This is a genomic window from Filifactor alocis ATCC 35896, assembly GCF_000163895.2.
GTDB lineage: Bacteria > Bacillota > Clostridia > Peptostreptococcales > Filifactoraceae > Filifactor > Filifactor alocis.
Map to the genome: position 1 here is coordinate 1211104 of NC_016630.1, position 461373 is coordinate 1672476.

A 461373-nucleotide genomic window follows, 5' to 3' on the forward strand; every position below is an offset into this window, starting at 1 on the left:
CTGCCCAACGAAATTCATTCGGTTGTTTGCCCATAAACAAATTGTGTGCGACAATATCAGCTTCATAGTTTGCCTTATGTCTAAACTGTTGTCTTCCGTTGATATCACCGACTGCCCAAACGCCATCTACACTTGTTTCCAAAAATTCATTTGTTACAATCCAACCTCTTTTATCAACCTCAATGGAAGTATTTTCTATTTTCAACAAATCAGAATTCGATCTGATGCCCGGTGCTATAAAAATTTCTTCCGCAGATACAGTAGTAATCTCTCCGGTTGCCCTATCTTGAATCTCTAATACCTTTTTTGTTCCTTCTTGTCTGATCTCATTTGTTTCCTTGTTCAAATGAACTTCTACCCCGAATTTTCTAAGGTATTTTAAAACCAATTCGGAACTTTCCTTTTCTTCCTTCGGTAAAAGTCTAACATTGTGTTGAACTACGGTAACTTTTGTCCCCATTGCGGAAAAAATATGTGCAAACTCTACTCCGATTGGTCCACCCCCGACAATAATCAAACTTTCATAGGGTTTTGTAGGATACTTTTCTCCAAAAAATGTTTCGCTTGTCAAATATCCAACCTCTTCCAAGTTTTTTATAACCGGAACTTTCGTTCTTCCTCCCACATTGATAAAAATCTTATCTGCTGTCATCTGTTCTGAAGTTGTTCCATTCCTATATGATACTTCTATCACTTTATCAGAAACAAAATATCCTGTCCCTTCATACGCATCCAAATTTTTTTCGTGATGATAGAACTCATTCAATTCTTGACTCTCGTCAATCTTGTCCCAAACCCTATCAGACACAACTTCCCAATCCACAGTGGGTTTTGTCGTTTTAATTCCGATTCTATCACTTTCTTCAATTTTTCTTATTTGGTCTGCAACAGTTGCCAATACCTTTGTCGGAATACAACCTCGTGTCAAACAGGTTCCACCGAATTTTCCACGTTCAATTTGCGCACAATGCAATCCCTCCTTTAGCGCCTCTTCCAAAATAATATTGCCTGCGCCGGTTCCTATCACAATCACATCATACTTCTTCATTCTTTATTCCTCCTATTAACTCTAACTGTTTTTCCAATCGTTCCAAGCCATCCAATATCTTATGAATATGATAATTGTAAATCACCTTTGTCTCTTCCTCCAAGCACTCTTCACAAGTATTGTAATATTCGTGGCGTTGCACATCCGTTTTATTTATAGATTCTTTCTGTTTTTTTGTAGATTCTTGATGCAAAGATTCCTGATATAAATCTGACAGATCACTTTGTCCCATACGCTGCAATCTCTTGATGTTTTCTTCATCCGGTTTTCCGTACAATTGCAACTCCTGCATAATACAAATATGTCGATATACCTCATTCAAATCTCTGATAACCTCATCCCACAAAATACTGTTTGATTCCTCGTTGAATAAATGTTTTGTATACCATCGACTGTCAGCCAAATATATTTTATACAAACGTTTTATCTTGGACAGTCGCTGTTCCAATGACTCTATATCAATTGCCCTATCATTGCTCAATTTTTGCAAAAAAACTCGTTTTTCTTCCATAAATAATTGCTCCGCATCATCCACAAACTGTTTTTCATAGTTGGGAGGTGAAATCAGATAATTCACTGCAAATGCAATCCCAATTCCTATCACCGTGTCCAACACACGAACAATCGCATAATATGAAACGCTTTCATCCCTCGTCGTAAGACAGATAGATAAAAACACAATCAGTGAAATTTGAATCGATTGGTTCCATTTTAACTTCAGCTGAACATACATAATCAAAACAGCAAGAATTCCAATGATAACGGCATTCCATACAATATATTCGGAAATGCAGAAATTCAAATAAATGATTCCCGCTATTCCTCCTAAAATGGTGCCTGAAATCCTGCCCAACCCCTTTTTAAAACTGTCATCCAATGTATTTTGCATTGCAATAATTGCTGCAATCACAGTAAAAAAAGGATATTGCAAATGAAATGTGCTCGAAACCAAAACACCGATAGCCATTGCTATTGCAGTCTTGATTACCCTCATTCCTATAACCATATTGTCTCCCTCACTCATTTTTATATCTGTCTATTAACATACCCTAATTTTTAATATTTAAAATAATTTATTGCCTTATCTTTTAAAATAACAAAACAGTAAACCTTTTTTGATTTACTGTTTTTAACAATATTATTTCCTATAAGTAATAAATTTAAAGAAAAATCGTTACTAACATCACATTAAACTCTTATTAATGTCAATAATTTTAATTCTTTTAATTATCACTATCCTTTATATACATACATTACTTCTCGAAGAATCTTCCCTCCAATATTAACATCGATACAGTTGTCAGTTTCTATAAAATGATGCTTTTTATAAAATTTTTTTGCTAAATCATTTTCATCCAAAACCCACAAAAATAACTCATCATATCCTTTATTATTTAATTCTAGAATAACTGTTTCAAATAATTTTGTTTCATACCCTTTCCCTATATGCTCTGGACATAAATACATAGTAACAATTTCTCCATAATTGGGATACTCAGAAAATCGTGATTGACAAAAACTACTCGCACCAACATATTTCCCATCCTCAATGCACAGAAGTATGTACCAATCAGATAATTCTAACATTGGTATCCATCTATCTTTCTCAATAGAATCAAGAAATTGTTGTGGAATGATATTTTTATAAGCATACTTCCAGCTTCGCTCATATATTTCACTAACTCTAAGTTTATCATCTAGTTCACTAATATATCTAATTTCCAATTCAAATCCCTATATTCTAATTAACTTTTATCATTATAAGCATAGTTATTCACAAAAAAACTGCAAGCATTATACATTTAGTAATATATTATTCTAACAATCTGTATCATCGTATCTATTTCTCACCAAGTATTTATCTATATAATCTACAAAAGGTTTCCTATTAACTTTTTCTGTATTACTTTTGTACCATTCATAAGATTCTTTCAACCCTTCTTTCACATCCTTGCATTCTAACATCAAATCATTTTGTTTATCAACACAAAGACGATATTCATAATCATAGAAACTAAAATAATTTCTTTGTTCCACTTCCTGATTTACATAAACGAATTCCAATTTTTCCCCAACTATTTCATAGCACATAGAAACCCAATCTTTAGTGCTAATTAACTTACTGTTTCCTACATTAAAAATATGATTAGACGGTTTCTTCTGTAATAAAATATCAAAAAACTTACACATGTCCTCTACAAATAAAAACTGTAATTTCATACTTCCATTATTAGGTAAATAAAATTTTCTACCAGACACCGCACAATCAAAAACAAAGGACTCTCTATATACATTATTCATCGGTCCATAGAGATAGGGTGGTCTAACTATGTACGCAGACGGATTTCTATTTAATAATAATTTCTCCGCTTCTATTTTGTTAATTCCATATTGACCCCAAAATTTATTTTCACCTACCTTACATTCTTCTGTAAAAGGTTGAATTCCATCTTCCGGGTACACCGCACTTGAACTAATTAAAATATACTCTTTATGTTCCCCCAATGCATCCAATAATAAATCTACTTCTTCCGCTGTATAGGCATGGTCAATTACCACATCAAATGAATATGGTCTTAATTTTCTACCAATATGATGACGATCCGCTTGAATTAGTATTACTCCTTTAGGTTGTTCTTTAGTATTCCGATTCATTACATAGACTTCATATCCTTTTTTTACATAATATTCTGCAATCGTTCTTGTCACAAATACAGTCCCGCTGGTAACTAATATTTTTTTCATATCAAATATCCTTCTAAACTATTTTAAATTGAAATAAGAATAAATCATATTCTTGTTATCACTATGCCACCATTACTTTCCTTCCTATATTTTAATATACTTATATGTAACTTGTACAGTGATAAAACTTTTCATTTCTTAGTTTATTGTTTATTTTTCAATTTGTCTACTATTGATTGAATTTTAGAAATATATGCCCCATTCTTTCCGTTGAAATATTTGAAAAATCAAAAAAAATACCCCAATTATATTCGATTTTATATTGACTTTTGCAAAATATAATGATATAGTTAAACGGTATCATCCCTTATTGAAAAATAAGGATAATTCTTATTGTACATATTTGGATTTTTTGAAATTCTTCTGTGAGCTATAGGGATTGACAAATGTAATTTTATTTATTGGAGGATGTAACATGAAACAAGGAAAAGTAAAATGGTTTAATGCAGAAAAAGGATTTGGATTTATTTCAGTAGAAGGCGAAAATGATGTTTTCGTTCATTTTTCTGCAATCCAAACAGAAGGATTCAAAACTCTTGAAGAAGGACAAGATGTTGAGTTTGAAATCGTTGACGGAGCAAGAGGACCTCAAGCTTCTAATGTAACAAAACTATAATATCAAAAATAAATACGGATTTGTCCGTAGTATAAATTTTGAACTTTCTAAGTAGAATGTATTTTGTTTGTATAACAAGGTACATTCTTTTTTGTTCTATAACTCTGTTTATGCTAATCCCTAATTAAAAGTTATAATAAAACTCTGATTTTCTAATACTACTATAAGTTATTCTCTTTTTCATCATCATATACTATGTCTATAGTTTAAAATTAGTGTTTCGTATAAAAAACAGAGCATTGATTTATCGATATCCCAATGCTCCGTTACAAAATCTCTATTTATTGTCATCTCATTCACTACTCCTGTGAAGATTCTTCGACCTTCTCTTCCGGAGAGCTGACAGCTGACTCATCTTCTGTTTTTTTCTCTTGTTTCGCATATACTTTATCTACAATCTTCAAATCCTCAATTCCATAGTAAATATCAAACTTATTCGGTCTCAATGTTCCTTGTATCCTACGATTCACCGCCACACAAGAATCCAAGTGACCGAATCCCGCATAAAAAGCCTGCTGAATAAATTGTTTCTGAAATTTGTGATAGTTCTGTAAAAATAATGTTTTGGATTGTTGTGTTTGTATTACATTCAACGATTGCTGTAATGCACTTGTATCATAAAATGAAAGATTTTTTGTGCTCGCAAATTTCATCACATCAGGATAAAATCCTGTCCAATATCCAATCAATGCCATATCATAATTTCCGGAATGAAGTCTTTGTTTCAACTCATCTGATGACAAACCGACTATTTTGATATCGACTCCGACTTTTTTCCACTCCTGTTTTATGAGATTTGCAGCAGCATATCGAAGCGGACGATGGGAATCTACCAATAACTCATACTCTCGTTTCTCGGAAGACACAAAATCTCGTTTCGTTCTTTTGATATCATACGGAATCTGAATCCCTTCCAAATGACACAAGGAATTTTGAGGAATGAATATCTCATTGCATCTGTTATCAATGCGATAACCGTTTTTCAAAATCATATCTCGATTTAATGCAGAAATAAGAGCTTGTCTGTTTTTAACGGTATGGAAAGGCTCCTTTTTTGTGTTAAACAGAAGCATTTCATATTGCAGACTCGGAAATTGCGTTACTTCAAAAAGCTCATAATCATACTTACTGATGTCATCTCGCCCAAAATTGATCATATCTGAATCTGTTGACAAAAACAAATTGCTACGAATTTCTTCTGTTTCTACCATTTCAAATTTAATTTTTTTGATATTTCCTATCTTTCCGTAATAATCGGAGAACTCCTTAAAGAGAAGTGATCTGACATCTTCAGATTGATCAAACTGATATCGTCCTGTTCCATTCCATACAAAAGGTGTTTTGGAACCGGAACTGTATTTGATAATAGGAAACAACAAGCTGTACTCCTGTAGTATATTGCTCTGCTTCAAATGCAACGCAACAGTTTTATTATTCAAAACAGAAACGCTTGCAATATTGTTTATCATAGGATAATATACACTCTCAGGATGAGATTTCAGAAAATCTATTGTATATTTTATATCCCTTGCCGTTACCTGGGTGCCGTCATGCCATTTGGCATCCGAACGAATATTAACAGTCATGTCCTTGTTTTCATTTTGATAAGAAAAGCTATCCGCCAACCGATTTACAACATTGTACTGTTCATTCAAGCTAAACAGTCCGTCATATACCAACTTCAAGGCATAGTCTACCGATTCTTCCGTTACAAGCAACGGATTCCAAATTTTGCTCTCCACTATTGTAAGATGTAAGGTATCATCTCTTTTTTCAAACAATATTTTTTTAGAATCTGCCTCTTTCTGTTCTGAAGTTTGTGAAGTGCAGCCTGTAACAGCAATCAAACTCAAAGCTACAAAAGCACATATCCTTTTCCATCTCTTCATCATAGTAATCACCTATAATATTTATTGTATTCTGTGTAATATTTTTTCACTTTTTCAATATATTGCTGTGTTTCTCTGTACGGCAAGTTACTTGAATTGCTCTGTCCCGGAACTAAAATGCCTTCTTGCATCCATTCCTTTGTCTTTCCGGGACCTGCATTGTAAGCAATAATAATTAAATCAATATCGTCAAAAGTATTTTGAAGAGTGGAAAGATACCATGTCCCTGCTTGAATATTCTTTTCGATATCATAAGGATCTTGAATTCTTAAATCGATTTTTTCTGAAATCCAATCCAAGGTTCCTTCCGTTACTTGCATCAATCCCATCGCACCTTTTGAAGATGTTGCATACGGATAAAATCTGCTCTCTGCTTTCATAACAGCATAAATTAAATTTTCTTCCACTCCGTATGCTTCTGCATATTTTAATACATACTCGTGGTATCTTTTTGGGTATAAGACATATTTCTGTGGAGAATAAATTACCGTAACGATTCCCAACATTCCTATACACATCATTATAATTAGAAATTTGACAAATTTTTTCAATCTTCTTCCTCTCTATCCGAACCTTACTCATAACGACTCATTACATCTGAAATCATATCATCAATTTGTTGGTATAATGCTTCTTTCGTGCCGTTATTATTCAAAACATAATCTGCTCTTTCTTTTTTTTCTTCTTGAGGCATTTGATAGCCTATGATTTGTTCAATTTGTTCCAATGTACGATTGTCTCTTTCTCGAATCCTTGCAATTTGTTTTTGTTTATCCAAACAAACCAATGCTACAACATCTACCAATTCTTCCATATTTGCCTCATATAACAATGGTATATCATATACAACGATAGGATGAATGTTTGATAAAAGAGCTTTTCTTTTTTCAAACTCCGCTTTAATTCGAGGATGAATCATTCGGTTCAATTGTTGTAACCATTCTTTATTTTCAAAAACCAATCGCCCGAACAGAAGTGTATCAATATATCCCTGTTGATTCAATATGTTTTCTCCGAAAAGAACGGACAGCTCCCTGCAAAAATTTTTGTCTGTGTAGAGGTTTTTTACCGTCTGATCTGCATCTAAAACGGGAATCCCCCTTTTTTGTAAATAACGGGACGCTGTAGATTTTCCTGTTCCGATGGAACCTGTGAGCCCTAAAATAATCATATTGCTCTCCTTATTACTATTTTGTTTCATACCACGAATCTCCGATGGTCGCATCTACTTTTAACGGTACATCCATGCTCCAAGCACCTTCCATAAGCTCTATCACCTTGTCACGAACATATTTTGCATCGTCTTCCCTAACTTCCAACAACAATTCATCATGTACTTGTAAGACCAATTCAGCATCTATTTTTTCTGTTTTCAGCCACTCAAACACACGATTCATCGCTATTTTGATAATGTCGGCGGCCGACCCCTGAATCGGAGTGTTCATTGCCAATCGTTTCCCCATATTTTTTACAATAAAATTACTTGATTTGATTTCGGGGATATAGCGTCTTCTGCCACAAAGTGTGGTACTGTACCCCAACTCCTCCACTTCTTTTACAATCGTATCCATGTAAGTTTTGATTCCGGGATATCTGGCAAAATAAAGGTCAATATATTCTTTTGCTTGTTTCTTTGTAATGTTCAAATTGTTAGACAAACCGAAATCGCTGATTCCGTAAACAATTCCGAAGTTAACCGCTTTGGCTGCACTTCTCAATTCTTTTGTGACTTCCTCTACCGGAACAGAAAAAACCTCTGATGCCGTTTTGGTATGAATATCCATACTGCCATGGAATCCTTCTATCATCTTCTTTTCCTGTGCCATATGCGCCAATACTCTCAACTCAATTTGAGAGTAGTCGGCATCCACCAAAACATACCCCTCTTTTGCAACAAATACCTTTCTCAGTTCCCTACCCATTTCTGTACGGACGGGAATATTTTGCAAATTAGGTTCCAAAGAAGAAATCCTTCCTGTTGTTGTCAAAGTTTGGTTAAAAGTAGAATGTATTCTTTTGGAGGTAGGATTAATCAACGACAACAGTCCTATCACATAAGTAGATTGTAATTTGCTCACTTGTCGATAGGACAAGATTTTGGAGATAATAGGATGTTTATCATAAAGTTTTTCCAAAATTTCCGCTCCGGTGGAATAACCTGTCTTTGTCTTTTTGATGACCGGAAGTTGTAGTTTTTCAAATAAAACAACTCCCAACTGCTTCGGTGAATTGATGTTAAATTCTTCGCCCGCCAAATCATAAATTTCTTGTTCATACTGAACAATTAACTTTGCAAATTCTTGTTCCAATTCACAAAGCACATCTTCATTGACTGCAATTCCGAGATACTCCATCTCGCCTAATACTTTCATTAAAGGCAATTCTATCTTTTCAAACAAAAACTTGGTATCTTCTTCTTGAATCATATCCAGCATTTTGGTTTTGCAATGAGAAATGATCGCCAAAATTTTAGCAAAATATTCGTCCATCTGAACACGATTTGCCATAGAAAAAGACATTCTCTTTTTTCCTTTTCCAAGCAAGTCCTCTAAATTCGGACTCACAATCGGCATACCGTATTTTATACCAATCTTTTCCGGTTCCTGCTCTACTTCCGACGGATTGAGAATATACTGCGCCAGTTGGCTGTCAAAAGAAATTTTAGGCAGTGTAATTCCATAAGGTTTCAATGCTGTATACTCTCTTTTCAGATTATTTCCATAGATAAAAACATTCTCTCTTTCCAACAGCTCTTTCAGTTTTGGTATGTTCTCTTCTTCCACCGCATAAGTAATGGAATCTGCCAAAAGATAAAGTCGTACTATTCGTTTCGTCAAAATATTTCCATCTTCAATCGCAGCAATCAGTCCAATCTCTGTTGGATTTTGTTGCAAAAGTTCTTCTATTTCATAACTAATGTTGATATCTGTAGTAGAAGTTTCTTCTTCCTTGTATTCCAACTTGGACATCAATGAAGTGAACCCATACTTCATAAATAAACTTCTTAACTGCTCTCCGGATTTTTTTTCATAAAGCAATTCATCCAATGAAAATTCCACCGGTATTACACGAACTATCGTAGCCAACCTCTTACTCATAACAGCCGACTCATATCCGGCTTCCATTTTGGTCTTGACGGCACCTTTCAATTCATCAATATGCAAAATCAAATTTTCAATCGAATCGTATTCTTTCAAAAGTTTGATTCCTGTTTTTTCTCCAATTCCTGCAACTCCCGGAATATTATCCGAACTGTCTCCCATCAGTCCCTTCAAATCAATAAACTGTTTCGGAGTCAATTCATACCGTTCTTTCACCTTATCTTCATCATAAACTTCCAAGTCGCTGATTCCTTTTTTGGTAAAAAGAATTTTCGTTGTCTTAGAAGCCAATTGCAGTGCATCCCTATCTCCTGTCAAAATAAAAACTTCCAAATTTTCATCTTCTCCGATTTTGGATAGAGTTCCAATGATATCATCTGCTTCAAACCCTTCGATTTCCGCCCTATGCACCCCCATTGTATCAAGTAACTCTTTCAACGGTTGAATCTGCATTGCAAGTTCAGGAGGCATCCCTTTCCTTGTTCCTTTATAATCTTTGTACTCCTTGTGACGAAAAGTAGGTCCTTTCAAATCAAAAGCAACACTCACATAATCCGGAGCATATTCATCCATCGCTTTGTAGAACATCATCAAAAAACCATAAATGGCATTGGTATACAACCCATCCTTTGTCATAAGTGGCGGCAACGCATAATACGCTCGATTAATCAATGAATTTCCATCAATCAGAAATAACCTTTTCATAACAACTCCATTCTATACTCTGTGAGATACAAAATCTGCATCTCATATAAATATTGTAATCAATAATATCAAACTTCCTAACAATCTTTCTTTTCTGACACACAAACTGTAGCTTATCATGACAATTAACCCTGTTTTATTCATCCCTATATTATAACCCAAACCGTTCTTTTTTTGTACTGATTTGCCAAATTTACCGCAGAAAAATGATATCCTCATCAAGCCATTTTTTGTAAAAATTTGTATAGATTATAATTTACACTATTTCTACAAAATACAACTCAAAATGTTATAAAACAGAGCTATAATGGTATATATCATGACAACAAAGACAAACGTTCACAGTAAAACTTGAAATACAGACTTTACGTTTTCAGAAAACAGTTCTTTGATTCATACACTATTTACTACTAACAAGGGAGGTTGGAACAATGCAAAGAATATTGGGAGTTTTCTTTATTTTTTTAGGAATATTAGGTTTCATATTTCCTGTTTTACCGGGATTTATATTTTTTATCATTGGAATCTCGTTAGTTTCACCGACTCTTGCCGTTAAAATAAAAAATTTGAAACGACGATATCGATGTCATCGCAGTATCAAAAAATTGTTTTTAGAATCTTGGAGCTTGACGAAACAAACACTGTATCATCTAAAAGCAAATTTAAAAAACAAATTTCGATTCGCTGCAAAAGGTTATGAAAAATAAATAGTCTTACATTCGATTTCACCGATACGAAAAGTAGCGCAATAATACCTTGCTACGCCTGATTATTCAGTCAAACAGAAACAAGACAGTTTTCTTTACTGATTCCTTTTGCCCAATAGCAGTTGTATGAATGTTTTTTAAGTTCAATTACAGAAAAATTATATGCTGAACTTGTTATTTTTTGAAAACCAAATAAAATTGCCATAAATTCCGATTTAAAAAATATCTCGCAACCTCTTTTCTTTTTCAAATCAGGGAAATAAAGTATGTAATTACTTAGGGTAAGCAAGAATTTACACTATAAATTGCAATTTGAAATAGTAAGGATATTAGGTAATTCAAATTGATAATGGTATTATTCCAAATTTTTTTCTTTTTTCATAAAAAATCCCCTTGATTCGGTTCTTCTTTCCATCATCAAGGGGATTTTGCATATATCAATATTTTCTAGCATCTTTCATCAAAAAATGCATTGTGTTAAAAATTCAATTCTTAAGAAATTTGACACACTTCATAAGTCACAGCCACAAGCTGTAAATTAAAATGACTTCCATCAAAAAGCACCATCAAATTCTCTATCACTTCTTACAACTATTCTATCAGCAAACTGTGAATTTCTAATTTTCGCATTTATCTGCTTGTCGATATAAGCAATCCAAAACTATTTCCCGACAAATATCTGTGCATGATAATATCCATACATACCGTCACTATAGCACGAACCTACCGTCATATGAGTAAAATTTGGATTTAACATATTATCTCTATGTCCCCGAGAATTTTTCCACTGTTCGAATGTAGACCGTGCATCTTTATTCCCTGCCGCAATATTTTCTCCTGCTGTGCGATAATCTGATTTTGCCATAATCGAATCAAGTCCTTCTTCTCCGTTCGGTCTTACATGAGAAAAAAAATCTACAATCTCTTTTGAACGTATGTTGGCATAACCTTGCATATCTCTCATCTTTTTAAGCGGAGGAACGGAATTTTCCGCTCTAAAGTCATTCACAAGAGATAACATCTCATCTGAAATATCATAATTTCCTGTTTGAATCTCTTCTTTCGGTTGTATTTCTTCTTCCAACCATTCTGTTTTTTGTTTAGCATCATAGTTTGAGTTTGTATTTATATTAATCCGTTTCAATTTACTGTTCCATACTATCTCTGTACCAAGCATATCTGACAAATCTCTAAGCGACAGATATGTTGTTCCGTTAACTTTCAACTCCAGTTTTCTCGGTGCTTTTTGTACACCGTTTACAAATATCGGAAAGTTAACTGCTATAGCCTTTACATTTGATACAGATTGAAAAGAAGCAACATCATCGGGGATATTTTTGCTATGCTTATCAATATGAATACTATGTGTATTCTCATCCCAATCTATCTTAATATCAAGAATTTTTCCCAAATCTCTAAGAGAGAGATAAGTCGTTCCATCCATATCCAGCTTAAGATTATTTGTAGATACTTCTCCGACATCGGAATATATCGGATATTTTACTACCTTTGGATAGTATTCGATAAGATTACATTTTGTAGCATGAGATGTATTCATATTAATACTGCATAGTCCGGATAGCAAAGCACCGGTAACAATCAGTTTTTTGTTACGTTTCATCTTTAAATTTCCCCTTTCGATCCTTTTTCCGTTTCTCGTAAAACATGATACGCTTCTTAACCTGAATCGGGTTATTTCTTTTCACATTTTATACAAAAGAATGACTTCAATCACACAATCTATCATTTCACAACAACATGCTCTTGAAATAAAAGTATTGCTGCACTTGTCATCCTCATAATATCATAAAAAAGAAAGAAAAAGTAAATTAATCGAAAATAAATGCTAATTGTTCGTTTCTTCTATATATTTTTCTGCAGCTACTGTTGCTATTGCACCGTCTGAAACGGCAGTTACTACTTGTCTGAGTAATTTTTGACGACAGTCACCCGCAACAAACACACCCTCAACAGAAGTTTGCATCTTATCATCAGAGATAATATATCCTTGCTCATCCATATCCAACAGACCTTTGAACAATTCCGTTTGTGGTATTAATCCGATGAACGCAAAAATTCCCATTGTTCCGTCCTCTTGACTTGCATGAATCTCTTCTCTTGAACCGTCACGCACATCCTCTACAACAATAGACTCTACCAAGCCGTCTCCTTTGATTTCTACCACCTTACGATTCAACAACCATTTGATATTAGGATTTTCTCTTGCTTTGTCCAAAGATGCCTTATTTGCACGAAAACCTTCTCTTCTGTGAATCACTGTAACTTCCCTTGCAAACTTCGTCAAATAAATTGCCTCTTCAATCGCACTGTCTCCACCACCGATTACGTAAACAGGAAGTCCTGAGAAGAATGCCGCATCACAAGTCGCACAATAAGAAATTCCTCTACCTACAAACTCCTCTTCTCCGACACAACCGATATTTTTGGTATTGGTTCCTGTTGCAATGATAATTGTTTTTGTTTCATAAACCTCATTTTCACATTCTACTGTTTTGACAGCACCCTCCAATTGCACTTTCAACACCGTATCTTGCACAATCTCCAATCCGAATGTCTTACACTGTTCTACCATACGAGCTGTCAAAGATTCTCCGCTCTCCTCTGCAATGGAGCCCGGATAATTCTCAATACTGTTTGTCGACATAATCTGTCCGCCATGTTGCCCTTTTTCAATCATCAGTGCTTTCATCTTTGCACGACCTGCGTATAACCCTGCTGATAACCCCGCCGGTCCCGAACCGATAATAATCACATCATATATTTGTTTCATAACATCCTCCTCTTTCTCTCATCTGAACGCTACTTCCTATCAAATAATCTATTGATAATAAATTTCATATACTCAAATGATTCCCAATTTTTTTACTTTATAATCAATCCAAATGAAATTTCATCATAAAATAGTTAAACTTTTATTTTTCTATCATCACAAATTCTATTCTTGCAAAAAACTGCCTTCCCTAAAAAATTCGGTATCTTATCTGAAAACCCTCATCTAACATGTGCTATATCCTTTTTTACAAAAAAACGACACTATCATAAACTCTAAAAAAATACTACTTCAATTTCCATACTCATTTCCTTTTTATCTTTTCACAAAATTTAGTTTTGAAACAACCATTCCTCATTCTCAAATATCATATCTCAAAAAAATCTTGGATTGCAACAAAAAATTGATGATATTCCCCATTTATGATACAATCAAACACAAGAATTGACGTCTATTTTATGAGATTTGTTCCGAAAAAATAAAAACTATTTTCCGGAACAACGTAACGATATAGGAAGGAACTGTTATGGAACAAGAGATAACATCGGGGAACTGTTATGAAATTAAAATTATTGATATGGGACATAAAGGAGAGGCAATCGGAAAAATCGGTTCCCTTACCGTATTTGTAGAAGGCGCACTCAAAGGAGATATTGTTCTGGCAAAAATTATCCAAAGAAAAAAGAACTATGCTGTTGCAATTACTGAAAAGATATTGACTCCGAGCAATAATCGAATTTATTCTCCTTGTGAGGTATCTCATCTTTGTGGCGGATGTCAAATTATGGAGATGGACTATCAAGAGCAGTTGCTAATGAAACAACATATCGTTGAAGAGAATATGAAACGAATCGGAGGATTGGACTTAATCCATGTGCTTCCTGTAATAGGAATGAAACACCCCTACCGCTACAGAAACAAAGGACAATACCCTGTTGCAATCCAAAACAATACCGTTGTCAGCGGTTTTTACAAAGTAAGAAGTCACGATATCGTTCCTGTTAATGACTGTATCCTGCAACAAGAAATCAGCAATACAGCTGTAACAATCATCCGAAATTTTGCACAAAAAAAAGGAATTTCTGTGTACAATGAAACAAGTCATCAAGGAAACTTGAGGAGAATTGTTGTGAAAGTCGGATTTGAAACAAAACAAGTCATGATTGTACTTGTAACCAAAGAGCGAAAATTTCCTCACAGGAAAGAATTGCTCACTGAACTGCAACAACAAATTCCAAACCTTACAACTATTGTTCAAAACATACAACCAAAACCATCTAACACTGTTATGGGAAAAGAAAATATCATATGGTTTGGAGACGGTACCATCTACGACACCTTAAACGGATTAACTTTTGAAATCTCTCCGCTTTCCTTCTATCAAGTAAACCCCATTCAAACCGAAGTGCTCTACAATACCGCGTTGAAACTTGCAAACCTGAGCGGAAGAGAAACTGTTATCGACTTATATTGCGGAATCGGTACCATATCCCTATTTCTATCAAGAAATGCTAAAAAAGTTTATGGTGTAGAAATTGTGGAAGATGCCATTTTGGATGCGAAAAAAAATGCATCTCACAACCAAATTGACAATGTCGAATTTATCTGCGGAAAATCAGAGGATGTGTTGCCTCAGCTTTACAAAAAAGGAATTTGTGCAGATATCGTTATGCTTGATCCACCACGAAAAGGTTGTGATGAAACACTGCTTCATGTTATCAGCGAAATGAATGTTCCAAGAATTGTCTACATTTCATGCAACAGTGCAACCCTTGCACGAGATATGAAACTCTTGCACGAACTCGGTTATACTGCCGATACCGTTCAACCGGTAGATATGTTTTGTCACACCATGCATGTGGAGTGCGTGGTATTGTTGTCCAAACTCGATGTCGATAAGCATATAGATGTTGAAATTAAGCTTGATGAGCTTGATTTGACAAGTGCTGAAAGTAAAGCGTCTTATGCACAAATTAAGGAATATATATTAGAAAAATTTGATTTAAAGGTTTCGACACTCTATATTGCACAGATTAAAAAGAAGTGTGGAATTGTACTGAGGGAGAATTATAATAAATCGAAAAAAGAGAAACAGGTTATTCCACAATGCACACCGGAAAAAGAGGAAGCTATCATTGGATGCTTTAAGGTATTTTAAAATGATTTAATTACTAATGTAAGTTTTTGAAAAAAATATTAAAAAGTAAAGGAGACCTTTATAATGAAGATAAAAGATTACAAATTTGGATATGCCGATGCACAAAAAGAATTAGATAGAGAACCTGAAATTTTCGAACAAGCCTTTTATGATCCACATGATTATTTGAAAGAATTAATTGATGGTTATAAATATCTAATAGTAGGTAGAAAAGGCACTGGAAAGAGTGCTTATAGTTCAAAGTTACAAAAAATTTCAAAAGAGGAAACTGATTTAGTAGTAAAGCAAATAAAGCTAAATGATTTTCAATTCACAACTTTTAAAAAATGCAATATTGATTCAGATATAGTTGGAAATAATAAATACAATTTACCTTGGAAAATTATATTACTGACAAATATTTGTAAGATTTTTTATGATGATTTTGAAATTACAGAAGTTAAAGAATTTAATGAAGTTATTGATATATTAAAGAAAATGAATTTATTTTTGGATATATCATTTAATAATAAGATAAAAAACGTAAAAAAATTAAAAGGAGGAGTAAATTTAAGAATAATTGATGCTTCAATAGAAGCACAAGTTGGAGATAAACCGATAGATTATATTGATAGACTTTCCATAATGGTTGAATTATTAAGTGATACTTTATCTAACATAGAATTAAATAATAAAAGATTAATATTTATACTTGATGGGCTTGATGATTTATTAAGAATTAAAGAAGAACAAAGTGTTATTTTATCTAGTTTAATAAGGTCAATTGATGAAATTAATGAATTGTTTGTTCAGAGAAAACATTTAACTAAAATTATTTTATTGATTAGAGAAGATATGTTAAACAAACTAGTAGATACAGATTTGAATAAAATAATACGAGACTCTGCAATGCTAATAAATTGGACCACAACTCCAACTGATTTGAAAAAACTTGTAGATTTGAGATTTATATATTCGGGAAGCGAGAGAAAAGAAGAGTGTTGGTTAGACATTCTGCCAAATAATATAAAAAATAAAAGCTCATGGGATTATTTAATACAAAACACACTATTAAAACCCAGAGATCTTTTGCAATTTTTTTCTGTTTTACAAGATTTATTTCCAGAGAAAGAAAAAATAAATGATAGCGAATTTATAAAAGCAATAAAAACATACTCTACTAATTATTTTATTGAAGAAATGAAAAATGAACTTGCTGGTTTTATTGAAGATAAATACATAAAACTTTTGACGCCTGTATTTTCTAGAATAGGTAATGTAGAGTTTTCTGAAGGCCGATTTTTCAATGAATTTGAAAAAATAATAAATGAAGAAAAGTTTAATTTAACTGATGCGAGAAATATTTTATTTAATTTATTTGAAAACAGTTATATTGGGCAAATTGATTTTAGCAACGGAAAGAAGAATGTTTTTTTTAAGTATAGAAATCCTAATGCACATTTTGATAATAATTTAAAGTTTATTTTGCACTCTGGTATTTTAAGAGGATTAAATATAAGGCTGTAGTTATATAGATAAACAAAAAAATATTCAGTCGATACTAATTTTCTTTATATAATGATATATAAAGAATTGTTGATATGTTCTATTATTAAGCACTGTGGAGTGTGTGGTATTGATATCAAGAGTTGCACCCGCTAAGTAAATAAAGTGTAGAAATCAAGGGCTTATCCAAAGCTATCGTTAAAAGGTATCGGTAGTCTGGAGTAAGCCTTATTTTTTATGATAAAAATCAACTAAGCGGGAACATATCCATAGATAAGAGTTTACGCTAGGGAATGGATGATAAGAAAAAATGCACCCACTTGCATCCACCTTAGAAATTTGATAATTGTAAAATAGCCTAATTAACATTATAATATAACTAAGAAATAAGTATGCTAAAATATTGGTGGGGAATCTCTATGAATGAAAGAAAATATATAGATGAAAATGTAACGGTAATACAGAAGCAGAGAGTTATAAAAGATTATGCAGTGGGGATATATGCTCGTGTAAGTACAAGACATAAAGCACAGATGGATAGTTTATCGGCACAAGTATCGGGATTGACGAGACTAGCGGCAGCACATAGAACATGGTTTGTTGCGGATGTTTTTATTGATGTGGCATCTGCTAAGACAGGTACGACAAGATCAGAATTTAATAGAATGATAAATGAGTGCGAGCATGGGAATTTAGATATTATTCTTACTAAAAGTCTTAGCCGTTTTGGACGTGATGCTAAAGAAGGCTTAGAAGCTATTAGAAGAATACGAGCAACAGGGAAAAGAATTATCTTTGAGAAAGATAAGATAGATACAGAGACCGTTAAAGATGAACTATTGATTAGTATAATTGAAGCAGTGTGACCAAGCAAAAAATGACTGGAGAAGTGAGAACATACGCTTAGGCTTAAAATACAGAGCCGAGGATGGAACATCAGGACTATACAATAGAGTCTGTTATGGCTATAAAAAAGATAAGAATGGAATGCTTATAATTGATGAAGAAGAAGCAAGAGTTGTTAGAAGAATTTACGACTGGTATCTTAAAGGATATAGTATTGGTGGAATCATAGATAAACTGGAAGAAAAGAAAATAAAAACATCGAAAGGTAAAGAACGATGGAGTAAAAGAGCAATTGAATCCACACTCACACGAGAAAAATATACAGGTGATGTGGCAATTGCGGATTCAGGAGGATCGGAGAATCGATATTTATATAAGCAACATCACGAAGGGATAATTTCAAAAGAGCAATTTGAAGCAGTTCAACTAGAAATGGAACTGCGTAGTAATGTGGAAATTGGAGAAGATGGAAAGATTCGGAGAAAGAGTAGGAAATATAGTTCGAAAAAGGTAAACAGATGTAAAAAAATCGTACAAAAAAGGAGAAAGTAAATGCAATTAAAGAGACATGATAGGGAATTTATTGAAGAATTGTACAATGAAATTAATCCATACAAGATTTGTGATATATTTGACTTAAAATCAAAAACTTATAAAGAGGCTAAATTGATTTATTTTAATCTAGGGATAAATCCTTATCTTGAACCATTTAAAAATAAAATTCTAAATGGTTATAGCATTTTAGGTGTATCAGACTATGAAAAATCATATGTTTTTGATAACAAATATAATTCGAAAGAAAATAGAGCAATAGAAATAGGAAAAACGATAAACTTGGATTTAAATGTTTTGACATATCTAAAAAATATTGTGACAAATCGAAAGTTAGAAGATGAGCAGAACTTCATAGACTATTTAAAATATATTAAAGAATCAAATTATAATTTAAATATGTCTATTTCGCTGTTTGAGAGAATTAGTAAACCAATATATCTCAAAGTTTGGTCGGATTATGTTTTGTCTTTTGTAAAATATGAAACATTAGAGAATATTACAAAGGATTCTTTAAAAAATGATGAAATACTTCCAGAAGCTAAATATATATGGGCAAAAGAGATATTAGATTCATCTGAATATATGGATGAAAAATTTGATCAGTTTTATGTTGTTGCTTGTATTTTAAGTAAAGCTTTTATATTAAAAACTCAAAAGATGGATTCAAAGCGTAAATTTCTTGAATTACTAAATTATTCGCTAAATGAATTAAATATTTATTTGGAGTTTGAGTTATATTTAATGTATAAATATTTACAGAATAATGAAAGTGTAGAAAGAACATTTGCTAAAATACAAGGTATTAGTAATAGAATTCTAGAAAATATAAAAAATACTGCATGGGATATTTTACATATTAGGCTAGTTGAAGAACAGATAATTGATGACTTAAAAAAAGGTAAAGTTATTTTTCATTATATAGGAACAAAAGACATTGGATTGCAAAAAATAATTAATATTAATCCCTTGAAAATAATAGGTTTTTTAGATGATCAAAAAATTATAGTAAGAGAGTATAACTTCAAAGAGGAAATTCAGTGTAAAGAAATTGATGAGATGCTAGAAAAACATATTAATAAGAATAATATAGGAGATGTAAATTATAAAGAAAAGTTTGAAAAAATATCAAATGAAATAGCTAAGATGATATAATAGCCTAATCAAAAGTGGGATTATTGAAGCTGAAAAAATATTATAAATGCTATAAAATCAATGAATTTAAAAGTGTTATACTTATTTTTAAAATTAGCCTAAAAATCTCACGTGGAGTGCGTAGTATTGTTTGAGAGGAGATAATTGATGAAAGAAGTAATGACGACTAATATATATGGTATAGATGAAACGATTACCATAGCGGGTACTTGTCTTAAATCTATGCAACCAAACGGATACAAAAAGTTAGAAAAAATTTCTAAAAATATATATACTTTATGTCTTGAAAATACTCATGTCAATATGGCTATCACAAAAATAGGCGGAATGATTAGAACCGGAAAGGTACATAATATTATCTTTGCCACGGTTGATGAATCCCCTCATTGCATTCAGATGCATTATATTCAAGATGAGTTAAGAGAAATGATGAACTTAGAGAATATAAATATAAAGAATTATGTGGTTGTAAACGATGAATTGCTTGAAGTCAGTCCAAAACTTATTTTGTTATCAAAGAAATTATCAGAATTAAAGGAAAAAGTTGATATTTGATGATTTTTTTATTAAGATTTGGAGGTTAATGGATGTATATATTGGAATTATATCAAAATAATTATCAAAAGGATTTCGTAGTATTTGATTCTTTAGAAGAAGGAAAAGAATTTGTATCAAAAATACCCGGATATAGGATAGAAAAAGAGGATATTTTTGAATATGAATATTTTAATCCTAAAAATATTCCTGATTATATGGAAATTATCTATAATAAAAATATCGTTCCTTTATCCAGATTTATGTTTGACTCTGAAGAGAATGTTGAAATTATCTGGAAAGAAATTTCAAATCTATCAGTCCCAAAAAATAAAGTGATAGAAGGATCTACAAAAATAGATGCTTATGTAATTAACAACAAGGAAGTGAAATCTTATGTTGAAGAAAGAGAAACGAAATATAATATGATAAAAAATTTCTTGGAAAATAAAGGATATGAAGTAGAGAGGAGCTATTTCGGAAGTGAAGACGGTGAAGCAATTGTATACAAAAAAATAGGAACCGACGATTGGCACTTTCTATGCCACTTAGACCCATTATTTTTAGAGATAAAAGATTTGAAAGAATATGTTGAAGAAATGATAGAAGATTTATTGTAAAGAAGTAACGTAATGATAAAAATGGGAAACTACTTCCTTGAAACAGTTTATTTTTGAATATGTGGAGTTGATGTCTAGACAATATTATAATCTGCCATTATAATAGCATTTTTCATGAGGTAAACAATCTTAACAAGTATGAGACTCTATGATTGCTCCTTCTTTGCTGACATTAAATAAAGGAATCTGTGGAATGATTTGACAAGAATTATGAAGATTCTATGAAAACAGTTCGACGATATATTTGAATAGCCTTTGGTTGTATCATTCAAACAATGAAGTCAAGAATCATCCTATTATTCTAAATGAAAAAACAATAATCAAAGTAGTCAAATTATAAAATTCTAAAACATTATCTTATAGAAAGTAGCTTAAACTTTTACTGGCTGGTTTTGTCACATATGTCTTGACAATTAAGAAATAACTTTACAAATATTCTTAATATTTTATTGACAAGAAAAATTTAAAATGCTAATATTATGTGCATAAACCATTGAATAAGAATAGTAGGTATATAACAATAACTCACAGAGAGCTATGGAGGATGAGAACATAGCAGATATGTATATACCGAATGGACTTATGAGGGCGAACGAACAGGATTCAATCCTAAGTAGCAATCGACGGCAACCGCAGTCGTTATTAAGCGGAGCGTATGATAGTACGTGTGAAAGGTGGATGCTTTTAGGCATCAATTTGAGTGGTACCGCAGGATATTTCGTCTTGTCTCATGGAATGATTATTTTCTATGAGACAAGGCGTTTTTTTAATTATGAAAGGAGTTAACAATATGAAAACTTATCGCGATTTTGATAACTATCTAAAAAACTTTCCTGATGACAAGGGATATTTCGGTGAATATGGAGGAATGATTTTACCCCCTGAATTAGTTCCGGCTTTTGAAGAAATTACACAGGCGTATTTGGAAATCTGCCATAACGCACGTTTTATCAATGAATTAAGACGCATCCGTAAAGAGTTTCAAGGCAGACCTACCCCTGTTTATCATTGTGAGCGTTTATCTTCATTGCTTGGAAAATGCCAAATCTATTTGAAAAGAGAAGATTTGAATCATACCGGAGCACATAAACTAAACCATTGTATGGGAGAAGGTTTGCTTGCTAAATTCTTAGGTAAGAAAAAACTTATTGCAGAAACAGGTGCCGGACAACATGGTGTTGCACTTGCGACTGCTGCTGCCTATTTCGGCTTGGAATGTGATATCTACATGGGAGAAGTTGACATCAAAAAACAGTATCCTAATGTGGTAAGAATGAAGATGCTCGGCGCAAATGTTATTCCTGCAACGCATGGACTGAAAACATTAAAAGAAGCGGTAGACGCTGCATTTGAAGGATATTTAAAAGAATATGACGATGCAATCTACTGTATCGGCTCTGCTGTCGGACCTCATCCATTTCCTATGATGGTTCGTGATTTTCAATCAGTAATTGGAATTGAAGCAAAAGAACAATTCAAAGACATGACAGGTATATTACCTGATATTGTTTGTGCAGCAGTTGGAGGAGGCTCTAATTCAATCGGAATGTTTGAAGCATTTCTGTCTGAACCGGTTGATATTGTCGGTGTAGAACCGCTTGGAATCGGAAATGGAATTGGAGAACATGCAGCAAGTATGAAATTTGGTAAAAAAGGTATTCTTCACGGATTTGAAAGCATGCTCTTACAAGATGAAAACGGAGAACCGTTGCCTGTATACTCCATAGCAAGCGGACTTGACTATCCATCTGTCGGACCCGAACACGCATATTTGAGTGACTGTGGAAGAATAAAATATGAAACCGTGAGTGATGAAGAGGCAATACAAGCATTTTTCTTGCTTTCCCGTTATGAAGGAATCATTCCGGCGATAGAAAGTTCACATGCTTTGGCATACGCAATCAAACATGCTCAAAATCAAAATTCAGGTTCCATCCTTGTCAATCTTTCCGGTCGAGGCGATAAAGACATTGACTTTGTATATGAAAAATATGGTACAGGAGAGCAATTTTTAGAAGAATTTACCAATCAATAATGTATGTCTAATATCATATAATGATACGTTTATAAACTGTATTTAAATTTTGAGTAAATAGTAGGGGTAAACGCCCCCCTACTATTCTTGGTTATGTAGGAATATCCATTTTACCAATCTTTCATTATTTCTTCATCCAAACGAAATCCTTTTTATTTCATTTATGTAACTTTTTAATAAATGATCCAAATTGATATTATATTTTAAATACATTTATTTCATTGTGACATTACACAACACATTTATTTATTCTATAGTTAAGGTATACTTATCTCTTCTTTACCAATAGAAAAAGAACGCCAATCTCGATGTTCATTAGAAAACATAACAGTAGAAAAAACAATTAAAAAATAGTATACTATTATCAAGCTTTATAGAAAACAATCATAATTTGGATATCTGAACTCTTGTTTGATAAGGTAAATAAAATCAGTAAAGAAACATATAAAAATTCTAACGGATAACATTTCATGCCACAATTTTTCAAATTAGATTGCAAAATATGACAGAAAGGAGGTGAGTCTTATAGCAAATGATAATTATATTATGGGACGTCTTTATTTTCCACTCATTATGATTGTTGTTTTATGTATTCTGACTTATTTTCATAGACATCATCTACTGAAATATTTGTATCTTACCAATATCGTTTGTTACATTATTGCTATTCTTACCTATTTTATTATAATCAGTCAACCTATAGGAGAAAATCATTTAGGAAAATGGTATAATGTAGTCGCATTCACATGGCTCATATCATTTTTTGGAGGTTTTTTTCTTTCTCTTACAGCAATACCTTGTTTTTTTATCGAACAAGCAACACGACATACATGGGCACTAGTGATATGTGGCATAGGAGTAATAGTATCTTTTGTGAGTAGTGGGCTATTGATTATTTGGATAATATTGGGAATCTTATCATTGAATAGCGGATAAAAAGATTCCGCACTTCAAATTTAATAGTTTCTTAGATAACAAAATTTCTTGAATTCTTTTTGAGAAAGAGTATAAGTTTTACTATTAACTGATATATCTTACAAAAAATCTATTCATTCTCAAAAACCAAACATTCTAACTGAATCTTTGATTTTTGAGAATTTCTATTATGATAAAACAGAAGATATGATAAAGGAAGAATGATGATGAAAGCAAAATTAAAAGTAATAAAAAATTGGGAATTTGAGGAAGTAAAACCTGTAGATAAATCTTTCAAGTACAGTCCTTTTGCCGGAAAAGAAATGATTGCAAGAGGAGAACATGAAATTGTACTGTGGACCTCAGTTTTGGATAACGAAAACATCGGAATCCTATGGATTAAAGGAGATTCTTTGAAACAAATCTCCTCACCTGAATCTAAGGAAGAACGGGATATATGGAAAAATCCTGTTCTTTTGTCTTGTGACAAAGGAATTCTGCTTTTGTGCCCAGCAACGAAGAAATTATGGTATCTCCAAGACTTTGATGCAGAATGGACTGAATTTGCTATGGATAATTGGTGCCCTTATGGTACTCCAATGCCTATTACCACAACAGGATATCAAGGCACTTTTCCTATTGTCTGCAGACTTGGAAATAACCTGGATTCAACAAACAGTTTTACTATACTTACAGTAGATTTTGAAAACAAAAAAGCTCATTGGCCAAAAGACACTTCTTGTGTATACAGTAAACCGGGTATAAGAGAAAAACATATTGCCTCACTTGAACGATCTGGAAATGACTTTGTTAAAGCGGATTTTAACTACCAAGCTCCTACGATTGGCTCCATATTAGAAGAAAATGGACAGTTCTATGCCTTTTTAGAAGGAAATATCACAAATCCTGCAAGACTGAACTTAATGGGATACTATTGGTTCCTGGAAATTGAACCAAATGGACTTTTTAAGACTAAGATATGGGGAAAAGACAATCTGAGTAGACTGGAAGGGAAACATGGAATGAGAGGAAAATTCTCAGGAGACAGACAGTGGATGATTTTGTCACCTATCTTTAAGAACAATGAATGGAAAGGAAAGCAAAAAATACTCAGAATATCCGACAACGAACTGATTGATATAGTCTTGCCACGCGGATATGCCTCATTTCGCGTGATTGATATATGGGGTTCCCATGCCTTCCTAACAGATGAAAATCATAAATTGACTGTATGTGCAATAGAATTAGCATAAAAACAATATTCTGTACTTAATAGAAAAAAAGGAGGAAAAAATGGCAAGATATGAACTTGGAGCAATCTATAAGATACCTGCACAGATACCTTACTACGCTCGTCTCTTAGCACATGATGTATATGGTATCTTTGAACGAACAGATGGAGAAATTTCTCATGAAACATTCGAAAAAACACCGTATCGTCTCTATATTTCTACAGGTTCCTTTGCAGTAAAAAGAGGATTCTGGGAAAAAATGTTACCGTCACCTGATAAAACAGATTCACAGCGTTGGAGTAGGCCTCCCTACTTAATCTACTTCACTCCTTGGGACATCAAAGCTTCTCTTGACAGACGCAACGCTTCTGACCAAAACGGATATTCCACATTAATCAGTACTGAGGAATATATCCGGTGTCTGAAACAAGGATTTCTTTCAAATATCCTTCCAATGCACGAGAACATTCCCGCTTTTTTGGACAAAGTGTATGATAATTGGCCGGAAAGTTATATTTATTCGGATATTGAATGCGCCTGTGGAACTCCCGAACATCAAAGAAAGCAAATAGATGCATTGAGAAAATTGGGATATGATGTCACGAAATACGAATAACACTGTTGTTTAAGATGAAAGGTGAGTTATGAAAAAAGAAGAATTGCTTGCTCTATGGAAGGGAAAAAATTGGAAAAACAGTATCGGTGGCATCTATTTTGTAAGCCATAAGTTTGAATCGGAATTACATTTTAACTTCACCGGATATACCGAAGAAGATATCTCTTCCATTCCATATTGCTTTATGGAGAAACTTGCTAATGAAATAAATGTATTAGACCAAAAGGCACATCAACTTATCAAAGACAAATGCAGTCATGCAAGTACTGAAACATTAGATTTGACGGATGTTCAGTTAGATAATAACAATTGTAATACTGCTGTTGCATCAAGATATCAAGTAGGAAATGCACCGGACGGTCAATTCTCTTTTTATGCAAAAGACAATGATGTCTCAGAGTTAAAACTCACAAATGTGATATTTGACATCAGCGGTTGCTATAACGCCTTTGCCTTAGGTTATTATGTGGGCGAATCTCCTGCCGGAGAGTTATATTTTTTAGTAAAATTTGATGATGATTTCCAACCCGATTCAGAACTTATTTATGAAATATATTAAGGAGTGATAAATTGAATGCTTACACAATGAAAGAAAAAACTTTGGTTACTCTTAAAAATGAACTATCTTTGGAATACCCGTTTTCTGATGATATGCCTATGATTTATTTAGGCGAGATAGCCAATATGCCGGAACACGGAATTTTTATAGGTCAATCAGGAAAATGTTATTTCGGATACCATATCAGTAGTTTTAGAGAATTAAACGAAGATGAGGTATAAATTGCACTTTTCAACTAAAAAGAATAATTCCTTTCTATCTCATCCCACTTGAAATGAAAGAAAGTGCTACACTGATTGAAGTGAAATGAACATCATGGATAGCAATCCGGAATGACGATATAAGGTAATTCGAATAAATAACGGTCAATCGTATTAAAACATTATAATATATAGCAGTGTCATGATAACTCCAAAAAATCATAGACAAAAGAATAATAAGGGGATGTAGGAAAATGAAACTGATTGATAACATCAAGAAAATTGAAACATATATATGCGAAAATTTTGAAGAATTGGATTTGGATGATCCGATGGAAGAAGAATATTTTCAGGAGTATGAAACAATAGTCGGGGCTTCAGAGGATGATTTGTGCAAATTCGAGACAGAATTTGCAATTCGTTTGCCGGAAGATTTTAAGACGGTTTATCAATACAAAGACGGAAGTAGATTTATGTGTATTCTTCCATCCATAATAAGAACTTCTGATATGTGTTTTTGTTTGATGAGCTTAGAGGAAATCAAAAAATGTAAGACCTATTTTCAAAACAAAAATGCTTTGTTATCGGATTTTCCGGAGTGTTTTTCACCTCAAGATATCGATAACATGCGAGATAACAGAATAAAACCATACCTGTTCAACAAGAGATGGATTCCGTTTGCACAATACTGCGACAGTTGTTATCTGATGCTTGATTTTGATCCGAATACTGCCGGACAGGAAGGACAAATCATCTGCTACATCCATGATCCCGATGAAATCGTATATGTTTCAAAGAATATTACGGAGCTGATTGAAAAGATTGATAAAGAACTCTAATTGGTAAACACCATCCAAACACAGCATGTGATACAAATGCTTCATCGATAAATCAAAGTGCTTCAAGACTGCTATCATTACACTGCTTTCAATGTGATTCCAACAAGTTTGAAATGAAGTAAATTTGTAAAACGACATCATCTTCTTTCAACATATACACCATAAAAAACATCCTCTTATAAAGGCTATTATTCAAAAAAAGAACGTAACAAGTTTACATAACAAGAAATAAATAAATATCCACCGGCATAGCCGGTGGTTTTTCATTTTCGGGCATAGCCCTATCTTAACTGGCAGCACACACGTGTGCTTTTTATTGGCCTGCCAGCCATGCATTTTTTATTTGCTACCCGTAAACGGGTCTCTCGGATCAAATATACTTAATTGATCACTTTCTCTATCTACTTTCAATTGATTTGATATATATTCCTGTATTGCTTTTGTATTTTTACCTACGGTATCTACGTAATATCCTTTACACCAAAACTCTCTGTTTCTATATGCAAACTTCATGTTTCCATATTTTTGAAATATCATTAGACTGCTTTTTCCTTTCAGATATCCCATGAAACTCGATACACTTATTTTTGGTGGTATACTAAGTAATAGATGTATATGATCGGGACAAACTTCTCCTTCTATTATTTCAACTCCTTTCCACTGACATAATGTTCTTATTATATCTCTTATCGCTTCCTTTTTTCTCCATAAAAGACTTTTCTTCTATATTTTGGTGCAAATACTACATGGTACTTACAATTCCACCCTTGTGTCAAGTATTGGATACATATTTTTTTCAAATTTCCAATCCATTTTCCACTTCTATTTTAACTGCAACACCGGATTTTTCAAGAGATTATTGATGAGGTCGGTATAAATCATCTGATCGACCACTTCCGTTATGCTTGTGATTCTTTGCCCTGCATCTTTGGAAGACGCTCCACAATGATAGATTCGTTGATGTTCGGTATTCCAGTCGATAATGATGTATCTGTCATGAAACTCTCCACTGGATTTTTGGAATGTTATCTTTCTAAATGGGTATTCTTGGCAGAAATCCTGATATTCAAGGGTATGAAGTCCTTTGCCGATGTTATCGCTGAATATAATGACTTCTACCGATGAAGGAACATCTTTTAGCAAGACCAAAGTTTTCACTCCGATATAGTTATCGACGATATAGATACTCTTTTTCGCTATGCTATAAATGTCTTTATAAGCAAGATTTGCTTCGATCGGCTGTCCGTTCAAGAGTAAAAATCCATATTTGAGCTGTGGATTGCTAAGGTCAAGAATCAGCTCCGACAGCTCCGATTTATGCACCACATTATTTAAGGTATCCACCACTTCTGCTACCTGATCTTCCACATCTCTTAAATCTCGTCTTAAATCCTGCATTTCCACGACATTACTTGTAATCTGCATCGAAAGCTGCAAAAACTCTCTTTTCCCAATCAACCCTTGATTTTCTACGATGTAGTCTTTCATTTGCTTGAAAGTGCGAATCAAGGCTTTACTCTGCTTGACTGCAAGCTCTCCTTTGAGAACTGTCATCAGCATATAGATTCCCTGCTCGGTAAAAGCATGAGGATTGTACTTAATATTACTACCTCTTCCTGCACTCTTGTTCAAGGTCGCATTTTGCGACCTTGAAAGTTCAGATACTTCCTCATCCGTTAATTGAAACATAAAGTCTTCATCAAATTTCTCAATATTTCTTTTAACCTGCTCATTAAATCGCTTTGTTTCATATCCATAGATTTCGGCTAATTCAAAGTCAAGCATAACCTTTTGTCCCCTAATAATATAAATCTTTTTTACAAGGGATTCATGACTTACAAGCATAATTTCGTCTTTTTTATCCATCTTTTCCATTCCCTTTCTCAAATTTCCAAATAATCTCCACCTTGTCTTTACCATAAACATAAATCCTGTCTATGACTTCGTTGATCCAGTCTAAAACAAGCTCTCCTTTTGTAACCGCTTCTCTTAGCTTATCAACATTAAGGTTATGTCCTGAAGATGTATTTTCTTTTATCTTGTCCGTAATGATGGCTATTTCCTGTTCTGTATTTTTAAGTTTTTTGCTTAAATCTTCTTTCTTTGATAAATATGCTTCCTTATCTATTTCGTCCTGTTTATGCCTTTCATAAAGCTGCATTTTGGAAACCTGAATCTTTTGCTTTTCCGCTTCCAGTCTTTTCTTCCTGTAAAGCAGGCTTTCACAAATGCTTTCCATAACTTTATGCTCAATCTTTCTTGTCTGTTCTTTTTCAAGAAAGCTCTCTGTATAAAGTTTAATCTCTTCTGAAACAATATCTTCCAGTGTTTCTGCTTTTATCTTCCCTTTCATGCAGCCACAGTCTTTTGCTTTGTACCGATAGGGACAGCAATATCCATCTGTTTTTCCATAATTAACTGTATAAGTCATTTTATGATAGCACTTACCACAATAGACTTTGTCTTGAAGAATATGAAAATGCTTCCGCTCTCTACTGATTAGTTTTGCATTGCTGTTTAGCATATCCTGAACCTTACCAAAATCTTCTTTAGAGATAATAGCTTCGTGCATATCTTCTCTAATTATCCAGTCTTTGCTATCAACCCATTTTCTATTATCAGAACCAACTTCCTGTACCCTTGTCTTTCCACCAACAACAGCTCCTGTATAAACTCTTTGTGTTAAAACATATCTAATAATCTGTCCTGTCCATACTCCACTTCCTCTTTTAAGCCCTATATGTTTTGCCGGCGTCAGAACACCTCTATGATTAAAATCTTTAGAAATGGAAAGCATACTTTCTCCACTCAGGTATCTTTCAAAGACTTCTTCAATGATGTTTCTCACTCTATCATCGACAAGTAGCTGATGATGGTCTTTTTCATCTTTTACATACCCATACGGTGCTTTTGAACCGAAATAATACCCTCTATCCTGTCTTACTCTTACTGATGAACTGATTTTTTGTGAAATGTCCTTGGAATAGTAGTCGTAGACAAGATTCTTAAAAGGAATTTCTAAACTGCTGATTCCATTCTCATTGTTATTACTGTCATAATTGTCATTCACAGAGATGAAACGAACCTGCATAAAAGGGAATATCTGCTCAATATATGCTCCGGATTCAATATAATCTCTTGCAAATCGTGATAAATCCTTTACAAGAATAGTTCTTATCTCATTTTTCTTCATAAGACCTATCATCTTTTGAAATGCAGGACGATTAAAATTTGTTCCGGTATAGCCATCATCAATATGTTCTCTTATCTTCACTCCAGTAAATTCTTCTCTTGAACTGATATAGTTCTTTAAGATTTCTCTTTGGGAAGTAATGCTGTTACTTTCGTCTTTTAAATCGTCATCTTCTAAGGAAAGTCTTAAATAAAAATCTACTGTATTCATATCAGCTCCTCCTTGTCTTTCTACCGAGTTTTTCAGTAATCACAGGAGTTTCTTCAAAATTAAATTTGATTTCTATTGTGTTATCTTTCCCTATAAAGATCTTATCAATGATGCTATCTACAAAGTCTTTATCCCATTTCTTTGTTTTACCTTTAAAAAGTGCTGTAAGGTACTTATGCCTTTCTTCAAGTTCAAATACTTCTTTTTCAAAGATAGCAACTTGTCTTTCTTTTAGGATTTCGAGTTCTGCTTTCTTTTTACCCAGAAGTCCTTTTTCCCTTTCAAAATCTTCTTTACTCCACTTGCCCAAAACATATTTTTCATAATACTCACTTTGAAGTCTGCTAAAGCCTAAAATTTTTCTTTCAATTTCAGTTATTTCTTTTTCCTTTTTCTTATCCATCTCTATTTTAAGATTGTCATAAGCATTCAGATAAGCCTTATAACTTTTACTGTTACTTAAAAGAATAGCTTCAAAGGCTGCTTTAACAGTTTTTTCAAGAGTAGCCTCTGTAATAGATGTTCCGCATTTTTCTGTTGTAAATTCTCTGAACCGATTACAGCTAAAATAAAATACAGTTTTATTACCGCTTTTTTGCATGTGTACGCTCATTTTTCTCTTACAAATTCCACAATATAGTTTTCCTCTAAATACTGTATCATCCTTAGCATTCTTATTTTCTTTTCTGCTATTTTTAATGGAATTAGATTTTGAGGAAATTTTCTCCTGTACCTTTTCAAATGTATCAAGCGAGATAATTGCTTCATGGGCATCTTCTGTTATTGTCCAATGTTCTTCGTCAAGCCTTTCTCTCTTTTTCCCTTCAAATAAATGCTTTTGATTTCTGCCTTGAATGAGTGTTCCTGTATATACACGATTTTTAAGCACTTGTAATATTGTTGTCGGAATCCAAGCTCTTATAAGCTCATTTTCATCAGCTTTAGCTTTTCCAAACTTCCTATAATCAGTTGCTATATATACTTTCTTTTCAAACAGTAACTTTGAAATATCAAGTGTACTAAATCCCTTCAAATACGCATCAAAAATTTCTTTTACGATGGAAGCTGTATTTTCATCAACATATAACCGTCTTACTCCATCTTCATCTTTTCTTGCTGTATAGCCATAAGGAGCCGCACCACAGATGAATCCGCCTTGTTTGATCCTCATCTGATGAGAGCTTGATACTTTCTTTGAAATGTCTTTTGCATAAGTTTCATTTACAATATTCTTCAAGATTACCTCAAGAGATTTATTGGGATCTTCCATGTGAAAGGTATCCAGATTGTCATTAACCGCAATAAATCTTACTCCAAGAAACGGAAATATCTTTTCAATGAAGTTTCCAAGCTCCGTATAATTTCTTCCAAAGCGGGATAGGTCTTTTACAATAATGCAGTTGACTTTTCCCGTCCTTACTTCTCCCACAAGTTTTTCAAAGTCAGGTCTTTCAAATTCTGTCCCTGTCTTTGCGATGTCTTTATATATTCCAACCAAATTATGACCATCATTTTTCTTTATATAACTTTCACAAAGAGCAATTTGATTTTCAATGGAATCACTCGGCTTTTCTTTTTTATCTCTTGATATTCTTGTGTAAATCGCTGTTTGAAAACTGTTTCCGCTTTCTTTGCTTAACAGAGCTTCTTCCGCTTTTGCCCGCCTGTTCGCTGTCCTTGCCATCTACACCACCTCCTTCATCAGCTCGGAGGATTGCTTTGTGTAGTCGCTTAACTTATCCAGTATATCTGTAGTTTCATCATAGTTAAAATGGATTTCTATCCTTTTTTCTTCCAAAACATAGATTTTATCGACAAGTCTTACAAGAAGCCCTCTTTCTAAGGTGCTTATATTCCTGTACTTTTTAATATCTGACAGGAAGTTTTTGTTTCCCAAACTCTTTTGATAGAGTCTTGAAATTTCTTTATTCTGCTTTTCTAAAATCAGTTCGCTTTCTACGATACGGTTTGTATAAAACTCTCTCATACCGTAAAATTCTTCTTCAGAAATGATTCCTTCTTTTAAGTCCTGATACAGAGCCGATTTTAAAAGTTCAAACTTTGCCTTGCTTTTCTTGGTATACTCCTGTCTTTTATCTATTTTCTGAAAAAGCTCATAAGATACTTCCATTTCTCTTATCTCTTCTGAAATGCTTTCATACTTCCCAAGAGAGTTGATATAATGGCAAATCATCTCAAGTACGCTTAGCTTTAATTCTTCCTGTTTGATTGAATGCCTGCTGCACTCTTTTCCTTTGTTGTACTGGGAGCAGATATAGTAAATAGTGGGAGTTTTCCCTCTCTTATCGACTTTCTTTGTCATCTGAGCATTACAGTCCTTGCAAAATAAAAGACCTGAAAACAAATCCGCCTTCTCTCCGACATTTTTTGCCTTTATATCACATTTCAAAAGTTTTTGGGCAATTTCAAAGTCATAAATATCAATAATAGCTTCATGATTGTCCTCGATTTCAATCCAATCGCTTCTATCCTTGGAAACCACCTTATCCAGCTTATAGTTTATCTTTTCCCGTTTTCCCTGTTGCAGTGTTCCGATATAGATTTCATTGGTTAAAATACGATTAACTGCCGGCGTATCCCATTTGGCAACCGCCTTTGTGCTGAAGCCTGTCTTATACCTTATTCCCTTTGCCTTTTTATGCTCCATCGGTGATGGGATTCCATTATCGTTTAAGTGTTTGGCAATAGAGTAGGAGCTGTACCCCTCAAGCTTCATTGAAAAGATTTTACGCACCACATATTCCGCTTCTTTATCAATTACTATTTTGTGCTTATCTTCCTTATCTTTTTCATAGCCGTAAGGAGCATAGTTTGATATAAACTGTCCCTGTTTTCTCTTTACCTTGCAGACACTTCTGACCTTTGCGGAAGTATCCCTACAATAATTGTCATTGATGAAGCTTTTAAACGGAATGACCAAGTTCTTTTCCGTTTCACTGGCTGTATAGCTGTCATAATTATCATTTAGGGCAATAAATCTTATATCAAGAGAGGGAAATACTCTTTGCAGGTATCTTCCGCTATCAATATAATCTCTGCCAAATCTGGATAAGTCTTTTACAACAATGCAGTTAATTCTCCCTGTGATGACATCTTCCATCATTTTCTTAAATGCCGGTCTTTCAAAGTTTATACCTGAATATCCGTCATCGACATATTCTTCTATCAGCTCCATATCCTCATTTTTATCAATGAAGTCATTAATCTGAAGTCTTTGGTTGGAAATGCTGTTGCTTTCCACCTTAAAGCCTTTATCATATTTTTCATCATCTTGTGATAATCTGAGATACATGGCAACTTTGAGAACATCTGTATCTAAATTATTTTTAGACATAACAAAACCTCCAAACTTTCATATTCTTTTTTAAGGAGAAATATGATAACTTGGAGTCTTTCAGCTCTTATGAAGTTGTATCCCTATTTGGTTAGTATTATACCATAGATTTGTAAAAAAGTCTGCCCCTTTTATCATATTTTTAATCAAGCAGCATTGCTTTCTTTTTTAGATATGACAGAAAACAATCCTCCAAACTTCTTCCATTCTCTGCATAGCTACATTTAACAATGACATTTCCGACTTTCATAAAGTACATGGAAAGCGGCTCTGCATTTTTCTTATCTTTTATATCTTCGATATCAGGGACAATTTTCCTGTCTATCTCTTCCGCTGACATGTTTTTATATCTTGCTAATTCTTCTACATTCATTAGAAAACTCCTTTCCCTGTTGTTTTCTTTTTTAAGTTTTATGACATTGGTAGGTGTCTTGGCTGACAACATAGGAATCTCACCTCCGCCCCTTATTCAAGACGAGCCGGCATAAACTGTTGAAGTATCATTATCACCGCCTGTATCAACGAACAGACTGCCACATCTGTTTTTTATGTAATCTTATTTGTCGCTCACTTTCTTATTTCCTTGGTTTAACCAGTATTCATAAAACTGAAATCTCTCAGCAGAAAGGTCTTGGCGTAAGTCATAATTCTCCACAAGCAGATAAAGTCCTACCTTGGTCTATTCAGTTGTCAAAGAACAATATTTGAAAGGGATTGTTTTCTCTACATTTTCCTATTTGCCATAAGCAGGCGTATCTCTTACCGAAGAAAGTAAAGGAGGTCAAACTCCCCTTCACTTTACATAAGGAAAATTTGACCCCTTTGGTTACCGAAGTTTTAAAGTTCTTCGATGAATTTTTTCAGCTTTTCAAGAATTTTGTTTCTTCTTTTGATTAAGGCTGGATGTGTAATACTTTTAAGCTTTGCCACTGAACGAACCGTTTCATCATTGAAATACAAGCGTTCAATAATATCTCTTTCTTCTGCATTGAGTCTTGATATAGCATTTCTGACTGCTTCAATCATCATCTGTGTTTCAACAATCTTTTCTACATCAACACTTTCATCGACAATATTATCTACATAATGTCCATCATGATCCAACGATGAAAAAAAGAGCAAGTGGTTTTTCTTGTCCACCTGCTCTAAATACTTTTCGTGTTCTTTTTCTCGCCAGTAGACTTTATATATCTGCTCGCTGACTTTAACCCTTTGTCCGTTGACATAAAGGTAATATTCTTTTGGCATTTAATTTCCTCCATTTCTTTTTTTGTCTGCGTTTTTAGACAAAAAAAGGAGGACTTCTGCACATAGGCATAAAAAGTCCTCTAAAATGAAAAAAATCTATTATAAAATTTATTTTATGGAATATTATAAAAAATACTATTCATAACTTCTCGTTTTTCTTGCGTTTTTATCATATGTCCCTCTTGTAATTTACTAATATATGCATTTTCATAAATACGTGAAATCAATCACTTTATCACAAACTGACTCTAAAAACTCAACATCATGGGATATTATTAAAATCAACTTATCTTCTTCCTTTACTTTCTTTATGTTTTTAGCTACTATTTTCATATTTCTATAGTCCAATCCACTGGTTGGTTCATCGAAAAATAGAATTTTCTTGTCGGATAGTAAAGCGGATAAGATAATTACTCTCTGTTTTTGTCCTCCTGACAAGGTGTGAGGATTCCTATCACTGATATTTTTCAACTCCATATCTTTTAGCCAAGTATCTAAAACATAATCATCTTTAATATTTGATGTTAATACTATTTCATCTTTAACGCTGTCTGTGAATAACTGATAGTTCACTTCCTGCATAATAAGCAGGCTCTCATTTAGCCTACTTTTTATATTTAAACAAAACATAGATTTCTAATTATCCTTTTAAATCTCATTAAATGCTCGCAAATCCTTATTCTAAAGGGCTTCGAGCATTTTTACTGTTGGAAGATACTTCACGTTTCCTTATATATTTCCTCATGAATTGACTGTCAGAAGTGGTAAATTAGTAGTAAATTCATCTGTACTACTAAGCAACAAGACGTTCCTGCTGTTTCTTTTTTTCCAAGCGGTTCATCTCTGCCATAGCAGAATCGAATGTAGCATGTGCGTAATAGTTCAGCGTCATGTTTATATTCGCATGCCCCATAATGTACTGCAATGCTTTTGGGTTCATTCCTGCATTTGCATAGTTAGTGCAGAACGTATGACGCAAAATGTGTGGAGTGATATGGGGTAGCTTATCCTCATGATATTTATTGTATTTCTTGACAAGGTTTTTCAACATACCATTGTAATCACTTGCCACTTTAGGATAGTCTTTCCCATTGAGAAAAAGGAAATTACTATAACCATCAATCACAACACATTTACGGTTCTTCCGATTCGCCAGCACTCGCTGAAACGCTTGATAGGCTTCTTCAACCATAGGAACTTGTCGTTCGCCACTTTTAGTCTTGGGAGTTTCAATGTAGTATCCATTTTCAGTATCTCGTAGTAACTGATGGTCTACCTTGACAAGACGATTTTCAAAATCCAAATCTGGAAGTGTCAGACCGCCAAACTCTGAAATACGAAGACCCGTTTTTAAGAGTATCAGGATTTCATCATAATTCTTGCTGTAGGTCTTATCAGCTTTCGCAAAGGATAACAGCTTTTCTTCCTGCTCCGTTGTCAATGCGACTTTAGGAACAGTATCATCATCAATGACGGTATTTAGCTGGAAGTCAAAGGGATTCTTCCGAACACAATCGTCTTCAATCGCAATATAGAATGAAGCCCTTAAAGAACGCTTATAGTTATTGATGGTTTGATAAGCATATCCATCTTCACTCATTCTAATCGCCCATTCTTTAGCGTCAGACGGTTTAATGCTGTCTATGCTCCTTGCACCTAACTTGTCCTTTGTCAAAATATCCATCAGATATTTCCGTCCAGTTTGCGTGCCTTTCTTCACATTGGGTCTTTGAGCATTCTGCTTTGCGTAAAGCTGACAAAGTGTCATTTTCTTTCCTACAACATCAATGCCATCATGAATGTCTTTCAGTAGCTCCGCAACTTTTTCCCGAAGAGGAACACAATCACGCTTTCCTGCTGGTACTCTGTCTGTAGCCACCAGTTTCCATGAGTAGATAAATTGCGGTTCTCCAAATGAATCTACATATTTATATAAGTATCTTCCGTCTTTTCGTTGGCTCTCCCCAGTCTTTAAAATGCGACCTTTATTGTCACGTCTTTTCTCTGACATGGCTTTCGCTCCTTTCCAAAATGGAAAGAGCCTTGATACGACTTAATGCTATTTTATCATATCCAAGACCCTTTGGCGACGCTAGATTGCGTCCAATTTATCAATAATTTTTTCAAACTGTTTTCGCTTTATCTGAATACGATTGCCATTCATAATCAGCCAATCAGCATTTTTATTTTCATCTGCCAAACGACGGAGCTTATTTTCGCCAATACGGAAATACTTAGACGCTTCTTCAATGGTCAGGGTATAACGCTCCCAGATAGGAATATCTGTCTGCTTCATAAAATCCTCCTTTCCCAATCACACGTTAGATTTCATAAAAGTAGTTTTACAAGCAATCGAACAGCTTTAGCAAAGCTCACGGGAGTTCCACCCTTGCACGGTTCTCGTCCAACTGTACTCATTGCCTGCGACGCTTTTAACGCTCGGACTATGACGATACAGGAGTATCATTATTACGATAAGAATGTCTTCGCTGGCAATCCTGCTAAAGATTACTTCTCGGATCACTGACATGAATCGCTCGCTATCTTTACAGGGCAGGTCATGGCGGTCAGCTCCGTTGGCTCTTTTCTTATCGAAATGTATTCGACTGCTGTTATTCAGTTTTCAAAGAACAGATGGCTTGTCAGCCTATCAAAACATACTGAAAGACAATATGCTTTGATGGAATAACAAACCTCCCCAATCGGGAAGTATGGAAAGCTCGTCCGCACTTCCACGAAAAGAGAGATAAATCGGTGCTACTCAATCTCAAATGACAGGATTTTTGTAATCAACCTGGTTTCCATTCGTCCACGTAAGACCTCATCAACGACCATACTTTGATTGCCATATTCATCTTTCATCAACCGTAGAGAGCGTTTAGCAATGTACCCTCTGTAATAATGTAGAATCTGGTTAATCGCTTCTGTATCGCCATCACAAGCCTTTACAATCAATGGGAATGGAATTCTGGAATATTCTTTTCTCATTCTTCGTTTTCCTCCTCCATAAACTTCTTGATTAAGGCTAGTCCGCTCATTCTATGCCGATAGACAGTAGAGCGGTTCAATTTCAGTAAATCCGCTATTTCTGAATCGCTCATGTCCATAAAATAGAACAGCAGTAGGATTTCACGCTTCTTGTCTGGCAATTCTTTTAGTGCTTCACTCAATAAATCATTTTCGATACCAACCGAAACATCAGTGAGCGTAAAAATTTGAAAATCAGATGAATAGCTGTCTGTCGTCGCAAATTGGTTGACGAGATATTCGCCAATATCCGAAAAGGACACTTCACGCTTTGCCAGCCTTGAAAGATAAAGGAAATAATTCTTCCGCTCATCGTCCATAGCTCGCATACAGATAAAATCAAACTGATGTTCAATTCTCTCTTGAAAAGAAGATGGTTTCATGTTTCTCACCCCCTTTCTTTTGAAAGGAAGTGAGCTTTGCTCTTTTATCTCCTTTCACTCTTACTCCCAATGTGAAAGGGGGATTTGTTGCATTAAGAATTGAAAAAACTTTAAAAATTATCCATAGATACAAAAAAAGCACATAGACAGATTGATTTATCTGTTTATATGCTTTAATTGTTCTTGCTATATGATGTATAAAACCACATCGATAGACGTATTTATCTATTGCTGGTGGATAACTTTTTTTGATAAGAACCCAGTAACAGGAATAAGATTGTATGTAATATATCTCATGGCAACTTCGACCTCCAACGAACCGCCATTTGAAAGTGAGAATTACGTTTTTACAGCACAAATAGCACTACCAAACAACGGCTTTTTTTTATTGGAGTTGAGTAGTGCTTGTATTAATATATAAACCTTAGGAACTCACAAACTATATAACACGTTTTTCTATACCTGTTTCAAATTTAATAGGAACAGTAAAATGTATAGAGGTGGTCTATTATGCGTAAAAAAGAAGATAAATTTGATTTTAGAGCCTTTGGTTTAGCAATCAAAGAAGCTCGAATGAAACGAGGTTTGACTCGTGAACAAGTGGGAGCATTAATTGAAATTGACCCACGCTATTTAACTAATATTGAAAATAAGGGGCAACACCCTAGCATACAAGTTCTTTATGACCTTGTATCATTACTTGATGTGTCCGTTGATGAATTCTTCTTACCTCGTAATGATCTGGCGAAAAGCACCAGAAGATTACAGGTAGAAAAACTACTGGATAGCTTTACTGATAAGGAACTATCGTTAATTGAAGTCCTAGCCAATGGTATCAGCGAAGCGAGAAACCTCAAAGACTAATTTAAAACCTATACATAACAGAAAGAGTCGATAAGATGAGATTTTGATTTCTCAAATTATCGGCTCTGCGTCTTTGCGTCTGGCTCTGTAATCACAGTTACTTTGAACTGCTTTATTTCAATTAAATTTTCCTGTCTACATTTAGGACAATAGAGAGGAAAGTTCTTCAATTCAGTATCTTCCCTTATTTTCAAACGTGTTTTATTTCCACAGATGGGACACAGTACCCACTCACAGTTTATAATAATTATCTCCTCCTTTACATTTAATTTAAATCTGTATTAAAGAATATTTCATCTCGTTTAACAAGAAGCCACATTTATATAACAATATAAAATGTGTTAAGTTATTTTATTGAACATATATCGTACTTTATCTATCCGACTATTTGGACGACGGGGCTGACAAACAGATTCACCAGTAGTAACATAGTACCCTTTTAACTCTGTTAAACAAACGCTACGTCCATTTGTAAAGAAAGTTAAATCATTACGATATTCTTGAGTACACCGAGCAGGGATTTCTCCACTAAGAATGACCTCATTATTTTTCAGTTGAGTGTCTACGATGTTCGCACAATATTTAGGAGCATCGTTATATGCTCGTGAAAGATATTCTTGTGGTGCATAAATTTTAAAACTAAGATATGGTTCTAACAATTCTGTTCCAGCTTTTTTAAAAACTTGTTCCAATACAATAGGAGCAAGCATCCGAAAATCTGCTGGGGTACTAACAGGGCTATAGTATAAGCCATACTTAAAACAGATTTTACAGTCCGTCACATTCCAACCATACAATCCTTGTTCACAGCCATAGCGTATCCCTTCCATAACTGCATTTTGAAACGATTGATTTAAGTATCCAAGAGAAACCGAGCTCTCATACTGTACTCCGCTCCCTAATGGAAGCGGTTCTACAGAAAGACCAATGGAAGCCCAGAAAGGATTCGGTGGCACTTCGATGTGAATGGTATACTCTGCTTTTTTTAACGGCCTTTCCATATAAATGACTGTAGGCTCTTTTATTTTTATCTCCACATGATACTTTTCTTGCAATAGAGCACAAGTCACTTCCATTTGTACTTTCCCTAAGAAAGAAAGTATGATTTCATGTGTCGTAGAATCCACATAATATCGTAGAAGCGGGTCACTGTCGGAGATTTCTAAAAGTGCATCAAGTAACATTTCCCTTTGTTGAGGTTTGCTCGGTTCAACAGTTGTTTGCAGCAGAGGGAGCGGATTTTCAATTCTCTCTCTCTGTGGCAATAGCTTTGTATCTCCAAGAACACTATTTAACTTCAAAAACTCATTTTGCAAAATAACAATTTCCCCGGAATAAGCCTTATCAATTTTACATAATTCACCATTTATTGAAGTATACATTTCTGTAATTTTTATTTTTTCCTTTTCCGATATTCTAACCGAATCCCGCAAATGCAGGACACCGCCATAAAGGCGTACATATGCAAGACGTTGTCTTTCTTCCGAATATTCAATTTTGAAGACATTTCCGCAAAGTTCAGACTTCTTTCTGTATGTTGATGAATAAAATTTATTTGTTATCACTTCTATAAGCTGCTCAATCCCTATATTGCTTTTTGCACTTCCGTGATAAACAGGGTACAAGGAGCAATTCTGAAATCTTCTGATTTCCTCTTGTTCGAGTTCTAATATCTCCAATGATTTCCCAAGTATATATTTCTCCAAAAGGTAATCATTTCCTTCTATTACCGTATCCCATTGTTCAGATTCCGTACAGCTCATCACACACATATTAGGGTGCAGTTCTACTTTCTGTTTGATTATAATTTCCATAGAAAGTTTCTCTTTAATATCTTGATAAACCGTTGATAAATCAATCCCATTTTGGTCAATCTTATTGATAAAAAAGATTGTGGGAATACCCATTTTATTTAGTGCATGAAATAATATCCGAGTTTGTGCTTGTACTCCATCTCTCGCAGAAATTAGTAGGATTGCCCCATCTAAAACTGATAACGAGCGATATACTTCTGCTAAAAAATCCATATGTCCTGGAGTATCTATGATGTTTACCTTAATATCTTTCCACTGAAAAGAGGTTACTGCTGTCTGAATTGTAATTCCTCGCTGACGTTCTAAAAATGTAGTATCCGTTCTTGTTGTGCCTCTATCCACGCTTCCTGACTCCGCAATCGCTCCACTAGTATATAGTAAGCTTTCTGTCAAAGTAGTTTTTCCTGCGTCAACATGAGCTAAAACACCTATATTAATAATTTTCATGTGATTTTCCTCCATTCAAAAGCCAAAAAGGCATAAAAAATCCCAGTGACAGATACTCTTATCACTGGGAAATAAATGCACAATCATAAGCATACAGATATTTTCTGTATACTTCATAATCACATGATAAAAGTATTCTTAAACTGGGCACAAAAAACTAACCCCTCCTAAAAAGGGACATCTAATTATTTGTTCCCACTATCAAATTGACAGTTTATTTAAGAATACCTTGCCGCATATTTATTAACTCCTTTTATATACTTACATTAACATTAGCACATAAGAGTACATTTGTAAAGATATATCCGATTTTTTGTCAAAGGAGAACGTGGTTACAAAATAGCAGTTACAAATAGCTATAACCATGTACTAAAAGTTATTTTATAATCTTCCAGTTATTTCCTACCTTTTCTAGCACCAAATCAAATTGAGATACTTGCGTTGCTTTGGTCTGCTGGTCGAGATACTTTACTGCCAGTGATACCGTGACTTGATTATCCTTGCGATTATAAATAGGATTTACCAATTCTTGAAAGACATAATCTTTTCTGATCGGCTTCAAAATCCCATCATTCACGTAGTAAGAAAGTTCTTTTACGGTTGCGGTCGGGTAGAATTTAAAGAACGTTGTTAGAAACTCATTGATTTCATTGGTTGTGGTGGAATCAACCATGCCATCACTTTCTTTTATCTTTGGTGTATAATCTGATTTTTCTGGAACGCTGGTAATCGTCGGATTTTTAATAAGAACCATATTTCCATCACTGTCAACATAGACTGTCAATTCATAAGCAGAATGGACGGTCTTTATATTTTCCCCCTCTGTAATCAACTGGTCTACACTATAAGTCACATCAAACTGGTTTTCGCCATCCGCTTTTACCGTCCATATCTGAACCCCTCTTACAGAAGACGATACAGGAATATCTTTACGAACCGTATCGATATTGAGAGCTTGAAGTTCCTCTGTCAGATAGGCTTTGAGGTTTTCCATTCGATTATCAATAGATTTGTCGTTTAATTCCCATGAGTAGTAAACTTTCGCAAAGTTCTCTACAAAATTTTCTACATGATGAGTATCAACGTATTCCTTTTCTATGATAGTTGTTTCGTGAACGGTATGGGTATCAATAGCTGTAAAGTGCTTAAATATCGCAAAGCTAAAACTAAGCCCTAAAAGCACCCATAAGGCAATTACAACCTTTTTACGAGGATTGACTTTGTAGATACGAGGTTTCTTTTCCTTTGGTATCTGTTTTTCTTTATTCTGATTTTTTCTGAATTTCATCATTGAATCTTCCTTTCTCATTGTTTGATTCGTCCTGCTCTTACTAAATGCTGTTGCCAGTAGGAGCTTGTTAAGTAGGCATAGCCGATAGGGTCTCCTGCGTGAAACATTCGATTATCGCCAAGGTATATGCCAACATGAGTAATATAAGAACCAGCGTTATAGGTAGAATGAAAGAAAACTAAATCGCCGGCTTTTGCTTCGGATAGTGGGATATGTTGGGTCACATCATATTGTTGTTGTGCGGTTCGTGGTAATTTAATCCCAGCTTTGCCATACGTCCATTGTGTCAGTCCGCTACAATCAAATGAAGTAGTCGGGGAAGCTCCGCCATAGACATACTTCCAACCCTCATATTTCAGTGCTTCGTTCATGATGGCTTGTACCGTATTATCATTAAATTGAGTTGTGACAAGATACTGCGTAACAAGCTGAACATAAAACATATTGCCATAGTTATATCGCCAGCCCCCATTGATGGGTATGGCTATTGGATTGGGATAGGACACTTTTTCGCCATCTGAATATTCCTTAGAGAAACTTTGAGCCAGTTCAAAGGTATATTTGTTTCCACGATTAGCCACATACCCTAAGAAGCCACCGCCATAATTGTAGGACTGGATAACCGATTCCAAATCCACACCGAGCCTATCTCTACTGGCTAATAATTCACTGAAATACTTCACACCTTGCTTGATGGATTCTTCTGTACTCAATGAATTGGGTGGTAGACCAAGGGATTCCGAGGACTGCATAACATCTTCGGCAGTACCGCCCGATTCCACCTGTATAATAGCAAGCAGTACATTGACGTATTCTTCAATGCCATATTCTCTAGCGTATTTTTCTACCATAGGCTTATGAGCCAGCACTTCTGCGGAAACATTCACACCGCCATAGTGAATGTTTGAAAAACCGCCATCTTGTTCATCTGAAAATAAAATGGCAACAAACAGAAGTAGTGAGAAGACCATCAAGAATAGCCCAGAACCACCAATCACTAAAGCTTTCAGTTTCATGGTTTCTTACTGCCTTTCTTGATAGTGGCGGATTTTATTGGTGGTCTATTTCTAAGGTTTTGACTTTGAACTCTTTGAACAGTAGACGGACGCTCTTTTGTGACTGGACGTTGTGAAGCTCTGTCTGCTGGTGTAGTTGAAGTTGCTGGCTTTTGAACTGTTCTTTCTTGTGTAGTACGGTTTTGACGTTCCGCTTTTAAACTTGAAGAATCGGACTTAACTGCTGGACGCTCCTGTTTGGCTTGTTGAGATTCCATGCGTAAAGCCTGAACAGAAGATTGTTTTGCGGTCTGTCCATCATGAGATTGTTCTTGCTTAGTAGCTGGTCTTTCATGAACGGAAGAAGCTGGCTGTTTTTTCTGTTTGACCTGTTCCATTTCAGAGCGACGCTCTGCAATGGTTTTGCGTCTTTGTTCCTGCTGTTCCTTGCGTCCGCTGGCTCTGTCTGCTCTGGTTTGAGAAATACTGGAAGTTAGGTCACGAACATTTTCTTTTGCTTTGGATTTTCCTTGATACACTGCATATCTTGCATTGGTCGGAATATCCTTAACCTGTTCTTTGAGATTACCAGCAGAATCAACGATTTTATCTTTGGTATCAGCAACTGCTCCGATTGTTTGTCCGATACGTTTTCCAAGTGTTGATTTTTCCTGTCCGTCTGGACGGGTGTGATCTGCTTGTGTCCTACCAGAACTACCCGACTGTCCTTGTTTTCCTGTAGCACTGGCAATGGCAGAGCCAGCACCTAAAGCTGTCATGGAGCGTCCAAGTTTACGCTGTAGGCGGTGCATATGAGCGTGCATAAGCATACGAGGTTTTCTCATCACACGACTTCCCACACTTTGAGAATCGTTGCTTTGAAGCGAAAACATACTCATTAAATCGCCCAGTTTGAAGTAGATTCCTGCAAAGGTCACAATCTGTAGAAAGGCAATCAAAAAGAACGGATAACCAGCCGATAAGGTATAGAGCATGGTTGAAATACTAAAGGCTGTCGTAATAATCAGCGTGATTCCAGCTCGTGTCAAAATGGTATTAAAGAGTTTAGTAATGGCTCGTTTCGACATACCATCAAAAGATGGAATCATACTTAAAATAAAGCTCACAGGCAGAAACATAGCATAGATGATAAAAAGCACCTGCGAGAAAATCATGATTCCTGTTAGTAGGAATACGAATATAGAAATCCCGATATTGAATACAAAGAGAAAGAAGACTGTACCCAAGCGGTTAATAGTTTTTGTAATCGTCATGTTCACATTGTTTCTGTCTTCGATTTCTTCTGCTACAATTTTTTCTCTGTCTTCTCCATTATTACTGTCTGGACTGGTTGAAAGTAGACTTTCCACACGGTCAGCACCAATACTTTCAATGTCTGAACTGTTGTATTGAAGCAGTAGCCACGGTTGTTGAACCTGTATGGAAAATAGGCTGTCACGTATCAAGTCCACACTGTCCTTGCCTTGACTATCGGAATGGGGCATGACAATTTTTGTGCCAAGTGATAAGCTGGCTTGACTGATGTCTGATGAAAAATCATTGATTTTTTTAATGTAGTCGGGAGCGTAGGCAATAAAGGAAGCTGATAGGATAAATACCATGACAAAGTTCACAATGGCATGAATCGCTTTTGTAGTTTCTCTTTTTATCAGTCCTGTATAGGCAACATAAACCCCAAGAACCAAAATCAAGAGTAAGAGGAATCCAACATAGAATCCCTCTGTTGATAGTCCGCTAGGCGTAACTCCTGCAAGGGTCTGCATATTCTTGCCAATGGAATCTGCTGTAGCAGAAATGAAGTCAAGGGAATAGGCTTCTTGAACTAAGTAGCCAGTCGCATTGGAAACATAAAGACTGATTGTCCAAATAAAATTGGTAATGGCATATAAGCCATACATGACTTGTTTTCCAATTCCGTCCGACCAGTTCCACGGTAGCCAGCCCCAGCTATTATCAACATAAAAATCCAGTTGATAGTTTTCAAGTGGGTATCGGCTGTACTCATTTGCCACATTGATTGTATCATCTACCAAGCCCGCAGCTTGAACCACTGTTCCCATCATGGCTAAAAGAAAAATGGCAATCACAAGTGTGAAAGCCACTGTCATTGCCACTTTACCTAGACGCTTCAGCGTCCAGTTTGATTTTATTCTGTTTAATATTGATGGTTTCACATTTACACCTCTTTTCGCACAGGCGGTCTGGTATCAAAGGCATGGAGCAGTTCTTCAAATACAGGGTGGAACTGTATCACACCGACACGACCATATAAATCACTGATAAGGCACTGTCCATTTTCCAAATCACGCAATCGCTTCTGATTATTTTCGTCCTCTGGGTCAACGCCGAAAAAGGCAAGGGTCTTTTTAATCTCGTTAAGGTCAGTAGAGCGGAACGCAAATTTCAAACCAAGATTATTTTTCAGCTTTTCATCTAAAAGGTCATCTGTATTCTGGGTCACGAAATATACCCCAGCGTTCATAGCACGTCCAGCACGAACCAGTTTCATAGACAGTGTTTTACCTTGTGCCACCTGTAAGAAGCTCCACGCTTCGTCTAAGTCAACAATTTTAAAAATGCTTCTGTCTGTATGGATAAAGTCTAACGCAAAGGTACTAATGACAATCAGCATTGCCACCGATAGTAACTCCATTGTGGTATATTCCTCAAAGGAGGTTTCTTTATCGGGAAGTACCAAGTCGGCAACCTGTATGATGTTCAGTTGTTTTTCAAGACTGATAGACTGCTCCACATATCCATCACTAAAGAGCAGATGTGCAAAGTCATAGTCTGTAAAACTTTCGATATGGTCGGCTATGCTGGTGCTTATTTGAGTTCCCTCAACCCGTAATTCCTCAATCACTTTCAGAAGACCTCGCACTTCACTATTAGTTACAGCACGAATGGCTTTTCGTAGAACAGGGAAACGGTCAGAATCTCGTGATGAAATCCCCGTAAGGAACGTCAAAATGTCGATTGCCAGTGATTCAGAATCTTTGGGATTTTTCATAATCACGTAAGGGTCAAGTAAGCCTTTATTTTTCTCATCAGAAGTCAGATTGACAATATTAATTTCGTGAGCGATTTCTGGCAAGGTTTCTTTCCATCTGCCACGTTCCGCTTTCGGGTCAACAATCACTGCTTGTGCCCCATAAAGCACTGCATAATAGACGATAAGGTTATTCGCAAAGGATTTTCCACCGCCTAGCGAACCTACAAAGGCAGACGCTAATGCATTGGTTACTGAACCCTTAACCCCTTGACTGGCAAGAGCAGGTTTGAGGTAGACATTGCGTCCTGTATCTAAGCTATAGCCAACATAAATACCCTCATTTTCGCCAAGCATTTGAGTAGCACCGAAACCAAGTCCAGCTAAGAAATCAGAGGTTACATACTGAATATAGTCATTCATATAACGCTTGCTTGATGGTAAAAATTCTTCATGTAAGCCCAGCATATCTCCAAATGGTCGTACCAACTTGACACTTAAATCGTCATAAAAATCTTTCACTTCATTACAACGACGTTTCAATTCGTCCAAGTCATTTGCGGAAACACGCACCACATAAGAGAGCTTATACATGGATTCCTTGCTTTGGTCTAAATTATTTTCCAGCTCATTGACACTTTCCAGAGCTTCCGCCACATTAGAGCTGGTTTCGTTATCACTTTGCCATGCGTGGTTATCTAGGTCTTTTAGTTCTTTCTTTTTATTACGAACGGTGCTTAGTGCTTTACGGTTTGCCACGATTTCCACATTCATAGAAGTATCAATCGGGAATGTAAATTGCTGTTGCTGGTAGTAGAAGATTTCAGAGGACGGAAAGTCCAATTCGCCGACAATGCTGTTGATGGTAAAGTACGCCACATAGACGGTTTCGTCTTCCTGTTGAATTTTTAGGTATCGCTGTTTTTCTTCCACCAGACAACGGGTCGGTTTAATAAGGTCATAATATTTAATCAGCGTTTCATTATCCAGCTTCTTCTTTGATAGATGGTACTCATAATCTTCATAAGCTGTACCTGTCTGTCCATAAAGATGTTCAATCAGATAGCCGAAGTCGTCCTTATCCAGTCTACGGATTTTGAAACGACGAGAGATTTTATTTTCCAAGAGCTTTTCCATCTTCTGAAAACGCAGGATTTCATCATTACTCATGCTGACAAAATCGCCCATTAGCTTATGGTTCACATCATAGACAAAATCAGACAAAGCATTTTTGGCTTCAACGGTAAGACTTTTCATAGAAAACTCTTGATCGTTGAGAAGCAACTTAAAGCCGATAAAGAAGCGGTAGTCCACTTGATTTTCGCCAATCATGGATATTAAAGCGTCTGTCTGTTGGTCGATTTTGTCATAGGCAATTACTTTGAGTTTGCCAGTTACTTCCTCTTTGGAACGTTCTTGTGCAGAACGTATGCTGGATTCTGTACTGATTTGTAGAGCATGAATCTTGCCATCACGATTTTGTGCGATAAGCTGTCTGAAAGAATCATGCACTTGTATTTTCTGTTCTGGACTTAGGAATGAGTAATTGTAAGGAATAAGCTCATAATAGGCGTAACATTCGCCATCTTTATTCCAGACCAGATTATTTTCAATGTATTTAATTGGATATGCCATAAAATTCACTCCTAACTGTCGTAATGGCTTCTTGTGGCTGGTTTCTGCCAAGGGTTACTTTTTTCCCTGCATAGGTCAGCTTTGGTCGCAGTGCATAAGCAATGACAGACTTCAAAAATCCATAAGGCTTTTTACCATCAAAGGTTTTTGTAGACATAAACCATGTGAAAGCCACAGGAATTCCAAAATATTTGAGAAATGCTCCCTCAATCATGGAAAGAGGTGGCAAGTTGCCAAGTATCATAACCGCAAACAGTGACACGACAAACCACGTCATTTGCGTAAAGGTTATGGGAAACGGAAGTCTAAAATCGTTGATGGAGTACAGCACTTTCTCAACAGACCAAATACTGGTATAGCTTCGTATTTTCTTCATAGAATCAATCCTTTCAATAGACGATTTCAAAAATCCCATAATTGGTTGTGATAAAAGTTCCCGAAATTTCTAAATCACGACCATAGGATTCGTAATCAATATAGTTTTGAAGACTGGTTGGCACTTCGCCCAATACTCCAGTTTCTTCAATGTAGTAACGTGCGACATCTGCCATATCATCACAATCCGAGTGAATGATAATATCCTCTTGATGTTCGCTTAGTTCCTCAATACTTGAAAAATGAGTGAGCAGAGCAGATAGCTCGGATTGTAGTTCCTCTGGCAACTCCGATACCATTTCCCATAGGCGATTGAGTTCGCCAATAGAAGTGTATTCGTCAACCGTAAAGGGTAACTCATAATCGTGAATGGCGTATTCCTCGTATTCATCATTCAAGCCGATTTTCTCTTTGACTTCTTCAAAATCAATGGGAAAGGTAAACCAAGCACCGACTAATTCTCCTTCATTGTATTTACCTAAGTTGGCAATATAGACTTGCATATCGTCCATGTGTTCACGTCCTTTCTTTGTAGAGATTCAAAAATCCCTACCGCACTTCGTTTGGTGTACCATTCTTTTGCGGAACATAAGAAAACCACTTATATTCCACAAAATAACGGTTTAATTTAAGCACCGATAATGCGATTAAATAGCTCTAATAAAATGTCTTTTACTCCAGCAGCGTTGAACACCAAGCCCACCGCAATAATCGCAATGATGAGAAAGCCAATCAGTTTACTAAACTCACGCTTGAAGCCAAGATACAAGCCAATTACAACGATTGCTAAAAGTACCAGTGATTGAGCATTTGATAGAAACCAGTTATAAAGGTTTTGTCCAAAATTCATAAAAATGTTCTCCTTTCTGTATGCAGTGAATTTGTATTTAAGTTATTTTTTTGTCGTTATCACGTCCTGTTCTTTTACCGACTGTTGCTTTAAAATCTGCTTGTGTCGGTCTGTCAGTTTCGCATGGTCGAGAATGTCTTTCACAACCTGCGTCTGGTTAATTTCATCAAGTGTAATAGCAACCTTTAAGGTCGGGGCGACTTGATGAGATAGCCAGTTTAGTGTCCTTTGGAAAGAGTAAGGCTCTGGTTTTGTGGTTAGCTTTAATCGTTCACGATTGTTTCCAATAAACCATGCCCATTCTTCATTGAGTTTCCAATCGGAACGTGCTTTTGAATCGTCCTTATCCACAAAGCGGATATACCGATTGATAATCTTAAAAGCTGTATGCTCTGGATTATCATAGACAAGTAAATCACGTACTGCATAATAGGCACGCTCATTTTTTAGTCGGATTTCAAAACGGTTTTTAACCTCTGCGTCTTCAATGGGAATATCATTTTTCTTGTACTGCTCATAGTCCTTTTCATAGATACAGAAATAGACTTCGCTTTGTAATGAACCGATATAAAGCGTGTTTCCCATACATTCCTTTTCATCTTTGCGTACCAGTTCGCCACTGCGATAGCTCTTGAAACTGCGGAACACCGAAATACACTCTTCCTGTAGGCATTTTTCCGTCAGTGTGGGAATATTCAAAATCCCTGTTTTATCGTTGATGGCAAGGTCAAGGCGTTTCATCACGCCACCAGCCACCAAAGCGTCCATAAAGAACTCATACCAGCTTCTTTGTTGTGCTAGAAGATAGCTTTCAAATTGTCTGCACCCACGACCTTTTAATTCCACCAGAACACCTTTGTCTATCTCATGAGAGCAGAGAACGAATATATCGCCTAAGGCATAATGTTCTGAATAAGAATAAAAGCCATAGTCTTCATGAAGAAAATAGGAAAGTTTCAATTGCAATATTTCTTCAACCACATGCTGTACGTCCATTGTGGGAAAGCGAATCCTTACATAGTCAAAGAGCATTTCAAGTGGGGCATCGGGATTGAAGCGTTCCAGAGTTTCCCAAAGGGATTGTTGCAACTCGTCTGATGGCTTAACCTTGCCAGTTTCAATGTCGCTAAGATATTGCCTTGTAATGCCTGTAGCAATAGCCAGTCGGTTTTGAGATAGCCCATAAGCCAACCGTTTTTCCTTTAAATGCTGTATCAAAGTTTGTTCATTCAGTTAAATCCCTCCAATTAAAAAAGGTATGTCAACTATTGAAGCTCATTTGACATACCACGAAATTTTCTAAACTCCTTGTAACCAAAGAATTTTCTGCTATTTTTTTGACTGTTTCCTGTCGATTTGTACCCCCCTGTTAGATACGGGGGGTTAGGTGCTGGCGTGGCTATCGCCACACCAGCCAGCAAGATCAGTCCACACCTGCGACTTTCGCTTCGCACGTCGCCTGCGTGGACTGTCTGCTGTTGGTTAGTTTTTTTATTTCCTCCAAAAAGTCATGACCTTTTGGTACTAAGGGAGTGTAAAATTCTGATATGACACTTGTTCCCACATCAACATAGCCACGACCTTTGATTTGTTTTAAGAAGAAATCTTTTTGTACATCACTGCCAAACATCATGCCATAGCCCATTTCAGACATTCTTCCAAGTGCCACTCTGAAATTAAACTGGTCACGGATTCCGTCGCCTAAATATTTTGCGTCTGGACGTTGACAAGCCAGTATTAAAAAGAAGCCAGCTTGACGACCTAACATGACAATCTGTTTGAGCTTGTTTAAGACTGCGGTATTTTCTTTATTTCCCAGCATTTCCATGAAAGCCACGTATTCATCAAAGATAAGAAAGTTTGCAGGAAGTCCTAAGTAGGCATAGTTCTCGCCAGTCTTATAGTTTTCCATCTCTTTCATAGCTTCACTTCGTGCCATCATTTCATCATAGAAACGGTCAATGCAGGAGAGCATATCTTCTTTTCTGTAGTAGACATTCCCCATCACAGAGCCTAAGTCGGCAAGGTCGGCGTTCTTTGGGTCAAGAATATAGAGCTTAGAATCTGTATAAAGCAAGGCTTCAATCAGTGTCAGTATAAAGTAAGTTTTACCGCCACCTGTACCACCAGCTATGAGCATGTGAGGGAGCTTGTCATATTCCCACCATACGTTTTCCATCAAGCGTAGTTTGCCATCTTTGGCTTGGACTTCATCAATAGAAATACGACTGGCGATGGTGTCATAGAGCAGGGTATATTCCACATAAGAATCTTTTAACTCTTTATCCGTCAGCTCACAGTACAATCCGCTTTCTAATTTCTTTTCCAAGTGTAGGAGCTGGTCTTGATATTTTCCTAGCGTGATTTCCACTCGCATCTGTATTAAACCATCTTTAAGGCGATAAAATATTTTGGGAAAGTAGGTTATCTTTTCCTTAGTACGACTGGACGAATCTTTGAAGAAGCCATCTGTTTTGACCTGTTCCGATTCATACCACTTGTTTTCAAGTACCATCTTAGCCAGCTTTTGACGGTGGTACAGTTGTTTTACTGTATCATATCTATATCTTTTGAATAGAAATGCCACCAGCAAGCAGACAAGAATTGCGACACTAACACTAATAACTAAATAGGGAATGTGAATCTTGTCTACTTGTGATAGGTTAAAGTCCTGCCAGTTAATCTGCTGGATTGTCTTCACATGAAACAGTCCGATAACCAGCAGGAAAATTGGCAGTAAGGACGCTACTGTAAAATGAAAGACTAAATCCTTGTCACTTGGGCGAATCCTTTTACCACGAATGCCAAACTGTTTCATGCGGGATTTCCTCCTTTCTCTCTAGTGGAAGTAGCATGACTATTTATCCGTGGCTGGCTCTTTTTTAGGTTGTGGCTGATTTTTAAAGGTACTGGAATCTTTCGTCAATACAATATCGTCTGCCTTGATATACCAGTCAACATCTGCCCCTCGGAAGGTAGCGGTAGCGACGGTATCTGCAACTGGATTGATGATTTCCACTTTTGCGTTATAGTCAAACTCTTTCAAAGGAACACTGGCAGGAATACTCACTTGAATCATACGTCCTTGCCCTTTGGATTTTAAATCATAGGTACGTTCTTTGATTTCATCTGAAACCGTACCGTCGTCATTTTGGATTCGTACTTCACGACGGAGTGCTGAAAACTTTAATTCTCCAAATGTAGCGTCTTTATCTAATACAATGCCATTAGGTAATCTCATCATTTTTCCTCTCTTTCTTTATTCTTTTATCATGTCGTCCGCATGTAAAAGGTAATTTGTGAATCCACGAGTACCAATTTTATAGCCCTCTGCGGTAATACGTGGATTGACTAACATTACACGTTCCTCAAAGCCGAAATGTTTTTCTCCAGCTTCAGCAGGAAGCACCACCACAATATCATCTGCTCTTTGAACGTCAGAATAGAGGTTGTAGCTTCGAGATAAGACAGTTAATTGTCCGTTGATTCTTCGCTGTTCTACTTTATCCTCGCCAGCAAATTCTAAATTGCCAAATGTTTTTTCCATGTTGGGAATCACAAATTTAAGTTCCATATTTTTACCTATCCTTTCTTTTTATTGTTTGATAAATCTTGTTTGTTTGATGGTCTTAAAGGGAGGGGAGCGACCTTTTGATTCTTGATTTTCTGTTTTCATAAGTTCACTTCCTTTCAAATATTGGGTAAAAAAATAGACACCTCATTTTTTGAAGTGTCTACCTATTAAATATTCAATTTTATTGGAAGTATCTTTGTATCTTCACTTTTCAAGGATAAATCGTCGTATCAAAGCTCATTCATAAGTAGTAAATTAGTAGTAAATTGAGTGGTTTTGACCTTGATAAAGTGTGATAAGTCCAGTGTTTATGCGGATAATTAGATTTTTATACTGTTTTTAGTTGTAAATTCTCATCATCTTTTAAAATTTTACCTTTATTTTCTTTGTATAAGCCACATATGATTTTTGCTAATGTAGACTTCCCAATTCCATTTTCTCCAACAATCCCAATAATATTCCCATAGCAAAATTTAAGATCCTCAATGGACAAAATTATTTTGGTATTTCTTTTGAATATCAGATTTTTTAACTCTAATAAAGTCCCTTTATTTGAAGTTTCAAAATCATCAAATCTTTCAATAGCTTTATAATCAGAATGTCTAAGTCCTGTTCTCGTTCGTTCATCTTCACTTAGATTTTCAATTTCGTCCATACTATATTCTCTGATGATTTTTCCATCCTCTAAGTATATTGCTCTATCAGCAATGTCTTTTAAATACCACAACCTGTGTTCTGCAATAATAATAGTTTTTCCTAAAGATTTAAGCTTTTTTATTGTAAGCGATAGTTCTTTCATTGACTTTATGTCTAAGCTTGAAGATGGTTCATCAAGAATAAATATCTCAGGGTTTAATGCGTAAATGCTTGCTATAGCAATCTTCTGCTTTTCTCCTCCAGAAAGATTGAATATATTTTTATTCATCAAGTTTTCAAGATGAAGCTCTTTTTCAACTTCTTCAATCCTTTTGTTAATTACTTCTCTTTCTATGCCGTAATTTTCTAAACCAAAAGCAATTTCATCTGTTGTATTTGTTGTATAAAATTGTGTTTTGGGATTTTGAAAAACCGAGCCTACATTCTTAGATAATTTATAAATTGGGGTGGTAAATGTATTCATACCATTGACCATAACACTGCCAGAAATGTCTCCATCATAAAACTCAGGTATTATACCATTCATAAGCTTTAATAGAGTAGACTTTCCACAACCACTCCTACCACATAGAAGAATGCATTCTCCTTTTTTTACAATCAAATTAATGTCTTTTAATGAGTAATTAGCTCCTCCCTTGTATTTAAAGCTTAATTCTCTAATTTCAATCATAAGTCCCACCCCGAGATTTTCATAAATACAACGATTAATATAATTAAAATCATAGAAAGTAAAACACAAATATCCTTTCTCCTAAATTTAATAAGATATCTACTTGTTTTGTTAACAGGAGCATCAAGTCCCCTTATAATGGCTGATTGAGAGAGCTCATCCCCAATTTCTATCACACTTACGAATAAGGGCACAAAAAAATATTCCATTATTAATGTTGGTTTCCTTATTAAATTTATTAAGTTAAAATTAATTCCTCGAGTTTTCATCGCCATATTTATATGACTCCATTCGTCTTTAATAGTAGGCAAACATCTAAATATTACAGAAATCATTATGAGCGAGTCTTTTGAAAGTTTTAATTTTTGTAAAGTTGCCACTGCACTGGAAACAGATGTGGAATTTAAAATCCATTTGCCCACGATAATACATGGCAGAAATTTTCTTCCAATTGCTAAGATAAATAAAATTAAATTCGAAAGAAAATTCATATTAAAATAGGCTAAAGATTTTTCCAATACTACACTTATTACAAAAAATAAAATATACTTTATAGCGGATTTTTTATAACCATCGCTAATAATGATGACAAGAAAAAATAATGTAATAAGACTTTGATAGATCCAATCAAACCCTAAAAAAATTAAAATATTCGCACCTATAAGCAAGATAAGTTTTGTTCTGAGGTCATATTTTGACCCCAGAACAAACTTTGAATTTTCCATTATAAAACTCCTGCTGATTCCAGCTTTTTATTTAGTATTTTCTTTGTAAAATAAGAACCAATCAAAGAGAATATAAATGTTCCAATAATCATAACTGGTAGCATCCATATTGGTGTCCATGCTCTTACTGTATTACAAAAGTTTTGATCTAAGCCACCTTTTATAACACTTTCAAAAAATGCTTCTCTCATAAGCCAAATTGGTAAGAATCCTCCAAATAAGTTTAGAGAAAAAAACATATGACTAATTGTATTTTTCTTAAAGTCTGTATAATTTCCACCTCTTGCTATTAACATAGCAATTATTCCGGCAGGCACTGCCACTAATGGTGCAATTGGAATATGACCAGTTACAACTAATAAAATACTTGGTAAGATAGCTGCGATTACAATAGCGGTGGCTGACTTTGTTTTTGCAAGAAGCATATGATAGGTTGGTGCAGCAAGTAGTGCTACAAGCATAGGCATTAGTAAAAATAAAACAGGGACAGGCATAGATATTGCCCCAATTACTAAATATGTTACAAAGTAAAGTGCAATTAAAACACCAGCTGTAACTGCATTTTTTGATGATTTCTTTTGTGTTTTCATAAATTTCCTCCTTTAAAATTGATTGTTACTGTACAATCTTCCATTCTTTAGACTTTTCTTGATAATTCCATAAGTCTTTATATAGTCCTTCATTTTTAATAAGTTCTTCATGCTTCCCAACTTCTTCTACCTTCCCTTTGTTTAAAACAACAATTTTATCAGCTCCCATTACGTTTCTTAATTTATGGGCTACAACCACAACTGTTTTATTTTTTATTAAATTTGATATTGCTTCTTGTATAATAAGTTCATTTTCAGGATCAAGTGAAGATGTTGCTTCATCAAGTAGTATTATTGGTGCATTTTTTAATATTGCTCTCGCTATTGATATTCTTTGTTTCTCACCTCCAGACAGAGTCGCTCCTCCTTGTCCAATCATAGTGTCAAATCCATCATCTTTTTTGACTATAAAGTCATAAGCTCCTGCCATTTTTGCAGCATTCATGATTTCATCTTTACTTGCATCTTCATTTCCAAATTTTATGTTGTTATAAATTGTGTCTTTAAAAAGATACACATCTTGAAAAACGACAGAAAATTTATCCATTAATTTATCAGGGTCGGCTGTTAGCAAATCTACTCCACCAATTTTAATTGTCCCTTCATTAGGATCATAAAATCTGGAAATTAATTTAATTAGTGTAGATTTTCCAGAGCCAGAGTAACCAACAAAAGCAGTTAATTCGTTCTCATTAATGTCTAATGAAACATTATTGATAACCTTAGACTCCTTGTAAGAAAATGAAACATCAGATATTTCAATTTTGTTGCTTTCGTTTACAGCACAATTTCCTGACATAGGTTTAGCCTTAAGTAAGTTAATGATTCTCTCTCCTGAAACGGATGCCATTTGTAAACCTGTATAATTTACAAGTGCAAGCTCCAAGGGATCAAAAATCCTTGTGCCTACAAATAAGAACATTAAAAATGTATCAATTTCCAAAGATCCATTTATAAATAAATAGGAACCAGCTAAACTCATCAAAGGAAGTCCTATTCTTAAAATCATACTTGCTATAGTAGTTAATGAACCAACTCCTTTCTCACTCTTAATATTTGCATTTCTTGAGTTGTCTATATCTTCTTCAAGTTTTGTTAATGTGTCATCTAAGCTGTTATAAGCTTTTAGAGTCTTAATGGCATCCAAATATTCATTTATATCTTCTTCCTCTTTTATCCTCATTTTCTTTGTTTTTAAATAAATTTTTTTCTGAAAGTTTTGCATGAGTGTAAGAAGTAGAACAGAAATAGGTAGTCCAATAAGTGTTGCTATTCCCATTTTTACATTGATTATCAAAAATAATATCGAGCAAAGAACCGCTACACATATACCACTAAAAAATTGAGGTAATTGATGCGTTACTGCCGTTTCAACTTTGAAAAAATCATTCATTAATGTATCTAAGATCTCTGCTGAACTTTTCCCTGAAATATAACCTATCGGCAGTTTTCTTATGTGGTCTGCAAGCTCTATTCTTCCATCTGCACTTGTCTTGTATCCAAGTTCATAGGTATATTTTGTGGCTAAATTTTCCAATAAGAATGTTATTAAGAAAAATATTGCCATTATCCCAAAATACTTCCATAAAAGGCTCGTATCTATACTATCTGCACCTCTATTTAAAAATAGTGTTTCTACAATTTTCGCCAAAGCAATAAATGGTATAAGGTTGGAAATAGATGCCAAAACGTTTAAAATAATTGATTTTCTTATATTATTCATCTTTCCTAAAGTAATATTTCTTATCATTCATTCTCACTCCCTTCTATATCCATTTGCCAAATATTTGTCTTCTTATAAATATCAAAGAGTCTCTTATATATTCCATTTGCAAGGATTAAATCTTCATGCTTACCTCTTTCTGCAATTTTTCCATCAGATATTACTAAGATTTGATTTGCATATTCTATGGTATTTAACCTATGAGCAATCATAATAACAGTCTTATCCTTGACCAATTCAGATAAAGCTTCCTGCATAAGATATTCATTTTCAGAGTCTGCAAAACTTGTTGCCTCGTCTAACACTAATATTGGTGCATCCTTCAAAATTGCTCTTGCTACTGCAATACGTTGTTTCTCTCCCCCAGATAAGTAAGTTCCTTTACCCAAAACAGTATTGTATCCATTAGGAAGTTTTTCAATAAAATCATGACACCTTGCTTTTTTACATGCTTTTATGACATCTTCTTTTGTAGAACCTGTCTTTGCCATAGCAACATTATTGAAGACTGTATCTGTGATAAGATCACTGTCTTGAAAAACAAATGCTATCTTGTCCATTAAGGTGTTTATCGGAATACTTTTTATATTAACTCCACCAATTTTAATAGAACCTTCTGAAGGATCGTAAAATCTTGGTATTAGCGTTCCAATGGTAGATTTACCTGCTCCCGAATAACCAACTAATGCTGTAACTTCTCCTTGTTTAGCACAGAAGCTTATATTCTTTAAAACCTCTTCATTTCCATAAGAAAAGCTCACATTATTAAATTCAAGATCATGACCTTTTATCCCTTCCTCAGTATTTTCAATTGCCAATTCTTTTTGATCTATAATTTCATAGACTCTCAAAACAACTTCATTTAGTAAATTCATTCCTTCTGCAAAATCTCTAAGCTTTAATGCAGGTACGCTAATTGCAGGTGCAAGAATCAAATAGAAAATAAAAACTGTAGCAAAATCCAAGTTATTATTTCGTGACATTAAAAGTATTCCTACAGGAACTATGAATGTAGCAACAGATAAAATAAACATTCTAAATGAGACAAATCCTGGTCTTATCATTGATGTCATCGAACTTGTAAAATCTCTATATTCTCCTACTGACTTTGAAAAAGTTTTAAATGATTTTGCTCCTGTTCCAAATATTTTCACTTCCGGCATACCTTTAACGTATTCAGTAGTTGCTGAATTAATTTGATCCAAAATCGCAAAGTTCTTCTCAAGTCCACCCGACTTTATAATCTTTGCCATGATTGCAATCTGAATTCCTAAACCAACAAATATAATTAACAAAGTCGTAAGACCTAATATTAAATTTATCTTCAACATAACAATTATCATTGCTAAAATTAGTGCTAAAGTTGAAATTAAATTTGGTAATTGATGAGAAAAATATCCCTCAATTTGATTCATGTCCGATCCTAATACTTGCCTTATTTTTGACTTGTTGTCTCCGGTAAAAAAACCTAAAGGAAGATTCCCAATATGAAATAATATCTTCTTTTTTAAGTTAGCTATTAAAACATATGAAAACTTATGGCATAAAATACCGCCAATGTAAGTTAAGCAATATGACAATACCACTGCTGCAAGTCCATAGATGCAGAACTGTATTGTACTTTGTTCTAATTTTCCATATAAAAATAGAGATTTTATGACTTTGTATATCACCAAAATTGGACAAATACTTAATAGCATACCAAGACTAACAAATAATATCCCTCCTACAAGTTGTCCTTTTTTTATTTCACTGTAGGAAATAATATCTTTGATTGATTTCTTCTTTTTCATCTAAAACATACCTCCTTCCGAACGAGTTCGTTCATTTGTCTTAAAACTAATACAAGGAAAACACCATTGATGTTTCCCTTGTAAAATACTTATATTTTATTTTTCTCTAATGAGGTCTTTGAAATAGCTCACTTATTATTCCAAAGGCTTCACTTGAATTTGTTTTGTTTTCTCCCTTAATAATATAGTCGTTATATATTGTGCCAACAGCTCCGTATAAAATAAAAGCTGCGAAACTTCTCACATTTTCTCTGTTTATTCCCATATTATTTTCTATTTTTTTATTTTCAATTCCTTCAATTATAAATTCTGAATAGACATCTATAAATTTTCCAATGTAATGAATCAATTCCCATAACCTGTAAGAGTTATCTGTAATTGAATTCTCTTTTGAAAAATTATATCTTGTCGTAAACTGACCGATATCTTTTACTATAAGTTCTCTTAAAATCTTTATTCTTTCTTCGTAATCTATTTCCTTGTTTTGAAGGATACCTAACTTATTTTTTAATTTTTCATCAAAGTATGTTTCCATACACGCCAAGAAAATATCTTCTTTTGATTTGAAATAATAATAAAACATTCCCGGCGCTCCATTAACTTCTGCAAGAATATCTCGCACAGAAACTTTCTCATACCCATACTTTTCAAAAAGTCTGGATGCTATATTTATAAGCTCCTGTTTTCTTTCTTCTGGATCTTTTACATTTCTCTTTGTCAAAACATCACCACCTATTGACCGACACTCGTTCTGTATGCTTATATATTAGTCCCTTCTAACCATTTTGTCAAGAGTATAGTAGAAAATTATACTTAAGTATGATACAATTATTAATAATTTTAATATATGCTTAATGCTTGTATTCTTTTGTAGCAAGCACAGTAAGTGTACGGACACTTACGGAAAAATTGATGAAGCAGCCCTTCGGGATCTGCTTCTTTTTTTATCAATTTTTAGCTTGTTAGGGAGACCCTAAAACCCCGAAATACATCTAAAGGAGGAACTATCTATGGCAAATAGGATACGAAATGAACGACTTGAAATTAAGTTGACTAAGGAAGAAAAAACTCTTTTTGAGGAGAAAAGAAAACTTGCGAAGTGTAGAAATATGAGCCATTTTATCCGCAAATGCGTTTTAGAAAAGGAAATTTATCAAGTCGATTTAGAGCCTTTTAGGGATTTACAAGGCTTACTTTCCAACGCAACAAACAACATCAATCAGATTGCAAATCGTGTAAATTCGACCGGTGTTATCTACAAAGAGGACATAGGCGATATGAAACAAGAGATTGAACATTTTTCAAAAGAACTGTGGCAAATTCATTCCTTGCTTCTAAACAGGACTTCCGGAGGTGATTAAAATTTATGGCGATTACAAAAATACATCCTATAAAATCAACCCTTCATCTTGCTATTGACTATATTGTTAATGGAGATAAAACAGATGAACAGCTTTTAGTCAGTACGCATAAATGCCATCAGTCAACTGCTCATACTCAGTTTTTAAGGACAAGAGGGGAGGCAGGAACTAAGGGAACTGTCCTTGCAAGACATCTGATTCAATCATTTTTACCGGGAGAAACAAGCCCTGAAATGGCACATCAAATCGGTCTTGAGTTATGTAAAAAGATCCTCAAAGATGAATATGAGTTTGTGTTATCGACGCACATAGATAAAGGGCATATCCATAATCATATCATCTTCAATAATGTGAATATGGTTAGTGGCAAGTGCTATCAGTCAAACAAAAAATGCTACCATAAAATTCGTTATCAGAGTGATAAGCTATGCAAACAAAACAACCTTTCCGTCATTGATGAACACTACGAAAGCTACAAGAAAAAATACAAGACGAGCGGAAAGTCTTGGTATGAAAATGAGCAGGCAAAGAAAGGTACTTCTTGGAAAAGTAGACTTCAATTTGATATTGACAGAATGATAAAACAGTCTAAGGATTGGGATGAATTTCTAAGGAAAATGGCTGAGCTTGGATATGAAATTAAGTATGGCAAACATATTGCTTTTAAGCCAAAAGATAAGCCGAGATTTACCAGAGCCAAAACAATCGGAGAAGATTACACTGAAGAAAGATTAAAAGAACGACTTGCAGAAAGATCATCTATTAAAACCCCTGCTGTCAAAAAACGCATCGGCATTGTTATTGATATGAACACCAATATGAAAGTAAAAGAAAGCAAAGGCTATGAATTTTGGGCAACCAAACATAACCTTAATACAATGGCTGAGTCTGTTATCTTCCTTAGAGAACACGGCATAAAATCTGTTCAGCAGCTTGACGAATTTATCAAGAAAAGTGCTGATGAAAGACAAAATTTACAGGATAAAATCAAGGCGATTGATAAGAAAATGGAACAGTTATCCACTACGATGGAGCAAGTTCATATTGTCAAAAAATATCGTGCCTATTACAAGGAATATAAGGCGAATACGTCTGATAGGGCATTTTTCGAGGAATACAAAGCTCAGATTACCCTCTATGAAAACGCTCTTTCCGAGCTTAAAAAGTCTTATTCCAAGCTGCCAAATTCAAGGGATATTTTATCTGAGCTTGATAAATTGCAAGAAAAAAAGAATACCCTTATGCAGGAGTATTCTTCCTCAAAATTGACTATGGACGAGCTTTATCAGATACGAAAGAACTATGGAATTTATATGGGTAAGGAGATGGAGAGATAATCTTTATCTCCTTTTTTTGAGCAACAAAAAAGAGCCGGTGCAGCCCTAAAGACCACACCGACCATCATCTTATCTTTCCGTTTCTTTTGACGATTCCTGCTTTACTTTTGGCTTTTCCTTATCTTCTGCCTGATATTCTTTGATAGCACCAAGTATGGATTTTTTATCGTTTTCTTTCCCTTTTTCAGAGCCGGTTAAGGTATTTAACTTGGCTTTCATTTTTTCAATATCTGCTCTAATCTGTCCTGATTGCTCCCAAGAATCTGCATAAAATAAGTCTTTTTCTCTTTCTTCTATCTTACTTTTCAGTTTAGCAATCTCTTGACTCTTATCCTGTCCTTTCATCTGTTCTTTCGCCTTTAAGAGCTTTGAGGATAATATCCTTACATTGCTATGCTCCTTGCCGTTATCATCAATAGAGGTTCTAAGCTGTCCGAATAGCTTTACGAAATCTCCCTGTTTAAAGTCCTTTGGAAGTTCACTCTTTTCTCCATAAGCGGAGCAATTATGATATACCTTATTACCCTCATCATCTTTGGAAACTACGGAGAAATTTGCCACCTTAAAGCCTTCTCCGTTCTTATTTTCTATTTCGATTACATCTACATTGCCTACAACATTTCCGACGATATTTACAAGGTCATCTTTCTCCTGCTGAACATAGGGCAGGTCTTTTATCTGCCCCTGTTCTCTTAAATCTTCAATCATATAGTCGAAATCTTCATGAAGCAGATTGATGGTATCATTTGCCATATAAGCATCATATAGCTTATCCAAGGCACTCTCATCATTGATGCCTTTTTCCATGCTGATAACCGCTTTTACGAAGTCCTTATGGTTATCATTTACCATATCCTCAATTTTATCTCGTATTGTTTTGTAATCCATGTTTTTATCTCCTTTCATGGTAAAAGGGAGCTTATAAGCCCCCTTATCTTGCATATTCCTGTTCTTTTGTAGTTTGTTTATCTTCCGTTTTGCTTTCACTTTGATAAGCTCTGATCTGTCCTAAAATAGACGGTTTATCTTCCGTTCTTTGAGAAGTTTCCTCTTTTGTATAAAGATTATCTTCCACATCATAGGTTGATTCAAAGTAATCACTGTCCCTGAAATCATTGTCATATCTGTCGATGATACCGTCATTATCGAGGTCTTTTGCAAGCGGATCATAGAAGTTTCCTTCATCATCAATATCAAGTCCCGTTGCTGCTCTTAAATCTTCGGAATCCACATAGATCAAATCTTCAAAAGAGGATAGCTCAATCTCATTTTTCATATTCCTTAGAGCTTCGTTCTCTCCCTTGTTTTCATAGTCGAAGCTCTCTGTTTTTACCACCGTATCATCAATATACTGTGTCCATGTTTTAGCTTCTAAATTCAGTTCGTACTGAATCCCATGTCTTTCATCGGGCGTATTGGTATAGGCAATCCCGATATGCTTTAAATCAGGATATAGCGTGTCAAATTCATCATAGCTGTGGTTTTCTTCATACTCTCTGTTACAGAAGTCAATAATCGCTCGTTTTACATCTTCCACAAGGGGATTGTCATTTCTCTTTTCTTCTACCTCTCCCATATCGAGCAGCTTATTCAGTTCGGCAAGCCTTAATACTTTAGTTTTCAGTTCATCTGCCTTTTCAAACGGCTTTTTAAGTTCTTCTTTGGCATTTTCAAGCTGTTCTTTGGTACTAACGAGCTTTTCTTCAAGCCTCTTTAATTTCTCAGGCATTTTCTCAAGAGCATTATCCAGTCTTGTCATATTTCCGTCTGCACTTGTGCCAAGCTCTCCTGAATGCTTTGCAGCACCGTTTAAGCTGAAATTATGCTCATTGGTAAAGAAGTTATAGCTGACCTCTAAATCCATATTTCTATACTTTCCTATCATCTTACTTTCATTGATTTTTACTTTTGAAATGGCTTCAAGAAGTTTTTCTCCTGCTAATTTCTTATCGGTAATCTTCTCGCCTAAAATAGTAATGGAAGTAAACTTTTCCTCACTGTCTGACTTAGGTTCAACTTCTGATATATCTTTCTTAACAGCTTCAATTAACTTTTCCGTCCTTGCAATTTCTTCCGGATAATTTTTAGCAACCTTGTCCTCTAATCTATAACGATTGGACTTATAGTTTGCTTCAAGCATTTTAAGTTTTGTAACCTCATTGTCCAAATCCATTTTTTCTTTGATTTTCGGATCTCCTGTGGCAAGAGCTTTAATTTCTGCATAGTTAAGGGAGCTTTCGTCCACATCTTCCGCAACACGAACGGGAGTCTTACTTGTCATAATTTGAGAAATGAACTTCTGCTTATTTTCTATGGTCTGCCACAAATATGCATCAAAGGTATTCTCCGTAACATAGCGATAGATATTTACCTCTTTATTTTCATTTCCCTGTCTTACAATTCTACCTGCTCTCTGTTCAAGATCCGCAGGACGCCAAGGTACATCCAAATCATGCAGTGCAATCAGCTTATTTTGCACATTTGTCCCGGCTCCCATCTTCTGAGTAGAGCCGAGCAATATCCTCACATCTCCCTTACGCACCTTTGCAAATAGTTCGTCCTTTTGCTTATCTGAATTAGCTTCATGAATAAAGGCTATTTCTTGTTTCGGGATTCCCATTGCAACGAGCTTTTCTCTGATGTCATCATAGATGTTAAACTCTCCATCGCCTTTCGGTGTGGACATATCGGAAAATAGTAGCTGTGTGGATTTATTCTCCTTGGTCTTATCCCAAATACTAAAGACATTTTTCACGCAAACATTGACTTTGCTGTCGGGATTATCAGGAAGTAGGGGATTGATCAGCCTTTGGTCAAGAGCAAGTTTCTTACCGTCATTGGTGATTTTCAGCATATTATCTTCATCAGGCTCTACCGCTTTGTTTCTCACATCATCTGCCCGTTTTGATAAGCTCTTTAAGATTTCTTTTTGCTCCTCGCTTGGCAAAGTCTTAATGACTTCATAGTGTGCTTCAGGTGTTGGAAGATTAAGCATATCCGCTGTCTGAATGTCCGCAACTTCCTTAAACATAGACATTAGTTCAGGCAAGTTATAGAACTTGGAAAATCTTGTCTTTACTCTGTATCCTGTTCCCTCCGGAGATAATTCAAAAGCTGACTGCGTTTCCCCAAAGGTAGAAGCCCAAGAGTCAAAATGCTCCAAATTATTCTTTTTAAGGCTTTCATACTGAAGATAACGCTGCATGGTATAAAGCTCGGTCATGGAGTTTGATACAGGCGTTCCTGTGGCAAAGACAATTCCTTTTCCATTTGTCATTTCATCCATGTATCTACACTTCATGAACATATCGGATGACTTAAAGGCTTCGGACTGCCCGATACCTGCTACATTCCTCATTTTTGTGTAAAGATAGAGATTTTTGTAGCCATGTGCCTCGTCAATAAAGAGCTTATCTACGCCAAGTTCTTCAAATGTAATGACATCATCTTTCTTAAAATCATCGTTTAATTTCTCAAGCCTTGTTTCAAGTTTTTTCTTTGTTTTTTCAAGCTGCTTTACCGTAAAGTTCTGATTTCTGTCATGCTTGTATTCCTCTACATAGTTTATGATTTCATCAATCTGATCCTGAATATGCTTCTCTTGGTATTCTTTTGACATCGGGATTTTTTCAAATTGCGTATGCCCGATTACAACCGCATCATATTCGCCTGTTGCAATTTTGCCGATAAATCTTTTTCTGTTTTTCGGCTCAAAGTCTTTCTTATCTGCGACCATAATATTTGCCGACGGATAAAGCTGCATAAACTCTCTGCCAATCTGTCCTGTTAGATGATTCGGTACAACAAAGAGAGATTTACTGCACATTCCAAGCCTTTTACTTTCCATTGCGGAAGCGACCATCTCAAAAGTCTTTCCGCTTCCTACCACATGGGCAAGCAGGGTATTTCCTCCATAAAGGCTTCTTGCAATGGCATTTCTTTGGTGTGGTCTGAGTTTGATTTCCGTATTCATTCCTTCAAAAGAGAGATTACTTCCGTCATATTCACGATTTCGGATAGAGTTAAAACGCTCATTGTAGAGCTTCACAAGTCTGCTTCTTCTTTCCTGATCACTAAATATCCAGTTCTTAAATTCTTCTTTTAGAAGTTCCTGTTTCTGTCCTGCAAGGAGAGTTTCCTTTTTATTTAAGACAGAACTTTTTGAGCCATCCGGATTTTCAATCTGGTCAAAGACCTTTGTTTCTTTAAGGTTTAAGGCATCTTCAATCAGCTTATATCCGTTTATCCTTGATGTTCCGTAGGTCATTTCAGCAAGGTCATTTCCTCTGTCTTTGCTCTTTCCTTCAATATTCCATTCACTTGTAAGATTTGAGAATTTGACCTTAATATCCCATCTTGCCCAGCCCGGTGTTTTCAACGTTTCAAAGATGAATTTCTCTATATCCTTAATCGGTATCCAAGTTGCTCCAAGACGAACGCTGATTTCACTTGCTTCCAGTTCTTTCGGTAATACTTTGGTAAGTTCCGATTTTTGATATTCCAAACGGTTCATCTCATAGCTTATCAGCTCTTTTTCTTTGCCATCTTCCGCATAGCCAAGATGAGGTAGTTCCCGTTCCGTTTGTCTTAACTTTGCAAGGTAACTGTCTACGATGGTAATCTTTTCTCTGATATTCCCTGATAGGTATTCGTCCTTTGTAACATAGCCATACTTATATGAATTGCTGCCATTTGCACAGGCGAAAGGCAAATCTCCATCTTCGGGGTTAAAGGATAGCGGTCTGTAAAAGTTCTGTTCTTCCCTGATACTTAGATAAATCTCTCCCCTTAATTCTTCTATTAGAGTAGGTCTATCTTTTCCCGTCAGGTTTTCCATATAGTCAAAGTCCACATAGCCTTTTTCCGACATAGATAACACAAGAGATTCCAAAGAAGTATCCACATGGTCAATGGTCTTTGCCTTTGTGATTGTCCTCTTGGAGAATATATCCCCCTTTGCCTTAAAGTTTTCTTCTTCATCAAGGATTTCAATGGAGGAAACAAGCGGGAAGTTACTGTCCTCTTTAAAGGCTCTGGTATTGGAAAGGTTATTGACATATCCATGCTTTTTAGAAAAGCGGTCATAGACTTCATTGAGCTTTTCTTGAGCTTTCTTTACCTCATCATCGGAATAGTCCTCTTTCTGCTTGTAGATAACATCTTTAAGGGCAGTATTCAGTTCAAGATAGTCCTTAATCTTCTCCTTATTCTTATCCGTTATCTCTTTCTTTACAAAAAGGGAATTTTCTCTGTAATACACTTCGTCATCAATGATAGTATATGAAAAATTTTTGACATCATCTGTGGCAGGGATAGATGTGATTTCATCATCAAGTAGCTCTATTTCTTCATAGGCTGTTCCTTTGGATATTTCTTCACTTGCCCTTGCAAGCAGCTCCTTTAAATCGGCATTTTCTCTTGGCAGACAAGCAAGGGCGTTTCCAAATCTTCCTGACACTTCTTCCATAGAGCCAAGCACCATCTGAGGATTCTCTACAAAGTATTTGTTATATGTCAGCCCATTTTCATCTTCTGCAAGATGTATCCAGTCCTCGTCCCTTTCTCTTATACTGTCCCTTTTCTTTAGGAAGATAATATCCGAGGTTACTTCCGTTCCGGCAACACCCTTAAAGGTATCGTTTGGAAGTCTGATTGCTCCTAAAAACTCCGCTCTTGCTGCAAGGTATCGTCTGACACTTTCATCCTTTTTATCCATCGTGCCTGAAGATGTAATAAAAGCGATAACACCACCATTTCTAACTTTGTCAATGGATTTTGCAAAAAAGTAGTCATGAATTAAAAAGTTATTTTTGTTATACTCCCTGTCATTGACCTTGTACTCTCCAAAGGGTACATTCCCGATAACCGCATCAAAGAAATTATTGGAAAAGGAAGTTTCTTCCAGTCCTTTAATCTGTATATCACTTTCCGGATATAGAAGTTTTCCAATGCGACCGCTTAAGGAGTCAAGCTCTACACCATAAAATTTACTGCTACTCATTTCATCCGGTAAACTTCCGATAAAGTTTCCGATGCCCATTGACGGTTCTAAGATATTGCCATTCTTAAACCCCATTCCTGAGAGTGTAGAGTAGATACTGTCAATGACTGTCTTAGGCGTATAAAAAGCTGTTAAAGTTGATTCCTTAGCAGCTTCGTATTCTGATGACGATAGATTTTCTTTTAAGAATGCTCTTGCTTCTTTCCACTGACCTTCTCTGCTTTCGTCAAAGACTTCGGAAAGTCCGCCCCATCCTACATATTTTGCCAAGACTTCCTGAGCTGTATTGTCAAGCTCTCTTTGTCCACTCTCCACTCGTTTAAGCATGGAGATTGCTTCAAGGTTTTGGTTTAACCTTTCACTTGGCGTTAATTTTTCAGGGAGGATTTCTTCGGTAATCTTAAAATTATGAGCTTCTATTTTTAGTTTTTCTGCCTTTTCATCAATGTCTTGAATCGTATCTTTAGCTTTCTTGTATGTCAGATTTTCAAATATTCTCTCAAGGTCGCTCTCTAAACGATAGGGAATCACATCGGAGCCTGTTATCATACCACTGAGATATTCGGTATTATCCTTAACCGTTACGGTCTTTAGGTTATTTCCCATATTATCAAAGCGGGTAATGGTACAATCCTTATCCTTATATTTCACTTCATCGCCAATCAAAAATCTCGGTCTTTCAATGCTTATCTTTCTTAATAGCTCCTCATTATCCATAAACGGTACGATTGCAATTTGCCTATTTCCATCTCTTGCCGGATACAGCCATACCTCCGGCTTTCCGTTTACTTTATTTTTTTCAATATCCTTTGCAATATATGTTTCATGGTCAAAATAGACGGTATCACCTTGTTTCACTGCAAATTGTTCTGCAAGGCTTTCCTCTTTTTCATTCAGCTCTACTTCTTCTTTTTGCTGAATGTAGTCAAACAGGGTAGATTGAACAGGACTTTTTTCATCAAGTAAATTATCTTTGTTATCTGTATCCTCTGTACTAATCCCTGATAACCTGCTCCTGTCGTTGATAATACCCTCGGCTTCTTCTAATGAAATTCCCATTTCATCGCTAAGATAAAAGATGTCCTGTTCCTTTTGATTATCTTTTGCGGAAAGCTGTCCGTTAAATACTCGGTCTATTTCTTCCTCACTCATCTGTTTTACAAGCTCGGTATCTTTGATTTCTTGAAAAGTCTTTGGAAAATCTTCCAACACAAGTCTTTGAGCATTAAGTTCTTTCAATTCATTCAGATTGAAATATCCCCATTCAGGTTCAATTCCGACTACAAGCCCAAAGGCTTCTCCGCTTTCCCTGTCATACTCTGTCATATACCAAGTCCAATTACTTTTAAAAGGAATGATATATGCTGCATGAACTTCCTTATCCGCTAAATCAATTTCTTCCTGTGCGTAAAGCTCCGGCACCCGTTTCAGCATTTCATCAGTCATCAAGTTTTCAGGATTATCTTTCGAGTAATAGTGTGGCTCTTTTACTTCTTCCTTCTCCGCTATATTTTCTATGTGCTGTTCCTCAAGGTAAAGGTTTTTAGAAAGCAGCTCGTCAATATGCTTTGCCACACTTGTCCAAGTGAGAAACACATCTTTACAATTATCCTTTTCAAGTTTTATTCCTTTGGCATCGTGCCATTCTCCACTACCTGTCAAGCCTGATACCGCATGGCTTCTTCCTCCTGTTCCATATTCATCTTTTAAGAAGTCGGCTTTTTCCTGTAAAGTGTGATTTTCTTTGAAAAACTTTGTAATTCGCTCTTTTCCTCTATCGATTCCGCTTCCCCTTGAAATAGTAGCAAGGACTTCATCTTCTGTAATAAAGGCTTTTACTTTTGGAAGTTCAGTAAGATTGGTACTGTATTCTTTTCTTGGCAGTGCAAGCTCCTGTAATTTCTGATAAAGGCTGTCCACCTTATGATAGTGAAACCTTAGTACATCTCTATCTTCTCTATATGCTTCTAAAAATCGTCCATACTCTTTGATGACATCCCCAAGGTGTTCAGGATTTTTCAGTGCCTCGGATAATCTTTTTGTTTCATCCGGAAAGCCACCTCCTTTTTCGAGAAATTCAAAAAAGCCTTGTTCTTTTCCTTCCTCACTCAAATCGTGAATAAGATACCATAGGGACTCTGAAATCCGATCTCTTTCATAATCCAAAGCTTCTGAAATCTCCACATTGGTAGCAAACTCTCCGTTTTCCAAAAGTTCAGCAATTCTATTTGCCGCATCACTCCAACTTAAAACCTGCGTATGATCTTCTCTTGCCGATGTTCCGGAAGCAAAATGAATCCCCTTATCCGAATACCAGGAAGATACCTCTCTTTCATCAATATACAGTCCGTTTCCACCGTTAAAGGTATCTTTTAGGTATTCTCCCAATTCTTCATTGCTTTTTCCTTTGGAAAACTCGGCAATGACAGGAAGTCTGCCCCCATCGTGATTTCCCCCGTTAATCAGGAACACATCTTTTTCCTTTTGGCTAAGAGGAACGGTCAGGATCAGTTGTCCGTAAGCATTTTCAGGCAAAGAAAAAGAAGCCTTGTCCGCTTCTCTTATCTCTGATTCGGTATTTTCTTTTAGATTTCCACGACTTCCTTGATGGTCATTTCTTTGAGAGCTGAAATCATCGCTCCATACTGCGGATCGCTCTTGCTCTCTATCTTCCAAGCTTCCATCAGTTTCGGCTTCTCTGTTCTCATAAACGCTATCGCCTGTTTCTGAATGTCCATCAAATGATTGGTCAGTTTCTTCTCCTTGTATAAATCCACTAACATCTCGAATCGGCTCTGCTCCTCGCTCTGTGAAAGATAATCCAGCCTCATCACTGCGTAGGTCGGATTGGGATATTCCTTGATGAATTCCGTCTGTTCCTCCAAGCTGCTTAGTGTATTCTCCCTGATTTTCTCTATTATCTCGTCCGTACTCCCCATTTCGGAGAACTCGCTCGTTTTCATTTCTTTTCTGATCATCTCGTCGAAGTACATTTTCTTCTACCTCCTCAATTTCTTCTCTAATCTTATTATATCCTGCTTCTTTACCTCTTAAAACTTCTTTGTCAAGCTCTTTACTTTTCTGAATGGTCGCATCAATGATATTTCCGCTAATATCCGATACGGTTTCACCAAGACTCATAAGAGATATACTATCAAGTCTTTCAAAATTTTCTCTTAAAAGTTCACTATCCATAGGATAATCAAGCTGAAACCTTGAAGATACCGCATAGCTCACTGAATCTCTCACAAACTTTGTAAAAGATATTCTATTCTCATCGGCTATTCTAAGCTCGTTCATTAGACTGTCTATCTTTTCATCTCCGTAAAGCCTGCTTAAAGAAAAGATATTTTCTAAGATACTTTCACTCTCTTCATATCCCTCACTTTTTATCATTTCCTTTAACACATCTTGATGCGCTTCTTTATCGAATCTCCATAGATTTACTTCATTGACATCTCTGTTTCTTGAAACTGTCTGAGCTATATCAAAGATGTAGTCAACCTTTTTATATGTGCCGTAGTCCTCTAAAATCGGAATTCCTTTTTGTCCTCGCATAACAGTTCGGTGAAAGCGTTCACGCCAATAATCGAACTTGGCGCAGGCTGTCGCTTCCGGATTTTTATCATAGATACTTAACTGACTTCTAAAATCATATCGTTGATTGTTTCCGACAACCTTTAGGAGCTTTAAATATTCCGCTTCACTATGCAGAATATCCTGTTTTACAAGCTCCAAAATATTATGAAAATCATTGATTCGCATTTTTACCTCCTTTTTCTAATATTCATTTTTCCTATTCATTCTTCTGGTGTTCCTCTACCGTATGTTTTATCTGTTCCTCAATCTTTTCTAAAAATTCTTTTTTGGAAGATTTGCCCTGTGCTATTTCAGACAATTCCATTTCCCACTGTGCCGTCATTTCTGCTGATTTGAAGTTATCTACGACAATCTCAATCAGGCTTTTTCCTTTCGGTGTTGCAATCAGATTCTTCTTATCTCGTTCAATAAATTCTTTGTAAATCAGATTTTCAATAATGCCTGCTCTTGTTGCCGGTGTTCCAAGTCCTTCTCTTTCCACTTCAACACCTTTTTCCAATGCATCATTACCTGCAAGCTCCATAGCTTTTAAGAGTGTGTCCTCCGTAAAGTGTTTCGGAGGTTTAGTGTACTTTTCTTTAATCTCTTTATTTTCAATGATAATAACATCTCCAATGCTTACATCAGGAAGCTCCAAATCCTCATTCTTATTGAACTTGTATTCTTTAAGATATTTTGTAAAGCCCTCGTCCTTAATAACCTTACCAGTACTCGTAAATTGAAAGCCGTCAAATTCAGCTACAATCTTCGTTGTATTTTCCACTAAAGGATAGCCCACACTTGCATGGAGCTTATTAGAAATCAGTCGATATACCTTTGCTTCACTCTCAGGAATACCCGATAAATCTTCACTCAGTGAGCTTACTGTAGGAATAATCGCATGATGATCCGTAACCTTTTTTGAGTTAAACACCGTCTTGATACGACCTGTATCAAAGTCATTTTTGCCCAAAATATTATTGACGGTACTTGTAATCATATCTTCAGTAAGGCATCTGCTGTCTGTTCTTGGATAGGTAATCAGCTTCTTTTCATACAAACTTTGAGCATAGTCGAGAGTTTGCTTTGCAGAATATCCAAAATACTTATTGCACTCTCTTTGAAGTGTCGTAAGGTCAAATGGTAAATCAGGCTTTGTAATTTTCTCTTTTTGGATAACATCAGTGATTTCAATCTTATCGCCAACTAAATTGATTAGCTGTTCAGCAGCAACCTCATCATCAATTCGCTCAGTCGAAAGTATAAAGCCGTTCATAGATAGCTCCACTGTGTAGTATTTATCTTTCTTAAAATTAGTTATCTCGTCATCTCTTTTTACAATCATGGCAAGAGTCGGTGTCTGTACTCTCCCAACACTGTAATTTTGCTTATATAAGCAAGAGTATAGCCTGCTGATGTTCATTCCAACAAGCCAGTCGGCAACCGCTCTTGCTTGAGCCGATTCAAAGAGATTATCATAGTCTTTTCCGTCTTTTAGCTTATCAAAGCCGTCTTTAATTGCACTATCTTCCATGGAGGAAATCCAAAGCCTTTTCATCTTCTTTTTACAGCTTGCCTGAAGATATACAAGTCTAAAGATTGCTTCTCCCTCTCGTCCGGCATCGCAGGCATTGATAACAGTATCAATCGCCTTATCATTCATCAGTTTTTTTAGGACTGCAAACTGCTTCTTTGTTGCCTTTGCCACTTCATACTGATATTCACTTGGAATAATCGGCAAGTCATCAATCTTCCATTTGGCATACTTTTCATCGTAAGAATCGGGATTTGCCATTTGAATTAAATGCCCGACACACCAGCTTACTCTGTACCCGTTTCCCTCATAGTATCCGTCTTTTTTATTCTTTGCTCCTATTATCTTTGAGATTGATAATGCAACACTTGGCTTTTCAGCAATTACAAGTTTCATATATATTTTTCCTCCCGTTTTCAATATAAGAGGGCGAAAGATTTTCTCTCCTTCGCCCTGTGTTTTACAGCAAATAGTATCTTTTTTACTCCTAATCTTCTTCGCTGTCCTCTGTTTCATCTTCCAGTTCCTGATTTTCAACTTCTTCATTTTCCGTTTCTTCACTGCCTTCCGCTTCCGAGAAGAAATCATCATCTTCCTCGAAGGCTTCCAGTTCCTTATCTTCTTTCTTTTTTGCCACCTTAAAATAATAGCCTGCTCCCAATGCCCCCAAAGTTACAAGAGCAAGCAGGATATATGTTCCGGTGCTGCTTTTTTCTTCCTTTTTTTCAGGCTTTGCTTCTTCTTTCGGTTCGTCCTTTATGGGTTCTTCCTTAACTACTTCTTTCGGTTTTTCCTTGATTTCTACCATATTGAGCAGATCATCTTCCGAAACTTCGGTAAGAAGCATGACATTTTCTCCCTGTTCATCATGATTGATAATGAGATGAAAGGTCTTTCCGTTCTTGGTCTGAAAAGTAATAAACTGTCTGGCATCCGCAGAATATTTATCCGTTTCTTTGTTATCGCTACTATCTCCATGATGAATGGGATACTCCTGATTGGCATTATTTACATTCTCCGTAACACTTGCCCTTGATTTGGTAGGCTCGGTCGGAATCCCTTTATTGGTATTGGTTGTTTCTCCGTTTGAAACCATTTTTTGCTTTAAATTCTCCGGCTCTTTTGCAGTCAATTTATTGGGATAACGCACTTCTTTTTCTTCTTCCTTTTTAATAACTGTAATTTCAGGTTTTTTCGGTTCTTCCTTTACTGTTTCCTTTGCTGCTTCTTTTTCATCAACTTGTGCATAGGCTACCGATGGGTAAGCTGCCAAAATGACCGTAACAGCAAGAAGTAATGCTGTCATTAACCTTGTAAATACCTTATTTTTCATAACTGTTCTCATTTGTTTTCTCCTTTTTCATTTCCGTTTGTTCCTTTTTAACCTTTGCCATTAAATCTGTAATTGTGATATTGTTTTTTCTGCAAATGGCAATAATCTCCTCATTTTCAAGTTCTTCTTCACGAATCAATAAAGGCTCCAATTCTTCATCAATCAGAGCCTTTTTATCCTTTAACTTTTGAATTTTGTTTTTCACTGCTGTAAGTTCTTTTTTCACATTTTACCGTCCTTTCTTTACTTGACTCTGCCGAAGCCGTAGAAATGCTCCCTCCAGTAAGGTGTATTGATACTGACAAAGCGAATCGGATCGCCTGCATGAATCATCATACCGTTTCCTGCATAAATGCCGACATGAGAAATAGGGGAGCCGCTGTCATAGGTGTTCTTAAAGAAGATAATATCTCCCGCCTTTGCTTCACTTGGAGATACGGGATTGCAGTAAGTTTTGTATATTCCCCAAGCGGTTGTTCGTGGCATATTCTTGACACCCGAATGGGTAAAACTCCAGCACACAAAGGACGAACAGTCGAAGTTATTCGGCCCGTTCGCCCCAAATACATATCTCTTTCCGATATGCTTTTCCGCTTCGTTAAACAGTGCCTTCACCGTTACATCGTCAAAGGCAATTCCCGGATTTGAAAAGTCGGGATTGTCTACAATCTCCGATAAATTTCCGTTTCCGCTTCCAAAGACAGTTTCCATGTTTCCCTTAGAGGCAAGCAAGGCTTCATAGTGAAGAACATTATCGGGATACTCTGCGAAGATTTCTCTTACGATACTGTCCATTTCCCTTTTCTTCAGTGTTACTATGAGCTTCTTATACTCATAAGCTTCTTCATGACTTTCGGTATGCTCATTGCCATCTTCATCGGTATATGTTTCCGTAACCGTCCTGTATCTGATTTCAATTTCTTCTCGATAAGATAAATCATACATCTTTGTAAAAATGTCATGGATGATACTTTGAACTTCCTTTGAATCCTTAATTTCTCCACATCTTGAAGTGATGTAGGATAAAAGCTCATGGGTGTTGTGTCCGATTTCTCCCTCTTTTTCTATGAGATATTCATCATAGCCGGGATAATTTTCTTCTACGGAACTGATTTCATCTTGCAGACCTTCTTCCAATCCCGAAAACTGTTGATTGATTTCACTTAGTACATTTTGGTCGGAAAGATAGGTTGTAGTTAATACGCCGCTTGTAGAGTTTATCATTCCGGTCATGGAGGTGCCTGCAAATTGAATGATAAAAGTCCCCAAAATAATAAGACCTATGACAATCATCATAAGTCCCTTTGCTTTTCGTATCAGCATTTCTTTGGAGCTTTTCAGTGTTCCGATCAGACTTTCTTTGATACGATCTCTAAGCCTTGATTTATTTCGTTTCCCAATAGCGGATTTCATCTGCTTTTTCTTTTGAAACTTCTTAAAAGCATTTGCTTGCTTATATTCCTTTGTTTTCTTTAATTCCTCTTTGGCTTCCCGAAACTCCAATTTTGATTTACGCTTTCGTATCTTGTAATCTTTTTTGCTTAGGTTATAGCTTTTTTTAGCCTTTTTCTTATCGGCATAGTTTTTTATCCCATGAAGTAATTTTGAATTGCCGTCTGCAATCTTTTCTCCGGTTTCCACACCCTGATTTTCATCACTGCCATGGGATAGGTAATCCCTTACCGCTTCACTTCCTTTTGCTAAACCTGACAGAACAGATCCCTTTGCAGACTTTTTCTTTTCTCTGCCCTGAATCATCTCTTTGGAAGACTTTTTCCCTTCCGTCTTATCGTCTGCGTGATTGTCTTCCTTTTTCCTTGTATAGACCTTATCCGAATAGTTTTTTCGTTTATACAGCTTCTTTTGAGCATTGTGCTTTTTGTTAGAGTGTTCCGTTATACCTTCTTTGGTATGAAGATTATCTTCCACATCATAAGTCGATTCAAAATAGTCGCTGTCTCTAAAGTCATTGTCATACCTGTCGATGATACCATCATTATCAAGGTCTTTTCCCAAAGGATCGTAGATTTCTTCATTTTGACTGTACTTTCCTTCCGTTCTTAACTCTTTTCTGACTTTTTCAGCCATTTTTCTTTTCTTTAAAAGCTCGGCTTTTTGTTCTTCAAAGGAGATTTCCTTTTCTGTTTTTATGCTTTTCGGTGCAGAAACTATCTCATCGGCTATTGTTTCATCATTTGCAAGGGAAGTAAAAACACTGTTTTCATCGCCGGAGACAAGAGGGGATTTATTATCTTCTTTTGAGGTATCTGTTTCCTTGTCTTTTACAACATTTTTAAGCTGTTTCACCTTTCTTTTGGAACTTCCTTGCAAAAGCTCATTCTTGGAATTTCTTTTGCTTTCCTTTTCGTGGATCTTATCCTGAAATCGGTCTTTCTCGTGAATAATTTTCCCTCGGTAATCATCGCCATGCTTTAATTTACCGGCTTCATCCGCATCCATATATTCTTTCCCTAACAGTTTTGCTTCCTCTTTGATTTTCTGCCTTTCCTTAAAATCTCGCCTTAATTTCTTTTCCACAAGCTATCACCTCACTTCTTCCGGTTTCGTTGTCATCTTCTGGTAAAGAATGGTATCTTTCGGGAACTTATCAATAAAGGGAACGATGGTGTTTCCGAAGAATAACAGTCCTTCTCCCGCATTGGAATTGGTAACATATTTAAGCTGCGGTTTGGAAATTTTCAGTTTTCTTGCCAAGATTTCCCGATCTCCTGACGCTTGATTGAGCATTAAGACAAAGTCCGTATTATCAAAGATATTTTCTATCTCCTTACTCATCAGTAGGTCTTTGACATTCTGCGTGATGCCGGTCGGAATTCCTCCCCATTTTCTGAAACGCTTCCATATTTCTACGGAGTAGGAAGCGGTCTGTTCTTCTTTTAGAAGCAAGTGAAACTCATCGATGTAATACCTTGTTGCCTTATTTCCTCTATTTTGAGATACCTTATTCCAAACCTGATCCTGAATCACAAGCATTCCGATTTTTTTAAGCTGACTGCCCAGTTCCTTGATGTCAAAACAAAGGAGCTGCTTATTTAAGTCCACATTGGACTGATGGTTAAATACATTAAGAGAGCCTGTTACATAGATCTCCATCTCCGTTGCCAGTTTTTTTCCGACCTTTTCTTCTTGATTTTTTAACATATCGTATAGATCTTGTAAGATAGGCATGTTTTTCGGTTCAGGTTCGTTAAAATACTTCTCATAAATCTTAGGTAAGCACCTGTCTATAACCGACTTTTCCTCTGCTGTCAGTCCGCTTCCTCCAACGACAAGTTCAAGCATAGACATGATGAAGTTTGCCTTGTCTTTTAACGGTGTATCTCCATCGCCGTAGTTCATATTGATGTCAAGGGGATTGAGGTAATCCTTTGATTTACTGCTAACCTTAATGACTTCTCCGTTAAACTGACGCACAAGATTGCCATATTCGCCCTCCGGATCGCAGATGATGACATCATCATCCGTTACCAAAATCGCATTTGCCATTTCACGCTTTGCACTAAAGGACTTACCGCTTCCGGGTGTTCCTAAGATTAACCCATTGGGATTCTTTAATTTCTTTCGATCCGCCATAATCAGGTTATGGCTTAGTGCATTCAGTCCGTAGTATAAGCTGTTGCTTGAATTTATGAAAAGCTCCTCTGTGGTAAACGGTATAAAGACGGCTGTTGATGAGGAAGTTAAGCCTCTGTTAATCTCCAGCTTATTCACGCCAAGAGGAAGTACGCTTACAAGTCCCTGTTCCTGTGCATGATCAAGTCTTTTTAATTTGCAGTTGTGCTTATTGGCAATAGAGCTGATTTGTGCAATGGCGTTTTCCAGTTTCTGTACTGTCCTTGCAAAGTTCATAAAGATAATGGTTACGACAAACATACGCTCATCTCTTGTCTGCAAGTCTTTGAGTAGGCTTTTCACATCTTCACCATAGGTAATTAGGTCTGAGGGTAAAATGTCCATATCATAACCCGCTCTTACCGCCTTTTTGTTTTCCTCAATTCGCATTTTGTCGATGTCGGTATTTTTTCGTTTTACCATCTTAATGGCTTCCGACTGCTCGATCGCCTTGATATGAAAGGAAATATTGATGTTATCATCAATATCCAAAAACTCGGCAAGCATACGGTCTGAAAGTTCACTGGCAAGGATTTGAAAATGGCTTATCGCTCCGATAAACTTCCCGAACTTAAAGTATCTACTCGGTGTAAAGTTAAATTCATCAGGCGTAATGTAGCTTTTGGTGCTTTCTTTTTTCTTTAGGTCTTTGTAGGAAAACTCAAAGGTCTTGCCCGGATTTAATACATCGTGAAGGATTTTCAGCCTTTCTTCTCCATTTAGGCTTTCTGCACGCACGCCCATACTTTTTAGGGAAGATAAGATGTCAATCTCCAGTCTTTCCAGTTTTGAGATTGCCTGCTCCATATTGTCCGCTTCGACGGTAAAAGTAATATACTTTGATTTTCTAAGCCCGTTATTTCCCTTTACAATCTGATTTTTTAGCATCTCTCGAAACTCAAGGCGTATCTCGTCAAAGCCGTCTTTTTTATCCGGTATCTGAATTGCCGACTGCATTTCTTCGTTTCTGCCAAGCTGATTGATATACGAAAGCTCAATCTTGACACTCGGATCAAAGGAATTTAAGAAGTTGGCAAACTGATTAAAAATAAGGTCTCGATCTTCCTCTAAGGCAAGCTGATAGTTAATATCTTCAAAGGCTATGCTTTTACTGAAGTGTTTTTCATCACTCTGGCATATCCCGCTTTTCAACATTCTAAGATAGGGAAGGGTATCTTCTACAGTATGGCGTTTCGGCTCTTTCTTAAAGATAAGGCTCAAAAATCCGTCTTTCTTTTTTTTCATCTTTGTTTTATCTTGCTTTAATTCCTGTTTCTCCTTTCTTAACGCCTTTTCGTTTTGCATGAGCTTTAGCTGCTGAATTTTTCTTTTGCTGTTCAAGGTAAACCTCCTTTCTCACACGCTTTTGCGGTTGGTAAAACTTGTGTAAATAGATATACTTAAAATATTTTTCAAAGGTCAGTCCGTCTTTTTCAAACAGTGTAATGAAAAAAATGGGAAGTGTAGACACGATGAGAAATAGAATCGCTATATCATTTGCTACAAACTTTCTCATAAATAAATAGACCGGTATTCCTACCAGCCCTGCGAGAGTAAATCCGATCAGCTGTCTTTTGGTTAAGTTAAAAGCGACCTTCGTTTTTACTTTCTTTAAGTCTTTCGGGATTGGTACATACGCCATGATTTACCTCCCATCTTCTTTTTCCTTTGACAGCTCCTCCATGTGTTCATATACGGAGCCGATTTCTTCCTGAATAATTGCAAGCTGTTCCTCTGTGCTTTGATTGATTCTTCCCTGCATCAGACAAAAATCATTATGACAATGTCCAACCTTGGTGATTCTTTTGTTTAGCTCTTTCATTTTTTTATGAACTCTGATTCTATCCATCACAAAGGCAATGCCTGTTACAAGAAGTGCTGCTTTCCATATTGTTTTTCTTTTCTTCATACTATCTTTCCTTTCTTTTTTAGTGTGCGTTTAATACACTTTTTGCCAGTGTTCCGCTTTTTAACATCATCAGTCCCAGCAAAATTGCATACCCGAGTATCGTAAAGGTACCGGTATGAATGTCTGTAATCTGTATTGTCTTAACTAATACTGCGTAAATTCCAAGGCAAACCATTAAAAAGAGTCCTTGCAGTCCAAGGGCAAATAGTCCTTTAATGTAGTTTGTTCCGATCTGTCCCCATTCTTTGTTTCCCATTGTCGCAAACGGTATGGCTGAAACCGATGAGTAAACATAGATTTCAAACATTCTTCCGTAAACAACAAGCATGATAACAATGGAGATTCCCTGTATGGCAACTTTAATGAGTGAGGTCTCAAAGAGAATCATAATGAGTTCTCCAAGCCCCTTGTCTTTTAAAGCTTCTACCATCTGAACAATTTGATCTCCAGAAACAACAGCAGAGGTGTTAATCACCCCCGCCGCTTTGTTTACCATACTTTGTGCCACATCAAAGACCGCCATTGAAAATTCAAAGGCATGAGATACTAACCATACAGCAATCCACATCTTGATGATGTATTTGAAAAAGTCAAAGGTGTCCGTATCGTGCATATTGTTCTTTTGCATGACCATATTGATGAGCTCAATACAAAGGACTGCCGTTATGATTAGTCCTGCAATGGGAATAATGACGGAGTCGTTAATACTCTTGATAAAGTTAAATACTTCTCCGTTCCATCCCATAGGAGTTTTTCCTACATCTGCTGCCACTTTCCCAACCTGATTGTTGATGTCAAGAAACATGGACTCTAAGTTTGCTTGGATACCGCCCAGTAGAAGCTCCTTGAAAAATTCTTCTATCTTGTCGAATATCCCAAACATTTCATCGCTCCTTTTCTTCCTACTTTAGTACATTGGCAAGAAGCGGAATGAGTTTTAAGCCGATAAGGACGATACCGCCTCCCGCCATCAATTGCTTCACGCCTTGGCTCTTTGCGCCGGGGTTGTCGTTCCCGTAACCTTCCATCAGGTTGATCACGCCCCACGCACCGAGTCCTGCTCCTACCGCCATTACCAATACTTTCAGTACATCTACTGCCTGTGTAAAAAATTCCATTTTATTCTTCCTCCTTGTTTTCTTTCTTTTCAATTTTGTTGTATGACTTTACTAAAAAGTTTTTGTAAGTCTTACCGTCTTTTTCACGCTCTTTGAAATATCCAAAGATATGAATGAGATCGCCTTTTACAAAGTCTTTCGCTGTTTCCACCTTTTCACCGTAAGCGGCACAGTTGATATATTCCTTGCCTTTCCCGTACTTCTTTACAAGTGCAAAATTAACGACTTCTACCGTTTCTCCGTCTTTTTCAAAACTTGAGAAAATAGGCTCTGCAACCAAGTTGGCATTGATGTTCATCATTTCCTGCTTCATATTTTTAATTTCTCCTTTTCTTTTCAATAAAAAAAGCGACTGAAAGTTTTATTTTCCAATCGCTGATGCTTTTGCTATTTAGTTTTTCCTTAGTGGGACTTCTTATCCTTATCATATTTCCTCCTGATTTTGAGTAATAAAAAAGCAGCAAATCTATTTTTTAGACTTACTGCATTCTTGTAATAACCGTATCTCTATTCAGTTTTGCTTTTCCTTTTCGCTTCATGTAGCTTTCAATATCAAACAAATTCTTCTTGTCATAGTCCTCCAAGAGCTTATAGTTCTTGTGTTTTGTAATGTCGAATTTATCCGATAGAAAAGGGCGGACGCCTCTAAGCTGAAAGATACATTTACCGCCGTCCATAACGGTTATTTCATCTTGGCTCATCAGCTCTTTACCGGTCTTTTGATAATTCAGCCCAAAACTCTTTTGATTCGATCTTGTTTCCGATGTGTTATATAGGTCGATGGTTTCTTTTCCCAGTGTTTCCGAAAGTTCTTTTAATGTTGTTTTCTCTTTTCCACCAAGAAACAAGGTACTATCACAGTTACCTACAATCGTGTCGGCATTATCTTTGTAGATTGCCTTTAACTGAGATTGTGCCTGCAATATAATACTTGCTGAAATCTCTCGGCTTCGGATTGTGGCAATCAGCTTTTCAAACTTTGGAATTAAGCCGATATTTGCAAACTCATCAAGTAGGCATCTTACATGAACTGGCAATCTTCCACCATATACATCATCGGCTTTATCACATAAAAGATTAAATAGCTGTGAGTACATAATTGATACCACAAAGTTAAAGGTATCATCGGTATCGGAGATAATAACAAAGAGGGCAGTCTTTCTATCTCCGAGTGTATCAAGCTCCAGTTCATCTTCTTTCATCAAGTCCCTAAGTTCCTGAATATCAAAGGGAGCAAGCCTTGCACCACAGCTAATCAATATACTTTTCGCTGTTTTTCCGGCAGCAAGTTTATATTTTCGGTATTGCTTCACTGCAAAGTGTGTAGGCTCTTTCTTTTCCAATGCTTCAAAGAGTCTGTCTATCGGATTCATGTATGTTTCGTCATCTTCTCTGACCTCAGACGCATCGATCATATCAAGGAGAGTTGCAAAGTTCTTTTCTTCTCTTGGAGCTTCATAGAAAATGTATCCGATAAGTGCTGTATAGTAAAGTTTCTCGGCTTTCACCCAAAAATCTTCACCTGCTTTTTCTCCCTCGCCCTTGGTGTTTGCAATGATTGTCTGTACCAATTTGAGTATGTCTTTTTCACTTCTAAGATAAGCAAAGGGATTGTATTTCATACTCTTTTTGAAGTTAATGGTGTTTAAGATTTTTATCTCATAGCCATTATCTTCAAGCATCTTGCCACACTCAAGAACTATCGTTCCTTTCGGATCGGTTACACAATAGCTGCTGTGCATTTGCATAAGGTTTGGTTTTACAAAAAATCTAGTCTTGCCACTTCCTGATCCGCCTATGACAAGTACATTCTTATTTCTTGCATACTTTGGATTCGACGGTCTGCCGTTCATGGTTAATCGTTCTGTTTGTGTTAGCAAGATATTGTTTTGAAACTTTTCATCCATGTACGGCTCGATGTCTTTTTTATTTCCCCATCTTGCCGAGCCGTACTCTTTCCCTTGTCTAAACTTTTTCGCATTTTTACCTTTGGTATAGATAATGAATTTAATTATAGCAGCAACTCCTATTCCTGTCAGTATATCCACCAAATAAATACTTGGGAGAAAACTCATTGTATTAAGCTCTAATATCCCCTGAAATATCCTGTCAATCACATCTCCACCGGTATAACTTCTCACATGATAGGAGAAGATGTTGCCAATATAGAAAAATGCAAGATAGGGAATGTTTTGTTTTACAAACTTTGCCTTATCTTGCACCTTAAATATGCCTTTGATGTCCTTTAATATTTTATCTATCACGAGTCTTTTCACCTCCAATAAAAAGTAATAAGTAGCTCCTGCCTTTCGGTGTTACAAAGGTCTGTATTCCGACCGCTTCGCTCCCTTCTTTGCACCATTCCTTTACTTCAAAATATCCTTTGTTGTTCTTGGCATAGGGTAGAAGTCTATTTTTCTTATCCCAACAAATAAGGTTCTGATCTATCAAAAACTGAATAAATACCTTTTGTGGGATATGAAGCTCTTTTGCTGTATTTCTGAAATTAGTAAGCATATGGTTATTCACCAGTTCATCAAAATACTTGGCTTTCGGCTCTAAATCTTCTATGATTTTTTCTTTTTCAGCAATCAGGTGATTGGCAAGGAGTACCGCATTTGCCAATATTTCTTCATTACTCATTTTTTTTGATTTTTGATATATCCGCCATTCTTACGAATACTCGGCAATACCTCTGTGGTTACCCATCTTTTAAAGTCCTTTGCCTGTGGTAACTTGGAAGATAGGATAAGAGAGTAAAGACCGGACTCGTTGATTATCGTAAATGACTGTCTACCACCAAGGGTGTCGTGTTTCACGACTCCCTTATCTTCTTCCGCAATGTGTCTTACCAAAGCATCTCTCGTGTTTGAATAGCCCAGTTTTTCGGCTACTTCTTTTCCGATAAAGAAAAACTCACCGTCTTTTTCCATTACAGTGAGTTTCCCGAATTCCATATTTTCAAATGTTATCAAACTGCTCATAAGCTCTGCTCCTTTTGTTTATTCGTAACTTTATCCTTAGAAACAGTATTTTTTGCCATCTCCTTAAACTTCTCAATATTTTTGTGAATGGACTCTTTCCTCTCAGCCTTTCTTTCTGATGTTGCAAGAGCATTTTTAAAGGCTTTCTCCATCATTTTCATATCTTTGGCTTGGAAAAATACGGAGTATTTGCCTGTTTCCTTATCTTTCATCACTGAAAACTTAACACCATATTTGTTAAGCTCTTTTTTCAGTTCCTTAAGCTCCGCTTCTTCTACCGGTATTTCTTCAAGCTGTCCTTTTTTCGCCATATCTTTGAGCTTGACTTCATTTCCGTTTACTTTAACGAGTTTTTCAAGCCCTCCCAGTTTCTCTGCTTCTTTTATCAGTTTTTTCAACAGATTTAAAAGAAGTTTTCCGGTTACTTTGGCAGCCTTAATCTCAAGGCTTAGTGTCTTTCTTGCAATTTCTTCGTTAATCACATTCAATATCCTCCTCTCATATCATAGCTTACAAGGGCAGAGTAATGTGCATCTATCCCACTTGGTGCATTATATGCTGCTGTTAGGACAAATGCTCTGATATTCCTAATCTTGTATTCATTTTCCTTAATAACATCTGACAGATACTCCAAATGCTCTGATTTAAGTTTTCTAAATCTTTCTTTTACTATATGTGCCGGAAGCTTCGTTTGATTGATTGTAACAAGCTCTCTATCATCAAGTATCATAATATCTGCCAGTATCTTTAATATCTCATCAAAGTCTTTAACTATAAATTTATTGCCCAACTCAAGATGTTCATAATAGCCTGTCTGTGTTCTTAACTCATCTAAGCAGTTCTGATATATATTTTTGTTTTCTATTTCCGCCTCTCCGTCCATCCTTTTTCTTGGTTCTGAATACTCGGCATCTATGACGGAATGATGGGTGGAATTATATGATGAAATATCTGTAGTAATCTTTGATGAATTATTTGTAGTATTCTCTGGTAATGGTTGGGGCATATTGCCATTTTGCATTGGCAGATTTTGCTCTGTTGCATTGGTGCAATCTGCACTTGTGCATTGGTGGATTTTGCACTTTTCCATTGGTGCATTTTGCCCTAATGCATTAGGCACAGCTTTTTCTAAGGCTTGTAATTCTTCTTTTTTCTTTTTGTTCTCAATTTCAATATAAAGTTCCTCCAGCTTTTCGGTATTTATGCTGTACCATTTTGTTTTATCTCTTGGATCTTTATTGTAGTTTCCTACGAGTAGAAAACCTGCCTTTTCCAACTTCGCAAAGGTTCTTTTTACAGTATCGAAACTCATATAGTCAAAATCTTTTTCCTGCCATGCTCTTATTGAGTTATATGTCCAATATCTTCCGTCACAGAAGTTATTGCCGGATTTCTTATTTATTTCTATCCAATAGTTTATTTGCTGTAAGATAAGAGCTTCATTTAAACCTATCTCTCTTGCCAATGTCTTATTTGCAACGATAGGTTGTTCATCAAATAAATACATACTCATCTAAAAGCTCTCCTTTCCATGATATTTTTTCACTAAAAAAGACGATAGTTTTTATCTATCGCCCTTGGTAACCATTTTTATGAAATTTTTTATATTGATTTTATGGCTTCATTGATTCCTTGTATAAAAGCTATAATTACAGTTCCTATCATCGGTATTCCGTAAGGACTTAGTAGAAATCCTATAATGAGTGCTTCTATTGCTGCTCTTGTGTTGTGTAGCATAAAGAATGAGCCTATGGCAACAAATACACACATCAGCATAAGCAAATATAGGATTGCTGTTCCTACGCTAAGCAAGAATGTTAAAAATGCAGTAAGAATACTTAACAGCAAGCTGATTGGAAATAAAATTATTTTTATTATCCATCTCATTTATTCTCCACCGCCTTTGCTAATGGAATAACTGACATAATGGTTTGAAATATTCTTTTACATATCATAAAAGCCTCCTTTTCGATATTTTGTTTGATTTTAAAAATAGGGATACAGTGCTGAAAGCTCCTATTTATCAAGCTTTTTCCTCTGTATCCCTATTATATCTCAAGCCCATTTGGTATGTGCTAAACTGTTATTGACATTATTTTGTTGAGACATTTTAATGTTCCTCCTAATCTATTCTGTTTTTCATCAGCTGGCAGGCTTTTATACAGTTTAGCACATTAGGAGGTTTTTTTTCACCGCTTAAACTTTTTTGAACCACGCGACTATCGCGTGGTTTTCTTTATACAAGAAAGGGAGTATCTTTGAAAAAGCGTACTCCCCTTTTGTATGTTATAAAGTTTACTCCCATTGTGCATGTTGTGCTCTTGCACCGTAACGATATGCAGAACCGTCCTCATTAAAATCAACTTCTATTTTATACCTCTTCCAAAGAACATACTCTGCATTTTGCATTGTAAGAATAAAGAGAGTATCATTTTTTGTTTCTTCAGAATCTACAGGATTTAACGAAAAAATATCCTTGATATCCTTTGTTCTAAAATCGTGAATTGTAAGATGGGTTAAATCAGTATGATTAAAGGTAACCTCAGATAACTGTTCACTATCCGCCATAATTCGATAGTAAGTGATGACACAGTTCTTTAGACTGTCCGAATCTTTTCCTGTAGGCGTAACACTCACAAAACCATAAGACTTACCGTCACGAAAAATTTCTAAAAGCTTGCCATAATAAAAATGATCATTTCGTTCATTGACAATCTCGCTATCAGCAGTTTTTTCATAAAAGGTGAACCCTTCGGACAAAAGCTCAGATGCCTTTGTTTCTCCAATAATAACATTCGTGTTATCTAATTGAACTTCGATTGGTTCTGACGGAAACCCGGTCAAAGACAGGAATAACATGAAGGCAAAACATGCAAAAAACATACCGGCAACTACAGCATTTGTTGATGCATAAAAATACATCGGTTTATTCGAACGATGAAACAATACCGTAATCAGTTTAATAACATGACTTAGTATTAGTACTACAACAACAATAGCAAACTCAGCCTTCAAACACATATAAAGCGCTTTTGAAAAGTGATGTGTTCTGTAATATACTGCACCGAAAACAACAATATTTGCCAAAATAAAATTCAAAATGAATAAGGTAGCCTCTTTCAATGCTGTCGAATCAGTAACATAATCAAATTGAACGCTACTGAATCTTCCTCTAAGACTTGATCCAATCAGATAAATCCATCGGGGCAAATCCGTCCCTGTTCCCACAGCTATCGCAATTCTCAAATAGATATAGATTGTCAATAAAAAAAGCAATAATGCAAGAAATCCAAAACTCAAAGGTATCAATGCCATTCCTCTTCTCCTTTTCTAAATAAAATCCACACTCTTTCTCATCGAATATTATATCACTTTATCGTACTTTCATACAAAAATTTTTTCTTAACAAATAACGGATTGTGAAATCATATTACAGGTATGATTGAAACAACGATTGGATATAGGTATATGTATGGATTTCAAAATCATCAAGTAAATGTGTTTACCGTTCTTTATCAATTCAATATTCCTATCATGCAAAAGCGGACAGAGCTGTCATCATCGCTCTTGTCCGCCTGATAAATGAAAAATATCCGATTTCAGTTATTATAAAAACTGAAAATACTGTTGTCAATTGCTCAAAATAAACTGTTTTTACATCCGGAAATCTATTTTTTTAATTAACTAACGATACGGTTTTCTTAGAACTCTTTTGCAACCATGGAAAACAAAATAGAATCTGCCAATTTTTGAGACTCTTCTTTTCCTATCAATACTTCTATCAATTTCAATGCAAATACCACTGCTGTAGCCGGTCCCCTGGATGTCACGATATGTTCATCGACACAAACTACCTTTTCTTGATAATCGCTTCCCTTCAATACCTCTTGAAATCCCGGATAAGAAGTAATTTTTCGATTTTCAATAATATTTGCCTGTCCCAAAACAATCGGTGCTGCACAAATTGCTCCAATCACTTTTTTCTTTTGATTCATCAATTGCACATGCTCAATCACACGGGGATTGTCTCTCAAATTTGTTGCTCCAGGCATTCCACCCGGAAAAACAATCCCATCGTACTCTGTTACATCTTTGATTTCGGACAATACTTTATCTGCCGTTACAGTAATATTGTGAGAACCTTCCACCATTTTTTCTTCATGGATAGATACCATATCTACATGAATATCTACTCTTCTCAAATAATCAACCACTGTCAATGCTTCCACTTCTTCAAATCCGTTTGCCAAATACACGATTACTCTTTTCATGATACGTCCTCCTCAATCTACATAAAGTTCCTGTTCTTTCATATTTTGCTATCATACTATTTTGATAAAAATATTTCGCTATCATATATTGTTCCTATATTATCATAAATTGTTCCAAATTTCATTTTTTAATCATCTTAAAAATATTTCCAATTAGAAAATATCCAAAATAAGCTTCAATACTCTACAATTCATCACAACACATTCCACTTCATTCATCATTCAAACACAATATTTTTTATCTCTTTCTCATGAAATTTTTATAACAAAATGTGAAAATAAATCGGTATGAATAAAATGATAATAGTTCCAATGCTACAAACCACAATTACTTTTTGAAATGGATGCTGCTCTTCTTTTGACATATTTTCGACATATTATTGTACCGCTTCATCCTATCTCCTCTATAGACTATCTTGATTTCTGTTTTCTTCTTTTTAATATCAAAATGATACTCTTCACTATCAGGCTAATTGATACTACTACACCAAAGATAATAAAACTAGGCAAAGCATAATAATCATACCACGGTGCTGAACGCATCGCATAAATATCCGGCATTCGTCTATAATCTATATAATTGAAAATGGACTGTCCAACAAAACTACCAAATAATCCTGCCACAACGATATTAAGAAAACGATTCAAATTCTCCAAAGTCTTCATTGTTGTCTTCTCCTAACATTTTAACTACCTATTCAGAGAAACTATTTTTCCAAATAATCCTCCCTAATCCAAGAGAACACTTCATCTTCCAATTTCCATATTCCAGCATAAGGTTGTTCCACATAACTATTTCCTTTTTCTTGATATAAGTAGATGCATCCTTCTTTTTGTTCATTTTCTGCATTATGATGATAGAATGTCATTGTGATATAAGAATCAATATTAATAGGTTGGTCATTTACGCTTTCTTTATTGGTAGATTTTGAATATTCTTTGATTTCTGTAATAATCTTTGCTATTTCTTCCTGGCTCGTTATCTTATTAGACATGTTAGAACTATTTTCCGTCACCTCAACTTCTGTGATATTTTCTGCGTTTGGAAGCAAAAGTTCTACTTGTTTTTCTCCACCACAAGCAGTTAAGTACAACATACCTACCAGAACAACTATCATTCCTATGTATTTTTTCATAGTATTCCTCCTTCTCATTAACTAAAACTAATTTATTTTGGTAAGCTTTCTCTATTAGATGAACTTATGTTCCTATTATATCATTTTTTTGTCTGATTCCTATCATTTACACTGTTTTTCCAAAAAGATTCCTGTCATTTTCAATCATCAATCTGCTTAAGGATTACTTACTTATTCAACTACTATCATCTTTTTTCTCAAATCTTGTGTTATCAATATCGATTATAATCATAGTTCATACATGATTGATTACTTTATTTTTCTATTTTATTTGCCACAACATAATATTTTTAGTTTACTTTCACTCTACTACTTTCTATTTTTAAACCTTACCTCTATTACGAATCTATTTTAGGATGATATTAATTTTTTTCATTCACTACATGACATCTAAAAACACTCATTATTTTTTTACCAAATCTTTACCTTACTCACCATAGCTTATTCTGAGCCTTCAAAAAAATAGCATAACGAATTTCATAAACTGTCACACCTCACAACATATTTTCCGTTATTTTCTTGCAAATATTACACTGATTACAACATGAAAACAATTGACATTACTTGACCTTTTCTATATACTTTTTCATACAATATGGTAATTTACAAATTCATGTTATATAAAGGAGGAAACTATGGCAAAAATTTTATTTAGTCCAAGTAAATATGTACAAGGTGCAGGAGAGCTTGCTCATTTAGCAAGTCATATCGAATCGTTGGGCAAAACTGCTCTTATCATTATTACTGAATCAGGTTTCAAAAGAGTCGGTGAAAAGATAGAAAGTAGTTTCAAAGAAAGCAATTGCAGTATGGAAGTTTGCCATTTTAATGGAGAGTGTTCTGAAGTAGAGGTAAATCGTATTATCGATAAATATGTTACAAACGGTTCTTGCGATATTATTGTTGGAATCGGTGGAGGAAAGATTGCTGATACAGCAAAAGCTGTTGCATACTATACCAAAAAACCTGTTGTAGTATGTCCAACTATCGCATCTACAGATGCTCCATGTAGTGCTTTATCCGTATTATACACAGAAGAAGGAGTATTTGATAAATATCTTTTCTTACCTCAAAACCCTAATATGGTTATGATGGATACCGAAATCATTTCAAAATCTCCGGTAAGACTTACCGTAGCAGGAATAGGCGATGCATTGGCAACTTACTTTGAAGCTCGTGCTTGCAAAATAAGCGGTGCAACTTCTTGTGCAGGCGGCAAAACAACTCAAGCTGCTATGGCGCTTGCATCTCTTTGCTTAGACACACTGTTAAAAGAAGGTTTGAAAGCTAAAATAGCTTTGGAAGCCGGCGCTTGTACAGATGCTGTTGAAAATATCATTGAAGCTAACACTTTATTAAGTGGAATCGAATTTGAATCAGCAGGACTGGCTGGAGCTCATGCAATTCACAACGGATTGACCGTATTAGAAGAATGTCACCACATGTATCATGGTGAAAAAGTTGCTTTTGGAACAGTAACTCAGTTAGTTTTGGAAAATGCCGAAAAAGAAGAAATTGAAAAAATCTACAAATTCTGTATTGAAATCGGGCTTCCTGTTACATTGGCTCAATTAGGAGCAACTGATGTTACCAAAGAACAACTGTTAGAAGTAGCAAAAGCTGCTTGTGTTGAAGGAGAAACAATTCATAACATGCCATTTGAGGTAACTTCTGAAAAAGTTTATAATGCTTTGCTTACAGCTGATGCATTAGGAAAATACTATTTACAAAAATTTGCACAATAATTTTTGGATGATCTCATAAACAACATAAATTGTGCTTCTCAAAAGAACTACACTCTTTCTAATTTGAAAGTCTGTAGTTCTTTTTTCTTCTCATGATTTATAATTTATACTTGGATAACAGTCAATACCCTATAATCCTATAACCCTTAATAAAAGTAAGTGTCATACAAAAATATAGAATTTATGATATAATGATAACTTACTAAAGGTAATTCCATTAAACATATCTGAATTTAGTTCTGCAAATACATGATAACGGAGGTGATTTACTTGAAAAAAACAAAACCATTTTTTATGCTTGTCATATACTTTTTTTCTGTTGTGATTCCTATTTTTTCAGTTGTTGTAAGAGCTCTATTGCCACATGTACTTCACACAACATTTTCAGAACCTGCTTTGATTGGAATAGAATACACTTTATTATTTTGTATCACAATGTCACTTTACGGAAAAGATGTTTGGGATTCGTTTGCTTACTTAAAACAAAAACCGTTCAAAAAAATATTCTTTGTTCTGTTTCTCTATATATCCAGTCTATTGTTGCTTTTTGTGTTATTGTATGTTTTGGATATCCCGCCGGAACAAACGGAGAACAATCAAATTGTATTGGAATATATCAAATCAGTTCCGTTTTTATGGGCATTGATTTTAATTTCCGTATTTGGAGCAATCGTAGAAGAAGTTGTTTTTCGTCATATCATGATAGGACATTTTTCGAAAAAAATTCCGACCTTCTTGGCTGTAAGTCTATCCATGACCTGCTTTGTACTCCTACACTCATTCCATTATCCGGAATTAGTGCACTACATTCCTCTCACGCTAATGATTACTACCTCATATCTTGTCAGCGAAAAAAATATGTCTATCAGCTTCCTATTTCATTTCATCAACAATGCGATTTCTGTCATTGCACTATACCATCAACCATAATATAACTACAAAATCCCGGAAAACGAGAATCTTCTTTTTCACGGGATTTTTTTCATTAATTTTACATTATGCTTTTATCTAAGAATTTTTATTTTTTCAGTTTCGATTTTTACTTTATCGCAAGCCTCTTTAAATTTCTCAAAATCTTTTCCATTTTTTATAAAACTTTCTTTTATTTTCTCCATACTTGATGAATACTTATCAACAAAATCATCAATTTTATCTTTATTTATTTTATCTATTTTATCTGATATTCTCAAAATAGCTGCAGGAATAAGAATATTGTCTTTGGGATTAAATTTTCCTTTGTGACATGCTATTATTCTACAAACTTTTTCCAACTGTTTATCTTTTTCCAACTGTTTATCTTTTTTCAACTGTTTATCATTTTGAAACATGCTTTTCAACACATTTTCTGCTTCTTCATGGTGTCGTTTATTATCATCAAATTTAGCTATATCATGAAACATTGCACTAATATAAAGTAATTTTTTCATTTCCTCTTCAAGATCATCATCATAATAAGTAACAATTTTTTTACATATTTCTAATACTCTTTTTGAATGGGCAACCGTTTTTTCAATTTTAGACTTACTATTATTTTTTAAATGTTTTGTGAGCTCTTTTTCGCATTCATCTTCACTTAATTCCATAATACTTTTCAACTTTAACACACTCCTCCTATTTTAGATTTTTTAGTCCAAAATAAGTAATCATATTCTATATGAATCTACAAAAAACACAATTTTCTTTACTTTTCCTCCGTAGATAGGCATTTCCCTTAGTCTCTATATAATGCTTCTGCATACTGTAATCATATTGCATTGAATCATATTCATATTCCAATCAAACCTATCGAACAAAAAATCTTTATATCAAAAATATAGTCTCCCTTTAGAAATATTCCAATTATAATCCTACTACAATTTCAATTTTTTATTTCAGAAATGATAATTTTTGATATTTCTCAACTTTTGATCTAATCACCACCATCAACAATATTGAAGGGTACAGGTATAAACATTTGTCGTCTTCCTGATTGCCCGTTAGATAAAAAAACTGACAACATATCAAAACTATATCACTTCAATCTGACACATTTTCATGGTTTCCAACGCACTTTGATGTGTTTGCGGAGTAACTCCGGCACACCCCTTACTATCTACAATGATTGGTAGTTCCGGAAAATGTGCTTTTAACAAAATCGCATTTGACACAACACAAATATCGGTACAGATTCCTACAAACTCAACACTTTCAACTGTTTTACCAAGCACTGAAATGTAGTCCACCAAATCGGTAGAACCGAATCCTATTTTCTCAAAAATTTTACTGTTTTCACGATAGATACCTTCTCTGAGCTGCCAACCTTGAGAACCTTTCAGACAATGCTTCACCGGAAGTTTGTTCCCTTCTTGTGTCAACAAATAGTTTTCATCATGAGTATCCATCGTATATACTACTTCTCCAAGAAAATTTTCAACTTTTTCTCTTACATACGGAATGATTTCAACTGCTTCTTTGGTTCCCAATGCACCATCCACAAAATCATTCTGAACATCCACAACAACTAATAATTTCATCATATCCACCGATCCTTCCAACACACCCAGTCAACTTACTGCATGTTACATTATATCAAACCTACCACAAAAAGATACCAAAAAATTCTATTAATTACAAGTTTCATAAATATAACAACCTGACATTGTTGCTACTGTATTTTCTGAACTGATTGCAATATAACGTCAAATTATCCTTACTCTTGTATTACCTGTACAATTGTCTATTATGATTGCCCTCTGTCATCATATTCATTACCATTCGTTGCTTGATAACTGCACCACTCTGTGGGGTTATTTCAATAAATCAACTATCGCATAACATATGATTTCACATTCAAATTTATAACCATTCAATCTGTTTTCGTATTGTAAAAAACAGCGTATAATCTTCTTACACGCTGTTTTTTACTTAAAATACTACTTCATTTTTATTCTGATTTCCAAACCTTACTATTTTGATTTCACAACCGCTTGTGCAGCTGCAAGTTTTGCAATCGGTACACGGTATGGTGAACAAGATACATAATCCAATCCGATACTATGGCAGAATTCTACAGAAGACGGTTCTCCACCATGTTCTCCGCAAATTCCCAAATGGATGTCAGGTCTTGTTTCTTTTCCAAGTTTTACAGCAATTTTCATCAATTTTCCGATTCCGTCTTGGTCAATCGCTTCAAACGGACTTACTTCCAGGATTTCATTTGCTTCATATTCTCCTAAGAATTTTCCTGCATCGTCTCTTGAGAATCCAAATCCCATTTGTGTCAAGTCATTTGTTCCAAAGCTGAAGAATTCCGCTTCTCTTGCAATTTCATCTGCTGTAATTGCAGCTCTTGGAATTTCAATCATTGTTCCGATTAAATACTTGATTGTTTTCCCTTTTTCTGCAAATACTTTTTCTATTTCATCAACAATGTGAGATTTTACAAATTTCAATTCTTTTTCGCTACCAATCAAAGGAACCATGATTTCCGGTACTAAATCGTAGTCTTTTTTGGAACTTACTTCCAATGCCGCTTCGATAATTGCTCTTGCTTGCATACGATAGATTTCCGGATAAGTTACAGCCAAACGACAACCTCTGTGTCCAAGCATCGGGTTAACTTCATGTAAGGAATTTACAACATCTCTCAATTCATCAAAGGTAATTCCCATACTGTCTGCCAATTCTTGGATGTCTTCTTTTGTTGTAGGTAAGAATTCATGTAGAGGCGGATCAAGAAGACGAACTGTAACAGCTCTTTGTTCCATCACTTCATAGATTCCGATGAAGTCTTCTCTTTGTAAAGGAAGTAATTCATCCAACGCTTTTTGTCTCATTTCCGCTGTTTTTGCCAAAATCATTCTTCTTACTTTCGGAATACGGTCTTCATTGAAGAACATATGCTCTGTTCTACAAAGTCCGATTCCTTCTGCTCCAAAGTCAATTGCAGTTTTTGCATCTCTTGGAGTATCCGCATTGGTTCTTACTCCTAAACGCTTGATTTCATCAATATATCCCATTAATTTCTTGAAGTTTCCGGTCAATTCTGCATTTACTTTTTTCACATCTCCCAAGTAAACTTCTCCTGTACTTCCGTTTAAGGAAATAACATCTCCTTCATGGATTTCCTTATCAGCATATTTCAACACTTTGGATTCTTCGTCTACACGAATTTCTTGGCATCCCGCTACACAGCATTTTCCCATTCCACGAGCAACAACTGCCGCGTGAGAAGTCATACCGCCTCTTGCAGTTAAAATACCTTCTGCACTGTTCATTCCTTCGATGTCTTCAGGAGATGTTTCTTGGCGAACAAGAATACATTGTTCTCCTCTTTCTTTTGCAGCAACAACATCTTCCGCATAGAAATATACCTTTCCGGATGCAGCTCCAGGAGATGCAGGCAATCCTTTTGCAATTCTCACTGCTTTTTTCAATTCTTTTTCATCAAAATTCGGATGTAGGATATTATCCAATTGAGCAGGTTCAATTCTCATTACTGCCTCTTCTTTTGTAATCAGTCCTTCTTCCACCAAATCAACTGCAACATTGATTGCAGCTTTTGCTGTTCTCTTTCCGTTTCTTGTTTGTAAGAAGAACAGTTTTTCATTTTGAATTGTGAACTCGATATCTTGCATATCACGGTAATGTTGTTCCAATTTTTTTGCAGAACTGATGAATTCGTCATAGATTGCAGGCATTACAGTTTTTAATTCATCAATTGATTTTGGAGTACGAATCCCTGCAACAACATCTTCCCCTTGTGCGTTCATCAAAAATTCCCCAAAAATTTTGTTTGTTCCGTCAGCAGGGTTTCTGGAGAATGCAACTCCTGTACCGCTGTCATTTCCCATATTACCGAATACCATGGACTGTACGTTTACAGCAGTTCCCAAATCATGTGCAATTCCGTTTAAATTACGGTATGTGATTGCTCTTGCATTGTTCCAAGAAGAGAATACTGCTTTTACCGCAAGATACAATTGTTTCATCGGATCTTGAGGAAACTCTTCTTTCATTTCTTCTAAGTAAATCATTTTATATTTTTCGATAATGTCTTTCAAATCTTCTGCTGTCAATTCAGGATCTTCTTTGTATCCTTTTTCCTCTTTTTTTCCGTCCAACACATAGTCAAATCTTGATTTGGAAATTCCCATCGCAACATCTGAAAACATTTGAATAAATCTACGGTAACTGTCATAAGCAAATCTTTCATTATCTGTAGATTTTGCAAGTCCTACAACAGTTTCATCATTCAAACCGAGATTCAAGATAGTATCCATCATTCCCGGCATAGAAATCACCGCACCTGAACGAACGGAGAACAATAACGGTTGATCTTTGTCAGCAAATTTTTTGCCTAATTGTTGTTCTACCAATGTTACATTCTTTTTAATTTCTTCCATCAATTCATCGGAAATTTCTTTGTTTTGATTGTAGAATTCAATACACGCTTCTGTTGTAATCGTAAATCCCGGAGGTACGCTCAATCCCAAGTTAGTCATTTCTGCAAGATTCGCACCTTTTCCTCCAAGAAGGCTCTTCATATCTTTTGTTCCTTCTTGAAAACTGTAAACATACTTTTTCATCTGTTTTTTCCTCCTAAAAACTTATACTCAATTAAATATTATAAATATTGATTCCATTCTTTTTCATGATATTTAAGATAATATCTGCTGTCTCTTCAATCGCCTTATCTGCAACATTGATAATCGGGCAACCGATGCGTTTCATAATCTTCTCAGCATAGTCAATCTCTTCCAGAATACGATTCATATCAGAATACTTATTTCCTCGTGCTAATCCCAATGATTTTAATCTTTCCTCGCGAATTTGATTCAATTTTTCCGGAGAATTGGTCAATCCAATCACTCGAATTGACGGAACTTGAAATACTTCTTCCGGAACAATAGACTCGGGTACCAAAGGAATATTTGCCACTTTAATATTTTTATTTGCCAAATACATGGACAGAGGTGTCTTAGATGTTCTGGATATCCCAAGGAGTACCAAATCCGCTTTCAACACTCCTCTTGGATCTTTTCCGTCATCATATTTTACCGCAAACTCTATCGACTCTACCCTCTTATAATATGTGTCATTGATTTGTCGAATGACACCGGGCTCTCTCTTTGGAGTTTGCTTTGTCATATCGGAAATCATAGCCAATGTACTTCCAAGGATATCTACTGTTTTTAATTGATGTGTTTTTTGAAACTCTCCAATTACACAAAGCAACTCTGTCTCGACCAATGTATGGATAATCATTGCATCTGCTTCACATGCCAAGGTCAAAATTTCTCTTAATGCATCCTCTTTCAACACATAAGAAAATCTTCTAATCTCGTAGTCATTCATATCAAATTGAGAAATTGCCGCTTTCAAAACTTGTGCCGCAGTCTCACCAAGTGAATCTGATATAATAAAAAATGTTTTTTTCATGTCTTTTCCTCATACTCAAAACTTTTCAACCAAGATTTAGTTTTCCAATACTTCCATTAACAATCTGGTAATATTTGTTTTAGAAAATTTTCCGATTACTTTCAGTTTCTTCTCATCTCCGTCTACAATTTCCACCACCGGAATACTGTCTACTTCATGAATCAGTATCTTATGCACTGCCAATGCGATATTTTCACTCGCTTCAGAATACACAATGTTTGGCATTCTCGTCATCGCCATTCCGACCGGCAACTTCTCAATATCCATTCCGCCAACAGAACATTTCAGCAAGTCTTTTCTTGAAATAACTCCGCTTAACAGTCCGTTATTCACAATAAATAAACTCCCGACATCTTCCCAAAACATATGTACTATTGCCGAATGAATAGATTCTTCCTCATCAATAGTAACCGGAACGCTCATTGCATCTCGAACTGTTTTATCTTTGATTTCTTTTAAGGATAACCCGATTCCTGTGATATCCCCATAAAAATAACCCACCTTCGGTCTTGCATAAAGCACTTTACTCATTGTCAAAATAGAAAGATCCGGTCTTAAAGTAGCTCTTGTTAAATTTAAATGTTTTGCAATGTCTTCACTCGTGATGGGTTCATTGTTTTTTACAATGTCAATAATTTTTAATTGTCTTTCGGTTAGTTCTATTTGAATCACCTCCATTTTTGAATATAACGTATATAATTTATAGTATGTCATATTAAACAAAATGTCAATCTTTTTATGATAAAAAAAGGAAAAAACTCTTGAGATTTTGAATTTTAAATAGATACTTTTTGGATAAAATATTATGGCAAATTTCAAAAGTTGTTATTTAATAAATGCATTGTTTTTCGTTTATACATAAAACTCTTGATTTTTCTTTCGAATTTTATCTATTATCTTTGGTTTATTATACGAAATTCTGATATTCAAAAAATTTTTCAAAAATATTTTTGTATCTATCTTGCATACATTTGTATTCCTTGAAAAACCTTTTCTGTCGCTGTTTTATCGTTTTTTGCAGATGCTGTTTTCTAAATTTTTTCAAAATTAAAAAGATTTTTGCTATTGACAAAATTTTGTTTCGTGATAGAATAGATTTCAAATTATTTTTTGGCTATGACGAAAAGCAGTAAAAACAAAGTTCTTTTCAGAAAGCAGATGGTTGATGTGAATTTGCATGAATTTGTTTTGAATCCGTTTCCGAGCTGATTTGAAGAAAAATTTTTTGAGAGAATTTCTTTCACTGTGTAGGAGTTGTATCTGTCGAAGACGTTCTCACAATATCAATGTTGTATTGGATGTTGTGTATTTCATGAAAGTCAGGTCGATTTGATAAAAACTGCTCCCTCTCAAAAATAAAGTATTTAAGTCCGGATAATCTCGTTATCGATTTTGAGCGAACGGTTTTTGCCGTTAAGTCGGGTGGCACCGCGGAGTTGTATCTTCGTCCCTTTCTTTACCGTATAAGGTATGAGATTGATACGAAGATTTTTTATTTGTCGCAAAGAGGTGCTTGGTTTCGATTCATTAAGACGATTGTTTTTATCACGCTTATTTGTATTGACAGCACAAAAATTAAAATAAATTTATTCAAAAAGGAGAGATTGATTATGAAATTATTTATTCCGGGTCCTGTGACCGTACAGCCTGATGTTCTTGAAAAAATGACAACACAGATGATAGGACATCGCAGTAATGACGCTTCTGTATTACAGGAACGCATTTCCGATAATATGCGTCGATTATGGAACACTTCTGAAATGATTTTACTTTCAACCTCATCCGGAAGCGGTCTGATGGAAGCTGCTGTAAGAAGTTGTACGGCAAAAAAGGCAGCGATTTTTTCCGTCGGAGCGTTTGGCAAAAGATGGTATGATATGGCAGTCAGAAACAATGTTCCTGCAGATTTATACGCTTCTGAATGGGGCGAAATCACAACACCGGAAGAAGTAGATAAGGTTCTTAAAACGGGAAAATACGATTTGGTCACAATTACTCACAACGAAACTTCCACCGGTGTCACCAATCCTATTACAGAAATTGCAGAGGTCATCAAAAAATATCCCGATGTAATCTTTTGTGCCGATACGGTAAGCTCATCAGCGGGAGTAAAATTTGATGTGGATGTACTCGGAATCGATATTATTATCACTTCCAGTCAAAAATGCTTAGGTCTTCCACCGGGAATTGCCATTTGCAATTTTTCTCAAAAAGCTGTAGAACGTGCAAAAAAGGTGGAAAACAGAGGTTTTTATCTTGACTTGCTCAGCTTATACAACTATATCTTGAAAAAAAATTACCAGTATCCTTCTACTCCGGTTTTGCCTTTGATGTTTGGATTGGATTACAAACTGGAACAAATTTTAAACGTGGAAGGTGCAGAAAACAGATACGAACGTCATAAAAAAATGGCAGAGCGTGTCAGAGATTGGGCGCAAAACAACTTTGAATTATTTGCAAAAGAAGGATATGCTTCCGATACAGTAACCGCTATTACCAACACAAGAGGAATTGATGTAAAAGCATTGAATAAGGAACTTGGCAAACGCGGAATGCAAATTTCAAACGGATACGGTGATTTGAAGGACAAAACTTTCCGTATTGCTCATATGGCAGATACCCAAATGGAAGATATTGAGGAATTGCTCCGAAATATTGACGATATTTTGAATTTGTAAAAAGCAATAAGCCTATTGTAGCTATGTTAGGGAATCTGTTAATACAATACACCCTTTTACATGAGAAGAAACATATGATGATAGATGCTGTACAATCTGTTTACAAATGTGCAATCACACAGCTCTCATCAAGGATTGATTCTCCGACATTTTATTTGATTTTTATCATCATGAAATTGTTTACTCTGAAAAAATAACAGAAAAATTATCGACTTGTTTTTCGGCAAATGATGAGATATAACTTTTTATTACAAATATTAATGATACGAGGAGGACACTATGAAACTACTGAACGTTTTAGCAAATGACGGTATTGATAAGGAGGTCTTTGAGATACTGAAAAATCAGCAAATCAATATTGATACCACACATTACGAAAAAGAAGAATTACTTCATAAGATAAATGATTTTGATATATTGGTGGTGCGTTCCGCCACCAAAGTAGACAAAGAATTGATTGATGCCATGGCGAAAGGAAAAACAAAACTTATTATTCGTGCCGGTGTCGGTTTGGATAATATTGATACCGCTTATGCCGCAGAAAAGAACATTGCCGTAAAAAATACACCAAACTCCAGTGCAAATGCAGTAGCTGAACTTGTGCTCGGACAGATGTTTAACTTAGCGCGTTTTTTGAACCTTGCCAACATTACCATGAAACAGGGAGAATGGAACAAAAAAGCTTATACCGGCATGGAATTGGAAGGTAAAACACTCGGTATTGTCGGATTTGGACGTATCGGACAAACGCTTGCAAAAAAAGCATTGGCACTTGGGATGAATGTAATCTACTTTGATCTTTATCCGGCAAATTTGGAGAACTGCACTTCCCTTTCTTTGAAAGAAGTACTAAAAAATGCAGATTTTATCTCACTTCACACAACTGCAACGGAAAAACCGGTTATCAATCAAGAGACATTGAATTATCTGAAGCCTTCCGCTTTCCTTATCAATGCGTCCAGAGGAAATGTGATTGATGAAAAAGCGCTGTTGAAAGCACTCAATGAACAGAGAATTGCAGGTGCGGCACTGGATGTTTTTGTAAACGAACCGACACCAAATGAAGAATTATGTCTTCATCCTCTCTGCTCCGTAACACCTCATATCGGTGCAGCAACCGCAGAGGCACAAAATCGAATCGGAAAAGAAGTATTACAGCATATTTTGGATTACTTGAAAGGAAACAAATAACGCATTTCTCGGCAAATACAAATAACAAAAGGAGATTATTATGATTACAATAAACCCGTTTCGCGCAGTGCGTCCGAAAGAAACCTTGGTAAAAGAAGTAACCTGTCCGCCTTATGATGTGTTGGAAGGAGAAAAACTGAACAAACTTGCCGAACTTCCCGAAAATTTTGTTCATATTATACGAAGTGAAGTTGACTTTCCCACTACGCAAGATCCGTACTCTCATGTTGTATATGCAAAAGCAAAAGAAAATCTCGACAAATTTCAAAGTTTGGGGATTTTAACAGAAGACGACAAACCGTGTTTCTATCTGTATCGTCAAATCCGAAAAGGAAAGATACAAAACGGAATCGTTGCCTGTGCAAGCACAAAAGACTACACAGAAGGTCGAATTAAACGACACGAACTGACACGGACAGATAAAGAAAAAGATCGCATTGCTCATTTTTCGGCTTGCGAAGCTCATACAGAGCCGGTATTTTTGTTTTACAAACAACAAAATGTTTTAAAAGAGTTTATACAACAGTTTGTAGAAAAAAATAAACCTATCTATGACTTTTTCAGCTCTGACGGCGTGCAACAAATTCTATGGAAAATTGACAAAATGGAGGATATTTCGTTTTTAAGGAATGTGTTTGAAAAAACAAACTCTCTCTACATTGCAGACGGTCATCACAGAACCGCCTCATCCGTAAAGGTCGGTGAATTAAAATTAAAAGAATATGCAGAACAAGAAGGTGATTCTCGGAATATGCGAGAGTTTAATCGTTTTTTATCCGTAATATTTCCGGATGAAGAACTTCTTATTCTCCCTTACAATCGAGTGATAAAAGACTTGAACAATCTGACAGAAGAAGAATTTTTGCAAAGACTTAAAGAGCATTTTGATGTAGAAGAACTGGAACAGGTAAAAGAACCTGACAAAAAAGGCACCTATGTCATGCTTCTTCACGAAAAAACATATCGTCTGAAATGGAAAGAAAAACTTCCTCAAAATATTGTGGATGCCTTGGATGTTTCCATTTTACAAAATTATGTACTGAGTCCGTTGCTTGGTATTCAAGACCCACGAACCGACAAACGCATTGCCTTTTATGGAGGAGATAATATGCTAAACGATATCCGAGAACGCTTGCATACCGATATGGAAGTCGCATTTTTGTTATATCCTACTCAAATTCAAGAAATTATAGAAGTCAGTGATAACAACGCAATTATGCCGCCGAAATCTACATGGTTTGAGCCTAAGCTTATCAGCGGACTGTTTCTTCATAAGATGTAATTTTTTGTACCACACACATAAGCTTTCGGCGTAAATTTCCATGTATGGTATAACATCTTATTTGATACTGCGATTGATTGAACAAGACTTCATCGCTCTGTTCCTGTTACTTCGTGGGGAATAAACCTAATACGATACATTATTTCAAAATGTAGACATAATGTAAGAGAATAAATTATGATGATATCAAAAAAGCAAATTCTTATGATACTTTTAATCAGTAATTAGCCTAAAAGTAAAATTCAGATTTATGGAATTGTTATCAAATTTTAATATCATCAACTTTATTTATCATAAGAAAATAAATATCCACCGGCATAGCCGGTGGTTTTTCATTTTCGGGCATAGCCCTATCTTAACTGGCAGCACACACGTGTGCTTTTTATTGGCCTGCCAGCCATGCATTTTTTATTTGCTACCCGTAAACGGGTCTCTCGGATCAAATATACTTAATTGATCACTTTCTCTATCTACTTTCAATTGATTTGATATATATTCCTGTATTGCTTTTGTATTTTTACCTACGGTATCTACGTAATATCCTTTACACCAAAACTCTCTGTTTCTATATGCAAACTTCATGTTTCCATATTTTTGAAATATCATTAGACTGCTTTTTCCTTTCAGATATCCCATGAAACTCGATACACTTATTTTTGGTGGTATACTAAGTAATAGATGTATATGATCGGGACAAACTTCTCCTTCTATTATTTCAACTCCTTTCCACTGACATAATGTTCTTATTATATCTCTTATCGCTTCCTTTTTTTCTCCATAAAAGACTTTTCTTCTATATTTTGGTGCAAATACTACATGGTACTTACAATTCCATTTGGTATGTGCTAAACTGTTATTGACATTATTTTGTTGAGACATTTTAATGTTCCTCCTAATCTATTCTGTTTTTCATCAGCTGGCAGGCTTTTATACAGTTTAGCACATTAGGAGGTTTTTTTTCACCGCTTAAGCTTTTTTGAACCACGCGACTATCGCGTGGTTTTCTTTATACAAGAAGAACCGTCCAAAAATCTTTATGTTTTTCAGACGGTTCTTCCTTTTTTATCTTAATCTATGCTATTTCTTCTCCGTTTTTTCTTTGATTTCTTCTTTGATGTCCTCTGCAATATCTTCTAAATCTTCTTTCACTTACTCTTCAGTTTCTTTGATATCATCTACAACCTCTTCCGCATCCACTACAATATCATCTTCACGGAAAGGTGATTCGTTTTTCTTTTTAGAAACAGTACTTTTAAACTTGTTAAACTGCGCCTCCGTCATTTCATTCAAATTATATTCTTTGTCTTCTTTTGTTTGAATAATGATGTCGTACTTATTCAATGCAGCTAAAGAAGCTCCGATTAAAGAAATATACGGTGCAAAAAACACTCCAACAGCTCCAATATAAATCGGTAAGTCTAAAATAACTTTTTCTTCACTTCTAATAATCACACGTGTAATATTGCCCTTTTTGATTAAATCTTTCAAAACTCCCATGATTGTTTCTTTTTTATCATTGATATTGGAGCTCATATTATCAGCAAATCCTTTTTTTGTTGTTTCTAAATAAATAATCGCTTCTAATACATCTCCTTCTACTTCTTCCAAAGCAGCTCGTGCTTCTTCATAAGTAACTCCTGTACGCTCTACTACTTGATCAATTTTCTCTAATGTAACCATAACAGCCTCCTTATTTTTTAACACAATCTATATCAAGATAACAGCATCTTAATATTCTCACAAAACAGCATTATTGTTTATGCTATGGTGCAATATGACGAACAAAATCAACTGACTTTAGCTGCAATTCGCCCAAATGCACACTGTAGTACTGCCTTACAAATCGGTCCAACTCTTTTAATATCACGGAAGAAATTTCTGCCTGCATGACTTGTTGCAAACTCTCTCTCATCATAAAATCCAACAATTGGTATGTTGTATTGTCGTATTGAGTATAAAAGATGTTGTGACCTTCCGTTTCCGACTTGCAATGATAACAATAAACACCCCCATCCTCTACTTGAAAATAAAAGGGAATACTATTATCTCTAATGATACCACATTTTAGACATTTTGAAACCTGCGGTTGATATCCACAGAATCGAAGTGCTTTGCACTCAAAATACAATTTCACCAACTCATATTTTTCTATATCTTTCAACGCGTATAAAGACTCTAACAACGCCTGTAACAGTCGATGATTGGTTTGATTCTCGACAAGAAGTTTTTCAGACAACTCTACAAAATAGTATGCAAGAAACGTTTTGTCAATGTCTTCAGTCAAAAAATAAAAGTTTTCTTTGCACTCAAATGAACTTAATTGCAACATCTTTCCCTGTGTTCTCAATACAAAGTTTCCGTAAGCAAAGGATTGTGACACTGCCATAGAACTGTGATTCATCTTTCGTACATTTTTTGCATATACGGTAACCTTGCCCATCTTTTTGGAAAACAATGTGAGAATTGCGTCTGAATCTTTGTATTTAACTGATTTTAGTACAATTCCTTCCGTATTGATATACATTCTGTTCTTCCTTATATCCTAAATTTCCTTTTCATCAAAACCGAAGTTTCTAATGTAATTTTCATTATCTCTCCAATTTTCTTTCACCTTCAACCACAAAGAAAGATTGACTTGTTTTTCCAGCATTGCTTCCAATTCTTTTCTCGCTGCCATACCAATACCTTTTATTTTTCTTCCGTCTTTTCCAATCAGTATTTTTTTATGACTGCTTCTTTCACAGAAAATCAAGGCGTCGATATCTACAATTTCTTTGTCTTCTCTTTCCTTCAATCGCTCAATCTGTACCATTGTTCCATGAGGAATTTCTTCATCCGTATAGAGAAGTATCTTTTCTCTGATAATTTCCGATATCATCACTTTCAAGGTTTGATCTGTTGCTACATCATCCGGGTAGAATTTCGGTCCATAAGTCAAATACTTTTGAAGTGTCGGAACAATGGAATCCATATTATCCCCTTTTAATGCGGAAACAGGAATAATTTCATCAAAAATCCCCAAGGCATCATACATGGAAATAATTTTCAGCGCCTCTTCCTTTGGGATCTGATCCATTTTATTGATTACTAAAATTTTAGTATTGGAAGTATGTTTCAATTGTTCCATAATGTTTTTGTCCATTCTTCCGATGTACGAAGAGGTATCTACCACACACATGATCAAATCGGTATCTTTCATTGTAGAAGTCGAAGCCTTCAACATATATTTTCCCAATTTATTGCGTGGATTTTGCATTCCCGGAGTATCCAAAAATACAATTTGACAATCCTCATCATTGTAGATTCCACTAATTCTATTTCTTGTCGTCTGCGGCTTGTTGCTAACGATGGAAACTTTTTCTCCGATAATCCAATTCAATATGGTAGATTTCCCGACATTCGGTCTACCGATAATACTTACAAAACCTGATTTATGTTGATTGTTCATCTCTATCCTTTCTTATTATGTTCATGAAACAATGCCCTTGCAACCAAAGGTTGAATAAAAATATCTGCATTGTGTTTTTTTTCTACAATTTCTAATGATTCCACATTTATGATTCTTCTTCCTATTCCTCACGCAGAATATGAAAATGCGACAATACCTGTTCTTCCCTTGTTCTCATCATTTGTTTCTCTTCTTCTTCCATATGGTCATACCCCAATAGATGGAAGATAGAGTGTGTCACAAGATAACAAATTTCTCTTTTTAAACTATGTCCATACTCTTTCGCTTGTTCTACCGCTCTATCATAGCAGAGTACAATATCTCCGATATTGACCTCATAGTCTTCATATTCTTTCTTTTCTTCTATCTCATCAAGTTCCTCTCTCTCATACATCGGAAAAGAAAGAACATCCGTGATTCGGTCAATCTGACGAAAGTTCGCATTCAGCTCTCTGATTTGATCTGCGCTTACCACACTCAAGGATACCTCATAATCTCCTGTCAAATGTTCCGTTTCCATTGCATACTCAATGATATCCGACAATGTTTTTTGAAAGACAGGATTGATATCCGACTCATAGTCTTCTATTTCCCACAAGATTCGAATCATTTTTTGCTCGCTTTCTTCTGTTCTTTCTTATACAACTCTTTTTTCTCATGCTTTTCGTATGCCTTGATAATCCTCTGCACCAATTCATGACGCACCACATCTTTTTCGTCCAAAAAGTTCATTCCGATTCCTTTGACATTCTCCAAAATCTTCAAAGAGTGCATCAAACCGCTCTGTCTCCCTTGCGGTAAATCAATTTGTGTCACATCTCCCGTCACCACCGCTTTCGAACCGAACCCCAATCTTGTCAAAAACATCTTCATCTGCTCTTTTGTGGTATTTTGCGCCTCATCTAAGATAATGAACGAATTGTCCAATGTTCTTCCTCTCATAAATGCCAAAGGCGCTACTTCAATAATGCCTCTCTCCAAGAGTTTCAAAAACTTTTCCGAACCCATAATATCAAACAACGCATCATATAGCGGTCTTAGGTAAGGATCCACCTTGTCTTTCAAATCTCCCGGTAAAAATCCCAAACTTTCTCCCGCTTCTACCGCAGGGCGTGTTAATATAATTCGCGAAACTTCTTCTCTCTTAAATGCTCGTACAGCCATCGCCACTGCCAAATAAGTTTTTCCTGTTCCCGCGGGTCCCACACACATCGTGATATCTTGTTTATCAATATTATCGACATACTTCTTTTGTCCAACGGTTTTAGGTTTGATAATATTTCCTTTTGCCGATAATATAATTTGTTCCGTGCATACATCAGACAGGCGTTCCGGTGAATTTTCTTCAATGGTTCCAATTGTATAATTAATCTTTTGAGTATCGATATCTTCCCCGTTATCTACCAATTTACTTAATTCTTCCAGCAAGTTGTATGCCTTCTTTACCTTATCTTCTTCTCCGACAAGGACAATGTTGTCAGAACGCAACAAAATATCAATTCCATAAAATTCTTCTATTCGTTTTATATTTCGGTCAAAATTCCCAAATAATTCTTCTTGAAATCTCGTATTTTCTGTATCAAATTTTAATTCTATGTTCAAACTCAACAAGTCCCCCATTCCAACTTAATCTCTCTATCTTGCACTTACGATTTATTATCTAAAATACTTTTCATAGAAATGATTCATATTTTTTAAGGCTCTTGCACGATGGCTCACTCTATTCTTTTCGTCCTGAGTCATCTCTGCATAAGTCTTATCTGTTCCATCTACCAAAAAGAGCGGATCGTATCCGAATCCATGTTCTCCACGATATTCAAATCCTATCCTTCCCATTGTAATTCCCTTGAATGTCTTTTCCAATCCATTCGGAAATACGACAGCTATCACACATACAAACTTTGCCAATCTCAGAGATTCTTCATAGTCTTTCATCCTATCCAACAACTTTTCGTTATTTGCATGGTCATCAGTCGGCTCGCCTGCAAATCGAGCCGAATAAATTCCCGGCTGTCCCTTCAAAATATCTACAGATAATCCGGAATCATCTGCAATTGCAATCTTACCGGTGCGTTTTGCAATCTCCCTTGCCTTAATCAACGCATTTTCTTCAAAAGAATCCCCGTCTTCTACAATTTCGATTCCTTTCAACCCTACATCATCCAAAGATAAAATTTCTACAGACTTCAAACGAATTAACTTTTGTAGCTCCTCTACTTTATGTGGATTCGAAGTCGCAAGAACAAAATCGTACTTCTGAGAATCATTCTTTTCATAACTTGACAAAAAGTCTTTGATTTCTTTTTCTTCTATATTTTTTTCTATCGGTTCTTCCTCAAAAGGAATTCCCTCAATGAGAGAAACAATTTGTTTTCCAAGCGCAGTTTTTTGAAGTTCGATAATTTCTTTACATCCAATTTCCGCCAAGGTTAACAAAGAATCCAGCTGTTGTCTTCGGAACGCAACTCCTTCTGCCGTTCCCTGCAACTCAACATACTCCAAGTTTTCATTCATCACAACATTCAAATCAACATCTGCCTTGGAATCAAATTCATAGTTCAAGTCTAATATGTTTTTTCCATTTACAATCCCAACACTCACTGCACTGATATAATGAGAAATCGGAAATTCCTCTATCATTTTTTTGTCATACAACTGTTTACATGCTATTGCCATTGCAACAAAAGAGCCGGAAATAGAAGCTGTTCTCGTTCCTCCGTCTGCCTGAATGACATCACAGTCAATCCAAATCGTACGTTCTCCAAGCAAGTCAAAATCAATTGCATTTCGAAGACTTCTTCCAATCAACCTCTGAATCTCTTGTCCGCGACCATCTACTTTTCCTCGGGAAGAGTCTCTCTTTTTTCTTTGTTCGGTAGAGCGAGGTAGCATTGCATACTCCGCACTGACCCAACCTTTTCCGGTTCCTTTCAAAAAAGCCGGAACTTTTTCTTCCACACTCGCCGTACAAATTACTCTCGTATCTCCAAAACTGACCAATACGCTTCCTTCCGCATACTTGTTGATTCCTGTTTCTATGTTGATATCTCTAAGCTGAATGCTACTCTTCACTCTTTTTCCTCCAATATCTTAATTTAATGCCGAATAAAACTTTTTACCAAAGTTATTTTCCCATATTTTAATCCAATATTCTTTTGGTTAGATTCCAGATAAAATGTTATTTTCTCATTCCAATTATTATACCACAACTTCTAAATGTATTTTATCCACTTTTATTCATTAACACCATTATAACATCATTTGTTTCATAACTATATTGTTTTTGTATGATTCTTTTCTATTATTCAAAATTCTCATTCTGTCTGCTTTTATTTTGTTCTGTTACTATGTGTTTCACTTGCTCTATGGTGTAATTTCAAACTACTGTTCCTATTTTATATCATTCCGGCAGCTATTCAACATGTTTTAATACTGAAACTCAATAGAATGATTTCATTATTTCCCGGAAAATAAAGTGTTTCAGACACTTGAAAAAGTTATGGGCAATCTCCGCAAAAGTGTAAATAAACTGATTCATGAAACAATCAAAAGTATAACTATTGGTTCAATCGTTTCATCGGGTTTTAGTATAAATAGCGAACTGTTAGAGAGGGCATTGATTTCAAATTCAAGTTTATCACAATTCAATCGGATTTTATTATTATCACAAAAAATCGTAACTACGAAAAGACACCTCTTCATAGCTACGATTTTTCAAAAAGGAACATTCGCTCCCTATCTTCCAAAATATTCGTTGACCGCCTCTACAATCGCATCACTCATCAGTTTTTGATAAGAAGGATCGCTGATTTTGCTCACTTCATCCAAATTTGTCATAAAACCGAGTTCCAGCAAAACTCCCGGCATATTTGTCTTGCGAACCACAAGTAATCTTGTATTTTTAATTCCTCTATCCTTCGCACCTGTTGCTTGAATCAATTTGCGTTGTACAATTTCTGCGAAACGCTTACTGTCCTGAGAATTGTAGTAATGGGTTTCAATCCCTTTTGCGGATACATTAGATTCTCCTGAATTATGATGAATACTGATGAACAAATCACTATCCGTTTGATTTGCCAAGTTTGCGCGCTCATCCAAAGTAGGATATACATCTGTGTCTCTACTTGTAATTACCTCATACCCTGCAGAACGAAGTGCCGGCACTAAGAAAGAAGACACCTCTAAATTCAAATCTTTTTCTCGATATCCGTTCTTTACCGCTCCGCTATCCTTTCCGCCATGTCCGGGATCAATGCTGATAATCGGAGTAGTGTGACTATTCTTAATTAACTTCAAGGTAAATGTTCCGCTGCTTCCCGAATTTGTTACCTCATAAGACACCCTGTCTTTCAAATCTATTTGGAATTGATAAGAATTGCCTTTGTCCAATACTCTGATGCCGTTCAACAATCTGTCATCCGATTTTCCCACGGTATCCACCGGCACCCCATTCAAAGAAGACTTATCCACAGAAAATACAATCTGACTTCCCGACTTATTTACCGAAATATTTTTCCCTCTTGTCAAAGGTAAGCTGAACACAGCACTGCTTTTATCTTTTTCATAAGAGTATGTTGAAGAAGTCACAACTTTTTCTTTGTATTGAATCAAAATTTCACGATTCTTTTTGTTGACTGTGACTTGATTCATATCAACAGATGATTTCACTACAACTTCCATTCGATTGACATTTCCGACAGAATCATATTCTATCTTAATATCATCAATTAAATTGGTCTTTCTATACTGCATATTCAACGGTTTCAACGAAGCAAAAGAAACTGAAATTCGATTTTCCGTTACCGATACATCATAATTTACCGTATCTCCCATTTGAATTGCCAAAGATTCTGTATCGTTATCTTGATTTTGAACCAATGACACCGTTTTTTGTTTTTCCTGATTCGGCGTTGACGGTTTCATCGGCTCGGTTGGCGGAATCGGCTGTATCTCGATCGGTTTTACCCCGACTCCTCTTCCGTTTTCCATATCCATCTCCTCCTCAAAAAGGTTTGAACCTGTTCCTTCCGAAAAAGATGTCAAATATAATATTTTATTGCTGCCGTCATACTTATAATCCAAATCAAATTCTTTAATCGCAAAACTGAGCGGAATCAAAGAACGGTTATTTACAATTTGAACTTTTGTACCTTTATCGAAAGACACCTTCTTATTATTTTTATAATAAAAAGTATTTCCCTTTTTCATACGAATCGTTACATTATTTCTTGTGATTCGTATTTCTTCCGCTTTTTTGTTCCACTTTACATTTGCATTTACAAGTCCCTTCAAATCCTGCACTGCAACATAGACACGATTGTTGATATTCAGAGGAGAAATTTCTTCACTAAAATATTCCGTTCCATCCAAAAATATCCTGTTTTTCGGCAAGTTGGTGCTTTTTCCGTTCAATGTATAGTTATCCGCAAAAACAGTCCCACACAATGTAGTCATACAAAAAAATGATACCGTCAGCATCAAGATATAAGTTTTCTTAAGTTTCATCACTATATTCTTCTCCCTCGTTTGGATTTCACAATTCCATGTTCTATACAAGTTTTTAAATTTTTCTATCACTCGATTCAATTTCACTCTTAGAATATCAGTCTGATTCATATTATTCAACCAATCTTGTTATATTGTAATTTTTTTGTAATTGAGCTTACAAAATAACTACACTATTCATACAATAAAACTCATTTAAAAACATCTCTATATAATGTTTGCTGATAATATGTCCATGTATTTTTGCTAAAATCATCCGTTTCAAAATAAAATACACTTCGCACCGGATTCGTGTAATTGGATATCACTTCTTGCTTTGAATAATGTACTGTCATTTTTTATTTCCAAATTTTCAATTCTTTTATCTATTTACTTCGTATGGTAAGTTATACCTTCCTCTCATGATGAAAGAAGTATACCCTACAACCCGTCGGACATTTTTATATAGTGAATTATAATTACCCTTATTATATATTGGCGCAATAAAAAATGAGCATAGCTTTTTGATATGCTCATCTTCTTGATTCTGTTAAATTTGTTCAAATGCTTCATAAAAATCTATAATGATATCTTTGCTATCTTCCAAACCTACCGCAACTCGTACCATATCATCCGATAAGCCGAATTCTTCCAAACTTTCTTTGTCATAATCACGGTGTGTCATACTTGCCGGATGTTCCACCAAGGTCTCCGCATCTCCAAGGCTCACTGCCAATTTGCACATCTTAAACTTTGTCAACAGCTCTTTTGCTTTTTCTGCTCCGCCTTTTACTGTGAAGCTAATGATTGCTCCATAACCCATCATTTGTTCGTTTGCAATTTCATGTCCTTCATGATCACTCAATCCCGGATAACACACATGCTCCACCTTGTCATGTTCCTGCAAATAATTTGCCAACAACATTGCATTTTCAGCATGTTTTTCCATCCTAATGCCCAATGTTTTCATTCCCCTTAACAATAACCAGCTATTGAAAGGGGATAGCGGACTTCCAAGCTCACACATAAAACCGTAACGCAACTTATTAATATATTGCTGATCCTTTGATACAGCAACACCGGCAACCACATCTCCGTGTCCGCTCAGAAACTTTGTCGCCGAATGAACAACGACCTTTGCCCCCAACAACAACGGTTTTTGCCAGTAGGGCGTTGCAAAAGTATTATCTACTACAACAGGAATTTCCTTCTTATTGGCAATATCACAAACAGCTCGAATATTGGTGATGCACAAGCTCGGATTGGACGGTGTCTCCAAATAAATCAGCTTTGTCTTGTCAGTAATTGCATCCTCTATTTGCTTCAAATCTCTTGTATCGACAAAGGAAACTGTAATTCCGTAACGAGATAAAAAATGTTTCATAAATCCATAACAAGAACCGTACAAAAATTTTCCGGCAATCACATGATCGCCCTGTTTTACAAAAGAAAGCACAGTTGCGGAAATCGCTCCCATTCCGGAAGAAAAAGCAACCGAATCCACTCCGCCTTCCAATACCGCAACTTTTTTCTCAAATAGTTCGGTAGACGGATTTCTCCCTCTTGTATATACAAATCCCTCTCTTTCTCCTCTGAAGATTTCATCCGCTTCCTCTACGGAATGAAATGCAAAAGAAGATGTCATAAAGATAGGCGGATTCAAAGAATGATATGGATTTTCAGCAACATATCCGTCATGGATGGACTTTGTTTGAAAACCTTTTATCTTCTTAAAATCTTGAAAGTTACTCACACTTACTCCCCCTAAAATTTTCTTATCTTATCTCTCAAATTTACTCCTCCGCGCTGCAAATGAAACAGCTTTTTATTTCCGGATTTCTGTGTTTTTTCTTGTCCTGTTTTCGATGTAGGAATCAAAATATCTACACAAGCGCCGTGCGGAGAAATATTATAGCCGGAAACTGTTCCCTTTAACTGTTTTACAGTCGATTTTACAATCGCAAGACCTAAACCGGTATTTCCTTTTTCGCCTTTATAAAAACGGTCAAAAATCAAATCCATCTCTTTGGTATCAAAGCCTTGACCGTCATCAATCACTTTGATACGCATAAAATCTCCCTCTTGTTGCCCCTGCACCTCAACCTTGCTCTTCGCATAACGAAGTGCGTTCGATACCAAATTGTTGATAATACGAAACATATATTCCTCATCCAATCTATGTATCAGGTGTTCCTCTACCGAATTCAACAATTCAATATGCTTTTCTTCCGCAACAAACTTGAATTTATACAACACCTCATTCACAAAATCGTGAACTTCTATATTTTGTACTCTATTTTTATCAATATCCTCTCCCGGATTGTCCAATTTCGTCATATACACAATACTGTTTACCGTATTGGTCAACTTATTTGTTTCATCAATAATGATATTTAACGAATCATCTACATCTTCTTCCGAAATAACATGATCACGAATCGCCTCTGCATATCCCTGAATCGACATCAACGGTGTTTTTAATTCATGAGAAGTATTCTGAAAAAATTCCTTCTGTTTTTTATCATATTTGACCATTCTGTTTGCCATCTTTTGAAACGAAATATTTAAATCACTGATTTCATCCTTTGTATTGATTTCTTCCCATTCATTTTCTCCGTCAATAGAAAAAGACTGTATATTTTTTTTCAACAGATTGATTGGTCGAATAAAAGTCCTTTCAAAGAAAAATGCCAATAAAATTGCACTAAACAGCGAAATTGCAAGACCTGCCATAGATGCCCTGTTGATCAACGAATTGATAATTCCCAATTCTTCTTTTTCACCGATGACGAGGAGATATCCAATCACAGACTTGTCATCTTCAGCTAAAATCGTTCTCTCCAACACAAAATATTTTTTTTTCGGATCATTCGAATTGAAGAAAGCCTCCCCTTCCTCCAAATTCCACGACTCAAACACAACATCCTTCTGTTTGTTTTGTACAATAAAATTGGCATTCGGATACTGATGAGAATAAAACACCTTGTCCGGAAAAATATCTGTCAAATTAGCCATCTTGCCGTGTTGCTCTCGATAAAGCGACAAACTGTCCTGAATCTGACTCAAAATATGATCGGCGGCAATATTTAAATCCGATACAATCTTAGCATTCAAATTATTGGAAAAATTCATTTTTGTAATTCCCATAGAAATACCTACGGTAAACAATACAATGATAAGATAACTCAATACTATCTTTTTTCCAATTTTACTCATCTTCCTGCACCTTATATCCATAACCCCAAACAGTTTGAATTTTTACCTTAGACTCAATATCTTTCAATTTCTTTCTCAATCTTTTAATCGTATCATCCACATTTCTGTCATATCCGTCATATTCATATCCCCAAATATTTTGGATAATTTTGTCTCTTGACAACGGATATCCCTTGTTTTCCACCAAATATTTCAATACTTCATACTCTTTCGTAGTAAGTGCCACTTCTTCTTCGCCTACTTTGACAATTCGTTGTTCAATAAAAATTTTCAAATCTTCTACAGAAAGCACATTATCCTCTTTCTTCTGAACTACCGCATTGGTTCTTCTCAAAATATTTTTGATACGAACAACAAGCTCTCTTACACTAAACGGTTTTGCCAAATAATCATCAGCACCCAATTCCAATCCCAAGATCCTATCTAACTCTTCACTTCTTGCCGAAACAAAAATAATCGGCACCTCGCTTGTCATTCTTACCTTTTTGCACAAATCCAAACCGTTCATGCCACGCATCATAATATCCAGAACGAGCAAGTCCACTTCATTGTTTTGCAAAAATTCATACGCTTTATCAGCATTGTCAAAATCCGTTACTTCATATCCTTCTTTTTTTAAATACATTACAATCAAATCACGAATTCGTTTTTCATCATCTACAATCAAAATATGTTTCATTGACTCTTCACCTGTCCTTTTTTCAATCGTTTTCTATATAGTACCCCCAAAAAATACATTTATCTTATTTTTTGTTTGTAATTTCTGTGGAAATCTTTCCCATACATTTCAAATATCTCTAACTTTTCAAAAAACTCTTCCTATGAATCGGAGTCACGCCATAAGTCCTCAACGCATCGTAATGATGACTTGTTCCATATCCCTTGTTACTCAAAAAATCAAATTCCGGATAAATCCTATCATAATCTCTCATAATGCGATCACGATACACCTTTGCCAAAATGCTGGCACAAGCTATACTATAACAAATACTGTCACCGTGTATCACCGTTTCTTGCCGAATGGAGCAATTTGAAATTTCTTGGTTGCCGTCCACCAAAACAAGGTCCGGTACTTGTTTCATTTCCTGCATCGCTCTTTTCATCGCCAAAAAAGTAGCTTGCAAAATATTATATCGATCAATCTCTTCACTGCTTGCAATTCCGATTCCAAAAGAAATACTATCCTGAATCACCTTATCATAAAGTTCTTCTCTCACAGTTTCTTTAATTTTTTTGGAATCATTCATTCCAAGAATCAAGGAGTCGGACTTCATGATAACACAAGCCGCAACCACAGGTCCCGCCAAAGGCCCTCTGCCTGCCTCATCTACTCCGCCTACCAAAAGAATTCCTTTGCTATTCCAATCCTGTTCCTTAGCTTTCATTTGAAGAATCCTCTGTTTTTCTTCTTCCGCTTTCAGTCGATTCTTTCGTAAAGAAATCCCTATCTTTTGAACTCCGAGCCTATCATCCATCAGCAGAATTTGCTCCAACTCCAAATTCTTTTCTTCTTCATTCATTTGTAAAATCTTTTGTTTTATTGCTGATATGCTTTGTCCTTCAAACACAAACATCCCTCCAAATGAAACACTTACACTTGTTCCTGTGGTGTTTCCAATGTAATCCGTCCTAACTTTCCTTCTCTGAAATCATTCAAAATCGCCTGCGCTGTCCTCAAATAATCAATTTCCTGTCCACGGAGAACAAATCCTCTTTTTTGAGCAATTTTATCCATAATTTCAAGCGTTTCTAAGGTATCATCTATTGTAATGCCATATCTCTCTTCCAAACAGTTCCCATATCTTCCGCGAAGTTCATTAAGTAAAGCGAACGCAATCTCCTCCAAATCAAGCACCTCATCTCGAATCGCTCCGGTAAAGGCAAGCATCAGCGCAACTCTTTGGTCCTCAAACTTTGGCCACAGAATTCCCGGAGTATCCAACATTTCAAGATTTCCCTTCAATTTTACCCACTGTTTTCCTTTTGTGACACCGGCTCTATCCCCTGTCTGTGTTGACTTTCTCTTGGATAATCGATTGATTAATGTCGACTTGCCGGAATTTGGAACTCCCGCTATCATAATTCGAATCGCTCTGTCCTTCAATCCACGATTTTGCAATCTCTCCAGCTTTGGTGCAAAAGATTCTTTAATTTCCTGTAACAGTTCCTTTGTGCCATCTCCTGTCGTTCCGTTATAAGAAATTACTGAATGATTTTGTTTTTTATAATAATCAATCCACTTTTTCGTTTCTCTCTCATCAGACAAATCTTCTTTGTTCAATAGAATCACAATCGGTTTACTGCCGGCAATTTTTTCAATATCCGGATTTTTACTGCTTTTTGGAATACGGCTGTCCACTACCTCTACAACCACATCAACAATTGACATATTATTTTCAATCAATTCCCTTGTCTTTTTCATATGACCGGGATACCAATTGATATGCATTTCTTCCATCGTATTTTCCTCACTTATCCTATGTTTTTATTACATTATATCATAGATTCTAAATCTCTATCTTTATATTTTACAACAAAAAAGCCAGATGCTAAGCAATTATTCCTTCACTTAACATCCGACTTTAAATCCATCTCAAACTCTATTTTTGTTTTAACAAATCTCTGATTTCGGTCAATAATACTTCTTCTTTCGTTGGTTCAGGCAGCACAAGTTCAACCGCTTCTTCTTTCTTCTTCATAGAATTCATTCCCTTAATTACGATAAAGATACAGAATGAAATTATCAAGAAGTTAAATACTTGCTGAATAAAGTTTCCGTAAGTAACATCCACTCCCCTAACATTAAGTACCAAGGATGTAAAATCAACTCCACCGATAACAACTCCGATTAAAGGCATAATCATATCTTCTACCAAAGAAGTTACAATTTTTCCAAAAGCTCCCCCTATGATAACCCCGACAGCCATATCAACCACATTGCCTCTTACAGCAAACTCTTTAAATTCTTTTATTAGTCCCATCAAAAACATCCTTTCTCTTTCATAAATCCATTTCCTTTGTCTTACGATTGTACCACACAAATCAATAGAATAATCATGATTTGAACAGAAAAAAATTATTTTGCTATAAAATATTCTACATAAACACAAAAAAATCTACCGATAATATATCGATAGATTTTTTATGATAATATTCAAATATTTAATTGTATTGTTTTATCAATTCTAAGCCGCTGCTCTTTTTTTCGCCAAAGCTTTTTGGAATAGAATCAAGCCCACAATCAATATGCTTCCGATTGCATCTGTTTTGACGGAAGGGTTGATTAACATCAAACCACCCACGATAAACAGGATTCGGACAATAGGATTTGTTTTTGTTTGTACCCAACCGGATACTCCACCGGCGATTCCATACATTCCTATCAAGGAAGTTGCAATAATACGAACTACTTCTATTGCCGTAGTATCTACCAAAATCAACGCCGGATTCATCACAAAGATATACGGAATCAGGAATGCGGCAATTGCCAGTTTTGTGGCCTGCACTCCTGTATCGAACGGATTTCCCCTGGCAATGGCAGAACCTGCATAAGCTGCCAAAGCAACCGGAGGTGTGATATCCGCCAAGATTCCAAAGTAGAATGCAAACAAGTGAGCAGAAAGTATCGGTACTCCCAATTGCATAACAACAGGCGCTGCAATGGTAGATGTAATCAAATAGTTCGCTGTTGTAGGTACCCCCATTCCCAAGATTAAGGAAGTAACCATTGTAAAGAACAATGTCAAATACATATTTCCCCCTGCAGCAGTAAGAAGTCCCCCGCCAAGTTTTAGTCCCAAACCGGTCAAAGTAACGATTCCTACAATGATACCTGCAACTGCACAGGCACAAGCAACACCGATAATATTTCTTGCCCCGTTAACAAATGCCTCTCCCAATGCAGAGATTGGAACACGGGTACTTTTTCTCAAATACGGTACAATCATACAAGCTACAATCCCTCTGCTTGCAGCATAGATTGGAGAATAGTCCATTCCTAACAGTACGATAATGACAATCAAAGGAATAATTAAATGTCCTCGTTCTTTCAATATCGGTTTTATTTTCGGTAACTCTTCTTTCGGAATTCCGACCAATCCGATTTTTTTCGCTTCAAAGTCAATCATCATCCAGATTCCTGTGAAATAAAGAAGTGCAGGAATAATTGCCGCTTTTGCAATCACAATATACGGTTCTCCGACTGCATCTGCGATCAAAAATGCCGCTGCTCCCATAATCGGTGGCATAAGTTGACCACCTGTAGAAGCTGCCGCTTCTACTGCTGCTGCAAATTCAGGTCTGTATCCCAATGACTTCATCAAAGGAATGGTAAATGATCCCGTCGATACGGTATTTGAAACGGAAGATCCGGAAATGGTTCCTTGTAATGCCGATGTCAATACCGCTACTTTTGCCGGTCCACCTGCGGCATGCCCTGCAATCGCATTTGCCAAATCAATAAAAAATGCTCCGATTCCCGTTTTTTCCAAGAATGCTCCAAACAAAATAAATAGGAAGATGTAAGTTGCACAAGTTCCCAGCGGCAAACCGATAATTCCTTCCGTTGTATAGAACAAGTGACTTGCAACACGAGGTAATGCATACCCTCTATGATGCAAGAATCCCGGCATGGACTTTCCGAAAAACGCATAGATAATAAATATTGTTGCAATCACAACAATCGGAAGACCTACTACTCTACGACAAGCTTCCATTACCAATACCACTCCGATTGCCCCCACAATAATATCTGTTGTATTATATGCTCCGGAGCGATTGATCAAAGCGTTGTAATTTAATAAATAATACATTACAATTCCAAAAAATACTCCTGCAAAAACATAATCTAAAATGAAAATTTTATCCCGTCTTCCTTTTTTTGTAGCAGGATACAATAAATAGGCCAAACAAATTACAAATCCCAAATGTATCATACGCTGTAATTGAGCGGGAAATGTCCCTGTCACAGCAGTATAAATTTGAAAACTTGTAAAACAGATTAAAATTCCAACAATAAACTTATCCCAAAAACCGGTCAATCTACGATACGCAGATTCTTTATCCAACATCATCAACAATTCCTCTTGATTGATTTCATCGGAAATTGCTTGTTCTGTCAGATTTTTCTTTTCTTCTTGTTTATTTTTCAACAAACCTCACTTCCTTTCTTGTTTTTATTTTTGTTTTTTTCTGTATGCAAAAACAAAATTTTTTCTAATAAAAAGAAGTACATATCCTTTGAAACAAATTTGTTCTTTTCAAAGATATGATACTTGTCTTGTATGGGTTTTTTTGAAATAAAAAAACCTCATTGTTCCCAATACTCAATTTATGATTTGCAATTCCGGCTGCCGCATAAGACACTTGATGCAGCTCATTTTTCGGAAAATCCAATCTCAAAAAATCACCTTCTTCCGTCATTTGAACCCCTTCTGCAACAGAATCCATCATCCCTGCACCATAACTTTGAAACCATCCCGTTTTAAGATAAAATGTTTTATTTTCCAAATTTATTTCATACCGTTCAATGATCATTCCCTTATTGACAGAGTGACGAAAGCTTACCTCAAAATAAGAAGCACTTTCTACCGGAAGAATAGAAACATAGGTCCCGGTTTTATCCTGAACAACCAAACTCAGCTTGCTCGGAACGAATAAAATAAGGGCTATAGTGAACAGAAGGAGAAGAGTTCCTCTTCTCCTTACTGAACAACTTATCATACTTATTTTACTCCCTTTTCATCAAAGTATTTTTGTGCTCCCGGATGTAACGGAACAGTTACTCCCAACACTGCTTCTTCCAATTTGAATTCTTTTGCTTTTGCATAAGATTCTCCAAGAGGCTCTAAGTTTTCATAAATTGCTTTTGTGAAGTTATAAACTTCTTCTTCGCTCATATCATCTCTACATACAATCAAAGCTCTTACGCCCAATGTAGTAATATCATTTTCTGTTTTATAAACATCTTTCGGAATCACAACATCTGTATAGAAAGGATATTGTTCTTTTAATTTATCAGCTTCCGCTCCGGAAACATCTACTAATTTCAAAGCTCTTGTTACTGCAAGTTCTGTAACTGCTGTATTAGGAATACCTGCTGTTACAAAGAACGCGTCAATTTGACCGTCTTTGAAAGCACTCCCGCTTTCTTTGAAAGATAAACGGTTTACAGAGATATCATCTACTGTTAATCCATATGCGTCTAATACTTGAAGTGCATTTTGTTCTACTCCTGAACCTGCATCCCCGATAGAAACGCGTTTTCCTTTTAAGTCTGCAATCGTATTGATTCCGCTATCTGCAGCTACAACTACTTGGATTACTTCAGGATAAATAGATGCTACAGTCGCAAGTCCTTCTACTTTTCCGCTTTCTTGGAACAATCCTGTTCCGTTGTAAGCATAATCCAATACGTCATTTTGAATAATTGCAAAATCAGCTTCATCTTGAGAAATTAGCATTACATTTTCTTTAGATGCTCCTGTAGATTGTACTGTTGTGTTTACAGAAACCTTTTCATTTACCAAAGTTGCGATAGCTCCTGCTAAAGGATAATAAGTTCCTGATGTTCCACCTGATGCAAATACATAGTTTCCATCATTGGTAAGTCCTTCTGTTGCAGCTTTTGTATCGCCATCGGATGACTCAGGCGTTGTTTCTCCGCCACAAGCTGTCATTGTGAACAACATTGCTCCCACTGTTAAAAAACACAGACCTTTTCTTACAAAATGTTTCATGTCTTTTTCCTCCTTTTTATGTAACCATAATGTCAAATATATATAATATATATCTATCGCCATGATAACACAATGCATTGAAGTTTTCAATACATTCTAAAAATTTTAACAACAAAAAAACACGAAAACAGTTAAATAAGACGTTTTCCTAAAGAATTTTACCACTACCCTCGGCTGAAATAATATATCACTTTTGTATAATAGTACATACTATTTTAGAACAATTTCTTATATTTTTCTCAAAACAAAAAATTGTCTCAAATATCATTTCCGATACTCAAAACAATTTTTTATGTCATGAACAATGCTACTGCATAGTTTCGTGTACCCTTCATTTTTTACAAACAAGTTCTGTTGCTACACATCTTTACTTGTTCGGATTTGGGCGATATCCTTCCATCAACTTATCATTTTCCATAATAAACGGAATGGAAGTCGGTTGTCCTACTTCTACATCATATTTTTCCATCAAGTAATCACTTAACTCTACCCTGTTTTGAAACACATTCATACGATAAGGTTCTTGAAATGCAACTTTTTCGATGAAATAAAGTCCTCCATCTTCCTTTGGAACCAAAACTCCGACATGTCCTACAAACAGTCTGCTGTCATCTTCCGTTAATTGAGTATGGAACACAACGGAAATCATACTGATTTTATTCGGATTGGATAAAAATTTCACGCCTCTGTCCTTCCATGCTTGTTGTATCTCATTCACATGAGCTGGCACATCTTTTGTTTTTTCTGCATTGACAACTCCTGCAAATACAGCCTGAAATGTATTGTAATCTTTTTCTTCCAAAACACGTCCGTCTTGTCGTAACGAATTCAAATCAAATATAATCTCATCTGTATCTAAGTTTTTTATGGGATTTGCTTCAATAAAATCTCCCATCAAAGAGCATGCTGTAATTCTACAATTATATCCTTGGAAGTCTTTGTTTTTTCTATCCCACTGCTCTTGCATCTTGTAAGGATCATACTTTGTTTCTGTCGGTTTGCCTGTTTCAAATCCGTTGGTCAAAAATTTTCTGTCTACACTCTGTTGAAAGAAATTCACTTCATTCAAAAATCTTTGCCGTCTGCTCTCAGATACTCCGGCTTGAGCAAGTACTTTTTGAGCGATAATTTGCGTTTCCGGTTCTGCCAAATTGGTATAGGTTACCTCCTCCAACGATGGTACCTGACTTTGTTTCATACAATGTTGATATGATATTGCCATACCACAGACAATCAGTACACCTGCTATCAATAATCCTGTTTTCTTTTTCATAACTGCTTGAAGAAAGATAAATTACCTTCTTTCTTCAACCTCCTTTCAAATTCTGTCACTTATCCTATAGTTTGTATTACCTACCTTACATGGAATTATCTTTCGTTTTGAGATATAAAGGCAAAAAACCTCCTACATCAACTAATCTGCCTTCACTCATCGATAAGAGACTGACACCTTTTTGATCCGCGAAGTTTTTCATCTTCCAATAGTCGGGATGTTTGCGGATATCTCCGGTAAAATAAATTTCTCTTCCTCTTGTAAGGGAAGTTCCTCCTAACAAACCATATTCCATTCCCCACAAAAAGATATCTTTCCACACCGATACCAAACATACATCTAATTTTTCTTTACAAGCTCGATAAATACCGATATCCGATGTAATAATACTTTTTTCATCTACTACAACGATACTGCACTTGGCATATCCTTGTTTTACTACAATCGATTCTACTTTTTCCTTTGTCAATAGTTCTTTTATGACAGAATCTATATATTTGCTATGAATCGCTGTTTTTCCGAATATCGCAACATTATACCGCACATCATAGGGATAGTCTCTTGCCAGAGAACTCTGTCCTAAAGTAATATCGAATTCTCTTAAATCAAAACGATGGTGATCATAGACTTCTCGTTCGATAACTGTAGTCAAAAAAACAGGACACCCGACAATATCTGAATGTCCTGAAATTCCCTCATATAATCTTGAGTCTAATGATATCGGATGCAAACGAATTCCTTTTTTTGATAAAAATGCAACTGATTTTGAATCTGAAAAAAAACGTTCATCCACAAAATAATCTCTATGCATTGCTGTCGTTAGATAACTCAACTTTTTCTTCCTTTTGGTCTATTGTAATTTGCTTCAAAATTCCATTAATAAATTTGTAAGAATCTTCTCCGGAATATTTTTTCGAAAGAGACACTGCTTCATTAATTGCAACAGCTACAGGAATATCATCATAATACATCATCTCTGTAACCGCTAATTTCAGAATGGTCAAATCAAGCTTAATCATTCTGGAGACATCCCATCGTTTCGAAGATTTCTGAATTTTGTCCATAATATCATCTCTATGAGAAAAGTATAATGTCAAAACATCTTTCACATACCCTTCCATCAACCCTTCTCTCATCAAATATGGTTGCAAAAATTCTATCTCTTCTTCTTTTTTGATGCCCATCTCATATAGTAATTTGAATGCTTTTTCTCTTTCCGTTTTTCTGCCCATTCCGCATACCTTTCCATTTCTTTTATTGTTTTTCTTCTTCCGGCTGTGTTACTCCCTGTACATGAACATTTACAGTCATAACCTTAAACTCTGTCATTGATTCGATGGCTTTCTTCACGTTCTCTTGTACTTTTTCTGCAACTTCTTGAATAATGCTGCCATACACAATGCTTAAGAACACATCAATTTCCACAGTATCTTCTTCAAGCTGTACTTTCACGCCTTTTGAAAATTTCTTCTTTCCTAAAATTTCTGTTAAGTTTGCTGCCATAGAACCGGTCATTTTAGAAACGCCTTCTATTTCACTCGCTGCCAATGATGCAATTGTTGCAATTACATCATCTGAAATTTTTACTCCACCCATTCCTACTACTTCTTCTACGCTCATTATTTTTTCCTCCTGTCCTCTCATTTTATGGAACATTAGATAACATAATACATTATAACAAAAATTCACTTAAATGCCTATACGGAATTGAGATATCTTATACTCTGTCTTCATTTCTTACGATATAACCTCTTTAATGTGAGCAATCAAGCCTGAATGATGATACTCAGCCGCTCTTAAGATAGCATTGGAAAATGCTTTTGCATTGGAAGAACCGTGCGCTTTCACAACTACGCCATCTACTCCGAGTAACACCGCTCCTCCTACTTCTTCGTAATTCAAGCTGTCTTTCATTCCTTTCAAACTGTCTTTCATCAACAATGCACCCATTTTTGCTTTTGTGCTGGAATAAACAACTTCTTTCATCATTGCAAATATCGTCTCAGCCAACCCTTCCGTCAGTTTCAAAATGGTATTTCCGGTAAATCCGTCACATACCGCCACATCCACAATTCCTTTCGGGATATCTCTTGCTTCAACATTCCCGTAAAAGGAAATTTCCTGTGTTTCTTTGAGTAAAGGATACGCTTTTTTCACTAATTCGTTTCCCTTTGTTTCCTCTGTTCCGATATTAATCAAGCCGACTTTGATATCATCTTTTTTGAATGCAATTTTGGCAAAAATACTCCCCATCTTCGCAAACTCCACCAAATGTTCCGGTGAAACATCAGCATTTGCGCCAATATCCAAAATCACAGTAGGATTCAAAGACGGATAGATTCCCGTAATCGCAGGACGAGATACCCCTTCGATTCGACCCGCGATAAAAATTCCTCCCGCAAGCAATGCACCTGTATTCCCTGCCGAAACAACAGCATCCACTTTCCCTTCTTTCAAAAGGTTCATCATAACCACCAAAGAAGAATCTTTCTTTCGTCGAATTGCCTTCACAGGTTGGTCATCACCCTCAATTACTTCGGTAGCATGTACCACTTCAATATGACTCCTGTCCGCCTTTTGTTCATCTAATACACAATTTATCTTTTCCTCATCTCCGACCAAGGTAAGAGAAAGTTCTTTGTTTAATTTAGTAGCAAGAATTGCTCCTTTTACAATTTCTTTCGGGGCATTGTCTCCACCCATCGCATCAATTCCAATTCGTATCATGTCTTAACCCTCTTTCTTTCTGATTATCCACATTGGATAAAAAATATAGTTCTATGTTTACATCAACCATACTCTACGGATATCTAAAACTTCTTCTTTCTCAAAGCATTATGCAAACCGTTTCATGTAAACAAAATATCCGATGATTACCTGTATCAACAAAACAAGGGGAACTCCTACCATAAATTTCAAATGCTTTGTCTTGTGAGAAAATATTTTCATTCCCACAATAAAACCGACACTTCCGCCCAAAATACAGGAAAGCAACAGACTGTTCTCCGAAATGCGCCGCTTGTGCATTTTCGCCTTCCATTTATCAACTCCGCATAATACAAACGAAATCAAATTCATTCCGAAGAGATACCCAATCCCCCCGTTTATATTTTCCACTTCTTCTATCTCCTGTTCTAAATTTACAAATCAATGGTTTTTCCAAAAATCTACATTGATGACTTTAGACGGATCGGATTTTTTGTCCGTATCCTCTTTCATTGCATTTCCTTTGAGCATCCATTTTTCGGTGATTTCACTGATTTTGGAAAGGGAAGATATCAACTTATCATATTCTGATCCTTCTGGCATCTGATACATAGATTCCAAGTACATCAACACCGTATTCGGTTGAAATTCCAACTTTGAAAACACATACATCATATATTTCACCGAATCTGTTTCTGTTTCCTCTATTCGGTTGCAACTGCAAAGTGCCTCAAAGGCACGATTCAAATGGATGCTTTCTTCATAATATTGCAATTCTCCCTTTTTTTCAAGTTCCGTAAAATCCAATTCTTTATATGCAACCTGTTGTTCTTGCTGAATATGATAGAATTGCTCTGCAAATCCGACTGTTCCGTGATAAATGTATTGGGAAGAGACATTGATTCCGCTGTAATAGCTCTTTATCAAAAACATATTTCCGAAAGAGCGTTTCATCAATTGTTCAAAATGCATACAAAACTTTTCTTTTGTATTAAAATAAGCCTCATCCTTGAAATATCCAAACAAAGAATCCGTTGCCATTTTTACAGGATATACTCCATATACATTTGCGATGCCCATCACATAACGAACCAGTTTTGTATTGTATTCCGATAACTTTTCAATCTTTGTAAAATCAACGGAATACATTGCATCTTGCACTTCCTTCGGCATAACCAGTGTCTTGATTCCGTTGTCATTGATTCTGAAAAAAAATCCTTGTCTTTCAAAATAATCGACTTGATTTTCTTCTAATTCTGTTAAGGGCTGTGACAAATGATACGTCCCGTTACCATACATCAACTTTGATAGCCAATTCATTCTGGATGCATCATAATATATCAACTCTTCTTGCAGAAAGTTTGGAAAAACCGGAACCATCTCTTGTAATAAGTCAGACTTGCTTCGTGGTTTCTCACAAGAAATTTTCATCTTCTTTGCCAATTCCGACAGTTCTTCATAGGACATAAATTTATCAAGAGTATAAGGTTTATAGATGTTCTTCCATTGAAACAACTCACGATAATTATCATACTGTTTTTTCATCTCATCGGAATTTACCATACCGCCTCCCTTCAAAGAAGGTATGCCATCCTCTCCAATCTCCATTTCACCTATCATTTTCTGCAGTTCATCAGAATCCAGCACTTTTTCAATTTGATTCTTTTCTTCATCACCTAATCTCATTCCGTAAGAGCCTATCATCCCTTTGAGTTCATCTTTTATCGTAGTGTCCATATTGGCAAACAGCAGGTCAATCATCCTATCCATCACTTCGCTGCTGTTGTCCATCTCTTGCTCTATCGTTTCCTCTTCTTGTTTCTGCTTTCTTTTTTCATCTAATGAAACGATATTCTCTTTGTTAAAGTCATTATTTTTCATCTTCATCACCCTTTTGTATCTGTAACTCTGTAATCTTGTCCAACTCTCTCAACAATTTGCGACTTCTTACTCCAACCAGTTGATCCAACTCACTTCCTGCATCGTTTAACTTATGTTGCGCTTTCTCTAAAACGGCTCCGAATTTATAAAATTCCGTTTTAATAACAGAAAGAAGCTCCCAAATTTCCGATGATCTTCTCTCAATCGCGAGTGTACGAAATCCCATTTGCAAGCTGTTTAAGAGCGCAGCGGTATTGGATGGACCTGCAACTACAACTTTGTATTCCTTCTGTAAATCTTCCAAAAGATTAGGGCGTTTGGTAAGCTCTGCATACAAACCTTCAAACGGTACAAACATCAGAGCAAAATCTGTTGTAACCGGAGTATAAATGTACTTTGTGCAAATATCTTTTGCATTTTTTCGAAATACTCTCTCCAACTCTTTTCCTTGTTTTTCTATCAATTCCTTCTGTGAATTTTCATAGGCATCCATCAAACGAAAATATGTTTCCAAAGGAAATTTTGCATCTATCGGTAAATAAATTTCTTCTGACGCTGTTTTGCCCGGCATACAGATTGCAAATTCTACGATATCTTGTGTATTGGGATTTAATTTTATATTTTTTCGATACTGTGTCGGAGACAAAATCTGTTCCAAAATTTGTTCCAGTTGCATCTCTCCCATCACTCCGCGCAACTTTACATTCGTAAGCACTTTTTTTAAATCTCCGACTCCCTCTGCCAATAAATTGACTTCTCCCAATCCGCGATGCACCTGTTCCAATCGTTCACTCACTAACTGAAAAGATTTGCCGAGTCTCTGTTCTAAGGTTTCATGTAATTTTTCATCAACTGTCATTCGAATCTTCTCTAAATTTGCTTCATTCTTTACTTCAACATCATGTAACTTCTGATCTAAAGTGGTTCTCACCAACTCCAACTTCGTATCCACACGATCCATCATTTGATAGACCGTTTCTTGATTGCTATGCGAAATTTGAGAAAGATAATTTTGTTGCAACTGAGATGCCTCTGTCATGGATTGATACATTTTACTTTCTATGTTGCTTGCCACGATATTCTGATTTCGCTCTAACTGATACAATCCTTCCTTTAACAAGTCTTCCATGTCAGATTGGCTCTGTTTCACTTTGTTCTTGCCGACAAATTGAATGATTGCATAGAACAAAAAAAGAACAATCACAACTACATCAAGTACCATTCGAATATTCTCCACAATATTCTCCTCTCTATATCTCTTAAAGTACCCTACTTTTGATGAGTACCAAAAATTTTCTTATTTTTTCATTATCCTTATCTTATGCTATCTCAAAGCGTTTCGCAAACATTTTATTTGATTTTTTACAATTTTTATAAGAAGTATCCGTATAAAATCAAAGTATTATGTTTTGTCTTAAATTTCCTTGTTTTTTTCCTCTATTTCCATTCATCAATGAGTTGTTTCGCACATTTCGTGTGCTCAACTGAATGGAGTCATAAAAAAAGAAGCAGCTTCCTTCCCTGCTTCTTCTGCAATGATTTGTATCTTTCATTTTCTACTGCCTTTTAGAATATTCCTTCGCATTATTTCTCAACCCTTAAAAGTGATTGCTCATGCTAAAACTTCATTTCCATACCGGAAACTATCCTTAAAAATATTTCTCTTTTGTATCAAATTGTTTGACACAAACGGAATAGAATGTTTCATAAAATCTTGAATCATAGCTTGAAATGATAACAAACAACAAATGAAATCGTTAACGATATCAACCTATCAATTTTACAAAAAGGAATGACTCTTGTTATACTATCTTCTCTTTATTAAAATAACTGAATCGGATTCACCAAGTTTTTCAACAATCCTGCCACACTCCAAGCTGCAGTAACACTGGATTTCGGATTTTTGAAATCAGGTTTTGATGTAACCTCTACGACTGCCCTTGCGCTGTCATTTTCTATCGTGATGCGATGGGTGTTCCCTTGAGCTGTCGGATCACTCACCACACGTACGCTTACAGTATCCACACCCCCACCGGCGATACCTGTTGCTACAGCAACATTGGTATTCTTTGGAAATCCTGCAATTGCATCTCCCGCACTTCCTTCAAAGGCAATGACCCGCCTATCTGAAGGCAACTCTTTTCCTTCCAAATAAGGTGCTCCATTCAGACTCTTCGGCGCCTTTGTACTTTCAATGGCTGTAACGGCATTTCCCATCAAAGAAACTGTCGATAAAATATCAAATCCACCGACTGCACCGGAAGTCACATGTACCTTGCAACCTGTCCTTTTGGCTGTGTCTGTTATTTCGGCAAGCAATTCTGAATCCGCCAACGCACCTACTGAAGTGATTACCACATGTTTTCCTGATTGTAACAGCGGTATCACAAGTTCCCTAACTGCTCCCACACCGGCAATTTCAACAACAATATCCACCTTGGTATTCAAAAGTTCTTCAAAGCTTTCAAATACTCTGACACTCTTGTTGTTCACCTCAATGTTCGGTTGTTTCAACAGAATGTCATAAATCCCCACCAAAGTATAGTCTTCTGCTAAACGGCTAATAACAACTGAAGTCAAAATTTTCCCCAATGCACCGTAACCGATGATAGCAACTGATTTCATAGTTAATCTCCTTTATCTGCAAACGAGAAAGTATTCTCATTTCAACAAATTTTCTTTTGTATCTAATCGTTTTATCATATTATTTTTTCATCGTGTGATGATATCAAAACAATAATAATTCATAATATACCTTAACAACAAACTGACACAGATTTAGATATTCTCCAAAAACTCTGTATCCTCTCCTGAAAAGATACTTATCCTGAATGAATCATAGCATCCTACAAAACGACTTCCTAAATCTTTCTCAATCCTTTTAACGAAAAATCTAACACCGGTGCGGAATGTGTCAATGCTCCGCTTGAAATCACATCTGCACCCAAACCGCGATATTCATGAATATTGTTCATGCTGATATTACCGGAAAGCTCAACCATTGCTCGTCCGTTGATATAAGCAATCGCCTCTCTTATCTCCTCTATTGTCATATTGTCCAGCATAATAATATCTGCCCTTGCATCTACCGCCTCTTGAACCATCTCCATCGTTTCGACCTCTACCTCTATCTTTCGAACAAAAGGTGCATACCTACGAGCTTGCGTCACTGCTGCTGTCACAGAACCTGCCATGCCGATATGGTTGTCTTTCAGCAACACTCCGTCCGATAAATTATAACGATGGTTTTCACCTCCACCAATGCGCACCGCATATTTTTCAAAGGGACGCATCAACGGTGTTGTCTTTCTTGTATCTACAATCTTCGTCCTATCATCTCCCAAGGCATCCACCATTTTTCTCGTATAGGTAGCAATTCCGCTCATTCTTTGCAAATAATTCAACGCCACACGCTCACCTGTCAAAAGAGTTTCAACCGAACCGATGACACTGCCTAATATTTGTCCTTTTTTTACAGAAGCACCATCTTCTACAGAAAAATCAAAACTGACTTTCGAATCCAACAGTTCAAACACACGCATAAACACAGGAATCCCCGCCAAAACACCGTCTTCCTTACAAATCAAATCTACCTGACATGTTGTTCCTCTCTCAGAAACCGCCTGAGTGGACACATCCTCACCATTTACATCTTCTCGAATTGCTGCACGCAATAAATCATCTATCATCAAAAAATTCAGTAACGGTTTTTTCATATCATCACTCCTAATTTTCACATGCATTCAACATATTATCCAATGCTCGCTTTGCTCGTACACTCACATCTTCCGGTACAAAAATCTCTTCTTTCTGTCCTTTCAGGATAGATACGATATCTTTCAAATACACTTGTTTCATTCCGTCACAAACAATTTCATGAACATAAAATTTCTTTTCAGGGAAACGATTCTCCAACTCCCACAAAATTCCTTCCTCTGTGAGAATGATACATTCTTTGGCGTCTGTTTTTCCAACCGCCTCTATAATACCGCTTGTGCTGCCTTGTACATCAACACTTTCTATCACTTCGGGCTGACACTCCGGATGAGCAAAAACAGGTGCATTCGGATATTCTTCTCGAAGTCGTCTCACATCCTCCGAAGTCACTGCATGATGAACGGGACAATGTCCTGAATGACAAATAATATTTTTTTCAGGAAAAAGATGCTTGATATTGGCACCCAAATTACCATCAGGCACAAAGAAAATATTCTTTTCCTTGACTGCACCAAGAACTTTTTTTACATTAGCAGAAGTACAACAGTAATCTGAATGAGCCTTGATTTCCGCTGTAGAATTGACATAACAAACCACCGCAAGATCATCATATTTTTGACGCATCTCTTGAATTTCTTCTACTGTAATCATATGTGCCATCGGACAATCCGCTTTCATATCAGGCAGATAGACATGTTTATCCGGATTCAGAATCTTCATGGTCTCTCCCATAAAATAGACCCCTGCCATAATAATATTCTTTTCCTTCACTGTTGTTGCTTTTTTTGCCAAGAAAAAACTGTCCCCGACATAATCTGCAATCGCTTGCACTTCTTTGTCGACATAATAGTGAGCGAAAATCACTGCATCTTTCTCACGTTTTAACTCCATTAATTCCTCTGGATTCATGGTTTCTTTTTACCTCTCTTCTTTCTTAAGTGACAATATACACTGTATTATTTCTTATTGCCGATTTATCATAACATAAAAAACCAATATTATCAAGACAGCTGTCTTGTCAATGAAGTTATACGAAATAACCAAACTATTGTGATGTTCTATAAAAATATGTGTTGTAGCTGGTACTGTTATCAGAAAAACTCCTGTAATCTTACTTACTAACACCTTCATCTCTTATTTCAAAAAATAATATCTTTAACTCTTACAACATGGTTCATCTTGTAGCATTGACTTCTGTGTATGAGCTTTATCATCGTATGAATAAATTGCTATACAATCAACAAAGTGACTAACTCTATTTCCTTGATAAAATTTTCATTACATTCATAAAAATACTCACCAAGTTTTTTTCGACAAAAGAAACTATATCGAGCAGTCTTTACAATTTGTATAAATCAGACTGTTTTTTCAATAATTGTACTCAATAAAAAATGATAGATACTTACCTCTATCACTTTTTTATTTTATCAAATTATTCATTTATTCTCTTTTTCTTCGCTTTTTTAATCATTAACACTAAAGGCTCTGTGCAAATCTTATAAAAATTAGTATTACCAGTTATAAGTACTTATTCAATATTTCTAAGATATCACAACCATATTTTTTTGCTTTCCATTCTCCAAAGCCGTCCACTAACTGTAATTCTTGAATCGTTTTTGGCATTTTAACAATTAATTTCTTTAGTTGAGAATTATTATAAATAAAATACGGCTTGATATTTTCTTCTCTGCTCTTCCTTAAACGATAGTTTTTCAACTCTTTGAACAACTTAGTTTCTTCTAAAGGAAACACCGTATCTCTCTCAAGAATCCTATTCTCTTCATTCCTGATAGTATCTGTTCTAAGGGATGGTTCTGTCATTGTGTTCATTCTGTATTTTTTATACTTCCCAGTATAATCCTTTCGCACATCCTTATGAAAATCCAGATAGGAAGTTGCCCAGTTTAATAGCTGTTCATCAGAAAAAGCCGATTGTGACGACTGTTCATATACCTTTCTGATATAATTCACTAATTGATCTACTCGAATGACTTGTTCTTTTACTTCTTTTTTTGCAAACTTTGCATTCAAAACAGTTTTAGGATTCGCAAGCACTACTACAGATTGATACATACTGTCAAAAGTTTTTTGTGCTAAAAACTTAATCAGTCGATTGCTTTTGCTGTCAATTTTTATTTTTTTCATTAACTCTATATGTCTCTGATTTTGGGTAATAGGCGAATAAATACCTTCTTTTCTCTGTCTACCTTCAAATTCTAATGTTCGTATAAAATCTCCGTTATTATTTATTTCAATCTTTCCGATTAAATTCTTACACTCTATCACAAAACATATTTTTTTTGTAAATACAAGATAGTCAATCTGAGCACTTAACTCTCCATCCTCCAAATATACATCATGTAATATGTACATCGGTATATGACTGTTTTTTAATTCAAATGCTATCTGTTTCTCTCCAAACATCCCATACTCCAAACATTTGATATCTTGATTTATCAAAGTTTTCCCATCTGAATTGAGATATGGTTCCAATTTTTTAAGTCTCTCTAACCGTTCCTCTGTCGTGCTACTCTCTTTCAAAAAAACCGGCTCTTTCAATCTATCAAATAGTCCCATGTTACATCATCCTCTCCATCCTGTTCTTTCAAAATTATATCATATATACCCTACAAATTTCATCACACTGTTCCTACAGATATAAAAAACAAGGATTAGCAATATCAATCAAACAAATATCGCCAAACCTTGTTTCTTAATTTTAATGATTATTTCTCACGAATAAAAATTTTGCATCTCCAATATATAAATTTATCTTTTATCAACATCCCATTCTTTCTTCTAAACGATTAATAAGATTTGATTTCTGTCCATATCGTATCATATTTTTCTGTAAATTCTCCCAAATCTACAAACACTTCTCCTAACTCGCTCAATGGTTGTGTAGGATACATATTCGGATTTGTAACTTCTTCTTCCGGTAACAGTTCCAACGCATCTTTATTCGTTGTGGAATATTTGATATAAGCTGAGTTCTTTGCAGCAATTTCCGGTTTTAGCATAAAGTTAATAAATTGTTCCGCTTCTGTTTTGTGTTTTGATGTTACAGGGATAGCAATTGCATCGAACCATAAGTTTGTTCCTTCTTTTGGAAGTGCATATTCCAAATCTTCATTTTCTGCCATTAGATTCATTGCATCCCCTGCCCATGTTACAACCATAGCCAATTCTCCCGAAGCCATTGAATTTTTGTAGTTATCTACTTCATAGGAACGAACCAACGGTTTTTGTTTGATCAGCTCTTCTTTTGCTTTTTGTAACTCTTCCTCATTTTGAGTGTTGATAGAGTATCCTAATTTCAACAATGCTACTGCAATAGTGTCTCTGGAAGAATCCAACATCACAATATCGCCCTTGTATTTTTCATTCCATAAGATATTCCAACTGTCTACCGGCTCTGTCACCTTTGTCTTATTATACAGAATCCCCAAACTTCCCCATAGATAAGGAACGGAGTATTTACCGTTCGGATCATAACTTAGGTTTTTGAATCTGTCATCCAAATGAGATTGGTTTGGAATATTTTCATAATTCAGTTCTTGCAACAAATTATGTTCTCTCATATAAGCTACCATATATTCAGATGGAAAAATAACATCGTATGCGTCTGTTCCCGCTTGAATTTTTGCCAACATTTCTTCATTGGTTGCATATTCTTCGTAGTTTACTTTGATTCCTGTCTCTGCTGTAAATTCATCTAAAATTTCAGGATCGATGTAATCTCCCCAATTATACACATTCAATACTACACTTTCTTCTCCATCGGTAACTTGTCCTCCACCACAAGCTGTCAATGATACCAGCATCACACAAGATAATGCCATAGCAAAAAACTTCTTCATTTTTTTCATCATATTACCCCTTTCTAATTTTTATAAATTTAGTTCAAAACATAATCTTCTTCGAAATCTGCCCATACATCTTCACATAATCTTTTAAACAAACTATACTCTTATCTTACATCGTAATAGATGCCTTTTTCTCACTTCGCCAACTTTTCAACTGCGGAATCAGAACAATCAACATCGTTAACACAAACAAAATAGATGACAACGCATTGATTTTCGGACTGACCCCTCGTTTTGTCATGGAATAGATTTTAATAGATAAGGTCGATACTCCTGAACCTGTTGTAAAGAAACTTACAATAAAATCATCCAGTGACATGGTCAATGATAACATAAATCCTGTCATAATTCCCGGCACCAACTCAGGCAAAATTACTTTGAAAAATGCTTGTGACGGTGTTGCTCCCAAATCCAATGCAGCCTCTTCCAAGTTTTTATCCAACTGCTTAATCTTCGGCAAGACCGCAAAGATAACATACGGGATGTTAAAAGTAATATGTGCCAAAATCAAAGTAATATACCCCAGTTCCATCTTCAAAAACACAAATAGTGACAACAGGGAAATTCCTATTACAATATCAGGATTTACCATTGGAATATAACTGAAATTCAACAAAATTGCTCTATATCTCGGTTTCAAATTAGAAATTGCAACTGCTGTAACCGTACCGATCAATGTTGCCAAAACAGCCGCTGAAATTGCTACGATAAAAGTGGTCGTAACAGAATTCAAAATAGCTTTGTCACGAAACAGTTCTTGATACCAACGTAATGTAAAACCTTCAAAACTTCCTTTGTACTTCGAACTGTTGAACGAAAACACAATCATCACCACAATCGGAAGATAGAGGAATATATACATCAAGAGAGCATAGATTGTCTTAAACCAACTCTTTGCCTTTTTATTTACCACAATCCATTCCCCCTTTCATGGTCTCCGTCTTTCGCAAAATATCCCATTGTAACAATAATGAACAACAACATAATGACGGAAATTGCCGAACCGAACTGCCAATTTCGGGCATTTCTGAACTGATTTTCAATTAAGTTTCCAAGTAAGATGGTATGGGAACCTCCCAACAAATCCGACAGTACGAAAGTAGATACCGCAGGCATAAATACCATATAGATACCCGTTGCCACTCCCGGTAAACTGAGCGGAAAAATTACCTTTTGAAACACCTTCACATCATTTGCACCCAAATCATGTGCTGCCTCAAGCAAACTGTCATCCAACTTCACCAAAACGGAATAAATCGGCAATACCATAAACGGTAAAAAGTTATAAACCATACCCATCACCACTGCTCCGTTGTTATATAGCAACTGAAGAGGTCGTTCAATCAGTCCGATTGCTCTCAAAAATTCGTTAACTAAACCTTGTTCACGAAGTAATCCCATCCATGCATAGGTACGAAGTAAAAAATTGGTCCATAGAGGAAGCACGAATAAGGTCGCCATCAAATTTCTTTTCTTTCGTGGCGCTCTCGACATAATATATGCCATCGGATAACCTACAATCAAGCACATAACCGTGCTGACAACTGCAAGTATCACGGAGCGTTTCAAAACATTCAAGTATAACGGTTGAAAAAATTTACGATAGTTGTCCAAGGTAAAGACCATTGAGATACTACCCATTTCCGTCTTTTCGGTAAAAGAAAACAGTACGATAATCAACAAAGGAAGAATGGTAAATAATATAATCCAAAATACATACGGCCATGCTAAAACACTTTTTCTGTTTTTCAATTATTGCACTTCCTTTCTCATAATGTGAATTGCCTCAGGTACAAAAGCCAATCCGACCTTCGCTCCGACTTCCGCATTATGAATGGTCTGAATCATCCACTCTCTTTCCGTTTTTTCTTCCACTACAATAATCTCATAATGAACACCCTTAAACACAACATCTGTCACTTCTCCATTGATCAATCCTTTGGATGCCTGTGTAATTTCAATATCTTCCGGTCGAATGACTACATCCACCGGCAAGTTTTCTTCAAATCCTCCGTCTACACATTCAAACTCTTTGCCTTGTATAGAAACCAAGAAATCTTTTATCATAATTCCGTCTACAATATTACTCTCTCCGATAAAATCTGCTACAAACCTGTTAATCGGCTCATTATAAATGTCTTCCGGACTTCCTATCTGTTGAATCACACCGTCTTTCATAACGACTATACGATTTGACATCGTAAGTGCTTCTTCCTGATCATGCGTTACATAAATAAAAGTAATCCCCAGTTCTTGTTGCATGGTAATCAGTTCATATTGCATATCTTTTCTCAATTTCAAATCCAATGCACCCAAAGGTTCGTCCAACAACAATACCTTCGGTTCATTCACCAATGCTCTGGCAATTGCAATACGCTGTTGTTGACCGCCGGAGAGAGATTTGATATTTCTTTTTTCAAATCCTTCCAAATTTACCAACTTCAACATCTTTTTTACTTTTTGGTCAATAACATCCTTAGATATCTTTTTGATTTTTAATCCAAATGCAATATTGTCATACACATTCATATGAGGAAACAATGCATACTTTTGGAACACAGTATTGATTTGTCTCTTGTAGGCAGGAACATCTTTCATGTTTTTTCCGTCAATATATAATTCTCCGGAAGTCTGTTCATCAAACCCTCCGATAATACGAAGAGTTGTTGTCTTCCCACAGCCTGAAGGCCCCAAAAAGGTTACAAACTCCTTCTCTTTAATGGATAAATTGATATCATACAACACTTGTTTGCCGTCATCTTCAAATATTTTGTTAAGCCCGATCAATTCTACAATATTTTTTTCCATACCGTCCCCCATTCCGATGCATTTCATCCGTACTTTCACACAAAAAAGAAGGAATTTTATGTAGGTAAAAATAAGAAAATTCCTCTTCTGAATACAGCCAATCCTTTTCTATCTATCCTGTTTCATCATCAATAAAACTTTTATTTTTTTCAAAAAGAAACGAGCCTCGAAGGAAAAATTGTAAACTTAAAGTTTCCCATAGATAAACTCGATGTGTTCATTGTAAAGAATAAATACATAATTGTCAATAGAGATTAAGGTATTTTTGTGCAAAAAACACTCTGTTTTTTCTTTCTTTTATCAAAATGGACAACAATTGATATTTGCTCGCATTTACCTGGTTTTTAACATAAAAAATGTAAAAAAACAGACAATTTCTCTTCTGTCACACGATTATCTTTGCATTGTTATCATTATGACAAGTTGTATCTCAAAAAAACAGAAAGAAAAACCCTCACTTCACAAAACTTGACAAGCTTAAAAAAATAATCTTTGATAAACTTTCATATAAGGCAGAAAAAAATCATAACCTCCCTTCCAACAGGTGGCTATGATTTTTACATGTAACCTTATTTTTTATCCAAAAGGTGTATACTCTCCATAAATATAGTAATATCCGATTCTATCATCATACTGCATCGCTATATTTCCCGTTACTGATATGAAGTAAAGAGTAGGCTGCTCTTGTTCCGAAGAAAATATCGACATCGTATAACCCTCTCTTTTATCGATTTCTTCGGCATAAGCTACATATTTCACATCTGTTATGGTATAGTCTCCTTTCGGTTCTTTTTTTAGTTCCTTTAAAATTTTTATCAGTTCTTCTCCTGCATTTTTTTCAGTAATTTGCTTTTCGGGTCTATTAGAAAATGCATCATCACAATACAATTTTTCTCCTGTAGATTTCATGATGATATCTCTTCCACGGATGATAAAATCCTCAACATGTTCATTGCTTTTAGTAGGTTTTCCTCTGTAAAGCGACATAATAGGATCATCACCGGTGGTGTAAACCTTAACGAAAAGATATTCGTCCTTTTGTACTTTTCCCTTCTGTATCATAAAAGAACGTAATACCTCTGTACAATCGACCTCGTCTTCAAAAACTGTACCGTTATCTATCATTTGTACCCCGTTAAAAGCATCTGCAGTAGTAATTACCTTCAAATCCGGAAGTGAAAAAATATGTGTTCCACCATTTGAGTAGTATACTTTTTTCGTATTTTTCTCTATATAAAAAATTGAAAAAAAGCCGTCCATACTTCTGTCATCTTCAACTGAAAAAGACACATAATCTCCCGGTACTCTTTCGTTAAGTCTTGCTATTTGTCTTATCTCAAATCCACTATTTTGTGAAAATATCACAGTATTTTTTTCATAATCTTTGAACATATCATTTATTCTTGGAATATATCTCATATTATCCATAATAAGTTTTTTATCTTCTTCAGAAACATCTCCTCCATATGCTCCTGCAGACATCTCACTATATTTATCGACTATATATATCGCTTTATTATCTTCATCCAAAGCAAATTCTTTTCCAAAGAGAGGAAATATCGCATTCTCAGGAATCATAATTGTTCCGTTTTTAAAATACGGATCCGGCGATATTTCAAAACTGTCTATTTCAGTCTCTTCGTTATAAATTTTTACCATGTTATCTCCTTTTTTTAATATCATGATAAAATCTCCATCGTTGAGAGAATACGTCTCTGTTTTTTCATCCCATGTAACAGAAACACCGATATTTTCTGCCACAACACTAATAGGTACAAACACGATACCGTCTTTCATTTCTGCAGACACATTACTTGCGATTTTTTTATTGTTGATATAGATATCAATTGCATCACTCTTTCTTGAGAATAAAGCAAAAGAAGCTACCACACCCACCAATAATACAGCTAATAAAATTTTTGTTGTAGATTTTTTCAACAGTTACACCCTCCTTTATATGAAAACATGTTACACTCAAAACAGATTTTATTTGCCATCATAGAACTGTTTTGCCCCGTGTTTTCTTTGCTCCAAAATGTATCTTCCCTGAAAAAATGTATTTTTTCAACTTTATCTATTGTACTCTTCTGTTCTCATCAAATATCAACATTCCTATATTCGGAATGCAGAACTCCAAAAATAAATCCTATATTTTTCCGCTGATAAAAAGAGTAGACATCAAAAACATGAGCAACAGAAATACGAGTAACATAACAATCACTTTCTCCTTGAGCAATTCTGAAACTGTTTCCCAAATTCTAAAATCTCTTCTTGTAGGATATTCCTTTCTCGGTATTTCTTTTCCGGTATACGGATATTGATAAAGAATCGGTCTATCATACACCAAAACTCTACACATCTGTAGGTATAGTGCATAACTGACAGGTATGGAGATAACCATCCAAATAACGATACTTCCAAATGACATTTGCTCTACACGAAATCCCGCTATCAATCCTCCAATCAAAATTGGTGCAAAATTGAGTAACATGAAGCCAATCAACCATCTGATAATTCTCTTACTGTTATAAAACCGAAGTGACACAGGAGTTTCTCCACTTTTTAATTCTTCATAAAAGACCATTTGTACTTTATCTTTTTCTTTGTCGGACTTCGAGATATTCAAGGTTCTACCCTCTCTCTTTGCCTGTTGAGGAGGAGTTTTCAGTATCGGATCTTCATAAGAAGCTCCTCTATTTTGTCCAAAGGCAATAAAGGCAATAATTCCAAACATCGCTGTTATCCAGATTGGAAGCTGTGCAACCTCAGAATCGGAACCTCCCGATAAATATGACACCAAAATTTTTGAAAGTACAAATACAATTACTGTGATAATCGCAGGTTCAATCAGATATCTGTAGCTTTTTTTAACTTCTTTTTTTTTGACTGCGATTCTTCCGGTTTGCCCATTTACAACAAGCTCTACCTTCCCGGATTTTAGAATATAAAAAGGAAGGATGGCAGACATGACAAGAAGATCACCGGATTTCACATTTGTTTGCATCTGATCGGTTGAAAAATTTTTATTCAACGATTCGGATAAATCCGAGGATACCTCATCTGAAACTCTCTTTTTCAGTTGATTCTCATCTAAATCCTGCATCTTTATTTTAAAATTATTTAAATAACTGATATTAAATTCGACTAAATCATCCAAATCAAACGGTTCCGCGGCATCAAGAAGCAAATTGTTCATTTGTCGTGAAGTATTTACCGCTATCCCGTCAAGATAGCACTTTCCATGATAAACCCGAAAGCAGTTTGCTCTCACGGTATCAACGGAAGCGTCCCCTTTCACCAGTTCAAAGGGAAGATAATACCCTGTCAGTTTGCCCAGTTGCCCTTTGATACTCTTCGATTCAGGTCTTTTCGGATTCTCATCGCACCATTTCTTCACCTGCTCCATTGCCTCTTCGCGAGTGATATAAAAAGGCAAAACAGCTTCAGGCAAAGTATCAGATTCCACATAGGTTCTTCTTGCTAAGGTTCCACCGCAAAATTCGCATTTCCCAACTACCGTCTCATCTTTTATCATTACCTGTGCCGCACATCCCTTACAGGTGTAAAAAATCTTACCCGCAACCTCCATATCTCCGGAAATCTTCATCTTATGTGAGCTTTTCCACTTATCTCTCTCCTCCAGACCTTCTTTCATACTTGTCTCCGTTCTGCAAAAAAGGCAACAGTGGTTTTGTCTCAATATGTCAAATTCAGCAGGTGCTCCACAACTTTTACACTTTATTACAAAAGGATTATTTTGATTAAGTGTTTCACTTTTCATCAGTCTCCTCCTTTTATGTACCGGCAATCCATGAAATCTTTAGAAAAATACATCGTACTGTATCTTTTTCTACTTGACCTCATGGATATGTCATTAGTTATAGGTTATATATTCAATTTATCACAGTTCACAAAGCAAAGCAATCTGTTACTGCATCATATTTGTACCTATAAAATTGATACAGTAACAAATTTTGTTGTATTCTCCCCATAGAATATGACTCTGACCGTAGCCGAAAATTCGGTATCTTTGATGCTTTTAAGTCTACTATACGAGTGTTCATATCCATAATTGCACAATAATCATCGTTTTCATCCTCAACATTAAATTTTACCAACGTTTTTGGTTTGATATTTTTTGATTGACACAATACTTTTGATATGTTGAGATGTCATATTTATTTCACATAGGAAAGATTTTCACCGTTTCCTGTAATCAAAACCTCATCATTGTCACTGATACTTCCTTCAATCAATTTTCTTGCAAGCTCTGTTTCAAGATTTTTCTGAATAAAACGTCTTACGGGACGTGCTCCGAATTGAGGTGAGTATGACTGTTGTAATATGGTATCTTTCGCCTTTTCATCTAATTGCAATACAATATTTCTATCAGCAAGCTTTTCTTGAAGTTTTGCAACTTGAAGATCGATAATACGATATACTTCTTCCTTATTAAGCGGTGTAAATAAGATAATTTCATCGATACGATTCAAAAATTCGGGTCTGAATGTATGATGAAGTTTATCTTCCACTGATTCCCTTACAGATTCTTTCAGCATACCGTCATCATCGATTCCATCAAGAATAGCTTGAGAACCGAGGTTTGAAGTCATAATGATGATTGTATTCTTAAAATCAACTGTTCTTCCCTGATTGTCTGTCAATCTTCCGTCATCCAATACTTGAAGTAAAATATTGAAAATATCCGGATGTGCCTTTTCAATCTCATCAAACAACACCACGGAATACGGTTTTCTTCTAACTGCTTCTGTTAACTGTCCACCTTCTTCATATCCGATATATCCGGGTGCGGAACCAATCAATCTTGATACCGAATATTTTTCCATATATTCAGACATGTCAATTCTTACCATATTTCTCTCATCATCAAACATTGATTCGGTAAGTGTTTTTGCAAGTTCCGTTTTACCCACTCCTGTAGGGCCTAAGAAAATAAAGCTTCCAATTGGTCTGTTTTCATCCTTCAATCCTGAACGTGCACGAATAATTGCTTCTGAAACTGCGGTGATTGCATCTTTCTGACCGATCACTCTCTTTGAAAGAATGTCCGAAAGATGTAATATCTTTTCTCTTTCGGTTTCTACAAGCTTCGAAACAGGGATTCCTGTCCACTTAGAAACCACTTCGGCAATTTGCTCTTCGGTCACTTCTTCTCTTGCAGCATCTTCCTCTTCTGACATTTTTCTTTCATTTTCAGCCAGTTCATGTTCTAACTCCTGAAGTTTTCCATATCTTAGTTCTGATGCTTTTTCATAATCATAATTTCTCTGTGCATCCTCAATCTGATGTTTCACAAGCTCAATTGCACTCTTTATTTCTGTCTGCTTTTCCAAACTCTTCTTGCTGTTTTGCCAATTGATGAACTCTTCGTTATATCGTTCATTTAAATTAGCCAGTTCTTCTTCCAGTCCTTCCAATCGTTTTTTACTTCCTTCGTCAGTCTCTTTCTTCAAAGCCGCTTTTTCAATTTCAAGCTGTAGAATTCTTCTTCTGTCATCATCCAGTTCCTGAGGCATTGAATCAAGCTCTGTTCTGACCATTGCGGAAGCCTCATCCATTAAGTCGATTGCCTTGTCAGGTAAGAATCTGTCCGTGATATATCTGTCAGACAATGTGGCACACGCAATGATGGCATTATCGGAAATTCTCAACTTATGATGCAATTCATATTTTTCCTTGATTCCTCTTAAGATGGAAACAGTATCTTCAACACTTGGTTCTGAAACCATAACTTTTTGGAACCGTCTTTCAAGTGCACCGTCTTTTTCAACATATTCACGATATTCCTTCAGAGTGGTAGCACCAATCATTCTGATTTCACCACGAGATAGTGCGGGCTTCATTAAATTCGAAGCATCCATTGCTCCGTCAGTCTTTCCCGCGCCGACAATCAAGTGAAGTTCATCGATGAACATGATAATTTTTCCATCTGATTTCTGAACCTCTTTGAGTACTGCTTTTAATCTCTCTTCAAATTCCCCACGAAATTTTGCACCGGCAATCAATTGCCCCATATCAAGTGAAAAAATCATGACATCTTTCAATCCGTCAGGCACATCACCATTCACAATTCTTTGTGCAAGACCTTCTACAATCGCTGTTTTACCGACTCCGGGATCACCGATTAACACAGGATTGTTCTTACTTCTTCGGCTTAAAATTCTGATGACATTTCTAATTTCATCATCTCTTCCGATGATAGGGTCGCTCTTTCCTTCACGAGCTTCCTTGGTCAAATCCTTCCCGTATTTTTCAAGCACATCTTCTGTCTCTTCCGGATTATCGGATGTAACCCTTCTGCTCCCTCTGATTTCATTTAAAACACTTGAAAATTTCTTTCCGGTAATTCCATATTGATGAATAATGTGTTCAGAAGGAATCTTTCTTTCCGAAATTAAAGACAAATATAAATGTTCTACTGAAATATAACTGTCTCCGAGAGCTTTCGCCTCATCGTCAGCCTTCAAAAGAATTCTTTGAAATACTGCATTCGGATAAACTTGAGATGCTCCCTGTTGTCGCGGAAGATTATCAACCGCCCTGTCAACAGTCATTCTGTATTGATTAATATCAACATTCATCTCTTGTAACACTCTTGCAATAAGGCTGTCCGAATCCGTTACCAACGCCTTGTGTAAATGCAAATCTGTAATCTCAGGGTTTCCGTTTTTGATTGCTATGTTCTGAGCATCTTGAATCATCTGTAAACTTTTTTGTGTATATTTTTGTGCATCCATATTATCCACCTACTTTCTTTTTACTAACTATATAGCACACTTATAGTATACATCTTTTTAGCACTCTATGCAATAGAGTGCTAAAAGTATATTTTTTATTATTGTTTTTTTACAATTATGTCATATTTCAAACTCTTCCTTCTATCCATTTTAAATTATTTATTCGACATATTTCTAATATCTATCTGTATTCTAACGATTAAAAAACAAGATATTAGCATTTCCTCTCATTAAATAATATCTTCTTCTATTAACTCAAATCAGTATCTTCAAAAAAGATGTATTATCTTGATGATAGAACAAATAGAAAAAGATTGAGACATTACACGCCACTACAAAACAACAATTGATGCAATTTTATTTTTCAAAGCTTCAAATAGAAACTCCTTACCGAAATTTTTCATGTATCCTTTGTGGCAGAATTTGTTTTGTTCTATTCTATGAAGGTTTGTTTGGAAAATGAAAATAGGATAGTGAGTAAATATAACATAAATTTCAGAAATTGAGAGAATAGAAAAAATACTAAAAAAATGATATACTATTTCTAAATATCAAAGTTAACTACTTATCATGAAAGGAAGTTGTGACATTATGGCAAAAAAGAAAAGGATTACTTTAGTAAACAATTTCAATGAACTCATCGAAAACGGTGATATGAAACAACTCATGGCTGTTTATGAGAAATGTGAACTTCATGCTTATGACGGTCGCTACGGTATGAACACCGCTTTGCATCACTACGGTGTTCCGGCTTCTCTTATTCGTTGGCTGGTAGACCAAGGGTTAGATGTCAATACCCTGAATTATTATGGTCGTACACCGTTGTATGTACAATCTACCATAGGAAGTGATATCGTAGAACTGCTTTTTGAACTTGGCGGAGATATCCAAAAACCGGACCGATATGGTAACACTCCTTTGCATACGGCATCAGAATTTTTTCATACAAAAACGGTTCAGTTTTTGGTGGAACACGGTGCAGATGTTCATGCGGAAAATGATTGGAACCGAACACCGCTTGCTGCTTCTCTTGCGTGTTGTCGCAATAGTAATATTTCTCAAGTAGCTGAAATTTCAAGTATCCTATTGGATGCCGGCACAAAAATAACTTCTGATATGATAGAAAGAGTGAAACAGATCGGAGAAGATTTTGAATTTCATCGAGAAAACTTCAACAAACAATTTCTTTTGGAAACAGAAACAGGGCTCAACAAACTATATCAATTATTCGGTGTAACCCCCGTTGCAAAACGCCAAATTCACGATGGAGTTTCTCCTATTGTCGTGGAAGATGCTCCTTGGAAACAGCAATATGAAGCTCTTTGGAATTTTCTGATTCCTTCCAAAGGACCGGCAAAAACCATGCAAGGGGAAGTGATTCGCATAACAGGACGAGTACAAGATGAATTATACAGAAACGGCGGTGTCAACTGGGACAGAAACTACCGTAACATGCTCCATGCACTGTTAAAACACTTTGCTTCCGGTGTACCCCTTTCAGAAAAAGAATTGGAAGAGACAAAAATGTTAACATCAAGCATACGTGCCAAAGGTGCTGATGAAGATTCCTTAACCGAACGACTTTGTGAGCTTGCTGTCTTGTGGGTATTGTTAAATCCCAATCCGATTCCATTAGAAAAACCGAATTATGATAGGTGAGGTAAATAAACTATGATTGAATGGATAGAAAGAAAAAAACGCAAGCATAACTGTAAGATACATTTTGATGACAACAGTTTTCGAATCAACCATTGTGTGGTAGCTCCGGTTCACACGATTCCCGATGACATCCTTCCCAACCGGGAGTTTGATTTTTATCTTCAAACTTCTTATGATATCTATTTCCTTCGACTGATAAATAGTACAGAAAAATGTGGAACTGTTTATCCCGCAAAGAAAGATGGAATTGTCTATATCGTGTGCTTTTTGCCCATCTCTAAACATACGATAGCCACATCAATTCAAACCATTATGAACTGCTTAAAACAATACGGATTTCCCAATATGCACAATCCGAAAGCTAACATCAACTTCACAATAGAGGATTGATATGGTAAGGCAATATCTTTGAAATAATACATGTTGTGAGATTTGTTCGACAAATGATTCATCCGGAACGATAAAATATGGAAACATCTCTTTTAGAAATTTCTGTTGAGCTTTGTATTCTCCAATATTGCGCTGTCTTCGAATAACAGATTCTGTTACGAACAGTCGAGGATACAAAGTTCAAACTGCTTAAAAATAACCTAAATTCAGATATCTTCTAAAATTGGGACTCTATGATACATTTCAGAAAATCGAATACGATAAAAATATCTTTCTCGAATTTCTGTTCTCTTTTCTATGCTATGTCATTGTTCTATCAATATCATGCTACCAATTCAATTCATACTATCACTGATAAAAGTTATGATATGAATTTTCTTTTTTTGATAAGATGATAAGATAGTATTTCTTTTATCCTCTTTATCCTTGTCATCACAATAAAAATCAAAATTTTACAAAAAAAGAGTACCTTCCGTACATCCATACAAAAAGCACTCCAAACCTACCTTTATCAAAAATCTAATATCAAAAATCTAAAATTGTAATACATTTTCAGATATGTTACTATTCCAAAGGCTTACATATCATCTTTTACACCGACAGCAATCAACTTTGCCTTTGCACGCACGATGCCGTCAACTTCCATCTCCATACTGACAATAATTTTTCTTTCGCCGATTTCTTCCGCTTTGGATGTCACTGTAACCACTTCATTCATCGGTACCGGTTTTTTGAAATCAATTTCAATTCTTCCTGTAATAAAACGTCCAATCACAGTATCTTCTGTCAGTGTAAGTCCTTTGTTATTGTGAGCAAACCACGCAGCAGACGCAGTTCCGTGGCAATCAAATGCCATTGCAATCATTCCTCCGTAAAGATTGTTCGGAACTCCACCTGTATATTGTTTGTCAGGTACAAATTGACAAACACATGTATCGCCGTCTTCACTCGGATAAGAATGTAAATGCAAACCTGTAAGATTTTTCGGTCCACATCCCCAACAATATTGAAATCTTTCTCCATACGTATCTTGAATGGCTATTTTCTTATTTTCTGTACTCATTCCTCTTCTCCTCTCTCATACACATGGTGTTTCTTAACACCCATGCTCTGCAATCGTGCTTTTTGCAATCTTTATGTATCACCGGACATAGCCCTTACCTTCTCTCTTTTTAGATAGAAAATAAGAAGTTTATGTACTGACATTTGTAATTTTGAAAGCAATAATATCATTATTTTTTGTCTTACAACTATGTTTCCTCTTATCGTGTACCATAGAATATTCTGACACATAACTGATTCAAATTATTATTTTACAACATAATTGATGTAACAAAATTATTCTTTCCAAACTGCATTTCACTATCCAAATTTACCATATTTTCCCTAAAACATCAAGGTGTATCACATCATTTGTAAAAAATGAAATTGAGCTGCATTTGTCATATTTTACCGATATCTTCAAAGATAATTATTTTGATACAAAAAATATCAGGGTGGAAACAAAAGGTTACTTCCACCCTGACTTTCTCATACCACAACAAACTTTTATTTTAAGGGAAATTTAATGTCATTATCTACCATCTCATTTGCTTTCTATTTCATCACAGAAATAGTAATTTTTTTCTCTTTTGCATCCCAAACAATACTTCTTTCTGATGTTCCTTGTTTCAAACGAAATGCTTTTACAACAGATGAAACAGGCACCATCACTCTACCTTTCTTAACCTCAGGTTGTGTATCCAAATGCACTACTTCTCCATTTATTATCATTTCATTAGAACCTACTTTTAAGGTACAAACAGTATTGCCGTCTTGCAATGTAACAGTCTTTGTTTTGTTATCCCACTTCACTTGATAGCCTAATTCCTCTGCCAGGAATCGAACGGATAACATAAGTCTATTGTCTTTTAGATAAGGTGGTACATCCGCTTTTTTGACAACTTTTTTTCCATCTATTATTGTAATAATGGTATCTTTATTTAAATCACATACCACTGTAATATGTTTTTTGGTTTGTTTTTCTGCTGAATCGACAATATTGTCACTCTCTTCTTCCTGTTCTTTCTTTTTGTTCTGATCTTCTTTCTTGTCTTTTTTATCTTTTTTGTCTTTTCCGGAAGAAGAATTCCCTTCATTAGAAGTTTGTTCTTTCACATACACCAAATCTCCGTTTTCTACAAATGTCATTTCCGCAAGTTGCACCTTGATAACTGGTTTTATGATAACCGCATCTTCCGGAACATTCTTTAATTGAATAGTGTATATACCGTTATCCTCTGTAACAGTGTAACTTTCTGCAGGTACAGTCTTTTTGTCATATTTCGGTGTTGCCGAACCGATGACATCAAAATTTTTGCCATACTCTTCTTTTGTTACATAGTTCAGGTATAATCTTTTGTCTCCTTCTTTTTTCAACCCTGCAATTTTGCTTTCAATTTTGATTTCTCCGCTCTTTAAAACAGGATACATTTGTCCGTTATGTTTATTCTTCTTTGATCTTTCTCCCAACACTTTGAAATCTGCACGCATATCTTTCACAATTTTGGAGAAACTTCCCTTTATCTTTTTGCCATCTTTCTTGTAACTTGGCATCTTTTGCATTTCTTCCAATTCTGCTTTTGTAATGTTACTGTCTTCTTTTACAAGCAATGCTTTTGCTCGCTCAAGATGTGCATTGAACTTTTCAATTGCAGTTTTGTTGCCATCTGTTGCAATTCCTTCTAATTTCAACACATCCGGTTTTACAGAATCCACATATTTTTTAAGTTGTTGTTTTGCCGCCCTCACTTCATCTTGATTAGGTTCAAGCGAAGGCTCAGCATTCAACGCCTTGAAAGTAATACTAATATCAAAACATTTTTTGTCTGATAACGTAGGATCAAAATCGTCTACTTTAACTTTTATTTCTTTCACATTCTGAAGCATAGAATTCAATTTCACATTAGCATCTTCAGCAAACTGATAATCTTTATCTGCAAACAAAGAGATTGTAGCTGTATACTCTCTATCAGGCTCTACTTTCTTATCTTTCGATACAATCACATTACCAATCGACCAATTGATATTAGCTTCTTGTCTCTTAATCCCTTCTGCTTTTGCTATTGCTTGCATAGGGAAACTCTCTCCCAGCTTCAGTCCGGCAAAACTCAATTCCACATTTTGAATTTTCTTCATATCTGTTGCATCAAAAGTATGTGAAATAACAAAACCGTTTCGATTTCCTTTTTTATTGTTAATCATAAATTTACCGTTTGCACTAAGCAAGTATCCATCTTTTAATTCAACTTCTACCTTCACTTTATAAGATTTATGGAATCCTGCTTTTCCCGATACTTTCTTAAAACCGTCAAACCACTGCATATTCTTAATTACAACATGTTCGTTATCACAAGTCGCTTCTGTAGCCAAGTTTTCTTCTGCTTTCGGTTCTACAATCACAATATTAAAATCATCAATAAATTTTGAAGATTTTTCTTTTAATTCTTTTGTAATTTCTTTTACCTTTTCAACTGTATTTGCACTTTCAATTGCCTGTTCATAACCGAAAACCTCTTCCCAAGTAAGCTTATTCTTAATTTTTTCAAGTTCTGCTTTCGCTTCAGATTTTGGTTGAACAAGACTATCTTCCAACTTTGCTTTCGCAACATATTGTGCTATCTTCGGTTTGTCTTTTGCTACCTTAATGCTGCCAATATAATAATTTTTACGAGGTTGTGACAAATTTTTCAATTGTTGAACACTTTGAATTGCAACTGCCCTAATATCTTCCAAGCTCAATTCCTTTTCTTCCCACAGAGCAGTAACCACCGTAGGAGACTTTACAACAATTTTATCTCCGGGTAATTTGTCTTTACCGTTTACTTGCCAACATCTGAATTGCTCTCCTTCAGGTGCTGTAAAACCACACTCTGGAAGTTTGTAAGATGTTCCTTTTTCTACATAAACATCCTCCATTATTCCGCTTCCATCACCTTTAGCAAAAGATATCATCACTTTTTCTCCTGAAGAGATCTTCTTCAAGGCATTTTGTACTGCTTGATGAATCACATTACAACTTACAGTTGCGTGAGAAACTACATCTATACCCAAATCTTTTCCTAAGCTGTTACCCATTACTTCTTCTACTGTTTTACCGATATATTGATGCATAATCGGAACTGCTCGATTATAATATCCCTCATTAGGCTTTTCTTCATCATTCGGATCATCGCAAACTGTACCGTTATCACGAACATGAACAATTTTACCGTCTTTTACCCAAACTTTTACTTTGATAGTATAAGGTGTAATATAATGAGACTTCGGAACGTTTGCTTCTCCTTCATAAGCTGTTGCACCTTCTAACGGATCTGTTTCCAGTGATTTTAGTGCAACGGATAGGTTATGAATAAGTTGTTCCACCTTTGTATCGGTAATATTGATTACCATCAAATTTTTCTTAGCGGATTCATAAGCTTTTTCTACTACTTTCCATTTTTCTTTATCAAATGTCGATGATTTTGCATCAAGACTTTCTTTTTCAAACATCAACCTGTTCAATTCCGCGCGTTTATTTGCCCACAACAATGCTTTGGTAACACTTCGTACCTTCGATTTGGAAGCATCATTATCTGTATAAGCGGATTTTGCATCTTTCAAAGTATCTTCAAAAAACTTTTTGTACTCTTCGGTTAATTTTTTAGAGTCAATTTCTTCTGCTTTATCAATAGCAGATTTCAATTCTTGTTTGTCAGCCTCTGTCGCTTTCACTTTCGGATCAACAATAAAGGTTTTTCCGACATCATCTACAAGAGCATTCGGATTTTTTTCTCCCGGTGTATGAATCACTACTGCATCGTCATACTCCTTGACCCCAGGATTATTTACAAAAGCCTGGAATCCGATTTCTTTAAGTGTTCCCGGAACATTGAGCTCTGTAAATTTATTATTTCCGAACGCCTGACTTCCAATCACTTCCAACTTGTTCGGCAAAACAATTGTGCTTAATTTGTTGTCAGCAAACGCCAATGACTGAATCGTTTTTAATTTACTGTCTTTTGCAAATGTTACTTCTGTTAAACTACATTTTCTAAAAGCTGCATTCATAATTGTTTCCACGGATGACGGAACTTCTATCTTACCCAATTCACACATAAAGAAGCACGCTTGATCGATATATTCCAAGTTTTCATTCCATTTTACTTCATTTACATTTGACATCATAAATACACCCATTCCAAGTTTTTTCAAATCTCTCGGAAGTGTAATACTATGAATATCATTGAATTGCAATGCATAATCTTCTATTTCCACAATGGTATCCGGCAACTTAACACTTTCAATATCATATCCTTGATTCAAATTTCTAAAAGCATCCATACCAATGACTGTTACCGACTTTCCATCAGGTGTCTTGTCCGGAATCACTAAATTTTTGTTCTTCTTAATTTTTAAATTTCCTTGTTTGGAAAATCCGGTTACTGTTGTTCCTTCATATCTGAAATCATCCGTTTTCCATTCCTTGTAATTGATGGATGGATTTGTCCCCTGATTTTTAGGATCAACCAAATAGTTTTCTTTATCCTGTAATTTATTTGGATTTGTTCCGGATACAGTACGAATAATGACCTTTCCGTCGTATTTATCAGAACCGGTATTTGTTGTAAATGCTTGCTCTCCTATTGATTTTAGAGAATCGGGAACAGTAATTTCTTCGATTCTATTTTCTGAAAAAGCAAGTCTTCCGATTGTCTCTACATTTCCTTTAAATATAACGGAACTTAATTTATTTCCTCTCATCATACTTAGAGGAATATCGGTCATTTTTGCAGGAACTGTAAGACTTGTAAATTCGTTTCTAAAAAATGCCGCCATATCAACAAATTCTATGCTGTCAGGAAGAACTAACTCTCCTTTGCAACCGTTAAATGCAAATGCCATACTTCCGATTGCTCTGTACCCTTCAGGAATTTGCAGGCTGTTCAATCGTTTGTCACCAAGTTTAGCTGAAAACGCTCCTTTGGTCACAGCCTCTACTTTATTTCCTTTTGCATCCACTGTAGGAAGTTGTAAGTCTTTTACAGTTTTGAGTTTCTCAAGGCCTTTTTGTGAAAATCCTGAAACTGCATTCAGTTCCACTTCTTTTTGACTTCCGTCATCTTCTAACTCGATTACCTTAAAAGTTCCAAAAACAAAATCTTCTGTTTCCCATTTGCTGCTTGGTTGAGGCACAGACGGTTCTTCTTTATCAGCAATAATTTCCCAATAATCACTGGTATTTTTGATTCTTTCTGCCACTGTTTTGGTTGTATGAATTTTTACTACATTTTCAGATTGTAAAAAACTATATTCTCCGATTTCTTCTAAAGTAGAAGGTGCATCAATTTCTTCAATTGCAGAATATTGGAAGGCTCCATCTTCAATTACTCTGTATCCTTCAGGCATTACAATCGCCTTAATATCCATCGCATCTTCTTGGAATGCATAATCTGCTATTCCTACAACAGGTGCTCCCTTATCTGTTCTTGCAGGAAGTATTACCGGTTTGTCTTTCATTTTGTTGAATTTTTTACTTCCCTTTTTACTAAAACCTTTCACTTCATTTTCTTTGTTGTAAGTAAAATCAGAAGGTTGATATTCATTGTTCTCTGCAACAGGATCTACAACATAATTTCCTCTGCTGATTAAATTGTTCGGATTATCCTTGTTCGGAGTCCATAACAGAACTTTCTTTTCACTTGGATTCAATGGATTAGTTTTTCCGGGATTGCCGTCAAAAGCATCTTTTTTGATTCCATCTACACCATTTGTTTGATTTTTTAAACTCTTAGGAATATTCACCTCTGTCAGTTGATTGTTTGCAAAAGCTTTTTCATAGATATGAACGACCTTTGAACCCATCTCCACCTTAACAAGCTGATTGTTCATAAATGATTCCGGTCCGATTGATTGACAACTTTCCGGCAATTTGATTTCTGTCAGTTGATTTCCTTTGAATGCTGCTTTTGACGGATATCTGAAGGTAGAAGGGAATTTCACCTCTGTCAATTCATTGTTCTCAAAAGCGCTATCATTTGCATATAGCAATCCATCATGAAAAACAACTTTTTTCAAACCGCAGTCTTGGAACGCTCTAAATTGTACATGGGTATAATTTTTCGGAATTTCTACACTTTCGATTTTTTCACCTTTGAATGAGTCTTCCAAAACCCACACCGGTACAATTCCTTTCGTATCTGCTGACGGAAGTACCACATTTTTGTTTTTCTTTAATTTTTCCTTTCCTTTTTCAGAAAATCCTTTTACTGTGTAATTCACATCCGGAAACCCTGTTCCATCTTCATCTGTTCCCGGAATCGGATCATAATAGAACTCAAAATCTTCTGCTGTCCAATTTAAATTTGCTTCCGATTTCAGATAAACAGGTGTAACTTCAGTTGCTCCGTCTTCTCCATTATCGGCAAAAGCTTCAAAACCTACTTTAACCTTGCCTTTTTCATTATCAATTTTTGCATTTCCTTGCAAAATCTTATTGTTATAAAATGCGTGAATTTCTATTGCTTGTACCGATTCCGGAATCAATACTTCTTTTAATTGATTAAATGCAAATGCATTCACTTCGAGTTCCATCAATGTATCAGGAAATTCTATTGTAGTGAGCAAATTTCCTGCAAATGCCGAATCCCCAACCACTTTAAGGTACTGTGGCAATTTCACCGAAATGAACTGTGTTTTGCTATCCATTTTTCGATCCAAAAATGCATTCTTGGCAATAGCCAGTACTTTCTTTCCTTTTATCTCATCCGGTAAAACCAAATCATGATTGTTTTTTTGCTTTTCCTTTCCTAATACAGACAATCCGGTAATACAAACCGCATTTTCTTCCAAATGATGATCTTCAAAATAGGTAAAGTCTGTTTCCAACCATACATTCGTGCTTACATCATCTTTCAATAAATTCAAAGTAGAAAATTCAGATGCTTCAGGTTTTACTTCAATACCCTCTTCTGAAGGAACTTCTGCCTCATTCTCTTCAGATGAGTCTGCTGATAAATTTTTATCTTTCAAATCTTTTACAGACTCTGTGTTATCATTATCTTTCACTGAAACAATCTCTGAAGGAATTCCCTCATCCGTTTCGGCAAAAACATGCGTATTCACCGGATTGATTGATAACCCAATCATTACCGTTGAAAGAAAAATACTCAAATACTTGTTAACTCTTTTCATTCTTACCTCCTTATGTAACTTTTTATTATTAATAATAATTATTCTTATCATTTAATATAGTATATCACTCTTTTTATTCTATCACAACAAAAAATAAAATATTCATTCTTTTTTTATGTAATATGCAAGGATGAAAATACCGGTTAAAGGTGTTGTTCATAGAGATTGGATTACTAATAGGAGTTTTAACAAATAATAATATTAGTATGAAAAGAACATTTCTCCCGGATTCCAATTTACAGAAGTTCAATTAGCTTTAACATTAAAAAAGTCAAACTTTTAAAAGTTTGACTTTTTTAGTATCTGTTTGATTCAATTAATTCTCAATTCTTGTTTTGACAGGTTCAAAAACATATTAATGATATGTTTCAACTTCGTGTTTTTTCTCTCTTCCCATCAACTGTACAACGGCATCTTGCACAGAACCGTTTTCAAACAATACATGGTAGATTGCATGTGTAATCGGCATATCGATTCCCGTTTTTTGTGACATTTCTCCAATCACTTTTGTTGCCACGATTCCCTCTACCACCATATTAATTTCTGCTTGGACTTGTTCCAATGACATTCCTTTTCCAACCAAGATTCCTGCGCGTCTGTTTCGAGAGTGCATGGAAGTACAGGTTACAATCAAATCTCCGATTCCCGCCAATCCGGAGAAAGTTTCGACTTTTGCACCCATACTGACGCCAAAACGAGTGATTTCTGCGATTCCGCGCGTCATAATCGCTGCTTTGGTATTATCTCCATATCCCAATCCGTCTACAATTCCGATTCCGAAGGCGATGATGTTTTTCAATGCTCCGCCAAGCTCTGCTCCGATGACATCTTCATTGACATACACTCGCATCGTATCATTCGACACCAACTCTTGAATCTGTTTTGCTACTTCAAGATTTTTTGATGCGCACACCAATGCTGTCGGCATCTGAATCATAACTTCTTCTGCGTGAGACGGTCCGGTAAGTACGGCAAACGGATTGTCAGGAAGAAATTCTTCCATCATTTGAGAACAGCGCAATCCTTGTTTTCTATCCAATCCTTTTGAAATATTAACCACAATCACATCGGACGGTAACAATTCTTTCAGTTCTTTGATTGCATTCAAATTTCCTTGTGAGGAAACTGCTAAGATCACAATGGTAACTCCATCTAAAGCTGTTTTCAAATCATTGCTGAACTTCAATGATTTCGGCAATTCCAATTCAGGAAAATATCGCAAATTTTTTCCTGTTCTTTGCATATCTTCATATTGTTCTTTTCGTCTCATATAAAGAACTGTTTCATGTCCGTTTCTTGTTAGAGTGCAGGCAACTGCCGTTCCCCAACTTCCGGCTCCGATAACACAAATTTTATCCATTTGCTCCTCCTATCTCATACGGGTATTAAGGTTATTGAACTTTTCATACCACTTTTATTTGATGTGTAATTTCTACGGTTTTCTTAAATATTTTTGGCAACAGGCGATAATATACATGTACATCATCAATCGTACAACATCAATAATGACTTCAAAGCTGTTTGCCATAATCTGAATTCCTCTGCTTGACATATTGACCTACAATTTCTCTCCTAACTTCCGTTCTTCTCCGCACATCAATCTGCTGATATTGGTACGATGTGTGTATAGAATAAATAACCATAACAAAACAGAAATAACCATTGAAATTCCTGTCTCACCGTGAAACACCATCTGTGCGGGAAACATCATAATTCCTACAATGGCACCGAGGCTGACATATCGAAATTTTGCAATGAACAAAACTCCGACTGCTACCGATATCAATACCATAATCGGCTCCAAAACAATCATTGCTCCGATGGAGGTGGCAACTCCCTTTCCTCCCTTGAATTTCAAGAGTACAGGAAAAACATGACCTATGATAACAGAAATACCACAAAGATATCCCATATCCAAGCCGCCTAATCGGTAACCGATATAGGATGCGAGTATTCCTTTGAAAAAATCCACCAAGAAAACGAACAGTGCCGCTTTTTTACCCATAAAACGAAGTGCGTTTGTTGTTCCTGCATTTCCTGAACCCACATCACGAATATCTACATTTTTTTGCTTTTTCGCTAATAGATATGCCGGTGAGATATTCCCTAACAGATAAGCTCCTGCCATCAGCAATATAATATATTTTACATCATAGACTTCTACAGATATCATCTTCTAATTCCTCTTTTCTCGTTTCAAAAATATGACTGGAGACCCTTCAAAACCAAAATTTTCACGAATTTGATTTTCTAAATATCTTTGATAAGAAAAATGGAATAATTCTCTATCATTGATAAAAATGGTAAAGGTAGGCGGTTGTACGCTCACCTGTGTTGCATAGTAAATCTTTAATCGTCTTCCTTTATCGGATGGTGGTTGATTCATAACAACAGCCTCTCCGATCACATCATTCAGCAAGCCTGTCGGAACACGCTTCTGTGATTCCTGATACACCGCATTAATACTCTCAATAATCTTGCCGAATCGTTGTCCGGTTGTGGTGGAAACAAAAATAATCGGTGCATATGACATAAATGGAAGTTCTTGCCGAATCGATTCCGTATAGGTTTGGATACTCTTGTTATCCTTTTCAACCAAATCCCATTTATTTACCACGATAACGGTCGATTTTCCCGCATTATGCGCTAACCCTGCAATCTTGCTGTCTTGTTCCGAAATTCCTATATTTGCATCAATAACAATCAACACAACATCCGCTCTTTCCACTGCCGCATAAGAACGAATAACAGAATATTTCTCTATATTTTCATCAATTTTGCTTTTCTTACGAATTCCGGCGGTATCAATAAACAAATATTCCTGATCCTTCACATGAAAATAAGTGTCTATTGCATCCCTTGTTGTTCCGGCAATCGGACTGACAATTACTCGCTCTTCACCCAAAATCCGATTGATGATAGAAGATTTTCCGGCATTCGGTTTTCCGACGATTGCAACCTTGATAACATCTTTATTTTCTTCCATGTTCGAATCTTTAGGGAAATTTTCTGCTACGACATCCAATAAGTCTCCAATACCAAGCCCTACCGATGCGGAAATAGGCAAAGGCTCTCCTACACCCAATTCATAAAAATCATAGAAATAATCAGGCAAATTCTTATTATCTACCTTGTTTACCGCAAGCACAATCGGTTTTTTCGTTCTTCTCAGCTGTTCTGCAATCTCACGATCTTGCGGTGTCACGCCGTCACGACCGTTCACTACAAACAAAATAACATCTGCCGTATCCATAGCCAATTCCGCTTGTCTTCTCATTTGTGCCGGAATAATATCATCTGAATCGTTGTCTATTCCACCGGTATCAATCACAGTAAAATAATCGGTCAGCCATTCCGCCTCACCGTAAATTCTATCGCGAGTCACTCCCGGAGTATCTTCTACAATCGCCACTCGACTCCCTACCAATTTATTAAATAATGTGGATTTTCCAACATTTGGTCTTCCTACAATCGCAACGATAGGTCGCATCGTATCCTCTCCTATCTTTTTTCTGTATCGTTCAAATTTCACAATTTATCTCCACCATTATATCATACAATATAGCGGTCTGTATGAAATTCGAATATTTTTATTCCCATCTGTCAAATTTCATACAAAAACTACCGAAAACATCATCTTTTTTAATAAAAATTGTCATTCAAAAAAGTTGACTGTAAGAAACTCTCCTCCTACAATCAACTTTTTATCAATTCTTATCTCTTACTGTTCTTCAGAAACTCTCACTCCGTTTTGTTTTACCACTTTCGCCGGTATTCCGACCGCCGTTGCATTCGCCGGCAAATCGTGCAACACCACCGCATTTGCTCCTACTTTTGTATTATCGCCGATGACTACCGGTCCAAGCACCTTAACTCCTGCTGACAAAAATACATTGTTTCCTATTGTCGGGTGTCTTTTTCCTTTATCTTTTCCTGTTCCTCCCAGTGTTACTTCGTGAAACAGTGTGACATCATCTCCGATTTCAGCTGTTTCTCCGATGACGATACTCATTCCGTGATCAATAAACAGTCTTTTACCTATTTTTGCACCAGGATGAATCTCTATTCCTGTAAAAAAACGTGAAATTTGAGAAATCAATCTCGCTAAAAAATATAACTTTTGCTCATACAAAAAATGTGCAATACGATGTGCAAAAATAGCATGTAACCCCGGGGTATTGATTAAGATACTAAACGCACCTTTGGCTGCCGGATCTTTTTCTCGATATGTTCTTAACATATCATTCCATTGACTGGCAAGTGACATCCTATCTACCTCTACTCTCTCATTCACATTATCCATTTTTACCCAACCTATTCATACAATCCTGTTGATAAATATCGTTCTCCGTTATCCGGTGCAATAAACAATACTTTTTTACCTGTTCCAAGCTCTTTTGCTATCTTAAGAGCACCTGACAACGCTGCTCCTCCCGAAATTCCAAGTAAGATACCTTGTGTCTTTGCAATACCTACCGCATATCGATATGCTTCTTCATCTTCTATTTTCAAAATACGATTTACCAAACTCATATCCATAACAGAAGGAATAAAACCGGCACCGATTCCTTGCAATTTATGTGTGCCCGCCGGTTCTCCGGACAGTACCGCAGAAGAAGCAGGCTCTACTGCACAAATCAAAATATCCTTGTTATGCTCTTTTAATACCTTGGCATTTCCGGTCAGCGTTCCTCCGGTTCCGACTCCTGCCACAAAAGCATCCAAATCAGGCAAATCTTCCAAAATTTCAAGTGCCGTTCCTTCCGCATGTGCTTTTACATTGTCCGGGTTGTCAAACTGCTTCATCATTACATATCCTTCTTCTCTCTCCAAGCGCTCCGCCTCTTCAATCGAACCCTTCATTCCTTTTTCACCCGGTGTCAACACCAACTTTGCTCCAAAAGCCTTGAGCAACAGTTTGCGTTCATTACTCATCGTTTCCGGCATCACAAAAACCGCTTCATAGCCCCTTGCAGCAGCTACCATCGCTAATCCGATTCCGGTATTTCCGCTCGTCGGCTCTACAATTGTCGCTCCCGGTTTCAAAACTCCGCGTTTTTCCATCTCCAAAAGCATCACTTTTCCGACACGATCTTTTGCCGAACCGCCCGGATTAAAAAATTCCAACTTTGCATATACCTCTGCACGAGTCTCTTCTTCAAAACCATGGATTTTCACAATCGGTGTATTTCCTATCGTATCGACTATTGTTTGAACTATCATTTCTATCTTCTCCTTCTTCTCTCAATTTTTACTTCCCGTTTTTTGGCATAGAAAAAAGTTAGGCAAACACCTAACTTTTATGACAACTCCATTGATTGATATCAATTACTCACGAATCAACCTGCCGTATTCATTTCAAAAAAGAGTCTCTCCAAGTCATAGCTATGCCATTGTATTTACATATATTGTTATTTTACAATGAGAACTACAACACATAGCACGATCACCCTTTTCTTTTTTTATTTCAGTTATGAGGATACCCCAAAAACAAAGGCACAAAACATATTTTTTCAGAAATTGCTCCTCCTTCTTATCGGAGAATACTTCTATGATACTCTCAACTTCCTCTCTTGTCAAGGCAACACTTTATCTAATAGTACGCATACGGAGATTCATAAGGTGCTATCTTTTGAATTTTAGTAACCCTCAGCTTAAAATCCGGAATATCATACTCTTCAGGAAAGGTCTCGTTCAACGGTTCAATCACACCTGTTACACGAACCCATTGATTATTCTCAAAGTGAGGACAATCCTTCATTTCACAAAGAACACCTTCTGTTGTTGCATCTGCAATACAACAACTCACAACCATTCGCCCTACCAAAAACCTGTTTTTCCCATAAGCATCATGAGTCAAAACATATCCCTCCAGAGTATATTCCTTCCCTTTTGATGCAGGATAGGTATAAATCTCATCCAACAGAGGTAAAAAGTTATCTTTATCAAGTTTCTCTTCCGCAACAGACTTCTTTCCTATCCCCAACTCTTCAGCCGTCTGCTCAGAAGATTTTTTATTCAAATCTACATTTTGAAAAGTTTCAGAAGAAAGGGGAATCTGTCTCAGGTTCAAGCCTTTATTTACAATTGCCTCTGAATTCAAATAAGTCGGTCTCATCATCATAACGGTAATCGGTAACAAAAATACAAATTGTCCCATTTGAACCTTTGTGGTCGTCTGCGTATAGATTCTGCTTTTCTGAAAGACAATCATGGCAAACAAAATCACTTCTGTGACAACCAAAAATTTTATCATCTTCGGATGTAAAAAGAACAAAATTTCACCCGTCAGTAACAATCTTGCCAACCCAACAAACAGAGCTGACAAAATCAGCATCCAAATCAATTCATTTCGATTTATTTTCTTCAAAAAATCGCCTTCTTCCTAAAGAACATTCCATCCTGCCGTATCAATATCATCTCTAAAAAATAACATACTCTGCAAGTGCCGAAAGTACAAAACATACCGAAAAAATCATCAAAATCAAACGAAACAGTGCTTTCTTCCGGAATACAGTTGCCAGCATCAGTGTATTCTTGATATCAATCATAGGTCCGAAAATTAAAAAAGCCAACAGAGAACTTCCTCCGAACTGTCCTCTCAAGCTCGCAGCAATAAACGCATCTGCCTCCGAACACAAAGACAACAAAAACGCCAGTCCCATCAATACCAAAATAGAAACAATCGGATTACCGCTCAACTGCATCCAATATTGTTTCGGGAGAGCAACCTGCATCAATGCAGAAAGACCCGCACCGATAATCAAAAATTTTCCTACTTCATAAAATTCCGCAACGGTATGGCTCAAAATACTTTTTAAAATAACAGAACCTGAAAAAACTGATTCTATTAACTCTCCATGAGCATGTCCATGAGTACAAGAGTGCTCCTCTTCCATAATATGATGCTCATGTCCTGCCGGCAAAATACCATCATACTCTCCTACATGGCTATGGTTGTGTTCTTGACTCCAAACATCCTGCTGTTTGCCGTCATGATGATGTCCGCAACCGCAGGAACAAGTATGAGTATGTGTTTCTTGTACCAAATCCTCCTTTGTAAGAAAATTTGACACAAGAATTCCAATCATCACTGCCCCGGCATAGCCGAACAGTCCTCGATACCACATCATCTCAGGCTGATTCATAAACGCATATCTTGTAGAAAGCAATACAATCGGATTCAAGATGGGCACAGACAGCATAAAGGTAATCGCTACTCCAAGCGGAATCCCTTTTTTAACCAATCTACGCACAACAGGAACGATCGCACACTCACAAATCGGAAAGAATAGCCCCATTCCCCCGGCGACAAAATAAGCAATCCATTCTTTTTTAGGCAAATGATTCTGTACCCATTGTTCACTTACAAACAACTCAATCATAGCCGATGCAATTGTTCCAATCAAAACAAACGGTAATGCCTCAAATAATATGCTCAAAAAAATGATACCGAAATCATTCAAAATTTATTCCTTCTTCCAAAACTCTCTAATCACTCAGATTTCAAAAAATATACTATAACAAATTAGGATCGAATAGAACTCAAAATCTCTTTCACGCTTGAAGTCACTTCTTCATTATTTCTAACCGCGAATTTATACCATCCAATCAATACCAATAGTGAAAACGATATATACAAAAAAGGATACACCGGTGCTATTTTTGCAAAAAACTCATTATTATATGGAGGATAATTGACATATCCATAGTTTGCATCCAAAATTCTATTGACAATTTTAACAGTTATGACATAGTACAAAAACATTTTAAGTGCAACCAAAAAAGACTTATCATTCAATCTCTTGCCATGGCAAGCATACATATATGTCGGTACAATAATCAACAGACCATGACCGATAAAAAACTGGATAAACATCACATTCGGAAATCCAACTCCGCTCACATCAGGACCCAACAATGCCACCATAGCACATGGGATTCCCATCAAATAGCTGATACTAAAGAAATGATCTTTCTTTGTTACCAATAGCAACAACGCCACAATTTGCCAAATACGACATGGATACAGCGGCAATGAATCATGAATACTGAACTGCTGATTCAACATATACCAACTATACAACATGAATTGTTGCAACATTAAAGCAACAATAAAAGAATATCGCAAGATATTTTTGCTATCTGAAAATCCAACCTTTTTGGACAATAACAACAATATTACAATAAGTGCTATCAGTCCCAGCATCACACAATGTGAGGTTGAAAAAGTATGGAATTCTCCACCTGAAAAATATAAAACATCAACTATATGTTGCAACATAATAATACTCCTTTTTTCATCACAATCTCCCTATTATACTCACTAAGTATAAACAAGATTTGTGGAATTTTAGTATGAAAATATCAATTTATTCATTCGATATTGGTCTATCTATTACAAAGCTTTAGTAGTTTTACAATTAACCAAAGAAAAACATTTTTATATTACTGAAAAATAACATATACCTATACTATATTTACGGTAAATAAGGCATAGAACAATTAGAAAAACCAATAAAAAATGCAATTGCTATAAAAAATATCTGTTACAGATACTTCTTACAACAAATACTTCTTACAACAAATACTTCTTACAACAAATACTTCTTACAACAAATATAACCACTCTAAATGTTGATAGTCTATCGTTCTTTCTACCTCTTTATTTTTGTACCAACTCTTGCAAATTATCAAAATGATACGATTCAATCTTTGTTTTATCTCCGTCTTTTACTGTAATCAAACTTCCTTTTTGAACAGAAGTTTGAATCACTGTTCCGGAATCATCCAACACATCTACTTCCACTTCAAAAGTCTGATTCATCCCATCCTTTACCATGGTCGTTTCTTCTTTGTTTGTGATTTTGACAGACTTTACTTGTAGCGTTTGGTTCTTTTCATAAATTACCTTGTTAAGTTGCAACAGTAATCTATTTGCCAATAATTTTTCAAATCCTTTTTCCGTCATATCTTCCTGTACTCTACTATGAAATGCAAGTAATGCATCTATCATCAATTGAGCATCCTCTATATTTGTCACTTTTTCTTGTGTCTGTCGATATACTTCGTATGGATTATCTTCACTCACCGTATAGAATGTTGTCAAAAAATGCTCCACTGTCAAATCCACAGAATCTTGTTTTTTACATGCTGAAAACATCACTCCTATCACAAGAATGATTGCAATACAAAGTATTGTTTTATACTTTTTCATAACACAGACTCCTTTTCATTTCAGTTTCATTCTTCTATTAACCTAGCATACTGATTTTTTTACTATCAAAATCAACCTATCATATTACAAATGTTTCATAATCATCTGCTTTTTACAGATATGATAGATTACAGAAAACTATCTGCCATAATATTTGTTAATAATAAGATAAAATTCCAAAAACCTTCTCTTTGCTTTTATTCTACCATATCTTATTATTATTGGAAATAACTGTATCTCTATACCAAAACTTAATTAAAATTCCATACATATTTAATTTGAAAAAACACTTTCTTTCACATTGTTGTATCTGAAACAACCAAATCATATATCACTCACATATGAACCCATAAAAAGCAGCTTAACATTGTAACAAATAGGAAGGAACTGTGATGCTAAAATTCAATAGAATTCTTTCATGATTGCCTGAAAACATGGAATCATTCAAATACTTTGAAAAAATTATCGACAAACTCTGTGAAACTGTCAATAAACTGATGAATAAAACAATCAAAAGTATAAACTTATAAAGATTGGGTTGTTCAATCCTTACATTATGTTTTAGTATAAAAAACTCTCCATACAAATTTTTTATTCCTATCAATCTATTTCATCTATCAAATAAATATCCACCGGCATAGCCGGTGGTTTTTCATTTTCGGGCATAGCCCTATCTTAACTGGCAGCACACACGTGTGCTTTTTATTGGCCTGCCAGCCATGCATTTTTTATTTGCTACCCGTAAACGGGTCTCTCGGATCAAATATACTTAATTGATCACTTTCTCTATCTACTTTCAATTGATTTGATATATATTCCTGTATTGCTTTTGTATTTTTACCTACGGTATCTACGTAATATCCTTTACACCAAAACTCTCTGTTTCTATATGCAAACTTCATGTTTCCATATTTTTGAAATATCATTAGACTGCTTTTTCCTTTCAGATATCCCATGAAACTCGATACACTTATTTTTGGTGGTATACTAAGTAATAGATGTATATGATCGGGACAAACTTCTCCTTCTATTATTTCAACTCCTTTCCACTGACATAATGTTCTTATTATATCTCTTATCGCTTCCTTTTTTTCTCCATAAAAGACTTTTCTTCTATATTTTGGTGCAAATACTACATGGTACTTACAATTCCATTTGGTATGTGCTAAACTGTTATTGACATTATTTTGTTGAGACATTTTAATGTTCCTCCTAATCTATTCTGTTTTTCATCAGCTGGCAGGCTTTTATACAGTTTAGCACATTAGGAGGTTTTTTTTCACCGCTTAAGCTTTTTTGAACCACGCGACTATCGCGTGGTTTTCTTTATACAAAAAGGAAGTGTTTCCGTCTATCGACGGAACACTTCCTTTATCAGTACTCTATTCTAATACAATCCTTCTATAAGGAGTTCTTATTTATTAGCTTCTGCTAATTGAGCTTTTTTGATTTCTTCTGTTACTAAAGGTAACACTTTGTGTAGGTCTCCAACAACCCCGATATCAGCAACTTCAAAGATAGGTGCTTCAGGGTTTTTGTTTACAGCTACGATGAAATCAGATTCTTCCATACCAGCCAAGTGTTGGATAGCTCCGGAAATACCGCAAGCCATATAAAGTTGAGGACGAACTGTTTTTCCTGTTTGTCCTACTTGGCGTTCTTTTGGCAACCAACCGCTATCGATTGTAGCACGAGAACCGGAAACTGTTCCTTTTAATACTGCTGCCAAATCTTCTAATGGTTGGAATTTATCAGGTCCACCAACTCCACGACCTGCAGAAACAAGTACATCCGCTTCTTCAATGTTTACACGTTTTGTTGTTTCTCTTACTTCTTCAATAATTTCTACTGTTTTATCAGCTTCTGTCAATTTAGCGTCAAAGTTAATTACTTCACCTTTTCTGCTTGGGTCAGCATCTAATTTTTGCATAACTCCCGGACGTACTGTAGACATTTGTGGTCTGAAATCAGGGCAAGCGATTGTAGCCATAATGTTTCCACCAAATGCAGGACGAGTACTTAATAGGTTTCCTGTTCCTTCTTCGATTGCAAGACTTGTACAGTCAGCAACCAATCCTGTATGCCATCTTGCTGCTACTCTCGGAGCAAGGTCACGACCGATTGATGTAGCTCCGAATAGTACGATAGCAGGTTTCACTTCTTCAATGATAGCAACAATTGATTTTGTATATGGTTCTGTCATGTAAAGTTCAGCAACAGGGCTATCTACTACATATACTTTATCAGCACCATGGGAAATCAACCCGCCTGTTAATCCTGCAACATCTTTTCCGATTAATCCTGCGATTACTTCTTGTCCTAATTCATCTGCTAATCTTCTTGCTTCTCCAATAAGTTCCAAAGAAACTTTTTGTAATTCACCAGTTCTTTGTTCAGTGAACACTAAAACACCTTTAAATTCTGAAAGGTTCACAAAAATCCCTCCTATATTCTATATTTTTATCCGTTTTCTTTTCTACAACTTTTGCTTTAACTTACTTTCAAAAAATTATAAGATATATTTTTCTTGAAGTTTTTCAACGATAACTTTTGCAGCTTCAGCCGGGCTAAGGTTATCAAATAATTTTCCTGCTGTTTTTGCACCTTTTGTAAAGGATTTTTTAACTTTTGTAGGAGATCCTTTTAATCCAAGGTCACTTGCATCAACAGGGATATCATTTACTCCCCATACAGGAATTTCTTTTTCGTAAGCTTCAAAGATTCCGCTAACTGTCATATATCTTGGTTCGTTTAATTCTTTCAAAGCTGTAATTAAGCAAGGGAATTTTGCTCTAATTGTTTGATATCTGTCTTCGAATTTTCTCTTAACAACTACTGCGTCTTTTTCTACTTTGATATCTTCAGCATAAGTTACAGCAGGTAAGTGAAGATGTTCTCCGATTTGAGGTCCAACTTGTGCTGTATCTCCGTCAATCGCTTGACGTCCTGCAATAATCATATCATATTCTAAGTTTTTCAATGCAGCTGCAATTGTACGGGATGTTGCCCATGTATCCGCTCCACCGAATTCTCTTCCGGAAACTAAAACTGCTTTGTCCGCTCCCATAGCCATTGCTTCTCTCAAAACAACTTCTGCTTGAGGAGGTCCCATTGAAACAACAGTAACTTCTGCACCAATTTCATCTTTAATACGAAGTGCTGCTTCCAATCCTGCTTTATCGTCAGGGTTAATAATAGAAGGTACACCATCACGAATCAAAGTATTTGTTTTTGGGTCGATTTTAACTTCAGCTGTATCCGGTACTTGTTTTATACAAACTACAATCTTCATTTGTCCCATTCCCCTTTCCTATTTCAATAAGCTCTTAGCGATAACCATTCTTTGTACTTCTGAAGTTCCTTCATAGATTTCAGTTATCTTAGCATCTCTCATCATTCTTTCAACCGGATAATCTCTTGTGTATCCGTATCCACCAAATAATTGAACTGCTTTTGTTGTTACAAACATTGCTGTTTCAGCAGCGAATAGTTTTGCTGTTGCAGAGTCAACTCCATATGGCAATTTGTTTTGTTTTTTCCAAGCTGCTTTGTATACCAAGTATTTAGCAGCATCAACTCTTGCAAACATATCTGCTAATTGGAATTGTGTATTTTGGAATTTAGAAAGTGGACGACCGAATTGTCTTCTTTCTTTTACGTAAGCAACTGCTTCATCTAAAGCTCCTTCAGCGATTCCAAGTGCTTGAGCAGCGATACCGATACGTCCTCCGTCAAGAGTTTGCATTGCGATTTTGAATCCTTTACCTAATCCGCCAAGAAGGTTTCCTTTTGGAATACGGCAGTTTTCAAAGATAAGTTCAGCTGTAGCAGAACCTCTGATACCCATTTTCTTTTCTTTCAATCCAAAGCTGAATCCGGGAGTTCCTTTTTCTACGATGAACGCAGATGTTCCTCTTGTTCCTTGAGATTTGTCTGTTACTGCAATTACAACATATGTGTCAGCATAAATTGCATTTGTGATAAAGATTTTGGAACCGTTAAGTACCCATTCATCTCCATCTAACACTGCTGTTGTAGTTTGTCCTGCAGCATCTGTTCCGGCATTAGGTTCTGTCAAACCGAATGCTCCCAATTTTTCTCCGCTAATCAATGGAGCTAAGAATTTTTCTTTTTGTTCGTCTGTTCCGTTTTCATAAATTGGAGCACAACATAAAGATGTATGTGCAGAAACAATAACACCTGTTGTAGCACAAACTTTTGAAAGTTCTTCTACTGCCATAACATACGCTAAATAGTCTCCACCTTGTCCTTTGTATTCTTTTGGATAAGGGATTCCCAATAAACCGATTTTTTGCATTTTTGCTACTGTTTCTTCAGGAAATCTTTCTTCTTCATCAACATCTGCAGCAAGCGGCTTCACTTCGTTTACAGCGAATTCTTGCAACATTTGTTGCATTAAAATATGTTGTTTTGATAAACCAAAATCCATGTTTCTTCCTCCTTAAAATATGGTTAAAGTTTGTTCTGCTATGAGAGGTTAATTCCTTATGTAGAATGTATCTCATAATGTAGAATATATCTCATAGCACTTACCTACATAGTATATCTCTTATTTTGAAATTTTCCAATATCTTTTTGAAAAAATTTTAACAATTTTTCGTTGTTCTCCTGTATCCTTTGTAAAATCAACGATAAAAAAATAATTTTCTTTAATTTTTTCTTCAAAAAATTTTCTTCGTATGTGCAATATATTTCATTTTATATTGTCTTTTTTAATTAAAATTATTTTCAACAAAAAAAGCAACTCAAACATTGAAATTGTATCGACCTCCAATTGTTAGATTTTTATTCTAACTTTTTGGGGTCACATCAAATTATCTGAATTGCTTTTTGTTTTATCTATTTATTCTTGGATGTTATTTTTTTGTTGACTTCATTTGACAAATCAAGTTGTCAACTCGAAATGAGAATTATCGTTTTACGATAAGTGCTGTTCCCATTCCTCCGCCGATACAAAGTGTTGCCAAACCGTGTTTTGCATCACGGCGTTTCATTTCGTGAAGCAATGTAACTAAGATTCTTGCTCCGGATGCTCCGATAGGGTGTCCGATTGCAATTGCTCCTCCGTTTACATTCAATTTTTCTCTCGGAATGTTGAGTTCTCTTACTACTGCTACAGATTGTGCCGCAAATGCTTCGTTTGCTTCGAATAAATCGATGTCATCTACTGTCATTCCTGCTTTTTCCAATGCTTTTTTGCTTGCAGGAACCGGTCCGATTCCCATGATGGAAGGATCTACACCTGCACTTGCATAAGATACAATTGTTGCAAGAGGTGTCACTCCCAATTCTTCCGCTTTTTCTTTTGACATCAATACCAACATTGCAGCTCCATCGTTGATTCCGGAAGCATTACCTGCTGTTACGGAACCGTCTTTTTTAAATGCAGGTTTTAATTTTGACAATTTTTCCATTGTCATTCCCGGTTTGATGAACTCATCTTTATCTACAACAACTTCACCTTTTCTTGTTTTTACTACGAAAGGTGCAATCTCTTCATCAAAGCGACCTTCGTTTTGTGCAGCTTCAGCGTGTAACTGAGAAGCCAATGCCAATTCATCTTGCTCTTCTCTTGTGATATTCCATTGTTCATTGATGTTTTCTGCTGTAATTCCCATGTGGTAGTGGTTAAAAGCATCTGTCAAACCATCGTTTACCATGGTATCTACGATTGTTTTATCTCCCATTCTTGCTCCCCAACGAGAAGTAGGAATCGCGTAAGGCGCCATACTCATACTTTCTGTTCCGCCTGCTAAGATAATATCGGCATCTCCGACACCAATCAATTGTGCTGCCAAAGAAACTGCACGAAGTCCCGAACCGCAAACCATATTGATACTCATTGCAGGTTTTTCTTTTGGAATGCCTGCTCCCATTGATACTTGTCTTGCTACATTTTGTCCCAAAGCCGCAGACAATACATTACCGATATAAGATTCTTCAATTTGTTCCGGAGTGATACCTGCTCTTTTAATTGCTTCTTTTGCCGCACAAACTCCCAAATCTACTGCAGGAACATCCTTGAATGCCCCTCCGAAACTTCCTACCGCTGTTCTTGCCGCACTTGCTATTACAACTTCTCTCATGTAAAATCCTCCTAAATTTTTATAAATTTAACTACTTCTTTATTTGATACAAACGAATTTATTTGATACAAACGAAATTTTCTTACAATATCGGTCTTCGATTCTTCTTAGCGATAATCATAAAATCCTTGTTTTGTTTTTCTTCCTAATTTTCCTGCACGAACCATTTTGCGTAACAAGGTATGTGCTCTGTATTTCGGATCGCCGAATTCGGTATAAAGAACGTCCATAATGGCAAGCACTACATCAAGCCCTATCAAATCTCCCAATTCCAAAGGTCCCATCGGATGGTTCGCTCCCAGTTTCATTGCAGAGTCAATCTCTTCTTTTGATGCCACTCCCTCTGCAAAGATTCCGATTCCTTCGTTAATCATCGGAATCAAAATTCTGTTTACTACAAATCCAGGCGCTTCATTTACAGTTACAGGAGTTTTTCCGATTTCTTCCGATAGTTTGTATACCAAGTTATGCGCATCATCAGATGTCATTTCTCCACGAATAATTTCTACCAATTTCATCATCGGAACCGGATTAAAGAAATGCATTCCAATTACTCTTGCAGGATTTTGAGTTCCTGCAGCAATTTCTGTTACAGAAAGTGAAGAAGTATTTGTTGCAATAACGGCACTTTCTTTCGCCACAGCTTCAATATCGGCAATAATGGCGTGTTTTGTTGCCATATCTTCTGCAACTACTTCTATAAAGAGATCAGCTTCTTTACAGTCAGCAAACTCCATCGTATAAGTGATGTTTGCAAGAGCTTTGTCTTTTGCCTCCTCTGTCATTTTTCCTTTTGAAACTAATTTTTCTAAATTTTTAATAATACCTGCCTTAGATGTTTCGATAGAAGATTCTCTTCTTCCTCTTTCAATTACTTCAAATCCGTTTACTGCAAATGTTTGGGTAATTCCACTTGCCATTGTTCCTGTACCTACAACACAAATTTTCATCTGTAAATCCCTCCATATATCATTTTGTATAACTTAACTTACCAAACAAAAAAATTTATAAAAATTCATTGTTTACAACACAACATTTTTGCTATTTATTTTAACTCCGGAACTTATCCTATTTTGTCTTGAATTTAGGTGCTCTTTTTTCTAAGAATGCTTTCATTCCTTCTTTTTGGTCTTCTGATGAGAAACAAATTCCAAACAGAGACGCTTCAAATTGAATTGCCGTATCCATATCCGTATCCAAACCGCGATTGATACATTCCTTAGAATAACGAACCGCTATTTGTTCATTTTTAGCGATTACATTTGCCATTTCAAGTGCTTTATCTATCAATTTCTCGGGTTCCACCACATGATTGACCAAACCGATACGATAAGCTTCGTCTGCATCAATTACTTTTGCCGTATAAATCATTTCCTTTGCAATTCCAACTCCAACCAATCTGGATAATCTTTGTGTCCCTGAAAAACCAGGTGTAATTCCCAAGCTTACCTCAGGTTGTCCGAACTTTGCTTTGGCAGATGCAATTCTGATATCACAAGCCATCGCAAGCTCGCATCCTCCACCAAGAGCAAAACCGTTAATTGCTGCAATTACAGGTTTTTGGAACAATTCTATTTTTCTGAATACATTTGCTCCGGCAACTCCGAATTCTTTTCCCTCCATCGCATTCATCAGAATCATCTCTTTAATATCCGCTCCGGCAACAAAGGCCTTTCCGCTTCCGGACAACACGACAACATCTACATCGTCATCTTTTGCAATTAAATCGAATACAGCATCCAACTCTTCAATTACTTGAGAGTTCAATGCATTCAATGCTTTTGTATTGTTAATTCTGACAATACCTACCGAACCTTGTTTCTCGAATAATATTTTTTCAAAATCCATAGAAAACTCCTTTTCTTAAATACGCTTTTTATTTTCTATCGAATATCAATACACCTCTATCACTATATTTTATGAGCCCTTTCTTAAAAGTAAATCATAACCGTGTTACTCTTACTTATTCCCAAAAACAGCGTGCCCTAATCTCTCTTTTTGATAATTTTCGAAAGAAATTTTGTTATATATTTATCAATAGAAGCTTGATATTCCAAACTATTTTAGTAGTTAAAAAGTATACCATAAATCAAAAAACAAGTCCTCTGTTTTTTGTAGAAATTATCAATATTTTATATTTTTTATCAAAAATATTTTATAAAAAAGCAAATATCCTATCTTTTTTGATATTTTTCTCCGAAATCAATAAAATTATCCTGTTTTGTCATTTCATTTTCCCTTCTTCTACCTTTTCGGCACATCATACCAAAATAATATTTTAACAAAATAGCATGACAGAATTGTGGTCTGTTCAAAAAATTATCGTACCGCAACTTCATAAAAATCAGTACAGCTGAGTATTACTCAGAAGTATATCAAATACTCTAACATTTTGGTAAGAGTCAAAAAAGTATGTAATTTGAAATTCGGTATTGATGGTATTGTCTCCTACAGCGAATGTATACCTCTGAATTTTTTGGCATCTCCATTGATTCTGATACTAAAATTCTGTACAATCATCTTATAGAAAATAATATTTTTACCTGCTAATAACAGATAATATCAGAAACTAAGAAAATCTCGGAAAGGAAGAAGAATGACAATTTTCGCTCATTCCATACAAAGATCCACTATGAAAGAATTATGGCTTGTCAGCGCATGCTTGCTTGGAAAAAACTGCACATATAACGGCGAAAACAATTACAATCAAAAGGTAATTGAATTTTTGAAAGATAAATGCTATATTGCTGTCTGTCCGGAAGAAGCCGGCGGACTCGGTACTCCGAGAATCCCATGCGAAAGAAACGGAAATAAAGTAATCAACAGAGAAAATACTGATGTCACAAAAGAATTTCAACTGGGTGCAAAAAAATGTTTTTCACCAAATGCAACTCATGCACTGTTAAAATCGAAAAGTCCATCCTGTGGCAAGGGCAAAATTTATGACGGTACTTTTACCAAAACTTTAATAAATCGACATGGTATCTTTGCCGAACTATGCCTTTCAAATCATATTGTTGTAATGACGGAAGAGGATATTGTTTAACCATTCTTATCACTAAAACTGAGATGTTTCTCAATTTTCTTATACATTGAACTGCAACATATCAAATAATCTATCCGTCATTACAACAACATGTACGACTACACATATATTTTTTGTTTTCCATACAAAAAGTCCTTATCTCTCCAACACTTTGAAGAAATAAGGACTTGTTTTTTGATTTTCACAAAGTAGCGACTATTGTGCTGCTTTTGCTGTTTCAACCAATGCAGAAAATCCTTCAGGATCATGAATTGCCATTTCGGATAACATTTTTCTGTTGATTGTAATTCCGGCTTTTTTCAAACCGTACATAAATTTGGAATAGCTCATGCCGTTTGCTCTTGTTCCGGCATTGATTCTTTGAATCCAAAGTTTTCTAAAATCTCTTTTCTTTAATTTTCTACCTACATAAGCATGGCTCAATGCTTTCATTACAAATGCATTTGCCGGACGGAATAATTTAGATCTTCCACCTCTGAATCCTTTTGCAAGTTTTAATATTTTTTTATGTTTTTTCTTTGCATTAACTGCCTTTTTTACTCTAGCCATTTTTATCCTCCTTACTAATTCTTATAGATATGGTAATAATCTTGAGATACGATCTTGATCACCTTTAGTTACAATACCTGCTTGTCTCAAATTTCTTTTTCTTTTTGCAGATTTTTTAGTAAGAATATGACTTTTGTAAGCCTTACCTCTTTTTAATTTTCCGGAACCGGTCATTTTGAATCTTTTTTCAGCTCCTCTGTGAGTTTTCATTTTTGGCATGATGTTTTCCTCCTTCTAAACTTAACTGAATGTATTATTTCTTTGCAGTCGGCTCTACCATCAACACAAGACTGTTTCCTTCCATTTTTGGTTTTCCAACCGGTGTACCTTGTTCTTGAACCAACTCAACAAATTTATCCAGTACAATGAATCCAATATCCTTATGTCCTAACTCTCTTCCTCTAAACCGAACAGAAACTTTCAATTTATCTCCGTTCGCCAAAAACTTTGTTCCCATTTTTGCTTTGGTTTTCAAATCATTTTCTTCGATTGCAGGACGAAGTCTGAGTTCTTTCATTACTACTACTTTTTGTTTTTTCTTTGACTCTTTCTCTCTCTTTGCCGATTCATACTTGTACTTACCGTAATCCATGATTTTACACACCGGCGGTACAGCATTCGGAGAAATTTTCACAAGATCCAACTCTTGGGCCGTTGCTAATTCCAATGCTTGCTTTGCAGACATAATCCCCAATTGTTCTCCGCTCTCTCCAATCAAACGGATCTCTTTGTCACGGATTTCTTCATTGATTTGTTGTTCTTTGATAATGATACACCTCCAAAATTTATCAAATGATTCGCTCTGTTTTCGACATAAAAACAGGGCGAATAGCATTCTATCCGCCCTTAAATTACACAATAAAATGATTTTACCTTATGAACCGCAGTTATAAGGTGAGAGACGGATTCTCTGCTTTGCTAACCATTAAAGTATACTATTCTTTTTAATCATTGTCAATCATTTCTTTGTATCTTTCCCAAAAACGATACCCGTCTTCAAATCCCACTTTTTCAAACAAATGATTTGCTACAATATTTAGGTCCTCTACTTCTGCAATCACAAGCTCTGCATCATACCGATATGCATAACTCAACATACACATCAACAATCTTTTGGAATAAGACAATCCGCGGTAACGAGGCACAATCACAATATCACAAACAGTAAAAATTCCACGATCCAAACTTCCGTATGCCACTCCGACCGGAACGCCTTCCTCTAACAATGTAAAATAATAGAATTTTTCTTGTGTACGCGACATATTGTCATGAAAAACACGGACTCTTTCTTCAGACATATCTAAGAACTTAACATAGTTTGCCATCCAATGATCTTCGAGTTCTTCTTCAATAAAAACTCCGTTTTGAATATAGCTTGCAAAGGTAAACAATTCTTTTTGCAATTTGCTGATATCTAATACTTTTACTGTTCCTTCCATACATTTTTCATATCCGCATTTGAACAACTCCTCATCCAAATCACGATACTCTTTTGTGTATAAGATTCGATAACTCGGAGAATACTCTTTAGAAAAAAGTAAGCTCTCATTATGTTGAATTCTTTCTAACAGGGAATTCTTCTTGTCTTCCATCACATAAATCATACATGGGCTTGTATTGGTACGAAAACGAATCAAAAAATCATTTTGTCTCAAATCGGTTGTAGATGGATTTGAGTTCAATAATATCTCTTCACATAACTTAATCATACTATCCCTTCTTTCTATCCTTGTTATCTGTTGTTGCAGTCAATTCATCCGAACAGAGTCTCCATTTGTAACTGTTCACACCAATTCACTATAACACACTACGTTCATCAAAAACTTTCTTATATTATACACTTATTTGAAAAAGGAAAGCAAGCTGTTTGAAAATTTCTCACATTTCATCTGGTCAAGACAAGATATTGCCATCCGATTATGTTGTTTTTGAATATACCATTCTCTGTTTCGTTTACCCTCTGTCATCATTTCAAGCTATTGTTCATAGTTTAATGACACCGAAATTTGATTCCGGTTGTTTCAATGAGGACAATGTTAAAAAACCGGATTTTTATTATAATGTTAACCGGCGATTTGTATTATATACAAGTTATATCTCTCTTTCATTTTTGTTTATGTTGTTGATATAAAGAAAGATACCACACTCCATGGAATATGGTATCTTTTTATCTATTGCTTTGATTATTCTGTAACTGTTTCTTCTGTAGGTGCTTCTTCTGCAACTGTTTCTTCTACAACCGCATCTTCTGTAGCTGTTTCTCCTACAGGTGCTTCTTCTGTTGCCACTTCTTCTACAACCGCTTCCTCTTCAACAGTCTCTTCCGCATCCGGATTCAAATTCATTGTCAACTCTACTTTTTGAGTTTCTTCATTGATGCTGATGATTCTTGCAGTAATGACATCCCCTTGTGAAACTACTTCATTAGGATTCTTTACATAAGAGGAAGATAAATTTGAAATATGGATAAATCCATCCACTGTTTCATTTAATTTCACGAATACACCATACTCTTTGATGTTCTTTACGGTACATTCGATGATATCATCTACTTTTGCATTCTTTCTGAACGTTTCAAAAGGATCTTCGGACAATGCTTTGATACTCAAAGAAAGTCTTCCTTTTTCAGGATCAAAATCAACTACTTTTACTTGTACTTCATCATCCACTTTATAAAGTTCTTCAATTTTGTCTCTTCTGTTCCAAGATAATTCACTGATATGAACCAATCCTGTCATAGCGCCCAAATCAACGAACATTCCGTAATTTTTGATATCACGAACGACACCGGTATACACATTGCCTACTTCAAGTGTCTTAACAAATTCGTCACGCTTTGCTTCTTCTTCTCTTGCGATAATCACTTTTCTGGAAAGAATCAATCTTCTCTTTCTTGGTTCTACATCAATAATTTCCGCTTGAAATTCTTGTCCTGCAAACTCTTGAAGATCCTCGTCTTTTACAAAACGGTTTGCAACATGACTTAACGGAATAAATCCTTTGATGGAGTTTTTATACTTAACGATGAGCCCTTTATTTCCAATTTCAGCTACTTTTACATCAATGACTTTTCCTACTTCCAAATCATCCCATGCTTTGAAAGCATCAAGTCTTTTCTTAGAAAGAATGATTTCACCTGTATTTTTGTCAATCTTGATTACTTCAAGAGATACTTCATCTCCAACTTGAAGTTCTTCGTCTCCACTCATTTCAGAACGCGGTAAAACTCCGTCTGTTTTGTAGTTCAAAGTAATGTAATAAGAATCCGGTTTCACTCTTTCTACATAACCTTTTACAATCGATCCTCTATAGACCTCTTCATAATTTTGCTCTTCTTCTTGCAATAGCTTTTCCATTTCGCTACTCATCAAACCCAACTCCTTAACCTATTTTTTTATGTGAACAATAAAATCTACGACTTCGTTGATGATAAAGTCCGGAGTAGAAGCTCCTGCTGTTACTCCAATTATATCATAAGGCTTTATCGTGTCTTCGTCAATATCATTTACTGTTTCTATCAAAAAAGTTTTGCAAATATTCTCACACAAGTTGTACAATTTCTTGGTGTTAGAGCTGTGTTTCCCGCCTATAACAACCATTACATCCACTTCTTGCGATATTTTCATTGCATCTTCTTGGCGAACTTTCGTTGCATCACAAATTGTATCATAAAAAACAATATCTTTCAAATTGTCTTTCAAACATTTTTTGATTTCTTGATATTTTTCAACACTGAAAGTTGTTTGTGTTACTACAATAAAGGATTCTTTACTCCCTTTCAAAAATAAAAAATCGGAACAATCTTTTCCTATGATACAATCTCCACCTGCCCACAAATTGATTCCTTCTATTTCAGGATGATATTTGTCACCGATAATAATAATTTTTTTGCCCTTTTTTTTGTTTTCGCCGGCAATGTTTTGGATTTTTTTTACAAAAGGACAGGTCGCATCTTCGATGATACAATTCTTGTCTTGCAATTCTTCGTAATAATGTTTTCCCAATCCGTGAGAACGAATAATCACGATACTTCCGTTTGGAATGTCTTCAATTCGATTCAACTCCAAGAGTCCTTTTTCTTCCAATTTTTCCGTTGCCTGTTTGTTATGAATCAACGCACCAAACGAAACAACCTTTACATTTTGTTTCTCTTCCAACAATTTTTCCGCCCGATCCATTGCTCGTTTTACCCCAAAGCAATAACCTGCTTTTTTTGATACAATCAGTTTCATCCTAATGTTACACCCTCATTTACAATCTTCATTACTCGTTCCATCGATTCTTCATAAGTCCATGTATCTTGCAACACAACAGGCGGATGTATCACAACTTTATTTTTTCCGAACATCCGATAATCTGCTGAGATACTGATTGGAATAATAGGTGCACCTGCCTTTGACGCAAGCAACGCCACGCCCTCTTTCGGTTCACTCTCTTTTCCGTTTTTTACTCTTGTCCCCTCCGGAAAAATCCCCAAAAGTTCTCCTTTTTTCAATGACCTGATACAAGTTCGAATCGCTGCCATATCACCGGTGTTTCTTTTTATCGGAATCACATGACATTTCTTTAACAAAAAACCTATGATTTTGTTATGAAACAACTCTTCTTTTGCCAAAAAAGCAATTTCCCGATTTGTGATAAAAGCAACCCAAAGCGGATCCCAGTTGCTACGGTGATTCGGTGCGAGAATTGCCGAACTGTCTGTCGGAATATGTTCCTTCCCCTCTATTTTTACCTGATATAAAAACATGATAAACGGTTTCAATAGATTTCTAAAAAAACAATACACTCTTTTCACTCTCCTTTCTTCCTGTCCTCTCTCTATCTGCTATTTTATAACATTCCGTTCATAATACGAAATATCCTATTTAAACAAACTCTTCCAACACCGTTACGACTTCTTTTGCAAGGGAATTGCCGGCTCCCCAATCAATATTCAAAATCCCGTCTCCACCGGCAAATGCAAACACATCTGCATAGCACACTTCCTCTCTACAAACAAAAACGACTGTTAATCCGGAATAGGAAGTTGTCCTAAGATGTAACTTTTCAAAAAGCATCACCTCAATAAATCCGTCTTCACAAGGATATCTCTTCTTATGCACAAATTCGCAATAGCATTTTTCTGCCAAAATCTTCTCCATGTGAGGAAGTATTTTTTCGCGATTCAAGGTTACACAGTATGATTTCATTTTTTACGCTCCTTTACGCTCATCTACCAGTAAAAAAATCTTCTCACACACTTCATCAATCGACAATGCCGTGGTATCTATTTCAATCGCATCTTTTGCCTTGCACAGCGGAGATAGTTCTCTTGAGGAATCCAACTCATCTCGTTTGACAATTTCTTTTTCTACTTCTTCCACTGTTTTTTCAATTCCTTTTGCAAGATAATCGAGTTGTCTTCTCCTTGCTCTCTCTTTGCTGTCAGCAACAAAAAACAACTTCAAGTCTGCATTGGGAAATACGCTTGTTCCGATGTCTCTTCCGTCCATAATGACGGAATGTTTCTTCGCAAGCTCTCTCTGTAATTGTGTCATCGCTTCACGAATCTCCGGAAACGAACAAATATAAGACACTTTTTCGCTTACTTCGGAAGTGCGAATTTCGTCCTTAATAACAATGTCATTGAGCGTAATTTCATTTTTTTGATTGAATCCGACCTTCATTCGTTCCAAAAAAGCAATCCGTTCTTCTTTTTTCGAACAGTCTATCGGTGCTTGCAAGTAACCGTAAGTCAATGCACGATACATCGCACCCGTATCAATATATACAAATCCAAGCTGTTCTGCCGTTTTTTTGGCAATCGTACTCTTTCCGGAGCCTGCCGGTCCATCAATTGCTACAATCATCTTTGCTCCTCCCAATTTTTATATGAATGATATCTAATAAATATCGTACTTGCTCCAAATTTTTTCCAACTTTGAGAAATGAGCCTGTGTCTCTTCGCGCTTTTTCATACTGACTGCAATAATCAGCGCGTTTGCCATACTGAGCGGTGCAACCAGGGAGTCTACAAAAGATGCCAAATTGCTCTTGGCAATCAAAACTTCCTTAGAACACTCTGCAATCGGCGAAAAATTACTGTCTGTAATCGCAATGGTGTTGGCTCCTTGTTCTTGTGCATACTTCATCAATTCATAAGTTCGTTTGGAATATCTCGGAAAGCTGATTCCGATGACAACATCATCTTCTTTCACCTTCAAAATCTGCTCAAAAACATCATTGATTCCATATCGCACAATCTCTACATTGTCTATCAAAAAATTCAAATAATACCCCAGATAGTCCGATACGATACCCGAACTTCTCAAGCCGACAATATAGGTCTTTCGTGAATGAAAAATCATATCTACAACATGATTAAATCGTTCTTCATCCAATTCTTCAAGCGTACTTTTGATATTTTCGGCATCTGCATGTAGCACTTGTTTCAAAATGCTTCCCTTTTCAAACTTATTTGCCATTTCTGCGCGTTGCACAATCGTAATTCGCTTTTTCAACAATTCCTGCAAATCTTTTTGAAAATAAGTGTAACTTTCATATCCCAAGCGATTCGCAAAACGAACCACTGTCGCTTGACTGACTCCTGTCGCCTTTGCTAAACTTTCCGCAGTCATAAAAGCCGCCTTATCATAATTTGAAATGATATACTTTGCCAAAATCTTATGCCCCTTTGACAAATCGGAAAAAATTGTTTCGATATACTCTATCAAATTATTGCCGTTTCCAACCTTTTGCATATCCAACACAAGAAACCCTCCTGTCACTCTTTATTTTCTTTCAGTCCGGTTACTTTCTTGAGGTACTGCACTTCCTTGCTTGTCAAAGCTCTGTACTCTCCTTCTTTCAAGTTCCCGATATACAAATCCCCCATCGAAATTCGTTTCAAGGAAACCACTTTCAACCGAGCCGCTTCAAACATCTTTCTGATTTGTCTGTTTCTTCCCTCACGCAAAGTCACCTTATATTTGATGATTCCGTCTCGTTTGCCCAAAAACTCCAACTCCGCCGGTTTTGTCTTGTATCCGTCCAAAAACATTCCTTTTTGGAATCGTTCTTTCAAGTTCTCAGGAGCATCTCCTTTCACTTGCACAAAATAAGTTTTTTCTAAGTGATATCTTGGATGAATCAAACGATTTGCAAGCTCTCCATCATTGGTCAAAAGGAGCAAGCCGGTAGACAGATAATCCAATCTCCCCACAGGATAGATTCTTTCTTTCGTTCGAAACAATTCCAAAACTGTATTTCTTCCTCTGTCATCCGATACCGCGCTGATATATCGAAGCGGTTTGTTCAACATGTAGTAGACTTTATTGACTTCTGACGAAATAATTTTCCCGTCTACCTTAACCATATCATTCCCTTCTTCTACCTGCATTCCGGGACTTGTAACCTTCTTCCCGTTCACAAACACTCGACCTTCCTCTATCAGTTGATCCGCTTTTCTTCTCGACGAAATTCCGCAGTGTGCAATATATTGATTTATCCTCATCGTATTTGATTCTCCTTGATTTCTAAAATAATTCATGATACTATTGTATTGTTTGATACGATAATTAGTTCTATCATACTGTTTTATTATACTATAAATCGAAATGGTTTTGTGGATATTTTTTTAGAGAATATAAGGAGATTTGAAATGGATATCGGTGAAAAAATAAAACGATTACGCATTCTCAACCAGCTCACGCAAGAAGAATTGGCACTTCGTTGTGATTTAACCAAAGGGTTTATCTCAAAGGTAGAACGAAATTTAACTTCTCCTTCTATTTCTACACTGATGGATATCTTGGAAGTTTTGGGAACTGATTTGAAATCTTTTTTTGACGATGCGATTGATGATAAGGTTGTCTATGGGAAAGACGATATCTATACTTCTTATAACGAGCATCTCAAAACCACAATCCACTGGCTCATCCCAAACTCACAGAAAAATATTATGGAACCTATTTTGATGGAAATTCCACCGGGACAAAAAACAGAAGTGGACCGACCTCATACGGGCGAAGAGTTTGGATATGTCCTTCGCGGTACCATTTTGCTTACAATCGGCAAACGACAATTTAAATTAAAAAAGGAGAAAGTTTTTACTTTTCTCCCAACGAGGAACATTCTATCTCCAATATTTCCGGCATCAAAGCGGAAATTTTGTGGGTAGCAAGTCCTCCGTCTTTCTAAATACAACAAATACCGTTCTTATGAAATGCGATAGTTTTCGACTTTCATAAGAACTTTTTTATTTTAATTTTCTTCTACCAAATCAAACTCTTTCGCTACAATTTCGGCAGCTTCCACACAACGTTTCGCATCAATAATCACTGATACCTTAATGTCGGAAGTACTGATCATCTCCAAGTTGATACCCGCTTTGGACAGAACCATGAACATACGAGCTGCTGCTGTCGGATTGGTAATCATTCCGGCGCCGACAATGCTCAATCTTGCAAGTCCGTCTTTCATAATAACAGCATTTGCTCCGACTTTTTCTTTGAATCGTGTAATAATTTCAAGCGCTTCTTCTTTATCACTCTTCGGAACGGTGAACGCAATATCATTCACGCCTTTTTTCTCAGCACTTTGCACAATCATCTGTACATTAATATGTGCCTTTGCCAACTCATCAAAAATCAGGTATGCAACACCCGGTTCATCCGGAACACCGAAAATCGCCATCTTTACAACATCCATATCATGTGCAATTCCTGTCACAATAATTTCTTTTTCCATATCTCCTACCTCCTGAACCAGCGTTCCTGTTGTATCGGTAAAACTGGAACGCACATGTATTGTTACTCCATGAATCTTTGCAACTTCCACAGAACGAGGATGCAATACCGCCGCTCCAAGTGTTGCAAGTTCCAACATCTCATCATAAGAAATCACATCCAACTTCTTGACTCCTTTGATAATACGAGGATCTCCCGCATAGACACCGTCTACATCGGTATAGATTTCACATACCTTCGCTTTCACAGCCGCTGCAATCGCAACTGCTGTCGTATCAGAACCGCCTCTTCCCAGAGTGGTGATATCATCATTCGCATTGATTCCCTGAAATCCTGCTACAATCACAATACTTTTATCCTTGATTTCCTGCTCCAAACGTGTCGATACAATATTGACAATTCTTGCCTTACTGTACATATCATCCGTTCGAATTCCTGCTTGCTGACCTGTCAAAGAAATCACATCTTCTCCCATTGACTCAATCGCCATTGCCAACAGTGAAATAGACACCTGCTCGCCTGTTGAAAGAAGCATATCCATTTCTCTCTTAGGTGGTCTGTCAGAAATTTCTTTTGCAAGAGCAATCAAATCGTCCGTACTGTCTCCCATTGCAGACACAATCGCTACTACTTGATTCCCTTTCTTTTTTGTTTCGATAATTCTTCGTGCCACATTACGAATTCGCTCTGTTGTAGCAAGAGAAGAACCACCGTATTTTTGCACAATAACTCCCATACCATCCCTCTTTTCTATCCGATTATCAGCTTATTTCTCACTTTTCTATGAAACTCACTTCCTATTCTTCGAAACACGGAAGTCTATTCAACCTTATCTTTTTTCAAAAAAACACTCTACTCAAAATAACTATTTTGTTGTAACGGATGAAGAATCTTACAAACTCCGTCCAAAGAATTGGAACAAACTGCATCTTCCATTCTATCAAGAACCTCTTGTTCCCATTTTCGTTCACAAAATGCAATCAAAGTCGAACCGGCGCCACTCAAAGCAACACCTTTTGCACCGCCTTGCTTCGCTGCATCAAAAATCTTATCATATCCTTCAATTAAAGGTAATCGATATGGTTGATGAAGTCTGTCTTCCATCATTCTTCCCACCAAATCCAAGTCACCCCTCATCAGCGCGAGTGTCAACATCGATGCTCTTGATACATTGAATACGGCATCTTGTTTGGAATAACTTGTTGGCAACACTTCCCTTGCTCTCTTCGTCGCCAAAGGCTTGTTTGGAATATATACGACTGTACTCCAATCTTCGTTCGGCTCAATACACTGATAGAGCACTTCTCCTCTATCCATCGCACTGACAACAATTCCTCCAAGCAATGCCGGTGCAACATTGTCCGGATGCCCTTCCATTTCCGTTGCCAAAATAAGCAACTCATCTAATCCATAAGGTCTGTTGCACACTTCATTTGCCAACAGCAATCCTGCTACAATTGTTGAAGCGCTGCTTCCAAGACCTCTGGATAACGGGATTTCATTCTTCATTTTTAGATGAAAATTCTTATCTGCAACTCCCTGTTTTTCAAAAACTTTTTCCATTGCCTTCCAGATCAAATTTTCATCATTATGCGGAATTTCTCCTTTTCCAAAACCTTCTATCTCAATCTGCAATCCTGAATCACTTCGTTCCAAAGAAACTTCATTGTAGAGAGACAACGCCATTCCGAGCGTATCAAAGCCCGGCCCTAAATTTGCTGTTGTTGCTGCTACTTTTACCTGTATGCTCATCTTATGCTCTCCTTCTTTCAAAATTGCAATGATTCTATTCTAACAAATTTCATATTATCTCTTATTCCTATACTGTTTTTATCATAAAATTTCCCAATCGAAATTTCATACTGTCTTGTTCTTACTTTGTCTCTTACAATTTGTATTTTCAATTTATATTTTTTTAAGATGTTTTTTCGTAATACTTTGTAATACGCATCTTCGTAACACAAATGTACCCTTCGATTTTTATGAAAAAGTACTATTTCCTATTTCCCATAAATGACATCTAACACAGCTTGTTTTTCCGCACGTATTTTTTGTGGATTCACGATTTGAGACAACGCGGCATTCGGATCCTTCAGCCCGTTTCCTGTCAACACACAAACCACTCTTGCTCCTTTTTCAAGCAAACCTTGTTTATGTTGCTTGATAACTCCTGCCAAAGATGCTGCGGAAGCCGGTTCCGCAAAAATTCCTTCTTTCGATGCCAACCATTTTTGCGCTTGCAAAATTTCTTCATCTGTTACACTGTCAATTCTTCCCTTCGACTCTTCCAATGCGGCAGTCGCCTTAGTCCAACTTGCAGGATTTCCAATTTGGATTGCGGTTGCAACTGTCTTAGGCTCTTCAAATACACGATTATGAACAATCGGAGAAGCTCCCTCTGCTTGGAATCCTAATAATGTAGGAAGCTGTTTGTTTTTCTTTTGTTCATAATAATCTTTGAATCCCTTCCAATATGCAGTGATATTTCCTGCATTACCAACCGGAATCGCCAAATAATCCGGTGCATCTCCCAACACGTCAGATACTTCGTATGCTCCTGTCTTTTGTCCTTCGATTCGATAAGGATTCAATGAGTTTACCAAAGTAATCGGATATTCATTTGTAATTTCTTTTACAATATCCAACGCATTGTCAAAATTTCCGTCTATTGCAATTACCTTTGCTCCATAAATCAATGCTTGTGCTAATTTTCCCATTGCGATATTACCGTCCGGAATCAATACAACACAGTCCAATCCACATCGTGCAGCATAGGCAGCCGCAGATGCCGAAGTATTTCCGGTAGAAGCACACATAATCGTCTTTGAGCCTTCTTCCACTGCCTTCGCAACAGCCATTACCATTCCTCTGTCCTTAAAAGAGCCGGTCGGATTCAATCCGTCATACTTAAAATATAGTTCCAAGTCCAACTCTTTTGACAAATTCTCACTTCGAATCAGCGGTGTATTCCCCTCAAGCAAAGTACAACGAGGTGTCTTTTCCGTTACCGGTAAATAATTTCTATATGCATCAATCAATCCGTTCCAAGCCATTGTTATTCTCCTTCCATTCTTATCATACTATTACATCCTGCAATCAATTTTTGTTGTTTTAGCACTTCTAAAGCATGATTTCTATCTTTCTCTTTTGACTCTACTGCCAAAACCCACTCATCTTTTTCTTCCAACTGTTTCAAGACAGAAACACCGGATTCTTTACACACTGCTTCTAACTTACTCCAATCCTTACAATCATCCGATTTTTGTAATCGTAAGAATGCTTTGCTAACAATAGCATCCATCGCTACAATCTTCTCATCACGATACAACGATACAAGAGACTTCATTGGGGAATTTCTCACAATGCTGTCTGCTATCTCCATCACATCTCCAAGCACTGCACTTCCGGTTGGCAGTTCTCCTGCGCCTCTACCATATAGAAGGGAATCTCCAAATCCTGCTCCTTTCAAGCAAATCGCATTAAACGAATCATTCACTTGTGAAAGAAGATTCTTTTCCTTCAACATCATAGGATGAACTCTAACTTCAACCCCGTTATTATCCTTGGCAATGCCGACCAATTTGATACGATACCCCCATTGTTTCGCATATTCAATGTCTTTCGGACTGATGTTTCGAATTCCTTGTATATACACTTGATCAAACGTAACCTCTGTATGAAATCCCAAGCTTGCCAAAACAGCAATCTTTCGACCTGCGTCCAATCCATCCACATCGGATGTAGGATCTGCCTCTGCATATCCAAGTTCTTGTGCCTCTTTTAACACCTCATCAAATCCCAATCCTTCTTCTGTCATCTTTGTCAACATATAGTTCGTTGTACCGTTCATAATTCCCATAATCTCTGTAATCTTATCTCCCGACATGGTAGATGTCATCGAATGAATCACAGGAATTGCACCGCCGACACTCGCCTCAAACAACAATCCTACTTTGTTTTGCTCAGCAATCTCGGACAACTCCTTAAGATGAAGAGATAACATGTCCTTATTCGCCGTTACTACATGTTTATGATGTTTGAGTGCTTGTTTCACATACTCTTTGGTATGTTCGACTCCACCCATCACTTCTACTACGATATCAATCTCAGGATGAGATATCACTTCATTCACATCTGTTGTAAAAACTTCCTGTGCAAGAGAACAGTCTCTTTTTTTAGAAGCATCTCGAACCAAAACTTTCTCTATCACAAGCTCCGCCTGTAACCTCTGTTGTAATTCTTCATTCTGCTGTTCTATCAATTTTGAAACACCGGTTCCGACTGTTCCAAATCCCAGCAATCCAATTTTAATCTGTTTCATTCCTACTCCTCCTATTCTACTTATAATACCACTCTATCTACACATCATTTTACTTCAAGTCTACTTCATGAAAAATCGGTTCTTATCTCACAACTGCCTCTTTATGTCCTTATATTAGAGATATATGTTTTTATATAAAAGACATTATATCATCCGTTTTTTTGAATAGCAAGAAAAATTCAAAATTCTCTCTATTTTCTTCCAATTGCAAACAATTTATCAAAAAACAATAATAAATTAAAACAAGAAAGGTGTTTCATTAGATTCTACTCATAGTATCTACAACAAAATTCATCCAAAAATCGTCAACTTCCGCCATACAATCAAAAAAAGAGTAGAAGCTTATCCATCATCGGCTTCTACTCTCTGTTTCTTTACTTATTCAGTTTTACTCGGGCTTTGGAATTTATTCAAGAATTTTTCCTACTACTCCCGCTCCTACTGTTCTTCCACCTTCACGAATCGCAAATCTCAATCCTTCTTCGATTGCGATTTTTGTGATTAGTTCTACTGTCATTGTGATGTTGTCTCCTGGCATTACCATTTCTACTCCGTCAGGTAATGTGATGTCTCCTGTTACGTCTGTTGTTCTGAAATAGAATTGTGGTCTGTATCCTTTGAAGAATGGAGTATGTCTTCCTCCTTCTTCTTTTTTCAATACGTATACGTTTGCTGTGAATTTTGTATGCGGGTGGATTGTTCCGGGTTTTGCAAGTACTTGTCCTCTTTCGATTTCGTCTCTTGCTACTCCTCTTAACAATACTCCGATGTTGTCTCCTGCTTGTGCTTCATCTAACAGTTTACGGAACATTTCGATTCCTGTTACTACTACTTTTCTCGGTTCGTCTGCTAATCCTACGATTTCTACTTCTTCGGATACGTGTAGTACTCCTCTTTCTACTCTTCCTGTTGATACTGTTCCTCTTCCTGAGATACTGAAGATGTCTTCAATTGGCATTAGGAACGGTTTGTCTGTTTCTCTTTCAGGTTCCGGAATGTAGCTGTCGATTTGTTCGAATAGTTCTACGATTGCATCTCCCCATTTGCTGTTTGGATCTTCTAAGGCTTTTAATGCACTTCCTCTTACGATTGGTGTGTCGTCTCCGGGGAATTCATATTCGTTTAGTAGGTCTCTTACTTCCATTTCTACTAATTCTAATAATTCTTCGTCATCTACCATGTCGCATTTGTTTAGGAATACTACGATGTATGGTACTCCTACTTGTCTTGACAATAGGATGTGTTCTCTTGTTTGTGGCATTGGACCGTCTGCTGCACTTACTACTAAGATTGCTCCGTCCATTTGTGCTGCTCCTGTTATCATGTTTTTTACATAGTCGGCGTGGCCCGGGCAGTCTACGTGTGCGTAGTGTCTGTTTGGTGTTTCGTATTCTACGTGGGATGTTGAGATTGTGATTCCTCTTTCTCTTTCTTCCGGTGCTTTATCGATGTTATCGAATGCTACTGCTTCTCCCAATTGGTATTTTTCGTGCAATGTTCTTGTGATTGCTGCTGTCAATGTTGTTTTACCGTGGTCTACGTGGCCGATTGTTCCTATGTTTACGTGTGGTTTACTTCTTTCAAATTTTGCTTTTCCCATTTTTCTTCCTCCTAAAAATTTTAATGAAACTGTATGGTAGTTTTTTAAAATCTTTTTCGCTAATATCATTCCTATGTAGCCATACATTCTAATGGCAAAGGCTTGACATCGTTTAGTAGCAAGCTCTTTGATTTAGCACCTACCTATTGTTTCATTCTATAGGAATACAAGTATTTTGTCAATATAAAAGACTCAAAACACACTGTCAATTTCTTAGTTGTCAAAACATATGTTATCCCTTCAAAATGTTCTGATGAAACTTCATGCAACCTCTTAAAATCCGGACATCATCTTATACCTTTCATTACACCGTTTTTATGTCATAATTACATAATTGTTGTCGATATTACATTTCTTCTGATATACTGTTCAGAGGGATATTTCTTCTTCATACCGTTTTGTTAAGGTTGTACATTTTGTACGGATGTTCCAATCAATTTTGACATTCAAAAAGATGCACATAGAACAGTGGACATCTGTTTCACTTCCGGTTGGAAATTTCCCTATTGTGGTACGGAATTTATAGTTTATGTATTGTGATGCGCTGATTTTATGATGCGCAACAAATAGGAGATTGATTATATGCGTACGATATTTTTTGTATTGAACATTGTACTTTTATGTTTTTGTGCACTTACACTTAGTTGGCTGTTTAAAAACAGTTCTAAGTATCGAGATTACGACAAGCACGAAGTGATTATCCTGGAAGAGGATTCCTTCATCGTACTGGCAGGTATTCCTCAAACTTTTAAGATAGATGAAGTGGAAGCTGTCGAATTCCGTTCCTGTTACAGCATTCGTGCAGGCGGTTTTTACGGTACATTGCGTGTGCACCTAACAAACGGAAAGAGTAGCCGTCTATACCAATTTCACAGAACGATATACGAAGACAACAACAGAGTCCCGCTTGACAGAGGAGACGATATCAATCAAGCAATCAATGCTTTGATTGCAAAATTAGAGGCACATCATATTCATGCATACAAGGAGTCGGACACAGAGTAACAATGGGCGTATAATGATTGTCTATCAATATTATTTTTATTGATAATCACAATCCTTATAAGTCCTGCTTTGCTTATCTTACAAATTATCTGTCAACATAATAGTTCGTATGATGAAGTTTTTGTTACATTACCGGCTTTCATATTCAGATAAAACGCAATGAATTCATTTTTTCAATCTTGCTGCTTTCAATCATGATGTTATAGAGAGGTTTGCTTTTGATACTGCTTGTTTTAACTAACGATGCAATATCAAAACTACCTCTTTTTTATTGTTCTCTGTAACAATATTCTATACACACGACAAAAGGCTCCACTGTCCTCTTAAGTTCTACAGAACTTTTCCCTCAAAGAAGCACACTGATTCTCGTTCTTCTTCAAAAAATATTGACAAATTCATAAATTCCGATATAATGTAAAAAGTACGATATGGGATAAATATTGTATATTAAACAAGTTCTTATCACTATGCTACTATGGCTCAGGAGGTAGAGCGTCGCCTTGGTAAGGCGGAGGTCACCGGTTCGAATCCGGTTAGTAGCTCCAATAAAAAGAGGGCTGTTACAGAATGAATTTTTCACTCTGCAACAGCCCTTTGTCTATGTTTTTTACAGTTTTACAGTATTTTTCTTTTTATCCTGATTTGTTTTTCAGTTTATCTTTATCCAATTTCTTTTTGTTTATCGCATTTTATGCTTCTTATAGCATATCATCTCCCGGTTCCCAATCCATAGGACACATTCCTCCGGCTTGTAGCGCTTGAAGTACACGAAGTGTTTCATTTACGGAACGACCTACGTTCAAATCATGCACTACTTGATATTTCAACTCCCCTTCCGGATTAATGATGAACAATCCTCTCAACGCTGCTCCTGTTTCTTCGATAAATACACCATAGTCTTTGGATACTTCATGTGTAGTATCTGCTGCAAGAGGGAATTGTAGGTATCCGATTCCTCCTTTTTCTTCGTCTGCCGTAATCCAAGACTTGTGAGAGAATTCACTATCTGTACTTACTCCCAATATTTCTGCTCCGATTTTTTGGAATTCGTGACATTTTTCACTCATAGCACGAATCTCGGTCGGACATACAAATGTAAAATCTCTCGGATAGAAGAATAATACCAACCATTTACCTTTGTAATCTGCTAATGATACCTCTTTGATTTCTGATGCATCTCCTGATACCGCCAACATTTTAAAATCCGGTGCTTTGTTTCCTACCATTCTGTTTGCCATGTTAAAATCCTCCTTATATTTTTTATTTCCGGTAATAAAATCAACACATTGAGCAATTATACTGTCAAGGTAGATTTCTTACTTCCTTGTAAATAATTGATAATAAATATTATCTGTTATTTAATTACCCTTGATAATTTTATTCTAATCAAAAAATAAAAAATATTTTTAAATATTTTAACCATGTCTGTTTATCATCTCTTAAGATACTGTTTCTCCGTTATTTTGTTGTTTTTTATATCTTAGCAAATTCCGATATCACATTTTTTTGACTCAATACAAGTCTTCCAATCTGCAACCTTCCACAACTATTCAAAATATTGTCTTGAATTTTCTTCCGAATCTGCTCCCTGTTTTTTCTTTCTGTTTTTATATGAACCGCTGATTACAGCTTAAATGAAAATCTGCTTTTTTGATATTGCAATTTTGGATGAGTCTATTTTATTCTCTTCTTCATAGTCATGCACTATATCTGCATTTTAAAATAGTGTTTCGTATTAACAACTATTACAAAAAAATAAGATCACTCCCTTTCAGACACCATGCCATAAAATGGAATAATCTTATTTATTTGAATTACTGTTCTCTGTATCATCTCTTTATTTTCTTTCGTCTAATACAAGAGGGAAAAACTTTCCGGGACAATCTGTGCTGCTCAGCTGTTTGTGTAGTCTGATTTTTGCTTTTGGATATATCTTTTTCTTTTCGGCAATCCGAAGAAACAGTGCTTCCATCTGTGCATACGGGATTCGTTGTTCTCCGTTGTAGTTACCTTCCAGGCAAATTCCGTAACTCTCACGATTATGCCCTTTGACATGAACTCCTTCCTTACACTGCTCTGCCGTTTCGCTTCCTCTTAAAAGATATACTTCTCCTGTTTTGGTGATATATTCGTGGTATCCCGCACCTGCCCAACCTCGTTCTTGATGCCAACGATGAATATCTTGCCAAGTTGCTTTGCTTGCTTCAGCATGATGAATCACAATATATTTAACATTTTGTTTCGGCAAAGGTCTTAAACTGTTTCGAAATATAATATTCGGTTTGATCAGTTTCATTCTGTCCTCCTTCTTTTGTATTTATTCTTTTGTATTTATTCTTTTGTATTTATTCTTTTGTATTTATTCTTTTGTATTTATTCTTTTGTATTTATTCTTTTGTTACATTGCTTTTTGTACCAATCATTTCGTACTTTTTGTAATTATGATGTAGTACTACTTTATGATGATAAGAGGTATATACAATTCCTGACACCTGTTATCATTCTTTATATCGTTACAAAGTGTAATACAACAATGCTTTGCTTCTTTCTACAAACACTGTGTCTTTGTCGGTTTGTTCCCTTATTTATTCCTTTTTTGTTTCTTTCTTTCGTTACGATTTGATTCGTTATCTATTACTTACCATCCTATTAGCACAGTTTTTCTTGTTGAATCTCTTACCTTCTGTCAGTCTTTCTTCAATTCTATTGTCAATTCATGAATACTTTCTGTCAGATAGTCCAATTTTGTCTCCAGTCGAATCAATAGGTAGATACTCACTACAATAGGAAAACCATAATTAGATACACTTGTAATCCACTCTTCCATGTGATACTCCTTTCTGTTTCATATGATAGACTTTCTTTTCTATCATTATTTTATCCACTCCATTACCTGTATCATTTATTATATGTCCGGATTATGTTGTATTCTCAGAGCTGCTTTCTTTCCGAACCATCATTCTTCTGTTGCAACATCCGTCTTATCACATTGACTTTCTTATCTTTTTAGATAAGCTTTTCAGAAGTTTTTTGCAAAAAGGCGACTCTTATGAGTCGCCCTTGCTAAGATTACATGGATACTTCCACTTCTTCTTCGTTCTTTGTTACAAGAACCACCTTCTCCAAATTCACCAACTTAGAACCGTCTGCAAACACGAATACTCCCTCTGTCAAAATATGTTGTACCAATGTTTTGACATCTGCTTGTTCTACCGGTTTTTTAGCATACGGCAATGCCATTGTGAATTTCTTTCCATTATCTTTCTTAAATTCTAATGATAATGTTTCTGTCATTCATTTCACCTCCTTTCTGATGTTTTAGATGCTCTGATTATTCATTCGTCAATTCTTTGGCATCCTGTTTTTGAATTTTTCCGGAATAAGCTTGCAATTTCAATACTTTTTGTCCAAATGCAAGAATAACATCATCAGACAAAGTTATTTTGATATTTGCAAATGTTTTGCTTTTACGGACAGTTTTTCCGGGAGTCGCTCCCGGAAGTTCGTATACCATACGAACAGCGCTTGTTTGGTTCATTACTTTTGCCATTGTTCTTCGCCTCCTTTCACCCCTATATATGCAATCGGTCGATAAAAGGGATACTGTTTTTAAGAAATAACTTGTTCTAAATAAAACCGTAGTTCAAATCCGCCTATTTCAACACATTTTTCGAATCCCATGTTTCATCGTTGTTGAGATGTTTCTTTTGTGAAATTTGTATCGTTTTTGATGTTTCAAATGATGTTTCAAATGATGTTTCAAATTTCTTGCGAACAATGTGGCGATTTATCATGGTGGGATTTTTTTCTCCCAAGGTAGCTCTCAGTTATTTTTTGTTTTTTGTATCTCTTTCTTTTTTTAGATGCATATATTATAATGTAAGAACGGATGTTCTTTTTTGTAAGAATCATATCATTACATATTAAGATACAGTCAGACATTCAGCTTATTTGCTATGAATCAATCCGGTTGTATCCCACTTCTTTCTTGAAACCGGTGTGTCTTGGAGGGAGTTAATTACTTTCGCACTTCGCTGTAATGAATGACAGAAACGGAACATTTGATTCTATCGGATAACAGAATACTTTGATATAAGAGATTATATGGAAGGAGTAGGTAGAATGAACGATGCAACAGAGGTAACCAATTGGATTGTTCAGTATCAAGCGACAGAACTCTCCGACGATACAGAAGAAAAAAATCAAAAAAGAGAAGAGGAAAAAAAGGAGTTGTTAACAAAAATCTTGAATGCATTAAAACCGATGCTTTTAGCACGATGTTCTTATTATTTTGGATATACAACCGAGGATTTGATTCAAATGGGGTATGCTCGTATGATTGAACTGCTGGATGAATACGACCCTTCCCGCACAGAGGTTCCCGTGCTTGGATATCTCAATCGTATGATTGCCTGTTACTATTTTTCGCTGAATCGCAAGATGAGAAAAGACCGGGAACGATTGCTTTCATTCGAACAAGAAACATTGGAATCAGTGTTGGTTGCAGAGGATGCCCCGAAATATGAATATGACTGGAAAAAGATTCTTTCCGTTTTAAATGAGAAAGAATACAGAATCGTTACAGAGCATATTTTGAAAAAGAAAACATTGAAAACTTTGTCTCACAGAATGCATATCTCATATCCTTATGCCAAAAAACTGAAATCATCGGCACTCAAAAAACTGCGATGTCAATTACAATCCGTCGCTTGTGTGTGAAAACTGTTTCAACAATACTCAAAAAACAGGTACAAACTATAAAATTTTTAAGCGTAGCATGTTTCATAATTGCTACGCTTTTTTATGCATAAAACACGGTTATAGAGAATATCACTCCTGTTTCGCTTTGTTCTGTTTCTTTTTTGGACTCTTTTCAGATTCTTTGTTGTATCACTTCATAACTTAACCAATCGAACCAAATTCCAAAATGTAATTTACCGTACATCTGATACATAACATTTTAATGAAAACAAGCTGAAAAACACAGTTAGATTTTTAGGTCTTATAAGAAACATAGCCTTAAATTAATCCAAACCAAATACAAAATAACCCTGTAGAATTCACAAAAATTTTTCAACCGAAACAGACTGCAAAACAACATTAGAATCTCTGAATTTATGGTATAATAACTCTATTCAAAAATATTGGCAGGAGGTTATGATGAAAACATATTATGATTTTTTTAAGGAATTATCTTTGATTCCTCGTGAGTCGGGGAAAGAAGAAAAAATACAACAATTTTTGCTCAATTTTGCAAAAGAACATGGATTGCACGCTTTTCGGGAGGATGTGTCCGGAAATATTGTTATTCAAAAACCTGCAAGCAAGGGGTATGAACATCTTCCCGGTGTCATTTTACAAGGACATATGGATATGGTATGTGAAAAAACACCGGATTCTACACATAATTTTGATACCGACGGAATTGAGCTGATTGAAGAAGGTTCCATTTTGCGTGCAAATAACACCACGCTCGGTGCAGACAACGGAATCGGCGTTGCGTACGCAATGGCAGTGCTTTCCGATCACTCTCTTTCTCATCCTGAACTTGAGGCAATCTTTACAACACAGGAAGAGACAACGATGTACGGTGCGGAAAACTTGCAAGAAAACACTTTGAAAGGAAAGTATCTTTTGAATCTTGATTCCGAAGAAGAAGGTGTATTCTATGCTTCCTCTGCCGGCGGTTCTGATTTTCAGGGAAAATTAGAAGGTACTCGTGCTCTTTCACAAAAAAATTGTACCTTGGAACTCGTGATATCCAAACTTCACGGAGGACACTCCGGAATGAACATTGCATCAGGATTCGGAAATGCAAACAAAATCATCGGTCGTGTACTGTATCAACTGAATCAAATCGTTCCTTTTGATCTTATCTCCATTGAAGGAGGTTCTAAACCAAATGCAATTCCTCGCGATGCCAAAGCTGTTATCAATATCGAAGAAACGAATCTGTCTCGTTTGTCATCCGTTCTGCAAAACTTGGAACAATCTTTACTACAAGAACTTGCTCCTGTCGATTCACTCTCTCTTTCATTCCAAAAAATCGACTTTGTGGAATCGGTATTCACAGAGAGTAACAAACATTCCGTTATCTCTTTCTTGTCAATGGTTCCAAACGGAGTGCAAACCATGAGTCAAGAAATCAAACATCTGGTCGAAAGTTCTCAAAACTTGGGTATCGTTCGTACAACAGACAATATTGTTTCTTTTGTTATCTCCATCCGCAGCTCCGTAAAATCACTTGCAGATTGGATTGGAGAAAAAAATCTTCTTCTTGCCAAGTTGTGCCGAATTGACGGTATGGTTCACAACGGATATCCCGGATGGGAGTATCAACCGAATTCTCCGCTTCGTGAGTTGGCACTTGCAATCTATCAGGAAAAATATGGACAAAAAGCTGAAATTTCCGCCATTCATGCAGGATTGGAATGTGGTTTCTTCGCAAAAAAATATCCGAATACCGATATTATCTCGTTCGGTCCGAACCTTCACCATGTGCACTCCCCGAAAGAGTATATGGAACTGGATTCAGCAGATCGTGTCTATGACTACTTGATACTTCTGCTAAAAGAAATGATTCGACTATAATATTTGAAACAATTCATCAACAGTTCGAATAGAAACGGCTTTTTACAGTTACCATAACATCACACTCAAACTAATAGAATGATTTCCTAAAAAATGAAGTGTTTCAGACGCTTAAAAAAGTGATAGACAGACTTTTTGAAAGTGTAAATGCACCGATTCATGAAACAATCAAAAGTATAAAGTTGTAGAGATTGGAGGAGTTCAATCGTTTCATGGGATTTTAGTATCATATGTAGAAAACAGAAAATACAAAAGCTTTGATTGATACGGAACATCCTGCTATTCCGTTCCCGTCAGGATAGCACAACAGTCAATATGGTACAAACAGATGTATTCTTAATTTTTTAAGTAATCTTTTTTTAGAGAAAACAGAGAGGCTTTCAGATACCGTAAGAAATCTAAAAGCCTCTTTCTTCATTTTTTACTTTTTCATCTAACCATCAACTTGACATCTTCATAATACTTTTTCGTTTTATCTAAAATAATTCAGAAATATTGAAACCGAATACAACATCCAACTCTTTTAACAATTCATTCGTTTTATCATCAAATTTTGCCGTATTGACATCAATTTGTGCACAAAGATATGCCTTCCCTCCATCTCGAATATCCGAATACAAAAAGGTAGTGACAGGCTGTTTCTTCTCGTTCAAATATTCTACCGTTTTGATTGCAATCGTATTCCCATCTGCTGTATAAGTTTCGCCAAACAAAACATCGGTATAATTTTTTTCTGATGACTTTTGATTAAATTCTTCTATCAGTTTTTCATTTGCTGTTAATGCCGTATCAGTTTGTTTTATATGTACACGCACCGATACTCCATGAGCACTTCCATGCAAAAAATAAACATCCTCTTGTTTGTAATTTTCTTCATAAGGAACGTATCCGTCTCGAAGTAAATCTCCCTCAGAAAAACCATCCTCATAAGCACCGATTGCTATATGGTTAAAATCGGGAGCCTTGTGATAAAGCTGTTGTAACAGTTCTATTTTTTGTGTATCCGTTAACAATTTGTTGTATGTAGGTGCTTTATCCCCGGAACGAGTTTGTGCAACACCAAACAGAATCCCTCCTATCATCAATACAGATACCACCACTGCAATCATTGTTGTTTTCTTCATTACTGTATTTCCCCCTTAAAATTCGCAATCACAATCAATTAAAATGCTGTATTATTCCATCTCCCGCCGGAAACAATGTATCTCTGTTAACGATGCACAATATCATCTTAACAAAATAACATTTAATTTGCCGGCAACTGTCTTGTGCCAAATTTTTTTACTGTTAGACATAGCTTTTGAATCAATAGCATTCCTCAGCAATTTCATACTAATGGATATCTATCAAAAAGTCAAGAAATCAGATGGTGGAAAAAATGCATTGGAAAGAGTATAATACAAATAAGCAGAAAATAAAACCTTAATAAAGACGGAGGTGAAATACATGACTTTCGAGAAAATAATTACTTTTATCTTAGCGGGGATTTTTGCTTATATCAGTTTTTGTCAGTTCATAGAAAAGGGCTTTCTGTTTAATAATGCCTATATTTTTGCATCCGAAGAGGAACGAAAAAAATTAGACAGAAAAAAACATTACAGACAATCAGCAATTGTATTTTGCCTACTTAGCACAGTATTTCTGATAATGGGTCTATCCATTGTTTTTCAAAATAAAAAAATGCAACTGCTTGAAATTCCTTTGATAATCGGCGCTCTGATATATGCAATCATCTCTTCTATAAAAATAGAACGAGATACCAAGAAATAAACAGAAATTTTTTGCCACAAGCACCTGTAACATGGCAGTCACAAAACAGTAAATCAAAAAGGTTTACTGTTTTTTGTTGCTCAAAATTAGAAAGGAATACAGCAAATAAAAAATATAAATGAAAAAAAGCTTATCAGTCGGTAAAAACAGGAAGAACAAAAAAGATAGATAGTTCCTCGATGAAAAACGAAAGTCTCCTGACTGAAAGTAAGGACTTTACCAAAGACGAATTTTATCAACTCATCACTTTTTCCAATCTCAAAGGGAGAGTCATCTAAAAGCCATAGAGAAGCGAGAAAAATATAGATGATAAAACAAAACTTACCGACCAAGACAAGAATATTTGAAAGATAAAAACATCCACAAAGCTTATACCACGCTGAAGAAAAACAGATGATATAATTTCTACAATGAACATGATGCAGAGATTATTTTGTTTGAAAGTGCAAGGAAATATCTAAAAGAGAATTTAGGAGAAAGGCAGCCCTTAAATATATCCAAATGAAAATCGGAAGTTGATACTTTGAGGAAAGAAAAAGACAATCTATATTCTCAAATTTTAGAGATACAAAAAGAAGTTGAACAATCTGAAAGTGTTAGAAACTGTACATAGAAATTGCAACAAGAAAACAGAGAACTTACACAGGTAAAGAAGAGTAAGTTGGATTTATAGAACTAAGCTGAAATATGAATATATTATAAATGTTGAGTGAAACAAATTAGAAGTTAAGAAGCTAATTTTATTGAATCCTTTAGTTATATTCAAGAATGACAAGAATATTAGCAAAAGATATTAAATTGATTACAGATGGCTATTTGAGAGAACCTATCTTATTCACTTTAAGATGATAAAAAAATAAACACGACAGTACTTCCTTCGATACTGTCATGTTTTTACAAATCATGATTGAATTAAACTACCTGTTTCAATCTGCTATTTATTTCTCAAAATATTGATATCGTGCATTCCGGTACTGAGAAGCACGCTGCGATTTTCTACAGAATGAAACCCTCCGGATTTTGCTGCATCAGCAATTTGGCCTTTTATTACACCTATCGGCATCCCCTGTAAATTAAATGCCATATAGCCTAAAATCATATCCCACGGTCCGGAATAATCTGCTTCAATTCCTTCATTTAAACAAACAACTACTCCACCAATATTTAATGCTTTTTTCAATTTTGCAAAGAAATTTGCACCGCCTTTAATGGCGAACAACATAATGGATGAGCAGATGATTAAATCATATCCGCTACCAATATCATCATTTATGAAGTCTCCGGTTTTAATGAAAATACTATCTTGCATATCAGAAAGCTTTACACTCTCTTCGATAAGCGATTGCATATTCGGTCTATCAAAAAGAACGCCGGTACGATTGCTTACATCCTGTATAACTGCAATTCCGAGACAACCTGCACCACAGCCCAAATCCAATATTTTATGAATAGATTTATACTCAGGAAGGGAGCGGAGAATTTCTAACAGTTCATATTGACGTATCCCTGATTGAGCATCACGCATCGCATCGCCATAAGCTGCAAAATCCATAGACTGCTGTGTTTGTTCTTGCGGTTTAGGACCTTCCTTCACTTGCTGTGCCACGTTTCCAAGGCTCATTCCTTGATTATTACAGAAAAATGTCAGCACATTTCCCATATATGCAGGCTTCCCTTTAACAAGATATTTTGATGTTTCCGGCATATTACAAAATGTATCTCCATTTCGCTCAAGATAACCAAGACTATATAAACCTTTCAAAAGATTGAAGGTATTAGATTCATCCCAGTTCATTTTTTTGGATAGCTCTTTTGTGGTGATAGGATTTTCTAAATTAGAAAAGACATCCAATTCAATTGCACCCTGTATCAGTTGCTGATAAGCGGTGAGATACGGTAGTGTTGTAAGCTGTTCATAAATATTTGTTTTGTTAATCATAGTAATCTATCCTTTCTTTAATTTATAATTGTTTATGGCATAATTTTTTCATGTTATATTTAGTGAATATCAGTTTTATCGATAAATTGTAGATTGCGGATTTTCAAGCTCTGCAAAACCGTTCGAGAGTCTCTTTCTTGCAACTTCAATATATGGATGTACAACGGCTTTTGCAGGACATTGATGATAACACTCAGCACATAAAATACAATACTTAGGATCACGAACCATTTGTATTGTGTTATCAATATATGCAAACATATTGACAGGACAGGCTGCAACGCATCGTTTACAACCAGTGCATTTTTCTGTATTGATTGTAACTTTCTTATATTTTCCATGAATTTTTTCTTGGCTGAAAATGCGGAACATAATGCGTTTCATGAACGGTGCATATGCAAGTTTCTTTTCTATATTGATCATAGCTATCTTGTCGTTTACAACCTTTTCTGTTATTTTTGCTGCTTCCGCAAGGATTTGTTCCTCAACTTTTCCCGGCAGATTTGGATTGATCCGTTTTTTGAAAGTTGCGGTCAAAGTATGCTCCGCAGCAATCTTAATGCCCATAATCGGAATATATCCTTTGTCATTAAGCACTTTACCCATTTCTTCCAGTGCAACACTGCTGTGTACTCCTCCATAGGTCACAAGTGGAATCGCAGGAATCTGTTTTTCCTTTTCCTGAGGAAGTGCCCGTATTGTCCTGAGCATATTTTGCTCACAATGTCCGGCATATACCGGTGCACAGGGAATTAACAAATGATGTTCTCCGAGATCATTAATCAGTGTTTTTGTAATTGTGAAGTTCTGAAGATACTTATTGTTTTTTGTGATGTTAATAATATGACAGGAAATTCCGTTATCTTCAAGCAGATGCATGAATTTTTGTGCTGCAATAAGAGTATGTCCTGATGGACTGAATACAATAAAAACAGCTTTCATTATATATCACCGTCCTTCCATTTATCATCAAAATAGTAATGACTGCCATTTCCATAATCCCAACTTCCAACCCTTGCTCCCAATTCAAAATGTAATTTAGCAATCCCAAGATCAATCATCGCGGTTTCCGTCGGCACTGTAGTGGAAGCAGTTACTTGTCCATCCTTATATTCAAATACAAATGGTCGTAAATTTCTTGCTGTCGGTGCAAGATAAACAGCATCCATACCTTGCTTAAACCACTCCGGCACATGCTCTTCTGCTTCTATTAAAGCTTCCTTAGATTTATTTTGTCTGTGCGTACCATATTCCATCATTCGTTCTTTAAGTGAATGCTTTTCATCTGAATATCCGACAGCTATAACGCAATCCAGCTCTTCATTCCCTTCGCATAATTCCTTCGCTGCATTTTTATCATAACTTGTCCCAACCCAGCAGGTAGATAGTCCCATTGCGGTCGCTTCAAGAATTATTTTTTCACCAAAACGACCTACTTTTTCCATACGATTGGGAAGTGTTTTGCTTCCAATCATGGCAATGTAGTTCTGAACACCCACAAACAGACCATAGCTTTTTCGAAATCCACTAAAAAGTTCCGCTCCGCTTCCAATGACTAATTTTATATTAAGTCCGGATTCTTTATTGTACAAAGCAATGCTATCTTCAAGCTGTTGCACATACTTGGAATCAATTGGTCTATTTGTATACTTTCTGCGGGAGCATCTTTTTTTCATAGCGGAAAGATATTCTTCGATTTTCATTTTTACCTCCTTTCTCACAGAAATCTTGAAAACTTATTTTGCTTAATATATAATTAGATTAGATATATCTAACCTGTATTTTATTTTACTTATTCATATCTTTAGCGTCAATGAAAGATAGCAATGATTAGCTATTAGCACAAATTATTTGCCGAATGGAGAAAATATAATTTTATGAGCGAGCAATTAGAAAAAATGTATAAGGATATTTTTACAGACAGGGGTGTTATTCCATGTGAACCTGTACCGGGATTTAATCCGAATGGCAAATTTTACAAAATGAATCCTGAGCTTGGCAGGGGATATTGTTGGGTTTATCAATGTAATCCGTATGTGACTATCACCATTATGGATCAGATTCACTATGAAGATACCTATTGTGCTTTTGAACAACCGGAATATATGTGTGTTGGTTATTTCTACTCCGTTTCCGGCGAAATATTGACACCTTATCGTCGTTTGACATCCGGAGCAATTCAAGCGTATGTAGGGAAAAAGAGTGAATATCGTATGATACTTCACAAAAAAATTCCTATCAATAGTGTAAGCATTACCTTTATGCCTGAATATTACAAGAAATATTTAAGTGAACCATATCCTGACATTTATGAAAATCCTTCAAAGGCATTTATGCAGATAGACGGTTGTTCTGATTTTCCTGAACTGGTTACGATTTTCAATCAAATCAAACGCTATATGGGAGACGGTATATCTGCAAAACTGTTTTATGAAAGCAAAGTGAATGAAGCACTTTCCATAATTCTTGAAAAAGCAAAGAACCAGAATAGAGAACATATTAGACATAGGTTTTCAATACCTAATGATGACTTGGATGCCATAATATCCGTATCTAATTATATTAACGACCATTATGCTGAAGATATCAGAATTGATTTCCTGGCTCAAATTGCATGCATGAGTCAGGCTAAGCTGAAATATGTATTCAAAGATGTGTATCATATGAGTATTCAACAATATATTGTTACACGTCGCATTACACACGCTGAACACCTCCTTAGAGATACGGTGCTTCCGGTATCTCAAATTGCAGAAATGGTCGGTTATAAATATATTAGTAGTCTATCTGATATGTTCAAACAGCATACAGGAATGAAACCTACCGAATATAGAGAAAAAATGCAGATGATAGAAGTGATTGATTAGATTATTCCGTGATATTAGCAATCAAGGATTACAAAAATTGAAAAAGGATATTGTCCTCCCTTTATTCAAGGAACAGAAACTGTTAAAAATGCAGAGGTGATTTTTATTGGATTGTCCAACTGGTTTAAAATCTTTGTATCACCTGTTCTATTGTTTTTAAGAACGATTGAATTTCAGCGGAAAGACAATCCTTCCGTTTTGTATGCATAGAAGAATCGGTTTTGGTAGAATGATTGAAGATTATAAAAAAGAATGCAAAAATTCAATTATAAAAACGGAGTAGTGGTAAAATGAGATTACGGATTTGATGAACTTAAAACATGGTTGGATAGTAATTTGCAACTCTCCATCCAGCTAAAATCTAATAGTTTGGGAAACAGTAAATCAAAAGGTTTGCTGTTTTTTTCAATATGGAAATAAAAGCGTCAATAAATATAAAAAGGCACTTGACAAAACGCTCTCTGCAAAATAGGTCTTTCCTCTTTTTACTCATTGATTTTCACACAAAAACGCCCTACTTCCCATAAATTGGAAAAGGGCGTTTTATTTTTAAGTATTGTTGTTATCATTTAGCTAATTTATGTGAATTTGTCGATTTTAGTACCATCTGTCCATTCTGAGATAATCTATCAATTCTAAGATGACTATCAATAAGAAAATTTTTTATTTCTATCAAAAACTACCGTCTTTCAGATTCTTCATCGGCATCTTCATTTAAAAGATAGGATAATACAAACAAACTGTCACTCAAATGAACATTTTCAACTACAATATCATCCAATCCGTCCAAATCAATCGGAGAAAAGTTCCAAATTCCCTGAATGCTGGTCTTTGACAGAATATCCGCAATTTCCTGTGCTCTCTCTTTCGGTGTGCAAATAAATGCTACATTAATTTGATTTTCTTGAATGTAATCGGACAAAGTTTCGATATCATAGATATGCAATCCGTGAATGGTCAATCCTACTAATTTAGGATTGATATCAAACAATGCTTGAATTTCAAACCCCGAAGTCTGATTCCAAGGATAGTTCGCCAGAGCCTGCCCCATATTTCCCGCACCGATAATAACTGTCTTGTAAGTTTGTTTCAGTGCCAAAATTTCCTGAATTCCCAAGAACAGCTCCTGAACATTATATCCATATCCCTGCTGACCGAATCCACCGAAATTATTCAAATCTTGTCTGATTTGAGAAGCGGTAAAACCGATAATTTTGCTCAATTCCTTAGACGAAATTCTCATCACGCCTTTATCCAAGAGTTCCTGCAAATATCTGTGGTACTTTGGCAGTCTTCGAATCACCGCCATTGAAATCTTTTTTTTATCATTCATAAAGTATTTACCCTTCCTATCTGTATGAAATGTCTGTCGCTTTTTTTATTATAGCATACTTTATACATATATTTGAAAAAATTTCAATCTTTTTTCCTGACCGTTTTCCTTTTCTTGTTCCGTCTTTTAAAAACACGGATTTTGTTGTATACTGATAGATATGAAATAGTTTATTTTTGTTTGTGAAATGAGGGATTTCTATTGAGAACAGTCAAAAGTCAAACTTCCGAAACATTGCGAATCGGAATTTTTTTAACTCTTTCCGGAGGATTTCAGGATGCTTATTCCTATCTATGTCGCGGAAAAGTTTTTGCAAATGCACAAACAGGAAATATTGTGCTGCTGGGACAAAGCATCGCCGAAAAAAATATTACCATGATGTTTCGATATCTCTGCCCGTTGATAGCGTTTGTACTTGGTGCCTATATTTCGCAACGAATGAAATCATCCAATCAAAAATACTTTCGATTTCATTGGAGGCAACACGTTTTGTTACTTGAGATGTTGCTCATGGTTATCGTCGGTTTTTTGCCGGAACAACTCAATATCTTAGCAAATATTATTCTATCGTTTGTTTGCGCTATGCAGGTGGTGGCATTTTCCAAATTTCATGGCAATTCCTATGCAACCACCATGTGTATCGGTAACTTGCGTTCTGCAACAACACTTCTCTGCCAATATCACATTACGAAAGACAAAAACACACAACGAGACAGTTTCCACTACTTTTTTATTATCTTTGTCTTTTTAATCGGTGCAACACTTGGCACCATTCTTGGAAAACAGTTCCATCTACATTCTATCTGGTTTGCAATTCTGTTTTTATTCATTGCATTCATCATGATGTTCTATGAAACAGTAGAAAGCAAACATTTATCATAACAAAAAACAACTGCATTCTATGTAACGGAAAGAGGGAGAAATCAAATCATTCTCCCTCTTTTTGTATAAAGAAAACCACGCGATAGTCGCGTGGTTCAAAAAAGCTTAAGCGGTGAAAAAAAACCTCCTAATGTGCTAAACTGTATAAAAGCCTGCCAGCTGATGAAAAACAGAATAGATTAGGAGGAACATTAAAATGTCTCAACAAAATAATGTCAATAACAGTTTAGCACATACCAAATGGAATTGTAAGTACCATGTAGTATTTGCACCAAAATATAGAAGAAAAGTCTTTTATGGAGAAAAAAAGGAAGCGATAAGAGATATAATAAGAACATTATGTCAGTGGAAAGGAGTTGAAATAATAGAAGGAGAAGTTTGTCCCGATCATATACATCTATTACTTAGTATACCACCAAAAATAAGTGTATCGAGTTTCATGGGATATCTGAAAGGAAAAAGCAGTCTAATGATATTTCAAAAATATGGAAACATGAAGTTTGCATATAGAAACAGAGAGTTTTGGTGTAAAGGATATTACGTAGATACCGTAGGTAAAAATACAAAAGCAATACAGGAATATATATCAAATCAATTGAAAGTAGATAGAGAAAGTGATCAATTAAGTATATTTGATCCGAGAGACCCGTTTACGGGTAGCAAATAAAAAATGCATGGCTGGCAGGCCAATAAAAAGCACACGTGTGTGCTGCCAGTTAAGATAGGGCTATGCCCGAAAATGAAAAACCACCGGCTATGCCGGTGGATATTTATTTATGTTTATTTATCATAACTTGATTGTATGATATTATTTACTTGGTAACACTAACCAGCTTACTTTGAGGATTCCATGTCACCTTTGCTCCGGATACTTTTCCGATATTGCTGATAGAAAGGTATGTTCTTCCGTTTTCTATCACAGGCGCTACATCAGATACATATTCCTTGCCGTTTACAACAATTTTTTTACCGTTAGTAACAATTTCCACTTTTCGTTCTTCATCTTGCAATGTAACGATTTTGCTTTGCTTATTCCACATTACTTTCATTCCCAAACTTTCCGCTACATATCTTATCGGAATCATAGTTCTTCCATCTTGAATAAAAGGTTTTGCATCTATTTGTCTCTCACTTGCGTGTTGAGTTTCTCCGATTACAGTGTACTTTACCATATTGGAACCGACAGTAAAGACTGTAGTTTTGATTTCTTTTTGTTTTTGCATATAATCGTTTGGATTTTGTCCGTTGTTGTTTGACGGTCTTTCAATCTTTTTAAACGTTGCTTCAACTGTTACTTTTCGTCTCGGCATAGAGAAAGCATAGCTGTTTTCCTTTTTCTCAGTTACCTCGATATCTTTTCCACTGTCGTCGGTCACCTTGATTTTATCCACTTCATACCCTCTGTCAGGTTCTGCAATGATGGTAATTTCTTCTCCATATCTTCCTTCACTCTTGACTGTAACTGTTCCATGATTCATTTTTTCTTTTTCAATAATATATTTTTGTCTGTCTTTATCTTTATTCGAAGAATCTTTGCTGCCTCTATCTTCAAATACAGCTTTAACAGTGATGTTTCTTGTTACTTTGCCATCTGCCGGAATTCCTGTCCATTCTTTGAATCGATAGCCCGGTTTTGCAGTCGCAGTGATTTTTTCTGTTCCAACCAAAAGTTCATGTCCAACCGCAGAAATCATGGTATCTTTTACAATATGTTCTACTTTATCTTTGCTCACTGTTCCCATTGTTTCATCGTTAGATTGTACAGTTACAGTATATTTTTCTTGTGGTATCTCTTCAAATACAGCTTTAACAGTGATGTTTCTTGTTACTTTGCCATCTGCCGGAATTCCTGTCCATTCTTTGAATCGATAGCCCGATTTTGCAGTTGCCGTGATTTTTTCTGTTCCAACCAAAAGTTCATGTCCAACCGCAGAAATCATGGTATCTTTTACAATATGTTCTACTTTATCTTTGCTCACTGTTCCCATTGTTTCATCGTTAGATTGTACAGTTACAGTATATTTTTCTTGTGGTATCTCTTCAAATACAGCAACAATGGTGATAGTATCCGTTACTTTACCATCTTCCGGAATTCCTGTCCATTCTTTGAATCGATAGCCCGGTTTTTCGTTTGCTACTACAATAGTGCTACCAACCTTCAATTCATTTTCGTTTGCCTCGATATGAGTATCATCTTCAACATTAGGTACACTTCCCGATGTTACCGTTCCCTTTACAGTATCATTCGAACTGACATATACTGTATGGAATTTCTTTACACTAATTCCTTCAATCTCTTTCCTATCAGAGCTATAGTCGGTTTTTTTATCTCCATTATATTGTTCGTTAAATACAAACAGTTTATCTCCATCCTCAAACTTTCCGTTCAAGTCAATCTCTACCGTTCCATTTTCATTACCATTTTCCAACTTTTCAATTCGTCCGTAATATTTAATTTCCGTATTTGATTTATCAGTCACAACAGCAGACAGATATTCGTTTGTTCCTGTTTTTGCATTGTCATAGTTGATTGTTACTTCCATTCCGTGTTGTTTGGATTTACTTGCAGTAAAAGAACCTCTTGCACTATCTTTTAAAGTCAATTTCCATTCCGTTGTATTAGTTGATGCTACTTTTTCCAGCGCACCGACTTCATTTTTATTTTTTCCATCTTCTGCAGGCGAAATATACATCACCTTGCTTTTCTCCAAGTTAAAAGCAGGACGTGCCGCTTTTGAATAGAATGCACTTCCTTCATTAACTTCACCATTTTTATTGACAATGCTCGGATTGGATGATGAATAAGAACGCAACCACCATTCCTTCACCTCACCGTTATACTTTGCTTTTCGTTCATCCATACTTTCAAAATATATTTTGTCAGCTTCTTCTGCGGAAAGAAAAAATACTTTGTCTCCATTCAATATATGGTCTGCCTTTGGAAACACAACGGTGGTTCCTTTACTTTTATATTTTCCATCAGATTTGTCTGTAGAAAGAACAGCAGCCAATTCTTCTGGTTTTAAAGATGTTATTGCTCTCGGTTCTTCCCCACTAAATTCTTTACACCATTTCTTGGCAGTGCTGTCTTTCCATTCGATTTTTGAAAATGAAAAGCCTTTATGATATTCAACTCCACCATCATTTCCACTCCCAAGCAGTTCTTCACTTAGCAGAAACAGTCCGTCTGGGTTTCCGTTATTAGCATTTTTATCCAAAACTCTCCATTTAATTTCCTTTCCTACACCTTGCAGTCCGGAACCCTGAACTCCCATATAAATATATTCTTTTTCTTTAAGTTCACTCAATGATGTTATAGCATCTCTATCTTCCTCTGCATAAGCAATTCCCGTACTGAAAGGAATCATACCGAGAAACATCAGCATGCTCATCAAAAAGCTTATGCTTTTTCGAATGTTAATCTGTTTGTTTGTTTTCTTTTTTATTGACTGATTCAATATCATTTCTCTCCTTCTTATAACATTAAAAATTAGTCTTTCACTTTGTCTATAACACCTGTCGTTAACCTATCCTCCTTTTTGATTCTTCCTCTGTTATGCCTGATGAAATTTCTGTACATTTCTGTTCCAATATATATAGGTTACATACAGATTACTTTTCTGTTATATACATACAAATTACTTTCAAAAAAAGAAGTTTTGTTTTTGTATTTTTTCCGAATTTTTTCTTTTGTAACCGTAACTGTTTGATACCGATTTTCATCATCTACCTACAAAGATAGCATAAAAATATTGTCTTGTCTATCCTAAATATTAATCAATTTGCTATTGCAGTTTAGGATTGCAATTTAATGTTCAAAGGGTTACATTGACATCAATCAATCAAAGTGTTTCCTAATTCTTGAAACATACACTTCTTCATAGAAAAATAAGTATGTCACAAAAAATAATTCTGTATTTTTAGTTTGTATTTTTTACAAAATAAATACAAATTTATTTATATGATAACTTGTTTTCATTTCATAATAGTCTATCTCCCCAATTTATGCTACAATAAAGAAGGCGAGCAACTTACTGATATCATTTCGTTGCATTCATTCATAACATATTTTGATTGGAACAATCTCAAATAAAAATACGACAAAATTATCAATCCTTCCGATATTACTGTCGCTTTTTCGTATTGTGTCCGGATGTAAAAACATTCCTGTTGTTATGAAGTAAGTTTTATGAAGTAAGTTTTTATCTCAATTATTTGAAACAACGATCAACCCTGTTTGATACATATACTCTACTAAAGGAAGAATTTTTATGATTACATTAGCTTTAAACAATATATCAAAATCGTACGGTGTGGAACAAATTATTGAAAATATCACATTTTCCGTAAACGAATATGAAAAAATAGGACTGGTCGGAATGAACGGTGCCGGAAAATCCACTCTGTTTAAGTTGATTGCAAAGGAATTATATCCGGATTCCGGAGATATCTATATTTCCAAAGAAACTTCTATCGGATATCTTGAGCAAAATGTTCGTGTCGATTCCAATCACACGTTATATGAAGAAGTGTTGGATGTGTTCCACGATGTGATGGAGCTTGAAAGAGAGATTCAGTTCTTAGAACATGAAATCGCACGATTATCCGATCAGGAAGAGGAACTTGAAAAAGTAATGACTCTCTATGCAAAAAAAACAGAGCAATTCTCTCAAATGAACGGCTATGCCTATCATTCGGAAGCAAAGGGAATTTTAATCGGATTAGGTTTTTCGGAAGAAGAAATGAACAAGTCTGTCAAACTGTTGTCAGGTGGAGAGATGACTCGTCTTCTGTTGTCCAAACTTCTGTTGAAAAAACCGAATATCTTATTGCTTGACGAACCGACAAACCACTTGGATATGGATAGTATTCAATGGTTAGAAACTTATTTGAAACAATATAAGGGCAATGTCATTCTGATTTCTCACGACCGGTATTTTTTGGATCAACTGGTTACAAGAACACTGGAAATTCGCAATAAGCGATTGTTTGACTACAACGGAAACTATAGCGATTATCTGATTAAGAAGACTGTTGAAGAAGAGCTTGCGGAAAAAAATTACAAAGAAAATCAAGCTGAAATCAAACGACAAAAAGAAATCATTCGTCAACTCAGGGCATTTGGACGCGAAAAGCAAGTCAAAAGAGCAAGAAGTCGCGAAAAATTGTTGGATAAAATGGAGAAGACCGAAAAACCTCAAACTATGGAAAAACAGGCACAAATCCAATTTTCTCCATCTGTACAAAGCGGATATGAGGTGCTCCATGCCAAACATCTTGCAAAATCATTTGGGCAACGCCATCTGTTCCACGATGTTTCCTTTGATATTTTTCGTGGAGAAAAAGTTGCTCTTATCGGTCCGAACGGTTGCGGCAAAACGACACTCTTCCAAATTCTGTTGGATAAAACATCTTCCGATGACGGTTCCATCTCATTTGGAACCAATGTCAAACCTTGTTACTTCGACCAAACAAGGCAAGATTTGAATGATTCCAACACTATTTTGGAAGAGGTTTGGCAAGCATATCCCAATCTGAAAGAAACACAAATTCGCAATATGTTGGCAGCATTTTTATTTTATGGTGATGATGTTTTTAAGCTGATTTCTACTCTGAGCGGAGGCGAAAAATCTCGTATTTCACTTTTGAAACTGATGTTATCCAGCTCCAACTTTTTATTTTTGGATGAACCGACGAACCATCTGGACATCTCATCCAAAGAAGTGTTGGAGGATGCGTTGATAGCCTATGAAGGTACACTTTTTTTTATCTCGCATGACCGGTACTTTTTGAATAAGGTTGCAGACAGAATTCTTGTACTGAAACCAAACGGCGTAGAGGAATATCTCGGCAATTACGAATACTATTTGGAAAAGATTACCGAACGAAAAGAGATGCAAGAAATGTTGCAGGAACAGACAGTAAACAAGACGCAACAAAAACAACAAAAGAGAAAGTCCAAAGAAAAAGAAAAGGAACTTCGACAACTGAAAAAACAAATTCAAACCTTAGAAGAAACGATTATGCAACTGGAAGAAAAAATAGAACAACTTGACTTGGAACTGTGTAAAGAAGAAGTCTATTCCAATCCTTCCGAAGCAATGAGAGTACAAAAAGAAAAAGAAAATGCCTCTTCATCGTTGGAACAGACAATGTTGGAGTGGGAAGAACTTCATGAAACGTTAGAAGAGATGGATGAATAATATAGAATTTTAAAAAACAAAAAGTAGTATCTTACACCTTATCGTGTAACGTACTACTTTTTTAATCCATCATTTCTGATTGTCTTATCGGTTTTGTTATGCTACCGCTCTATTTTATTTTTCTGCTGCCGGGTTTTACATAAGGCAATCCTTCTTTACACATCGGACAGTCTTCTTTATCAAATGTATCAATGTGTAATTGAATGGCACTGATAATATCGACATCTACATTCCCTGCGGTACGGTCGATGATAGATGCTAAACCTATGACTTCTCCACCCATTTCTTCCAACAGGTCTTTTACTTCCAAGGATGATTTTGCTGTGGTAACGACATCTTCACAGATAACAATTCGAGAACCTTTAGGAATTTCAAACCCTCTTCTAAGTTCCATCTTTCCGTCCACACGCTCTGTAAAGATTGCCTCTATTCCAAGTTGTCTTCCCAATTCATAAGCTACAATAATTCCACCCATAGCAGGCCCTACCAATAAATCAGGTTTCAAATCTTTTAATTGTTCCGCAACCGGTTGCAAAACTTGTGCCGCTTTATCCGGATAACGAAGAATTTTGGCACATTGCACATATTCTTTGGAGTGTTTTCCGGATGTCAACAAGAAGTGTCCTTCCAATAATGCACCTGTTTCTTTTAAGATTTCTAACATAATACTCTCCCCCATCTTCTTTATTAAATAATTCCTCTGATTTCATCAAAACTATGAATATGATTTTCTTCCATATAGCGTTCTACACCTTCTACTAATTCCAATCCTGCCATCGGATTGATAAAAGATGCCGTTCCAAACTGTACCAAATGTGCTCCTGCCATAATAAACTTAATGACATCTTCCCAAGTTTCTACTCCTCCCATTCCGATAACCGGAATAGAAACCGCTTTGCTCACTTCTCTCACCATACGAAGGGCAATCGGACGAATTGCAGGTCCGGAAAGTCCGGCTGTGACATTGTCAAAAACAGCTTTTCTTCTATGAATATCAATTTCCAACGCATTGAATGTATTGACCAAACTTAAGCCGTCTGCTCCGGCAGATTCTACTGCTTGTGCAACTTCTACCAAATGATGTGCATTCGGAGAGAGTTTGACTACAAGTGGAATTGAAGTAATTTTTTTTGCCTCTTTCGTAATATATTCCGCATCACAGGCATTCATTCCAAACGCCATTCCTCCCGCCTTCACATTCGGACAGGAGATATTCAGTTCGATAATATCCATCACTCGATGCGTCTTATTGTGTTCTTCCAATAGTTCTAAGGCTTCCAAGTAACTTTCCAATGTAGAACCTCCTACATTTGCCAAAATAACGGTATCTTTTTCACGTAAAAAATGGCTCTCATGTAAGATATAATCTTTGACTCCCGGATTTTGTAATCCGATAGAGTTCATAATTCCCGAAGGAGTCTCAATGATACGAATTCCGGAATTCCCGTCTCTGGGCTCCAAAGTCAATCCTTTGGTTGAAATTCCACCAAGGTTGGAAATATCATAGAATTCGTTGTATTCACTTCCGAATCCGAATGTTCCGGATGCTGCAATAATTGGATTTTTGAATGTTTTGCCCCATATCGTCTGTTGCATCATTCCCACACAACCTCCTTTTGATGGAATACAGGTCCGTCTTTGCATACTTTTTTCATCCCGAGCATCGTTTTGCAAGAACAGGACAAACAAGCTCCGATTCCGCATCCCATGTGTCTTTCCAAAGAAACATAGGTGTTGTCATGCTGTTTCGAAACCGCTTCCATCATTTTGGAAGGTCCACAGGTCAAGACGGTTTCCCACTCTTCCCATAAAACATCATCCAAGATGGTTCCACCGATTTTGAAGTGAACATTCACACCCTCAAAAAGTGACTGTATAGTTTGGATTTCTTTCTCTGTATAGAGGGCTTCTCTTAAACCGATATATAACTTGGCATCGGGATTGTGTTTTGCACACAGATATAACGGAGCCATTCCGATTCCTCCGCCAATCAAACATGCTTTGGTATCTAAGATTGGAAAGCCGTTCCCATAAGGTCCATGAATCGAAAGTGTCTCACCGACTTTCGTCTGACTCAATACCTTTGTACCGCTTCCTTTGACAAGATACAAAAAGTGAATTCCTTCCTCATCTACATCAAAGATACTGATAGGACGAAATAATGTCATATTCGATTGCTCTTTTTTCAACATAAAAAACTGTCCTGCTTTGATATCGTAACATCCTTTCAGTTTCAGATGATACAAATCTCTTGTCACTTCTTTGTTTTCTAATATTTCTACTTGTTGATACACTGCAAAAGCTCCTTCGCAAATTGTTGTGCTCTTCTTCTTAATTCCTGTTCAAACTCTTTTTCTTCTACGATTCCTGCTGTCATTCCTCTGGATACATTCACTACTCCGTTTTGTCTGTCTGCAATCAAAGTTCGGATGTCTTCAATTTTTGCACCTTGTGCTCCGTATCCCGGTACAAGCAGAAACAGTTTGTCTGTATATGGTTTCATCGCATGGATGTCTGCAATATTGTTCACTCCGACAACCGCTCCCATACAAGGAAGTTCACTTCCTGTATCACATTCTTTTCCCCATTGATAAATGGTGTCCAACACATTTTGGGAAAGAGTTTGCTCTGTTTGGTTCACCTTCAAATCTTGAAAGTCTTTGGAACCGGGATTGGATGTTTTACCTAAAATAAAAGCTCCTTTGCCTTGTTTGAAGTATGGAAAATACGGAGAAACAGCATCTTTGCCCATATAGGCGTTCAATGTTACAATATCCGCCTCAAAATCTCCCGTAAAATGTCCCTGTGCATACATTTCTGCAGTAGAACCGATGTCTCCCCTTTTAATATCAGCTATCACAATCTCTCCTTGACTTCGAATGTAGTTGAGAATCCTTGCATAAGCTCGAAGTCCTGCCAAACCGTATGCCTCATAACAAGCAATCTGTACCTTATAGCAAGCTGCATACTCTTTGGTGTTATCTACAATTGCTTTTGCATAGGCAACAAAATGCTCTTCCACTTCAAATGTTCCGTTCGAAATAGCAAGAGGAATTTGATTTTCTCTCAAATCGATTCCAACGCAAAGAGGACTTTTTTCAATCGCTCTCTTTTTAAGCTCTTTCATTGTCATATGCAATTTCTCCCTTCACAATTGTTTTTTCGACAATTCCTCGCACTTCTTGTCCGTCATACGGTGTATTTTTGCTTCGTGTTGTCAATTCTTCTTTTAAAAGAGTCGTTTCTTTATCTGATACAAGAATCAAATCAGCGATATTTCCTTCCTGTACTCCTCTTTTTTTGTCAATCAATGTTGCCGGACGGACAGACATCAACTGTATCATTGTGTTCCAATCTATATTATGTTCAAAACATACTTTTCGAATCATAGAAAAAGCATTTTCGATATTGATGATTCCCGGTGCACCTTTTTTCTTATCATCATCCGAATGCGGAGCGTGATCTGTTCCTACATAGTCTACATAACCTCTTTTGATTGCCTCTACAAGGTACTCACTGTCCTCTTTTGTTGCAATCGGCGGATTGACACGGTAGCTCAATCCATGACTGAACAAATGGTGTGGAGTTACTTCAAATGTAACATGTAAACCCATCTCTTTTGCTTTCACAATCGCTTCTACGGATGCCTTGCGACTGATGTGACAAAAATGTAAGTTTCCGCCGACCTCTTTCACAAGCTCAATGTTTCGAATGACCATCTCAGTTTCCGGTTCACTGTGATCCATGATCAAAAAACCTAATTCCTGTGATTTTGCCAATGCTTTTTTCATCACTTCGGCGTTATCTACATTTTTTCCGTCATCTGAAAAAATCTTGGTCAATGCCATCATCTCTTTGAAGGCTACCAACTCTTCTCCAAGCAGTCCTTTTGTTACAGAACCTGCTTGATACACATCTAAGTGAAGCGGTTTGGCATTGTCCAATACTTCTTGTACAACTTCGGGACAGTCTGCAACAGGCTTGGTGTTTGCCATCGCAATCACATCGGTATATCCACCCTTCATACAGGCAACATCCGCTTCGCCATAAGTTTGCTTGTAAGCAAAACCCGGATTTCTAAGGTGAAAATGGCTATCTACAAAGGAAGGCAAAAGGTACAACCCCTCTGCCTCAATCATGTCAACTTTTTCTTTTGTACCTTTCACATAAGATAAAACAGACTCTCTTCCAATCTTAAAAATGTTATCATCCTTGACCAATACATCGTCTACTCTATTCAATTCCGGAATCATTGCATTTTGAATCCACAACATAATCGTTCCTCCATTCTTATGTTAAATTGTAATTACTCTATCACAGTACTCACAACTGTATGCATGATCTTCTGCTGTTTTTTCATGGAATTCCACTCTCTCTACATACTCATGATTCGAGATGCATTTTGGATTCGGGCAAGTAGTATATATCGTGGAATACTCCGGTTTGGTTGGGCGTGACGGATCTTTTTCAGCCTCTTCAATCAATTTCATAATCAATGCCATTCTGATATACATTCCGTTTTTTGCTTGGTCAAAGTATTTTGCACGCTTATCTTTATCCACACCTTCAGTAATCTCGTTTACCCTTGGAAGCGGATGCATAATAATCGTATCTTCTTTTGCCAACTTCATTTTCTCTTCATCTAAAATATATACATTTTTTAAACGTTCGTATGTTTCCAAATCATCGAATCTTTCTTTTTGGATTCTTGTCATATACACAATATCTACCTGCGGAAGAACTTCTTCCAAACTTCTGCTCTCGAAGAAACATCCGCCTTTGATACCGTTCTTTACATATTCCGGCATTTCCAACTCTTTCGGTGATACAAAAAAGAATGTATTGTTATCATATTTAGTGATTGCTTCAACAAGAGAATGTACTGTTCTTCCATACTTCAAATCTCCTACCAATGCGATGTTCAAATTATCCAAACGACCTTTTTCTTTATAGATGGTAAGCAAGTCTGTCAATGTTTGTGTCGGATGTTGATGCCCGCCGTCTCCCGCGTTAATCAAAGGAACATCAAGAATTTCGGTCGCAAGTTGCGGTGCTCCTTCCATCGGATGTCTCATTACGATTAAATCTGTATAACAAGCTACGGTTTGAACGGTGTCTTTCAAAGATTCTCCTTTTGCTACGGAAGAATTTTTTACTTCGGACAATCCGATAATTTGTCCTCCCAAACGAAGCATTGCTGTCTCAAAACTGAACTTTGTTCTGGTAGAAGGCTCAAAAAATAAGGTAGCCATGACTTTTCCTCTCATCTTATCCAAATAATTTTGGGGATGCAAAGAAATATCTTGTCCTACCTTAATCAATTCCGCCAATTCTTCAATTGTAAAATCGTTAATTCCGATTAAATGTTTCATTACTTATTCCTCCTTGATAGTCTCTCGTACTACATTAAAAGAGCAAACATAACTGTGTTCTTTTTTGTATGTTGTTTTAAATAAATATACTTGATTGCACATTCTTTGTCAATAACATTATCAAAAAATTGCATATTTTACACATAAGAATTCATTTTCAAATTTATTACCGAATTACAATCGTATTGCATCTTTGAACCATGGAGTATTGCAACCGATACGATTTCATATTAAAGTATACAAGGAATGAAATTATTTTTAATATTCAAAAAGAAAAATATGTCATCAAACATAACCTACTTTTCTTTTTTTTCAAACCCATGACAAGTATAAAATCCCGGAATCCGGACAAGTTTTGATGAAATTTCCACTTCAAGAAGTTTTATCATTTCCATATACCTTTTTTGCGTTCTTTCGCACTGATTCAAAGATACAACTTTCTTGTTATCTAACCAAATTTTCTATTCTTTCTTTATTTCTGTTACAAGTTGTTCCACTCTATCTCAATAAGTTAAAATATTCCGGAAGAGAATCCCCAATCTATTATAACAAATGCTATACTCACAGGTATTACTAACATGGCTAACACCATTATTAAAATACACTTCCAAATTTCAAGACAGGACGATTCTTCAATCAGCACAGCACCGACATAATAAGACCACAATCTAAATGGTGTCTGAAATACTGTTACCAAGTACTCTGTCCCGGACACTTTGCCTGCTATAGCACCTAAAAGTCCACCTATACTTTGCATTACAAGCATAATCAACATAATCCAAAATGCTTCCTTATAGCTCATCTCACCACTGAACATTTTGTTTATCACAAAAAGCAAAAATGCCAGTCCAAGCGCTATTAAAAATATAAATATACACGCTGAAATAACAACTATCAATGAGGTTTCTTCTTTAACAATAGTATGAACAGACACAACAAGAAATAAAGCAATCAACGGCCAAAGAATTTCCGGCTCCTTTTCCATAAGACTTCTCGGCGCAATAACAAAATTGACCGAACGCTCTAAAAAATTACCTTCTTCATACTCTTCATATTCATTGTAATCTGACATAACTTCCTCCTTAAAAATAACACATTGATTAAATCAAAAATAACATGTACAAAAACATTTACTATTGAACAACACTTTACAAATCTGACTATACTATATATAAAAAGATATATGCCCATGATGATACGATATCATAAAAAGCAACAATGCCTTCCATTGCTTTGAGCAGTATAGAAAAAAGCGGCAAGAAAGTCTCTGATGTGTACCCCGAAAACTGCCGATTTTATTGAAAGTAAGGTAATATTTTTATATAGAACGGCATTGACAAAAATCATAGAAAAACTAATAGAAAAAGCCGAAATTTATAGTAATCTCACACCCTACCCCTAATCTATAATGCTACCATTTTCGAAACAAATCAGTTTAGAATTTTTTCTGCGATAACTATATATGTAATCATCATGGAAAAAACGATAAAGTGATTTAAAACCGCTATCAAAAAAGATATGCCCGTTCCCAAATAAGATATCTCCTCGACTAACACAGCAATGATACATAACCACCAAATCACAGAACCGATACTGATCAAAATTAAAGCAATAGGAATCAAAATAGAACCAAAAAAAATCTCATTGAGAAAACTGAATAGTAACAAACCTATAAAAATTATCATTCTGGGAAAAAGTGTAACAGAAACGGCTTCTTTATACCTCATCTCCCCACGAAAGAGTTTATTCAACACAAAAAGTATAAAAGCTACTACCCCGATTTCCACACATATGTGTATGACTATGATAATTACATATAGAAATAACATGATTGGACTATACGACATCGTATCTGACATAAATGATGTAAATTTCAAAACATAAATAACAAAAGGGATGTATACGATTAGTGCTGTCCCAAAAATTTTAGGGTCTCTTTCGATTTGTTGTCCGAGAGTTCGTGGTGAAACAACTAAATTATAAAAATAAATCAAAAGACTGTCTTGTCTATCATTGTCATATTCGCTATCATATCTGTCATCGTTATAATTCGACATTACTACCCTCCTTACAAATAAAGTTATGTACAATAAAAACAATACCCTATCAAAAAATAGTTTTTTAACTGTCGTTATTATCTATAACCGGTAGTGTATCGAAAAAACATATTGCTGTCAATGGCTGCCATTTTCTTCTATCTTCAATTGAATCTAAGATTGTCAAACATACGCGACAAGATGAAATTTGTTTTTTCGACAATGCACAACACAACATCATAGAACTGTATTTTTTCTTCATATCATAAAATTTTGCCTAATAGAGTCTTATACTAATACCCTTTCAAGTGCAAATAAGCGGCAAGCAGTTTTAACAAAATACTTTCTAACAAGGATGGTATAATCACAACCATACCTATAAGAAAACAAATAGCACCGACAATCGTTATTAATACACAATGTTTTGTTTCAAGATAGGATGTTTCCTGAATAAGTATATACATAATACACCATGACCAAATACCTAACATTGTTCCAATCCACCATGAAAGGGTAGCAAAATCACCAATCAATACACAAAATATCATACCTACAAAACGAATAGCCATGATAAAAAGACAGACCGAAAGAGCTTCTTTATAAGTCATATCTCCTGCAAAATGTTTATTCAGTGCAAAAACTGAGGTTCCAATTATTAAAATCGACAAATATACAACTATTGACACAATAATCGAAAATGTAATTTCTTCTTTTTCCAATAGAAGTTCAATAAATATGAGAACAAATACAAGCAAAGATATCCGCAAAATCTCAGGTCGTTTTTTTATTTGTTCTCCAAGAGACCTTGGTGAAAACAACAAATTTCTCAAATAATCCAAAAAACCGTCTTCATCATAGTCTTCATACTCTTCATAGTCTTCATACTTTTTGCATTCATCGTAATCATCGTAATTATTGTAATTATTGTAATCTGACATAACTGCCTCCTAACAAAAGAACTTCTTATAGCAACACATCATACCTGCCCAAAAAAATTTTTTGACGATTATCATGTTTATCTAAATCACAGTATATCGAAAAAAATATATATCTGTCAATGATTCTCATATTCTTCTCTCTATCTTCATCAAGTCTTATTTTTTCGAACATACCTTGCTTTTTTGGAAGCATTCCGACTCAATTCTCAATGAAGATAGTATACTCTTACATGAAACACTATTTTGAAATGTATATAGTGTATGGTTATAAAGAAGAGAATACAGTATCATCGTATTAAAAAAACAGATTTTTATTATCACTTTCATCAACAATCAATATTATGGCTATCCCATCTGTTTCATCTACTCTCTATCACAATTTCAAGTTACAATCTATGATGGGATAACCACACCACTCCATTTCAAAACCCACTTCAATGATAACAAGATTACATGGAGTAATTTTTTAATTAAGATTTCCGACAATTCAATTAAGCTTTTGTATTGAAATCTTTGACACAGCTTTATTCACAGCTTCCTATTTTCTGTCTGTTGAATGTGACAAAGAATACATTATTTCTTTCATTTATTTTCTTGTGAAAATTTTATGTTTTTTCGTTTGATTTTTAATTTATTAGGGTATAATGAAGTCAGAAAGTGATTTAAAATTAACAGGAAACAGTTATTATAAGGGGGATATTATGAGTATTTTACAAGATTTTATCAAAACAGGAGATTGGAAAGGCGAAAAACATGTACCGGTAATTACATGTGCTGATACATTTAAGGCTGGAGAAGTTACAGATGTAACTTTATCTATCGGGGATGCGATTTCTCACCCAAATACTGCTGAACACTATATTGCATGGTTCAAACTTTTCTTTGTTGCAGAAGGCAGCAAAAACGTTGTAGAACTTGGTGATGTTCATTTTGATTCTCACGGAGAAGCAAATCTGTTTACAGAACCAAAAGCTGTGTTCTCTGTAAAACTTCCTTCTTCCGGAAAATTAGTTGCATTGAGTTACTGCAATCTTCACGGATTATGGGAAAATGTGAAAGAAGTGACAGCTGAATAATTTCATTTGTTTATTTAGGCATATAGGGCATTTGTACTATATGCCTTTTTCATTTTCGCACTTCAATTATGCTTTACCAAAAAGAGTTCCTATCCGATTAACCTATCAATGATATGTAGAATATCATCTCTCCTATTTTCTTAATCTTATTCCAACAACTAAAAACTAATAGGCTTTTGATATCTCAATAGCTACTTGTTTTTTACACATACTTTTGTCCTATAGTCTATGAATTTAGTTGTTTTATCGTATTTTAACTCCAATCATTTATATTTTTTATACTTTAAGAAAGATATATCATATTTAACACTTGCTATTCCAATTTATTAGCAATTTTTTATCAACACTTTTTGTCCACCCTCAATCTTCTTTTAAAAAACATTAAACCGCTACACACATTATTTTTACAATATATATATCGATTTTTATCAACATTTTTTCCTATAAGCCAGAATATGGTTGCCCCCTTTAGTATACAGAAAAAGCGGATGGGTGGAAAAGGAGTAGTAACGTTATGTTAACTACTCCTTTTTATACTGATTCGTTCTTTAGGAAAGATGAAGACTACCGGAAGTGATACTCCCGATAGTCTTCATCTTTATCATTTCTTGATTATTTTGTCATTTCTACACTCCGTTAATTAAGATGTTAATGTCCTACTAATTAATGGTTTTGTTTTTTAAGAATGTTAGGATTTCCTGCATCTTTTCCTACGTTAAATTGATCCCATAGCAATTTGATTTCAACGTTAATATCTTTATTTTGAGATAACGCATCATCTTTGTCTGTCATTTTAGCAGATGTTCCTGTTGTATATACTCCCTCTGCGTCAGGATCCATAGCTACTCCCAAGAATAAATCCATTCTGTTGTCTGTAGCAGGAGCACAAAGCATTGCTTCTTTATCTTTTAATACTTCAGCAAAATCTGCATCTCTCAATGCGGACAATCTTACGAATTGAACTCCGCCTACTGTAAATACTTTATCATCTTTAAAGTTTGCAGCAAGTTTGAAGATATTCCATCCGTTAGGATGTACTGTAGGATTATATTGTTCTCCTTCAACAAGAATCGCCAAACCAATCATATTTTCAAGATTACCTACATCAGTTCCACCTTTTACATCAAACTTGATGTTGCCCAATTTTGCAGCGATGTCACCTACGTTAACGATGTCTGTACGGAATGCTTGTGCATATCCGGGATACATTTTTTCGATTGTAACATTAATTGTATCGCTTCCTTTTGATCCTACATAAACTGCAGGTCCTTTTTTAAGAGTTTCAGCATTCGCAAGCTCTGCATCAAATTCTACTTTGTTGAATCCCGCAGCTTCCTTATGGTATTGCTCGATACTTCCGTCTTTTGCGATTTTATCGTAATCTGTAGTTCCTCTCATAAAGAAGTCATCTGCTACAAATCCGTCGTTAGCACCGTGTTTCACTCCGTCTACAATACTCCAACCACCCTTTAAGGTCTCATTGTTATATTGTGCATACAATCCAAGGTCAGCAAATTTTACTCCGAACTCTCCTGTTGTAGCCTTAGTATTAATGCTTAGAGTGTCTGTCCAATACGCATATCCTGTTCCCGCAAGAACTAAGGACAATGCCAATACACTTCCTACCAGTGATTTTCCATTCATTCTTTTCATGACCCTTCCTCCTTCGTAAATTAACAACTTTGTTTTTAAGTACTGTAACAGAACATGTACTCTGTTACACTTAGAGTATAACTTTTATTCCACGATTTCAAAACCCTCTTAAGTCTTATCTTTTGTTCTCTTTGGTCTCATATTTTTTTCTGTTTCGATGACTACGCTATTCCTCTAAAGCAAGTTTATGTTCGTACTAAAGTTTATTGCTCATGCTACTAAGTAGTATACTTTGGTTTATTTGAACTTTGGAATCATAATGACCTTATATACGATTATCTGTTGAAACGATTGCTACCCATACTTTTCGTGTTTGGAAGGAATCGGAAGTTTTTATGATTTGTAAACCGAATATTTCTGCCACTCCAATACTTCTACACCCCATACTATGATATGTTTCACTTGCCTTTGTAATAATTTCAAGCTACTGTTTCTATTTTAATGAGTTCAACACTCTACTCGAATTGTTTCAAATATGCCCAATATGAAAGATAGCATTTCTTTCAAATGAACATTTATGACATTTTATACAAAAACATAGTCAAATCCCCATGAGTAATCTATTTCCTATAAATAATACTAACACCTATATTTTTCATAATGACAACGATACCTCATCATACATAATCTATTAGATTTTATACGAACACGATTTTAAAGTGTAAGAATCATATATGACTAATAAATAAAGAGAATAAAAATATAATATTTCAAAATTGCAACATCAAAAAAGCAAATTCTTACTATCATTTTAAGTGATTTGTATTAGTATCAACCGAATAACAAGTATACTATACTAAAAAACATAGCAGCCTTTGACTGCTATGTTAAAAATTCGGTAATTCAAGAATACTATTATTATAATACCTTATCTATTGTAATTTTTTATTTTTGTAAATTATTTACTTTTGTATAGTCTGTCGTCATCTGTTGAAACAATTTACATCAATGACTTCTCTTTATAGAATATACAGTACAAAAGTATTTATGATTTGTAAACCAAATGCTTCTACATCCCAAACATCTCTTCTCTTAAACCGGATAATTGCATTATGGATGAATCAAGCGTTGGGTTATCCTTCCGAATTCAAAGTTATTCCCATTAAATAAGAATTCTTTTAGAAACTGCTGTCGTCCTGATTGAATTTCAGTATATAGACATGCTCTTTGGCTAATACATAAAAAATTCCATTTTTAGGAAGACCGTCTTCTCCCAAACAATAGAGCACAGGCTCTCTTACTTCTTCAGCAAGTTCTACCATGCTTCGCATATTTTTCAGAAATAAAACACTTCTATCCCTTGTTTCAGGCAATTCTTCTAAGCAAACCATTCGACTTCCGTATTTTTTCATAACCTTCAATAAGTTTACTTCCCAAATTTCATCTTCCCTCAAATCTCTGGTAAAAATTGCTCTTATTACTAAAATTGCAAGTCCTACCAAAGCAAGAATCAAAAACAGGATGTATTCCGATAAGGAAGGTACCACATCCACTGTAGACTTCTCGGTAATCTCTCCGTTTTCCGCCACAGGTTCCGATTTTTTAATCTCATAGAAATTTTCCCCTTCTATGGGAATCGGACATTTATAAGAAATCTTTTTTTCCTGCCCTGCTATCAGAAATGTCCCATCCATCAAAACACACAAATCTCTCGAGGTTCTTCCCCCAAGAATAGCCTCTGCTTCTTCTGCAAATTTCATATGAGCAGAAGGAGTAATTTGAACAGTTTCTTCAAGTGACATGTGATTTGTTGTGCTTTCTTCCACTTTTCCTTTTTTCAAAGGATAACGTCTTTCATAAATCGTTTTCTTCTCTTCCGAACGTGTCTGGTAACCCTCCAACAACACACTAATCTCATATTCTCCGGATACTTTCTGCTCTTTTGTAAGAACTCCTTCGACATTCAGGTTGATTTCCACAAAATCTGTTAATCGTTCCGGATATAAAAGTCCTTCTTCCATCCACTCATTTGAAAGCAAGGAGTTAGGTTTTAGGTGAACCCGATAAGTAGAATCTGCAGTTAGTTTGTAGGTTGCTATATTTACTTCCTGCTCCTCTGACTTGGGAAGTGCAAACAGAATCAGACCAATACCTCCGATAATAAGAAACAATACGCCTATCAGAAGCAACACCCGTCTTTTTTTCTTTTGGATTCTGAACTTCATTTTTCCTTTCCGTTCATAATCAAAATCGTCATCAGTTTCATTTTCATTATTTTCTTTCAAAATATCAATATCTTCAGCTTGTAAGTTCTCACTTCCCATTATTTCATTCTTCATAGTCAATAACCCCTTCCGGTGCTGTATTTCCACTTTTAACCCACAGGATAGGTATTCCTACCTTCGGTACTACTTGTACTATAATCCCTTTTACATCATTCGGTAATACAATCTGTTCATCTCTGCTCTTATTATTGTCTCCCTTAGTAACAAACGACAGATTCCCCGCCTCATCTTTCAAAATTTCTTCAATTCTGTGTGTGATTGTAATTTTTCCACGCTGAAAATTGATAATATCTCCTTCTTTTAGGGCTTCTATATCTTCTTCTTTCAACATTTTTTGAATCAAAACCACATCTCCGGGATAGATTACAGGCTCCATACTTCCTGTCAGCACGGTAGACGGATACACATGAAACACACCTACGCTGAACCACGAAAACAAGATCGCTAAGGTTAAAATAGTGACATATCCAAAGTCCCCCTTGGGATCTTCCGGTCTTTTTTCTGCCCTTTCCATCGCACACCGCTCAGCAATATAACTTCCAAAAAATATTGGGAACATAATTCCAACCGCTCCGGTAGCAATCCAAGGAATCTCCGGCAAAAACGGAAAACATTTTTCAAACAATTGCAATATACCAAAGTAAAACATGGATGCTCGACTTCCACCATAAAATACAAGTACTGACATTAAATAGTTTCTTGCAAACACCGCTAAAACATCACATAAAAGATATGTCACTATCCCCTCTGCACCATCAAGTTTGTCTATCTTGCCTAAGTTAATTTCCGTCAATGCCATCAACAAGGTAAATGTGACTATGGCGAACCTCCTGTATTTCACTGTGCGCCAAATTGTTCCGATACCATAAGCTCGTATTTTTTCTCTTGCAACTAAAGCGGGAATAATAATCATAAGATTCAGCAACAGACCCTTAGGTGATATATCATAAGGGGTAGCTTTCAACTGCTTTAAAATCACTCCGATAATAAAGTTGATGGTGATATAAACACTCGCCCCCATAATCGCATAACCGCGAACAGAACTTCTTATTGTCTCCCTTCCGGGTATATGAATACCCGGAACTAAGGTTGACATAATAAACAGTATAAATCCCCAATAAAACAAGGATATATAGTACACATTATTCAGTTTTGCTCTCCATACAGGAATCGCTGACACAGCCAATGCTACAAGAAAGAAAATGAAAAACTTTCTGTAATTCCTGTCATCAGTTATATGAACCACACCTTTTCTATGGTTCGGACACTTCAGGAATCGTATCATGATTTATCGCCTCCTGCTCCATGTCAACTTGTTGTTCCTCTACAACCGGATTCGTCTGAAGGTTCTGAACAGGAGCTGTATCCTTATCAGGGTTCAGCAAGCCATCTCCTTCTAATACGGGAGTTTGTTGATTAAATTGCTTCTGCTCGGATGAAGCACCTGCCCCGGTTACATCTCCGCTTTTTTCCACTACAATCTGAGTCGGATAGACAAACATAGCAGTAAAATCCACATTCAATTTATCGTTCCAATATGCATATACCTTTGTAACAGGCAGCGAAACTAACACTGTTACAACGAAAAAAGCTATACTTCGTTTCATCTTAAATACCTCCTTAATCTCTACTCCTCGGTAGGAGACCCCTCAACATTTTTCTGTTCCACATAAAATGGAAGCTTACACATGTATGAAGCTACAATCCCATCCTGTTGAAACTCAGCTCTTTCTTCTTCTGTCAAGGTGGTCAACTTTTGTAAGTCAGATTGTTTTAACGAAAGTGTCTGTGGTAAATTCTGTAAACTTTGAATACTCTCATCTCGAAGCTTCAACAAAATAGTTCCTGTCATTTCACCTTTTTCCGGTTCATTTTCAGAGTTAACCGTATAGTACAAGTCAAATTTCAAGTCTTGTTTAAAGTTCTCTTTCAACACATCGGTTGAATACAGTTCCAAACCGGAAAGCACCATTACCTTATCACACTTCATCTCAACAAGTTCTCCTTCTTTACGGAAGTCGACCTCTCTTTCCGCAAGCATATTTACCGTACTGTCAGGTGCAAAAGCCAAAGGAAATTCGATTTTTATCAGATGTCCTCGCATAAGATCAGCTAAAGGCAATCCTGTCTTAAAGGATATCTTCATCTTTTTTCCATCTTCCTCCATGACAAATTCAGCATTCACCTTTGCCTTTTCTCTATCCCTGACATCTACCAAAGATGCCTGATACTGTTCATTGACATGGTCTCTAAAGAGAATATCCATGTTTCCGGTCGTAATCTTAGCATCTATGTTCAGACCGGCATTCCAAACTGCATAGGTAGCACCCACTGTTACCATACCTGCCACCATTGCCAAAACAATTATCAGCTTCTTTGCCCTTGTTCTTCTCACTTTTCTCATAATTTTGACCTCCCGTTTCTTTATCATCAATAAGAAATTAATTTATTTGTATCAATCAAAATCATCCTGTTTAACTGGAGAACTCTCTGATTGTCTCTTCTCCGAATTGTATCATCAATTCCAACTTCTCACTGTTTCTGCTTGAAAAAAGTCCGGCTTCCATTCTGTTTTCAAGTCCAAGTTTTCCCAAAAGGTTTGAAATGTGTTTCTTTACGGTCCCCTCGGAAACAAAAAGCGCTTCTCCTATTTTTGCATTAGAGTATCCTTGGTTTAGGAAAAACAACACCTCCAACTCTCTCTTCGTAAGCGTTTCCAACAACTTTTCTTCTTCGCTCAACTGACCCATTTGATCAACTAAATCGGAAGAATAAAATTTTCCTCCCCGCTCTATCACTTTGAGACTGTAAACGATATCATCGATAAAAGCATCTTTCAAAAGATAGGCATCTACCCCCAATGCTCTCGCGTGTAAAAAATCACTTTCACTGGAAGACGATGTAATCATAAGCACCTTCACTTCACTTTTCTTCGAGTGCAACCACTCCAAAAAATCAAAGCCACTCTCCTTCCCTAAGTTGATATCCACAAACACCATATCGGGTTTCTTGGTCTCCATAATACTTATCGCCTCTTCCACTGTTCCTGCTTGAACAATATCTTCTTGAGGCTTATACATCTTAATAATTGCTTCCAACCCTTCTCTTGCAATAGGATGATCATCCAGAACGATTATCATAATATCCTCTCCTCTTATCTGGGTAAAACCAATTCGACTGTCATGCCCATTTCTCTTTGAGTATCGAGTACCAATCTTCCTTTCAAGAGTGCTGCTATATTTTTCATATTCTTTAAACCGTTACCTTCATATAAGCCTTCCTGAGTTTTGATAAATCCCTCTCCATTGTCCTCAACTTTGAGAACAATCTGTTTGGGAAATAATTTAAGTATAATCTTAACTACGGTAGCATTTCCATGACGAATTGCATTATTAACCGCTTCACACGAAATACGATATATAGCAATTTTCTGAGTCAAAGACATATAGTCTGAATTAGCATCGATATCCATTTCAATTTTCGTATTACATAACGTCTCCGCTTCTTTCATATATAACTTCATCGTTCCTATGAAAGTATGGCGACTATCTTTAAATCTTCTCCCATATATGCTCTCTCTAAGTTCTGTCATTACAAGTTCAATTGAACGTTTCAACATAACAATGTATTCTTTCAATTCATTGTCCCCTTTACTGCTTACCTTATTCTCCATCACCTTAAGGCTACACACAACCCCAAACAGCTTTTGAATTACCGTATCGTGGATTTCGTTTGCAATACGATTTTGTTCTTCCATTGCAATGAAACGTTCCAGTTGGGTATGGACATCAAGGTTTGTAAAAATAATATCAATCAGATTCCAATAAAATTCTTCCTTCTCCTGTTTTATATCTTCAGCATGCCTGATAAACAGACCTCTCAATGAAATATCGTCTCCTATAAATCTCGCTTTGTAGTGACTTCCCTCTACATAGAGATAAAATTCACAATCTACACAATTTTTAATAAAAGTCAGTTTTTCAGCCTTAATTTTTTTCAATAATTCTTCAACAACTTCTTCTTCAAGACCTATATGCTCTATCTCATGAGGGTAAAACAAATCATCAAGCTTTACCAACATGCAACCGCTTGGTGCAATTGCTCGTTTCAATAGCTGTAGCAGTTCCCTTATAATATTTTCAGGGTTTGTCATAGCAAAGAGATTAAACGTTTCATAAACTTCCGTGAGCTTCAAAAATGCAGACTCACTCTTTTCTTTTTCTCCTTTCAGCTTTTCATTCAAAGCAAGCAACTCTGCTTTTTGTTCGTTGATTTGCCTGATGTAGAAACGAAAAACATAAAAACCGCCTATTACAACAATGATACCGAGTGCAATATTGAGTTCCTGATAGGTGATTTTTCCTTCACCGGTTCCTGCAACCACGGTAAAAAAGCACCATGCCGAAGCCAAAATCGTCACTCCGATGTGTTCTTCCAACGTAATCATAAGCAGAACACAGTTCATCTGATACCATAGATACGGACTGGAGAAGCCTCCACTTACCATTGTAAAAATCCCGTAAGCAAACACTTCCAATGCAAACATAATCCGAAGCCAAGGTTCTCTGGTTCCTATCTTTTTATAAATCCAAGAACTCAGGATACATGATGCAAGCATTCCTATTACAACAAACTTATAACCGGTCTTATCTTCGTAAAAAACTGACATAGCGACATAAACCACTGTCGAAAAAAACAACGTCACTATTCTATAAATAATACATATATTTATATACTCGGGCCAATCCTTCTTCGCCATAGACAACACCTCTTTTTCTTGAATAAACTCTCCCAACATTTCCCTTTTTACCAAGTTTTTTCAAATTCCTAATAAAGTTCCTCAACCAAACCTTCCACAGAGACAAAAAAGCGATGTCATCCAAACGATATAAACTTATTTTGATATCTTACAACACAGTAAAAAGTAAGTTATCTCCAATATACAAGAATTCTCAAAATAGCCGAATTTTTCTGAATTAACTGTTCGCACAAAGTCACTGTGGTTCAAACAACTCCTATCTATAACCATTGTGCATCACTCCTTTCGTATGTAATGACAAAATCACAAGTATTGCACATTACAGTCTGAATATTCTAATTTTTATATTGGAAATACAAACCCAACCTCCCCCACTTTTATTTTAATAAAATAAGATTAGTTTGTATATTCCTCAAAAGTGGTACTCCTTCTACCTATTAGAGAGTATATGCCGCTAAAACTATCGGTATTAGAAGATTATACTTTATTATCCTATTACATAATCTTTTCAATATTTATGATTTTTATATAAAAAAACACACCCATACTCCAAAATCCATCAAAATGTCAATTACCACAATAACATAAGGGGGAATACAAGTGTTTTAATTAATTATATCATAAAATTCTGAAAACGAAAATATAAAAATAATAAATATATAAAATCTTCCGATATTTTTAAAAATATGTGAAAAAAACAGAAAATCATACTAATCACTGATTAAATTTATAGTAAAAATTTGCATTTTTAATTCTTTTATCTTTTATTCTCTATTTCATCTATCTCTACACTTTAAAATAGTGTTTGTACTATTCTCCGTTTAAAATGCTTGGTATGGAGAATATACAATTGCTGAAAAATAATTGGGAGAATCATATAGTTCAAAGCATTCAATCTGTCAGTTCTAATAGCTAATAGTATTGATAGTATCATATATACCATTAGCTCGCCCAACTGTTCAAAAAATACAAAAAAACCTTAGATTCAAAAGATAATCTTCTGTATCTAAGGCTTTTGCTTGACTTATTTTTTAACTTTCAACTTTTAGTTTGCTAATGATTTGTTTGGCAAATTATCTCAAAATGATTGTTCTTATTTTTCAAGATATGCTTCTCTATAGTTTACAGGTCCTGTAATAGATTTTGGTGCATTTTTAACTGTTGATCTCATCAAAATAGCATTTGTATAGTAGTAGATTGGCATTACAGGCAATTCTTCCATCAAAATAGCTTGAGCTTCTAACATTGCATCATCTCTTTCTTTTCCAAGAGTAGATTTTGCTTTTAAAATCAACTCATCATATTTAGGGTTAGAGAATTTAGCATCATTGTTTCCGGAAGCTGTAATCCACATATCCAAGAATGTCATTGGATCTACATAGTCTCCAATCCATCCGTGACGAGCTACTGTATAGTTTCCTTCATTTCTTGATGTTTGGAATACTTTCCACTCTTCGTTACGAAGTTCTACATTAATTCCAAGGTTTTGTTTCCACATAGCTTGAATTGCTTCTGCAATTGCTTTATGTCCTTCATTTGTGTTATAAAGAAGTTCGATTGTCGGGAAACCTTGTCCGTCAGGATATCCTGCTTCTGCCATCAATTGTTTTGCTTCTTCCACTTTAGAATCATCTATCGGCATATTGTAATCTCCGGCTGTTTCTTGGAAATCTGTTGTTCCGTCAGACATTGAAACTCCTTTCGGAACGAATCCTGTTGCAGGAACTTGACCTGCTTTTGTTACTTGTTCTACAATGTCTGTTCTGTTAATTGCAAGAGATAGTGCTTTTCTAACTTTTGGATTGTTAACAGGTTCTTGGTTCATATTGAATATATAGAAGTATGTTCCCAAGTAAGGAAGAATTTTGAAGTTTTCATCATTTGCTTCTTCTAACACTGCAATTTTTTCTGCAGGAACAGAATCCATATAGTCGATTTCTCCTGATTCAAATGCAGATACTGCTGTAGAAGCTTCTACGATAAATACATAGTCGATTCCGTCTAATTTTACTTTGTCTGCATCGTAGTAGTTTTCATTTTTTACAAGTTTCAATACATCGTCATGTTTCCATTCTTGTACTTTAAATGGTCCGTTTCCGATATAAGTATCCATATTCAATGCCCATCCTTCAGGATCAGCAGATACAACATCTTCTCTTACCGGCATATATGTTGGAAATGCTGTCAATTGTAAGAAGTATGGAGTAACACTTTCTAATGTAACTTCCAATGTTTTGTCATCAATTGCTTTTACACCTAATTCATCAACAGGTTTTTCGCCGTTGTTGATTGCTTCTCCGTTTTTAAGGTAATACATTTGATAAGCATATTCTGCAGCTGTTGCAGGATCTACCGCTCTCTTCCATGCATATACGAAATCGGAAGCTTTTACCGGTTGTCCGTCAGACCATTTAGCATCTCTTAAATGGAATGTATATGTCAAGTTGTCTTCGCTGATATCCCAAGATTCTGCAATTCCCGGAATTCCTTGATCTTTTTCGTCCAAACGACAAAGACCTTCAAATACACTGTTGATTACTTGGTGACCGTCTACAGCTGTGTTCAATGCAGGGTCAATTGATTTCGGTTCAGAGTTTAAGTTGTGTGTAACTACTCCGCCACCGGCTGCTCCTGTGTCTCCGCCGTCTGTGTTTCCACCACATCCGGCAAATAAGGAAATTCCCATTGCAGCTACTAATGTAAGTGCTAATAATCTCTTCTTCATTTCTTTCCCTCCTAAATTATCATTAAAATTTGAAAGTTAAAATAATATATATTGGTAATGAGTTACCTATATATGACTGTTTTATTTGTCATTGTATAAATGACATGCACAATAATGCCCTTCGGATAATTCTCTTGTGACAGGTTCTTCTGCTGCACAAATATCCATTGCATATTGACATCTTGTTCTGAAACGACATCCTGAAGGCGGATTGATCGGACTTGGCACATCCCCTTCCAATAAGATTCTTTGGTTCTTCTTGGCAACTTCAGGATCCGGAATCGGAATAGCGGATAACAGTGCCTGTGTATACGGATGCTTCGGATTACTGTACAATTCATCCGCATCTGTCAACTCTACAATTTTTCCAAGGTACATTACTCCAATCCTATCGGAGATATGTTTTACCATGGAAAGGTCGTGTGCAATAAACAAATAGGTCAATCCTCTTTCTCTCTGAAGATCTTCCAACATGTTGATAACTTGTGCTTGAATCGAAACATCCAGAGCGGAAATCGGTTCATCACAAATGATAAATTCAGGCTCTACCGCTAATGCACGTGCAATTCCGATACGCTGTCTTTGCCCTCCTGAAAATTCATGAGGATAACGAGCGGCATGATCCGGATTCAAACCTACTGCATCCAACAAATCTTCTACGATTTTTTTTCTGCTTTCCGGTGTACCGATATTATGGATGTCCAACGGCTCTCTGATAATATCTCCAACTGTCATTCTTGAGTTCAACGATGCATAAGGATCTTGGAAAATCATTTGAATCGCTTTGCGATACTTCTTCATTTCAGATGAATTTAACTTTGTAATATCTTCTCCCTTAAAGATAATACTTCCATCTGTCGGTTCGTAAAGGCGAATAATGGTTCTTCCTGTTGTGGATTTTCCACATCCGGATTCTCCAACCAATCCCAATGTTTCTCCTTTATGGATTTTGAAAGAAACGTCGTCTACTGCTTGTACATATTTTTTATCTTTTTTCAAAAATCCTTTTGATACATCAAAATATTTTTTTAAGTTTTTTATCTCTAACAAAACTTCCGCATTTTCATTATACATGTGCTACCCCCTTTTGAAATCCCGTAACTGTCGGTGCCTCTTTGTGAAGCAACCAACAAGCTGACTTATGTGTTTCTGATACCTGAACAAAAGGTGGTAATTTCTTCATACACACTTTCATTGCATATTCACAACGAGGTGCAAACGGACAACCTGCCGGCGGTTTCAACAAGTCCGGAGGTGTTCCGTCAATCGGAATCAAGCGTTGCTTATCTTCTTTATCTACTAATTTCGGGATAGAACGAAGTAGTCCTAAAGTATACGGATGTTGCGGAGAATAGAAGATTTCATTTGTGGTTCCTTCTTCCATGACCAATCCGCCGTACATAACAATGATTCTGGAACATACATCGGCAACTACCCCCAAATCATGAGTAATCAAAATAATAGATGTTTCTAAATGCGTTTTCAAGTCCTTCATCAACTCTAAGATTTGTGCTTGAATCGTAACATCCAGTGCTGTTGTCGGTTCGTCGGCAATCAATAGAGAAGGTTCACAAGAAAGTGCCATCGCTATCATTGCTCTCTGTCTCATTCCGCCGGAAAATTCATGCGGATATTGTTTCAATCTGCTTTCCGGAGACGGAATTCCTACCAGTCGAAGCATTTCTACCGCTTTTTTGTCCAACGCTTCCCCACTCAACTTTTGGTGAGTACGAATTGCTTCTTTTATTTGATTTCCGATTGTGAACACAGGATTCAGTGATGTCATCGGATCTTGAAATATCATAGAAATCTCATTCCCACGAATTTTTTGCATCTCTTTTTCTGTTTTATTCTCTAAATGCTCTCCTTTGAAAATCATTTCTCCGCCAACTACTTTTCCCGGATATACCAACAATTTCATAAGGGACAACGAAGTTACTGATTTTCCGGAACCTGATTCCCCTACAATTCCGACCGCTTCTCCCTTATCCAAATGAAAGCTGATTCCCCGAATAGCTTTTACCTCTCCGACATGTGTAAAAAAGGAGGTATATAAGTCTTTTACTTCTAACAATTTGTTTCCCATTTTTTATTTTTCCTCCCCCTACTTACGCATTTTTGGATCCAACGCATCTCTCAAACCATCCCCTAAAAAGTTAAAGGATAGAATAATTAAACAAAGTGCCAATGCCGGAAAAAACAGCAAATGCGGATGAATAGCAAATTTATCCAACACATCATTACACAAGCTTCCCAAAGATGCTCTCGGAGCAGAGATTCCCAAACCGATAAAAGAAAGGAACGCTTCGGTAAAAATAGCGCTTGGAATAGACATTGTAAGGTTTACGATAATCGGACCTAACGCATTTGGAATTAAATGTTTGAACAAAATTCTGCTTCCTGATGCTCCCAGTACTCTCTCAGCCATAACATACTCTTGTTCTTTCAAGGAAAAGATTTGACCTCTTACGATACGAGCCATTCCAATCCAATACACTGTTCCGATTGCAACTAAGATATTTTGCATTCCTCTGTTTTCAGGCATCCAAACCATCAACAAGATTACATACAGTGTCAACGGAATGGTGCTCAAAACATCGACGATTCTCATCATGATGTTATCTGCCCTTCCACCTAAATATCCCGCAACACCGCCATAGGCAACTCCTATGGTAAAGTTGATAATAGAAGCTACAATCCCAACTATCAGTGATACTTTTGTCCCGTAAATAACACGGATAAACAAATCCCGTCCGTGTGCATCTGTCCCGAAAATATGTTGCATTGACGGTGATTGATTCGTATTAGATAAATCCTGTACATCGTATGTGTATGGATATACATACGGCAACACAAAAACCATGATTGCTAAGAACATCAAAAAGAACATGGAAATAACAGCCAACTTATTTTCTTTTAATCTTCTCCATACATCCTGCCAATATGTCAAGGAAGGACGTACAATTTTTTCTGCGTCTTTTTCTTCTTGTGTTACCAAGACAAAATCTTCTGTCTGCAACACAATCTCATTCATTGATTCCATTAAACTTCCACCCCTGCCTATTTGTTAATTTTAATTCTCGGATCAATCAGTCCGTAGATTAAGTCTACAATGAAAATAAATAGTACCAGAATCAAAGAGTAAAAAATGGTAACTCCCATAATAACGGTATAATCACGGTTACTGATACTTTCTACGAACATACGACCCATTCCCGGTACGGCAAAAATCTTCTCAATAATGAAAGAACCTGTCAAAATTGCTGCTGTCAACGGTCCCAAATAGGTTACAACCGGAATCAGTGCGTTTTTTAACGCATGCTTAAACACAACAACCGTTTCTGACAACCCCTTCGCTCTTGCTGTACGAATATAGTCTTGGTTGATTACTTCCAACATGGAAGATCTTGTCAAACGTGCAACATAAGCGATGGAACTTACTCCCAACGCAATGGTCGGCATGATTCTACTCTTCCAACTCACCCAACGGGAAGTAGGTAACCATTTTAATTTGGTTCCAAAAACATAGATGAGTAATGTGGCTAATACGAAACTCGGTATCGTAACTCCTACAATGGCGAAAAAAATCATCGTTCTATCTACCCATGTTCCCTGTTTCAGTGCTGCAACTACTCCCAACGGAATTCCAAGTATTACAATAAGCAGTATCGCTAATCCCCCTAATTCTGCAGATACCGGAAATCCGTCACCAATCAAGTCGTTTACTGTACGACCGTTGTATTTCATCGATGGTCCAAAGTCCCCTTTTGCTACTCCGGACACATAATCAACATATTGCTGACTTAACGGCTTATCCAGATTATACTTTTCCATTAGTGCTTTTTCAATTGCAGGTGGTAGTTTTTTTTCACCTGTAAACGGATTGCCCGGTATGGAATGCATCATCACAAATGTTAATGTAATAACAAAAAACAACGTGATAATCATTGAGACAATCCTTCTTACAACATAGCCTCCCATAACATTTTCTCCCTCTTTCCTTTGAATGAATCAGAATTTCTATAATGAATCTTAAAGTTGAAATATTGTTCTTTTTACTCAATATTTATTTTTTTCGAAATTCAATATTTTTTTAGACAATTCCGATAATAACGAAAGATAGCAATCATTTTTACAGAATCTCAAGATTGCTATCTCAATTTTCTATATATTACCACAGGTTGCAAAAAAAATCTATCCTTTTCCCATTGAAAAACCAAATATTTCATATTTTTCAATAATTTTTTATTTAATTCGCAATATTTCGTTATTCTTAAAAATTATAAAATATCTCTGTTTTATACTGTTTTTTATAAATTCTGTTTCTTCTTCTGTTTTATACGATATGAATAAAAAAATATTTTATTGATTCAAATATGGTTAAATTATGACTTTTATACAAAAAAATAATATCGTATTTTTTATATGATTCTGTCAATTCGCTATAATATATTTTTTTGTTTTTCAGTGATGGATTTTCTTTCTTTTTACAAAGAGATTGTTAATTGCTAATTTCAGTTTTTTATTCTCAATCAAAAAGAAGATTTCCTAAGTCAATTTAAGAAATCTTCTTTATCAGACTTTTTTATTCTTCCGTTATTATGACATCTTTCATAATTTCATCAAGATCGGTAATCACGTCATGAATATTGTCTGCTGATTCTCCAATTAGAATATCCTCTCTGTCCGACAAAAATTCTTCTTTTATTTGTTCATCCAGTTCATATTCCTTTTCAGTTTGGAATTCATCAATATTTGCATTGTCTAATGTAGGCTCTCCCCCTACCAACGATTTGTATCTCTTCATACCTGTTCCCGCAGGAATCAATTTTCCGATGATTACATTTTCTTTCAATCCTATCAATCGGTCTTTCTTTCCTAAAATAGCGGCTTCTGTCAAGACTCTTGTTGTTTCTTGGAAGGATGCGGCAGATAAGAAAGAATCGGTTGCCAAAGATGCTTTGGTAATTCCCAGCAAGTTTCGTTTGAATGTTGCAGGAGTTTTTCCTTCTTCTTCCAATGCTTCTGTTTCTCTCATTACTTCTGCATAGTCTACCAATGCTCCCGGTAAGAATTTGGAATCTCCCGACTCTTCAATCTTTACTTTTGACAACATTTGACGGACGATAATTTCAATGTGTTTATCATTGATATCAACCCCTTGAAGACGGTACACTCTCTGCACTTCTTTTACGATATAGTTTTCTACTCCTGTTACACCGTTGACTTCCAAAATATCGTTCGGATTGACGGATCCTTGAATCAAAGCTTGTCCGGCTTCAATTTGTTGTCCTTCTTTTACACGAAGAATGGATCCATATGGAATGGTATAGCGTTTCTCTTCATGCTCTCCTTGAACAACAACCTCTTTTTTCTTGTTTGTTTCTTCAAAATGAACGGTTCCCGCAATTTCTGTAATCATTGCAAGTCCTTTTGGTTTTCTTGCTTCAAACAACTCTTCTACCCGCGGAAGACCTTGTGTGATATCTCCTCCGGCAACCCCTCCTGTATGGAAGGTACGCATGGTAAGCTGTGTTCCCGGTTCTCCGATGGATTGTGCTGCAATGATACCGACAGACTCTCCTACTCCAACCATTTTACCGTTGGCAAGGTTTCGACCGTAACATTTTGCACAAACTCCGTATTTTGATTTGCATTGCAATACAGAGCGAAGTTTTACTTTTTCAATGCCTGCATCTATAATTGCTGTTGCAATTTTTTCGGTAATCATATCTTCTTTAGAAACAAGTAAGTCGCCTGTTTTTGGAGAGTAGATATCATCACATGGATAACGACCTACGATACGATCATATAATTTTTCGATGACTTCATTTCCGTCTGTGAACGCTGATACTTCGATTCCATCTTCTGTTCCACAATCAATTTCACGGATAATAACATCTTGTGAAACATCTACGAGACGTCTTGTCAAATATCCTGAATCGGCTGTACGAAGTGCAGTGTCGGCAAGACCTTTCCGTGCACCGTGTGAAGAAGTAAAGTACTCCAATACGGTCAATCCTTCACGGAAGTTCGCTTTTACAGGAATTTCTACTGTTTTACCGGTTGCATTCGCCATCAAACCACGCATTCCGGCAACCTGACGAATTTGGTTCTTGGAACCGCGGGCTCCGGATTGTGCCATGATGTTGATGTTGTTAAGCGGACTCAAATGTCCCATCAACGCATCGGTCACTTGATCTGTTGTCTTTGACCATGTTTCGATAACGCGTTCATAACGCTCGTCATCACTCATCAAACCTCGTTTGTAATCGCGTTCATAGCGTTGTACTTTACTTTCCGCTTCTTGAAGCAATTCTTTTTTCTCAGGCGGAATTTCCATATCGGCAATGGATACGGTAATTGCACTCTTGGTGGAATATTTGAATCCGAGACTCTTAACATTGTCCAACATAATAGCGGTAATTGTATTACCGTGTTTTCTGAAGCAACGATCAATCACGTTTCCAAGTTGTTTTTTATCTACTAAAAAGTCTACTTCCAGTGAGTAAGGATCTTTTTCTCTATCTACATATCCCAAGTTTTGAGGAATATTTTCATTGAATATAAATCGACCTACTGTAGATTCTACTAATTGACCTTTATCTGATTCATCTTTCTTGATACGAACTTTGACACGTGCATGCAGGCTAACTGCTTTGTTTTCGTATGCAAGCATCATTTCTTCCATATCTTTGAAGATGGAGCCTTCTCCTTTTTGATTCTTTTCTTCTATGGTCAAGTAATAAGAACCAAGCACCATATCTTGTGTCGGTGTTGTAATCGGAGAACCGTCTTTCGGTGCCAAAATATTGTTGACAGAAAGCATCAGCATACGGCCTTCCGACTGTGCCTCTACAGATAACGGAACATGGACTGCCATTTGGTCTCCGTCAAAATCTGCATTGTATGCAGTACAAACCAACGGGTGCAATTTGATTGCCTTTCCTTCTACCAAAACAGGTTCAAATGCCTGAATCCCAAGTCTGTGCAATGTCGGTGCACGGTTCAACATAACAGGATGTCCTTTGATAACATCTTGCAGAATATCCCAAACTTCAGGTTTTACTTTTTCTACCAATCGTTTTGCATTTTTGATATTAAGTGCATATCCTCTTTCTACCAATTGGTTCATAACAAACGGTTTGAAGAGCTCCAATGCCATTTTTTTTGGAAGTCCGCATTGATAGAACTTCAATTCAGGACCTACTACGATTACAGAACGACCAGAATAGTCTACACGTTTTCCAAGTAGATTTTGACGGAAACGTCCTTGTTTCCCTTTCAACATATCGGATAGTGATTTTAACGGACGGTTTCCCGGACCTGTTACCGGTTTTCCTTTTCTACCATTGTCTATCAAAGCGTCGACTGATTCTTGTAACATTCTTTTTTCATTACGAACGATAATGTCAGGTGCTCCCAAGTCCAACAATCTTTTTAAACGATTGTTACGGTTGATGACACGGCGATATAAATCGTTCAAATCTGATGTTGCAAAACGTCCTCCATCCAGTTGAACCATCGGTCTTAATTCCGGTGGAATCACCGGTACAACATCTAACACCATCCATGTCGGATCATTTCCGGATTTCAAAAATGCTTCTACGATTTCCAAACGACGCACCATTTTTATCTTCTTTTGACCTGTTGCATCTTCTAACCGAAGTTTCAAATCTTCCGAGAGTTGCTCCAAATCTATTTTTTTCAAAAGCTCTTTAACGGCCTCGGCTCCCATCATCGCAACAAAAGCATTTTCGCCGTATTCTTCCAGAGCCTCGCGATATTCATTTTCCCCAAGTAAGGTTCCTTCAATTAAGTTTGTTTCTCCTGCATCTACTACAACATAGTTTGCAAAGTAAAGGATTTTTTCCAAGGCACGAGGAGACATATCCAACAAAATCCCCATTCTGGAAGGTATCCCTTTGAAATACCAGACGTGAGAAACCGGTGTTGCAAGTTCAATATGTCCCATACGCTCTCTACGAACATTGGAACGAGTTACTTCTACTCCGCAACGGTCACATATAATTCCTTTGTGTCTTGCACGATCTTTTTTATATTTTCCGCAATGACATTCCCAATCCTTTGTAGGACCGAAAATTCGTTCACAGAACAAACCGTCTTTTTCCGGTTTTAGTGTTCTGTAGTTAATGGTTTCAGGCTTTTTTACTTCCCCTTTTGACCATTCTCTGATTTTGTCCGGGGATGCCAAACCGATTTGTATTGACTCAAAATTATCTAATTCAAACAAGGAGCCATTCTCCTTTCCTTATATCATAGAATTTTACGGTTACCGGTTTATATCAATTTTCTTTTTTGTCTAAAAATCCAGACTGTCATCTAAATCAATATCTTCTACTAATATACTATCATCTTCTTCCGAAAATTCATCCTCTCCCTCAAAATCTAACTCAAACTGATTTGTCAGTTCGGAATCTTCTTCTGATAAATCTTCAATAAGCATATCGTCTCTTTCTTCATCTACATAGTGGAAATGATCTTCGATTGTCATCTCGTCTTGAGATTCTGCAACTTTAATTTCTTCATCAAACTCGGATAATAACTTAATATCCAAACATAAAGATTGTAGTTCTTTAATCAAAACTTTGAAGGATTCCGGAATTCCGGGCTCCGGTACGTTCTTTCCTTTGATGATTGCCTCATAGGTTTGCACACGACCAACCACATCATCCGACTTCACTGTCAAAATTTCTTGTAGGGTATGTGCCGCACCATAGGCTTCCAATGCCCAAACTTCCATTTCTCCAAAACGTTGTCCGCCGAATTGCGCTTTCCCTCCCAGCGGTTGTTGTGTAACAAGGGAGTACGGTCCTGTGGAACGTGCATGGATTTTGTCATCAACCAAGTGGTGAAGTTTCATCATATACATATATCCCACGGTAACTCTTCCATCAAAGAATTCCCCTGTTCTACCGTCTTGTAGTTGAATTTTTCCGTCTTGCGGATATCCGGCTTGTTTCAAAGCTTCAAATACATCCTGTTCGTTTGCGCCGTCAAATACCGGTGTCGCCACATTCCATCCCAATTTTTTTGCTGCTAATCCCATATGAACTTCCAAAACTTGTCCGATATTCATACGAGATGGTACCCCAAGCGGATTCAACACAATTTCAAGCGGTGTTCCGTCAGGTAAGAACGGCATATCTTCTTCCGGTAAAATTCTTGAAATAACACCTTTGTTCCCATGGCGTCCCGCCATTTTATCTCCAACGTTGATTTTACGTTTTTGTGCAATATAACAACGAACCAACTCGTTTACTCCTGCTGCCAGCTCATCTCCGTTTTCTCTACGGAAAATTTTGACATCCACGATAATTCCGGATTCTCCGTGAGGCACCTTCAAAGAGGTGTCTCTTACTTCTCTTGCTTTTTCTCCAAAGATTGCACGAAGTAGTCTTTCTTCCGGTGTGATTTCAGTTTCTCCTTTCGGTGTTACTTTTCCAACCAGAATATCTCCGGATTCTACTTCAGCTCCAATGCGGATGATTCCGTTTTCATCAAGGTCTTTGATTGCATCTTCACCCACATTTGGAATATCTCTTGTAATTTCTTCGGGTCCAAGTTTGGTATCTCTTGCCTCTGCTTCATATTCTTCAATATGAATACTGGACAGTCTGTCTTCTTTCACCAAACGTTCATTAATCAAAATCGCATCTTCGTAATTGTAACCTTCCCATGTCATAAACGCTACAAGACAGTTTCTTCCAAGTGCGATCTCTCCAAGGTCGGTAGACGGACCGTCTGCAATGGCATCTCCTTTTTTAACAACATCGCCTTTATTTACAATCACTGTTTGGTTAATGCAGGTTCCTTGGTTGGAACGTTTGAATTTCAGTAGTGAGTAATTATCTACTTCACCATCTTCACGACGAATCACAACCTGTCTTGCCGAAACTTTTTCTACTACCCCGTCATTTTTTGCTACGACTACGGCTCCGGAATCTACTGCTGCACGATACTCGATTGCAGTTCCTACAACCGGTGCTTCTCTTCGTAACAACGGTACTGCTTGACGCTGCATGTTGGATCCCATCAAGGCACGGTTGGCGTCATCGTTTTCTAAAAACGGAATCATAGCCGTTGCTACAGAAACAACTTGTTTTGGAGAAACGTCCATGAAATCTACATTTTTCGGTTCAACAAGCAACAAGTTCCCTTGTGTGGTACGACAAGCAACACGATCATTGACAAAACATTGATTTTCATCCAGCGGTTCGTTTGCTTGTGCACGAATATATAAGTCTTCTTCATCTGCTGTCAGATAACGAATTTCATCTGTTACTCTTTGGTTTTCTTTATCTACCACTCGATATGGTGATTCGATAAATCCATATTCATTGATTTTTGCAAATACAGACAGGGAGTTAATCAAACCGATGTTCGGTCCTTCCGGCGTTTCAATCGGACACATTCTTCCATAGTGAGAATAGTGAACGTCACGCACCTCAAATCCTGCTCTCTCTCTTGACAAACCACCCGGCCCCAATGCGGAAAGTCTTCTCTTATGTGTCAACTCTGCCAACGGATTGTTTTGATCCATGAATTGAGATAGCTGAGAAGAACCGAAGAATTCTTTAATTGCCGCTGTAACAGGTCTGATGTTGATAAGACTGTTCGGTGTCAATTCCATGGTATCTTGCACGGTCATTCTTTCACGAATCACACGCTCCATTCTGGATAAACCGATACGGAATTGATTTTGCAACAACTCACCTACAGAACGAACACGACGATTTCCCAAGTGGTCGATATCATCTACATTTCCTAATCCGTAGAACAGGTTGAATTGGTAACTGATGGATGCAACAATGTCTTCAATCACGATATGTTTCGGTACCAACTCACGCTTTCTGCGTTTGATTAAGTCTTTTAATTCTTCATCATTTGTCGCTTCGTCCAAAATTTCTTTCAATATGTTGTATCTTACTTTTTGTTTGATTTTTAAATCGGAAATATCAATATCAATAAAGTTATGGATATCTACAAATCGGTTACCGATTACTTTTACTGATTTGGTATCATCTATTTGAACATATACATACTCACAACCACAGTCGTCAATCAAATGTGCATTTTGATAGGTAACTTTTGTTCCCGTTTCCATCACCAATTCACCGGTATATGGATTTACCACATCTTCTGCCAATACTCTGCCGATTGCACGAGCTGAAATTGCTAATTTCTTATTAAATTTGTAACGTCCCACTTTTGCCAAATCGTATCTTTTGCTATCAAAAAACATCATGTGCAACAAAGATTCCGCACTCTCTAATGTAGGCGGTTCACCCGGACGCATCTTTTTATAGATTTCAATAATCCCTTCTTCTCTCGAGTTGGTATTATCTTTTGCCAAAGTCGCTTGGATTCTTTCATCATCACCGAGTAACTGTATAATCTGTTCATCTGTTCCATATCCAAACGCACGCAACAACATGGTAATCGGTTGTTTACGATCTCTGTCGATACGAACGGAAACTACATCATTAGAATCTGTCTCGTACTCCAACCATGCCCCGCGATTCGGAATGACTGTCGATGAAATTAACTGTTTTCCGGACTTGTCAATTTCTTGCGCATAGTACACTCCCGGAGAACGAACAAGTTGACTTACAATAACACGTTCCGCTCCGTTGATGATGAATGTTCCTTTTTCTGTCATTAATGGAAAATCTCCTAAGAATACAGGGTCTCCCGTTTCATTTTTGACAATACGCGAACCGTCTTCGTCCGGCACTGTCAACCTTACTTGCACTTTAAGAGGAGCTGCATAGTTTACATCTCTTTCTTTACTTTCTTCTACATCATATTTTGAGTCGTTTTCCAATTTATAATCGACAAATTCCAACTTGATATTTCCGGTATAATCTTCAATCGGAAATACTTCTTCAAAAACTTCTCTCAAACCCTCGTTTACGAACCAGTTGTAAGAGTCTAATTGAAGCTCTATCAGATTTGGAAGTTCTGCTACTTCGTCGATTTGAGAAAAACTCATTCTGGTCTTTCTCCCAATTTTCACAGGATGTGGATGTGGCATTCAGTCTTCACCTCTTCACTTATTTAGAATGTAGAAATGGGCAAAAATACCCATTCTTAATTCTATTGCATTATAGTATTCTATCACAATGTGTTTTTTTTTACAATGTTTATCAAACATATATTTGAAATTTTTTATTGTTTCAATGTTTCGTATATTTCAATGTTTTAGGACTTTTGTGTTGAATCAAATTCTTGCGTTATTCTTCCAACTTTTCACTTGCTGCATCATCTTCTCTCCACTGTTCAATCAAATCTTTTTCTTTTTGACTCAACTCTGCTTTTTCAAGCAAATCCGGTCTTACCTCACAGGTCTTTTTCAACGATTGTTCTCTTCTCCATTGCTCAATCTTCTGATGATTTCCGGACAATAAGACTTCCGGCACTTCCTCTCCCAAAAATTCTCTCGGTCTCGTATATTGAGGGTGTTCCAACAACGAATCATAAAAACTTTCTTTTTCATAGGAGTCTTTGCTGGACAACACTCCATCTATCATCCTCGAAACAGTATCAATCAACACCATTGCCGGCAGTTCTCCACCGGTCAGAATATAATCTCCTATCGAAATTTCTTCCGCTTTCAAAAAATCAATCGCGCGTTCGTCGATTCCTTCATAGTGTCCACATAGTAAAATCAAATGATCCCACTGTAACATCTTCTGTGCCTTCTTCTGATGAAATGTCTTTCCTCTTGGAGACAGATAGATTGTATGATAGGTTTCTCCGTCAGGAATATCGGATACAATCGCTTGATAACAATCATAGATAGGCTGAACGGACATCACCATTCCCTCTCCTCCGCCAAAAGGGTAATCATCCACTTTTTTGTGCTTATCCAAAGAATAGTCACGAATATTATAGCAAATGACTTCTATTGATTGCTTTTCCTGTGCTCTCTTTAAGATGCTTTCTCCCGTATAAGAAGTAATCATTTCGGGAAACAATGTCATTACATGAAATTTCATTCTTCTATCATTCCTTTGATTGGTCGAATTCTCATTTTTTGATGTTCCATATCTATTTTTGGAACAAACTGTTTCAAAAACGGTATCATTGCTTTTTGTCCGGATTCCAATGTTATTACAAAAACATCATTAGCGGTATATTGCAAGAAATCTGTTACGACACCGATTTTGGTATCATCTTCCAAATATACTTCTAATCCGATTAAGGTATCAATCATATATTCGTCTTCTTCAAGCTCTCTCATATTGTCACCATCAACATAAAGTTCTTTTCTCAGCAAATATTCTATTGATTCAATTGTATTCTTATCTTTGAATTTCAAAAAAATCATGCCTTTTTGTTCTCTTGTTGACTGTACTTCCAATTTTTCTTCCGTTCCGCCTACAATGAGGTAGGTTGCATCTTCAAATCTTGATAAATCATCTGTATGAGGATATACCTTGACTTCTCCCTTTAATCCATGTGGTTTGACAATGGTTCCGATACGGTATTGTTTCATATGTTATTCCTTTCAAACAATTTATTCCTATACTTTGCAAGTCCTTACATGCTTTTTATTCTATGTGAAAAACAGGTCTATTTTCGTCTATCATACTGTTCTATCTTTTTCACATGAGGATTCTCATACGAATCTATGAACCCCCTATGAGCATCCCATTTCCATACGCAATACTTATATCCTGTCTTTTGAAAAGAGCAGGATGTGATTTGTATCATCTATTTTTTGGTATCAATTTTTCTTTCACATCATTGGTTCTATGGTTCTCTTGTTATCTGTTCTTTCATGAAGTATCCGAACGCGACGTTATCGCTTTGAATAAATACAAAAAAATCAGAAGTTTTTCTTCTGACTTTTTTAGTTTCGTTAGTCGATAATTTCTACAATTACTTTTTTGTTTTCTTTGATTGCTACAGCTCTGACTACAGTGCGAATTGCTTTTGCAATTCTGCCTTGTTTTCCGATTACTTTTCCCATATCTTCCGGAGCAACTCGCAATTCAACAATGATGGATTGTTGTCCGTAAGTTTCGGAAACTTCCACTTGTTCCGGATGATCAACCAAAGATTTTGCAATAAATGCTACTAATTCTCCCATATTTGTCCCTCCAACGAGCGGGTAATGGTTCTTTTATCGAACAAATAACCATTTACTATTTTGCCTTGTTTTCTGCTTTTGCAGCTTCAAATTTTTCTAAAATACCGTTCTTTCTGAACAATGATTTTACTGTTTCGCTGGTTTGTGCTCCCACCAACATCCATTTCAAAGCTTTTTCTTCATTTACTTGAACAACTTTCGGTTCAGAGATTGGATTGTAGTATCCGATTTCTTCGATGAAACGTCCGTTTCTCGGTGCTCTTGAATCAGCAACAACTATTCTATAGAAAGGTTTTTTGTGTGCACCCATTCTTCTCAATCTGATTTTTACCATGTTATATTCACCTCCTGTATCCTGAAATATCTATGTGAATAATGATACCATTATTACACTCTTGCTAAAACGGAAGATTGAATCCTTTCGGGAAATTCATCATTCCTCTTTTGCCTTTCTTGTTTTTGGACATCGACCCCATTTTTTTCATCATCTTTTTCATTTCTCCGAATTGCTTAATCAGTTTGTTGACTTCGGCAATGCTGGTTCCCGAACCGGAAGCAATTCTTTTCCTACGGGATGCGTTGATGATATCGGGATTTCTTCTTTCTTTCAATGTCATGGAACGAATAATTGCTTCTATATGAACAAGTGCATTATCATCAATATCCATGTCCTTCATGTTTTTCGGCATGCCGGGTATCATCTCTATGATGTTCTTCAAAGGTCCTAATTTTTTAATCTGTTGCATCTGCATCAAAAAATCATCGAAATCCAATTCTTGTTTTTTTATTTTTTCTTCTAATTTTTTAGCTTCTTTTTCATCAAAAGAGGATTGTGCTTTTTCAATCAGACTAAGCATATCTCCCATTCCAAGAATTCGAGATGCCATTCTGTCCGGATAAAACGGTTCCAAATCTCCAAGTTTTTCTCCGATTGCAGAAAACTTAATCGGCTTCCCTGTTACAGCTTTGATGGAAAGTGCCGCACCGCCTCGGGTATCGCCATCCAACTTTGTCAGCACAATTCCGTCTACCCCAAGCGCCTCATCAAAACTCTGAGATACATTGACAGCATCTTGCCCTGTCATGGAATCCACTACCAACAAAATCTCGGTCGGACGAACCTGTTCTTTAATCTGTTTCAATTCATCCATCAGTTCTCCATCTATATGCAATCGTCCTGCCGTATCAATCAACACTAAATCGTGTCCCAATACTTTCGCACGCTCCACTCCGTTTTTTGCGATACTTACCGGATTTTTATTTCCTTCTTCTGTGTAGACTGTAATTCCTGCCTGTTCTCCTACCACCTGCAATTGTTTGATTGCCGCAGGTCGATAGACGTCACAAGCAATTGCCATCGGAACTTTACCTTGCTTTTTGAACAAATGTCCGATTTTGGCAACGGTTGTCGTTTTACCTGCACCCTGTAATCCTACCATCATCACAACAGTCGGCGGTTTGGATGTAAACGAAATTCTGCTTTGAACAGACCCCATCAAGTTTGTCATCTCATCATTTACAATTTTGACTACTTGTTGTCCGGGGGTCAAACTTTCCATTACTTCTGCACCGAGGGACCGTTCCTTCACTTTTTTAACAAAGTCTTTTACCACTTTGAAGTTGACATCCGCTTCCAACAGTGCCAGCTTGACTTCACGCATCGCTGTATCAATATCTTTTTCGCTCAGTTTTCCTTTTCCACGCAAATCTTTCAGCGTGCTTTGAAGTTTATCTGCTAATCCTTCAAATATCATTCCAACAGCTCCTTACACTGTGATTTTATCGTTTCAACCAATTTTTTTGTTCGAAGAGATACGGTGTCGTGCTTCAAAAACTCTTCCAATTGATTGATATTTCTCTCAAGTTCTTCTGTTTTACTGAGTTTATCAGATAACCGTAGTTTTGATTCATATTCGAACAGTTGTATTTCTGTCCGTTTGATATTATCATGAACAGCTTGACGAGAGATTCCGAGCAAATCACTAATCTCTGACAAGGAATAATCTTCCTGATAATAATATTCCATCACTTGTCGTTGTTTTTCTGTTAAAAGTTGTTGATACAGAGAGAAAAGCAACTCGATTTCTACAAATTTTTCCAAATCCAATTTCTGTTCCTCCTCTATCGGTGTGATGACCAGATCAAAACTCTTTTCTTATCATACACATAAAAAAACAAACTGTCAAGTAATTTTGCTTGATAGTTTGTTTTTTGTGTAGTTTTTGTTATGATTCTCTTGTAAAGGATGCGATTTCTTCTGCTGTTCTTGCATCAATATACTTGATACTTTCTAAATTTCCAATCAGCTCAAAGGTTACATTTGCATTTTCTTTTAACTTCTTTTTCGAATCATCATCTGCTCCCTCAACCGTTAAGTAGACTGTCAATCCATACGGTTCTTCCTTGGATTCGATAGCAATATGGTCATAACTGTATCCCGGTGGATAACTTTGTTTACTTGTAATTTGAATGACTTTGGTACTATCGCCCACATATTCCGTATGATATTGGGTGAGGGCATCATCTTCCTGCAATTCCGATATTTCCGTACGGTTACAACCTGCAAAATATATCAATGCCATAAGAATCATACTCACACAATAAATTCTTTGTCGTAAATATTTCATTTGTGTAATTCCATGTCCCCCTCCCTTAAAAAATACTATTTGTTTTTCATTGTACTATGTTTACATAGTGTTTTCAAAGGAATCTTTTCTTTTGTAATAGAAAAAAAATATTTTGCACAAAAAAACACCATGTATCATTTATACACGGTGTCCTTGTTTTTTTATTCATGAATAAAAACTCGTTTATTGATTATACCAATTCAATGATTGCCATCGGTGAATTGTCACCTTTTCTCGGCATTGTTTTTAACACTCTTGTATATCCGCCGTTTCTTTCGGCATAACGAGGTGCAATTTCATCAAATAATTTTTTTACTGTTGTTTCATCCAACATATAAGCTAACGCTTGTCTTCTTGCGTGAAGATCTCCTCTTTTTCCAAGTGTAATCATTTTATCAACCATACGTTTTGTTTCTTTTGCACGCATTTCTGTTGTTTGAATACGCTCATGTTTCAAAACTTCGGTTGTCAGATTACGAAGCATCAAATTTCTGTGAGATGTCTTTCGTCCAAGTTTTCTGTATTTCGCCATGATTATCCCTCCTTTTCAGTTATTCTTCTTCCGGTTTCAAGGTGAAGCCAAGGTCATGCAGCTTTCCGACTACTTCTTCCAATGATTTTTTACCAAGGTTTCTTACCTTCATCATATCATCTTCCGTTTTTTTGGTCAGCTCCTCTACGGTATTGATTGATGCTCGTTTCAGACAATTGTAAGATCGTACGGACAAATCTAATTCTTCAATGGTCATTTCCAAGGCTTTTTCTTTCTTGCCTTCTTCTTTTTCAACCATCAATTCAATTTCACTTAGTTTATCACTTAAATTCAAGAATAAATTAAGGTGTTCGATTAAAATTTTGGAACCCAAAGAAACCGCTTCTTGTACCTCAAAGCTTCCGTTTGTCCATATTTCAAATGTAAGTTTTTCTAAATTGGATCTTGCACCGACTCTTGTAGGTTCTATGGTATAGTTTACTTTTTTCACAGGAGTATAGATAGAATCCATCGGAATCACTCCAATCGGCATATCTTCTGTCTTATTGTCCTCAGAAGAAACATACCCTCTGCCTTTACTTACATTAATTTCCATATACAATTTTGTGTCTTTTGAACAAGTCATAATGTGAAGATCCGGATTCAAAACTTCAACATCAGGAGGGCAAATAATATCACCTGCTGTGATAATTCCTTCTCCTTCTTGCTCGATTATCAATGTTCTTTGTCTGCTTTCTTCACTATTCATAACCATTGCTAATTCTTTTAGAGTAAGCATAATTTCCGTAACATCTTCTTTTACTCCCGGGATGGTTGAAAATTCATGCAACACACCTTCGATTTTGATAGAATTTACAGCAACTCCGGGAAGTGATGACAATAACACTCTTCTCAATGAATTCCCTACAGTAATTCCGAATCCTCTTTCTAAAGGTTCAAGTGCAAATTTACCATAATCATTTCTATATTCTAAGACTGTTACGTTTGGTTTTTCTATTTCTATCATTATTTAGAAACCCTCCTTGATTTTCTACAATTTAATTTCTACCGAGGGTAGAGTAATACAACAGCATTACCCTTCTTAAATTTCAATTACACTCTTCTTCTTTTTGGTGGTCTACATCCATTGTGTGGAATTGGTGTTACATCCTTAATCATAGTAACTTCAAGTCCGGATGCTTGTAATGCACGAATTGCCGCTTCTCTTCCTGAACCCGGTCCTTTTACAAACACTTCAACAGAACGAAGTCCGTGTTCCATAGCTGCTTTTGCAGCAGTTTCTGCAGCCATTTGTGCAGCAAACGGTGTAGATTTTCTTGAGCCTTTAAATCCTAATTGTCCGGCACTTGCCCATGAAATTACATTTCCATGAACATCACTTAATGTTACGATAGAATTGTTGAAAGAAGATTGGATATGAGCATGTCCTTTTTCAATGTTCTTTCTTTCTCTTCTACGAACTCTCGCATTTTTCTTTTTAGCTACTTTCGCCATTGTTCATCCTCCTTCCTTCTTACTTTTTCTTTCTTCCTACAGTACGTTTTGACCCTTTACGAGTTCTTGCGTTTGTTTTTGTCTTTTGTCCTCTTACCGGCAATCCTTTCATGTGACGGATTCCTCTATAGCAACGAATATCTCTTAATCGTTTAATGTTTAGTGAAATTTCTCTTCTTAAATCCCCTTCAACAAGATAGTTATCAATTGCTTTACGAAGTGTGTTTACTTCTTCTTCTGTCAAGTCTTTGATTCTTGTATCAGGATTGATTCCGGTGTCTTTCAAGATTTTGTTGGATGTTGGTCTACCAATTCCAAAGATGTAGGTTAATCCAATTTCCACTCTTTTTTCTCTTGGTAAGTCGATACCTGCAATACGAGCCATTCAGCTTGCACCTCCTATAATTTATTCTCTATCTGTCTTCCATATTATTTAACCTTGTTTTTGCTTATGTTTCGGATTTTCACAAATCACCATTACTTTTCCGTTTCTTCTGATGATTTTGCATTTTTCACACATAGGCTTTACAGATGGTCTTACTTTCATTTTCTTCCCTCCTGCTCCTTACTTCTTTCTCCATGTGATACGACCTTTTGTAAGGTCATACGGAGAAAGCTCTACAGTCACTGTATCCCCAGGCAAAATACGAATAAAGTTCATACGAAGTTTACCGGAAATATGTGCCATAATTTCGTGATCATTCTCTAATTTGACTTTAAACATTGTATTAGGAAGAGCATCTATCACTGTTCCCTCTAATTCAATAACGTCTTTTTTTGACATACTGTGCATATCCTCCTTAGTTTCCTAACAGTTTCAATTCTTTTCTAACATAGGCGTTAATTTCTGAATGATTGTTCAAATGTTCTATTTTTTCGATATCAATGGACCGGTTTGTTTTTTGAAGATGTTTGATGTTCTTTTTTTTCAAATGTTCAATCGTTCTTGTCTTTCCATCCATCACCAAGACTTCTCTCTCATTCAATACTCGAACAACAACCATTCGTTCCAATTTATCGTGTCCTGCTTTACTAATTACTACTGTTCCTCTATCCATGGCGCACCCTTTTATAATACTGTCAAAAGTTCCGGCCCATGTTCTGTGATAACCAAAGTATGTTCATAGTGTGCAGAATTTTTGCCATCTAATGTTCTTGTTGTCCATCCATCATCATCAATCACTACTCGATATGTTCCTATATTAATCATAGGTTCTACTGCAATTACAAGTCCCTCTAACAATCGTGGTCCTTTGTGTGGAACTCCGTAGTTAGGTACCGGAGGATCTTCATGCAACTTCGTGCCAACTCCATGTCCTGTAAAATCTCTCACTACAGAAAACCCTTCCGCTTCTGCTGATTTTTGCACATGATGAGAGATATCTGAAAGACGATTTCCAATTACAGCGTGTTCGATTCCGTCATAAAAACTTTGTCTTGTCGCTGCAATCAAATGTTCATCTTCTTTGCTTATCTTCCCAACCGGATGAGTTTTCGCACTATCTCCATGGTATCCTTTGTAGAAAGCTCCGATATCAATACTGATAATGTCTCCTTCTTCCAAAATATCTTTTTTTGATGGGATTCCATGAACAATAATTTCATTTTTGGAAGCGCAGATGCTGCCCGGAAAACCGTTATAGTTTAAGAAAGATGGGATTGCACGATGTTTGATAATGGTTTGATACGCCAATTGATCCAATTCCCATGTGCTTACTCCCGGTTTTACCGCCTCTCTTAAAACAGCATGCGTCTCCGCTACTATTTTCCCGGCTTCTCGAAGTAATTCTATTTCTCTTTTTGATCTGAGAGTTATCATTTACTTGTCACTTCCTAATGCTGCTTTAATATCTTCAAATACTGTATCAATGTTTTGTTCACCATTGATATTTGCAATATTATTTTGCTTTGTGTAGTAATCAATCAACGGTTTTGTTTGATCGGTGTATACTGAGATTCTGTTCTTTACTGTTTCTTCTTTGTCATCATCTCTTTGATAAAGTGCTTGTCCGCATGTGTCGCAGATTCCTTCTTTTTTCGGAGGATTGAATTTAACATGGTATGTTGAACCGTCCCCTTTACAGATTCTTCTGCCCACAGCACGTTCGATTAGAATATCAGGGTTTACTTCAATATTTACTACTGTATCAATCTTTGTTCCCAATTTACTTAATACCTTATCTAATTCTTCTGCTTGAAAGATAGTTCTTGGAAAACCGTCCAACATAAAACCTTTTTTGACATCGTCTTGCATCAAACGATCTGCTACCAATTCCACTACCAATTCATCAGGAACTAACAAACCTTTATCTATATATTCTTTCACTTTTTTTCCAAGCTCTGTATTCTCTTTGATGTTTTTTCGAAAGATGTCTCCGGTAGAAATATGAACAGTTCCATAAGCTTCTACGATTTGTTCCGCCTGTGTTCCTTTTCCGGCTCCCGGAGGCCCTAATAATATAATATTCATATCTTCATCTCCCAATTTTACATTGTTCTCTATTTCAAGAATCCTTGATATTGTCTCATTACAGATTGTGCTTTGATTTGTCTCATCGTTTCAATTGCAACCCCAACTACGATCAACAGACTTGTTCCACCAAAACGAACAGGAATTTCTGTTGCGTGATAAATAACTGTCGGTAATGCTGCAATCAATGATAAAAAGACTGCTCCTACAAAAGTTAAGCGGTTCAATGATTTTGCAATATAATCCGCTGTCGGTTTTCCCGGTCTGATTCCCGGAATAAAACCGTTGCCGTTCTTTAAGTTGTCTGCCACTTCATCCGGTTGGAAGGTAATGGAAATATAAAAATAAGAGAATGCAAATACCAGTACAAATTGAATGATACTGAATATATAAATTCCCGGATTTCCATTGGAACTTAAATATTTTTGCACAAAATTTTGATATTCTTGATTTCGAACAAAGAATCTCATCATTTCAGGTAACATCATCACAGACGATGCGAAGATTACCGGAATTACTCCTGCTTGATTTACTTTCAACGGAATATGAGAAGATTGTCCACCGTAAGTATTTTTTCCAATCACTCTCTTTGCATATTGTACAGGTATTTTTCGAACCCCTTCCAACACCATGATTACTCCGATGATAATTGCAATAGAAACAACCAAAAATACAATAATTTGAATTGGGTTGATTGCTCCGGTTTTGGATAATTCTAATGTCTGTTTTACAGATATCGGATATCTTGAAATGATACCTGCATAGATAATCATAGAAACACCATTTCCGATTCCCTTTTCTGTTACAATTTCACCAAGCCACATCAAGAAAGTCGTTCCTGCTGTAAGTGTGATGACGATTGTAAAAACAGGTAAAAGGTCTTGTGATAACAATGCTCCTCTAAACATACCATATACTAATGAGAAAGATTGGAACAACGCCAATGCTACTGACAAGTATCTCGTATATTCAGAAATTTTCTTTCTTCCGTCTTCACCGGACTTTTGCAACTCTTCCAACGACGGAATCGCTACTGTTAAAAGTTGCATCACAATAGATGATGTGATGTATGGTGTCACCCCAAGAGCAAATAATGTAAATTGGCTCAATGCACCTCCGGACATCATATCATACAATGAAAGCACATTGCTTTTGCTAAGCTGATTTTTGATAAGGCTTGTATCCATCCCGGCTGTCGGAATAGATGCACCGATTCTAAATACTACTAACATCATTGCTGTAAAGAGTATTCTTTTTCTTAATGTCGGTATTTTCATTGCTCGCTTCAATGCTTCAAACAACTAAATCACCTCTGCCTTTCCTCCTGCAGCTTCTATTTTTTCGATTGCTGATTTTGTGAATTTGCTTGCTTTAATCGTAATTTTTTTGTTAAATTCCCCATTACCAAGTACTTTCAATCCATCTTTTTCAATCTTTTTAATTACTTTTCTATCTTTCAATAGCTGTGCATCAACTACTGTTCCGTCTTCAAAGTCATTCAAACGATCGATATTAATCACACTGTATTTTTTCTCAAATCTTGTGTTATCAAAACCAATCTTTGGAAGTCTTCTCATTAAAGGCATTTGACCCCCTTCAAATCCCGGTCTAACTCCACCGCCGGAACGAGCGCCTTGTCCTTTTTGTCCTCTTCCTGAAGTTTTCCCTTGACCTGTAGCGGTACCGCGACCTAATCTTTTTTTAGCTTTTGTGCCGCCGCCTACAGCCGGTCTCAATTCATGTAGTTTCATCTTTGCACCTCCTTTTTTTATTCTTCTACTTCTACCAGATGACTAACCGTTTTAATCATTCCTCTGATTTGAGGATTGTCAGGTTTTTCAACTGTTTGGTGTCTTTTTTTAAGTCCTAAAGCAACCAATGTTCCTCTTTGATTAGGTTTAGTTCCAATCGGACTTTTTTTCAATGTAATCTTTAACATATTTTCGTCCTCCTAACCTAAAAGATCCTCTACTTTTTTACCTCTGAGTTCTGCTACTTGTTCGATGGTACGTAGAGATTTTAATCCTTCCATTGTTGCGTTAACCATATTTCTTTCGTTGTTCGTTCCTATTGATTTTGCACGAACATCTTCGATTCCTGCTAATTCAAGCACAGCACGAACAGGTCCTCCTGCTAAGACTCCGGTTCCTTCAGGAGCCGGCATGATGATTACATATCCTGCACCGAATCTTCCTTTCACAACATGAGGGATTGTAGTTCCTACCATAGGTACTTCTATCATATTTTTCTTTGCATCTTCTTCAGCTTTGCGGATTGCTTCCGGAACTTCACTTGCTTTTCCTGTTCCAAGTGCAACGTGTCCGTTTCCGTCTCCAACTACAACAAGGGCTGCAAAACGGAAGTTACGACCTCCCTTTACTACCTTTGTTACTCTTCTAATGTTGACTACTTTTGTTTCTAAATCCAGTTGTCGAGCATCAATTCGTTTTCTTTGCATTATTTCCCCTCCTTCTTACTAAAATTGAAGTCCAGCTTCTCTTGCACCTTCTGCAACTTGTTGAACTCTTCCGTGATAAATATATCCGCCACGGTCAAACACGACCTCTTTAATCCCTTTTTCGATTGCTCTCTCAGCTGCAATTTTTCCTACAAGTCTTGCAGCTTCTTTATTTCCAGTGCTTTCTAATTGTTCTTTAATCGCTTTATCCAATGTAGAAGCAGAAACTAATGTTACTCTGTTCACATCGTCAATTACTTGCACATAAATATTGTTTGTACTTCTGTATACGTTGAATCTTGGTTTTTCAGGAGTTCCGGATAAGTTTTTACGAACTCTTTTATGTCTTGCCACACGTCCAATGTTTTTGTCAATTTTACGAAACACTCGATTCACTCCTTTCTCTATTTTATGCCGTCTTATTTCTTACCGGTTTTACCTTCTTTACGACGAACATGTTCTCCTGCATAACGAATTCCTTTTCCTTTATATGGTTCAGGCTCTCTCCATGCTCTGATTTTTGCAGCGTAGTTTCCTACAAGTTGTTTATTGATTCCTCTTACAACAATTTCCAATTGTGTAGGAACTTCTGTCTCAACGCCTTCCGGATCTTCCATCTCAACCGGATGAGAAAAACCTAAGTTTAATACTAATTTCTTTCCTTGTTTTGCCGCTCTATAACCAACACCCACGATTTCCATTTTCTTTTCGTAACCTTCTGTTACCCCGATAATCATGTTGTTGATTAAAGTTCTGCTAAGTCCATGCAAGGATTTATGTTTTTTATTTTCAGTTGGTCTTGTTACTGTTAGTATTCCGTCGTTGATTTCAATTTTCATACTTGGATCAATCGCTTGTGTCAATTGTCCTTTTGGTCCTTTTACAGTCACAATATTCTTTTCATCAACTTTGACTTCAACGCCTGCCGGTACTGTTACCGGTTTCAATCCGATTCTTGACATTTTGGCACCTCCTTACATTACATTATTACCAAACGTAGCAGACTACCTCTCCACCTACGCCTAATTCTCTTGCCTGTTTATCTGTCAAAATTCCTTTTGATGTAGAAATGATAGAAATTCCAAGTCCGTTCAATACCTTTGGAACTGTGTTCTTGTCAGCATAAACTCTAAGACCCGGTTTAGAGATTCTCTTTAATCCTAAGATTACTTTTTGTCCATCTTTTCCATATTTCAATGCAACGCGGATAAGCCCTTGTTTGCCATCTTCGATTACATCATATCCTTTAATATATCCTTCTTCTAAAAGAATTCTAGCAATTTCTCTTTTAATATTTGAAGCCGGAATATCAACTGTTTCGTGTTTTGCGATGATTCCGTTTCTGATACGTGTCAGCATATCTGCTATTGGATCTGTCATTACCATATTCGTTTGCCTCCTTTCATTCTTAAGGATTTACCAGCTCGCTTTTTTCACTCCTGGGATTTGTCCTTTGTACGCTAATTCTCTAAAGCATATACGGCAAATTCCAAATTTGCGCAATACGCTATGAGGTCTACCACAAAGACTGCATCTTGTGTATTCTCTGGTTGCATATTTTTGTGGTCTTTGTTGTTTTATTTTCATTGATTTCTTCGCCATATTTTCCTCCTATAACTACTTCATAAAAGGCATTCCGTATAATCTCAATAACTCTCTTGCTTCTTCATCTGTTTTAGCTGTAGTTACAAAGATAATATCCATACCTCTTACAGTATCTACTTTATCATAATCAATTTCAGGGAAAATAAGTTGTTCTTTGATACCGATGGCATAGTTTCCTCTTCCATCGAAAGAATCTTTTGAAACTCCTCTAAAGTCACGAACACGTGGCAATGTGATGTTTACCAATTTATCAACAAAATGCAACATTTTGTCTCCACGAAGAGTAACTTTTGCTCCAATTGGCATTCCTTCTCTGATTTTGAAGTTCGCAACTGATTTTTTCGCTCTTGTTGGAACTGCTTTTTGTCCGGTAATCAATTCAATTTCTGAAATTGCACTATCCAAAACTTTAGCATTGTCTCTTGCTTCCCCAACACCCATGTTGATAACGACTTTTTCTATTTTAGGGATTTCCATCGGATTTTTGTATCCGAATTTTTCCATCATTCCCTTTGTAATTTCATTTTTGTATAACTCTACTAGTCTTGAAGCCATCTATATGCCTCCTTTCCTCTATTATCTATATTTCTTCTCCGGTTTTTTTGGAAACTCTTACCTTTGATCCGTCTTCCAAAAATTTGTAACCTACTCGAACTCCTTTGCCGGCCTTTGCATCATACAACATTACATTTGAATGGTGAATTGCAGCTTCTTGTTCTATAATTCCGCCTTGAGGATTTTTTTGACTTGGTTTTGTGTGTTTTTGGACTTTGTTTACTCCTTCTACCACAACTCTATCACCTTTTACAGCAATAATTTTCCCTTTTTTTCCTCTGTCTTTCCCGCTAATAACAACTACGGTATCTCCAGTTTTTATACGCATTTATTGTACACCTCCCTAATAGGATTTCTTTCACGCTTAACTTATAATACTTCCGGTGCTAAGGAGATAATTTTCATATATTGTTTATCTCTCAACTCTCTCGCTACAGGTCCAAAGATACGTGTTCCTGCCGGAGTTTTATCATCTTTTATAATAACAGCTGCGTTTTCATCAAACTTTAGGTAAGAACCGTCTTTTCTTCTGATACCTTGTCTTGAACGAACGATTACAGCTTTTACAACTTTCCCTTTCTTAACAACCCCGCCTGGTGTTGACGATTTTACAGTAGCAACGATAACATCACCAATGTTTCCTGTCTTTCTTGTTGAACCGCCAAGTACTCTGATGCAAAGCAATTCTTTTGCTCCTGAGTTGTCTGCAACTTTTAAACGACTCTCTTGTTGTATCATCTTGTGTCCTCCTTCCTGCTAAACCGCATTTTCTTATTCTGCGGATTTTTCGATAATATTAACGACTCTCCATCTCTTATCTTTAGACAGTGGACGAGTTTCCATTATTTTTACACGATCTCCAACTTTACATTCGTTGTTTTCATCATGAGCTTTAAATTTCACTGTTCTCTTTACTGCTTTTCCATAAAGAGGATGACGTACAAACTCTACGATAGATACGACAACGGTTTTATCCATTTTATCAGATGTTACATATCCGATTCTTGTTTTTCTCATTGCTCTTTCCATGCTTTATCCTCCTTTCATCCACTGATATTAAGCACGTTCCTTTTCGTTTAGAATAGTTTTACAACGCGCGATATCTCTTCTCACGTGTCTTAGACGAACTGGGTTTTCCAATTGTCCAGTTGCTAATTGGAATCTAAGGTTGAATAATTCTTCTTTCAATTCTATTATCTTTGACGCTAATTCTTCTACCGTCATTTCTCTTAAAGCATCAGCCTTCATTCTATTCACCAACCTTCGTTTCATTTTGTGCAGTGTCTTCTTTTTTCATAAATTTACATTTAATAGGTAATTTATGCATTGCAAGACGCATCGCTTCTCTTGCTTTTTCTTCAGAAACTCCACCTAATTCAAATATAATTCTTCCCGGTTTTACAACCGCTACCCAATACTCCGGTGAACCTTTTCCTGCCCCCATACGTGTTTCAGCAGGTTTTTGTGTTACAGGTTTATGTGGGAATATTTTAATCCATACCTTTCCACCTCTACGGATGGATCTATTCAATGCAATACGAGCCGCTTCGATTTGGTTTGATGTGATCCAAGACGGTTCCATCGCTACCAATGCATATTCGCCGTAAGCAATTTGATTTCCTTTTGTCGCTTTTCCTGCCATACTTCCTCTATGCACTCTACGACGTTTTACTCTTTTTGGCATTAACATAGTTTAGTTCCTCCTTTCCGTTAGGAATGTCTAATTTCTTTCTTCACGTTTTTGACGAGGTTTACGTTCAGTTTGTCTTCTGTCGTTATTTCCTCTGCCTCTGTTGTCGCCTCTTCTTCCGTTATCATCTCTGCGACGAGGTTTTCTTTTTCCGTCTCTTGTTACATCTTCAATTTCTCTTTTAGGACCGTTTCTTGTAGGAAGGATTTCTCCGTTGCAAATCCAAACTTTTACTCCTAATTTTCCATATGTTGTATCTGCTTCCGCAAATCCATATCCGATATCTGCTCTCAATGTGTGTAGTGGAACATTGCCTTCTGCGTAACCTTCCGTTCTCGCCATTTCGGCACCTCCAACACGGCCTGATGTAGATACTTTGATTCCTTTTGCTCCTGCACGCATTGCTCTTTGCATCGCTTGTTTCATCGCTCTACGGAACGCAATACGTCTTTCCAATGCTAATGCAATATTTTCTGCAACTAATTGAGCATCTACTTCCGGTCTTTTTACTTCCACAACATTGACAAATACTTGTTTATCTTTACAGATTTTTTCAACATCCAATTTCAACTCTTCGATTCCTTGTCCGCCTTTTCCGATGATACGTCCCGGTTGAGCTGTGAAGATGTTTAGTCTTACTGTTTTTCCTTGTCTTTCTATCTCAATTTTAGAAATCCCTGCAAGATACAGTTTTTTCTTAACGAATTCTCTGATTACGGAGTCTTCTTTAATGTTTGCCGCAAAGTCTTTTTTGTTTGCAAACCATCTGGAATCCCAGTTTTTGTTGACTCCGACACGAAGTCCGTGAGGACTTACTTTTTGACCCATTCCTGTCCCTCCTATCTTTCTTTGACAATTACCTCGATATGGCTTGTTCTCTTATGAATTGCTGTTGCTCTTCCTTGTGCTCTCGGACGAAATCTTTTCAATGTAGGTCCTTGGTTTGCCACAATGTGTGCAACATATAATTTATCTCTATCCATTTCAAAGTTATTCTCTGCATTTGCTGCTGCAGATTTCACTACTTTTGCAATGATATCAGCACTGTTGTTTGGTGTAAATTTTAATATTGCTAATGCTTCATCTACGCTTTTTCCTCTTACCAAAGAGCAAACAAATCCGGCTTTTCTAGGAGATGTTCTTACGTATTTTGCAACTGCTCTTGCTTCTAATGCTTTTTCCATTTTTATCCTCCTTTCTTATAAAAGGTTCTTATCTCGCTTTTGATGATTTCGCGTCATCTTTATGGCCTTTGAAGGTTCTTGTCGGTACAAATTCTCCAAGTTTATGTCCTACCATGTCTTCTGTCAAATAAACAGGTACATGTTTTCTTCCGTCGTGAACTGCAATTGTGTGTCCTACGAATTCAGGAAAAATAGTAGAACTTCTGGACCATGTTTTGATAACTTGTTTTTCATTTTTTTCGTTCATTTCCGTAATCTTTTTCAAAAGTCCTTTGTGTACAAAAGGTCCTTTTTTTGCGGATCTACTCATTATGACATCCTCCTTTCAAAGGTTCTATTTTTTACGTCTTGATACAATCATGCTGTTAGACGCTTTGTTTTTCTTTCTTGTTTTATATCCCAATGCCGGTTTGCCCCAAGGTGTTACAGGACCTGAACGTCCGATAGGCGCTCTACCTTCCCCTCCACCGTGAGGGTGGTCATTCGGGTTCATAACAGAACCTCTTACTGTTGGACGAATACCCATATGTCTTTTTCTTCCGGCTTTACCGATTGTTACGATTTCATGTTCCAAGTTTCCTACTTGTCCGATTGTCGCTTTACATTCAGCGTGTACTTTTCTCATTTCTCCTGACGGTAAACGAAGTAACACATATTTTCCTTCTTTCGCCATCAATTGCGCAGAAGCTCCTGCAGCTCTAACGATTTGTCCACCTTTTCCGGCTTTCAATTCAATGTTGTGTACAATTGTACCTACAGGCATATCCTTCATTTTTAGGCAGTTTCCGATTTTGATATCAGAACCTAATCCTGAATAAAGAGTATCTCCTACTTTTAATCCTTTTGGAGCTAAGATATATCTTTTTTCTCCATCTGCATAGTGTAACAATGCGATGTTTGCACTACGGTTTGGATCATATTCAATTCCCGCTACTCTTGCCGGAATTTGTTCTTTATCTCTCTTAAAGTCAATTACTCTGTATTTTCTTTTTGCTCCGCCGCCTCTATGACGAACTGTAATTTTTCCTTGTGAGTTTCTTCCTGCATTTTTCTTCAAGGATACAAGAAGAGATTTCTCTGGCTCGTGCTTTGTGATTTCGTCAGATTTTAGCACTGTCATTTGTCGAAGTGCAGGTGACGTTGGTTTATAACTTTTAATAGCCACTAATATTCCCTCCTCTTATTCTATACTCCGAAGAATTCAATGGTTTTACTTGAATCTTTCAATTTCACGATTGCTTTTTTGAAAGATGCTGTTCTTCCCACATTTCTTCCCATTCTTTTCATTTTTCCACGATAGTTCATAGTGTGAACTTTTTCTACTTCTACACCAAATATTTCTTCAATGGCTTTTCTGATTTGAATCTTGTTAGCAGTTTTTGCCACTACGAAAGTGTACTTTTTGTCTTCTGCTAATTGCATTGATTTTTCTGTAATAATTGGTCGAATGATAATATCATGTGCTAGCATTATGCGTACACCTCCTCAGCTTTTGCTACTGCATCCTTTGTCAATACTAATGTATTTGCATTCAAAATGTCATATACATTCATAGTGCCTACGAAAGCGATTTTTACATTTTTGATGTTTCTTCCGCTACGTACCACTTCAGGACTATTATCTTTTGTTACTACAAGAGCTTTTTTACCTACTTTCAATGCAGAAAGCATTTTTGCAAATTCTCTTGTTTTCCATTCTGTCAAATTAATATCGTCTACTACTACCAAATTTCCTTCGTTTACTTTGTCAGTCAAAACACTCTTCAATGCAAGTCTTCTGATTTTTTTAGGAACTGTGTAGCTGTAGTCTCTTGGTTTCGGAGCAAATACAACCCCGCCGCCTTTCCATTGAGGTGAACGAATAGAACCTTGTCTTGCACGACCTGTTCCTTTTTGTCTCCAAGGTTTTGCTCCCCCTCCACGTACTTCTGCTCTTGTTTTAGCAGATTGTGTTCCAACTCTTTTGTTTGCTAAATGGTTTTTCACTACTTGGTATACAACGTGTTCGTTAATTTCAGCTCCGAATAAGTTTTCGGAAAGTTCCATTTCGCTTACTTTTTCTCCGTTTATATTAAGCACATCAACTGTTGGCATGTTCTTGTCCTCCTTTCCTTCTATTATTGTCCTTTAACTGCTGTTTTAATGACAACAAGTCCTTTTTTAGGTCCGGGAATTGCACCTTTAATTAAAATCAAGTTCTTCTCAGCATCCACTCTTGCAACTTCAAGATTTTGAATTGTTACACGAGTGTGTCCCATGTGTCCCGGTAATTTTTTGCCTTTACGAACCTTTGAAGGATCGGAAGCGCTACCCATTGAACCGGGTGCTCTGTGATAGTGAGAACCGTGAGTTTCCGGTCCGCGACTTTGTCCGTGTCTTTTGATACTTCCTTGGAATCCCTTTCCTTTAGAAATACCTGTAACATCAATTTTTTCTCCAACTTCAAAGATATCTACCTTGATTTCTTGCGCTAAAGAATAGTTTTCAACACCATCTTCAGGTCTTAATTCTTTTACATGTTTTTTCAATGCTACACCTGCTTTTGCAAAGTGTCCTTTCATCGGTTTGTTTACATGTTTTTCTTTTACTTCTCCGAAACCTACTTGAACTGCATTGTATCCGTCAGTTTCTTCAGTTTTGATTTGTGTTACTACAACCGGTCCTGCTTCTACAACAGTCACAGGAATCATTACTCCATTTTCATCGAAAATTTGAGTCATTCCGATTTTCTTACCCATAATGCTTTTCATCAAGCACACCTCCTATAATCTTACAGCGGATTGCTACGCAATCATTCTAAGATAAGGTACTTCTATATCAATACCTTAACTTCTACCTTAGGTTTACAGTTTGATTTCGATATCTACTCCTGCCGGAACATCAAGTCTTGTTAATGAATCAACAAATTTCGGACTTGGATTGCCGATATCAATCAATCTTTTGTGAGTTCTGATTTCAAACTGTTCTCTCGAATCCTTATACTTATGAACAGCTCTCAAAATTGTGATAACTTGTTTTTCTGTTGGAAGCGGAATCGGTCCGGATACATTTGCACCTGCTACTTTTGCAGCCTCCACAATTTTTTCTGCTGTTTGTTCCAACATTCCGTGATCATAAGATTTCAAACGGATTCTGATTTTTTGATTGTTAGACATTTTTTTACCTCCTATCGCACGATTTCCGTACGACTGACCTTCATAAACTGTTCCGGGTGTTTTCTGATCCCTCTTAAAAAAACAGCTTCGGTCAAGCCGCCACATTCAATGATGTTGCTGCTCCACGAAAATTCCCCAATACGTTGATATTGGCAACCTTTCGCTTCAACGCAAGATGTGTATTCTCAAAACACACTCATCTATTCTACCTTAATTAATTGTAAATTACAAGGTTTTTTAGGAATTTTTTTTATTTTTTTGATTCATTTTTCAATCCTGATTTTTGATTCAAGCGATTCTTTTTCAAGCACACAAAACTTATATTTTTATCCTGCAAATACATATTCAACAAACAAAAATATAGAGAAAAATGAATTTATCCATCAAACTCTTTTTCTCTATATCTATTCTTTCTGTATCAAAATCCGAAAAACAATTCTATTCTTCCAAATGTTTCCAATGCATATAATCGTTTTTCAACAGAACTTCATAACTTCCGTCTTCTTGAATTTTAATATGGGTAAGGCTTGCTTGCTTTGCGATGGCTTCCATATTCCAGAATTCTTCTAAACTTTTTTCCTGAAAAAATGTCATAATCGCTTTTCGTGTGATTCCATGTGTGATAACCAAAACATTCTTATCTTGTTCTTTTTCTAAAATCTCATCTATCAAACTTTTTGTTCTGTCAAATACCGACTCATATGTTTCTCCCGTAATCGGAAGATAAGTATCCGGATGATGGTACAAATTGTTACACTCCACAGGATACTTCTCTCCGATTTCTATAATATTTTTTCCTTCCCAATCACCAAAGCCCATTTCATAAAGTTTTTCGGAAAAAACAACCGGTATCTCCAATTCCCCTTTCATCAAACGCATTGTCTCTATCGTTCTTTGAGACGGAGAACAGTAGATGATATCAACATCCAATTTTTTTAATCGTTCATGAAACAATAAGGCTTGCATTTTTCCAAGTTCTGTCAAAGGTGAATCCTTTCTCCCTTGAAACTTTCGCTCTACATTCCAAACTGTTTGCCCATGTCTTGTAACATATAAATTTATCATTATCTTTATCTCCTGTATCTTTTTTTCATTTTTTTCAAAAATCAGCCGCTTTTCTCATTGTATCACAAATTCCGATTCGCTTGTCACTCAATTTCTTAAAGAATTCGCATTTCCTAAGTTACTAACCTCAACTTTCACAAATTCTTCCAATGAACCGATTCTATTACCAAAAAGAAAAAGCATACCTTCTGTTACCCGCCAGAATCGGTATGCTTTTTGTGCGTTTCTATTTTTATTCAATTGTAATGCAATTTATTTCGTTACAACACAATAACACTTCTTTTCGTTTCCGTCTTTCAGAAACCGAACATAACTTATATATTGAGACTCGGAAACCTGTTGTATCTGTTCATCGGCATGTTTTACCAACATCTCATCCATTCGACTTATTTGGTACCGTCTGCCTATCAATGCGGAATTCTCCAGGACCCAATTGTCTTGATTTGCTAATTTCGAAAACGCTTTTCTGCTGTACTTTGTTTCATAAATACCTTTTTGAAACAATTTTTTCGCTCGTCCTTCTCCCATATTATAAACCATGTACGCTTTATTCCAATCATGGTACTTATCATACGCCCATTTCAAACGCATTGTTCCAAACTCTACATTTTCTTCCACATTATAAACATCCTCAAAACCCGCTGAATGAAAATCTCCTAAATTCGCATCGTTAATCTGCGTAATACCGCTGTCTCTTGTTCTTGATCTCAAATATGGATCGAACCGATCGTTTTCTACCAATATCATCGCAAATACATATTTAGCGGGAATGGGATGTTTTTTTGTTGCCATCTCTACCGCTCTTTCAATTCGAGGAGGAAAAACCACTCTTTCCGGTTCGGCAAATACCGTTCCGGTAAGATTCATAAAGCAAATGCCTATCCACAACAAAGAAAACAATTGCCTTCCTCGCCTCAGAACACTTCTCTTTTCTTTCACTATTATCACTCCTTTTATCCCGGCTTCATTTTTGTTTCCAGCCGGAAATTTTGTTTCATCACTCTCTTCTGTCCTATTTTATTTTTTGTTTCTTATGTTTGAATACTCTTTTATTTTTCCAAACGTCTTACCATATTAAACAAATTTTTTTATTCTGACAAGTTTTTATCATTTTTTGTTACATTATGAAAATAAGTGCTTTTCGATATATATCTTTGCTACCATTGAATTAGTAATATGTTCAATCGTTATCACAATATATTTTTAATTTTTTTTGTAATAAAATTGTAATTTTTCTATCTATGAGTATAATTCAGAATAATATAATTTATAATTTCAATTATTAATTGACTTTTATCTTATATAGAAAACTACGTGTGTTATACTGTTATCCGTTTGAATTGCTCTATATCATAATGTTAAGTTATTCTTTACATCTTAATAACTACATCTATCTATTAAATTATTTCAGGTAGAAGAATGTCAAAAAGATCATTTTATCAAATTCGAATCTATGGCAGTTCAACCGGATTTTATTGTCTATGTTCTTATACTAAAAATCAGTACATTGTATATTCATGCAGTATTATGCAATTATAAAAAAACCAGATTCAAATTATTGTTCCTATTACTAATATCAATTTTGACAGGTTTCAGTAGTATTTTAAGAAATGTTGTGTTACAGGACAAATGTTACAACGATTGCTGAATTTCATAAAAAAAAAGACTGAGTTCCAAAAAGGAAATCAGTCTCTCTTCACGGGTACAAAACAGAACTATTTTACTTCTACTTTTGCTCCTGCTCCTTCTAATTTTGCTTTCATTTCTTCAGCTTCTTCTTTAGAAACGCCTTCTTTAACAGGTTTTGGAGCTCCATCTACAAGATCTTTCGCATCTTTCAAGCCTAATCCTGTGATTTCTCTTACCGCTTTGATAACTCCAACTTTTGAAGAACCTGCATCAGCTAAGATTACATCAAATTCAGATTTTTCTTCAACTGCTGCTCCGCCTGCTGCCGCTCCGCCTGCTACCATAACAGGTGCTGCTGCAGATACTCCGAATTTTTCTTCTGCCGCTTTTACCAATTCGTTTAGTTCTAAAACTTTCATATTTTCAATTGCTTCTAAGATTTGTTCGATATTCATTACGACACCTCCGATAATTTTTGTCTTTTTATTTTTCTTAACTTACTTTGTTCAAGAATCTTACGCTTCTTGTTCTGTTGTTTCTTCTTGTTTTTTTGCAATAGCATCCAATAGATATACAAAGTTGGATAACGGAGCTTTGAAGCTTCCAACCAATTTTGCGATAAGTTCTTCTCTGCTTGGAATGTTTGCAAGTTCTTTCATTCTTTCCACATCATAGAATTCGCCTTCTACATATCCCATTTTCATTTTCAAATTAGGATGTTTTTTCGCGAAATCACTGATCACTCTCACCGGCGCAACTGCATCATCAAATGATACTGCAAATCCGTTTGATCCTACCAAGTCAACATCATTGAATTTTTCAAAGTTGCCTACTTCGGCAGCAGCACGTCTTACTAAAGTATTTTTGTATACTTTATAATCTACGCCTACTTCTCTAAACTTATTTCTAAGTTCAGTCACTTCTTCTACTGTCAATCCTTTGTAGTCTACAACTACACAAGATACTCCTCGTTGTAATTTGTCTGCGATTTCAGCTACAACTTGTTGTTTCATGTCGATTGCTTTAGACATTCTGTTCGCACCTCCTTTTTCAATAAAAAACCCTTGCGGTTTTCTTCGAAGACACACAAGGGCAACAATATTCGTTGTTGGCTACCTCGGTAGGAAATTAAGCATACGCACCTACGGTCTTCGGCATTAACAATACTATTCTATATTACAAAATACTATTTGTCAATCTTTTTTATTCTGTAACTCTCACAGGGTTAATTTTTACTCCGGGTCCCATTGTGCTTGTTACACTTACAGATTTTAAATATTGTCCTTTTGCAGCTGCAGGTTTTGCTTTAATAATTGCATCAATCAATGCAAAGAAGTTTTCAGACAATTTTTCTGCGCCAAAAGATACTTTTCCAACCGGAACGTGAATAATATTTGTTTTATCCAAACGATATTCTACTTTTCCGGCTTTGATTTCTTCTATTGCTTTTGTAACATCTTGTGTTACAGTTCCTGATTTTGGATTCGGCATTAAACCTTTTGGTCCCAGAACACGTCCCAAACGACCAATCACACCCATCATATCAGGTGTTGCTACGATAACATCAAAATCAAACCAATTTTCTTTTTGAATTTTTTCTGCCATATCTTCTGCCCCAACAAAGTCTGCTCCCGCTTGTTGTGCTTCTGTTGCTTTATCTCCTTTTGCGAATACAAGAACTCTTTTTGTCTTTCCTGTTCCGTGTGGTAAAACAACTGCGCCACGAACTTGTTGGTCTGCATGACGAGAGTCAACACCCAAACGAATATGAGCTTCAACTGTTTCATCAAATTTTGCAGATGCAACATCTGTAACGATCTTTAAGGCTTCAGATGCATTATACAAATTGCTTCTATCATATTTTTCGATAGCAGCCTTGTATTTTTTACCTAATTTTGCCATTTTTTACATCCTCCTTGTGGTAATAACGGTAAATGTTGTCTTTGCGTATTTGCCTCCCACCAATCTATATGAGCAAATAGAATTAATCTTCTACAACGATTCCCATGCTTCTTGCTGTTCCTGCAATCATTCTTGTAGCCGCTTCTACATCAGCTGCGTTCAAGTCATTCATTTTAAGTTCAGCAATTTCTCTAACTTGTGCTGTTTTAATTGTTGCCACTTTTGTTTTATTTGGTTCTCCTGAACCTTTATTGATCTTTACCGCTTTCTTCAGCAATACTGCTGCGGGTGGAGTTTTTGTAATAAAGGTGAAGGACCTGTCTGCAAATACTGTGATTACAACCGGGATAATATATCCGGCTTTATCTGCTGTTTTTGCGTTGAATTCTTTACAGAACCCCATAATATTTACCCCATGTTGACCAAGTGCAGGTCCTACCGGCGGTGCAGGTGTTGCTTTTCCAGCTTCTATTTGCAATTTAATTTGTCCAATTACTTTTTTTGCCATATCTTTGACACCTCCCATATCCTAAAGTATCTTTTTATTCTTCTTTATCTTTCTCCAACTGAGAAACTTCAATATCCACCAAAGTCTCTCTGTCTCCAAACATATAAACCTTGATTTTCGCCATTCCTTTTTCCGGATGCAAACTGACAACCGTAGCTCGCAAACCGCTGAAAGCTCCGCCTTTAATAATGACACGATCGCCTTCCGCAAAATCAATCTTGTAGATAACAGGTACTTCTTCCTCCAATCCCATGTTGATCACTTCTTGTTCTGTCAATGGAATCGGTTTGGAATTCGGTCCGACAAATCCTGTAACACCTTTGGTATTTCTTACAACATACCAAGATTCATCTGTTACAATCATTTTAACGAGACAATACCCCGGAAAAATCTTACGATATCTCGTATGTTTCTTTCCGTTCTTCTCTTCTACAATCTCTTCTACGGGCACAGAAACACGAGGAATAATATCCTCCATATTTCGATTTTGAACCGCCTTTTCAATTGTGGCTTTTACTTTGTTTTCATGTCCGGAATAGGTATGCACAACATACCATTTGGCTTGTTCGTTTTCTGCCATAGATAATCGCCAAAAGAGTTTTTCTCCTTAAGCGCCACCCTCCTTTTAGTTTATTACCTTTCTATCAGCTTTTCGATAACAGCTCCTACTCCTGCATCGATACAGAAGATGAAAAGTGCTGTTACCAACACCATAATAATAACGGTAAATGTATGTTCTGACAGCTCCTGTTTGGAAGGCCAATGAACTTTCTTCAGTTCCGTTTTTACTTCTCCAAAATATTCTGTTGGCGAAGTTTTTGTTTTTTCTGTGGTTTTTGGCACTACATCACACCCTTTACTATTTCGTTTCTTTATGTGTTGTGTGTTTCTTGCAGAATTTACAATATTTTTGAAGTTCCATACGTTCCGGATCATTTTTCTTGTTCTTCATAGTATTGTAATTTCTTTGTTTACACTCTTGACATGCCAATGTTACTTTCACTCTCATTAAGTGCACCTCCTATTTCTTATTCGATTAGAAGGATCTATTTAATACATAGATTGGTGTAAAAAATAATATACGAATAAAATTTATCACACATTAAAACTATTGTCAACAACTCTCTCTCAACGACTTTGAGAAGACAGCTTCGACAATAGACTCCATCGCAACTCATTTTATTCTTTTCCCATTATATAGAAAGGATTTTTTTTTGTCAATTTATATCCAAAATAATCTTGAAGAAATTTTTTAGATAGCATCAGAATAAAACAGACTGCAATTCTTTGGAATGAACCAAGGAACCACAGTCTGTCTATGGAAATAAAGAAGGATTTCAGATTAACGATTGCTCATAATAACTTCTACTTCGTCTTCATTCAATCCAACCATTGCTTCTCCTAAGTTTTCGCTCACTTTTGCAATGATTTCCGGATTGTCATAATGTTTTACAGCTTCCACAATCGCTTTCGCTCTTTGTGCCGGATTTCCTGATTTGAAGATTCCGCTTCCTACAAAAACTCCGTCTGCCCCCAATTGTACCATCAATGCCGCATCTGCAGGAGTTGCAACTCCACCGGCTGAAAAGTTAGGGACCGGAAGTTTTCCGTTCTTGTGAACATATTGAATCAATTCATAAGGCACTTGGTATTCTTTTGCAATATGATACAGTTCATCTTCACGAAGAGAAACAACATATCTAATTTCATTTTGAATGGTTCTCATATGTTTTACCGCTTGAACAACATCGCCTGTTCCCGCTTCTCCTTTTGTGCGAATCATTTTTGCACCTTCTGAGATTCTTCTAAGAGCCTCTCCCAAGTCTCTTGCACCACATACAAACGGTGTTTTGAACGTGTTCTTATCAACATGATATACATTGTCTGCAGGAGACAATACTTCAGATTCATCAATACAATCAATTCCGATTGCTTCCAAAATTTGTGCCTCTACAAAATGACCGATTCTTACTTTTGCCATAACCGGTATACTTACTGTATTCATAATTTCTTTAATCATTTTCGGATCACTCATTCTGGATACTCCTCCGGCTGCACGAATATCTGCCGGGATTCTCTCCAATGCCATAACAGCTACAGCACCTGCTTCTTCTGCAATCTTTGCTTGTTCCGGAGTTGTTACATCCATAATTACTCCACCAAATAATTTTTCAAAATTCATATCTTTGCCCTCCTAAATTAGTGATAACTATAGTATAATGGGTGTCTGAATACTTTTATAGTGTCAATTTGATATAATTTTTAGATACCAGTTTTATTTTCGGAGGACAATATGTTATTTCTAAAGGACGGAATTATTTATTTACAAATCTATGAATATTACAAAAAAGAGATTATCAAAGGAACCTATGTCGCTCACAGTAAACTTCCAAGCAAGCGACGCCTTTCCAATGAATATCAGATTTCACTTACCAGTGTGGAAAATGCCTATGCAAAACTGTTGGAGGAAGGTTTTATCTACGCAAAAGAAAGAAAAGGATACTTTGTTTCAGATGTCGGAGAACTCTATGTACTCGAAAACAAACAACATACTTTTCAAAAAGAAACATCGGATATCCGATATGATTTTTCATATACCGGAGTGTCCGATGAAGGGTTTCCGCATAAAATATTTCGCAAGTTTTCGAATCTTATTTTGGAGGACAATGACCTTTTGGAACAGGTGGACTATCAAGGATATTTCCCTCTACGCATGCAAATAGCAGACTACCTCAATCGTTCCAGAGGATTCCAAACTTCTCCTTCCCGTATCATTATCTCCAGCGGTTCGGAGTATCTCTTCCAAATTATTTTCAAACTTGTTGAAGGTACTTATGCGATTGAGGATCCCGGTTACCATATGCTACGCAATATTATGGACGCCAACGAAATCCGATATGAATGTATTCCATTGGACGAGTTCGGTATGTCCATTGACGCTCTTCAAAACAGTTCTGCCAATATCTGCGCACTGACACCGGCACACCAATTTCCGACCGGTATCATTATGAATATGAAACGTCGTTCAGAAATTTTGAATTGTTCCCAAATAGATTTTGTGATTGAAGATGATTACGACAGCGAATTCAAATACTCAAACCGTCCTGTTCCGGCACTCAAATCCATTGATTATCCGGACAAGGTCATTTACATGGGTTCTTTTTCAAAATCGATTTCTCCAAGCATGCGTGTCAGCTATATGGTATTGCCTGAATCGCTTTTGGAAAACTATCATCAAATGTTCCACTGTTTCGTATGTCCTGTTTCTATCATTATCCAAAAAATTCTTACCGAATTTTTGGAATCCGGAGAGTTCGAAAAACATTTGAATCGCATGAGAAAAATTTACTCCAAAAAAAGACAACTGATTGTAGACTTGCTCAAGGACTGTCCCGATATTAAAATAACCGGTGCAGATGCCGGACTTCATGTTGTCCTTCAATATCCGAAATACTTCACAGAAAAAGATATTGTCGCAGAAGCACTGAAACAAAAAATCGCAGTGTACGGTCTGGAAAGTTATGGAAAAAAACAGGAATACCCTTCCATCCTCTTGGGGTTTGCAACCCTAACCAATGAGGAAATCACCGAAGGAATATCCCTGCTCAAAGCAATTTCTTATCATTCTACTGTTCCATCGCCCTAACTTCAAATCCAAGCTCTTTAATCATCGCCATATCTTTTTCAATGGTCATTCCGGAGGTTGTAAGCATATCTCCGGAGATTGCCGCATTTGCACCGGATTGGAAACATGCTCTCCCCTTATCCTTAAGCAAACCTCTTCCACCCGCCAAACGAATTGCCGCATCCGGAATCAAACAACGGAATACCGCGACAATTCTTCTCATTTCTTCTTGAGAAAGCATCGGTACATTTTCGTATGGAGTTCCGGGAATCGGATTTAAGAAATTAACCGGAATGGATTTGATTCCCAATTCACGAATATCAATCACCATGTTCACCCTGTCTTCCATTGTTTCTCCAAGTCCCATAATTCCACCGCTACACACCTTAAGTCCTGCCTCCTGTGCCTGACGAATGGCGTGAATCTTATCTTCATAAGTATGCGTTGTGCAGATATTGATAAAGTTCTGTCTTGAAGTTTCCAAATTGTTGTGTACTCTTGATACTCCGACCGCCTTCAATTTTTCAAAATCCTCTTTTTCCAACAAACCGAAGGATGCACATACCTGAATATCCACTTCTTTTCTCAGATTCGTAATACTTTTACATACGGCATCCACATCTTTTTTTGATAATCTTCTTCCGGAGGTTACTACGGAGTAACGAACAACACCTCTGTCATGATTGTATTTCGCCAAATCAATCAACTCTTTTTCTTCCATCAAAGGATACTCTTCCACCTGTGTCTTATACCAGGAAGACTGTGCACAATACTTACAGTCCTCAGAACATTTCCCGCTTTTTCCATTCACAATGGTACACATATCAAATCCGTTTCCACAAAAATGTTCTCTAATTTCATTTGCCATAGAACAAAGTTCTTCCAACGGTGCTTCGTACAAAAACATCGCTTCCTCTTTTGAAATCTTCTTTCCTGACAAAATATCTTTTTTTATCCCTTGTAATGTCATCTCTACCATCATTTTCCCCTATCTTTCTTCCCCTATATTTTTAATATTTTACATGATTCCAATATTTTGTGATGTAGAATCGTTCTCATTGTAAACATATTATTTGTTTTTATTTTACAATAGCATATTATACCCTTTTTTTGATTTTGGCAAATTATTTTTGTAAGTTTAAGACAGTTGCTTGTTTATAATAATTATTTTTCTACGTTCATTCACAGAACAAAAAATAGCTTGCTCATACTAAACACTATTTCAAAATATAGACACAATGTATGATTATGAAAAACAGAACAAAATATAACAGCACGAAAAAAGAAGATTTTTATTATAACTTAAATTAGTAGTAAAAACTGCTTCCCTACTTTAGAATCAATGAATTCATCAATTTTTACCAACTCCCCCTGCTCTATAAATTTGATTTAAACGAAAAACTGATAGATATTGTAGTCATACATCACTCATATCTATCAGTTCTACTATATTTCAAATACTATTGCATATTTCTTTTGCTTTACCCTTATAACCTTCTTCTCTATTTTTTCGCTCTTCTGTATCCGTTCGCTATTGCCTCTTCTTCCGTCTCAAAATAAACAATATTTTTTGGAGAGATTCTATCATAAGCTACCATACCCGGAAGATGATAAATTTTACTTCTCTTATTTCCTTTGATGTGTCCCTCGCCGACAGGATGAGAATTCTTGTTTGATGTTGTATGTTTTTCCACATAGTGAGAATCCTGAGTCGCCGGTGTCTGTTGTACAACTGACGGAGAATTTATTGTAGGTGCTTCTGCGTCAATTTTCTTTGCAGTGTCCATTTTCAGTAATTTTAACTGTTCGTTCTCTTGTTTTATTTCTTTTGCGTATCCGTTTTTAGAAGGGTATGCCGACTTCATATTTTTCCAAATTCCTTGTTTGGCACTTCTTACAGAGCGCTCTACAGTCAAATATTCTTCATACTTCTTGACATTCTTTCCATACAAAACTGTTTTTGCCAAACTGTTTTTTACTAACTGTTGATTTAAGCAAATTTTATTTCCGTCATTCCAATACCAAACATACGCCAATGTTCTTCCATATTGGTCAAATCTCTCTACATCATACTCCAAAGTAACCTTTTTATCTTTCAAAAATTTTTGTGTAAATTTCAAAGCTGTTTGACCAAAAGGATTATCTTTTTTCCCATCAGGCATTTTTCTCTCAGGCGCATCTATTTGCAATAATCGAACCAATGTAGGCACACCGTTCATATCAAGCCTTATTGTATCTCCGTCAATTACCTGTAAAACAGGATATTCCTCTTCGACCGCTTTTTCAAGAACAGTTTCAGAAGACACCTCACCTGTATTTATACTGTCTAATGAATCAGCATAGACTGATGAATAAACAGGGTTAAACAATAGCATCGCAGACAATACACCAACCAAAAATTTCTTCATATTTTTCATCCTCCCTTAATATACTCCCTTAATTATACCATATATGTATAGAATATCAACACTATTTTATTGTTAACCAATCCATCAAATTTCATCTCTTCCGTCTTTTCTTTCTCCTCTTTGTTTAGTATAATAAATATGGTTTTGTCACAAAAACTTTATGATTAAGATAATGGAACATAGACTAAAGACCGTACGTAAGAGGAGTACTTCAACTGAACACTAAACATTTTTGTATTAGGAAATAAAATTGAAACGATACATCTCAAACAACGGTTTCGATTTTATCGGATGGTGCCATCGTTCATAAACAAAACAGAAAAGGATATTGCAATGGAACAATTTTCAAGAACAAGATTGATTTACGGAGATAAGGCATTTTATGAATTGCAGCAAAAACATATTGCCATATTTGGATTGGGCGGTGTCGGAAGCTATGCCACAGAGGCTTTGGTACGCACCGGTATCGGTACAATCACTCTTGTAGACTTCGATACAGTAGAAAAAAGCAACTTGAACAGACAACTTCCTGCACTTCACTCCACTTTAGGAGCACTAAAAGTGGAAGTAGTGAAAAAAAGATTGCTCGATATCAATCCTAACATCAAGATACACACCCTATGTAAAAAATATACTCCCGAAGAAGCGGATTTATTTTTTGAACGGAACTATGATTTTGTACTGGACTGTATTGATATGATTCCCTCCAAAGTGGACTTGATTGTGCAATGTGTCCAGAGAAATATTCCCATTATTTCTTCTATGGGAACTGCCAATCACAAAGATCCTTCCAAACTACAAATTTCAGACTTGGCAAAAACACATATGTGCCCTCTTGCCAAAATTATGCGTAAAGAGTTGAAACAATATGGTATCAAACATCTTCCCGTTGTATTTTCTACGGAAGAGATTTGTGTGCCGAAACAAAAACTTCTCTCGGAATCCGGAAAACAAATCAATGGAAGTCTTGCATTTGTAACGGGTACTGCCGGTTTGTTGCTATCATCTTATGTAATCAATAAACTAACAGACAACAATGAAACATCTGTAACAAACCACAATAATAAAAGCGATACATAAACTTAAGCTGACAAAACTATTTTTGACAATGTTTTGAATCGTTTTGTATCCATTTTTAATCATTCATGTTAGTTATAGAAAAGGAGAATTCTCTTATGAATGTTTTGGGAATTATTGCTGAATACAATCCGTTTCACAACGGTCATCTCTATCATATCAAACAATCCTGCACTGTTTCAAAGACACAAAAAGTCGTTGTCATCATGAGCGGAAATTTTGTCCAAAGGGGTGATTTGGCAATTATGGATAAGCATCTGCGTGCAAAATTAGCCGTCCAAAACGGTGCTTCTCTTGTACTGGAACTACCTGTGTTGTACGCATCTCAAAGCGCTGATTTTTTTGCAAAAGGAGCTATCGAAATATTAAATCATTTAGGAATTGTAGACTATCTTTCGTTCGGAAGCGAAAGCGGAAATATTGAACACCTCTCTTCCGTAGCGACTCTGTTTCATGAGGAACCGGAAGAGTATCGATATTTGCTCAAGCACTACCTCAACCAAGGGTATCCGTTTCCAAAAGCTCGTAGCAACGCTTTGGAACAATTGACAGGCTGCTCCTCTATTTCTACTCCGAACGATGTACTTGGAGTGGAATACCTCAAACACCTTTCGCGTACCAAAAGTGCTATCAAGCCTATTTTGATTCAACGAAAAGGAGCAAATCACGAGGATCATGCCATGAATACAGAATTTTCCAGCGCAACATCCATTCGGAACTATTTGACGCACATGTCAACAAAATTTTGCGGAAACTCTCCTCTTTACTCCGAAGAATTGCTTTCTTCCATTCCTGCAGCCACTTTAGATGCACTTCTCTATACGCATACCAACCACCGTTGGATGAGTTTGGAATTGTTTTTGAATGATATCAAAACCATTATTTTGAGAGAAGGAAAACATATCTCCAACTATTTTGAAGTCTCAGAGGGATTGGAAAACCGAATTTATGAAAGTTTTTTAGCTTCTGATAACTTAGAAGAAATTTTGACTTCCATTAAAACCAAACGATATACTTTGACTCGAATTCGACATATTTTGCTCAATATTTTACTCAACATTACCAAAGATACCATGCAAGAATTAAATACCTCCAACGAGATGGGATATGCACGAATTCTTGCATTTGATGAAGTCGGTCGTACTTTGATTCGAAAATCAAATAAAGAATTTCCTCTGATTAACAAGGCTGCCAATTTCAGACCGAGCAACCGAAAACAAGAAATTTTGTGGAATGCTGACGAAATTGCAGATACGATATACTACAGTCGCTATCGTTCTTCCTATTCCAACGGGTATGTGCTTTCGCCTGTTTTTGTAAAGAAAAGAGGAAGAGAATAAGTCATCTTTCAAAACAGGAATTTCTTCAACCACTCAACCGAAACATCCGTCTTATAAAAAATCATTTTTCAATCCACGAAAAAAGACAGGAGACTGATTTGACTCATTCCCCTGTCCTCTTTTTCCTCTATTCTTCTTCTAAAGGATTATTTTCTTCTCTGAATTTCAATTTTTCCAACTCTTCATAGTTTGCACTGATTCTCGCATTAACACGCTCTATATCCAAACCGAGTTTTTCCAGTATATCCTGTGCATAAGAAATCGCACCGTTTCGGACATCATTTCCGTCGGAAACAGCTTTTTGCAATGTTTCTTTTGCTTTTTCTTCCGCTTTTTGTGTAATGATATGTTCTTGTACCAGCTCTTCCGCCTTATTTTCCGCATCTTTTATAATTTGTCTTGCCTCTTCCATCGCTTCATCAATAATGCGTTGTCTTTCGTTGCTAATCCACTCTGCTTGCTTAAAATCCTCCGGAAGTCCAACACGAATATCTCTGATATAAGAAAGTGCAATCTCTTTGTCTATTGAGACTTTACTACTAAATAGCGACTTGGAACTTTGTTCCATCATATCTTCCAGATGTTGCAAAATTTCTAATACTTCCATCAAAAATCATCCCTTTCATCGTGTAACTTTTCTATTAACTTTTTATAAGCAAGCTCCGGAATCAAATCACTCACGCAACCGCTAAATCCGGCAACTTCTTTTACCAAACTGGAACTCAAATAAGCATAGATTGGGTTGGTCATCAAAAAAATTGTCTCTGCTTTCGGATAAAGCTTACGGTTCATCTGTGCCATCTGAATTTCATACTCATAATCCGAAACCGCACGCAACCCACGCACAATCACATCAATATGATTGTCCCTGCAGTAGTCTGCCAACAATCCCGAAAAACACACCACTTCAACATTATCTAAATGCTTCACTGCATCCAAAATCAATTCTTTTCTTTCTTCTAATGAAAATAGACCTTGCTTTTTTGCATTGATTAAGATAGCTACCGTAACATGTTCTACCATACCTGCTACACGCTCTATCACATCTATGTGTCCATTGGTAATCGGATCAAAACTTCCCGGATATACTGCTCGATTCATCGTCCTATTCCTGTTCCTTTTCTAAATCTCTTTTTGCTGTATCTGATACACAGATATTTTTGTCTTTGAATAATTCTTTTCCTTTATTTTTATGAAATGCTGCGTCTGCTCCGGCGGAGTAAAATCTCGGGCTGTTTCCAAAATCACAATTCCATTTCTGCCACACACATCATTCTTATCAATCTCTTCCAACACTTCTTTTACCATCTCGCCTTGGTATGGCGGATCTACGAATATTATATCAAATTTATTTCCCGTTTTGTTAATTTTTGCCAAAAAATCTCTGTAATCTCCACAAAAGATTGTCGTTTGTGCATTTGCTCCACACAAACCGACATTTTTTTTGATTAAAGTAACAGAATCCTTGTGATTGTCTACTATCGTTGCCGAATTTGCACCACGAGACAACGCCTCTAATGACATTACTCCCGTTCCGCCAAATAAATCCAACACATCAGAAGAAGGAATATCAAACGCAATCATACTGAAAATAGCTTCTCTCACACGATCTAATGTTGGTCGAATACGAGAATCCGGCGGAGTATTCAATTTTTTTCCCTTCCATTTTCCGGCAATAATTCTCATAAAATCTCCTTCTTCTCTTTGTATCCCGTTGTATTCTATCTTATTTTTTGAGATATTTCAACTGATGACAACGATATTGTTCAAAAAGCACCCCATATTCTAATTCATCACAAGATGTTCCATTTTCTTTTGAAATGTCTCTTCCACTCTGTCTCCCAATGTTTTTCTTTCTTGCTCCGAACAAACCAATCTTTTGTCTGTCAATTCTTGAATATCCTCCTTGGATGCAAACATTACTTTTTGATGCTTTGTAAAATCCGCCAATTTTAATTCGGGAATCCCATGTTGTTTCACACCCAGCACTTCTCCGGGACCGCGAATCTCCAAATCTTTCTCCGCAATCACAAAGCCGTCATTCGTACTTGTCATAACCTGCATTCTTTTCAACGCAACTTGGTCATATCCACGATAAATAAGATAACAATACGACTGGTCGCTTCCTCTTCCCACTCGTCCTCTCAACTGATGTAGTTGCGAAAGTCCGAATCGTTGTGCGTCTTCAATAATCATTACAGTCGCATTAGGAACATTTATTCCTACTTCAATCACGGTTGTAGAAACCAACACATCAATCTCATGCTCTTGGTATTGCCTCATCATCTCCGTTTTTTCACTCGATTTCATCTTTCCGTGCAACAATCCTACACGGAAAGATGAAAATACACCTGTCTTCAAACTTTCATATAATTCTTCTGCAGATTTCAAATCCAACACTTCACTCTCTTTCACCAAAGGGCAAACGATGTAGAGCTGTCTTCCTTTTTGCAATTCTCCGATACATTGTCCATAGACCATATGAGCTTTTTTCTGCTCAATTGCGTAAGTTTCAATCTGTTTCCTTCCCTTAGGCAATTCATCTATGATGGAAATATCCAAATCTCCCTGTAAAACTAAAGTCAAGGTCCTTGGAATCGGCGTTGCTGTCATAACCAAAATATGCGGTGAAATCTCATATTGTTTGGACAATTTTCCACGCTGTTTCACTCCGAATCGATGTTGTTCATCTGTAATCGCAAGCGCTAACTTGGAAAAATGTACTCCTTCCTGAATGACTGCATGTGTTCCAATTACCAAATCATAATCTCCATCGGAAATTCCTTGATAAATCTCTTCTTTCTTTTTCTTCGAAATACTTCCCGACAAAAACGCAATCCTCACTCCGCTTCCTTCAAATAACTTTTTTGCTCCTTCATAGTGTTGTTTCGCCAGCACCTCTGTCGGCGCCATCAACACCGTCTGATAACCGTTCAGAAAAGTAAGATAGGTTGCATACCATGCCAAGACCGTCTTTCCACTTCCTACATCTCCCTGTACCAATCTCTGCATCGGTTTTTCTTGTTTCAAATCCTCCGTCATCTCTTGTAAAACTCTCTTTTGTGCATTTGTCAATTCAAACGGTATCTTATCGAAGAAAGACTTTGCTTGTTCAAGCTCTTTCAATACAAAAGAACGAGCCGTTTCATCCTTGTTTCTCAAATTCAAAAGATGCATTTGTAACATAAAAAACTCTTGATAAATCAAACGATATCTTGCACTTTTTAAAGCAGAAACAGAATGAGGAAAATGAATGTTTCGCACAGCAAAATCAAACGGTGCCAAACTTCTTTTTTGTAACAATGACTCAGGAAAAACTTCTTCCAATTCTCCCAATGATTGAAGAATAGTACGCATGGCATTTACCATATCATGGTTGCTCAATCCTTTGACGAGCGGATAGATAGGATAGATATAGTTCATCAATACATTCTTCCCAAACGGTTCAATCTCAGGAGAAGAAAATAATATTTTTCGTCCTTTTATCTGGCACATTCCGTAAAACTGGATACAATCTCCTACAGAATACTGCTTGTGAAGATAGGGATTGTTGAAGATGGTAATCACTCCTTCTTTTCCCAATTCGGAACAGACTGTTATTTTGGTAATCGTCATTTTCGGTTTCGGGCGAGAAGTCTGAAACGAGACAATTCTTCCGGAAGAAAATACTTTATCTTCTGTTCGAATCTCATCCAATGGAACATGAGTTGCTCTGTCTTCATAACGGAAAGGAAAATACAACAAAAAATCTTCTATTGTTTCGATTCCCAATTGTTTCAACAATGTCGCTTTTTTGCTTCCGATTCCCTTGATACTTTCCATACCGTCTGTCTTTTTCATCTCTTTCTCCTTCCTACTATATTATGTACTGATTTGTAATGTATCCATTTTATCATATTATCTATTTATTTTTATGTACTCCTTGCAAATTTGATACAAGAAATTAAAAAAGAGAACTGCTACAAAATGAATCTGCTCATTCTGTAACAATTCTCCTTATATTTCGCTTTCTTATACTCTATTCTACAGATATGAAATAATAGTAGAGAGGTTGTCCTCCCTCGTAGATTTCTACATCCACATCAGGATATTTCTCTGCTACATGCTCCATCAATGCTGTTGCCTGTTCTTCTGTGACATCTTCCCCATAGAACAGGGTAATGATTTCAGCATCTTCTGACAAACTGTCGATGGTTTCTAAGGTTACTTCTTCTATTTCTGCACCGTTAGCAAGAATTTCTTTTCCGCTGATTCCGATTACTTCGCCTTCTTTGATTTGCTTGTCACCACTTGTTGTGTCACGAACAGCATAAGTAATCTCAGCCGAGGTTACACATGAAATTGCATCCAATATATTTTGTTCATTTTCTTCCGGAGTTGCAGCAACATCGATTGCCATCAATCCCACTAATGCGGAAGGAATATCTTTTGTCGGAATCACGATTACATTTTTATCACTGATTTCTTTGGCTTGGTTTGCCGCCATAATGATATTAGAATTGTTAGGAAATACGAAGATGGTATCGGAATTGATTTTATCAATCGCCTTCACAAAATCTTCCGTACTCGGATTCATGGTTTGTCCACCTTCAATGATAGTGGTCACATTCATGTCTCTCATCATGTCTGCAAGGCCTTTACCTACTGCAACTGAGATAATTCCGTATGCAAGCGGATCTTCTTCCATCTCTTCTCTTCTCTTTGCCAAAACAGCTTCTTGTTGCAATCTCATGTTCTCAATCTTGATGCGATCCAATGCACCATGTGCAGATGCCTTTTGCAACACAACTCCCGGATCATTGGTATGGATGTGAATTTTGATAATCCCCTCATCTCCCACAACAACCATAGAATCTCCCATATCTTCAATTTCTCTACGGAATGTATCTGCATCCACTTCATAAGTTCTTAAGAAAAATTCTGTACAATACCCAAATTTGATTTCTCCGGAGAATGCATGAATATCTTGTTTCATCATTTCTTCAAAATCTTGTTTTGTTTCTGTACTGCCGTCCGCATTGATTGGATTTCCTTGATATGCCTTTACCATTCCTTCTAAGATAGAAAGAAAGCCTCGCCCTCCGGAATCCACTACATTCGCCTCTTTGAGCGCCTTCAATAATTCAGGTGTATTTGCCAAAGAACGACGAGTTGCTTCCAAAAGTTTCACCAAGAAGTCTTCCATATTTTCCATATCTTTCATTTCCAAAGCTGCCTCTGCCGTTTCTCTGCAAACTGTCAAAATAGTTCCCTCTACGGGTTTAATCACGGCTTTGTAAGCAACTTTTCTTGCAGAATCCAATGCAACCGCAAAGTCTTTTACCTGCAAATAATCTTTTCCTTCAATCCCTTGTGCAAATCCACGAAGAATTTGTGACAAAATAACACCGGAGTTTCCTCTTGCTCCCATAAGAGAGCCCCTTGCAACCGCCTTGGAAATTTCTCCCAACTCATTAGATGCAACTGACTCCAACTCTGTTATTGCAGAATTCATAGTAAGCGACATATTCGTTCCTGTGTCACCGTCCGGAACCGGAAAGACATTTAATCTATCTACAATATCTCTTTCGTTTTTTAGATTATTTGCTCCGGAAACTAACATACTTCGAAACAGTACCCCTTCAATCCTATTCATTTATTTACTTCCTCCTACCTATTTTTGAACTCTTACTCCATCAACATTGATTGTAATTTCTCCAACTTTTAAGCCGGTCTGATGTTCAATGTAGTATTTTACACGCTCAATAATATTTTCTGATACAACTGCAATATTGGTTCCGTACTGAATAATAACAAACAAGTTCAGATAAACAACACCATCTACAATATCAACAGAAATTCCTTTTGTTCCGTTTGCAAAAGAAAGTAATTCTACAATCCCATTTTTATTTCTGGATGCCATTCCCACTAATCCATAACATTCTTTCGCCGCATTGTTTGCAATTTTTGCAACAACATCTTTTTCAATATATATTGCTCCATGTTCATTTACTTTACAAGTTGACATTGAATTGCCTCCCTTCATTCAAAAACCATATACATAAACTATCAATTGTTTTACGATTTCATTCCTATTTTATCTTATTTTTTTTGTTCCTTCAAGCTTTATTCCCTATAATACCCATATTCACAAAAATATTCTAAAAATCTTATCTATTTTCCAAAATAATAACAACACTTTCTTACAAAAACAGAATCTCTGATAGCGATGTCTGTTTTTCCTATCTCCTGTTTTGCTACTATCTATCATACCCTTAACTTTGTATTCACAGTTTCATTGCTTATCTTGATTATTCCGGTTCCTAACATAAAGTCAAACTAAAACAAAGTCATTTCGTTTTCATGGAACATTATCTCCTACAACGAATGTTAAGACAAACTGTTATCATCTATATGTTATGCTCTGTATGTATCATTTACACAAAAAAATGATAGAAGGTGCCAATAACATCATCTTAACATTCTTATCAGTCACTTCTATCATTTTCTAATGATAACTTTAGTTCTTATTTCAATTTTATTTTACAAGTTTTATCTTATTCCAAGTCCAAATTTATGTTTCTGTATCCTTCCTATTTCCAATACAAAACAAAGTCATTCATTCCAGTTTGAATCTTATTCCAAATGTTGGTCATCCTTCTTCTATCACTCTAACTCAAAATGATTTATCTCACCAACAAGTATTACATACGAATCATTGATGAAAACTGATAACTTAAACTCTACTTTTTGGATATGACGAAATGTTATCCTATTTTCCAATCCTGTACCATACCTACACGATTAACATATTGTTTCTTAATCAAACTTTATTTCAAATACCTCTTTTCCAAAATACCATTCAATCAAGAAAATGTATTTTTTCAATGGTATCCGTCTACTAATCATTTTTCACAATATGTTCTTCTTACAACAAATTGACTTCTACAACTTCAACAATTGTATTGATTCTGACAATGGGTTTTTCAGAAACAGAAACGATACCACACCTCTAATCTAAAAACATTGAATATTAGGTGTATTGCCTTTAGTAATTATATACAAATCAAAATAGAGGAATCATTCTGCTACTTTTTCTTTCCAATTTTGGAAATATCATAAGGTGTTTCCTGATATACACCATAATTCAACCAGTTTGCAAAAAACAGATTTGCATGAGATCTCCATCTCACCTTAATCCCCTTCGTTTCGTCATTGTCTACAAAATAATTTTGAGGAAGTTTTGTGTTTAATCCCCTTTGTCTGTCTCTCAAATACTCCTGATACAGAGTGTCCTCCTCATATTCAAAATGCCCTGCAATAAATACAAATCTTCCGTCTTTACTGGAAACTAAATTGCTGCCGATATCTTCTCTCCCTGACCACACAATCAAATCATCACATTTCTCCACTTCGTCTATCTTATTGTAAGTGTAGCGAGATTGAGGCATAAAGAAATAATCATCGAACCCTTTTGTCAAAACACCTCTATGCATTACATCAAAGTCGTAAACTCCAAAAATCTTTTCGTCTTTTTGATATTTTTGAATCCCATAATAATGATACAATGCTGCTTGAGATGCCCAACAGATAAACATCGTGGAAAAAACATTCTCCTTTGCATACTCCAAAATCTGAGTGAACTCTTCCCAATAGTCCACGACTTCATACTCCATCGTTTCTACCGGCGCTCCTGTAACAATCATCGCATCATACTTGGTATGTTTCATTTCTTCAAATGTCTTATAAAAACGGTTCAAATGCGTTTCATCTGTATTTTTGGATTTATAACTTTCCGTTCGTATCAAATCAACATGAACTTGCAAAGGGGTATTGGACAACATACGAAGCAACTGCGTCTCTGTCTCCTCTTTTTTCGGCATCAAGTTCAAAATGGCAAGTTTGAGCAGACGAATATCCTGAGAATCTGCTCGGTTTGTTGTGATGATAAAAATTTGTTCTTTCTCTAATATACTTTTTGCAGGTAAATCACTTGGTATTACTAAAGGCATTGCTTTACCCTCCATTTCTTTTTACAATCGCAAAGGCCTTTTCTTTATCAATATCGGTCTTCCTATAACGATGCTAAGGCTTGATCTAAATCAAAAATGATATCTTCTACATCTTCAATTCCCACTGAGAAACGAACCATATTTTCCTCAATACCGGCTCCCAACTGCTGTTCTTTTGACAGTTGTCTGTGTGTCATGCTCGCCGGATGCAAGATATGAGTTCTTAAATCTCCTACATGGACTACCAAGGAAGCTAAGGTGAGAGAATCGATGAATCTCTTTGTATCTTCCACATCACCTTTTACTCCAAAACTGATAACTCCGCTTCCGCCTTTTTTCAAATATTTTTTACTCAATTCATAAGAAGTGGAGCTTTCAAGCAATGGATAGTTCACCCAAACCACTTTTTCATGGTTTTCCAAGAATTTTGCAACTTTCAATGCATTTTCGGAATGTCGTGCCATTCTAAGTGCCAATGTCTCTGCTCCCAAGTTTGTCAAAAATGCATTGAATGGGCTCATTGTCGTTCCAAAATCTCTCATGAACACAACTCTTGCCTTTGTAATAAATGCTTGATTTCCAAATGTTTCTGTATAGCTAAGTCCATGATAATTAGGGTCTTTCTCTGTTAAATGTGGGAACTTTCCGTTTGTCCAATCAAATTTTCCGGAATCTACGATAAGTCCTCCTACACTTGTTGCGTGTCCGTCAAGATATTTTGTTGTAGAGTGAATCACGATATCTGCTCCGAATTCAAACGGTCTGCAAAGATATGGAGTCGCAAAAGTATTATCCACAAACAACGGAATATTATTTTCGTGTGCAACTTCTGCTATTCTTTCAATATCCAACACATCTACTTTAGGGTTTCCGATTGTTTCGGAAAAAATCAATTTTGTATTTTCTTGAATTGCCGCTTGTATCACTTCTTTAGACGCATTTACCGGAACAAAAGTTGTCTCAATTCCCAACTTTTTCAAAGTAGAAGATAGTAAAGTGTATGTTCCGCCATACAAATTGTTCATTGCCACAAGGTGCTCCCCATGATTACAAATTGTAAGGATGGATAATAGAGTTGCAGCCTGTCCCGAAGAAGTCGCCAACGCTCCTACTCCTCCTTCTAAAGCTGATATCTTCTCTTCCAACACTCCTACTGTCGGATTTGAGATACGACTGTACATATGTCCGGCTTTTTTCAAATCGAACAAATCCGCCACTTCATCCGCACTGTCATACTGATATGTTGTAGATTGCACCAACGGAGTGATTCTCGGTTCTCCGTTCTTCGCTTCATAACCTGCTTGTACACATAATGTTTCAATACTTTTACTCTTAAATCTTCCCATTATACTTCCTCCTGTTCATAAATAACAAATTTACTAATTTTTTCAAACATACTCTTCTGTAACTTAGAAATTTTCGAATCCTATTGAATTTACATTCCAATAAAAAAACTCTCATCCCATTATAGAAAACTATAAAAGGACGAGAGCAATATCCCGCGTTACCACCTTTTTTTATCATCATCTCACAATAATGACCTCAACAGGTACTATCATACCTTGGTGCTGTAACGGGCACTCCCGTTCGAATCTAATGCATCGCCCTCAATCCGACTCAGGTAAAGACCATCTTCAACTTGCTTTCCGTTGTTCTTTTTCACCAAACAAGAACTCTCTGTAAACTTACTCCCAAGCATACTCTTCCTTACATAAGATTATATTTGAATTCGTTTTTTAGTATTCTATCAAGCTGTTTTCTATCTGTCAATCTCTTTTTTCATTTTTTTCAAAAAATTTTGTAATTTATCTCCTACGGAAACAAGTAAAAAAGCGATGTATTTTTGCACAGGTTTTTGCTTAATTGACAATATCCTTTATTATCAACAAAAAAACAGATACAGTCCCTTCTTTTTGCTCTTGTATGAATGAAGCTCCAATGAAATTATTTGAATAATCTTGAAAAAACACACTGTATATAATCCCAACTTTATTATACATCTCTTTAATTTTTTATTTCTCCCGAAATTTATTGAAATGCTACAATAACTGATTCTTTTTCTTCAAAATAATCTTCCATACTGCTACTCACTCCAAAAGCCAAATATGCTTGCTCAAAAGTAATGTCTTTAGTATTACTTAAAATAACAAATTTACTATCTCTTACAGCATTAGGCATTCTTCCTTCCAATTCTAATCTATATTTATAATGATATTTGTCAGTTTTCCAGGTACCGTCATTTAGCTCATAATATTTGACATAAGTAACTAATCTATTATCACTGATGTGTTCTTCTCTTAGTTCCGGATCGGTTTTTTCATAGGTTTTAATAACATCAGAAGAACTTCCCAACTTAATAAAATTCTCCACATTTTCTTCGCGTATATCAATATAATCATCTTTATTCTCGTTACGTACTAACCTGATATACATCGGTGCTTCCTTACTATCTCTTCCTCCTATAATAAGATAGTATTTATCATCGATTTCATATTCCAAAATATATAGTCCAAAACCGACTTCTTTGCTTTTATATTTTTCAAAATCTTTCCATGATAAATTATCTCCTTTCTGAGAAAGCTCAATAACTTTTTCAATAGATAATGTGTTATCATCTTCCTTTTTAGGAGAACATCCTGTTATTGAAAAAATAATTAAAAATATCAAAATCATTGAAACAATTTTTTTCATTACCTTCACCTCCATAATGTTAAATTTAATCTATTTAATATTTTACTACATTTTATCCTCTATCCATAGATACAAACTCTTACTTTTTTACCTATGTTGGTTCTTTACTTTCTGCTTGTAAAATATTTCCGGTTAATCTCCTTGCTGATTTTTTGGATACATATCATTTTCAAGTTGCCGTTTCTTAAATTACTATACTCTATTAGGTAAACCGGAAGTTTACTTTGTACTACAATCAACCAGGACAGCATCTTTAACAGAAAAATAGTCATCCATATTGCTACTTAATCCAGCTGCTTTCCATGCTTGTTCAAAAGAAATATCCGAAAAATTACTAAGATATACAAATATAGAATCACAAGCTGCATTAGGCATTCTTCCCTTGGTTACAAGTTGATACTGATAAATATGGTCATCACATGCCCATGTCCCATCTTCCAGCTTATAATAAGTTTTAAGACTACCGTCAATCCTTTCTATCACTCTATTCTCCTTGGTGCATCCAACTATGGACAGTGTGTAAATAATGATAAGTAGCACGATAATTATCTTCTTCATAATCGTTGCCTCCTAAGCAATTTAAAGTTATTTTCCTGAGCGTTTTATAACATGATACCATTTTTCAGTCCGGTTTTAAGAAATAAAAAACAGCAAAGCTACTGTTTCTTAAATTATTTATAATATTTCATTGGACAAATCGTTTTTTCAATATCGACCTCTATATTCACATTTTGCCAAATCTGTACATTTTTTGATAAAATCCGTTTTTGCATCAGTATATCCATCTCGATCATGCTCAAATTGTTTCCAAAGAGATAGTTTCAATGTTTCATATTCTTTGGCTATCTCTTTATGTTCATTGAGATAGTCTCGAAAATATAGTTCATCATGATCTCCGGTCATTCTAATATGAAGGTGAAATACCCTCTCTGCAAAACCTTGTTCTGTGTATCCTTTATTGAGCGTGATTCGATTTTCACTCATATTCATACATAACCAACCGTTATCTGTAAGGATGTCCTTTACAATATCCAAATCCGACTCGTTGTTTACTTCAATCAATATATCTACAATATTTTTTGTCCATATTCCTAAAATTGCAGTACTTCCGATATGAGATATTCTTACTATAATATTATCCGGCACTGTTGATAAGATAGTGTTTCGTTCTTCTTCATACCATACTTTCCACAACGGATTATGTTCCACCAAAAAAATCGGAAACAGTTGCCAAAGTTCTTCTAAGCTCGTTTCTTCTAACATTTTACCCAAACTTACTCCCTCCGATTCTAATTTGTATCTTGAAATAGTTATTGACGATGTACCCTACTGTACTGTTTATGTTCTTTGTGTAGAGTAAGTCGGTATTTTTTGTTTATAACTACTTCTACTTCATATCATTACCAATTTTTTGTCCCTATTATTTTTATTTCTTATTTCTCAATTCACTCTACTCCATCTGAAAGAAAAAATGTTACAAATTACTGTCTAACCAATTTTTCAGCTCATCGAAATTGTAGTCTGCTTTTAATGCTATTCCGTCTTTAATGATGGAATTTTTGCATTCTCTTTTATAATCTTCCATCATGTTCCCAAAACCACCTCCGCCATGCGTACAAAATGGAATAATGGTCTTGTTGCTCAAATCAACCGTTCGTAAAAACGACAGAACAGGCGGTGCAAATGTCTTAAGCCAGTTGGGCGAGCCAATAAAAACGACCTCCGAATCTCCCATGCTTTCTGTTCTTTCCATCAGAGGAGGACAATATCCTCTTTCAATTTCTTTCCTTACTTCTTTTATCGCAGTATGATAGGAAAATGAATAGGGCTTTTGCGGTTTCAGCTCTCTCAAATCACCATCTGTAATCAATGCAATATCTTCCGCTAATCTTCTTGTGATTCCTGAATAGGAATAGTATACCACCAAAGGTTTCAATTCATATCCCTCCTTAACTCCTTCTTTGTAAATTTAGGATACCATATTCCAAGGTTATTGGATATTCAACTTTTGTTTTTTTCACAGTATTTGTCTTATGTTTTTTATCATCCCTATTCAAATGAATGCTTCTTTACCAGTTTTCATACTTAATTTGTTCTATTCTAACAATTCCTACCTATATTCAGTTTCTAACACTCTCTTCTTATGAATCCCTATCTCAAATTTTACCCTATCGCACAAAGTTCCCAATAAAAAAATACCTAAGAGTTATCTTAGATATTTTTCACTACTGCGCTATTTCAAATCAATGTGATTTAATTTACTTGTTCGATGTTCCCTGTAAATCAAATACAAAAACATCATAGACATTAACATCCAATAAATAAATTTTATTACTTTTCGCATTACTCAAGTCTTACATGATGTTTCAGTTGGAAGTTTTCATCATTTGAGCATAGATAAATAATACCTTCTATAAATCCAACGATAGCAGGAATTCCGGTCCAACAGAACAAGATGTATATAATCCCCATTCCAATCTTACCTAAATAAAATTTATGAACACCGATTCCTCCTAAGAAAATTCCAAGTAACCCTGCTACAAGCTTATTCTTTACAGGCCATGAAGGATTGATTCCTGTCACATACACCCGTTGAGGTTGTTGAGATGCCTGTTGTACCGATAACTTATTACCACAAAACCTACATTCTGTTGCTCCAAACTCATTAGAAGCTCCACATTGTGGACAAAAATTTCCTGCCATAATTTTATTTCCTCCTTAAATTTATCTTCTACCCATTAAATACATTAGGATAGATGCCAAACAATAAACAAACAAGACTACCAAATGAATCAATAGGAACAACACACTTCTTGTTGATGCAACATATACGACGTTCACTATATCCAACACAATCGTGTCAATGACTGTAACCATTCCCCGGCGGAACAAAATATCCAACTTTAATAGACTACAAGAATATATTGCAGTATAAACGATGGTTTCAAAATCAATGCAGCCATAAAATTTTCTTATGTATCTATGCTCAAAGCTGTAAAAAACACATAGAGAACAGCCGCACAGTTATCTCCTCGAAATTCATATATTCTGAAAAATTATATCATGATGCCCTTCTATTTTCAATTACTTTCTTCTTGCTTTAATCTTCCTTGAAGGATATGTTTACTCGAATGCTCTACACATTTACAGACGAAATTCTATTTTTTCGTTGCACTGATACACATAAAAATCCTTCTTCCAGGCTATTTCACTTCTGTTAATCATTTTTTCCATGTTTCATTATTCTAAGAATGCAGTTTTTCTTTTCATTTTCTCATTCGATTTCTGGCATATTTCTACAAGATTCGATATAATGGGTTATCTTTTTCTCATATGAAAGCAGCACAAGAGTATCCTAACTTCCAAATTGCACAAAATTCGCACTGAATCTTGTCCTAATGAAAGTAAGGAAACCGGTGACTTAAGAGAGAATAAAATAACGGATATCCATTTAGCAAGATAATAGAAGACAATTAGAACACTTAATCATATCTTAGGAGAACACCATGTATCTGAATCACAAAACCTACTACACCTTAAATCAAGCTCTCAAGGAAGAGTTTGGCGAAAAAATCATCAAACTTTCAATTGACGGAGGTTTTACCTGTCCGAACAGGGATGGCACCATTGCAAAAAGAGGCTGTCTGTTCTGTTCTGAAAAAGGGTCAGGAGATTTTACCTCATGTGCGGACAGTATTACCGAACAAATGGAACAACAAATTTCTCTTCTATCCAACAAATGGAACAACGCAAAGTACATCGCATACTTTCAAAGTTTCACAAACACTTATGCAGATGTAAAAGAACTGAAGAAAAAATATGATGAGGCACTGGATTTTCCAGATGTTGTCGGCCTTGCCATTGCAACAAGACCTGATTGCCTCTCTGAAGAAATATTGGACTTATTGGAATCTTATTCCAAACAAACTTTTTTGTGGATAGAACTCGGACTGCAAACCATTCACGAAAAAAGCGCCGTCCTACTTCGACGGGGATATCCCCTTTCAACATTCGATGATGCTATCAAAAATCTTCACGAAAGAAATATTCGTACGGTAGTCCACATGATTCTGAACATTCCGTATGAAACACAACAACAAATGCGTGAGACTGCCATCTATCTTTCAAAGAAAACAATTTGGGGACTCAAAATTCATATGCTCTATGTTTCTTCGGACAGTGATTTGGGCAAGCTTTATCAACAAAATACGTTTCCTGTCTTTTCGAGGGAAGAATATATTGATTCTGTAGTAGATATTCTGTGTCGAATCTCTCCTAACATCGTGATTCATCGACTTACCGGCGATGGAGATAAAGCGACACTCTTAGCTCCTCATTGGATTCGAGATAAGCGCTCCGTCTTAAACGGAATCGATAAAAAAATGCGATCGGAAAAATTATTGCAAGGCTTATTGGAACACCAACTTTGTCCATAACATATCTTTCCTTAGATTAGAATAGAATGAATTTGGTTAATTGTAAAATGAAAATGAACTAAAAAAATTCCATAGAAAATCACGTTTGGTATAATTGAATCACCACAAAACAAAAAAACCAAAGGTGATGACTATGGAATATAATAATACTACAGCAAATTCAAGAAAAAATAAACATTTAAACGATTTCGAAAGAGGACAAATTCAACTTCTGCATAATAAAGGATATTCAGCATACAAAATAGCAAAAGAACTTCGTAGAGCATCCAACACCATAAGAAATGAGTTAAAAAGAGGTACAGTAACTCAAATAAAAGGAATACATGATGTACAAGTATATTATCCGGATACAGGTAAGTTAGTATATGAGAAGAATCGAAAAAATTGCAAAAAGAAATTTAAAGCCTTGAAATGTAGCAAATATTTAGACTTTGTAAAGCAAAAGTTTAATGAAGAAAAATGGTCGTTAGATGCAATTTGTGGATATGCAAAGTTAAATAAGCTATATGAAGGTCAAAGAGTCTGCACCAAGACATTATACAATTATGTAGATATAGGTCTAATAGGAATAAAATCTATTGATTTGCCCTTAAGAGTGAAAAGAAAACCGGCTAAAAAACGAGTAAAAGAAAACAAAAGAAAACTTGGAAAAAGTATAGAAGAAAGACCGCAAGAAATAGAAACAAGAAAAACATTTGGAAATTGGGAAATAGATACAGTAATACCAAAGAAAAACAAAGAAGAAGCATCATTAATAACCATAACAGAAAGAAAAAGTCGAATGGAACTAATCTTAAAATTAAACAGAAGAAAAGCATCCATAGTAAATGAAACATTAAAGAACACATTGAACAGATTGAAGGAACCACAAAAAATATTTAGAAGCATAACAAGTGATAACGGCTTAGAGTTTGCGAAATTATGTGAACTTGAAAAAACATATATAGGAAACATCTATTACTGTCATCCCAATAATCCCCAGGAAAGAGGAACAAATGAAAAGCACAATAGCCTAATCAGAAGATTTCTACCGAAAGGAAAATCATTAAATGATTATGAAGAAGAACACTATATAAAGATAATGAATTGGATGAACAATTTGCCAAGAAAAATCCTAAATTACCGCACTCCTATAGAAGTTTTTATAGAAGAACTAAATAACTTAGGACTTTTAGATGATAATGAGGAATTAGTTCAATTTGATATTGCAATTTAAGATAGAATGAATTTTAATATCATTTTTCAAAAAACTCTTGCTATTCTGTATAAGATAGTGATATACTCATGTTGTAAAAAATGAATATGTTCTTCAGGGCAGGGTGCAATTCCCTACCGGTGGTACAGCCCACGAGCCGAAAGGCATGACATGGTGTGATTCCATGGCCGACAGTATAGTCTGGATGAGAGAAGAAGTATAATTGTATCAATGAAATCACTTGAAACAGTCCCTTTGTGAAAGGAGTTGTTTTGATGCATAGATTCCTTTGTTACTCATCAGCCTTGGTTAAAACCAAGGCTTTTTTAATCAAAAAATCTTTCTGCTTCAGAAAGATTTTTGGTAGCGCCATGAAAAACATATTGTTCATGGTGTTTTTTTATGGAAAGGAGGTTCATCGTGGTCTTTCATGAAACATATATGAAAACGGCAATCGAACTTGCCAAAAAAGGAGAAGGCTATGTTTCTCCAAACCCTCTCGTAGGTGCCGTCATTGTGAAGGATGATATCATTATCGGAAGCGGATATCACACAAAGTACGGAGGTCTTCATGCAGAACGAGAAGCACTCAAAAATTGCAGGACTTCACCAAAAGGAGCAAGTATGTATGTTACCTTGGAACCATGCTCTCATTACGGCAAACAACCGCCCTGTGCCTTGGCAATCATTGAATCGGGAATCGATACCGTATATATCGGTTCTTCCGATCCCAATCCCGAAGTAAACGGAAAAGGAATTCAAGTACTGAGAGACGCAAATATAAAAGTGGTGACCGGTTTGTTAAAAGAAGAATGCGATTCTCTTAACACCTTCTTTTTTCATTACATTGCAACAAATCGTCCCTATGTTACACTCAAGTTTGCAATGACGATTGACGGTAAAATCGCAAGTCACTCAGGAAAGTCTCAATGGATTACAGGAGAGTCGGCAAGAGCTCAAGTACATCGAGATCGCAAGCGATATCAAGCCATTATGGTAGGTGTCGGAACAGTCTTTCAAGACAATCCGGTGTTAAATTGCAGAACGAAAGAAAATCCCGTCAGTCCGATTCGTATCATCTGCGACACAAAGCTAAGGACTCCTATGAATTCCAAAATTGTTCAAACTTCCAAGGAGATTCCGACCTATCTTGCAACCTGTTGTACAGATAAAAGCAAGCACAGTCCTTACGAGATGTACGGTTGCTCTATCCTTGTCACAAAACAACAAAACGGACATATCGACTTAAATGACTTAATGCAACAACTTGGAAAAATCGGCATTGACAGTCTCTTTGTAGAAGGAGGAGGCACTCTTAACTGGTCGCTCCTTCAAGAAAATTTGGTCAACCATATCCAATGCTATATCGGAAATAAAGTGTTAGGCGGTCAATCCGCAAAAACTGCAATCTTGGGAACAGGATTTGACACACCGAATGACAGCCCTGCTTTTAAGCTGTCAAATATAATGTGTTTTGATGAAGATATTTTATTGGAATACGATATCATCACCTAATGACAAAACGTTCTCTTTTTTCATTCGAACATTCATTTTTTATCTTGTTCACCCGAAACAAATTACAATATTTGTTTGTATCACTATGATTATACGGAAAGGAAAACTATGTTTACAGGAATTGTAGAAGAAATCGGAACCATATCCAATCTCAAAAGAGGAGTTCATTCTGCAACTCTCACCATCAAGGCAAAGAAAATATTGGAAGACATCCATATCGGAGACAGTATCTGTGTCAACGGAGTGTGTCTTACGGCAACGAGCTATACTCCGACAACATTCTGTGCCGACATTATGCACGAAACATTGAATCGTTCTTCTTTTCAAACTTTATCCATCGGAGATTCTGTCAACTTAGAAAGAGCCATGTCCGCAAACGGTCGTTTCGGCGGACATTTTGTGTCGGGACACATCGATTGTATCGGGCGTATCTCGTCCGTTCAAAAAGATGACAATGCCGTCGTATATGCCGTGGAACCGTCAAAAAACATCTCACGCTTTATTGTAGAGAAAGGTTCTATCGCAATTGACGGGATTAGTCTGACCGTTACAAAAGTTACCGATTCTACACTATCCATATCCGCGATTCCGCATACAATACGAGAAACAGTTTTGTCTCAAAAGCGTATCGGCGATATGGTAAATTTAGAAGTGGATGTCATCGGAAAGTTTGTTGAAAAATTACTCTATCCTGACCGACATCAAGCTTCTTCTGAACAAAGTTCTTCGATTACTCTTTCATTTCTATGGGAGAACGGATTTTAAACCGAGGATATCGTAATACATAGAGGTTAAAATAATACACAAGTCTGTGATTATCATACAGTAACAACTATAGAACAGTGCAATCTCATTATGTTACAAGGTAATGAATTGCAACCTCTATCTATAACAACGATTACTCCATAAAAGAAACGAAATAGACTAAAAATATCATTTCTAACTACAACATTATGATACGGGGAGGTTTTCAGCATGAAAGACTTCAATACAATTGAAGAAGCATTAGAAGCATTAAAACAGGGAAAAATTATTTTAGTAACGGATGATCCCGACAGAGAAAACGAGGGAGATTTCATCTGTGCGGCAGAATTTGCAACACCTGAAAATATCAATTTTATGGCAGTTCACGGAAAAGGGCTCATCTGTATGCCGATGTCAAAACACTATATTGACAAACTCAAACTTCCGCAAATGGTGCAAGAAAATACGGATAATCACGAAACAGCATTTACCGTATCCATTGACCATATTGACACAACAACGGGAATTTCAGCTTTTGAACGCTCTGTTACCGCAATGAAAGCATTAGAAGAAGATGTTCGCCCGGAAGAGTTCAGACGCCCAGGGCATATGTTTCCTCTTCTTGCCAAGAAAAACGGTGTTTTGGAACGCAACGGACACACAGAAGCGACCGTTGATTTGATGAGACTTGCCGGACTCAAAGAAATGGGACTTTGCTGTGAAATTATGAAAGATGACGGGACTATGATGCGTACCAAAGAACTTCGCAAACTTGCAGAACAATGGGATATTCCGTTTATCACTATCAAAGATTTGCAAGAATATCGCAAACGAAATGACAAGTTGGTACAATGTGTCACCAATACCAAAATGCCAACCAAGTACGGTGAGTTTCGTGCGTACGGATTTATCAATCTGCTGAACGGAGAACACCATGTCGCCCTTATCAAGGGAGATATCGGAGACGGTACGGATGTACTGTGCCGTGTGCACTCGGAATGTCTGACAGGAGACACATTCGGCTCGCTTCGTTGTGACTGCGGAGAACAATTCGCAAGCGCAATGCGACAAATCGAGGCGGCAGGAAGAGGAATCCTGCTTTATATGAGACAAGAAGGGCGAGGAATCGGTCTGATTAACAAATTAAGAGCATATGAGTTGCAAGAACAGGGATTGGATACCTTAGATGCCAACCTGGCGCTTGGATTTCGTGCAGATGAGAGAGAATACTACATCGGAGCTCAAATCCTAAGAGATTTAGGTGTGAAGAGTATGCACTTGCTGACCAACAATCCCGACAAAGTATACCAACTGGAGGACTTCGGTCTTAGCATTACAAAAAGAGTTCCTATCACAATCGAGGCAACAGAACATGATTTGTTATACTTACAAACCAAGCAAAATCGCATGGGACATATTTTAAATTTTGAAATGGAGGCTTAATCATGAGAACATTTGAAGGAAAATTAGTAGCAAAAGATATGAAAATCGGAATTGTTGTAGCAAGATTTAACGAGTTCATCACATCGAAATTGCTCGGAGGAGCAATGGACGGTCTGATTCGTCACAATGTATCAGAAGAAAACATAGATGTTGCCTGGGTACCGGGTGCATTTGAAATTCCGCTGATTGCATCCAAAATGGCTGCACTGAAAAAATATGACGCCGTCCTATGTCTCGGTGCTGTCATTCGCGGAAGCACTTCACACTACGACTACGTATGTAATGAGGTATCGAAAGGTATTGCAAGCATTTCACTTGAATCCGGAATCCCTGTAATGTTCGGTGTTATTACAACGGAAAATATTGAACAAGCAATCGAAAGAGCAGGTACAAAAGCAGGAAATAAAGGATTTGACTGTGCTGTTTCAGCAGTAGAAATGGTAAATCTTATCCGAGAGATTGAGGCATAATCTATGGCATATTTGATTTTTGACTATGACGGAACCCTACACAATACCATTTTAATCTATCGTCCCGCACTTCAAAAAGCATATGACTATCTGGCAAAACAGGGCTTTCGCACAAACAAAATATTGTCCGATGAGGAGGCGGGAAGATGGCTCGGGTTCAATGCAAAAGATATGTGGAATGCCTTTGCTCCCGATTTAAGCCCAAAACTGCATCAATATTGCAGCACCATAGTCGGAGAAGAAATGCAGCGACAAATTGATATCGGATCAGCAAAACTGTATCCGAAAGCACTTGACGTCCTTTCCAAACTAAAATCTCAAGGACATCATCTCATTTTTTTGAGCAATTGCAAAATCAGTTACCTGAACATGCATCAAAAACAATTTGAGTTAGAACGATATTTTTCAGCATTCTATTGTACCGAAGCATTTGATTGGAAAACAAAAGAAGAAATTTTTCCAGCCGTCAAACAGGATATGCTGTCCGTGTTTCCAAACGAAGAACCTACTTTTATCGCCATAGGAGACCGCTTTCATGATTTGAACCTCGCACTCCGACACAATCTGCCGTTTGTAGGTTGTAACTACGGATTCGGAACAGCGGAAGAATTACAACAATCCACTTGCATTGCCCACTCTGCGGAAGAAATCGAAAGTTGTGTACATCAGTTGCTTCACACAAATTTATCCTATCTTTGAAACAAAGTATCCTATACAGGGTTCTTCGGCTTTATCTTCGTTTCAGAATGATATCTCTCAAAACAAGTACACCGGTTATTGTGTGCGAATAGGATTACTTGTTGTGAATAACATCACAAATTAGGATGAACAATTACAAAACAATAGAAACAAATAGCCCTTGTCCTTTTCATTTCAGAATCGGACAAGGGCTGTTTTAGCGAATAAGGAACAAACTCTATCATCGGCAACTGATAGCAATCACTGAGTAAAATGATAACAAGAGTCTGTTTTTTTGATGCTATTCTAATTTTATTCTTGTTTTCATAATCACACACTATGTATCCATTTTAAAATAGTGCTTTGTAAGGATACAAAACCCTTTTTTAACCTATATGTTTCATCCTACCATTCTATTCATTTATCTATCATCTGTTCGGTTTCATCATAAAACAAGCAATTTCTAAAATCTGATTGTAAGCATCAAACTTGTCATTCTCTCAAACTGACCGCCAAATCTTTTACCATAGCACCTACCGTCAAAGTTTTTGTCAATTTATCGGGACAACTCCGTCTTCTCTAAAGAATATAAAAGGAATAGGATACTGCTCTATCCATTGACTAATGCCACAACCCTTTGTGAATTTTAATACCGTACTTCTTGGTCTCTTTCTGTAGATTACCCACCATTTGATCCGTTTTCTTACTTTTTCCAAAGATCACATTGCTTGCTCTTCCATGTTTTTTCTCAATCTGAAGAAGATATCTTCTTCCTCCACCCTTCCTACCGTGAAAACAATGAATTTGAATACGCTTTATCTCACTTAACGAAATGATTCTTTTTCCAAAAAACACAGCATTGTGAATATAAAGATTTCCATTTCTGATATGATAAGGTGCAAAAAAACTTCCACCACTTTTCCAAACAACAAACAATCTTCGAAGGCATAGCAGTATCATCACTCCTATCAGCAAAATACTTACATACCTAAAAAGCGACATCTCCCATACCGATTCAAATCCTATCAAAAAATATTTAAACATCTTCTCATCCTCTTCCCTAATATCCTTATCCTTAAAAATATCAATTTTTTCTGTTCTTTATTCCATAAACACCCTAAATAACCCCTGACAATTTTGGCAAAGTTCATCCTGTACTTGATACACAGATATTATACTATTTCAATATTCTCTTTCTCTCAAGGTATATTCTGTTCCTAATACTCATTTTCTGCGAAAACAGATTACTCGTCTTCCCCTTCTCCGACAACACCTTTGATATCTTTACACAAGGATGCTAACTCTTCTATATCTGATAAACTGCCTGTTCCGAAAAGATTCCCGGAAGTTGAGCCTTGAATGGTTTTGTATGTCTTAGGTCTTACTCTAAAGGATATTTTTTCATCATCAACATAGAAATCCGCTCTCAAAGACTTTACCGACATACTTGAGTTATCCTTTGTATAACAACCGGAAATCTGACCTTGGACCATTTCATTCCCATTTTCAAAAATCTTTATCTTCGTTTCTTCAAGCTCCACGCTATAATGTTTCACCAATTTTTCCTTTATTTTTTGAAACAAAACATTTGCAACAGCAAGTAACAAAAAAATAAACAAAAGCAATAATACCGGATGCGATTTCAATGTTTTATCCAATCCGCTATAAAACAATCCTAACTGAAATAACAGCATAGAGAATCCAAATACCGTAACGCAACTCAAACCCATTATTACATCGTTTTTTGATGTTATCGCTATAAATTCATACCTTTTCATACTTATTCTCCCATATTCCGTTCTATAGGAACCGTTCTCCAATGACAAATTTCTCCTATCATCATTAGAGAATTGATTCGAACACTGCTATTGACAACTTTTTTACACATTCTTTGTTGTCTGTCGCTCCTTCGTCAACTTCCTGTACGATAACCGTTTCCAATCAATGCAACTCTGAAAAAACCCTTGTTTGAACTACATATTTTTTGCAGAATCAAATTTCTGTCCTACCTGTTTGCCCAATTCGGAAAGCTGTTTCAATACTTCTGCTTGACAAACAAACAAAACATAGCTGTCACTATCAATGTCCATTCCTCCTACACAGAAGTCCTTATCCATCCATTTTTCATCCAATACCTCGCACCATGTAGGGATATCATCATCCTTTTTGAACCAATCTTCTTGTATCTCCAAACGATGTCGATTCGCCAAACTTTTCATCTCATAGAAGAAATCCTCGGCATCTGTCTTCCAATCCAATTCAATCGCTTCGTTGCCGGATAGCATCTCATCTACCATTCCAATCCATATAATAGTCTTATCTTCTTGATTTCCGTCAATGCAACGTTCTTCATAAATGTCGGCTTTCTCTTTGTAATACTGTTGAGGAGATTCCAAACAAAATTCTAAGTTAGAGCGAACTTCTGTATTCTCTGTCAACAGTGCAACCATTTTCCTATACGATTCAACATCAGAGTTTGTCCCCAAATCCAACACCACTTCCCACTCCTTCACATCAAATGAGGTACTGTAATCTATTACCTTTCTGAAGATGGACATTGTTTCTTCTTCAGTAAGTCCGTCTTTTCCGTAAATCAGAATATCATTATTACGCTTCTCGCTAACAGTACCGACCTCAAGATGAAAGTAATTGGAATCTTTATCCTGACAAACTTGGATAAATTTGCATAAACATCCTACAGTCTGTATTCTAATCGGTTCAGGTGGAGTTAAAATGATGAAATCAATATCCCCTTTTTGAATTGATTCAAGTTGTTGTTTCAACTCTTTTTCTGTAAAGCCGTCCTGTTCTGTTCCATCAACATCCAATACCCAATCCGAACAGTTGAAATCCTTCTTTTGTTCTTTTTTTGTCGAAGGACCGGAATAGACTTCAGAACGAGAACCGTTGACTTTCATGGTATCTTTTAACTTTTCAACTTGATATCTAATATATTGCTTTTTAAACAACATGGTAGCAAAAAACGGTACAATCATCAACGGAAGGACCATCACTCCACCGACAATCGCTAACCCTCTATATTGATTTCTTGTATGAACATCTTTAGACATTGTATTTAGAATATCAGCCATATAATAAAAAAGCTGACCGTCTGTTAACTTGTATAATAAAAATCGTTCTATGATATATATCCCAAAAAATATCACAACCATTCCAATGGCAGCTTTATGACATATCTCCATCTTCTTTTCCAAACTGATTGATTCACTGTCAGATATCTTCTCAAACCACTTCTCAGCCCGTTCTTCTTTTGTCATCCTGTTTGTCCTCCTTCAATAAATATGTTATTTATCTTGTATTGTACCATAAATTCCAAGTTCAGTCTTCGACTTCAGACAAATTTCACTGAGACATACGATATATCAAACTTTAAACTTCTCACTTTCCTTTTTATGATTAAGATGTATTGTTGTATCATATTCTGTATGAACACCCTGTATTTAGAAACATAATTGATACTAAAACTCAATATAATGATTCAATTATTTTTTGGAAAAGGAAGTATTTCAGACACTTGAAAAAATTATGGGAGAACTCTGTAAAAGTGTAAATAAACTGATTCATGAAACAATCAAAAATAACTATTGGTTCAATCATTTCATAGAGTTTTAGTATGAACAAACAATGAAAGAAACAGAGTTTTTATTTTTGCACTATTAAAATAATTTAGAAAAAACAAAAAACTTCTTTACTTTTTAATTTTATCGTGTTATGATGATTCACAAGAAATAACAAGAAAAAGCATAGAGAAGAAATAGTACTTCTGTTGTCCCTCTTACAGAGAGTGTATGGTTGGTGAAAATACACAGAGAAGATAGAAAGAACACATCTTTGAGCTGATCGGTGAAGCATTTTGCCACTAGCCGACTCCGGAACCTCGCACCCGTTATCGTGCAAGAGTATGATTGTACTCGTTGAGGATGATATCGCAAGGTATCATTAAAAAAAGGTGGGACCACGTGAGCAGCAGCTCTCGTCCTTTTCGTAAGAATCGGACGAGGGCTTTTTTATTGGATAAGCAATAAAATTCCAATATGGAAACGGAATAAACCTCTTATAAAGGCGTGCTCCAAACATAACACTCTTAAGAAATGGTTTTTATTCCTCTCATATCTTTCCCTCCTCTCAAAGAAATTTTTTCATCTCTAAACGTCATTGATGATGACACAACTTCACTCAATTTCACTGAAAGAAGAGTAAAACAGAAATTTATTCTTTCTTCTGATTTCTTTGCCTCTGTTCTTGTTTTCAAACAAGAGCACCGTTTGCACAAAACCATCAGAGATTTCTTTTGGGATAGTGTAACAAAAACTCTTGTGTTCACACATTACAAATTTTTCATGATTGAAAGGAGTTATTCAAATGAAACAAAAAAACATCGTATTATTTTTAGTGGGTATCCTATTTCTTTTCTCTCTTTGCTCTTGCTCGAATAAGCAACCATCACAGGGAAACAACTCAGAAACATCGAACTATGTCATCGGTTTGGATGACACCTTTGCACCGATGGGATTTCGAGATTCTTCCGGAGAATTGGTTGGATTTGACATTGATTTGGCAAAAGAGATTGCACGTCGAAAAAACTTTACCGTTACTTTTCAATCGATTGACTGGGCAATGAAAGAAAATGAATTGAATGCAAAAAATATTGATATGATTTGGAACGGCTATTCTATTTCCGAAGAACGGAAACAAAAGGTTGCATTTTCCACGCCTTATGTGGAAGACAAACAACTTGTTATCACGATGAAAGACAGCCCCATTACTACAATAGAAGATTTGAAGGGGAAAGTAATCTCCCTTCAAGCAGAGTCTACCGCCATTGACGCTGTCAACCAAAATCCTACCATTTCGACAAGTTTAGCAAAAATCGTCGAATATCCGAGCAACAACGAAGTATTCCAAGATTTGCAAACAGGGCGATGCGATGCCATCGTTGTAGACGAGATTTTGGCAAGATACTATATGAAACAAAACGCCTCACAAGAGTTTCGTATTTTAGAGGAAGCTTTGGCAACAGAATATATGGCAGTCGGTATCAGAAAAGAAGACACTGAACTATTACAAGCAATCAATGACGGATTGGAAGAACTCAAAGCGGACGGAACTTATGATGATATCCGACAAAGATGGTTCTCCAATTAAAAACAACTTGTCAAATGATTCTTCATTTTGAAAGGAGAGACGACAACAATGCTAACTTCACTCATCACCCTAAGTTATCAAGGATTATTGACCACATTGAGCGTGTTTTTTTCCACGCTCTTGTGTTCCATTCCTTTGGGACTACTCATTGCACCGCTTCGTGACAGCAAAATTCCATGGGTAAAAACAATTGTCAAGCAATATATCTATGTCATGCGTTCTACCCCACTTTTGCTCCAAACCATGTTTCTGTTTTTCGGCTTGCCGTTGGTACCCGTTGTTTCGATTACACTGCCAAGATTCACAGCAATCTGGCTTGCTTTTACGCTGAATTATGCCGCCTATTTTGCAGAAATTTTTCGTGGCGGAATCCAGTCCATTCCAAAAGGACAGTATCAAGCGGCTAAAGTTCTCGGATTGAGCAAAAAAAATACCTTTCGTTACATCATTGTTCCGCAGGTTATCAAAATCACCTTGCCTTCCGTTGCCAACGAAGTCATTAATCTGCTCAAAGATACTTCTCTCGTATACATCTTAGGGATGAGTGATATCCTAAAAGTTGCAAAATCCGTATCCAACACATATGCGAGTTTTGTTCCTTATCTGTTTGTTGCGTGCTTGTATTTTATACTCGTATTTCTGCTCACTTTCGCTTTGGAACGAATTGAAGAAAAATTTGCTTACTATGAATAGGAGGTTCCGCATGAAACTAATTGCAAACAATGTTACAAAATCATTCCATCAGCAAATCATTTTTGAACATTTATCCCTTTCCATCTCTCAAAAAGACATTATCTCCGTTTTCGGACCGTCCGGAGAAGGCAAGAGCACCTTGCTGAAATGTCTGTGCGGACTGGAGCAAGTAGAAGAAGGAGAAATTTTCTTCCTAAAAAACAACTCAAAAAAAACTCCTACTCCAAGCGAAATCGGGATGGTATTTCAAGACTATCAACTGTTTGCTCATTTGAATGTCGAACAAAATCTTACGCTCTCTCCTATTGTCAACTCTCTCATGAGCAAAGAAGAAGCTAAAAATACAGCAGCTACCCTTTTGGATCATTTTGGACTTCTTCACAAAAAATTATCCTATCCCTTCCAATTGTCCGGAGGAGAAAAACAACGAGTTGCAATCGCAAGAGCTTGCATGCTGAATCCTACCATTCTTCTGTTTGATGAACCGACAGCGGCACTTGATCACAAGAGCAAACAAAAAGTGAAAGGAATTTTTCATGATTTACAAAAACAGGATATCGGAATCCTTTTTGTAAGCCATGACAAAGAGTTTGTAGAGGATATCAGCACCAAAAAATTCATGCTGAAAAACAAACTCCTGATAGAGCATTAGTGTTATCGAAAAGAAATTTGTGATACCGGAACCTAACAAATCTGCCATCCATTTGAATGGGAAACAAATCTGTTTCAGATAATGATAACGGGAACGAAACGGAAGAACATATTGAAGTCATGAAAGCAAGAACAATAACTTAACATAATTATGGTAGACAAGTGAAACAAACAACGGTATTCCAATAAAAACAACTCTATCTCCTAAGCAATTCTTCTCTTTTGAAAAAATTATTCCTCTGTATTATTTGAAATCATAGACTCCTTATTGTAAAATATAAGAGGATACCAAGAATAACAAAAAGACTTTTATCACAGGTATCCTTCGACAACGATTGTTACTACAATAAGAATTTGATACTACAAATAGACTTTACTACCAAAGAAAGGAATTTGCTATGGACTACTTACAACGATACCAACAATGGCTTAATGATACTGCAGTTGATGATGAGACGAAAAAAGAACTTCTTGCCTTACAGGAAAATGATGAGGAATTAAAAGACCGTTTTTATCAAGAGTTGGCATTTGGAACGGCAGGTCTGCGTGGAAAATTAGGCGCCGGCAGTAACAGAATGAACTCCTACATTGTCGCAAGAGCAACACATGCGTTTGCAAAAGTAATCTCTTATTACGGAGAAGAGTTCAAACAACGAGGAGTTGCCATTTCACATGACTGTCGCATCAAATCAGATGAATTTGCCAAAATTGCAGCATGTACCTTTGCCGCACACAATATTCCTGTGTATCTTTACGAAAGTTTAAGAAGTACACCTCAACTTTCTTTTACCGTAAGACATCTCCACTGTGCCGGCGGAATCAATATCACTGCCAGCCACAATCCGAAAGATTACAACGGATATAAGGTGTACTGGGATGAAGGTTCTCAAATCAAGGACGATATCGCAAACCAAATTGTGCAAGAAATCCAAAAGATAACATCGTTTTCTGAAATTCCAACCTATTCCTTTGAACAGGCGTTACAGGAAAAAAGAATTCAATGGATTGGAGAACCGATAGACACCATCTATTTGGAAAAAGTAAAATCTCTTTCCTTGCGTGATGAAGAAATCGACAAAAACATTTCTGTCGTATATACTCCGTTAAACGGTGCCGGAAGTATTCCTGTCCAAAGAGTGTTTCGTGAGCGAGGATTCCACAATGTCCATGTCGTAAAAGAACAGGAACAGCCTGACGGAACATTCCCGACAATAGAATATCCGAATCCCGAAGACCTTCGTGCATTTGAGTATTCTCTTACACTTGCAAAAAAAGTAAACGGAGAACTGTTGATTGCAACCGACCCTGATTCTGATCGACTTGCCGTAATGTGTTATCACAACGGAGAATATCATGCTTTAACAGGAAATCAGACAGGTGCTCTCTTAATCGAATATCTTTTTTCTTCCATGAAAGAAAAAAATCTCCTTCCAAGCAACGGTCTTATGGTCAAAACTATTGTAACAGGAGAAATGGGAGCAACCATTGCAAAATATTACGGTGTAGAAGTTGTCAATGTCCTTACCGGATTCAAAAACATCTCTGCAATCAGTAACCTGTACGAAAAGACGAAAGAAAAACAAGTGTTGTTCGGTTATGAAGAAAGTATCGGATATACTGCCGGAACATTTGTAAGAGATAAGGATGCCGTATCCTCTGCAATGCTGTTAACAGAGGCTGCAGCATATTACAAAACAAAAGGAATGACATTGATAGATGTATTGCAACAACTATTCCAAACACACGGCTACTTTGCAGAAGATACCATTTCTCTGATTCGGGAAGGAATCAGGGGACAGGAAGAAATCCAAGCAATCATGCGCTCCTATCGAACAGACTATCCAAAAACAATCGGCTCACTCTCTTTGGTGACCTATCTTGATTATGCTATCTCTGAATCTGTTTATATCAAAACACAAACGGTATCCAAAATCGATATCGAACCAACCAATGCCATCAAATTTCTGTTTGAAGACGAATCTTGGTATGCTCTTCGTCCGTCAGGTACCGAACCGAAACTGAAAATCTACTTTGGAATCAAAGCAAGTTCACAAAAAGAAGCGGATGAAAAACTAAAACAATTCAAGAGCACTGTTCTGTCCTTGAGTGAAAAATAAAACTTCCGAGAAAAAAAGATTGTTCCTATTATCACATAGGATACAATCTTTTTTTCTCAACTTTCCACCACATCAGTCGTAGTTGGTGAAAATCATATTTTTTTCACGAATTAAAACAATGATTTCTATATTTCTTCTAACTTAAACTCCTCTTCTTTCTTATCAAATGTAAGCGCATATTCCTTATTTGGTTCAAGGTGAAAATTCACTTTAGCCGGACCCCAAGTCGTTGTAACATTTTTGTGCAATACTCCCGGTCTTGTATAAGAATAAGTAACTCTCAAAACAATATCTCCCGGCATCGCATACACAACATATGATGTCTTATCTGTAAATACCGCAGCCTCTCCGCTTACAACTTCTGCCAATAACTGTTTGCTGGTAATAAGATTGGTACCTGTTGAAAGAGATACTTTTACAGCTCCCTTATGTTCATCTAACCACTTCTCCTTTGCCTTTTTATTCATCTTCATATAGAAAATCGCATACACACCTGAAAAAAGAAACATTCCAATGATGAAATATGCATACATCCCCATTGAAAAAAATGAATCTAACGCCGCTTTCATACCAAATTCCTCCTCATAATAAGCTTCATTTTAATTTTTTACCATATCGTTTTTACTTAACTTCATTGCAATATTACTCAAACCCTAAATCATATAACAGTTGATTGTATTTTCGATATCCCAGCAACGATAAATCAAAAGTTTCTTGTACTCCGTTTTCATCTGTAATCTTCAAAGTAAATGAGTCAAAATCCCTGCTTTCCGACCTTATGTTAATCTTATCAATCTCATAATGATACTCTTTCTTTCCAAGATAGATATCCAAGTCATTTCCCTCTACGACTACTTTCAGTTTCATATCTCTTATCACATTTACAAAAGATATCAGTGATACAACACTTGCGCCAATAATTGCTACTTTCGTCCCAAAGAAATATCCCAATGTAAAAAATAAAAAGATAAATACAAATACAACAGCAACACAATTCCAAATTGCAGCAATCGGACTTCTTTTATATACCATTGTCTTCACCTCCCTCAATATGTAAATATCAACAGAACACAGACATCTGTACATTTTCCCATAAATCCTATCATAGAAATAAAAATTTATCAAACAAAAATTTTAATTATATTTGAAAAATATGTTTATTTGATATTGATTATCGGTATCTATTGTAGTATATTGAAAGAGAAATACCATGGTAATACGATACAAGAACACTATTTTTATCTATCATGGCAAGTTCTTTTCGTTCTGTAAGAATAAAACTGTTTTACAAGAAATATTTTTGTATCTCCGATTTTATTCTAACAAAAATTATCATTTTTGAGGAGGATTATTATGTTAAAAAAATTATTGATATTATGTTTAAGTTGTGTATTAGCAATCTCCTTGACAGGATGTCATAACAAAACTTCAGAAACACAAGGAGGAGACAATGCAGGAGAAAATACACCTACTCTACAAGTAGTAGCAACTTCTACCATGTTAAGAGATTTGGCAGAACAAATCGGAAAAGAGAAAGCAACGGTTACCGGAATCATGGCTCCCGGAGTAGATCCACATCTTTACAAACCTACTGCCGGTGATATTGAAAAGATAGAAGGCGCACAGATGGTCGTATATAACGGTCTGCACTTTGAAGGTCAAATGGTGGATGTATTGGAAGGACTCAATGGAAAAGTAGTAGTCAACGCAAGCGCAGGACTGCCAAAAGAAGATGTGCTTCCTTTCGCAGATGACCCGATTGGTGACCCTCATATCTGGAACAGTTCCAAAAACTGGGAGTCTGCCGCAGAACAGGTAGCAAAAGGCTATATTGAACTTGATCCGGAAAACAAAGAATTCTATGAACAAAATTTGGAAGCTTATAAAAAAGAATTAGCGGAACTAAAAACATACATTGATGAAAGAGTTGCAGAAATTCCTGAAGAATCTCGTGTATTGGTAACTGCTCATGACGCATTCAGTTATTTTGCAAGAGATTACGGTTTTGAAGTAAAGGGAATTCAAGGAATTTCCACAGAATCGGAAGCATCTACAAAAGATATTTCCGACTTGGCGGAATTTATCGTTTCACGCCATATCAAAGCCATCTTCTCCGAGTCTTCCGTTCCACAAAAAAATATCGATGCTCTAAAAGAGGCTGTCGAAGCGAAGGGACAATCTATTGTCATCGGCGGACAATTATTCTCAGACTCTCTTGGAGATGAAGGAACTCCTGAGGGTACCTACATCGGTATGATGAAATACAATATTGATACAGTAGTAAATGCATTGAAGTAAAGAAGGTATTTTTATGTCAGATAAGATAGCAATTAAGGTAGAAGATTTAACAATTGCATACAATCACACCCCTGTTCTATGGGATATTGACTTGACGGTTCAAAAGGGAGTTTTAATGGCAATTGTCGGTCCCAACGGTGCCGGAAAATCTACATTAATCAAATCCATGTTGGGATTTTTGACACCTGTCAGCGGGAATGTACTGTTTTTTGGAAAACCATACTCTGCTGTCAGAAAAAGGATTGCCTATGTTCCTCAAAAAGGAAGTGTGGATTGGGATTTTCCGACAGACGTCTTCGATGTTGTGATGATGGGACGGTATGGAGAACTCGGTATTTTGAAACGACCAAAAAAAGAGGACTTTGATAAAGTGGAACAAGCATTGGAAGAAGTCGGTATGCTTTCGTTTGCACACAGACAAATCAGTCAGTTGTCAGGCGGACAACAACAGAGAGTTTTCTTGGCGCGAGCATTGGTTCAAAACGCAGATATCTACATGATGGATGAACCGTTTCAAGGTGTAGATGCTAAAACGGAAAAATCCATTGTCAGTGTCCTTCAAAGACTTCGTGATTTAGGAAAAACGGTAATTGTCGTACATCACGACTTACAAACAGTCAAATCCTATTTTGATGAAGTGACCCTCTTGAATATTAAGGTAGTTGCATCCGGACCTGTTCAAGAAGTATTTACGGAAAACAATATCAAACAGACTTACCGCATTGTCTCTCAAAAGGAGGCAGAACTATGATTCAAACATTGATAGAAATGATTCAAAATGACTTTACCTTTCGTGTTGTTTCATTCGGTTCTCTGGTACTCGGTATGATTAGCGGTGCTCTGGGATGTTTCGCCGTTCTTCGAAAACAAAGTTTGATTGGCGATGCGATTTCTCACTGCACACTTCCGGGAATTGCGATTGCATTCCTCATTACAAATTCAAAAAATATAGAAGTGTTGCTTTTCGGTGCTTTGCTCTCCGGATTGCTCAGTATGTACCTTATCACGACCATCGCTTCACATTCCAAATTGAAGTTTGATGCGTCACTTGCATTGGTACTGTCTGTGCTATTTGGAATCGGAATTGTCTTTTTGACCTATATCCAAAAAAATTCCGGTTCTCATCAAGCAGGACTGGAAAAGTTTATCTTCGGACAAGCGTCGTCTCTTCTGAAAAGAGATGTTCGGATTATGATTATAACAGGAATTGTGCTGTTTTCTATGATGATTGTATTTTGGAAAGAATTTAAGTTAGTGACATTTGACCCTGTGTTTGCACAAACAATCGGAATTCCAAGTACATTTTTCGGTGGATTTCTATCTCTTTTAATGGTACTTGGCATTGTAATCGGACTGCAAACAGTCGGCGTCATCTTGATGAGCGCTCTTTTGATTTCGCCTGCATCTGCAGCAAGACAATGGACAGATAAGCTGTCTGTTATGGTCGTACTCTCCTCGTTGTTCGGCGGAATGTCAGGGGTCCTCGGCACAATGGTAAGTTCCTATATTCCGGGGATTCCAACCGGTCCGACCATTGTTGCCTTTATGAGTATCATTGTCTTGGGAAGTTTACTCTTTGCTCCGCGAGGAATCATTCGAAAATGGATGATCCAACGAAAAAATCATGCTGTGCTCTATCAACAACTGAAGGCAAATTCCTATGAAAAAATCGGAGGTGAAAGAATATGATACTTTTCAGTCCACAGACACAGATTCTATTGATTGGAATTGTCGTATCTCTCTCCTGTACTCTGGTCGGCTGTTTTTTACTCTTACGCAATATGTCCATGATGACTGATGCCATCAGCCATACCATTTTACTTGGAATTGTGATCGGATTCTTTTTGACAAAAGATTTATCGTCACCTGTGCTCATTATCAGCGCCGGACTGATTGGTGTACTGACCGTATATTTGGTTGAGGCAATGCATTCTACCAAATTGGTATCGGAAGATTCCGCAATCGGAATTGTATTCCCATTATTGTTCAGTATTGCAATTATCATTATTTCAAAATATGCACGCAACACACACCTCGATGTCAGTTGCGTGATGCTTGGAGACATTACCTTTGCTCCCTACAAAAAACTGATTATCGGAAACTTGGATTTGGGTGCAAGGGCAATCTATAGTTCAGGTGCAGTGCTCGTCATCAACCTTGCATTTTTGATACTGTTTTTCAAAGAATTAAAAGTCAGTACCTTTGATCCCGCTCTTGCGTTTGTACTCGGAATGATGCCGTCTTTGATACATTATCTGTTGATGACTCTCGTATCGGTTACGATTGTTGCATCCTTCGAGGCAGTTGGTTCCATCCTTGTCATCGCATTTATGATAGGTTCACCTGCAACCGCATACCTCCTTACAGAGAATTTGAAAAAAATGATTGGATTCAGCTCCATCATCGGCATCCTCAACAGTTTTTTGGGGTATGAAATTGCAGCTTACTTCGATGTATCCATTCCGGGAAGTATCGCTCTGATGACAGGAATCACATTCTTATTCGTCTTTCTGTTTTCTCCGAAAAACGGTTTGGTATTCCAATGGATGACACATAGAAAAAATAAGCAAACTTTTACCAAAGATACCTTTCTCCTTCATCTATATAACCACCACGGTGTGACAGAAGAAATTTCTGCTGAAACCATCGGAAACCATCTCTGTTGGTCATCAGAACAGGTAAATGACATCAGCTCATCACTTTTAGAGAACGGATTTGTCACAATGAAAGAGGATTGTTTTGTCATTACCTCAAAAGGAGAAGAGCGTCTTCGAAAAAACTATGCTTTTATCTTGGAAGAGTGACGGATATCGGATTAGTGTAAAATACCGGAATATCATGAAACTGTCATAGATGTTCCTTGATTCATCAAACATACCTTCTCTTGTTAACATTGTCCTATTCGAAACAACCGAAATGGAGTATCGAACTGTGAAACCATGAACAGTAACTTCTATACTATGAGATAAAGCAAGGGAATACAAAACTCCATTTGAAAATGATAGATGTAATGTATGAGGATAAAAAAATAAAAGATAAGAGCATGAAAAAAAGCAGATTTTTATACTAAAACTCCATAGAATGATTTAATTATTTCCCGGAATCAGATACTTGAAAAAGTTATGGGCAGCCCCTGTAAAAGTGTAAATAAACTGATTCATGAAACAATTAAAAGTATCCTCTGTAGAGATTGGATTGGTTCAATCGTTTCATCAGTTTTTAGAATTATTATGATTTTAATCAGTGATTCGTATCAGATAACAGTATCCCAAATGAATCTATAACAAATTAAAAAACAATCCCTGTTTACAGATGTAATAGTTCAAACATTCACTGTAAACAGGAGTTATTTTTTGCAATATTTGTTACTCTATATTCAAAACGATAAACTCTGCTGTCAAATTTTCCCAATTATTCTATATAATCCTTATTCCAATACTTTCTCTAAAAGTACCAGTCTTACTCTTGGAATTCCCTGAAAAATACAATCTATTTCTCCAATCTCGGAATATCCCAACCTCTTGTAAAATTTCCGAGCTGCCATATTCTTAGTCTGAGTATCCATCCGAAGTGCAATGCAACCTTGATTTCTTGCGTATTCTTCATAAAAAGCTACCATCCGGCACCCATATCCTTTTCTTTTCTTCAACGGATCAACCACTAATGTGTGCAATACCATAATTTTTTCATCAGAAGCCTCCTTTTTCCAAGAAACTTGTCTATATTCTTCTAATTGAATATGATTCAAAATGGATGTTGCAACCACCGCACCATCCTCTACTCCCACAAACAAATCTCCTCGTTTCAAGGCTTGCTCCGCTGTTGCACGGACAGGATATACTCCCCTCTCCCATCCAATCACCACTCTGTTTTCTTCTTCTTCAAGATGAATCCTATAATAAATTTGTTCAATTTCATCAATGTCTTTTTCAACTGCCTTACGAATCTCCATCCGTTTCACACCTTTCAAAAAAATCTTTCTTATTATAAAATCTTCCACTTTCAAAATAAAAAATCATACCTTGTAACCATCTGTTTTCGGTATGATTTTCTGTTTTTCATTGTAGTTTTCCTTACAGAGGGTACTTCTTCCGTTAATGATATTTTTCCTTGCATTTAGAAACAATCTTTTCCTTGTATCAAAAAATTATTTACGTTTTGTATTTTCTACAGTTTTTAGTCCGCCTGTCAACGATACCTATATTCCGAATGCAAAGTATCTGGTTGCACAAACACCGCAAAAGAAGAGCAATGTTCCTGCAAAGGTTACATAGTCTGTATGATCCAACATAATCTCATTCATTCTGGTACGACCTTCCCCACCGCGATAACATCGTGCTTCCATTGCCATCGCAAGTTCATCCGCACGACGAAAAGCACTGATAAACAGCGGAACCAACAACGGTATCAAACTCTTTGCTCTCTCCATCAATTTTTTGCTCTCAAAATCTGCGCCTCTTGCCATCTGTGCTTTCATAATCTTATCGGTTTCTTCCAATAAAGTTGGAATAAAACGAAGTGCGATTGTCATCATCATTGCAATTTCATGTGCAGGAAGTCCGATTTTTTTGAAAGGGTTCAGCAATTTTTCAATTCCGTCCGTCAACTCAATCGGCTTTGTTGTCAAAGTTAACAGAGAAGTTCCGGCAACGAGCAAAGTCAACCGAATGACCATAAATAAACCCAGCCACGTTCCTTCTTTAGTAATTTTCAAAAAACCGAAACGATACAGGATTTCTCCTTGACCTAACAACGCATTGACTAAAAAAGTAATCAACAGTAAAGGCCACATCGGTTTGATTCCCTTTATGGTGTATGAAAAAGGGATGTTAGATGCTTTGATAATCAAGCACAAAAATGCAAGGATAAAGAGGTATGGGTAGAATTTATTAATAAAAAACAGTGCAATCATAAACAAAAACGATAACAAAATTTTTACTCGAGGATCTAAACGATGTATGAAAGAATCGCCCGGATAGTATTGTCCTAACGTGATGTCCTTTAACATTGTTTTTTCCTCCATTCTTTTAAAATTGCTTCCTTCATCTCTTCCAAAGTCAAGATATCTTCTGAAATCTCCCAACCTTGTTCTCTCAATCTGTTGGAAAGTTCTACTACCTTCGGTACTCCCAAACCGATAGATTCCATTTTCTTTTGATGCGCAAAAATTTGTCTTGGCGTTCCGTCAAAAGCAACTTCTCCGCGATTCATTACAATCAGACGATTCACTAACCTTGACACATCATCCATGGAATGGGATACCAATATAATCGTAGTCCCGTAAGTCTGTTGCACCACTCTAATTTGATTTAAGATTTCATCTCTCCCCTTAGGGTCAAGACCTGCTGTCGGTTCATCCAAAATCAAAATATCCGGTTTCATTGCCAGCACTCCTGCAATCGCAACACGACGCTTTTGACCTCCGGACAGTTCAAACGGTGACTTGTCTTTAAGTGCTTCATAATTCAGACCTACCATTTGCATTGCCTCTTTCACTCGTTTCGTAATTTCTTCCGCAGATAAGTTTAATTTGGAAGGACCGAATGCGATATCCTTCTCAATCGTTTCTTCAAACAACTGATATTCCGGATATTGAAATACCAATCCCACTTTTTTACGGATATCTGTTAAAGTGACATCAGCTGAAGTCAAATCCATTCCGTCGATATAAATCTTACCGGAAGTTGCTTTCAGTAAACCGTTCAAATGTTGAATCAAGGTGCTTTTTCCTGAACCTGTGTGTCCAATCAAACCGATAAACTCTCCATTTTTCACCTCAAAATTCACATTTTTGAGTGCAACGCTTTCAAACGGAGTTCCCGGACTGTAGATATGTGACAGTTGTTCTACTTTAATTGACATAATGCACCTACCATTTCTTCAATAGACAATGTATCTGTTGGAATATTCATTCCTTCTTTGTTCAATAAATACGCAAGCTCCGTCATGTGCGGAACATCTAATCCCAAAGCCTTCAGCTCCTCTACCCTCGGAAATATCTCTCGCGGTGTTCCCTGCATCACAATCTTTCCATGATCCATCACATAGACTCTGTCAGCATGAATCGCCTCTTCCATAAAATGTGTGATATGAATAATGGTAATATCTTCTTCTTTGTTCAAATGATGAATGGTTTCCATTACTTCTTTTCTTCCGTTCGGATCCAACATCGCAGTCGGTTCATCCAAAATGATGCATTTCGGTTTCATCGCAATAATTCCACCGATTGCAACTCTTTGTTTTTGTCCTCCCGAAAGATTGTGAGGTGCTCTTCTTCGAAACTCCGTCATTCCGACCTGTTCTAATGCATCATCCACTCTTCTTCTGATTTCTGTCTTTTCAATCCCCAAGTTTTCGGGACCGAATGCCATATCTTCCTCTACGATACTCGCAACAATTTGGTTGTCCGGATTCTGAAATACCATACCTGCATTTTGGCGAATATCCCACAGACGGTTCTCCTCTTTCGTGTTGTATCCCAAGACAACGACATCACCTTCCGATGGCAATAAAATTGCATTCATATGTTTGGACATCGTGCTTTTTCCGGAACCGTTGTGTCCGATAATGACAACAAATTCTCCGGGATGAATTTCCAAACTTACCTCATCTACCGCACGATTCACTTCATTTTCTAATGACCTATATTCAAACACCAAATCCCGCACCTGAATGATAGGATTGGTGTCATAATTTCTTTCTAATTTTGCTTCCAATAGACTCCTCTTTTCTATCTTTTGTATCATTGTTTCATTGTAAATATAAATCTAAAAATATTTTACAATCAAACATCATCATACCATATTCGATTGAAGATGAACAGTCACTTTATCTTCATAGATTCATATTTTTCAGCCAACAATTTTTTGTTTTTGTTTCCTGTCGAACTGTCTTTATCAAAGATTTTGATTACAACTATGCTTTTCATTATACCATAAATATCAAGTATAATTATTGACGAAATTCATGAAACATGTCGAATTTCTAAATTTCCAAACAGGAATCTTCACCCATTGATTCCCTCTCAATAAATAACCACATTATACCATACTATCCTTCCCTTTTTCGATTAATCTTCATTTTTTATTTCCTGTTCTGATTTTTCTTTTTTATCTGCTATAATAGAAGTAATTTATCAAAAAGATAGGAGTTTTACCATGAAAAAAGTATGTATGATATATACCGGCGGAACCATCGGAATGAAAAAAACAGAGAACGGATACTATCCTGAACCGCATTTTTTGGAACGCTCCCTGAAACAAATTCACGAGCTGTCTTACCATGAAGTTCCTGAATTTGATTTGATTGAATATTCTCCACTACTGGATTCCTCCAATATACAAATGGAACAATGGACCAAAATTGCAGAAGATATTTTTGAACATTACGACGAATACTGCGGTTTCGTTATCTTACATGGAACAGATACCATGGCATATACCGCATCTGCCCTCTCTTTTATGTTGCAAGGTTTGAGCAAACCTATCGTGTTAACAGGTTCTCAAATCCCTCTTGAAGAAATTCGAAGCGATGCGCGAGATAATATCATTTCTTCACTGATGATTGCAGGAGAAGGTCAAATCTCTGAAGTCTGTGTCTTTTTTGCAAACAAATTATTTCGCGGAAACCGTTGTGTCAAAATCAGCTCTGATGAGAAAGGTGCGTTCTCTTCTCCGAACTATCCGGTTTTGGCTGAGTCAGGTATCACCATTCGTTATTTCAACCGCAACATCGATATTCCAAAAGGAGCAGAACTCCTCTACACTCCTATCAAAAAACAAAATATTCTCGTATTGAAGGTCGTCCCCGGAATTTCCTATGACAGCTTTACGAAATTGATTACAGAACACTTGGACGCCCTTGTCATAGAGGCGTTCGGCTCCGGAAATATTCCAAACAGAAGTCATGAATTAACAAAACTTTTGCAAACAGCAGAACAGAACAACACCGCAGTTGTTATCTGTACCCAATGTTTACGCGGTACAACCTCCATTGGCGAGTACGAAACCAGTTCTCAACTCAAAGATGCCGATGCCATCTGTGCTTACGATATGACTGTTGAATCTACGGTAGCCAAACTGTATTATTTGCTAAGCAAAGGTTATAATCGAAAACAACTCAAAAAATGGATGGAAACCAATATCGCCGGAGAACTCTCTCGATAACATCCAATTATCACAAAAATTTAGCTGAAATTGACACCTTTGTTTCTTTGATACGGTTGTCTGCTTACATTACTTTCTGTCATCACTGTTTCAAATTGTCATTTACAATTTAAATTCTTGTTTCTCTCAAGAGATTATATTAAAACGCCATAGAATGATTTCATTATTTTATGAAAAATGAAGTGTTTCAAATACTTGAAAACTTGTGAACAGACTCTGTGAACTTGTAAATACACTGATGAATGAAACAATCAAAGCGATATGTAAAGGTTAAACCGGTTTCATCATTTTATCGGGTTTTTGTATTACATTGCCCTTTTTCAAATTCAATCATTAGATTTTATATGATAAAAAAGAGGAAGTATTCAGCTAATGCTTTTACTTCCTCTTGGTGATTTATTTCATTGTATCTCACTCTTTCACACTGAAATTATTCAACCTCTTGACAATTTTCATTTACCTCAATCCAAAATTCACTTTTCAAATCTACCATATCACTCAAAAAATCCAAAGTACAGGGAAAGGTCAAATCCACACTGTTTATTTTATTAAGAATTTCCACAAATCGGTATATGCTGTCTGAAACCTTCAATGCTTTCCAGCCTCCCGTTCCATGTATAGCTGTATAGACAGGATAATTTTCTATGTTAAAATCCACAAAGAACGGGTCTCCCAATTCATTTTGAGCAATCACATACCAACTCTCTTGCCAACTTCCGTTATGCTTTGTTGTCAGTGTACAGTTTTGGACAGGATACCAACGATAACCCATCTGCATTTTTTCAAAGTCTCCATAAATACAAGGAAGTAATGGCACCTGTGTACATATTTTCGCTTCAATAAACTTTTCTATCACAAATGGTATTTTCGGAATATGATTCATACTGTTTCTCCCATAACCTTATCTTACTTAATGTTAAATCGAAATGATATTCTGTTATTTTGTCTCTGAATACAGCAGGGTAATATTTTGGGGAATTGATACTTGATGAAACTTGACCACGACATTCCAACTTCTCAATTCCTCTGTATCAAATCATCCAAACTCTAATCTACAGAGAATCAAGATATTTATGACCGGTACCGTTGATACAGTTTCTATTCCATAATGCTCTTCTCCCATTACTCTACTCACACAAGAGTTTCTACGAAATTAATTAATTTCCAACTTCGATTCCGGTAAAATTTGTCCACCATCCACAACAATAGTCTGTCCGGTAATATAATTCGCTTCCTCTGATGCCAAAAACATTGCTGCATAGGCAATATCTTCCGGTACTCCCAATTTCCCGGATGGAATGGATGCTTCCTGTGCTTTGATATATTCTTCTCCAAGCACATCCGTCATTCCCGGTGTCATAATATTTCCCGGTTCCACACCGTTTACATTGATGTTCCATGGTGCAAGTTCCAAACAGGCGGTACGAATCAAACCGTTGACTCCTGCCTTGCTTGCCGCATAATGTGCTAATCCCGGATTCCCTGTTTTCGGTCCCGTAATAGAAGATGTGATTACAATTTTGCCTTTGTTCTGTTGCTTCATATACGGAATAACTTCTTTGATTGCAATGAAAGTTCCTCTCAAGTTAATATTGTGTACCTTATCCCAATCTTCCAATGTCATATCCACCAATTTCACTTCCGGATAAATCCCCGCATTGTGCAACAAAATATCAATTCTGCCATAGGTATCATAAACTTGTTTCATCAAGTTTCTCATAGAGGATTCATCACTGACATCCGATGCAAGAAACAGAGTATCCAATCCTTGTTCTTTCAACTGTTGTTGTGTCTGCTTTCCGGTCTCTTCATTTCTTCCGGTAAAAACAACTTTTGCTTGCTCTTTTGCAAATACAGTCACAATTCCAAGTCCGATTCCCTTACTTCCTCCGGTAATAATAACTACCTTGTCTTTCATTGAAAAACTCATACTGCTCTCCTCCTTTGTACTGATAAAAACCATGTTTCTCCCATAACAATCAAGTTAAGTTGCCCCCTTGATGTCCATTTCAAGCAATGATACAATCACATAAATTCCACAGCGAAACCGTACCATCCTTTTCTGATTCATCCGAGAATTCTTATCATCATGCTACCAAACCTGAAACTTTGTACTTAACTTTGCTAAGTAATTTCATTATATCATATTAAAATAATAAAGAAAGAAGGACAAAAAATGATTCCCATATCAAATATGAGAATCATGTTCTAAATAAGTCTTATTCGATTCATTTTGTTTCTATTGTAAAATTCGTTTTTCTTTCAGTTGGATTGATTTCATTCCTGTTCAAACATTCGTCTCTCTTTCAGATGGAAGATTCCTGTTACAATACAACAGTTATTCTGTTTCCAAAAGAATTCATTCCACCCTATCTCAATCTTATGCAAAAAATTTCGCAATATAACCTTGTACAAAAATATATAGTACAATCACAGGTAGGATATAACTGACATAGACTCTTGACCAACGCGGAAACTGTATACCTTTTCCTGTGTTAACTTCTTCAAGGAAGTGATTCCATCCCCAACCATATCTGCTTGTACAAAATGCCAAATAGATCAAAGAACCCAACGGCAAAATATTATTACTTACAAGGAAATCTTCCAAATCCAAAATACTGCTTCCTTCTCCAAGCGGCATAATATGACCCCATACATTAAATCCTAAGATACATGGAACGGATAGTACCATAATGACAAGTGCATTGATGAAAGCCGCTTTTTTTCTTGTTGTTCCGAATAATTCCAAATTTGATGCAATAATGTTTTCAAATACGGCAAGCACTGTCGAAAATGCTGCAAAACTCATAAACAAGAAGAATAGTGAACCCCACAATCTTCCTCCTGCCATCGCATTAAATACATTCGGTAAGGTTATAAAAATCAACGCAGGACCGGAATCTGCCGGAATCCCGAATGCAGAAGTAGACGGAAAAATAATCAATCCTGCCATCACCGCCACAAAAGTATCTAACAAAGTGATACTCATCGCCTCACCAATCAAACGGTGATCCTTGTCAATATAACTTCCGAAAATAGCAATCGCACCCATTCCGATACTCAATGTAAAAAATGCCTGTCCCATCGCCGCAAAAACAACTTCGTTGATTCCGATTTCTGTCATTTTGTGAAAATCAGGTTTTAGATAAAAGTGTAGTCCTTCTGCTGAGTTCGGCAAAGTAATCGCCCTTGCTACCAACACAAATAGGATGAACAGCAAACTTAACATCATCACTTTTGTAATTTTTTCCACTCCGTTTTGTAACCCGAAGGAACAAATTAAAAATCCTATCGCCACTACAACAATCATCCAAAAAACCATAACTTCCGGTTGTTGCACTAAGGTGCCGAACATTTCTCCTACTTCTTCCGTTGTTTTGCCTACAAAATCACCTTTGACCATCTTCACAAAGTAATAGAGCATCCAACCGGATATCGTGGTATAAAACATCATCAATAAATAATTCCCGAGTGTTGCGATATAACCAAAAATATGCCACTTCGTTCCCTTCGGTTCCAACACATGAAAAGATGTAATCACACTCTTTTGACTCGCTCGACCAACAGAAAGTTCCATTGCCATAATCGGCAATCCCAAGATCCCCAAAAACAATAGATAGATTAGTACAAACGCTGCTCCACCATACTTTCCTACCACATATGGAAATCGCCAAACATTCCCTAATCCGATTGCACAACCTGCTGATAATAAAATAAAGCCCAGCCTTGATGAAAACTTCTCTCTCTGTTCCACTAAAAGCCCTCCTTTTGATACGATTTACACCATTTGTAAAAAATAAGTGTATTTTGCTATTGTGCCACAAGAACATAAAAAAATCAATAAGTAAATAAACAATTCTGAAAATTTTATTTTTCCGGTTAATTGTAAAATGAAAATGAACTAAAAAAATTCCATAGAAAATCACGTTTGGTATAATTGAATCACCACAAAACAAAAAAACCAAAGGTGATGACTATGGAATATAATAATACTACAGCAAATTCAAGAAAAAATAAACATTTAAACGATTTCGAAAGAGGACAAATTCAACTTCTGCATAATAAAGGATATTCAGCATACAAAATAGCAAAAGAACTTCGTAGAGCATCCAACACCATAAGAAATGAGTTAAAAAGAGGTACAGTAACTCAAATAAAAGGAATACATGATGTACAAGTATATTATCCGGATACAGGTAAGTTAGTATATGAGAAGAATCGAAAAAATTGCAAAAAGAAATTTAAAGCCTTGAAATGTAGCAAATATTTAGACTTTGTAAAGCAAAAGTTTAATGAAGAAAAATGGTCGTTAGATGCAATTTGTGGATATGCAAAGTTAAATAAGCTATATGAAGGTCAAAGAGTCTGCACCAAGACATTATACAATTATGTAGATATAGGTCTAATAGGAATAAAATCTATTGATTTGCCCTTAAGAGTGAAAAGAAAACCGGCTAAAAAACGAGTAAAAGAAAACAAAAGAAAACTTGGAAAAAGTATAGAAGAAAGACCGCAAGAAATAGAAACAAGAAAAACATTTGGAAATTGGGAAATAGATACAGTAATACCAAAGAAAAACAAAGAAGAAGCATCATTAATAACCATAACAGAAAGAAAAAGTCGAATGGAACTAATCTTAAAATTAAACAGAAGAAAAGCATCCATAGTAAATGAAACATTAAAGAACACATTGAACAGATTGAAGGAACCACAAAAAATATTTAGAAGCATAACAAGTGATAACGGCTTAGAGTTTGCGAAATTATGTGAACTTGAAAAAACATATATAGGAAACATCTATTACTGTCATCCCAATAATCCCCAGGAAAGAGGAACAAATGAAAAGCACAATAGCCTAATCAGAAGATTTCTACCGAAAGGAAAATCATTAAATGATTATGAAGAAGAACACTATATAAAGATAATGAATTGGATGAACAATTTGCCAAGAAAAATCCTAAATTACCGCACTCCTATAGAAGTTTTTATAGAAGAACTAAATAACTTAGGACTTTTAGATGATAATGAGGAATTAGTTCAATTTGATATTGCAATTTAAGATTTTATTTTTCCTATCTTTTTCTGTTCATTTTTTTCCTTACAGTGTTACAATAGAAAGAAAAATCATCAGCAGGAAAGGAATCCCACTATGAAAAAAACAATTTTAACGTTCCTAAAAATAGGACTTCTTATTTTTGGAATTTCTTTTTTTACAATAGAAGGTGCTATTCTATTCTCAGGATTTTCGACATCTCATGACGAACAGATAGACTATGTCATTATTTTGGGAGCAAGACTCTACGGAACCACCCCGTCTCCCGCACTGACCAACCGCCTGAACTCAGCACTGACATATCTCAACGAACATCCAAGCACCTCTGTTATTGTGACAGGCGGACAAGGTACAGATGAAGATTGTACAGAGGCACAAGCAAGCTATGACTATCTTGTTGCTCATGGGATTGCAAAAAACCGAATTTTGATGGAAACAACTTCTACCACCACATTCGAAAATATCCGAAATGCGACTGATATCATACGAAAACAGACAGACAATCCCTCTGTCAAAGTTTTGATTTCCACCAATCGATTTCATTGTATTCGTGCAGAATTATTGGCAAAACGATGCGGTCTCACAGCATACTCCCTGCCTTCCAAAACACCTCCAAGCATCACCATTCCGTGCTATCTCAGAGAATATTTTGCTATTATCAAATCATTCTTTCTTGATACTTTGACAAAGTAATTTTTTACCGAAAATCTTTTTTAAAATTTAAACCAAAAATCCTCTTATCTGCAAAATTTTGCTCAATAAGAGGATTTCATCTACTTTCTTCTTTTGTTTGAGATATCCGAAAGAATCCCCGTTCTTCCTAACGATATTGCGGAGGAATATTTGCGCGATTCGGTCTCATCATCAAACTTCCCTTCAATGCTTGGTATTTCAAAATATTATTACTTTTGTCTTCATAGTAAACACCATACATCTCTCCGACTTTCATTGTAAGAGGCTGCCACGCATACAATTTTTTGGATACCTTGCCTGCTTTGATAATTACCTTTGTTTTTCCGATTTTCAGCTTGTTCGTCGGTCTTACCACAGAAAGAACCTTTCCTTCAATATAGAACTTCTTTCTTTTATAAGATAAATAAGTCCGATACAACATATATCCCAACACACATGCAAGAATTGTCCAAATTGCTTTCGCCCAAACCGCCTTATATAAGAAAATAGCTACAACCGATAGCACAAAAAGAGCAACAACTCCACCGATTCTCAAAAATACTTTCGTTTGTTCCGTCATACTTTCACCACCTTAACTTAAATGATATATCGAATAGTACGATTATATCAAAAAAACAAAAACTTTGGTAGACTTTCCCTTGATTTTATAAAATCCTTTCAAAGTTTTTGTTTTCTGTCTGACTTTATTAAATTGTTGTACTGTTACCGACCATCTATTCTATTTGTCCAACTTCAAATTTTTTCGAATCTCACTACGAAGCTCGGGATATCCGGGCCAATTGTACAGAAATTGTACTTTCTTATCTCGAATCTCATTCCCTGTCGGCTTTTCTTCCATCACAAACACGCGAAATGTCTCTGCAATATCCTCTGCAGGATTTGTCGCTGCATAGTCTGATACAAACGCATCCTGATTTCTGACATAAAAAGAATATTTCGTCGGAAATTCTTCCAACACATAGTCTTTCCAAAATGTCTGATAAAATTGGTTCAACAAGGAGTCTTTCTTTGTTACCATACCAATCTCACAATAATTTTTGATGTCATAGTCCTCGGTATAATCTGCCTGTGTCTGATTCAATGTCAAATAGTGACCGTATTCATGTACTAATGTTCCGTAAAAATCATCATCCAAATCGTTGCTGTCAATCTGCATCAACCACCTTGTGCCGCTTCCGTCTCCGTCAGGACTCTCAATTACAGATGCCAAGCCATATGATTTCCCATCCGTACACAACAGAATATAATCAAAATTTTTTAGATTTTCCCGTTTGATTACCTTTGGAATGCTCGCCAAAATGATGTTCTCTTTTTCATTCGAAAAAGATTCTTCTTTTTGTGTCGACTTCAGCTCTTTTTGAAAGAATTGAAACCACCTTCGTTTTTCTGTACTCTTTTCTGACAAAAAAGGTTCTTCCTGTATGCTTTCACCTTTCACTCGATAAACCCTTTCTGTCTTTTGATTCGGATACTGTACCAACAAAAACAGTAACAGATTTCCATTCACATCTTTCAGTGCATCAAAGCGCCGCTGTGCAAAATCGTATGCTTCCTCATCTCCGGTTTCAATATATTGATCTATTTTTTTCTTTAGCGATGCAACTTCACTCTTTTTCATCACGCTTTCCAAATAAGCATAAATTCTGTCGTTATTGTTTTCTTTTACCGGTGCAGGCTCTGTTTCTTCTTCATCCTCTACACCATAGTATTTTTGAGTAATTCCCGTAATCCACTCATCGAACTCTTTTCGAAGATAAGCCTCTCTTGCATTGGGTTCAATGAGATTCTCCTTCTCTCTTTCTTTCACACACTCCTGTATTTCCGCAACGGTCATAACCTGCTTTTCCTTTTCAGCATCAGAAACATTCTTATTCAGCTGTCCCAAGTTATATTCAATTTTTTGTTTCGCTTGTTTTAGCTCCTCGGAAGAATATTCTTTTGCTACATTTGTATCGTGACAAGCCGTCAGCAGTGTAACTCCGACAAGCAAAGATGCTACTATCCTATTCCATTTTTTCAAATTGATTCACTCCTATATGAGGCTTATTTTTTCCTTCCTAATTCTACAACAGATGGACTTCTGTTGTAAACAAAAAATTGACACCGGAAACAAATTCCTCCATAGTTATGATTTCTATTCCTTACAAACGAATGATTTCTATCTGTTTTTTATACTCAATCTATTTTATTTTTTCAATGTCGCTGTCATATACATTATATTTTGAGGCATATACCGTCACTACATAATATATTGCAAACAAAGTTGTTGTAACAAACCATGATAACGGATACCCTAAAATGATATGTTGCAAAGTCATATCATAGTTTGATACTATTTCAACCCAAATCACCCGAAAAGCACAGGTTCCTATCAGCGTGATTATCATCGGATAGAAGGTATTTCCCCTTCCCTTTATTCCTCCGGCAAAAATCTCGCCAAAAGCATAAAATATATAATATGGACAAACTGACCTCATCAAAAAAACCGCATTCTCTATCGCAGAAGAATCTCTTGTAAATAACAAAGCTATCTTATCCATCCATATAAATAGGACTCCGCTTATGATTCCGATTGTTACAACAGATATCAAAAGCCCACACCTTACCGATTGGTTCATTCTGTTTCTATTCCCTGCTCCGTAATTTTGGGCAACAAAAGTTGTAACAGCCACTCCCAGCGTATCTGCTAATGACCAAACAAGAAAATCAGCTTTTCCGCATATCGACCATCCTGCTATACTGTCTGTTCCGAATGCATTGATTCCTCTTTGCATAAACATATTGGATACAGAAAACAATATTGATTGAATTGCCATGGGATACCCCAATGTTAATGTGCCCTTTAATGATTCAAAACGATTTCTCTTGCTAAAGTAATAACCTGCACTTTTTATTTTATTTAACACCAAAGCCATCGCAATACCTTGAGATAATATTGTCGCTAATGCTGCTCCTTCAACCGACCAATGAAATTTTGCCACGAAAAGAACATCTAACACTATGTTTACTACAGAACTGCACATGAGATAGTAAAATGGATTTTTGGAATCTCCCAACGCTCGCAATATTCCGGAAACAATGTTGAATGTAAAAACAAAAACAGTTCCTATAAAATAAATCCGAATATATGACAATGACAACTCATAAATATCTTCAGGAATTAACATTATTTTAATAAATTTTGATGACAATAAAATTCCCGTTACAGAAATTATTACTCCTCCCAAGATGCTGAATTTTATTAAACTTCCAATTATCTCTTCTAATTCAGTCTTTTTATCTGCACCACAGTATTGAGACACAATAATTGTTCCACCCATACTCAATGCAATAAAAGAATTTATCAAAAGTTTGATATAAGCATAAGGAGCATCAATCGCCGCCAATGCTTCTTTTCCTCCATAATTTCCAATGATAAGAGCATCTACAAATGCATACGATTGTTGAATGAAACTCCCTAAAAGAATAGGAATAAAGTATTTTATAAAATTTTGGTACAAATTACCTTGTGTAATTAAATTTTCTTTATCTGCCATACCATCCTCCAACAAAACTTTTTCATTTAACTCATATTGTATATTCTCTCCGGACTTCACAAATTGTACTGATGTTCAAAATAAGCATCCAAAAACCTATCCACTGTTTGTTTGAAGTAATATCGTATCCATTTCCTTTTTCAAGAAACAAATTTTTATATCATTTCCTTTTCTTGCTTATTGGAATATACATACTTACACAACCTGTTATTCACTTTTCGAAGGAGTGGTAAAGCCAATCGGAAAACTCCTAATTTGAATGTGGACAACTCATCCGTAAAATTGATACATGCCGTTTGTTTTAATTTCGGATTGAGTTTCAAAATTTCACTTCCATCTACAATACCATATCGAAACTCCGCATTCATATGTTTTACTGTATCGTGTTTTTTTCCCTTATTTAACAAGAAAGTATGAGAAAAATCAAACTGCGCCTCAAACTCTTCAAAGGAATCTGTCAAAATTTCCAAAAATTGTTTCACTTCCTCTTCCGAAAAATACATCAACACTCCTTCCGAGATAATTAAAATAGGTTCTTCACTCTTTGCTATCTCCGTTGTCCATGTGGAATCCAAAGCTGATTTCGGAATATCCACCACCCTGTCATTCGGTTGAAGTAAATTTTTTCTTGCTTCGATTACTTCCGGAAAATCCAAGTTGTACCATTTGATTTTACCGTTATCAATGCGTTCAAATCTTGTATCCAATCCGCAACCGACAGAAACTACTGTGCAGTTCGGATGTTCCTCAATAAATTTTTTCGCTTCTCTATCCATCACACGAATTCGTGCTAATGTACCAAAATAAGAACCTTTTGAACTGTTGAATTTATCAAAATCATAATCAATTTTTTTCATGATTTCCAGTGACAATTTATCATTCAAAATAGGTTTGTCACTCATGGCATCCTTCGCACGAATATACAATGTAATAAAAAGCGTTTCCGCAACCCCGTCTAATTTTAATTTCATAGGTTTCCTCCTTATAGAACTCATTATATGATTTAAATAACTTTATCCTGACTGCATTTCTTACTTCATTTCCTTAACAGTCACTTTTTATTTTAAACTTTTTCCGTTATAATATCAATAATTATTATCATAAAATAGAATTTATCATCAAATGTATGTATTGTTACTCTATCACAAAAATATTCATTTCTTGTGATTTGTTATATAAAAAAGTTGCCCACTAATACTACGAGTCACTAAAACACACTATAAATACAGGCTTTCATTCCATAATATCTCATTTCTATCCCCATCCATTTTCATATCATACTATTAGCTATTAGAACTGACAGGTTGAATGCTTTGAACTATATGATTCTCCAAATTATTTTTCAGCAATTGTACATTCTCCATACCGGGCATTTTAAACGGAGAATAGTATCAGATTGTAAAACCATACTTTTCTTCAAAATAAAAAATCGGTACAGAACGAAAAAGTCCTATACCGATTTCTACAAAAGATATTCTATTGTTTTATTTTAATGAAACGATACATTAATCTCTTTTGTAATCACATTTTTCATGGAATCTTTCTTCATAAGCTTTTGCCAATTCCTCACGGAAATCCGGATGTGCAATATTAATCAAAGCTCTGGCTCTTTCATTCAAAGATTTGGAACCTAATTTTGCAATTCCGTATTCTGTGATGATATAGTCAACATCATTGATGGAAGTTGTAACAGAAGAACCTTCTGTAATCACAGGAACAATTTTTGACATTTTTCCTTTTACGGTAGATGGCATAGCAATGATGTTTCTTCCGCCTTTACTCCAAGCAGCCCCTCTTACGAAGTCTACTTGTCCTCCGACTCCGCTGAATTGTCTCGGTCCGATAGAACCGGAAACAACTTGTCCGGTAAGGTCTACTTGAATACAAGAGTTGATACATACCATATTGTCGTTTTGGCTCACTACACGAGGATCGTTTACATAGTCAACCGGATACATTTCAAAGAACGGATTGTCATCTACATAGTCATACAAGTCTTTTGTTCCCATCAAGAAAGTAACAACTGTTCTTCTGTTATGGAAGTTCTTTTTCTTGTTTGTGATAACTCCTGCTTTCATCAAGTCCATTACCCCGTCAGAAATCATTTCGGAGTGAATTCCCAAATCTTTTTTATCTTTCATAAATTGAAGTGCAGCATCGGGAATCGCGCCAATTCCAAGTTGCAAACAATCTCCGTCGTTTACTAAAGATGCAACATATTCTCCGATTTTTGACTCTACTTCTCCGATATGAGGTTTCGGTAATTCTACCAACGGTTCGTCATGTTCCACTAAGAAATCTATATCAGAAATATGAATAAAACTGTCACCGTGTGTTCTCGGCATATATTTATTTACTTGTCCAATCACAATTTTAGCATTTTCTGCAATTGTTTTTGTAAAGTCCACAGAGATACCGAAACTACAGAAACCGTGTTTATCAGGTGCTGACAATGTTACCATTGCCACATCCACAGGCCAATCTTCACGATAAGTGCGAGGTACTTCATAGAAGAAACGAGGAATAAACTCTCCATCTCCTCTTTCTACCGCTTTTCTTGTGGATGCTCCTAAGAACATAGAGCATGTTCTGAAGTGCTCTCCCAATCCTTCTGCTGCATATGGAGCTTTTCCCGGAACCAATCCGGAAAACTTCACATTCTTGTAATTATCTTTCAGGCGAACCATTTCTTCCAACAGATAAGTCGGTTCTGCTAAAGCATGTCCCAACGCAACATGGTCTCCGCTTTTTACATGAGAAAGTGCTTCTTCTGCGCTTACCAATCTCTCTTGGTAAATTTTTTTCCAATCCATATTTGATAACCTCCAAATTTTTTATTTTTCTGAATAAAATACGGAATTATTATATCATACTCTATTCTTTCTATCTACTGTATAATTTTTTCTCACTATGGTATTCCCCGATTTTATGAAAAATAATCTCAATTTGTTTACTTTATGTCTTTCTACAATTGAAAATCCTATTTGAAAAACGAATCGTCTTTCCAAAAACAAACCCACAATCTCTAATATCACAATGAAAAAGATTGAAAAACAATTTGATTTTATTGTAAAATGTTTTTTAAAGTATCTTACCAACTGTTTTTGTTATAACTGATATAAAGCAGTTTCACAGTGATAAAAATATTGACATTGTAATGTTACAGAAAGGAAGTATTACGTGAACTTGAACGGTTTGTTAATCGGTGTATCTTGCTTTATTTTAATCGGACTATTTCATCCGATTGTAATTTATACAGAATACCGTTTCGGAAAACAGCTATGGCCTATCTTTGCTGTTTTTGGCTCTACTTGTATCACAATTTCCTTCTTTTTAAAAGACGATACTGTATCTGCCATTGTGTCTATTCTTGGTTTTTGCCTCCTTTGGAGCATTAAAGAACTTTTTGAACAGGAAAAAAGAGTACAGAAAGGTTGGTATCCAAAAAATCCGAAAAAACGCTGATATTTTAAACTAACATTCATACTCATATACAATGAGCTATCACAAACAGAGCCTCTTGTTATTTTATGTTATATTTTAAATACTAAAAACTATAATCCTATCAAATTTCTAAAAATGTTATACCCATAATAAAAACACTTTTCCACCGGATAATGGTTTCCACAGAAAAGTGTTTTTTCTTTGTCATATACTATAGTAAAATACTTGGATTTTCTGCTGTTACAAAGAAAGTCTCTACCGTTGCAGACAGATACTTCTCTGCATATTCTACAATCATTGAAATAGCTTGTTTCAACTCATTCTCTCGCCCCTCTTCAACATTTTCCATAATAAGAAAAGCATTTGTAGTGTTGCCTGTAATCATCGTACGTTCTCCATCTCTCCAATTGAAACAACGACAAACTGCACCTTGTTCATCACGATAACATAACTCTCCCTCTAATGTAGGGGAAGATTCTGTATCTCCTATTAAATAAAACTCATCTCCTCCACTTGTAATTCCCAATTTTAAATCCCCAACAAAAGCATCCATATCTTCAGCTCCACAAGGAAATCCGAACTGTAATGATGCAGAGTTATAAATATCTACCAACGGATTGATGGAACCTACCGGATTTTCTTTTTCTACTCGCTTTAACAAAGCCTCAATACTACATCGAGCTCCCTTCTTTGTTTTAAACTTCTGATATGCACTTCTCCAATTTGCAACAATTGGGTTTTCATTAAATTTATCTTTTACCAAAAATTTTTCAGCTTCACGATTACTTTTTGACAAAAGAGCCTTCAATTCTTGTGGAACCTCTCCATCATTTTTAATTCCTTTCAACAATACTACACCTAATGTTGCATTTGGAAATAAATTCCAAAAAGATTCTTCTGCAATAAACTGACTCATCTTTGTTCCTCCTTATATGACACTAATATAAAAATCCTCTTTCTCCTATTTTATTATTTTTGATTATACCATAAAAATCACATTATTTTTTTGTTTTACTCCTTTTGTATATTGTAGTACATTTTAAATTTTCTCTTCTATATCTTGTGTTTTTAAATTTTTTTGAAAAAAATAAAATTCGTTGAGTTGTTTGTAATTACTCACTTTCTTTTTTTATAAAAAAATCGGTATTTTTTACAAAAAACTCTGTACCTCTCTATTTGTAAAGTATAGAAGTTATTTTCTACATATAGTGTGTAATTTTGTAATATTTTTATTTTTATAAGTATATATTGTATTTGTTTTGTTAATGTAGTATAGTAAGTTATAGTCATCGAATAAGAGAGTATTTTTACATAAAATTTTTTCGATTTCTACCAATATTCGTACAAATAAAATAATTATAATAAACAGATGAGGTGCTAAATATGGGATTACAGGTAATCAAACGAGATGGAAGCAAGGTTCCTTTTGACAAAGAAAAAATTGTCGTTGCCATCAAAAAAGCAATGGATAGCAGTACCGGCATTTATGAAGACGGTCTTGCTGAAAGAATTGCAACAGAAATTGAAGAATTTGCTCGTTCTTTGAAAAGAGATCTTACCATTTATGGGATTGAAGATCAGGTGTACTACAAGCTGATTCAGTATGAAAATCCAGCGACCGCAAGAGCATACGAAAACTACAAAGCTGTCCAAGCCTTCAAAAGAAAAGTAAATACCATTGACGAAGATGTCGTTGGAATTCTAAATCGAAGCAATATCAATGTTTTGGATGAAAACTCCAACAAGGATGCCAAAATTGTATCCACACAAAGGGATTTGATTGCCGGCGAAGTATCCAAAGACATTGCCCGTCGTTTAATTATTCCGACTGACATCGTACAAGCACATGACAGCGGTGCAATTCACTTTCATGATATGGACTACATCATTCAACCGATGTTCAATTGTTGTTTAATCAATTTGCATGATATGTTGACGAACGGCACTGTTATCAACGGCAAAAAAATTGACTCTCCAAAATCTTTCCGAGTAGCATGTACCGTTACTACCCAAATTATTGCACAAGTTGCGAGCGGACAGTATGGCGGACAAAGTATCAACGGGATTGACCGTATCTTGGCACCTTTTGTTAGAAAATCTTACCAAAAATATTATGATAGTGTCGTGGAAGAACAAAAAGAAATCTACGGGATTGAGCCTGATTTACAAAAAGCTGAAGAAATTGCTTGGAAGCGCACTCGAAAAGAAATCAAAGACGGTATCCAAACGATTCAATATCAAATTAATACCTTGATGACAACAAACGGACAAGCTCCTTTTGTTACACTGTTTATGTACTTCCAAGAAGGATATGAATTTGAAAAAGAGGCTGCCTATATTCAGGAAGAAATTTTATTGCAACGATATGAAGGAATCAAAAATGAACAGGATGTCTATGTGACACCTGCTTTCCCAAAACTGATCTATGTACTGGATGAACACAATGTACATCCTGACAGCAAGTATTACTATTTGACCAAACTTGCTGCGAAATGTACTGCGAAGAGAATGTATCCGGACTACATTTCCGCAAAGAAAATGCGTGAAAACTATGAAGGAAATGTATTCAGTCCGATGGGATGTCGCTCTTTCTTAGCTCCTTGGAAAAACGAAAAGGGAGAATATGTATTTGACGGTCGTTTCAATATGGGAGTCGTTTCATTGAACCTTCCTCAAATCGGAATTTTGGCGAACGGTTCGGAAGAAAAATTCTTCGACATTTTGGAAAAACGACTTCAATTAGCAAAAAAAGCGCTTCTTCTTCGTTTTGAACTCTTGAAGAATGTGACCAGCGACTGTTCTCCGATTCACTGGCAATACGGTGCCATTGCAAGATTGAAACCACACGAAAAAATAGACAAATTTATGGATAACGGTTATGCAACCTTATCTTTGGGCTATATCGGTGTCTACGAAGCAACCAAGCTGATCAAAGGTGTTTCTCATACCGATCCTGTCGGTACTGCGTTTGCACTCAAACTGATGGATGTCTTGAAAGATTCCGTTGCAGAATGGAAAGCGGAAACCGGTATCGGATTTGCACTCTATGGAACTCCTGCCGAAAATTTAACCAATCGTTTTTGCTCGATTGACCGTGCAAGATTTGGAGAAATCAAAGATATCACCGACAAAGGCTACTACACAAACAGTTATCATGTCGATGTAAGAGAATGTATTTCCGTATTCGATAAATTCAGTTTTGAATCTGAATTCCAAAAACGCTCCACCGGAGGATGTATCTCCTATGCGGAAATTCCAAATCTAAATCACAATCTCGAAGCAGTTGAAATGATGATTCAATATATCTACGACAATATCACTTATGCAGAGTTTAATACCAAGTCTGATTATTGCCATGTTTGCGGATACGATGGCGAAATCAAAGTAGATGATAACAATCAATGGTTCTGCCCTCAATGTGGAAATACAGAACGCACCAAACTGACTGTGATTCGCAGAACTTGCGGATATTTGGGCGAAAATTTCTGGAATGAAGGACGAACCAAAGAAATCAAGGATCGTGTGTTGCATATCTAATGAATTATGCACAAATCAGGCAGTTTGATATTGCCAACGGAGAAGGTATCCGCACCAGCTTTTTTGTGACAGGGTGCACACACTGTTGCGAGGGATGTTTCAATGAAGTATACCAAGATTTCAAGTATGGACAGCCATGGACAGAGAATGAGACGGAACTTATTCTTTCTCATCTCTCTCATCCGATGGTAAAGGGTCTTACTATTTTGGGAGGGGAACCATTTCAAAATGTAGAAGGATTGCTTCCTGTCTTGCAAAAAATAAAACAAGAGTCTCCCAAGACCATATGGATTTATTCCGGATATACCTTTGAACAGCTTTGTTCCGATGTAGACAAAAAAGAGCTGCTCGGCTTATGTGATGTTCTTGTAGACGGTCCGTTCATCTTAGAAAAAAGAGATTTGACCTTACGTTTTCGCGGTTCTTCCAACCAACGAATTCTCGATGTCCAAAAATCTCTTGCATTCAATCAACCTATTGAATATGTACTTGCAGAATGAAACAACTTTCATTCTGCTTTTTTGTATCGGAAATGGAATAATCATCACATCTTGCGTATCAAACAACGATGGAAAACTCCTACCATAGTTTTGTATTCATTTTTATGGTAAGATGATACAAGACAAGATAAAGAAGATACATCATCTCTAATCACTAATATACCGGCAATGCCGTCAGTTGTCGGAATCAAAAGGAGGAAGATTGCATTGATTGAAATCCAAACAGGAAACATTATTTTTCCGGAGTTAAATATAACTGTATCACCTCTCTTACACTATTCTGATTTTATCTCTGTTTTTCCGACGGATCATATTCTACAAATCAGAGATATGAAAAACGGATACATCTGGTACGATATGAGAGAAACAATTTATGATAACAAAATCCCTGTTTATCTATGCTTTAATCCACAAAAAGCTCTTGAATTTGTGAACCTTTATCCACAGAGTTTTGACATAAATGCCATTCGTCACTGGGAAGAATGGTCCCCCGAAGAAGTAGAGAAAGATAAAAAGTATTGTGATGAATGGCTTATGAAATATTGCAATTTACAAAATGAAGAAAACTTTTTTTCATGGGGTTCTGTTTCATCTTATTTTGACCCGCGCTCGTGCAGCAGCGGTATCTCGATTCACTACACAAACAGAACTGATATGTAACTCATCATTTGATTGAAAACATAGTAACCAATCTGAAAAAGTAAACACGCTAAAAAATGAAACACCCTAAAAATTAACGCTCTGTAGAGGAAAGCGACCTATCCCAAGTCCCTTTCCATCTCCGGAGCGTTAACCTTATCTTGATAACAATACCTATCTTCACTGCCACAACAGAGAAATCATTACTCACACTTCAATGTATATATCACTACTGTACCGTGCGGTTGATTCTCACGAACTTCAATTCCATACTGATTTCCGTACAACAGCTTAATTCTTTGATCGACATTTTTCATCCCGATTCCACCTAATTTTGCTTTAATCAGATTTCTGTCATTTTCCTCTACCGAAGAAAAATATCCTACTCCGTTGTCAGAAACCGTAATGATGAGCTTCCCGTCTCGTTTTTCATATACAATCTCAATATAGCCCTTACCTCTCTGCGGTCGAATTCCATGATAAATAGAATTTTCTACGATCGGTTGCAAGATTAATTTCGGAACAGAAACAGACAACAGTTCTTCCTCTCCCTGGATTCGGTAACAGATTTTATCTTCATAGCGAGTTTGTTGTATTCTAAGATAATTCTCTGTATTGGCAAGCTCCGATTGTAACGGAACAAGCGTCTGATGAATATCCAATGACAGTCGTAGCATTTCTCCCAGTGATTTGCTGACGGCAACCACTTTTTCAGTCTCTCCAAACTCAGCTAACCATAAAATGGTATCCAAGGTATTGTACAAGAAATGAGGATTGATTTGACTTTGCAAAGCCTTTAATTCAAAAAGGCGTTTTGCATTTTCTTTTTGTGCAATATCTTCGGTCAAGACCTTGATTCTGTCCAAAAGAGCATTATATTCTGTCGTCAATGCGACAATTTCAACCGAACTGTTTGAATTGACGGCGATATGACCCCACGATTTATCCAGTGACATCATTGCATTTTGTAATTCTACAATCGGTTTGGTCAATCGTCTGGAAATCATTACACTTAAAGCAATGCTTGCAAAAATCAGCAAGAAATTCACCAATAAAATTCCCTCTATCAACTTTTTCTTTAATAACATAGTACTTTCTGTCGAAGAAACACCAATCAATCTCCAATCGGAATGCGGTATCTCTGCACTTGTAACAAAATAATGAGGCAGTCTTTCTGTACCTTCAGCCAAGGATACCAGTTCTTTTTTCTTCTGTTCATTAAAAAATACACTTTCGTCCGGATGATACAACACATTGTTTGCATTATCCAAAATGTAGGCATATCCTCGTTCTCCCAAATCAATGGACGAAATGTAATCTTCAATAAAACGATAGGAAATATCAATCAGTACGACACCCAAATGATTTCCGTGTTCATCAACAATTTCATGACTGATAGAGATAACCAGATTTTCACGATCCATCACAAAATCACCGTGACGAAGTGAAGTAACCACAGGCATTTGATTAGACTGTACCGCTACCTTATACCACTCTTCATTCATCATATTCCTGGACAACGGCATTGCCATATCACTGTTGCTGGTAATTGCAAACCCGTTCTTAGAAATAACGGCAATCGTTTGAATACGCGGGTCACTGCTCGCCGATATATTCACCATTGTCAGCAACCCGTCTGCAGACTTGGAACTCGGATTCTCCAAAATTTCAGAGATTTGTGGATACATCGCAATTAAATTACTCAGTGTTTTGATTTTATCAAGATAGCTTGCAACATAATCGCTGGTCTGTGCAATGGACTCTGTCGTCTGCTTTTCTCTGTTATCCAACAAAATTTTTGATGCGGAATAATAGAAAATGACGGAAAGAGATATTACAATACCCAGAGAAAACGCCAGGAAAGAAAAAGTAATTTGGATATTGATTTTTGAAAAAAATTTTTTTAGTTTCATATCATCGTATCCCTTGTCTATACTGTTTCGGTGTAATTCCCCACAGTTTCTTAAACTTCGTAATAAAGTAGTTTACATCCTCTACTCCGATTTCCTCTGCAATCTCATAATTTTTCATGGAAGTGGTAAGCAACAACAATTTTGCCCTCTCCATTCGCTTACGATTCACATAATCCTGAAACGGAATCCCATAAATCTGCTTAAACACACCGCTGAGGTAATTACTGTTAAATCCAATATCGCCCGCCATTTTAGAAAGAGAAAGTTCTACTGAAAACAGATTTTCAACCATATAATTTTTGATGATGGATTCCATATCTTCCCCATCTGTCAGCACTATATCTTCTGTTACATGACTATCATTGCACAATTGCAGATATTCCGTCTTCTTGTTTCTTTCAACAATGATAGCTACAATTTTTTTCAAAACAGACTCAATATCTGACTTGGAAATCGGTTTCAAAATATAGTCGTCCACTTTTGCACGAATTGCAGTCTGAGCATATTCAAAATAATCATATCCTGTCAAAATCACAATAAAAATCTCAGGATGCTTTTCTTTCATGATGGATGAGGCAGTCAAACCATCCATATTCGGCATATTGATATCCATGATAACAATATGCGGTTTCTCGGTTTCTACGATTTCAATTGCCTGCTCACCGTTCTCTGCCTCAAATATCTCTGAAATTCCCATCTCATGCAAATTTGTAAGTTTTTTTATTCCGCGTCGAATCAACGGCTCATCATCTACAATTAACAGCTTATACATCTCTGCTCCTATTTCACTAAATACATCAGATACTCGTATCCTTCTTCTTTCATCTTATCCAACGGAATAAACCGAATTGACGCACTGTTGATACAATATCGCAATCCTCCAAGCTCTTTGGGTCCATCTTCAAACACATGTCCCAAATGCGAATTTCCACTTCTGCTTCTCACTTCTACTCTACTCATATTATAGCTGTTATCTTCTTGGTATGTCACTACATTTTTCTCAATCGGCTTAGAAAAACTCGGCCAACCGCACCCTGATTCAAATTTGTCCTTTGAAGAAAACAGCGGTTCTCCTGTTGCTACATCCACATAAATACCCTGTGCTTTGTTATCCCAGTATTGGTTAGAAAAAGCGTGCTCCGTATCATTTTTTTGTGTCACGCGATATTGAATATCTGTCAATTTTTTCTTTAATTCTTCATCACTCGGTTTCGGATATTTTTTGGGATCAATGATTTCTTCTGTTGCAAGACTAAGATCAATATGACAATATCCGTTTGGATTTTTTTCCAAATAATTTTGATGATACTCCTCCGCTTTCGCAAAATGTTCTAAAGGAAGGACTTCTACTACAATTTTATCGGAATATTTCTGTTGCTCTTTCTCAAGCACAGATTGTATTACCTTTTTCTCTTTTTCATCTGTGTAATACACTCCCGTTCTATACTGCGTGCCTCTATCATTACCCTGCTTGTTCATACTGGTCGGATCTACAACTTTCAGATAATCGTATAGAAGCTTTTCCAAACTCACTTTGGCAGGGTCATATGTGACCTCAACCGTTTCTGCATGACCGCTGTTTCGGTACAGTAAATCTTCATATTTCGGATTTTGTGTCTTACCGTTTGCATACCCGTTAACAGCATCCGCTACTCCATAGATACGCTCCATATATGCCTCAATTCCCCAAAAACATCCCCCGGCAAGATAGATTTTCTTGAGATTTGATTTGGAATAATCAATATTTTTGTTTGGGTTGTTTGATGTTTTTTTCATTGTACCACCCTTTGTAATCATCTGTATTTTATTCTCTAACGTAGGATTTACGGATTCCTTTTTTTCTGCTTTCGCTGTACCTGCAATCGTACATCCTATAACAACAGTTGAAAACAAAATAACCGCTCCTAATACTTGAATGTTTTTCACAAATAACACCTCCTGTTTTTTATTTTCTCTTATTACATTACATCTGTTTTTTATTTCTTCTTATTACATCTCTTTTTCACAACTTCATAACCTTACTTTTTAACATATCATACTATAGATTTTTTATACTTGTTCATCATCCTTCTCATTTTCTTACAATCGCATTCCAAAAAATGTCCCGACTGAATTGTTTTTATGAAACTATCTTAACAACACATTTCTTATATCTGAGATTTATTTTACAGATTCAAATACTTTTTCAATCGTTTCTTTGTCCATATGTCCCGGTTGAACACCGATTAAAACACCGTCCGTTCCCACAATCGCAGAGGTAGGATAGGCACGGACACCATAGTTTTTCAACACTTGTCCGTCTTCATCAAACAGAACTTTAACATTACTGTATCCCAGACTGTCAAACCATTTTACAAACTCTTCTTTGTTTTTCTCCCCATTGAATTCCGGTGCAACAACAGTTACCACTTCAAAATCGTTATTGTTCTTTGCCAACTCATTCAGCTCTTCCAAGCCCGACAAACAAATCGGACACCAAGATGCCCAAAATTTGATATATACTTTTTTACCTTGCTGACTACTTAGTGTAAAGGAATTTCCTTTCGTATCCTTCAAGCTGAAATCTGATGCTAAATTCCCTTCATTGACTTTTTTCATTTTTTTATCCTTTTTTGTTTCCGTTTTTGTCATTTCTTTCTTTGTACTTTCTGTTTTCGCATTCTTCATTGTATTTTCCGAGTTTTCCGGTTGTTTTGTTTTTTCCTCTTTTTTGCCATTGTCTTTCATCTTCATATCATCTTTCATCTTCATATCATCTTTCATCTTCGTATCGTCTTTCATCTTCATATCGTCTTTCATCTTCATATCGTCTTTCATCTTCATATCGTCTTTCATCTTCGTATCGTCTTTCATCTTCGTATCGTCTTTCATCTTCATATCGTCTTGCATCTTCATATCATCTTTCATTGCATCATCTTGCATCGTATTTTCTGTTGTTCCATTCATTTCTTGTTGCTCCATTTGTGTTGTATTTCCGCCACATGCAGTAAGTCCCAACGCCATTACTCCGATTGCAAGTGCTAATTGAAATTTTTTCATCATAATCTCCTCCGTTATACATTTATTCTTTTCATACGATTCCGGTTAAACCTTGTTCTAACCGAAATATCCTTATTGTTCATTTGTATCCTATCATTAAAAATAACCCATCTTATTCTAAATTTATTTCATTAAAATAACTTTTCAAAAAATACGGTTAGTGATACCAGTTGATTTCCCATCAACATCAATCCCATGATTGCCACCAAAACTCCGCCTGCTCGCTTGATTCCAATAATATGTTTTTCAAAAAAGCTGAATCTCTTCATGACAAATTCTGAGGCAATTGCCATAATCAAAAACGGAATCATCAAACCGACTGAATAAATCATCATCAGAAATGCTCCATACAATTCTTGTCCGCTACTTGCAGATGTCACCAATACTGCTCCCAATATCGGTCCGACACATGGAGTCCATCCTAAGCTGAATGAAACACCCATCAAGTATGTTCCCAATGCTTTTGTTTTGCTATTTTTGAACTGTACCCCCTTTAACGAATCGAATTTTTTAATATGAACCAAATCCATCTGATGAATTCCAAGTAACACAACCAAAAATCCTGCTGCGAAGAGAACCCATTGGTTGGAAATCCACTTTCCTAAAAATCCCGCTCCGAATCCCAAAATAATAAAGCTTGTCGATAACCCCAGCACAAAGGTGCCTGTTTTAATCATTGCTCCTACATTCCATTCCGTATTTTTGATACGGATTTTTTTGTACTCATGCTCCGAATCCGTCAACAATCCGATATAGATGGGAATCAACGGAAATGTACATGGTGCAAAAAACGATAAGATTCCCGCGATAAACACACTGCTTATCAATACTTGTTGCCCAATCATTTTCTTTTCCTCTTTTCTAAACTTTTAAACTTTCCATAATACTTTTGCGTCTATTCTTTTTTTTCTATCTATTTTTTGTCTGTCAAAGAAAAACTGATAGAATAGACATCGAAATAAATTTCGATTGCATTTCTGCCAAAAACAAAACTTATTTCAACTTTACAACCGATTGTATTTTGTTATGTACCCATTATAAGGACCATTTTCAAAAAAGATAATAGAATATGCTTTCCAAAAACTTAAATATTATCAGTATTTAAAAGTTTCATATGTAAATAGACTCACTATAAATCTACCGTTGTTTGATATCATCAAATTTATGAATATTTTCTTTCCTCTACATCTGATTATAAATAACATCGGTTGCACTTTCTCAAACAAACTTTCATAAAAATAATCATACTTCATTTCATCATCACTTCTCCTTTTCACACAAACAATTCATCCCGTTTCTGTTTTTATAATATCTACACAAAACCTACACTTTCTCTATTGAAAAAAACCTTAATTTTGGTAAAATGAGATTGGTTATACGGATACTGATTTCTTCTTTTGAAATTGTTTCCGTAACCATTAGAAAACATATTTTAACAATAATAGATTCCATCCGTTTGTTGAAGATAAGATAAACTGTCAAAGCACATCATAAATCAGAGTGGAAAATTGAACGATTCTTCTCACAAATCGGTTGCTTTGTCTCAAGTAAGAACATGTGGAATCTCATTCCTATCAGGAGGCTTTTATGAAAAAAATTGCTCTATTCGGAAGTACCGGCTCAATCGGTACTCAAACGACTTCCGTTGTAGATGAATTTTCTGACCGACTGGAACTTTGTATTTTGTCAGCACATTCCAATACAACTCTATTACTTGAGCAAATCAAAAAATATCATCCGCAATTTGTTTTTGTTACAAATCAACAAAGTTTTGAATTGATACAAAAAGAGTGTGAACATATCTCTGTTGTAGTGTTGTACGGCTGGGACAGTCTTTCCGATGTGCTGTCGTCTTGCAAAATCGACATCGCAATCGGTGCAATCAGCGGATTTGCCGGAATTTTACCAACTTTAATCTGTATCGAGCACAATCTTACTATCGGACTTGCCAACAAAGAAACCTTAGTTGCAGGCGGAGACTTGGTAAAAAAAGCATTGCAACAGCATCCAACCGCTCGAATCATTCCGGTTGATAGTGAACATTCTGCAATATTCCAATGTTTAGAAGAAAATCAAATCATAGATAAAATACTGTTAACTGCTTCCGGAGGTCCCTTTCATACCTTTACCGGAGAACAGTTAAAGCATATCAAACCGAAAGATGCTCTCAAACATCCGAATTGGTCCATGGGACAAAAAATTACAATAGACTCTGCCACTTTGATGAACAAAGGACTTGAAGTGATTGAGGCACAGAGATTATTCCAAGTGGATTATGATGATATCCAAGTTTTGGTGCATCCGCAAAGCATCGTACATTCTATGGTACAGTACCAAGACGGCAGCATTTTAGCACAGTTGGGACAAGCGGATATGAGAATACCGATTCAATACTCCATCTTCTATCCGAAACGAATGAAAAACTCCTTCACTCCGTTTGACTTCGGAGAATTTTTGAGTGTGACCTTCCAAAAACCGAATACCGAACTGTTTCCTGCACTTCCTCTTGCGTTTGAAGCAGGACGAATCGGAAAGTCGATGCCATGTGTACTGAACGCAGCAAACGAGATAGCGGTTCATGCATTTCTAAAAGAACAAATTGAATTTTTGGATATTGTTGCAATTGTGAAAGAAATGATGAATCAATTTCCGATTACTGAAATTACTTCATTGGAAGAACTGTTTGAATTGGATACCAAAGTGCGTTCTCATACCACGAACTATATCAACAGAAGGTGAACCATATGATAAAACGACAATTTACAAAGGCGATTTTCTTCATTGTTATCATCGTAATCGTAGCAGGACTGTTCTTTTATCGAGCTCCGCATCATAAAACAAGATACGGTGTGTGGATAGGACTTCATCCGGATGATATCGCTTCTTTAGAACCGTACGACACTGTTGTTATCGATGCGAGCTATTTCTCCAAAGAACAAATCGAACTGCTCCATCAACAGGGAAAAACGGTATACAGTTATCTCAATATCGGATCTTTAGAAAATTTCCGTCCCTACTTTGCAGAGTTTCAAGACATCACACTTGGAGCTTATGAAAATTGGGAGGAAGAATATTGGATTGATGTTTCCGATAAAGAATGGCAAGATCATCTGACTCAAGTGCTTGCAAAAAATCTTGTAGACAAAGGTGTGGACGGTTTCTTTTTAGATAATGCGGATGTATGGTACTTCTATCCGGAAGAAAAAATTTATACCGGACTTGCCGACATCTTGCAACAACTGAAACAGGAATATAAACTTCCTATCATAATCAATGGCGGAGACACATTTGTATCAACTCTTATCGATTCCGACAAAACCGACTTAATCGACGGCATCAACCAAGAAACTGTTTTTACCTCCATTGATTTTGAGCATAAAACTTTTGGAAAGCAAGAACCGGAACAGACAAAATACCTATGGGACTATCTGATGAAATGCCAAAAAGCGGGATTATCCGTCTACCTTTTGGAGTATGGCGAAGATAAGTTGCTCCAGAAAAAAATACAAAATGAATGTGAACAGTCAGGATTTGAATACTATATTTCCCCATCGCTGGAATTAAAATAAAACTCCACACAAAAAGTTACCTTGTATTAAACAAAATCAGTACAATTACTCTTAGGAGATTAACCGTATTCGGTTCAACAGAAAAGTACTGCTCACAGACTATTTTCAAGAGAGAATCTTCTTTAGAACAGATACGGTAATCTGTTTCTCAAATCAAAACTGATTTTTTTACGACAAATTTGTTCAGTTGGATGCCGAATTGTATCACAAAATGATTTTGATACAAAGTACTTGGCAAACCGATATAGAATAATTAAATGTATCCTATGAGATAAGAACAGAATTAGAATTAGAATTAACAAACCAACACCCTCCAATCAATAAACTTAGGAGGACTATTGCAAAACGACATTCGTTTTGTATCAGGTATCATACACATTTGCAATCATTATCAGTAGACACTCTTTCTTCTATCATAGATGGAGCAAGGTCCTGTCTACCAAAGGAGTATCTATATGTTACTGGAAAAAATACAATCGCCGGAGGATATAAAACATCTTAGCCCTGATGAATTAAAAGAATTGGCATATGAACTTCGTGCACGCTTGATTCAAGTCACTTCCAAAACAGGAGGCCATGTCGCTCCCAACCTCGGAACAGTAGAATTGACACTTGCACTACACTATGTATTCCACTCTCCGGAAGATAAACTTGTTTGGGATGTCGGCCATCAGGCATATGTACACAAATTGTTGACCGGTCGAAACAAAGACTTCGATTCCTTGCGACAGTTTCATGGCGTTTCAGGATTCCCAAAGCGCTCCGAAAGTGAGCATGACTGTTTCGGCGTCGGACACGCAAGCACTTCCATCTCTGCCGCAACCGGTTTTGCCATCTCTCGTGACCAAAAAAAAGAAAACAATGAGGTTATCGCTATTATCGGAGACGGCTCATTAACCGGCGGAATGGCATACGAAGCACTTGACCATGCCGGACATCTCGGTCTGAACATGACTGTTATTTTGAATGACAACGACATGAGCATTGATAAGAATGTAGGAAGTATGTCAGAATACCTGACTCGTGTGCGTTCCGATTCTACCTACAAAAGAACAAAGAATGAACTGGAAGGATTTTTGAAAAAAATTCCGGCACTTGGTCCAAAGATGTTTGATATTGCCGACTCTTTCAAGGACTCTTTGCGAAATCTTGTTGTACCCGGCTCATTTTTTGAAGAATTGGGATTCAAATATTTCGGTCCTATCAACGGACACAACCTTCCGCAGTTAATTTCTGTGCTTGAAAACAGCAAAAATTTTGATTGTCCGGTACTGATTCACTGTATTACAACCAAAGGAAAAGGGTATCTTCCTGCCGAAGAAAGACCGGATAAATTTCACGGTACAGGTGCTTATGATCCCAAAACAGGACAATCTGCCTCGTCAAAATCAACACCGACCTACACCGATATTTTTGCAAAAACGATGATAGCACTCGGCAAACAAGATAAACGCATTTCCGGAATTACAGCAGCAATGCCATCCGGAACAGGAATCGGTGCATTTGCAAAACAGTTTCCCGACCGTTCCTACGATGTCGGAATTGCAGAGGAACACGCTGTTACCATGGCAAGCGCAATGGCACTCGACGGTCAAAAACCTGTTGTAGCTATCTATTCGACCTTTTTACAACGCTCCTTCGACCAAATCATTCATGATGTAGCGCTCCAAAACGCACCTGTTATTTTTGCACTGGATCGTGGGGGTATCGTGGGAGAAGATGGTCCAACCCATCACGGGGTATTTGATTTGTCTTACCTTCGTATGATTCCGAATATGGTTATTATGGCACCGAAGGACGAAAACGAACTTCAAAATATGCTCTATTCCGCAACAAAATATGATGCTCCTACCGCAATTCGTTATCCTCGCGGAAAAGGATTAGGTGTTGCACTCGATGAAACATTCCGATATCTTGAAGTCGGTAGTGCTGAAGTGTTGCAAGAAGGAACGGATATCCTTATGATTGCTGTCGGAAGTATGGTACATCCGGCAACCAATGTCGCAAACACATTGGAACAAAAAGGGTATTCTGTCGGCATAATCAATGCACGATTCATCAAGCCGCTTGACCAAACTACGCTGCTTTCACAAATCAGCAAAGCAAAACATATCATAACATTGGAAGAAAATGTGCTTGCAGGAGGATTCGGAAGTGCCGTCAGTGAATTGCTCAAGACAAACGGCGATACAGACTGTTCCATGTTGTCCATCGGAATTCCGGATGAATTTGTCCCACATGGAAACACCGATATTCTAAAAAAAGAGTTACAATTGGATGAAGACGGTATCTTACAACAGATTTCTTCCTTCTTAGAGAATAAATAATCCAAAAATAAATAAATTCAAAGAATATACTATCATACAATCATTGGAGATTTCTATTAAGACAGTTTCTCCAAACATCCGTAGAACTTCAAAAGATAGTTTATTCTCAACAATAACCTATGATTATGAATGGAGGGAAAATATGAAATTTCATGAAATGCCGTATCAAAGACCTGATATGGACGAAACCATCGCTTTTTTCAAAAAAGTGAAACAACAACTTGAACACGCTTCTTCCGGAGCGGAACAAATTAATATCATTTATGACTATATTGCATATAAAAAGAAATTGGACACCACAATCGGTTTGGCAAGTGTCCGTCACACTATCGATACAACGGATCAATTCTATGAAGAAGAGAATGCTTTTATGGACGAAAATACACCGATTATCACTAATTTAGCAGTAGAGGTATCACGTTGCATCTATCACTCTCCTTTTCGAAAGGAATTGGAGGAAGAATTCGGTACTCACTATTTCAAATTATTGGAGTGTAGTTTGGTGCTGAACGAAAAAGCAATTCCGTTCATGCAAAAAGAGAACGAGTTGGTATCCAAATATAGTAAAATCATTGCCACTTCTCAAATTGAATTTGAGGGAAAAATCTATACCTTGACACAAATGACACCTTTGTTGCAAGATACCGACCGTAACCGTCGATTCCTTGCTTACAAGGCAAGAAACAAATTCTTGGAGAAACATCAGGACGAATTTGATGCCATCTATGACGAGTTGGTCAAAGTGCGTACGGAAATGGCTGTTGCCTTAGGATACAAAAACTATGTAGACCTTCAGTACAAATTACTGAACAGAACAGACTACAATCATGAAGATGTTGCAATCTATCGTGAAAAAATCTTAAAGACATTCACTCCGTTTTCTGTAGAACTTCGCAAAGAACAAGCAAAACGATTGGGCATTGATGATTTCAAATTCTATGATATTGCCTGTGAATTCCAAGACGGCAACGCCAACCCAATCGGAGATGAAACCTTTATTATTGCAAAAGCAAAAGAAATGTATGAAGACTTAAGTCCGGAAACAGGAACATTTTTCAATTTTATGATTGAAAACGAATTGATGGACTTGCTTGCAAAACCGGGAAAAAGAGCAGGTGGATACTGTACAAGTTTTGACGAATACAAGTCTCCCTTCATCTTCTCCAACTTCAACGGAACCAAAGGAGATATTGATGTTATTACTCATGAAGCGGGACATGCATTCCAAAACTTTATGTCACAGGACATGAAACTTCCGGAATACATTTGGCCGACCTATGAAGCTTGTGAAATCCACTCCATGAGCATGGAATTTCTGACATGGCCTTATATGGAGTTGTTCTTTGGAAACAATGTGAATAAGTTCAAATATACCGCGTTGAAAAGTGCTATCTCTTTCCTTCCTTACGGAGCAACAATTGACCATTTTCAACATTTTGTCTACGAAAATCCGACCGCTACTCCTGAGGAACGGAGAAACAAATACCGCGAAATTGAATTGATGTATCGTCCTGATTTGGATTATGCGGATGAATTCTTAGACAAAGGAACTTATTGGTTCTTGCAAGCTCATGTGTTCAGCACACCGTTCTACTATATTGACTACACCCTGGCTCAAGTGTGTGCATTCCAATATTTAATTAAGTACCTTGAAAATCGCGAACAGACGCTGCAAGAGTATATTACGCTATGTAAAGCGGGAGGTTCTCAATCTTTCTTTGACTTGATTGAAACCGGAAAACTGAAAAATCCAATGACTACTTCTGTTATGGAAGATATTGTTCCAACCTTGGATAAGATTATTCACTCTATCAAAATATAAAAAATCTCGTGAAATATAGAGAATCACAATGTAGAAAAGGAGCGGATTCAAATGAACAAAGTTTTGAAAAAAGGAATTCTGATTACTTTGATGAGCACCATCACACTATCTTGTTTTTCAGCATGTTTTCCTACTCCTCAAAAATCTCGAAATAATGAGGTAAACGGAATCCAATTACAAGCTGAGGTCAGTAAAGATGAACGAATTCCAATTATACGAACCATGACATTGGAAGACTACCAGTCAAAAGATGAAGCAGAAAAAGAAAAACTGCATGATTCTCTTTTTGGGAATGTAGAGGGAGATATCCCTTGTGTCCATCTGCTCTATGACAATACCATTCGATTCCGAGTGATGAAGGATGGAACGGCGATTGCTACAGAAAAACCGATCAAAGTAGAAATCATGCCTGAACTTACCTATGAGGATGAAGATAAGACACCGATTGTCGTTACCAAAACACTACAAGCAGATACAAACAATACCTACACCCTACCGTTGAAACACTATCGTACACAGTACGAAACCTATTTTGTGGATATGTATCTCTACACACTGTACTACTCTGTGGACGGTGTAGACTATATTTCTCTCTTAGCAAGTTCGATGAGTAATCTTCCGGATGACAAAACACCGTTTGATAGCGAACCTCTTGAAGTACCGATATCGGCTGAGACAGAGTAGTATCAAAGTATTTTTGGAAACGATTCAGATAGAGTGAATCCGTCCTTCCAAGGTTGCAACAATTTCGATAGTATCAAAAAAAATATGACACTGATAACATAAAAACAATCTCAATCAAAAAACCTCCTGTTACATGAAAGTATGACTCATCAAAAATATTCATTGTAACATGGAGGTTTTTATTTTTATTTACTAAAGTGTTATTATCTACCCTCAAACAACAGCTCAGTAAACACTTGCACAACTTCCTATCCTATGACTGAATAGCAAAGGTAATTTCCGCCTCACAGACAACTTTTTCTCCTACCTTGGCGATTGCTGTTCCGACTCCGATTGCTCCTCGTTGTTTGGTAAGTTCACAAGAAAGCTCCAATACATCCCCCGGTTTTACCATTCCTCTAAACTTTGCTTGTTTGATCCCTCCGAAAAATGCGAGCTTTCCTCTGTTTTCTTCTTTGGAAAGAAGTGCAACCGCACCGACTTGTGCCAACGCTTCAACAATCAACACTCCGGGCATCACATGTTCTACCGGAAAATGTCCGCAGAAAAACAGTTCATTGACAGTAACACATTTGATTCCTCTTGCCCATTTTCCTTCTTCACCGTCTACAATTTTGTCTACTAATAAAAATGGATAGCGGTGTGGCAAAATTTCTTGGATTTCATTTGAATTGTACTTCATTTCTATGTCATCCTTTCCTATTGTATGATAATGATACAAAAGGAGAAGGTTCTTATCTCCCTCTTCCTTATGATAACCTAATATTATTCTGCATATTTTTTGAACAGTAAGGTCGCGTTATGTCCTCCGAATCCCAAAGAGTTGCTCAACGCAAACTGAATATCTTTCTCCCGTCCTACATTCGGAACAATATCCAAATCACACTCTGAATCTTTTTCTCTGTAGTGAATGGTCGGTGTCACATATCCTTCATGCAAGCTGAGTGCCGTAACAATAGATTCCACACCGCCGCTTGCTCCCAAAAGATGACCTACCATTGATTTTGTAGAGCTGATCATCAAATCATATGCTCTTTCTTGAAATACTTGCTTAATTGCCTTTGTTTCTCCGGCATCGTTTAACGGCGTTGATGTCCCATGTGCGTTGATGTAGTCGATTTGTTCAAAAGAAATATTTCCGTCATCCAATGCAAGTTGCATACATCTTGCAGCTCCTTCTCCATCTGCGCTCGGTGCTGTGATGTGGAATGCATCACAAGTTGTCCCGTATCCTACAATTTCTGCATAAATTTTGGCATTTCTTCGTTTTGCATGTTCATATTCTTCCAATATGAGGATTCCGCTTCCTTCTCCCATGACAAATCCGTTTCGTTCACGATCAAACGGAATAGATGCTCTTGTGATATCGTCTGCAAAACTCAATGCTTTCATAGCGGAGAATCCTCCGATTCCAAGTTCCGTAATGCTGGCCTCCGAACCGCCTGCCAACATCACTTCCTGATATCCGTCACGAATTCTTCGAAATGCCATTCCGATAGAATCTGTCGCTGATGCGCATGCTGTCACGATACAGTGGCAAGAACCTTGGAATCCTGTTTCGATTGCAATACTTCCGGCTGTAATGTTTGTGATTGACATTGGAATAAAAAACGGAGAAATACGATGAAATCCTTTTGTCATACCGGTAGTATGCTCTTTTTCTATTGTTTCCAATCCTCCGATTCCGGAAGACACAATGACTCCGCAACGAGTTTTATCCAATTCATCCAACTGCAAATTACTGTCCTGTATCGCTTCTCTTGCTGCAACAACGCCAAACTTTGTTACTCTGTCCATTCTTCGACAAACTTTTTTATCGAAATAATTTTCTTCTTGAAAATGAACAGCCTCTCCGGCAAATTTCGCCCTTTGTCCATCATAATGAAATCGTGTGATTTCAGAAATTCCGCATTCTCCTCTTTTCACTCCTGCCCATAGGGATGTTACATCATTTCCCAAAGGAGAAACCGCTCCCATTCCTGTGATTACAACTCTTCTTTTCACAAATACCTCCTACATACTCATTCCACCGTCTACACTGATGACCTGCCCCGTAATATATCTGTTCTCTTCTACGGACAAAAATTCTACTGCTCTTGCAATGTCTTCCGGAGTTGCCATACATCCTACCACAATTTGGTTGAGGATAGACTCTTTGACTTTGTCGGAAAGCTTGTCTGTCATCTCTGTATCTACAAATCCCGGTGCAACTGCATTGACCAAAATTCCTTTTTTTCCAAGTTCTTTTGCAAGCGACTTGGTCAACCCAATCATTCCCGCCTTAGAAGCGGAATAGTTTGCCTGTCCTGCATTTCCGGCAATTCCCACAACACTTGTAATATTGACGATTCTTCCATATCTCTTTTTCAACATAACCTGCGCGGCATACTTACTCATAAAAAATGCACCTTTTAAATTCGTATCAATCACTTGATTGAAGTCTTCTTCTTTCATACGAATGAAAAGTCCATCTTTCGTGATTCCGGCATTGTTAATCAATACATCAATTGTTCCGAATTCTTTAATGACTTCTTCTACCACTTCTTTACAGGTTTCTTCTGTAGAGATATCTCCCTGTATCAAATGTACTTTCGCACCGAATTCTTCACAAAGTTTTTGTGTTTCTTCCGCTTTAGTACGATTACTGTTGTAATGAATAGCGATATCCATATCGGATTTCGCCAATTGCATTGCAATTGCTCTGCCGATGCCTCCACCGGCACCTGTTACCAATGCTACTCTTTTTTCCATGGTCCTATCCTTTCTTTACATACTCTATGGTCTTCTGTAAACTGTCATAATCAAAACAAGGAAGTACGACACTGTCTTTTGAAATTTTTCGAATAAATCCTTGCAACACATTTCCAAATCCAATTTCAATAAAGGTATCCATTCCTTCTTCTATCATTTTTTGAATGGATTGATAAAAATGAACACTCTGTTGTACTTGCTGTACCATAATTTGTTTGATATCATCATTTTTTTGTGAAATTTCTCCGTTTACATTCCATACAATCGGTATGTTCGGCATATCAAACTCCATCTGTTCAAACAATCCTTGTAACACGTTACCGGCAGGTTTCATATAAGATGTATGGAATGCTCCGCTCACATTCAGTGGAATCATCTTACCGGATTTATTCTCTTTGACTTCTTCCATCAGTTTCATCATTTGCTCTCTGTCTCCACCGATGACGATTTGACCGACTGTATTAAAGTTGGTAATTTCTATCTTTCTGTCTCTTGTAGAATATTTTTTGCAATAGGATAAAATTTCTTCTTCTTCCATTTTTAACACTGCACACATCATCGTATCTTTGCCAACCAACGCTTCTTCCATCGCTTTGCCACGCACTTGAGCAATCTTCATCACATCTTTTTGAGAAAGAACTTTCGCACCATACAATGCTCCATACTCTCCTATGCTGAGTCCTGCCGTCATATCAGGAACAATTCCTTCCTGCTGCAAAATATCTGTCATCACGATATCAAATGCTACCATACAAGGTTGCGTATGTTGTGTCTTAGACAATGTCTCCAAATCGGAATGAAATGACAACTCTCTGATGTCTGCATATTGATCATAAAATACTTTTGCCTGCTCAAAATGATCATACAAACTTTTTCCCATTCCTATCTGTTGACTTCCCTGTCCTCCATATAAAATTGCAAGTTTCATATTGTTTCCTCCCACTGGGTTTTCAGTTCTTCAATCAAGTCGTGAACATGGTACATTTTATTGATTCTGTCTACATTTTCTCCTGTAAAGAACAATCCTTGCTCGATATTTCCTTTTGCAGCCTGTATCAATGCCTCTGATATACAATACGGCGTCACGGTAGGATTGCAAGGTTTCAAACAATCGATACATCGTTTTGGAGGAATGCGCCCGTCATGCTCTAATTGCTCTAACAATTTTGTCTTGAGAGCCCGACCGGGAAGTCCTACCGGACTTTGAGTAATAATGACATCTTCTTTCTTTGCCTGACAAATCAATTTAGAGAATTCTTCGGATGCATCGCACTCATAGGTTGCAATAAATCGGGTTCCAATCTGTGCTCCAAAGGCTCCACGTTTGGCGTAATACGCCATCTCATATCCATCAAATACAGAACCTGCTATGAATACGGGAATGGCACTTCCTTTTTTATCTTCAAAAGTTTTGACTACTTCCAATACTTCTTGGAGCAATTTTTCCAATTTCATATCCGGAGAATCAATCTCTTGTCGATGAAATCCCAAATGCCCTCCTGCACCTCTACCTTCCAACACTACAAAATCAGCGAACCGATTTTCTTTTCTAAGCCAACTGTTCATGACAACCTTCGCTGCTTTTCCGCCGGAGACAATCGGCGCAAGCGCCACATCATACCCTTGAGCAATCTTCGGCATCGCCATCGGCAAACCTGCTCCCGATATGATAGCATCGACTCCGCTTTCAAGTGCAGACTTCAGCATTTCCTCATACTGATTTCCGGCAACCATAATGTTGACTGCAACCATTCCTCTGTTATCGGAAATTGATCTTGCTTTTTGAACTTCTTCTTTAAGTGCCTCCTTATTACATCTCAAATTATCTCGATAAAAATCTTCTTTACGGTATCCTATTTGTACCCCGGAAATGACTCCCATACAGCCTTCTTTTGCTACATGACCTGCCAAATTTCCAAGTGATACTCCTACGCCCATACCACCTTGAATCAATGGAAAATCCAGCGTTTTGTTTCTGATTCGATACGCTTTCATCGACATAACTCCTTCAAAACAGTTTCATATTCCGTAAACAATGTTTCGATTCGCTCAGCTAAAGAGCATTCGTCATGTATCATCGCTGCGGTTTGACCTGCCATAACGGAACCTGTCTCAATATCGCCCTCTTTTACAGCACGTCGCAAAGAGCCTAAGGTATAGTGCTCCAATTCCATCAAGGTAGCACCTTCTTTTTCTCTTGCGATATATTCACGCACCATATCATTTTTAATAACGCGGACCGGAGTTCCGGCAATTCTTCCCATTACTGTAATATGGGTGTCTCTTGCATTTCTTACCGCCTGTTTGTAATTTTCATGAATCGGACATTCTGTTGTAGACAACAGACAAGTACCGACTTGTACTCCGCAAGCACCCAATACTTCTGCCGCTACCATCTGACGACCTGAAGCAATTCCGCCCGCCGCAATAACCGGAATATTTACGGCATCTGCTACTTGTGGCACCAATACCATTGTTGTCGTTTCTCCGACATGACCGCCGCTTTCACAACCTTCCGCAATCACACCATCTGCACCCAATCGTTCCATGCGTCTTGCCAACCCTACCGATGCAACAACGGGAAACACTTTGATTCCGGCTGATTTCCACTGTTTCATATATTTTCCCGGATTCCCCGCTCCGGTTGTTACTACCGGCACTTGTTCTTCTATCACAATCTCTGCCATCTTGTCCGTATCCGGATTCATCAACATCAGATTCACTCCGAACGGCATCTGTGTATGTTGTTTGCAAATCTGAATCTGCTCTCTTAACATATCTGCTGACATTCCGCCTGCCCCAATCATTCCAAGTGCTCCTGTATTCGATACTGCCGCTGCAAATTCTCCTGTTGCGATATTCGCCATTCCGCCTTGTATCAACGGATATTTGATTCCCAAAAGTTCATGTAATTTCATAGCTCTCCCTCTATCGGTTCTTTTTTGTAATACTGTTGTTCAATGAATGTTATCCTATGTTTTCTCTACCATTCTATCAGTGTGCCGCCCCAAGTAAGTCCACCGCCAAATCCGACCATCAGCACTTTCATCCCTCTTTGCAACAAATTTTTCTCCGCCATCTCATCTAATGCAATGGGAATGCTCGCCGAGGAAGTGTTCCCGTATTCCGCAATGTTGACATAAAATTTTTCAGAAGAAATTTTTGATTTTTTTTGTGCATAATCAATAATTCTTTTGTTTGCCTGATGACAAACCACATAGTCTATTTCTTCTTTTTGCACCCTGTTTTTTTCAATGACATCTTCAATGCATTGGACAATGGTTGCAGTTGCAAAGCGAAACACTTCCTTTCCATTCATATAGACTTGAGGCTTACTTCCCTTGCCATCTACACCGAAACATCCGAGTTCTTTGCTCGTTCCCCTGCTCCCTACAGAAAAGTAACCTAAAGCTCCCTCTCTTTTTTTTAGGATAACGGCACCGGCGCCATCTCCAAACAAAATGCAAGTCCCGCGATCTTCAAAGTTCAGTAATTTTGAAATCACTTCTGTTCCAATCAAAAGAATATATTCATCTTCCGAAAAAGATGTCAACAAAGAGTCACAGAGCATCATTCCATAAATAAATCCACTGCAAGCTCCGTTAATATCTAAAGAGAGTATGTCTTCCGGCAACTGTAACTGTTGTTGAATCAAACAAGCAACAGAAGGTGTCAAATAGTCCGGAGTAAAGGTTGCAACAATCACTGCCTTAATCTTTTCTTTCGGTATATTCCCTTTTTCAATCGCTTTCTGTGCCGCCAAAACTCCCAAATCTGCCGTTGTTTGATTCTCTACATAGCGTCGACATTCTATTCCCGTTCGAGAAACAATCCACTCGTCCGTTGTATCTATTTTACTCACAAAATCTTCATTGGTCACTACTTTTTCCGGTACATATCGACCGGTTGATACCACTTCAAAACTCATACTATTCCCTTCCTGATTGCCCTATCTTTCGATATTTTTCATACCTGTCTGCAATACGTTGTTCCGAAGATTTTTTCATTTCTTGTTCCAAATATCTTTTCAATGATGCTTTCAAGTCGGGAACCACTCGTTCAAACTCTTGTTTTTGAAAACAAATTCCTTCTTGAATCACTTCATCTATCAGACCTTCACGATACAAATCGTCTGCAGTCATCTTCATTTTTTCTGCTGCATCTTTCGCTCTTTTTCCGTCTTTCCAAAGAATGGAAGCAAATCCCTCAGGAGATAAAATAGAAAAAGTGGCATTTTCCAACATAATAATTTTATCTGCCAATGCCAACGCCAACGCACCGCCACTTCCGCCTTCTCCTGTCATCAATGCGATAATAGGCACTTTTAAATCACTCATATAAAACAGGTTGCGTGCGATAGCCTCTCCCTGCCCTCTTTCCTCTGCACCCATTCCCGCATATGCACCGGGTGTATCTACAATGGTAACAATAGGTCTTCCGAATTTTTCTGCCTGCTTCATCAGACGAAGTGATTTGCGATAACCTTCCGGATGACTCATTCCAAAGTTGTATCGAATATTTTCTTCCAAACTCTCTCCCTTATTTGTTCCGATTACAGTAACGGGGATTCCGTCAAAGTATGCCAATGCTCCCAACATCGTTGCATCTTCTCCATACAACCTGTCTCCATGAAGGTAAAAGACATCGTCAAACAATACATCCACCCAGTCCTTTACTTTGAATCTTTGAGGATGTCTGGAAAGATACACCTTGTCCCAAGCTGTCATCTTCTCATAGTAGTTGTTGAGCAACTTCTGTTTCTGTTCCTGTATGGAATCAATCATCTTTTTGGTCGGAAGCAGTTGAGAGTCTTCTTCCCGTATCCTCTCAATCTCTTTTTGCAAACACTCTATCTTTTTTTCCAACTCTTGTATCAAACCAATTCCTCCTTACGATGAAGCTTCAATAGAAAAGAAAGTGTCTGTTTCATATCTTTTCTCTCGACAATATGATCTACAAATCCTTTTTCCAACAAAAATTCAGCTTTTTGAAATTCATCGGGAAGTTTTTTGCCCATTGTTTGTGCAATGACTCTCGGACCGGCAAATCCAATCAATGCTTTCGGTTCAGATAGTATAATATCTCCCAAACTGGCAAAACTTGCTGTCACTCCACCTGTTGTCGGATGTGTTAAACAGGAAATAAACAACTGTCCGCTGTCGCTATGTCGTTTTGCTGCTGCCGAAGTTTTTGCCATCTGCATCAAAGAATACATTCCTTCCTGCATTCTTGCTCCTCCGCTTGCACAAAACACAACGACCGGACATTTTTCTTCCGTTGCAAGTTCAAATGCAAAAGTAATCCTCTCTCCTACTTCCGAACCCATACTTCCCATAAAAAATCTACTGTCCATCACACACAAAACAGTAGGGCTGTCTCCTATCTTCCCACGAAAACAAAGGACTCCTTCATCCAAAGCAGTCTTCTGTCTCATCGTCTCTTGCTTTTCTTCATATCCGTCAAATACCAAAGGGTTTCTTGTCTTATCTTCAAATATGATTTTTTCATATCCGCTTTCCAAAATGCTCTTTGCTCTCTGTTCTGCCGGCATCGGAAAATACCCTCCGCAATAAGGACAAATATATTGATTGTCCTCTTTTTCCTTAAGAGGAAAGGTGCGATTACATCCACTACATTGAGAAAATAACCGACTTGGGACTTCTCTTTGCATATAGGTTTCCTTTTTCTGCAACCTCAATGCTTTTAAAAGATCAAATTTTGATTTTCTGTCTTTCAAAAAATTTCCCATACCTACCTCATTTCTAAATTTGTTCCATCAAGTTTTGGATTCTGTCCAAATTACCCTCCAAAAAATCAGTTGTATAAGTTCCTTTCAAAAAGGCTCTTTCATACATCATAAAATACAGTAATCCTACATTAGTGGAAATCCCTTCGATTACAAACTCCTCCAATGCTCTTCTCATCTTTCTTACGGCTTCCTGTCTCGTCTTTCCGTGAACAACCAACTTTCCAAGCATAGAGTCATAGTACGGACTCATCGCACTATCTTGATACAACGAAGAATCGATCCTGACTCCGTTTCCGCCCGGAATATGAACCACATTCACTCGTCCGCAAGACGGCATAAAACCGTTTTTGGGATCTTCCGCATTGATTCTGCATTCAATCGCATGTCCTCGTATCATTACTTCCTCTTGTCGAACGGAAATCGGCAAGCCGAATGCAATGCGAATCTGCTCCTTGATAATATCTATCCCTGTAATCATCTCAGTCACAGGATGTTCCACCTGTACTCTTGTATTCATCTCCATAAAGAAAAATTCATTTTCTTTTGTCAATAGAAATTCAATTGTTCCGGCGGAAGTGTAATTCACCGCTTTTGCCGCATTGACAGCAGCTTGACCCATCTGTTCCCTAAGTTCTTGAGTCAACGCTCTGCAAGGTGCCTCTTCAATCATCTTTTGATTTTTTCTTTGCAAAGAACAATCTCTTTCACCCAAGTGAATCACATTCCCGAAAGAATCTGCCAACACCTGTACTTCTACATGCTTTGCTCCTTCAATCAATCTCTCCATATAGATTGCATCGTTCCCAAACGCAGAAAGTGCCTCTTGTTTTGCGCTCAAAAATTCCTTCTTCATCTCTTCGCTGCGATACACCTTGCGCATTCCTTTTCCTCCGCCACCGGCAGAGGCTTTGATAATAACAGGATATCCAATCTGTTCCGCCAAAGAAACCGCTTCATCCACATCTTTGATACAGTCTTCAGAACCCGGAATAACGGGAACTTTGTGCATCTTCATTGTGTCTCTTGCTGTCTGCTTATCTCCCATTTTGGAAATAATTTCAGGAGAAGGTCCGATAAAAACAAGACCGCAGTCTTCTACCATCTTGGCAAACTCACTGTTCTCGGCTAAAAATCCGTACCCCGGATGAATTGCCTCACAGCCTTTGAGCAATGCCGCACTCAAAATATTCGGGATATTGAGGTAGCTGTCCTTGGCTCTTGCGCTGCCGATGCAAACAGATTCCGTCGCCATTTGAACATGCAAGGCATTCTTATCCTCTGTCGAATAAACGGCAACTGTTTCGATATTCATTTCTCGACAAGCTCGAATGATTCTTACTGCAATCTCTCCTCGATTGGCAATCAAAATTCTGTGAAACATAGATTACACCTCAATTTCCATCAGCTTATCATCATATCCCACGAATGTTTCGTTCTGCACAAAAATTTCCTTTATCACTCCATCTTCCGGAGCAACAATCTCATTCAACAGTTTCATTGCTTCAACGATACAAAGCGTTTGACCTTTCTTCACTTTTTGACCCACCGTCACAAAAGGCGGTTCCGTCGGAGAAGGACTCGCATAAAAAGTTCCGACTATTGGTGATTTTACAACAGTTCCTTCTGATTCTTCCTTCGCATCATCCTCAAAAAGCTGTTTTACTTCCTGTGGTTTTTCTACCTTCGGTGCAATTTCTTCTCTTGTAGGATTAGAGAATGGTTTTACCGGTTCCCCTTCTTTCCCGAAAGAAACGGAAAACTTTTCCTCACTCCAATGAAACTCGGTCAAATTAGAGCGTGAAAACCATTCTGCCAGTTCCAATATCTCATTCTTCTTCATCATACTACTTGTGGCTGTCAATATAATCTACAATGTCTTGTACCGTTTTCATCGTCTCAAATTCTTCATCCGGAATGGAGATTGAGAATACATCTTCCAATGCCATTGCCAAATCGGCACCATCCAAAGAATCCATTTCCAAATCTTCCATCAATCTTGCTTCCGGTACTACTTTTTCTTCTTTACAGTTCAAACTTTCCAAAATTGTTTCTTTTACTTTTTCAAATGTCATGATAATTCTCCTTTTCTTTTCACAAGATAGATTCAAAATAAGTTCTGTTACCATCATTCTATTGGTCATAAAAACTTCAACTTACTTTTTGCTGCTTGTTCTGAATCTCCATATTAATAATTTATTCTATAAAAAATATATAATATATTTACATTGAATAAAATGCTTTATATAAATATATTGAGGAATATTTTAGGAGGATTTTGTTATTTTGTCAATTTCATATACAGTTTCTCTCTGTTTTTTTACAATTATTCCATAGTTTATTATCTTCTCATTCTGATTTGAATCTATCTGTATGTTTTATCCCAATCTTTGAAAAGTGATTACTGCTACACTCCAACAGAACTCTCATAACATCTCATTCCAAAGAAACTCTATTTTGGTGATAGCCGAACCACGTAGAATGACACGCCATAGGTATCAAACCGTGAACAGCATAAAACATAGAGTAAATGAAATCAACATAAAAAAACCGACTTTTAAGAAATTCTCTTAAAAATCGGTTTTACTCTTATCATTTTTCTATAAATACAATCTATAGGTTAGACGATTATTCATCCCTATTCTTGGATACAACCGTCACCTAAAATTCCGCTTGCAGCGGTGAATAATGCCAGTTTATACACTTCTTCTTCGTTACATCCGCGTGATAAGTCGCACACCGGCTTGTTCAATCCTTGAAGAATCGGTCCTACCGCATCATATCCGCCGAATCGTTGAATCAATTTGTATCCGATATTTCCCGCTTCCAGACTTGGGAAAATAAACACGTTGGCATTTCCCGCAATCGGAGAGTTAGGTGCTTTTCTTGCCGCAATCTCAGGAACGAATGCCGCATCAAACTGAATTTCTCCGTCAATCAATAAATCCGGCATCTGTTGTCTTACCAATTCTGTTGCTTTTGCCATCTTTTCCGTTTCTTCCGAATGAGCGGACCCTTTTGTCGAAAAGCTCAACATGGCAACTCTCGGTTCTAACTCAATGGCTTTTGCCGTATTCACGGTAGTAATTGCGATTTCAGCTAATTCTTCTGCAGTCGGCGCAATATTAATTGCACAGTCTGCAACAACATAAATTTGATCTCCTTTAATCAGGATGAACACACCTGATATTCTTGTATAACAAGGTTTTACTTTAATAATTTGTAAAGCGGGACGAACAGTATCCGCTGTTGTATGCACTGCTCCCGAAACCATTCCCGCAGCCTTCTCTGTATACACCAGCATTGTTCCGAAGTAATTGACATCCGACAAAAGCTTTTCCCTTGCTTCTTCTGCTGTTATTTTCCCTTTTCTTCTTTCAACAAATTTCTCAACCAAAAAATCGAGTTCCGGATAAGTTTGAGGGTCAATCAAAGTCAAGTCGCTGATATCTACTCCTCTTTCAGCTGCAAATGCTTTCATTTCCTTTTCATTTCCCAAGAGAATCGGTTGCATAATTCCCTCTTTCTTTAACCGAGATGTAGCTTTTAAAATACGATCACTCATTCCTTCCGGAAATACAATTACCGGATTTTTGGCGGATACCAATTTTTTCATTGAATCAAATATATTCATTTCTGCTCTCCTCTTTTCAATTCTTTTGTTATAGTATATATGCACTTCTTACTTTTATTTTATACTAATTGCCGATTAAAAAATCTGCTTTTTTTCATGCTGTTATATTTTATTCTCTTGTTCACATAATCATAAACTATTTCTATATTTCAAAATAGTATTTGGTTTTACAACAGAAAAAGAGAGATTCCCCCATGTTTTCCAAAATATTGTCTTCTGTTTTTAACTGTTCAAAATTTTTTAACACACTAAAACTCAGGCGGAACAGTAGCAGTATGTCTCTTGTGTTCTGAGTTTCGATGTAATCTTTCTATCACTTCCCTATCCTTTTCCGGAACTTCCTGTCCATCTAAGAAAGCATCAATACAACGATATGTTGTTCCCATCTCTATCTCGTCAGTTTGACCCTCCCACAAATCGGCAGACGGCGCTTTGTCCAAAATGCTTTGTGGAACTCCCAAATACTCTGCCCACTCATATACCTCTGATTTTTTCAAATGTGCAATCGGTAGAACATCTACTCCGCCATCACCATATTTTGTAAAGTATCCTGTATAAATTTCGGCAGCATTGTCGGTTCCGACAACCAAATATCCTAAATTGTTTGCGATGGTATACAGTCCCGTCATACGAAGCCTTGCCCGAGTATTTGCATCTGAAATTCTTGCAAAATCTTCTCTCCATGCATCCTGCATCGTTTCTTTCACTGTACTGAGCATCAAACTGTGTGCCTGTGTCAAATCCAATGTCATATGTGTCAAGTCCGCTTTCTCCACAAGCTCTTTTGCATGCTCCATATCCTTTTCAGAACTTTTGATTGGCATAATCACTCCTAAAGAATTGTCAGGACATGCCATTTTGATCAAAAATCCCGCAACAGCAGAATCAATTCCTCCGGAAATTCCCAGAATCAATCCCCTTGTGTGCGATTGCACCACTTGTTCCCGCAACCATTCAACTGTTTTTCGAATTTTTTGTTCCAATATTTCGTTTTTCATGATAATCTCCTTTTTTATCTACCCTTTTTATCTGAAATTATTGTATTTTTGAAAATTTTATCATTTTTTCACGACTCACAATCTACAAGCCGTTCCATATACTCTTTTTCTCCTAATTGAATCTCTATCCTGCCTTCACAAAAATCTATAAAATATGACGACAATGATTCTACCTCTTCTTCTTTCACATAAAGTTGTAGTTCTACCATATCCGAAAACAAGGTATCTTTCAATAGAAATCCTCTTTTTTCCACCTCATTTTTGACTTTTCCGTACAAGGTATAATCCATTTTCAGACTCATCACCTGATGTACTTCTTTTGAAACAATTCCCGTCTGTTTTACTCCTTGAGCGGCAGACTGACTGTAAGCACGCACCAAACCGCCTTTGCCCAGCTTGATTCCTCCGAAGTACCTCGTCACAACTACACAGACGTTGTAAAGATTCAACTGTCGAAGTACACTTAGCATAGGAAGACCGGAAGTGCCGGAAGGTTCTCCGTCATCCGATGATTTTTCCACTAAAGGCTCCATCATCAAGCGATATGCAGACACATTATGGGTTGCATCATAGTATTTTTTTTTCATCTCATGAATAAAATTCTCCGCCTCTTCTACCGTTTCTACATATCTGCAATGTGCAATAAACCGTGATTTTTCAATCACGATTTCATTTTCACCCGACTGTTGTATCGTACGATATGATTTCAATACCATTCCTCCGTTACTCTTCTATTATGTTATCTCGATATTTATGATAATCCGTCTCATCAACCGATAACACCACTTTGGTTCCCTGTTCCTCATACACCTCTTCTTCAATCCGATACTTGTTGTGCAAATCATTCAACACACTTCCATCCACATAGGGAATTAACATCGTCACTCTTCTGTTTTTACAAACGATGGACTGGATTTTTTCGAGCAACTCCTGCTTATGGTATCCTGTTTTTGCAGAGATAGAAATCTTATTGCTCTCCTTGGATATAACAAAGTTTTCTTCCAACAAATCAATCTTGTTGAATACCGTCACAATGGGAATATCCCCTACACCAATCTCCTTGAGCACATGTTGTGTTGTATTCATCTGCAAATCATATTTTTCGTTGGAAACATCCACCACATGGAGAATCAAATCTGCATACTTGATTTCTTCCAAAGTGGAATGAAACGCATTGACCAAATCATGTGGCAAATTAGATACAAATCCGACCGTATCCGTCAACAAGTACTCCATTCCGTTTGGGAGTTGCGACTTTCGAAGCGTCGTATCCAATGTCGCAAACAGCATATTCTTTACAAAAACTTCTTTTTCTTCCGTATATTCCTTGTGCTCTTTCAAAAGCTCATTAAACAAAGTGGATTTGCCTGCATTCGTATAGCCTGCCAATGCTACAATCGGAAGCTCTGATTTCAGTCTGCCCTTTCTTTGTACTTCACGATTGTGCTTCACCTCTTTCAACTCGCGCTCAATCTCAAATATTTTTCTTTGAATTCTTCGTTTATCTGTCTCGAGTTTTTTCTCTCCGGGACCCCTCGCACCGATTCCGGCACCCGTTCTGGAAAGGTTGGTACTGCTGTTAATCAGTCTTGGCAGCTTATATTTCAGCTGTGCAAGTTCCACCTGCAACTTTCCTTCTCCCGTCCTTGCCCGCTTTGCAAAAATATCTAAAATCAACATCGTTCGGTCAATCACAGTCACTCCGATTCCCTCTTCCAAATTGCGAAGTTGCGAACCGGATAACTCGTTGTTGAACACAATCAAATTAACTTCCATATTTTCTGCCAATTCTCGAAGTTCTTCCACTTTTCCCTTTCCGATATAATATTTTACATCAACGGAATCCCTCGGTTGCGTCATTTGACCGACCACCTCTATTTCAGCCGCCTGTGCCAATTCCTCCAACTCTTTCATACTGTCTTCAAACTTCGCAAAAACTTCGCTTTTTTTCCCGAAATCTACTCCTACCAAAATGGCAGAATAACAGACCTCTCTTTTGTCCTGTTCCACAAAACCTCTCCTCTGTTTATTATCTATCTCAAGTTTTTCTCTACCTATCCTTCATTCAGATCGAATTTCTTCGATTTCTTCTGTAGTATCAATAAAAAATTGCTCGCTCAATCAAAAGGACAACGACATACTGTCCTTAGATTATATAATCTATCCAAACAAAAATCAAATTATCTCATGATTTCTTCCTAGCTCTAATCTAGGATTGTCAAACATATGTGACAAAACCACTCGGTAAAAGTTTAAGCATTACACTCTTAAAATAATTCTCTACCATTTCATTCGGTGTTCTAAATTTTAATACTCTTCTTGCTATATTAGCTGTACTCTATCATCAATTCTCTTTTCAGTGTCCTTTATGGCTCCTGTAGTCTTATAATTCTTATCCCTTTAATAGCCCCTGCTTTCTTTCAGTTCACATAGAGCAGCACTATTTTTCTCTTTTAAGGAGCCGATAGCTTTCAATATATTCTTCTAAACCTGTACTGTGATTATCTATATTGTTACAGATAAGATTTTCAAAAACGGATAGTATATTTTTTCCTTGGGCGAGAGAGTGGATTTCTTCTCTGCTATTTAGAGAAGTGATTAACTGATAAAATTCGTCTTTGCTAAAGTCCTTTCTTTCAAAAAAGATACTTTCAAAGAATGCTCCTTTTTCATAAAACCGTCTACCTCTTTTCTTTCGTTCTTCCTGTTTTTGCTGCCTGATAAGCTTTTTTCTTTTGTTTTGTAACTGCTTGATTTCTTTTTCTGTCATTAGGATATTTTCATCTCTGTTTTTCATTTTCTGTTTTCCTCTCTTTCTAATTTTGGGCAAAGAAAAACAGTAAACCGATTTGATTTACTGCTTTGTAAGTCGCTATATTATTGCCTTTATTTTATTGCTTTACTTCGACAAACTGTAATTTATTTATTTCAAATAAGTATATCAACTCTTTTTTATTCTACTCTATAGCCATAAATCCATTCTATGTTCTATATAATCCCTTAATTCTTCCTTTGTCCAAAAGCCTTGCAAATATTTCTCCAAATCGCCCTCGTCATCAATTTCTATAAACCATTCCTCGTGGTCAGTAGCAAATACTGTTGGATTTTCAGTGTTTACATCTTGGCTTGCAACATAAATACAGTCAGGGTAACCGTATCCATAAAATAGATGAACAAAGTCGGTGACCTTGTTATCGGTTACTCCCAGGATTTTCTTAAAAGAGTAGATATCATTCGTAAACATATCATTCCATTCTTCAAAATCTGAACTACCTTCTCGAAAAGGTGTAAACATTTCACCACGCCAAAAATACTGTCCATAAGGTTCTTCTGTCAAAATAAAATATTTTTCATATAATTTGTTGAAAAAAACTTCTTTACTTTCTTTATACAATTCTATATTTTTATCAATAAAGTCTCCTAAGCCTTCAATAGGTTCTTCATCATCAGCATCTGCCCATGGTGTATCAACATTTTTTCTGTATAAAACTGTTTCAAATGTAATGTTACATAAATGCTCAGTCAAGGACTTCCCCTCAACCAAGGATATATTTCCACCTAATGCCTCTATCCTGTCTAAAATCTCTCTCTTCATATTCTTTATCCCTCACAACTTCTAATTTTTCTCTCTGAATGATCAAAGATATTATACCATTTTTTTCTATATCAAACCACTTTGAATTTGTGATACTTCCATTATTTCCATACAATTATTTATTTCACTTGGTATCATTATCATTTTACTTTATAACCATTCAGTCATATCTCTTTGCTACGAATACCTATCAAAATCAAAAAAAAAGAGAACGACAGTTGACTTTTGCACCGATATCCAACCATTTTGGATGTTACATCCCCCTCTTGGGATTGATACAAGCATCGTCTCTCGCCCTCTTCTATATATTTCTTATATCTATTTTATTGTTTCTCTACTTTTTCAGAAAATGTGTCGTATCATGCGTTTCGTCCTCTGCCCATCTCACTGCATAAGAACAAGTCGGTACCGCCTTCCAGTTTTTTTCGTGCAACAGTTTGTTCACCTCAAGCATCAACTGATTTGCAATTCCCTGTCCTCTCAATGATGAATCTACAAAGGTATGATCAATGTCAATCACATCTTCTTCAATGTGTCGAAATGTAATCTCAGCAACAAGCTTTCCTTCCTCGTTGTTTGCAAAAATACGATTCTCTTCATAAATATAGTTCATAGCAACCTCCTTATCTGCTCCATCTATTTTTATAAACGGTTTCTCACATTACTCCATCCATTTTATTTATAAACAATTTCTTACTTTATCTTGTTGATACCCCGAAAAAAGGAGATAACACTATTTTTTATAAATTCCGTCTCAGCTTAACATATGGTCTGTCTATGCTCTTACATTCGATAGCTCATTTTTTGTATCGAAATAATCAATTCCTTCCTATCTCACTAAATTCTTATCATTTCTCTTATTTCGACATCATGTTTGAAATTTGTACCTTATATAAGAAAATCATGAGAATTTTTCATAATGCTGAACCATCTGTCAGATGAATGAACCTAGTATTAATTGATATATCAAAAGTGAATAATCACAACAAAGTAATTCCTGAAACTTTAAGTTTTCTTCCAATGTTCATAGAAAAAAATATTGCACCTAACATTTTACAAAAAATTTTTCACGAAATGTAGGTACAATATTATCGAAAATCATTATATATTAACTCAACTATACAAGACATCAAAACACAATCAAGTTAAAAGCTCACTCCAGTTTATCAATAAGCATTTGATATTAACTCCTCTAGAGATGCATAATCATCAAAATTCAACCCTAAGTCATTTGCTATTTGAAGCAAAATCGCTTTTGTTTCATTTCTTATAGTAAGACCCTGCTCAATATTTTGATGATATTTGTTAAACTCAATTTCTCCCGGTAAAAATATTTCATCATTCCCCTCTGCTTTTGGAGAATTTTTAATATACTTAACATAAGAATCTACATAAGATAAAAAATCACCTATATCATAAAAAGTAGATGGATCTATTCCCAACATAAAGTGACTTATCTTTTCACTTGAATTTTCTGAGAGTTCTTCAACACTTGAAATATTTTTACCAAATTCTCCATGTGATAATAAACTTGTTAAGGCATCAACTATAACTGCCAAACCATAACCTTTATATCCGCCTAAAGGCTGTAGAGTTCCATTTAAAGCTTCTGTAGGATTATCTGTTACCATCCCATCTTTATTATTTGCCCATGTAAAAGGAATTTTTTCATTAACGATTGCTGCTACCTGAATTTTACCATATGCAGCAATACTGCTAGCCATATCTAAAATTATCGGGTTTTCATGATTGGCAGGTATCGCTACAGTTATGGGATTTGTTCCTATTTCTCTTTCTTTCCCACCGTACGGTGCCATTAACGGAGCACTATTCGTCATTACAATTCCTATTAGATTCTCCTCAGCAAATTTCCAAGAGTAGTAGTTCCCGCATCCAAAATGTCCACTGTTTTTTACAGCTACTGCCGCTATCCCCTTTTCTTTTGCACTTCGGATACAAATTTTTAATGCTTCCGGACCTACAATTAAACCACTGGCATTGTCTCCATCCAACAATATATTATTTGTGTGATTGTTCATTATTTTTATTTTGGGAGATATATTTTCACTTTTATTTTTATATCTCATTACATAGAAAGGTAGCTTAGCTAATCCATGTGTTAAGACTCCCGTTAACTCTGCTTGAAGTATTACTTCCATACTCATTTCTGCATATCTATTCGAAAGTCCTAAACTGGTAAATATGGCCTTAACAAAGTTTTTGGTTTTATTGATATCTACATTCACATTGCCATCCCCATTGTTATTTATTGACACAATTTAAAGGTGCTTTTCCATCCAATACTCTTATAGCCTCTTCCATAGCTTTTTTTCTCAATTCTTCAAAAGAATCTTTAGTAAAGAAAGCTGCATGAGGTGTTATAATCAAGTTTTCCAAACTCAATAGCTTATGATTTTTAGGAAGTGGTTCTGTTTCTGTAACATCTATTGCAGCACCGGCAATCACTTTTCCCTTCAAAGCTTCATATAAATCTTCTTCACATACATGAGGACCACGAGCAGTATTAATAAGATATGCTGTTTTCTTCATCTTTTTAAAAGCTTCTTTATCAATTATATGAAAAGTTTCTTCAGTCAAAGGTGCATTTATAGTAATAAAATCAGAATTCTCCAAAAGAGTATCCAAACTAACCAATTCTACATTCATGCTGTCAGCAACTTCTTTTGAAACATATGGATCAAAGCTGATAATTTTAAATCCAAAAGGCTTTGCTTTTTTAGCTACAAGTCTTGCAATTTTTCCAAATCCAACAATACCTAATGTTTGCGTAGAAGATCTTCTCATTGGACAATATCCGGCTATATCGTACACACTTTGTATATCCCATATCCCCTTTCTCACATGTTCGGCATATACATTCAAATGTCTTGCTAACATTAAGAGCAGAGCAACAGTAAATTCTGATACTTCCTCCACACTATAATCAGGAACATTACAAACATATATTCCTTTTTGTTTAGCTTTTGCAATATCAATTGAATCAAAACCTATCCCTTGACGAACAATAACTTTGCAATTAGTCATAGAATCTATCATATCTGCATCTATTTTTTTATCTGCAGTTACTATAGCATCAGCACTTTTTATTTCTTCAAGAAATGTTTCTTCATCTTCATTAGGTACAAATACAAAATCATAATTTACCTTTTCAATAATCTTTTCTTCTATATCCGGATGAGGTACTATTACTGAGCTCAATAAAATTTTCATATGACCAAATCCTTTCTATTTGTTATAACTTTTAGCGATATCTACTAATTCTTTTCCTTCATCACCATAAGTATCTTCAAACCATGAATATACAGACTTAGTTGCTTCCACAAATTTTTCTCTTTGTTCCGGAGTCAACTCATTAACTTCAATTCCACTTTCCTTAATTAACTTAAGATACTCTTGTTCTTGTTCTGCAAGTTTTAATCTTTGTTGTTTTACAGTTTCGTCTATTGCTTCTTGTATAATATTTTGCTCTTCCGAACTCAAACTTTGCCAAAAGGTTTCATTTACTATATATGGACAATTTACATAGTAATGACCATCCAACACTAAATATTTTTGTACTTCATAGAGTTTTGAAGTATATATTATTGCGATTGGATTTTCTTGTCCATCAACAGTACCTTGTTGAAGTGCTGTAAATAACTCATTAAATGCCATCGGAGTGGCATTTGCTCCTAATGCTTCAAAAGTTTTCATGTGGTTAGGACTTTCCATTGTTCTTATTTTGAGGCCTTTTAAATCTTTCGGTTCTTTAATTGGACCTTTATTTGTTGTAATGTGTCTAAACCCATTTTCCCCTATTCCCAATATTCTAATATTTTGTGATTCAAGTAATTTTTCAGACAGCTTATCTTTTAGCTCTCCATCACAAGCAGCATAAGCTGCTTCTCTTGTGTCAAATAAAAATGGTAAGTCATACACCATGAATTTTTCGTAAAATCCAGATAAAACCGGTCCTCCTGGAACTGACATTTCAATAGAACCATTAATCACTGATTCAATAGCCTGTCTATCAGATCCTAATTGAGCATTTGGATAAATTTCAACTTTCAATTTTCCACCGGATTTTTCTTCAACTATCGGCTTAAAATACTCTACTAATGTTGTATTGGTCGGATGTTCTTCTGGAAGAACATGCGATATTCGTATTGTTTTTACACCTTCAGAAGATGTTGCATTATTTCCCCCACCACACGCTGTTAATAAAGCTAAACAAAACACTAATATCCCTAATAATTGAATTTTTTTACGCATTTTATTGCCTCCTTATTTAATTAAACTTAATAATCCCATTGAAATACTCGGAATAAATGTTACTAACAATAACACTATAATATTAGCCAGCAATAACCATTTTAAATACTTAATCATTTTTTCTACAGAAACATTTCCTATAGCCGAAGCTACAAATAGATTTGCTCCATACGGTGGAGTAGAAAAACCTATTGCTAAAGCCATTGTCATAATTATTCCAAAGTGAACCGGATCTACTCCAAATTGCTTGACTATAGGTAACATTATCGGAGTCAAAATTATACAGGATGATATATTATCTATAAATAAACCTACAATCAATAATATAACTATCATCAATAACATTACTACTATACTATTATCTATCTGTCCTAATAATTGTCCGATTTGAAACGGAACTTGCTTAATCGTTAAATAAAATGCAAATGATGAAGATAATCCAACCATATATGTTGTTGCCCCATTGATTAACACTGCATCCTTCAACGCATTATACAAATCTTTAAAGGACATACTCTTATTAAACACCATACTAATAAAAATTCCGTATACACACCCTACTGCCGCTGATTCAGTGGGTGTAAATATACCTGCATAAATACCTCCTAAAATAACAACCGGAACTGTCAAAGAAGGGATAGCTTCGAAAAACGCTTTGCCTAACGGAGGAGCTTCTTTGGTTCCCTTAAATCCTTCTTTTTTTGCTATAATATAGCTTGTAATCATAAGACCCAAACCAATTAAAATCCCTGGAATTACACCCGCTATAAACATATCTCCTATTGAAGCTCCACTTGTAACTCCATATATAACAAAAGGTATGCTCGGAGGTATTATTACCCCTATAGCTCCTGAGACAGAAGTTATCGCGGCTGAAAACCCTGGGGAATATCCCTTTTCATTCATTTCAGGTATCATAAAAGAACCAATCGCTGAAACAGTTGCAGGTCCTGAACCGGATATAGCGGCAAAAAACATACATGTTACAGTTGTCACCATAGCTAATCCACCAATTATTTTACCTACCAGTGCATCTGCTAAGTTTAATAATTTTTTAGACACCCCGCCATAACTCATAATATTACCGGCTAACATAAAAAACGGTATTGCCATTAACGGAAAAGAGTCTAAAGATGTAAAGGCATTTTGAGCAACAAAATTTAATGATACATCTTTGGAGATTAACATAGTTAAAGTTGTTGCTAATCCTAATGCAATCCCTATTGGAACACTGATTCCAATTAGTAAAAATAATATAATAAATAATATAAATATTATCATAAAATCACTTTTCCCTTTTCAACATTTTCTGAATTATTCTAAAGCACATAAGCCCAGTTCCAAGAGGAATTGAAACATATGCGTACCCCATAGGAATTCTCATAGCAGGAGATAATTGCCCGCTCGAAAAAATATTAATTGTCATTTTCAAGGAACTCAAAAATAAAAACATTGTGAACCCAAGCCATATTAAATAAATGAAAACTTCAAATTTGTTCAGATGTTTACTTGGTATTTTACTTAATATAATTTGTATTCTTAAATGTGATTCTCTTTTTACCGCATAAGCCGCTCCTATCCAAATCAAATATAAAAACAAATACCTAGCCAATTCTTCACTCCACGAAAGAGAATTATGAAAAATATACCTCATAATCACTTGTATAAATGTTAAAGTTACAGTTACTGCCAACAAAGCAACAAGTGTCACTTCCTCAAAATATTTATCAATCCATTTTAAAGTTTTCAATATCATCGCCTCAAAATTTGTCATAATATAGTTATAAAGTAGTTCATAACATTTCCAATATACAGTTTATCTGTTAGCATATGCTGACAACGCTTTTTCCAGTAATTCCATAGCACGTCTCAGCTTGTCCTCTTCTAACACGTATGCTATTCTCACCTCCCTTTTTCCTAACCCTTCTGTTGCATAAAAGCCCTCAATTGAAGATACCATAACTACCTCTCCCTTATCTTCAAAATTTTCAAGCATCCATATCAGAAAATCTTCAGCATTATCTACAGGCAATTCTGCTGAAATATAAAACGCTCCTTCAGGCTTTTGACAAACAACTCCATCAATCTTTGTCAACAGTTCATAAACCACATCCCTTCTGTGCTCATATTCTTTATTTATTTCCTCCAAATATGATTTAGGAGTTTTATAAAGTTCAATGGCTCCGATTTGCTCCAACGTCGGCGCACATATTCTCGATTGACATAACTTTCCAATATTCGCTACAAAATCTTTGTTTTTACTTGCAATACTTCCTATTCTTGCACCGCATGCACTGAATCTTTTGGATATACTGTCTACTATAATTACATTATCCTTCACTTTGTCAACATGTGCAAAAGAAGTGTATTTTAAGCCATCATAAACGAATTCCCTATATACTTCATCAGATATAATAAATAAATCATTTTCAGTTGCTATATCACAAATCATATTAATTTCTTCATCAGTGTATACTACCCCTGTAGGATTATTTGGATGATTCATAAGTATAGCTTTTGTTTTTTCATCTATTAAAGATTCAATCCTTTCTCTTGATGGTAAATGATATCCGTTTTCCGGACCGGTTGTTATAGGCTTAATTTCTACATTTACTTCTTTCGTTATTGAATTGTAGTCCGTATACAGAGGCTCAACTGCTAAAATATTATCTCCGGCATCACAGGTTGATATTAACGAAAATAACAAAGCTTCACTCCCTGCTACAGTTATAAATATCTCATCAGGATTAAAATCAATACCATAAGAATGATAGTACTTGCTTATCACTTTTCTTAATTCGGGATTTCCGTTATTTTCTCCATATGACAATACTTCAGGTTGAAAATCTCTGATTGCTTCAAAAAAACCTACCGGCGTTTTTATATCCGGCTGTCCAACATACATAGCAATAATCTTCTTTCCATCGCTTTTTGCTTTTTCAATATAGGGTGTTAGTTTTCTTGTCCCTGAAAAAGGCATTCCTAAAAGTCTGTTTGACAATTTCATTTGCATATTATCCCTCCTTATGTATTTTTATTAATTAACAGAAGTAAAACGTTTTCTCGTTTACTTACCTTCAATATACACCCTTTAAATTGTTAAATCAATACCACATCACCATTATTTAAGTATACATATTTACCAACTTATCCATTTTAATATAAAGATCCAAACATTATATGGTTTTATGCGATATTCACTGATTAATTTCTAAAACTCAAAATATGGGTTATATTTTGTTTATATAAGTATACATATTTGTTTTTTGTTGGTATAATGTTTTATAAATTATAAATATGAATTTTTTATAAATAATGGAGGGCTTAATGAGTAGACAAAAAGATTATAAGAAAAATATTTCTTATCAAATATATCTAAAATTAAAAGAGAAAATTCTAACACTTGAATATAAACCGGGGGAAGTTTTACTAGAAGATGATATGGTTAAAGAGTTTGACGCCAGCAGAACTCCTATTAGAGAAGCTATTAGGTATTTAAAAATTGAAGGGTTTGTCAATCAAGGAAGTGGAAATAAAGTATCATCTTTGTCTTTAAATGAATATGTAATGATTTTTCAGATGCGCGAATCTTTGGAGTTGCTATCTATCAAACTTGCAACATTAAATTGGAATGAAGAAAATATAGTTTTATTGGAAAATAACTTACTTAAGCAAAAAAATTTATTATACAAAAAAGATCACAAGCCCTTATTTTTTTTAGAGTTGGATAAGGAATTCCATTCTATAATTGCTGAGATAGGAGGAAATTTTTTATTAAAACAGGAACTTTTAAAATATTACGATTTATATTTCCGATATAATTATTTTTGTGGTTTTAAAAGCAGAAAAGATTATGCTGTAGTTGAACACGAAAATTTACTAACTATGATAAAAACAAGAAACGTAAATCTATCTATGTCTGAAATGAAATCTCATATGGGAAATGTAAATAATAACATTATTATTAATTTGGCAAAAAAATTAAATCAATTGAATAATGAACAGGACTTTTAATTTTATATTGTTTTTCAAAATCAAATAGAATTGTTCTTCTCTTCTATGGATTATATTCTATTTTAAAACAAAAAAAGAGAATACGAAGTGTCTGCTCTAACCCTAAAATCATCAGAGTTTTGGTACAATTTTTACTGCAACATATACCCCTTCATTAATTCTCTTTTTGTAATATAGACGTTTCTATTTTATTGTAATCTTCATCCTATTTTTAAAAATTCAGCTCTCATCTAAAATCTGTATGACAGATTCCTTCCTATCTCACTAAATTCTTATCATTTCTCTTATTTCGACATCATGTTTGAAATTTGTACCTTATATAAGAAAATCATGATAGAATAAAACCGTTATAAGAATTTTTCACAACTTAAGTTCTCTACAATTCTATCTCTGTTCCGGCAGAGAGATAGTTGATTCTGTCCTGCATTTGGTCTTTCAACAACTGATAAGCTTTGAGCCCTGTACAGTGGCAAGTATAATAATTTGTCTTGTGACTCAAAAAATACTCTCCCACTTGTTTCAGCTTATCCGCATCTTCGGGTTCTCCATTCGCCGGATTACTCAAATGAAATCCGCCCAACACATTGTCCGGTTCACAATGAAATAACTTTTTGAACTCTTCTATAATATTTACAATTCCGTTGTGGGCACATCCTGTAATCACAATTTTTTTGTTTCCTTCTTCAATGACCAAATTTTGTTCGTGTTCAAAGGTGTCGTGTTCCAAAATTCCGTTTTTTTCCATAAATAAAAATTGGTTTGATTGAGGTGTCGCCTCTTTCAACGGAATACTGGAAAATACAAAGAACCCTTTTTCCAATTCGGTCATTCCCTCCTGCATCACAACAAGGCGTTTTTCATGTTCCAGTTCCTCATTTAATCCGATATAGACAGGTTTGTTCTCCACTCTCAGAGAATAATGTTTTTCGAATGCATGAGGGGGCAGATACACTTTTGCCCGCTTGTTTGCTTGTAAGAATCTTTCCAGTCCACCGCCATGATCGCTATGGCCGTGAGAAATTACCAAGAAATCCACATTCTCTACGGCAACTCCCATTTTTTTTGCATTTTCATAAAACAAATCACTTGCACCGACATCGAACAACATCTTTTTGCCATTTGCCTCAAGATAAAGACTCAGTCCGTGCTCATGATGAAATTCTTCTGAACAAGCTGTATTTTCAATCAATACTTTTAATAACATCCTCATTCCTCCTTCTGATAATTACCTACTTCTTACATTATATCAATAAAGCAGAAAAATTTGTACTGTTCTTTTGATTATGTACTGTCATGCTATGGGTATAAGGTTTACGATAGAATAGAATAAAAATAGAATAGAATAAAATTAACATAACATCCAACTTCACAAATTTGACCGGAACTATTCGTTCAGCACGATTGAAATGCTGAATCATTGAGATACAAAAAACAGATTGGAGATTACTTTGAAAACACTTCCTTTTCCTATCCTACCATTTCAAAAAAATATATTGGATTGGTATCATGCCAACAAACGATATATGCCTTGGCGAGAAGATCCCACCCCATATCATGTGTGGATTTCTGAAATCATGTTGCAACAGACAAGAGTCGAGGCGGTTCGTGAATACTACGCACGATTTATTGAAACTCTTCCCGACATCTATTCCCTCTCTCAAGTAGAGGACGATGTCTTGCACAAACTTTGGGAAGGTCTCGGATACTACAATCGAGCGAAAAATCTAAAAAAAGCTGCTCAACAAATCACAACAGAGTTTGGCGGGGAACTTCCAAATAACTACAACAAACTTATCACACTTCCGGGAATCGGACCCTATACCGCAGGCGCAATTGCTTCCATTGCATTTCACGAACCGGTTCCCGCAGTGGACGGCAATGTAATGCGTGTCATTGCACGAATCATGGGAGATGATAGCGATATTACAGAAAATAAAACAAAACAAGAAATGATGGAACTCGTACAACAGCTTATTCCTGTAACAGAAGTTCATCATTTCAATCAAGCATTGATGGAGTTAGGTGCTATCATCTGTTTGCCGAACGGAGAACCGAAATGCTTGGAATGTCCGATGAGTACGATGTGTATCGCCTATCATACCGGCATACAAAACAAACTGCCTGTCAAAAAGAAAAAGAACACACGCAAGATAGAAGAAAAAACTGTCCTTCTCTTTTTGGATGAAAAGGAACATATTTTGATACAAAAAAGAGAACAAAAAGGGTTGTTACACGGTCTTTGGGAATTTCCTTCCCTCACTTATTCCGTTTCTTTAGAAGAGTGTCAATCTCTGTTTGCTCCCATTTCTTCTCATATTAAAAAAATTGTACCGCTTCCATCTTCCAAGCATATTTTTACACATATTGAATGGAAGATGAACGGATACTTTGTTTTTTTGAATGACAAAAAACCTTCCTCTGTTTTGAAAAGCTCTCTTCTTCCAACGATTTCAGAGCTTCCCTTATCCTCTGAAACCGTATGGGCTACAATAGAAGAACTGCGAAAGGTATACCCCCTTCCCACTGCATTCAAAACCTATCGGAACGCATTGGAAGAAAAAGAAAGACAAGGAGAACAACTGAATCTGTTTGATAGTTCATGGTAACCATACTTCTATCATAAATTTTGAAATTTTTTTGAACAAACAACCGAATCCGTTTGATAGCTTATTGTAATACGATTTGTGGTTTCTCTTCCCTTTATCATAATGCGAAGTGATACGAAAACCGATGAACTATCAGAAAAAAAAGAATCTAAAGTTAATAGATTCTTTTTAAAATGGAGCTTTTTTTAGAAAAAATTATTCTACAACGCATAGTCAAAACCGGAAATAGATTTCTTTTCTTCAATATCGATTTCAAGAAACTCCATCTCGTCCAAGTTCAAAAAATATGCCACTATCGACATCGGAAATGACACAATACACTTGTTCAATGCACTAATATTGCTGTTCACAATCCGTTTTGCGGCAGAAAGTGCAGAATTTTCTTTGACAACTTGATTTTGCAGATTCAAAAATTGCTGAGAAGACAGCAATTCCGGATAATTTTCCGCTACCGCAAAAATCTCACTGATTGCTCGATTTTGCGAACGAATGACATCATTCGTCTCTTTCATCGAAAGTCCTTGACGCAATCTAACTACCTCTGTAAAAACTTTTTCTTCGTGCTTTGCATATGCTTTTGCAATTTTCATCATCTCGAATATCGTATCATATCTTTTCTCCAATGCAATATCTACACTTTCCTTAGATTCATCAATGACAACCAAATACTGTTTCAAACGATTACGAATTGATACTCCCCATATAAGCATTATAGCAATAATCAGTAACACAAATTTTATCATAGCACCCTCCTTAAATTTAGGTATTCATTGTTCCCAAAATCTCATACATCAATGAAAGTTCTTCCTGCAATTCTTCATAGTCATCCGCAAGTGACAACTCTTCAATCTCTAACGCGGATTCGGGGATTTGAAACAGAAACTTTTTCGTATGAAAAGACAATACCACTGTCTCGTCATCAATATATACTCCGACCGGAACAATATCTACCCACCGTGTCAACAAATTCAATATATGTGGATTGAGCAATGTTCTTGTGCTCAACTCATCCATACAATACACTTCATGATTTTCATTGAATCGGATATCTTCCGTTTCAATTTTTGTCTCATACGGCTGCTTTTCTTTGTGTCCGTTCAACAACTCCATACCGAACATTACTTGTTTTGTCGGAATAATACGAAGATATCCGTTCAGTCCGGTAGGATGCTTGACCATCAATATCTGCCCTTCAAAATCAATTTTTGTCTCTCTATTTCCTTGCATATCTATCTTTTCATGTGTAGAGCGTAAATTGCAAAAATCAGTATTCACTTCATCGCCAAACGAAATATGAAAAAAAGGAACCGGCATGTGTGTAACCGGTGTTGCCGCTCTGAGATAAGGAGTCTCTATTCCGGAATAATATTTTACCGTCGTGTCCGGAAGCACTTCCCTCAACGTAGGTACCGCAAAATCTCGTACATAAGAAAATGTGCTACTATCTGTCGAACCCAAGAACAGTTCAGGTGTTACCAATAATACAAGCATAATTACCAAAAATATTGATTTTTGTAAAAAAACATATGCAAGAAAGCAGACAATCGCCATAACAATCCAAACTACAGAATATTGAAATCCACTTCCTAATATGCTTGATTTCACTTTTTCAATATTTTTGACATTCTCCGGCAAAGATTCTATCTCTCTTAATCTCTGCACAATGCTTCCATCGGTGAATTTTGATTCCTTCAAATTCATATAGTTTCTCCTTTACACAGGATGTTTTGACTCAAAAATTCATTCTGATACATATTATATATTGATAACATTATATCAAAATACTTATCAGATTACTATACTTCCACCAAAAATATCACCTCATTTTATTCGAAAAATACAGTTTATTTGACACATTTCTTGGTTGGATATCAACTCTATTGTAAACTCTAAATACTACTATCTGTTTGAATGACCGACATCATATCCCTTTCAAATTATAACTCATCATTTCAATTCTTATTTGCTATAAGGAAATTGTATACTCCGTTTTCCTAATACTGAATAGAATGATTTCATTATTTCCTGAAAAACGCAGTATTTTAGACACTTAAAAAAGCTATGTACAGGCTCTGTGAAAGTGTAAATAAACTGATGAATGAAACAATCAAAACTATCACCGGTAGAGATTGGATTAGTTCAATCGTTTCATCGGGTTTTAGTATAACTTTGAGAAATAGGGTCTTACAGAATACTTTTCAAAATGAAATGTATGGTAATTTTGTTATGTATCAGCCTGGACTTCAAAATCCATTATTCCAGCCTTACAATTATTTTTTGAAAAATTTGTTAAAAAAATAATTAAACGAATCAAAATATGTGTATAATAATGGTAAGCAGTGTTTAATGATAATAATTATTATAATTAATTTGTTGTTCACATTTCTGTTTTATCAAAATAATCATTTTCATTTTGGAGGTAAATCTTATGAGTAAAATTATTGTAGTAGGTGCAAACCATGCCGGAACCGCAGCAATCAAAACACTTTTGTCAAACTATCCGGAGCATGAAGTTGTGGTATATGATCAAAATAACAATATTTCTTTCTTAGGATGTGGGATGGCGCTTTGGATTGGTAATCAAATTTCAAAACCGGACGGGCTGTTCTATGCTACCAAAGAATCTTTGGAACAAATGGGAGCAAAAATTCATATGGAGGCTGCTGTCAACCATATTGATTTTGCAAACAAAAAATTATCCGCCACTTTGAAGGACGGTTCTACAGTAGAAGACTTTTATGACAAGATAATTCTTGCAACCGGCTCATTGCCGATTATCCCTAATATTCCGGGCAAGGATTTGGAAAATGTGCAACAGGTAAAACTCTACCAAAATGCACAGGAAGTGATTGAAAAAATCAAAAATCCCGATATCAAAAATATTGTCGTTGTCGGTGCCGGATACATCGGAGTAGAACTTGCGGAAGCATTTGAGCGTCATGGAAAACATATCACAATGGTAGATATCGCAGACACCTGTTTGCCTGCTTATTACGATGAACCGTTTACAACTCTGATGAGAGATAATCTGAAAGACAACGGTATCCATCTTGAATTCGGACAAGCTGTTCAAGAAATCAAAGGTGAAAACGGAAAAGTAACTGCCGTTATCACAGATAAAAAAGAAATCCCTGCAGATATGGTAGTGTTGTCTATTGGATTTAGACCGAACAATGCATTGGGGAAAGACAGTTTGGAATTATTCCGAAACGGCTCTTACCTTGTGAACAAAAAACAGGAAACTTCTATGAAAGATGTGTACGCCATCGGAGATTGTGCAACTGTTTTTGATAATACCATTGATAACACAAACTATATTGCGCTTGCATCCAATGCACTGAGAAGCGGTATTGTAGCAGCTCATAATGCAGCAGGACATGAATTGGAGTCCGTAGGAGTACAAGGCTCTAACGGAATCTGTATCTATGATTTGAAAATGGTGTCCACAGGAATTACCGTATCTAAAGCACAGAAATTAGGACTCGATGTAGAATACACCGACTTTAATGATACTCAAAAACCCGGCTTTATTGAAACGGAAAATCCATCTGTAAAAATCAGAATCGTGTATGACAAAAAAACAAGAGTGGTGCTTGGTGCACAAATGGCATCCAAATACGATATGTCCATGGGAATCCACATGTTCTCGCTTGCAATTCAAGAAAAGGTAACCATTGACAAACTCTCTCTGCTTGATATTTTCTTCTTGCCACATTTCAATCAACCGTACAACTATATTACAATGGCATCCCTCTCTGCAAAATAGACGGATGAAGATCAAAAAAAAGATGTAACTGTTTCAATCAAACAGCTACATCTTTTTTATTGCAATTCAAATTTTTATACCAAAACCCGACGAAACGATTGAACTAATCCAATCTCTACAAGTTATACTTTTGATTGTTTCATTCATCAGTTTGTTTACACTTTCACAGAGTCTGTACATAACTTTTTTAAGTATCAAAAATACTTCATTTTTCAGGAAATAATGAAATCATTCTATTGAGTTTTAGTATTTATTTTGTGATTATGCTTGTTCTTCATCAAACAAGCTCAATTCTTTTTCATCAATGATAAATTGTTCAAAGTTCGGCAACTCCGAAATATCTTTCAAATTAAATTGAACCAAAAAAGCCTGTGTCGTTCTGTACAAAATCGGTTTTCCGATTCGATCCAACCTTCCCGCCTCACGAATCAAACCGTAGTCCAACAATACACGAATAGTAGAATCGCACTTTACACCACGCACTTCCTCAATCTCCAACTTTGTGACCGGTTGCTGATAAGCAATGATACTAAGTGTCTCCATTGCAGATTGCGTTAAACTCTTTTTTCTTTTTTGAACGGTAATCACTTCCATAAAGGCATGATTTTCGGGAACCGTTGCCAGTTGCAATGTCTCTTTGGTGCAAAGTAAGGCCAATCCCGACATCTTGTCCTTATACCTCTCTTGCAACAGCACCACTGCCTCTGCCACCATTTTTTTTGTAATAACACACTCCGGATTCCCTTCACGAATGATTTTGACCACTTCATCATAGTGAACTTCCTCACCGCGCACAAAAAGAATGGATTCTATGATACTACATAGTTGTTTTAGCTCCATTTTGCTCCTCCACTCGTTTCACTTCTATCTGACCGAACAGATTTCTTTGACGAAACTTCATCTCTTTTAAATGTGTCATTTCCAAAATGCTCAAAAAAGTAACAACACAATCATCTTTCTCCTGAGAAATCAACAAATCCGAAAAGGAATATGTTTTGCCCCATTCAATCGACTGTCTGATTTCTTCTATCTTGTCCTCTAACGACCTTGTCTTATAGCTAATCATAATCGGATTTTCATTTTTTCTCTCCAACACACTGTGTGCAAATTCATATAAACTTTCTAATGTAACATTCTGCAAATCCAAATACTGATCAATATAGACTTCTTGCGGTTTTGCAGTATAGTAGTTCTCCATCGGAAGATTTCGATCCGACAGATACTTGACTACATTTCGATAAGCCTTGTATTTTTCCAAAGAACGCTTGATTTCTTCTGTCGGATCTTCTTCCTCTTCTTCATCATGACTTTGTAGATAGAGCAAATATCTTGATTTGATTTCCAGTAACTTTACCGCCATATCCAAAAAATCCGTCATTTTTTCCATATCCAAAACTTGTTCCAACTCTCTGAGTTGTTCCATATATTGATTCGTCATTTCTACAATCGAAATATCACAGATATTGATTTTATCTTTCTGTAAAAGCTCCAATAACAAATCAAACGGTCCTTCATAATTTTGCATTTGAACATTGTATCCCATTGTGAATTCTCCTTGTTAGCCTAAGGGCCCTGTTACAAAGAATACAATTGTTGAAATAACAAATACCATTGGAGTTAACACAATATAAAGAACTTTGGTATAAAGTAATACAATTAGTATTAGAAAACTATATCGTTCATACTCATAGAGCTTATATTTCCATGAATAAGGCAGCACCAGAGACAAAATACGATATCCGTCCAACGGCGGAATCGGTATCAAGTTGAATGCAGCAAAGTAAATGTTGATATAAACCGCGAGTATCATAATCGAATCAAAAGATTCCTGCTGAATCACAGAAGATAATAACCTCCAGATCACACCAAGCACCATTGCCAAGATAATATTCATCGTTACTCCGGCAATCGAAACCAAGAAACTGCCTAACTTTCTGTTTCGAAAATTACTTTCTACCACAGGAACAGGTTTCGCCCAACCAAAATGAACAAGCAGCAACATCAAAAATCCGAACGGATCGATATGATGGAGGGGATTGATAGAAATTCGACCTGCATCTTTTGCGGTATCATCACCCATCAAATGCGCTACATAAGCATGTGCACATTCATGAAACGAAATAGCCATCAAAATACCTGGCAAACTAAGCAACATTGAGTTAATTGAATTCATACTCTCATCCTTTCAAAATGGTATTTTTCACTATTTTTATCTGATGTTTCTGTGTGATGAAAAAACAGTGAAGAATAACAAACTTTCCTTACTTTTTTGAAAGTCAACTACACTTCCATAATAATCGGAAGAATCATAGGACTTCTCTTTGTTTTTTGGAACAGGTAAGATTTCAAATCCTCTTTGATAGAAGTTTTGATATATGCCCATTCTCTATTATTTTTTTGTTGATTTCTAATCAATGTCTGTTTGATGATTTCCTTTGCTTCATCCATCAAACCTTCCGCTTCACGAACATATACAAAGCCCCTTGAAATAATATCAGGTTCAGAAACCATGGAACCGTCCTGTTTGGACAAGTTTACAACCACAACCATCAAACCGTCTTCTGACAGATGTTTTCTATCACGAAGCACAATATTTCCGACATCTCCGACACCTAAACCGTCGACCAATACATTCCCCGACGGAACTTGCCCGTTGATTTGACACTCATTGCGTGATACTTCCAACACTGCTCCGTTCTTCATTAACACAACATTCTCAGCAGGCATCCCAAGTTCCTGCGCAAGTTCGCCATGGATATACAGATGTCGATACTCTCCATGCACCGGCATAAAGAATTTCGGTTTGATAATACGATGAATCAGTTTCAACTCTTCTCTTTTCGCATGACCTGACACATGGATATCCGATTCTCCGTCATATACAATATTCGCACCACGCTCAAATAACTGGTTCACTACTTTTGCAACAGATTTTTCATTTCCCGGAATCGGATGCGCTGATAATACCACTGTATCTCCTTCACTCACCTGAATTTTTTTGTGTTCCGATGCCGCAATACGAGACAGCGCTGCCATCGGTTCTCCTTGAGAACCTGTTGTAATGATAGTAAGCGAATCCTTCGAATACTTGTGAATGTCATTGATGTCCACAAGAGTTTTTTTAGGAATACGAAGATATCCCAAAGAAAGTGCAATATTGATGCCGTTTACCATAGAACGACCCGATACCGCTACCTTACGACCGTATTTGATTGACATATCGACAATTTGTTGAACACGATGAATATTGGAAGCAAAGGTTGCAATAATAACACGATTTCCTTGTGCTCCCAAAAAGATTTCATCCAATGTTTTTCCGACAACTTTTTCAGACTTTGTGTACCCTTCTCTTTCCACATTGGTACTTTCCGCCAACATCAACAGACAGCCCCTTGCACCAATCTCCGCCATTTTGTGAAAATCAGTCACCTCATTATCAATCGGCGTGTGATCTATCTTAAAATCTCCGGAATGATAAATAATACCAAGCGGTGTATGCACCGCCAAAGCACAAGAATCCGGAATACTGTGTGTTACACGAATATAATCTATCTTAAACAATCCCGCTTTCACACTTGTACCTGCAGGAACTTCAATTAACATCGCATTCGAAATTCGATTTTCCTTCAATTTGTGTTCTACCAATGCAAGCGTAAATTTTGTTCCGTAGATAGGAACATCTAACTTTCTCAACACATAAGGAATCGCACCGATATGATCCTCGTGACCGTGTGTCAAAAAGATTCCCTTCAATTTATCGTGATTTTTTACCAAATAGCTGACATCCGGAATAACGACATCAATCCCGAGCATTTCATCTTCCGGAAAACTCAAACCACAGTCAATCACAATCATTTCATCTTTGTATTCAATTGCAGTCATATTTTTTCCGATTTCCTGCAATCCACCTAATGGAATAATTTTAATTTTGTTTTGTTTTTTTGCCATATACAATCTCCTTTTTCTTTTTTGTTCCTCTATCTCTCTAAATACATTTCATTTTCTTACTGATAAAGCATTGTTGTTTCACAAAAAGAGATACTGTCATCCTATCTCAATTTCTTTTTATTTTTGGAAGCAAACATAATCCCTCTTTCGCACCAAAAAATACCAATACTCTGTTTACAAAGAGCATGTCGTCTGTATTTTTACAACATTTCTCTTTATACAAATCAAAAATCAACAAAAGAAGACACAACAATTCCTTTGGTTTTTGTGCATTTTCGTCAGCGTACTCCTCACACTTCCATCGTGAAATCCACTTTTATTTTCAAAAAATTACTATGCAATTTTAGCCCGAACAGTTTTCTTAACCTTATTACTACCCTATGATATCATTTTTCCACCATATTCATAAGAAAAAAACCTCCATACAAAAAGTATGAAGGGTTTTTTGCTACAAACATTTACTGCATGTTCCATAGAATTTTACATCATGGTCATCAATTTGGAAATTGTAACTCGTTTCAATGATATTTTCCAAAGGATCCAATAAATCCAACTCTACTTCCGTAATGCTTCCGCATTGCTTACAAATCAGATGGTGGTGGTGATGTCCTTCATGAGCCATATTAAACTCATATCTCAAACATCCGTCATCCAAACTTAACTTGTTTGTAAAACCTATTTTGTCCAACATTTGTAATGTTCGATACACTGTTGCCAATCCGATTTCGGGACAACTTTCCTTCACCTTGTCATAAATCTCTTCACAACTCAAATGTTGACCTTTTGAATCAATCAAAACTTGCACAATTGACCGTCTTTGAGGCGTTAACTTCAAACCTTCTTCTTTTAGCTTGTCTTTCAAATCTTCCATATAATCTGTATTCATTACCATCACCCTTTTCTCAAAAAATGTCAGTTAGCAGTCATTCTCAAATAAATTATATGATAATAATGTCATATTGTCAAATGAATTTTACAGATTTTAAAAAGATTATACTTATTATTCTTCTGTTTCCAACAATTCGTATTGTTCTGCTACGATTTCGAACTCTTCGTCATCTTCAATTTCAGATAACTCCATTTCACCGTTTTCATCATATTTCAAGTTGAAAATATACGCTTCTTCTTCACCAATCGGTTGTAAGATTGCATACACTTTTCCATCTACTTCCAATGTGGACACCAATTCAAATTCAACATCATTTCCATTCTCATCTGTTAATACAATCCTTGTTTCTTCTAACATGGTATCTCCTTTTTTTCATATAATAATATCGTTAATTGATAACAAATAAATGCTACTTCTTCATTAGATATGTTTCCAAAATAAATACTGCCGCAATCGTATCTATCATATTCTTCTTATTCTTTTTTTTCACACCGGATGTATGCATCACCTGTTTTGCCGATTTTGTAGACAATCTCTCATCTTGAAACACCACTTTGATTTCAGGAGGAATCAGCTGTTGTAACTGCTCTACAAACTGCATTGTCTTTTCTCCTTGAAAACCGACCGTCCCATCCATATTTTTAGGCAAACCGCAAACAATCGTGCCGATATCATATTGTTTGATTACTTCGACAATCTTCCCTAAATCTTCTTCGTCCTTCGTTCGATGGATGGTATACAGGGGCTGTGGCGTCCAGCCCAACAAATCGGACATCGCCATTCCGATTCGACGATCTCCCACATCCAATGCCAAAATTCTCTTTTCCATCATACTACTTCTGAGCAATATACTGTTCCAAAACAACTTCCAAAATTTCGTCCCTTTCAAAAGCACGAATCATTGTTCTGGCATTATTATAACTTGTGATATAACTTGGGTCTCCCGACAACAAATATCCGACTAATTGATTTTTTGGATTATATCCTTTTTCTTCCAACGATTTCCAAACAGAATTCAACACTTCTTTAATCGTCATAGTGTTATCACGTGTATATTCGAACTTCATCGTATAATCCAAATTTTTTTTCTTTTCTGACATACAATCTACCTTCTCTCTGCATTATCTCGTAAAACTTCTCTGTCACAAACAAAAAATGATTTCGAATCAAATAAGTTGTCCCACTGTCCGCATGTTTCATCGAATGATAAAAACTCTGTGTTGTACCATTATACCAGTCTTTATTGTTTATTTCTATCAAAACTACAAAATTCCCCTTTTTGTAATTATACTGATACATTGACAATAGAATTCAATGATTTCTCCACAAAAATACAATGTTTCTTTCCTTTATTCCATAAAATCAGTTTTTTAATCGGTTTGCAGGATGCAGTTTTCTCAAAATCGAATCTCTCTGAATACAAAAAACAACCTATTTATTATTTGTCCAAACTCATCTTTCTAAGAGGAAGCGCCAACATCAACCCGCCGCCTATGGCATTTCCCACAGTTGCAATCAGAAGATTGAGAAAGAGTCTGACAATCGGCACTTCAGGTGTGTAAAGGATACTGAATGTATAATATCCCATATTCGCAATACTGTGTTCATATCCGGATATGATAAAAGCACTGATAACAAGCACAATCATCACAATCTTTCCGACCTCTTCCTTCATCTTGATTCCGCACAAAATTGCAATACATACCAAAAAGTTACACAATATTGCACGGACAAACAATTGCATATAAGGGATATAAACCTTATTTGGCATTGATAACATGATATATTCTTCTGTTCCTGAAGCTCCTGAAAGATAGAACAAAACAGCAAACAACACTGCTCCGACAAAATTTCCGAAATAGCTTGCCATACAAACTTTCAATGTATCTATCCATGAAACTTTTTTGTCAATAGAACCGAATGACATCACAAAAGTATTTCCCGTAAAAAGTTCTCCGCCTACCATAACAATCAGTAACACTGCCAATGAAAAATAAATACCGCCCAGCATCTTTCCGACAGGAGGATTCGTTTTTGCAAATAGATTGTTACAAATCAAATTCAACCCCAATGCTCCCGAAACGAAAAATCCGGCAAACACACTTCGGATAAAATACTTTAACTTGTAATCATCCAACAGAGTCTTCTTTGTTGTGGCAATATTCGAAATCGTTTCAACTTCTCTAAAAATCATGGCACACACCCCTTATCAACAACATTATTTTCAATCCTAATGTTCTCCATTCAAATTGCCTGCTATCATTGTTTCAAATTGCAATTCATCGTTTCGCTGCACTCCGATTACTTCAATGAAGACGCCGTTGACAGCACTTCTTTCAAATTACACATCAAGGCAATTCAATTAGACTTTCGTATCATTACATTTAGTTCTCATTCAATAGAATCCTCGTGATACACCTACTATTTTACATGAAAATTCATATAAAATCCATACGATTTCGAATTATTTTTAATAAAACAAAAAAATAGTTCGTTTTATAATGCGTACGAACTATCTCTATATATTATCATTTTTCATATTTTATTCTAATCAATCATTCTCTCTACTTCTTTTTGGGTTTCAACAAGAACGATAGAATAAACGCCGTAATCATCAATACAAAATACACAGCGTAAGCACCGAACAGAATGTTGCTGTTATAAAACAAACCGGTCTTCGAATGATGAATGGCATCTTTTGTAAATAAGATACCAGATAACAACATGATGCAAAACAATCCCATAAAAATAAAATCCCATCGTCGTGTCTTCAAGACTTTCTCCTTTCTCTTACATGTACATTCTATTCTTTAATTGATTGCTTCCAATTCACAGTTATTACTTCATCCTATCAATATCACTTCCCTCTCTTTCGAAAATGTGAAAAACATATTCCTTTCAAAGTTCAATAAATCGCAATTGATAAGGTTTTCGTAGAGAAATGACCATTTCGAAGAAAGAATTACACAATCAATCCATTTTCAGTTTATCACTATCACTCTAAGGTATGAAGGATTAATCATCGGAACTCTTTTTCAAACTGATATAAGAAATAATCAAATAAACGCCGGACAACGCCAGTGCTACTCCCAAACCGCTGTAGAACACTGCTATAAATGTGTTAGATACCAAACTTGATTTCCGAAGTGCAATGCCGAAACTCATCATACAAGCCATGATGATGTAGGACTTTCGTGCAAAAAAATGCCAAAAAGGACGATGTGTCTCTTCAAACAACAAAATCCATTCCTTATTTTTCCGACTCATCCGAAAGAACATCCATACAAATGGAATAAATACCGTTATCGATAACAAGATGTACAAAATTGTAATCTCATCCATCTGAAGATAGCTCTTTAATCCCAATCTCATCACATTGTAGCCCGCAGCAAACCACACCAAACCGGCTATCAAAACTAACTTTTCTTTTGTAACGGAAAAGAAACCCTTTTGTTTTTGTTGCATCTTCACACCCCTTACTATGACAACACAATTTTTTACTTTTCAAATGTTGCCGTAATCACAAATGCTCTGTCGCATTGGACATTTCGAAATCGGCGTAATGTATCAGCAGGAAAAGAGTTATCGCCTTCTTTTATTGCAAACATGCCCAAAAGAGGAACTTCCTTACTTTCTTCTATCGGTTGCTCATGCTCCATATACAATGTCATGCCGGAATCATGTTCAAAATCAAACCCGTCTCCCAAAGTCGTCAGACTCTCCCCCTCGGTCATTAACACAAACTCCGACATCTTTTCTCCGATTCGAACTCCTGCCACATGATACTGATCTTCCAACTTCAATTCAGATGTCAACACATCAGATGATCTCCACTCTCCGTTTTCGATTGTCCATATTCTGATGGTACAATGTTTCAAATCCGTTGAAAATTCATAGTAATTGCTCTTTGAATCAAACGAATTTACCAGACGTTCCGTTTCTTCCGTCAAAACAAGAGGACGAATCGTTTCATGTTGAACTTTTTTACTGTAGGTTTCACATCCCACAAGCAAAGTAATTAGTAACAAACAAGCACAAAGCAAAACACTCTTTCTCATCTTAGTCCCCTCTTTTCTCATCCATTCTCAAAAAAATTTTATGTGACTGATTTCTTCCATTCTCTTATCAAAATCGTTTGTTTTCCATACCCATTTGTAAAATACTTCAAATTTCCACCACCAAACGCATTCCCATAAAGGTACAAATTTTGAAAATGTTCCCTAATCATTCAAAAAATAGACTATTTCTCATAGTTCTCCTATGAAACAACTTCCCTACTGTTACATTATCATTCCTGCTCAAACTAATACAACTATTCAACCTTACACATTTGCTGAATCGAAGAATAGATTTTTTCCAAATCTTTTTCATTGGGATGATTTTTTGCAATGCCACCTATTTTTGCCAAAAATCCATAGGTATCAAACCCTCTGCAGTAGCAATCTCCCAAAACAGTTGCACCTTTCTGTTCCAATATTTTTTTCAGTTTCTTGGCATAATCTTGGACTTTGATTCCGCAAGTGTATAATAAAATCACATTTTTTCCTAATACATCAACTGTTTCAATATATTCCAAAATAGACTTGTGAAATTGACCGAAATAGATTCCCGATGCAAAAATAACTGTATCGTATTCGCTGACATCAAACGCTTTTTCTTTCGTAACATCCACAACAGTAGCAGAAATTTTCGTACTGAGATAATCAACTGCTTTCTTGGTATTTCCGTGATGAACCGACGCATAAATCATTGCAATATTTCCCATGTAAATCCCTAACCTTTCTTATTCTTTGTTTTTTAACTTTTTCTTATTCCAAATCTTCGCTCACATCAACAAAGTCCTTTGCACCGGAATATCTCATAAGCTCTTCAACTGACAACTCAATGGCGCTGTTACAGCTTCCGGCTGCCGGAAACACTGTCTCAAATCTCTTCAAAGAAGAATCCAAATATACCTCAACACCCGTTTTGACAGCGAAAGGACACACCCCGCCGATTTCATGACCTATGAGTTTCTCTACCAAATCCTTAGGAATCATCTTTGCCTTTGTGTGAAAGATCTCCTTATATTTTGAATTCGAAATTCGAGCATCGCCGGCAAGCACAATCAAAACCGGTTGCTCCTTTCCCAAAAAAGACATCGTTTTGGCAATCCTCTTCGGTTCACACCCCACCGCCTCCGCAGCCAATTCCACAGTGGCACTCGATACATCGAACTCCAAAATTCTATCTTGTATCCCATACTGTCTAAAATACTCTTTCACGTTTTCGATTGCCATATCCGTTACCTCATCTTTCATGAACTTTGTGCACCGCAAAACATCTGATATCGTAGTCAAACAACTATCGCTTTATCTTCTTCAATACAAAAACAGTCATTTCTTCTAACAGCTGTCTGTTAGTTGCAAAACTTTCTCTTGCATCCAATACATCAGAAGCCAAAATAATCGCATTCATAAAATCTGTCATAAAATCAAAAGTTGCCATATCCGGAAATACATTGAAATCATCCTTCAAAATATTGCTAAATTCAGCTAATGTTTTTTTCTTCAAATCTTGAAACAGTAACTCCAGCTTAGGATTTCTCTTTTTTTCTATCAAAAACTGCACATAGATTGGCATATAGAAATTGTCATCAATCATTTTTTGAACCAATTGCTTTGCCAAAAATTCTACCTCACATCCCTTTTGATACTCGTCCAAATGACTGAAAATAATCTTATTTCGATATTCCATTCCGGAAATCATCAAATCTGCCAAAATATCCATTGTATTACCATAGTAATGATACACTCCGCCTTTCGACATCGTAGTTCCGGCAATAATATCCTCCATTGTCGTCTTTGAAAATCCTTTTTCGATGATAACTTTTGCAGCCGACTGCATAATTTCTTTTTTTCTTTCTTCCTTACTCAGTCTCTTCACTGCGCCCATGCAATCCTCTCCTCATCCATATATGACACTTTCTATAACTATATTATACATGAATAAAATCGGAGTCTCCACTTTTTACATATCTTTTTCCATTACTCCGGTCAAAACACTAACATCATCCCTATTCGATTGCTCATTACGGTTCAAACTGACAATATCTTTATCGGGAGAATGTATCATTTAATTGATACCAAAGTATTATTGCAACGAATAAAGGATAATGATTTTCGACAAATCAAACAATACAGACGGTACGACAGAAAAACTCCGATAAATTTCTACACTAACGCCCTTTTTTGAAACAGCCACCACCTCGGTAAGTATTGACAACACAAGTAAACTCTTGATTGCACCGAGGACACTTCACAATATGATAGATGATATCATCCACCCACATCTGATTCACTTGATGACAGCCAAGCGGACAAGTTCCTTCCACAACTAAAAATCCCTTTTTGTCTACTAACTCAAAGATGGACTCCACAATCTGCTCATAGTGTTTCGGACTTTGAATTCTCTCAACCAACGGAATATCTTTACAATAATCACACATTTTAACCGCCCCTCCATAAGACTTTGCATCTCTCAAAAATATCGTTTTATAAAAAAATCATCAGTCCTTCTACTAATTTCGATATTTCTCTTTATGATGAACTATCATCCTGATATTGTCCAATTACTTTCTAAAAAAACTTTTCTGATTTTTATTTTTTATGTTATCCATAAAGAAAATACCGATTCCCACCACAATACACAGATAAAACAAAACACTCAAAAACACTAAGTTGTATTGTTGTACAAAATAATAGTAACTTAACCCTGTAAGTCTCCCCCATTCATAAACCCGTCTTCCATCTACTTCTGTAATATAAGGAATCATCACTTTTATGAATCGAGAGAAGATATAAATTACGAAATTTCCAAGCAAGCCGAATAGCAAAATCAATATCCCTATTTTTTTCTGTTGTGTCTTTTTGGTAACTCCTTTACCGGTTTCTTTTTCTGACCTATGAATCTCCTGTTCACACTCATCATTCAACAAATAATCTGTTGTGACACAAAACACCTTGCTCAATTGCAATATATTGGAAACATCCGGTTGTGCTGTTCCCATTTCCCAACGTGAAATTGCTTGTCTTGATACATTTAATTTCCCTGCTAATTCTTCTTGTGACATTCCATATTGTTTTCGAAGTGCAAGGATTTTTTCTTCAAGTTTCATACTGAAATCCTCCTTTATTGTTTTGAATGTAGTGTATCAAATGATAGTTCATCAAACCAGCACAACCTCTTTACATTTCCGCAACAAAACTTTACATCTATTGAAAATTCATTGTTCTAAGATATTTTAATTGATTTGTAATATCTGAACAGTGTTGAAATTTTCAACTTGTTCTTTATCCTTTCACATTTTCTTTTTTCCTGACGTTGTTTTTTATATCGTACAAAAATCTCAAATTTTTCACTTTTATCAACATCAAGCACAATCGAATACACAATAACACTCCGGTTCATTTTCTCTAAATAACCAAAATACCATTTGTACAATCAACCATATGATTTGTATCTGATTCTGACGAATCCTAACAGGATGAATCCTCTACAAACATTGATTCTCTAATTCTTTATCTTGTTCTTTTCTGTCTTTTTATCAACAGTACCCCTGTTGTAACCAAAAGGATTCCTATTCCTACCACAAACTTCCAAATATCAACCATACCCGTGTTTTCAATTACAATAGAAGTAGATCCGTCGGCTCCTCCTATGGCATCAGTCTTATCAGGATGTTTGACAGATGTTTCTTCTTTCGGTTCCGATTGTTCCGTATGTTTACCGGTGTCTTTATCGGAGCTGTTTAGTAGTCTTTTCAATTCAGCTTTTGCGAAGTCTCCGTTGTTAATATAGTCCTCTAATCGCTTTGTCATAGGATAGTCGTCAGAAAGCTCTATCCTCCCGTTTTCAAATTTCTTTATCTTATAGAGAGTTAAATTGTTTTCATCAGCATACCCACAAAGTACAGTTTCTCCTGCTTTGACATCACCTAAAATCAAAGAAGAACGAACAGGGTAAGTCTGCTTACTACCTTCTTCAAACTCCCCCTTAATATTGTATCTTTGAATCAGCGTAACACTTTCTTCCGTCATTTCTTTCACTTCACCGATAAATGTTTGTGTATCCTCATCCTGTAATAACCATTCCGGAATATCTCCCGCAAAAGATACATTCGGTACAAAAATTACTACAATCAATAATAGGACTGTTGAAATTTTTTTCATCACAAAACTCCCTTCTTTCCGTCTTTCCGTTTTTTTTGAATTACCTTCAGCACATCACATACCAAAACCCCGAATGTACTTCCTAAACAGAACCATCCCAAAAATAAAATTCCAAATGCCTCTGCATAAGAAACAACCTTCGGAGCCGTCATTTCACAAAAAAGATAAATCCCAAAAGAAACAAAAGTCCCTATGAGACACCATTTCAGTTGTTTCCAAACATAAGAAAATGCCACAGATACTCCAAGCCCTATCACAAAAAGAAAAATATCTTTTGATTGGAGCAACTCTTGTAGAATAGGTAGCCTTGACATTATAACCTCTTTTCTCACAACAATTCTGTTTGTATTGTTGTGTATCTTTTTCCTTGTGTACACAAACAACTTTCCCGTCCTTTTTGATGAAATTCAAATAAAAAGAGAAGCACCCGCTATTCATTTCGTTGTTTGCACAAACTCAAATATCACCTATGAAAAGTACATACATCATTTATCAATCACTCTAATACAGCTTTGCCATAGTATATTCATCTACATACTCTCCATTGACACGCATCGTATGTTTTTTGACTCCTTCCACCACAAATCCGTTTTTTCGGTACAGATGAATGGCAGGTTCGTTATCGCAACGCACGGTAAGTTCTAACCTTGTAATATGATTCGTTCTCGCCCAATCATCCAACATCGCAAAAAATTGACTTCCTATGCCACGATGACAATATGCTTTTTGGATTCCAACCACAATATAAGCGGAATGTTGAATTCGTCTGGCAGTACCTCTTTCTGCCGATAAAAATCCCACGATGTCTTTTTCTTCAAATGCTCCTACCAAAAAATCTTGTTCCCTTTGCATCTTAACTTCCAACAAATCCTGATTCCAAACCCTTTCATCCGGTTCATATAACATGTACTCCGTCTCTTGGTCGATTGCTTTCATACAGTCATAAAAAGCTCGTACATCTTCTCTTTTTATCTGTCTAAAGTCCATATCCTTCTCCTTTATTCTTCTTCACAAAAAAGTTGATGTAACATCTGTTTGCGATTGTTGATAAACAGTTTGGTAACCTGATAACTGTCTGTTTCTTCATAGTTGCACAGAGAAATCATCCCCTTATCAAAGGTAAATATTTCCGCATCCGGCATTCCCAATAAAATCGGAGAATGTGTAACAATAATAAACTGCGACCCTTCCTGAATACATCGATAGATCTCTAACAAGAGTGTCAACTGTCTCTGAGGGGAAAGTGCTGATTCCGGTTCATCCAAAAGATATAATCCGTTCGGACGAAATTGAGTTTGTACCACTGACAAAAAAGCCTCTCCATGAGATTTTTCATGAAATCGGCGGGAAGGATGTGCATCATCTGCATATTTTTGTTCCTGTGTCGCCACATTATAAAAGCTCTCCGCACGAAGAAAATATCCTCCATTCACTTTTCGAGTTCCTCTTGACAATCGAATATAGTTATTCAAATCCGAGTGAGAATCGAATGTTGAAAATGCATAATTTTTGGTTCCGCCTTCTGCATTGAACCCCCAAGAAATGGCAATCGCTTCTAACAGCGTTGATTTTCCACTGCCGTTTTCTCCTACAAAAAAAGTCACCGGTTTTTGAAATGACAGCTTTTCTACATTTTGGAATGCAGCAATATCACGCAGGTAACTGTCTTCAGGAATTTCTTCCCAATCAATATACACATAGTGTATAAAATTATCCATGACAATACTCCTCCGTTCTCTTGCCAAACTTACATTATTTTCTTAGTTTTTATCAGTATACTGTGAAACTATCTTTCTTTCAAGGAAGAATCGGTTACAAAAAAATCTGTAGAAAAATTTGTTCCATTCTTCTACAGATTTTGTGTTTATTGTTACATTTGTTTTGAATTATTTTTTATCGGTAATATGGGTTACTTTTCTACATCATGTTGATCATGGTGCAAAATTTTCAATCGATAGACACTATAGCCTATGAACATAAAGTCCACAATGATGATAAGAATTCCATAAATTACTTTCATATGCGTAATCAACACCGCACTTGCACCCAAGATGGCACTTGCTGCGTACAATACCAGCACCGTTTGTCTTTGACTGAGACCTTTTGCCAACAGTCTATGGTGTAAATGTCCTTTGTCCGCTTGCATAATCGGTTTGCCTGCCAACTTTCGGCGGATAATCGCAAACGCCGTATCAAAAATCGGAACCGCTAATGCCAAAACAGGAACGATGACTGCAATCAATGTTGTACTCTTTACTGTTCCCTCAATTGCCATAACAGACAAAATAAAACCTAAGAACAAGGAACCTGTATCTCCCATAAAAATCTTTGCCGGATTGAAGTTGTGTGGCAAAAATCCGATGCTTGCACCCGCTAAACAAAAGAAGATGGTCGCATAGTTATAGTATCCGTGAATAAGCGAAACCGTTGCCAAGGTAAAAGCCGCAATGGATGAAATTCCGGCAGCCAAACCGTCCAATCCGTCAATCAAATTGATACAGTTCGTCACTCCCACAATCCAAACAATACTGATGGGAACTCCCCAATAGCCGAGCCAAATCAAATGTCCGGTAAAAGGATTTGCAACATAATCAATCTGCACTCCGCTATATACCACGATTCCCGCACAAATTATTTGAATAATCAATTTCAGTTTTGCACTGAGGTCTCGGGTATCATCAAAGACACCCGTCACTAACACAATCGTTGCTGCAAACAGGATAGAGATTAACTCTCTATGCACTCCGCAAAAAATCAATGTACTTACCATAAAAGCTATTGCTATCCCCATTCCTCCCAATCGCGGAATTGGTTCGGTGTGTACTCTCCGATTATCCTTCGGAACGTCAATTGCACCAATTACATGAGCAAATTTGATTACGAAAGGAATCATCAAATAACATACCAAAAAAGCCGTTAAAAAACTTAATAACATTTTTATCGCTATCAATATGTTCACTCCTGATTTTCCAAAATAAATGAGATTTTTCTTTTCTTGATTTTTCTTTATTGTTGCCTTATCTAAAAACTGTTTGCCATTCCATCATTCTTTGATATTTACCGTGTCATCTGTCCTTAGATGATACATCATGCTCAATTTCTCTAACATTCGTTCCAAATCCAAATGAACGAACCGCAAACGGAACCATTCTATTCCGTCCTTATTCTCAGTTAGGCGACACCATCATTATATCACAATATCATAAAATCTCAAGATTGGATAAATTTTTATATTCGCATTTCTAATAAGACGCACATTTCATACTATATTCTTTTAATACATCAGTGAAAGTGTGCTTCCTCTTTCTTTTTCATATGTGACAATAATTTTATTCGGAATCGTGGATTTCAGTTCTTCTACATGAGAAATAATACCAATCATCCGATTTCTTCCCGCAAGCTCTAAGAGACAATCTACCGCACTCTGTAATCTGTCCTGATCCAATGTTCCGAATCCCTCATCAATAAACAAGGTATCAATTTCAATCTGACCAGCCGTATTCATAATGGCATCCGACAATCCGAGCGCCAACGCAAGCGATGCCAAAAAGCTTTCTCCGCCCGACAGCATTGCCGTACTGCGTTTTTTTCCTACATTGGTATCCAAAATTTCTAATTCCAATCCTCTGTTTTTTCCTCCGCCCTTGAAGTTATCCTCTTTGCGATATAGGGTATACTGACCGTCTGTCATCTTATATAATCTCTGATTCGCATACATCAGCACTTCTTCAAAGAAATACATCAAAACATAGGTTTCAAGAGTAGCTTTCATCGGATTTTCTCCGCTGCACAGTTGATATAACTTGGCAAGATTCATTCTTTTTAGTGCATATTCCTCTTCATGTGATAACACTTCACGAATCTTGTTCTCAAGCATGTGAACGGATTTATACTGCTGTTGCAGCTTCTCTTTCGTATTCTGTAATTCCTTACGCACTTCTTCCAGAGAATATATCTCTTTTTCCAACGGTTGAATATCGATTGCGGTTTTGCTTTCCAAAGTCTGTTCCAAGGTCTTGACTTCCACACTTAATACACGGTACTCTTCCAAAAACTCTTCCACCTGTTTCTTTTCCTGTTCCAAGACGGATTCTTCCATGCAGTTGTTGCGATAGGTTTCCATATCGGAAAATTCCTGTGTTATCTTTCTTTCCCAGTCCTGTTTTTCTGCACGATATCGGCTTGTCTCCTCTTTTTGATACTGTTTCCATTCCGATACTTTCGTACTGATTTTGGAATAAGCGTCTACACTTTTTTGTAATTCCGTTCGAACTTTCTCTATGGTTTCATGTATCTGCTTCTTTTCTTTCATCAAAGTTTGTCTTTGCGACTTCAACTGTTGTTCATCAATGCCTTTCAGCTTTTCTTCCAACTCCGTTTTCAACCGTGTACTGTGTTCTGATGCTACAGATAATTTTTCTGCCTGAATCATGATGTTCTGCATCTTTTCTTGCCATCGTTCCACCTGTTCTCGCTCATTCTTTTCAAGCTCTCTTTTTCTCTTGTACTCTTTACACTCTGCTTGCAACCGCACTTGTGTCTGCTCTAAGTTCTTTTTCCTGTCTGCACAAGACTTTCCGCATTCTTCATAAAAAACAAGTTCCTCTGAAGTACCGCTGAATTCTCGAACCTGAAAAGCAGATGTCTCTTGTAACTGTAAAATCTGCTCCCTTGAAGAAAGAATCGCATCCTCCAGATGTTTTTTCTCCGTTTGTTGTCTGACCGCCGTCTCCTGTATCTCTTTGAGCTGTTCTTCCAAAGAGATTATCTCCTCTTTCGTAACAGAAGTCACTTCATGAATCGGATGAGGATGATGAATCGAACCGCAAAGCGGACATGCTGTTCCCTCTTCCAAATCTCTTGCATACACTGTCAAAAGAGATTGCTCAAACTCTTTTTTCGCATCTTGCACTTTTTGATATAACAAAACTGAATTCTGTTGGTTGGTACCAAGACTTTTTTGTAACAAGGAGAGGTCCTGCTCAAATTTTTCCATCTTTTTCAACTCTCGATAAATCAAGCGATATTTATCCAATTCCCACTCTGTTTTGCTTAACTCTTTTTCTGTCTGCAACAACTCTTCTTGCGATTTTTCAAACTTTTCTCCGATTTTTTCAAGCGAACGCAATACTTCTTCACACTCTTTCAGAGAAGTCTGTATCTTGATTTTTTCTTGCTCCAACTTCCTTTTCTGTACTTCAAACTCTTTTTCCTGATGTAAAACCTCCTGCAATCTGCCATACTGCTCTTCTTTTTGATTCCATTCCTCTAATTCTTTGACCTTTTTTTCTTCCTCTTCACTCAAATAAGGAATTTTCTCCGCCTCTTTTTTCGCAGCAACACTTTTTTCTTCCCACTCTTTTTCTTGTTGAATCAACTGTTCCAATTCTTCATTTCTCTTTTGAATCCTATCTGAAACGGATTCCAATCGAACTTCTTCCTTGTAGAAAGAGAGTGCCTTTTCCGCCTGAATACAAGCCTCTTTTCTCTTTTTCATCTCCTGTTCGAGGGGAATGAGTTTTCCCAATTCCTCCTGTTTCTGTTGAAATTGAGATAGCTGCGCATTGTGTCGATTCGCCATTGAAATTTGATTTTTACAGTTTTGATACTGTTGTTCAAATTTTTTCAAGGACTCTTCTATCTCTTCGGTTTCCTTCCTGTTTTTTTCTTGTTCCTGCACCATGTTTTCTAATGCTTTGAGATAAAATGCCGGTTCCAAGCTATTGTCATTCAAAAATTCCTGAATACATGCACTCTCTTCCAAATCCAAAATAGAAACCAAGGCATTTACTTCATCTTTCATCTTTTCAAACTTCTTTTGAATCATAGAATATTTCTGTTTCACTTGTTCCAAAAATCTTTGATATGGCACAGTATCAAAAATTTTTCGCAAAATTTCTTCTTTTTCCTTTGACGATGCACTCAAAAATTTGCGAAACTCTCCCTGAGGCAACATCACAATTTTGGTAAACTGATCCCATGTCAAACCGGTCAGTTCCACAATTTTTTCATCAACCTCTCTCTTGGAAGTCATCACCTCGTTGCCGAGATACAATTCCACCTCTTCCGAAACGGTGTCGATTTTTCCGCGCGGTCTCTTCATCACCTGCCTCGGCTCTCGACGAATCCGAATCCTTTCTCCGTTCTCTTGGAATTCAAACTCTACAAAAGTTTTATCATCCTCCGGCGAAAGATACTGTGAACGCAGTTCTTCTCCTTCCCCACGATTTTGGCTGCTGATTTTGCCATAGAGTGCAAAACAAATTGCATCAAAAATCGTCGTCTTACCTGAACCGGTCGCACCGGAAACAATAAACAGAGAGCCTTGCTCAAACTTCGTAAAATCAATTGTTTGTGTATCTCGATAAGTGATAAATCCGGAAAGTGTCAGTTTAATTGGTTTCATCTTCTTCTCCCCCTAATTCCTTTAGAATCTCCGATACCTCTTCTTTCAGAGCGACGCTCATCTCTTCTTCATAATTCTCTTGATAAAACAGCTCCGCCATTTCCGAAACAGTATGCTTTCTATCTGCTGTCTTCGATAGAATCTGAGAAATTTCTTTCTCCCGAAACACATAACGAAGTTCCATTGCATTCGGATAGTATTGTTTCAATCTGCCCATTGCATCCGGCACCATGTCTTCATCTTCCAAAATAAATCTCACAAAATCCTCTCGATGCAAGTCTTCCAATGCCTGTTCCATAATATCTTCAAACCGTCCCTCAATGGTACGAACATTTTTTTCCAACTCGACAGGAACTTCTTCCATAACGACACTCCCGTCCCCTTTGAGGTCAACCAACAAAATAACCTTTTGATGCTTTTCTTCCGAAAAAGAATACTTCAACAATGTTCCCGGATAATGCACCTTATCCGTTCCGACTTTCTGTCTGCGATGCAAGTGTCCAAGCGCCGTATAATCAAACTTGTCAAAACACTTGGCATCCACAAATTCTTTTCCCCCGATAGAAAGCGGTTTTTGAGAATCAATCTTTTCTTCCTCATGCTCCTCCGATTCGGAAACGGCATAGCAATGCGCCAACACGACACTCCTGATTCCCTTGCGTAACACAATATGTTCTACCGTTTTTTTCATCGCATCGTCAAAACTTCGAATCTCGTCATCTTCCAACAAAGCTCTGACCTGTGCAACATCTGCAAACGGAATCAGATAAAAATCCACCTCCCCGTCATCATCTTCTATGGTCACTCTCTTCGTTTCCTTCTTAAAAATTCCCTCAACATAGTAATGAACCTGCTCCATCAATGCATTTCCCGCCTCAAGTCGCTCTGCGGAATCATGGTTTCCCGAAATTGCCAATACGGGAATATTTCTGTCAATCAGAACCTTCCGCAAAAACTGGTTGTACAACAACATCGCCTCTTTCGGCGGAATACTTCTATCATAAATATCTCCCGAGATAACAACTACCTCCGCTTTTTTCTCATCAATGACGGACAACACCTGTTTCAATACCTTCTCTTGTTCTCCAAGTAAGGAATATCCGTTCAATAACTTTCCGATATGTAAATCTGCTAAATGAAGTATTTTCATCTTATCGCTCCTCTGTATTTGCCGAAATATTTGCCGAAACCGTAGATGTCCAAAAAAGCTTTCTCTATCGTTCCAATCCCGATATCTCTTCCATCTTTGAAGAAAATGGAATCGAGCATCAGGCGAAGAAAATCAAACCGTGCATCAAGTTCAGTTCACTCTTAGCACCTCTTCTTTAGAGTTCTTTCCTCACATTTTTTTCATCATACCATTTTTTAGTTCATTTTTCCATTCTTACATCCGTTTCTCATCAGATTCACATCTCCAAAACCCGTTCCTCTATTTCATATATAATATTTTTTCAATCAGGTTTTCGTAGCAATCATGGTTTTGTATGATAAAATAATCTTTTTTTGACAAAATGATGATTATAGAACGAAAGGATATCTTCCTTACCACCTGTTAAGAAAAATATCCTTCTCTGTTGTTCTTTATTTCTATGTTACTTCTATTTGTTCTATGAATCACTGATTGCGGTTATCACAAAAATCCGCTTTTTAAATACTGTTGTTTTGTATTCCTTTCATCATATCGCTATCCTTTGAACAATCGTGTTTCGTATTCCTTATTGTTCGTCCGCTACAATGACTTCGTATCCGCTCTTCTTGAAATTCGCAACTTCTTTTCCGATTCGATTCGATTTTATTTTGTAGATGGAAGCAATATTTCCCTGTTCGATTTTTTCGTTTGCAATCGTAAGCGCTTTTTCATAGAACGAATCCTCCGCAAACAAAATCGCATAGGTTTCTCTCTCTTCCGGAACGACAAAATTTTGATCTTTCAAAATACCGATAATTCTCTCAAATCCAATCGAAAAACCTACCGCCGGAATACTCTCTTTGCTGAACTTATTCAAAAGTCCGTCATATCTTCCTCCGCCGGCAACAGCTCCTCCAAACTTTGGAGTTTCGATTTCAAAAATCGGTCCCGTATAGTATCCCATTCCTCTTACCAATGTGGCATCAAATTGAATCGGATAATACTTGGATATGATGGATGTCAGAAGTTTCAAATCTTCTGCATATGGAGTTGTCAACTGTTCCAACGGTGTTGTTAAGTTTTCTAAAAAGCGTTTTATCGTTTCTTCCGCATAGCCTTTTTCTAACAGTTCTTTTACAACGCCTTCTTCACCAATCTTGTCTTTCTTGTCTGCCGTGATACAAACCGTCTCAAAATCTTCTTCTGCAAACCCTGCATCTATCACTAAGTCTTTGAGAATTCGTCGATCATTGAGTTTGATCACAAAGTCTTTGAATCCGATGTTGTACAATGCTTTCGGAACGGTCAACATCAAGTCAATCTCTGCATAAATACCGGAATCTCCGAGTGTATCAATATCACATTGCACAAACTGGCGATATCTTCCTTTTTGGTTTCTTTCCGCACGAAATACATTCCCTATTTGAAATGCCTTGAACGGTTTGGTCAATTCGTTCATATTATTCGCATAAAAACGACTCAACGGCAAGGTCAAATCAAATCGAAGCCCCAAATCGCTCAAATCATTCTCGGTCTGTGCTTTTGACCAATCTAATTTTTCTCCTCTTTTCAAGACTTTGAATATCATACGAAGGTTCTCTCCACCTTCACTGTTCGTCAAGTTGTCCAAGTTCTCAAGCATCGGCGTTTCAATCTGTGTATATCCTCTTGAAGTATATGCCTCTATGATTTTTTTTGTTACCCAATTTCTCAATTTCATATCTTGGGGCAAAAGATCCTGTGTTCCTTTTGCAGGCTTTGATGATAATTTTTGCACGCTACAATCCTCCTGTATCCATCCTGTTTTCAAAAAAACTCTTTCTCAAAGTTTTTGTCTTTTTTACATATCTCTTTCTCGATAGTATTCTTTCATTCTATAACAATTCGAAGAAACTGTCTATCTTCCTAAATTTCCACCATATTCATAAATCCTTCTCCAAGCACTTCCTTGACTTCGGCAATCGTGATAAAAGCATCCGGATCAATCGCATAGACAACTTCTCGTAACTTCTGTACCTGTTTCGGTGCTACTACAACATAGAGCAACATTCTGTCTTCTTTGGTATACATCCCTTTTCCCGGAATTGCAGTATTTCCACGATCGATTTCTTTCATAATCGCAAGAGAAATCTCTTCCCACTTTGGAGAGATAATAAATGCCGCTCTCCCAAACTTCATCCCGTCAATCATTCCTCCAATCACTTTGGAAGTGATGTATACGGAAACGATTGCGTAAAGACTGTTGTATACACCGAAAATCGTCATTCCGAACCCTATAATCAATCCGTCGATGATTAACATCAGGCGATTGATGGGAAAACGAGGATTTTTGTATCGGATAATCATCGCGAGCATATCGGAACCGCCCGTTGTCCCTCCGCTGCGTAGAACAAGTCCGATACCGACTCCTAAAAACACTCCTCCGAATACTCCCGCAATAAACAAATCTTCTCCGATTGGAAACGGATTTACAAACAAACGCAAAAACCAAAGGTGCAGTGATAACAATCCGACAGAAATCATTGAATTTCGTCCGTAAGAGAATCCCCGCTGATACACACTGATGATAAATAACGGAATATTACACGCAAGTGTTGTCGCCCAAAGAGGAATTCCGAATCCGAAAATTTTTTTTGTTGTTGCTTCTATCGCAATCGCCAAACCCGACACTCCGCCGGTCACCAATCCCACGGGAGATAAAAACCATACAATTCCCATTCCCAGTATCATCGTACCGACATAAATTCCAATCAAGCTGTTCAAAAAGCTCATACCTTTTTTCTTTTTTTTGTTCATTTTTGTTGTTTGTTCCTGTTCCAAATCAAAAAACCTCCTGTTTCTCATCTTCTGTTACCCATTTTACCACAATCATTCCCCGCAATACCACGATTTACACAATTATTTCTTCCTAAGACAGAAAATATTTTTTTCGCACTGTCTTTTTTGAAAGTTTGTCCCGTTTTTGATTCTGTATCTTGTCATTTCATAGTGAATTCTGTAAAAAACACAATTCTTTTGTAGACAATTACAAAATATGGTCGTAAAATGAAGAAATGATTGAAACTAATTCGTGATCAACAAGCCATAAACTTGTACTGTATCGCCATATCTTGTACTGTATCGCCATATAAAATATATCATCATATTAAAAGAAGGAGCTTAAAGCAATGAAACATTTTTTTAAAGTATTTTTTATCACCTTGATTTCTCTGGGAATCATCGGTGGTGTGGGAACAAAACTATACTTGGGATATGACCAAAAAAATCCGGGTGCGGATGTTCCTTCTCTGTCCGAAAAACAGGGAGCAACGGACCGTGTCAATGTTTTACTGCTTGGAGTAGATGCTCCGGAAAGCGATAGAAAGGGAGATATTCCTCGTTCCGATACGATGATGCTGTTGAGCTTGGATCCAAAAACCGATACTGCTTTTATCCTATCCATTCCAAGAGATACCAGAGTGGTATTGCCCGGAAGATCTAATGCGACCAAAATCAATCACGCTCACCGATTCGGCGGTCCCGACCTTTCCATTCAAGCTGTAAAAGAACTTCTTGATATTCCGATTCACCACTATGTTGTAGTGGACTATAAGGCTCTGTTTGAAATTGTTAATGATGTCGGAGGTATTGATATCAACATTGAACATAAAGGCGGAATGCACTACGATGACAACGCCATCAAACCGGCACTTCATATCCATTTCGACCAAGGTATGAATCATCTGGACGGACAAAAGGCAATGGAATTTTTGAGATATCGTAAAGGATATGCATCAGGAGATTTAGGTCGAATCGAAGCACAACAAAAATTTATTTCCGCTCTGTTGGATAAATTGTTATCTCCTTCTTCCATTGCAAAACTTCCAAAAATTACGGAACATGCTTTCCAATACATTGATACGGATATGAGCAAAGCTGAAATCTTGCAGCTTGCTGTCAGTGCAATGAAGTTGGATTCCAAAAATATTATCAAAGATGTACTTCCGGGAAACGGAATGTATATTTCAGGCATTTCTTACTTTATTGTAGATCAACCGATTTATAAGGATCAAATTGCCTATATGATGGCAGGAAATTACGGTGATTGGGTCAACAATAAATTCCACGAAAGAAGTACTCTTGATATTGCAGATATTCGAAAATCGGAAAATCAGAAAAAAGGAAAAAAATCCAAGCCTGTAGAGGTAAAGGAAATTCCTCAAAATGCCAATATCTATGATGAAGAAAATCAATTGGAACAGGCGGAAAAAGAAGAAGATATCTACTCGAAACCGGATAAAGACAACGACCAACCGAATGATTCGACAACATCACCGAAACCAATAGACCCGATTCAGATTGAACCGACTCCATCAGAACCGGAAAAACCAAATCCTGCCGGAGCGGAAAAACCAAAACCGACACCTGAGCCAACACCGGAACAAACAGCTCCATCCGACTCTTCCGATACAGGTTCTGACTTGTTTTCTTAAAAATCAATATTGCATACAATCTCATTCTTAAAGAACGACTCTGACAAAATGGATGATAAATCAACGGACGCACTCTTTTCCGAAAGTATGTGTCCGTTATTTTTTGTCCTATAACCCCCTATTTTTTGTAAAATAATTTCTACAATCTTCCGACAAAACAGGATGCATTGTAAAAAATTATTACAAATAGAAGTCTTTTTTTAAACTGAATAGAAACATATTCTCAGATATATTATAATGAGAAGGTATCTTGTAGAAAAATATACTTTCTCAACAAAAATAAAAATCTGTTATTTTTAAAATATTTTTGATATAATGAAAGGCAAGCTTTTACTGAAACGAAAACAGATATTTGTCCAAACGGATTTATATCTATCTTCCATTAGAAATTAATAATTTATTTATATAAGAAACGAGGTAATTACAAATGGGTATATTGGATTCCTTTTTCTCTAACCGAGAAATCAAACGCCTGGAAAAAAAGGTAGCAATTGTCAATTCTTTTGAACCGAAAATCAAGGCGTTGTCAGATGCCGAATTAGTTGCAAAAACAAGTGAATTTAAAAAAAGATTGCAAAACGGAGAAACGGTGGATGATATTTTGCCGGAAGCATTCTCTGTATGTCGTGAAGCTTCTTCCAGAGTGTTGGGCATGAGACACTACGATGTTCAAATGATGGGTGGAATTGTATTGAATGAAGGTCGTATCGCAGAAATGAAAACAGGAGAAGGAAAAACATTGGTAGCAACTGCTCCTGTCTATCTGAATGCACTGACAGGAAAGGGAGTCCACGTTATCACTGTCAATGACTACCTTGCAAAACGGGATATGGAATGGATGTCCAAACTATACAACTTCCTTGACTTATCCACGGGGGTTATTGTTCATGGGTTGAACAATACACAAAGACGTGCTGCATACAATGCGGATATCACTTATGGTACAAACAATGAATTCGGGTTTGATTACCTGAGAGATAACATGGTAATCTACAAACACGAAATGGTACAACGACCTCTGAATTATGCTATTGTCGATGAAGTCGACTCCATTTTGGTCGATGAGGCAAGAACTCCGTTGATTATTTCAGGTCAAGGAGACAAATCGACCTCTCTTTACACACAAGCGGATACCTTTATCAAAACGCTTCATGAAGAAGAAGATTACATTGTAAATGAAAAAGAAAACGCCTCTACCCTAACAGAAATCGGTTTGCAAAAAGCAGAACGATTCTTCGGTGTAGAAAGTATGACAGATATTGCCAACATGGAAATTTATCATAATATCGGTCAGGCTCTTCGTGCCAATACCTTGATGCGTTTAGATGTAGACTATGTAGTAAGAGACGGCGAAATCGTTATCGTAGACGAATTCACGGGACGTTTGATGTTCGGTCGTCGTTATTCTGCCGGATTACATCAAGCTATCGAAGCAAAAGAGGGCTTGAAGATTCAAAGAGAATCCAAAACACTTGCTACTATCACATTCCAAAACTATTTCAGAATGTACCAAAAATTATCCGGAATGACAGGTACGGCAAAAACGGAAGAAGAAGAATTCCGTTCTATCTACAATATGGATGTTGTACAAATTCCGACCAACCGTCCTATCGTTCGTCAAGATTTGAATGATGTTGTTTATAAAACGGAAGAGGCGAAATTCAATGCCGTTGTAGAAGAAGTAGCCAGAAAACATGAAACGGGACAACCTCTTTTAGTCGGTACCATTTCTATTGAAAACTCCGAAAAACTTTCTGAAAAACTAAAGAGAAGAGGCATCAAACACGAAGTGTTGAATGCCAAAAATCACGAAAAAGAGGCTGAAATCGTTGCACAAGCAGGTCGTTTTAATTCCGTAACCATCGCAACCAACATGGCAGGCCGCGGTACTGACATTATCTTGGGCGGTAACCCTGACTTTATGGCAAATAAAGAAATGCGTAAACTGGGGTACGAAGACCATGTTATCTCATTCGCAACAGGTTTTGCTCCATCAGAAGATGAAGAACTGTTAGCTGCAAGAGAAACTTATCAAAGAATTTTGAAAGAGAAAAAAGAAGAGCTCAGAGAGGAACAGGAAAAAGTAGCTGAGGTCGGCGGACTCGGAATCATCGGTACAGAACGCCACGAATCCAGACGAATCGACAATCAGTTGCGTGGTCGTTCCGGTCGTCAAGGCGATCCCGGAGATACCAAGTTTTTCATTTCTCTGGAAGACGACTTGATGCGTAAGTTCGGCGGCGAAAAAATGAGCGAATTGATGGATCGATTCGGTATTATGGATGATGATGAACCGATTGAGGCAAAAGTGCTTACCAAAAGAATTGAAGGGGCACAAAAGAAAGTCGAAGGAATCAACTTCGGAATTCGTAAAAGTGTCCTTGAATATGATGATGTTATGAATGTACAAAGAGAAATCATCTACAAAGAACGTCGCCGTGTACTGGAAGGCGAAAATATCACGGATGAAATTCAAAATATGATTCGTGCTACGGTAGATTCTATTATTATGCAATATATGCCTGCCAATGAATATGAAGAAGAATGGGATTTGCACGGTCTGTTTGCAAAACTTTCCGTTGTGTGCGGAATTCATCTGAATCCGGACGCATACTCTAAGGAAAATCTGGACAAAGATGCCTTTATCGATCAAATTACAACACTTGCACTTAAAAGATACCATGAACAGGAAAGTCAAATTCCGGAAGAGCAATTCCGTGAATTGGAGCGTGTCATCCTATTACAGGCAGTAGATAGCAGATGGATGGACCATATCGATGCCATGGATCAGCTTCGACAAGGAATCGGTCTTCGTGCACTCGGACAGGAAAACCCTGTCAGAGCATATCAAATGGAAGGTTTTGATATGTTCGATGCAATGAATTCCCTGATTCAAGAGGATACTGTTCGCTATGTTCTGAATGTAACCTTGACTAAAAAAGAAGAACAAGAAGAACAGGTACAACCGGCAGAAGAACCTACTGTGATAAAAGTGAGACCGCAAGATGTCATTCCTCAAAGAAAACAAGTCGTTGATGTTACATCTGCGAAAGAACAAACAGCCGATTCTTCCCAACAAACCGTCAAACAAACTCAAAAGGTAGGGCGTAATGACGAATGTCCTTGCGGAAGCGGAAAAAAATATAAAAAATGCTGTGGAAAGGATGTGTAAGATTTGTTAAACGAACAAATTTATCGTGAAAAACTTTCCAAAATAAGCAACTCTCTGGACGAAGTGAGGGTTTCTCTTTGACATCGATTCCTTGAAACAAGAGAAACAACAAAATGATTTGAAAATGGAAGATGCTGATTTTTGGAACAACTTAGAACTATCGCAACATATTGTGAAACGAAACAAAGAATTGGAACGAACCCTTGATATCTATTCCTCTGCGTTTTCCGAATTGGAAGAAGTGGAAATTCTGTTTGAGTTGACGAAAGAGGATTCCGAGTTGGAGAAAGAACTGGAACAGTGCATCAACGAGTTGTCGGAAAAAATGGAGCAACTTAAAATCCAAACCTTGTTGGATGGAGAATATGACGGCAACAACGCTATTTTATCCATTCATGCGGGTTCCGGTGGATTAGATGCACAAGATTGGGCTCAGATGTTGCTCCGTATGTATTTGCGTTTTTGTCATGACATGGGGTATCGTGTCATTGAGTTGGACAGCTTGTCCGATTCGGAGGCGGGAATCAAAAGTGTGACCCTTCAAATAGAAGGCCCCAATGCCTACGGTTTCTTAAAGAGTGAAAAGGGAGTGCATCGAATTGTTCGTATCTCTCCGTTTGACTCTTCAGGAAAACGACATACTTCCTTCACTTCTGTCGATGTCATTCCGGAAATGGATGATACTGTAGAAGTTGACATTGATACCAATGATTTGAAAATTGACACATATCGTGCATCGGGAGCAGGTGGACAGCATGTCAACAAGACCGACTCTGCCGTTCGTATTACTCATATTCCGACCGGAATTGTCATAACATGCCAAAATGAACGCTCACAGCACAGCAATCGTGAAACTGCAATGAAAATGTTGTTCTCAAAGCTGATGGATATCAAAATCAGAGAACATAAAGAAAAAATTGAAGACATTTCGGGAGAGTATTCTCAAATTGCATGGGGCAGCCAAATTCGTTCCTATGTCTTTCAACCATACACCTTGGTAAAAGATCATCGCACCAATCACGAAATCGGTTCTGTACAATCTGTTATGGATGGGAACATTATGCCGTTTATCAATGCATATCTGAAACAACAAAAACAAGACTCCTAAAGAAGCGTTCTGTTAGAGATTGTAAAAAATACTAACCGAACTCTTTCCGTAATCAATAAGAAAAGGCCTATCGTGTGAACAGCTTACACAATAGGCTTTTATTTTGTCTCAGTATCTCTATTATCAGTCAAAGCAATCTATATCTCCTATATCCCTCTCCATAACAGTCCCTATCTCCTCAGTACTGTTCTCCATAACAGTTCCTATTCTGTATCACTCTTGTATCTGTCTGTTTTCTTGATGTTCCATGAGATATCGATTCATCCGGAGTATGACAACGTTATCATACGAAAATTTGATAAAATGATGAAACCCATTCAATCTCTACAAGTGATTCTTATGATTTGTTTCATTCATCCATTTATGGACACTTTCACAGAGTCTGTTCATCATTTTTCTAACTATCTGAACTCTATTATTTTCTTCCAAAGAATGGAATGATTCTATGGAATTTGAGTATTAATAAAAAGTTTTAGTATAAATGAAGCACTTTCTGTACAACATGACAATATGTCCTTCCATTTTTCCTTTCGTTAAGAATAAGCGAACTATCAATCAACAGAAACTTTTATTTTTCTTCATTACTCCAAACACAAGATGTTAAGAGATAAATTAAGATATGACAAAAAAGCATTCATCTATTTTACAAAAAAAACTTTTTTTGGTATGATGTTATTGTATGATATTGCAAGAACCTAATAGACGATATGTCATATCATACGATGATAAAAAGTTATGGTACAAGTATCAGAGATTGGATTGGCTAATATGCTTTTCATAAATATTAGTATCAGAAAAAATAAGGAGATATCATGAATTACAAGGAACTTTTGAAATCTGAACTGCTTCCTGCATTCGGTTGCACCGAACCCATTGCACTTGCATTTGTTGCATCCAAAGTTCGTGAAGTGTTGGGAGAAATTCCGGAACATATCGAAATTTCTTGCAGTGGAAATATGATAAAAAACGCAAAAAGTGTTATTGTTCCGGGTGCAGGCGGTAAAAAAGGAATTGAAATCAGTTGCGCACTCGGTGTTTTAGCCGGAAATCCCAAAAAAGAATTGGAAGTTTTGACCGACACCACACCGAAAGATATTGAACGCGCTACCGAAATGATTCAAAACGGTTACTGTACCATCAAATTGGTACCCGATGTGGAAAATTTATATATTGCTATCAAGGGAACAAAAGATGATTCCTATGCTACCGTTATTGTAGAAGGAAAGCATACAAATATCATTCATATTGAAAAGAATCATAACATTATATTACATAAGGAGAAATCTTTTCAGGAACTTACCTATTCCAATTTCTCGTTTGATGAAATTTATGATTTTGCACAAGAATGCGACTATGAAGATATCAAGCCTATCTTGGACTTACAAATTTCATATAATAAAGCAATTGCCGAAGAAGGTATCAAACATAGCTATGGAGCAAATATCGGAAAACTCATCTTGGAAGTTTCCGATAACATTGAAGAAAAAGCAAGAGCCTATGCTGCGGCAGGGTCTGATGCACGGATGAGTGGATGTGAAATGCCTGTTATCATCAATTCGGGAAGCGGAAATCAGGGAATCACCATCTCTGTTCCCATCATCATCTATGCGGAACATTTCAAGATAGAAGCGGATAAACTATATCGTGCGTTGATATTTGCCAATTTGATTGGATTGTACCAAAAAAAGGGAATCGGTCGCCTTTCAGCCTACTGCGGAGTTGTATGTGCCGCATCGGCAGGCGTTGCAGGTGTTGCGTTCCTTAACAACGAACCTACAAACATCATCAAAGAAACTCTTGTCAATTCTCTTGCCGGAAATTCCGGTATCTTATGCGACGGAGCAAAACCTTCCTGCGCAATGAAAATAGCATCCTCTATTAACAATGCATTTTTGGGATATCGACAAGCGCGCACAGATAACAGTTTTGTATCGGGAGACGGAATTGTCAAAGAAACCGTCGATGAAACCATCAAAACAGTCGGTCATATTGCAAAATACGGAATGAGAGAAACTGATGTCACCATTCTAAATGAAATGATTCACTAAACGGATATGAATTCATGTAGTGGTAGTATCCTATATCTTCCTATCTTGATAACGATGTCTACACACTCTCCGGTTCCATCTACAACAAATATGTTTCTCTGACATACAAAAAACCCGCATTTTTAACGCGGGTTTTTTTGATGTGGTACCATGATATGAGTTACTCTTCATCCAATTCGTCATCCATTTGGTTCGCCTGAGCAATGAGCTCCTTAATCTCATCATCGGTCACATATTCAATCTTTTTGTATGCAATCCCATGACCTTTGAGTTTCTCAATCAATATGTCGGTTGCAAGATCTATCTCTTCTCTTGTACTGGTCAATACAAACTTTTTATGGTAAGTACTCGCATCAAACAAAAATCTTCTCCCAAACATAGCATCTTTTTTCTTTATTTTCATAATACCTACGAAACTGCCGTATCTTCCCAATACATTTGAGAATGTAACTGTTTCAATATCATTGATTCTGTATCTTACAGGTATTCCTGCCAAGACCACCATTTCATTGCCCTCAATTTCAAAAATATCGTACCTCTTTGAGCCTTGACCAAGCACTTTAACAAAAATAACCGTGGCAACGATTAGTAAAATAATTGATGGCACTATCATAAAACCAACTGTTTTAAACATACTTTTTTCCTCCATATAAGTTCCGTTTCCGTTCAGAAAGAATTTTTTCTAATAGAAAAAAGTACTCTTCCCGCTCAAAAATATCATTTCGTCGGTTTATTGTCACGATGGTAACTAAACCCTTCCCCAAGCACCTCATTCACAAAACTGATGGAAATAAATGCCAACGGATCAATCTCTTTGACAAACTGCTTTATCTTAAGGTATTCCTTTCTGGTAACGATTGTGTTGATAATCGTCTTCTCATCATTAGAAAACCCGCCTCGTGCATAATAAATTGTTGTTCCCCGAATCAATTCGTGAAGGATGTAATCGTTGATTTCCTGATTCTTGACACTATTGATTGTCATATTGATTCGAACATTGAAACCGGCAAGCAATTTGTCAATAATCATAGAATTAAGTAAGATACCAAGCAATGCATACAATCCTAATTTAGGTCCGAATATCACGCCTGCCAACACAGTGATTGAAAAATCGGATAGGAACAAAGCTTTTCCCATATCAATATGAGTAAATTTATTGATAATTTTTGCGACAATATCGGTTCCTCCTGTAGAAGCATTCTGACTGAAAATAAAGGCATAGCCCAGACCATTGATTAAGATTCCATATAATAAATTGATTAACAAATCATCCGTCAACGGCTCTACATGCGGAAAATAATATTCCAACAATGTGATCAGACCTGAAATTAAAAAACTGGAATACATCGTATATCCGCCAAATTCTTTGCCGATAAAGATAAATGCCAAAATAAACAAAACGATATTGATTAAAATCATGAATCCCCCGGTCGGAAAATTCGGTATCAAAGAATTGATAATCAAAGCAAGCCCCGTTACTCCACCTGTTACCAAATGAGAAGGCACAAGGAAAAAATAAAATCCAATGGACATAAGCACTGAGCCGAGTGTCACTGACAAAAATTTTTTAAAATTTCGTTCCATATCCATCCCTCCAAGCTGTACGATTACAAAAAATACTTTCAATACTATTCTATCACACTATCCTCGTGATAAGTGTAACAAAATAATAACATATTCCTGTATCTCATCGGTTGCAATATATTCATTTACTTCCTATAGTTCTTCGACCATTTTAACTCTCCCATAATGTTGAACAGATAGCAGAATCATCTGCTATCTGTCTCTTTATCTGTAATTTCTTTCTTAAAATTGTAGTGACTCTTCAATATAAGACTTCAATTCTGCAATCGGCATACGAACTTGTTCCATCGTATCACGGTCACGAACGGTAACGCACTTATCTTCCAAAGAATCAAAATCGAACGTGATACAGAACGGTGTTCCCGCCTCATCATGACGACGATATCTCTTTCCGATACTTCCCGTTTCATCATAATCCACATTAAAATATTTTGCCAAATCTTGGAATAATTCCGTTGCGGGTTCAGATAACTTCTTCGTCAACGGAAGAACAGCCGCCTTAAACGGTGCCAAAGCAGGATGGAAACGCAATACATTTCTAACTGTTCCGTCTTCCAATTCTTCTTCATCATACGCATCGATTAAGAACGCCAATGTCACACGATCTGCTCCCAAAGAAGGCTCAATACAGTATGGAATATATTTTTCATTAGTAGTCGGATCTTGATACTTCATATCCACACCGGAGTGCTCCATATGTTGTTTCAAGTCAAAATCAGTACGGTCCGCAATTCCCCACAACTCTCCCCATCCGAACGGGAACTTGTATTCAAAATCTGTTGTCGCATTGCTGTAATGGGATAACTCTTCCGGAGCATGGTCTCTCAATCTCAAGTTATCAACTTGAATTCCCAAGCTCAACAAGAAGTTTTTGCAGTATTCTTTCCAGTATTCAAACCATTTCAAATCTTCTCCCGGTGCACAGAAGAATTCCAATTCCATTTGCTCAAACTCTCTTGTTCTGAATGTAAAGTTACCCGGTGTAATTTCGTTACGGAAAGACTTTCCGATTTGTGCAATTCCAAACGGAACTTTTTTACGAGAAGTTCGTTGAACATTTTTGAAGTTGACAAAAATTCCTTGTGCAGTTTCGGGACGCAAGAAAATTTCTGCCGTAGAATCCTCTGTTACTCCTTGAAATGTTTTGAACATCAGATTGAATTTACGGATTCCCGTATAGTCAAACTCTCCGCATTCTGGACAAACCATGTGGTTTTCTTGGATAAATCCTTCCAATTTTTCGTTATCCCAACCGTCTACATTGATTTCTTCCCCTTTGTTTTCTTTGATAAAATCTTCAATAATCTTATCGGCACGGAAACGGGATTTACATTTTTTGCAATCAATCAACGGATCGCTGAATCCGCCGACATGTCCGGATGCTACCCAAGTTTGCGGATTCATCAAGATTGCCGCATCCAATCCCACATTGTAAGGACTTTCTTGAACAAACTTCTTCCACCAAGCTTTTTTTACATTGTTTTTGAGTTCCACTCCAAGCGGACCGTAATCCCAAGTATTCGCCAATCCGCCGTACACTTCTGAACCCGGAAATACAAATCCTCTTGATTTAGAAAGAGAAACAATTTTTTCCATTGTTTTTTCTACTGCCATTGTCTTCATCCTTTCTTGTTATCTATTTGTTTACAAAATTATTTTTTGCTGTTTTATTCATACTATCAAAACTTTTTTCGATAGGCATAAAAAAACTTCCGTCTCTCAGCAAAAAATGCCAAGGGACGAAAGTATCATTCCGCGGTTCCACCCTTGTTACGCTACATAGCGTCTCTTTCTTTCGAAAAACAACTCCAAAGTTCCTTTCAAAATAATATTTTTACCGAATTTCCACCGTCATCGGCTCTCTTGAAAAAATGGATTATTTCTACTCTTCTTCTTCACCGTTGCAACTTCTATCTGAATTAAATTCTATCATATCCAAAAAAGATTGTAAATTCTTTATGGCTGAAATTTTGGAATGTCTGTTGAAATTTCATTTTGGGAACGGATTTTTTCAAACTGTTTTGTTCCTCTATCGTATCCTACCTAACTTCAAATCAGAAAGTAAGGTTGTAGCGTTCGAATCTATGGTATAATAACTCTGTAGCGATTGAATTGTATTATCAGTAAACACGCATTGATACAAAATGAAGAATGACTTTCCCTGTTCTCTATAGATCTTGGGAGCACGCCGGCTTTCAAAAAAGGAAACACAATTCAACCAATATTTATCAATCTAACAAACTTAATATAAAGGAGATGATTTTATGGCTTGTACCACACTTCTTGTTGGAAAAAATGCAAGTTATGACGGTTCTACTCTTGTTGCAAGAAATGAAGATTCCGCATCAGGGGTATTTACACCAAAAAAATTTATTGTTGTTCTTCCGGAAGAACAGCCACACAATTACAAATCTGTACTATCTCATGTTGAGATTCCCCTTCCGGACAATCCAATGCGATATACCGCTATGCCTGACGCACTCGGCGTAGACGGAATTTGGGGAGCTTGCGGAGTAAATGAAAAAAATATCTCCATGACGGCAACCGAAACATTGACCTCAAACGAACGCGTCTTGGGTGCAGATCCATTGGTAAATTTGATTCCGGCTCAAGGAAACGAAGGGGATGAAAATTACATTCCGGAACGTCCCGGCGGAATCGGAGAAGAAGATATCGTCACTATTGTACTGCCTTACATCAACTCGGCAAGAGAAGGTGTCTTACGCTTAGGTTCTTTGCTTGAAACATACGGTACCTATGAAATGAACGGAATTGCTTTCCAAGATGAAGATGAAATCTGGTGGCTTGAAACCATTGGAGGACATCATTGGATTGCCAAAAAAGTACCGGATAATTCCTATGTTGTGATGCCGAACCAATTCGGAATCGACTGCTTTGATTTGGACGATGCGTTCGGGCAACAGCAAGAACATCTTTGTTCTTCCGACTTAAGAGAATTCATTTCGGACAATCATCTGAATCTTTCTCTCACAGAATCTTTTAACGCGCGATATGCCTTCGGTAGCCATGCGGATTCCGACCATACCTACAACACACCTCGTGCTTGGGTGGTGCAACGATATCTCAATCCTACCACTCATCGCTGGGATGGTGACAATGCGGACTATCGTCCGGACTCTGACAATCTTTCTTGGTCGAAAGTACCTGAAAAAAAGATTACGATAGAAGAAATCAAATATCTTCTTTCTCATCACTATCAAGGAACAGAGTATGATCCGTACGGAAAGCATAACGATCCGCTTAAAAAAGGTTCTTTCCATCCGATTGGAATCAGCCGTACCAATGTACTCGGACTTGTTCAAATCAGACCGTACATGCCGGACAATATCAAATCTGTGGAGTGGATTTCATTCGGTTGCAATATGTTCAATGCAATTGTTCCGTTCTATGTAAATATCACAAAAACGCCAACCTATCTGAACAATACTGGCAAAACTGTCACTACGGACAGCTTCTACTGGGCAAACCGATTGGTGGCAGCATTGGCGGATTCTCACTTTGCAACCTGTAATTCTCATATCGAACGATATCAGCTTGCCGTACAATCCAAAGGACATGAACTAATTCACAAGTATGACAAAGAATTCAAAAATCATCCGAACAATGCAACCCTGCTTTGCGAAAAGGCAAATGAAGAGATTGCAAGCATGTTGCAAGAAAAAACAAATGACTTGCTGGACAAAGTTCTTTATACCGCAAGTTGTAATATGAAAAACGGATTTGCTCGTTCAGATGCGTAAGTAAAAACGATACCATATTGACACACAAAAAAAACAAAGGTGCTCTCTTTTTTGATGGAGTCCCTTTGTTTTTTCTTTATCTTATCAAAACAACATTATTTTACCAAAACAACAATCATCTTTATAGTTTTTACTCTTCCATTCTTTTTCCGGAAATCTATTATCTCTGTTTAATCAACGGAGATACTTTTTTGTATAGCACTGCTGTCACTACAGAAAGTACCACTCCCTTAAATAAGTTGAACGGTCCAATTAAATAGAGCGCAAATGTCCACATTCCTGTCACGTTTGCATTCAATCCTTGTCCCATTGCAATCAATTTATCTGCTCCACCCATAAAGTTTGCAAAGAACGGAAGTAACACAGTTGCATTCATCACAACACCTGTTGCTGCCATACACAATGTTCCGATTACAAGTGCAATCATTGCTCCTTTTTTGCTATGAGTTCTTTTATACAGATAACTGGAAGTTACAACAAATGCTCCACCTATCATAAAATTCGCTAATTCTCCGATTCCACCTGTGCCGCTTTTTGTTGCAAAGTGAAGAATATTTTTAATAAATTCGATTGTCAATCCCGCAATCGGTCCCAATGCAAAACCGCCGATAATTGCCGGCAAGTCGGAAAAGTCCATTTTTAAGAACGGTGGAAAGAACGGTACCGGCGTTTCGATAAACATAATAATGTATGCCAATACTCCCAAAATTGAAATCTTAACCATCGCATTTGTACTAAATGCTCTTCCTTTTGATTTTTTTAGTGTTTGTTCCATTGAAAAATTCCTCCTGTTAAATATGCTTTTGACTTTGTTTCTTGAGAAATTTCTTATTTCTATTTTTATCTTTGCAAACAATCTCTGTATTTCGAAAGAAAATTGATTTTATAACCAAACATACAATTAATTATCTCTTCTTACCTACAAAATCATTCTCTTTTTTCCTCTTGTCTATTTTTTACAAGAATAAAAATTTGTCATAAAAAAGCCCGAGAATTCTTCTCGGGCTATCGTTGACACAATGACACGGATATCACAAACAATCCTATTGTTGTGACCTCTCTAAGAAATCTTCTCCCATCCAGACTCTACTGTCGGTACCCGAATTGCACAGGTTCAGTTTTTATTCAAAACTCGCGGACTATACCGCCGGTCGGGAATTACACCCTGCCCTGAAGAAACATATGATTAATTTGTACTACTTTTGAATCATACCACTTGTATCAATTTTTGTCAAATATTTTCAGCGATTTTATCTTAAGATTTTGTGAAAATATTTCATTTGATAAGATATTACAATAAAAAAGCCCTCTCCGTGGTCCGCTGGTAAAAAATTCTACCTTAAGCGTAGAGAAGTTCTATTAAGTAAATTATATCATACACTTGTAAAATGTCAATGAATCCAATGACAGTATAGTGAAGAATGAGATGAAATACTGATTATTAAAAGTCAAAAGGTAGATTATTTTCACAGATTGGAACTGATATGAATCAGCTTTTATCCGGTAGTCACTCCAATCACAAACAAATGGATACTCTCATCTTTTATGAGAAAATATCCATTTGTTTTCATGTGAAATGTCGGCTCTCTTCTATCTTGATTTTATTGCCCTATGAACTTATCTACTTGTCTTTTGGAAAACTTACGAATAATTTGAACAAATCTCCGTCAATTTCAATCTCAAGACTTCCACCTTGCAGTTCTGTCAAGCTTTTTGCAATCGCAAGTCCCAGTCCTGAGCCTTCTGTATTTCTTGACTCGTCTCCTCGTTTGAATCGTTCCATAATTTCATCGGCAGCAAAATTCATTTCATAGGACGAAATATTTTTGAACTCGAATGTGATGCTCTTATCCTGCTCTGTGACATCAATATACACTCTCGTATGTTCCAACGAATATTTGGTAATATTGCTGATGATATTGGAAAACACTCGATATGTTCTCTTTCCGTCAATCATGCAATAAACAGGCTCTTTCGGTAAATTCAGACGAAAGTCCAACTTGCTGAACTGTATTTTTTCTTCCAATTCACCCATCGTTTGACGAAATACGGAGATAATATCCAGTCGTTCGGTTTGCAGTTTGATGTTCCCGCTACTTGCCTTGCTCGCCTCAAACAAGTCTTCTATCAACACTTTTAATCGTTGTGACTTCTTGTGAATGGTGTCGATATATTCTTCCTGTTGTTCTTTGGTCAAATTCGGTTGTTTCAACAAATCAGAATAATTGATAATAGACGTGAGCGGTGTCTTCAAATCATGTGATACATTGGAAATAAGCTCTGTTTTCATATTTTGGCTTCTGACTTCTTCCTCAAGAGCTGTCTTAAATCCTGTCTTGATACGATTCAAATACTGCGCCGTTTTGGAAAAAATGCCGATATTTTCATCTGCCTGCAAATTGAAGTTCCCATCAGAAAGCTTCTTGCTATAGTTTTGGATATAGGCTAATTGCAACAAGAAACGATAAATCCATCGAAATACAAGAACAACATATCCCAACAGCAAAATCATGGCAATTTCAGGTCGCATTCCAAACAAAGCAATGACGACAAGCAATAACACACAGTGGAATGCCCACAATCCCATCATTTTCTTTTTGAAAGAACCTTCCAAATCAATTTGTTGCAATCGGTTTAGTCGCATATACATTTTTTTGAAAGGTGTTATCAGCATTCTGCAAATATAACAAATCACTCTTCCGAAAATGGAATTTTTGATCAATCCTTCTATGATTCCACAGTAGTAGATATATTTCAAATAAGTCATATACAGATACACAAACAGCAATCCCAAAAATGCCACCATCATAGCATATCCGAAATATTCCGGTGTGTTCCCCGACAAAACTCTGTAAATAAATGTCAGTTCCTTGGAATCATACATCACATTTTCTCTCGAAGTTACCTGCATTCCGAATACAAATATTCCACAGACAATCCCCATCATTCCTGTTGTCAAAAATAATTTCAGTTCCAAAGGAAGGTGGTTGAATTTGGATACAATATTTGCATTTCGCTGTTGTCTAAACGGTACAACTCCCGCAAGCAACATCATCAAGAAAATTCCGATTGCCGCCAAACATAGAACAAAGATTGCCCTCTGTTCCATCATTGACTCATAATAATGGTAATAGTCATCTGTTTCCAGTACCTCTTGTGCACTTGCCGGCACATAGAAAGTAACGGAAATTTCTTCTTTTGGAAGTGTTTCCAACTGCTTTACTACTTGATTGATTGTTGCAATCAATTTTTTGTCAGATTCCAACTCTTTTTCATTGTTGACTGTGGCAACATCACCATTCAGATAGAAGTTGTTTTCAGAACCGTAGTCATGATGTACACTAAGGATATCCACTGTGTGGGAACTGCTTTCTGAAGCGCCATAATCCGGATTTTCATAATGCTGATAATAACGTACATCATACATGGAAGCGACCAACTGATACATTCCGTCCTTTTCCATCATACTTCGTGCATATCTCTCGAATAGCTGATTCACTTCGTATGTGTAAAGCGAGATTAGGGAAGAATACTTTGAGTCAATCTTACAATCGGTTAATCTGCCCTTGTTGTCAATCTGAAAGGAAATCGATAATATTTTTGGAGTCTCCTCTAATGACTCAATTTCTTCTTTCGTCATATTTGTTTGAATCATATGATTGGAAGAGTCTGTAATATAGTATCTTGATAGAGCATTTCTTTGACTTTCCGTGTTATTGATTTCTCCAATACCTTCTGTTATCAAATCCTCATATTGTAATCTATCTCTGCCCGGATGGGGATAATTCATTCGTTGCAATAACAAATCTTTTTGTCCCTGATTCTTATCTACCGCATGAAGTACCAGCCTCTTTCTTAATTTGGATTCCAAATTAAATCGTACCTCTTCTTCGAAAAATTCATCCGTCTTGAGATAACGCTCCAATCTCTGATTATCAGGTCCTTCTATCATTTTGATTCCGAACGGATAGATGCCTACTATAAGAGCTGAAATTAAGAAAATGACCAAGACGGTACGCCATGAGGACGCAAAAAATTTCTTTTTGTCATTCTCTTTCTCTCGTTCTAACTGTAATTTTTTTTCGGTTCTGTAATGATGCTCCTCTTCTCGCAACTGCTGTTTTTTTGCTTGTTTTTTGATTCGATATTGTTGCAAAAAAGATAATTCATCTGAATTTTTGTCATTTCTGAAAAGGTTGTTATCTTCCTCATCTGTTTTTTGAAAAGCAATCTCCTCTGATGCTATTCCGGGTTCTTCTTGCATGATAGTTTCTTGTTTCTCCTGTTGCAAATTCTCTTGTTGCAATTCTTCTTCCGATGTTTCTTGTTCTATCTCTTTGTCATCCATGTTATCAAAAGACTCTTGCTCTTGCGTCGATTCTTTTTGTTTTTTTTCAAATGTTTCGGAATCCTTCATCTTTATCCCTTCTTTCTGTATCCAAAATCTTCCTATATTCTAACTCCTCAAGTTATAACGAACTGCAACTTCCATCGCACAACACACCTTCTGTTTTCTGCAAACTGTTTTGCTATCATTATGAAATCATGTGTATCATCTTCAAAAATCATTCCTCTTCATTCTATAAATCACCATCAATCCATATCAGAAGTCGTATTTATTTTTTCAAATTTGTATCCGATTCCCCACACCACTTTGAGGTATCGTGGTTCTTTCGGGTTGATTTCTATTTTTTCACGAATTCTTCGAATATGAACTGTAACTGTTTCAGGATTGTAGGCAGGTTCTTTCCAAACCTGTTCGTATATCTCATCAATCGAAAATACTTTTCCCGGATAACTCATCAACAACAACAAAATTTTGTATTCTAACGGTGTAATTCTGACTTCTTCTTCATCTACAAAAATCTGTTTTGTCTCTTTGTTCAGTTCAATTCCCCCGATACGGATGCTCTGCTCCGTTTCTTCACTGTATCTTCCGCCATATCGACTATATCTTCGTAATACAGAATTGACTCTTGCAATCAACTCCATCGGATTGAACGGTTTCGTGATATAATCATCCGCACCGATGTTCAACCCCATAATTTTGTCTGTATCCTCAGACTTTGCAGATAATATAACAATTGGTATGATGCTTTCTTGTCGAATTAACATCGTGGTATCAATTCCGTTTTTCTTCGGCATCATAATATCCATCAATATCAAATCTATTTTTTGGTTGTGAAACAAGTCCAACGCTTCTTGTCCGTCGTGAGCAACCAATACCTTATAATTTTGGCTATTCAAATACAGTTGAATTGACTTAGCAATTTCAACATCATCATCTACCACTAATATGGTCTCCGTATTCATACGATACCTCCCGGGATTTTTATCACTATCGAAAAATTTTTCTTTTACTTGCTTAAGATATCTCTTACTGTTATCTTAACACATGATTCTTAAAAAACAATCTTATGAAGTCTTACAATTTTCTTACAAAACAATTTTACTATTCAAAACAATTATTCTCTCTTTTTGTCATCTAATATGAAAGCATCATCGAATTGCCATGTCTTCCAATTTGAAAAATATCTAACCTTTTTCTTCTCAAAGTTGAAGAAACGGAGCATATTGTCGCTTAAGGACACAAGAATTAACATGATGAATCACAACTCAAAACGAAGATACAATCATGCAGTTGAAAGAAAGAATCGTATAATTACGTCCTTGTATTTAAAAACAGAACTATTTGTGATAGGATGAGAAGAGCAGTCGGAAATCCGTATACACAAGTTTGTAATCGGTTACTATGCACTTCAGAAGGAATGTATTGACCGACATGTGATGTACCGAAATTGCTAAACGAAGAACGGAGGACTTATTTTGGATAACATTGCCATTTTTTCAGATATACACGGAAACATCCCTGCACTGGAAGCTGTCTTAGAAGATATTGAAAAAAGAGCAATCTCTACCATCTATTGTTTGGGAGATTTTATCGGAAAGGGACCGAACCCTAACGAAACCATCGCTCTTTGCAAGAAATACTGCACACAATCCATTTTGGGAAACTGGGATGATTTTTTGCTCTACTCCTCAAAAGACGGTATGCCTATTTCTTGGTATCGACAAATTATTTCGGAAGAAAGCAAAGAATATCTTGCATCTTTGCCGAAGGTGATTGATTTCTATTTAAGCGGACATATCGTCAGATTGTTTCATGCACATCCTTTCGACCTGTATAAACGGCTCTATCAATTGACCGATCAAGAACATATTGATGAAATGTTCCTTTATGAAAAGGATAACCCTGAGTTTTCTATCCAAAAAAATGCCGACATTGTCGGATACGGGGATATTCACTACTCATTCCAAAAATCTTTTCAAAAAAGGATTTTGTTCAATACAGGAAGCGCGGGAAATCCTCTTGACGGTACAACAGCTCCCTATGTTATCTTACATGGAGAACTCCACAATCCGGAACTTGCACCATTCAGCATGGAGTTTGTACGAGTTCCTTATGATAACGAACGTGCCGTCAAAAATGCCGAACAGTCGGATATGCCACAAAAAGAGGACTATATTTTTGAAATTAAGACGGGAATATTCCGTATGTTCCGCAATCAAAAATAATATTTGGTACAGAAAAAGAGTGATTTCGTTTGTTAGGAATAACTTCACTTTAAACATACAAAAGGATTGGCTTGAGTTCTGCCAATCCTTTCTATTTGCTCCATTTGATTTATTTGTTTTGTATTGTTATCTTCGGCGACTGTTTTGAATAAACAACAGTCTAAGCAATTGACTCACTGCACTTGCCGCAGCTGCCACATAGGTCAAAGCCGCTGCATCCAACACAGCTTTTCCTCCCCTGATTTCTTCTGCAGACAAAATTCCTTCATTCTCTAATTCAACCAATGCTCTCCTACTTGCATCAAACTCCACCGGCAATGTGATAATTTGAAACAATACCGCCATGGAAAACATCACAATTCCAACTGTCAACAAATTTTGCATAGCTGAAATAACCAGTCCGGCTATAATGAAAAACCACGATAAATTACTTGCAATACTTACAACCGGAACAATCTTGTTTCGAAGAACCAAAGGAAAGTAATTGTGAGAATGTTGAATCGCATGTCCCACTTCGTGTGCGGCAATCGCGTTGGATGCCACTGTTGTCCCGTAATACACTTGATTTGACAGTCTCAAAATTCTTGTTCCGGGATTGTAATGATCGGTCAAAGTACCGGGCACCAACTGTATTTGCACATTTTGTAAACCGTTGTTATCCAAAATTGCTCTTGCAGTCTGTGCTCCTGTATAACCGTTTCTTGTCGGAACGCGAAGATATCTTTCATAAGCAGATCTGACTTTATTTTGCGCATATAAGGTCAACAAAATCGTCGGAATCAAAAAAATGATGGTTGCATCATAATAAAAGTATGGAAACATTCTTTTACCCCCTATTTAACTGATAAACTCTTTCAAAAAAATAATATACTGTTTTCAAATACTCCTCTGAACTATTGTATTAAAAAGAATGGTTATTTATTAGGAGAAACTGTAAAAATTTCGCCTTCTTCAATTGTGTTGCCAAGCAAATATGCAGACACTTCCATGCGTTTTTTATTTGGAAATTGGACTTCAAAAATCTTCACAAAAACATCCCCTGTTGCAACCTTAAGGTATTTTTTTGTCACCTCTGTAATGGTTCCGGGAACAATCTCTTTGCTCTCTTCCGGTGTTATTTCCACTTGAAATAATTTGACTTTCTCCCTGCGATAGAAGGTAACGGCAGACGGCCAGCCTTCTACTGCACGAATTTGATTTTTGATTTCTCTTGCAGTTTTGCTCCAATCAATGTATCCCATCTCTCTTGTCAACATGGATGCGTAACAGGAATCTTCATCATTCTGTTTTTCACGGGGAATTTCTCTTCCATACTGCTCCAATTGCTCCAATGTCTTATGCAGAGCAATCTGCCCCGCATCCATCAATTTTTTGCTCAAGGTAGATAAGGTATCGTCTTCCGTTAATTCCACTTCTTCCTTGACAAGCATATCTCCCGTATCCAATCCGACATCCATCATCATTGTGGTAATTCCCGTTTTTTGTTCTCCATGAAGAAGTGCAAATTGAATCGGAGCAGCCCCGCGATACTTCGGTAACAGAGAGGCATGCACATTGATACATCCATATTTTGGAATATCCAACAATTCTTGTGACAAAATTTGTCCATATGCGGTAACAACAATCACATCCGGCTCCAACGATTTCAAAAGAGCGATACTTTCCGCATCTTTTACCTTTTCCGGTTGATAGACCTCGTATCCATACTCCAATGCCTTTTGTTTCACCGGTGTCGGAACCAACTTTTTGCCTCTCCCTTTCGGTTTGTCCTGTTGAGAGACTACCAATACGACATCATCTTTTCTATCGTGCAACACTTCCAATGACGCTACTGCAAATTCAGGAGTTCCCATAAAAATTACTCGCATAATTTCTCCTTCTGTTCTTTATCATCGATACTTCATTTTTTCCATACATGAACGATTGCAACAAAATAACTCTCTACTCTCGTTCTGCAATATCCTTGAATAAGATTCCGTTGAGATGATCGATTTCATGGCACAATGCTCTTGCCAAAAGTTCATCTCCTTCCACTCGAATATCTTCCATCTTTTCATTTTTTGCGGTAACGACAACATGGTTCGGTCTCTTAACATCCATATAGACTCCGGGTATGCTCAAGCACCCTTCTTGTCCACATTGTTCTCCCTCTTGCTCTACAATTTCCGGATTGATAAATACCATCGGACCTTCTCCGATATCAATTACAATCACTCGACGCAACACACCCACCTGTGGTGCCGCAAGTCCCACTCCGTCATATTGATACATCGTATCAATCATATCTCCGATAAGCTGTTCAATTCTCGGAGTCATTTCAGTAACAGGTCTGGATACTTTGCGAAGCACCTCATCACCGTCAATACGAACCTCTCTAATCGCCATAATCTATTCCTCTTTTCTACTTCTATGTTAAAAAAATTCATTAAATCAATTTTTCCCAAACAAATCACCGCATTTATGATACGGTAACTACTTTATATTATACCACAAAATTTCGGTATCCAATCTTTATACCGCCACCCGTCCTCTTTGTAACTTTGGAATTTCTGATCTACTGAATTTCCAACTTCTTATTTCGGTTGTCCTCACTCAATTACATTATGATAACATAAATTCTAATCTGTTACCTGCCTGTGCCGGATTTCTCCGGTACTTCCAATCATGTTATGCAACAAAAAACACCAGCATCTCTACTACAATCCATATCGGTATGAGTAATACTTTTTATCCTGTATTTTTTTGCATTCTATTGCATTGTTCTATCATCCGTTAGGTTTTATAGGATAAAGTGCAATTTCCGCATATTTCTACAAAATATTCCTGGGATTTTTTTCCACAATGACAACACTTTTCTTTCCATACAACACATTTCTCTTCACTGTTTGAAGATATCGAATCATGTTACGAATCACGGTTTCTTCTTCTAAATTTTTTACCTTAATCAACAGATGCCATCGATATTTTTTTTCCAATCGCTGAATCAAACAAGGTGCCGGTCCCAAAATAGCGGATTGTAGATTCTTCTTTTGAAAATAAAAATGCAGAGCCTGCTCCCATCGTTTTGCCGTTTCCGCACTGTCATCCAAAGAAACGGAACTTACCACAATTCGAAAAATACTCCCATACGGCGGATAAAAGAACGCCTTTCGAATCGCAAGCTCTTCCTGATAAAATCCGTCGTAATCTCGTTCCAAAAGATAATGAAACAGACTGCTTTCCGTTCGATAGGTCTGAATCACAGATTCTCCCCGTTTCTCAAATCTTCCGGCACGTCCCGAAACCTGCTCCAACATTTGAAACACTTTTTCGCTTCCTCGATAATCCGGCATATCCATTCCCTGATCCGCCTGCAAAATTCCTACCAATGTCACATTGGGAAAGTTGAGTCCTTTGCCTATCATCTGCGTTCCAATCAGAACATTCGCTTCTCCTCTTTCAAAGGATTTCAAATATTGTTCCTGTTGTCCTCTTTTCTCGGTCGTATCTCTGTCCATGCGAATCACTTTCGCATTCGAAAATTCTTCCTCAATCAACTCTTGAATTTTTTGTGTCCCGAAGGAAATATCTTTCAGTATTCCGCCACAGTCCGGACAAGTTCTGTCGAATGGCATCTGATAATTGCAATAGTGACATTTCAGTGCATTGTTTTGCTTATGATACGTCAAAGTGATATCACAGTTGGGACATTTGTGAACATAACCGCAGTCTGTACAAGTCAAACTCTTGGAAAAACCTCGCTTATTCAAAAACAACAGCACCTGTTCTCCTTTTTCAAGTGTCTCTCGAATCCGAAACAAAAGATATCCGCTGAACATCGAATTGTTTCCGTTTCTCAATTCTTCTCTCATATCCACAACGGATATTTGAGGAAGAATCGCTCCGTTCACACGATTCTCCAAGTTCAAACGAATCATACTTCCGTTTTGGCAATCATATAACTGTTCAATCGTAGGCGTTGCCGAACCCAATACAACCGTCGCATTGCGATAGTCCCCTAATTTTTTTGCCACTTCCACCGCATCATATCTCGGTGTCATCTCAGAGTGATACGTATCTTCGTGACACTCGTCTACGATAATCATGCCCAAATTCCAAAACGGTACAAACAGTGCCGAGCGCGGTCCGATGGCAATCGAACAAGCTCCTTGTTTCATCTTATGCCACTGAATTTTTTTCTCTTTTTCCGTCAAGGCGCTGTGCAAAAATGCAACTCCGTCTCCAAAAATCTTTTGAAATCGTTCTATCATCTGCGGAGTGAGTGAAATTTCAGGAACCAGAACAATAGCCTGCTTTCCCTGTTGAACCGTTCTTCGTATCAATTCAATATAGATTTCCGTTTTTCCGGAACCTGTAATTCCATGAATCAAATAGGTTTTACTCCCGTCTTCTGTTGAACCGTTCCAAATTTCTTCAGTAACATCGTTCTGTTCTTTGCTGAACATAAGGTTTGCTGCAGGAATCCACTGTGATTTCTTTGTTTCAAACCGATTGTGTTCCTGAACAATGACCTTTACAAGTCCCTTTTCTTCCATTTGTTGAATCGGAGCAGACGGATGAGGTGTGATATCATTTCGAATCTCTTCCCACGATAGCTCTCCCACTTGCGACAACCTTCTTGCCAATTCCAACTTAATATAAGCATTTTTTCTCTGGGATAAGAGATACTCATCCCACTGCTCCTGTGTTGCCAAAGAAAGGACGACCTTTGTTTTGTCAAATGTCGCTTTTTCTCCCTTGGGCAAAAACAATCCGACAGCATCTTGAAAAGAACAGAGGTAGTCGTCGGCAATCTCTTTGGAAATATCCAATATCGCCTGATCTACAACAGGTGTTTCATCAATACATCGCAATACTTCTTTGTATTCCATATTCTGCTCCGGTTCTTTGTCAATTCCAACCACCATTCCCAGTGCAACAGAACTGCCTTTTCCGAACGGAACCTCCACCCTCTGCCCGATTTGAACACAAGAATCCGCATAATAATCAAATTTTGTATAAATTCCGCTACCTCTGCTTAAAATGGCAACTTCTATCAACTGTTTCAATCTACCCATCCTCTTTTATCACTCATCTGTTCTTTATTGCTTATCTGCTTTCCGACTTCATCCGATTCTCTGTTCCATTGCTATATCGTTACTATTTCAAAATACAACTCGTTCTTTCTGCTCTTGTTTACTCCGATGCATTTCATACTCCTAATATAAAACTTCCAATCAACAAAATAACCGGTAATACAGTCTCACTATCTTATGTTTCATTGTCAGACCTACTCTCACTTCTGTATGAAAGCTGTAACTCTATTATATTCGTACAAACATAAAAATTCAATTGTTCAAAAGGCAAATCATACATATAAAAACAGAGAGGTTTGTCCTCTCTGCAGTCTTCAAGCGTTTCTATTTTCAAAATTTTTCCTTTTACCGAACGCTATTTCTTTCTAATACTGAATTTCGTCAGAACAATTTATAAACAACATTATTATTGTTTTGAACCAATCGTATCCGTAATGTTCAAAGAAAATGAACAGAACTTTTATCCGTTCGGGTTTCGTATCATACCTGCTCCGAATTCTCAATCAATTGCCATTCTCTAATTTTTGAATATGAAATGTTTGAATACAAAACATTGCGCTTCACAATATCATTTCTTTTGTCTCAATACATTATTCAGACAAAATAAAAACTTCTATTGTTTAGCATTCCCTTACGATTTCTGTTCTTATTTCTTGCGACTCACACCAAATGCATAGGACACAACCGGTAACTTTTCACCGTATTTTGTAATCACTCCGCAAAGATATGTCAACATCGGAACTGTTACCAATATGATCGGAAGCCAAAGATACGGATTGCTTATCGTCAGTTTTTTTCTCAACACAAACATAAACAGCGGATGCATCAAATAGATTCCATAAGAATACTTGGATACTTCATTCAAGAAACCGTTTATTTTGTTTTGAAAACCGTCCTTCTCAGAATCAGATACTTTCATTGCAAATAACAGTAATGATACAATACACAACAACGTATAAGAGTACATATTCACAGTGTAAGGAAATGTATCAAAGGATATTTTTTCCCACAGTTGATGCCACAATTTATTACTGTAAAAGAAATGAATTCCAAAGGAAATTGCATTCAACGCAACTATCACTTTGCAATGCTTTTTGAAAAAAGCAATATTCTTTTCATACTCGAATCCGAACCACAATCCCAAAAATCCGATACACCAATACCATGCAAAAGAGGAAGTGAACAAAGGATAGACTTCATGAATATACAATCTGTTTAACCAATAGATTGCTACCTGTGGAAGCAAACCTATGGCAAGTGCGATTCCAAGAGAATTCTGATATCTTTTTGCAAGCGGGTACAGTAACGGTGTGAGAAGATAAAATTGACACATAATCATCATGAAATACAGATGGTCATTCGCTTTTCCGTAACCTAACCAATAAATCCAGTTAGATGCTTTTGCAAAATCTTCCTTTGTATATCGATGAACAACATAGTAAAAAGCCAAGTATATCATACTCCATGCAAGATACGGTATTACAATACGATAAATTCTTTTTTTGAAAAATTTCATCGTATCAAAGCCTTCTTTTTCTTTGGCATGGTATGACACCATCATCATACTCAAAAACATAAAACAAGGAACTGCACAAACCAACATTGCACGCCATATCACATAAAATCCCTGTCCGTAACTTCCCATCTGTAAACAGACATGAGGGAGATTCAAAAAATGAATGGTAATTACCATCAGCATTACGATACTTCGCAGAACTGCTATTTCTTTCAAATTTCTATTTCCCATAAACGATACTCCCCTTACTCCGACTTATTTGTATCTATCCTATATTAGACCAACACCCGATACAGTGAATTCACAAATTGTATGTTTCCGTTCATAAACCACAGTTAGATTTTTTCAAAAAATGACTAACACGATTCTTCGTTACCCTTTCTATCTGTCATCATGTTAAGTTACTGTTTATGATTCATGACTCCACCACTATATTACTCGGTTACTTCAATAAAGACAAGGTTCAATAGAGAATTTCTTTCAAATTTGAGAAGATAGATTCGGTATTATCCCGGCTACTGTTGTCTAAAGAAACAAAAAGAAGACTCCCACACCTTTGTGCAAAAGTCTTCTAAACACAGTTCGGATAGTCTCTTTGTCTTATTCTACTGAAGAATATCCCTACCGTTATATCTTATTTTAATTATCTTTCATAAAGTATTTTGTTACTTTACGGTTTTTCTTTTTCGATAACCGACCAAAACAAGCATACTTCCCAATGCACCTAACATCCATGCATATAAAGTCGGATTTGCTCCTTCTCCTGTTTTCGGAAGTCTGCGACCCGCTTGAGCTGTTTTCTTTACTCCCTGCTTGTCAGTCAACACAGGACTTTTCGGCATTTTTTGATTCTTCGGTGCTACAGTGTTTTTAGATGTTGTAGAATCATTAGACACTACGGAACTGTCAGGTGGTGTTGCTCCTCCCATTCCTGTGGAATCATCCGATGGTGTAGGTCCGTTTTGTGTAGGATTGTTCGGTTTCGGATTGTTTGGTTTCGGATCGTTCGGTTTCGGTTTATTGGAATCATCTCCACCTGTTCCGCCGGAACCGCCGCCTGATTGACCGCCACCGGAACCTCCACCACCAGAGTTTTGAGGATTATATGTGTTTGTGATATTATAGCCATTAACTTCAGAGGTATAACCAGGAACAGGTTCTTCTTTTATGGTATAGGTAATTTTATTGCCCTGACTATCATATTCTTGCAATCCTTCAAAGCTATATGTCCACTTACCGTTTGCATCAGGACGCACTTCAGGGTTCTGAATTTGATGTCCGTTTGCATAAAGAATGACTGTAATTGATTCAGGACGTTTATTTTCTGCGTTGTTATTATCATCCCAAGTCTTTTCACCTTTTATGTCTATTGTTTTTTGCTTATTGGTGATTACAAATTCGTCTTTTGGAGAGCCTGTAATCGAACGTTCATATCCTGTCGGAACAACTTCTTCATCTACAGTATAAATTATTTCTGTACCTGTATTTTGATCATATTTCCTAAAATTTTTAAATGTATATTCCCAACTTGGAGCTGTTAGCTCATGCTCTTCCACTTTAACTTTATTAGCATACAAAACAACCTTTATTGAAGGTTTCTCAAAACCTATCCATTCTTTTCTCACCTTAATATCTATTGTTTCCGGTGCATTCCCAATATTTATTCTTGTGAGCTTGTCGGATGAAACAGGAACCGTATATTCTTGATCGTCTTTCATATAATGCTGTGGAGCTTCTGTTTCTTTTATGGTATACTCTCCCGGCGTAATCGGCATAGTTAAAGCTTCACCATTTACATCAGTTTCTACATAAATGCTGTCACCCGTACCTTTTTTTGTGATTTTAAATTTTGCACCTTTTAGCTTTGTTGTTTTTGTTTGATCCCATCCATCAAATTTGATAATCTTAATCCTGCTGTTAAAATCGTCATTCACTCCACCACCTGATTGGGAATCTAAAAATATACCATATGCCCTCACAGTTCCTACATCATCACCATTAGAATTCTTTCCGTTAAGCACTGCAGTATTTTCTAATAAAAGACCTTGTTTATAATTTGTGTAGTAATATAGTATATACCTTTTCCCGTTAAGATCTCCAAAGTCATACTTAAATGAACGTTTATCATTGAAAAACTCAATATTATCACTTATATCCTCTCCACTCTTTTCAACAAGTTTTCCATTTTTCAACTCCAATTCATGTAACATAAACTTCCCAACATACTCAATACCATCCAAATTGCCTGGAGCTTTTACCCTCAATGTATCTGTAACAACAGCACTCTTTAAACTACCATTAGTATTAACTCTGATCCTCCATCTAACCCAACCTTTGTCTGTCAATGTTTGTCCCGTGGTCTTATAAAGGACTTCTTGTGCATAATTCGGTGGTATATATGGTTTTAACTTAATGGTTGCTGTCGCTGAGCCAAACTTGATGTTCTTTTCAGTCGATCCTACAATCGAATCTATGTCTTGCCATCTCGCCGTTAAATTCATCTTTCCATCTTTGATTTGTTTACCGTTTACATAATCTGTAAAGGTAACTTTGATTGTACCTCCACCGGAATCTTGTCGTGTAATTACAGCCTTTGCAACCACGGTTGTTTCATTCTCTAAAAGCAAATCAAATTTAAGATATTGTTCCTCTTCGGGAAAATTAAACTCAGTCGGCAAGTCCAACTGAAAATAATCTCCCTCATTCAATATCTTAGCCTTATCTAAGACTTCCCACTTACAATTCAATCGAAATATTTGATTGGCAATATATCCATCCGGTTCTACAGAACCATTCGCATTTGTGACAGTAAACTCTGTAATATCAACTTCTACTTTTTTCGGTTCTTCTCGTAATTTTACTTCTTCCGGTTTTCCCGGTAGTTCTCCCGGTTTTCCTGAGTCTCCTTGTCCTTGTTCTTGTTGTCCGGGTTCTTGTCCTTGTTTCGGTTCTTGTTGCGGTTCTCCTTCTTGTACTTGTTGTTCTGCTTGTGGTTTTCCTTCGCCTTCAACAAATATATGATCATTAACCAAAGCCACTCCGATTATCATCATACAAGTCAAAAAAACAGAAAAAATCTGTCGAAAGTTTTTCTTTTGTTTCATTTGCATCTCTCCCTTATCCATTTATTTTGTCGATTACTCAAAAAAACTGCACTCTTTTTTTGAATAATCGAATTGATTTTTCTATTGTAGCATACTATCAATACAATTTCTACAAAAAATTATGATTTTCTATAACAATTTATATACAATCGACAATCGAAAAAATCTCGTTCCGCCTCTCTGTATTATCATCTGTTTCGCTCCCCTCTATATAGAGTTACTATTAGAAAATAATATCTCTATTCCGGTACCTACATACAAAGTGAAATGGAGTTTTTTTCAAAGTGAAAGCTATGATATTCGATTAGGTTTTCGTATCATAGCAAGCACTTCTATTTTTCTTAATCGGTCGATATCATAGGCATTCTTAAAGGCTTACCTTCCTTATATTCTTGGAATAAGATAGGACACCAATGCTTTGAATTCTTTGGATACACGGTCTGCCGTTTCTTGTACTTCTTTGTGATTTAATTTCTCTTTGGAAACTCCTGCCGCCATATTGGTAATACAAGAGATTCCGCAAACTTCCATTCCCATATGCCTTGCAGCGGTCGCTTCGCATGCAGTACTCATGCCTACTGCATCTCCACCCAGTATTCTGCACATTCTTATCTCCGCAGGAGTTTCATACGCAGGTCCGGTCAATTGGATATAGATACCTTCTCTCAGTTCAATTCCCAACCGTTTTCCGCTTTCTTTGATAATATCTTGTATTCTTGGACTATAGATATCACTCATATCAGGAAATCTGGTTCCCAATTCTTCCAAATTTTCTCCAATCAACGGACTTGGAACACCTGTTGCAATATGATCAGTAATCATCATAAAATCTCCCGGCTTATAATCGGTGTTCACTCCGCCTGCCGCATTGGTTAAGAACAGTTTTTTTGCTCCCAACATTCCCATCAATCTGGTCGGCAAAACAACATCACTCATCGGATATCCTTCATAATAATGAACACGTCCTTGCATAATGACAACCGGTGTATTTTCTACATATCCGAATACAAAACGTCCTTTATGTCCTTTTACCGTTGAAATTGGAAATCCTTCGATTTCATGATAATCTACTGTTGTGACAATATTGATTTCTTCTGCGAAATCTCCCAAACCTGAGCCTAAAATAAGGGCTACTTCGGGCTGAAAATCTACTTTTTCTTTCAAACTGTGAAAACACTTGTTTAACTTTTCATAAACCGGATTCATTCCTTTTTTCCTTTCTCTGTCAAATTAAATGATTTTTCAAATTCATCTACACTGCTATCAAACTCACTTGCTATGATTCCTTTTCTGTTTTCTGATATCAAATTTGACTTCAATATGGCATTTCAAACATGATACAACAACTGAAATATCCTTAGCAAGTGATTGCTCTCTGTAAGTTGATTGCTTGTGTTTTGTATGATTCTCTTCTTTACTTAAAATAATAGGGGTAGAACATTTCGTTCCAACCCCTAACTATTGTCATTCTTGTTATTTTATATTTTCTACAGTAACGATTTCTGCAGGAACTTTGTCTGCATCTTCTGCAACGGTATCTTTTTCTACTTTGATACTTCCGTCTTTCAAGCCTGCATAAATTTTGTCATAATCTGCTTGGTTGAATGTTTTGAATTTAGATGTTTCCATCGGAAGTTGAATTCCGTTTGTAGATGCATCCAATACAACGCTTACTCCACCTTCAAATTTATCTTGGTAGAAGTTGTCTATCGCGCCGTATACGGAGTCTCCCAAGTTTTTCATAGCGGAAGTGATAACTGTTTCTGATTCTTTTGATTGGTCTACGTCTACACCGATTACTACTTTTCCTGCTGTTTCGGCAGCTTTCATAACGGAGTTTCCTACTCCGCCGCCACAAGCAAAGATACATTCTGTTCCTTCGTTGAACCATGCGGAAGCTTTTGCCGCATTGTCAGGAGTTGCATCGAAGTTTCCTACGTATGTGTATTTCAAAGTAACGTCGCCTTTTGCAAGTCCAAGTTCTTTTGCTGCCGCATCTGCTCCTTGGATATATCCGTATCCGAAACGAACTACAGCAGGAACAGCGATTCCACCCATGAAACCAAGTTTACGATATCCGTCTTTTACCGCTGCGTAACCTGCGATATATCCCGCTTGTTCTTCTGCATAGAAAATAGAGTGAACATTTTCTGCAATTTCTACTTCTTTGTTGTCATTTACAGGAGCCGCATCGATAATAACAAATTTTACATCAGGATATTTCGTTTGTGCTTCATATACCGGATGTTCAAATAAAAATCCCGGTGTTACAATCAATTTTGCTCCGCCTTTTACTGCTAAATCAATGGCATTGATGCAAGCTTTATCTGATTTTTCTGTCGGTTTGTAGTATTTGCAAGTGATTCCATGCTCATCTGCATATTTTTTCAAGCCTTCCCAGGAACCTTGGTTGAATGACTTGTCATCAATTGTGCCGACATCTGTAATCAAAGCTAATTCATAACCGTCTTTGCTTTCTCCTTCTGTATAAGGAACATCCTCATCAGGCTTATTTGCTCCACATCCGGATAACAGACCTACTACCATAAGACTTGCCAAAACTGCACTCACTAATTTCTTTTTCATATTGTTTTTTCCTCCTCAAATACAATACGCTATTTTTTAATACCCCTTTGTTTCCTGACCTTTTATCATGGAAATCGCAGAACTTGTACCGATTCTGTCACATCCCGCTTCGATAAATGCTTCCATGTCCGCTACACTCTTAACGCCTCCCGCAGCTTTCATTTTCACATGTTCTCCAATATATTTTTTGAATAATCGGATGTCTTCGAGCGTGGCACCCCCTGTGCCGAAACCTGTGGATGTTTTTATATAATCAGCACCTGCTTGAGTTACTGATTTACATATAGCAATTTTTTCTTCATTTGTCAAGTAGCAAGTTTCAACAATCACTTTCAAAATATGATTTCCGGCGGTTTCTTTTAATCGTTTAATCTCTTCTGTCACTTTATCGTAGTCACCGTTTTTGACATCGCCGATGTTGATGACCATATCAATTTCGTTCGCTCCGTCCAAAATTGCCTGTTTTACCTCTGCAATCTTGGACTCTGTAGAATTATAACCTAACGGAAATCCCACCACCGTACAGATATTGATTTTGTCCTGATACTTATCATGCACACGCTTGATATAGGACTGCGGAATGCAAACAGATGCTGTTTGATACTCGATTGCTTCCTCACACAATGTTTGAATGTCATTCCATGTAGCAAATGCTTTTAACTGTGTGTGATCTACATGGCTTAAAATTTCTTTTGTTTCCATTTCTTTCCTCCATACAATTCCATACAATCGGTTTTTCTTTTCCTCTTAAATGAAAAAGAAAAATATTTTGCTAAAATCTCTCTACCTTATCTTTGGTCACACGAGCATATATCAAAGGAATATGCGCAGGTTCTGTAGGCTGAATCTGAATTGCCGATTGATATCTCTCTTCCGCATCTTGGAACAGTTCTTCTTTCGATGCGTAGAATACAGCGATTCGTTCTCCTTTTTTGACATAATCTCCTGTCTTCTTCTCAATGATAATACCTGCCGTATAGTCAATCTCACTGTCTTTTGTTTCTCTTCCGGCTCCCAACATCACGGAGGCAATGCCGCAACTTTCTGTATTCATATCGTGAATATAGCCGTCTTCTTTTGCCAAAACATCATATGAAAACGGTGCTTTCTCAAATTTTTCGGTGTCTAAAATAACAGAACTGTCTCCACCTTGAGCTCCTACCATTTCTACCAATTTACAAAGTGCACTCCCGTCTTCCAATGTCTTCTTTGCAAGTCGAATACACTCCTCTATACTTCCTTTTCCTGCAAGGTACATCATATTCCCCGCAAGTTGCAAACACACTTCTGTCAAATCCTTCGGTCCCTGTCCTTTCAAGGTTTGTACCGCTTCTTTTACTTCAAGATTGTTTCCGATATTTTTTCCAAGCGGAATATCCATATCTGTAATCAACGCAACGGTCTTTTTTCCTGCGTGTTCGCCGATAGAAACCATTTCTTTGGCAAGTTCAATCGAATCTTCCACCGTTTTCATAAAAGCACCGCTGCCTGTTTTGACATCCAAAACAATTCCGTCATTTCCGGCAGCAAGCTTTTTGCTCATAATGGACACTGCAATCAAAGGAATGCTGTCTACAGTTGCAGTCACATCCCGAAGAGCATACAGTTTTTTGTCGGCAGGTGCTAAGTTGCCTGATTGACCGATTACGCTCAATCCTGTCTTGTTCACCACTTCAAAAAATTTTTCTTCTGTCAGTGTGGTTTGAAAACCCGGAATCGATTCCAACTTATCCACTGTTCCTCCGGTATGTCCCAACCCTCTGCCTGACATCTTTGCCACCTTCACTCCACAAGCAGCAACAATTGGTGCAACAATCAGAGTGGTCTTATCTCCAACTCCGCCTGTAGAATGCTTATCCACTTTCATTCCATGTATGCTCGACAAATCAACCATATCTCCGGAATGGGCGACTGCTTGTGTCATTGTTGCTGTCTCTTCTTTTGTCATCCCCTGAAAATAAACAGCCATCAGAAATGCTGACATCTGATAGTCCGGAATCGTTCCTTGAACATAGCTTGTTACCATATAGTCGATTTCTTCTTTCGTCAGGGATTTTCCGTTTCTTTTTTTGATAATCAAATCATACATTCTTATTGCCATTGTGTTCCCTCACATTCTCTGTTTCATATCTTCCTTATCAAGTATATCTTAATTATCTGCTTCCCTTATCATACGGAATTCCTTCCGCTCTCGGTGCTTGAGAAGACTTAGAGGAGAATGCCAGCACAATCAGAGTTGCCATATAAGGAATCATTTTATACACTTCATTCGGAAGAGGTAACCCTTTCAGCACCGGAATCGCAGAATATCCGCTCGCCAATGTTTTCATAATTCCGAAGAAAAATGCCGCCATAAAGATTCGCTTACTTCTCCATTGACCGAAAATCAATACTGCCAACGCAAGGAATCCATATCCTGCAACGCTTGCATTAAAGTTGGTAGAAGTCGGAATCACAAATACCAATCCTCCGATTCCTGCCAACACTCCTGATATGATAACACCGGCATATCGAATTCGATAGACATTGACACCGACAGAATCCGCTGCACTCGGATGTTCCCCACATGCACGCAAGCGTAAGCCGAACTTTGTCTTTTGGATGACGAATGCCGCAACGATATAGATGATGAATCCCAGATAAGTTGTGATATAACAATTTTGGAAGAACAACGGTCCGACAATCGGAATACTTCCCAAAACCGGAACTTTTGTGAATCGGAAAGAATCTATAAATTGAATTTGTTGCATTCCTTGTAATGTTCTTGCCACAAAGATTGCAAATGCAGGTGCAAACATATTTAAGGCTGTACCGCTAATCGTCTGATCCGCTTTCATATTGATTGCGGCAAAGGCGTGCAATAAGGAAAACAATCCCCCTGTCACACCGGCAATCAAGATTGCAATCATAAGCAACATTTGACCGCTCATATAATCCTGAGTAAGATTGATGAACAAAATTCCCGTAAATGCTCCAAATACCATGATTCCTTCCAAAGCAATGTTGATGACACCGCTTCTCTCAGAATACATTGCGCCGATTGCTACAATCAGTAGAGGGATTGCAAAAAACATGGTCTGTTGAACGACAAAATACAATATATTCATTTATTCTCCCTCCTTCTGTCTGTTGTCTTTTCTTCTTTGAATATGATAAATCAATTCTTTGAACAAAAGCGACAATGCTCCGCAATAGATAATTGCCGCAATAATAATATCAATTACTTCAGGTGCGAAATCAAACAACTGCATATTGTTTCCGCCGACTGTGATGTATCCGATGAACAATCCTGAAAATAAAATCCCAATCGGATTGGATTGTCCCAACAAAGCAACCGAAATTCCCGCAAATCCCTCCGGAGAAATGATATCCAACACTTGTAAGTATTTTCCGGAATCTGAAAGGTAAAGCAAAGCTCCTCCTACTCCTGCCAGTGCTCCTGCAATCATCATGGATAGCACAATATTTTTCTTGGCATTGATTCCGGCATATTTGCTCGCAAATTCATTCTTTCCGCAGGCTTTCAACTCATATCCGAGCACTGTTTTTTCTAAGATGATGTAGGTCAGAACTACAAATCCGATTACAATCAAAATTCCGATGTTGATGCTTGTACCCGGAAAAATCTTGTCCAATCCACCCTTTGAAAGAGTTGCTGTCTTTGCAACGGCTAAAGATTGATTTTTCAAAGAATCGTAGATACTTCTTTGAATCATCATATTCACAGCATACATTCCGATATAGTTCATCATAATGGATGAGATTACTTCATTTACATTCATGTATGCCTTCAAGAGTCCCGGAATCAGTCCCCAGAGCGCTCCTGCCAGCAGTGCCATCAGCAATGCAACCAAACAATGTATTCCGCTTGGCAAAAAATCCCATTTGACTCCGACATAGATGGCTGTAAATGCTCCCATTGTGAATTGACCGGAAGCACCGATGTTAAACAATCCTGTTTTGAACGCAAAACCGACAGACAGTCCGGTCATAATAATCGGTGTCGCAATATATAACACTTGTCCGATTCCCTGCATTCCGTCTGTAAATCCGCCTTGAACAATCATGGCAAATCCGCCGAAAGCTTCTTTCGGATTGCTGATTAGCAAGATAATCAGACCGAATAACAGTCCGCAAACAATTGCAAGCAGGGATGAACCGAGGTTTGCTATTTTTTCTCCCCCAAAAATATTTTTCTTATGCTTCATATCCCACACCCCTTTTTGCACCTGCCATATACAATCCCAACTCTTCTACCGTAGTATTTTTAGGATTGAGATCCGCTACGATTTCTCCCTCGTACATGACAAGAATTCTGTCGCTTACATTCATTACCTCATCAAGCTCTAAAGAAACCAACAGAACGGCTTTTCCGGAATCTCTTTGAGCAATCAGTTGTTTGTGAATATACTCAATTGCTCCTACATCCAACCCTCTTACCGGCTGTACGGCAATAACAATTTCCGGATTTCTGTCCAATTCTCTTGCGATAATTGCCTTCTGTTGATTTCCGCCTGACATTCCCCTAACCATGCTGTCTTCTCCTTGCGCGGAACGAATATCAAATTGTTCAATCAGTTTCTTTGCATACTGTCCGATGGCATCAAATTTCAGAAATCCGCGGTTTTGGAATTCTTTTGTGTAGTAAGTTTGTAACACCAAATTTTCCTGTAATGTGTAGTCCAAAACCAATCCATCTTTGTGTCTGTCTTCGGGAATATGTGCAAGACCGTCCAGACATTTCTGTCGAATGCTTTCTTTTGTAATATTTTTTTGATTCAAAAAAATTTCGCCCTCATCAATCGGCATCAACCCTGTAATCCCGTACACCAACTCAGATTGACCGTTTCCGTCAATCCCTGCAATCGTCAAAATTTCTCCTTTTCGTACGGAAAAAGATACATTCTTCACAGAGTCCTTCTTGTTTTTGGAATGGATGGTCATATTCTTTACTTCCAATACCGGCTCTCCGGGAGTCATCTCTTTTTTATCTATGACAAAATTGACTTTTCTGCCCACCATCATTTCCGACATTTCTTCTTTGGATGTTTGTGCCACATCGATGGTTCCGATATATTTTCCTTTTCGCAACACACTGCAACGATTCGCTACTGCTTTGATTTCGTTCAGCTTGTGCGTGATAAAGATAATGGACTTTCCTTCCTGCACAAGCTGTAACATCACTTTCATCAGTTCATTGACTTCTTGTGGTGTCAATACGGCGGTCGGTTCATCAAAAATCAACACTTCATTGTCACAATACAACATTTTTAAGATTTCCACCCTCTGTTGCATTCCAACGGTAATATCTGAAATGTAGGCATCCGGATCAATTTTAAACTTATATTTTTCGCTCAGCTCCATCACTTTTTTTCGAGCATCTTCCATTTTCAACACACCGTTTTTTACCGTTTCGTGTCCAAGTACAATACTTTCGAGAACTGTAAAATTATGTACCAATTTAAAATGTTGATGCACCATTCCGATTCCCAACATATTTGCATCATTCGGGTTGTTGATTTTCACTTCTTGCCCATTCATTTTAATTTGCCCTTCTTCCGGCTGATACAGACCGAACAGCACGCTCATCAATGTGGATTTACCTGCTCCGTTTTCTCCGAGCAATGCATGAATCTCTCCTTTTTTTACCTGGAGAGTAATATCATCATTTGCTTTGAATGCTCCAAACTTTTTGGTGATATGATTCATTTCAATTACATATTCCACCGTTTTTCCTCCTCATTATCTTATTTCAAATCATTAGGTCCAAAACCCATCGGCAATAACTCCTTCAGCAAATAGGATTGACATCCGTCATTTCCATCCGACAGCACAATTTGAAATGTCTCAGGATTACAAAACTCCATCATCACTTGTCTGCATACACCACATGGCGTGCATATCTGTTTTGCATCCTCTCCTTTTTTGCCTCCCACGACGGCAATTTTTGTAAACTCCCTTTCTCCATCACAGATTGCCTTAAAAAAAGCTGTTCTCTCTGCACAGTTGGTAGGTGTATAGGATGCGTTTTCGATATTACATCCCAAATATACCTTTCCTCCTTTTGTCAACAGGGCAGCTCCCACTTGAAAGTTTGAATAAGGAGAATAAGAACACTCTCTTGCCTTCTTCGCCTCTTTTAATAACATTTCATCCGTCATCTTTTTTCATCGTCTTTGTGAAATCCATAAAAATCTATCCTGATTTTTCGTTCGTTCAAATGCCCTATCCTTTGATGAAAAAGATTTGTGTCCGAACTATCCTCTGCCACGAAAAAATCTCTCTTGCAGTTGCACGGAATCATACCGTACAAAGGTGATTTCCCAAAAACTTACTCCTCTCTGTCTTTATATGAATGATGTTCTATCATGATATTTGATACTCATGTTACTATTATACATGAAAAAAGGACATCTGTCCTTTTTTCATGCTACGTTTTTGATATAAAAATTCGATATGGAATCTATTTGGTATAATTTCATGCTTATTACGTTTCTTTTCTTTCCACTGTATCCGATACACATCCTTCTCTTCTTCCATGTTTTGCAGAACAAAATCTCATCATGTGACACAAAATGATATCCTCAGTCCCAAGTCCAATCTTACTCAATCTACAAGATATTTCCTTAAACATGAATCGTGTCTGATGCATTTCTTTGATATCCTGTAGCATGGGTTAAATAAGCTCCATGCAAATAATTTTGCTGTGCAACCATCAACAGAGGCACTGCAAATACCTTTGTCGCATACAGTCCAATCAAAATCATAAAATGTTGAATTTGTATATTTTCAATCTGTTTACTATATATTCCGTAAAGTATCCCTAAATTCAGTGTCATATTAAAAACAGTTGCTAAAGTAGCGGACACGATATTTGTTTTGATTTCAGGATGATACCATTTTATGACATAGAGTGCCAATAGAGAAATATTGTAAACACAAATCGGTTTATGTTGTTTTCTATAAATCACTATCGTTTTGCGATTATAGAAATAGAAATGTCCCATTGTAGGACGGGAAAAATCATTCATCCATATATGGCTTATCGCAACAATTTCATCCCATGGTACAAGTAATCCTATTTTTTTCAAGTATATCCCTTCTTCAGAGATAGAGCATTTGTAATTTACAAACGAAAAAATGGCAGCGACGGCAATACAGATTGCAAGCGCAGTATGTGTTAACTGTCTTCCGCTCATCATCAATGTACTGTTAAAAACGCTTATCGTTACTCCGGATGGTCCGGGCAGTACTCCCTGTGAATCTGCTATGAAAGAAATCATAAAAACCGCAAATAAAAAAATAAACAGAAAATACCGATACATAATACTATGAAATTTTATTTCTCTTCTCATGTCAAAAAATAACTCCTTTCCATTTTTTGTGTTTTTCTTGTTGGAGTTTGAGTGATACGAAACAGGATTTTAGAATGTAAGAATCGTATATCATTACAAAAACACCGAAAAACTATCCTTCTATCAAACACAATTTTTCATGATAACTTTGAATCACCCGTTCGATTACAACTTATCCTTTTTATTTTCTGTAACAAAATTTTCATTCCTTATCATAGAAACTGTGATACAAAACCAAACCATTTTGTCTTTCTGACAGTTTATTTCAACCTATCTCCTGCTTTCCTCTATGATAAACAAGAGATTTCTAAGTTTCCGTTATATCGATAGAAATGTATCATTCTTCATATAGTAATTCAATGCTCTCAAGATTTCTTCATTGGCGGCATCCCGTTTTTGTTCCAGTACATTTATTATGACATCCTGAAAAATCTCCGGCAAAATAGATGCTCTCATTCCATGCTCAAGAGCAAACTCAGGTATGATTTCTTCCCCTGTTTCTTCGTCAAAATCAGGTGGAGCCGTCACACAACAAACAGTAGTCAAAAGCCTTTCCTCATCACCCATCTCATAGATATGCCAATCATCCTCCTGATAAAGTGCTTCTTCTCCCCCATTCAGATAGATTGCTTTTATTTCATTGATAATATCTTCAACTGTGCATTTCACATTTTTTTGCATCTTATACCTCCGGTTAAATTCTAAGTAGATAACTCAAAATATCCCCACAAGTTATCTACGGCAACCGATATCATTCAAATTTTCGTCTTCGATTCGATACACCATATCTCCCCTGTTCCAAAGATACATGATACCGGAAACAGGCTCTTTTCCCTCTTCACGAATCCATCCCATATAAGTCGAATTGTAGCCGAAATATCCTTCTGTCAAAATTTCAAATTCTGCATTAGAATATGTTTCCATATAATCCTTCATACTGATGGCATTTCCTGAAAATTTCCCTTCATAAACAACTTTATCAAAAATAAAAACACTGCATTCGTCCAAGTCACTGTCCTTGAAAATAATATCTCCCGAAAAAATTTTTTCTCCATCGGCAGTATATTGAAAGATACGATTCATTTTCAATCTCAAAGTATTGTTCTGAAAATCGACTTTCTGTATCCTACTGTCATGCAAACTGAAAAGAATATTACTGTTTCTGTCGTGTACAAATTCCATTTTGCTCTCCTCTTATCTCATTACTTGATAAATGCTACTGTCTTACCATGTCAAAAAACTATCCCATGACAATACTGTCGTCTATCATATCGGATGGGATAGTTTCCAACTCAACTATCGATTTGAGCCATCTATGAATTGAGACGCATCCTAAACTCTTCGTCTATTTCTTCTACTGTCATGGTTGTATGAACAGATATATGCTTGTTATATTCTGCCCCCAATCTTTTCCTAGCTTCAAATTGAAACTCCTCAACAGTCTTGGAGCCATACTCAAAGTGGCTGTGAATTGCGCCTGAACACTCGCCCCAATCAGACAAATATCCGATGATTTCAAAAAGTGAATCATTATAAGGTTCAAATTTCTTCGTTTCTCTAACTCCCAAATACTGTCTGAAACAGCTGTCAAATGCATAATAGAACTGAGGAGAACGCCATGGAAGAGAGTTTCGTTCTCTGTTATGAAAGTTCGCATCAATGATATATGACTTGCACACATCATACATTGTCGGCTTTTGTGTAGTTTTTATCGTCGTTTGAATGTAGCAATAGAATGTCTGTTTATCAAAGAATCGTCCGTTTATGGCAATCAAAGCTCCCCACATACCGTCATGATATTGAAATGCCATTACTGCCCCGTTTCTGTATTTGCTATCTATCGGAACGGGTGGGGCTACTCGTTTTTTAGGTCTTGCTTTCTTGACACTGATTTTATCCAAAAATTTTATCAAATAATTTTGCCTTTGACGTAAGAATTTATCATCGGCACCTAACTCTTTCGCAACAACTAAATCTTCTCCATTTTCAATCACTTCTTTGATTCTAAGAAGAAACTCATCCTCTAACTGCCCTACTTCCCATAGACAATGTGCCAAACTGAATATGACATCAAATCTATCGTCATCATCTTCATAGGGAAGCAAATCATCTTTGATGTCAATCGGCTCTTCCCCCCGATTATATCGCTCAAAAAATTCATCTTTAATATCACAAGAGGTATCGTTGCCAAAAATCGTTGCACTCCATGTTCCCATAATGTCCTCCTATTCAGACTCCAATTTGTCTCTTAAAAAGTTTGAACCTATTATACTATTTTTATCCTATTTTTTCTATTGTAAGATGAAATCATTTCCATCCTGATTCACAAATGATATCTCTTTTTATCGCATCTCATCTATTTTATACGAATTTCTTAGAATATCATCCTACTGTTCCAATCAGTCATTTTGATTCTTACCGGCTTTGTTATTTTTTATCATCTTGGTTATTCCATCAAAAAAGACGATATTTCTATCGCCTTAAATCTTTCTTCATTATCATTCCAAATCGTCATTTTCTATTTGAAACTTGTCTATTCGAACCATGCAACTGCTCTAATCGGAGAACCGTCACTGTTTTCTATCTTTAACGGAAAACAACTGAACCAAAACAAATCGCTACCGCAGAGGTCTAAATTCTTGAGATTTTCAATATTGACAATATCACAATCTCGAAACAGTTTTTTGTGACGTGTCAAGTTCATATCTGCAATCGGGTCGATGCCGATAACATCAAATCCAATCCCCTTATAGTTTCCGGATAGAATGAAGTCCAATACCTCATCATCGATACAAGGATAATCTCCGAAATAAGCATCCGTTCCCCAGCGTTTATCCCAACCGAGATAAAACAATAGAAAATCAGCTTTCTTTACATTTTCTCCGGCTTTCCGAATACGCTCCATGGAAATCATTTCACCTTCTTGCAACTCATGGCAATCCACCACTAAGGCTTTTCCAATAAACTGTTCCGGCGGAAATTCATCCAATGTTGTCCTTCCTTCAAAAATGTGTGCCGGCGGATCCATATGGGTACCGGTATGTGTATACATCTGCAACAGTGTTTCTTTGAATCCGTCCTGTTCATAACTGTTCGCCGGAATCAGTTTCGGTGGATCTGTTCCGGGATAAACAGGCATATTCTCTTTGATAGTATGTGTCAAATCAATGACTCTCATCTCTTCATCTCCTCAAAATTCAATTCGTCTCTCACTGAAATGTCCCTGATAGGATACTGTTTTTCTTACATATCCCAACCACACTATTCCATTGTTTGTTATCAAATGTTATCCAAAACACTATTTTAAAGTGTTTGATGATAAAAAAGAAAATACATATACTCCTATAAAAAACAATTTTTCATGATAAGTTTAATCAGTGATTTGTATTCCCTAATAATAGACAGAACACTCTATAAATGACTTCTATCAGTCAGATACTGCAGTCTCGTTCATCGTACCGAGTATTCAATGAAACTGTTTCAAAAATATCTCAAACGATACACTCTGTCTCATCGCTCTCAGTCAAATTCTGTAACATGCCGATTATTTTAGAGCAATCGGAAGAACAATTCCCAAAAGTGTTGCCATGATACCGAATATCAAACCGAAAATAGATAGGAATAAAACATATACAGGACTGTGCTTACGAATCTGAACAGAGTACAAACTGTAATCAATAGGTTTTTGAATAATGGTATTTCTGACAGCTGCAATTCCTTTATCAAAAGCATTTGATTCCCCATCCAATGAAATAACATAAGTTCCTTCTTCCGCATAAAAAGAATACAATTCCAGTCTTGCCGTTTTAAAACCGTTTACGCTTGTACGCATAAGGATTAGCGAAAGAGGAATTTTATTTCCTGTTTGTTGATGGATGATATTGAATCCGAAGTCTCCGACCGGAGATTTTGAAAACAGTTTTCCGCTAATCCAAATCCCATAATTTCCCTTTTCGGAAATTCTAAAAACACCCTCTCCCTTGCTACACGGCATTTCATACACCATTTCTGCAGTTGCCGAACGGAATAAATGCTTACTGCTGATAACTGCTAAAGTTATTCCTATCGGTATCAATAATAAAAATAAATAATTCATCTGTTTCATCTCCCTAAATTCTCATTTCTTTGATGCAATATCTGTTTGACATTATATCACTTGTTCTATGCTTTTTCTATGATAAACACTATCATCCGTTCCAATTTTTTCATAACTATAAAGCTCTTTCCTCATTGTTTTTTCAAACGATAGAACATTCTACCCTTTCCAACGATGATTTATTGGAAGATTTCTTGTAACCATTTCACGATATCCTCGGTCATGTTATCACAGGATATCGTTAGTTGATTACAATCAATCTCATCGAGCAGCATTACTTCTTTTTCTCTTCCAAAAAAACTTGCCAACCATAGGATAAACCGTGCATATTCATCCATCATTTCATCAAAATGGAAGTACTCTATTGCAAAAGTAGAGCGTTTTGTATCCATTCTTAATTCAAATTGGTATTGTTCGGAATAATTTCCCCAACAAAGATCATATCTCGCTGAATCCCTTACTTCCAACTTGGTACCCGGATACTTTTTCTCCATTTCTTGATTGAATGTTTGAATATCAAAATCATTATGTTCCGGTTCGTTTAAATGCACAAAGATTGTTACAGGCATTTTGAGTTCCTCCTCACAATCACATTCTAAATTTGATTCACTAATTTGTTAATTCAATTCTCCTTCAGAATCAGCTGCAAACTAATCTTCAGAAACGATATCATCCTTCTTTCTTCTACAGAAAAATCACTTTTTCTAATCTTTTTAGACACACTATAACCTCATTATCCTTCAATCAATTTTGATAGTTCCGAATCCGACAAAAAAGAATCTGTATATAGTTTTTCAAGCAAATGCTCGTCGAATTCCAAAGAGTAATATTCGGTAACGAATTCTTGAAACCTTTCATAAGTATCGAACACATATCCCAATAACCAGCGACCGCCATCATTTCCATCCGGTTGATGTTGATGCACTTCCCCGTCGTACCAAATAAAAAATGTGGTTTGTTCTCTTTCTTCCACTGAGAACAGATTCTTCCATTTGTCGTCAAGCCCTTCATACATCTTGTCGATAATACTTTGATTCCATTCATCGGAGGCAAATTGGTTCAGACTGTTTTCGTGTGCAAATCCTTTTATCAGAACTGCCGTTTCCGTAAAGATGACAGATAGCGAATCTCCCGCTCCGTTATCAATCTCATATTTGAGATTCGAGTCAATCTCTTTCTTGTGTACCAATCTCAAATATTCTTCCGACGGGTCAGTCAAAGCATTGTCCAAAACAAAGAGCGCCTCCAAACTTTTACGCATATTACCCCAATCCATATCCTTCATTCTTCCACCTCCATATGTTTTGTATCGTCTTTGTAAAACGAATCCATCCACAAATCAACTTCCACTTTCATGTATTAAAATAACAATCATCTGTTCCTTTCTCTCAACAATTTATCTCAAACAGTTGTCCCAAAAAATTCAAACTCTCCCAATATCAGTTTATTTCATCATGTAAGATATTCTTATCACTACTGTATCATCAAAACATCTTATGCTTTTTGAGTAGCATTTATGGATAGACAAATAACGAACAGAGGATATTTTGTAATGTTAAACTTATTCACATACAATCATATTGTATCCTCAATTTTCACACAACGACACCCAACTGAAGTTCTCAACATCTTTCAAAGTCAAAGTGTTTCCATCAAAGTCATTTTTTAATACAACCTCCGATTCCTCAACAGATATGTTGTTATACCAATTATTTGAATGTTATACTCATTCACATACGATTCTATCCTATCATCAATTGCTACACAACGACACCCAACTGAGGTTCTCAACATCTTTCAAAGTCAAAGTGGTTCCATCAAAGTCATTTTTTAATACAACCTCCGATTCCTCAACAGATATGTTGTTATACCAATTATCTAAGCTTGCATATTTTCCTGTATGAATATTGATTAACATACTTGTGATCGGACTTGATGTCCCTTTCTTAACTGTTTCCGCCAATAGATAATACGCATCCAAAAACACAAGATTTCTACCATACATCCAAAAAGGGAGTTTCATTTCCAATAGCGGCAACTTCGCAGAAAAAATCCCGTCCCCATGCGGCGGTTCCGTTTCATAACATAGCTCTATCTCACTTCCATAGTACGCAATGGTCGTGCTCTCATAACCGATATTCACCGGTTTCCCTTCTTCAGCGATATAAAATTCCAATACCGTTCCCTCCTTATCCTACGGTGTTAACATTCCGCCGGACTTTTTTCAATTCATCCTACTTTTACAACTGATTCAAATTCTATCAATCAATTCTTCTCTTTCTCAGCCATTCTGTTTCAATACTTCATTTCACATCAAACATTCCCGCTAAAGGACTAATATTCTTGCTATATATCATACTATCATTTTTCGGTACATTCATAACTATTATTTTTCGGTACAATTATACTTTTTGTATCAAAGCATATCACATCCATCTCATACTCCACAATGGTTAACCACTTCATACTATATAATTGGTGTTTCCCATCATGCCAAGGATAATACGATATTCACTATTTTCAGTTTTATTTTCAGTTCTATTTTCGGTTCTATTTTTGGTTTAAATTTCGGTTCTATTTTCAGTTTTATTTGATAAACAAAATACGATTTTGAAAAGTTTTTCTTCCTATCAAAACTCTACCTGTGTTATGTCCTCACAGTAAGTGTTTTGTTCTGTAGACTTTGTCACATAACAACTCTTAAATCTACTTCATTAATCTACTTCCTTGATTCAATAGAATCAGATCAGTATCACAAACTTTTTAATAATTCCGTTTCTCTTGGCAATATTTCTTTGGATTCCAAAACTTCTACCAACTCTTTTAATTGACTGTCCGAAATATAGTCAGCTCTATTATGTTCCTGTGACAAACGATAGCATTGTCTGATGGCTATCCCGATATGAGATAATGTCAATTTATCTCTTTTCTTTTTCAACACTTCGATAAAAATATCCCAAACAAACGGTTCTTCGTAAATCCAAAAAAACGATGCAATCGCTTGTAACACTTTAGGACGCCTCTGTGTTGTAAGTAAACCTCGTGCATATTCTTTGCTTTTTTCTTCAAAGTTTTGAACCTTATCTTCCGTAATGATATCCGAATCCATGATATAAAGATGGTTCAAATGAAGATATCTTGCACAAAAATTTTGTAATGTATAGAGATGAATCCAGAGCACCTCATGGTTTGTTTCTTCTTTTATGGCGGAAAAGTACTGTTCCATATTTACAATAAACCATTCTTTTACAGGCTTTGTCTTTTTTGTCCCAAGTTCGGCACAAGCAGCTTTCATCAAGATATTCGCAGCTTTTTTGCGTTCTTTAATCTCAACATTTTGTAGATGACAAAAGGCATTGTCTAATATCTCTGTCATATCATTCATCACTCCACCTCCCGAACATTTAAATTCCTTGTTCCTTAAAATACACATTACAGACTGCATTGATTCCAAAAAATTCTTCTGATAAGAGAATCTCTGAAAAAATCTTCTGATACAGAAACCATTCTCTTTCCATTTTGAATTTTTGACTTTTTCTCATCAAAACTTTTTTTCCTTTTTACCTATTACATCAGATTCTTTAGCTTTTTGAATTTCGCTTCATCAAACGGAGCATATCGGAACGGTAAATCAAATATGGTTTTGTTTCGCACCACTCCTTTTTTGTGACTTAGTGTGTCAAATCCACTTTTTCCGTGATAGGCACCCATTCCGCTATAACCCACACCGCCAAACGGCATACGATGATTTGCGGTTTGAAGAATCACATCATTCACACATCCGCCACCGTAAGAAAGGCTGTGAATGATGGCATCGGCATTTGTCTTTTTTTGTGAAAAGATATAGCATGCCAACGGCTTTTCACGTTCTTTGATGGTACGAATGACTTTGTTGATATCGTCATATTTAATCACAGGGAGCAAAGGTCCGAAAATCTCTTCCTTCATCAATTCATGGTCAAATTCCACATTAGGAAAAATAGTCGGTTCAATCTTTCGTTCCTGATCGTTCTTTTGTCCACCGATGACATCTTTCTCTGTTTGTATCAGGTTCAGCAATCTCTCATAGTGATGCTGATTGATGATTTTCGGATAGGTCTCATTGTTTACGGCATTCGGATACCGCAATTCGATTTCTTCTTGTAATGCTTTGATAAAGCTGTCTTTTACTTTGCTATGCACGACAACATAGTCCACCGACACACAGGTCTGACCGGCATTTAACAGTTTCCCCCACGCAATGCGTCTGGCTGCAAGTTTGATATCTGCCGTTTCATCAATAATACATGGACTTTTGCCACCAAGTTCCAAGGAAACCGGAATCAGATTTTCGCTTGCTGCACGCATAATGATTTTGCCCACTCTCGCACTTCCTGTAAAGAAGATATAATCATAGTTCTGATACAGAACCTCATCATAATCAATCTCTGCATCTACGCAGAACACATATTGTTCTTCAAATGTTTCGTTGATGATTTTTTCAATTATCTTCGATGTATGTCTGCTTTCTTTGGAACATTTGATGATGGCACAGTTTCCTGCCGAAATTGCAGCTACCAACGGTGCAATTGCTAAATTGAAAGGATAATTCCATGGCGACAGAATCAGCACAACTCCATAAGGTTCAGAATAGATATAACTCTTTGCCGGAAATGTGCCGAGCGTTCCTCTTACTTTCTCAGGTCTGCTCCATTTTTTCACATGTTTCAACGCTTCGTGTATCTCGCCATATACGATTGCAATCTCCGTCATATATGCTTCTGCTTTCGATTTTGATAGATCCTGATACAATGCTGAAAGAATCTCTTCTTCGTGAGTTCTAACTGCTTGTTCGAGTTTCTGCAACATCCTGATTCTATATGCAACTGATTTTGTTGTATCGGTATCAAAAAATTGTTTCTGCCTTTCAACAACACTCTTCAATGTAACACTTTTCTGTTTGCTCATAGCTATCTCCTTCATGATATATCTGTAATCCTATCACATTGAATTTTTATGGTAGGAAACGAATGGTTTATTCCCTCTTCTTATCATACTCTGTTCCTTATTTCAAAATCTCACGCAACTCATCAAAGGTATAGTCCCGATAACTTTTTGTTTGACTCAAAACAGACTCCGATGTTGCAGGCAGTCTATGTAACAATTCTTTAAGATCAATATCCTCAGGAAACGGATTCAGATTTTCTTCCTCATCTTCCGCTTTATGTGCCGCAAAAAGAAAAGTGCCCTTATCCCAGTCAACGGCAAAGTTGTTCATACACTCTACAGCAGAAACTTCCAAAATTTCCTCCTGTTGTGCCACAAAGTTTTCATAAAGAAACTCAAACAGAGCCTCCCTGTCAATTTTCACAATACGAACTGTATTCTTATCCATCATGTACCTCCGACAATCTGTCATGCTATCTGACTTGATATTGTTTGATATTATATCATTCTTACGTTGTTTTTTCTACTGTCGGACTTCTGCCTTTGTTCTGTCACATTCATTTTTTGATTCAAATCCTTTTCGTCTATGATATAATAAGGTTGATAAGTTGATATACCTATTTGTTATAACAATACCGACTTACATTCAAAAATAAAGATTACCTTGTGTTCTTTCAACAAAGAAAAGAAATGTATTTCCATTTGCTGAAATCGAAGCACCGTTTATCATGAAAATACCGAAATTTATCACAAAGTCGGATAAAAATATAGCATCAAAGGAGAGGAATTATGAAATTTCTAAAATTCGTTTTTATTTTTGCAACGATAGGTACGATAATTTTGTTGACGGGATGCGGACATTCTGCCGAAGAAGACAAACAACGCATCGTTAATTGGCTGAATGATACCTACGGAGAAAACGCCTATACGATAGAACAAAATCCGAAAAATAAACGCTATTTTATCGTTGAACTCCACGAATATCCGGAACTCAAATTCAATACCACAGTCGTTCGAGATGTGAAGAGAGGGACATCGTATTTATGGTCAGATGTCGATGAGGTGTTTTGCGAATCTGCAATTCAACAATTTACAAAATCGAATACGATTAGTCCGGACACTCTATCGTATGACGAGGATATTCAGTATGTATATTCTACTGAGGCAAGCTCTCTTGAAGAGTTGAAAACCTCTTATGATAAAATGATAAGTTTTATTACATTTGTATCTGAACACTATCCTATCATTGTGGATACAGGTGCATTGGATATGAGAATGGATGTTGGCGGTATCCGATTGAAAGGAAGAGATGACTCTGATAAATGGATTTATTTAGATATCGCTGAAGCGAAAGACAAAAAACTGAACATAAAACCTTATGAAGAAATTTATCATGAACTGAAGCCCATGTTGATGACCCATCCGGAAAATCCGAAGGGACTTTTGTTCCATGCTGATGTAGGCCGTTCGTTTCTTTTGGGGAGCGATACTTTTGATGATTGCCTGTATAAAAATCTTGTATTGGACAATGCTGAGAACAATACACCTGAAAAGTTACGAAAAATCATATTACAACCGGGAGAACTAAGCGAACCCTATACATTTGAAAGTGAAAGCGACTATGAATTTACAACCGTAACCGTACAAGCCAAAAATTTGTCAAAATCTCCTGCATCCTTACTTGATGCAACGATTGTCAAGGCAAAAATCCATCCGCAAACAGGAACAGGTATCCATATTTCCTCTACTTGGATTGAGCTTGAAGAAGATCCGCGAAGAGGAGAGTGGGTAGATCCGTACAAAGTTTTGGGAATTTCACCACCGAAAACGGAACAGGAAAAAAAAGAGGGCGTACCGTACAAAAATGCAAAAGTGCTTTTTACAATGTCTGAGTCCTATAACAGTGTTAAAGAAGTCACATTGACATTTCAAGAATAATCCTAACACATTATTGAGTTATCATAAGTTTTCACTTACAAAAAATATCATGTTTTATCTTTCGTCGCTTACTGATTGAAACAAGATAGATTGAAACAAAATAAAATGGCATGTTATGAAATGATGAATCATAACTTAACCTTGTGGAGCGAGGCAAGTGAAGCAAAGAATCGTACCTATTATTGCACAAATACAACCTGATTTTTTCATTAGGTTTTAACATTGAAGTATTTTAAAAAACCTCTAAACTGACATAAGTTAATATGACTCAGTTTGGAGGTTTTTAAATTGTGAAAGATTTTATTCATAGGGTGAAAATATACGGTTATCCAAAGTCTGTCATTGTCTGATTAATCCTAATAAATTTTTTTCAGCATACAGAAACACTTGATTCCAAAAATCCTCATAGTCATTATAAAGTGCCAGTTTATCCATACATATTGCAATCGTTTCATCGGTCGAATTTGGACATAAAACCGATAATACATCCGCCTCATCATCTAAGCCCATCACACGCAACACCTCTATCACATCATGATAGAACTTGCATTCCAGCCCCTCCATCTGAAGTTCGGTATCATAATCAACAATCGCAATGATATTTCGAATCCATTCAGGATAATCTTTCAAGTTGTTTTTTACTTCGGGATATTCATAAACAGATGCCATTGCCTGAACAAATTCTTCTCCGGAATGACAGTTTTTCAAAGCTTCATCAATAAATGTCATGCTTTTCTCCTCTGCTGTTTTTACTTTTTATGCAAACCTCTCAAACAGTCCATATATTCCTCAATCTGTTGTTTTAACTGTTCTTTGTTGTTCTCCAAAGCAGGATAAAAACCGGTCACTCCATACGAAATCATATTGTAAAGAGCAATGAAACGACAGGATATTTCCGATTTTTTATCATTGTCTGCAATACTTCTTTCTATTTCTTTTTCTTTGCAGATTGCTACATAAGACTGTCTGCTTGCAATTTTTTGAAAAAACTTCCAAGCCTCTTCTTCTGTTTGTCCATCCCTTGCAGGAACGGAGTACACCTTCTTCATCTTTGCTACAATGTTATCCTTTTCCTCTACTTGATGATTCAACTCATCAATATATGCCTGTAATCCCCATATACATAGAATCCAAGTCCAAACATCGTAATTTATCTTTTCGGGAATTTCAACATTCGTCAAATCATAAATCATTCGAATCTCATCCGTAGCACCACAAAGATACAACCGGTACGCCAGTTCACACAACGCACTCATATCCTTGCTTTTCGTCAAAGAACAACTTTTTGCCAATTGTTTGCTAAGTTTCACAATATTTTTTTCTTGATAGCCTAAAGATAATTCTTCAAAGTTCATATTATTTCTCCCAATCAAAGTCTTCGTCTACAAAATCATCTTCCCAAAAACCGTCAATCACTCTTTCTCTATGACTTCCGTCTGCTTTTGTTTCAAGAAGTACCCATGTCAAATCATCTTCGTCTGCTCGCGGATTGCCATCTTCAAAGAAGTCATAAACGCTTGCCATCACACCTTTGGTATAAAGACGCAAAAACTTTTCCGCTTCTGCTTCGGAAAAAGTATTTCTGAATTTTTCCAGCAACTCATCCCAATCGTCACCTTCCGCCAAATCCTCTGCATAAGATAAGTTATCTTCCGGATTTCTCACAATTCTATGCAACTCTTTCAATACTGTCATTCTTGCAAACTGCGGGATATCCTCTGCAATTTCACTGTATGCGGCAGCAATACTGTTTTTGAATCCCGCCTCTTCCATCTTAAGCATCAGTTCAAGTAGCGCTTTTTGTTCCTTTTCTTTCATTTTCGGAACCGCATCCAAATAATAATTCTTGTGGAATTCTTCTAATGTTCCCTCTTCAATCATCTGTTGTATTTGTTCTAATACGTTCATCCTTATCCTCCTCTTGTGATATTCCTCCTTATCTCTCCCTACTGCTTTTTGATTCCTTTTTATACCTTGCAGACACACAGCATAGCATAGAAATCTGAGGAATATTCCATTCATTCTCCAAATAAATCGTACATGTGATAATATCGCCGTAAGAATTGCTTGCGATAAATTGATATCTCCCAATCTCTTGATTCCTATCGTTATATTCCAATGTGGATACATTCGTTTTTTCATAAAAACTTTTAAATTCATTCCAAATCACAGAAACTTCTTCCGACGTCAAAGAAACTTTTGCTCCGAAACTTATCCCTACTTTACATCTCTTTTTTCTTCCGGTTTCATCTTCTGCACAAACTTTGGTAGTCCCTTTTTGAAAAGTCCAGTTCGCATTTTCTAAGTTGCTCACCTTTGTTTCTAATATTGTTTTGAACTCAGACATCCTCTCTGAATAATACTTGCAAGCGACTTCAAAAACTTCCAATTCTTTGTTATTGTTCATTGTTCCATTTCACCTTTCACTTCCATATAATTCTCTTCTCTCAAGCTATCGTTTCTCTATCTTTTCTATCCAAAATTTCTATCTCAAAAAATAAACCGACGTACCCCTTCTGTTCTTCGAATCATCTTTTCCTTCCTGTATCTACATTTGTTACATTACAAGTCTTTTCTGTACTTCTTTTGAAACTCATCCAGATACTTGATGTTCTTTCCGTACACAAAAATTCGATAGGCAGTCCTTCCGTCCAAATCAAAGTTTGGAATGTCATTTCGTTTGAAAGAAATAAACTTGTCCTGAAGTTCTTTTTCGGCGTCTTCAATCTCCTTGCTATCCCATGTCCATGCTGCAAGATGGGCATTATCTAAACGACATTCATAGATTTGGTCAAAGACATATTTGACAGCCTCTGCTTCCTCGCTAAATGTTTTTTCTATCTCTCTGTGTCCTCTTTCGGAATATCCATAGATGTAATTCTTTCCATCCCAATCTAAAAATAAATCTTCCGTTGTTCTATATTTTCCAATGGAAAAGGCATCCATACAGTAATACTCCCGTTCCATAAATTCCACCAACTTGTCGATTGTCTTTATTCTTTCCGAGATGCGATAAACCAAGATTCTGCTGATATAATTCCCTTTCTTTCTGCTGATACAAGCAGTTGCGTCAGGCATTGGAGAAATACGCAACTTATCTTGATAATAAGGATCTGTCAAAGCCGGCATACCATAATAGGCATTTTTTTTATTTTTTAAATCGATTACCCATCTGCCACCGATATAGTTTCGAACGGTCTCCCCAAGATAGATGGTAAGACGGTCTAAAATCTCGCTGTCCGCTATCAATTCCTGTGCATTGGAATAATGGTCCAAAATCCACCGTTCCAAATCATCTAAAGAATCCATTGTATAGTCAAGAATCAAGTGATTCTCTTTGGCGAACTCATTCGTAAATTGCTCCATTTTTTCCGGTATGTAAGATACCCATTCTTCAAAATTTTCTTGTGTATAACCCAACTTTACTCCTCCTTCATCGTCTATTCGCATTCATTTCAAACTTTGTTAATCTTAGCTTACTTGCAACTTATTTTCCGTTTCCTTATTGAATAAATAGAGGATTTTTGACAGTCCACTTCCTGTATCAAAAACCCATCCTATTTTCTTTTTTCCTTCAACAACTTAAGAACTTCCGGATAATCCCTGTGTTTCAAGGAAGGAAACGCATTTAAAAGACGGCCTTGTCCGATGATTGTATGACTTTCCATCTTTTCAGACAATTCATCAAATCGTTCCTGTAATGCAAGTCGTTTGGATTGCAGTTTTTCCAAAGACTCTTCCAACGAACTGTTCTCTGATAATTTTTCGCGTAACTCCGCCTTTCCAAGCTCTGCTTGAATTTTTGCCTCTTCGACTTTCTTTACCGCATTGATGGTTCTTTCTCCAATCCGTTGACTCAAACGATCGCTGACAAATCGCATATCCTTCTGAATATCATCAAGTTGTTGCAAATCTCGGTTCATTCCTCGTACCATCATTACTGTTACAACCATATCAGCAAAATACATCGCATAGAGTACCAAGAGCAGATACCATCCCAATTTTGATTCCGAACGAACAACCGAATAATTCTTCACATAAATATGCATAATACGAACAACCAAAAGGATGCAGAATCCCCAAATGATGGAGAATTCCAAACAAATATATCCGCGAAAATTAAACGGTCTATCCGAATAATCCCACCATCTTGCGTGAAAACATCGATCCATCAACCAGCCTCCGATTAACTCAAGGGAAGTAGAAAGTATCATTCCTGCAAAGAAAAGATACAAATCATTGATCTCACTTCCCAACTGACTGAAATATCCGTTCAGACAAAAAACGGATACCACACCAAATCCATAAATCGGACAGACAGGACCGTTTAGAAATCCTCGGTTTATCACCTTTCCTTGTGTGACTGCATGGAAGACAACCTCTACAATCCATCCTAAAAAGGAATACCAAAGAAAATACCAACAAATTTGATAATACGTCATGCCAAAAATCATTTACCGTTCCTCCTATGCTAATGTATATTTTCATACCTTTTTTAACTTCCCGACTTTATACCTTGTTCACACATTCTGTCATGTAGAGTCAAATTCAGTACAAACCATAATTCATGATATCCATTTAATACTGACCTGACATAACGATTGACTGTTCCATCAACTCTACTCATGAATGGATAAGAACTCCAATGCCATATCTCGGATTTCCTTTTGATAGCTTTCATCTTCTGAAATTTGCTTGAGTATGCTCAAATAATGCTCCGGATGTTCCGTTCCGTTGATGATACGATGTAACATCCAAACAGTATGGACAGTAGGCATTCTTTTTAAAGAAGAAATTAGTTTTTCCTCATATCCTTTTTTATAAAATGTCTCAACAAAATGTACGATAGGTCCCGGACTGCCGAAAGAAGTAAGCGGATGTCTTTCTATCATTTGAAGTAAGGGTTCTACTGAAGACAGCTCATTATAGTCACTTTCAACAGTTTCCATACAGTCTGTCATAACTACTTCAAAATCATCACTTTCTATCTTGTTTTCCATTGTTTTGATGATTTCTTCCAATTCCATCATAACGAAAATCCCTCCAAATTCTTACTTATCGACCGATATTGCAAAAAAATTCACCGCAACTTATTGAATCGCCTGTTATTATCTTATCCCTATCTCCATTCAAACGATACCTGTTCTATTCAGATAAGCTATTACTCTTTTCCCACCATTTTTGTAACTCCTTCTTTCCTTTCAAAGGTTTTGTAAAATAAGAAGATACGATATCAGATACAAATTTGGTTTCTAACACATCCTCAATCTGCTTTACAATATTTTTCAGTTCCAATAAATCCTCACTGTTTTCGATATAAAACGACTGATTTGTTTCTTTATTCAGCAATTTTATCTCTTCTTTCGAAGATACACAATAATCTTTGTGGTGATGATAGAGCAAAAATTCTTTACTTGTCAACGATATATCAAAACAGCTTTTCATCCCCTTAGGAGCAAAAACAGCAACACTCAGTTTGCAAAACTTTTTTTTATCCATTTCGTCATCCAATTCGAATGCATACTGGATTCCTTCCATATTGGTAAGGTCAAAACGAAAATATCCCTCTCCTCCTGTTTTCTGGAACTCCATTTTGGAAGTGTCAAGTCCCACTCTTTTGACAAATTCAAAATAATCACTTTGCAGATACAAATTTTCAAAATATTGTTCTAATCTTTCCTTATTCGACAACAGTTTCAAAGAGCCTATTTCATTGAAAATCATGAGCAAAATATGACAGAGATTCAGTTCATTTGCTATGACAAATTCCGTCAGCAAGTCCAAATACTCCATTGCTTTTTGCTCATTGGAATAGCTTAACACTACCAAGATATAATAGAACTCCTTATTCTCATAATGAGGACAAACCTTGTTCAATAAGTCACACACAAAATTCACCAATTGTTTGTTCTCGGCAAAAGGTTGCAATTTCTTAAAATGCTTTATCTCAAACTCTGAATAGGAATAGAGTTGCTTTTGAAATTTATTGAAAATGGTAACCATATCACTGGGCGGATTGGCGTTTTTCAAAGCATCATACAACATAACACTGTTCTCACTATATTCAAAAAATACTTTTTCCATAGTACGATTCTCCTTTCAAAACTGCTTTTGTCATATTTGGTAATAGTTCGTAATAATTTGGTAGTGATTGGTAATGATTGATAATGTCCGAAAGGGTTTGGCAATCATTCCAATTTATAAACCGAATGAATTGATTCTTTCATCAATTATATTTCTCTTCCTCTTCTGCTACTAAAGGCAGTGATGTATCGGTATAATTCATATAGGAATAAACATTATAATCTTCCTCAAAGTTATAATTATCCGTCCAAAGTTCACACTGTTTCATTACAGTTTGAACTGCATCATCCATTCCTTCAGGCGGATATTTATGTTTTTTCAAAAGTTTCTTGATCAGCATACGCATTTTAGCTCTCGCTGATTCACGCTTCTGCCAATCAATCGTCTTATTCTTACGTAGAGTATCTGCTAACTCTTTTGTTATTGCAATCAACTCTTCGTTTTCATAAAAATCCTTGATTGCCTGTGGTTTTGTTAAGGCATCGTAAAAAGCCAGTTCATCAGCAGTCAGTCCTAATTTATCTCCCTCTTGATGTGCCGCTGCAATCTGTTTTGCCAACCTTAACATCTCTTCTATAACTTCTTCATTGGTAAGCATCCCATTAAGATATGCATTGAGAGAACGCTGCATAATCTCGCTGAACTTTTCAGATTTTACAATATTTGTTCTACGGTAGACAGATACTTGCTCTGCGATTAATTTTTTTAATAGTTCGACTGCAAGATTCTTCTCTTTCATATTTGCAACTTCTTGAAGAAATTTTGGGTCAAACAAAGAAAATTCTTCTTTTATATCTGAGAAAAGGTTAATTACGCCATCACTTTTAATACTCTGTTTCAAAAGTTCATTTATTCTTGCATTCATTTCCGGCAAGGAAATCTTTTTATCAACACCGGTATTGGTAAGTCTGAGAACAAGAACTCGAACAGCCTCAAAGAATGCTGCCTCAAATCTACTATCTTTATCAACTAACGATGAACAAAGGGACAGCGCCTGATGAAGCATAAGAGCTTCTTTTACGAATGAGTCTTTATCATCGACTTTTTCTCTATCCATAATAAAATTCACGGCACCACTGATAGTCTTCGCTCTTTCGAGATCTGTACCATTAATAAACTTTGTATAATCATATCCATGGAACTTATCACGGCAAACTGATAATTTCTCCAAGAACTTCGGATATGCAACTTTGGCAACATCTGTATCGCC

At 36.3% G+C, this 461373-nt stretch carries 430 protein-coding genes, 1 tRNA gene, 2 pseudogenes, 2 riboswitches and 6 other annotated features (2 of these 441 cut by a window edge); of the genes and pseudogenes, 77 read left to right on the plus strand and 356 right to left on the minus strand.

What is annotated here, in order from left to right; all coding sequences use genetic code 11:
- From HMPREF0389_RS05310 to HMPREF0389_RS05325, 4 genes are all read right to left on the minus strand, one after another.
- Nucleotides 1-1048 carry the 5' portion of a dihydrolipoyl dehydrogenase family protein gene (locus tag HMPREF0389_RS05310; protein ID WP_014262639.1) on the minus strand. It extends 467 nt beyond the left edge of the window, so only the first 1048 of its 1515 coding nucleotides appear in the window; its start codon is at nucleotides 1046-1048; its stop codon lies off the left edge, out of view.
- On the minus strand, nucleotides 1035-2054 hold the full coding sequence (locus HMPREF0389_RS08750) for an FUSC family protein (RefSeq protein ID WP_014262640.1): 1020 nt from the start codon (nucleotides 2052-2054) through the stop codon (nucleotides 1035-1037). The genes HMPREF0389_RS05310 and HMPREF0389_RS08750 overlap by 14 nt, the downstream gene beginning before the upstream one ends.
- Nucleotides 2055-2281: 227 nt before the next feature.
- Nucleotides 2282-2773: a GNAT family N-acetyltransferase gene (locus tag HMPREF0389_RS05320; protein WP_014262641.1), complete on the minus strand. Its 492-nt coding sequence runs from the start codon at nucleotides 2771-2773 to the stop codon at nucleotides 2282-2284.
- A 93-nt stretch (nucleotides 2774-2866) separates the two neighbouring features.
- The gene (locus tag HMPREF0389_RS05325; RefSeq protein WP_014262642.1) at nucleotides 2867-3793 is read right to left on the minus strand and encodes an NAD-dependent epimerase/dehydratase family protein; all 927 of its coding nucleotides are present in this window, start codon (nucleotides 3791-3793) and stop codon (nucleotides 2867-2869) included.
- A gap of 415 nt (nucleotides 3794-4208) precedes the next feature.
- Between HMPREF0389_RS05325 and HMPREF0389_RS05330 the strand changes: the two genes are divergently transcribed.
- Nucleotides 4209-4409: a cold-shock protein gene (locus HMPREF0389_RS05330; RefSeq protein WP_014262643.1), complete on the plus strand. Its 201-nt coding sequence runs from the start codon at nucleotides 4209-4211 to the stop codon at nucleotides 4407-4409.
- A gap of 299 nt (nucleotides 4410-4708) precedes the next feature.
- On the opposite strand, the gene HMPREF0389_RS05335 is transcribed toward HMPREF0389_RS05330, so the two are convergent.
- The 4 genes from HMPREF0389_RS05335 to polA are packed head-to-tail and all read right to left on the minus strand — an operon-like array spanning nucleotide 4709 to nucleotide 10104.
- A complete protein-coding gene (locus HMPREF0389_RS05335) occupies nucleotides 4709-6301 on the minus strand; it encodes an ABC transporter substrate-binding protein (protein ID WP_014262644.1) in 1593 nt (530 codons plus the stop codon).
- A gap of 5 nt (nucleotides 6302-6306) precedes the next feature.
- Nucleotides 6307-6849: a lytic transglycosylase domain-containing protein gene (locus HMPREF0389_RS05340; protein ID WP_041250819.1), complete on the minus strand. Its 543-nt coding sequence runs from the start codon at nucleotides 6847-6849 to the stop codon at nucleotides 6307-6309.
- A 23-nt stretch (nucleotides 6850-6872) separates the two neighbouring features.
- Complete coding sequence (gene coaE, locus HMPREF0389_RS05345; RefSeq protein ID WP_049770205.1) at nucleotides 6873-7499, minus strand: dephospho-CoA kinase; 627 nt, start codon at nucleotides 7497-7499, stop codon at nucleotides 6873-6875.
- Entirely contained in the window at nucleotides 7486-10104 is a 2619-nt protein-coding gene (gene polA, locus HMPREF0389_RS05350) for a DNA polymerase I (protein ID WP_014262647.1), read from the minus strand. The genes coaE and polA overlap by 14 nt, the downstream gene beginning before the upstream one ends.
- Nucleotides 10105-10535: 431 nt before the next feature.
- Here polA and HMPREF0389_RS05355 point away from each other — a divergent pair, with 431 nt between their 5' ends.
- A complete protein-coding gene (locus HMPREF0389_RS05355) occupies nucleotides 10536-10811 on the plus strand; it encodes a hypothetical protein (RefSeq protein WP_041250820.1) in 276 nt (91 codons plus the stop codon).
- 661 nt (nucleotides 10812-11472) lie between these two features.
- On the opposite strand, the gene HMPREF0389_RS08755 is transcribed toward HMPREF0389_RS05355, so the two are convergent.
- Entirely contained in the window at nucleotides 11473-12432 is a 960-nt protein-coding gene (locus HMPREF0389_RS08755; RefSeq protein ID WP_014262648.1) for a CAP domain-containing protein, read from the minus strand.
- A 225-nt stretch (nucleotides 12433-12657) separates the two neighbouring features.
- Complete coding sequence (gene trxB / locus HMPREF0389_RS05365; RefSeq protein WP_014262649.1) at nucleotides 12658-13602, minus strand: thioredoxin-disulfide reductase; 945 nt, start codon at nucleotides 13600-13602, stop codon at nucleotides 12658-12660.
- Between the two features lie 526 nt (nucleotides 13603-14128).
- On the opposite strand from trxB, the gene rlmD reads away from it, so the two are divergent.
- From rlmD to HMPREF0389_RS05435, 13 genes are all read left to right on the plus strand, one after another.
- Nucleotides 14129-15760, plus strand: a complete 1632-nt coding sequence (gene rlmD, locus HMPREF0389_RS05370; RefSeq protein ID WP_014262650.1) for a 23S rRNA (uracil(1939)-C(5))-methyltransferase RlmD — start codon at nucleotides 14129-14131, stop codon at nucleotides 15758-15760.
- 63 nt (nucleotides 15761-15823) lie between these two features.
- Nucleotides 15824-17266, plus strand: coding sequence for a P-loop ATPase, Sll1717 family (locus HMPREF0389_RS05375; RefSeq protein ID WP_014262651.1), 1443 nt, complete (start codon nucleotides 15824-15826; stop codon nucleotides 17264-17266).
- A gap of 398 nt (nucleotides 17267-17664) precedes the next feature.
- Nucleotides 17665-18111 carry a recombinase family protein gene (locus HMPREF0389_RS09180; protein WP_242821706.1) on the plus strand — a complete coding sequence of 149 codons (447 nt, stop codon included), beginning with the start codon at nucleotides 17665-17667 and terminating at the stop codon, nucleotides 18109-18111.
- Nucleotides 18112-18232: 121 nt separating this feature from the next.
- Nucleotides 18233-18643, plus strand: coding sequence for a recombinase family protein (locus HMPREF0389_RS09185; protein ID WP_014262653.1), 411 nt, complete (start codon nucleotides 18233-18235; stop codon nucleotides 18641-18643).
- The gene (locus HMPREF0389_RS05390) at nucleotides 18644-19798 is read left to right on the plus strand and encodes a hypothetical protein (protein ID WP_014262654.1); all 1155 of its coding nucleotides are present in this window, start codon (nucleotides 18644-18646) and stop codon (nucleotides 19796-19798) included.
- A gap of 147 nt (nucleotides 19799-19945) precedes the next feature.
- The gene (locus tag HMPREF0389_RS05395; protein ID WP_014262655.1) at nucleotides 19946-20353 is read left to right on the plus strand and encodes a hypothetical protein; all 408 of its coding nucleotides are present in this window, start codon (nucleotides 19946-19948) and stop codon (nucleotides 20351-20353) included.
- Between the two features lie 32 nt (nucleotides 20354-20385).
- Nucleotides 20386-20952: a hypothetical protein gene (locus tag HMPREF0389_RS05400; RefSeq protein WP_014262656.1), complete on the plus strand. Its 567-nt coding sequence runs from the start codon at nucleotides 20386-20388 to the stop codon at nucleotides 20950-20952.
- Nucleotides 20953-21436: 484 nt separating this feature from the next.
- Nucleotides 21437-21681, plus strand: a binding site (T-box leader).
- A gap of 61 nt (nucleotides 21682-21742) precedes the next feature.
- Nucleotides 21743-22987: a tryptophan synthase subunit beta gene (trpB, locus tag HMPREF0389_RS05405; RefSeq protein ID WP_014262657.1), complete on the plus strand. Its 1245-nt coding sequence runs from the start codon at nucleotides 21743-21745 to the stop codon at nucleotides 22985-22987.
- Between the two features lie 1142 nt (nucleotides 22988-24129).
- Entirely contained in the window at nucleotides 24130-25155 is a 1026-nt protein-coding gene (locus HMPREF0389_RS05415) for a hypothetical protein (RefSeq protein WP_041250822.1), read from the plus strand.
- Between the two features lie 40 nt (nucleotides 25156-25195).
- Complete coding sequence (locus HMPREF0389_RS05420; protein WP_014262660.1) at nucleotides 25196-25750, plus strand: hypothetical protein; 555 nt, start codon at nucleotides 25196-25198, stop codon at nucleotides 25748-25750.
- A 28-nt stretch (nucleotides 25751-25778) separates the two neighbouring features.
- On the plus strand, nucleotides 25779-26309 hold the full coding sequence (locus HMPREF0389_RS05425) for a hypothetical protein (RefSeq protein WP_014262661.1): 531 nt from the start codon (nucleotides 25779-25781) through the stop codon (nucleotides 26307-26309).
- A gap of 11 nt (nucleotides 26310-26320) precedes the next feature.
- Nucleotides 26321-26530 carry a hypothetical protein gene (locus HMPREF0389_RS05430; RefSeq protein WP_014262662.1) on the plus strand — a complete coding sequence of 70 codons (210 nt, stop codon included), beginning with the start codon at nucleotides 26321-26323 and terminating at the stop codon, nucleotides 26528-26530.
- Between the two features lie 233 nt (nucleotides 26531-26763).
- Nucleotides 26764-27348, plus strand: coding sequence for an SMI1/KNR4 family protein (locus HMPREF0389_RS05435; RefSeq protein ID WP_014262663.1), 585 nt, complete (start codon nucleotides 26764-26766; stop codon nucleotides 27346-27348).
- 339 nt (nucleotides 27349-27687) lie between these two features.
- Here the strand turns inward: HMPREF0389_RS05435 and tnpA (HMPREF0389_RS05440) are convergent.
- From tnpA (HMPREF0389_RS05440) to HMPREF0389_RS05495, 12 genes and pseudogenes are all read right to left on the minus strand, one after another.
- Nucleotides 27688-28139: pseudogene (gene tnpA, locus HMPREF0389_RS05440) on the minus strand (IS200/IS605 family transposase).
- A 31-nt stretch (nucleotides 28140-28170) separates the two neighbouring features.
- Nucleotides 28171-29214 (minus strand): ORF6N domain-containing protein, encoded by a 1044-nt coding sequence (locus HMPREF0389_RS05445; RefSeq protein WP_014262664.1) that lies wholly within the window; start codon nucleotides 29212-29214, stop codon nucleotides 28171-28173.
- Nucleotides 29207-30751: a recombinase family protein gene (locus HMPREF0389_RS05450; protein WP_001098743.1), complete on the minus strand. Its 1545-nt coding sequence runs from the start codon at nucleotides 30749-30751 to the stop codon at nucleotides 29207-29209. Before HMPREF0389_RS05450 ends, HMPREF0389_RS05445 begins: the two co-directional genes overlap by 8 nt.
- Nucleotide 30752: 1 nt before the next feature.
- Entirely contained in the window at nucleotides 30753-32435 is a 1683-nt protein-coding gene (locus tag HMPREF0389_RS05455; RefSeq protein ID WP_000124510.1) for a recombinase family protein, read from the minus strand.
- Nucleotides 32436-34106 (minus strand): recombinase family protein, encoded by a 1671-nt coding sequence (locus tag HMPREF0389_RS05460; RefSeq protein WP_000042123.1) that lies wholly within the window; start codon nucleotides 34104-34106, stop codon nucleotides 32436-32438. It abuts the gene before it with no gap.
- A 142-nt stretch (nucleotides 34107-34248) separates the two neighbouring features.
- On the minus strand, nucleotides 34249-34479 hold the full coding sequence (locus HMPREF0389_RS05465; RefSeq protein WP_001860240.1) for a DUF6870 family protein: 231 nt from the start codon (nucleotides 34477-34479) through the stop codon (nucleotides 34249-34251).
- A 464-nt stretch (nucleotides 34480-34943) separates the two neighbouring features.
- Nucleotides 34944-35354 carry a sigma-70 RNA polymerase sigma factor region 4 domain-containing protein gene (locus tag HMPREF0389_RS05470; RefSeq protein WP_001123821.1) on the minus strand — a complete coding sequence of 137 codons (411 nt, stop codon included), beginning with the start codon at nucleotides 35352-35354 and terminating at the stop codon, nucleotides 34944-34946.
- A gap of 207 nt (nucleotides 35355-35561) precedes the next feature.
- The gene (locus HMPREF0389_RS05475; protein ID WP_000458708.1) at nucleotides 35562-35984 is read right to left on the minus strand and encodes an ATP-binding cassette domain-containing protein; all 423 of its coding nucleotides are present in this window, start codon (nucleotides 35982-35984) and stop codon (nucleotides 35562-35564) included.
- 163 nt (nucleotides 35985-36147) lie between these two features.
- On the minus strand, nucleotides 36148-37365 hold the full coding sequence (locus HMPREF0389_RS05480; protein WP_001291569.1) for a tyrosine-type recombinase/integrase: 1218 nt from the start codon (nucleotides 37363-37365) through the stop codon (nucleotides 36148-36150).
- A gap of 81 nt (nucleotides 37366-37446) precedes the next feature.
- A complete protein-coding gene (locus HMPREF0389_RS05485) occupies nucleotides 37447-37650 on the minus strand; it encodes an excisionase (RefSeq protein ID WP_000814510.1) in 204 nt (67 codons plus the stop codon).
- A gap of 461 nt (nucleotides 37651-38111) precedes the next feature.
- Nucleotides 38112-38342, minus strand: a complete 231-nt coding sequence (locus tag HMPREF0389_RS05490; RefSeq protein WP_001224508.1) for a helix-turn-helix domain-containing protein — start codon at nucleotides 38340-38342, stop codon at nucleotides 38112-38114.
- Nucleotides 38339-38764 carry a sigma-70 family RNA polymerase sigma factor gene (locus HMPREF0389_RS05495; RefSeq protein ID WP_000804877.1) on the minus strand — a complete coding sequence of 142 codons (426 nt, stop codon included), beginning with the start codon at nucleotides 38762-38764 and terminating at the stop codon, nucleotides 38339-38341. Before HMPREF0389_RS05495 ends, HMPREF0389_RS05490 begins: the two co-directional genes overlap by 4 nt.
- Before the next feature lie 510 nt (nucleotides 38765-39274).
- On the opposite strand from HMPREF0389_RS05495, the gene HMPREF0389_RS05500 reads away from it, so the two are divergent.
- Entirely contained in the window at nucleotides 39275-39628 is a 354-nt protein-coding gene (locus HMPREF0389_RS05500; protein ID WP_014262665.1) for a helix-turn-helix domain-containing protein, read from the plus strand.
- Nucleotides 39629-39684: 56 nt separating this feature from the next.
- On the opposite strand, the gene HMPREF0389_RS08920 is transcribed toward HMPREF0389_RS05500, so the two are convergent.
- From HMPREF0389_RS08920 to HMPREF0389_RS05595, 20 genes are all read right to left on the minus strand, one after another.
- A complete protein-coding gene (locus HMPREF0389_RS08920; protein ID WP_094398252.1) occupies nucleotides 39685-39879 on the minus strand; it encodes a cysteine-rich KTR domain-containing protein in 195 nt (64 codons plus the stop codon).
- 90 nt (nucleotides 39880-39969) lie between these two features.
- A complete protein-coding gene (gene tet(M), locus HMPREF0389_RS05505) occupies nucleotides 39970-41889 on the minus strand; it encodes a tetracycline resistance ribosomal protection protein Tet(M) (RefSeq protein ID WP_014262666.1) in 1920 nt (639 codons plus the stop codon).
- 15 nt (nucleotides 41890-41904) lie between these two features.
- Nucleotides 41905-42006 (minus strand): tetracycline resistance determinant leader peptide, encoded by a 102-nt coding sequence (locus HMPREF0389_RS09235; protein WP_207719977.1) that lies wholly within the window; start codon nucleotides 42004-42006, stop codon nucleotides 41905-41907.
- A gap of 259 nt (nucleotides 42007-42265) precedes the next feature.
- Entirely contained in the window at nucleotides 42266-43180 is a 915-nt protein-coding gene (locus HMPREF0389_RS05510) for a conjugal transfer protein (protein WP_014262667.1), read from the minus strand.
- Nucleotides 43181-43194: 14 nt separating this feature from the next.
- Nucleotides 43195-44196, minus strand: coding sequence for a bifunctional lytic transglycosylase/C40 family peptidase (locus HMPREF0389_RS05515; RefSeq protein ID WP_014262668.1), 1002 nt, complete (start codon nucleotides 44194-44196; stop codon nucleotides 43195-43197).
- Nucleotides 44193-46304 carry a CD3337/EF1877 family mobilome membrane protein gene (locus HMPREF0389_RS05520; protein WP_225915793.1) on the minus strand — a complete coding sequence of 704 codons (2112 nt, stop codon included), beginning with the start codon at nucleotides 46302-46304 and terminating at the stop codon, nucleotides 44193-44195. Before HMPREF0389_RS05520 ends, HMPREF0389_RS05515 begins: the two co-directional genes overlap by 4 nt.
- A 68-nt stretch (nucleotides 46305-46372) precedes the next feature.
- Nucleotides 46373-48820, minus strand: coding sequence for a conjugal transfer ATPase TcpF (gene tcpF / locus HMPREF0389_RS05525; protein ID WP_002368314.1), 2448 nt, complete (start codon nucleotides 48818-48820; stop codon nucleotides 46373-46375).
- On the minus strand, nucleotides 48804-49196 hold the full coding sequence (locus tag HMPREF0389_RS05530; protein ID WP_025186755.1) for a conjugal transfer protein: 393 nt from the start codon (nucleotides 49194-49196) through the stop codon (nucleotides 48804-48806). Before HMPREF0389_RS05530 ends, tcpF begins: the two co-directional genes overlap by 17 nt.
- Before the next feature lie 13 nt (nucleotides 49197-49209).
- Entirely contained in the window at nucleotides 49210-49707 is a 498-nt protein-coding gene (locus tag HMPREF0389_RS05535; protein ID WP_002368312.1) for an antirestriction protein ArdA, read from the minus strand.
- A gap of 116 nt (nucleotides 49708-49823) precedes the next feature.
- On the minus strand, nucleotides 49824-50045 hold the full coding sequence (locus HMPREF0389_RS05540) for a hypothetical protein (protein WP_001009056.1): 222 nt from the start codon (nucleotides 50043-50045) through the stop codon (nucleotides 49824-49826).
- Nucleotides 50046-50087: 42 nt separating this feature from the next.
- Nucleotides 50088-51278, minus strand: a complete 1191-nt coding sequence (gene mobT, locus HMPREF0389_RS05545; protein WP_002368311.1) for a MobT family relaxase — start codon at nucleotides 51276-51278, stop codon at nucleotides 50088-50090.
- Between the two features lie 190 nt (nucleotides 51279-51468).
- Nucleotides 51469-52863 (minus strand): FtsK/SpoIIIE domain-containing protein, encoded by a 1395-nt coding sequence (locus HMPREF0389_RS05555; RefSeq protein ID WP_002368310.1) that lies wholly within the window; start codon nucleotides 52861-52863, stop codon nucleotides 51469-51471.
- A 39-nt stretch (nucleotides 52864-52902) separates the two neighbouring features.
- A complete protein-coding gene (locus HMPREF0389_RS05560; RefSeq protein WP_000985040.1) occupies nucleotides 52903-53289 on the minus strand; it encodes a YdcP family protein in 387 nt (128 codons plus the stop codon).
- A gap of 15 nt (nucleotides 53290-53304) precedes the next feature.
- Entirely contained in the window at nucleotides 53305-53619 is a 315-nt protein-coding gene (locus HMPREF0389_RS05565) for a YdcP family protein (RefSeq protein ID WP_000420681.1), read from the minus strand.
- 328 nt (nucleotides 53620-53947) lie between these two features.
- A complete protein-coding gene (locus HMPREF0389_RS05570; protein ID WP_001860234.1) occupies nucleotides 53948-54946 on the minus strand; it encodes an ABC transporter ATP-binding protein in 999 nt (332 codons plus the stop codon).
- Complete coding sequence (locus tag HMPREF0389_RS05575) at nucleotides 54943-55671, minus strand: energy-coupling factor transporter transmembrane component T (RefSeq protein ID WP_000431741.1); 729 nt, start codon at nucleotides 55669-55671, stop codon at nucleotides 54943-54945. Before HMPREF0389_RS05575 ends, HMPREF0389_RS05570 begins: the two co-directional genes overlap by 4 nt.
- Nucleotides 55671-56261 (minus strand): MptD family putative ECF transporter S component, encoded by a 591-nt coding sequence (locus HMPREF0389_RS05580; protein WP_014262669.1) that lies wholly within the window; start codon nucleotides 56259-56261, stop codon nucleotides 55671-55673. The genes HMPREF0389_RS05575 and HMPREF0389_RS05580 overlap by 1 nt, the downstream gene beginning before the upstream one ends.
- A gap of 25 nt (nucleotides 56262-56286) precedes the next feature.
- Nucleotides 56287-58011: an ABC transporter ATP-binding protein gene (locus tag HMPREF0389_RS05585; RefSeq protein ID WP_000620708.1), complete on the minus strand. Its 1725-nt coding sequence runs from the start codon at nucleotides 58009-58011 to the stop codon at nucleotides 56287-56289.
- Entirely contained in the window at nucleotides 58008-59777 is a 1770-nt protein-coding gene (locus HMPREF0389_RS05590; RefSeq protein ID WP_000727577.1) for an ABC transporter ATP-binding protein, read from the minus strand. Before HMPREF0389_RS05590 ends, HMPREF0389_RS05585 begins: the two co-directional genes overlap by 4 nt.
- A 106-nt stretch (nucleotides 59778-59883) precedes the next feature.
- Complete coding sequence (locus HMPREF0389_RS05595) at nucleotides 59884-60498, minus strand: TetR/AcrR family transcriptional regulator (RefSeq protein WP_000166902.1); 615 nt, start codon at nucleotides 60496-60498, stop codon at nucleotides 59884-59886.
- A gap of 289 nt (nucleotides 60499-60787) precedes the next feature.
- Between HMPREF0389_RS05595 and HMPREF0389_RS05600 the strand changes: the two genes are divergently transcribed.
- Together HMPREF0389_RS05600 and HMPREF0389_RS05605 are read left to right on the plus strand one after the other, a co-directional pair.
- Nucleotides 60788-61138 (plus strand): plasmid mobilization protein, encoded by a 351-nt coding sequence (locus tag HMPREF0389_RS05600; protein WP_000013390.1) that lies wholly within the window; start codon nucleotides 60788-60790, stop codon nucleotides 61136-61138.
- Between the two features lie 5 nt (nucleotides 61139-61143).
- Nucleotides 61144-62475 (plus strand): relaxase/mobilization nuclease domain-containing protein, encoded by a 1332-nt coding sequence (locus tag HMPREF0389_RS05605; RefSeq protein WP_001018653.1) that lies wholly within the window; start codon nucleotides 61144-61146, stop codon nucleotides 62473-62475.
- A 69-nt stretch (nucleotides 62476-62544) separates the two neighbouring features.
- Here the strand turns inward: HMPREF0389_RS05605 and HMPREF0389_RS05610 are convergent, their stop codons facing one another.
- From HMPREF0389_RS05610 to HMPREF0389_RS05715, 22 genes are all read right to left on the minus strand, one after another.
- Nucleotides 62545-63363, minus strand: a complete 819-nt coding sequence (locus HMPREF0389_RS05610; protein WP_001860230.1) for a hypothetical protein — start codon at nucleotides 63361-63363, stop codon at nucleotides 62545-62547.
- 43 nt (nucleotides 63364-63406) lie between these two features.
- Nucleotides 63407-72241, minus strand: a complete 8835-nt coding sequence (locus HMPREF0389_RS05615; RefSeq protein ID WP_001222126.1) for a helicase-related protein — start codon at nucleotides 72239-72241, stop codon at nucleotides 63407-63409.
- Between the two features lie 31 nt (nucleotides 72242-72272).
- A complete protein-coding gene (locus HMPREF0389_RS05620; protein WP_014262670.1) occupies nucleotides 72273-73985 on the minus strand; it encodes a DNA topoisomerase 3 in 1713 nt (570 codons plus the stop codon).
- A gap of 91 nt (nucleotides 73986-74076) precedes the next feature.
- Nucleotides 74077-74934, minus strand: a complete 858-nt coding sequence (locus HMPREF0389_RS05625; RefSeq protein ID WP_001860228.1) for a CD1107 family mobile element protein — start codon at nucleotides 74932-74934, stop codon at nucleotides 74077-74079.
- The gene (locus tag HMPREF0389_RS05630) at nucleotides 74912-75148 is read right to left on the minus strand and encodes a hypothetical protein (protein WP_000711919.1); all 237 of its coding nucleotides are present in this window, start codon (nucleotides 75146-75148) and stop codon (nucleotides 74912-74914) included. The genes HMPREF0389_RS05625 and HMPREF0389_RS05630 overlap by 23 nt, the downstream gene beginning before the upstream one ends.
- 17 nt (nucleotides 75149-75165) lie before the next feature.
- Nucleotides 75166-77460 (minus strand): C40 family peptidase, encoded by a 2295-nt coding sequence (locus HMPREF0389_RS05635; protein ID WP_000412442.1) that lies wholly within the window; start codon nucleotides 77458-77460, stop codon nucleotides 75166-75168.
- A gap of 6 nt (nucleotides 77461-77466) precedes the next feature.
- Entirely contained in the window at nucleotides 77467-79896 is a 2430-nt protein-coding gene (locus HMPREF0389_RS05640; protein WP_041250824.1) for a VirB4-like conjugal transfer ATPase, CD1110 family, read from the minus strand.
- Nucleotides 79808-80197 carry a PrgI family protein gene (locus HMPREF0389_RS05645; RefSeq protein WP_000332202.1) on the minus strand — a complete coding sequence of 130 codons (390 nt, stop codon included), beginning with the start codon at nucleotides 80195-80197 and terminating at the stop codon, nucleotides 79808-79810. The genes HMPREF0389_RS05640 and HMPREF0389_RS05645 overlap by 89 nt, the downstream gene beginning before the upstream one ends.
- 3 nt (nucleotides 80198-80200) lie before the next feature.
- Nucleotides 80201-80464, minus strand: a complete 264-nt coding sequence (locus HMPREF0389_RS05650) for a hypothetical protein (protein WP_000746438.1) — start codon at nucleotides 80462-80464, stop codon at nucleotides 80201-80203.
- Between the two features lie 19 nt (nucleotides 80465-80483).
- Nucleotides 80484-81347, minus strand: a complete 864-nt coding sequence (locus HMPREF0389_RS05655) for a VirB6/TrbL-like conjugal transfer protein, CD1112 family (protein WP_000466911.1) — start codon at nucleotides 81345-81347, stop codon at nucleotides 80484-80486.
- 19 nt (nucleotides 81348-81366) lie between these two features.
- Complete coding sequence (locus HMPREF0389_RS05660; RefSeq protein ID WP_000394207.1) at nucleotides 81367-81582, minus strand: Maff2 family mobile element protein; 216 nt, start codon at nucleotides 81580-81582, stop codon at nucleotides 81367-81369.
- Between the two features lies 1 nt (nucleotide 81583).
- Nucleotides 81584-81895, minus strand: coding sequence for a single-stranded DNA-binding protein (locus tag HMPREF0389_RS05665; protein WP_014262672.1), 312 nt, complete (start codon nucleotides 81893-81895; stop codon nucleotides 81584-81586).
- Between the two features lie 166 nt (nucleotides 81896-82061).
- Nucleotides 82062-83846: a VirD4-like conjugal transfer protein, CD1115 family gene (locus tag HMPREF0389_RS05675; protein WP_014262673.1), complete on the minus strand. Its 1785-nt coding sequence runs from the start codon at nucleotides 83844-83846 to the stop codon at nucleotides 82062-82064.
- Nucleotides 83836-84225 (minus strand): phage antirepressor Ant, encoded by a 390-nt coding sequence (locus HMPREF0389_RS09390; protein ID WP_014262674.1) that lies wholly within the window; start codon nucleotides 84223-84225, stop codon nucleotides 83836-83838. Before HMPREF0389_RS09390 ends, HMPREF0389_RS05675 begins: the two co-directional genes overlap by 11 nt.
- Nucleotides 84222-84566, minus strand: coding sequence for a BRO-N domain-containing protein (locus tag HMPREF0389_RS09395; protein ID WP_001860224.1), 345 nt, complete (start codon nucleotides 84564-84566; stop codon nucleotides 84222-84224). The genes HMPREF0389_RS09390 and HMPREF0389_RS09395 overlap by 4 nt, the downstream gene beginning before the upstream one ends.
- Nucleotides 84563-85048 carry a PcfB family protein gene (locus HMPREF0389_RS05685; RefSeq protein ID WP_001860223.1) on the minus strand — a complete coding sequence of 162 codons (486 nt, stop codon included), beginning with the start codon at nucleotides 85046-85048 and terminating at the stop codon, nucleotides 84563-84565. Before HMPREF0389_RS05685 ends, HMPREF0389_RS09395 begins: the two co-directional genes overlap by 4 nt.
- Nucleotides 85049-85050: 2 nt before the next feature.
- Entirely contained in the window at nucleotides 85051-86079 is a 1029-nt protein-coding gene (locus HMPREF0389_RS05690) for a DUF6017 domain-containing protein (protein WP_000063201.1), read from the minus strand.
- 89 nt (nucleotides 86080-86168) lie between these two features.
- Nucleotides 86169-86453, minus strand: a complete 285-nt coding sequence (locus HMPREF0389_RS05695; protein WP_001267197.1) for a CD1845 family protein — start codon at nucleotides 86451-86453, stop codon at nucleotides 86169-86171.
- Between the two features lie 408 nt (nucleotides 86454-86861).
- Complete coding sequence (locus HMPREF0389_RS05700; RefSeq protein ID WP_014262675.1) at nucleotides 86862-87881, minus strand: hypothetical protein; 1020 nt, start codon at nucleotides 87879-87881, stop codon at nucleotides 86862-86864.
- Between the two features lie 386 nt (nucleotides 87882-88267).
- Nucleotides 88268-88837 (minus strand): DJ-1 family glyoxalase III, encoded by a 570-nt coding sequence (locus HMPREF0389_RS05705; protein ID WP_014262676.1) that lies wholly within the window; start codon nucleotides 88835-88837, stop codon nucleotides 88268-88270.
- Between the two features lie 411 nt (nucleotides 88838-89248).
- Nucleotides 89249-89503 carry a hypothetical protein gene (locus HMPREF0389_RS05710; protein WP_014262677.1) on the minus strand — a complete coding sequence of 85 codons (255 nt, stop codon included), beginning with the start codon at nucleotides 89501-89503 and terminating at the stop codon, nucleotides 89249-89251.
- Between the two features lie 41 nt (nucleotides 89504-89544).
- On the minus strand, nucleotides 89545-89973 hold the full coding sequence (locus tag HMPREF0389_RS05715) for a DUF5301 domain-containing protein (RefSeq protein WP_014262678.1): 429 nt from the start codon (nucleotides 89971-89973) through the stop codon (nucleotides 89545-89547).
- 635 nt (nucleotides 89974-90608) lie between these two features.
- Here HMPREF0389_RS05715 and HMPREF0389_RS05720 point away from each other — a divergent pair.
- Together HMPREF0389_RS05720 and HMPREF0389_RS05725 are read left to right on the plus strand one after the other, a co-directional pair.
- A complete protein-coding gene (locus HMPREF0389_RS05720; protein WP_014262679.1) occupies nucleotides 90609-91718 on the plus strand; it encodes a glycerol dehydrogenase in 1110 nt (369 codons plus the stop codon).
- Between the two features lie 270 nt (nucleotides 91719-91988).
- The gene (locus HMPREF0389_RS05725; RefSeq protein ID WP_014262680.1) at nucleotides 91989-92648 is read left to right on the plus strand and encodes a CPBP family intramembrane glutamic endopeptidase; all 660 of its coding nucleotides are present in this window, start codon (nucleotides 91989-91991) and stop codon (nucleotides 92646-92648) included.
- 74 nt (nucleotides 92649-92722) lie between these two features.
- On the opposite strand, the gene HMPREF0389_RS05730 is transcribed toward HMPREF0389_RS05725, so the two are convergent.
- The 5 genes from HMPREF0389_RS05730 to HMPREF0389_RS05750 all read right to left on the minus strand — a co-directional run bounded on the left by HMPREF0389_RS05730 (nucleotide 92723) and on the right by HMPREF0389_RS05750 (nucleotide 98810).
- Nucleotides 92723-93313: an HD domain-containing protein gene (locus HMPREF0389_RS05730; RefSeq protein WP_041250825.1), complete on the minus strand. Its 591-nt coding sequence runs from the start codon at nucleotides 93311-93313 to the stop codon at nucleotides 92723-92725.
- A gap of 411 nt (nucleotides 93314-93724) precedes the next feature.
- Nucleotides 93725-94234, minus strand: coding sequence for a cysteine hydrolase family protein (locus tag HMPREF0389_RS05735; RefSeq protein ID WP_322785209.1), 510 nt, complete (start codon nucleotides 94232-94234; stop codon nucleotides 93725-93727).
- Between the two features lie 429 nt (nucleotides 94235-94663).
- Nucleotides 94664-97285: a pyruvate, phosphate dikinase gene (gene ppdK, locus HMPREF0389_RS05740; protein ID WP_014262683.1), complete on the minus strand. Its 2622-nt coding sequence runs from the start codon at nucleotides 97283-97285 to the stop codon at nucleotides 94664-94666.
- A gap of 31 nt (nucleotides 97286-97316) precedes the next feature.
- Complete coding sequence (locus tag HMPREF0389_RS05745; protein ID WP_014262684.1) at nucleotides 97317-98138, minus strand: pyruvate, water dikinase regulatory protein; 822 nt, start codon at nucleotides 98136-98138, stop codon at nucleotides 97317-97319.
- A gap of 36 nt (nucleotides 98139-98174) precedes the next feature.
- Nucleotides 98175-98810 (minus strand): helix-turn-helix transcriptional regulator, encoded by a 636-nt coding sequence (locus HMPREF0389_RS05750; RefSeq protein WP_156775295.1) that lies wholly within the window; start codon nucleotides 98808-98810, stop codon nucleotides 98175-98177.
- Between the two features lie 435 nt (nucleotides 98811-99245).
- Nucleotides 99246-99593 (plus strand) — a binding site (T-box leader).
- A 155-nt stretch (nucleotides 99594-99748) separates the two neighbouring features.
- Between HMPREF0389_RS05750 and HMPREF0389_RS05755 the strand changes: the two genes are divergently transcribed.
- The 3 genes from HMPREF0389_RS05755 to HMPREF0389_RS05765 all read left to right on the plus strand — a co-directional run bounded on the left by HMPREF0389_RS05755 (nucleotide 99749) and on the right by HMPREF0389_RS05765 (nucleotide 103289).
- On the plus strand, nucleotides 99749-100816 hold the full coding sequence (locus HMPREF0389_RS05755; protein WP_014262687.1) for a pyridoxal-phosphate-dependent aminotransferase family protein: 1068 nt from the start codon (nucleotides 99749-99751) through the stop codon (nucleotides 100814-100816).
- Between the two features lie 279 nt (nucleotides 100817-101095).
- Nucleotides 101096-102007, plus strand: coding sequence for a D-2-hydroxyacid dehydrogenase (locus tag HMPREF0389_RS05760; protein ID WP_014262688.1), 912 nt, complete (start codon nucleotides 101096-101098; stop codon nucleotides 102005-102007).
- Between the two features lie 40 nt (nucleotides 102008-102047).
- The gene (locus HMPREF0389_RS05765; protein WP_014262689.1) at nucleotides 102048-103289 is read left to right on the plus strand and encodes a DUF1015 domain-containing protein; all 1242 of its coding nucleotides are present in this window, start codon (nucleotides 102048-102050) and stop codon (nucleotides 103287-103289) included.
- A 408-nt stretch (nucleotides 103290-103697) separates the two neighbouring features.
- On the opposite strand, the gene tnpA (HMPREF0389_RS05770) is transcribed toward HMPREF0389_RS05765, so the two are convergent.
- From tnpA (HMPREF0389_RS05770) to clpB, 36 genes are all read right to left on the minus strand, one after another.
- Nucleotides 103698-104168, minus strand: coding sequence for an IS200/IS605 family transposase (gene tnpA / locus HMPREF0389_RS05770; protein ID WP_014261821.1), 471 nt, complete (start codon nucleotides 104166-104168; stop codon nucleotides 103698-103700).
- Between the two features lie 270 nt (nucleotides 104169-104438).
- Complete coding sequence (locus HMPREF0389_RS05775) at nucleotides 104439-104969, minus strand: DUF4342 domain-containing protein (RefSeq protein WP_014262690.1); 531 nt, start codon at nucleotides 104967-104969, stop codon at nucleotides 104439-104441.
- Between the two features lie 82 nt (nucleotides 104970-105051).
- Complete coding sequence (recO, locus tag HMPREF0389_RS05780; protein ID WP_014262691.1) at nucleotides 105052-105813, minus strand: DNA repair protein RecO; 762 nt, start codon at nucleotides 105811-105813, stop codon at nucleotides 105052-105054.
- Nucleotides 105814-105831: 18 nt separating this feature from the next.
- Entirely contained in the window at nucleotides 105832-106737 is a 906-nt protein-coding gene (gene era / locus HMPREF0389_RS05785; protein WP_014262692.1) for a GTPase Era, read from the minus strand.
- A 121-nt stretch (nucleotides 106738-106858) separates the two neighbouring features.
- Complete coding sequence (ybeY, locus tag HMPREF0389_RS05790) at nucleotides 106859-107347, minus strand: rRNA maturation RNase YbeY (protein ID WP_014262693.1); 489 nt, start codon at nucleotides 107345-107347, stop codon at nucleotides 106859-106861.
- The gene (locus HMPREF0389_RS05795; RefSeq protein WP_041250826.1) at nucleotides 107344-108357 is read right to left on the minus strand and encodes a PhoH family protein; all 1014 of its coding nucleotides are present in this window, start codon (nucleotides 108355-108357) and stop codon (nucleotides 107344-107346) included. Before HMPREF0389_RS05795 ends, ybeY begins: the two co-directional genes overlap by 4 nt.
- A 36-nt stretch (nucleotides 108358-108393) precedes the next feature.
- Complete coding sequence (gene rph, locus HMPREF0389_RS05800; protein WP_014262695.1) at nucleotides 108394-109809, minus strand: ribonuclease PH; 1416 nt, start codon at nucleotides 109807-109809, stop codon at nucleotides 108394-108396.
- A 663-nt stretch (nucleotides 109810-110472) separates the two neighbouring features.
- Entirely contained in the window at nucleotides 110473-112242 is a 1770-nt protein-coding gene (locus HMPREF0389_RS08760; RefSeq protein WP_049770206.1) for an N-acetylmuramoyl-L-alanine amidase, read from the minus strand.
- A gap of 529 nt (nucleotides 112243-112771) precedes the next feature.
- Complete coding sequence (locus HMPREF0389_RS05810; protein ID WP_014262697.1) at nucleotides 112772-113974, minus strand: trans-sulfuration enzyme family protein; 1203 nt, start codon at nucleotides 113972-113974, stop codon at nucleotides 112772-112774.
- An 11-nt stretch (nucleotides 113975-113985) separates the two neighbouring features.
- Nucleotides 113986-115437 (minus strand): sensor histidine kinase, encoded by a 1452-nt coding sequence (locus HMPREF0389_RS08765; protein WP_014262698.1) that lies wholly within the window; start codon nucleotides 115435-115437, stop codon nucleotides 113986-113988.
- Nucleotides 115430-116116, minus strand: a complete 687-nt coding sequence (locus HMPREF0389_RS05820) for a response regulator transcription factor (protein WP_014262699.1) — start codon at nucleotides 116114-116116, stop codon at nucleotides 115430-115432. Before HMPREF0389_RS05820 ends, HMPREF0389_RS08765 begins: the two co-directional genes overlap by 8 nt.
- Before the next feature lie 118 nt (nucleotides 116117-116234).
- Nucleotides 116235-117005 (minus strand): ribonuclease HII, encoded by a 771-nt coding sequence (locus HMPREF0389_RS05825; protein WP_014262700.1) that lies wholly within the window; start codon nucleotides 117003-117005, stop codon nucleotides 116235-116237.
- A 23-nt stretch (nucleotides 117006-117028) separates the two neighbouring features.
- Nucleotides 117029-117895 (minus strand): ribosome biogenesis GTPase YlqF, encoded by an 867-nt coding sequence (ylqF, locus tag HMPREF0389_RS05830; RefSeq protein ID WP_014262701.1) that lies wholly within the window; start codon nucleotides 117893-117895, stop codon nucleotides 117029-117031.
- Nucleotides 117896-118037: 142 nt separating this feature from the next.
- On the minus strand, nucleotides 118038-118418 hold the full coding sequence (gene mscL / locus HMPREF0389_RS05835) for a large-conductance mechanosensitive channel protein MscL (RefSeq protein ID WP_014262702.1): 381 nt from the start codon (nucleotides 118416-118418) through the stop codon (nucleotides 118038-118040).
- Nucleotides 118419-118622: 204 nt separating this feature from the next.
- Nucleotides 118623-120587, minus strand: coding sequence for a TRAP transporter permease (locus HMPREF0389_RS05840; RefSeq protein ID WP_242821707.1), 1965 nt, complete (start codon nucleotides 120585-120587; stop codon nucleotides 118623-118625).
- Between the two features lie 64 nt (nucleotides 120588-120651).
- The gene (locus tag HMPREF0389_RS05845) at nucleotides 120652-121158 is read right to left on the minus strand and encodes a DUF1850 domain-containing protein (RefSeq protein WP_014262704.1); all 507 of its coding nucleotides are present in this window, start codon (nucleotides 121156-121158) and stop codon (nucleotides 120652-120654) included.
- Nucleotides 121159-121160: 2 nt separating this feature from the next.
- Nucleotides 121161-122174, minus strand: coding sequence for a TAXI family TRAP transporter solute-binding subunit (locus HMPREF0389_RS05850; protein WP_014262705.1), 1014 nt, complete (start codon nucleotides 122172-122174; stop codon nucleotides 121161-121163).
- Between the two features lie 367 nt (nucleotides 122175-122541).
- A complete protein-coding gene (locus HMPREF0389_RS05855; protein ID WP_408610231.1) occupies nucleotides 122542-123303 on the minus strand; it encodes a DUF4300 family protein in 762 nt (253 codons plus the stop codon).
- Nucleotides 123304-123532: 229 nt separating this feature from the next.
- Nucleotides 123533-124279 carry a DUF6873 family GME fold protein gene (locus tag HMPREF0389_RS05860; protein WP_156775250.1) on the minus strand — a complete coding sequence of 249 codons (747 nt, stop codon included), beginning with the start codon at nucleotides 124277-124279 and terminating at the stop codon, nucleotides 123533-123535.
- Nucleotides 124251-124679 carry a transcription antitermination factor NusB gene (gene nusB, locus HMPREF0389_RS05865; RefSeq protein ID WP_014262708.1) on the minus strand — a complete coding sequence of 143 codons (429 nt, stop codon included), beginning with the start codon at nucleotides 124677-124679 and terminating at the stop codon, nucleotides 124251-124253. The genes HMPREF0389_RS05860 and nusB overlap by 29 nt, the downstream gene beginning before the upstream one ends.
- A 22-nt stretch (nucleotides 124680-124701) precedes the next feature.
- On the minus strand, nucleotides 124702-125067 hold the full coding sequence (locus HMPREF0389_RS05870) for an Asp23/Gls24 family envelope stress response protein (RefSeq protein WP_156775251.1): 366 nt from the start codon (nucleotides 125065-125067) through the stop codon (nucleotides 124702-124704).
- Nucleotides 125068-125184: 117 nt separating this feature from the next.
- Nucleotides 125185-126174, minus strand: a complete 990-nt coding sequence (gene plsX / locus HMPREF0389_RS05875) for a phosphate acyltransferase PlsX (RefSeq protein ID WP_014262710.1) — start codon at nucleotides 126172-126174, stop codon at nucleotides 125185-125187.
- 108 nt (nucleotides 126175-126282) lie between these two features.
- Entirely contained in the window at nucleotides 126283-126564 is a 282-nt protein-coding gene (locus tag HMPREF0389_RS05880) for a DUF1294 domain-containing protein (RefSeq protein WP_014262711.1), read from the minus strand.
- Nucleotides 126565-126594: 30 nt separating this feature from the next.
- Nucleotides 126595-128034, minus strand: a complete 1440-nt coding sequence (locus tag HMPREF0389_RS05885; RefSeq protein ID WP_014262712.1) for a hypothetical protein — start codon at nucleotides 128032-128034, stop codon at nucleotides 126595-126597.
- A complete protein-coding gene (locus HMPREF0389_RS05890; protein ID WP_014262713.1) occupies nucleotides 128024-129271 on the minus strand; it encodes a DNA recombination protein RmuC in 1248 nt (415 codons plus the stop codon). Before HMPREF0389_RS05890 ends, HMPREF0389_RS05885 begins: the two co-directional genes overlap by 11 nt.
- Before the next feature lie 584 nt (nucleotides 129272-129855).
- Nucleotides 129856-130659 carry an aspartate dehydrogenase domain-containing protein gene (locus HMPREF0389_RS05895; RefSeq protein ID WP_014262714.1) on the minus strand — a complete coding sequence of 268 codons (804 nt, stop codon included), beginning with the start codon at nucleotides 130657-130659 and terminating at the stop codon, nucleotides 129856-129858.
- A 236-nt stretch (nucleotides 130660-130895) separates the two neighbouring features.
- Nucleotides 130896-131750, minus strand: coding sequence for a carboxylating nicotinate-nucleotide diphosphorylase (nadC, locus tag HMPREF0389_RS05900; RefSeq protein WP_014262715.1), 855 nt, complete (start codon nucleotides 131748-131750; stop codon nucleotides 130896-130898).
- A gap of 10 nt (nucleotides 131751-131760) precedes the next feature.
- The gene (nadA, locus tag HMPREF0389_RS05905; protein WP_014262716.1) at nucleotides 131761-132660 is read right to left on the minus strand and encodes a quinolinate synthase NadA; all 900 of its coding nucleotides are present in this window, start codon (nucleotides 132658-132660) and stop codon (nucleotides 131761-131763) included.
- 609 nt (nucleotides 132661-133269) lie between these two features.
- Nucleotides 133270-134328 carry an HRDC domain-containing protein gene (locus HMPREF0389_RS05910; RefSeq protein WP_014262717.1) on the minus strand — a complete coding sequence of 353 codons (1059 nt, stop codon included), beginning with the start codon at nucleotides 134326-134328 and terminating at the stop codon, nucleotides 133270-133272.
- Nucleotides 134329-134558: 230 nt separating this feature from the next.
- Nucleotides 134559-135611: a polyamine ABC transporter substrate-binding protein gene (locus HMPREF0389_RS05915; RefSeq protein ID WP_041251037.1), complete on the minus strand. Its 1053-nt coding sequence runs from the start codon at nucleotides 135609-135611 to the stop codon at nucleotides 134559-134561.
- Nucleotides 135612-135726: 115 nt separating this feature from the next.
- Nucleotides 135727-136530, minus strand: a complete 804-nt coding sequence (locus HMPREF0389_RS05920; protein ID WP_014262719.1) for an ABC transporter permease — start codon at nucleotides 136528-136530, stop codon at nucleotides 135727-135729.
- Nucleotides 136524-137369 (minus strand): ABC transporter permease, encoded by an 846-nt coding sequence (locus HMPREF0389_RS05925; RefSeq protein ID WP_014262720.1) that lies wholly within the window; start codon nucleotides 137367-137369, stop codon nucleotides 136524-136526. Before HMPREF0389_RS05925 ends, HMPREF0389_RS05920 begins: the two co-directional genes overlap by 7 nt.
- Nucleotides 137370-138425, minus strand: coding sequence for a spermidine/putrescine ABC transporter ATP-binding protein (gene potA / locus HMPREF0389_RS05930; RefSeq protein WP_014262721.1), 1056 nt, complete (start codon nucleotides 138423-138425; stop codon nucleotides 137370-137372).
- Between the two features lie 576 nt (nucleotides 138426-139001).
- Nucleotides 139002-140363 carry a copper amine oxidase N-terminal domain-containing protein gene (locus HMPREF0389_RS05935; RefSeq protein WP_041250828.1) on the minus strand — a complete coding sequence of 454 codons (1362 nt, stop codon included), beginning with the start codon at nucleotides 140361-140363 and terminating at the stop codon, nucleotides 139002-139004.
- A gap of 208 nt (nucleotides 140364-140571) precedes the next feature.
- Nucleotides 140572-142206: a hypothetical protein gene (locus HMPREF0389_RS05940; protein WP_014262723.1), complete on the minus strand. Its 1635-nt coding sequence runs from the start codon at nucleotides 142204-142206 to the stop codon at nucleotides 140572-140574.
- 397 nt (nucleotides 142207-142603) lie between these two features.
- Entirely contained in the window at nucleotides 142604-145183 is a 2580-nt protein-coding gene (clpB, locus tag HMPREF0389_RS05945) for an ATP-dependent chaperone ClpB (RefSeq protein WP_014262724.1), read from the minus strand.
- A 591-nt stretch (nucleotides 145184-145774) separates the two neighbouring features.
- Between clpB and HMPREF0389_RS05950 the strand changes: the two genes are divergently transcribed.
- Together HMPREF0389_RS05950 and HMPREF0389_RS05955 are read left to right on the plus strand one after the other, a co-directional pair.
- Complete coding sequence (locus HMPREF0389_RS05950) at nucleotides 145775-146842, plus strand: ankyrin repeat domain-containing protein (protein WP_014262725.1); 1068 nt, start codon at nucleotides 145775-145777, stop codon at nucleotides 146840-146842.
- 12 nt (nucleotides 146843-146854) lie between these two features.
- Nucleotides 146855-147232: a hypothetical protein gene (locus HMPREF0389_RS05955; protein WP_014262726.1), complete on the plus strand. Its 378-nt coding sequence runs from the start codon at nucleotides 146855-146857 to the stop codon at nucleotides 147230-147232.
- A gap of 577 nt (nucleotides 147233-147809) precedes the next feature.
- Here HMPREF0389_RS05955 and HMPREF0389_RS05960 read toward each other — a convergent pair.
- The 18 genes from HMPREF0389_RS05960 to HMPREF0389_RS06045 all read right to left on the minus strand — a co-directional run bounded on the left by HMPREF0389_RS05960 (nucleotide 147810) and on the right by HMPREF0389_RS06045 (nucleotide 172615).
- Nucleotides 147810-148295 (minus strand): PaaI family thioesterase, encoded by a 486-nt coding sequence (locus HMPREF0389_RS05960; protein WP_014262727.1) that lies wholly within the window; start codon nucleotides 148293-148295, stop codon nucleotides 147810-147812.
- 533 nt (nucleotides 148296-148828) lie between these two features.
- Nucleotides 148829-155443, minus strand: coding sequence for a leucine-rich repeat protein (locus HMPREF0389_RS08770; RefSeq protein ID WP_014262728.1), 6615 nt, complete (start codon nucleotides 155441-155443; stop codon nucleotides 148829-148831).
- Between the two features lie 355 nt (nucleotides 155444-155798).
- On the minus strand, nucleotides 155799-156803 hold the full coding sequence (locus HMPREF0389_RS05970) for an NAD(P)H-dependent glycerol-3-phosphate dehydrogenase (RefSeq protein ID WP_014262729.1): 1005 nt from the start codon (nucleotides 156801-156803) through the stop codon (nucleotides 155799-155801).
- 198 nt (nucleotides 156804-157001) lie between these two features.
- Entirely contained in the window at nucleotides 157002-157616 is a 615-nt protein-coding gene (gene plsY / locus HMPREF0389_RS05975; protein WP_014262730.1) for a glycerol-3-phosphate 1-O-acyltransferase PlsY, read from the minus strand.
- Nucleotides 157617-157619: 3 nt separating this feature from the next.
- Nucleotides 157620-158933, minus strand: coding sequence for a ribosome biogenesis GTPase Der (gene der, locus HMPREF0389_RS05980; RefSeq protein WP_014262731.1), 1314 nt, complete (start codon nucleotides 158931-158933; stop codon nucleotides 157620-157622).
- 231 nt (nucleotides 158934-159164) lie between these two features.
- A complete protein-coding gene (epsC, locus tag HMPREF0389_RS05985; protein WP_041251041.1) occupies nucleotides 159165-159710 on the minus strand; it encodes a serine O-acetyltransferase EpsC in 546 nt (181 codons plus the stop codon).
- Between the two features lie 47 nt (nucleotides 159711-159757).
- Nucleotides 159758-160666 (minus strand): cysteine synthase A, encoded by a 909-nt coding sequence (gene cysK / locus HMPREF0389_RS05990; protein ID WP_014262733.1) that lies wholly within the window; start codon nucleotides 160664-160666, stop codon nucleotides 159758-159760.
- Between the two features lie 370 nt (nucleotides 160667-161036).
- Nucleotides 161037-161813: a TIGR03943 family putative permease subunit gene (locus HMPREF0389_RS05995; protein ID WP_014262734.1), complete on the minus strand. Its 777-nt coding sequence runs from the start codon at nucleotides 161811-161813 to the stop codon at nucleotides 161037-161039.
- Nucleotides 161814-161865: 52 nt separating this feature from the next.
- Nucleotides 161866-162909: a permease gene (locus HMPREF0389_RS06000; RefSeq protein WP_014262735.1), complete on the minus strand. Its 1044-nt coding sequence runs from the start codon at nucleotides 162907-162909 to the stop codon at nucleotides 161866-161868.
- A gap of 62 nt (nucleotides 162910-162971) precedes the next feature.
- Nucleotides 162972-163727 carry a YwaF family protein gene (locus HMPREF0389_RS06005; RefSeq protein WP_014262736.1) on the minus strand — a complete coding sequence of 252 codons (756 nt, stop codon included), beginning with the start codon at nucleotides 163725-163727 and terminating at the stop codon, nucleotides 162972-162974.
- 381 nt (nucleotides 163728-164108) lie between these two features.
- Complete coding sequence (locus HMPREF0389_RS06010) at nucleotides 164109-164660, minus strand: hypothetical protein (RefSeq protein WP_014262737.1); 552 nt, start codon at nucleotides 164658-164660, stop codon at nucleotides 164109-164111.
- A gap of 728 nt (nucleotides 164661-165388) precedes the next feature.
- Nucleotides 165389-165859 (minus strand): IS200/IS605 family transposase, encoded by a 471-nt coding sequence (tnpA, locus tag HMPREF0389_RS06015; protein WP_014261821.1) that lies wholly within the window; start codon nucleotides 165857-165859, stop codon nucleotides 165389-165391.
- Between the two features lie 215 nt (nucleotides 165860-166074).
- Complete coding sequence (locus HMPREF0389_RS06020) at nucleotides 166075-167094, minus strand: electron transfer flavoprotein subunit alpha/FixB family protein (RefSeq protein WP_041250829.1); 1020 nt, start codon at nucleotides 167092-167094, stop codon at nucleotides 166075-166077.
- Nucleotides 167095-167169: 75 nt separating this feature from the next.
- The gene (locus tag HMPREF0389_RS06025; RefSeq protein ID WP_014262739.1) at nucleotides 167170-167952 is read right to left on the minus strand and encodes an electron transfer flavoprotein subunit beta/FixA family protein; all 783 of its coding nucleotides are present in this window, start codon (nucleotides 167950-167952) and stop codon (nucleotides 167170-167172) included.
- A gap of 18 nt (nucleotides 167953-167970) precedes the next feature.
- Nucleotides 167971-169110: an acyl-CoA dehydrogenase gene (locus tag HMPREF0389_RS06030; RefSeq protein ID WP_014262740.1), complete on the minus strand. Its 1140-nt coding sequence runs from the start codon at nucleotides 169108-169110 to the stop codon at nucleotides 167971-167973.
- 481 nt (nucleotides 169111-169591) lie between these two features.
- Nucleotides 169592-170767 (minus strand): acetyl-CoA C-acetyltransferase, encoded by a 1176-nt coding sequence (locus HMPREF0389_RS06035; protein WP_014262741.1) that lies wholly within the window; start codon nucleotides 170765-170767, stop codon nucleotides 169592-169594.
- Between the two features lie 107 nt (nucleotides 170768-170874).
- The gene (locus HMPREF0389_RS06040) at nucleotides 170875-171717 is read right to left on the minus strand and encodes a 3-hydroxybutyryl-CoA dehydrogenase (protein WP_014262742.1); all 843 of its coding nucleotides are present in this window, start codon (nucleotides 171715-171717) and stop codon (nucleotides 170875-170877) included.
- A gap of 118 nt (nucleotides 171718-171835) precedes the next feature.
- A complete protein-coding gene (locus tag HMPREF0389_RS06045) occupies nucleotides 171836-172615 on the minus strand; it encodes a short-chain-enoyl-CoA hydratase (protein ID WP_014262743.1) in 780 nt (259 codons plus the stop codon).
- A gap of 748 nt (nucleotides 172616-173363) precedes the next feature.
- On the opposite strand from HMPREF0389_RS06045, the gene HMPREF0389_RS06050 reads away from it, so the two are divergent.
- A complete protein-coding gene (locus HMPREF0389_RS06050; RefSeq protein ID WP_242821708.1) occupies nucleotides 173364-173813 on the plus strand; it encodes a DUF523 domain-containing protein in 450 nt (149 codons plus the stop codon).
- Between the two features lie 195 nt (nucleotides 173814-174008).
- On the opposite strand, the gene rplT is transcribed toward HMPREF0389_RS06050, so the two are convergent.
- The 11 genes from rplT to HMPREF0389_RS06105 all read right to left on the minus strand — a co-directional run bounded on the left by rplT (nucleotide 174009) and on the right by HMPREF0389_RS06105 (nucleotide 181857).
- The gene (gene rplT, locus HMPREF0389_RS06055; protein ID WP_014262745.1) at nucleotides 174009-174362 is read right to left on the minus strand and encodes a 50S ribosomal protein L20; all 354 of its coding nucleotides are present in this window, start codon (nucleotides 174360-174362) and stop codon (nucleotides 174009-174011) included.
- 21 nt (nucleotides 174363-174383) lie between these two features.
- Nucleotides 174384-174581 carry a 50S ribosomal protein L35 gene (gene rpmI / locus HMPREF0389_RS06060; RefSeq protein ID WP_014262746.1) on the minus strand — a complete coding sequence of 66 codons (198 nt, stop codon included), beginning with the start codon at nucleotides 174579-174581 and terminating at the stop codon, nucleotides 174384-174386.
- 34 nt (nucleotides 174582-174615) lie between these two features.
- The gene (gene infC, locus HMPREF0389_RS06065) at nucleotides 174616-175197 is read right to left on the minus strand and encodes a translation initiation factor IF-3 (protein WP_014262747.1); all 582 of its coding nucleotides are present in this window, start codon (nucleotides 175195-175197) and stop codon (nucleotides 174616-174618) included.
- Between the two features lie 109 nt (nucleotides 175198-175306).
- A complete protein-coding gene (locus HMPREF0389_RS06070) occupies nucleotides 175307-176071 on the minus strand; it encodes a GNAT family N-acetyltransferase (RefSeq protein ID WP_014262748.1) in 765 nt (254 codons plus the stop codon).
- A gap of 474 nt (nucleotides 176072-176545) precedes the next feature.
- Nucleotides 176546-177730 (minus strand): 30S ribosomal protein S1, encoded by a 1185-nt coding sequence (locus tag HMPREF0389_RS06075; protein WP_014262749.1) that lies wholly within the window; start codon nucleotides 177728-177730, stop codon nucleotides 176546-176548.
- 18 nt (nucleotides 177731-177748) lie between these two features.
- Nucleotides 177749-178594, minus strand: a complete 846-nt coding sequence (gene ispH / locus HMPREF0389_RS06080) for a 4-hydroxy-3-methylbut-2-enyl diphosphate reductase (RefSeq protein ID WP_014262750.1) — start codon at nucleotides 178592-178594, stop codon at nucleotides 177749-177751.
- On the minus strand, nucleotides 178591-179160 hold the full coding sequence (locus tag HMPREF0389_RS06085) for a lysophospholipid acyltransferase family protein (RefSeq protein WP_014262751.1): 570 nt from the start codon (nucleotides 179158-179160) through the stop codon (nucleotides 178591-178593). Before HMPREF0389_RS06085 ends, ispH begins: the two co-directional genes overlap by 4 nt.
- Before the next feature lie 70 nt (nucleotides 179161-179230).
- On the minus strand, nucleotides 179231-179554 hold the full coding sequence (locus tag HMPREF0389_RS06090) for a DUF6054 family protein (RefSeq protein ID WP_014262752.1): 324 nt from the start codon (nucleotides 179552-179554) through the stop codon (nucleotides 179231-179233).
- A 3-nt stretch (nucleotides 179555-179557) separates the two neighbouring features.
- Nucleotides 179558-180214: a (d)CMP kinase gene (gene cmk / locus HMPREF0389_RS06095; protein ID WP_014262753.1), complete on the minus strand. Its 657-nt coding sequence runs from the start codon at nucleotides 180212-180214 to the stop codon at nucleotides 179558-179560.
- 33 nt (nucleotides 180215-180247) lie between these two features.
- Nucleotides 180248-181105, minus strand: a complete 858-nt coding sequence (locus HMPREF0389_RS06100; RefSeq protein ID WP_041251046.1) for a MurR/RpiR family transcriptional regulator — start codon at nucleotides 181103-181105, stop codon at nucleotides 180248-180250.
- Between the two features lie 23 nt (nucleotides 181106-181128).
- Complete coding sequence (locus HMPREF0389_RS06105) at nucleotides 181129-181857, minus strand: pseudouridine synthase (protein WP_014262755.1); 729 nt, start codon at nucleotides 181855-181857, stop codon at nucleotides 181129-181131.
- Nucleotides 181858-182004: 147 nt separating this feature from the next.
- On the opposite strand from HMPREF0389_RS06105, the pseudogene HMPREF0389_RS06110 reads away from it, so the two are divergent.
- Nucleotides 182005-182543: pseudogene (locus HMPREF0389_RS06110) on the plus strand (cupin domain-containing protein).
- A 63-nt stretch (nucleotides 182544-182606) separates the two neighbouring features.
- Here HMPREF0389_RS06110 and HMPREF0389_RS06115 read toward each other — a convergent pair.
- From HMPREF0389_RS06115 to tuf, 5 genes are all read right to left on the minus strand, one after another.
- Nucleotides 182607-183827, minus strand: a complete 1221-nt coding sequence (locus HMPREF0389_RS06115; protein ID WP_014262757.1) for an aspartate kinase — start codon at nucleotides 183825-183827, stop codon at nucleotides 182607-182609.
- A 116-nt stretch (nucleotides 183828-183943) separates the two neighbouring features.
- Nucleotides 183944-184843 carry a homoserine kinase gene (gene thrB / locus HMPREF0389_RS06120; protein WP_014262758.1) on the minus strand — a complete coding sequence of 300 codons (900 nt, stop codon included), beginning with the start codon at nucleotides 184841-184843 and terminating at the stop codon, nucleotides 183944-183946.
- 248 nt (nucleotides 184844-185091) lie between these two features.
- Nucleotides 185092-186144: a threonine synthase gene (gene thrC / locus HMPREF0389_RS06130; RefSeq protein WP_014262760.1), complete on the minus strand. Its 1053-nt coding sequence runs from the start codon at nucleotides 186142-186144 to the stop codon at nucleotides 185092-185094.
- A 2-nt stretch (nucleotides 186145-186146) separates the two neighbouring features.
- Nucleotides 186147-187412, minus strand: a complete 1266-nt coding sequence (locus HMPREF0389_RS06135; protein WP_014262761.1) for a homoserine dehydrogenase — start codon at nucleotides 187410-187412, stop codon at nucleotides 186147-186149.
- Nucleotides 187413-187818: 406 nt separating this feature from the next.
- Nucleotides 187819-189012: an elongation factor Tu gene (gene tuf / locus HMPREF0389_RS06140; protein ID WP_014262273.1), complete on the minus strand. Its 1194-nt coding sequence runs from the start codon at nucleotides 189010-189012 to the stop codon at nucleotides 187819-187821.
- 582 nt (nucleotides 189013-189594) lie between these two features.
- On the opposite strand from tuf, the gene HMPREF0389_RS06145 reads away from it, so the two are divergent.
- Complete coding sequence (locus HMPREF0389_RS06145) at nucleotides 189595-190017, plus strand: hypothetical protein (protein WP_014262762.1); 423 nt, start codon at nucleotides 189595-189597, stop codon at nucleotides 190015-190017.
- A 469-nt stretch (nucleotides 190018-190486) separates the two neighbouring features.
- Nucleotides 190487-190562 (plus strand) — tRNA-Thr (locus HMPREF0389_RS06150).
- Between the two features lie 153 nt (nucleotides 190563-190715).
- Here HMPREF0389_RS06150 and HMPREF0389_RS06155 read toward each other — a convergent pair.
- The 5 genes from HMPREF0389_RS06155 to HMPREF0389_RS06170 all read right to left on the minus strand — a co-directional run bounded on the left by HMPREF0389_RS06155 (nucleotide 190716) and on the right by HMPREF0389_RS06170 (nucleotide 193567).
- The gene (locus HMPREF0389_RS06155; RefSeq protein ID WP_014262763.1) at nucleotides 190716-191255 is read right to left on the minus strand and encodes a peroxiredoxin; all 540 of its coding nucleotides are present in this window, start codon (nucleotides 191253-191255) and stop codon (nucleotides 190716-190718) included.
- A 599-nt stretch (nucleotides 191256-191854) separates the two neighbouring features.
- Nucleotides 191855-192313, minus strand: a complete 459-nt coding sequence (locus HMPREF0389_RS06160) for an N-acetylmuramoyl-L-alanine amidase (protein WP_014262764.1) — start codon at nucleotides 192311-192313, stop codon at nucleotides 191855-191857.
- A 390-nt stretch (nucleotides 192314-192703) separates the two neighbouring features.
- Nucleotides 192704-192844, minus strand: a complete 141-nt coding sequence (locus HMPREF0389_RS08940) for a YvrJ family protein (protein ID WP_083799688.1) — start codon at nucleotides 192842-192844, stop codon at nucleotides 192704-192706.
- 242 nt (nucleotides 192845-193086) lie between these two features.
- Nucleotides 193087-193311 (minus strand): DUF2922 domain-containing protein, encoded by a 225-nt coding sequence (locus HMPREF0389_RS06165; protein WP_014262765.1) that lies wholly within the window; start codon nucleotides 193309-193311, stop codon nucleotides 193087-193089.
- A gap of 37 nt (nucleotides 193312-193348) precedes the next feature.
- On the minus strand, nucleotides 193349-193567 hold the full coding sequence (locus HMPREF0389_RS06170) for a DUF1659 domain-containing protein (RefSeq protein WP_014262766.1): 219 nt from the start codon (nucleotides 193565-193567) through the stop codon (nucleotides 193349-193351).
- Between the two features lie 572 nt (nucleotides 193568-194139).
- Between HMPREF0389_RS06170 and HMPREF0389_RS06175 the strand changes: the two genes are divergently transcribed.
- Together HMPREF0389_RS06175 and HMPREF0389_RS06180 are read left to right on the plus strand one after the other, a co-directional pair.
- Nucleotides 194140-194736, plus strand: a complete 597-nt coding sequence (locus tag HMPREF0389_RS06175) for a sigma-70 RNA polymerase sigma factor region 4 domain-containing protein (protein WP_156775253.1) — start codon at nucleotides 194140-194142, stop codon at nucleotides 194734-194736.
- A gap of 441 nt (nucleotides 194737-195177) precedes the next feature.
- Nucleotides 195178-196608 (plus strand): aminoacyl-histidine dipeptidase, encoded by a 1431-nt coding sequence (locus HMPREF0389_RS06180; RefSeq protein ID WP_014262768.1) that lies wholly within the window; start codon nucleotides 195178-195180, stop codon nucleotides 196606-196608.
- Between the two features lie 476 nt (nucleotides 196609-197084).
- Here the strand turns inward: HMPREF0389_RS06180 and HMPREF0389_RS06185 are convergent, their stop codons facing one another.
- Nucleotides 197085-197732 carry a hypothetical protein gene (locus tag HMPREF0389_RS06185; RefSeq protein ID WP_014262769.1) on the minus strand — a complete coding sequence of 216 codons (648 nt, stop codon included), beginning with the start codon at nucleotides 197730-197732 and terminating at the stop codon, nucleotides 197085-197087.
- Between the two features lie 322 nt (nucleotides 197733-198054).
- Between HMPREF0389_RS06185 and HMPREF0389_RS06190 the strand changes: the two genes are divergently transcribed.
- The gene (locus HMPREF0389_RS06190) at nucleotides 198055-198378 is read left to right on the plus strand and encodes a DUF3784 domain-containing protein (RefSeq protein ID WP_014262770.1); all 324 of its coding nucleotides are present in this window, start codon (nucleotides 198055-198057) and stop codon (nucleotides 198376-198378) included.
- 934 nt (nucleotides 198379-199312) lie between these two features.
- Here HMPREF0389_RS06190 and HMPREF0389_RS06195 read toward each other — a convergent pair.
- The 3 genes from HMPREF0389_RS06195 to HMPREF0389_RS06205 all read right to left on the minus strand — a co-directional run bounded on the left by HMPREF0389_RS06195 (nucleotide 199313) and on the right by HMPREF0389_RS06205 (nucleotide 202020).
- Nucleotides 199313-200317: a methyltransferase gene (locus HMPREF0389_RS06195; RefSeq protein ID WP_014262771.1), complete on the minus strand. Its 1005-nt coding sequence runs from the start codon at nucleotides 200315-200317 to the stop codon at nucleotides 199313-199315.
- 75 nt (nucleotides 200318-200392) lie between these two features.
- Nucleotides 200393-201259, minus strand: coding sequence for a 4Fe-4S dicluster domain-containing protein (locus tag HMPREF0389_RS06200; protein WP_014262772.1), 867 nt, complete (start codon nucleotides 201257-201259; stop codon nucleotides 200393-200395).
- Nucleotides 201259-202020 (minus strand): nitroreductase family protein, encoded by a 762-nt coding sequence (locus HMPREF0389_RS06205; protein ID WP_014262773.1) that lies wholly within the window; start codon nucleotides 202018-202020, stop codon nucleotides 201259-201261. Before HMPREF0389_RS06205 ends, HMPREF0389_RS06200 begins: the two co-directional genes overlap by 1 nt.
- 174 nt (nucleotides 202021-202194) lie before the next feature.
- On the opposite strand from HMPREF0389_RS06205, the gene HMPREF0389_RS06210 reads away from it, so the two are divergent.
- A complete protein-coding gene (locus HMPREF0389_RS06210) occupies nucleotides 202195-203184 on the plus strand; it encodes a helix-turn-helix domain-containing protein (protein ID WP_014262774.1) in 990 nt (329 codons plus the stop codon).
- A gap of 679 nt (nucleotides 203185-203863) precedes the next feature.
- Here the strand turns inward: HMPREF0389_RS06210 and HMPREF0389_RS06215 are convergent.
- Complete coding sequence (locus HMPREF0389_RS06215) at nucleotides 203864-204517, minus strand: redox-sensing transcriptional repressor Rex (protein ID WP_014262775.1); 654 nt, start codon at nucleotides 204515-204517, stop codon at nucleotides 203864-203866.
- A 201-nt stretch (nucleotides 204518-204718) separates the two neighbouring features.
- On the opposite strand from HMPREF0389_RS06215, the gene HMPREF0389_RS06220 reads away from it, so the two are divergent.
- Together HMPREF0389_RS06220 and tnpA (HMPREF0389_RS06225) are read left to right on the plus strand one after the other, a co-directional pair.
- On the plus strand, nucleotides 204719-205399 hold the full coding sequence (locus tag HMPREF0389_RS06220; RefSeq protein ID WP_014262776.1) for a YoaK family protein: 681 nt from the start codon (nucleotides 204719-204721) through the stop codon (nucleotides 205397-205399).
- Nucleotides 205400-205595: 196 nt separating this feature from the next.
- Nucleotides 205596-206066, plus strand: a complete 471-nt coding sequence (gene tnpA / locus HMPREF0389_RS06225; RefSeq protein WP_014261821.1) for an IS200/IS605 family transposase — start codon at nucleotides 205596-205598, stop codon at nucleotides 206064-206066.
- Between the two features lie 145 nt (nucleotides 206067-206211).
- Here the strand turns inward: tnpA (HMPREF0389_RS06225) and HMPREF0389_RS06230 are convergent, their stop codons facing one another.
- Nucleotides 206212-208857 carry a stalk domain-containing protein gene (locus HMPREF0389_RS06230; protein ID WP_169308507.1) on the minus strand — a complete coding sequence of 882 codons (2646 nt, stop codon included), beginning with the start codon at nucleotides 208855-208857 and terminating at the stop codon, nucleotides 206212-206214.
- A gap of 813 nt (nucleotides 208858-209670) precedes the next feature.
- Between HMPREF0389_RS06230 and HMPREF0389_RS06235 the strand changes: the two genes are divergently transcribed.
- Nucleotides 209671-211602, plus strand: a complete 1932-nt coding sequence (locus tag HMPREF0389_RS06235; RefSeq protein WP_014262778.1) for an ABC-F family ATP-binding cassette domain-containing protein — start codon at nucleotides 209671-209673, stop codon at nucleotides 211600-211602.
- A 109-nt stretch (nucleotides 211603-211711) separates the two neighbouring features.
- On the opposite strand, the gene pyrE is transcribed toward HMPREF0389_RS06235, so the two are convergent.
- From pyrE to HMPREF0389_RS06280, 9 genes are all read right to left on the minus strand, one after another.
- Nucleotides 211712-212281: an orotate phosphoribosyltransferase gene (pyrE, locus tag HMPREF0389_RS06240; protein ID WP_014262779.1), complete on the minus strand. Its 570-nt coding sequence runs from the start codon at nucleotides 212279-212281 to the stop codon at nucleotides 211712-211714.
- Between the two features lie 8 nt (nucleotides 212282-212289).
- Nucleotides 212290-213201, minus strand: coding sequence for a dihydroorotate dehydrogenase (locus HMPREF0389_RS06245; protein WP_014262780.1), 912 nt, complete (start codon nucleotides 213199-213201; stop codon nucleotides 212290-212292).
- Entirely contained in the window at nucleotides 213198-213896 is a 699-nt protein-coding gene (locus tag HMPREF0389_RS06250; RefSeq protein WP_014262781.1) for a dihydroorotate dehydrogenase electron transfer subunit, read from the minus strand. Before HMPREF0389_RS06250 ends, HMPREF0389_RS06245 begins: the two co-directional genes overlap by 4 nt.
- Nucleotides 213881-214735 carry an orotidine-5'-phosphate decarboxylase gene (gene pyrF / locus HMPREF0389_RS06255; RefSeq protein WP_014262782.1) on the minus strand — a complete coding sequence of 285 codons (855 nt, stop codon included), beginning with the start codon at nucleotides 214733-214735 and terminating at the stop codon, nucleotides 213881-213883. The genes HMPREF0389_RS06250 and pyrF overlap by 16 nt, the downstream gene beginning before the upstream one ends.
- Nucleotides 214716-215876: an amidohydrolase family protein gene (locus HMPREF0389_RS06260; RefSeq protein WP_014262783.1), complete on the minus strand. Its 1161-nt coding sequence runs from the start codon at nucleotides 215874-215876 to the stop codon at nucleotides 214716-214718. The genes pyrF and HMPREF0389_RS06260 overlap by 20 nt, the downstream gene beginning before the upstream one ends.
- Before the next feature lie 21 nt (nucleotides 215877-215897).
- On the minus strand, nucleotides 215898-216974 hold the full coding sequence (gene pyrB / locus HMPREF0389_RS06265; RefSeq protein ID WP_014262784.1) for an aspartate carbamoyltransferase: 1077 nt from the start codon (nucleotides 216972-216974) through the stop codon (nucleotides 215898-215900).
- A 511-nt stretch (nucleotides 216975-217485) separates the two neighbouring features.
- On the minus strand, nucleotides 217486-218046 hold the full coding sequence (locus HMPREF0389_RS06270; protein WP_014262785.1) for a YIP1 family protein: 561 nt from the start codon (nucleotides 218044-218046) through the stop codon (nucleotides 217486-217488).
- A 358-nt stretch (nucleotides 218047-218404) separates the two neighbouring features.
- Nucleotides 218405-219031 (minus strand): hypothetical protein, encoded by a 627-nt coding sequence (locus HMPREF0389_RS06275; RefSeq protein WP_014262786.1) that lies wholly within the window; start codon nucleotides 219029-219031, stop codon nucleotides 218405-218407.
- A gap of 272 nt (nucleotides 219032-219303) precedes the next feature.
- Nucleotides 219304-219948 carry a Yip1 family protein gene (locus HMPREF0389_RS06280; protein WP_014262787.1) on the minus strand — a complete coding sequence of 215 codons (645 nt, stop codon included), beginning with the start codon at nucleotides 219946-219948 and terminating at the stop codon, nucleotides 219304-219306.
- A gap of 701 nt (nucleotides 219949-220649) precedes the next feature.
- On the opposite strand from HMPREF0389_RS06280, the gene HMPREF0389_RS06285 reads away from it, so the two are divergent.
- Nucleotides 220650-221024, plus strand: coding sequence for a class II SORL domain-containing protein (locus HMPREF0389_RS06285; RefSeq protein ID WP_014262789.1), 375 nt, complete (start codon nucleotides 220650-220652; stop codon nucleotides 221022-221024).
- Between the two features lie 663 nt (nucleotides 221025-221687).
- Here HMPREF0389_RS06285 and HMPREF0389_RS06290 read toward each other — a convergent pair.
- The 62 genes from HMPREF0389_RS06290 to pdxS form a co-directional block, all read right to left on the minus strand.
- Complete coding sequence (locus HMPREF0389_RS06290) at nucleotides 221688-222677, minus strand: hypothetical protein (protein ID WP_041250832.1); 990 nt, start codon at nucleotides 222675-222677, stop codon at nucleotides 221688-221690.
- Between the two features lie 1118 nt (nucleotides 222678-223795).
- The gene (locus HMPREF0389_RS06295; RefSeq protein WP_041250833.1) at nucleotides 223796-224956 is read right to left on the minus strand and encodes a DUF5305 domain-containing protein; all 1161 of its coding nucleotides are present in this window, start codon (nucleotides 224954-224956) and stop codon (nucleotides 223796-223798) included.
- Nucleotides 224946-226187: a signal peptidase I gene (locus tag HMPREF0389_RS06300; RefSeq protein ID WP_041250834.1), complete on the minus strand. Its 1242-nt coding sequence runs from the start codon at nucleotides 226185-226187 to the stop codon at nucleotides 224946-224948. The genes HMPREF0389_RS06295 and HMPREF0389_RS06300 overlap by 11 nt, the downstream gene beginning before the upstream one ends.
- Nucleotides 226156-226509, minus strand: coding sequence for a hypothetical protein (locus HMPREF0389_RS06305; RefSeq protein WP_014262793.1), 354 nt, complete (start codon nucleotides 226507-226509; stop codon nucleotides 226156-226158). Before HMPREF0389_RS06305 ends, HMPREF0389_RS06300 begins: the two co-directional genes overlap by 32 nt.
- Nucleotides 226510-226529: 20 nt before the next feature.
- Nucleotides 226530-227306, minus strand: coding sequence for a hypothetical protein (locus tag HMPREF0389_RS06310; protein WP_041250835.1), 777 nt, complete (start codon nucleotides 227304-227306; stop codon nucleotides 226530-226532).
- A gap of 70 nt (nucleotides 227307-227376) precedes the next feature.
- Nucleotides 227377-228042, minus strand: coding sequence for a response regulator (locus tag HMPREF0389_RS06315; RefSeq protein WP_014262795.1), 666 nt, complete (start codon nucleotides 228040-228042; stop codon nucleotides 227377-227379).
- A 14-nt stretch (nucleotides 228043-228056) separates the two neighbouring features.
- A complete protein-coding gene (locus HMPREF0389_RS06320; RefSeq protein ID WP_041251048.1) occupies nucleotides 228057-229661 on the minus strand; it encodes a sensor histidine kinase in 1605 nt (534 codons plus the stop codon).
- Between the two features lie 1093 nt (nucleotides 229662-230754).
- Nucleotides 230755-232386 (minus strand): peptide ABC transporter substrate-binding protein, encoded by a 1632-nt coding sequence (locus HMPREF0389_RS06325; RefSeq protein ID WP_014262797.1) that lies wholly within the window; start codon nucleotides 232384-232386, stop codon nucleotides 230755-230757.
- Between the two features lie 81 nt (nucleotides 232387-232467).
- Nucleotides 232468-233460, minus strand: coding sequence for an ABC transporter ATP-binding protein (locus HMPREF0389_RS06330; protein WP_014262798.1), 993 nt, complete (start codon nucleotides 233458-233460; stop codon nucleotides 232468-232470).
- A complete protein-coding gene (locus HMPREF0389_RS06335) occupies nucleotides 233453-234472 on the minus strand; it encodes an ABC transporter ATP-binding protein (RefSeq protein WP_014262799.1) in 1020 nt (339 codons plus the stop codon). The genes HMPREF0389_RS06330 and HMPREF0389_RS06335 overlap by 8 nt, the downstream gene beginning before the upstream one ends.
- Nucleotides 234473-234490: 18 nt before the next feature.
- On the minus strand, nucleotides 234491-235429 hold the full coding sequence (locus HMPREF0389_RS06340; RefSeq protein ID WP_014262800.1) for an ABC transporter permease: 939 nt from the start codon (nucleotides 235427-235429) through the stop codon (nucleotides 234491-234493).
- A gap of 17 nt (nucleotides 235430-235446) precedes the next feature.
- Entirely contained in the window at nucleotides 235447-236367 is a 921-nt protein-coding gene (locus tag HMPREF0389_RS06345; RefSeq protein ID WP_014262801.1) for an ABC transporter permease, read from the minus strand.
- Nucleotides 236368-236971: 604 nt separating this feature from the next.
- Nucleotides 236972-240640, minus strand: a complete 3669-nt coding sequence (gene rpoC / locus HMPREF0389_RS06350) for a DNA-directed RNA polymerase subunit beta' (RefSeq protein WP_014262802.1) — start codon at nucleotides 240638-240640, stop codon at nucleotides 236972-236974.
- A gap of 69 nt (nucleotides 240641-240709) precedes the next feature.
- Entirely contained in the window at nucleotides 240710-244444 is a 3735-nt protein-coding gene (gene rpoB / locus HMPREF0389_RS06355) for a DNA-directed RNA polymerase subunit beta (protein WP_014262803.1), read from the minus strand.
- A gap of 199 nt (nucleotides 244445-244643) precedes the next feature.
- Nucleotides 244644-245408 carry a tRNA (guanosine(37)-N1)-methyltransferase TrmD gene (trmD, locus tag HMPREF0389_RS06360; protein ID WP_014262804.1) on the minus strand — a complete coding sequence of 255 codons (765 nt, stop codon included), beginning with the start codon at nucleotides 245406-245408 and terminating at the stop codon, nucleotides 244644-244646.
- Nucleotides 245405-245908, minus strand: coding sequence for a ribosome maturation factor RimM (gene rimM, locus HMPREF0389_RS06365; protein WP_014262805.1), 504 nt, complete (start codon nucleotides 245906-245908; stop codon nucleotides 245405-245407). The genes trmD and rimM overlap by 4 nt, the downstream gene beginning before the upstream one ends.
- A 366-nt stretch (nucleotides 245909-246274) precedes the next feature.
- Nucleotides 246275-246505: a KH domain-containing protein gene (locus HMPREF0389_RS06370; protein WP_014262806.1), complete on the minus strand. Its 231-nt coding sequence runs from the start codon at nucleotides 246503-246505 to the stop codon at nucleotides 246275-246277.
- Between the two features lie 55 nt (nucleotides 246506-246560).
- Nucleotides 246561-246839 (minus strand): 30S ribosomal protein S16, encoded by a 279-nt coding sequence (rpsP, locus tag HMPREF0389_RS06375; protein ID WP_014262807.1) that lies wholly within the window; start codon nucleotides 246837-246839, stop codon nucleotides 246561-246563.
- A gap of 64 nt (nucleotides 246840-246903) precedes the next feature.
- Complete coding sequence (ffh, locus tag HMPREF0389_RS06380; protein ID WP_014262808.1) at nucleotides 246904-248259, minus strand: signal recognition particle protein; 1356 nt, start codon at nucleotides 248257-248259, stop codon at nucleotides 246904-246906.
- Entirely contained in the window at nucleotides 248256-248612 is a 357-nt protein-coding gene (gene ylxM, locus HMPREF0389_RS06385; RefSeq protein WP_014262809.1) for a YlxM family DNA-binding protein, read from the minus strand. Before ylxM ends, ffh begins: the two co-directional genes overlap by 4 nt.
- Before the next feature lie 118 nt (nucleotides 248613-248730).
- Entirely contained in the window at nucleotides 248731-249132 is a 402-nt protein-coding gene (locus tag HMPREF0389_RS06390; protein WP_014262810.1) for a DUF4825 domain-containing protein, read from the minus strand.
- Nucleotides 249133-249322: 190 nt separating this feature from the next.
- On the minus strand, nucleotides 249323-249664 hold the full coding sequence (gene rplQ / locus HMPREF0389_RS06395) for a 50S ribosomal protein L17 (RefSeq protein ID WP_014262811.1): 342 nt from the start codon (nucleotides 249662-249664) through the stop codon (nucleotides 249323-249325).
- Between the two features lie 19 nt (nucleotides 249665-249683).
- Nucleotides 249684-250631 (minus strand): DNA-directed RNA polymerase subunit alpha, encoded by a 948-nt coding sequence (locus HMPREF0389_RS06400; protein WP_014262812.1) that lies wholly within the window; start codon nucleotides 250629-250631, stop codon nucleotides 249684-249686.
- Nucleotides 250632-250717: 86 nt separating this feature from the next.
- Nucleotides 250718-251119 carry a 30S ribosomal protein S11 gene (rpsK, locus tag HMPREF0389_RS06405; protein ID WP_014262813.1) on the minus strand — a complete coding sequence of 134 codons (402 nt, stop codon included), beginning with the start codon at nucleotides 251117-251119 and terminating at the stop codon, nucleotides 250718-250720.
- A 19-nt stretch (nucleotides 251120-251138) separates the two neighbouring features.
- A complete protein-coding gene (gene rpsM, locus HMPREF0389_RS06410) occupies nucleotides 251139-251504 on the minus strand; it encodes a 30S ribosomal protein S13 (RefSeq protein WP_014262814.1) in 366 nt (121 codons plus the stop codon).
- A gap of 48 nt (nucleotides 251505-251552) precedes the next feature.
- Nucleotides 251553-251666: a 50S ribosomal protein L36 gene (gene rpmJ, locus HMPREF0389_RS06415; protein ID WP_014262815.1), complete on the minus strand. Its 114-nt coding sequence runs from the start codon at nucleotides 251664-251666 to the stop codon at nucleotides 251553-251555.
- An 18-nt stretch (nucleotides 251667-251684) separates the two neighbouring features.
- Nucleotides 251685-251903 carry a translation initiation factor IF-1 gene (infA, locus tag HMPREF0389_RS06420; protein WP_014262816.1) on the minus strand — a complete coding sequence of 73 codons (219 nt, stop codon included), beginning with the start codon at nucleotides 251901-251903 and terminating at the stop codon, nucleotides 251685-251687.
- Between the two features lie 16 nt (nucleotides 251904-251919).
- Nucleotides 251920-252177, minus strand: coding sequence for a KOW domain-containing RNA-binding protein (locus HMPREF0389_RS06425; RefSeq protein WP_014262817.1), 258 nt, complete (start codon nucleotides 252175-252177; stop codon nucleotides 251920-251922).
- Nucleotides 252178-252188: 11 nt separating this feature from the next.
- A complete protein-coding gene (map, locus tag HMPREF0389_RS06430; RefSeq protein WP_014262818.1) occupies nucleotides 252189-252938 on the minus strand; it encodes a type I methionyl aminopeptidase in 750 nt (249 codons plus the stop codon).
- Nucleotides 252939-253589: an adenylate kinase gene (locus HMPREF0389_RS06435; protein ID WP_014262819.1), complete on the minus strand. Its 651-nt coding sequence runs from the start codon at nucleotides 253587-253589 to the stop codon at nucleotides 252939-252941.
- A 29-nt stretch (nucleotides 253590-253618) separates the two neighbouring features.
- Nucleotides 253619-254890: a preprotein translocase subunit SecY gene (gene secY, locus HMPREF0389_RS06440; RefSeq protein ID WP_014262820.1), complete on the minus strand. Its 1272-nt coding sequence runs from the start codon at nucleotides 254888-254890 to the stop codon at nucleotides 253619-253621.
- On the minus strand, nucleotides 254891-255340 hold the full coding sequence (gene rplO, locus HMPREF0389_RS06445) for a 50S ribosomal protein L15 (protein ID WP_014262821.1): 450 nt from the start codon (nucleotides 255338-255340) through the stop codon (nucleotides 254891-254893). It abuts the gene before it with no gap.
- Nucleotides 255341-255357: 17 nt separating this feature from the next.
- Nucleotides 255358-255528 carry a 50S ribosomal protein L30 gene (gene rpmD, locus HMPREF0389_RS06450; RefSeq protein WP_014262822.1) on the minus strand — a complete coding sequence of 57 codons (171 nt, stop codon included), beginning with the start codon at nucleotides 255526-255528 and terminating at the stop codon, nucleotides 255358-255360.
- 12 nt (nucleotides 255529-255540) lie between these two features.
- Nucleotides 255541-256047 carry a 30S ribosomal protein S5 gene (gene rpsE / locus HMPREF0389_RS06455; protein WP_014262823.1) on the minus strand — a complete coding sequence of 169 codons (507 nt, stop codon included), beginning with the start codon at nucleotides 256045-256047 and terminating at the stop codon, nucleotides 255541-255543.
- Nucleotides 256048-256065: 18 nt separating this feature from the next.
- A complete protein-coding gene (rplR, locus tag HMPREF0389_RS06460) occupies nucleotides 256066-256434 on the minus strand; it encodes a 50S ribosomal protein L18 (RefSeq protein ID WP_014262824.1) in 369 nt (122 codons plus the stop codon).
- Nucleotides 256435-256466: 32 nt separating this feature from the next.
- Nucleotides 256467-257009: a 50S ribosomal protein L6 gene (rplF, locus tag HMPREF0389_RS06465; protein WP_014262825.1), complete on the minus strand. Its 543-nt coding sequence runs from the start codon at nucleotides 257007-257009 to the stop codon at nucleotides 256467-256469.
- Between the two features lie 25 nt (nucleotides 257010-257034).
- Nucleotides 257035-257433, minus strand: a complete 399-nt coding sequence (rpsH, locus tag HMPREF0389_RS06470) for a 30S ribosomal protein S8 (RefSeq protein WP_014262826.1) — start codon at nucleotides 257431-257433, stop codon at nucleotides 257035-257037.
- 30 nt (nucleotides 257434-257463) lie between these two features.
- Nucleotides 257464-257649 (minus strand): type Z 30S ribosomal protein S14, encoded by a 186-nt coding sequence (locus tag HMPREF0389_RS06475; protein WP_014262827.1) that lies wholly within the window; start codon nucleotides 257647-257649, stop codon nucleotides 257464-257466.
- 15 nt (nucleotides 257650-257664) lie between these two features.
- The gene (gene rplE, locus HMPREF0389_RS06480) at nucleotides 257665-258207 is read right to left on the minus strand and encodes a 50S ribosomal protein L5 (RefSeq protein WP_014262828.1); all 543 of its coding nucleotides are present in this window, start codon (nucleotides 258205-258207) and stop codon (nucleotides 257665-257667) included.
- A gap of 25 nt (nucleotides 258208-258232) precedes the next feature.
- Entirely contained in the window at nucleotides 258233-258535 is a 303-nt protein-coding gene (gene rplX, locus HMPREF0389_RS06485) for a 50S ribosomal protein L24 (RefSeq protein WP_014262829.1), read from the minus strand.
- A 41-nt stretch (nucleotides 258536-258576) separates the two neighbouring features.
- Nucleotides 258577-258945, minus strand: a complete 369-nt coding sequence (gene rplN, locus HMPREF0389_RS06490) for a 50S ribosomal protein L14 (protein ID WP_014262830.1) — start codon at nucleotides 258943-258945, stop codon at nucleotides 258577-258579.
- A gap of 33 nt (nucleotides 258946-258978) precedes the next feature.
- Complete coding sequence (gene rpsQ / locus HMPREF0389_RS06495; protein ID WP_014262831.1) at nucleotides 258979-259236, minus strand: 30S ribosomal protein S17; 258 nt, start codon at nucleotides 259234-259236, stop codon at nucleotides 258979-258981.
- A 27-nt stretch (nucleotides 259237-259263) separates the two neighbouring features.
- Nucleotides 259264-259455 (minus strand): 50S ribosomal protein L29, encoded by a 192-nt coding sequence (gene rpmC, locus HMPREF0389_RS06500; RefSeq protein WP_014262832.1) that lies wholly within the window; start codon nucleotides 259453-259455, stop codon nucleotides 259264-259266.
- Nucleotide 259456: 1 nt separating this feature from the next.
- Entirely contained in the window at nucleotides 259457-259897 is a 441-nt protein-coding gene (gene rplP, locus HMPREF0389_RS06505) for a 50S ribosomal protein L16 (RefSeq protein ID WP_014262833.1), read from the minus strand.
- Nucleotides 259898-259927: 30 nt separating this feature from the next.
- Complete coding sequence (gene rpsC / locus HMPREF0389_RS06510) at nucleotides 259928-260725, minus strand: 30S ribosomal protein S3 (protein ID WP_014262834.1); 798 nt, start codon at nucleotides 260723-260725, stop codon at nucleotides 259928-259930.
- Nucleotides 260726-260736: 11 nt separating this feature from the next.
- Entirely contained in the window at nucleotides 260737-261081 is a 345-nt protein-coding gene (gene rplV, locus HMPREF0389_RS06515; RefSeq protein ID WP_014262835.1) for a 50S ribosomal protein L22, read from the minus strand.
- Nucleotides 261082-261109: 28 nt separating this feature from the next.
- Entirely contained in the window at nucleotides 261110-261391 is a 282-nt protein-coding gene (gene rpsS / locus HMPREF0389_RS06520; RefSeq protein WP_014262836.1) for a 30S ribosomal protein S19, read from the minus strand.
- A gap of 24 nt (nucleotides 261392-261415) precedes the next feature.
- Nucleotides 261416-262246 (minus strand): 50S ribosomal protein L2, encoded by an 831-nt coding sequence (rplB, locus tag HMPREF0389_RS06525; protein WP_014262837.1) that lies wholly within the window; start codon nucleotides 262244-262246, stop codon nucleotides 261416-261418.
- Nucleotides 262247-262266: 20 nt separating this feature from the next.
- Nucleotides 262267-262551, minus strand: a complete 285-nt coding sequence (gene rplW / locus HMPREF0389_RS06530) for a 50S ribosomal protein L23 (protein WP_014262838.1) — start codon at nucleotides 262549-262551, stop codon at nucleotides 262267-262269.
- Nucleotides 262551-263174: a 50S ribosomal protein L4 gene (rplD, locus tag HMPREF0389_RS06535; RefSeq protein WP_014262839.1), complete on the minus strand. Its 624-nt coding sequence runs from the start codon at nucleotides 263172-263174 to the stop codon at nucleotides 262551-262553. The genes rplW and rplD overlap by 1 nt, the downstream gene beginning before the upstream one ends.
- Nucleotides 263175-263197: 23 nt before the next feature.
- The gene (gene rplC, locus HMPREF0389_RS06540; RefSeq protein ID WP_014262840.1) at nucleotides 263198-263830 is read right to left on the minus strand and encodes a 50S ribosomal protein L3; all 633 of its coding nucleotides are present in this window, start codon (nucleotides 263828-263830) and stop codon (nucleotides 263198-263200) included.
- Between the two features lie 93 nt (nucleotides 263831-263923).
- Nucleotides 263924-264235 (minus strand): 30S ribosomal protein S10, encoded by a 312-nt coding sequence (rpsJ, locus tag HMPREF0389_RS06545; protein WP_014262841.1) that lies wholly within the window; start codon nucleotides 264233-264235, stop codon nucleotides 263924-263926.
- A 438-nt stretch (nucleotides 264236-264673) separates the two neighbouring features.
- A complete protein-coding gene (locus HMPREF0389_RS06550) occupies nucleotides 264674-265300 on the minus strand; it encodes a histidine phosphatase family protein (RefSeq protein ID WP_014262842.1) in 627 nt (208 codons plus the stop codon).
- A gap of 252 nt (nucleotides 265301-265552) precedes the next feature.
- Nucleotides 265553-266239 carry a transglycosylase SLT domain-containing protein gene (locus HMPREF0389_RS08775; RefSeq protein WP_049770208.1) on the minus strand — a complete coding sequence of 229 codons (687 nt, stop codon included), beginning with the start codon at nucleotides 266237-266239 and terminating at the stop codon, nucleotides 265553-265555.
- Between the two features lie 776 nt (nucleotides 266240-267015).
- Entirely contained in the window at nucleotides 267016-267384 is a 369-nt protein-coding gene (rplL, locus tag HMPREF0389_RS06560; RefSeq protein ID WP_014262844.1) for a 50S ribosomal protein L7/L12, read from the minus strand.
- A gap of 60 nt (nucleotides 267385-267444) precedes the next feature.
- Entirely contained in the window at nucleotides 267445-267960 is a 516-nt protein-coding gene (gene rplJ, locus HMPREF0389_RS06565) for a 50S ribosomal protein L10 (protein WP_014262845.1), read from the minus strand.
- 15 nt (nucleotides 267961-267975) lie between these two features.
- Nucleotides 267976-268102: a sequence feature (ribosomal protein L10 leader region), on the minus strand.
- A gap of 30 nt (nucleotides 268103-268132) precedes the next feature.
- Nucleotides 268133-268831, minus strand: a complete 699-nt coding sequence (gene rplA / locus HMPREF0389_RS06570; RefSeq protein WP_014262846.1) for a 50S ribosomal protein L1 — start codon at nucleotides 268829-268831, stop codon at nucleotides 268133-268135.
- An 82-nt stretch (nucleotides 268832-268913) separates the two neighbouring features.
- Nucleotides 268914-269339 (minus strand): 50S ribosomal protein L11, encoded by a 426-nt coding sequence (gene rplK, locus HMPREF0389_RS06575; protein ID WP_014262847.1) that lies wholly within the window; start codon nucleotides 269337-269339, stop codon nucleotides 268914-268916.
- A gap of 34 nt (nucleotides 269340-269373) precedes the next feature.
- Nucleotides 269374-269919, minus strand: coding sequence for a transcription termination/antitermination protein NusG (nusG, locus tag HMPREF0389_RS06580; RefSeq protein WP_014262848.1), 546 nt, complete (start codon nucleotides 269917-269919; stop codon nucleotides 269374-269376).
- A gap of 53 nt (nucleotides 269920-269972) precedes the next feature.
- A complete protein-coding gene (secE, locus tag HMPREF0389_RS06585) occupies nucleotides 269973-270182 on the minus strand; it encodes a preprotein translocase subunit SecE (RefSeq protein WP_014262849.1) in 210 nt (69 codons plus the stop codon).
- Between the two features lie 16 nt (nucleotides 270183-270198).
- Nucleotides 270199-270348 carry a 50S ribosomal protein L33 gene (rpmG, locus tag HMPREF0389_RS06590; RefSeq protein WP_014262850.1) on the minus strand — a complete coding sequence of 50 codons (150 nt, stop codon included), beginning with the start codon at nucleotides 270346-270348 and terminating at the stop codon, nucleotides 270199-270201.
- 333 nt (nucleotides 270349-270681) lie between these two features.
- Nucleotides 270682-271521, minus strand: a complete 840-nt coding sequence (gene pdxS / locus HMPREF0389_RS06595) for a pyridoxal 5'-phosphate synthase lyase subunit PdxS (RefSeq protein ID WP_014262851.1) — start codon at nucleotides 271519-271521, stop codon at nucleotides 270682-270684.
- 111 nt (nucleotides 271522-271632) lie between these two features.
- Between pdxS and pdxR the strand changes: the two genes are divergently transcribed.
- Nucleotides 271633-272985 (plus strand): MocR-like pyridoxine biosynthesis transcription factor PdxR, encoded by a 1353-nt coding sequence (gene pdxR / locus HMPREF0389_RS06600; protein ID WP_014262852.1) that lies wholly within the window; start codon nucleotides 271633-271635, stop codon nucleotides 272983-272985.
- On the opposite strand, the gene bioB is transcribed toward pdxR, so the two are convergent.
- Together bioB and HMPREF0389_RS06610 are read right to left on the minus strand one after the other, a co-directional pair.
- Nucleotides 272966-273943, minus strand: coding sequence for a biotin synthase BioB (bioB, locus tag HMPREF0389_RS06605; protein ID WP_014262853.1), 978 nt, complete (start codon nucleotides 273941-273943; stop codon nucleotides 272966-272968). The two genes, pdxR and bioB, sit on opposite strands and share 20 nt — an antisense overlap.
- A 523-nt stretch (nucleotides 273944-274466) precedes the next feature.
- A complete protein-coding gene (locus tag HMPREF0389_RS06610) occupies nucleotides 274467-275372 on the minus strand; it encodes a thermonuclease family protein (RefSeq protein WP_014262854.1) in 906 nt (301 codons plus the stop codon).
- Between the two features lie 333 nt (nucleotides 275373-275705).
- On the opposite strand from HMPREF0389_RS06610, the gene HMPREF0389_RS06615 reads away from it, so the two are divergent.
- Nucleotides 275706-276452: a tRNA threonylcarbamoyladenosine dehydratase gene (locus tag HMPREF0389_RS06615; protein WP_014262855.1), complete on the plus strand. Its 747-nt coding sequence runs from the start codon at nucleotides 275706-275708 to the stop codon at nucleotides 276450-276452.
- A 95-nt stretch (nucleotides 276453-276547) separates the two neighbouring features.
- The gene (locus tag HMPREF0389_RS06620; protein ID WP_014262856.1) at nucleotides 276548-277789 is read left to right on the plus strand and encodes a nucleotidyltransferase; all 1242 of its coding nucleotides are present in this window, start codon (nucleotides 276548-276550) and stop codon (nucleotides 277787-277789) included.
- 127 nt (nucleotides 277790-277916) lie between these two features.
- Here HMPREF0389_RS06620 and HMPREF0389_RS06625 read toward each other — a convergent pair whose 3' ends face one another.
- The 13 genes from HMPREF0389_RS06625 to HMPREF0389_RS06685 all read right to left on the minus strand — a co-directional run bounded on the left by HMPREF0389_RS06625 (nucleotide 277917) and on the right by HMPREF0389_RS06685 (nucleotide 291174).
- Nucleotides 277917-278396: an ATP synthase subunit B family protein gene (locus HMPREF0389_RS06625; protein ID WP_014262857.1), complete on the minus strand. Its 480-nt coding sequence runs from the start codon at nucleotides 278394-278396 to the stop codon at nucleotides 277917-277919.
- Nucleotides 278396-278890 carry a pantetheine-phosphate adenylyltransferase gene (coaD, locus tag HMPREF0389_RS06630; RefSeq protein WP_014262858.1) on the minus strand — a complete coding sequence of 165 codons (495 nt, stop codon included), beginning with the start codon at nucleotides 278888-278890 and terminating at the stop codon, nucleotides 278396-278398. The genes HMPREF0389_RS06625 and coaD overlap by 1 nt, the downstream gene beginning before the upstream one ends.
- A 21-nt stretch (nucleotides 278891-278911) precedes the next feature.
- Entirely contained in the window at nucleotides 278912-279475 is a 564-nt protein-coding gene (gene rsmD, locus HMPREF0389_RS06635; RefSeq protein ID WP_014262859.1) for a 16S rRNA (guanine(966)-N(2))-methyltransferase RsmD, read from the minus strand.
- Nucleotides 279476-279574: 99 nt separating this feature from the next.
- The gene (recG, locus tag HMPREF0389_RS06640; protein ID WP_014262860.1) at nucleotides 279575-281629 is read right to left on the minus strand and encodes an ATP-dependent DNA helicase RecG; all 2055 of its coding nucleotides are present in this window, start codon (nucleotides 281627-281629) and stop codon (nucleotides 279575-279577) included.
- A gap of 178 nt (nucleotides 281630-281807) precedes the next feature.
- Complete coding sequence (locus tag HMPREF0389_RS06645) at nucleotides 281808-283424, minus strand: DAK2 domain-containing protein (protein WP_014262861.1); 1617 nt, start codon at nucleotides 283422-283424, stop codon at nucleotides 281808-281810.
- Between the two features lie 18 nt (nucleotides 283425-283442).
- Entirely contained in the window at nucleotides 283443-283796 is a 354-nt protein-coding gene (locus HMPREF0389_RS06650) for an Asp23/Gls24 family envelope stress response protein (protein ID WP_014262862.1), read from the minus strand.
- 1060 nt (nucleotides 283797-284856) lie between these two features.
- Nucleotides 284857-285780 carry a homoserine O-succinyltransferase gene (locus HMPREF0389_RS06655; RefSeq protein ID WP_014262863.1) on the minus strand — a complete coding sequence of 308 codons (924 nt, stop codon included), beginning with the start codon at nucleotides 285778-285780 and terminating at the stop codon, nucleotides 284857-284859.
- Between the two features lie 62 nt (nucleotides 285781-285842).
- A complete protein-coding gene (locus tag HMPREF0389_RS06660) occupies nucleotides 285843-287126 on the minus strand; it encodes an O-acetylhomoserine aminocarboxypropyltransferase/cysteine synthase family protein (RefSeq protein ID WP_014262864.1) in 1284 nt (427 codons plus the stop codon).
- Nucleotides 287127-287258: 132 nt separating this feature from the next.
- Nucleotides 287259-287497: a binding site (T-box leader), on the minus strand.
- Between the two features lie 311 nt (nucleotides 287498-287808).
- On the minus strand, nucleotides 287809-288471 hold the full coding sequence (locus HMPREF0389_RS08780; RefSeq protein WP_014262865.1) for a hypothetical protein: 663 nt from the start codon (nucleotides 288469-288471) through the stop codon (nucleotides 287809-287811).
- Between the two features lie 219 nt (nucleotides 288472-288690).
- A complete protein-coding gene (locus HMPREF0389_RS06670) occupies nucleotides 288691-289029 on the minus strand; it encodes a hypothetical protein (protein ID WP_014262866.1) in 339 nt (112 codons plus the stop codon).
- A gap of 147 nt (nucleotides 289030-289176) precedes the next feature.
- Nucleotides 289177-289743 (minus strand): GrpB family protein, encoded by a 567-nt coding sequence (locus tag HMPREF0389_RS06675; RefSeq protein ID WP_014262867.1) that lies wholly within the window; start codon nucleotides 289741-289743, stop codon nucleotides 289177-289179.
- A gap of 202 nt (nucleotides 289744-289945) precedes the next feature.
- Nucleotides 289946-290407 (minus strand): flavodoxin, encoded by a 462-nt coding sequence (locus HMPREF0389_RS06680; protein WP_014262868.1) that lies wholly within the window; start codon nucleotides 290405-290407, stop codon nucleotides 289946-289948.
- Nucleotides 290408-290814: 407 nt separating this feature from the next.
- Nucleotides 290815-291174 carry a TM2 domain-containing protein gene (locus tag HMPREF0389_RS06685; RefSeq protein WP_014262869.1) on the minus strand — a complete coding sequence of 120 codons (360 nt, stop codon included), beginning with the start codon at nucleotides 291172-291174 and terminating at the stop codon, nucleotides 290815-290817.
- A gap of 803 nt (nucleotides 291175-291977) precedes the next feature.
- Here HMPREF0389_RS06685 and HMPREF0389_RS06690 point away from each other — a divergent pair.
- From HMPREF0389_RS06690 to HMPREF0389_RS06720, 7 genes are all read left to right on the plus strand, one after another.
- On the plus strand, nucleotides 291978-292907 hold the full coding sequence (locus tag HMPREF0389_RS06690; protein WP_014262871.1) for a TIGR01212 family radical SAM protein: 930 nt from the start codon (nucleotides 291978-291980) through the stop codon (nucleotides 292905-292907).
- Nucleotides 292908-293040: 133 nt separating this feature from the next.
- A complete protein-coding gene (locus HMPREF0389_RS06695; protein ID WP_049770186.1) occupies nucleotides 293041-294123 on the plus strand; it encodes an IS30 family transposase in 1083 nt (360 codons plus the stop codon).
- A gap of 85 nt (nucleotides 294124-294208) precedes the next feature.
- A riboswitch (FMN riboswitch) is annotated at nucleotides 294209-294323 on the plus strand.
- A gap of 199 nt (nucleotides 294324-294522) precedes the next feature.
- A complete protein-coding gene (ribD, locus tag HMPREF0389_RS06700; protein WP_014262872.1) occupies nucleotides 294523-295617 on the plus strand; it encodes a bifunctional diaminohydroxyphosphoribosylaminopyrimidine deaminase/5-amino-6-(5-phosphoribosylamino)uracil reductase RibD in 1095 nt (364 codons plus the stop codon).
- Between the two features lie 108 nt (nucleotides 295618-295725).
- Nucleotides 295726-296382, plus strand: a complete 657-nt coding sequence (gene ribE / locus HMPREF0389_RS06705) for a riboflavin synthase (RefSeq protein ID WP_014262873.1) — start codon at nucleotides 295726-295728, stop codon at nucleotides 296380-296382.
- A 210-nt stretch (nucleotides 296383-296592) separates the two neighbouring features.
- The gene (locus HMPREF0389_RS06710; RefSeq protein ID WP_014262874.1) at nucleotides 296593-297804 is read left to right on the plus strand and encodes a bifunctional 3,4-dihydroxy-2-butanone-4-phosphate synthase/GTP cyclohydrolase II; all 1212 of its coding nucleotides are present in this window, start codon (nucleotides 296593-296595) and stop codon (nucleotides 297802-297804) included.
- Between the two features lie 2 nt (nucleotides 297805-297806).
- Nucleotides 297807-298274: a 6,7-dimethyl-8-ribityllumazine synthase gene (ribH, locus tag HMPREF0389_RS06715; RefSeq protein ID WP_014262875.1), complete on the plus strand. Its 468-nt coding sequence runs from the start codon at nucleotides 297807-297809 to the stop codon at nucleotides 298272-298274.
- A 3-nt stretch (nucleotides 298275-298277) separates the two neighbouring features.
- Entirely contained in the window at nucleotides 298278-298973 is a 696-nt protein-coding gene (locus HMPREF0389_RS06720; RefSeq protein ID WP_014262876.1) for an HAD family hydrolase, read from the plus strand.
- Nucleotides 298974-299573: 600 nt separating this feature from the next.
- On the opposite strand, the gene HMPREF0389_RS06725 is transcribed toward HMPREF0389_RS06720, so the two are convergent.
- From HMPREF0389_RS06725 to HMPREF0389_RS09145, 3 genes are all read right to left on the minus strand, one after another.
- Nucleotides 299574-299996: a hypothetical protein gene (locus HMPREF0389_RS06725; protein ID WP_014262878.1), complete on the minus strand. Its 423-nt coding sequence runs from the start codon at nucleotides 299994-299996 to the stop codon at nucleotides 299574-299576.
- Nucleotides 299997-300196: 200 nt separating this feature from the next.
- Nucleotides 300197-300730 (minus strand): hypothetical protein, encoded by a 534-nt coding sequence (locus tag HMPREF0389_RS06730; protein ID WP_014262879.1) that lies wholly within the window; start codon nucleotides 300728-300730, stop codon nucleotides 300197-300199.
- A 195-nt stretch (nucleotides 300731-300925) separates the two neighbouring features.
- On the minus strand, nucleotides 300926-302230 hold the full coding sequence (locus HMPREF0389_RS09145; RefSeq protein WP_014262880.1) for a DUF6630 family protein: 1305 nt from the start codon (nucleotides 302228-302230) through the stop codon (nucleotides 300926-300928).
- Between the two features lie 478 nt (nucleotides 302231-302708).
- Nucleotides 302709-302957, plus strand: a binding site (T-box leader).
- A gap of 378 nt (nucleotides 302958-303335) precedes the next feature.
- Here HMPREF0389_RS09145 and HMPREF0389_RS06745 point away from each other — a divergent pair.
- The 4 genes from HMPREF0389_RS06745 (at nucleotide 303336) to HMPREF0389_RS06760 (ending at nucleotide 307579) form a co-directional block, all read left to right on the plus strand.
- Nucleotides 303336-304118 (plus strand): amino acid ABC transporter substrate-binding protein, encoded by a 783-nt coding sequence (locus HMPREF0389_RS06745; RefSeq protein ID WP_014262881.1) that lies wholly within the window; start codon nucleotides 303336-303338, stop codon nucleotides 304116-304118.
- A gap of 48 nt (nucleotides 304119-304166) precedes the next feature.
- Entirely contained in the window at nucleotides 304167-304811 is a 645-nt protein-coding gene (locus tag HMPREF0389_RS06750; protein ID WP_014262882.1) for an amino acid ABC transporter permease, read from the plus strand.
- A 10-nt stretch (nucleotides 304812-304821) separates the two neighbouring features.
- Nucleotides 304822-305463 carry an ATP-binding cassette domain-containing protein gene (locus tag HMPREF0389_RS06755; protein WP_014262883.1) on the plus strand — a complete coding sequence of 214 codons (642 nt, stop codon included), beginning with the start codon at nucleotides 304822-304824 and terminating at the stop codon, nucleotides 305461-305463.
- A gap of 397 nt (nucleotides 305464-305860) precedes the next feature.
- Nucleotides 305861-307579, plus strand: a complete 1719-nt coding sequence (locus HMPREF0389_RS06760) for a phospho-sugar mutase (protein WP_014262884.1) — start codon at nucleotides 305861-305863, stop codon at nucleotides 307577-307579.
- A 125-nt stretch (nucleotides 307580-307704) separates the two neighbouring features.
- Here the strand turns inward: HMPREF0389_RS06760 and HMPREF0389_RS06765 are convergent, their stop codons facing one another.
- On the minus strand, nucleotides 307705-308148 hold the full coding sequence (locus HMPREF0389_RS06765; protein WP_014262885.1) for a hypothetical protein: 444 nt from the start codon (nucleotides 308146-308148) through the stop codon (nucleotides 307705-307707).
- 73 nt (nucleotides 308149-308221) lie between these two features.
- A complete protein-coding gene (locus HMPREF0389_RS06770) occupies nucleotides 308222-308611 on the minus strand; it encodes a hypothetical protein (protein WP_014262886.1) in 390 nt (129 codons plus the stop codon).
- A gap of 321 nt (nucleotides 308612-308932) precedes the next feature.
- Here HMPREF0389_RS06770 and HMPREF0389_RS06775 point away from each other — a divergent pair, with 321 nt between their 5' ends.
- The 4 genes from HMPREF0389_RS06775 to HMPREF0389_RS06790 are packed head-to-tail and all read left to right on the plus strand — an operon-like array spanning nucleotide 308933 to nucleotide 312681.
- A complete protein-coding gene (locus HMPREF0389_RS06775) occupies nucleotides 308933-309877 on the plus strand; it encodes a metal ABC transporter solute-binding protein, Zn/Mn family (protein WP_014262887.1) in 945 nt (314 codons plus the stop codon).
- Between the two features lie 13 nt (nucleotides 309878-309890).
- Nucleotides 309891-310628 (plus strand): metal ABC transporter ATP-binding protein, encoded by a 738-nt coding sequence (locus HMPREF0389_RS06780; RefSeq protein ID WP_014262888.1) that lies wholly within the window; start codon nucleotides 309891-309893, stop codon nucleotides 310626-310628.
- The gene (locus HMPREF0389_RS06785; RefSeq protein WP_014262889.1) at nucleotides 310625-311566 is read left to right on the plus strand and encodes a metal ABC transporter permease; all 942 of its coding nucleotides are present in this window, start codon (nucleotides 310625-310627) and stop codon (nucleotides 311564-311566) included. Before HMPREF0389_RS06780 ends, HMPREF0389_RS06785 begins: the two co-directional genes overlap by 4 nt.
- On the plus strand, nucleotides 311563-312681 hold the full coding sequence (locus HMPREF0389_RS06790) for a metal ABC transporter permease (RefSeq protein ID WP_014262890.1): 1119 nt from the start codon (nucleotides 311563-311565) through the stop codon (nucleotides 312679-312681). Before HMPREF0389_RS06785 ends, HMPREF0389_RS06790 begins: the two co-directional genes overlap by 4 nt.
- A gap of 623 nt (nucleotides 312682-313304) precedes the next feature.
- On the opposite strand, the gene HMPREF0389_RS06795 is transcribed toward HMPREF0389_RS06790, so the two are convergent.
- From HMPREF0389_RS06795 to HMPREF0389_RS06810, 4 genes are all read right to left on the minus strand, one after another.
- Nucleotides 313305-313829: a GNAT family N-acetyltransferase gene (locus HMPREF0389_RS06795; RefSeq protein WP_014262891.1), complete on the minus strand. Its 525-nt coding sequence runs from the start codon at nucleotides 313827-313829 to the stop codon at nucleotides 313305-313307.
- A 246-nt stretch (nucleotides 313830-314075) separates the two neighbouring features.
- Nucleotides 314076-314885, minus strand: coding sequence for an energy-coupling factor transporter transmembrane component T family protein (locus HMPREF0389_RS06800; RefSeq protein ID WP_014262892.1), 810 nt, complete (start codon nucleotides 314883-314885; stop codon nucleotides 314076-314078).
- Entirely contained in the window at nucleotides 314879-315739 is an 861-nt protein-coding gene (locus tag HMPREF0389_RS06805) for an energy-coupling factor transporter ATPase (protein WP_014262893.1), read from the minus strand. The genes HMPREF0389_RS06800 and HMPREF0389_RS06805 overlap by 7 nt, the downstream gene beginning before the upstream one ends.
- Nucleotides 315724-316623 (minus strand): energy-coupling factor transporter ATPase, encoded by a 900-nt coding sequence (locus tag HMPREF0389_RS06810; protein ID WP_014262894.1) that lies wholly within the window; start codon nucleotides 316621-316623, stop codon nucleotides 315724-315726. The genes HMPREF0389_RS06805 and HMPREF0389_RS06810 overlap by 16 nt, the downstream gene beginning before the upstream one ends.
- 411 nt (nucleotides 316624-317034) lie before the next feature.
- Between HMPREF0389_RS06810 and ansA the strand changes: the two genes are divergently transcribed.
- Nucleotides 317035-318042: an asparaginase gene (gene ansA, locus HMPREF0389_RS06815; protein WP_014262895.1), complete on the plus strand. Its 1008-nt coding sequence runs from the start codon at nucleotides 317035-317037 to the stop codon at nucleotides 318040-318042.
- 430 nt (nucleotides 318043-318472) lie between these two features.
- Here ansA and HMPREF0389_RS06820 read toward each other — a convergent pair whose 3' ends face one another.
- From HMPREF0389_RS06820 to HMPREF0389_RS06830, 3 genes are all read right to left on the minus strand, one after another.
- Nucleotides 318473-318925: a hypothetical protein gene (locus HMPREF0389_RS06820; RefSeq protein ID WP_014262896.1), complete on the minus strand. Its 453-nt coding sequence runs from the start codon at nucleotides 318923-318925 to the stop codon at nucleotides 318473-318475.
- A gap of 270 nt (nucleotides 318926-319195) precedes the next feature.
- Nucleotides 319196-319972, minus strand: coding sequence for an SDR family oxidoreductase (locus tag HMPREF0389_RS06825; protein ID WP_041250838.1), 777 nt, complete (start codon nucleotides 319970-319972; stop codon nucleotides 319196-319198).
- A gap of 450 nt (nucleotides 319973-320422) precedes the next feature.
- Nucleotides 320423-321796 (minus strand): sodium-dependent transporter, encoded by a 1374-nt coding sequence (locus tag HMPREF0389_RS06830; protein WP_014262898.1) that lies wholly within the window; start codon nucleotides 321794-321796, stop codon nucleotides 320423-320425.
- 222 nt (nucleotides 321797-322018) lie between these two features.
- Here HMPREF0389_RS06830 and HMPREF0389_RS06835 point away from each other — a divergent pair, with 222 nt between their 5' ends.
- Together HMPREF0389_RS06835 and HMPREF0389_RS06840 are read left to right on the plus strand one after the other, a co-directional pair.
- Nucleotides 322019-323101 carry an IS30 family transposase gene (locus HMPREF0389_RS06835; RefSeq protein ID WP_049770186.1) on the plus strand — a complete coding sequence of 361 codons (1083 nt, stop codon included), beginning with the start codon at nucleotides 322019-322021 and terminating at the stop codon, nucleotides 323099-323101.
- A 90-nt stretch (nucleotides 323102-323191) separates the two neighbouring features.
- A complete protein-coding gene (locus HMPREF0389_RS06840) occupies nucleotides 323192-323788 on the plus strand; it encodes a YdcF family protein (RefSeq protein ID WP_014262899.1) in 597 nt (198 codons plus the stop codon).
- Between the two features lie 127 nt (nucleotides 323789-323915).
- Here HMPREF0389_RS06840 and HMPREF0389_RS06845 read toward each other — a convergent pair whose 3' ends face one another.
- The 5 genes from HMPREF0389_RS06845 to HMPREF0389_RS06865 form a co-directional block, all read right to left on the minus strand.
- Nucleotides 323916-324347, minus strand: a complete 432-nt coding sequence (locus HMPREF0389_RS06845; RefSeq protein WP_014262900.1) for a hypothetical protein — start codon at nucleotides 324345-324347, stop codon at nucleotides 323916-323918.
- A gap of 159 nt (nucleotides 324348-324506) precedes the next feature.
- Complete coding sequence (locus HMPREF0389_RS08785) at nucleotides 324507-325808, minus strand: zinc-binding metallopeptidase (RefSeq protein WP_049770209.1); 1302 nt, start codon at nucleotides 325806-325808, stop codon at nucleotides 324507-324509.
- 160 nt (nucleotides 325809-325968) lie between these two features.
- Nucleotides 325969-327324 carry an MATE family efflux transporter gene (locus HMPREF0389_RS06855; RefSeq protein ID WP_014262902.1) on the minus strand — a complete coding sequence of 452 codons (1356 nt, stop codon included), beginning with the start codon at nucleotides 327322-327324 and terminating at the stop codon, nucleotides 325969-325971.
- A gap of 155 nt (nucleotides 327325-327479) precedes the next feature.
- Nucleotides 327480-328295 carry a class I SAM-dependent methyltransferase gene (locus tag HMPREF0389_RS06860; protein WP_014262903.1) on the minus strand — a complete coding sequence of 272 codons (816 nt, stop codon included), beginning with the start codon at nucleotides 328293-328295 and terminating at the stop codon, nucleotides 327480-327482.
- Between the two features lie 534 nt (nucleotides 328296-328829).
- Nucleotides 328830-330137, minus strand: coding sequence for an acetyl-CoA hydrolase/transferase family protein (locus HMPREF0389_RS06865; protein WP_014262904.1), 1308 nt, complete (start codon nucleotides 330135-330137; stop codon nucleotides 328830-328832).
- Nucleotides 330138-330504: 367 nt separating this feature from the next.
- Here HMPREF0389_RS06865 and HMPREF0389_RS06870 point away from each other — a divergent pair, with 367 nt between their 5' ends.
- Nucleotides 330505-330789: a DUF4491 family protein gene (locus HMPREF0389_RS06870; protein WP_014262905.1), complete on the plus strand. Its 285-nt coding sequence runs from the start codon at nucleotides 330505-330507 to the stop codon at nucleotides 330787-330789.
- A gap of 190 nt (nucleotides 330790-330979) precedes the next feature.
- On the opposite strand, the gene HMPREF0389_RS06875 is transcribed toward HMPREF0389_RS06870, so the two are convergent.
- A complete protein-coding gene (locus HMPREF0389_RS06875) occupies nucleotides 330980-331684 on the minus strand; it encodes a B3/B4 domain-containing protein (RefSeq protein ID WP_014262906.1) in 705 nt (234 codons plus the stop codon).
- A gap of 467 nt (nucleotides 331685-332151) precedes the next feature.
- Here HMPREF0389_RS06875 and nrdD point away from each other — a divergent pair, with 467 nt between their 5' ends.
- From nrdD to HMPREF0389_RS06895, 3 genes are all read left to right on the plus strand, one after another.
- Entirely contained in the window at nucleotides 332152-334305 is a 2154-nt protein-coding gene (gene nrdD / locus HMPREF0389_RS06880) for an anaerobic ribonucleoside-triphosphate reductase (protein WP_014262907.1), read from the plus strand.
- Nucleotides 334305-334805, plus strand: a complete 501-nt coding sequence (gene nrdG, locus HMPREF0389_RS06885) for an anaerobic ribonucleoside-triphosphate reductase activating protein (RefSeq protein WP_014262908.1) — start codon at nucleotides 334305-334307, stop codon at nucleotides 334803-334805. The genes nrdD and nrdG overlap by 1 nt, the downstream gene beginning before the upstream one ends.
- Before the next feature lie 207 nt (nucleotides 334806-335012).
- Nucleotides 335013-335465, plus strand: coding sequence for a hypothetical protein (locus HMPREF0389_RS06895; RefSeq protein WP_014262909.1), 453 nt, complete (start codon nucleotides 335013-335015; stop codon nucleotides 335463-335465).
- 182 nt (nucleotides 335466-335647) lie between these two features.
- Here HMPREF0389_RS06895 and HMPREF0389_RS06900 read toward each other — a convergent pair whose 3' ends face one another.
- From HMPREF0389_RS06900 to HMPREF0389_RS06920, 5 genes are all read right to left on the minus strand, one after another.
- Nucleotides 335648-337357, minus strand: coding sequence for a sensor histidine kinase (locus tag HMPREF0389_RS06900; protein WP_041250840.1), 1710 nt, complete (start codon nucleotides 337355-337357; stop codon nucleotides 335648-335650).
- Between the two features lies 1 nt (nucleotide 337358).
- Nucleotides 337359-338129 (minus strand): response regulator transcription factor, encoded by a 771-nt coding sequence (locus HMPREF0389_RS06905; protein WP_014262911.1) that lies wholly within the window; start codon nucleotides 338127-338129, stop codon nucleotides 337359-337361.
- 8 nt (nucleotides 338130-338137) lie between these two features.
- Nucleotides 338138-339283: a bifunctional peptide-methionine (S)-S-oxide reductase MsrA/peptide-methionine (R)-S-oxide reductase MsrB gene (gene msrAB / locus HMPREF0389_RS06910; protein ID WP_014262912.1), complete on the minus strand. Its 1146-nt coding sequence runs from the start codon at nucleotides 339281-339283 to the stop codon at nucleotides 338138-338140.
- Nucleotides 339284-339517: 234 nt separating this feature from the next.
- Nucleotides 339518-340396: a redoxin family protein gene (locus tag HMPREF0389_RS06915; protein ID WP_014262913.1), complete on the minus strand. Its 879-nt coding sequence runs from the start codon at nucleotides 340394-340396 to the stop codon at nucleotides 339518-339520.
- A gap of 131 nt (nucleotides 340397-340527) precedes the next feature.
- Nucleotides 340528-341241: a cytochrome c biogenesis CcdA family protein gene (locus HMPREF0389_RS06920; RefSeq protein WP_014262914.1), complete on the minus strand. Its 714-nt coding sequence runs from the start codon at nucleotides 341239-341241 to the stop codon at nucleotides 340528-340530.
- Nucleotides 341242-341983: 742 nt separating this feature from the next.
- On the opposite strand from HMPREF0389_RS06920, the gene dxr reads away from it, so the two are divergent.
- The 5 genes from dxr to HMPREF0389_RS06945 all read left to right on the plus strand — a co-directional run bounded on the left by dxr (nucleotide 341984) and on the right by HMPREF0389_RS06945 (nucleotide 348798).
- Nucleotides 341984-343135, plus strand: a complete 1152-nt coding sequence (dxr, locus tag HMPREF0389_RS06925) for a 1-deoxy-D-xylulose-5-phosphate reductoisomerase (protein ID WP_014262915.1) — start codon at nucleotides 341984-341986, stop codon at nucleotides 343133-343135.
- Nucleotides 343136-343140: 5 nt separating this feature from the next.
- On the plus strand, nucleotides 343141-343965 hold the full coding sequence (locus HMPREF0389_RS06930) for an endo alpha-1,4 polygalactosaminidase (RefSeq protein WP_014262916.1): 825 nt from the start codon (nucleotides 343141-343143) through the stop codon (nucleotides 343963-343965).
- A gap of 455 nt (nucleotides 343966-344420) precedes the next feature.
- The gene (gene dxs, locus HMPREF0389_RS06935; RefSeq protein ID WP_014262917.1) at nucleotides 344421-346292 is read left to right on the plus strand and encodes a 1-deoxy-D-xylulose-5-phosphate synthase; all 1872 of its coding nucleotides are present in this window, start codon (nucleotides 344421-344423) and stop codon (nucleotides 346290-346292) included.
- A 142-nt stretch (nucleotides 346293-346434) separates the two neighbouring features.
- Nucleotides 346435-348114: a M3 family oligoendopeptidase gene (locus tag HMPREF0389_RS06940; RefSeq protein ID WP_014262918.1), complete on the plus strand. Its 1680-nt coding sequence runs from the start codon at nucleotides 346435-346437 to the stop codon at nucleotides 348112-348114.
- A 51-nt stretch (nucleotides 348115-348165) separates the two neighbouring features.
- Nucleotides 348166-348798 (plus strand): hypothetical protein, encoded by a 633-nt coding sequence (locus tag HMPREF0389_RS06945; protein ID WP_014262919.1) that lies wholly within the window; start codon nucleotides 348166-348168, stop codon nucleotides 348796-348798.
- A 253-nt stretch (nucleotides 348799-349051) separates the two neighbouring features.
- Here HMPREF0389_RS06945 and fabZ read toward each other — a convergent pair whose 3' ends face one another.
- The 25 genes from fabZ to HMPREF0389_RS07070 all read right to left on the minus strand — a co-directional run bounded on the left by fabZ (nucleotide 349052) and on the right by HMPREF0389_RS07070 (nucleotide 372801).
- Nucleotides 349052-349480, minus strand: a complete 429-nt coding sequence (gene fabZ / locus HMPREF0389_RS06950; protein WP_014262920.1) for a 3-hydroxyacyl-ACP dehydratase FabZ — start codon at nucleotides 349478-349480, stop codon at nucleotides 349052-349054.
- Nucleotides 349481-349563: 83 nt separating this feature from the next.
- Complete coding sequence (fabF, locus tag HMPREF0389_RS06955) at nucleotides 349564-350802, minus strand: beta-ketoacyl-ACP synthase II (protein ID WP_014262921.1); 1239 nt, start codon at nucleotides 350800-350802, stop codon at nucleotides 349564-349566.
- A 9-nt stretch (nucleotides 350803-350811) separates the two neighbouring features.
- Nucleotides 350812-351549 carry a 3-oxoacyl-[acyl-carrier-protein] reductase gene (fabG, locus tag HMPREF0389_RS06960; RefSeq protein ID WP_014262922.1) on the minus strand — a complete coding sequence of 246 codons (738 nt, stop codon included), beginning with the start codon at nucleotides 351547-351549 and terminating at the stop codon, nucleotides 350812-350814.
- Between the two features lie 4 nt (nucleotides 351550-351553).
- Nucleotides 351554-352477 carry an ACP S-malonyltransferase gene (gene fabD, locus HMPREF0389_RS06965; protein WP_014262923.1) on the minus strand — a complete coding sequence of 308 codons (924 nt, stop codon included), beginning with the start codon at nucleotides 352475-352477 and terminating at the stop codon, nucleotides 351554-351556.
- Nucleotides 352474-353544 carry an NAD(P)H-dependent flavin oxidoreductase gene (locus HMPREF0389_RS06970; RefSeq protein ID WP_014262924.1) on the minus strand — a complete coding sequence of 357 codons (1071 nt, stop codon included), beginning with the start codon at nucleotides 353542-353544 and terminating at the stop codon, nucleotides 352474-352476. The genes fabD and HMPREF0389_RS06970 overlap by 4 nt, the downstream gene beginning before the upstream one ends.
- A complete protein-coding gene (locus HMPREF0389_RS06975; protein WP_014262925.1) occupies nucleotides 353541-354467 on the minus strand; it encodes a nitronate monooxygenase in 927 nt (308 codons plus the stop codon). The genes HMPREF0389_RS06970 and HMPREF0389_RS06975 overlap by 4 nt, the downstream gene beginning before the upstream one ends.
- Before the next feature lie 65 nt (nucleotides 354468-354532).
- Nucleotides 354533-355477: a beta-ketoacyl-ACP synthase III gene (locus tag HMPREF0389_RS06980; RefSeq protein ID WP_014262926.1), complete on the minus strand. Its 945-nt coding sequence runs from the start codon at nucleotides 355475-355477 to the stop codon at nucleotides 354533-354535.
- A 1-nt stretch (nucleotide 355478) separates the two neighbouring features.
- A complete protein-coding gene (locus tag HMPREF0389_RS06985; RefSeq protein ID WP_014262927.1) occupies nucleotides 355479-356426 on the minus strand; it encodes an acetyl-CoA carboxylase carboxyltransferase subunit alpha in 948 nt (315 codons plus the stop codon).
- On the minus strand, nucleotides 356423-357298 hold the full coding sequence (gene accD / locus HMPREF0389_RS06990) for an acetyl-CoA carboxylase, carboxyltransferase subunit beta (RefSeq protein WP_014262928.1): 876 nt from the start codon (nucleotides 357296-357298) through the stop codon (nucleotides 356423-356425). The genes HMPREF0389_RS06985 and accD overlap by 4 nt, the downstream gene beginning before the upstream one ends.
- A 13-nt stretch (nucleotides 357299-357311) precedes the next feature.
- Nucleotides 357312-358679: an acetyl-CoA carboxylase biotin carboxylase subunit gene (gene accC / locus HMPREF0389_RS06995; RefSeq protein ID WP_014262929.1), complete on the minus strand. Its 1368-nt coding sequence runs from the start codon at nucleotides 358677-358679 to the stop codon at nucleotides 357312-357314.
- Between the two features lie 3 nt (nucleotides 358680-358682).
- Nucleotides 358683-359120 carry an acetyl-CoA carboxylase biotin carboxyl carrier protein gene (gene accB, locus HMPREF0389_RS07000; RefSeq protein WP_049770210.1) on the minus strand — a complete coding sequence of 146 codons (438 nt, stop codon included), beginning with the start codon at nucleotides 359118-359120 and terminating at the stop codon, nucleotides 358683-358685.
- Nucleotides 359121-359142: 22 nt separating this feature from the next.
- Nucleotides 359143-359370: an acyl carrier protein gene (gene acpP, locus HMPREF0389_RS07005; protein WP_014262931.1), complete on the minus strand. Its 228-nt coding sequence runs from the start codon at nucleotides 359368-359370 to the stop codon at nucleotides 359143-359145.
- A 563-nt stretch (nucleotides 359371-359933) separates the two neighbouring features.
- Nucleotides 359934-360929: a phosphate acetyltransferase gene (gene pta, locus HMPREF0389_RS07010; protein ID WP_014262932.1), complete on the minus strand. Its 996-nt coding sequence runs from the start codon at nucleotides 360927-360929 to the stop codon at nucleotides 359934-359936.
- A gap of 248 nt (nucleotides 360930-361177) precedes the next feature.
- Entirely contained in the window at nucleotides 361178-361927 is a 750-nt protein-coding gene (nadE, locus tag HMPREF0389_RS07015; protein ID WP_014262933.1) for an NAD(+) synthase, read from the minus strand.
- Between the two features lie 68 nt (nucleotides 361928-361995).
- Nucleotides 361996-362637 (minus strand): YigZ family protein, encoded by a 642-nt coding sequence (locus tag HMPREF0389_RS07020; RefSeq protein ID WP_014262934.1) that lies wholly within the window; start codon nucleotides 362635-362637, stop codon nucleotides 361996-361998.
- Between the two features lie 13 nt (nucleotides 362638-362650).
- Entirely contained in the window at nucleotides 362651-363937 is a 1287-nt protein-coding gene (gene hflX, locus HMPREF0389_RS07025) for a GTPase HflX (RefSeq protein WP_014262935.1), read from the minus strand.
- Between the two features lie 430 nt (nucleotides 363938-364367).
- The gene (locus tag HMPREF0389_RS07030; protein WP_014262936.1) at nucleotides 364368-364724 is read right to left on the minus strand and encodes a DUF3847 domain-containing protein; all 357 of its coding nucleotides are present in this window, start codon (nucleotides 364722-364724) and stop codon (nucleotides 364368-364370) included.
- Nucleotides 364725-364889: 165 nt separating this feature from the next.
- Entirely contained in the window at nucleotides 364890-365522 is a 633-nt protein-coding gene (locus tag HMPREF0389_RS07035) for a hypothetical protein (protein ID WP_014262937.1), read from the minus strand.
- Nucleotides 365523-365856: 334 nt separating this feature from the next.
- Complete coding sequence (locus tag HMPREF0389_RS07040; RefSeq protein WP_014262938.1) at nucleotides 365857-366135, minus strand: GNAT family N-acetyltransferase; 279 nt, start codon at nucleotides 366133-366135, stop codon at nucleotides 365857-365859.
- Nucleotides 366136-366688: 553 nt separating this feature from the next.
- Entirely contained in the window at nucleotides 366689-367768 is a 1080-nt protein-coding gene (locus tag HMPREF0389_RS07045; RefSeq protein ID WP_014262939.1) for an Ldh family oxidoreductase, read from the minus strand.
- Nucleotides 367769-367784: 16 nt separating this feature from the next.
- Nucleotides 367785-368753, minus strand: coding sequence for a C-terminal binding protein (locus HMPREF0389_RS07050; RefSeq protein WP_014262940.1), 969 nt, complete (start codon nucleotides 368751-368753; stop codon nucleotides 367785-367787).
- 15 nt (nucleotides 368754-368768) lie between these two features.
- Complete coding sequence (locus tag HMPREF0389_RS07055) at nucleotides 368769-369794, minus strand: TRAP transporter substrate-binding protein (RefSeq protein ID WP_014262941.1); 1026 nt, start codon at nucleotides 369792-369794, stop codon at nucleotides 368769-368771.
- Nucleotides 369795-369806: 12 nt separating this feature from the next.
- A complete protein-coding gene (locus tag HMPREF0389_RS07060) occupies nucleotides 369807-371075 on the minus strand; it encodes a TRAP transporter large permease (RefSeq protein WP_014262942.1) in 1269 nt (422 codons plus the stop codon).
- Between the two features lie 4 nt (nucleotides 371076-371079).
- Complete coding sequence (locus HMPREF0389_RS07065; RefSeq protein WP_156775260.1) at nucleotides 371080-371550, minus strand: TRAP transporter small permease; 471 nt, start codon at nucleotides 371548-371550, stop codon at nucleotides 371080-371082.
- 60 nt (nucleotides 371551-371610) lie between these two features.
- Nucleotides 371611-372801, minus strand: a complete 1191-nt coding sequence (locus tag HMPREF0389_RS07070) for a pyridoxal phosphate-dependent aminotransferase (protein ID WP_041251064.1) — start codon at nucleotides 372799-372801, stop codon at nucleotides 371611-371613.
- Between the two features lie 320 nt (nucleotides 372802-373121).
- Between HMPREF0389_RS07070 and HMPREF0389_RS07075 the strand changes: the two genes are divergently transcribed.
- Complete coding sequence (locus HMPREF0389_RS07075) at nucleotides 373122-373808, plus strand: GntR family transcriptional regulator (protein ID WP_041250842.1); 687 nt, start codon at nucleotides 373122-373124, stop codon at nucleotides 373806-373808.
- 376 nt (nucleotides 373809-374184) lie between these two features.
- Here HMPREF0389_RS07075 and HMPREF0389_RS07080 read toward each other — a convergent pair whose 3' ends face one another.
- Nucleotides 374185-375012, minus strand: coding sequence for an MBL fold metallo-hydrolase (locus HMPREF0389_RS07080; RefSeq protein ID WP_014262946.1), 828 nt, complete (start codon nucleotides 375010-375012; stop codon nucleotides 374185-374187).
- A gap of 244 nt (nucleotides 375013-375256) precedes the next feature.
- Between HMPREF0389_RS07080 and mutY the strand changes: the two genes are divergently transcribed.
- Nucleotides 375257-376414 (plus strand): A/G-specific adenine glycosylase, encoded by a 1158-nt coding sequence (gene mutY / locus HMPREF0389_RS07085; protein WP_083799695.1) that lies wholly within the window; start codon nucleotides 375257-375259, stop codon nucleotides 376412-376414.
- A gap of 200 nt (nucleotides 376415-376614) precedes the next feature.
- Here mutY and HMPREF0389_RS07090 read toward each other — a convergent pair whose 3' ends face one another.
- Together HMPREF0389_RS07090 and HMPREF0389_RS07095 are read right to left on the minus strand one after the other, a co-directional pair.
- Nucleotides 376615-377157: a LemA family protein gene (locus tag HMPREF0389_RS07090; RefSeq protein WP_014262948.1), complete on the minus strand. Its 543-nt coding sequence runs from the start codon at nucleotides 377155-377157 to the stop codon at nucleotides 376615-376617.
- Nucleotides 377158-377173: 16 nt separating this feature from the next.
- Nucleotides 377174-378115 carry a DUF3137 domain-containing protein gene (locus HMPREF0389_RS07095; RefSeq protein WP_014262949.1) on the minus strand — a complete coding sequence of 314 codons (942 nt, stop codon included), beginning with the start codon at nucleotides 378113-378115 and terminating at the stop codon, nucleotides 377174-377176.
- Between the two features lie 727 nt (nucleotides 378116-378842).
- Here HMPREF0389_RS07095 and nox point away from each other — a divergent pair.
- Nucleotides 378843-380180 (plus strand): H2O-forming NADH oxidase, encoded by a 1338-nt coding sequence (gene nox / locus HMPREF0389_RS07100; RefSeq protein ID WP_014262950.1) that lies wholly within the window; start codon nucleotides 378843-378845, stop codon nucleotides 380178-380180.
- Between the two features lie 261 nt (nucleotides 380181-380441).
- On the opposite strand, the gene scpB is transcribed toward nox, so the two are convergent.
- The 26 genes from scpB to HMPREF0389_RS07230 all read right to left on the minus strand — a co-directional run bounded on the left by scpB (nucleotide 380442) and on the right by HMPREF0389_RS07230 (nucleotide 403582).
- Nucleotides 380442-381020: an SMC-Scp complex subunit ScpB gene (gene scpB / locus HMPREF0389_RS07105; RefSeq protein ID WP_014262951.1), complete on the minus strand. Its 579-nt coding sequence runs from the start codon at nucleotides 381018-381020 to the stop codon at nucleotides 380442-380444.
- Nucleotides 380998-381723, minus strand: coding sequence for a segregation and condensation protein A (locus HMPREF0389_RS07110; RefSeq protein ID WP_014262952.1), 726 nt, complete (start codon nucleotides 381721-381723; stop codon nucleotides 380998-381000). Before HMPREF0389_RS07110 ends, scpB begins: the two co-directional genes overlap by 23 nt.
- Before the next feature lie 15 nt (nucleotides 381724-381738).
- A complete protein-coding gene (locus HMPREF0389_RS07115) occupies nucleotides 381739-382353 on the minus strand; it encodes a site-2 protease family protein (protein WP_014262953.1) in 615 nt (204 codons plus the stop codon).
- Nucleotides 382354-382460: 107 nt separating this feature from the next.
- Nucleotides 382461-384128, minus strand: coding sequence for a ribonuclease J (locus HMPREF0389_RS07120; RefSeq protein WP_014262954.1), 1668 nt, complete (start codon nucleotides 384126-384128; stop codon nucleotides 382461-382463).
- A 448-nt stretch (nucleotides 384129-384576) separates the two neighbouring features.
- The gene (locus HMPREF0389_RS07125; RefSeq protein ID WP_041250843.1) at nucleotides 384577-385020 is read right to left on the minus strand and encodes a Fur family transcriptional regulator; all 444 of its coding nucleotides are present in this window, start codon (nucleotides 385018-385020) and stop codon (nucleotides 384577-384579) included.
- A gap of 108 nt (nucleotides 385021-385128) precedes the next feature.
- Nucleotides 385129-385374 (minus strand): DUF1292 domain-containing protein, encoded by a 246-nt coding sequence (locus HMPREF0389_RS07130; RefSeq protein WP_014262956.1) that lies wholly within the window; start codon nucleotides 385372-385374, stop codon nucleotides 385129-385131.
- Between the two features lie 52 nt (nucleotides 385375-385426).
- A complete protein-coding gene (gene ruvX / locus HMPREF0389_RS07135) occupies nucleotides 385427-385846 on the minus strand; it encodes a Holliday junction resolvase RuvX (protein WP_049770211.1) in 420 nt (139 codons plus the stop codon).
- 4 nt (nucleotides 385847-385850) lie between these two features.
- The gene (locus tag HMPREF0389_RS07140) at nucleotides 385851-386117 is read right to left on the minus strand and encodes an IreB family regulatory phosphoprotein (RefSeq protein WP_014262958.1); all 267 of its coding nucleotides are present in this window, start codon (nucleotides 386115-386117) and stop codon (nucleotides 385851-385853) included.
- 338 nt (nucleotides 386118-386455) lie between these two features.
- Entirely contained in the window at nucleotides 386456-387211 is a 756-nt protein-coding gene (locus HMPREF0389_RS07145) for a formate/nitrite transporter family protein (protein WP_014262960.1), read from the minus strand.
- 370 nt (nucleotides 387212-387581) lie between these two features.
- Nucleotides 387582-387791 carry a hypothetical protein gene (locus HMPREF0389_RS07150; RefSeq protein ID WP_041250844.1) on the minus strand — a complete coding sequence of 70 codons (210 nt, stop codon included), beginning with the start codon at nucleotides 387789-387791 and terminating at the stop codon, nucleotides 387582-387584.
- A 241-nt stretch (nucleotides 387792-388032) separates the two neighbouring features.
- Entirely contained in the window at nucleotides 388033-388482 is a 450-nt protein-coding gene (locus HMPREF0389_RS07155; RefSeq protein ID WP_041250845.1) for a hypothetical protein, read from the minus strand.
- Between the two features lie 32 nt (nucleotides 388483-388514).
- Complete coding sequence (locus tag HMPREF0389_RS07160; protein WP_014262962.1) at nucleotides 388515-389075, minus strand: hypothetical protein; 561 nt, start codon at nucleotides 389073-389075, stop codon at nucleotides 388515-388517.
- Nucleotides 389076-389329: 254 nt separating this feature from the next.
- The gene (locus tag HMPREF0389_RS07165; RefSeq protein WP_014262963.1) at nucleotides 389330-389782 is read right to left on the minus strand and encodes a flavodoxin domain-containing protein; all 453 of its coding nucleotides are present in this window, start codon (nucleotides 389780-389782) and stop codon (nucleotides 389330-389332) included.
- Between the two features lie 43 nt (nucleotides 389783-389825).
- Nucleotides 389826-390296: a YbaK/EbsC family protein gene (locus HMPREF0389_RS07170; protein ID WP_041250846.1), complete on the minus strand. Its 471-nt coding sequence runs from the start codon at nucleotides 390294-390296 to the stop codon at nucleotides 389826-389828.
- A 64-nt stretch (nucleotides 390297-390360) separates the two neighbouring features.
- The gene (locus HMPREF0389_RS07175; RefSeq protein ID WP_014262965.1) at nucleotides 390361-390951 is read right to left on the minus strand and encodes a TetR/AcrR family transcriptional regulator; all 591 of its coding nucleotides are present in this window, start codon (nucleotides 390949-390951) and stop codon (nucleotides 390361-390363) included.
- 283 nt (nucleotides 390952-391234) lie between these two features.
- Complete coding sequence (locus HMPREF0389_RS07180) at nucleotides 391235-391504, minus strand: hypothetical protein (protein ID WP_041250847.1); 270 nt, start codon at nucleotides 391502-391504, stop codon at nucleotides 391235-391237.
- A gap of 123 nt (nucleotides 391505-391627) precedes the next feature.
- Entirely contained in the window at nucleotides 391628-392173 is a 546-nt protein-coding gene (locus HMPREF0389_RS08790; protein WP_014262967.1) for a helix-turn-helix domain-containing protein, read from the minus strand.
- A gap of 403 nt (nucleotides 392174-392576) precedes the next feature.
- Nucleotides 392577-393227 carry a hypothetical protein gene (locus HMPREF0389_RS07190; RefSeq protein ID WP_014262968.1) on the minus strand — a complete coding sequence of 217 codons (651 nt, stop codon included), beginning with the start codon at nucleotides 393225-393227 and terminating at the stop codon, nucleotides 392577-392579.
- Nucleotides 393227-393541 (minus strand): hypothetical protein, encoded by a 315-nt coding sequence (locus HMPREF0389_RS07195; RefSeq protein ID WP_014262969.1) that lies wholly within the window; start codon nucleotides 393539-393541, stop codon nucleotides 393227-393229. Before HMPREF0389_RS07195 ends, HMPREF0389_RS07190 begins: the two co-directional genes overlap by 1 nt.
- Before the next feature lie 187 nt (nucleotides 393542-393728).
- Entirely contained in the window at nucleotides 393729-394214 is a 486-nt protein-coding gene (locus HMPREF0389_RS07200; protein WP_014262970.1) for a GNAT family N-acetyltransferase, read from the minus strand.
- A gap of 11 nt (nucleotides 394215-394225) precedes the next feature.
- Nucleotides 394226-394945, minus strand: a complete 720-nt coding sequence (locus HMPREF0389_RS07205) for an AAA family ATPase (protein ID WP_014262971.1) — start codon at nucleotides 394943-394945, stop codon at nucleotides 394226-394228.
- A gap of 191 nt (nucleotides 394946-395136) precedes the next feature.
- Nucleotides 395137-396177: a glycosyltransferase family 4 protein gene (locus HMPREF0389_RS07210; RefSeq protein ID WP_014262972.1), complete on the minus strand. Its 1041-nt coding sequence runs from the start codon at nucleotides 396175-396177 to the stop codon at nucleotides 395137-395139.
- A 324-nt stretch (nucleotides 396178-396501) separates the two neighbouring features.
- On the minus strand, nucleotides 396502-399633 hold the full coding sequence (locus tag HMPREF0389_RS07215) for an SbcC/MukB-like Walker B domain-containing protein (protein ID WP_014262973.1): 3132 nt from the start codon (nucleotides 399631-399633) through the stop codon (nucleotides 396502-396504).
- A complete protein-coding gene (locus HMPREF0389_RS07220; RefSeq protein WP_014262974.1) occupies nucleotides 399620-400783 on the minus strand; it encodes an exonuclease SbcCD subunit D in 1164 nt (387 codons plus the stop codon). Before HMPREF0389_RS07220 ends, HMPREF0389_RS07215 begins: the two co-directional genes overlap by 14 nt.
- Nucleotides 400784-401348: 565 nt before the next feature.
- On the minus strand, nucleotides 401349-402539 hold the full coding sequence (gene hisS, locus HMPREF0389_RS07225) for a histidine--tRNA ligase (protein WP_014262975.1): 1191 nt from the start codon (nucleotides 402537-402539) through the stop codon (nucleotides 401349-401351).
- Between the two features lie 128 nt (nucleotides 402540-402667).
- A complete protein-coding gene (locus HMPREF0389_RS07230) occupies nucleotides 402668-403582 on the minus strand; it encodes a YitT family protein (RefSeq protein ID WP_242821710.1) in 915 nt (304 codons plus the stop codon).
- 347 nt (nucleotides 403583-403929) lie between these two features.
- Between HMPREF0389_RS07230 and HMPREF0389_RS08795 the strand changes: the two genes are divergently transcribed.
- The 4 genes from HMPREF0389_RS08795 to HMPREF0389_RS07250 all read left to right on the plus strand — a co-directional run bounded on the left by HMPREF0389_RS08795 (nucleotide 403930) and on the right by HMPREF0389_RS07250 (nucleotide 411562).
- The gene (locus HMPREF0389_RS08795; protein ID WP_014262977.1) at nucleotides 403930-405234 is read left to right on the plus strand and encodes an LCP family protein; all 1305 of its coding nucleotides are present in this window, start codon (nucleotides 403930-403932) and stop codon (nucleotides 405232-405234) included.
- 427 nt (nucleotides 405235-405661) lie between these two features.
- The gene (gene secA / locus HMPREF0389_RS07240; protein WP_014262978.1) at nucleotides 405662-408406 is read left to right on the plus strand and encodes a preprotein translocase subunit SecA; all 2745 of its coding nucleotides are present in this window, start codon (nucleotides 405662-405664) and stop codon (nucleotides 408404-408406) included.
- A gap of 3 nt (nucleotides 408407-408409) precedes the next feature.
- Nucleotides 408410-409514, plus strand: a protein-coding gene (prfB, locus tag HMPREF0389_RS07245; RefSeq protein WP_156775261.1) for a peptide chain release factor 2 whose coding sequence is annotated in 2 segments (ribosomal slippage) — nucleotides 408410-408484 and nucleotides 408486-409514 — 1104 coding nt in all. Because the reading frame shifts where the segments join, the coding sequence is not laid out codon by codon here.
- Nucleotides 409515-410326: 812 nt separating this feature from the next.
- A complete protein-coding gene (locus HMPREF0389_RS07250; protein WP_014262980.1) occupies nucleotides 410327-411562 on the plus strand; it encodes an L-cysteine desulfidase family protein in 1236 nt (411 codons plus the stop codon).
- Nucleotides 411563-411722: 160 nt separating this feature from the next.
- Here the strand turns inward: HMPREF0389_RS07250 and HMPREF0389_RS07255 are convergent, their stop codons facing one another.
- The 3 genes from HMPREF0389_RS07255 to HMPREF0389_RS07265 all read right to left on the minus strand — a co-directional run bounded on the left by HMPREF0389_RS07255 (nucleotide 411723) and on the right by HMPREF0389_RS07265 (nucleotide 414760).
- Nucleotides 411723-412196: a hypothetical protein gene (locus HMPREF0389_RS07255; RefSeq protein ID WP_014262981.1), complete on the minus strand. Its 474-nt coding sequence runs from the start codon at nucleotides 412194-412196 to the stop codon at nucleotides 411723-411725.
- Nucleotides 412197-412279: 83 nt separating this feature from the next.
- A complete protein-coding gene (locus HMPREF0389_RS07260) occupies nucleotides 412280-413146 on the minus strand; it encodes a YitT family protein (RefSeq protein ID WP_014262982.1) in 867 nt (288 codons plus the stop codon).
- Nucleotides 413147-413368: 222 nt separating this feature from the next.
- On the minus strand, nucleotides 413369-414760 hold the full coding sequence (locus HMPREF0389_RS07265) for a glycine--tRNA ligase (protein WP_014262983.1): 1392 nt from the start codon (nucleotides 414758-414760) through the stop codon (nucleotides 413369-413371).
- A 118-nt stretch (nucleotides 414761-414878) separates the two neighbouring features.
- Nucleotides 414879-415054: a binding site (T-box leader), on the minus strand.
- 356 nt (nucleotides 415055-415410) lie between these two features.
- Here HMPREF0389_RS07265 and HMPREF0389_RS07270 point away from each other — a divergent pair.
- Nucleotides 415411-416907: a C69 family dipeptidase gene (locus HMPREF0389_RS07270; protein ID WP_014262984.1), complete on the plus strand. Its 1497-nt coding sequence runs from the start codon at nucleotides 415411-415413 to the stop codon at nucleotides 416905-416907.
- 160 nt (nucleotides 416908-417067) lie between these two features.
- On the opposite strand, the gene HMPREF0389_RS07275 is transcribed toward HMPREF0389_RS07270, so the two are convergent.
- The 3 genes from HMPREF0389_RS07275 to HMPREF0389_RS07285 all read right to left on the minus strand — a co-directional run bounded on the left by HMPREF0389_RS07275 (nucleotide 417068) and on the right by HMPREF0389_RS07285 (nucleotide 422220).
- The gene (locus HMPREF0389_RS07275; protein WP_014262985.1) at nucleotides 417068-417682 is read right to left on the minus strand and encodes an ECF transporter S component; all 615 of its coding nucleotides are present in this window, start codon (nucleotides 417680-417682) and stop codon (nucleotides 417068-417070) included.
- Between the two features lie 288 nt (nucleotides 417683-417970).
- A riboswitch (FMN riboswitch) is annotated at nucleotides 417971-418089 on the minus strand.
- Between the two features lie 439 nt (nucleotides 418090-418528).
- Complete coding sequence (locus tag HMPREF0389_RS08800) at nucleotides 418529-421324, minus strand: histidine kinase dimerization/phospho-acceptor domain-containing protein (protein ID WP_014262986.1); 2796 nt, start codon at nucleotides 421322-421324, stop codon at nucleotides 418529-418531.
- Between the two features lie 176 nt (nucleotides 421325-421500).
- The gene (locus HMPREF0389_RS07285) at nucleotides 421501-422220 is read right to left on the minus strand and encodes a response regulator transcription factor (RefSeq protein ID WP_014262987.1); all 720 of its coding nucleotides are present in this window, start codon (nucleotides 422218-422220) and stop codon (nucleotides 421501-421503) included.
- 513 nt (nucleotides 422221-422733) lie between these two features.
- On the opposite strand from HMPREF0389_RS07285, the gene HMPREF0389_RS07290 reads away from it, so the two are divergent.
- Nucleotides 422734-423483: a metallophosphoesterase family protein gene (locus tag HMPREF0389_RS07290; RefSeq protein ID WP_014262988.1), complete on the plus strand. Its 750-nt coding sequence runs from the start codon at nucleotides 422734-422736 to the stop codon at nucleotides 423481-423483.
- Nucleotides 423484-423609: 126 nt separating this feature from the next.
- Here HMPREF0389_RS07290 and HMPREF0389_RS07295 read toward each other — a convergent pair whose 3' ends face one another.
- The 28 genes from HMPREF0389_RS07295 to HMPREF0389_RS07420 form a co-directional block, all read right to left on the minus strand.
- Nucleotides 423610-424305 (minus strand): zinc metallopeptidase, encoded by a 696-nt coding sequence (locus HMPREF0389_RS07295; RefSeq protein WP_014262989.1) that lies wholly within the window; start codon nucleotides 424303-424305, stop codon nucleotides 423610-423612.
- 92 nt (nucleotides 424306-424397) lie between these two features.
- On the minus strand, nucleotides 424398-425351 hold the full coding sequence (gene fmt, locus HMPREF0389_RS07300) for a methionyl-tRNA formyltransferase (RefSeq protein WP_014262990.1): 954 nt from the start codon (nucleotides 425349-425351) through the stop codon (nucleotides 424398-424400).
- Nucleotides 425352-425424: 73 nt separating this feature from the next.
- Nucleotides 425425-425868: a peptide deformylase gene (gene def, locus HMPREF0389_RS07305; RefSeq protein ID WP_014262991.1), complete on the minus strand. Its 444-nt coding sequence runs from the start codon at nucleotides 425866-425868 to the stop codon at nucleotides 425425-425427.
- 425 nt (nucleotides 425869-426293) lie between these two features.
- A complete protein-coding gene (gene priA, locus HMPREF0389_RS07310; protein WP_014262992.1) occupies nucleotides 426294-428531 on the minus strand; it encodes a replication restart helicase PriA in 2238 nt (745 codons plus the stop codon).
- 673 nt (nucleotides 428532-429204) lie between these two features.
- Nucleotides 429205-430305, minus strand: a complete 1101-nt coding sequence (locus HMPREF0389_RS07315) for an acyltransferase (RefSeq protein ID WP_014262993.1) — start codon at nucleotides 430303-430305, stop codon at nucleotides 429205-429207.
- A 434-nt stretch (nucleotides 430306-430739) separates the two neighbouring features.
- Nucleotides 430740-433178: a Cna B-type domain-containing protein gene (locus tag HMPREF0389_RS07320; RefSeq protein WP_041250848.1), complete on the minus strand. Its 2439-nt coding sequence runs from the start codon at nucleotides 433176-433178 to the stop codon at nucleotides 430740-430742.
- Between the two features lie 384 nt (nucleotides 433179-433562).
- A complete protein-coding gene (locus HMPREF0389_RS07325) occupies nucleotides 433563-434384 on the minus strand; it encodes a purine-nucleoside phosphorylase (RefSeq protein ID WP_014262995.1) in 822 nt (273 codons plus the stop codon).
- 267 nt (nucleotides 434385-434651) lie between these two features.
- A complete protein-coding gene (locus HMPREF0389_RS07330) occupies nucleotides 434652-435764 on the minus strand; it encodes a BMP family lipoprotein (protein WP_014262996.1) in 1113 nt (370 codons plus the stop codon).
- Nucleotides 435765-435800: 36 nt separating this feature from the next.
- The gene (gene deoC / locus HMPREF0389_RS07335; protein WP_014262997.1) at nucleotides 435801-436466 is read right to left on the minus strand and encodes a deoxyribose-phosphate aldolase; all 666 of its coding nucleotides are present in this window, start codon (nucleotides 436464-436466) and stop codon (nucleotides 435801-435803) included.
- A 70-nt stretch (nucleotides 436467-436536) separates the two neighbouring features.
- Nucleotides 436537-437859: a pyrimidine-nucleoside phosphorylase gene (locus tag HMPREF0389_RS07340; protein WP_041251073.1), complete on the minus strand. Its 1323-nt coding sequence runs from the start codon at nucleotides 437857-437859 to the stop codon at nucleotides 436537-436539.
- 58 nt (nucleotides 437860-437917) lie between these two features.
- Nucleotides 437918-438871: an ABC transporter permease gene (locus HMPREF0389_RS07345; protein ID WP_014262999.1), complete on the minus strand. Its 954-nt coding sequence runs from the start codon at nucleotides 438869-438871 to the stop codon at nucleotides 437918-437920.
- Nucleotides 438872-439972: an ABC transporter permease gene (locus HMPREF0389_RS07350; RefSeq protein WP_041250849.1), complete on the minus strand. Its 1101-nt coding sequence runs from the start codon at nucleotides 439970-439972 to the stop codon at nucleotides 438872-438874.
- Nucleotides 439962-441491: an ABC transporter ATP-binding protein gene (locus HMPREF0389_RS07355; RefSeq protein WP_014263001.1), complete on the minus strand. Its 1530-nt coding sequence runs from the start codon at nucleotides 441489-441491 to the stop codon at nucleotides 439962-439964. The genes HMPREF0389_RS07350 and HMPREF0389_RS07355 overlap by 11 nt, the downstream gene beginning before the upstream one ends.
- A 20-nt stretch (nucleotides 441492-441511) precedes the next feature.
- Complete coding sequence (cdd, locus tag HMPREF0389_RS07360) at nucleotides 441512-441925, minus strand: cytidine deaminase (RefSeq protein ID WP_014263002.1); 414 nt, start codon at nucleotides 441923-441925, stop codon at nucleotides 441512-441514.
- Between the two features lie 326 nt (nucleotides 441926-442251).
- Nucleotides 442252-442374, minus strand: coding sequence for a hypothetical protein (locus HMPREF0389_RS09240; RefSeq protein ID WP_278214531.1), 123 nt, complete (start codon nucleotides 442372-442374; stop codon nucleotides 442252-442254).
- A gap of 16 nt (nucleotides 442375-442390) precedes the next feature.
- A complete protein-coding gene (locus tag HMPREF0389_RS07365) occupies nucleotides 442391-443119 on the minus strand; it encodes a hypothetical protein (RefSeq protein WP_014263003.1) in 729 nt (242 codons plus the stop codon).
- 318 nt (nucleotides 443120-443437) lie between these two features.
- Entirely contained in the window at nucleotides 443438-443800 is a 363-nt protein-coding gene (locus tag HMPREF0389_RS07370) for a DUF7716 domain-containing protein (RefSeq protein ID WP_014263004.1), read from the minus strand.
- A 51-nt stretch (nucleotides 443801-443851) separates the two neighbouring features.
- A complete protein-coding gene (locus tag HMPREF0389_RS07375) occupies nucleotides 443852-444301 on the minus strand; it encodes a hypothetical protein (protein WP_014263005.1) in 450 nt (149 codons plus the stop codon).
- A gap of 131 nt (nucleotides 444302-444432) precedes the next feature.
- Nucleotides 444433-445335 carry a hypothetical protein gene (locus HMPREF0389_RS07380; RefSeq protein WP_014263006.1) on the minus strand — a complete coding sequence of 301 codons (903 nt, stop codon included), beginning with the start codon at nucleotides 445333-445335 and terminating at the stop codon, nucleotides 444433-444435.
- A 317-nt stretch (nucleotides 445336-445652) separates the two neighbouring features.
- A complete protein-coding gene (locus HMPREF0389_RS07385) occupies nucleotides 445653-446297 on the minus strand; it encodes a cyclase family protein (RefSeq protein WP_014263007.1) in 645 nt (214 codons plus the stop codon).
- A gap of 366 nt (nucleotides 446298-446663) precedes the next feature.
- Complete coding sequence (locus tag HMPREF0389_RS07390) at nucleotides 446664-447215, minus strand: hypothetical protein (protein ID WP_041250850.1); 552 nt, start codon at nucleotides 447213-447215, stop codon at nucleotides 446664-446666.
- 179 nt (nucleotides 447216-447394) lie between these two features.
- Entirely contained in the window at nucleotides 447395-447784 is a 390-nt protein-coding gene (locus HMPREF0389_RS07395; protein WP_014263009.1) for a hypothetical protein, read from the minus strand.
- 164 nt (nucleotides 447785-447948) lie between these two features.
- A complete protein-coding gene (locus HMPREF0389_RS07400) occupies nucleotides 447949-448500 on the minus strand; it encodes a hypothetical protein (protein ID WP_014263010.1) in 552 nt (183 codons plus the stop codon).
- Between the two features lie 468 nt (nucleotides 448501-448968).
- Nucleotides 448969-449391, minus strand: coding sequence for a hypothetical protein (locus HMPREF0389_RS07405; RefSeq protein ID WP_014263011.1), 423 nt, complete (start codon nucleotides 449389-449391; stop codon nucleotides 448969-448971).
- Nucleotides 449392-449967: 576 nt separating this feature from the next.
- Nucleotides 449968-450600, minus strand: a complete 633-nt coding sequence (locus HMPREF0389_RS07410; RefSeq protein ID WP_014263012.1) for a hypothetical protein — start codon at nucleotides 450598-450600, stop codon at nucleotides 449968-449970.
- A 19-nt stretch (nucleotides 450601-450619) separates the two neighbouring features.
- The gene (locus HMPREF0389_RS09030; RefSeq protein WP_156775262.1) at nucleotides 450620-450757 is read right to left on the minus strand and encodes a hypothetical protein; all 138 of its coding nucleotides are present in this window, start codon (nucleotides 450755-450757) and stop codon (nucleotides 450620-450622) included.
- Nucleotides 450758-450782: 25 nt separating this feature from the next.
- Nucleotides 450783-452162 (minus strand): aldehyde dehydrogenase, encoded by a 1380-nt coding sequence (locus HMPREF0389_RS07415; protein WP_014263013.1) that lies wholly within the window; start codon nucleotides 452160-452162, stop codon nucleotides 450783-450785.
- Between the two features lie 97 nt (nucleotides 452163-452259).
- The gene (locus tag HMPREF0389_RS07420) at nucleotides 452260-452589 is read right to left on the minus strand and encodes a hypothetical protein (RefSeq protein ID WP_014263014.1); all 330 of its coding nucleotides are present in this window, start codon (nucleotides 452587-452589) and stop codon (nucleotides 452260-452262) included.
- A gap of 341 nt (nucleotides 452590-452930) precedes the next feature.
- Between HMPREF0389_RS07420 and HMPREF0389_RS07425 the strand changes: the two genes are divergently transcribed.
- A complete protein-coding gene (locus HMPREF0389_RS07425) occupies nucleotides 452931-454079 on the plus strand; it encodes a hypothetical protein (RefSeq protein WP_014263015.1) in 1149 nt (382 codons plus the stop codon).
- Between the two features lie 339 nt (nucleotides 454080-454418).
- Here the strand turns inward: HMPREF0389_RS07425 and HMPREF0389_RS07430 are convergent, their stop codons facing one another.
- The 9 genes from HMPREF0389_RS07430 to HMPREF0389_RS07470 form a co-directional block, all read right to left on the minus strand.
- Nucleotides 454419-454808, minus strand: a complete 390-nt coding sequence (locus tag HMPREF0389_RS07430) for a hypothetical protein (RefSeq protein ID WP_014263016.1) — start codon at nucleotides 454806-454808, stop codon at nucleotides 454419-454421.
- A gap of 20 nt (nucleotides 454809-454828) precedes the next feature.
- Nucleotides 454829-455434 (minus strand): DUF6707 family protein, encoded by a 606-nt coding sequence (locus tag HMPREF0389_RS07435; RefSeq protein WP_014263017.1) that lies wholly within the window; start codon nucleotides 455432-455434, stop codon nucleotides 454829-454831.
- Between the two features lies 1 nt (nucleotide 455435).
- On the minus strand, nucleotides 455436-455987 hold the full coding sequence (locus HMPREF0389_RS07440; protein WP_014263018.1) for a hypothetical protein: 552 nt from the start codon (nucleotides 455985-455987) through the stop codon (nucleotides 455436-455438).
- 28 nt (nucleotides 455988-456015) lie between these two features.
- The gene (locus HMPREF0389_RS07445; protein WP_014263019.1) at nucleotides 456016-456486 is read right to left on the minus strand and encodes a hypothetical protein; all 471 of its coding nucleotides are present in this window, start codon (nucleotides 456484-456486) and stop codon (nucleotides 456016-456018) included.
- Between the two features lie 155 nt (nucleotides 456487-456641).
- Nucleotides 456642-457499: a hypothetical protein gene (locus tag HMPREF0389_RS09280; RefSeq protein ID WP_014263020.1), complete on the minus strand. Its 858-nt coding sequence runs from the start codon at nucleotides 457497-457499 to the stop codon at nucleotides 456642-456644.
- A 137-nt stretch (nucleotides 457500-457636) separates the two neighbouring features.
- Nucleotides 457637-458533, minus strand: coding sequence for a putative ABC transporter permease (locus HMPREF0389_RS07455; protein ID WP_014263021.1), 897 nt, complete (start codon nucleotides 458531-458533; stop codon nucleotides 457637-457639).
- A 165-nt stretch (nucleotides 458534-458698) separates the two neighbouring features.
- Complete coding sequence (locus HMPREF0389_RS07460) at nucleotides 458699-459109, minus strand: hypothetical protein (RefSeq protein ID WP_014263022.1); 411 nt, start codon at nucleotides 459107-459109, stop codon at nucleotides 458699-458701.
- A 115-nt stretch (nucleotides 459110-459224) separates the two neighbouring features.
- Nucleotides 459225-460163: a hypothetical protein gene (locus HMPREF0389_RS07465; RefSeq protein WP_014263023.1), complete on the minus strand. Its 939-nt coding sequence runs from the start codon at nucleotides 460161-460163 to the stop codon at nucleotides 459225-459227.
- A 142-nt stretch (nucleotides 460164-460305) separates the two neighbouring features.
- Nucleotides 460306-461373, minus strand: partial view of a type I restriction endonuclease subunit R gene (locus HMPREF0389_RS07470; RefSeq protein ID WP_014263024.1) — the end only. Its footprint extends 2076 nt past the window's final position; 1068 of the gene's 3144 nt are visible here — the last part of the coding sequence; its start codon lies beyond the right edge, outside the window; the stop codon is at nucleotides 460306-460308.

Excerpts from the sequence above, each read along its gene's own strand:
- HMPREF0389_RS08750 (WP_014262640.1), bottom strand. The coding sequence starts at position 2,054 with ATGGTTATAGGAATGAGGGTAATCAAGACTGCAATAGCAATGGCTATC.
- HMPREF0389_RS05325 (WP_014262642.1), bottom strand. The coding sequence starts at position 3,793 with ATGAAAAAAATATTAGTTACCAGCGGGACTGTATTTGTGACAAGAACG.
- HMPREF0389_RS05330 (WP_014262643.1), top strand. The coding sequence starts at position 4,209 with ATGAAACAAGGAAAAGTAAAATGGTTTAATGCAGAAAAAGGATTTGGA.
- HMPREF0389_RS05335 (WP_014262644.1), bottom strand. The coding sequence starts at position 6,301 with ATGATGAAGAGATGGAAAAGGATATGTGCTTTTGTAGCTTTGAGTTTG.
- coaE (WP_049770205.1), bottom strand. The coding sequence starts at position 7,499 with ATGAAACAAAATAGTAATAAGGAGAGCAATATGATTATTTTAGGGCTC.
- polA (WP_014262647.1), bottom strand. The coding sequence starts at position 10,104 with ATGAAAAGGTTATTTCTGATTGATGGAAATTCATTGATTAATCGAGCG.
- HMPREF0389_RS05355 (WP_041250820.1), top strand. The coding sequence starts at position 10,536 with ATGCAAAGAATATTGGGAGTTTTCTTTATTTTTTTAGGAATATTAGGT.
- HMPREF0389_RS08755 (WP_014262648.1), bottom strand. The coding sequence starts at position 12,432 with ATGAAACGTAACAAAAAACTGATTGTTACCGGTGCTTTGCTATCCGGA.
- trxB (WP_014262649.1), bottom strand. The coding sequence starts at position 13,602 with ATGAAACAAATATATGATGTGATTATTATCGGTTCGGGACCGGCGGGG.
- rlmD (WP_014262650.1), top strand. The coding sequence starts at position 14,129 with ATGGAACAAGAGATAACATCGGGGAACTGTTATGAAATTAAAATTATT.
- HMPREF0389_RS05375 (WP_014262651.1), top strand. The coding sequence starts at position 15,824 with ATGAAGATAAAAGATTACAAATTTGGATATGCCGATGCACAAAAAGAA.
- HMPREF0389_RS09180 (WP_242821706.1), top strand. The coding sequence starts at position 17,665 with ATGAATGAAAGAAAATATATAGATGAAAATGTAACGGTAATACAGAAG.
- HMPREF0389_RS09185 (WP_014262653.1), top strand. The coding sequence starts at position 18,233 with ATGCTTATAATTGATGAAGAAGAAGCAAGAGTTGTTAGAAGAATTTAC.
- HMPREF0389_RS05390 (WP_014262654.1), top strand. The coding sequence starts at position 18,644 with ATGCAATTAAAGAGACATGATAGGGAATTTATTGAAGAATTGTACAAT.
- HMPREF0389_RS05395 (WP_014262655.1), top strand. The coding sequence starts at position 19,946 with ATGAAAGAAGTAATGACGACTAATATATATGGTATAGATGAAACGATT.
- HMPREF0389_RS05400 (WP_014262656.1), top strand. The coding sequence starts at position 20,386 with ATGTATATATTGGAATTATATCAAAATAATTATCAAAAGGATTTCGTA.
- trpB (WP_014262657.1), top strand. The coding sequence starts at position 21,743 with ATGAAAACTTATCGCGATTTTGATAACTATCTAAAAAACTTTCCTGAT.
- HMPREF0389_RS05415 (WP_041250822.1), top strand. The coding sequence starts at position 24,130 with ATGAAAGCAAAATTAAAAGTAATAAAAAATTGGGAATTTGAGGAAGTA.
- HMPREF0389_RS05420 (WP_014262660.1), top strand. The coding sequence starts at position 25,196 with ATGGCAAGATATGAACTTGGAGCAATCTATAAGATACCTGCACAGATA.
- HMPREF0389_RS05425 (WP_014262661.1), top strand. The coding sequence starts at position 25,779 with ATGAAAAAAGAAGAATTGCTTGCTCTATGGAAGGGAAAAAATTGGAAA.
- HMPREF0389_RS05435 (WP_014262663.1), top strand. The coding sequence starts at position 26,764 with ATGAAACTGATTGATAACATCAAGAAAATTGAAACATATATATGCGAA.
- HMPREF0389_RS05445 (WP_014262664.1), bottom strand. The coding sequence starts at position 29,214 with ATGGATAAAAAAGACGAAATTATGCTTGTAAGTCATGAATCCCTTGTA.
- HMPREF0389_RS05450 (WP_001098743.1), bottom strand. The coding sequence starts at position 30,751 with ATGAATACAGTAGATTTTTATTTAAGACTTTCCTTAGAAGATGACGAT.
- HMPREF0389_RS05455 (WP_000124510.1), bottom strand. The coding sequence starts at position 32,435 with ATGGCAAGGACAGCGAACAGGCGGGCAAAAGCGGAAGAAGCTCTGTTA.
- HMPREF0389_RS05460 (WP_000042123.1), bottom strand. The coding sequence starts at position 34,106 with ATGTCTAAAAATAATTTAGATACAGATGTTCTCAAAGTTGCCATGTAT.
- HMPREF0389_RS05465 (WP_001860240.1), bottom strand. The coding sequence starts at position 34,479 with ATGAATGTAGAAGAATTAGCAAGATATAAAAACATGTCAGCGGAAGAG.
- HMPREF0389_RS05470 (WP_001123821.1), bottom strand. The coding sequence starts at position 35,354 with ATGCCAAAAGAATATTACCTTTATGTCAACGGACAAAGGGTTAAAGTC.
- HMPREF0389_RS05475 (WP_000458708.1), bottom strand. The coding sequence starts at position 35,984 with ATGTTTTGTTTAAATATAAAAAGTAGGCTAAATGAGAGCCTGCTTATT.
- HMPREF0389_RS05480 (WP_001291569.1), bottom strand. The coding sequence starts at position 37,365 with ATGTCAGAGAAAAGACGTGACAATAAAGGTCGCATTTTAAAGACTGGG.
- HMPREF0389_RS05485 (WP_000814510.1), bottom strand. The coding sequence starts at position 37,650 with ATGAAGCAGACAGATATTCCTATCTGGGAGCGTTATACCCTGACCATT.
- HMPREF0389_RS05490 (WP_001224508.1), bottom strand. The coding sequence starts at position 38,342 with ATGAGAAAAGAATATTCCAGAATTCCATTCCCATTGATTGTAAAGGCT.
- HMPREF0389_RS05495 (WP_000804877.1), bottom strand. The coding sequence starts at position 38,764 with ATGAAACCATCTTCTTTTCAAGAGAGAATTGAACATCAGTTTGATTTT.
- HMPREF0389_RS05500 (WP_014262665.1), top strand. The coding sequence starts at position 39,275 with ATGCGTAAAAAAGAAGATAAATTTGATTTTAGAGCCTTTGGTTTAGCA.
- HMPREF0389_RS09235 (WP_207719977.1), bottom strand. The coding sequence starts at position 42,006 with ATGAAGTATACAGAAAATATCTGTATGCTTATGATTGTGCATTTATTT.
- HMPREF0389_RS05510 (WP_014262667.1), bottom strand. The coding sequence starts at position 43,180 with ATGATGAAATTCAGAAAAAATCAGAATAAAGAAAAACAGATACCAAAG.
- HMPREF0389_RS05515 (WP_014262668.1), bottom strand. The coding sequence starts at position 44,196 with ATGAAACTGAAAGCTTTAGTGATTGGTGGTTCTGGGCTATTCTTGATG.
- HMPREF0389_RS05520 (WP_225915793.1), bottom strand. The coding sequence starts at position 46,304 with ATGACAGTGGCTTTCACACTTGTGATTGCCATTTTTCTTTTAGCCATG.
- tcpF (WP_002368314.1), bottom strand. The coding sequence starts at position 48,820 with ATGGCATATCCAATTAAATACATTGAAAATAATCTGGTCTGGAATAAA.
- HMPREF0389_RS05530 (WP_025186755.1), bottom strand. The coding sequence starts at position 49,196 with ATGAAGAAAATACGAAGCTATACCAGTATTTGGTCTGTTGAGAAAGTG.
- HMPREF0389_RS05535 (WP_002368312.1), bottom strand. The coding sequence starts at position 49,707 with ATGGACGATATGCAAGTCTATATTGCCAACTTAGGTAAATACAATGAA.
- HMPREF0389_RS05540 (WP_001009056.1), bottom strand. The coding sequence starts at position 50,045 with ATGAATTTTGGACAAAACCTTTATAACTGGTTTCTATCAAATGCTCAA.
- HMPREF0389_RS05555 (WP_002368310.1), bottom strand. The coding sequence starts at position 52,863 with ATGAAACAGTTTGGCATTCGTGGTAAAAGGATTCGCCCAAGTGACAAG.
- HMPREF0389_RS05560 (WP_000985040.1), bottom strand. The coding sequence starts at position 53,289 with ATGATGAGATTACCTAATGGCATTGTATTAGATAAAGACGCTACATTT.
- HMPREF0389_RS05565 (WP_000420681.1), bottom strand. The coding sequence starts at position 53,619 with ATGGAACTTAAATTTGTGATTCCCAACATGGAAAAAACATTTGGCAAT.
- HMPREF0389_RS05570 (WP_001860234.1), bottom strand. The coding sequence starts at position 54,946 with ATGATTGAAATTAGAGAATTAAGCTTTAAATACAAGGGAGGAGCTAAT.
- HMPREF0389_RS05575 (WP_000431741.1), bottom strand. The coding sequence starts at position 55,671 with ATGGAAAATTCAAAGTTTGTTCTGGGGTCAAAATATGACCTCAGAACA.
- HMPREF0389_RS05580 (WP_014262669.1), bottom strand. The coding sequence starts at position 56,261 with ATGAAAACACAAAAGAAATCATCAAAAAATGCAGTTACAGCTGGTGTT.
- HMPREF0389_RS05585 (WP_000620708.1), bottom strand. The coding sequence starts at position 58,011 with ATGATAAGAAATATTACTTTAGGAAAGATGAATAATATAAGAAAATCA.
- HMPREF0389_RS05590 (WP_000727577.1), bottom strand. The coding sequence starts at position 59,777 with ATGAAAAAGAAGAAATCAATCAAAGATATTATTTCCTACAGTGAAATA.
- HMPREF0389_RS05600 (WP_000013390.1), top strand. The coding sequence starts at position 60,788 with ATGGCAAATAGGATACGAAATGAACGACTTGAAATTAAGTTGACTAAG.
- HMPREF0389_RS05605 (WP_001018653.1), top strand. The coding sequence starts at position 61,144 with ATGGCGATTACAAAAATACATCCTATAAAATCAACCCTTCATCTTGCT.
- HMPREF0389_RS05610 (WP_001860230.1), bottom strand. The coding sequence starts at position 63,363 with ATGGATTACAAAACAATACGAGATAAAATTGAGGATATGGTAAATGAT.
- HMPREF0389_RS05615 (WP_001222126.1), bottom strand. The coding sequence starts at position 72,241 with ATGCGAATCAATGATTTTCATAATATTTTGGAGCTTGTAAAACAGGAT.
- HMPREF0389_RS05620 (WP_014262670.1), bottom strand. The coding sequence starts at position 73,985 with ATGAAACTTGTAATTGCTGAAAAGCCAAGTGTTGCATTATCAATCTCA.
- HMPREF0389_RS05625 (WP_001860228.1), bottom strand. The coding sequence starts at position 74,934 with ATGAGAACAGTTATGAAAAATAAGGTATTTACAAGGTTAATGACAGCA.
- HMPREF0389_RS05645 (WP_000332202.1), bottom strand. The coding sequence starts at position 80,197 with ATGGCGTATGTACCAATCCCGAAAGACTTAAAGAAAGTAAAAACGAAG.
- HMPREF0389_RS05650 (WP_000746438.1), bottom strand. The coding sequence starts at position 80,464 with ATGAAGAAAAGAAAAACAATATGGAAAGCAGCACTTCTTGTAACAGGC.
- HMPREF0389_RS05655 (WP_000466911.1), bottom strand. The coding sequence starts at position 81,347 with ATGTTTGGGATATTCGACAAGATAGAAGAATTTTTCAAGGAGCTTCTA.
- HMPREF0389_RS05660 (WP_000394207.1), bottom strand. The coding sequence starts at position 81,582 with ATGGAATTTTTTACACAGGCAGTAGATGTACTGAAAGTATTGGTAATG.
- HMPREF0389_RS05665 (WP_014262672.1), bottom strand. The coding sequence starts at position 81,895 with ATGAAGCAGGAAATGATGAACATCAATGCCAACTTGGTTGCAGAGCCT.
- HMPREF0389_RS09390 (WP_014262674.1), bottom strand. The coding sequence starts at position 84,225 with ATGAGTAATGAAGAAATATTGGCAAATGCGGTACTCCTTGCCAATCAC.
- HMPREF0389_RS09395 (WP_001860224.1), bottom strand. The coding sequence starts at position 84,566 with ATGAGCAGTTTGATAACATTTGAAAATATGGAATTCGGGAAACTCACT.
- HMPREF0389_RS05690 (WP_000063201.1), bottom strand. The coding sequence starts at position 86,079 with ATGAGTATGTATTTATTTGATGAACAACCTATCGTTGCAAATAAGACA.
- HMPREF0389_RS05695 (WP_001267197.1), bottom strand. The coding sequence starts at position 86,453 with ATGAGATGGATAATAAAAATAATTTTATTTCCAATCAGCTTGCTGTTA.
- HMPREF0389_RS05700 (WP_014262675.1), bottom strand. The coding sequence starts at position 87,881 with ATGGCATTGATACCTTTGAGTTTTGGATTTCTTGCATTATTGCTTTTT.
- HMPREF0389_RS05705 (WP_014262676.1), bottom strand. The coding sequence starts at position 88,837 with ATGAAAAGAGTAATCGTGTATTTGGCAAACGGATTTGAAGAAGTGGAA.
- HMPREF0389_RS05710 (WP_014262677.1), bottom strand. The coding sequence starts at position 89,503 with ATGAAGACTTTGGAGAATTTGAATCGTTTTCTTAATATCGTTGTGGCA.
- HMPREF0389_RS05715 (WP_014262678.1), bottom strand. The coding sequence starts at position 89,973 with ATGAAAAAATACATAGGAATGATAGTTGTTCTGGTAGGTATGTTGTAC.
- HMPREF0389_RS05720 (WP_014262679.1), top strand. The coding sequence starts at position 90,609 with ATGGCAAAAATTTTATTTAGTCCAAGTAAATATGTACAAGGTGCAGGA.
- HMPREF0389_RS05735 (WP_322785209.1), bottom strand. The coding sequence starts at position 94,234 with ATGATGAAATTATTAGTTGTTGTGGATGTTCAGAATGATTTTGTGGAT.
- ppdK (WP_014262683.1), bottom strand. The coding sequence starts at position 97,285 with ATGAAAAAGTATGTTTACAGTTTTCAAGAAGGAACAAAAGATATGAAG.
- HMPREF0389_RS05745 (WP_014262684.1), bottom strand. The coding sequence starts at position 98,138 with ATGAAAAAAACATTTTTTATTATATCAGATTCACTTGGTGAGACTGCG.
- HMPREF0389_RS05755 (WP_014262687.1), top strand. The coding sequence starts at position 99,749 with ATGAAATTATTTATTCCGGGTCCTGTGACCGTACAGCCTGATGTTCTT.
- HMPREF0389_RS05760 (WP_014262688.1), top strand. The coding sequence starts at position 101,096 with ATGAAACTACTGAACGTTTTAGCAAATGACGGTATTGATAAGGAGGTC.
- HMPREF0389_RS05765 (WP_014262689.1), top strand. The coding sequence starts at position 102,048 with ATGATTACAATAAACCCGTTTCGCGCAGTGCGTCCGAAAGAAACCTTG.
- tnpA (WP_014261821.1), bottom strand. The coding sequence starts at position 104,168 with ATGTCTCAACAAAATAATGTCAATAACAGTTTAGCACATACCAAATGG.
- HMPREF0389_RS05775 (WP_014262690.1), bottom strand. The coding sequence starts at position 104,969 with ATGGTTACATTAGAGAAAATTGATCAAGTAGTAGAGCGTACAGGAGTT.
- recO (WP_014262691.1), bottom strand. The coding sequence starts at position 105,813 with ATGTATATCAATACGGAAGGAATTGTACTAAAATCAGTTAAATACAAA.
- era (WP_014262692.1), bottom strand. The coding sequence starts at position 106,737 with ATGAACAATCAACATAAATCAGGTTTTGTAAGTATTATCGGTAGACCG.
- ybeY (WP_014262693.1), bottom strand. The coding sequence starts at position 107,347 with ATGATTCGAATCTTGTGGGAAATAGAAGACTATGAGTCGGATATCAAT.
- HMPREF0389_RS05795 (WP_041250826.1), bottom strand. The coding sequence starts at position 108,357 with ATGGGGGACTTGTTGAGTTTGAACATAGAATTAAAATTTGATACAGAA.
- HMPREF0389_RS08760 (WP_049770206.1), bottom strand. The coding sequence starts at position 112,242 with ATGAAACTTAAGAAAACTTATATCTTGATGCTGACGGTATCATTTTTT.
- HMPREF0389_RS08765 (WP_014262698.1), bottom strand. The coding sequence starts at position 115,437 with ATGAGTAAAATTGGAAAAAAGATAGTATTGAGTTATCTTATCATTGTA.
- HMPREF0389_RS05820 (WP_014262699.1), bottom strand. The coding sequence starts at position 116,116 with ATGAAACATATTTTGATTGTAGATGATGAAAAACGAATTCGTGATTTG.
- ylqF (WP_014262701.1), bottom strand. The coding sequence starts at position 117,895 with ATGGAAGAAATGCATATCAATTGGTATCCCGGTCATATGAAAAAGACA.
- mscL (WP_014262702.1), bottom strand. The coding sequence starts at position 118,418 with ATGGGACTAATAAAAGAATTTAAAGAGTTTGCTGTAAGAGGCAATGTG.
- HMPREF0389_RS05845 (WP_014262704.1), bottom strand. The coding sequence starts at position 121,158 with ATGATAAGTTGTTCAGTAAGGAGAAGAGGAACTCTTCTCCTTCTGTTC.
- HMPREF0389_RS05850 (WP_014262705.1), bottom strand. The coding sequence starts at position 122,174 with ATGAAACATTTTGTAAGAAAAGGTCTGTGTTTTTTAACAGTGGGAGCA.
- nusB (WP_014262708.1), bottom strand. The coding sequence starts at position 124,679 with ATGGGCAGAAAAACGGAAAGAGAAAAAGCATTCAAATTACTATATGAG.
- HMPREF0389_RS05870 (WP_156775251.1), bottom strand. The coding sequence starts at position 125,067 with ATGAGCGTAGAAGAAGTAGTAGGAATGGGTGGAGTAAAAATTTCAGAT.
- plsX (WP_014262710.1), bottom strand. The coding sequence starts at position 126,174 with ATGATACGAATTGGAATTGATGCGATGGGTGGAGACAATGCCCCGAAA.
- HMPREF0389_RS05885 (WP_014262712.1), bottom strand. The coding sequence starts at position 128,034 with ATGAAAAATAATGACTTTAACAAAGAGAATATCGTTTCATTAGATGAA.
- HMPREF0389_RS05895 (WP_014262714.1), bottom strand. The coding sequence starts at position 130,659 with ATGAAATCAGTTGCTATCATCGGTTACGGTGCATTGGGGAAAATTTTG.
- nadC (WP_014262715.1), bottom strand. The coding sequence starts at position 131,750 with ATGAAAAAACCGTTACTGAATTTTTTGATGATAGATGATTTATTGCGT.
- nadA (WP_014262716.1), bottom strand. The coding sequence starts at position 132,660 with ATGAATCCAGAGGAATTAATGGAGTTAAAACGTGAGAAAGATGCAGTG.
- HMPREF0389_RS05910 (WP_014262717.1), bottom strand. The coding sequence starts at position 134,328 with ATGGGACTATTTGATAGATTGAAAGAGCCGGTTTTTTTGAAAGAGAGT.
- HMPREF0389_RS05915 (WP_041251037.1), bottom strand. The coding sequence starts at position 135,611 with ATGAAGAAGTTTTTTGCTATGGCATTATCTTGTGTGATGCTGGTATCA.
- potA (WP_014262721.1), bottom strand. The coding sequence starts at position 138,425 with ATGGAAAAAAATATTGTAGAATTGATCGGGCTTAACAAAATATTTGAA.
- HMPREF0389_RS05940 (WP_014262723.1), bottom strand. The coding sequence starts at position 142,206 with ATGAAAAGTGAAACACTTAATCAAAATAATCCTTTTGTAATAAAGTGT.
- clpB (WP_014262724.1), bottom strand. The coding sequence starts at position 145,183 with ATGGATGCACAAAAATATACACAAAAAAGTTTACAGATGATTCAAGAT.
- HMPREF0389_RS05950 (WP_014262725.1), top strand. The coding sequence starts at position 145,775 with ATGGCAAAAAAGAAAAGGATTACTTTAGTAAACAATTTCAATGAACTC.
- HMPREF0389_RS05955 (WP_014262726.1), top strand. The coding sequence starts at position 146,855 with ATGATTGAATGGATAGAAAGAAAAAAACGCAAGCATAACTGTAAGATA.
- HMPREF0389_RS05960 (WP_014262727.1), bottom strand. The coding sequence starts at position 148,295 with ATGAGTACAGAAAATAAGAAAATAGCCATTCAAGATACGTATGGAGAA.
- HMPREF0389_RS08770 (WP_014262728.1), bottom strand. The coding sequence starts at position 155,443 with ATGAAAAGAGTTAACAAGTATTTGAGTATTTTTCTTTCAACGGTAATG.
- HMPREF0389_RS05970 (WP_014262729.1), bottom strand. The coding sequence starts at position 156,803 with ATGGATAAAATTTGTGTTATCGGAGCCGGAAGTTGGGGAACGGCAGTT.
- plsY (WP_014262730.1), bottom strand. The coding sequence starts at position 157,616 with ATGATATCTGTAGAAGTCTATGATGTAAAATATATTATATTGCTGATG.
- der (WP_014262731.1), bottom strand. The coding sequence starts at position 158,933 with ATGCGACCTATCGTTGCGATTGTAGGAAGACCAAATGTTGGAAAATCC.
- epsC (WP_041251041.1), bottom strand. The coding sequence starts at position 159,710 with ATGTCACTTGCCAGTCAATGGAATGATATGTTAAGAACATATCGAGAA.
- cysK (WP_014262733.1), bottom strand. The coding sequence starts at position 160,666 with ATGATAGTTCAAACAATAGTCGATACGATAGGAAATACACCGATTGTG.
- HMPREF0389_RS06005 (WP_014262736.1), bottom strand. The coding sequence starts at position 163,727 with ATGTTGCAACATATAGTTGATGTTTTATATTTTTCAGGTGGAGAATTC.
- HMPREF0389_RS06010 (WP_014262737.1), bottom strand. The coding sequence starts at position 164,660 with ATGAAAAAGTATAAAACAATACTTTGTATTGCAATCATTCTTGTGATA.
- tnpA (WP_014261821.1), bottom strand. The coding sequence starts at position 165,859 with ATGTCTCAACAAAATAATGTCAATAACAGTTTAGCACATACCAAATGG.
- HMPREF0389_RS06025 (WP_014262739.1), bottom strand. The coding sequence starts at position 167,952 with ATGAAGATTGTAGTTTGTATAAAACAAGTACCGGATACAGCTGAAGTT.
- HMPREF0389_RS06030 (WP_014262740.1), bottom strand. The coding sequence starts at position 169,110 with ATGGATTTTGGTTTATCAAAACAACATATTTTAATGCAACAAATGTTG.
- HMPREF0389_RS06035 (WP_014262741.1), bottom strand. The coding sequence starts at position 170,767 with ATGAGAGAAGTTGTAATAGCAAGTGCGGCAAGAACAGCGGTAGGAAGT.
- HMPREF0389_RS06040 (WP_014262742.1), bottom strand. The coding sequence starts at position 171,717 with ATGAAAATTTGTGTTGTAGGTACAGGAACAATGGCAAGTGGAATTACC.
- HMPREF0389_RS06045 (WP_014262743.1), bottom strand. The coding sequence starts at position 172,615 with ATGGATTTTGAAAAAATATTATTCGAGAAACAAGGTTCGGTAGGTATT.
- HMPREF0389_RS06050 (WP_242821708.1), top strand. The coding sequence starts at position 173,364 with ATGACAATTTTCGCTCATTCCATACAAAGATCCACTATGAAAGAATTA.
- rplT (WP_014262745.1), bottom strand. The coding sequence starts at position 174,362 with ATGGCTAGAGTAAAAAAGGCAGTTAATGCAAAGAAAAAACATAAAAAA.
- rpmI (WP_014262746.1), bottom strand. The coding sequence starts at position 174,581 with ATGCCAAAAATGAAAACTCACAGAGGAGCTGAAAAAAGATTCAAAATG.
- infC (WP_014262747.1), bottom strand. The coding sequence starts at position 175,197 with ATGCTATTCGCCCTGTTTTTATGTCGAAAACAGAGCGAATCATTTGAT.
- HMPREF0389_RS06070 (WP_014262748.1), bottom strand. The coding sequence starts at position 176,071 with ATGATTAAGTTATGTGAAGAGATATTATTGAACTCAAATCCATCTACA.
- HMPREF0389_RS06075 (WP_014262749.1), bottom strand. The coding sequence starts at position 177,730 with ATGAGTAGCGAAATGGAAAAGCTATTGCAAGAAGAAGAGCAAAATTAT.
- ispH (WP_014262750.1), bottom strand. The coding sequence starts at position 178,594 with ATGAAACTGATTGTATCAAAAAAAGCAGGTTATTGCTTTGGGGTAAAA.
- HMPREF0389_RS06090 (WP_014262752.1), bottom strand. The coding sequence starts at position 179,554 with ATGAAATCATACTGTGTAACCTTGAATCGCGAAAAAATACTTCCTCAC.
- cmk (WP_014262753.1), bottom strand. The coding sequence starts at position 180,214 with ATGATTGTAGCAATTGATGGACCGGCAGGCTCCGGAAAGAGTACGATT.
- HMPREF0389_RS06100 (WP_041251046.1), bottom strand. The coding sequence starts at position 181,105 with ATGCAAAAGGTTGGAAACGGCAATAATTTGATAGAGTATATCGAAACA.
- HMPREF0389_RS06105 (WP_014262755.1), bottom strand. The coding sequence starts at position 181,857 with ATGAGGATAAATCAATATATTGCACACTGCGGAATTTCGTCGAGAAGA.
- HMPREF0389_RS06115 (WP_014262757.1), bottom strand. The coding sequence starts at position 183,827 with ATGGGAGTTATTGTGCAAAAATACGGTGGTTCTTCTCTTGCTACAACA.
- thrB (WP_014262758.1), bottom strand. The coding sequence starts at position 184,843 with ATGAGCATACAGGTAAAAGTAGCAGCAACAACAGCAAATTTAGGGCCG.
- thrC (WP_014262760.1), bottom strand. The coding sequence starts at position 186,144 with ATGGCTTGGAACGGATTGATTGATGCATATAGAAATTATTTACCGGTA.
- HMPREF0389_RS06135 (WP_014262761.1), bottom strand. The coding sequence starts at position 187,412 with ATGAAACAGATTAAAATTGGATTGCTGGGATTTGGAACAGTCGGAACC.
- tuf (WP_014262273.1), bottom strand. The coding sequence starts at position 189,012 with ATGGGAAAAGCAAAATTTGAAAGAAGTAAACCACACGTAAACATAGGA.
- HMPREF0389_RS06145 (WP_014262762.1), top strand. The coding sequence starts at position 189,595 with ATGCGTACGATATTTTTTGTATTGAACATTGTACTTTTATGTTTTTGT.
- HMPREF0389_RS06155 (WP_014262763.1), bottom strand. The coding sequence starts at position 191,255 with ATGGCAAACAGAATGGTAGGAAACAAAGCACCGGATTTTAAAATGTTG.
- HMPREF0389_RS06160 (WP_014262764.1), bottom strand. The coding sequence starts at position 192,313 with ATGAAACTGATCAAACCGAATATTATATTTCGAAACAGTTTAAGACCT.
- HMPREF0389_RS08940 (WP_083799688.1), bottom strand. The coding sequence starts at position 192,844 with ATGGAAGAGTGGATTACAAGTGTATCTAATTATGGTTTTCCTATTGTA.
- HMPREF0389_RS06165 (WP_014262765.1), bottom strand. The coding sequence starts at position 193,311 with ATGACAGAAACATTATCATTAGAATTTAAGAAAGATAATGGAAAGAAA.
- HMPREF0389_RS06170 (WP_014262766.1), bottom strand. The coding sequence starts at position 193,567 with ATGGCAAAAGTAATGAACCAAACAAGCGCTGTTCGTATGGTATACGAA.
- HMPREF0389_RS06175 (WP_156775253.1), top strand. The coding sequence starts at position 194,140 with ATGAACGATGCAACAGAGGTAACCAATTGGATTGTTCAGTATCAAGCG.
- HMPREF0389_RS06180 (WP_014262768.1), top strand. The coding sequence starts at position 195,178 with ATGAAAACATATTATGATTTTTTTAAGGAATTATCTTTGATTCCTCGT.
- HMPREF0389_RS06185 (WP_014262769.1), bottom strand. The coding sequence starts at position 197,732 with ATGAAGAAAACAACAATGATTGCAGTGGTGGTATCTGTATTGATGATA.
- HMPREF0389_RS06190 (WP_014262770.1), top strand. The coding sequence starts at position 198,055 with ATGACTTTCGAGAAAATAATTACTTTTATCTTAGCGGGGATTTTTGCT.
- HMPREF0389_RS06195 (WP_014262771.1), bottom strand. The coding sequence starts at position 200,317 with ATGATTAACAAAACAAATATTTATGAACAGCTTACAACACTACCGTAT.
- HMPREF0389_RS06200 (WP_014262772.1), bottom strand. The coding sequence starts at position 201,259 with ATGAAAGCTGTTTTTATTGTATTCAGTCCATCAGGACATACTCTTATT.
- HMPREF0389_RS06205 (WP_014262773.1), bottom strand. The coding sequence starts at position 202,020 with ATGAAAATCGAAGAATATCTTTCCGCTATGAAAAAAAGATGCTCCCGC.
- HMPREF0389_RS06210 (WP_014262774.1), top strand. The coding sequence starts at position 202,195 with ATGAGCGAGCAATTAGAAAAAATGTATAAGGATATTTTTACAGACAGG.
- HMPREF0389_RS06215 (WP_014262775.1), bottom strand. The coding sequence starts at position 204,517 with ATGAATGATAAAAAAAAGATTTCAATGGCGGTGATTCGAAGACTGCCA.
- tnpA (WP_014261821.1), top strand. The coding sequence starts at position 205,596 with ATGTCTCAACAAAATAATGTCAATAACAGTTTAGCACATACCAAATGG.
- HMPREF0389_RS06235 (WP_014262778.1), top strand. The coding sequence starts at position 209,671 with ATGATTACATTAGCTTTAAACAATATATCAAAATCGTACGGTGTGGAA.
- pyrE (WP_014262779.1), bottom strand. The coding sequence starts at position 212,281 with ATGGGGGAGAGTATTATGTTAGAAATCTTAAAAGAAACAGGTGCATTA.
- HMPREF0389_RS06245 (WP_014262780.1), bottom strand. The coding sequence starts at position 213,201 with ATGATGCAACAGACGATATGGGGCAAAACATTCAAAAATCCAATTATT.
- pyrF (WP_014262782.1), bottom strand. The coding sequence starts at position 214,735 with ATGACAATGAAAGAGCTTAAAAAGAGAGCGATTGAAAAAAGTCCTCTT.
- HMPREF0389_RS06260 (WP_014262783.1), bottom strand. The coding sequence starts at position 215,876 with ATGTTGTGGATTCAAAATGCAATGATTCCGGAATTGAATAGAGTAGAC.
- pyrB (WP_014262784.1), bottom strand. The coding sequence starts at position 216,974 with ATGAAACATTTAATCGGAATTAACGATTTTACAATTGAAGAATTGGCG.
- HMPREF0389_RS06270 (WP_014262785.1), bottom strand. The coding sequence starts at position 218,046 with ATGTCAGATTACAATGAATATGAAGAGTATGAAGAAGGTAATTTTTTA.
- HMPREF0389_RS06275 (WP_014262786.1), bottom strand. The coding sequence starts at position 219,031 with ATGTCGAATTATAACGATGACAGATATGATAGCGAATATGACAATGAT.
- HMPREF0389_RS06280 (WP_014262787.1), bottom strand. The coding sequence starts at position 219,948 with ATGTCAGATTACAATAATTACAATAATTACGATGATTACGATGAATGC.
- HMPREF0389_RS06285 (WP_014262789.1), top strand. The coding sequence starts at position 220,650 with ATGAGTATTTTACAAGATTTTATCAAAACAGGAGATTGGAAAGGCGAA.
- HMPREF0389_RS06290 (WP_041250832.1), bottom strand. The coding sequence starts at position 222,677 with ATGAAAAGAATGAATGGAAAATCACTGGTAGGAAGTGTATTGGCATTG.
- HMPREF0389_RS06295 (WP_041250833.1), bottom strand. The coding sequence starts at position 224,956 with ATGAAGAATGAAATAATGGGAAGTGAGAACTTACAAGCTGAAGATATT.
- HMPREF0389_RS06300 (WP_041250834.1), bottom strand. The coding sequence starts at position 226,187 with ATGATACGATTCCTGAAGTGTCCGAACCATAGAAAAGGTGTGGTTCAT.
- HMPREF0389_RS06305 (WP_014262793.1), bottom strand. The coding sequence starts at position 226,509 with ATGAAACGAAGTATAGCTTTTTTCGTTGTAACAGTGTTAGTTTCGCTG.
- HMPREF0389_RS06310 (WP_041250835.1), bottom strand. The coding sequence starts at position 227,306 with ATGAGAAAAGTGAGAAGAACAAGGGCAAAGAAGCTGATAATTGTTTTG.
- HMPREF0389_RS06315 (WP_014262795.1), bottom strand. The coding sequence starts at position 228,042 with ATGATAATCGTTCTGGATGATCATCCTATTGCAAGAGAAGGGTTGGAA.
- HMPREF0389_RS06320 (WP_041251048.1), bottom strand. The coding sequence starts at position 229,661 with ATGGCGAAGAAGGATTGGCCCGAGTATATAAATATATGTATTATTTAT.
- HMPREF0389_RS06325 (WP_014262797.1), bottom strand. The coding sequence starts at position 232,386 with ATGAAGAAGAGATTATTAGCACTTACATTAGTAGCTGCAATGGGAATT.
- HMPREF0389_RS06330 (WP_014262798.1), bottom strand. The coding sequence starts at position 233,460 with ATGTATAATGAAAATGCGGAAGTTTTGTTAGAGATAAAAAACTTAAAA.
- HMPREF0389_RS06335 (WP_014262799.1), bottom strand. The coding sequence starts at position 234,472 with ATGGGAAACAAATTGTTAGAAGTAAAAGACTTATATACCTCCTTTTTT.
- HMPREF0389_RS06340 (WP_014262800.1), bottom strand. The coding sequence starts at position 235,429 with ATGGAATCAATGAATGAGATTGTGTTGCAGACAGAAGATTTTGTCTTG.
- HMPREF0389_RS06345 (WP_014262801.1), bottom strand. The coding sequence starts at position 236,367 with ATGGGAGGCTATGTTGTAAGAAGGATTGTCTCAATGATTATCACGTTG.
- rpoB (WP_014262803.1), bottom strand. The coding sequence starts at position 244,444 with ATGCCACATCCACATCCTGTGAAAATTGGGAGAAAGACCAGAATGAGT.
- trmD (WP_014262804.1), bottom strand. The coding sequence starts at position 245,408 with ATGAAATTTCATGTAATGACATTGTTTCCCGAAATGATTACTTCTTAT.
- rimM (WP_014262805.1), bottom strand. The coding sequence starts at position 245,908 with ATGAAACAATACCGTATCGGAACCATTGTCAAACCACATGGATTAAAG.
- HMPREF0389_RS06370 (WP_014262806.1), bottom strand. The coding sequence starts at position 246,505 with ATGGGAGAATTAGTAGCATTTATTGCAAAATCTTTGGTTGATCATCCG.
- rpsP (WP_014262807.1), bottom strand. The coding sequence starts at position 246,839 with ATGGTAAAAATCAGATTGAGAAGAATGGGTGCACACAAAAAACCTTTC.
- ffh (WP_014262808.1), bottom strand. The coding sequence starts at position 248,259 with ATGATATTTGAAGGATTAGCAGATAAACTTCAAAGCACGCTGAAAGAT.
- HMPREF0389_RS06390 (WP_014262810.1), bottom strand. The coding sequence starts at position 249,132 with ATGAAATATTTACGACAAAGAATTTATTGTGTGAGTATGATTCTTATG.
- rplQ (WP_014262811.1), bottom strand. The coding sequence starts at position 249,664 with ATGGCGAAATACAGAAAACTTGGACGAAAGACATCTCACAGAAATTTG.
- HMPREF0389_RS06400 (WP_014262812.1), bottom strand. The coding sequence starts at position 250,631 with ATGATAGAAATAGAAAAACCAAACGTAACAGTCTTAGAATATAGAAAT.
- rpsK (WP_014262813.1), bottom strand. The coding sequence starts at position 251,119 with ATGGCGAAAGTAGCTAAAAAGAAAAATGCGAGAGTTCGTAGAAGAGAA.
- rpsM (WP_014262814.1), bottom strand. The coding sequence starts at position 251,504 with ATGGCTCGTATTGCAGGTATCGACTTACCAAGAGAAAAAAGAGTGGAA.
- rpmJ (WP_014262815.1), bottom strand. The coding sequence starts at position 251,666 with ATGAAAGTAAGACCATCTGTAAAGCCTATGTGTGAAAAATGCAAAATC.
- infA (WP_014262816.1), bottom strand. The coding sequence starts at position 251,903 with ATGTCAAAAAAAGACGTTATTGAATTAGAGGGAACAGTGATAGATGCT.
- HMPREF0389_RS06425 (WP_014262817.1), bottom strand. The coding sequence starts at position 252,177 with ATGGATAGAGGAACAGTAGTAATTAGTAAAGCAGGACACGATAAATTG.
- map (WP_014262818.1), bottom strand. The coding sequence starts at position 252,938 with ATGATAACTCTCAGATCAAAAAGAGAAATAGAATTACTTCGAGAAGCC.
- HMPREF0389_RS06435 (WP_014262819.1), bottom strand. The coding sequence starts at position 253,589 with ATGAATATTATATTATTAGGGCCTCCGGGAGCCGGAAAAGGAACACAG.
- rplO (WP_014262821.1), bottom strand. The coding sequence starts at position 255,340 with ATGAAACTACATGAATTGAGACCGGCTGTAGGCGGCGGCACAAAAGCT.
- rpmD (WP_014262822.1), bottom strand. The coding sequence starts at position 255,528 with ATGTTAAAGATTACATTGAAAAAAAGTCCGATTGGAACTAAACCTAAT.
- rpsE (WP_014262823.1), bottom strand. The coding sequence starts at position 256,047 with ATGCAAAGAAAACGAATTGATGCTCGACAACTGGATTTAGAAACAAAA.
- rplF (WP_014262825.1), bottom strand. The coding sequence starts at position 257,009 with ATGTCAAGAATCGGATTGAAACCGGTAACAGTACCGGCAGGCGTTGAA.
- rpsH (WP_014262826.1), bottom strand. The coding sequence starts at position 257,433 with ATGGTAATGACAGATCCAATAGCAGATATGCTGACACGTATCAGAAAC.
- HMPREF0389_RS06475 (WP_014262827.1), bottom strand. The coding sequence starts at position 257,649 with ATGGCGAAGAAATCAATGAAAATAAAACAACAAAGACCACAAAAATAT.
- rplE (WP_014262828.1), bottom strand. The coding sequence starts at position 258,207 with ATGGCTTCAAGACTAGTAGAGTTATACAAAAATGAAATTACAAAGGGA.
- rplX (WP_014262829.1), bottom strand. The coding sequence starts at position 258,535 with ATGCGTATAAAAACTGGAGATACCGTAGTTGTTATTAGCGGGAAAGAC.
- rplN (WP_014262830.1), bottom strand. The coding sequence starts at position 258,945 with ATGATACAACAAGAGAGTCGTTTAAAAGTTGCAGACAACTCAGGAGCA.
- rpsQ (WP_014262831.1), bottom strand. The coding sequence starts at position 259,236 with ATGGAAAGAGCAATGAGAAAAACAAGAATCGGATATGTAACATCTGAT.
- rpmC (WP_014262832.1), bottom strand. The coding sequence starts at position 259,455 with ATGAAGGCTGATGCTTTAAGAGAAATGACGGTAGAAGAATTAGCGTCA.
- rplP (WP_014262833.1), bottom strand. The coding sequence starts at position 259,897 with ATGTTAATGCCAAAAAGAGTAAAACGTCGTAGAGTGCATAGAGGAAGT.
- rpsC (WP_014262834.1), bottom strand. The coding sequence starts at position 260,725 with ATGGGTCAAAAAGTAAGTCCTCACGGACTTCGTGTCGGAGTCAACAAA.
- rplV (WP_014262835.1), bottom strand. The coding sequence starts at position 261,081 with ATGGAAAAAGCATTAGAAGCAAGAGCAGTTGCAAAATACGTAAGAACA.
- rpsS (WP_014262836.1), bottom strand. The coding sequence starts at position 261,391 with ATGAGTAGATCCGCAAAAAAAGGACCTTTTGTACACAAAGGACTTTTG.
- rplW (WP_014262838.1), bottom strand. The coding sequence starts at position 262,551 with ATGCTAGCACATGATATTATCATTCGACCAATTATTACAGAAAAATCA.
- rplD (WP_014262839.1), bottom strand. The coding sequence starts at position 263,174 with ATGCCAACAGTTGATGTGCTTAATATAAACGGAGAAAAAGTAAGCGAA.
- rplC (WP_014262840.1), bottom strand. The coding sequence starts at position 263,830 with ATGAAAAGCATTATGGGTAAGAAAATCGGAATGACTCAAATTTTCGAT.
- rpsJ (WP_014262841.1), bottom strand. The coding sequence starts at position 264,235 with ATGTCTAACAATCAAAAAATCAGAATCCGTTTGAAATCTTATGATCAC.
- HMPREF0389_RS06550 (WP_014262842.1), bottom strand. The coding sequence starts at position 265,300 with ATGATAAATTTATATGTTACAAGACATGGGCAAACAGTTTGGAATGTA.
- rplL (WP_014262844.1), bottom strand. The coding sequence starts at position 267,384 with ATGAATATCGAACAAATCTTAGAAGCAATTGAAAATATGAAAGTTTTA.
- rplJ (WP_014262845.1), bottom strand. The coding sequence starts at position 267,960 with ATGTCTAAAGCAATCGACATGAAACAACAAGTTGTAGCTGAAATCGCA.
- rplA (WP_014262846.1), bottom strand. The coding sequence starts at position 268,831 with ATGGCAAAATTAGGTAAAAAATACAAGGCTGCTATCGAAAAATATGAT.
- rplK (WP_014262847.1), bottom strand. The coding sequence starts at position 269,339 with ATGGCAAAAAAAGTAATTGGACAAATTAAATTGCAAATAGAAGCTGGA.
- nusG (WP_014262848.1), bottom strand. The coding sequence starts at position 269,919 with ATGGCAGAAAACGAACAAGCCAAATGGTATGTTGTGCATACCTATTCC.
- rpmG (WP_014262850.1), bottom strand. The coding sequence starts at position 270,348 with ATGAGAGTGAAAGTAACATTGGCATGTCAAGAGTGTAAACAAAGAAAT.
- pdxS (WP_014262851.1), bottom strand. The coding sequence starts at position 271,521 with ATGAATTTTGAAAAATTATTTGGTGGAGTAATTATGGATGTAACAACT.
- pdxR (WP_014262852.1), top strand. The coding sequence starts at position 271,633 with ATGTTATTTCTAAAGGACGGAATTATTTATTTACAAATCTATGAATAT.
- bioB (WP_014262853.1), bottom strand. The coding sequence starts at position 273,943 with ATGGTAGAGATGACATTACAAGGGATAAAAAAAGATATTTTGTCAGGA.
- HMPREF0389_RS06610 (WP_014262854.1), bottom strand. The coding sequence starts at position 275,372 with ATGAAGAAATTTTTGGTTGGTGTATTGTCTGCGATGCTATTGTTTAAC.
- HMPREF0389_RS06615 (WP_014262855.1), top strand. The coding sequence starts at position 275,706 with ATGGAACAATTTTCAAGAACAAGATTGATTTACGGAGATAAGGCATTT.
- HMPREF0389_RS06620 (WP_014262856.1), top strand. The coding sequence starts at position 276,548 with ATGAATGTTTTGGGAATTATTGCTGAATACAATCCGTTTCACAACGGT.
- HMPREF0389_RS06625 (WP_014262857.1), bottom strand. The coding sequence starts at position 278,396 with ATGGAAGTATTAGAAATTTTGCAACATCTGGAAGATATGATGGAACAA.
- coaD (WP_014262858.1), bottom strand. The coding sequence starts at position 278,890 with ATGAATCGAGCAGTATATCCGGGAAGTTTTGATCCGATTACCAATGGA.
- rsmD (WP_014262859.1), bottom strand. The coding sequence starts at position 279,475 with ATGAGAATTATTGCCGGAAAATGGAAGGGAAAAAAATTGAATACTCCG.
- recG (WP_014262860.1), bottom strand. The coding sequence starts at position 281,629 with ATGAAAAAGACAGACGGTATGGAAAGTATCAAGGGAATCGGAAGCAAA.
- HMPREF0389_RS06645 (WP_014262861.1), bottom strand. The coding sequence starts at position 283,424 with ATGAATAGGATTGAAGGGGTACTGTTTCGAAGTATGTTAGTTTCCGGA.
- HMPREF0389_RS06650 (WP_014262862.1), bottom strand. The coding sequence starts at position 283,796 with ATGTCAACTTGTAAAGTAAATGAACATGGAGCAATATATATTGAAAAA.
- HMPREF0389_RS06655 (WP_014262863.1), bottom strand. The coding sequence starts at position 285,780 with ATGCCTTTAGTAATACCAAGTGATTTACCTGCAAAAAGTATATTAGAG.
- HMPREF0389_RS06660 (WP_014262864.1), bottom strand. The coding sequence starts at position 287,126 with ATGGGAAGATTTAAGAGTAAAAGTATTGAAACATTATGTGTACAAGCA.
- HMPREF0389_RS08780 (WP_014262865.1), bottom strand. The coding sequence starts at position 288,471 with ATGAAAAAAATTGTTTCAATGATTTTGATATTTTTAATTATTTTTTCA.
- HMPREF0389_RS06670 (WP_014262866.1), bottom strand. The coding sequence starts at position 289,029 with ATGAAGAAGATAATTATCGTGCTACTTATCATTATTTACACACTGTCC.
- HMPREF0389_RS06685 (WP_014262869.1), bottom strand. The coding sequence starts at position 291,174 with ATGGCAGGAAATTTTTGTCCACAATGTGGAGCTTCTAATGAGTTTGGA.
- HMPREF0389_RS06690 (WP_014262871.1), top strand. The coding sequence starts at position 291,978 with ATGTATCTGAATCACAAAACCTACTACACCTTAAATCAAGCTCTCAAG.
- HMPREF0389_RS06695 (WP_049770186.1), top strand. The coding sequence starts at position 293,041 with ATGGAATATAATAATACTACAGCAAATTCAAGAAAAAATAAACATTTA.
- ribE (WP_014262873.1), top strand. The coding sequence starts at position 295,726 with ATGTTTACAGGAATTGTAGAAGAAATCGGAACCATATCCAATCTCAAA.
- HMPREF0389_RS06710 (WP_014262874.1), top strand. The coding sequence starts at position 296,593 with ATGAAAGACTTCAATACAATTGAAGAAGCATTAGAAGCATTAAAACAG.
- ribH (WP_014262875.1), top strand. The coding sequence starts at position 297,807 with ATGAGAACATTTGAAGGAAAATTAGTAGCAAAAGATATGAAAATCGGA.
- HMPREF0389_RS06720 (WP_014262876.1), top strand. The coding sequence starts at position 298,278 with ATGGCATATTTGATTTTTGACTATGACGGAACCCTACACAATACCATT.
- HMPREF0389_RS06725 (WP_014262878.1), bottom strand. The coding sequence starts at position 299,996 with ATGTTTAAATATTTTTTGATAGGATTTGAATCGGTATGGGAGATGTCG.
- HMPREF0389_RS06730 (WP_014262879.1), bottom strand. The coding sequence starts at position 300,730 with ATGAAAAGGTATGAATTTATAGCGATAACATCAAAAAACGATGTAATA.
- HMPREF0389_RS09145 (WP_014262880.1), bottom strand. The coding sequence starts at position 302,230 with ATGACAAAAGAAGAACGGGCTGAGAAGTGGTTTGAGAAGATATCTGAC.
- HMPREF0389_RS06745 (WP_014262881.1), top strand. The coding sequence starts at position 303,336 with ATGAAACAAAAAAACATCGTATTATTTTTAGTGGGTATCCTATTTCTT.
- HMPREF0389_RS06750 (WP_014262882.1), top strand. The coding sequence starts at position 304,167 with ATGCTAACTTCACTCATCACCCTAAGTTATCAAGGATTATTGACCACA.
- HMPREF0389_RS06755 (WP_014262883.1), top strand. The coding sequence starts at position 304,822 with ATGAAACTAATTGCAAACAATGTTACAAAATCATTCCATCAGCAAATC.
- HMPREF0389_RS06760 (WP_014262884.1), top strand. The coding sequence starts at position 305,861 with ATGGACTACTTACAACGATACCAACAATGGCTTAATGATACTGCAGTT.
- HMPREF0389_RS06765 (WP_014262885.1), bottom strand. The coding sequence starts at position 308,148 with ATGAAAGCGGCGTTAGATTCATTTTTTTCAATGGGGATGTATGCATAT.
- HMPREF0389_RS06770 (WP_014262886.1), bottom strand. The coding sequence starts at position 308,611 with ATGGTATATAAAAGAAGTCCGATTGCTGCAATTTGGAATTGTGTTGCT.
- HMPREF0389_RS06775 (WP_014262887.1), top strand. The coding sequence starts at position 308,933 with ATGTTAAAAAAATTATTGATATTATGTTTAAGTTGTGTATTAGCAATC.
- HMPREF0389_RS06780 (WP_014262888.1), top strand. The coding sequence starts at position 309,891 with ATGTCAGATAAGATAGCAATTAAGGTAGAAGATTTAACAATTGCATAC.
- HMPREF0389_RS06785 (WP_014262889.1), top strand. The coding sequence starts at position 310,625 with ATGATTCAAACATTGATAGAAATGATTCAAAATGACTTTACCTTTCGT.
- HMPREF0389_RS06790 (WP_014262890.1), top strand. The coding sequence starts at position 311,563 with ATGATACTTTTCAGTCCACAGACACAGATTCTATTGATTGGAATTGTC.
- HMPREF0389_RS06795 (WP_014262891.1), bottom strand. The coding sequence starts at position 313,829 with ATGGAGATTCGTAAGGCAGTTGAAAAAGACATTGATGAAATTGAACAA.
- HMPREF0389_RS06800 (WP_014262892.1), bottom strand. The coding sequence starts at position 314,885 with ATGTTAAAGGACATCACGTTAGGACAATACTATCCGGGCGATTCTTTC.
- HMPREF0389_RS06805 (WP_014262893.1), bottom strand. The coding sequence starts at position 315,739 with ATGTCAATTAAAGTAGAACAACTGTCACATATCTACAGTCCGGGAACT.
- HMPREF0389_RS06810 (WP_014262894.1), bottom strand. The coding sequence starts at position 316,623 with ATGATACAAAAGATAGAAAAGAGGAGTCTATTGGAAGCAAAATTAGAA.
- ansA (WP_014262895.1), top strand. The coding sequence starts at position 317,035 with ATGAAAAAAGTATGTATGATATATACCGGCGGAACCATCGGAATGAAA.
- HMPREF0389_RS06820 (WP_014262896.1), bottom strand. The coding sequence starts at position 318,925 with ATGAATCATATTCCGAAAATACCATTTGTGATAGAAAAGTTTATTGAA.
- HMPREF0389_RS06825 (WP_041250838.1), bottom strand. The coding sequence starts at position 319,972 with ATGAGTTTTTCAATGAAAGACAAGGTAGTTATTATTACCGGAGGAAGT.
- HMPREF0389_RS06835 (WP_049770186.1), top strand. The coding sequence starts at position 322,019 with ATGGAATATAATAATACTACAGCAAATTCAAGAAAAAATAAACATTTA.
- HMPREF0389_RS06840 (WP_014262899.1), top strand. The coding sequence starts at position 323,192 with ATGAAAAAAACAATTTTAACGTTCCTAAAAATAGGACTTCTTATTTTT.
- HMPREF0389_RS06845 (WP_014262900.1), bottom strand. The coding sequence starts at position 324,347 with ATGACGGAACAAACGAAAGTATTTTTGAGAATCGGTGGAGTTGTTGCT.
- HMPREF0389_RS06855 (WP_014262902.1), bottom strand. The coding sequence starts at position 327,324 with ATGGCAGATAAAGAAAATTTAATTACACAAGGTAATTTGTACCAAAAT.
- HMPREF0389_RS06860 (WP_014262903.1), bottom strand. The coding sequence starts at position 328,295 with ATGAAATTAAAATTAGACGGGGTTGCGGAAACGCTTTTTATTACATTG.
- HMPREF0389_RS06865 (WP_014262904.1), bottom strand. The coding sequence starts at position 330,137 with ATGGATTGGAAAAAAATTTACCAAGAGAGATTGGTAAGCGCAGAAGAA.
- HMPREF0389_RS06875 (WP_014262906.1), bottom strand. The coding sequence starts at position 331,684 with ATGAGTCAGTTTATTGCAGAAGAATCTTTTTGGAATTTATTTCCAAAT.
- nrdD (WP_014262907.1), top strand. The coding sequence starts at position 332,152 with ATGGGATTACAGGTAATCAAACGAGATGGAAGCAAGGTTCCTTTTGAC.
- nrdG (WP_014262908.1), top strand. The coding sequence starts at position 334,305 with ATGAATTATGCACAAATCAGGCAGTTTGATATTGCCAACGGAGAAGGT.
- HMPREF0389_RS06900 (WP_041250840.1), bottom strand. The coding sequence starts at position 337,357 with ATGAAACTAAAAAAATTTTTTTCAAAAATCAATATCCAAATTACTTTT.
- HMPREF0389_RS06905 (WP_014262911.1), bottom strand. The coding sequence starts at position 338,129 with ATGTATAAGCTGTTAATTGTAGATGATGAGCCGTTGATTCGACGCGGA.
- HMPREF0389_RS06915 (WP_014262913.1), bottom strand. The coding sequence starts at position 340,396 with ATGAAAAAATTTCAATTAGCACTTGCAATCGGAGTAATGGCGTTGGGA.
- HMPREF0389_RS06920 (WP_014262914.1), bottom strand. The coding sequence starts at position 341,241 with ATGATTGGGCAACAAGTATTGATAAGCAGTGTGTTTATCGCGGGAATC.
- dxr (WP_014262915.1), top strand. The coding sequence starts at position 341,984 with ATGAAAAAAATTGCTCTATTCGGAAGTACCGGCTCAATCGGTACTCAA.
- HMPREF0389_RS06930 (WP_014262916.1), top strand. The coding sequence starts at position 343,141 with ATGATAAAACGACAATTTACAAAGGCGATTTTCTTCATTGTTATCATC.
- dxs (WP_014262917.1), top strand. The coding sequence starts at position 344,421 with ATGTTACTGGAAAAAATACAATCGCCGGAGGATATAAAACATCTTAGC.
- HMPREF0389_RS06940 (WP_014262918.1), top strand. The coding sequence starts at position 346,435 with ATGAAATTTCATGAAATGCCGTATCAAAGACCTGATATGGACGAAACC.
- HMPREF0389_RS06945 (WP_014262919.1), top strand. The coding sequence starts at position 348,166 with ATGAACAAAGTTTTGAAAAAAGGAATTCTGATTACTTTGATGAGCACC.
- fabZ (WP_014262920.1), bottom strand. The coding sequence starts at position 349,480 with ATGAAGTACAATTCAAATGAAATCCAAGAAATTTTGCCACACCGCTAT.
- fabG (WP_014262922.1), bottom strand. The coding sequence starts at position 351,549 with ATGGAAAAAAGAGTAGCATTGGTAACAGGTGCCGGTGGAGGCATCGGC.
- fabD (WP_014262923.1), bottom strand. The coding sequence starts at position 352,477 with ATGAAACTTGCAATTTTATATGGAGGACAGGGAAGTCAACAGATAGGA.
- HMPREF0389_RS06970 (WP_014262924.1), bottom strand. The coding sequence starts at position 353,544 with ATGAAAGCGTATCGAATCAGAAACAAAACGCTGGATTTTCCATTGATT.
- HMPREF0389_RS06975 (WP_014262925.1), bottom strand. The coding sequence starts at position 354,467 with ATGAAATTACATGAACTTTTGGGAATCAAATATCCGTTGATACAAGGC.
- HMPREF0389_RS06980 (WP_014262926.1), bottom strand. The coding sequence starts at position 355,477 with ATGAGTTTTGAAGTGGTATCAACCGGTCGATATGTACCGGAAAAAGTA.
- accD (WP_014262928.1), bottom strand. The coding sequence starts at position 357,298 with ATGGGAAATTTTTTGAAAGACAGAAAATCAAAATTTGATCTTTTAAAA.
- accC (WP_014262929.1), bottom strand. The coding sequence starts at position 358,679 with ATGTTTCACAGAATTTTGATTGCCAATCGAGGAGAGATTGCAGTAAGA.
- acpP (WP_014262931.1), bottom strand. The coding sequence starts at position 359,370 with ATGACATTTGAAAAAGTAAAAGAAACAATTTTGGAAAGTTTGAACTGT.
- pta (WP_014262932.1), bottom strand. The coding sequence starts at position 360,929 with ATGAATATATTTGATTCAATGAAAAAATTGGTATCCGCCAAAAATCCG.
- nadE (WP_014262933.1), bottom strand. The coding sequence starts at position 361,927 with ATGAAAAACGAAATATTGGAACAAAAAATTCGAAAAACAGTTGAATGG.
- HMPREF0389_RS07030 (WP_014262936.1), bottom strand. The coding sequence starts at position 364,724 with ATGAAAAACAGAGATGAAAATATCCTAATGACAGAAAAAGAAATCAAG.
- HMPREF0389_RS07035 (WP_014262937.1), bottom strand. The coding sequence starts at position 365,522 with ATGAAGAGAGAGATTTTAGACAGGATAGAGGCATTAGGTGGAAATATA.
- HMPREF0389_RS07040 (WP_014262938.1), bottom strand. The coding sequence starts at position 366,135 with ATGAACTATATTTATGAAGAGAATCGTATTTTTGCAAACAACGAGGAA.
- HMPREF0389_RS07050 (WP_014262940.1), bottom strand. The coding sequence starts at position 368,753 with ATGAAAATTTTATTGAGCTCAGTAATAGTACCTCATCCGGATATAGAA.
- HMPREF0389_RS07055 (WP_014262941.1), bottom strand. The coding sequence starts at position 369,794 with ATGCGTAAAAAAATTCAATTATTAGGGATATTAGTGTTTTGTTTAGCT.
- HMPREF0389_RS07060 (WP_014262942.1), bottom strand. The coding sequence starts at position 371,075 with ATGATAATATTTATATTATTTATTATATTATTTTTACTAATTGGAATC.
- HMPREF0389_RS07065 (WP_156775260.1), bottom strand. The coding sequence starts at position 371,550 with ATGATATTGAAAACTTTAAAATGGATTGATAAATATTTTGAGGAAGTG.
- HMPREF0389_RS07070 (WP_041251064.1), bottom strand. The coding sequence starts at position 372,801 with ATGAAATTGTCAAACAGACTTTTAGGAATGCCTTTTTCAGGGACAAGA.
- HMPREF0389_RS07075 (WP_041250842.1), top strand. The coding sequence starts at position 373,122 with ATGAGTAGACAAAAAGATTATAAGAAAAATATTTCTTATCAAATATAT.
- HMPREF0389_RS07080 (WP_014262946.1), bottom strand. The coding sequence starts at position 375,012 with ATGTTATTAAAAGTATTGATTGAAAATACAGCTTGTTCAGAAGAATTT.
- HMPREF0389_RS07090 (WP_014262948.1), bottom strand. The coding sequence starts at position 377,157 with ATGATAAAATTTGTGTTACTGATTATTGCTATAATGCTTATATGGGGA.
- HMPREF0389_RS07095 (WP_014262949.1), bottom strand. The coding sequence starts at position 378,115 with ATGAATTTGAAGGAATCAAAATTCACCGATGGAAGCATTGTGCAGAGA.
- nox (WP_014262950.1), top strand. The coding sequence starts at position 378,843 with ATGAGTAAAATTATTGTAGTAGGTGCAAACCATGCCGGAACCGCAGCA.
- scpB (WP_014262951.1), bottom strand. The coding sequence starts at position 381,020 with ATGGAGCTAAAACAACTATGTAGTATCATAGAATCCATTCTTTTTGTG.
- HMPREF0389_RS07110 (WP_014262952.1), bottom strand. The coding sequence starts at position 381,723 with ATGGGATACAATGTTCAAATGCAAAATTATGAAGGACCGTTTGATTTG.
- HMPREF0389_RS07115 (WP_014262953.1), bottom strand. The coding sequence starts at position 382,353 with ATGAATTCAATTAACTCAATGTTGCTTAGTTTGCCAGGTATTTTGATG.
- HMPREF0389_RS07120 (WP_014262954.1), bottom strand. The coding sequence starts at position 384,128 with ATGGCAAAAAAACAAAACAAAATTAAAATTATTCCATTAGGTGGATTG.
- HMPREF0389_RS07125 (WP_041250843.1), bottom strand. The coding sequence starts at position 385,020 with ATGGTAATGAATACAGATTATATGGAAGATTTGAAAGACAAGCTAAAA.
- HMPREF0389_RS07130 (WP_014262956.1), bottom strand. The coding sequence starts at position 385,374 with ATGTTAGAAGAAACAAGGATTGTATTAACAGATGAGAATGGAAATGAT.
- ruvX (WP_049770211.1), bottom strand. The coding sequence starts at position 385,846 with ATGGAAAAGAGAATTTTGGCATTGGATGTGGGAGATCGTCGAATCGGA.
- HMPREF0389_RS07140 (WP_014262958.1), bottom strand. The coding sequence starts at position 386,117 with ATGTCAGAAAAGAAAAAAAATTTGGATTATACGATGAAGTTCGAATAT.
- HMPREF0389_RS07145 (WP_014262960.1), bottom strand. The coding sequence starts at position 387,211 with ATGATTTTTAGAGAAGTTGAAACGATTTCGAATATTGCCACAACAAAG.
- HMPREF0389_RS07155 (WP_041250845.1), bottom strand. The coding sequence starts at position 388,482 with ATGCAACAAAAACAAAAGGGTTTCTTTTCCGTTACAAAAGAAAAGTTA.
- HMPREF0389_RS07160 (WP_014262962.1), bottom strand. The coding sequence starts at position 389,075 with ATGAGAAAGAGTGTTTTGCTTTGTGCTTGTTTGTTACTAATTACTTTG.
- HMPREF0389_RS07165 (WP_014262963.1), bottom strand. The coding sequence starts at position 389,782 with ATGGGAAATATTGCAATGATTTATGCGTCGGTTCATCACGGAAATACC.
- HMPREF0389_RS07170 (WP_041250846.1), bottom strand. The coding sequence starts at position 390,296 with ATGGCAATCGAAAACGTGAAAGAGTATTTTAGACAGTATGGGATACAA.
- HMPREF0389_RS07175 (WP_014262965.1), bottom strand. The coding sequence starts at position 390,951 with ATGGGCGCAGTGAAGAGACTGAGTAAGGAAGAAAGAAAAAAAGAAATT.
- HMPREF0389_RS07180 (WP_041250847.1), bottom strand. The coding sequence starts at position 391,504 with ATGTGTGATTATTGTAAAGATATTCCGTTGGTTGAGAGAATTCAAAGT.
- HMPREF0389_RS08790 (WP_014262967.1), bottom strand. The coding sequence starts at position 392,173 with ATGAAACTTGAAGAAAAAATCCTTGCACTTCGAAAACAATATGGAATG.
- HMPREF0389_RS07190 (WP_014262968.1), bottom strand. The coding sequence starts at position 393,227 with ATGAAAAAAATTTCAACAGTCCTATTATTGATTGTAGTAATTTTTGTA.
- HMPREF0389_RS07195 (WP_014262969.1), bottom strand. The coding sequence starts at position 393,541 with ATGTCAAGGCTACCTATTCTACAAGAGTTGCTCCAATCAAAAGATATT.
- HMPREF0389_RS07200 (WP_014262970.1), bottom strand. The coding sequence starts at position 394,214 with ATGGACTTTAGACAGATAAAAAGAGAAGATGTACGAGCTTTTTATGAC.
- HMPREF0389_RS07205 (WP_014262971.1), bottom strand. The coding sequence starts at position 394,945 with ATGGATAATTTTATACACTATGTGTATATTGATTGGGAAGAAATTCCT.
- HMPREF0389_RS07215 (WP_014262973.1), bottom strand. The coding sequence starts at position 399,633 with ATGAAACCAATTAAACTGACACTTTCCGGATTTATCACTTATCGAGAT.
- HMPREF0389_RS07220 (WP_014262974.1), bottom strand. The coding sequence starts at position 400,783 with ATGAAAATACTTCATTTAGCAGATTTACATATCGGAAAGTTATTGAAC.
- HMPREF0389_RS08795 (WP_014262977.1), top strand. The coding sequence starts at position 403,930 with ATGAAACATTTTTTTAAAGTATTTTTTATCACCTTGATTTCTCTGGGA.
- secA (WP_014262978.1), top strand. The coding sequence starts at position 405,662 with ATGGGTATATTGGATTCCTTTTTCTCTAACCGAGAAATCAAACGCCTG.
- HMPREF0389_RS07250 (WP_014262980.1), top strand. The coding sequence starts at position 410,327 with ATGAATTACAAGGAACTTTTGAAATCTGAACTGCTTCCTGCATTCGGT.
- HMPREF0389_RS07255 (WP_014262981.1), bottom strand. The coding sequence starts at position 412,196 with ATGTTTAAAACAGTTGGTTTTATGATAGTGCCATCAATTATTTTACTA.
- HMPREF0389_RS07260 (WP_014262982.1), bottom strand. The coding sequence starts at position 413,146 with ATGGAACGAAATTTTAAAAAATTTTTGTCAGTGACACTCGGCTCAGTG.
- HMPREF0389_RS07265 (WP_014262983.1), bottom strand. The coding sequence starts at position 414,760 with ATGGCAGTAGAAAAAACAATGGAAAAAATTGTTTCTCTTTCTAAATCA.
- HMPREF0389_RS07270 (WP_014262984.1), top strand. The coding sequence starts at position 415,411 with ATGGCTTGTACCACACTTCTTGTTGGAAAAAATGCAAGTTATGACGGT.
- HMPREF0389_RS07275 (WP_014262985.1), bottom strand. The coding sequence starts at position 417,682 with ATGGAACAAACACTAAAAAAATCAAAAGGAAGAGCATTTAGTACAAAT.
- HMPREF0389_RS08800 (WP_014262986.1), bottom strand. The coding sequence starts at position 421,324 with ATGAAGGATTCCGAAACATTTGAAAAAAAACAAAAAGAATCGACGCAA.
- HMPREF0389_RS07285 (WP_014262987.1), bottom strand. The coding sequence starts at position 422,220 with ATGAATACGGAGACCATATTAGTGGTAGATGATGATGTTGAAATTGCT.
- HMPREF0389_RS07295 (WP_014262989.1), bottom strand. The coding sequence starts at position 424,305 with ATGTTTCCATACTTTTATTATGATGCAACCATCATTTTTTTGATTCCG.
- fmt (WP_014262990.1), bottom strand. The coding sequence starts at position 425,351 with ATGCGAGTAATTTTTATGGGAACTCCTGAATTTGCAGTAGCGTCATTG.
- def (WP_014262991.1), bottom strand. The coding sequence starts at position 425,868 with ATGGCGATTAGAGAGGTTCGTATTGACGGTGATGAGGTGCTTCGCAAA.
- HMPREF0389_RS07315 (WP_014262993.1), bottom strand. The coding sequence starts at position 430,305 with ATGGGAAATAGAAATTTGAAAGAAATAGCAGTTCTGCGAAGTATCGTA.
- HMPREF0389_RS07320 (WP_041250848.1), bottom strand. The coding sequence starts at position 433,178 with ATGAAACAAAAGAAAAACTTTCGACAGATTTTTTCTGTTTTTTTGACT.
- HMPREF0389_RS07325 (WP_014262995.1), bottom strand. The coding sequence starts at position 434,384 with ATGAATCCGGTTTATGAAAAGTTAAACAAGTGTTTTCACAGTTTGAAA.
- HMPREF0389_RS07330 (WP_014262996.1), bottom strand. The coding sequence starts at position 435,764 with ATGAAAAAGAAATTAGTGAGTGCAGTTTTGGCAAGTCTTATGGTAGTA.
- deoC (WP_014262997.1), bottom strand. The coding sequence starts at position 436,466 with ATGGAAACAAAAGAAATTTTAAGCCATGTAGATCACACACAGTTAAAA.
- HMPREF0389_RS07345 (WP_014262999.1), bottom strand. The coding sequence starts at position 438,871 with ATGAATATATTGTATTTTGTCGTTCAACAGACCATGTTTTTTGCAATC.
- HMPREF0389_RS07350 (WP_041250849.1), bottom strand. The coding sequence starts at position 439,972 with ATGAAGCATAAGAAAAATATTTTTGGGGGAGAAAAAATAGCAAACCTC.
- cdd (WP_014263002.1), bottom strand. The coding sequence starts at position 441,925 with ATGACGGATGAAATGTTATTAAAAGAGGCGAAGAAGGCAAGAGAGTGT.
- HMPREF0389_RS07365 (WP_014263003.1), bottom strand. The coding sequence starts at position 443,119 with ATGAGAAGAGAAATAAAATTTCATAGTATTATGTATCGGTATTTTCTG.
- HMPREF0389_RS07370 (WP_014263004.1), bottom strand. The coding sequence starts at position 443,800 with ATGCAAAAAAATGTGAAATGCACAGTTGAAGATATTATCAATGAAATA.
- HMPREF0389_RS07375 (WP_014263005.1), bottom strand. The coding sequence starts at position 444,301 with ATGGAATTTGTACACGACAGAAACAGTAATATTCTTTTCAGTTTGCAT.
- HMPREF0389_RS07380 (WP_014263006.1), bottom strand. The coding sequence starts at position 445,335 with ATGGGAACATGGAGTGCAACGATTTTTGGCAACGATACCTCTTGTGAT.
- HMPREF0389_RS07385 (WP_014263007.1), bottom strand. The coding sequence starts at position 446,297 with ATGAGAGTCATTGATTTGACACATACTATCAAAGAGAATATGCCTGTT.
- HMPREF0389_RS07390 (WP_041250850.1), bottom strand. The coding sequence starts at position 447,215 with ATGAATTATTTATTTTTATTATTGATACCGATAGGAATAACTTTAGCA.
- HMPREF0389_RS07395 (WP_014263009.1), bottom strand. The coding sequence starts at position 447,784 with ATGCCTGTAACAATCTTTGTGCATTTAAACGAACCGGAACATAATGAT.
- HMPREF0389_RS07400 (WP_014263010.1), bottom strand. The coding sequence starts at position 448,500 with ATGAAGGATATGGATTGGGGTAATATGCGTAAAAGTTTGGAGGCGCTC.
- HMPREF0389_RS07410 (WP_014263012.1), bottom strand. The coding sequence starts at position 450,600 with ATGAATGATATGACAGAGATATTAGACAATGCCTTTTGTCATCTACAA.
- HMPREF0389_RS09030 (WP_156775262.1), bottom strand. The coding sequence starts at position 450,757 with ATGAGAAAAAGTCAAAAATTCAAAATGGAAAGAGAATGGTTTCTGTAT.
- HMPREF0389_RS07415 (WP_014263013.1), bottom strand. The coding sequence starts at position 452,162 with ATGAGCAAACAGAAAAGTGTTACATTGAAGAGTGTTGTTGAAAGGCAG.
- HMPREF0389_RS07420 (WP_014263014.1), bottom strand. The coding sequence starts at position 452,589 with ATGGATAAGAATACAGTTCGTATTGTGAAAATTGACAGGGAGGCTCTG.
- HMPREF0389_RS07425 (WP_014263015.1), top strand. The coding sequence starts at position 452,931 with ATGAAATTTCTAAAATTCGTTTTTATTTTTGCAACGATAGGTACGATA.
- HMPREF0389_RS07430 (WP_014263016.1), bottom strand. The coding sequence starts at position 454,808 with ATGACATTTATTGATGAAGCTTTGAAAAACTGTCATTCCGGAGAAGAA.
- HMPREF0389_RS07435 (WP_014263017.1), bottom strand. The coding sequence starts at position 455,434 with ATGAACTTTGAAGAATTATCTTTAGGCTATCAAGAAAAAAATATTGTG.
- HMPREF0389_RS07440 (WP_014263018.1), bottom strand. The coding sequence starts at position 455,987 with ATGAACGTATTAGAACAAATACAACAGATGATTGAAGAGGGAACATTA.
- HMPREF0389_RS07445 (WP_014263019.1), bottom strand. The coding sequence starts at position 456,486 with ATGAACAATAACAAAGAATTGGAAGTTTTTGAAGTCGCTTGCAAGTAT.
- HMPREF0389_RS07455 (WP_014263021.1), bottom strand. The coding sequence starts at position 458,533 with ATGATTTTTGGCATGACGTATTATCAAATTTGTTGGTATTTTCTTTGG.
- HMPREF0389_RS07460 (WP_014263022.1), bottom strand. The coding sequence starts at position 459,109 with ATGATGGAATTGGAAGAAATCATCAAAACAATGGAAAACAAGATAGAA.
- HMPREF0389_RS07465 (WP_014263023.1), bottom strand. The coding sequence starts at position 460,163 with ATGGAAAAAGTATTTTTTGAATATAGTGAGAACAGTGTTATGTTGTAT.